384 protein-coding genes, 3 pseudogenes and 1 riboswitch (1 of these 388 cut by a window edge) are annotated in these 399,714 nt (G+C 66.3%); of the genes and pseudogenes, 158 read left to right on the forward strand and 229 right to left on the reverse strand.

Annotated elements, in window-relative coordinates; all coding sequences use genetic code 11:
• Window positions 1–527, reverse strand: the 5' portion of a protein-coding gene (locus F9K07_RS27460; RefSeq protein ID WP_159596407.1) for a cupin-like domain-containing protein. 517 nt of this gene lie to the left of the window's left edge; 527 of the gene's 1,044 nt are visible here — the first part of the coding sequence; its start codon is at window positions 525–527; the stop codon falls past the left edge of the window.
• Window positions 528–852: 325 nt separating this feature from the next.
• Here F9K07_RS27460 and F9K07_RS27465 point away from each other — a divergent pair, with 325 nt between their 5' ends.
• The gene (locus F9K07_RS27465; protein WP_159596408.1) at window positions 853–1,398 is read left to right on the forward strand and encodes a DUF3617 domain-containing protein; all 546 of its coding nucleotides are present in this window, start codon (window positions 853–855) and stop codon (window positions 1,396–1,398) included.
• Here the strand turns inward: F9K07_RS27465 and F9K07_RS27470 are convergent.
• Entirely contained in the window at window positions 1,382–2,104 is a 723-nt protein-coding gene (locus F9K07_RS27470; protein WP_159596409.1) for a YggS family pyridoxal phosphate-dependent enzyme, read from the reverse strand. The two genes, F9K07_RS27465 and F9K07_RS27470, sit on opposite strands and share 17 nt — an antisense overlap.
• Before the next feature lie 39 nt (window positions 2,105–2,143).
• Between F9K07_RS27470 and F9K07_RS27475 the strand changes: the two genes are divergently transcribed.
• The 3 genes from F9K07_RS27475 (at window position 2,144) to F9K07_RS27485 (ending at window position 5,451) form a co-directional block, all read left to right on the forward strand.
• Complete coding sequence (locus tag F9K07_RS27475) at window positions 2,144–3,187, forward strand: type IV pilus twitching motility protein PilT (protein ID WP_159596410.1); 1,044 nt, start codon at window positions 2,144–2,146, stop codon at window positions 3,185–3,187.
• 113 nt (window positions 3,188–3,300) lie between these two features.
• Complete coding sequence (locus F9K07_RS27480; RefSeq protein ID WP_159596411.1) at window positions 3,301–4,437, forward strand: PilT/PilU family type 4a pilus ATPase; 1,137 nt, start codon at window positions 3,301–3,303, stop codon at window positions 4,435–4,437.
• Window positions 4,438–4,548: 111 nt separating this feature from the next.
• A complete protein-coding gene (locus F9K07_RS27485; protein WP_159596412.1) occupies window positions 4,549–5,451 on the forward strand; it encodes an NAD(P)-dependent oxidoreductase in 903 nt (300 codons plus the stop codon).
• 118 nt (window positions 5,452–5,569) lie between these two features.
• On the opposite strand, the gene F9K07_RS27490 is transcribed toward F9K07_RS27485, so the two are convergent.
• Genes F9K07_RS27490 through F9K07_RS27500 form a run of 3 tightly spaced genes read right to left on the reverse strand, consistent with a single transcriptional unit; the run spans window position 5,570 to window position 7,311 of the window.
• Window positions 5,570–6,232, reverse strand: coding sequence for a BON domain-containing protein (locus F9K07_RS27490; protein WP_159596413.1), 663 nt, complete (start codon window positions 6,230–6,232; stop codon window positions 5,570–5,572).
• A complete protein-coding gene (locus F9K07_RS27495) occupies window positions 6,229–6,849 on the reverse strand; it encodes an SIS domain-containing protein (RefSeq protein ID WP_159596414.1) in 621 nt (206 codons plus the stop codon). Before F9K07_RS27495 ends, F9K07_RS27490 begins: the two co-directional genes overlap by 4 nt.
• 27 nt (window positions 6,850–6,876) lie before the next feature.
• On the reverse strand, window positions 6,877–7,311 hold the full coding sequence (locus tag F9K07_RS27500) for a YraN family protein (protein WP_159596415.1): 435 nt from the start codon (window positions 7,309–7,311) through the stop codon (window positions 6,877–6,879).
• Between F9K07_RS27500 and rsmI the strand changes: the two genes are divergently transcribed.
• The gene (gene rsmI / locus F9K07_RS27505; RefSeq protein WP_159596416.1) at window positions 7,311–8,231 is read left to right on the forward strand and encodes a 16S rRNA (cytidine(1402)-2'-O)-methyltransferase; all 921 of its coding nucleotides are present in this window, start codon (window positions 7,311–7,313) and stop codon (window positions 8,229–8,231) included. The genes F9K07_RS27500 and rsmI overlap by 1 nt on opposite strands.
• Here rsmI and F9K07_RS27510 read toward each other — a convergent pair.
• Complete coding sequence (locus tag F9K07_RS27510) at window positions 8,228–8,584, reverse strand: hypothetical protein (protein ID WP_159596417.1); 357 nt, start codon at window positions 8,582–8,584, stop codon at window positions 8,228–8,230. The two genes, rsmI and F9K07_RS27510, sit on opposite strands and share 4 nt — an antisense overlap.
• 350 nt (window positions 8,585–8,934) lie before the next feature.
• On the opposite strand from F9K07_RS27510, the gene F9K07_RS27515 reads away from it, so the two are divergent.
• The 3 genes from F9K07_RS27515 (at window position 8,935) to F9K07_RS27525 (ending at window position 11,239) form a co-directional block, all read left to right on the forward strand.
• Window positions 8,935–9,522, forward strand: a complete 588-nt coding sequence (locus tag F9K07_RS27515; protein ID WP_159596418.1) for a DUF502 domain-containing protein — start codon at window positions 8,935–8,937, stop codon at window positions 9,520–9,522.
• Window positions 9,523–9,585: 63 nt separating this feature from the next.
• Window positions 9,586–10,209 (forward strand): dioxygenase family protein, encoded by a 624-nt coding sequence (locus F9K07_RS27520; protein WP_159596419.1) that lies wholly within the window; start codon window positions 9,586–9,588, stop codon window positions 10,207–10,209.
• A gap of 28 nt (window positions 10,210–10,237) precedes the next feature.
• Window positions 10,238–11,239, forward strand: a complete 1,002-nt coding sequence (locus F9K07_RS27525) for a metal-dependent hydrolase (RefSeq protein WP_159596420.1) — start codon at window positions 10,238–10,240, stop codon at window positions 11,237–11,239.
• Here the strand turns inward: F9K07_RS27525 and F9K07_RS27530 are convergent.
• The 4 genes from F9K07_RS27530 to F9K07_RS27545 all read right to left on the reverse strand — a co-directional run bounded on the left by F9K07_RS27530 (window position 11,236) and on the right by F9K07_RS27545 (window position 15,935).
• Window positions 11,236–12,732, reverse strand: a complete 1,497-nt coding sequence (locus F9K07_RS27530; RefSeq protein ID WP_159597134.1) for a phospholipase D family protein — start codon at window positions 12,730–12,732, stop codon at window positions 11,236–11,238. The two genes, F9K07_RS27525 and F9K07_RS27530, sit on opposite strands and share 4 nt — an antisense overlap.
• A 51-nt stretch (window positions 12,733–12,783) precedes the next feature.
• Window positions 12,784–13,254, reverse strand: coding sequence for a CopD family protein (locus tag F9K07_RS27535; protein ID WP_159596421.1), 471 nt, complete (start codon window positions 13,252–13,254; stop codon window positions 12,784–12,786).
• Window positions 13,255–13,283: 29 nt separating this feature from the next.
• Window positions 13,284–15,626 (reverse strand): ATP-dependent DNA helicase DinG, encoded by a 2,343-nt coding sequence (gene dinG / locus F9K07_RS27540; protein WP_159596422.1) that lies wholly within the window; start codon window positions 15,624–15,626, stop codon window positions 13,284–13,286.
• Between the two features lie 150 nt (window positions 15,627–15,776).
• Entirely contained in the window at window positions 15,777–15,935 is a 159-nt protein-coding gene (locus F9K07_RS27545) for a hypothetical protein (protein ID WP_159596423.1), read from the reverse strand.
• A gap of 224 nt (window positions 15,936–16,159) precedes the next feature.
• Between F9K07_RS27545 and F9K07_RS27550 the strand changes: the two genes are divergently transcribed.
• The 3 genes from F9K07_RS27550 (at window position 16,160) to F9K07_RS27560 (ending at window position 18,009) form a co-directional block, all read left to right on the forward strand.
• A complete protein-coding gene (locus tag F9K07_RS27550) occupies window positions 16,160–17,242 on the forward strand; it encodes a TRAP transporter substrate-binding protein (protein ID WP_159596424.1) in 1,083 nt (360 codons plus the stop codon).
• A 151-nt stretch (window positions 17,243–17,393) separates the two neighbouring features.
• Window positions 17,394–17,684, forward strand: coding sequence for a GNAT family N-acetyltransferase (locus tag F9K07_RS27555; protein WP_159596425.1), 291 nt, complete (start codon window positions 17,394–17,396; stop codon window positions 17,682–17,684).
• 34 nt (window positions 17,685–17,718) lie between these two features.
• Window positions 17,719–18,009 (forward strand): GNAT family N-acetyltransferase, encoded by a 291-nt coding sequence (locus F9K07_RS27560; RefSeq protein ID WP_159596426.1) that lies wholly within the window; start codon window positions 17,719–17,721, stop codon window positions 18,007–18,009.
• 16 nt (window positions 18,010–18,025) lie between these two features.
• Here F9K07_RS27560 and F9K07_RS27565 read toward each other — a convergent pair whose 3' ends face one another.
• Window positions 18,026–18,715 (reverse strand): MarC family protein, encoded by a 690-nt coding sequence (locus F9K07_RS27565; protein WP_159596427.1) that lies wholly within the window; start codon window positions 18,713–18,715, stop codon window positions 18,026–18,028.
• Window positions 18,716–18,733: 18 nt separating this feature from the next.
• The gene (locus F9K07_RS27570) at window positions 18,734–20,248 is read right to left on the reverse strand and encodes a BCCT family transporter (RefSeq protein ID WP_159596428.1); all 1,515 of its coding nucleotides are present in this window, start codon (window positions 20,246–20,248) and stop codon (window positions 18,734–18,736) included.
• Between the two features lie 142 nt (window positions 20,249–20,390).
• On the opposite strand from F9K07_RS27570, the gene F9K07_RS27575 reads away from it, so the two are divergent.
• From F9K07_RS27575 to F9K07_RS27590, 4 genes are all read left to right on the forward strand, one after another.
• Window positions 20,391–22,058 carry a SulP family inorganic anion transporter gene (locus F9K07_RS27575; protein ID WP_159596429.1) on the forward strand — a complete coding sequence of 556 codons (1,668 nt, stop codon included), beginning with the start codon at window positions 20,391–20,393 and terminating at the stop codon, window positions 22,056–22,058.
• Window positions 22,059–22,065: 7 nt separating this feature from the next.
• Window positions 22,066–22,539, forward strand: a complete 474-nt coding sequence (locus F9K07_RS27580) for an acyl-CoA thioesterase (protein WP_159596430.1) — start codon at window positions 22,066–22,068, stop codon at window positions 22,537–22,539.
• A 182-nt stretch (window positions 22,540–22,721) separates the two neighbouring features.
• Window positions 22,722–24,041 (forward strand): Rieske 2Fe-2S domain-containing protein, encoded by a 1,320-nt coding sequence (locus F9K07_RS27585; protein WP_159596431.1) that lies wholly within the window; start codon window positions 22,722–22,724, stop codon window positions 24,039–24,041.
• Window positions 24,042–24,048: 7 nt separating this feature from the next.
• The gene (locus F9K07_RS27590) at window positions 24,049–25,038 is read left to right on the forward strand and encodes a PhnD/SsuA/transferrin family substrate-binding protein (RefSeq protein ID WP_159596432.1); all 990 of its coding nucleotides are present in this window, start codon (window positions 24,049–24,051) and stop codon (window positions 25,036–25,038) included.
• Here F9K07_RS27590 and F9K07_RS27595 read toward each other — a convergent pair.
• Genes F9K07_RS27595 through F9K07_RS27605 form a run of 3 tightly spaced genes read right to left on the reverse strand, consistent with a single transcriptional unit; the run spans window position 25,031 to window position 27,706 of the window.
• Window positions 25,031–25,540: a MarR family winged helix-turn-helix transcriptional regulator gene (locus F9K07_RS27595; RefSeq protein ID WP_159596433.1), complete on the reverse strand. Its 510-nt coding sequence runs from the start codon at window positions 25,538–25,540 to the stop codon at window positions 25,031–25,033. The genes F9K07_RS27590 and F9K07_RS27595 overlap by 8 nt on opposite strands.
• The gene (locus F9K07_RS27600) at window positions 25,533–26,741 is read right to left on the reverse strand and encodes a Gfo/Idh/MocA family protein (protein ID WP_159596434.1); all 1,209 of its coding nucleotides are present in this window, start codon (window positions 26,739–26,741) and stop codon (window positions 25,533–25,535) included. Before F9K07_RS27600 ends, F9K07_RS27595 begins: the two co-directional genes overlap by 8 nt.
• Entirely contained in the window at window positions 26,738–27,706 is a 969-nt protein-coding gene (locus tag F9K07_RS27605) for a PDR/VanB family oxidoreductase (protein ID WP_159596435.1), read from the reverse strand. The genes F9K07_RS27600 and F9K07_RS27605 overlap by 4 nt, the downstream gene beginning before the upstream one ends.
• A gap of 219 nt (window positions 27,707–27,925) precedes the next feature.
• Here F9K07_RS27605 and F9K07_RS27610 point away from each other — a divergent pair, with 219 nt between their 5' ends.
• Window positions 27,926–28,897, forward strand: coding sequence for a Bug family tripartite tricarboxylate transporter substrate binding protein (locus F9K07_RS27610; protein ID WP_159596436.1), 972 nt, complete (start codon window positions 27,926–27,928; stop codon window positions 28,895–28,897).
• A gap of 42 nt (window positions 28,898–28,939) precedes the next feature.
• Complete coding sequence (locus F9K07_RS27615; protein WP_159596437.1) at window positions 28,940–29,434, forward strand: bacteriohemerythrin; 495 nt, start codon at window positions 28,940–28,942, stop codon at window positions 29,432–29,434.
• Between the two features lie 23 nt (window positions 29,435–29,457).
• On the opposite strand, the gene F9K07_RS27620 is transcribed toward F9K07_RS27615, so the two are convergent.
• From F9K07_RS27620 to F9K07_RS27640, 5 genes are all read right to left on the reverse strand, one after another.
• A complete protein-coding gene (locus tag F9K07_RS27620) occupies window positions 29,458–29,757 on the reverse strand; it encodes a hypothetical protein (RefSeq protein ID WP_159596438.1) in 300 nt (99 codons plus the stop codon).
• 72 nt (window positions 29,758–29,829) lie between these two features.
• Entirely contained in the window at window positions 29,830–32,043 is a 2,214-nt protein-coding gene (locus F9K07_RS27625) for a malate synthase G (protein ID WP_159596439.1), read from the reverse strand.
• A gap of 160 nt (window positions 32,044–32,203) precedes the next feature.
• Window positions 32,204–33,445, reverse strand: a complete 1,242-nt coding sequence (locus F9K07_RS27630) for a type II toxin-antitoxin system HipA family toxin (RefSeq protein WP_159596440.1) — start codon at window positions 33,443–33,445, stop codon at window positions 32,204–32,206.
• Window positions 33,442–33,849: a helix-turn-helix domain-containing protein gene (locus F9K07_RS27635; RefSeq protein WP_201451489.1), complete on the reverse strand. Its 408-nt coding sequence runs from the start codon at window positions 33,847–33,849 to the stop codon at window positions 33,442–33,444. Before F9K07_RS27635 ends, F9K07_RS27630 begins: the two co-directional genes overlap by 4 nt.
• Window positions 33,850–33,927: 78 nt before the next feature.
• Complete coding sequence (locus F9K07_RS27640; RefSeq protein ID WP_159596441.1) at window positions 33,928–34,674, reverse strand: IclR family transcriptional regulator; 747 nt, start codon at window positions 34,672–34,674, stop codon at window positions 33,928–33,930.
• Between the two features lie 90 nt (window positions 34,675–34,764).
• On the opposite strand from F9K07_RS27640, the gene F9K07_RS27645 reads away from it, so the two are divergent.
• The 4 genes from F9K07_RS27645 to F9K07_RS27660 all read left to right on the forward strand — a co-directional run bounded on the left by F9K07_RS27645 (window position 34,765) and on the right by F9K07_RS27660 (window position 38,469).
• On the forward strand, window positions 34,765–35,688 hold the full coding sequence (locus F9K07_RS27645) for a hydroxymethylglutaryl-CoA lyase (RefSeq protein ID WP_159596442.1): 924 nt from the start codon (window positions 34,765–34,767) through the stop codon (window positions 35,686–35,688).
• An 18-nt stretch (window positions 35,689–35,706) separates the two neighbouring features.
• Window positions 35,707–36,909, forward strand: coding sequence for a CaiB/BaiF CoA transferase family protein (locus F9K07_RS27650; protein ID WP_159596443.1), 1,203 nt, complete (start codon window positions 35,707–35,709; stop codon window positions 36,907–36,909).
• 63 nt (window positions 36,910–36,972) lie between these two features.
• Window positions 36,973–37,902, forward strand: a complete 930-nt coding sequence (locus F9K07_RS27655) for a LysR family transcriptional regulator (protein WP_159596444.1) — start codon at window positions 36,973–36,975, stop codon at window positions 37,900–37,902.
• 18 nt (window positions 37,903–37,920) lie between these two features.
• Window positions 37,921–38,469: an NADPH-dependent FMN reductase gene (locus F9K07_RS27660; RefSeq protein WP_159596445.1), complete on the forward strand. Its 549-nt coding sequence runs from the start codon at window positions 37,921–37,923 to the stop codon at window positions 38,467–38,469.
• 278 nt (window positions 38,470–38,747) lie between these two features.
• Here the strand turns inward: F9K07_RS27660 and F9K07_RS27665 are convergent, their stop codons facing one another.
• Entirely contained in the window at window positions 38,748–39,206 is a 459-nt protein-coding gene (locus F9K07_RS27665) for an SRPBCC family protein (protein WP_159596446.1), read from the reverse strand.
• A gap of 78 nt (window positions 39,207–39,284) precedes the next feature.
• Window positions 39,285–39,971, reverse strand: coding sequence for a phosphatase PAP2 family protein (locus F9K07_RS27670; RefSeq protein ID WP_159596447.1), 687 nt, complete (start codon window positions 39,969–39,971; stop codon window positions 39,285–39,287).
• A gap of 283 nt (window positions 39,972–40,254) precedes the next feature.
• Between F9K07_RS27670 and F9K07_RS27675 the strand changes: the two genes are divergently transcribed.
• The 15 genes and pseudogenes from F9K07_RS27675 (at window position 40,255) to fabG (ending at window position 53,640) form a co-directional block, all read left to right on the forward strand.
• Window positions 40,255–40,494 carry an acyl carrier protein gene (locus tag F9K07_RS27675; protein ID WP_159596448.1) on the forward strand — a complete coding sequence of 80 codons (240 nt, stop codon included), beginning with the start codon at window positions 40,255–40,257 and terminating at the stop codon, window positions 40,492–40,494.
• A 3-nt stretch (window positions 40,495–40,497) separates the two neighbouring features.
• Window positions 40,498–41,769 carry a beta-ketoacyl-[acyl-carrier-protein] synthase family protein gene (locus F9K07_RS27680; protein WP_159596449.1) on the forward strand — a complete coding sequence of 424 codons (1,272 nt, stop codon included), beginning with the start codon at window positions 40,498–40,500 and terminating at the stop codon, window positions 41,767–41,769.
• Between the two features lie 9 nt (window positions 41,770–41,778).
• Window positions 41,779–42,063, forward strand: coding sequence for a phosphopantetheine-binding protein (locus F9K07_RS27685; protein WP_159596450.1), 285 nt, complete (start codon window positions 41,779–41,781; stop codon window positions 42,061–42,063).
• A 1-nt stretch (window position 42,064) separates the two neighbouring features.
• Window positions 42,065–42,712 (forward strand): hypothetical protein, encoded by a 648-nt coding sequence (locus F9K07_RS27690; protein ID WP_159596451.1) that lies wholly within the window; start codon window positions 42,065–42,067, stop codon window positions 42,710–42,712.
• Between the two features lie 7 nt (window positions 42,713–42,719).
• A pseudogene (locus F9K07_RS27695) lies at window positions 42,720–44,367 on the forward strand (AMP-binding protein).
• The gene (locus F9K07_RS27700; RefSeq protein ID WP_201451490.1) at window positions 44,364–45,269 is read left to right on the forward strand and encodes an LpxL/LpxP family acyltransferase; all 906 of its coding nucleotides are present in this window, start codon (window positions 44,364–44,366) and stop codon (window positions 45,267–45,269) included. Before F9K07_RS27695 ends, F9K07_RS27700 begins: the two are co-directional and overlap by 4 nt.
• Entirely contained in the window at window positions 45,266–45,835 is a 570-nt protein-coding gene (locus tag F9K07_RS27705) for a LolA-related protein (RefSeq protein WP_159596452.1), read from the forward strand. Before F9K07_RS27700 ends, F9K07_RS27705 begins: the two co-directional genes overlap by 4 nt.
• The gene (locus F9K07_RS27710) at window positions 45,832–48,171 is read left to right on the forward strand and encodes an MMPL family transporter (protein WP_159596453.1); all 2,340 of its coding nucleotides are present in this window, start codon (window positions 45,832–45,834) and stop codon (window positions 48,169–48,171) included. The genes F9K07_RS27705 and F9K07_RS27710 overlap by 4 nt, the downstream gene beginning before the upstream one ends.
• Window positions 48,168–48,812, forward strand: coding sequence for an alpha/beta hydrolase (locus F9K07_RS27715; protein ID WP_159596454.1), 645 nt, complete (start codon window positions 48,168–48,170; stop codon window positions 48,810–48,812). The genes F9K07_RS27710 and F9K07_RS27715 overlap by 4 nt, the downstream gene beginning before the upstream one ends.
• 1 nt (window position 48,813) lies before the next feature.
• Window positions 48,814–49,620: a polysaccharide deacetylase family protein gene (locus F9K07_RS27720; RefSeq protein ID WP_159596455.1), complete on the forward strand. Its 807-nt coding sequence runs from the start codon at window positions 48,814–48,816 to the stop codon at window positions 49,618–49,620.
• Window positions 49,617–50,339, forward strand: coding sequence for a class I SAM-dependent methyltransferase (locus tag F9K07_RS27725; protein ID WP_159596456.1), 723 nt, complete (start codon window positions 49,617–49,619; stop codon window positions 50,337–50,339). Before F9K07_RS27720 ends, F9K07_RS27725 begins: the two co-directional genes overlap by 4 nt.
• 53 nt (window positions 50,340–50,392) lie before the next feature.
• Window positions 50,393–51,583 (forward strand): beta-ketoacyl-[acyl-carrier-protein] synthase family protein, encoded by a 1,191-nt coding sequence (locus F9K07_RS27730; RefSeq protein ID WP_159596457.1) that lies wholly within the window; start codon window positions 50,393–50,395, stop codon window positions 51,581–51,583.
• A 125-nt stretch (window positions 51,584–51,708) separates the two neighbouring features.
• Window positions 51,709–52,452 (forward strand): beta-ketoacyl synthase chain length factor, encoded by a 744-nt coding sequence (locus F9K07_RS27735; RefSeq protein WP_442907455.1) that lies wholly within the window; start codon window positions 51,709–51,711, stop codon window positions 52,450–52,452.
• A gap of 7 nt (window positions 52,453–52,459) precedes the next feature.
• The gene (locus F9K07_RS27740) at window positions 52,460–52,924 is read left to right on the forward strand and encodes a hotdog family protein (RefSeq protein WP_159596459.1); all 465 of its coding nucleotides are present in this window, start codon (window positions 52,460–52,462) and stop codon (window positions 52,922–52,924) included.
• Window positions 52,921–53,640 (forward strand): 3-oxoacyl-ACP reductase FabG, encoded by a 720-nt coding sequence (gene fabG / locus F9K07_RS27745; protein ID WP_159596460.1) that lies wholly within the window; start codon window positions 52,921–52,923, stop codon window positions 53,638–53,640. The genes F9K07_RS27740 and fabG overlap by 4 nt, the downstream gene beginning before the upstream one ends.
• Here fabG and F9K07_RS27750 read toward each other — a convergent pair.
• Genes F9K07_RS27750 through F9K07_RS27760 form a run of 3 tightly spaced genes read right to left on the reverse strand, consistent with a single transcriptional unit; the run spans window position 53,621 to window position 56,801 of the window.
• Window positions 53,621–54,556 carry a dihydrodipicolinate synthase family protein gene (locus F9K07_RS27750; RefSeq protein ID WP_159596461.1) on the reverse strand — a complete coding sequence of 312 codons (936 nt, stop codon included), beginning with the start codon at window positions 54,554–54,556 and terminating at the stop codon, window positions 53,621–53,623. The genes fabG and F9K07_RS27750 overlap by 20 nt on opposite strands.
• 33 nt (window positions 54,557–54,589) lie before the next feature.
• Window positions 54,590–55,792, reverse strand: a complete 1,203-nt coding sequence (locus F9K07_RS27755; RefSeq protein ID WP_159596462.1) for a mandelate racemase/muconate lactonizing enzyme family protein — start codon at window positions 55,790–55,792, stop codon at window positions 54,590–54,592.
• Between the two features lie 31 nt (window positions 55,793–55,823).
• Window positions 55,824–56,801 (reverse strand): Bug family tripartite tricarboxylate transporter substrate binding protein, encoded by a 978-nt coding sequence (locus F9K07_RS27760; RefSeq protein ID WP_159596463.1) that lies wholly within the window; start codon window positions 56,799–56,801, stop codon window positions 55,824–55,826.
• Window positions 56,802–56,913: 112 nt separating this feature from the next.
• On the opposite strand from F9K07_RS27760, the gene F9K07_RS27765 reads away from it, so the two are divergent.
• Window positions 56,914–57,618, forward strand: coding sequence for a FadR/GntR family transcriptional regulator (locus F9K07_RS27765; protein ID WP_159596464.1), 705 nt, complete (start codon window positions 56,914–56,916; stop codon window positions 57,616–57,618).
• A 34-nt stretch (window positions 57,619–57,652) separates the two neighbouring features.
• Here the strand turns inward: F9K07_RS27765 and F9K07_RS27770 are convergent, their stop codons facing one another.
• Complete coding sequence (locus F9K07_RS27770) at window positions 57,653–58,651, reverse strand: Bug family tripartite tricarboxylate transporter substrate binding protein (protein WP_159596465.1); 999 nt, start codon at window positions 58,649–58,651, stop codon at window positions 57,653–57,655.
• 185 nt (window positions 58,652–58,836) lie between these two features.
• Here F9K07_RS27770 and F9K07_RS27775 point away from each other — a divergent pair, with 185 nt between their 5' ends.
• Complete coding sequence (locus tag F9K07_RS27775) at window positions 58,837–59,760, forward strand: LysR family transcriptional regulator (protein ID WP_159596466.1); 924 nt, start codon at window positions 58,837–58,839, stop codon at window positions 59,758–59,760.
• A 3-nt stretch (window positions 59,761–59,763) separates the two neighbouring features.
• On the opposite strand, the gene F9K07_RS27780 is transcribed toward F9K07_RS27775, so the two are convergent.
• The 3 genes from F9K07_RS27780 to F9K07_RS27790 form a co-directional block, all read right to left on the reverse strand.
• Window positions 59,764–61,110, reverse strand: coding sequence for a class-II fumarase/aspartase family protein (locus F9K07_RS27780; RefSeq protein ID WP_159596467.1), 1,347 nt, complete (start codon window positions 61,108–61,110; stop codon window positions 59,764–59,766).
• Between the two features lie 63 nt (window positions 61,111–61,173).
• Window positions 61,174–62,373 (reverse strand): CaiB/BaiF CoA transferase family protein, encoded by a 1,200-nt coding sequence (locus F9K07_RS27785; protein WP_159596468.1) that lies wholly within the window; start codon window positions 62,371–62,373, stop codon window positions 61,174–61,176.
• A gap of 24 nt (window positions 62,374–62,397) precedes the next feature.
• Window positions 62,398–63,258, reverse strand: coding sequence for an FAS1-like dehydratase domain-containing protein (locus F9K07_RS27790; protein WP_159596469.1), 861 nt, complete (start codon window positions 63,256–63,258; stop codon window positions 62,398–62,400).
• Between the two features lie 229 nt (window positions 63,259–63,487).
• Between F9K07_RS27790 and F9K07_RS27795 the strand changes: the two genes are divergently transcribed.
• Together F9K07_RS27795 and F9K07_RS27800 are read left to right on the forward strand one after the other, a co-directional pair.
• Window positions 63,488–65,503: a 4-oxalomesaconate tautomerase gene (locus F9K07_RS27795; protein ID WP_159596470.1), complete on the forward strand. Its 2,016-nt coding sequence runs from the start codon at window positions 63,488–63,490 to the stop codon at window positions 65,501–65,503.
• 75 nt (window positions 65,504–65,578) lie between these two features.
• Window positions 65,579–66,745 (forward strand): phospholipase A, encoded by a 1,167-nt coding sequence (locus F9K07_RS27800; protein WP_236581667.1) that lies wholly within the window; start codon window positions 65,579–65,581, stop codon window positions 66,743–66,745.
• 297 nt (window positions 66,746–67,042) lie between these two features.
• Here the strand turns inward: F9K07_RS27800 and F9K07_RS27805 are convergent, their stop codons facing one another.
• Genes F9K07_RS27805 through F9K07_RS27825 form a run of 5 tightly spaced genes read right to left on the reverse strand, consistent with a single transcriptional unit; the run spans window position 67,043 to window position 72,131 of the window.
• Window positions 67,043–68,221, reverse strand: a complete 1,179-nt coding sequence (locus tag F9K07_RS27805; RefSeq protein ID WP_236581710.1) for a cation:proton antiporter — start codon at window positions 68,219–68,221, stop codon at window positions 67,043–67,045.
• Between the two features lie 6 nt (window positions 68,222–68,227).
• Window positions 68,228–68,992, reverse strand: coding sequence for a glycosyltransferase family 2 protein (locus F9K07_RS27810; RefSeq protein WP_159596472.1), 765 nt, complete (start codon window positions 68,990–68,992; stop codon window positions 68,228–68,230).
• A 3-nt stretch (window positions 68,993–68,995) separates the two neighbouring features.
• Window positions 68,996–69,793 (reverse strand): lysophospholipid acyltransferase family protein, encoded by a 798-nt coding sequence (locus F9K07_RS27815; RefSeq protein WP_159596473.1) that lies wholly within the window; start codon window positions 69,791–69,793, stop codon window positions 68,996–68,998.
• Window positions 69,790–70,797 (reverse strand): chorismate transformation enzyme, FkbO/Hyg5 family, encoded by a 1,008-nt coding sequence (locus tag F9K07_RS27820; RefSeq protein WP_159596474.1) that lies wholly within the window; start codon window positions 70,795–70,797, stop codon window positions 69,790–69,792. Before F9K07_RS27820 ends, F9K07_RS27815 begins: the two co-directional genes overlap by 4 nt.
• On the reverse strand, window positions 70,794–72,131 hold the full coding sequence (locus F9K07_RS27825; protein WP_159596475.1) for an NAD(P)/FAD-dependent oxidoreductase: 1,338 nt from the start codon (window positions 72,129–72,131) through the stop codon (window positions 70,794–70,796). The genes F9K07_RS27820 and F9K07_RS27825 overlap by 4 nt, the downstream gene beginning before the upstream one ends.
• Before the next feature lie 304 nt (window positions 72,132–72,435).
• Between F9K07_RS27825 and F9K07_RS27830 the strand changes: the two genes are divergently transcribed.
• From F9K07_RS27830 to F9K07_RS27845, 4 genes are all read left to right on the forward strand, one after another.
• Window positions 72,436–73,383, forward strand: coding sequence for a LysR family transcriptional regulator (locus tag F9K07_RS27830; RefSeq protein WP_159596476.1), 948 nt, complete (start codon window positions 72,436–72,438; stop codon window positions 73,381–73,383).
• A 128-nt stretch (window positions 73,384–73,511) separates the two neighbouring features.
• Window positions 73,512–74,759 carry a carboxylesterase/lipase family protein gene (locus F9K07_RS27835; protein WP_236581711.1) on the forward strand — a complete coding sequence of 416 codons (1,248 nt, stop codon included), beginning with the start codon at window positions 73,512–73,514 and terminating at the stop codon, window positions 74,757–74,759.
• A 19-nt stretch (window positions 74,760–74,778) separates the two neighbouring features.
• Window positions 74,779–75,648, forward strand: coding sequence for a VOC family protein (locus F9K07_RS27840; RefSeq protein WP_159596478.1), 870 nt, complete (start codon window positions 74,779–74,781; stop codon window positions 75,646–75,648).
• Between the two features lie 28 nt (window positions 75,649–75,676).
• Window positions 75,677–76,666: a Bug family tripartite tricarboxylate transporter substrate binding protein gene (locus F9K07_RS27845; RefSeq protein WP_159596479.1), complete on the forward strand. Its 990-nt coding sequence runs from the start codon at window positions 75,677–75,679 to the stop codon at window positions 76,664–76,666.
• Window positions 76,667–76,683: 17 nt separating this feature from the next.
• On the opposite strand, the gene F9K07_RS27850 is transcribed toward F9K07_RS27845, so the two are convergent.
• Genes F9K07_RS27850 through F9K07_RS27875 form a run of 6 tightly spaced genes read right to left on the reverse strand, consistent with a single transcriptional unit; the run spans window position 76,684 to window position 82,882 of the window.
• The gene (locus F9K07_RS27850) at window positions 76,684–77,088 is read right to left on the reverse strand and encodes a Na+/H+ antiporter subunit G (RefSeq protein WP_236581713.1); all 405 of its coding nucleotides are present in this window, start codon (window positions 77,086–77,088) and stop codon (window positions 76,684–76,686) included.
• Window positions 77,085–77,363, reverse strand: a complete 279-nt coding sequence (locus F9K07_RS27855; RefSeq protein WP_159596480.1) for a K+/H+ antiporter subunit F — start codon at window positions 77,361–77,363, stop codon at window positions 77,085–77,087. Before F9K07_RS27855 ends, F9K07_RS27850 begins: the two co-directional genes overlap by 4 nt.
• Window positions 77,360–77,851: a Na+/H+ antiporter subunit E gene (locus F9K07_RS27860; RefSeq protein WP_159596481.1), complete on the reverse strand. Its 492-nt coding sequence runs from the start codon at window positions 77,849–77,851 to the stop codon at window positions 77,360–77,362. Before F9K07_RS27860 ends, F9K07_RS27855 begins: the two co-directional genes overlap by 4 nt.
• A complete protein-coding gene (locus F9K07_RS27865; RefSeq protein ID WP_236581731.1) occupies window positions 77,848–79,581 on the reverse strand; it encodes a monovalent cation/H+ antiporter subunit D in 1,734 nt (577 codons plus the stop codon). The genes F9K07_RS27860 and F9K07_RS27865 overlap by 4 nt, the downstream gene beginning before the upstream one ends.
• Window positions 79,578–79,922 (reverse strand): Na+/H+ antiporter subunit C, encoded by a 345-nt coding sequence (locus tag F9K07_RS27870; RefSeq protein WP_159596482.1) that lies wholly within the window; start codon window positions 79,920–79,922, stop codon window positions 79,578–79,580. Before F9K07_RS27870 ends, F9K07_RS27865 begins: the two co-directional genes overlap by 4 nt.
• Window positions 79,922–82,882, reverse strand: coding sequence for a monovalent cation/H+ antiporter subunit A (locus F9K07_RS27875; RefSeq protein WP_159596483.1), 2,961 nt, complete (start codon window positions 82,880–82,882; stop codon window positions 79,922–79,924). Before F9K07_RS27875 ends, F9K07_RS27870 begins: the two co-directional genes overlap by 1 nt.
• A gap of 205 nt (window positions 82,883–83,087) precedes the next feature.
• Here F9K07_RS27875 and F9K07_RS27880 point away from each other — a divergent pair, with 205 nt between their 5' ends.
• From F9K07_RS27880 to F9K07_RS27895, 4 genes are all read left to right on the forward strand, one after another.
• Entirely contained in the window at window positions 83,088–83,519 is a 432-nt protein-coding gene (locus F9K07_RS27880; protein WP_159596484.1) for a hypothetical protein, read from the forward strand.
• A 73-nt stretch (window positions 83,520–83,592) separates the two neighbouring features.
• Window positions 83,593–84,786 (forward strand): Bcr/CflA family efflux MFS transporter, encoded by a 1,194-nt coding sequence (locus F9K07_RS27885; RefSeq protein WP_159596485.1) that lies wholly within the window; start codon window positions 83,593–83,595, stop codon window positions 84,784–84,786.
• Window positions 84,787–84,898: 112 nt separating this feature from the next.
• Window positions 84,899–85,261: a hypothetical protein gene (locus tag F9K07_RS27890; protein ID WP_159596486.1), complete on the forward strand. Its 363-nt coding sequence runs from the start codon at window positions 84,899–84,901 to the stop codon at window positions 85,259–85,261.
• A gap of 152 nt (window positions 85,262–85,413) precedes the next feature.
• Window positions 85,414–86,109, forward strand: coding sequence for a Bax inhibitor-1 family protein (locus F9K07_RS27895; RefSeq protein WP_159596487.1), 696 nt, complete (start codon window positions 85,414–85,416; stop codon window positions 86,107–86,109).
• Window positions 86,110–86,158: 49 nt separating this feature from the next.
• Here the strand turns inward: F9K07_RS27895 and F9K07_RS27900 are convergent, their stop codons facing one another.
• The 6 genes from F9K07_RS27900 to F9K07_RS27925 form a co-directional block, all read right to left on the reverse strand.
• Complete coding sequence (locus F9K07_RS27900; RefSeq protein WP_159596488.1) at window positions 86,159–86,566, reverse strand: hypothetical protein; 408 nt, start codon at window positions 86,564–86,566, stop codon at window positions 86,159–86,161.
• 22 nt (window positions 86,567–86,588) lie between these two features.
• Complete coding sequence (locus F9K07_RS27905; protein ID WP_159596489.1) at window positions 86,589–87,269, reverse strand: RNA polymerase sigma factor; 681 nt, start codon at window positions 87,267–87,269, stop codon at window positions 86,589–86,591.
• Between the two features lie 52 nt (window positions 87,270–87,321).
• On the reverse strand, window positions 87,322–87,765 hold the full coding sequence (locus F9K07_RS27910; protein WP_159596490.1) for a DUF3106 domain-containing protein: 444 nt from the start codon (window positions 87,763–87,765) through the stop codon (window positions 87,322–87,324).
• Window positions 87,765–88,964 carry a DUF1501 domain-containing protein gene (locus tag F9K07_RS27915; RefSeq protein ID WP_159596491.1) on the reverse strand — a complete coding sequence of 400 codons (1,200 nt, stop codon included), beginning with the start codon at window positions 88,962–88,964 and terminating at the stop codon, window positions 87,765–87,767. Before F9K07_RS27915 ends, F9K07_RS27910 begins: the two co-directional genes overlap by 1 nt.
• Window positions 88,965–89,002: 38 nt before the next feature.
• Window positions 89,003–90,319, reverse strand: a complete 1,317-nt coding sequence (locus F9K07_RS27920) for a DUF1800 domain-containing protein (protein ID WP_159596492.1) — start codon at window positions 90,317–90,319, stop codon at window positions 89,003–89,005.
• A 335-nt stretch (window positions 90,320–90,654) separates the two neighbouring features.
• A complete protein-coding gene (locus F9K07_RS27925; RefSeq protein WP_159596493.1) occupies window positions 90,655–91,449 on the reverse strand; it encodes an IclR family transcriptional regulator in 795 nt (264 codons plus the stop codon).
• Window positions 91,450–91,623: 174 nt separating this feature from the next.
• Here F9K07_RS27925 and F9K07_RS27930 point away from each other — a divergent pair, with 174 nt between their 5' ends.
• From F9K07_RS27930 to F9K07_RS27945, 4 genes are all read left to right on the forward strand, one after another.
• A complete protein-coding gene (locus F9K07_RS27930) occupies window positions 91,624–92,094 on the forward strand; it encodes a type II 3-dehydroquinate dehydratase (RefSeq protein ID WP_159596494.1) in 471 nt (156 codons plus the stop codon).
• 48 nt (window positions 92,095–92,142) lie between these two features.
• A complete protein-coding gene (gene dctP / locus F9K07_RS27935; protein WP_159596495.1) occupies window positions 92,143–93,132 on the forward strand; it encodes a TRAP transporter substrate-binding protein DctP in 990 nt (329 codons plus the stop codon).
• Between the two features lie 131 nt (window positions 93,133–93,263).
• A complete protein-coding gene (locus F9K07_RS27940) occupies window positions 93,264–93,767 on the forward strand; it encodes a TRAP transporter small permease (protein WP_159596496.1) in 504 nt (167 codons plus the stop codon).
• Entirely contained in the window at window positions 93,764–95,065 is a 1,302-nt protein-coding gene (locus tag F9K07_RS27945) for a TRAP transporter large permease (RefSeq protein ID WP_159596497.1), read from the forward strand. Before F9K07_RS27940 ends, F9K07_RS27945 begins: the two co-directional genes overlap by 4 nt.
• A gap of 1 nt (window position 95,066) precedes the next feature.
• On the opposite strand, the gene F9K07_RS27950 is transcribed toward F9K07_RS27945, so the two are convergent.
• The 6 genes from F9K07_RS27950 to F9K07_RS27975 form a co-directional block, all read right to left on the reverse strand.
• Entirely contained in the window at window positions 95,067–96,209 is a 1,143-nt protein-coding gene (locus F9K07_RS27950; RefSeq protein WP_159596498.1) for a hypothetical protein, read from the reverse strand.
• A gap of 9 nt (window positions 96,210–96,218) precedes the next feature.
• A complete protein-coding gene (locus F9K07_RS27955) occupies window positions 96,219–96,728 on the reverse strand; it encodes a hypothetical protein (RefSeq protein WP_159596499.1) in 510 nt (169 codons plus the stop codon).
• A 98-nt stretch (window positions 96,729–96,826) separates the two neighbouring features.
• Window positions 96,827–97,285: an SRPBCC family protein gene (locus tag F9K07_RS27960; RefSeq protein ID WP_159596500.1), complete on the reverse strand. Its 459-nt coding sequence runs from the start codon at window positions 97,283–97,285 to the stop codon at window positions 96,827–96,829.
• Window positions 97,282–97,947 (reverse strand): hypothetical protein, encoded by a 666-nt coding sequence (locus F9K07_RS27965; protein WP_159596501.1) that lies wholly within the window; start codon window positions 97,945–97,947, stop codon window positions 97,282–97,284. The genes F9K07_RS27960 and F9K07_RS27965 overlap by 4 nt, the downstream gene beginning before the upstream one ends.
• A 47-nt stretch (window positions 97,948–97,994) precedes the next feature.
• Window positions 97,995–99,227: a helix-turn-helix domain-containing protein gene (locus tag F9K07_RS27970; protein ID WP_159596502.1), complete on the reverse strand. Its 1,233-nt coding sequence runs from the start codon at window positions 99,225–99,227 to the stop codon at window positions 97,995–97,997.
• A gap of 29 nt (window positions 99,228–99,256) precedes the next feature.
• Window positions 99,257–100,012 carry an SGNH/GDSL hydrolase family protein gene (locus tag F9K07_RS27975; RefSeq protein WP_159596503.1) on the reverse strand — a complete coding sequence of 252 codons (756 nt, stop codon included), beginning with the start codon at window positions 100,010–100,012 and terminating at the stop codon, window positions 99,257–99,259.
• 153 nt (window positions 100,013–100,165) lie between these two features.
• On the opposite strand from F9K07_RS27975, the gene F9K07_RS27980 reads away from it, so the two are divergent.
• A complete protein-coding gene (locus tag F9K07_RS27980) occupies window positions 100,166–101,272 on the forward strand; it encodes an acyltransferase family protein (protein WP_236581732.1) in 1,107 nt (368 codons plus the stop codon).
• Between the two features lie 52 nt (window positions 101,273–101,324).
• Here F9K07_RS27980 and F9K07_RS27985 read toward each other — a convergent pair whose 3' ends face one another.
• On the reverse strand, window positions 101,325–103,064 hold the full coding sequence (locus F9K07_RS27985; protein WP_159596505.1) for a hypothetical protein: 1,740 nt from the start codon (window positions 103,062–103,064) through the stop codon (window positions 101,325–101,327).
• Window positions 103,065–103,529: 465 nt separating this feature from the next.
• On the opposite strand from F9K07_RS27985, the gene F9K07_RS27990 reads away from it, so the two are divergent.
• Window positions 103,530–106,070: a hypothetical protein gene (locus tag F9K07_RS27990; RefSeq protein ID WP_159596506.1), complete on the forward strand. Its 2,541-nt coding sequence runs from the start codon at window positions 103,530–103,532 to the stop codon at window positions 106,068–106,070.
• Between the two features lie 111 nt (window positions 106,071–106,181).
• Here F9K07_RS27990 and F9K07_RS27995 read toward each other — a convergent pair whose 3' ends face one another.
• The 7 genes from F9K07_RS27995 to F9K07_RS28025 all read right to left on the reverse strand — a co-directional run bounded on the left by F9K07_RS27995 (window position 106,182) and on the right by F9K07_RS28025 (window position 112,881).
• Window positions 106,182–107,171 (reverse strand): Bug family tripartite tricarboxylate transporter substrate binding protein, encoded by a 990-nt coding sequence (locus F9K07_RS27995; protein ID WP_159596507.1) that lies wholly within the window; start codon window positions 107,169–107,171, stop codon window positions 106,182–106,184.
• Between the two features lie 78 nt (window positions 107,172–107,249).
• Window positions 107,250–108,236 carry a Bug family tripartite tricarboxylate transporter substrate binding protein gene (locus F9K07_RS28000; protein WP_236581733.1) on the reverse strand — a complete coding sequence of 329 codons (987 nt, stop codon included), beginning with the start codon at window positions 108,234–108,236 and terminating at the stop codon, window positions 107,250–107,252.
• A 55-nt stretch (window positions 108,237–108,291) separates the two neighbouring features.
• Window positions 108,292–109,317 carry an amidohydrolase family protein gene (locus F9K07_RS28005; protein ID WP_159596508.1) on the reverse strand — a complete coding sequence of 342 codons (1,026 nt, stop codon included), beginning with the start codon at window positions 109,315–109,317 and terminating at the stop codon, window positions 108,292–108,294.
• A gap of 32 nt (window positions 109,318–109,349) precedes the next feature.
• Window positions 109,350–110,369 (reverse strand): Ldh family oxidoreductase, encoded by a 1,020-nt coding sequence (locus tag F9K07_RS28010; RefSeq protein WP_159597140.1) that lies wholly within the window; start codon window positions 110,367–110,369, stop codon window positions 109,350–109,352.
• 26 nt (window positions 110,370–110,395) lie between these two features.
• Window positions 110,396–111,571 carry a UxaA family hydrolase gene (locus tag F9K07_RS28015; RefSeq protein WP_159596509.1) on the reverse strand — a complete coding sequence of 392 codons (1,176 nt, stop codon included), beginning with the start codon at window positions 111,569–111,571 and terminating at the stop codon, window positions 110,396–110,398.
• 10 nt (window positions 111,572–111,581) lie between these two features.
• Complete coding sequence (locus tag F9K07_RS28020; RefSeq protein WP_159596510.1) at window positions 111,582–111,863, reverse strand: flagellar biosynthesis protein FlgA; 282 nt, start codon at window positions 111,861–111,863, stop codon at window positions 111,582–111,584.
• Between the two features lie 301 nt (window positions 111,864–112,164).
• Window positions 112,165–112,881, reverse strand: coding sequence for a GntR family transcriptional regulator (locus F9K07_RS28025; RefSeq protein WP_159596511.1), 717 nt, complete (start codon window positions 112,879–112,881; stop codon window positions 112,165–112,167).
• A gap of 104 nt (window positions 112,882–112,985) precedes the next feature.
• Between F9K07_RS28025 and F9K07_RS28030 the strand changes: the two genes are divergently transcribed.
• On the forward strand, window positions 112,986–113,216 hold the full coding sequence (locus F9K07_RS28030; RefSeq protein ID WP_159596512.1) for a cysteine-rich CWC family protein: 231 nt from the start codon (window positions 112,986–112,988) through the stop codon (window positions 113,214–113,216).
• On the opposite strand, the gene F9K07_RS28035 is transcribed toward F9K07_RS28030, so the two are convergent.
• The gene (locus tag F9K07_RS28035; protein WP_159596513.1) at window positions 113,213–114,331 is read right to left on the reverse strand and encodes an AI-2E family transporter; all 1,119 of its coding nucleotides are present in this window, start codon (window positions 114,329–114,331) and stop codon (window positions 113,213–113,215) included. The two genes, F9K07_RS28030 and F9K07_RS28035, sit on opposite strands and share 4 nt — an antisense overlap.
• A 121-nt stretch (window positions 114,332–114,452) precedes the next feature.
• Between F9K07_RS28035 and F9K07_RS28040 the strand changes: the two genes are divergently transcribed.
• The 6 genes from F9K07_RS28040 to F9K07_RS28065 all read left to right on the forward strand — a co-directional run bounded on the left by F9K07_RS28040 (window position 114,453) and on the right by F9K07_RS28065 (window position 119,858).
• Complete coding sequence (locus tag F9K07_RS28040; protein ID WP_159596514.1) at window positions 114,453–115,964, forward strand: MFS transporter; 1,512 nt, start codon at window positions 114,453–114,455, stop codon at window positions 115,962–115,964.
• A 17-nt stretch (window positions 115,965–115,981) separates the two neighbouring features.
• Window positions 115,982–116,746, forward strand: coding sequence for a class II glutamine amidotransferase (locus F9K07_RS28045; RefSeq protein ID WP_159597141.1), 765 nt, complete (start codon window positions 115,982–115,984; stop codon window positions 116,744–116,746).
• A gap of 82 nt (window positions 116,747–116,828) precedes the next feature.
• Entirely contained in the window at window positions 116,829–117,836 is a 1,008-nt protein-coding gene (locus tag F9K07_RS28050; protein WP_236582076.1) for an ABC transporter substrate-binding protein, read from the forward strand.
• A complete protein-coding gene (locus F9K07_RS28055; protein ID WP_442907359.1) occupies window positions 117,814–118,650 on the forward strand; it encodes an ABC transporter ATP-binding protein in 837 nt (278 codons plus the stop codon). The genes F9K07_RS28050 and F9K07_RS28055 overlap by 23 nt, the downstream gene beginning before the upstream one ends.
• 94 nt (window positions 118,651–118,744) lie before the next feature.
• The gene (locus F9K07_RS28060; RefSeq protein ID WP_442907456.1) at window positions 118,745–119,485 is read left to right on the forward strand and encodes an ABC transporter permease; all 741 of its coding nucleotides are present in this window, start codon (window positions 118,745–118,747) and stop codon (window positions 119,483–119,485) included.
• 136 nt (window positions 119,486–119,621) lie between these two features.
• Window positions 119,622–119,858, forward strand: a complete 237-nt coding sequence (locus F9K07_RS28065; RefSeq protein ID WP_159596517.1) for a hypothetical protein — start codon at window positions 119,622–119,624, stop codon at window positions 119,856–119,858.
• A gap of 25 nt (window positions 119,859–119,883) precedes the next feature.
• On the opposite strand, the gene F9K07_RS28070 is transcribed toward F9K07_RS28065, so the two are convergent.
• The 10 genes from F9K07_RS28070 to F9K07_RS28110 all read right to left on the reverse strand — a co-directional run bounded on the left by F9K07_RS28070 (window position 119,884) and on the right by F9K07_RS28110 (window position 125,995).
• Window positions 119,884–120,372, reverse strand: coding sequence for a hypothetical protein (locus F9K07_RS28070; protein ID WP_159596518.1), 489 nt, complete (start codon window positions 120,370–120,372; stop codon window positions 119,884–119,886).
• Between the two features lie 109 nt (window positions 120,373–120,481).
• Entirely contained in the window at window positions 120,482–120,778 is a 297-nt protein-coding gene (locus F9K07_RS28075; protein WP_159596519.1) for a VF530 family DNA-binding protein, read from the reverse strand.
• Complete coding sequence (gene gshB, locus F9K07_RS28080; RefSeq protein ID WP_159596520.1) at window positions 120,775–121,722, reverse strand: glutathione synthase; 948 nt, start codon at window positions 121,720–121,722, stop codon at window positions 120,775–120,777. Before gshB ends, F9K07_RS28075 begins: the two co-directional genes overlap by 4 nt.
• Window positions 121,723–121,740: 18 nt before the next feature.
• Entirely contained in the window at window positions 121,741–122,928 is a 1,188-nt protein-coding gene (locus F9K07_RS28085; protein ID WP_159596521.1) for a benzoate/H(+) symporter BenE family transporter, read from the reverse strand.
• A gap of 120 nt (window positions 122,929–123,048) precedes the next feature.
• The gene (locus F9K07_RS28090) at window positions 123,049–123,495 is read right to left on the reverse strand and encodes a hypothetical protein (RefSeq protein ID WP_159596522.1); all 447 of its coding nucleotides are present in this window, start codon (window positions 123,493–123,495) and stop codon (window positions 123,049–123,051) included.
• Window positions 123,492–123,878: a hypothetical protein gene (locus F9K07_RS28095; protein WP_159596523.1), complete on the reverse strand. Its 387-nt coding sequence runs from the start codon at window positions 123,876–123,878 to the stop codon at window positions 123,492–123,494. Before F9K07_RS28095 ends, F9K07_RS28090 begins: the two co-directional genes overlap by 4 nt.
• Window positions 123,853–124,569 (reverse strand): DUF6862 domain-containing protein, encoded by a 717-nt coding sequence (locus F9K07_RS28100; protein ID WP_159596524.1) that lies wholly within the window; start codon window positions 124,567–124,569, stop codon window positions 123,853–123,855. The genes F9K07_RS28095 and F9K07_RS28100 overlap by 26 nt, the downstream gene beginning before the upstream one ends.
• A 118-nt stretch (window positions 124,570–124,687) precedes the next feature.
• On the reverse strand, window positions 124,688–124,813 hold the full coding sequence (locus F9K07_RS32120) for a hypothetical protein (RefSeq protein WP_268894732.1): 126 nt from the start codon (window positions 124,811–124,813) through the stop codon (window positions 124,688–124,690).
• 76 nt (window positions 124,814–124,889) lie between these two features.
• On the reverse strand, window positions 124,890–125,246 hold the full coding sequence (locus F9K07_RS28105) for a hypothetical protein (RefSeq protein ID WP_159596525.1): 357 nt from the start codon (window positions 125,244–125,246) through the stop codon (window positions 124,890–124,892).
• A complete protein-coding gene (locus tag F9K07_RS28110; RefSeq protein ID WP_159596526.1) occupies window positions 125,243–125,995 on the reverse strand; it encodes a pre-toxin TG domain-containing protein in 753 nt (250 codons plus the stop codon). The genes F9K07_RS28105 and F9K07_RS28110 overlap by 4 nt, the downstream gene beginning before the upstream one ends.
• A 4-nt stretch (window positions 125,996–125,999) precedes the next feature.
• Between F9K07_RS28110 and F9K07_RS28115 the strand changes: the two genes are divergently transcribed.
• Window positions 126,000–126,323 (forward strand): hypothetical protein, encoded by a 324-nt coding sequence (locus tag F9K07_RS28115; RefSeq protein ID WP_159595539.1) that lies wholly within the window; start codon window positions 126,000–126,002, stop codon window positions 126,321–126,323.
• Between the two features lie 106 nt (window positions 126,324–126,429).
• On the opposite strand, the gene F9K07_RS28120 is transcribed toward F9K07_RS28115, so the two are convergent.
• The 5 genes from F9K07_RS28120 to gshA form a co-directional block, all read right to left on the reverse strand.
• Window positions 126,430–126,900 carry a hypothetical protein gene (locus F9K07_RS28120; protein ID WP_159596527.1) on the reverse strand — a complete coding sequence of 157 codons (471 nt, stop codon included), beginning with the start codon at window positions 126,898–126,900 and terminating at the stop codon, window positions 126,430–126,432.
• Window positions 126,897–133,304, reverse strand: a complete 6,408-nt coding sequence (locus F9K07_RS28125; protein ID WP_159596528.1) for a hemagglutinin repeat-containing protein — start codon at window positions 133,302–133,304, stop codon at window positions 126,897–126,899. The genes F9K07_RS28120 and F9K07_RS28125 overlap by 4 nt, the downstream gene beginning before the upstream one ends.
• 151 nt (window positions 133,305–133,455) lie before the next feature.
• Entirely contained in the window at window positions 133,456–135,069 is a 1,614-nt protein-coding gene (locus tag F9K07_RS28130) for a ShlB/FhaC/HecB family hemolysin secretion/activation protein (protein WP_159596529.1), read from the reverse strand.
• Between the two features lie 113 nt (window positions 135,070–135,182).
• A complete protein-coding gene (locus F9K07_RS28135; RefSeq protein WP_159596530.1) occupies window positions 135,183–137,054 on the reverse strand; it encodes a potassium transporter Kup in 1,872 nt (623 codons plus the stop codon).
• A gap of 123 nt (window positions 137,055–137,177) precedes the next feature.
• Complete coding sequence (gene gshA / locus F9K07_RS28140) at window positions 137,178–138,470, reverse strand: glutamate--cysteine ligase (RefSeq protein WP_159596531.1); 1,293 nt, start codon at window positions 138,468–138,470, stop codon at window positions 137,178–137,180.
• A gap of 74 nt (window positions 138,471–138,544) precedes the next feature.
• Between gshA and F9K07_RS32125 the strand changes: the two genes are divergently transcribed.
• Both F9K07_RS32125 and F9K07_RS32130 read left to right on the forward strand, forming a co-directional pair.
• Window positions 138,545–138,673, forward strand: coding sequence for a hypothetical protein (locus F9K07_RS32125; protein ID WP_268894733.1), 129 nt, complete (start codon window positions 138,545–138,547; stop codon window positions 138,671–138,673).
• Window positions 138,674–138,744: 71 nt separating this feature from the next.
• Complete coding sequence (locus tag F9K07_RS32130; RefSeq protein WP_268894734.1) at window positions 138,745–138,873, forward strand: hypothetical protein; 129 nt, start codon at window positions 138,745–138,747, stop codon at window positions 138,871–138,873.
• Window positions 138,874–138,897: 24 nt separating this feature from the next.
• Here F9K07_RS32130 and F9K07_RS28145 read toward each other — a convergent pair whose 3' ends face one another.
• The 5 genes from F9K07_RS28145 to F9K07_RS28165 form a co-directional block, all read right to left on the reverse strand.
• A complete protein-coding gene (locus F9K07_RS28145; protein ID WP_159596532.1) occupies window positions 138,898–139,665 on the reverse strand; it encodes a hypothetical protein in 768 nt (255 codons plus the stop codon).
• Window positions 139,666–139,739: 74 nt separating this feature from the next.
• The gene (locus tag F9K07_RS28150; protein ID WP_159596533.1) at window positions 139,740–140,015 is read right to left on the reverse strand and encodes a DUF2277 domain-containing protein; all 276 of its coding nucleotides are present in this window, start codon (window positions 140,013–140,015) and stop codon (window positions 139,740–139,742) included.
• 28 nt (window positions 140,016–140,043) lie between these two features.
• On the reverse strand, window positions 140,044–141,324 hold the full coding sequence (locus F9K07_RS28155; protein ID WP_159596534.1) for a glutamate-5-semialdehyde dehydrogenase: 1,281 nt from the start codon (window positions 141,322–141,324) through the stop codon (window positions 140,044–140,046).
• A 44-nt stretch (window positions 141,325–141,368) separates the two neighbouring features.
• Window positions 141,369–141,680: a single-stranded DNA-binding protein gene (locus F9K07_RS28160; protein WP_159596535.1), complete on the reverse strand. Its 312-nt coding sequence runs from the start codon at window positions 141,678–141,680 to the stop codon at window positions 141,369–141,371.
• The gene (locus tag F9K07_RS28165; protein ID WP_159596536.1) at window positions 141,677–142,156 is read right to left on the reverse strand and encodes a hypothetical protein; all 480 of its coding nucleotides are present in this window, start codon (window positions 142,154–142,156) and stop codon (window positions 141,677–141,679) included. Before F9K07_RS28165 ends, F9K07_RS28160 begins: the two co-directional genes overlap by 4 nt.
• 44 nt (window positions 142,157–142,200) lie before the next feature.
• On the opposite strand from F9K07_RS28165, the gene F9K07_RS28170 reads away from it, so the two are divergent.
• Window positions 142,201–142,863, forward strand: coding sequence for a glutathione S-transferase (locus F9K07_RS28170; RefSeq protein WP_159596537.1), 663 nt, complete (start codon window positions 142,201–142,203; stop codon window positions 142,861–142,863).
• Between the two features lie 70 nt (window positions 142,864–142,933).
• Here F9K07_RS28170 and katG read toward each other — a convergent pair whose 3' ends face one another.
• From katG to F9K07_RS28220, 10 genes are all read right to left on the reverse strand, one after another.
• A complete protein-coding gene (gene katG / locus F9K07_RS28175; protein WP_236581734.1) occupies window positions 142,934–145,108 on the reverse strand; it encodes a catalase/peroxidase HPI in 2,175 nt (724 codons plus the stop codon).
• A 186-nt stretch (window positions 145,109–145,294) separates the two neighbouring features.
• On the reverse strand, window positions 145,295–145,759 hold the full coding sequence (locus tag F9K07_RS28180; protein WP_159596539.1) for a CreA family protein: 465 nt from the start codon (window positions 145,757–145,759) through the stop codon (window positions 145,295–145,297).
• A gap of 65 nt (window positions 145,760–145,824) precedes the next feature.
• Window positions 145,825–146,343, reverse strand: coding sequence for a DUF2199 domain-containing protein (locus tag F9K07_RS28185; RefSeq protein ID WP_159596540.1), 519 nt, complete (start codon window positions 146,341–146,343; stop codon window positions 145,825–145,827).
• A gap of 13 nt (window positions 146,344–146,356) precedes the next feature.
• Window positions 146,357–146,500 carry a hypothetical protein gene (locus tag F9K07_RS28190; protein ID WP_159596541.1) on the reverse strand — a complete coding sequence of 48 codons (144 nt, stop codon included), beginning with the start codon at window positions 146,498–146,500 and terminating at the stop codon, window positions 146,357–146,359.
• 154 nt (window positions 146,501–146,654) lie between these two features.
• Window positions 146,655–148,109 carry an aldehyde dehydrogenase gene (locus F9K07_RS28195; RefSeq protein ID WP_159596542.1) on the reverse strand — a complete coding sequence of 485 codons (1,455 nt, stop codon included), beginning with the start codon at window positions 148,107–148,109 and terminating at the stop codon, window positions 146,655–146,657.
• 112 nt (window positions 148,110–148,221) lie between these two features.
• Window positions 148,222–149,037, reverse strand: a complete 816-nt coding sequence (locus F9K07_RS28200) for an ABC transporter ATP-binding protein (RefSeq protein ID WP_159596543.1) — start codon at window positions 149,035–149,037, stop codon at window positions 148,222–148,224.
• Window positions 149,034–149,822: an ABC transporter ATP-binding protein gene (locus F9K07_RS28205; protein WP_159596544.1), complete on the reverse strand. Its 789-nt coding sequence runs from the start codon at window positions 149,820–149,822 to the stop codon at window positions 149,034–149,036. The genes F9K07_RS28200 and F9K07_RS28205 overlap by 4 nt, the downstream gene beginning before the upstream one ends.
• On the reverse strand, window positions 149,812–150,840 hold the full coding sequence (locus F9K07_RS28210) for a branched-chain amino acid ABC transporter permease (protein WP_159596545.1): 1,029 nt from the start codon (window positions 150,838–150,840) through the stop codon (window positions 149,812–149,814). Before F9K07_RS28210 ends, F9K07_RS28205 begins: the two co-directional genes overlap by 11 nt.
• Entirely contained in the window at window positions 150,837–151,739 is a 903-nt protein-coding gene (locus F9K07_RS28215) for a branched-chain amino acid ABC transporter permease (RefSeq protein ID WP_159596546.1), read from the reverse strand. The genes F9K07_RS28210 and F9K07_RS28215 overlap by 4 nt, the downstream gene beginning before the upstream one ends.
• Window positions 151,740–151,742: 3 nt before the next feature.
• A complete protein-coding gene (locus tag F9K07_RS28220) occupies window positions 151,743–152,942 on the reverse strand; it encodes an amino acid ABC transporter substrate-binding protein (protein WP_159596547.1) in 1,200 nt (399 codons plus the stop codon).
• Window positions 152,943–153,143: 201 nt separating this feature from the next.
• Here F9K07_RS28220 and F9K07_RS28225 point away from each other — a divergent pair.
• Window positions 153,144–154,115: pseudogene (locus F9K07_RS28225) on the forward strand (helix-turn-helix domain-containing protein).
• A 224-nt stretch (window positions 154,116–154,339) separates the two neighbouring features.
• On the opposite strand, the gene holA reads toward F9K07_RS28225, so the two are convergent.
• From holA to F9K07_RS28260, 7 genes are all read right to left on the reverse strand, one after another.
• Window positions 154,340–155,392 (reverse strand): DNA polymerase III subunit delta, encoded by a 1,053-nt coding sequence (holA, locus tag F9K07_RS28230; protein WP_159596548.1) that lies wholly within the window; start codon window positions 155,390–155,392, stop codon window positions 154,340–154,342.
• Window positions 155,393–155,402: 10 nt separating this feature from the next.
• Window positions 155,403–155,933, reverse strand: a complete 531-nt coding sequence (locus tag F9K07_RS28235) for an LPS-assembly lipoprotein LptE (protein ID WP_236581735.1) — start codon at window positions 155,931–155,933, stop codon at window positions 155,403–155,405.
• A 15-nt stretch (window positions 155,934–155,948) separates the two neighbouring features.
• Window positions 155,949–158,663, reverse strand: coding sequence for a leucine--tRNA ligase (gene leuS, locus F9K07_RS28240; RefSeq protein WP_159596549.1), 2,715 nt, complete (start codon window positions 158,661–158,663; stop codon window positions 155,949–155,951).
• A gap of 112 nt (window positions 158,664–158,775) precedes the next feature.
• Complete coding sequence (locus F9K07_RS28245) at window positions 158,776–159,210, reverse strand: ExbD/TolR family protein (protein ID WP_159596550.1); 435 nt, start codon at window positions 159,208–159,210, stop codon at window positions 158,776–158,778.
• A 19-nt stretch (window positions 159,211–159,229) separates the two neighbouring features.
• The gene (locus F9K07_RS28250; RefSeq protein ID WP_159596551.1) at window positions 159,230–159,904 is read right to left on the reverse strand and encodes a MotA/TolQ/ExbB proton channel family protein; all 675 of its coding nucleotides are present in this window, start codon (window positions 159,902–159,904) and stop codon (window positions 159,230–159,232) included.
• A 153-nt stretch (window positions 159,905–160,057) separates the two neighbouring features.
• Entirely contained in the window at window positions 160,058–160,879 is an 822-nt protein-coding gene (gene dapB / locus F9K07_RS28255) for a 4-hydroxy-tetrahydrodipicolinate reductase (RefSeq protein ID WP_268894735.1), read from the reverse strand.
• On the reverse strand, window positions 160,876–161,397 hold the full coding sequence (locus tag F9K07_RS28260; protein ID WP_201451491.1) for an outer membrane protein assembly factor BamE: 522 nt from the start codon (window positions 161,395–161,397) through the stop codon (window positions 160,876–160,878). Before F9K07_RS28260 ends, dapB begins: the two co-directional genes overlap by 4 nt.
• A 238-nt stretch (window positions 161,398–161,635) precedes the next feature.
• Between F9K07_RS28260 and fur the strand changes: the two genes are divergently transcribed.
• On the forward strand, window positions 161,636–162,082 hold the full coding sequence (fur, locus tag F9K07_RS28265) for a ferric iron uptake transcriptional regulator (RefSeq protein ID WP_159596553.1): 447 nt from the start codon (window positions 161,636–161,638) through the stop codon (window positions 162,080–162,082).
• Window positions 162,083–162,203: 121 nt separating this feature from the next.
• Here the strand turns inward: fur and hprK are convergent, their stop codons facing one another.
• The 3 genes from hprK to hpf all read right to left on the reverse strand — a co-directional run bounded on the left by hprK (window position 162,204) and on the right by hpf (window position 164,101).
• Complete coding sequence (gene hprK, locus F9K07_RS28270; RefSeq protein ID WP_159596554.1) at window positions 162,204–163,154, reverse strand: HPr(Ser) kinase/phosphatase; 951 nt, start codon at window positions 163,152–163,154, stop codon at window positions 162,204–162,206.
• Window positions 163,151–163,621, reverse strand: a complete 471-nt coding sequence (locus F9K07_RS28275; RefSeq protein WP_159596555.1) for a PTS sugar transporter subunit IIA — start codon at window positions 163,619–163,621, stop codon at window positions 163,151–163,153. The genes hprK and F9K07_RS28275 overlap by 4 nt, the downstream gene beginning before the upstream one ends.
• 150 nt (window positions 163,622–163,771) lie before the next feature.
• Window positions 163,772–164,101, reverse strand: coding sequence for a ribosome hibernation-promoting factor, HPF/YfiA family (gene hpf / locus F9K07_RS28280; RefSeq protein WP_159596556.1), 330 nt, complete (start codon window positions 164,099–164,101; stop codon window positions 163,772–163,774).
• A 254-nt stretch (window positions 164,102–164,355) separates the two neighbouring features.
• On the opposite strand from hpf, the gene F9K07_RS28285 reads away from it, so the two are divergent.
• Together F9K07_RS28285 and corA are read left to right on the forward strand one after the other, a co-directional pair.
• Complete coding sequence (locus F9K07_RS28285; protein WP_236581736.1) at window positions 164,356–165,624, forward strand: patatin-like phospholipase family protein; 1,269 nt, start codon at window positions 164,356–164,358, stop codon at window positions 165,622–165,624.
• A gap of 211 nt (window positions 165,625–165,835) precedes the next feature.
• The gene (corA, locus tag F9K07_RS28290) at window positions 165,836–166,822 is read left to right on the forward strand and encodes a magnesium/cobalt transporter CorA (protein ID WP_159596557.1); all 987 of its coding nucleotides are present in this window, start codon (window positions 165,836–165,838) and stop codon (window positions 166,820–166,822) included.
• A gap of 13 nt (window positions 166,823–166,835) precedes the next feature.
• Here corA and F9K07_RS28295 read toward each other — a convergent pair whose 3' ends face one another.
• The 6 genes from F9K07_RS28295 to F9K07_RS28320 all read right to left on the reverse strand — a co-directional run bounded on the left by F9K07_RS28295 (window position 166,836) and on the right by F9K07_RS28320 (window position 172,971).
• Window positions 166,836–167,525, reverse strand: a complete 690-nt coding sequence (locus F9K07_RS28295; RefSeq protein ID WP_236582077.1) for a 5'-methylthioadenosine/adenosylhomocysteine nucleosidase — start codon at window positions 167,523–167,525, stop codon at window positions 166,836–166,838.
• 301 nt (window positions 167,526–167,826) lie between these two features.
• A complete protein-coding gene (locus F9K07_RS28300; protein WP_159596559.1) occupies window positions 167,827–169,506 on the reverse strand; it encodes a long-chain-fatty-acid--CoA ligase in 1,680 nt (559 codons plus the stop codon).
• A 201-nt stretch (window positions 169,507–169,707) separates the two neighbouring features.
• Entirely contained in the window at window positions 169,708–171,144 is a 1,437-nt protein-coding gene (locus F9K07_RS28305; RefSeq protein ID WP_159596560.1) for an NAD(P)(+) transhydrogenase (Re/Si-specific) subunit beta, read from the reverse strand.
• Entirely contained in the window at window positions 171,141–171,464 is a 324-nt protein-coding gene (locus F9K07_RS28310; RefSeq protein WP_159596561.1) for an NAD(P) transhydrogenase subunit alpha, read from the reverse strand. The genes F9K07_RS28305 and F9K07_RS28310 overlap by 4 nt, the downstream gene beginning before the upstream one ends.
• A gap of 14 nt (window positions 171,465–171,478) precedes the next feature.
• On the reverse strand, window positions 171,479–171,841 hold the full coding sequence (panD, locus tag F9K07_RS28315) for an aspartate 1-decarboxylase (RefSeq protein WP_159596562.1): 363 nt from the start codon (window positions 171,839–171,841) through the stop codon (window positions 171,479–171,481).
• Complete coding sequence (locus tag F9K07_RS28320; RefSeq protein WP_159596563.1) at window positions 171,838–172,971, reverse strand: Re/Si-specific NAD(P)(+) transhydrogenase subunit alpha; 1,134 nt, start codon at window positions 172,969–172,971, stop codon at window positions 171,838–171,840. Before F9K07_RS28320 ends, panD begins: the two co-directional genes overlap by 4 nt.
• A gap of 107 nt (window positions 172,972–173,078) precedes the next feature.
• On the opposite strand from F9K07_RS28320, the gene F9K07_RS28325 reads away from it, so the two are divergent.
• Window positions 173,079–173,582 carry an NUDIX hydrolase gene (locus F9K07_RS28325; protein ID WP_159596564.1) on the forward strand — a complete coding sequence of 168 codons (504 nt, stop codon included), beginning with the start codon at window positions 173,079–173,081 and terminating at the stop codon, window positions 173,580–173,582.
• A gap of 8 nt (window positions 173,583–173,590) precedes the next feature.
• Here F9K07_RS28325 and F9K07_RS28330 read toward each other — a convergent pair whose 3' ends face one another.
• Complete coding sequence (locus F9K07_RS28330; protein ID WP_159596565.1) at window positions 173,591–174,400, reverse strand: sensor histidine kinase; 810 nt, start codon at window positions 174,398–174,400, stop codon at window positions 173,591–173,593.
• 3 nt (window positions 174,401–174,403) lie between these two features.
• Between F9K07_RS28330 and F9K07_RS28335 the strand changes: the two genes are divergently transcribed.
• Together F9K07_RS28335 and F9K07_RS28340 are read left to right on the forward strand one after the other, a co-directional pair.
• On the forward strand, window positions 174,404–174,949 hold the full coding sequence (locus tag F9K07_RS28335) for a hypothetical protein (protein ID WP_159596566.1): 546 nt from the start codon (window positions 174,404–174,406) through the stop codon (window positions 174,947–174,949).
• A gap of 11 nt (window positions 174,950–174,960) precedes the next feature.
• The gene (locus F9K07_RS28340) at window positions 174,961–175,821 is read left to right on the forward strand and encodes a response regulator (RefSeq protein WP_159596567.1); all 861 of its coding nucleotides are present in this window, start codon (window positions 174,961–174,963) and stop codon (window positions 175,819–175,821) included.
• Window positions 175,822–175,824: 3 nt separating this feature from the next.
• Here F9K07_RS28340 and mnmA read toward each other — a convergent pair whose 3' ends face one another.
• Window positions 175,825–176,934: a tRNA 2-thiouridine(34) synthase MnmA gene (gene mnmA, locus F9K07_RS28345; protein WP_159596568.1), complete on the reverse strand. Its 1,110-nt coding sequence runs from the start codon at window positions 176,932–176,934 to the stop codon at window positions 175,825–175,827.
• Window positions 176,935–177,032: 98 nt separating this feature from the next.
• On the opposite strand from mnmA, the gene arfB reads away from it, so the two are divergent.
• Window positions 177,033–177,437 (forward strand): alternative ribosome rescue aminoacyl-tRNA hydrolase ArfB, encoded by a 405-nt coding sequence (gene arfB, locus F9K07_RS28350; protein WP_159596569.1) that lies wholly within the window; start codon window positions 177,033–177,035, stop codon window positions 177,435–177,437.
• Between the two features lie 162 nt (window positions 177,438–177,599).
• Window positions 177,600–178,343 (forward strand): hemerythrin domain-containing protein, encoded by a 744-nt coding sequence (locus F9K07_RS28355; protein ID WP_159596570.1) that lies wholly within the window; start codon window positions 177,600–177,602, stop codon window positions 178,341–178,343.
• On the opposite strand, the gene F9K07_RS28360 is transcribed toward F9K07_RS28355, so the two are convergent.
• A complete protein-coding gene (locus F9K07_RS28360) occupies window positions 178,340–179,713 on the reverse strand; it encodes a GAF domain-containing protein (RefSeq protein WP_159596571.1) in 1,374 nt (457 codons plus the stop codon). The two genes, F9K07_RS28355 and F9K07_RS28360, sit on opposite strands and share 4 nt — an antisense overlap.
• Window positions 179,714–179,715: 2 nt before the next feature.
• Window positions 179,716–180,207: a hypothetical protein gene (locus tag F9K07_RS28365; RefSeq protein WP_159596572.1), complete on the reverse strand. Its 492-nt coding sequence runs from the start codon at window positions 180,205–180,207 to the stop codon at window positions 179,716–179,718.
• Window positions 180,208–180,331: 124 nt separating this feature from the next.
• Between F9K07_RS28365 and F9K07_RS28370 the strand changes: the two genes are divergently transcribed.
• From F9K07_RS28370 to F9K07_RS28385, 4 genes are all read left to right on the forward strand, one after another.
• On the forward strand, window positions 180,332–180,934 hold the full coding sequence (locus F9K07_RS28370; RefSeq protein ID WP_159596573.1) for a TetR/AcrR family transcriptional regulator: 603 nt from the start codon (window positions 180,332–180,334) through the stop codon (window positions 180,932–180,934).
• A 60-nt stretch (window positions 180,935–180,994) separates the two neighbouring features.
• Complete coding sequence (locus tag F9K07_RS28375; RefSeq protein ID WP_159596574.1) at window positions 180,995–181,882, forward strand: alpha/beta hydrolase; 888 nt, start codon at window positions 180,995–180,997, stop codon at window positions 181,880–181,882.
• 197 nt (window positions 181,883–182,079) lie between these two features.
• Entirely contained in the window at window positions 182,080–183,138 is a 1,059-nt protein-coding gene (locus tag F9K07_RS28380; protein WP_159596575.1) for a cupin domain-containing protein, read from the forward strand.
• Window positions 183,139–183,537, forward strand: a complete 399-nt coding sequence (locus tag F9K07_RS28385; RefSeq protein ID WP_159596576.1) for a YbaN family protein — start codon at window positions 183,139–183,141, stop codon at window positions 183,535–183,537.
• Between the two features lie 8 nt (window positions 183,538–183,545).
• On the opposite strand, the gene F9K07_RS28390 is transcribed toward F9K07_RS28385, so the two are convergent.
• The 4 genes from F9K07_RS28390 to F9K07_RS28405 all read right to left on the reverse strand — a co-directional run bounded on the left by F9K07_RS28390 (window position 183,546) and on the right by F9K07_RS28405 (window position 188,674).
• On the reverse strand, window positions 183,546–184,742 hold the full coding sequence (locus F9K07_RS28390) for a phosphoglycerate kinase (protein ID WP_159596577.1): 1,197 nt from the start codon (window positions 184,740–184,742) through the stop codon (window positions 183,546–183,548).
• Between the two features lie 49 nt (window positions 184,743–184,791).
• A complete protein-coding gene (locus tag F9K07_RS28395) occupies window positions 184,792–186,546 on the reverse strand; it encodes a phosphoethanolamine transferase (RefSeq protein ID WP_159596578.1) in 1,755 nt (584 codons plus the stop codon).
• Window positions 186,547–186,611: 65 nt separating this feature from the next.
• Window positions 186,612–187,973: a histidine kinase dimerization/phospho-acceptor domain-containing protein gene (locus F9K07_RS28400; RefSeq protein ID WP_159596579.1), complete on the reverse strand. Its 1,362-nt coding sequence runs from the start codon at window positions 187,971–187,973 to the stop codon at window positions 186,612–186,614.
• Window positions 187,970–188,674, reverse strand: a complete 705-nt coding sequence (locus F9K07_RS28405; protein ID WP_159596580.1) for a response regulator — start codon at window positions 188,672–188,674, stop codon at window positions 187,970–187,972. The genes F9K07_RS28400 and F9K07_RS28405 overlap by 4 nt, the downstream gene beginning before the upstream one ends.
• Before the next feature lie 110 nt (window positions 188,675–188,784).
• On the opposite strand from F9K07_RS28405, the gene F9K07_RS28410 reads away from it, so the two are divergent.
• On the forward strand, window positions 188,785–191,484 hold the full coding sequence (locus F9K07_RS28410; RefSeq protein ID WP_159596581.1) for a sulfatase-like hydrolase/transferase: 2,700 nt from the start codon (window positions 188,785–188,787) through the stop codon (window positions 191,482–191,484).
• A 175-nt stretch (window positions 191,485–191,659) separates the two neighbouring features.
• Here F9K07_RS28410 and F9K07_RS28415 read toward each other — a convergent pair whose 3' ends face one another.
• Genes F9K07_RS28415 through def form a run of 5 tightly spaced genes read right to left on the reverse strand, consistent with a single transcriptional unit; the run spans window position 191,660 to window position 194,780 of the window.
• A complete protein-coding gene (locus F9K07_RS28415; RefSeq protein WP_159596582.1) occupies window positions 191,660–191,995 on the reverse strand; it encodes an AzlD domain-containing protein in 336 nt (111 codons plus the stop codon).
• Window positions 191,988–192,731, reverse strand: coding sequence for an AzlC family ABC transporter permease (locus F9K07_RS28420; RefSeq protein WP_159596583.1), 744 nt, complete (start codon window positions 192,729–192,731; stop codon window positions 191,988–191,990). The genes F9K07_RS28415 and F9K07_RS28420 overlap by 8 nt, the downstream gene beginning before the upstream one ends.
• Complete coding sequence (gene fmt / locus F9K07_RS28425) at window positions 192,731–193,717, reverse strand: methionyl-tRNA formyltransferase (RefSeq protein ID WP_159596584.1); 987 nt, start codon at window positions 193,715–193,717, stop codon at window positions 192,731–192,733. Before fmt ends, F9K07_RS28420 begins: the two co-directional genes overlap by 1 nt.
• A gap of 32 nt (window positions 193,718–193,749) precedes the next feature.
• A complete protein-coding gene (locus tag F9K07_RS28430) occupies window positions 193,750–194,262 on the reverse strand; it encodes a hypothetical protein (RefSeq protein WP_159596585.1) in 513 nt (170 codons plus the stop codon).
• A complete protein-coding gene (gene def, locus F9K07_RS28435) occupies window positions 194,259–194,780 on the reverse strand; it encodes a peptide deformylase (RefSeq protein WP_159596586.1) in 522 nt (173 codons plus the stop codon). The genes F9K07_RS28430 and def overlap by 4 nt, the downstream gene beginning before the upstream one ends.
• Window positions 194,781–195,064: 284 nt before the next feature.
• Between def and F9K07_RS28440 the strand changes: the two genes are divergently transcribed.
• Complete coding sequence (locus tag F9K07_RS28440) at window positions 195,065–196,303, forward strand: LysM peptidoglycan-binding domain-containing protein (RefSeq protein WP_159597146.1); 1,239 nt, start codon at window positions 195,065–195,067, stop codon at window positions 196,301–196,303.
• A 13-nt stretch (window positions 196,304–196,316) separates the two neighbouring features.
• Window positions 196,317–197,426, forward strand: coding sequence for a DNA-processing protein DprA (dprA, locus tag F9K07_RS28445; RefSeq protein ID WP_159596587.1), 1,110 nt, complete (start codon window positions 196,317–196,319; stop codon window positions 197,424–197,426).
• Between the two features lie 32 nt (window positions 197,427–197,458).
• Here the strand turns inward: dprA and F9K07_RS28450 are convergent, their stop codons facing one another.
• The 5 genes from F9K07_RS28450 to F9K07_RS28470 all read right to left on the reverse strand — a co-directional run bounded on the left by F9K07_RS28450 (window position 197,459) and on the right by F9K07_RS28470 (window position 206,915).
• Entirely contained in the window at window positions 197,459–199,831 is a 2,373-nt protein-coding gene (locus tag F9K07_RS28450) for a DUF1631 family protein (RefSeq protein ID WP_328794002.1), read from the reverse strand.
• A gap of 83 nt (window positions 199,832–199,914) precedes the next feature.
• Window positions 199,915–200,868 (reverse strand): protein translocase subunit SecF, encoded by a 954-nt coding sequence (secF, locus tag F9K07_RS28455; RefSeq protein ID WP_159596588.1) that lies wholly within the window; start codon window positions 200,866–200,868, stop codon window positions 199,915–199,917.
• A gap of 15 nt (window positions 200,869–200,883) precedes the next feature.
• A complete protein-coding gene (secD, locus tag F9K07_RS28460) occupies window positions 200,884–202,761 on the reverse strand; it encodes a protein translocase subunit SecD (protein WP_159596589.1) in 1,878 nt (625 codons plus the stop codon).
• 112 nt (window positions 202,762–202,873) lie between these two features.
• Entirely contained in the window at window positions 202,874–203,194 is a 321-nt protein-coding gene (gene yajC / locus F9K07_RS28465; RefSeq protein WP_159596590.1) for a preprotein translocase subunit YajC, read from the reverse strand.
• Between the two features lie 118 nt (window positions 203,195–203,312).
• Window positions 203,313–206,915 carry an indolepyruvate ferredoxin oxidoreductase family protein gene (locus F9K07_RS28470; RefSeq protein ID WP_159596591.1) on the reverse strand — a complete coding sequence of 1,201 codons (3,603 nt, stop codon included), beginning with the start codon at window positions 206,913–206,915 and terminating at the stop codon, window positions 203,313–203,315.
• A 181-nt stretch (window positions 206,916–207,096) separates the two neighbouring features.
• Here F9K07_RS28470 and F9K07_RS28475 point away from each other — a divergent pair, with 181 nt between their 5' ends.
• The 7 genes from F9K07_RS28475 (at window position 207,097) to F9K07_RS28505 (ending at window position 212,881) form a co-directional block, all read left to right on the forward strand.
• Window positions 207,097–207,606, forward strand: coding sequence for an Lrp/AsnC family transcriptional regulator (locus tag F9K07_RS28475; RefSeq protein ID WP_159596592.1), 510 nt, complete (start codon window positions 207,097–207,099; stop codon window positions 207,604–207,606).
• A 200-nt stretch (window positions 207,607–207,806) separates the two neighbouring features.
• Entirely contained in the window at window positions 207,807–208,370 is a 564-nt protein-coding gene (locus tag F9K07_RS28480) for a hypothetical protein (protein WP_159596593.1), read from the forward strand.
• Window positions 208,371–208,409: 39 nt separating this feature from the next.
• Window positions 208,410–209,069 (forward strand): hypothetical protein, encoded by a 660-nt coding sequence (locus F9K07_RS28485; protein WP_159596594.1) that lies wholly within the window; start codon window positions 208,410–208,412, stop codon window positions 209,067–209,069.
• Window positions 209,066–209,527, forward strand: a complete 462-nt coding sequence (locus F9K07_RS28490; RefSeq protein WP_159596595.1) for a hypothetical protein — start codon at window positions 209,066–209,068, stop codon at window positions 209,525–209,527. The genes F9K07_RS28485 and F9K07_RS28490 overlap by 4 nt, the downstream gene beginning before the upstream one ends.
• A 24-nt stretch (window positions 209,528–209,551) precedes the next feature.
• Entirely contained in the window at window positions 209,552–210,367 is an 816-nt protein-coding gene (locus F9K07_RS28495) for a hypothetical protein (protein WP_159596596.1), read from the forward strand.
• An 8-nt stretch (window positions 210,368–210,375) separates the two neighbouring features.
• Entirely contained in the window at window positions 210,376–212,340 is a 1,965-nt protein-coding gene (locus F9K07_RS28500) for a carboxypeptidase-like regulatory domain-containing protein (RefSeq protein ID WP_159596597.1), read from the forward strand.
• 67 nt (window positions 212,341–212,407) lie between these two features.
• A complete protein-coding gene (locus F9K07_RS28505) occupies window positions 212,408–212,881 on the forward strand; it encodes a hypothetical protein (protein WP_159596598.1) in 474 nt (157 codons plus the stop codon).
• A 180-nt stretch (window positions 212,882–213,061) separates the two neighbouring features.
• Here F9K07_RS28505 and F9K07_RS28510 read toward each other — a convergent pair whose 3' ends face one another.
• Window positions 213,062–213,484, reverse strand: coding sequence for a helix-turn-helix domain-containing protein (locus tag F9K07_RS28510; RefSeq protein WP_159596599.1), 423 nt, complete (start codon window positions 213,482–213,484; stop codon window positions 213,062–213,064).
• A gap of 292 nt (window positions 213,485–213,776) precedes the next feature.
• On the opposite strand from F9K07_RS28510, the gene wbaP reads away from it, so the two are divergent.
• From wbaP to F9K07_RS28615, 21 genes are all read left to right on the forward strand, one after another.
• On the forward strand, window positions 213,777–215,390 hold the full coding sequence (gene wbaP / locus F9K07_RS28515) for an undecaprenyl-phosphate galactose phosphotransferase WbaP (RefSeq protein ID WP_159596600.1): 1,614 nt from the start codon (window positions 213,777–213,779) through the stop codon (window positions 215,388–215,390).
• 32 nt (window positions 215,391–215,422) lie between these two features.
• Window positions 215,423–216,424, forward strand: a complete 1,002-nt coding sequence (fcl, locus tag F9K07_RS28520; RefSeq protein WP_159596601.1) for a GDP-L-fucose synthase — start codon at window positions 215,423–215,425, stop codon at window positions 216,422–216,424.
• On the forward strand, window positions 216,421–217,572 hold the full coding sequence (gene gmd, locus F9K07_RS28525) for a GDP-mannose 4,6-dehydratase (protein ID WP_159596602.1): 1,152 nt from the start codon (window positions 216,421–216,423) through the stop codon (window positions 217,570–217,572). Before fcl ends, gmd begins: the two co-directional genes overlap by 4 nt.
• Before the next feature lie 7 nt (window positions 217,573–217,579).
• Window positions 217,580–218,908 carry a lipopolysaccharide biosynthesis protein gene (locus F9K07_RS28530; protein ID WP_159596603.1) on the forward strand — a complete coding sequence of 443 codons (1,329 nt, stop codon included), beginning with the start codon at window positions 217,580–217,582 and terminating at the stop codon, window positions 218,906–218,908.
• Window positions 218,905–220,503 carry a GMC oxidoreductase gene (locus F9K07_RS28535; RefSeq protein WP_159596604.1) on the forward strand — a complete coding sequence of 533 codons (1,599 nt, stop codon included), beginning with the start codon at window positions 218,905–218,907 and terminating at the stop codon, window positions 220,501–220,503. The genes F9K07_RS28530 and F9K07_RS28535 overlap by 4 nt, the downstream gene beginning before the upstream one ends.
• A complete protein-coding gene (locus F9K07_RS28540) occupies window positions 220,500–221,459 on the forward strand; it encodes an aldo/keto reductase (protein WP_159596605.1) in 960 nt (319 codons plus the stop codon). Before F9K07_RS28535 ends, F9K07_RS28540 begins: the two co-directional genes overlap by 4 nt.
• A complete protein-coding gene (locus tag F9K07_RS28545) occupies window positions 221,447–222,772 on the forward strand; it encodes an O-antigen ligase family protein (protein WP_159596606.1) in 1,326 nt (441 codons plus the stop codon). The genes F9K07_RS28540 and F9K07_RS28545 overlap by 13 nt, the downstream gene beginning before the upstream one ends.
• Before the next feature lies 1 nt (window position 222,773).
• The gene (locus F9K07_RS28550; RefSeq protein ID WP_159596607.1) at window positions 222,774–223,760 is read left to right on the forward strand and encodes an acyltransferase family protein; all 987 of its coding nucleotides are present in this window, start codon (window positions 222,774–222,776) and stop codon (window positions 223,758–223,760) included.
• A gap of 39 nt (window positions 223,761–223,799) precedes the next feature.
• Window positions 223,800–224,927 carry a glycosyltransferase gene (locus F9K07_RS28555; RefSeq protein WP_159596608.1) on the forward strand — a complete coding sequence of 376 codons (1,128 nt, stop codon included), beginning with the start codon at window positions 223,800–223,802 and terminating at the stop codon, window positions 224,925–224,927.
• Complete coding sequence (locus F9K07_RS28560) at window positions 224,924–226,144, forward strand: polysaccharide pyruvyl transferase family protein (protein WP_159596609.1); 1,221 nt, start codon at window positions 224,924–224,926, stop codon at window positions 226,142–226,144. Before F9K07_RS28555 ends, F9K07_RS28560 begins: the two co-directional genes overlap by 4 nt.
• Window positions 226,141–226,752 carry a putative colanic acid biosynthesis acetyltransferase gene (locus F9K07_RS28565; RefSeq protein ID WP_236581738.1) on the forward strand — a complete coding sequence of 204 codons (612 nt, stop codon included), beginning with the start codon at window positions 226,141–226,143 and terminating at the stop codon, window positions 226,750–226,752. The genes F9K07_RS28560 and F9K07_RS28565 overlap by 4 nt, the downstream gene beginning before the upstream one ends.
• A complete protein-coding gene (locus F9K07_RS28570) occupies window positions 226,745–227,701 on the forward strand; it encodes a nitroreductase family protein (RefSeq protein ID WP_159596610.1) in 957 nt (318 codons plus the stop codon). Before F9K07_RS28565 ends, F9K07_RS28570 begins: the two co-directional genes overlap by 8 nt.
• A 13-nt stretch (window positions 227,702–227,714) precedes the next feature.
• Window positions 227,715–228,689, forward strand: a complete 975-nt coding sequence (locus F9K07_RS28575) for a glycosyltransferase family 2 protein (protein WP_159596611.1) — start codon at window positions 227,715–227,717, stop codon at window positions 228,687–228,689.
• Between the two features lie 17 nt (window positions 228,690–228,706).
• Window positions 228,707–229,636: a hypothetical protein gene (locus tag F9K07_RS28580; protein ID WP_159596612.1), complete on the forward strand. Its 930-nt coding sequence runs from the start codon at window positions 228,707–228,709 to the stop codon at window positions 229,634–229,636.
• Entirely contained in the window at window positions 229,633–230,898 is a 1,266-nt protein-coding gene (locus F9K07_RS28585; protein ID WP_159596613.1) for a glycosyltransferase WbuB, read from the forward strand. The genes F9K07_RS28580 and F9K07_RS28585 overlap by 4 nt, the downstream gene beginning before the upstream one ends.
• A 186-nt stretch (window positions 230,899–231,084) precedes the next feature.
• Complete coding sequence (locus F9K07_RS28590) at window positions 231,085–231,822, forward strand: polysaccharide biosynthesis/export family protein (RefSeq protein WP_159596614.1); 738 nt, start codon at window positions 231,085–231,087, stop codon at window positions 231,820–231,822.
• A 17-nt stretch (window positions 231,823–231,839) separates the two neighbouring features.
• Window positions 231,840–234,269: a GumC family protein gene (locus tag F9K07_RS28595; protein ID WP_159596615.1), complete on the forward strand. Its 2,430-nt coding sequence runs from the start codon at window positions 231,840–231,842 to the stop codon at window positions 234,267–234,269.
• On the forward strand, window positions 234,266–234,985 hold the full coding sequence (locus F9K07_RS28600) for a J domain-containing protein (protein ID WP_159596616.1): 720 nt from the start codon (window positions 234,266–234,268) through the stop codon (window positions 234,983–234,985). Before F9K07_RS28595 ends, F9K07_RS28600 begins: the two co-directional genes overlap by 4 nt.
• Window positions 234,986–235,010: 25 nt before the next feature.
• Window positions 235,011–235,805 (forward strand): tyrosine-protein phosphatase, encoded by a 795-nt coding sequence (locus F9K07_RS28605; protein ID WP_159596617.1) that lies wholly within the window; start codon window positions 235,011–235,013, stop codon window positions 235,803–235,805.
• Between the two features lie 165 nt (window positions 235,806–235,970).
• On the forward strand, window positions 235,971–236,882 hold the full coding sequence (locus F9K07_RS28610; RefSeq protein ID WP_159596618.1) for a TRAP transporter substrate-binding protein: 912 nt from the start codon (window positions 235,971–235,973) through the stop codon (window positions 236,880–236,882).
• Window positions 236,879–237,856, forward strand: coding sequence for a Bug family tripartite tricarboxylate transporter substrate binding protein (locus tag F9K07_RS28615; protein ID WP_159596619.1), 978 nt, complete (start codon window positions 236,879–236,881; stop codon window positions 237,854–237,856). The genes F9K07_RS28610 and F9K07_RS28615 overlap by 4 nt, the downstream gene beginning before the upstream one ends.
• Before the next feature lie 7 nt (window positions 237,857–237,863).
• Here the strand turns inward: F9K07_RS28615 and fic are convergent, their stop codons facing one another.
• The 5 genes from fic to F9K07_RS28640 all read right to left on the reverse strand — a co-directional run bounded on the left by fic (window position 237,864) and on the right by F9K07_RS28640 (window position 241,787).
• Complete coding sequence (gene fic, locus F9K07_RS28620) at window positions 237,864–238,982, reverse strand: protein adenylyltransferase Fic (RefSeq protein ID WP_159596620.1); 1,119 nt, start codon at window positions 238,980–238,982, stop codon at window positions 237,864–237,866.
• Between the two features lie 173 nt (window positions 238,983–239,155).
• Window positions 239,156–239,827: a pyroglutamyl-peptidase I gene (gene pcp / locus F9K07_RS28625; protein ID WP_159596621.1), complete on the reverse strand. Its 672-nt coding sequence runs from the start codon at window positions 239,825–239,827 to the stop codon at window positions 239,156–239,158.
• 40 nt (window positions 239,828–239,867) lie between these two features.
• Window positions 239,868–240,743, reverse strand: a complete 876-nt coding sequence (locus F9K07_RS28630; protein WP_159596622.1) for a DUF3014 domain-containing protein — start codon at window positions 240,741–240,743, stop codon at window positions 239,868–239,870.
• A gap of 158 nt (window positions 240,744–240,901) precedes the next feature.
• The gene (locus F9K07_RS28635) at window positions 240,902–241,327 is read right to left on the reverse strand and encodes an Hsp20/alpha crystallin family protein (protein WP_159596623.1); all 426 of its coding nucleotides are present in this window, start codon (window positions 241,325–241,327) and stop codon (window positions 240,902–240,904) included.
• Between the two features lie 22 nt (window positions 241,328–241,349).
• Complete coding sequence (locus tag F9K07_RS28640) at window positions 241,350–241,787, reverse strand: Hsp20/alpha crystallin family protein (RefSeq protein ID WP_159596624.1); 438 nt, start codon at window positions 241,785–241,787, stop codon at window positions 241,350–241,352.
• A 272-nt stretch (window positions 241,788–242,059) separates the two neighbouring features.
• On the opposite strand from F9K07_RS28640, the gene F9K07_RS28645 reads away from it, so the two are divergent.
• The 4 genes from F9K07_RS28645 to F9K07_RS28660 are packed head-to-tail and all read left to right on the forward strand — an operon-like array spanning window position 242,060 to window position 246,076.
• Window positions 242,060–242,383 carry a PepSY domain-containing protein gene (locus tag F9K07_RS28645; protein WP_159596625.1) on the forward strand — a complete coding sequence of 108 codons (324 nt, stop codon included), beginning with the start codon at window positions 242,060–242,062 and terminating at the stop codon, window positions 242,381–242,383.
• Between the two features lie 25 nt (window positions 242,384–242,408).
• Window positions 242,409–242,885 carry a DUF2271 domain-containing protein gene (locus F9K07_RS28650; protein WP_159596626.1) on the forward strand — a complete coding sequence of 159 codons (477 nt, stop codon included), beginning with the start codon at window positions 242,409–242,411 and terminating at the stop codon, window positions 242,883–242,885.
• Between the two features lie 10 nt (window positions 242,886–242,895).
• The gene (locus tag F9K07_RS28655) at window positions 242,896–245,103 is read left to right on the forward strand and encodes a PepSY domain-containing protein (protein WP_159596627.1); all 2,208 of its coding nucleotides are present in this window, start codon (window positions 242,896–242,898) and stop codon (window positions 245,101–245,103) included.
• A complete protein-coding gene (locus F9K07_RS28660; protein WP_159596628.1) occupies window positions 245,084–246,076 on the forward strand; it encodes an FAD:protein FMN transferase in 993 nt (330 codons plus the stop codon). The genes F9K07_RS28655 and F9K07_RS28660 overlap by 20 nt, the downstream gene beginning before the upstream one ends.
• On the opposite strand, the gene F9K07_RS28665 is transcribed toward F9K07_RS28660, so the two are convergent.
• From F9K07_RS28665 to F9K07_RS28680, 4 genes are all read right to left on the reverse strand, one after another.
• Window positions 246,068–248,710, reverse strand: coding sequence for a cation-translocating P-type ATPase (locus tag F9K07_RS28665; protein ID WP_159596629.1), 2,643 nt, complete (start codon window positions 248,708–248,710; stop codon window positions 246,068–246,070). The two genes, F9K07_RS28660 and F9K07_RS28665, sit on opposite strands and share 9 nt — an antisense overlap.
• A gap of 323 nt (window positions 248,711–249,033) precedes the next feature.
• A complete protein-coding gene (locus F9K07_RS31650) occupies window positions 249,034–249,207 on the reverse strand; it encodes a hypothetical protein (RefSeq protein ID WP_201451613.1) in 174 nt (57 codons plus the stop codon).
• A 97-nt stretch (window positions 249,208–249,304) separates the two neighbouring features.
• Entirely contained in the window at window positions 249,305–249,709 is a 405-nt protein-coding gene (locus tag F9K07_RS28675; RefSeq protein WP_159596631.1) for a hypothetical protein, read from the reverse strand.
• A 13-nt stretch (window positions 249,710–249,722) separates the two neighbouring features.
• Complete coding sequence (locus F9K07_RS28680) at window positions 249,723–250,892, reverse strand: IS4 family transposase (protein WP_159590777.1); 1,170 nt, start codon at window positions 250,890–250,892, stop codon at window positions 249,723–249,725.
• Window positions 250,893–251,058: 166 nt separating this feature from the next.
• Between F9K07_RS28680 and F9K07_RS28685 the strand changes: the two genes are divergently transcribed.
• Window positions 251,059–251,334 (forward strand): hypothetical protein, encoded by a 276-nt coding sequence (locus F9K07_RS28685; protein WP_159596632.1) that lies wholly within the window; start codon window positions 251,059–251,061, stop codon window positions 251,332–251,334.
• A 479-nt stretch (window positions 251,335–251,813) separates the two neighbouring features.
• Here the strand turns inward: F9K07_RS28685 and F9K07_RS32000 are convergent, their stop codons facing one another.
• The 4 genes from F9K07_RS32000 to F9K07_RS28700 all read right to left on the reverse strand — a co-directional run bounded on the left by F9K07_RS32000 (window position 251,814) and on the right by F9K07_RS28700 (window position 255,306).
• The gene (locus F9K07_RS32000) at window positions 251,814–252,260 is read right to left on the reverse strand and encodes a hypothetical protein (RefSeq protein ID WP_236581739.1); all 447 of its coding nucleotides are present in this window, start codon (window positions 252,258–252,260) and stop codon (window positions 251,814–251,816) included.
• Window positions 252,261–252,463: 203 nt separating this feature from the next.
• On the reverse strand, window positions 252,464–252,586 hold the full coding sequence (locus F9K07_RS32135) for a hypothetical protein (RefSeq protein ID WP_268894737.1): 123 nt from the start codon (window positions 252,584–252,586) through the stop codon (window positions 252,464–252,466).
• A 126-nt stretch (window positions 252,587–252,712) separates the two neighbouring features.
• On the reverse strand, window positions 252,713–253,147 hold the full coding sequence (locus tag F9K07_RS28695; RefSeq protein ID WP_159596634.1) for a transcriptional regulator: 435 nt from the start codon (window positions 253,145–253,147) through the stop codon (window positions 252,713–252,715).
• Window positions 253,147–255,306, reverse strand: coding sequence for a GNAT family N-acetyltransferase (locus tag F9K07_RS28700; protein ID WP_236581740.1), 2,160 nt, complete (start codon window positions 255,304–255,306; stop codon window positions 253,147–253,149). Before F9K07_RS28700 ends, F9K07_RS28695 begins: the two co-directional genes overlap by 1 nt.
• Before the next feature lie 635 nt (window positions 255,307–255,941).
• Between F9K07_RS28700 and F9K07_RS28705 the strand changes: the two genes are divergently transcribed.
• On the forward strand, window positions 255,942–256,244 hold the full coding sequence (locus F9K07_RS28705; RefSeq protein WP_159596636.1) for a hypothetical protein: 303 nt from the start codon (window positions 255,942–255,944) through the stop codon (window positions 256,242–256,244).
• Window positions 256,245–256,334: 90 nt separating this feature from the next.
• Here F9K07_RS28705 and F9K07_RS28710 read toward each other — a convergent pair whose 3' ends face one another.
• The 5 genes from F9K07_RS28710 to F9K07_RS28725 form a co-directional block, all read right to left on the reverse strand.
• Complete coding sequence (locus tag F9K07_RS28710) at window positions 256,335–256,550, reverse strand: hypothetical protein (RefSeq protein WP_159596637.1); 216 nt, start codon at window positions 256,548–256,550, stop codon at window positions 256,335–256,337.
• Window positions 256,551–256,791: 241 nt separating this feature from the next.
• Entirely contained in the window at window positions 256,792–257,823 is a 1,032-nt protein-coding gene (locus tag F9K07_RS32005) for an ATP-binding protein (protein ID WP_236581741.1), read from the reverse strand.
• Between the two features lie 92 nt (window positions 257,824–257,915).
• Complete coding sequence (locus F9K07_RS32010) at window positions 257,916–258,425, reverse strand: AlbA family DNA-binding domain-containing protein (RefSeq protein ID WP_236581742.1); 510 nt, start codon at window positions 258,423–258,425, stop codon at window positions 257,916–257,918.
• A 240-nt stretch (window positions 258,426–258,665) separates the two neighbouring features.
• Entirely contained in the window at window positions 258,666–259,973 is a 1,308-nt protein-coding gene (locus tag F9K07_RS28720; RefSeq protein WP_159596638.1) for a PQQ-dependent sugar dehydrogenase, read from the reverse strand.
• Window positions 259,970–260,356, reverse strand: a complete 387-nt coding sequence (locus tag F9K07_RS28725) for a DUF2231 domain-containing protein (protein WP_159596639.1) — start codon at window positions 260,354–260,356, stop codon at window positions 259,970–259,972. The genes F9K07_RS28720 and F9K07_RS28725 overlap by 4 nt, the downstream gene beginning before the upstream one ends.
• An 87-nt stretch (window positions 260,357–260,443) precedes the next feature.
• Here F9K07_RS28725 and F9K07_RS28730 point away from each other — a divergent pair, with 87 nt between their 5' ends.
• Window positions 260,444–261,277, forward strand: coding sequence for a cytochrome c oxidase assembly protein (locus tag F9K07_RS28730; RefSeq protein ID WP_159596640.1), 834 nt, complete (start codon window positions 260,444–260,446; stop codon window positions 261,275–261,277).
• The gene (locus tag F9K07_RS28735) at window positions 261,274–261,921 is read left to right on the forward strand and encodes a cytochrome b (RefSeq protein WP_159596641.1); all 648 of its coding nucleotides are present in this window, start codon (window positions 261,274–261,276) and stop codon (window positions 261,919–261,921) included. The genes F9K07_RS28730 and F9K07_RS28735 overlap by 4 nt, the downstream gene beginning before the upstream one ends.
• Here F9K07_RS28735 and F9K07_RS28740 read toward each other — a convergent pair.
• Entirely contained in the window at window positions 261,860–262,552 is a 693-nt protein-coding gene (locus tag F9K07_RS28740) for a c-type cytochrome (protein WP_159596642.1), read from the reverse strand. The genes F9K07_RS28735 and F9K07_RS28740 overlap by 62 nt on opposite strands.
• Between F9K07_RS28740 and F9K07_RS28745 the strand changes: the two genes are divergently transcribed.
• The 5 genes from F9K07_RS28745 to F9K07_RS28765 all read left to right on the forward strand — a co-directional run bounded on the left by F9K07_RS28745 (window position 262,551) and on the right by F9K07_RS28765 (window position 267,182).
• Window positions 262,551–262,988, forward strand: a complete 438-nt coding sequence (locus F9K07_RS28745) for a c-type cytochrome (protein WP_236581743.1) — start codon at window positions 262,551–262,553, stop codon at window positions 262,986–262,988. The genes F9K07_RS28740 and F9K07_RS28745 overlap by 2 nt on opposite strands.
• The gene (locus tag F9K07_RS28750; protein ID WP_159596643.1) at window positions 262,951–263,946 is read left to right on the forward strand and encodes a cytochrome c oxidase subunit II; all 996 of its coding nucleotides are present in this window, start codon (window positions 262,951–262,953) and stop codon (window positions 263,944–263,946) included. The genes F9K07_RS28745 and F9K07_RS28750 overlap by 38 nt, the downstream gene beginning before the upstream one ends.
• Entirely contained in the window at window positions 263,943–266,543 is a 2,601-nt protein-coding gene (locus F9K07_RS28755) for a cbb3-type cytochrome c oxidase subunit I (RefSeq protein ID WP_159596644.1), read from the forward strand. Before F9K07_RS28750 ends, F9K07_RS28755 begins: the two co-directional genes overlap by 4 nt.
• Window positions 266,540–266,845: a hypothetical protein gene (locus tag F9K07_RS28760; RefSeq protein WP_159596645.1), complete on the forward strand. Its 306-nt coding sequence runs from the start codon at window positions 266,540–266,542 to the stop codon at window positions 266,843–266,845. The genes F9K07_RS28755 and F9K07_RS28760 overlap by 4 nt, the downstream gene beginning before the upstream one ends.
• 142 nt (window positions 266,846–266,987) lie before the next feature.
• Entirely contained in the window at window positions 266,988–267,182 is a 195-nt protein-coding gene (locus F9K07_RS28765; RefSeq protein WP_159596646.1) for a hypothetical protein, read from the forward strand.
• A gap of 5 nt (window positions 267,183–267,187) precedes the next feature.
• Here F9K07_RS28765 and F9K07_RS28770 read toward each other — a convergent pair whose 3' ends face one another.
• Both F9K07_RS28770 and F9K07_RS28775 read right to left on the reverse strand, forming a co-directional pair.
• Complete coding sequence (locus tag F9K07_RS28770) at window positions 267,188–267,412, reverse strand: hypothetical protein (RefSeq protein WP_159596647.1); 225 nt, start codon at window positions 267,410–267,412, stop codon at window positions 267,188–267,190.
• Between the two features lie 83 nt (window positions 267,413–267,495).
• Window positions 267,496–267,753 (reverse strand): SWIB/MDM2 domain-containing protein, encoded by a 258-nt coding sequence (locus F9K07_RS28775; protein ID WP_159596648.1) that lies wholly within the window; start codon window positions 267,751–267,753, stop codon window positions 267,496–267,498.
• A 135-nt stretch (window positions 267,754–267,888) separates the two neighbouring features.
• Here F9K07_RS28775 and F9K07_RS28780 point away from each other — a divergent pair, with 135 nt between their 5' ends.
• Entirely contained in the window at window positions 267,889–268,797 is a 909-nt protein-coding gene (locus F9K07_RS28780; protein ID WP_159596649.1) for a hypothetical protein, read from the forward strand.
• A 10-nt stretch (window positions 268,798–268,807) separates the two neighbouring features.
• On the opposite strand, the gene F9K07_RS28785 is transcribed toward F9K07_RS28780, so the two are convergent.
• From F9K07_RS28785 to F9K07_RS28795, 3 genes are all read right to left on the reverse strand, one after another.
• Window positions 268,808–271,402, reverse strand: a complete 2,595-nt coding sequence (locus F9K07_RS28785) for an autotransporter family protein (RefSeq protein ID WP_159596650.1) — start codon at window positions 271,400–271,402, stop codon at window positions 268,808–268,810.
• 183 nt (window positions 271,403–271,585) lie between these two features.
• The gene (locus F9K07_RS28790; RefSeq protein WP_159596651.1) at window positions 271,586–272,344 is read right to left on the reverse strand and encodes an alpha/beta fold hydrolase; all 759 of its coding nucleotides are present in this window, start codon (window positions 272,342–272,344) and stop codon (window positions 271,586–271,588) included.
• Window positions 272,345–272,362: 18 nt separating this feature from the next.
• The gene (locus tag F9K07_RS28795) at window positions 272,363–273,532 is read right to left on the reverse strand and encodes a hypothetical protein (RefSeq protein WP_201451492.1); all 1,170 of its coding nucleotides are present in this window, start codon (window positions 273,530–273,532) and stop codon (window positions 272,363–272,365) included.
• A gap of 133 nt (window positions 273,533–273,665) precedes the next feature.
• Between F9K07_RS28795 and F9K07_RS28800 the strand changes: the two genes are divergently transcribed.
• Window positions 273,666–274,739, forward strand: coding sequence for a LacI family DNA-binding transcriptional regulator (locus F9K07_RS28800; protein WP_159596652.1), 1,074 nt, complete (start codon window positions 273,666–273,668; stop codon window positions 274,737–274,739).
• 3 nt (window positions 274,740–274,742) lie between these two features.
• On the opposite strand, the gene F9K07_RS28805 is transcribed toward F9K07_RS28800, so the two are convergent.
• The 19 genes from F9K07_RS28805 to F9K07_RS28895 form a co-directional block, all read right to left on the reverse strand.
• Window positions 274,743–275,813 (reverse strand): ABC transporter ATP-binding protein, encoded by a 1,071-nt coding sequence (locus F9K07_RS28805; protein WP_159596653.1) that lies wholly within the window; start codon window positions 275,811–275,813, stop codon window positions 274,743–274,745.
• An 18-nt stretch (window positions 275,814–275,831) separates the two neighbouring features.
• Entirely contained in the window at window positions 275,832–276,737 is a 906-nt protein-coding gene (locus tag F9K07_RS28810; protein ID WP_159596654.1) for a carbohydrate ABC transporter permease, read from the reverse strand.
• Window positions 276,734–277,606, reverse strand: coding sequence for a carbohydrate ABC transporter permease (locus F9K07_RS28815; RefSeq protein WP_159596655.1), 873 nt, complete (start codon window positions 277,604–277,606; stop codon window positions 276,734–276,736). Before F9K07_RS28815 ends, F9K07_RS28810 begins: the two co-directional genes overlap by 4 nt.
• Before the next feature lie 44 nt (window positions 277,607–277,650).
• Entirely contained in the window at window positions 277,651–278,985 is a 1,335-nt protein-coding gene (locus F9K07_RS28820) for an ABC transporter substrate-binding protein (RefSeq protein WP_236581744.1), read from the reverse strand.
• Window positions 278,986–279,032: 47 nt separating this feature from the next.
• On the reverse strand, window positions 279,033–279,824 hold the full coding sequence (locus F9K07_RS28825; RefSeq protein ID WP_159596656.1) for an HpcH/HpaI aldolase family protein: 792 nt from the start codon (window positions 279,822–279,824) through the stop codon (window positions 279,033–279,035).
• A gap of 12 nt (window positions 279,825–279,836) precedes the next feature.
• Complete coding sequence (locus tag F9K07_RS28830; protein WP_159596657.1) at window positions 279,837–280,832, reverse strand: Bug family tripartite tricarboxylate transporter substrate binding protein; 996 nt, start codon at window positions 280,830–280,832, stop codon at window positions 279,837–279,839.
• Window positions 280,833–280,851: 19 nt separating this feature from the next.
• On the reverse strand, window positions 280,852–281,925 hold the full coding sequence (locus F9K07_RS28835; protein ID WP_159596658.1) for a LacI family DNA-binding transcriptional regulator: 1,074 nt from the start codon (window positions 281,923–281,925) through the stop codon (window positions 280,852–280,854).
• Window positions 281,922–282,683: an SDR family NAD(P)-dependent oxidoreductase gene (locus F9K07_RS28840; RefSeq protein WP_159596659.1), complete on the reverse strand. Its 762-nt coding sequence runs from the start codon at window positions 282,681–282,683 to the stop codon at window positions 281,922–281,924. The genes F9K07_RS28835 and F9K07_RS28840 overlap by 4 nt, the downstream gene beginning before the upstream one ends.
• Before the next feature lie 7 nt (window positions 282,684–282,690).
• Entirely contained in the window at window positions 282,691–284,013 is a 1,323-nt protein-coding gene (hisD, locus tag F9K07_RS28845) for a histidinol dehydrogenase (RefSeq protein ID WP_159596660.1), read from the reverse strand.
• A gap of 127 nt (window positions 284,014–284,140) precedes the next feature.
• Window positions 284,141–284,617, reverse strand: a complete 477-nt coding sequence (locus F9K07_RS28850) for a DUF5990 family protein (RefSeq protein WP_159596661.1) — start codon at window positions 284,615–284,617, stop codon at window positions 284,141–284,143.
• A gap of 151 nt (window positions 284,618–284,768) precedes the next feature.
• Window positions 284,769–285,806, reverse strand: coding sequence for a Bug family tripartite tricarboxylate transporter substrate binding protein (locus F9K07_RS28855; protein ID WP_159596662.1), 1,038 nt, complete (start codon window positions 285,804–285,806; stop codon window positions 284,769–284,771).
• A gap of 10 nt (window positions 285,807–285,816) precedes the next feature.
• Window positions 285,817–287,094 (reverse strand): pyridoxal-phosphate dependent enzyme, encoded by a 1,278-nt coding sequence (locus F9K07_RS28860; RefSeq protein WP_201451493.1) that lies wholly within the window; start codon window positions 287,092–287,094, stop codon window positions 285,817–285,819.
• The gene (locus F9K07_RS28865) at window positions 287,091–288,287 is read right to left on the reverse strand and encodes a M24 family metallopeptidase (protein ID WP_159596663.1); all 1,197 of its coding nucleotides are present in this window, start codon (window positions 288,285–288,287) and stop codon (window positions 287,091–287,093) included. Before F9K07_RS28865 ends, F9K07_RS28860 begins: the two co-directional genes overlap by 4 nt.
• Before the next feature lie 5 nt (window positions 288,288–288,292).
• Window positions 288,293–289,117: an IclR family transcriptional regulator gene (locus tag F9K07_RS28870; protein WP_159596664.1), complete on the reverse strand. Its 825-nt coding sequence runs from the start codon at window positions 289,115–289,117 to the stop codon at window positions 288,293–288,295.
• Between the two features lie 283 nt (window positions 289,118–289,400).
• Window positions 289,401–290,669: a murein transglycosylase A gene (mltA, locus tag F9K07_RS28875; protein ID WP_159596665.1), complete on the reverse strand. Its 1,269-nt coding sequence runs from the start codon at window positions 290,667–290,669 to the stop codon at window positions 289,401–289,403.
• 118 nt (window positions 290,670–290,787) lie between these two features.
• Window positions 290,788–291,417, reverse strand: a complete 630-nt coding sequence (locus F9K07_RS28880; RefSeq protein ID WP_159596666.1) for a response regulator transcription factor — start codon at window positions 291,415–291,417, stop codon at window positions 290,788–290,790.
• A gap of 31 nt (window positions 291,418–291,448) precedes the next feature.
• The gene (locus tag F9K07_RS28885) at window positions 291,449–293,494 is read right to left on the reverse strand and encodes a two-component system sensor histidine kinase NtrB (protein ID WP_159596667.1); all 2,046 of its coding nucleotides are present in this window, start codon (window positions 293,492–293,494) and stop codon (window positions 291,449–291,451) included.
• Window positions 293,495–293,497: 3 nt separating this feature from the next.
• The gene (locus F9K07_RS28890) at window positions 293,498–294,304 is read right to left on the reverse strand and encodes a carbon-nitrogen hydrolase family protein (protein WP_159596668.1); all 807 of its coding nucleotides are present in this window, start codon (window positions 294,302–294,304) and stop codon (window positions 293,498–293,500) included.
• Window positions 294,305–294,384: 80 nt separating this feature from the next.
• Window positions 294,385–298,572 (reverse strand): YhdP family protein, encoded by a 4,188-nt coding sequence (locus F9K07_RS28895; protein WP_159596669.1) that lies wholly within the window; start codon window positions 298,570–298,572, stop codon window positions 294,385–294,387.
• A gap of 14 nt (window positions 298,573–298,586) precedes the next feature.
• On the opposite strand from F9K07_RS28895, the gene glnE reads away from it, so the two are divergent.
• Together glnE and F9K07_RS28905 are read left to right on the forward strand one after the other, a co-directional pair.
• Entirely contained in the window at window positions 298,587–301,409 is a 2,823-nt protein-coding gene (gene glnE, locus F9K07_RS28900) for a bifunctional [glutamate--ammonia ligase]-adenylyl-L-tyrosine phosphorylase/[glutamate--ammonia-ligase] adenylyltransferase (RefSeq protein ID WP_159596670.1), read from the forward strand.
• Window positions 301,406–302,053, forward strand: coding sequence for a rhomboid family intramembrane serine protease (locus tag F9K07_RS28905; protein ID WP_159596671.1), 648 nt, complete (start codon window positions 301,406–301,408; stop codon window positions 302,051–302,053). The genes glnE and F9K07_RS28905 overlap by 4 nt, the downstream gene beginning before the upstream one ends.
• A gap of 15 nt (window positions 302,054–302,068) precedes the next feature.
• Here F9K07_RS28905 and F9K07_RS28910 read toward each other — a convergent pair whose 3' ends face one another.
• Complete coding sequence (locus F9K07_RS28910; protein WP_159597153.1) at window positions 302,069–302,914, reverse strand: ferritin-like domain-containing protein; 846 nt, start codon at window positions 302,912–302,914, stop codon at window positions 302,069–302,071.
• Between the two features lie 186 nt (window positions 302,915–303,100).
• Here F9K07_RS28910 and F9K07_RS28915 point away from each other — a divergent pair, with 186 nt between their 5' ends.
• Both F9K07_RS28915 and F9K07_RS28920 read left to right on the forward strand, forming a co-directional pair.
• Window positions 303,101–303,685: a glutathione peroxidase gene (locus F9K07_RS28915; RefSeq protein WP_159596672.1), complete on the forward strand. Its 585-nt coding sequence runs from the start codon at window positions 303,101–303,103 to the stop codon at window positions 303,683–303,685.
• A 343-nt stretch (window positions 303,686–304,028) separates the two neighbouring features.
• Window positions 304,029–305,447, forward strand: a complete 1,419-nt coding sequence (locus F9K07_RS28920) for an NAD(P)/FAD-dependent oxidoreductase (RefSeq protein WP_159596673.1) — start codon at window positions 304,029–304,031, stop codon at window positions 305,445–305,447.
• A 28-nt stretch (window positions 305,448–305,475) separates the two neighbouring features.
• On the opposite strand, the gene F9K07_RS28925 is transcribed toward F9K07_RS28920, so the two are convergent.
• Window positions 305,476–306,090: a glutathione S-transferase N-terminal domain-containing protein gene (locus F9K07_RS28925; protein ID WP_159596674.1), complete on the reverse strand. Its 615-nt coding sequence runs from the start codon at window positions 306,088–306,090 to the stop codon at window positions 305,476–305,478.
• Window positions 306,091–306,217: 127 nt separating this feature from the next.
• Between F9K07_RS28925 and purB the strand changes: the two genes are divergently transcribed.
• Window positions 306,218–307,639, forward strand: a complete 1,422-nt coding sequence (gene purB, locus F9K07_RS28930; protein WP_159596675.1) for an adenylosuccinate lyase — start codon at window positions 306,218–306,220, stop codon at window positions 307,637–307,639.
• 28 nt (window positions 307,640–307,667) lie between these two features.
• On the opposite strand, the gene F9K07_RS28935 is transcribed toward purB, so the two are convergent.
• Complete coding sequence (locus F9K07_RS28935; protein WP_159596676.1) at window positions 307,668–308,084, reverse strand: DUF3717 domain-containing protein; 417 nt, start codon at window positions 308,082–308,084, stop codon at window positions 307,668–307,670.
• A 449-nt stretch (window positions 308,085–308,533) separates the two neighbouring features.
• Between F9K07_RS28935 and F9K07_RS28940 the strand changes: the two genes are divergently transcribed.
• Both F9K07_RS28940 and F9K07_RS28945 read left to right on the forward strand, forming a co-directional pair.
• Complete coding sequence (locus F9K07_RS28940) at window positions 308,534–309,286, forward strand: TerC family protein (protein ID WP_159596677.1); 753 nt, start codon at window positions 308,534–308,536, stop codon at window positions 309,284–309,286.
• An 87-nt stretch (window positions 309,287–309,373) separates the two neighbouring features.
• Window positions 309,374–309,724: a phage holin family protein gene (locus tag F9K07_RS28945; protein WP_159596678.1), complete on the forward strand. Its 351-nt coding sequence runs from the start codon at window positions 309,374–309,376 to the stop codon at window positions 309,722–309,724.
• 21 nt (window positions 309,725–309,745) lie between these two features.
• Here F9K07_RS28945 and F9K07_RS28950 read toward each other — a convergent pair whose 3' ends face one another.
• Complete coding sequence (locus tag F9K07_RS28950; protein WP_236581745.1) at window positions 309,746–311,353, reverse strand: M48 family metalloprotease; 1,608 nt, start codon at window positions 311,351–311,353, stop codon at window positions 309,746–309,748.
• Between the two features lie 141 nt (window positions 311,354–311,494).
• Between F9K07_RS28950 and moaC the strand changes: the two genes are divergently transcribed.
• The gene (gene moaC, locus F9K07_RS28955; protein ID WP_159596680.1) at window positions 311,495–311,995 is read left to right on the forward strand and encodes a cyclic pyranopterin monophosphate synthase MoaC; all 501 of its coding nucleotides are present in this window, start codon (window positions 311,495–311,497) and stop codon (window positions 311,993–311,995) included.
• A gap of 12 nt (window positions 311,996–312,007) precedes the next feature.
• On the opposite strand, the gene F9K07_RS28960 is transcribed toward moaC, so the two are convergent.
• The 8 genes from F9K07_RS28960 to sucC all read right to left on the reverse strand — a co-directional run bounded on the left by F9K07_RS28960 (window position 312,008) and on the right by sucC (window position 319,980).
• On the reverse strand, window positions 312,008–313,528 hold the full coding sequence (locus F9K07_RS28960; protein ID WP_159596681.1) for a PglL family O-oligosaccharyltransferase: 1,521 nt from the start codon (window positions 313,526–313,528) through the stop codon (window positions 312,008–312,010).
• Window positions 313,528–314,370: a hypothetical protein gene (locus tag F9K07_RS28965; protein ID WP_159596682.1), complete on the reverse strand. Its 843-nt coding sequence runs from the start codon at window positions 314,368–314,370 to the stop codon at window positions 313,528–313,530. Before F9K07_RS28965 ends, F9K07_RS28960 begins: the two co-directional genes overlap by 1 nt.
• Complete coding sequence (locus F9K07_RS28970) at window positions 314,371–314,892, reverse strand: pilin (protein WP_159596683.1); 522 nt, start codon at window positions 314,890–314,892, stop codon at window positions 314,371–314,373.
• Window positions 314,893–315,083: 191 nt separating this feature from the next.
• Window positions 315,084–315,887, reverse strand: coding sequence for a 3',5'-cyclic-nucleotide phosphodiesterase (locus F9K07_RS28975; protein ID WP_159596684.1), 804 nt, complete (start codon window positions 315,885–315,887; stop codon window positions 315,084–315,086).
• 203 nt (window positions 315,888–316,090) lie between these two features.
• On the reverse strand, window positions 316,091–316,708 hold the full coding sequence (locus F9K07_RS28980; RefSeq protein ID WP_159596685.1) for an FHA domain-containing protein: 618 nt from the start codon (window positions 316,706–316,708) through the stop codon (window positions 316,091–316,093).
• 50 nt (window positions 316,709–316,758) lie between these two features.
• Complete coding sequence (locus tag F9K07_RS28985; RefSeq protein WP_159597154.1) at window positions 316,759–317,547, reverse strand: Stp1/IreP family PP2C-type Ser/Thr phosphatase; 789 nt, start codon at window positions 317,545–317,547, stop codon at window positions 316,759–316,761.
• Between the two features lie 352 nt (window positions 317,548–317,899).
• Window positions 317,900–318,793 (reverse strand): succinate--CoA ligase subunit alpha, encoded by an 894-nt coding sequence (sucD, locus tag F9K07_RS28990; protein WP_159596686.1) that lies wholly within the window; start codon window positions 318,791–318,793, stop codon window positions 317,900–317,902.
• Window positions 318,794–318,816: 23 nt separating this feature from the next.
• A complete protein-coding gene (gene sucC / locus F9K07_RS28995) occupies window positions 318,817–319,980 on the reverse strand; it encodes an ADP-forming succinate--CoA ligase subunit beta (RefSeq protein ID WP_159596687.1) in 1,164 nt (387 codons plus the stop codon).
• Window positions 319,981–320,154: 174 nt separating this feature from the next.
• Here sucC and argC point away from each other — a divergent pair, with 174 nt between their 5' ends.
• Together argC and F9K07_RS29005 are read left to right on the forward strand one after the other, a co-directional pair.
• A complete protein-coding gene (argC, locus tag F9K07_RS29000; protein WP_159596688.1) occupies window positions 320,155–321,066 on the forward strand; it encodes an N-acetyl-gamma-glutamyl-phosphate reductase in 912 nt (303 codons plus the stop codon).
• 117 nt (window positions 321,067–321,183) lie between these two features.
• On the forward strand, window positions 321,184–322,743 hold the full coding sequence (locus F9K07_RS29005) for an MFS transporter (protein ID WP_159596689.1): 1,560 nt from the start codon (window positions 321,184–321,186) through the stop codon (window positions 322,741–322,743).
• 11 nt (window positions 322,744–322,754) lie between these two features.
• On the opposite strand, the gene recX is transcribed toward F9K07_RS29005, so the two are convergent.
• Together recX and recA are read right to left on the reverse strand one after the other, a co-directional pair.
• Window positions 322,755–323,216, reverse strand: a complete 462-nt coding sequence (gene recX / locus F9K07_RS29010) for a recombination regulator RecX (RefSeq protein WP_159596690.1) — start codon at window positions 323,214–323,216, stop codon at window positions 322,755–322,757.
• A 23-nt stretch (window positions 323,217–323,239) separates the two neighbouring features.
• Complete coding sequence (gene recA / locus F9K07_RS29015; RefSeq protein ID WP_159596691.1) at window positions 323,240–324,346, reverse strand: recombinase RecA; 1,107 nt, start codon at window positions 324,344–324,346, stop codon at window positions 323,240–323,242.
• Between the two features lie 133 nt (window positions 324,347–324,479).
• Here recA and F9K07_RS29020 point away from each other — a divergent pair, with 133 nt between their 5' ends.
• From F9K07_RS29020 to F9K07_RS29030, 3 genes are all read left to right on the forward strand, one after another.
• On the forward strand, window positions 324,480–324,998 hold the full coding sequence (locus F9K07_RS29020; protein WP_159596692.1) for a MarR family winged helix-turn-helix transcriptional regulator: 519 nt from the start codon (window positions 324,480–324,482) through the stop codon (window positions 324,996–324,998).
• A gap of 110 nt (window positions 324,999–325,108) precedes the next feature.
• Entirely contained in the window at window positions 325,109–325,783 is a 675-nt protein-coding gene (locus tag F9K07_RS29025; RefSeq protein ID WP_159596693.1) for a response regulator, read from the forward strand.
• 109 nt (window positions 325,784–325,892) lie between these two features.
• Window positions 325,893–327,272 carry a sensor histidine kinase gene (locus F9K07_RS29030; RefSeq protein ID WP_159597155.1) on the forward strand — a complete coding sequence of 460 codons (1,380 nt, stop codon included), beginning with the start codon at window positions 325,893–325,895 and terminating at the stop codon, window positions 327,270–327,272.
• Between the two features lie 4 nt (window positions 327,273–327,276).
• Here the strand turns inward: F9K07_RS29030 and F9K07_RS29035 are convergent, their stop codons facing one another.
• Complete coding sequence (locus F9K07_RS29035) at window positions 327,277–327,939, reverse strand: glutathione S-transferase family protein (protein WP_159596694.1); 663 nt, start codon at window positions 327,937–327,939, stop codon at window positions 327,277–327,279.
• Window positions 327,940–327,961: 22 nt separating this feature from the next.
• Entirely contained in the window at window positions 327,962–330,904 is a 2,943-nt protein-coding gene (locus tag F9K07_RS29040; RefSeq protein ID WP_159596695.1) for a DNA topoisomerase III, read from the reverse strand.
• Window positions 330,905–331,018: 114 nt separating this feature from the next.
• Between F9K07_RS29040 and F9K07_RS29045 the strand changes: the two genes are divergently transcribed.
• The 3 genes from F9K07_RS29045 to F9K07_RS29055 are packed head-to-tail and all read left to right on the forward strand — an operon-like array spanning window position 331,019 to window position 333,136.
• Window positions 331,019–331,537, forward strand: a complete 519-nt coding sequence (locus tag F9K07_RS29045; protein ID WP_442907457.1) for an SET domain-containing protein — start codon at window positions 331,019–331,021, stop codon at window positions 331,535–331,537.
• Window positions 331,538–331,583: 46 nt separating this feature from the next.
• Window positions 331,584–332,387, forward strand: a complete 804-nt coding sequence (locus tag F9K07_RS29050) for a biotin--[acetyl-CoA-carboxylase] ligase (protein ID WP_159596697.1) — start codon at window positions 331,584–331,586, stop codon at window positions 332,385–332,387.
• On the forward strand, window positions 332,381–333,136 hold the full coding sequence (locus F9K07_RS29055) for an SPOR domain-containing protein (protein WP_159596698.1): 756 nt from the start codon (window positions 332,381–332,383) through the stop codon (window positions 333,134–333,136). Before F9K07_RS29050 ends, F9K07_RS29055 begins: the two co-directional genes overlap by 7 nt.
• A 16-nt stretch (window positions 333,137–333,152) precedes the next feature.
• Here the strand turns inward: F9K07_RS29055 and F9K07_RS29060 are convergent, their stop codons facing one another.
• The 4 genes from F9K07_RS29060 to tkt form a co-directional block, all read right to left on the reverse strand.
• Entirely contained in the window at window positions 333,153–335,099 is a 1,947-nt protein-coding gene (locus tag F9K07_RS29060) for a S8 family serine peptidase (RefSeq protein ID WP_159596699.1), read from the reverse strand.
• Window positions 335,100–335,223: 124 nt separating this feature from the next.
• On the reverse strand, window positions 335,224–336,120 hold the full coding sequence (locus F9K07_RS29065) for an alpha/beta hydrolase family protein (RefSeq protein ID WP_159596700.1): 897 nt from the start codon (window positions 336,118–336,120) through the stop codon (window positions 335,224–335,226).
• Window positions 336,121–336,268: 148 nt separating this feature from the next.
• On the reverse strand, window positions 336,269–337,267 hold the full coding sequence (gene gap / locus F9K07_RS29070) for a type I glyceraldehyde-3-phosphate dehydrogenase (protein WP_159596701.1): 999 nt from the start codon (window positions 337,265–337,267) through the stop codon (window positions 336,269–336,271).
• A 95-nt stretch (window positions 337,268–337,362) separates the two neighbouring features.
• The gene (gene tkt / locus F9K07_RS29075) at window positions 337,363–339,447 is read right to left on the reverse strand and encodes a transketolase (RefSeq protein ID WP_159596702.1); all 2,085 of its coding nucleotides are present in this window, start codon (window positions 339,445–339,447) and stop codon (window positions 337,363–337,365) included.
• 217 nt (window positions 339,448–339,664) lie between these two features.
• On the opposite strand from tkt, the gene F9K07_RS29080 reads away from it, so the two are divergent.
• The 6 genes from F9K07_RS29080 (at window position 339,665) to F9K07_RS29105 (ending at window position 347,131) form a co-directional block, all read left to right on the forward strand.
• Window positions 339,665–340,393 (forward strand): nucleotidyltransferase family protein, encoded by a 729-nt coding sequence (locus tag F9K07_RS29080; RefSeq protein ID WP_159597156.1) that lies wholly within the window; start codon window positions 339,665–339,667, stop codon window positions 340,391–340,393.
• An 87-nt stretch (window positions 340,394–340,480) separates the two neighbouring features.
• Window positions 340,481–341,878: an aminopeptidase P N-terminal domain-containing protein gene (locus tag F9K07_RS29085; RefSeq protein ID WP_159596703.1), complete on the forward strand. Its 1,398-nt coding sequence runs from the start codon at window positions 340,481–340,483 to the stop codon at window positions 341,876–341,878.
• Between the two features lie 138 nt (window positions 341,879–342,016).
• Window positions 342,017–343,201: an imelysin family protein gene (locus F9K07_RS29090; RefSeq protein ID WP_159596704.1), complete on the forward strand. Its 1,185-nt coding sequence runs from the start codon at window positions 342,017–342,019 to the stop codon at window positions 343,199–343,201.
• A 268-nt stretch (window positions 343,202–343,469) separates the two neighbouring features.
• Window positions 343,470–344,963 (forward strand): di-heme oxidoreductase family protein, encoded by a 1,494-nt coding sequence (locus F9K07_RS29095; RefSeq protein WP_159596705.1) that lies wholly within the window; start codon window positions 343,470–343,472, stop codon window positions 344,961–344,963.
• Window positions 344,960–346,033 (forward strand): imelysin family protein, encoded by a 1,074-nt coding sequence (locus F9K07_RS29100; RefSeq protein WP_159596706.1) that lies wholly within the window; start codon window positions 344,960–344,962, stop codon window positions 346,031–346,033. Before F9K07_RS29095 ends, F9K07_RS29100 begins: the two co-directional genes overlap by 4 nt.
• 3 nt (window positions 346,034–346,036) lie before the next feature.
• Window positions 346,037–347,131, forward strand: coding sequence for a DUF1513 domain-containing protein (locus F9K07_RS29105; protein ID WP_159596707.1), 1,095 nt, complete (start codon window positions 346,037–346,039; stop codon window positions 347,129–347,131).
• 141 nt (window positions 347,132–347,272) lie between these two features.
• Here the strand turns inward: F9K07_RS29105 and F9K07_RS29110 are convergent, their stop codons facing one another.
• The 17 genes from F9K07_RS29110 to F9K07_RS29190 all read right to left on the reverse strand — a co-directional run bounded on the left by F9K07_RS29110 (window position 347,273) and on the right by F9K07_RS29190 (window position 362,931).
• Window positions 347,273–347,656 (reverse strand): RidA family protein, encoded by a 384-nt coding sequence (locus F9K07_RS29110; protein ID WP_159596708.1) that lies wholly within the window; start codon window positions 347,654–347,656, stop codon window positions 347,273–347,275.
• The gene (locus F9K07_RS29115) at window positions 347,653–348,948 is read right to left on the reverse strand and encodes a hypothetical protein (protein ID WP_159596709.1); all 1,296 of its coding nucleotides are present in this window, start codon (window positions 348,946–348,948) and stop codon (window positions 347,653–347,655) included. The genes F9K07_RS29110 and F9K07_RS29115 overlap by 4 nt, the downstream gene beginning before the upstream one ends.
• Complete coding sequence (locus F9K07_RS29120) at window positions 348,945–349,967, reverse strand: alpha/beta hydrolase (protein WP_159596710.1); 1,023 nt, start codon at window positions 349,965–349,967, stop codon at window positions 348,945–348,947. The genes F9K07_RS29115 and F9K07_RS29120 overlap by 4 nt, the downstream gene beginning before the upstream one ends.
• A 37-nt stretch (window positions 349,968–350,004) precedes the next feature.
• Window positions 350,005–350,937 carry a hypothetical protein gene (locus F9K07_RS29125; RefSeq protein WP_159596711.1) on the reverse strand — a complete coding sequence of 311 codons (933 nt, stop codon included), beginning with the start codon at window positions 350,935–350,937 and terminating at the stop codon, window positions 350,005–350,007.
• A 3-nt stretch (window positions 350,938–350,940) separates the two neighbouring features.
• Window positions 350,941–351,876: a ferritin-like domain-containing protein gene (locus F9K07_RS29130; protein WP_159596712.1), complete on the reverse strand. Its 936-nt coding sequence runs from the start codon at window positions 351,874–351,876 to the stop codon at window positions 350,941–350,943.
• 28 nt (window positions 351,877–351,904) lie between these two features.
• The gene (locus F9K07_RS29135) at window positions 351,905–352,990 is read right to left on the reverse strand and encodes an NrtA/SsuA/CpmA family ABC transporter substrate-binding protein (protein WP_159596713.1); all 1,086 of its coding nucleotides are present in this window, start codon (window positions 352,988–352,990) and stop codon (window positions 351,905–351,907) included.
• Window positions 352,991–353,047: 57 nt separating this feature from the next.
• Window positions 353,048–353,761 carry an ABC transporter ATP-binding protein gene (locus F9K07_RS29140; protein WP_159596714.1) on the reverse strand — a complete coding sequence of 238 codons (714 nt, stop codon included), beginning with the start codon at window positions 353,759–353,761 and terminating at the stop codon, window positions 353,048–353,050.
• The gene (locus F9K07_RS29145; protein ID WP_236581746.1) at window positions 353,758–354,624 is read right to left on the reverse strand and encodes an ABC transporter permease subunit; all 867 of its coding nucleotides are present in this window, start codon (window positions 354,622–354,624) and stop codon (window positions 353,758–353,760) included. Before F9K07_RS29145 ends, F9K07_RS29140 begins: the two co-directional genes overlap by 4 nt.
• Window positions 354,625–354,686: 62 nt before the next feature.
• Window positions 354,687–355,556, reverse strand: coding sequence for a GntR family transcriptional regulator (locus tag F9K07_RS29150; protein ID WP_159596715.1), 870 nt, complete (start codon window positions 355,554–355,556; stop codon window positions 354,687–354,689).
• A 203-nt stretch (window positions 355,557–355,759) separates the two neighbouring features.
• Window positions 355,760–356,197 carry a hypothetical protein gene (locus tag F9K07_RS29155; protein WP_159596716.1) on the reverse strand — a complete coding sequence of 146 codons (438 nt, stop codon included), beginning with the start codon at window positions 356,195–356,197 and terminating at the stop codon, window positions 355,760–355,762.
• The gene (locus F9K07_RS29160; protein ID WP_236581747.1) at window positions 356,194–357,069 is read right to left on the reverse strand and encodes a heme ABC transporter ATP-binding protein; all 876 of its coding nucleotides are present in this window, start codon (window positions 357,067–357,069) and stop codon (window positions 356,194–356,196) included. The genes F9K07_RS29155 and F9K07_RS29160 overlap by 4 nt, the downstream gene beginning before the upstream one ends.
• The gene (locus F9K07_RS29165; RefSeq protein WP_236581748.1) at window positions 357,066–358,115 is read right to left on the reverse strand and encodes a FecCD family ABC transporter permease; all 1,050 of its coding nucleotides are present in this window, start codon (window positions 358,113–358,115) and stop codon (window positions 357,066–357,068) included. The genes F9K07_RS29160 and F9K07_RS29165 overlap by 4 nt, the downstream gene beginning before the upstream one ends.
• Window positions 358,116–358,176: 61 nt before the next feature.
• Entirely contained in the window at window positions 358,177–359,058 is an 882-nt protein-coding gene (locus F9K07_RS29170) for a heme/hemin ABC transporter substrate-binding protein (protein WP_159596717.1), read from the reverse strand.
• On the reverse strand, window positions 359,055–359,213 hold the full coding sequence (locus F9K07_RS29175; protein WP_201451614.1) for a hypothetical protein: 159 nt from the start codon (window positions 359,211–359,213) through the stop codon (window positions 359,055–359,057). The genes F9K07_RS29170 and F9K07_RS29175 overlap by 4 nt, the downstream gene beginning before the upstream one ends.
• Window positions 359,210–360,286, reverse strand: a complete 1,077-nt coding sequence (locus F9K07_RS29180; protein WP_159596718.1) for a hemin-degrading factor — start codon at window positions 360,284–360,286, stop codon at window positions 359,210–359,212. The genes F9K07_RS29175 and F9K07_RS29180 overlap by 4 nt, the downstream gene beginning before the upstream one ends.
• Before the next feature lie 25 nt (window positions 360,287–360,311).
• Window positions 360,312–360,644, reverse strand: coding sequence for a hypothetical protein (locus F9K07_RS29185; protein ID WP_159596719.1), 333 nt, complete (start codon window positions 360,642–360,644; stop codon window positions 360,312–360,314).
• 46 nt (window positions 360,645–360,690) lie between these two features.
• Window positions 360,691–362,931: a TonB-dependent hemoglobin/transferrin/lactoferrin family receptor gene (locus F9K07_RS29190; RefSeq protein ID WP_159596720.1), complete on the reverse strand. Its 2,241-nt coding sequence runs from the start codon at window positions 362,929–362,931 to the stop codon at window positions 360,691–360,693.
• 198 nt (window positions 362,932–363,129) lie between these two features.
• Here F9K07_RS29190 and bfr point away from each other — a divergent pair, with 198 nt between their 5' ends.
• The 5 genes and pseudogenes from bfr to F9K07_RS29215 all read left to right on the forward strand — a co-directional run.
• Window positions 363,130–363,606, forward strand: coding sequence for a bacterioferritin (gene bfr / locus F9K07_RS29195; protein ID WP_159596721.1), 477 nt, complete (start codon window positions 363,130–363,132; stop codon window positions 363,604–363,606).
• 133 nt (window positions 363,607–363,739) lie between these two features.
• On the forward strand, window positions 363,740–363,964 hold the full coding sequence (locus F9K07_RS29200) for a (2Fe-2S)-binding protein (RefSeq protein WP_159596722.1): 225 nt from the start codon (window positions 363,740–363,742) through the stop codon (window positions 363,962–363,964).
• A 236-nt stretch (window positions 363,965–364,200) separates the two neighbouring features.
• Window positions 364,201–366,528 carry an NADP-dependent malic enzyme gene (locus F9K07_RS29205; RefSeq protein WP_159596723.1) on the forward strand — a complete coding sequence of 776 codons (2,328 nt, stop codon included), beginning with the start codon at window positions 364,201–364,203 and terminating at the stop codon, window positions 366,526–366,528.
• A gap of 219 nt (window positions 366,529–366,747) precedes the next feature.
• On the forward strand, window positions 366,748–367,182 hold the full coding sequence (locus F9K07_RS29210) for a ribonuclease domain-containing protein (RefSeq protein ID WP_236581749.1): 435 nt from the start codon (window positions 366,748–366,750) through the stop codon (window positions 367,180–367,182).
• 60 nt (window positions 367,183–367,242) lie between these two features.
• A pseudogene (locus F9K07_RS29215) lies at window positions 367,243–367,638 on the forward strand (barstar family protein); the annotation flags it as partial.
• 193 nt (window positions 367,639–367,831) lie between these two features.
• Here F9K07_RS29215 and rsmA read toward each other — a convergent pair.
• From rsmA to F9K07_RS29230, 3 genes are read right to left on the reverse strand one after another with little or no spacing between them, the layout of a single operon-like run.
• A complete protein-coding gene (gene rsmA, locus F9K07_RS29220; RefSeq protein ID WP_159596725.1) occupies window positions 367,832–368,596 on the reverse strand; it encodes a 16S rRNA (adenine(1518)-N(6)/adenine(1519)-N(6))-dimethyltransferase RsmA in 765 nt (254 codons plus the stop codon).
• A gap of 37 nt (window positions 368,597–368,633) precedes the next feature.
• Complete coding sequence (locus tag F9K07_RS29225; protein WP_159596726.1) at window positions 368,634–370,028, reverse strand: peptidylprolyl isomerase; 1,395 nt, start codon at window positions 370,026–370,028, stop codon at window positions 368,634–368,636.
• Window positions 370,021–372,498, reverse strand: coding sequence for an LPS-assembly protein LptD (locus F9K07_RS29230; RefSeq protein WP_236581750.1), 2,478 nt, complete (start codon window positions 372,496–372,498; stop codon window positions 370,021–370,023). Before F9K07_RS29230 ends, F9K07_RS29225 begins: the two co-directional genes overlap by 8 nt.
• Before the next feature lie 147 nt (window positions 372,499–372,645).
• Between F9K07_RS29230 and F9K07_RS29235 the strand changes: the two genes are divergently transcribed.
• Window positions 372,646–373,737, forward strand: a complete 1,092-nt coding sequence (locus F9K07_RS29235) for an aminoglycoside phosphotransferase family protein (protein ID WP_159596727.1) — start codon at window positions 372,646–372,648, stop codon at window positions 373,735–373,737.
• Between the two features lie 5 nt (window positions 373,738–373,742).
• Window positions 373,743–374,471 carry a 16S rRNA (uracil(1498)-N(3))-methyltransferase gene (locus tag F9K07_RS29240; RefSeq protein ID WP_159596728.1) on the forward strand — a complete coding sequence of 243 codons (729 nt, stop codon included), beginning with the start codon at window positions 373,743–373,745 and terminating at the stop codon, window positions 374,469–374,471.
• A gap of 1 nt (window position 374,472) precedes the next feature.
• Here the strand turns inward: F9K07_RS29240 and F9K07_RS29245 are convergent, their stop codons facing one another.
• Both F9K07_RS29245 and F9K07_RS32210 read right to left on the reverse strand, forming a co-directional pair.
• Window positions 374,473–375,168 carry an aspartate/glutamate racemase family protein gene (locus F9K07_RS29245; RefSeq protein WP_159596729.1) on the reverse strand — a complete coding sequence of 232 codons (696 nt, stop codon included), beginning with the start codon at window positions 375,166–375,168 and terminating at the stop codon, window positions 374,473–374,475.
• A 66-nt stretch (window positions 375,169–375,234) separates the two neighbouring features.
• Entirely contained in the window at window positions 375,235–376,794 is a 1,560-nt protein-coding gene (locus F9K07_RS32210; RefSeq protein WP_328794003.1) for a methyl-accepting chemotaxis protein, read from the reverse strand.
• 218 nt (window positions 376,795–377,012) lie between these two features.
• On the opposite strand from F9K07_RS32210, the gene F9K07_RS29255 reads away from it, so the two are divergent.
• Both F9K07_RS29255 and F9K07_RS29260 read left to right on the forward strand, forming a co-directional pair.
• Window positions 377,013–378,188 (forward strand): MFS transporter, encoded by a 1,176-nt coding sequence (locus F9K07_RS29255; RefSeq protein ID WP_159596730.1) that lies wholly within the window; start codon window positions 377,013–377,015, stop codon window positions 378,186–378,188.
• Between the two features lie 42 nt (window positions 378,189–378,230).
• Window positions 378,231–378,743, forward strand: a complete 513-nt coding sequence (locus F9K07_RS29260) for a YidB family protein (RefSeq protein ID WP_159596731.1) — start codon at window positions 378,231–378,233, stop codon at window positions 378,741–378,743.
• 142 nt (window positions 378,744–378,885) lie between these two features.
• On the opposite strand, the gene F9K07_RS29265 is transcribed toward F9K07_RS29260, so the two are convergent.
• From F9K07_RS29265 to metX, 7 genes are all read right to left on the reverse strand, one after another.
• Window positions 378,886–379,728 (reverse strand): alpha/beta hydrolase, encoded by an 843-nt coding sequence (locus F9K07_RS29265; protein WP_159596732.1) that lies wholly within the window; start codon window positions 379,726–379,728, stop codon window positions 378,886–378,888.
• A gap of 16 nt (window positions 379,729–379,744) precedes the next feature.
• Complete coding sequence (locus tag F9K07_RS29270) at window positions 379,745–381,241, reverse strand: M20 family metallopeptidase (protein ID WP_159596733.1); 1,497 nt, start codon at window positions 381,239–381,241, stop codon at window positions 379,745–379,747.
• 144 nt (window positions 381,242–381,385) lie between these two features.
• Entirely contained in the window at window positions 381,386–382,969 is a 1,584-nt protein-coding gene (locus F9K07_RS32215; RefSeq protein ID WP_159596734.1) for a methyl-accepting chemotaxis protein, read from the reverse strand.
• A 61-nt stretch (window positions 382,970–383,030) separates the two neighbouring features.
• On the reverse strand, window positions 383,031–384,845 hold the full coding sequence (locus F9K07_RS29280; protein ID WP_159596735.1) for a methyl-accepting chemotaxis protein: 1,815 nt from the start codon (window positions 384,843–384,845) through the stop codon (window positions 383,031–383,033).
• A 56-nt stretch (window positions 384,846–384,901) separates the two neighbouring features.
• Window positions 384,902–385,432, reverse strand: a complete 531-nt coding sequence (locus F9K07_RS29285; protein ID WP_159596736.1) for a chemotaxis protein CheW — start codon at window positions 385,430–385,432, stop codon at window positions 384,902–384,904.
• Window positions 385,433–385,577: 145 nt separating this feature from the next.
• Window positions 385,578–386,159 carry a methionine biosynthesis protein MetW gene (gene metW / locus F9K07_RS29290; RefSeq protein WP_159596737.1) on the reverse strand — a complete coding sequence of 194 codons (582 nt, stop codon included), beginning with the start codon at window positions 386,157–386,159 and terminating at the stop codon, window positions 385,578–385,580.
• Complete coding sequence (gene metX, locus F9K07_RS29295; protein ID WP_159596738.1) at window positions 386,156–387,325, reverse strand: homoserine O-succinyltransferase MetX; 1,170 nt, start codon at window positions 387,323–387,325, stop codon at window positions 386,156–386,158. The genes metW and metX overlap by 4 nt, the downstream gene beginning before the upstream one ends.
• Window positions 387,326–387,376: 51 nt before the next feature.
• A riboswitch (SAM riboswitch) is annotated at window positions 387,377–387,452 on the reverse strand.
• A gap of 251 nt (window positions 387,453–387,703) precedes the next feature.
• On the opposite strand from metX, the gene F9K07_RS29300 reads away from it, so the two are divergent.
• Complete coding sequence (locus F9K07_RS29300) at window positions 387,704–388,111, forward strand: RNA recognition motif domain-containing protein (protein ID WP_159596739.1); 408 nt, start codon at window positions 387,704–387,706, stop codon at window positions 388,109–388,111.
• Window positions 388,112–388,205: 94 nt separating this feature from the next.
• On the opposite strand, the gene F9K07_RS29305 is transcribed toward F9K07_RS29300, so the two are convergent.
• From F9K07_RS29305 to F9K07_RS29320, 4 genes are read right to left on the reverse strand one after another with little or no spacing between them, the layout of a single operon-like run.
• The gene (locus tag F9K07_RS29305) at window positions 388,206–389,018 is read right to left on the reverse strand and encodes an SDR family oxidoreductase (RefSeq protein ID WP_159596740.1); all 813 of its coding nucleotides are present in this window, start codon (window positions 389,016–389,018) and stop codon (window positions 388,206–388,208) included.
• 23 nt (window positions 389,019–389,041) lie between these two features.
• Window positions 389,042–389,713: an LPS export ABC transporter periplasmic protein LptC gene (gene lptC, locus F9K07_RS29310; RefSeq protein WP_236581751.1), complete on the reverse strand. Its 672-nt coding sequence runs from the start codon at window positions 389,711–389,713 to the stop codon at window positions 389,042–389,044.
• Window positions 389,710–390,264 carry a KdsC family phosphatase gene (locus F9K07_RS29315; protein ID WP_442907361.1) on the reverse strand — a complete coding sequence of 185 codons (555 nt, stop codon included), beginning with the start codon at window positions 390,262–390,264 and terminating at the stop codon, window positions 389,710–389,712. The genes lptC and F9K07_RS29315 overlap by 4 nt, the downstream gene beginning before the upstream one ends.
• Window positions 390,265–390,266: 2 nt before the next feature.
• Window positions 390,267–391,265 (reverse strand): KpsF/GutQ family sugar-phosphate isomerase, encoded by a 999-nt coding sequence (locus tag F9K07_RS29320; RefSeq protein WP_159596741.1) that lies wholly within the window; start codon window positions 391,263–391,265, stop codon window positions 390,267–390,269.
• 61 nt (window positions 391,266–391,326) lie between these two features.
• On the opposite strand from F9K07_RS29320, the gene F9K07_RS29325 reads away from it, so the two are divergent.
• Together F9K07_RS29325 and F9K07_RS29330 are read left to right on the forward strand one after the other, a co-directional pair.
• Complete coding sequence (locus F9K07_RS29325; RefSeq protein ID WP_159596742.1) at window positions 391,327–393,309, forward strand: monovalent cation:proton antiporter family protein; 1,983 nt, start codon at window positions 391,327–391,329, stop codon at window positions 393,307–393,309.
• A 65-nt stretch (window positions 393,310–393,374) separates the two neighbouring features.
• Window positions 393,375–393,920 carry an adenine phosphoribosyltransferase gene (locus tag F9K07_RS29330; protein WP_159596743.1) on the forward strand — a complete coding sequence of 182 codons (546 nt, stop codon included), beginning with the start codon at window positions 393,375–393,377 and terminating at the stop codon, window positions 393,918–393,920.
• A 24-nt stretch (window positions 393,921–393,944) separates the two neighbouring features.
• On the opposite strand, the gene F9K07_RS29335 is transcribed toward F9K07_RS29330, so the two are convergent.
• From F9K07_RS29335 to rpmH, 7 genes are all read right to left on the reverse strand, one after another.
• Window positions 393,945–394,625 carry a hypothetical protein gene (locus F9K07_RS29335; RefSeq protein ID WP_159596744.1) on the reverse strand — a complete coding sequence of 227 codons (681 nt, stop codon included), beginning with the start codon at window positions 394,623–394,625 and terminating at the stop codon, window positions 393,945–393,947.
• Between the two features lie 87 nt (window positions 394,626–394,712).
• On the reverse strand, window positions 394,713–395,204 hold the full coding sequence (locus F9K07_RS29340) for a Crp/Fnr family transcriptional regulator (RefSeq protein WP_159596745.1): 492 nt from the start codon (window positions 395,202–395,204) through the stop codon (window positions 394,713–394,715).
• Window positions 395,205–395,311: 107 nt separating this feature from the next.
• A complete protein-coding gene (mnmE, locus tag F9K07_RS29345; RefSeq protein ID WP_159596746.1) occupies window positions 395,312–396,721 on the reverse strand; it encodes a tRNA uridine-5-carboxymethylaminomethyl(34) synthesis GTPase MnmE in 1,410 nt (469 codons plus the stop codon).
• A gap of 150 nt (window positions 396,722–396,871) precedes the next feature.
• The gene (gene yidC, locus F9K07_RS29350) at window positions 396,872–398,584 is read right to left on the reverse strand and encodes a membrane protein insertase YidC (protein ID WP_159596747.1); all 1,713 of its coding nucleotides are present in this window, start codon (window positions 398,582–398,584) and stop codon (window positions 396,872–396,874) included.
• The gene (gene yidD, locus F9K07_RS29355; protein ID WP_159596748.1) at window positions 398,581–398,868 is read right to left on the reverse strand and encodes a membrane protein insertion efficiency factor YidD; all 288 of its coding nucleotides are present in this window, start codon (window positions 398,866–398,868) and stop codon (window positions 398,581–398,583) included. Before yidD ends, yidC begins: the two co-directional genes overlap by 4 nt.
• Window positions 398,858–399,235, reverse strand: coding sequence for a ribonuclease P protein component (locus F9K07_RS29360; RefSeq protein WP_442907362.1), 378 nt, complete (start codon window positions 399,233–399,235; stop codon window positions 398,858–398,860). The genes yidD and F9K07_RS29360 overlap by 11 nt, the downstream gene beginning before the upstream one ends.
• Window positions 399,236–399,343: 108 nt before the next feature.
• A complete protein-coding gene (rpmH, locus tag F9K07_RS29365; RefSeq protein ID WP_006299042.1) occupies window positions 399,344–399,478 on the reverse strand; it encodes a 50S ribosomal protein L34 in 135 nt (44 codons plus the stop codon).
• Between the last annotated feature and the right edge of the window lie 236 nt (window positions 399,479–399,714).

The following is a 399,714-nucleotide window of genomic DNA, read 5'->3' on the forward strand; positions in this document are numbered from 1 at the left end:
AAGTCCGACAGGCGCACGCTGCGCCTGTGGTCCAGCTTGTTGACCTCGTAGTTCGGATCGGCGCTGCGCTCGGCCTGCACCTCGACCTGCAAATGGCCAAAACGCGCGCGCAAATCCTGCGGCGACCAGCGCGCCATGGCGGGCCAGTCGCGCGCCACGTCGGTGAGCACCAGCGGGCGGCTGCCGACCACGTACTTTTCGAGGAACTCGCCCAGCGGGACATCGGCGCGCTTTTCCACTTGCGCATAGTGCGGGTCGAGCTCGAGCAGCTTCTGCTGGTTGGCCATCACCGATTCCAGCTTGGTCTGCAACTGCTGGAACTTGCGAGCGGCCAGAAAGGCAGGGTCGCTCTCCATGGCCTGGATCGCGGCTTCGCATTCGACCGGATCCAGACCCGCCTGCGCCATCGTGACCAGCATCGATTCGGGCGTGCAATGACGGAGCCGGTTCTCGGCGATCCATTGCCGCCAACCCGCGTCGAGAGGGCGCGGGTGGGCGGCAACGTCGGGACGGGGAGCGGGGGGCATGTGGGCGGGCATGGTGGACGAAGTCTGCATCAGAGTGGCGCACGGCGCTGGACGGCGGACATAGCCATCGCGAGATGGGATTCTTTCGTTGAGCGGGACAGACTGCAAGTGGCGCCATCCGCGCCACGCCCCTCAGCCTCGGGTCGGTGGGAAACGGCAGACGGTCTAACGAACGAGGCATGGTGAACTCAGGGGACCCATGGGATTGGTGATTTGGGGCATATTGCCGGCCAATCGACCGAACTTTTCACCAAAATCCATAGACATCGGCGTTGACAGGCCACGGCGCCTTCGCACAATGTCCGCACCCACCACCGGAGCTCCCATGCCTCTCATCCGTACCGCCCTGCTCGTCTGCACCGCCGCCCTCTGCGCCACCGCCCAGGCCCAGAGCATCAAGCCAGGCCTGTGGGAAATGCAAAGCAAGATGGGTGGCAATCCGCAGATGGACCAGGCCATGGCCCAGATGCAGAAGCAGATGGCCAGCATGCCGCCCGCGCAGCGCAAGCAGATGGAAGACATGCTGGCCAAGCAAGGCATGTCGATGCCCAGCGCAGCGGCCGGCGGCGGCATGAGCACGAAGCTCTGCATCACGCCCGAAATGGCCGCGAAGCAGGACCTGCCGGTGCAGGAGAAAGGCGATTGCACCAACACCGTCACCTCGCGCAGCGGCAACGTGATGAAGATGAGCTTCGTCTGCAAGAACCCGCCCTCCAGCGGGGAGGGCACCTACACCTTCACCGGCGACACCGCCTACACCATGCAGATGCAGATGAAGTCCACGCACCAGGGCAAACCGCAGAACATGACCATGGATGGCAGCGGCAAATGGCTGGCCGCCTCCTGCGGCAACATCAAACCGGTGAAGTGATCTTGCCCGCGCGGCTGCCAAACACGGCGCGCCCCACACGCACCATCGTCGAACCTGCGGCCACAGCCGCCTCCAGGTCGTCGCTCATGCCCATGGACAGGGTGTCGAGCCCGAAGCCCTCGTCGTTCAGGCGATCGAACAGCAGGCGCGCCTGGAGGAACAAGTCGCGCTGAGCCTCGAAGCCCTCGACCGGTTCGGGGATGCACATCAGCCCGCGCAACTTCAAACGGGGCAACGAAGCAATCGCTTCGGCCAGCGCCAGCAAGGCATTCGGGGCCACCCCGGATTTCGTGAGCCCCCCATCCACATTGACCTGCACGCACACCTGCAAGGGCGGCATGTCTTCGGGACGTTGCTCGCTCAGGCGTTGCGCGATCTTCAGGCGGTCCACCGATTGCATCCAATCGAAGTGCGCTGCCACCAGCCGGGTCTTGTTGCTTTGCACAGGGCCGATGCAGTGCCATACCAGAGGCTCGCCCTGCGATGCCGGGAACTCGCGCAACGCGAGGATTTTCTCGACCCCTTCCTGCACATAGTTCTCACCGAAAGAGCGCTGGCCGGCGGCCTGTGCCTGACGAACGGCGTCAGGTCCGAAGGTCTTGGAAACCGCCAGCAAAGAGACCGCCGACAACTCGCGCCCGGCCTGCGCGCACGCCCGCGCGATCCGCTCGCGCAGGCCTTGGAGATTGCCTTCAATCGTCGTCATAATCTGCCGTCATACCTCAACACCGCACGGGACCCCGGGATGGATATCACCCAACTGCTGGCCTTCAGCGTCAAGAACAAAGCATCGGATCTTCACCTCTCGGCCGGCCTGCCACCCATGATACGGGTGCATGGCGACGTGCGACGCATCAACGTCGAACCGCTGGACCACAAGATGGTCCACGGCATGGTGTACGACATCATGAACGACAGCCAACGCAAGCACTACGAGGAGTTCCTGGAGTGCGATTTCTCATTCGAAATCGAAGGCCTGTCGCGTTTTCGCGTCAACGCGTTCAACCACAACCGGGGCGCGGGTGCGGTGTTTCGCACGATTCCCAGCAAGATCCTCACGCTCGAGCAGCTCAACGCGCCCAAGATCTTCGGCGACCTCGCCTTGCGTCCGCGCGGGCTGGTGCTGGTGACCGGTCCCACCGGTTCGGGCAAGTCCACCACGCTCGCCGGCATGGTCAACCACCTCAACGAAACCGAATATGGCCACATCCTCACGGTCGAAGATCCGGTCGAGTTCGTGCACGAGTCCAAGAAGTGCCTGGTGAACCAGCGTGAGGTGGGGCCACACACCCTGAGCTTCGCCAACGCGCTGCGCTCCGCGCTGCGCGAAGACCCGGACGCCATCCTCGTGGGCGAAATGCGAGACCTGGAAACCATTCGCCTGGCCATGACGGCAGCCGAAACGGGCCACCTGGTGTTCGGCACGCTCCACACCTCGAGCGCGGCCAAGACGATCGACCGGATCATCGACGTGTTCCCTGCCGAAGAGAAAGATATGGTGCGCGCGATGTTGTCCGAATCGTTGGTCGCGGTCATCTCGCAGACCTTGTGCAAGACCAAGGACGGCGCGGGCCGCGTGGCCGCGCACGAGATCATGCTGGGCACCAGCGCCATCCGCAACCTGATCCGCGAAGCCAAGGTGGCGCAGATGTACTCGACCATCCAGACCAGCAACAACGTGGGCATGCAGACGCTGGACCAGAACCTCTCCGAACTGGTGAAGCGCAATGTGATCAGCCCCGCGGAAGCGCGCGGCAAGGCCAAGATCCCCGAAAACTTTCCCGGTTGACATGACCACCCCCACGCTCCACCGCTGCGCGGGTCGCTGCCCCCCGAGAGGGCTGGCCTTGCTGGGGGCGGCCCTGCGCGGCGGCCTTTGCACCTGATCACAAGGACACCTCCATGGAACGCGACCAGGCCTCGAAATTCATCAACGACCTGCTGCGCCTCATGCTCAGCCGGGGGGGCAGCGACCTGTTCCTCACGGCCGAGTTCCCCCCCGCGATCAAGGTCGACGGCGCGGTGGTCAAAGTCTCGCCGCAACCGCTGAATGCCACGCACACCCTGGCCCTCGCGCGTTCGATCATGAACGACAAGCAGGCCGCCGAGTTCGAGCGCACCAAGGAATGCAACTTCGCGATCGCACCGCCCGCCATCGGCCGCTTCCGCGTGAGCGCCTTCGTGCAGCAGGGCAAGGTGGGCATGGTGCTGCGCACGATTCCCGCCGTGCTGCCGTCCATCGACAAGCTCGGCCTGCCCCAGGTGCTCAAGGACGTGGTGTTGTCCAAGCGCGGGCTGTGCATCCTGGTGGGGGCCACGGGGTCGGGCAAATCGACCTCGCTCGCGGCCATGGTGGATTGGCGCAACGAGCACACGCAGGGGCACATCATCACCATCGAAGACCCGGTGGAGTTCGTGCACCCGCACAAGAACTGCGTGGTGACGCAGCGCGAGGTGGGCCTGGACACGGACAGCTGGGACGCCGCACTGAAGAACACCCTGCGCCAGGCGCCCGACGTGATTCTCATGGGCGAGATCCGCGACCGCGAAACCATGGAACATGCGATCCAGTTTTCGGAAACCGGCCACCTCTGCCTGGCCACCTTGCATGCCAACAGCGCCAACCAGGCCCTGGACCGCATCATCAACTTCTTCCCTGAAGAGCGCCGCTCCCAGTTGCTGATGGACCTGTCGCTGAACCTGCGCGCCCTGATCTCGCAACGCCTGGTACCGCGCCAGGACGCGAAAGGCCGGCATGCCGCCGTCGAGATCATGCTCAACTCACCCCTGATTTCCGACCTCATCTTCAAGGGCGAGGTCGCCGAGATCAAGGAGATCATGAAGAAGAGCACCCAGATGGGCATGCAGACCTTCGACCAGGCGCTGTTCAATGCCTTCGAGTCCAACATCATTTCGCTGGAAGATGCCCTGCGCAATGCGGACTCGCTCAACGACCTGCGCCTGCAGATCAAGCTCAACAGCCAACGTGCCAAGTCGCAGGACCTGGCGGCGGGCACCGAGCACCTCACGATCATTTGACCCACCCCTGCGCCGCGCCTGCGGCGCGTCACCCCCTCAAGGGGGCAATGCGTGCGGCCCGGCAAAGCCGGTTCCGCCGCATTTCTGGAACTTCACACGGGAGACCTTTCCATGAACGGCATTGCGCAACGCACCTACGAATCCACGCCCCCGCGCCGCGTGGCGTTTATCGGCCTTGGGGTCATGGGTTATCCCATGGCAGGTCACCTGGCGCGCGCCGGGCATTCGGTGACGGTCTACAACCGCTCCGCTGGCAAGGCCGTGGCATGGTCGGCTGCGTTTGGCGGCGCCCACAAGCCCACGCCGCGCGAGGCGGCGCAGGGTGCCGACATCGTGTTCGCCTGCGTGGGCAACGACGACGACCTGCGGGCCGTCACCCTCGGCGCCAACGGCGCCTTCGCCGGCATGGCGCCCGGTGCGATCTTCGTGGACCACACCACCGCGTCGGCCGACGTGGCGCGCGAGCTCTACGCGGCGGCCAAGGCCTTGGGCCTGTCGTTCATCGACGCGCCGGTCTCCGGCGGCCAGGCGGGTGCCCAGAACGGGGCGCTCACGGTCATGTGTGGCGGCGATGCAGGTGCGTTCGACACGGTTGCGCCAGTGGCCACTGCGTTCTCGCGCGCCTTCACTCGCATGGGCGAGAGCGGCGCGGGGCAGCTCACCAAGATGGTCAACCAGGTCTGCATCGCCGGCCTGGTGCAGGGCCTGTCCGAGGCCATCGCCTTCGGCCAGAAAGCGGGGCTGGACATGCACCAGGTGCTCGACGTGATCGGCAAGGGCGCGGCGCAGAGCTGGCAACTCGACAACCGCGGCAAGACCATGGTGGCCGACCAATTCGACTTCGGCTTCGCCGTGGCCTGGATGCGCAAGGACCTCGGCCTGGTGCTCCACGAGGCCAAGCGCAATGGCGCGCGCCTGCCCGTGACGGCGCTGGTGGACCAGTTCTATGCCGACGTGCAGGCCATGGGCGGGCAGCGCATGGACACGTCCAGCCTCATCAAAAGGTTGAGGTAGCCTCCCCCCGCGCCGCCGTCGGCGTCACCCCCCAGGGGGCAACACCTGGGACCGGCGGAGCCGGATCCTCGGTCTTCCTGGATGGGGCACGCGCTCCGGAGAGAGAGCTGGTGTGTCTTTACTTTTTCGAGCTTTCCGGCGGTGGCTGCACGTGCGCGTTCAGGTTGGCCAACTCCTGCTCGCTGATGATTTCCAGCACGCGCACGACGCGCCCCACGCCTTGCGTATTGCGCGCGATGTCGGTGGCGCGGTCGGCTTCGCGCTGAGTCACGCGGCCCATCAGGTACACCGTGCCACGCTCGGTCACCACCTTGAAAGCACTGGCGGAGAGGTCCTTGGCGTCGACCAGCGAGGCTTTCAGGCGGCCGGTGATCAGGGTGTCGGTCGCCCGCTCCTTGAACGAGGGGCTGCTGGTCACTTCCAGCTCGTTGACGACCTCGCGCACGTTCTCCACGCCCGTCACCAGTTGCGTGATCTGCGTCTTGACGGCGTCGCTCGCCGCCTCACCGGTGATCAGCACGCGGCGGTTGTAGCTGTTGATCGAGTAGCGCGCCTTGCTGTCGCCCAGCGCGTCTTTCAGGCGGTTGGAGGAGCGCAGCTCGATGCCCTGGTCTTCCAGTTGGGCACCCGATGTGCGGCGGTCCACTGCCACGATCGCGCCGACCGCGGCCCCACCCAGCATGAGGGGCGCGCAGGCGCTCAAGGTCGCGCCCAGGGCAGCCACCGCCAAGGCGGTGACAGCGATGCGTCGTGAGGAAGTGTTCATCTTCTGTGGGCTCATGAAGCGTTCTCCATAGTGATGTGGGTTTCGTCGGGCAGGCCCAGCAACTGGGCATCCACACCGTCGCAAATACAGTGCAGCACGAGGTGGTGCACTTCGAGGATGCGGGCCGGCAATTCGTGCGGCACGCACAGGTGCACGTCGGTATCGCGCAGCAATTGGCTCAGGCGGCCACCGCGCGCACCGGTGAGCGCCACCACGATCATGTCGCGCTCGTGCGCGGCTTCGACGGCGGCCACCACGTTGGCGGAGTTGCCGGTGGTGGAGAGCGCCAGCAGCACGTCACCGCTCTGGCCCAGCGCGCGCACCTGGCGCGCAAACACCGCGCGCCCGTCGAAGTCGGTGGCGATGCCCGTGAGCACCGCGGCATCGGCCGCCAAGGACAAGGCGGCCAACTCGGGGCGCTCGCGTTCGTAGCGGCCCATGAAGCTGGCCGCGAAGTGTTGTGCGGCCGAGGCCGATGCACCGTTGCCACACGCGAGCACCTTGCCGCCACCGGTGACGCTGGCCAGCACCGCCGAAATGGCGGACTCGACCAGGGGCGCCAGAGACTGCGCGCATTGGTATTTCAGGTCGGCGCTGTCGATGAACTGTTGCTGGATGCGTTGCAGAAGCATGTCGCGATCATAGCGGTGGGGGGTGTATCAAAATGCGGCGGATGCATCAAACGCGGCTCGGATCCATTCGAGTTTCGGTGGTGCCGCAGGGGCAAGCGGCGTTCCTTCCAGCAGCACCACGTCGAAGCGGCATGGAGGTTCTGAGCCCAGTCGCAGCAAAAAGTGCCGCGCGGCGAACACGATGCGCCGCTGCTTCACGCCGGTGATGCTGGCGCCCGCGCCGCCCTGGCGCTGGCTCGCACGGTGGCGCACCTCGACAAAGACCAGGGTGCCGTCGCGCTCGCGCATAATCAAATCGACTTCGCCGCCACCCCGGCCCGGGGTCTTGAAGTTGCGCTGCACCAGCTTCAGGCCGTGCTGCTGCAGGTGCGACAAGGCCAAGGCCTCTGCGACGTCACCCCGGCATTTCGTGGTCTGTGCACCGGCTGGGTCCGGCCTCTCCTGTTTTCTGGAACCCCACATTGTCTGCAAGCTCTCCATCCCTGTTGTCCGCGGCCCGCGACGCGGCGGGACACCAGCATTATCCGCAGGGCGCGTTGTACATGGTGGCCACACCGATCGGCAATCTGGCCGACATCGGGCTGCGCGCGCTGCAGGTGCTGTCGCTGGCCGACACCGTGGCCTGCGAAGACACGCGCCACACCGCCGCGCTGCTGCAGGGCTATGGCCTGCACAAGCCGCTGCTGGCGCTGCACGAACACAACGAGGCCGAAGCCGCGCAGGCCGTGGTGCAGCGTCTGCAGGAAGGCCAGCGCGTGGCCTACGTGAGCGATGCGGGCACCCCTGGCGTGAGCGATCCGGGCGCGCGTCTGGTGGCAGCCGTGAACGCGGCTGGCCTGCGCAGCGTGCCGATTCCGGGTGCGAGCAGCATCACCGCCTTGCTCAGCGTGACCGGCCACGTCGGCTGGAACGGTCATTTCGTGTTCACGGGTTTTCTATCGCCCAAAGCCACCGAGCGCCAGCGCGAGGTGCAGCGGATCGGCGGCGATGGGCGCGCCTGCGTGCTGCTGGAAGCGCCGCACCGGATCGAGGCGCTGGCCAAGGACCTGGCCGTGCTGGGCGCGCGGCCCGTGACCGTGGGTCGCGAGCTGACCAAACAATTTGAGGAGATCGCGCAGATGCCGGCGCAAGACGTACCCGCGTGGCTGCAGGCCAGCGAGCACCGGCGGCGTGGCGAATTCGTGTTGGTGGTGCATCCGCAGGCGGCCGATGCGGACAACGCCGATGCCATCGACACGAACAGCTTGCGCACGCTGGATCTGCTGTTGGCCGAGCTGCCGCTGAAAACCGCCGTGCGCCTGTGCGCGGAGATCACGGGCCAGCCCCGCAATGCCTTGTACGACGCGGCATTGGCTCGGCGCGACGCAAACCAGGAAGGTTAGCGCGCTACGCGCGCCATGGTGTCCGGCCCGGAGCGCGGCGCCCTGTCGGCGGGCTTCGGATCGGGCACCTCGGTGGCCTGCACATCTACTACATCGCCCATGGGCCGGCGGCCCATGCCTGCCCCCGTGGGCCAGGCGCCCTGCGAATACCGCTTCGACGACTCGCGAAAGCGGGTAAACAGCACGGCCGGGGCCGGCTTGCGGCCGGTCAGCAAGGACCAGATCGACACGCCGAGCACGACCACCAGCGTGGCCAGCAGCAGGCTGAGCAGAAACACCAGACCGGCCAGGCCCAAGGCCAGTTTGAGCACGCCACGCAGCACGCGGCCGAAGAAATCGAAGAGTTCGTTCATGGAAGAGAGAGCCTCCTGGCCTCGTGGAGTTCCGGAACTGGCGCGCGCACCAGAAGGGTTGCCCCGTGAGAGACAAACAGTTGAAAGATGTGGGCATTTTCGCCGCTTGCAAGCCCAGTGGGCCATCACAGTCGATTTGGGAGCGAAGGCCGTGTCAACGGCGTGCGGGGCAAGGCGCAAAGCGCAGCAATAGCCATTGCTATTGCGAGCATTTGCAACGCCGCCCTGTGCGTCGTTGGCGCGGCAGGCGCTTCCGAATTGGCTGTGATGGCCCACTATTACGCGCAACAGATCGGCTGATATGCTGCCGCGTAGCGGCGAGCGCCCGCCCGTCACACCCGCCAAGCCCCATGAAACCGATTTACCAGACCTTTTTTCGCGGCCTGATCACCTTCCTGCCCGTGGCGCTGACGGTCTATGTGCTGTACCTGTTCATCGTCTGGGTGGAGACCATCGCCATGTGGGCCATCCGGCCGCTGGTCGGAGATTTCTACCTGCCCGGCCTGGGCATCCTGGTCGGCGCGGCCCTGATCTTCGGCCTGGGCGTCCTGGTGTCGCTGCCGGTGATGGCGCGCATGTTGTCCTGGGTGGAGCTGCCGTTCAACAACCTGCCGGTGGTCAAGAGCATCTATTCGTCGCTCAAGAGTTTTGCCGACTACTTCGCGCCCAGCAAGTCGGGTGAGCAACCTCAACAGGTGGTGATGCTGAAGATGCCCGACAACGAGATGACCATCGTCGGCCTCGTGACGCGCCAGAACATGCGCGGCTTGCCGCCCGGCCTGGCCGAGCTGGACCATGTGGGGGTGTATCTGCCCATGGGCTACATGATCGGTGGGTATACCGTGTTCGTACCGCGCAGCTGGGTCACGCCGATCGACATGACCGTGGAAGAGGCCATGCGCTCGTCGCTGCTGGCGTGGATGGCGAGCAAGAAGTAGCTCTCGAAGGAACTTGCTGTGAGACTTCCCTTCCAACCCTCCGTGCTGTCACACGGAGGCATCATGCCCAGCTTCGCCCGCCGCCATCTGCTTGTCGCCAGTGCCGCCGCCGTCTCGGCCCCGGCCTGGCTCTCGCCCGCGCTGGCGCAAGCGAAGAACCTGCGGCCCACGCCGCGCCAGACCGAGGGCCCCTTCTACCCCGTCACGCTGCCGACGGACAGCGATGCCGATCTGCTGAAGAACGGCAAGGTGGTGTACCGCCAGGGGCAGCCGAGCTGGGTCGAGGGCACGGTGACCGATCTCGCGGGCGTGCCGCTGGCGGGTGCGGTGGTGGAGATCTGGCAATGCGACCACCAGGGCCACTACCACCACCCGGGCGATGGCGACCGTGCCGACCCGGCGTTCCAGGGCTTTGGCCAGGTCGCCGTGGGACGCGACGGGCGCTACCGCTTCCGCACCTTGAAGCCCGTGCCCTACACCGGCCGCACGCCACACATCCACGTCAAGGTGAAGCTGGACCGCCAGGAACTGCTCACCACCCAGCTCTACGTGGCAGGCGACCCGGGCAATCAACGCGACGGCATCTGGCGTCGTCTGAACGAAGCGGACCGAGCCGCCGTCACCGTGCCGTTTGCACCGGGCAGCGATGGCCTGCGCGCGAGCTTTCCGATTGCCGTGCAGGCCTGAGGTTCCCGTCAGCGGCTAAGCTCGCCGCATGGATTCCTTGACCCAGATTGCCCTCGGCTCGGCCGTGGGTGTGGCCGTGATGGGCCGCCGCACCGCGGTGTGGAAAGCCGCGTTGTGGGGTGCCATCGGCGGCACGCTGCCCGACCTCGATGCCTTCATCGACCACGGCGACGCCATCCTCAACATGACGCGCCACCGCGCCGAAAGCCACGCGCTGTTCGTGCTCACCCTGGCCGCGCCGCTGCTCGCGTGGATCGTCTCGCGCGTGCACGGCGAGGCCGCGCTGTTCAAACGCTGGTGGCTGGCGCTGTGGCTGGTGCTCATCACGCATCCGCTGCTCGACACCATGACGGTCTATGGCACGCAGCTGCTGCAGCCGTTCAGCGACTACCCGTTCGCCGTGGGCAGCGTCTTCATCATCGACCCGGCTTACACCGTGCCCTTGATCGTGGGGGTGATCGCCGCGCTGCGCCTGAAGTCCGCGCGTGGGCTGGCGTGGAACACCGCGGGGCTGGTGATCAGCACGCTGTACCTGGCCTGGAGCGTGGGTGCGCAATGGCACGCCACCCAGGTGGCCCGCGCCTCCCTGCAGAACGAGGGCGTCGCGGTCGACGGCCTACTGGTCACGCCCGCACCGTTCAACACCGTGCTCTGGCGCTTCGTGGCCACCACCCCCACGCAGTACCGCGAGGGCTTTTACTCGCTGCTCGACGACAGCTCGCGCATCGCATGGACGGTGCACGAGCGCGGCGCGGACCTGCTCGGGCAACACGGCAACGAGCCCTACCTTGCACGCATGGCGGCCTTCTCGCACGGTTTCTACAGCCTGTCATCCACCGACAGCCGCCTGTTCGTGACCGACCTGCGCATGGGGCAGGAGCCGCACTACACCTTCCGCTTCGATCTCGGCACGGATGCCGCGCGCGCCAACGGCGGGCACCGGCCCACACTGGAGGGTTCGCGCCCAGACCTGGCCACCGCCTTGCCAGGGCTATGGCGACGTGTGCTCGGTCACCGCTCCGGCGGCTAAAGCAACCACTCGATCGGCAACACCGACAACAGCCCCAGCCAGACGCGGCTGCCCAGCGAGCTGCCCGGCTCGCGCGTGTGTCGGATCTCCTGCCCGTCGCGGTATTCGATCCACACCAGATCGCCCTGCTCGTCCAGCCGCACCGCATAGGCCGCCGCGCGGATCTCGGTGTCGAACGCACGGCCCACCGCCTCCGCCAGCACGCGGCTGTCGATGATGAAGCCGAGTTCGGTGTTGAGGTGCGCCGAGCGTGGGTCGAAGTTCATGGAGCCGACGAACACGCGCTCACCATCGACGCCGAAGGTTTTGGCGTGCAGGCTGGAGCCCGAACTGCCGAACACACCGCTCTTCTCTGGCCCGACCGCGCCGCGCCGCATTTCGTAGAGCTCGACGCCAGCGCGCAGCAAGTCCTTGCGGTAACGCGCGTAGCCCGAGTGCACGGCCGACACGTCGGTGGCTTCCAGCGCGTTGGTGAGAATGCGCACGCGCACTCCTTGGGACGCCAGCCTGGCGAAGACGTCCACGCCCGCCGCCGTGGGCACGAAGTACGGCGACACCAGGTCGAGCGATTGCACGGGCGGGCGGGCCAGCACCTCGGCCAACTGGTGGGTCACCAGGCCTTCCTTCTCCGCCAGCCCCAGGCCCTTGCGCGGGTCGTCGCTCACCATCTCCACGCGCGCCCATTCGGGCGCCAGCCGGCCCGACAGCATCTCCGGCACGAAGCGCGACCGGCGCAAGGCTTCGACGTAACGCGCGGCGCGCGGGTCGCGCTCGGCGTTCGCCACGGGCACCTGCGCCACGCGGGGCGCGGTCACGATGCGGTCGATGGGGTACGAGGACGCGCTGGCCCAATAGCGGTCGAAATCGGTCGACAGGTCGGGCACCACGGCGCCAATGGCAAGCACGTCGAGATCGGCGAACAACACGCCGTCGGTGGCGCCGAAATACTCGTCGCCCACGTTGCGCCCACCCACGATGGCGGCCTGGTTGTCCGCCACCAGCGCCTTGTTGTGCATGCGCCGGTTGGCGCGGCTGAAATGCGTGAGGTAGCCCAGTGCCTTGGGCTGGCGGATGGAGAAGGGATTGAACAGACGCACATCGATCTGCGGGTGCTGGTCGAGCGCGAGAAGCCGGTCGTCCATGGACACGCCGTTGTCGTCGAGCAGCAGGCGCACGCGCACGCCGCGTTCCGCGGCTTCGCGCAAGGCTTCGAGCAACAGCTTGCCGGTGACATCGTCGCGCCAGATGTAGTACTGCACATCCAGCGTGCGCTGCGCCGCGCGCACCAGCAACACACGCGCCGCGAACGATTCCAGCGCATCGGCCAGCGGGAGAATGCCGGACTGGCCTGCGTGGGCCTGCGTCTGGGCCGCCAACGCCTGCCCCAGCGGGGTGCTGGCGGCTTCGGCCGGCGGCAGGGCCTGCGTTTCGCTGCGCCCGTCCAGCGGTGGCAGGGCACAGCCTTGCAACAGGATGGACAGCAGAGCGGCCATCCAGAACCTGCGCTGGTGCAACACCACGGCCTCAGCTTCTGCGGATGGATCTCAGCCCATCAGCAAGGTCACGCCGATGATGGCGATGCCGATGCACAGGTTGACGAACACCCAGGTGCGAATGGAGGCCATGGCCTTGCCGCCCGCAGGCCAGTCGCTGGCCTGCACGGCGCGCGTGAGGCGCTTGAACAGCGCGAAGCGGATGTGGCCGAAGATGGCGATCATCACAATGCCCAGCGTGGCCATGAGGGTCCAGTCCAGCGGCATGTTGAACCCGAGGCCAGCCTGCACCGACGTCTTGGCCGCGTTGCCGATCATCCACACACCCGACACCAGCACGACCAGGGCCGCGACGAGCACGGCAGAGAAGAAGCGCTGCATCACTGCGTGCAGCAGGCGCAGGCGCACCGGTGGCTCCAGCGTCTGCGCGGCGGGCCGCAGGAAGAAGTGCGCGAAGGCCATGCCACCGACCCAGAGCACAACGGCAAGAACGTGGACCAGTTTGAGGACGGTGAAGATCATGGGGTGTGGCTTTCTTGTGTGTGAAGAAGTCAGGCGTCGGTCAGCACACCGTCGACGCGGCGCTGCAGCCGGTAGGGTGGCAAGCCCTTGAGCATGCGCCGCCCGTACGACTGGCGCAGCAAGCGGGCATCGTAGCAAACGACCACCGCTTCGTCGCTCTCGGTGCGCAGCGCGCGGCCGGTCCATTGCAGCAGGCGAGCGCCGGTGGCCGGCACCACGAGTTCGCTGAACGGGTCGCGGCCCTGGCTCTTGAGCCAATCGGCGCGTGCCTGGCCCACCGGGTCGCTGGGCGAGGCGAACGGCAGTTTGGTGATGAAGACCCACTCGCACAACTCGCCCGGCAAATCAAGCCCTTCACCAAACGATTGCAGACCGAAGAGCACCGACGGTTTCCCCTCGGCCACGCGCTCGGCGTGCCGGCGCAGCAGCACGGTGCGCGAGGCCTCGCCCTGCACCAGCACGCGCTCGCGCAGCGCGCCGTGCTCGCCGCGCTCCAGCAGCATCTGCGCCTGGCGCATCTGCGCGCGCGAAGTGAACAGCACCAGGGCGCCGCGCTGCACTTCGCGCAGATCGGCCATCAACGCAGCGAGCATTTCGCGCGTGTAGCCCTCTACGTCCTTCGGGTCGGCCTGTGTCTGCACCACCACCAGGCGGCCCTGTCGTGCGTGGTCGAACGGGCTTTGCACTTCGCGCGCGGCCACCGCGTCGTCGTAGGCCAGGCCGGACTCGTGCAAGAAGTGGTCGAAGGTACCGCAGGTGGTGAGCGAGGCGGAGGTGACGACCGCTGCGCGCACCTGGTTCCACAGCTGGTTGCGCAACAGGCTGCCGGGTTGCAGCGGGCAGGCGTGCGCGGTGAGCGTGACGAGGCCGTGGCTCACGCCGGCTTCGAGCCACTTGGCCAGCGGGGGTTGGCCGCCACCGGCCTCCTGCAGCCAGAGGGTCGCCGTTTCCTGCGCGCTCTGCAGGCGGGGTGCGAGCACGCCGAGGCGGCTGTAGAGCTTGGCAAAGCGTGGGGCATCGCCCGGGTTCTCGCGCGCGTTGACCTTGAGCTGCGTGGCCAGGGATTCGAACACCTTGAGCAGGCTGCTGGCGTGGGCCTGCAGCGGGGTGAGGGTGTCAAGCCACTCGGCGGGCAGCACGCCGCCGTCGAAGCGGTCGACCACGGGCGCGCCGGCGTCCTGGAAGCCATCTCCCGTGCGCATGGGTGGCCGGCCGGCGCTGCGGCCGGTGAGATCGAGCCACGCCGGCAGCGAGCCGATGCGCGCCATGGCCAGCCGCGCGAGTTCGGTCAGGGCGCTCTTGAGCTCCTTGGCGTGCGTGGCGACGTCGACCGTGGGCGTGTGCTGGATCGCCTCTGCCACCTCGGCCACCGCGCGCGGCAGTTTGTCGAGCCACTGGCCGCGCATCAGGTCCATCGAGGCGGTGAACTGTCCTTGCGCGACCGAGCCGAGGTGGTGTGCCTCGTCGAAGACCACGTAGCAGTCGTGCGGCGCGGGCAATGCGTGCAGGCCAAGCGTGGAGAGCAGCAGATCGTGGTTGACCACGATCACCTGCGATTGCGCGAGCCTGGCGCGCGCGCGGTAGTAGCTGCAGCTGTTGTAGGCGGGGCAGTGGCGCGCGGTACAGGTGTGGCGCTCGGCGGCCACGGGGCCCCAGAGCGCGCCATCGGGCGGATCGTCGAGGCGGTCGCGGTCGCCGTCCCACGAGCCATCGTCCAGCGCGTTGGCCCAGGCGGTGTACTGCACGCCGCGCTCCTGCCAGCGCGCGGCCGCGGCGGCGGAAGACACGGCCTGCGCCGCCAGGCCGGAGGCGCTGGTGTCGGCGGTGCCGCTGCCGTTGTCGTCGGTCTCGAACAGGTCGGCGCTGGCCGCGTCGCCGCCGCTGAGCTGGTCCAGCTTCAGGCGGCACACGTAGCGTCCGCGCCCTTTGGCCAAGGCATAGGTGAAGGGCTCAGGCAAGGCGGTGGCCAGCGCGGGCAGGTCCTTGGCAATGAGCTGCTCCTGCAGGGCCACGGTAGCGGTGCTGATGATCACGCGCTTTTGCTGCGCCAGCGCCAGCGGAATGACGGTGGACGCATAGGCCGCCGACTTGCCCACGCCGGTGCCAGCCTGCACCACCGCGATGCCGCGCGCGGGCAGTGCGGCGTCGCTGGCCACCGCGCCGTCACCCAGCGTCACACCCGAAAGGGTGTGGGCGATGTGGGCCGCCATCTCGCGCTGGCCGGGCCGCGCGCGGTAGCCCAAGGCGTGCGCCACGACGTGGTCGAACGCCGCCAGCGCGAGCGCCTCGCGCGCGATCGGACCGGCCACGGGCGCGGGGCTGTCAGATGCGCCGGTGTCAGCGCGGGAGATCTCTTCGGTGGGGGATGGCATGCGCAGGACAGGGTCGCTTGGGCAAAGCGCCATTGTCCCAGACAGTGCGCTCACACCCGAAGGAAGAGGCGATCCCTCGGAACGGAACAGCCCGCGACGAAAGACGATGGCCTGACCGACACAGAACTCCGTGGCACCCGCATCATCAGGCTACTCAAAGCGCTCAACAAGCCAGGCCAAGATCCAACGATCGCCCTGAAACGCCTGGGTGACTTGCATCAGAACACTTGGCAGGTGGTACGGGCGAGCCAGTCGCACGCTCTGCTCTTCGATCTCGGTATGGCGGCGAAAGCGGAGCTTGTGCATCATGTGGCTCCATTGGCAGTGACCCTGCCACCAAAGGAACTCGCCCTGCGTCACCGAGGCGACATGGGACAGCGCATCAGCTTCGATCTGGCATCTCTGCTCCCGAGCTGAGAGCAAAGAAAAGGCCACCGGTGCGCGCAAAGGTCTCGGGGCATGGAGTACGCTCGGCGTTCCCGTTGGCGGGCGTCGAACCCGCTGTTTTGTTCAACCCTCGGAGACATTTTTCAATGGACCGTCGTTCCCTCATCAAACACGCGGGCATCGCAGGCGTTCTGACCGCTGGTGCCGCTCCCGCCGTTCACGCCCAGGCGGCCGTCCGCTGGCGCCTTGCGTCCAGCTTCCCCAAATCGCTGCCCACCATCTTCGGTTCAGCCGAGAAATTCTCGGAAACCGTGAAGGCCCTGTCCAGCGGCAAGTTCGAAGTATCGGTGCACGCGGCCGGCGAAATCGTGCCGGCCTTCGGCGTGGTCGACGCGATCCAGGACAGCACCATCGAAATGGCACAGACCGCGCCCTACTACTTCACCGGCAAGAGCCCCATCTTCGCCTTCGGCTGTGCCGTGCCCTTCGGCCTGACCGCGCGCCACATGGACGCCTGGATGGAGCACGGCAACGGCCGCAAGCTCATGGACGAGTTCTACGCCAAGTACAACATCGTCTCCATGAGCTCTGGCAATACCGGCACGCAAATGGGCGGCTGGTACCGCAAGGAAATCAAGTCGGTGGCCGACTTGAAGGGCCTGAAAATGCGCCTGGGTGGCGGCCTGTTCGGCGACACCATGGCCAAGCTGGGCGTGGTGGCGCAGAACATGCCCGCGGGCGAGGTCTACCAGTCGCTCGAGAAGGGCCAACTCGACGCCACCGAATTTGTCGGCCCGTTCGACGATGAAAAGCTGGGCTTTCACAAGGTTGCTCCCTTCTACTACTACCCAGGCTGGTGGGAGGGTGGTGCCGAGCTGGAGTTCTTCATCAACAAGAAGGCGTTCGACGCGCTCTCGGCCGAGAACAAGGCGATCGTGCGCGCCGCTGGGGCCGTGGCCGCGCGCGACATGACCGCCAAGTACGACGCCCAGAACCCCGCGGCGCTCAAGCGTCTGGTGGCCGCGGGCACCAAGCTCAAGCCCTTCACCAAGGACGTGATGGACGCGGGCTTCAAGGCCGCCATGGCGGTGTTCGCCGAGCAGGAAGCCAAGTCGCCCGAGTTCAAGAAGATCCACCAGGACATGCGCGTATTCCAGCGCGACCAGATCCTGTGGAGCCGCTTCTCCGAATGGCGCTACGACAGCTTCATCACCACGGCCAAGATCTGACCCAGGCTCCGAACGCAAGGCCCGCAACCCGCGTTGCGGGCCTTTTCATTGAGGCGGGTGGAATATCCCCCCGTTCGCATGGGCCTCGCAGGATGGTGTTCAATGGGTCGTAATACCTCCGACCCTCAACGCCTCACCCGCGCTCGCTGCCATGACCACCCACACCATCCAACACCAGGAAACCGCTGCGCGCGGCGTCTTCCACATCCAACACGAGGGCCGGCAGGTCGGCGAGATGACCTACAGCCGAACCAACCCGTCGCTCGTCGTGGTCGACCACACCTATGTCGATCCAGGCCTGCGCGGCCATGGCCTTGCACAGCAGTTGCAGGACGCGATGGTGGCCTGGGCCCGCAAGACGAACACGAAGGTGGTGCCTGTCTGTTCCTACGTGAAGCTCCAGTTCGAACGCAATGCGGCCATCCGCGACGTGCTGGCGTGAGAGGCTGACCTATATTCATCAACGTCCATCGACCATGACGACACACACCATCGAACACGAAGAGGCCGGCTCCAAAGGCGCTTTCTACACCCGCCAGGGCAGCGAACGCCTGGCCGAAATGACTTACAGCCGCACCAACGACACGCTGATCGTGATCGACCACACCGAGGTCGACGATCGCCTGAAGGGCCAGGGCGTTGGGCGCCAGCTGCTCGACGCGCTCGTGGCCTGGGCGCGCAAGACGCAGACCAAGGTGATCGCGCTGTGCCCCTATGCCAAGGCCCAATTCGACAAGGATCCCTCGATCCGCGACGTGTTGCGGTAAGTGGCGCAACGCCCCTTCAGACGGGCGCGACCGGCCAGACGCTGCGCAACAACTCGCTCACACCGTCCCACACGATCTGCACCCCCAGGCACAGCAGGATGAAAGCCGAGAGGCGCAGGAAGATGATGGTGCCGGCCTCGCCCAGGGGCCGCAGCAGGCGCTGCGCATAACGGAACGCCAGATACAGCAGGATGCCGATGGCGAACAGGGCCACGATGCCACCGCCCACATGGGCCAGCTGAATGCCGATGCGCGGACTGTGCAGCGACACCCCCACGGTGATCGCCGCGGCGATGGAGCCCGGCCCGCAACTGATCGGAAACGTGAGCGGGTAGAACGCCTGGCGGCGCGCACGTTCGGGCGTGAAGGCTTCGGCCAGGGACACGCGGCTGTCTTCGGAGAGGTGGTCCGTGGTGAGCAGCTTCCACGCGGACGAGGCCACGATGAGCCCCCCGCCCACGCGCACGATCGCCAGCGAGATGCCGAAGAAATCGAGCACATACGAACCCACCAGCATCGAGCCCACCATGAGCGCGAACATGTTGCGCGCAATGCGCCGCGCCAGCGTGGTGCGGATCGAGGGCGACGCGCCTTCGGTCAGGCTCAGGAAGATCGGCGCGGTGGCGGCCGGGTTCAGAATGGGGAGAAGGGCCGCGAAGGCAAACAGGAAACTTTTGCCGAAGGCCAGGGCCAGTTCAGTGGTCATGGACGCGCAAGCCTAACCTCATTTCAAGACTTCCCGCATGCGCCGGCGCAATGCCCGATCGCGCCGCTGCTCTTCGTCATGGTCGTCGCGCACGCCCCGCCACAGCGCAATGCCCATGAGCACGATCACCAGCGAGAACGGCAAGGCGAACACGATGGTCGCCGTCTGCACCGCTTGCAATCCGCCGGCCAGCAACAGGCTGATGGCAATACCCGAGATCAGCAGGCCCCAGACAATTTTCACCCGCGCGCTGGGGTCGCCTTCGCCCCCGGTACTCATCATGCCGAGCACCAGCGTGGCCGAGTCGCCCGAGGTGACGAAGAAGAGCAGCACGACCACCGTCGCCACGCCCGACATCAAGGTGCTCAGCGGCAAGGCCTGGAACAACGCGAACAGCGCGGTGGACACGTCTGCACGCACCGCTTCGGCCACGGGAACACCTTGCACGATTTCCAGATGCAGTGCGGTGCCACCAAACACCGAGAACCAGACGAAGGCAGCCAGGCTGGGCGCGAGCATGGTGCCGAGGATGAATTCGCGGATGGTTCGGCCACGCGACACGCGCGCAATGAACAGACCCACGAAAGGCGACCAGCTCACCCACCAGGCCCAATAAAAGATGGTCCAGCCGCCGACCCAGGTGCTGTCGCGGAAGGGGGTCATGCGCAAGCTCATGCGCACGAATTCGCTCACGTAGCTACCCAGTGTGGACGTGAAGGCGTCGATGATGACCACCGTCGGCCCGACCACGAACACCACCAGCGCCAGCAGGCTGGCCAAGACCAGATTGATGCTGGAGAGCCACTTGATGCCTCTGCCGACACCGCTCACGGCCGAGGTCAGAAATGCCAACGTGGTCACCACGATGATGCCGATCTGCGAGAGCTCGCTCACTGGCAGGCCCAGCAGCGCATGCAGGCCGCTATTGATCTGCAGCGCCCCCATGCCCAGCGAGGCCGCCACGCCGAAGGCGGTGGCGATCACCGCCAGCACGTTCACCAGAGGACCGAGCCGGCGCATCGGTGCCCAGGGCAGGGCCTCCACCGCCGTGCTCACCAACGCCGAACCGTTTCGGCGGAACTGGAAGAAGGCGATCGCCAGCGCCACCACGCTGTAGACCGCCCAGGGATGCAGGCCCCAGTGGAAAAAGCTGTAGCGCATGGCCGCGTTGGCTGCCTCGGGGGTGTTCGCCGCGATGCCGGGCGGTGGCGCGCCGTAGTGCGAGATCGGCTCGGCCACGCCCCAGAACACCAGGCCGATGCCCATGCCGGCCGCGAACAGCATGGAGAACCAGCTGCCCATGGAGAACTCGGGCTCATCGTCTTCGCCGCCGAGCTTGAGGTCGCCATAGCGGCTGAACGCCAGTACCAGCGCGAACACCACCAGCCCCAGCACCACCCAGAGATAGAGCCAGCCGAAGTCGCGCGTGATCACGGCCAGCACGGTATCGAACACCGCGTCCAGCGAGGCCGGGGCGATCACGCCCCACAGGACCACCAGCACGATGAGGCCGGCCGAGAAGATGAGCTGCATGGAAAGTCCTCCTGAGGAATCGAAAGGCGCGGCAGCGAGGAGTTGGCCGCGTGGCTCGGTGCTCAGGTTACCCCGGTCTGAGCGAGCGTTGCAAGTTCGCTGTGGCGCGAGGGCTTCCTCCCGAAACCCTTACGATCGGCCCATGTCCCGCCTGCACCGTGTATTTCCGTTTCTCCGTTGGCCCCGCCCCGATGCCGGTCTGCTCCGGGGTGAAGCCCTGGCCGGACTCACGGTCGGCCTGATGGTCATTCCTCAAGGCGTGGCCTACGCCGCGCTGGCGGGCATGCCCCTGGTCACCGGCATCTACGCCACGCTGCTGCCGGCACTGATCGCGGTGCTGTTCAGCGCTTCGCCGCGCTTGTCCGTCGGCCCCACGGCGCTGACGTGCCTGCTCGTGGGCGCCTCGCTCAGCGGTCTGGCCGAACCCGGCAGCCCGCAATGGATCGCCCTGGCCGTGTGGCTGTGCCTGCTCACCGGCCTGCTGCAGATCGCGCTGGGCTTCGCGCGCTTCGGTTGGCTGCTCAATCTGGTCAATTCGCCGGTGCTGATGGCGTTCACGCAGGCGGCCGCGGTGCTCATCATCGCGTCGCAGCTGCCGGCCTTGCTGGGGTTCGGCGCCTGGGACGCGCTGCTCGCGCAGCCCTCGCTGCACCTGCCCTCGCTCGCGTTCGGGGTGCTCAGCCTGGCGCTGCTGGTGCTGGCGCGCCGCTGGCGGCCCGGCTTTCCCACGGTGTTGCTGGTGATGGCGGTCAGCGGCGGCATCAGCTACGCCGTGGGTTTCGAAGCCCACGGTGGCGCGGTCGTCGGCACGCTGCCCCAAGGTCTGCCTGCCTTGTACTGGCCCGACTGGCCGGGTTGGTCCACGCTGGGCCAGTTGGTGGTTCCAACCCTGGTGATCACGTTGGTCAGTTTCCTGGAGACGGCCTCCAGCGCGAAGGTGGACAACGGTCAGCGCGGCCAGCGCTGGGACCAGGACCAGGACCTGATCGGCCAGGGTCTGGCCAAACTGGCCGCCGGTTTCAGCGGCGCCTTCCCCACCAGCTCGTCGTTCTCACGCTCCGCGCTCAACCTCTACGCCGGTGCGAAGTCGGGCTGGGCCACGCTCTTCATGGTGGCGGTGGTGCTCATCTCGCTGCTGCTGTTCATGCCCTTGCTGCACCATGTGCCCATGGCGGTGCTGGCCGCCATCGTGCTGGTGGCGGTGATCGGCTTGATCAAGCCCCGCGCCTTCACCTATCTCTGGAAGGTCTCTCGCGTGGAGGCGGTGATCGCGGGAATCACCTTCGCCGTCACCGTGCTGGCCGCGCCGCGCCTGTACTGGGGCGTGCTGGCCGGCGTGCTCATGGCCTTGTCGCACTTCCTCTACCTGCGGCTGCACCCGCGCATCATCGAAATCGGCTTGCACCCCGACGGCAGCCTGCGCGACCGCCACCTCTGGCAACTGCCGCCTCTGGCACCGGGCATGTTCGCCTTGCGCATGGACGCGGCGCTGGACTTCGCGACCGCCAACGCCTTCGAGCGCGCCATCGCGGAACATCTCAGCACCCACCCCGATACGCAACACGTGATGTGGGTCGCCCACCCGATCAACCGGATCGATGCCACCGGTGCCGAGGCCTTCGGCCGTTTGCGCGAACAGCTCGACGACCAGCGCATCACGCTGCACCTGGTGGGCATCAAGCTGCCGGTGGAAAATGTGTTGCGCCGCGCGGGCCATTTGAACGAAAGCCCTCGGCTGCAGCTCTACCGCACCGAAGCCGAAGGCCTGCGCGCCGCGTCGGACCTCATTCCCGAAGACCCCTCGATCTGAACACACGATGGAACTGCCCCGCCACCAACTCAGCATGACGGTGCTGATGACCCCCGACACCGCCAACTTCTCCGGCAAGGTGCATGGCGGCAACGTGTTGAAGCTGCTCGACCAGGTCGCCTTTGCCTGCGCCAGCCGCTATGCGTCGTCGTACGTGGTCACGCTCAGCGTGGACCAGGTGATGTTCCGCCAACCCATCCACGTGGGCGAGCTGCTCACCTTTCTGGCGGCGGTCAACCACACCGGCACCTCGTCGATGGAGATCGGCATCAAGGTGATCGCCGAGAACATCCGCACGCAGGAAGAGCGCCACGTGAACAGCTGCTTCTTCACGATGGTGGCGGTGGACGACAGCGGCAAGCCCAAGGCCGTGCCGCCGCTGGAGCCCGGCACGCCCGACGAGAGGCGCCGCCACGCCGCCGCCAGCCTGCGCAAGACCATGCGCCAGGAAATGGAACAGCGCTACGCCGCCATCCGCTGAGGCCGCGCCCAGCTTTCCGCTCTCCGACGCGTATCCCGGAACGCCGTTCGATTCGAACCGGCGCGTGATAGGTTCGCGCGCTTGCCATGCCCGCGGCAGCACCATATACTTAGATCACTAAGAATATTCCAGATTGCCCGCGAAACGCCGGTGCTTCAGCCCCGCTGATTGGAGACGCTCTCATGATCTCGCCAGAAGAAAACGAATTGCTCTGCCGCGTCGTTGGCACAGCGCCCATGGGCCAGCTCATGCGGCGGCACTGGCTGCCGGTCTGCCTGACCGAAGAAGTGGCGGACGCCGATGGCGCCCCCGTCAAGGCCCGTGTCCTGGGCGAGGACCTGGTGGTGTTCCGCGACTCGGACGGCCGCGTGGGCGTGCTCGACGAGCGATGTCCGCACCGGCGCGTGTCGCTGGTCTACGGACGCAATGAGGAAGGCGGCCTGCGTTGCCTGTACCACGGCTGGAAGATGGATGTGGCAGGCACCGTTCTGGAAATGGTGTCCGAGCCGGCCGCCAGCGGACTGGCTGAAAAGGTCAAGCACAAAGCGTATCGGGTGCAGGAATGGGGAGGCATGGTGTGGGCTTGGTTCGGCCCGCCGGACGAAGCGCCGGACTTCGTGCCCCCGCCCTGGGCACCCACCGCGGACACTCGCGTGTCCATCGCCAAGGTGGTCCTGCCGTGCAATTGGGCGCAGGTCCTGGAGGGTGCGATCGACTCCGCGCACAGCTCCAGTCTGCATTCGTCCGACATGATGCCGGCACGCGTGGGTGGCGCCGAAGCCACCGACAAGAGCTGGCTTCGCCCCTCCACGGACAAGGCCCCGCGCATGCAGGTCCAGCGGGGCGGTTACGGCTTTCGGTACGCGGCCATCCGCCGCCCCATCCAGAATGCCGCGACGCACGACTACGTGCGCTGCACGGTGTTCTGCGCACCCATCACGGTGCTTGTTCCGCCCAACAATCTGTACAACGTGGCCAACGTGAATGTGCCGATGGACGACACCACGACGGCGTTCTACTTTCTCGCCTGGGGCCACCCGGCCAGCACGCCCGAAACCGAGACCTGGCGCAAGTTCCTGCGCCAGACCGTCGGGGTGGACCTCGACCGCCACTACCGACCTTTGCGCAACGAAGACAACCGCTTCTGGCAGGACCGCGAGGCCATGAAGGCGGGCAACTTCACGGGCATCACAGGCTTTCCCAATCAGGATGTGGCGATGTGGATCACCATGGGGCCGATTGCCGACCGCACACAGGATCGCCTGGGCGCCAGCGACATGGCCGTGGTGGAGTTTCGCAAGCAGATGCTGGAAGCGGTGCGCGAATTCCAGAGCGGCACCCCGGCCATCGGCACGGGCGACAAGGCTATTCCGTCATCGGTCTGCTCGTTCCAGGCGGTGGTGCCCAAGACCACCGATTGGCGCGACCACGATACCTCCTATGTATGGGGCCGCGACGAAAAGCGCCCCGAACTGGAACCGTCCTACTCCGTGCAAACCTGAGAGACCCATGTCCCAACTCCAACTCTCCATCGCCATGGGCGACTACGACCGCACACGCGCCCTGTTGGACGGCCGTGTCCAGATCGATGGCGTCGACCCGGTCTACATGAACCTCTATCCGGAAGAGATGTTCTTTCGCGCCATGCGCAGCCAGGAGTTCGACATTTCCGAGCTCTCCTTCTCGAGCTATGCGGTGAAGACGGCCAAGGGCGACTGCCCCTACGTCGCGGTGCCGGTGTTCCTCTCACGCGCCTTTCGCCACACGTCCATCTATGTGCGCAAGGACCGCGTCCGGCGCCCTGAAGACCTGAAAGGCAAACGCATCGGCCTGCCGGAATACCAACTCAGCGCCAACGTGTGGGCACGCGCGCTGCTACAGGACGACTACGGGGTCGCGCCCGAAGACGTGACCTGGGTTCGCGGTGGCATCGAGACCGCAGGGCGCCCTGAGAAGATCGCCTTGAACTTGCCTGCAGGCGTGAAGCTGGAGAGCGCGCCCGAGGGCGTCACCATCTCCGAGATGCTCGACCGGGGCGACATCGATGGCTTCATGGCGCCGCGCCCGCCCAGCGCTCAGGCGCTGGCGAATCCGAATGTCGGCTGGCTGTTCGACGACCCCACGGCCGTGGCCAAGGACTACTTCCGCCGCACCGGCATCTTTCCGATCATGCACGTCGTGGGCGTTCGCCGGCGGCTGGCCGATCAGCACCCCTGGTTGCCGGGCGCCGTGTTCAAGGCGTTTTCTCAGGCCAAGGATGCCGCGTTGCTGGCCTTGTCGGACACCTCTGCCACCAAGGTGACGCTGCCCTTCGTGGAAGAGCAGCTCAAGGCGGCGCGCGAGACCATGGGCGAGGACTACTGGTCTTACGGCGTGTCGCGCAACCGCGCCACCATCGAGACCTTCCTGCGCCACCACCATGCGCAGGGTCTGTCCAGCCGTGCTTTGTCGATCGACGAGATATTCCACCCCGCCACCTACGAGAGCTACGCTATTTGAGCGCTGCGCCGGGCTCGCTCTGGCTCGCCTCTTCGTCGGCCAGGTTTTCGATCATCTTCAGCAGGCTCTTGCGCACGATCGCCACCGAGCGTTCTGGTATGCCACGCACGCTGGCGCGGTTCACGTCCTCGGCCAGCGGCACCAGCAGCTTCTCCAGTGCACGCCCTTGCGGGGTGAGGAACACGTGCACGTTCTTGCGATTGCCTTCGAGCTGACGCCTCTCGATCAGACCCATGCCTTCCATCGCCCGCACGGCGCTGAAGGTGGTGGGCTCCATCACGCCGGCGAGGTCGCTGAGCTCGCGCTGCGTGAGCCCGTCCTGGATCCAGAGAATCCTCAGAAAAGTCCAATGGCCGAACGACACGCCATGGGCCGTCAGCCGAACTTGCAGCGCACGCATCTGCGCGCGCGCCACATCGCGCACGAGATGCGCCAGGCGGTCTTGTGGAACGGCTTCGCGCCAATGGCGCAAGAGGTGTTGGGTCGCACGGGGATCAGGCATCGGGACGAGAAGGCATCGGGTAGGCCACTTGGTGAGTGGGCATGATAGCCACCCCTTGCCGGCCAGACTCGATAATGGCCAGGCACACCTCCAGCGTGGCCCGGGACCAGGCGCCGCCATGCACGGGCGGATGGTCCTCTCGCGCCACACGCCACAACTCGTCGATCACCTCGGCACGCGGCACCGGGGGCAGGTCGACCGCCAGGAAGCGTGTGCCCTGCGCGTCCGTGAGCTCCACGCCCCGCGGGGTCAGCCGCAGATCGCCGCGATCGCCACTCACGATCACCGGGCCGAAATGCTGGCAAGCATCGGGAACGCGCGCCGAAGGCAGCACGAATTGACTCCCCCCGAAATTGCGCTCGGCCTTCATCGCCGCTTCTGCTGCTTCATCGATCACACTCGCCAATCGCGCCCGGGTAAGGCGGTGGGCATCGGTGTCTTTGGGAAGCCCCATCTCGCCCAAACCCTCCATGAGGACGTCGGTGTCGTAGAAGCCATAGCCGTTGTACGTGACGCTGGCAAACGCGCCATTCTGGAAGTCCAGCAACGCACTGAAGGCGCCCTCGGTCGGTCGCGAAGCGTCCCAGGCGCCGGTGCGGGCGCGCACCTGCGACACGAGCCCCCCCGCCAGCAAGCGCACGATATCGATCTGATGCGCAGCCTGGCTGAACACGACGCCTCCGCCACGCGCGGTGTCGAGTTCCTCTGGTCGCCGGGGACGGTAGAGAAAGTCGGTGTATTGCATGGCGTGCACGAGGCGGACCTCGCCGAGCGCGCCAGTGTCGATCAATTGCCGCGCCTGCAGCACCGGGGCATTGAAGCTGTGGCTGTGGCCGACGATCAGGGAAACGCCCGCGCGCTCACAAGCTTCGATCATGCGCGTGGCATCGTCGAGCGTGAGGGCCATGGGTTTCTCCACCAAGACGCTCTTGCCATGCGCTGCGGCCAAGGCCACGTGCTCCGCATGCATCTGATGCGGTGTGGCCACGTAAATCCATTCCACCGTGGGATCGGCGCAGAGCGATTCGGGGGAGCGGTGCGCGGTGCCGCCGAAGATGTCCTCAAACTGCGCACAAGCCGAAGCCCGCGGGTCGAAGGCTGCCCGCAACGCGACGCGCCGGTCTCCCAGGAAGGTGGGCAACATCAGCGTGAACGCCCGGCCCAGGCCAAGCACACCCAGGCGAATCGGCTCAGTACTCACAAGTCAAGCACCAGGCATGGCGACTTGGCGCGCGAGACACACACCATGATGTGATCGGCCTTCTCCTCTTCGAGCAGCACGAGATCGCGGTGATCGGCCTGGCCCTCGATCAAACGCGTCTTGCACGAACCGCAGGTGCCGCTCTCGCAGGAGCTGGGGACGTGAACGCCCTCCGACCGCAAGGTATCCAGGATGGAGCGTCCGATCGGCACCGCCAGGGTGCGGCCATCGGACTTGAGCCGCACCGAGAACACCTGGTCGTCGGCATGGGGCTTGGTATCGCCGCCGAAACTCTCGAAGTGCACGGCACTGCTCGGCCAATGACCGGTCATGTCGCGCACCGCGTCCATCAAGGGCCGAGGTCCGCAGCAGTACACGTGTCGGCCCGCTGCCGCACCCGGCTTCTCCAGCACCGGCCAGAGGTCAAAGCCCTTGGCGGGATCGCCCTGATCGTGGTGCATCACGACGCGCGCGGCAAATTCGCTGTCGAGAAGTTCCTGCCGAAACGCCGTTCCCTCCGAGTCCCGCGTCAGGTAATACAGCGTGAACGGGCGATCGCCCAGAGTGGACAACTGGCGCGCCATCGCCAGCATCGGCGTGATGCCGATGCCACCGGCGATGAGCACGAAGCTGCGCGCCTTGGCGTCGAGTTCAAAAAGGTTCTCCGGCAAGCCCACCTGCACGGTCTGTCCCGCGCGCATGCCGTCAACCAGGCTCATCGAGCCACCACGCCCGTCGTGCTCGCGTTTCACGGCAATGACATAGCGGTGCCGCTCATCGGGATGGTTGCTCAGCGAGTATTGACGTACCACTCCCAGCGGCGTTTGGACGCGCACGTGCGCGCCGGCGGTGAAGGACGGCAACTCGCCACCCTCGGGGTCGGCCAGCTCAAAGCAGTGGATATCGCGCGCGATGGGCGCTGCGCGCACGATGGTCAGCGTGAGGAAGTGGAGATCGGGGGCCATGCATCGTCCTCGGAGGTGATCGACGGCTGGAGGGTTTTCAACGTTGACAAGCCGTATTCAGTTTGAAAGAATGAATTATCTTAGCCATCTAAGTAAATTACAAGAGCGGCTCTGGAGGAGGCATCGCTCGTTGTCGTGACGTTGTCGTCAAGTGGAAGCCGGCGCTTGGGTCGTGTACGCGGCGGGCGCCCTTGCAAACCTATAACTCTGGAGACAAAAATGCCCCGCACAACCCTCATCAGCTCTGCCCTCGTCCTGTGCTTTTCGCCCTGGCTTGCCACGGCGCAGACCGCCTATCCGTCCAAGCCTGTGAAATTCATCGTGCCCTATGCCGCGGGTGGTCTGCCCGACACCGTGGCGCGGATCGTGGCCAAGCAGCTCGGCGAGCGCATGGGCCAGTCGGTGGTGGTGGACAACCGCCCGGGCGGCAACGGCGTCGTGGCTTACCAGACCTTGCTGCAGAGCACACCCGGTGACGGCCATGCCTTCATCGTGTCGGACGGCTCCATGCTCTCCATCACGCCGCAAGTGAACAAGGCGGCGACGTACCAGAGCGGCAAGGACATCTTGCCGGTGTCGCTGATCGCGCGCTCGCCGCTGTTCGTGGTCGCCCACCCCAAGACCGGCGTCAACACCTTCGCCGAGTTCCTGAGCTTGGTGAAGAGCAAGCCCGATGAATTCACCTACGGCTCATCGGGCATCGGCAGTACGCACCACCTCACGATGGAAGCCCTCAAGGTGGCGCTGAATTTGAACCTGCGCCACGTGCCCTACCGGGGGTCTGGTCAGTCCACACCGGCGCTCGTCGGCGGACAGGTAGATTTTTCGGTCGCGGCCTTGCCCTCTGTCATGGGCTTCATCAAGAGCAACCAGGTCCGACTGTTGGCCAGCAATGCGCCCACGCGTTCGCCTCAGGCGCCTGAAATCCCCGCGATCGCGGAAACGGTGCCTGGCTTCGACTTCTCCGTGGTCGTGGGCGTTCTCGCGGCCGCCGGAACGCCGCAGACCGCCATCGACCGCATCAGCAAGGAGATCGCCGAAGTGGTGAAGAGCCCGGAAGTGGTGAAGACCTTCGAAGGTGCGGTCATCGAACCGGTGGGAGCGGGCCCCGAGGCGTACGGCAAGGTCATCGCACGCGAAAACGACCTGATGGCCAAGGCCGGAAAAGCGGCCAGCCTGAAGTCCGACTAAAAGCCACTGGCGGGCGGCGCGTTGGGTGTATCTTCAGCAGGTATGGATACTGCAACCGCCGAAGGCCTATTGGCCACTGACGCCCCGCTCGCCTGGAGCGACGCCTTTCTGCTGGGCTACCCGCCCATGGACGACAAGCACCGAGAGTTCGTCGAGGTAGTGGCGGCACTGATCAACGCGCCGGATGCGCAGGTCAGCGACCGCCTCAACGCCGTCGAAGCGCACTTGCGCGATCACTTCACCACCGAAGACCGGTGGATGGTCGAGACCGACTTCCCGCCGCGCGACTGCCACATCGACGAGCATGCGGCGGTGCTGAAGTCGCTCGGAGAAGTGAAAGAGCGACTGGAACAACACGGCGACGTGGAGACCTCGCGCGACTTCGCGCGCGAACTCGCCAGATGGTTCCCGGGCCACGCCGACTACCTGGACTCCGCCCTCTCGCACTGGATGAGCAAGCTGCGCACCGGCGGCAAGCCGGTCGTGCTGCGGCGCAAACTGTCGTTCGACGAAACGACGGTGCCCGAGACCAAGTAAGGCCGCTGCCCGCGCGCGCGGGCTCAGTCGCGCGGCGCGAAATGCGCCACCAGCGCCTCACCCCAAGTCCACGGCCCGGTGAGAGTGAGCGTCACCGTGGTCCACTCGCCATCGACCTGCGTTTGCTCGTCCGCATCCCAAACGCCGCCATCGTCCAGCGGCCCCCGCTCGCCCGGCGCATGCGCGTCGGCCCACGCCATCACGGTTCGGACTTCTTCCAACACCTCGGGCCATTGCGCGGCACGCACACTGGCCACGGCGTCCCAGGTGCCGGTGCCATCGCCGTTGTCGCTGGTGTCAAAGATAAGGTATTGCAGGGGCATGGGCGTTCGAAGCAAGAAGCGGAAACGGCGCCCGAAGGCGCCGTTGGTGCGAAGTAGTCCAGTGTCAGCGAATCAGGCCTCGGCCTTCACCTTCAACCGCCACGCGTGCAGCAGCGGCTCGGTGTACCCACTCGGCTGTTCCTTGCCCTTGAACACCAGGTCCAGCGCGGCCAGGTAGGCCTTGCTGGTCTTGAAGTTGCCGGCCATTTTCTTGTAGAGCGGGTCGCCCGCGTTCTGGCCGTCCACCACGGCGGCCATGCGCTCGAAGGTCTTGGTGACCTGCGCTTCGGTCACCACGCCGTGGTGCAGCCAGTTGGCGATGTGCTGGCTGGAAATGCGCAGCGTGGCGCGGTCTTCCATCAGGCCCACGTCGTGGATGTCGGGGACTTTGGAGCAACCCACGCCCTGGTCGACCCAGCGCACCACGTAGCCCAGAATGCCCTGCACGTTGTTGTCCAGCTCCTGCTGTTTCTCGGCCTCGCTCCAGTTCGGGTTGCTGCTCACGGGAATGGTCAGCAGGCCGGTGAGCAGGTTGTCGCGCTCGGCGTTGCCGTCGATCTTTTCCATCTCTTTCTGCACGTCGGACACCAGCACCTGGTGGTAGTGCATGGCATGCAGCGTGGCGCCGGTCGGGCTGGGCACCCAGGCGGTGTTCGCACCGGCCTTGGGATGGCCAATCTTCTGCTTGAGCATCTCGGCCATCAGGTCGGGCATGGCCCACATGCCCTTGCCGATCTGCGCCTTGCCGCGCAGGCCGCAGTTCAGGCCCACGATGACGTTGTTCTTCTCGTAGCTCTGGATCCAGGCGCTGGCCTTCATGTCGCCCTTGCGCACCATCGGGCCGGCCAGCATCGCGGTGTGCATCTCGTCGCCGGTGCGGTCCAGGAAGCCGGTGTTGATGAAGGCCACGCGGCTCGATGCGGCCTCGATGCAGGCCTTGAGGTTGACCGAGGTGCGGCGCTCCTCGTCCATGATGCCGAGCTTGACCGTGCTGTCCTTCAGGCCCAGCACGCGCTCCACGCGGGCGAACAGTTCGGCGGCGAATGCCACTTCGCGCGGGCCGTGCATCTTGGGCTTGACGATGTAGACCGAGCCCTTGCGCGAGTTGCGGATCGGATCCTTCTTCGTGCGCTGGATATCGTGCAGCGCGATGGTGGTGGTGACCATCGCGTCCAGGATGCCTTCGGGGATTTCCTGGCCCTGGGCGCCCCAGAGGATGGCGGGGTTGGTCATCAGGTGACCGACGTTGCGCACGAACATGAGCGAGCGGCCATGCAGGCGCACACCGTCCTTCTTGCCGTTGGGCGCGGTGTACACGCGGTCGCCGTTGAGGCCACGCGTGAAGGTCTTGCCGTTCTTGGTGACCGACTCGGTCAGCGTGGCCTGCAGAATGCCGAGCCAGTTGCGGTACGCGAGCACCTTGTCTTCGGCGTCCACCGCGGCCACCGAGTCCTCCAGGTCGAGGATGGTGGAGAGCGCGGCTTCCACCACGAGGTCGCTCACGCCGGCCGCGTCGCTCCGGCCGATGGGCGTGTTGCGGTCGATCTGGATGTCCAGGTGCAGGCCGTTGTGCACCAGCAGCACCGAGCTGGGGTTCTTCGCGTCGCCCTGGTAGCCGACAAATTGCGATTTGTGTTCCAGCTTGCTGGTGCCGCCGTCGGCCAGCGTGACGACGAGATCGCCGTCCTTGTTGACCTTGTAGCCGCGCGAGCCCACGTGCGAGCCCTTCTTCAGCGGTGCGGTGCGGTCGAGCACGTGGCGCGCCCATTCGATCACCTTGGCACCGCGCTTGGGGTTGTAGCCGCCCTTGGGACCCGTCTTGCCGCAGCCTTTGTCTTCTGGAATCACGTCGGTGCCGTACAGCGCGTCGTACAGCGAGCCCCAGCGTGCGTTGGCGGCGTTGAGGGCGTAGCGCGCGTTGAGGATGGGCACCACCAACTGCGGGCCGGCCTGCACGGCCAGTTCGTCGTCCACGTTCTTCGTGGTTGCCTTCACGCTCTTGGGCTGCGGAACCAGGTAGCCGATGGTTTCCAGGAACTTGCGGTAGCCCGCCATGTCGCGAATCGGGCCGGGGTTGGCCGAATGCCAGGTGTCCAGCTCGGTCTGCAGGCGGTCGCGCTCGGCCAGCAGCGCGGCGTTCTTCGGCGCCAGGTCGGTGACGATGGCATCAAAACCCTTCCAGAAATCGGCCTCGCTCACGCCCGTGCCGGGCAGCACCTGCTGGTTGATGAAGTCGAACAGTTCGGTGGCGACTTGAAGGCCGTGGATGGAAGTGCGTGAGGTCATGGGAAAAGACTCCGTCTGGGGATGCCCGCGCGCGCGGGCGTTGCTTGTTCTAGGAATGAACTGTATTCGAGACCGGAGGTGGCATTAAATCGGTTTGCCGAGATTTATCTGTGACTTCAACCGACCTAATAGAGACGCTGCGGGTTCGTACGATGCACGATCAGGCGCGGTTGCGCTGATCGCGCAGAAACGGGCGATCGATTTGCGCGGCCAGCGATTCGATGTCGGCCGCGCTCACGCCGATCTGCGCAAAGTGGGCCTTCCAGCCCGCCACGGCGCCGCAGACGCGCTTGATTTCGGCCACGGCCTGGGGCCTTTTCAGGCCGAACTGCGCGCACTCCGACAGCGCGTTGTCCAGCGTCGCATCGGTTTGCGCCTTGCCCACCCGCATCTGCTGGTAGCCCAGCGCCTGGCCCGAGGGCAGCACGTCAAAGGCGGGAGACAGTTCGTACTCGCCACGGTCGGTCATCAACAGCACGTGGTTCTTTTCGTGGTCGTCGGTGTTGTCGATCAGAATGTTGAAGACCATGCGGCGGAACAACTCGTGCATCTGCGCCAGGTGTCGACCGCCCTCGGTCACACCGCGCCTGCGCAGCCATTGGGCCAGCTCGGGATAGCCCATGGCTTCCCCGGCGGCCTTGAGCGCCACGTTGGCAGAGATGGCGTGTCGGCGCAGGCCGGGTGCCCGATCAAAGCGCTTGACCGCGACGGCATGTCCCTGGTGCACCTTCACCGGCTGCGTGAGCGCCACGCGAATGCCGGCTTGCTCGGCGAGCGTCATGGTCGCATGCTCAACCAGCGGCGTGTCGACGAGGTCACCCGGCTCGCCAAACTTCAACACCCACGGATGCCCTTCGATGTTCAGCAAGGCCTTGGGGCGTGCACCGCCCAAGGTGGTGCCCGGCGAGATCAGGCGGCGCAGTCGCTCATCGACCGAGGCGCCGGCCAGCACTTGCTGCACCAAGGCTTCCACGGTCAGCACATCGGCGAGTCGAGGCAGTGCGCCCGTATCGCGCGCCACGTAGGCGTCTGGCGAGATGGAGACACCCAGCGCGCCGAAGCGCTCGTCACCGGCGTAAAACAAGAAGTCGAGCACCGCCAGGCGCGGGGGCTTGTCCAGCACGCGGATGACGCGCTCGCCCCAACGGTCCGGGCGAGCGTCGTCGACCGCACCCGCAGCGGTTTCTCGGTCGGCCGGAAAGAACTCGCCAGTGGTCAGAGGCAGGTCTTCGCTGAGGGCGAATCCTGTGGCAAGCCAATCCTGCGCATAGACCAGCGACACCCCTTGGAGCGAGCGCGCCATGCGCAGCTCACCGATCAGGCGCGGTACTTCGGGCTTGGCGAGCCACCACAGGTAGAGCGTGTCCACCGCCTGGTAGCGGCTGAGATCGAACGGGATCATGGGGAAGGTTCCCCTGCGCTGTTGTCGTGGGTGGTGTCGTTGTCTTTGCCGTCAGCCTGCGAGGCTGTCCCATAGAGAGACGGTCGTTTGCGGACCGATCGGACCCGCGCCACACGCACCGCTGCTTCCAGCGCGCCCTGATCGTGCTCAGGCGCGGCGGCCTCGACCAGCGCCTGCGACCGGCCCATCAACCACAACGCCGTGGCATAGACACCCATGGATACGCTGGGATCGCCTTTTTCCATGCGCATCAGAGTGGGCTCCGACACGCCAATGCGCAGCGCCCAGGATTTCAGCGGCTCGCGCCGGCGCTTGCGCGCAACCGCCAGGTTGTCGCCCAACTGGCGCAGTTGCGCCAGCACGGCGGACGGCATGGCATCGATGGCGGAAGAACGTCTAGACATTACATATATATTAGTTTAAATCTTTAAAAATAGATATTTGTGTTAGTTAAAAGAATCTCAAGCGACCCACGTTCTTCCTCAGCCGACGCGCCCACTCAACTGCCGCGCCGCCGCCAGTACCTTGCCCACATGCCGCTCGTCGTACCGGTGCGCCGGCATCGTGAGCGTGAGCGCAGCGGCGATGGTTCCATCGGCATGGAACACCGGTGCCGAGACGCCGGCCACTTCGGCGAGGCGGTCGCCCACCGAGGTCATGAAGCCTTCTTCGCGGATGCGCGCGTGCGTTCGCTTGTCCGCCAGCGTCGGTTTGCGGCTGTCATCCCCCGCCCCGAATGCCGACAACACGCGCCCGCCGGTGCCTTTGTGCAGCGGCAGCACGTCGCCGGCGCGGAGGTGGTCGCGCACCGGATGCGGCGAGTCCACCCGGTACAGGCACAGCCGCGTCTGGTTCGGCACCTGGCCCTGGCGCACGTGGTACGCCGCACTCTCGCCGGTGGCCGCCACCAGCTGGCGCAACACCGGCATGACCACGCGGTCGAGCGAGAACGTCGCGGCATAGATGCCGTGCAGCCGAGCCACTTCGCCGCCCAGGGCGTAGCGCCCGTCGTCCAGGCGCTGCAGCAGGCGTGCATGTTCCAGCGAAGCAATCAAGCGCAGCGCGGTGCTCTTGTGCAGTTGCGTGCGCGCGGCCAGATCGGCCAGGGAGAGCGCGGCATCGTCCGCGCGGAACGCAGCGAGCAGCGAGAGGGCCCGGTCCACTGCGGCGGTGCCACCGGTGGCGGCGTTGGCATCGGCCAGCGAAGGGGTTTGCGCTTTGCGGGGCATGGGTTGACAGTCCTGGGTCGATCTGCGATTCTTTCTTTAGAAAGAATATCGTTCCAACTAACGAAACGCAAGCCCCACACGCCATTGCTCATGTCAACAGCCCCGGAAGTCCTGATCAGCGAAGTCGGCCCGCGCGACGGTCTGCAATCCGTCCAGACGACCATGCCCACAGCGAGCAAGCTGTTGTGGATCGATGCGCTCGTGGCCGCCGGCCTGCGCGAGATCGAGGTGGGCTCGTTTGTGCCGGCCAGGCTGCTGCCTCAAATGGCCGATGTGGCGGAGGTTGTGCAGCACGCGCTGCGGCACGAAAGCGTGACCGTGATGGCGCTGGTGCCCAACCGGCGCGGCGCCGAAGCCGCGCTGTCCAGCGGTGTGCACAAGATCACCCTGCCCGTTTCGGCCAGCGAGGCGCATTCACTGGCCAACGTGCGCAAGACGCCGGCGCAGATGGTGGATGCGTTGCGCGAGGTACACGCCCTGCGCCGCGAGCACGCGCCCGGTGTGGCAATGGAAGTGGGCCTCTCCACCGCCTTCGGTTGCACGCTGCAAGGTCTGGTGAACGAAGACGATGTGATCCGCCTGGCGGTGGCCTGCGCCAACGCGGGCGCGGACGAAGTGGGACTGTCGGACACCACGGGCATGGCCAACCCGGCTCAGGTGCGACGCCTGTTCACCCGCCTGCGCGCCGAGCTCGGTGCCAAGGCCGGCGCGGCCCACATGCACAACACACGCGGCCTGGGCCTGGCCAACTGCCTGGCCGCCTACGACGTGGGCGTGCGCACCTTCGACGCTTCGCTCGGTGGCCTGGGCGGCTGCCCTTACGCCCCGGGCGCTTCCGGCAACGTGGTCACCGAAGACCTGGTGTTCATGTTCGAGGCCATGGGCGTGCGCACCGGCATCGACATCGAGAAACTCATCGCGGCGCGCGCGCCGCTCAAGGCCGGCCTGCCGGGCGAGCCGGTGTACGGAATGACGCCCGAAGCGGGTTTGCCCAAAGGCTGGCGCAACGCCTGATCTCTTTCTTATCTCCCCATGCAAGACACCACCAACACCCTTCCCTACGCTGGCATCCGCGTCGTCGAATTCACCCACATGGTCATGGGCCCCACCTGCGGCATGGTGCTGGGGGATCTGGGCGCCGAGGTGATCAAGGTGGAGCCGCCCACCGGCGACAACACGCGCCGCCTGCTCGGCTCGGGCGCGGGCTTCTACCCCATGTTCAACCGCAACAAGAAGAGCCTGGTGCTCGACCTGCAGTCGCCCGAAGGCCGGGAGGCGGTGCTCAAGCTCATCGCCACGGCCGATGTGGTGAGCGAGAACTTCAAGCCCGCCACGATGCAGAAGCTGGGTCTGGACTACGCCAGCCTGAAGAAGCTCAACCCTCGCCTGATCTACGTCAGCCACAAAGGCTTTCTGCCCGGCCCGTATGACCACCGCACCGCGCTGGACGAAGTGGTGCAGATGATGGGCGGTCTGGCCTACATGACCGGGCGCCCCGGCGACCCGCTGCGCGCGGGCTCGTCGGTGAACGACATCATGGGCGGCCTGTTCGGCGCGATCGGCGTGATGGCTGCCCTGGCGGCGCGCGAGAAGACGGGCGAGGGCTGCGAAGTGCAAAGCGCGCTGTTCGAGAACAACGTGTTCCTCGTCGCGCAACACATGATGCAGTACGCCGTCACGGGCAAGGCCGCCGCGCCCATGCCCGATCGCATTTCGTCCTGGGGCATCTACGACGTGTTCCGCGTGAAAGACGACGAGCAAATCTTCCTCGCGGTGGTCAGCGACACCCAATGGGCGATCTTCTGCGACGCCTTTGGCTACGAAGACCTTCGTGCCGACCCGCGGCTGCAGGGCAACAACAACCGCGTGCGTGCCCGCGACTGGCTCATTCCCCTGCTGCGCGAGCGGCTGGCGCAGAACAGCTCGGCCGAGCTGGCCGCGCTGTTCGAGCGCCACGGCCTGCCGTTCGCGCCCATCACCAAGCCCCACGAGCTGCTGGACGATCCCCATCTGCTGGCCACCGGCGGCCTGGCGCCCATCACCCTGTCCGATGGCGAGCGCGCCGGACAGCCCGCGCGCACGGTGTTGTTGCCGCTGGCGCTCGATGGCGAACGCCTGGGCGTGCGCCGCAGCCCACCCCGGCTGGGCGAAGACAGTGCCGACTTGCTGGCCGAACTGGGTTACACCCCGCAGGACGCGGCCCGCTTGAGCGCCACGGTGGAAAAAGCGGCCTGAAAGTCATCAATCCGACACAAGCTCGCGTTGATTGTTCACACCAAGTGGGGTAATCTGCCCTCAGTGGACAAACTCAAACAACTCGAAACTTTCGTGGCGGTTGCCACGCGCGGCAGCCTCACCAACGCTGCCAAGGCCGAGGGCGTGGCCCCGGCCATCATCGGTCGCCGGCTCGACGCGCTTGAAGCCCGGCTGGGCGTCAAGCTCATGGTGCGCACCACGCGGCGCATCACCCTCACGCACGAAGGCAGCGCATTTCTGGAGGATTGCCAGCGCTTGCTGGTCGACATCGCCAACGCCGAAGCCAGCGTGAGCGCGGGTGGCGTGAAAGCCAGTGGCCACTTACGCCTCACCGCACCGGCCGGATTCGGCCGCCGCCACGTGGCGCCGCTGGTGCCGCGGTTTCGCGAACTGCACCCCGAGGTGACGGTCTCGCTCAACCTGAGCGACCGCGTGGTCGACGTGGCGGGCGAGGCCTACGACTGTGCCGTGCGCGTGGGCGACCTGCCCGACTCCTCGCTGGTGAGCGTGCGCCTGGCCGACAACCGCCGCCTGTGCGTGGCCACGCCACGCTACCTGCAGCAACACGGCCGGCCCCAGGTGCCGGCCGATCTGGCGCGTTTCGACTGCCTGGGGCTCTCCAGCGACGCGTCGCAAACGCGTGGCTGGGCGTTCATGGTGCCCGGCTCGGCGGGGGGCAATGGCGAAGCCGAGATCGTGCACATGCGACCCAGCGGCCCGCTGGACTGCACCGATGGCCAGGTCCTGCGCGAGTGGTGCCTGGCCGGCTACGGCATCGCCTGGCGCAGCACCTGGGAGGTGGAGGCGGACATCGCGGCCGGCCTGCTCGAGAGCGTGCTGGACGACTTCGCTGCGCCCCCCAACGGCATCTTCGCGCTGTTTCCGCAGCGCAAGCACCTGGCCTTGCGCGTGCGCCTGTGGATCGACTTCCTCAAGCACGAGTACGCTCGGCCGGACTTCTGGAAAACCTGAGCCGCAACAAGACACACCATGATCAAGATCCTCGGCATCTCGGGCAGCCTGCGCGCGGCCTCCTACAACACCGCGCTGCTGCGCGCGGCCGTGCCGCTCGTGGGCCCTGGCGCACAGCTCGACACCGCCACGCTGCACGGCATTCCGCTGTACGACGGCGACCTGGAGCAGAGCGAAGGCACGCCTGCCGCAGTGCGCGCGCTGAAGGACAAGATCCTGGCCAGCGACGGCCTGTTGCTGGTCACGCCCGAGTACAACAACGGCGTACCGGGCGTGTTCAAGAACGCCATCGACTGGCTCTCGCGACCCACGCCCGGCCTGCCCGACGTGTTCCGCGACCGCCCGGTGGCCGTCATCGGCGCCTCTCCCGGCGGCTTCGGCACCATCATGTCGCAGACCCACTGGCTGCAGGTACTGCGCACCCTGGGCACGCGCCAGTGGCACGGCGGGCGCTTGATGGTGTCGCGCGCAGGCTCGGTGTTCGGGACGGATGGCGCGGTGCAGGACGAGAAAGTCCTCGCTCAACTCGGAGAGTTCGTGCAGGGCTTCGCGGCCAGCTTGAAGTGAACACCCCCCTGCGCCGCTGACGCGGCTTCCCCCCTCCGTAGCGCGCCTTCGGCGCTTCGAGGGGGGACGGCACCTGGGGCCGGCGGAGCCGGACCCTCGGTGCCCCTGGATCGGCTCCCCCTCACTCGCCGCCTCTTTGTTCGTCGGCGCGCGTGCATCATTCCAGAGATGCCGAGGAACCGGCTTTGCCGGGCCTCTGGCATCGTCCCCCCTCGAAGCGCCGAAGGCGCGCTACGGAGGGGGGAAGCCGCGTCAGCGGCGCAGGGGGGTGTTCCGATTCAAGCGTCCGGGATGTCGGGTTCGACGAGCTGGGCCAATTGCACCAACGACTCCTGCCAACCCAGATAACACATCTCCGCCGGTATGACCGCCGGAATCCCGTCCTGCACCACTGTGAGTTCGGTGCCACACACCACGGCCTTGAGCTGCACGTCCACATTCATCACGCCGGGCAGGTTCGAGTCGTCGAACTTGTCGTTGTAGCGCACGCGCTCGCCCGGCTTGAGTTCCAGGTATTCACCCCCGAACGAATGCGCGTGGCCGGTCGAGAAGTTGCGAAACGACATCTTGAAAGTGCCGCCGACCTTGGGCTCCAGGTGGTGCACCTGGCAGAGAAATCCGTAGGGCGGCAGCCAGCGGGCGAGCGCATCGGCGTCCAGAAAGGCGCGGTAGACCTTTTCCGGTGGCGCGCGCAGCACGCGGTGCAGTCGGACGGTATTGGTGGCATTGCTGGACATGGTGGGATTCCTTTCAAGACAAAGAGACCATGGATCCGGGCAGGCCGCAACGTGCAGCGCCCCATACCCGCACGACGGTCAGCGCACGGCGTTCTCGACAAGCGCCGAACGAAAAACCGGCTCCCGGCGCAGCGACAGCCAGCCGAACACCGCCCCCACCAGCGCCCCGGCCAGCACATCCAGAAACACATGCTGGCGGATCGCCATGGTGGACCACACGATCACCACGCAGTACACCACGCTGAGCAACTGCAGGGCCGTGGGCGCGCGCACCTGCAGGAAGATGACACGCAGCCACATCAGCGAATACACCGCCGAGCCCACGTGCAGCGAGGGACAGGCGTTGCCCGAGGCGTCGATGCCCTTGAGAAACTGCAGTTGCGGGTGCAGCGACCAGTCGACATCGGGTACCGGCACCTGGGTCGGGAAGACCCAGAACAGCGCCAGACAGAACAGGCACATGGCCGCCGTCCAGAGTCCGTAGCGGATCAGCTCGCGCAGGTCGGGCATCAGCGCCGAGGGCAGGGACACGTAGAACCAGAGCGACACATACGCCGGAAAGCCCAGCCCGGTGAACGGCACCCAGTCGTCGATCGCCAGCGTGGGCATCACCACGGGCTCGCCCAGTGGATGGTGCAGCACCCAGAAATAGCCCTTGAAGAACAGCACCATGAAGGCCGTGGTGCCCAGCGCCTTGAGATACCAGAGGGTGGCAAACCGGGACCAGAGTTGACCGTACCAGGAGCGGGCGGGGAGGGAGGACATGGTCGTGGAGTGGGGTTCGGCCGGAACGGTCCCGACCGGCCGGGCCTACTGTACGTCACGCGCGTGGCGCCAGGTCCCACGCCAGGCCCCATACGAGAGGCCCTTTGTATAATCCGTCTCCCTGCGAAGAGCGAGGCCAAGAGCGAGGCCGTGCGTGCCCACCAAGGCACCGCGGACACAAGAAGACCTTCGCGTTGGAGGAGTTCCCCCGCTTGTCTTCCCTTGCGCAACCATGGCTTGCGTGCAGGCCGCGCCATGCCAGTCCCACCCTTGAGCGTTTCTCATGAACTCTTCCGAAATGATTCGAACGTTTCTCGTTGACCGCCTGGGCGTGGAGGCCGAGCAGGTGCAACCGCACGCCCTGCTGGCCGAGCTCGGGGTGGACTCCTTGATGCTGGCCGAATTGATGTTCGAAGCCGAAGACCGCCTGGGCATCGACATCCCCTCCGACACCGAGCCCCCCAAGACCGTGGCCGACATGCAAGCTGTGATCGACGCGCTCACGGCCCTCAAGACCCCCTGATCCATGCACCGCCACCACCGTGTCGCGATCACCGGCCTTGGGGTGATCAGCCCCTACGGCGGCGATGGCACCGATTTCTTCGAGCGCCTGCTGGCCGGCGAGTCGGCCGTGCGCCACCTCGCCACCGACGAGCCGCCGCGTCCGCTGTCGGTGCCGGCTGGCATCTGCCCCGAATTCGATCCCGAAACCATCCTGGGCAAACCGCTGGCGCTCATGATGGAGCGCTTCGCCCAACTGGGCACAGCAGCGGCGTTTCTCGCCTGGGAGCAGGCTGGCCTCACGCGCCGGCCGGGCGAAGGCGACGCGTCCCGCGAGCACTGGGGCTGCATCTGGGGCACCGCCCTGGGCGGCGTGGCGGCGCACGAGCGCGGCAGCCGCGAGATGTGGCTCAAGGGCCGCGAACGCGTCTCGCCGCTGTCGGTGGTGCAGGGCATGAACAACGCGGTCAACGCGCACATCTCCATCCAGCTCGGCCTGGGCGGCGTGAGCACCAGCCACACGGCAGCGTGCGCGTCTTCGGGCATCGCCATCGGTGAAGCCTTCCGCCGGGTGCGCAGCGGCGAGGCCGCGGTCATGCTCACCGGCGGCTCCGACGTGTGCCAGTCCTACGGCGTGGTGCGCGCCTGGGAAGCCATGCGCGTCATGGCCCCGGGCGATGCGCTGACCTCCCCTTCGGCCTGCCGGCCCTTCGCCGCCGACCGCGCCGGCCTGGTGCTGGGCGAAGGCGGCGCGGCGCTGGTGCTGGAGGCCTGGGACCATGCGGTGGCCCGGGGCGCGCGCATCCACGGCGAGATCGTCGGCTTTGGCACCAGTTGCGACCACAGCCACCTCGTGCGCCCGAACCGCGAAGGCCAGGTGCGTGCCCTGCGCAGTGCACTGGCCGATGCGCAACTGGCGCCCGACGACATCCACTACGTCAACGCCCACGGCACGGCCACCGCCGAAGGCGATCCGGTGGAGATCGCCGCCCTGCGCGAGGTGTTCGGCGAGCGCGCCGTGCAACTGCCGGTGAGCGCCACCAAATCCATGCACGGCCACCTGCTGGGTGCCTGCGGCGCGGTCGAGGCGGTGGTCACCGCCATGACCTTGCGCGAGCAGGCCATTCCCCCCACCGCCCATTTGTCCGGCCGCATTGACCCGGCCTGCGAAGGGGTGGACCATGTCCTGCAGGGTCGCCGAGGCGTGCCGTTGCGCGCCGCCTTGTCGAATTCCTTTGCCTTCGGTGGCAGCAACGCCGTGCTGGCGTTTCGCGCGCCCCCCGCTTTTTCTTCCTGAACCCACGCCATGACTTCTGCTGCCTCTCCCGCCGACATCGACGCCCTCGTTCCAGAGGTGATCGCGCTGATCATCGAAGCCCTCAACATGGAGCTCGACGCGAGCGAGGTCGACCCCGACGGACCGCTGTACGGCGATGGCATGGGCCTGGACTCCATCGACATGCTCGAGATCTCGCTGGTCATCTCCAAGCGCTATGGCTTCCAGATGCGCTCGGACAACGAAGACAACGAGAACATCTTCTCCTCGCCCCGCGCGCTCACCGCCTATATCGCGAGCCAGCGCACGCAGTGAGATGGTGGAGTCCCCGGTGCTGCGCAACTTCGGCGTGCTGCTCCTGATGGTGGCATGGGTGGTCGCAGCGCACGTGGGCAGTAACGGCTGGGGCAACATGGACTTCAACGTCGCGGTGGCGATCTCCCCCATCGCGCTGGCCGTGGTCCTGGTGTTGTGGCGCCTGCCCAAGCCCTGGCAGCGGTGGTTGGGCCTGCTGGTCCCGTGCGCCGTGCTCGTCGGGCTCTGGCCGCAGTTGCGCCACAACGTGCCCTGGCTGTACTACCTGCAACACCTGGGCATCCACGTGGCGCTCGGCGTGTTCTTCGGCAAGACGCTGCTCGGTCCGGGCGAGGCACTCATCACCCGCATGGCGCGGCGCATCTTCACCGAACCCCTTTCCGCGCGCAACGTGCGCTACACGCGCGGCGCCACCGTGGCCTGGACGCTGTTCTTCTTCGGCAACGCGCTGGTCTCTACCGCGCTGTTCATCTGGGCACCCCTTGACGTGTGGTCCTGGCACGCCAACGTGCTCACCGGACCCCTCATGGGCTTGATGTTCCTGGGCGAGTACATCTGCCGCATGATCCTGCTGCCCCCGAACGAGCGGCCCGGCCTGTCGGACGTGGTGAAGGCCTACAAGCGCGAGTCGGCGCAGCGCGGAGGGTAGTAGTCCAGTGAGCCGATCTGCTCTCCTCAGCCGCCACGCGCTGGACGACGTGTTCGCCTGGCGCGCGCACGGCCCGATCACCGTACGGACCTTCCTGGCCGAAGCGCACGCGCTCGCCGAGCGGCTGCCACCGGGCGACTGGCTGCTCAACATGTGCGAGGACCGCTACCACTTCGCGGTCGGTTTCGCCGCCGGCCTGCTGGCGGGCAAGGTCAGCCTGCAACCCTCGTCGCAGTCGGCCGACACCTTGCAGCACCTGGCGCTCGAACATCCCGGCGTGGCCTGGCTCGGCGATCGGCCCGACACGGTGCCCGGCATGCCCGGGCTGGTGTTCCCCGACCTGGCGGCGCTGCCACGCCCGGCCGACGCGGCGATGCCCCAGATTCACAATGAGCGCCTGGTGGCCATCTTGTTCACCTCCGGCTCCACCGGCGCGCCGCAGCCGCACCGCAAGACCTGGGGCAAGCTGGTGCTCAACGGGCAGGCCGAGGCCCAGGCGCTGGGATTGCTCGATCGAGCCCAGGCCATCGTGGGCACGGTGCCCGCGCAGCACAGCTACGGTTTCGAATCCACCTTTCTGCTCGCCCTGCACGGCGGTTGCAGCTTCTTTGCCGGCAAGCCGTTCTACCCGCAGGACATCGTGTCCGCGCTGCAAGCCGTACCGCGTCCGCGCATGCTGGTGACCACGCCCTACCACCTCTCGGCGCTGCTGGCGTCGGAACTGGCCGTGCCGCCGCTGGACCTCATCCTCTCCGCCACCGCGCCGCTGAGCACCGACCTGGCCCGCCGCGCCGAAGCGCACTGCGGCGCTCCGGTGCACGAGATCTACGGCTCCACCGAATCGTCCGCGCTCGCCTGCCGCCGCACGCTCGACGGCGCGCACTGGCGGCTCATGGGGCGGGCGCGGCTCGAACAGGAAGGCGACACCACCTACGCATGCGACGGGCATGTGGAGCGGCGCGTGCCGCTGGCCGACATCATCGAGTGCTTCGACAACGGCCGCTTCGTGCTGCACGGCCGCCACGCCGATTTGGTCAACATCGCCGGCAAGCGCACCTCGCTGGCCTACCTCAACCACCAGATCGCGGCGGTGCCCGGCGTGGTCGATGCGGCCTTCTTCCTGCCCGACGAGGCCGACGCGCAGGACGGCATCGTGCGCCTCACCGCCTTCGTGGTCGCGCCCACGCGGGACGCCCACGCGCTCATGGCCGAACTGCGCCAGCGGCTGGATCCGATCTTCCTGCCGCGCCCGCTGGTGTTCGTGGACACGTTGCCGCGCAACGACACCGGCAAGCTCCTGCGCGCCACGCTGCAGATGCTCTACGCCGACCAGGTGAAGCCCCATGGACGCGGCTGAATTCACCTGGGCCGTGCCGGCCGACCACCCGGCCTTCGCCGGCCATTTCCCGTCGCGCCCGATCGTACCCGGCGTGGTGCTGCTGGACCAGGCGATCCTGTTCGCGCAGAAGATGCGCGGCGCAGCCGACGCCACCGGCTGGCGGATCGCCCAGGCCAAGTTCTTCGTGCCGATCGGGCCGTCCCAGGTGCTGCGCTTTGCCTTGCACACCACGCCACGCGGCGCGATCGCCTTTGCCGTCACCTGCGACGAGCGCGAGGTGGCCGCCGGCAGCCTGCTGCCCACGCCTGCCCCATGAGCCGCGCAATCCCACCCGACTGGATGCGCCAGGAAGAACGCAGCCACCTCGGCGTGCTGCGCTTCATGGTGTGGATCTCCCTGCGCCTGGGCCGGCCCATCGGGCGGCTGGTGCTGCGCTTCATCGCGCTGTACTACGTGGTGTTCTCGCCCAAGGCGCGGCGCACCGGCCGCGTGTACCTGCGGCGGGCCCTCGGGCGCGAGCCCACCTGGGCCGACGCCTACCGCCACGTCATGCACTTCTCTAGCACGGTGCACGACCGCGTGTACCTGCTCAACGACCGTTTCGACCTGTTCGATATCGAGCTGGTGGGCCATGAAGCCGTGCAGGCCGCGCTCGCGCGCCAACCGGGCGCGCTGCTGTACGGCGCGCACATGGGCAGCTTCGAGGTGCTGCGCGCCATGGCCCATGGGCACGCCCACGAGCCCGTGGCCATGCTGATGTACGAGGACAACGCGCGCAAGATCAACGCCATCCTGCACGCCATCAACCCGCAGGCCCACCAGGACGTGATTCCCCTGGGCCATCCCGACTCGATGCTCAAGGCGCGCGACCGGCTCGACGCCGGCTCGCTGGTGGGTTTGCTCGCCGACCGCTCGCTGGCCCACGACAGCACGGCAGAATGCCGGTTTCTGGGCGAACCGGCACCGTTCCCCATCGGTCCCTGGCGCATGGCGGCCATGCTGCGCCGACCGGTGTTCTTCATGGCCGGCCTGTACCTGGGCGGCAACCGGTATCGGCTGCATTTCGAACCCCTGGCCGACTTCTCCACCGTGGAGCGCGGCGAGCGCGACGCGGCCATTGCCCAGGCCATGCAAGCCTACGCCGACCGCCTGAGCCACTACTGCCGACGGGCGCCGTTCAACTGGTTCAACTTCTTCGACTTCTGGCACCGCACATGATCCGACGACTCCTCACTGGCCTGCTGCTGGGCGCCTTCGCGGCGGTGGCGCACGCCGCCTTCGACCTCAACCAGCTCATGGCCGAACTCGCGCGCAACCCGGGCGGCAACGCCACGTTCGTCGAGAAGCGCTACCTCGCCCTGCTCGACAAGCCCGTGGTCGCCTCGGGTGAGATGAGCTACCGCGCGCCCGACTGGCTGCAAAAGCGCACGCTCAAGCCCAGGCCCGAAACCGTGACCCTCAACCGGGACACGCTGAGCCTGGAGCGTGAGCGCCGCACCATGACCATCAACCTGCGCCAGCGCCCCGAAGTCGCGGCCTTCGTCGACAGTGTGCGCAGCACGCTCTCGGGCGACCGCGCGGCGCTGGACCGCCACTACAAGCTCAGCCTCGCCGGCACACGCGATGCGTGGACGCTTACCCTGGTGCCCAGCGAACCCAAGATCCTGGAACTGCTGCAGCGCATCACCGTCGCGGGCGTGCGCGAGCAGGTCTTGAAGATCGACTACCTGCAGGCCGACGGCGACCGCACCGAGATGACGATCGCTCCGGTGAAGAACCCATGAACCGCGGTTTCTGGCGCGCCCTGCTGATCTGGTTGGCAGCCATGGGCTGCGGCGTGGTGCTGCTTCTGGACACCCGCTTCTCGGCCGACGTCTCCTTCTTCCTGCCTTCCAAGCCCACGCCCGAACAGCAGGTGATGGTGGACCAGTTGCGCGAAGGGGCCGTCTCGCGCCTGTTGATGCTGGCCATTGCGGGTGGCACGCCCGAGCAGCGCGCGGATGCCTCGCGCGCCTTGCGCGCGGCGCTGGCGAAGGACCCGTCGCTGGAGACGGTGCAAAACGGCGAAGCCGAGGCGCTGGAGACGGTGCGCGACTTCATGCTCGACCACCGCTACCAGCTGAGCAACGCGGTCACCCCCGAGCGCTTCAGCGTGGAGGGCCTGCGCGATGCCGTCCTCCAAAGCGTGGACATGCTCAGTTCCTCGGCGGGCCTGCTGTTCAAGCCCTTTCTTGCGCGCGACCCCACCGGCGAACTGATCGAACTCGTCTCCGGCCTGAACGCCGGCGTGCAACCCAACGAGCGTGAAGGCGTGTGGGCCTCGCGCGATGGCGAACGCGCCATGCTGATCGCACAGACCCGCGCACTCGGCTCCGACACCGACGGCCAGGCCGCGGTCATCGGTCTGATCCGCGGCACGTTCGACCAGATCGCCGCGCAAGACGGCATGAACGGCCTGAGCCTGCAAATGTCCGGCCCGGGCCTGTTCGCGGTGCGCGCGCGCGCGACGATCCAGGAAGAAGTGGCGCGGCTCTCGCTCATGAGCACGGCCATCCTCGCGGTCATGCTCGGCTTCGTGTACCGGCGCGGGCGCCTCATGCTGCTCACGCTGGTGCCCGTGCTCAGTGGCACCCTGGCCGCCATCGTCACCGTGGGCGTGGTGCACGGCACGGTGTTCGGCATCACGGTGGGCTTTGGCGCGGCACTCATCGGGGAGGCGGTGGACTACGCCATCTACTATTTCGTGCAATCGGGTCGGCAGGGCGCGACGTCCTGGCGCGAGCAGTACTGGCCCACGATCCGCCTGGGCGTGATGACCTCGGTGCTGGGCTTTGGCGCGCTGCTGTTTTCCGGCTTTCCAGGACTGGCACAGCTGGGCCTGTACGCCATCAGCGGCGTCCTGGCGGCCGCGCTGGTCACCCGCTACCTGTTGCCGGACCTGGCAGGCCCCGGCGTGCACCTGGCCGACGGCGCGCGCCAGGGCCGCGTGCTGCGCCCGCTGGTGGCACACGCGCACGTGCTGCGCTGGCCCCTGCTCGCGCTCGTGCTGGTGGCCGGCGTGTACCTCGCGCAGCACCGCGAACAGCTCTGGAAATCCGACCTCTCCGCGTTGTCCACCGTGACGCAGGAAGAAGGCGAACTCGACGCGCACCTGCGCGCCGACCTGGGTGCTCCCGATGCGCGCTACATGGCCGTCATCACCGCCCCCGACCGAGAGAGCGCGCTGCAAGCCGCCGAACGCGCGGGGGCGGCCTTGCGCCCGCTGGTGGACCAGGGCCTCATCGGCGGCTTCGACACGCCCGCGCGCTTCCTGCCCAGCGAAGCCGCGCAAGCCGCGCGCCGCGCCAGCCTGCCCACACCGGAGGAACTCGAGCAGCGCCTGCGCCAGGCCCTGGTCGATGCGCCGCTCTCGGCCGATCGGCTGCAGCCGTTTCTGGACGACGTGAAAGCCGCGCGCAACGCACCCCCGCTCACGCGCGCCGACCTCGATGGCATCGGCCTGGGCCTCGCGGTCGACGCCCTCTTGCTGCAGCGGCCCAGCGGCTGGAGCGTGCTGCTGCCGCTGCGCCCACCGGCCGCATCGGAGAATGCCGAGCTGCCGGTGGACGCGGTGCGCGCGGCGCTGGCCGGCACCGGCGCGCTGTTCATCGATCTCAAGGGCGAGTTCGACACGCTCTATGGCGAGTACATCGACGAAGCCATCGTGCTCTCGCTGGCCGGCTTCATCGCCATCACCGTGGTGCTGGGCTTCGTATTGCGCAGCCCCATGCGCTTGCTGGGCGTGATGCTGCCGCTGGTGATGGCCGTGATGGTCGTCGTCGCCGGCCTGCACATGGCCGGCGTGCGCCTGCACCTGTTGCACCTGGTGGGCCTGCTGCTCACCGTGGCCGTGGGCTCGAACTACACCTTGTTCTTCGACCGCCTCGCGGTGGGCGAACCGCTGGACGACGAGACCCTGCTGTCCATCGGTGTGGCCAGCTTCACCACCGCCGTGGGCTTCGGCGTTCTGGCATGGTCCTCCGTCCCGGTGCTGCACGCGATCGGCATCACCGTAGGCCCGGGCGCCGTGCTCGCACTCATCCTGTCCGCGGCCTTCGCCGTGCGACAGCGCAGTGCATGAACACTTTGCTGCGCACCGTGGGTATCCCCGGCGATGCGCCGCATCTGCTGGTGATGCTGCCCGGCATGGTGATGCAGGCCGAGGCCATCTTCGAAGCCGGGTTTGCCGACGCGATAGCCCAACGCGCGCTGCCGCTCGATCTGCTGGCGGTGGACGTGAGCGGCATCGGGCTGGAGGCGGCCGACACCTGGAACGCGCTGCAGGACCAGATCCTCACACCCGAGCGCGCGCGCCGCAGGAGCGTGTGGCTCGGCGGCATCTCGCTCGGCGGCTTGGTGGCCATGGCGCACGTCGCGGCGCGGCCCGGCGTGGTCGATGGTCTGTGCCTGCTCGCGCCCTACCCGGGCAGCCGGCCGAGCGTGAACGTGATCGAGCGCGCGGGCGGTGTCGACCGTTGGCAACCCAGCGCAGCAGACTTGCGCGACCCCGAGCTGCGCCTGTGGCAGTGGCTGAAACGCCCTCCGCGGGACTTGCCGGTGTTCATCGGCCATGGCCGTGAAGACCGGTTTGCCGACCGCATCCAGCAAGTGGCAGACCGCTTTCCCGCGACCGCGCGCCACACGGTCGCGGGCGGCCACGAATGGTCGGCATGGTTACCCGTCTGGGAACAATTTCTCGAGGCCGGTTATTTTTCCGCCTGACATGACAAGCACGCGCTGGACACCCGCTCCTCTTCTACCGGCTTCCGCCGTGGTGCACGGCGCGGCCGTGCTCGGCACGCTCGCGGTGCCCGCCGCCTGGCCTTGGGCCGTGGGTGCGCTGGTGGCCAACCACGCGCTGCTCGCGGGTGCGGGCCTGTGGCCCAGCTCGCACCTGCTCGGCCCCAACCTCACGCGCCTGCCCGCCGATGCCGCGGCGCGGCGCGAGATCGCGCTCACCATCGACGACGGCCCAGACCCCGAGGTCACGCCACGCGTGCTCGACCTGCTCGACGCCGCGCATGTGAAAGCCAGCTTCTTCTGTATCGGCCGCATCGCCGAACAACACCCAGTGTTGTGCCGTGCCATCGTGCAACGCGGCCACCGCGTGGAGAACCACGGTTTCGCGCACAGCAACGCGTTCTCGCTCTTCGGCCCCGGCGCCATGCGGCGCGACATCGCACGCGCGCAGGCCACGCTGTCCGACATCACCGGCCAGGCACCCCGCTTCTTCCGCGCCACCGCCGGCCTGCGCAACCCGTTTCTCGATCCGGTGCTGCACGGCCTGGGGCTGCAACTGGCCACCTGGACGCGCCGCGCCTACGACACGCGCACCGGCGATCCCGAGCGCGTGTTTCAGCGACTGACGCAACACCTGGGCCCGGGCGACATCGTGCTGATGCACGACGGCCACTGCGCGCGCACGCCCACCGGTGAACCCGTCATCCTCGCCGTGCTGCCGCGCTTGCTGCAGACCCTGAGCGAACGCCAACTCCACCCCGTCACCCTTCAGCCCACCCCGCCCACATGAGCCGCCCTTTTGTCAAGACTCTGGTGAACGAAGCCAGCCACACCTTCCGCGCGAGCGGCCCCTTTGCCTACCACTACGCACGCGGCAAGCTGGGCTACGACACCATCTTTCACGAAATGCTGCGCCGCGGCCTGCTGCCCGAAGGTGGCCGCTACCTCGACCTCGGTTGCGGCCAGGGCAGCCTGTTCGCCTGGCTGCTGGCCGCGCGGCGGCTGCACGACAAAGGCCAATGGCCCCAGGACTGGGCGCCCGCGCCCGCGCCCGAACAGCTGCACGGCATCGAACTGATGCCCAAGGATGTGGAGCGCGCCGCGCAAGCCTTCGGCCCTGCGCACCCGGTGGTGCGCATCGAACAGGGCGACATGAACGCCGCCGACTTCGGGCATGCCGATGCGGTGCTGATCCTTGACGCCCTGCATTACTTCAGCCACGAGCAACAGCGCGACGTGCTCACCCGCATCCGCGCGGCGCTGCGCCCCGGGGGCGTGTTCCTCACGCGCGTGGGCGACGCCAGTGCCGGACTGACCTACCGCATCTGCAATGGCGTGGACCGTCTGGTCACCTACGTGCGCGGCCACCGCCTGCCGCAGCTGTACTGCCGCAGCGTGAAAGACTGGGTAGCCGAACTGGAACGCCTGGGCTTCGCGGTGGAAACGCAGCCCATGAGCGGCAAGAAGCCGTTTGCCAACGTGATGCTGGTCTGCCGGGTACCGCACTGAGTCGGGCTCCCCCCTCTGAGACAATCCGCCGGTTCCGTTTTCCGAGACCTACCTTGACGCCCCTGCCCTTGACCGCCTACACCGCCACCAGTTGCCTGGGTGTGGGCCTGGCCGCGCACCGCGCGGCCTTGCACGGCAACCAGAGCGGCCTGCGGCCCTGCGCCTTTGAAACCGTGAACCTGCCGACCTGGGTCGGCGAGGTCGCAGGCGTGGACGACCACCCCTTGCCCGCCGCGTTGGCGCGCTACGAATGCCGCAACAACCGCCTGGCCCTGCTGGCCCTGCGCGCCGACGGCTTCGAAGAGCGCCTGCGCGCCGCCGTCGCCCGCCATGGTGCGCAGCGCGTGGGTGTCTTCATCGGCACCAGCACCTCGGGCATTCTGCAGACCGAACTGGCCTACCGGGAACGCGACCCTGCCACGGGCGCGTTGCCCGCATCGTTCGACTACGCCGCCACGCACAACCCCTACGGCGTGGCCGAACTGCTGCGCGAGCACCTGGGCATCACCGGCATGGCCACCACCATTTCTACCGCCTGCTCCTCCAGCGCCAAGGTGTTCGCGGCGGCCGCGCGCCAGATCGAACTCGGCACCCTCGATGCGGCGCTGGTCGGTGGCGTCGACTCGCTGTGCCTGACCACGCTGTATGGTTTTGCCTCGCTCGAACTCACCTCCAAAGAACCGTGTCGCCCCAGCGATGTGGACCGCGACGGCATCTCCATTGGCGAAGGCGCGGCCTACGCGCTGCTCGAGCGCGCCGACGGCGCCGCGCCCGATGCCGTGTGGCTGCTCGGCACGGGCGAGTCGAGCGACGCGTACCACATGTCCGCGCCGCACCCCGAAGGCCTGGGCGCGCAGATGGCCATGCAGGCCGCACTGCGCTCGGCCTCGCTGGGCGCGGACGCGATCGACTACATCAACCTGCACGGCACGGCCACGCCGGCCAACGACAGCGCCGAAGGCAAGGCCGTGGCCAACGTGTTCGGCCAGCGCGTGCCCTGCTCCTCCACCAAGGGCGCGACCGGCCACACGCTGGGCGCGGCCGGTGCGCTTGAAGCGGTGGTGTGCGCGATCGCGCTGGTTGACGGCTTCGTGCCCGGCAGCGTCGGTACGCACACGCTCGATCCGGCCATTCCGCTCAACGTGCAGATGCAGAGCGCCACGCTGCCGGTGCGCCGCGCTTTAAGCAACTCGTTCGGCTTTGGCGGCAGCAATTGCAGCCTGATGCTGGGAGTTGGTGCATGAGCGCCGCGCCGGGCCGCCCCAAGCAAGCTCGCACCGCAGGCGAAGCCGAAGGGTCACCTGTGAACGCTCCCCGGCACACACCCTTGACCGCTTGGCTCACCGGCGTCGGCTTCATTGCCCCGGGCATGCCCGACTGGCCCAGCGCCCGCGCGGTCCTGCGCGGTGAGCAAGCCTGGGTGTCCGCGCCTTCGGTGCTGCCCGCGCCGTCCATCCTGCCACCGGCCGAACGCCGCCGCGCCAGCCGCGTCATCAAACTCGCGCTGGGCATCGGTCTGGAAGCCGCGCAGGGCGCCGACGTGTCGACCCTGGCCACCGTCTTCAGCGCGTCCGGCGCCGATGGTCACAACTGCCATGCGCTGTGCGAACAACTCGCCACCGACGACCGCCACATTTCGCCCACGCGCTTTCACAACTCGGTGCACAACGCGCCCGCCGGCTACTGGGGCATTGCCACGCGCGCCATGGCGCCGTGCCAGGTGCTCTGCGCCTTCGACGGCAGCTTCGGCGCCGGCCTGCTCGACACCTTGGCGCAGGTCGTGCTCGACCAGCAGAGCACGCTGCTGCTGGCCTACGACAGCGAGTACCCCGAGCCGCTGTTCGCCACGCGCCCGGTGCCCGACTGCGCGGGCATCGCGCTGCGGCTGGAACCCCAACCCTCGCCGCAAGCTTTGGCGCGCATCACCGCCTGGACCACCGACGGCCCCGCGCCTGCGTGGCACAACGACACGCTCGAACCGCTGCGCGCGGCCATCCCGGCCATGCGCGCCCTGCCTGTGATGGAACGCCTCGCGCGCGGCGAGCACGGCGAGGTCTGCCTGGACTACCTGTCAGGCCAGCAGCTCGCGGTGCGGCTGGACCCACCGGTCTGAGAAGCCGATGACCCGCGACACGATGGACAAAGCCTGGATCGCAGAACGCATTCCCCATCAGGGTGACATGTGCCTGCTCGATGCGGTGGACGGCTGGTCCCCAGACCACATCGACTGCCGCGCCACCAGCCACACCGATCCCAAGAACCCACTGCGCGCCGCCGGGCGGCTGGGCGCGGCCAACGGCATCGAATACGCGGCGCAGGCCATGGCGGTGCACGGCGCGCTGGTGGCCGAGGCCCAGGCCGCGCCGCGCCAGGGCTACCTCACCAGCGTGCGCAGCGTGACCCTGCACACCGACCGCCTGGACGATGTGGGCTGCCCGCTGAGCGTGCGCGCCGAGCGCCTCTCGGGCGATGCGAACAACGTGCTCTACCGCTTCAGCGTTTATGGCGGCGAGCGCTGCCTGCTCGAAGGCCGCGCCTCGGTCGTGCTGGACGCGCAAGCGCTTGTAACCAAGGACCCTGAATGAAACGAGCCCTCGTCACCGGCGGCAGCGGTGGCATCGGCGCGGCGATCTGCCAGCGCCTGGCCGCCGATGGTCACCACGTCATCGTGCACGCGCACCGCGCGCTGGACAAAGCCGAAGCCACGGCGCAAGCCATTCGCGACGGCGGCGGCAGTGCCGAGGCCATCGCCTTCGACGTGAGCGACCGCGAAGCCAGCGCCACGGCACTGGCCGCTATCGTGGAAGCCGGCCCGGTGCAGATCCTGGTGAACAACGCCGGCATCCACGACGACGCCGTGTTCCCGGGCATGACGGGCGAACAATGGGACCGCGTGCTCGACGTCTCGCTCAACGGTTTCTACAACGTGACGCAGCCGCTGACCATGCCGATGATCCGCAAGCGCTGGGGCCGCATCGTCACCATCACGTCCATTGCGGGCGTGATGGGCAACCGGGGCCAGGTGAACTACGCGGCGGCCAAGGGTGCGCTGCACGCGGCGAGCAAGTCGCTCGCGCTGGAGCTGGCCACGCGCGGCATCACGGTGAACGCGGTGGCCCCGGGCATCATCGAGACCGACATGAGCGCGGGAGCGTTCGACGCCGATGCGATCAAGCGCCTGGTGCCGATGCAGCGCGCCGGCCGCGCCGACGAGGTGGCCGAGCTGGTGGCGTTTCTGGCGTCGGACAAGGCGGCGTATGTGAGCGGCCAGGTGATCTCGATCAACGGGGCGATGGCCTGAGGGAATCCCCACCCCAGCCGGCCACCAGTTCCTTGAGCGTGGCCGACGCCTGTGGCGTCAGCGGCCAGGCCGAGGGCGGACGGGTCGCACCGCAGTCCAGGCCCATGCACTGCAACGCCGCCTTCACCACGGTCACGTTGGTGCCGTTGTTCTCCTGCGAACGCAGGGTCTCGAACGGCAGCACCGATTCGATCAGCACCTGCGCGCCTTCGTAATCGCCGTTGGCGAGCGCCGCGTGGATCTGCATCGAGCGCTCGGGCAGCACATTGATCAGCCCCGAGGTGAAGCCGCGCGCACCGGCCGCGTACAAGGCCGGCGCCCAGTTCTCGGCCAGGCCGTTTACCCATGCCAGGCCACTCTCGCGCGTGCGCCGAATGGCCTCGGACAACAGCAGCGGCGTGGGCGACGCCCACTTCACCCCCACCACTTCCGGAATGGCACACAGCGCTTCGATGGTGGCCATGCCGATGTTCTCGTTGCGCAGGTACAGGACCACCGGCAAACCCTGGCCGGCCTCGGCCACGCGCTGCACATAGGCCACCACGCCGCGCGGCGACACGAACGGGTCGGGCGGCTGGTGCACCATCAGTGCGTCCGCCCCCGCGCGGTACGAGGCGGCGGCCAGATCGCAGGCCTCTTCGATGCCACGCCCCACGCCACCCAGCAACGGCACACGCCCGGCGATGTGCGCGGCGCTCGCGGCCACCATGGCCTCGGCTTCGCTGGCGCGCAGCGCGTAGTACTCGCTGGTGTTGCCATTGGCCACCAGCACGTGCACGCCCGCCTCGATGGCGCGGTCCACGATCGGCTTCTGCAGCTCGGGCGCAATGCGGTTCTGCGCATCGAAAGGCGTGACCAGAATGCCCGAGATGCCATCGAGCGCAGAGCGCACGGCGGCGCGGTCAAAAGTCGGCATGAAAGTGTCCTGAATCGGTAAAGAAAGAAAGGCTCAAACGTGTTCGGTGCGGCGCACGACCACGGCCGGGTCGTTGCGCACGGCAGAGTTCAGTTCGGTGCCCAGGCCCGGCGCGGTGGGCCGCGCGAGAAAGCCCCGCTCCAGCACCGGCAGCTCGGTCACCAGGTCGCGGTAGAAGGTCGCCAGGAAGGCGCGCACCACCTCCTGGAAGATGGCGTTGGGTGAAGCCAGCGCGAGGTGCAGCGAAGCCCAGAGCACCACCGGCCCGGTGCAGTCGTGCGGCGCAATGGGCTTCTGGTACGCGTCGGCGAGGCTGGCGATCTTGCGCGCCTCGGTGATGCCACCGCACCACGACAGATCGGGCATGACGATGTCCAGCGCGTCGGCCGCCAGCAGATCGCGGAACGCGCCTTGCGCGGCCAGCGTCTCGCTGCCGCACACCGGAATGCCCGAGAGGCGGCGGTAGTCGGCCAGCGCGCCCGGGCTGTCCATCTTGATCGGGTCTTCGGCCCAGAACGGCCGGTACTGGCGCAGCTCGCGCGCGATCGACAGCGCCGAGGTGAGGTTCCACATGGAGTGCAGCTCGCACATGATTTCGATGCGGTCCCCCACCGCGAGGCGGATCTTCTCGAACACCTCCAGCCCCTGGCGCATCGACGTGCCGCTCACGTACTGCCCATCGGTCTGCGCGGCCGCACCATCGAAGGGCCAGATCTTCATGGCACCGAAGCCTTCGTCGAGCAGGCTTTGCGCGAGCTCGGCCGGGCTCTCGATGAAGGCGATCTGGTCGTCGTAGCGGCTGCGCACCTGCGACTGGCCCGGCTCGACCAGGCGGCGCTGGATACTTTTGCTGTTGTAGTCCACGCCTGCGCAGGTGTTGTAGACCCGCATGCGTTCGTGGCACGCACCGCCCAGCAACTGGTAGATCGGCTGACCCGTGACCTTGCCGAAGATGTCCCACAGCGCGATGTCCAGCGCCGAGGCCGCGCGCGTTTCGACACCGCTGCCGTTAAAGCCGAGATAGCCGCGAAACAGCGTCTTGTGCAGGCGCTCGATGTCCAGCGGGTTCTGCCCCAGCACCAGCGGCGCGGCCATGGTGTGCAGGTAAGTCTCGACCGCCGCGGCCCCGCGAAAGGTCTCGCCCAGGCCAACGAGGCCGGCATCGGTTTCCACCTCGACCCACACAAGGTTGGGCTGGTGGGGCAAGCGGTAGGTCTGGAGCGCGGTGATCTTCATGGGACCTCTGGGCAATGGAGAAAGTGGCAGCTCACTCGGCCGTGATCTTCTGGGCGCGGATCAGCTCGGCCCACTTGTCGTGCTCCAGGCGCATGTGCTGCGCGAAGGCCGCCGCGTTGCCACCGCCCACGCTGATGCCCGCTTCCTGCAGCGTCTTGCGCACGGTGGCGTCTTGCAGCGCGCGGTTGAACGCGGTGTTGAGGCGGTCGACGATGGCCGGTGGCGTGCCGGCGGGTGCGCCAATGGCGTACCAGGGCTCGATGACGAAACCCTTGTAGCCCAGCTCTTCCATGGTCGGCACCTCGGGCAGGTTGGCCGAGCGGGTCTTGCCGGTGACGGCCAGCGGCTTCACGCGGTTGCTCTTGATGAAGGGCAAGATCGAGGGCTCGTTGTCGAAGAACACCTGCACCTGCCCGCCCAGCAGATCGGTGATGGCCGGGCCCGAGCCCTTGTAAGGCACATGCAACAGCGGCACGCCGGTGACCTTCTTGAGCATCTCACCGCCCAGGTGGTTGGACGCGCCCACCCCCGATGACGCGTAGCTCAGTTGGCCGGCGCGCGCCTTGGTCAGCAGCTCGGGCAAGGTGTTGATGCCGGTCTGCGGGCCGACCGTGAGCACGTTGATGGAGTAACCGAGCAATGCCACCGGTGCCACGTCCTTGAACAGGTCGTAGCCGGGGTTGGCGTACAGGCTGGCGTTGACCGCGCAGTTGCCGATGCTGCAGAGAAAGATGGTGTAGCCGTCGGCCGGCGATTTCACGGCCGCCACCGTGCCGATGTTGCCGGTGGCACCGGGCCGGTTTTCCACCACGATGGACTGGCCGAGGTCCTTGGCGGCGGCATTCGCGAACAGCCGCGACACCATGTCACCCGTGCCACCTGGGGGCACCGGCACGATCATGCGGATGGGCTTGTTGGGGAAGTCTTGCGCGCCGGCGGGCGCAAGCCACAGGGCGAAGGGAAGGGCGGTGGCAAGGGTGAGGGCCAGGGTGGTCCAGCTGCTGCGCATGTGTTGTCTCCGGTTGGGTTTTTGTCGTCGAAGCCTCATTCATCTAATCATACGATGATTAAACCGAAGGCGTCCAGCACCGATGGTCGTGCGCGTGGTTATGCTCGGCGCCATGGCTTCTTCGCGTCTTCGCAACTTTCACCACCAACTGGTCGACGCGGTCGGGCGTGACATCGTGACCGGCGTCTACGCCGAGGGTGCTCAGATGCCCACCGAGCCGCAACTGGCCGAGGTCTATGGCGCGAGCCGCATGGTGGTGCGCGAGGCCATGAAAAGTCTGGCGGCCAAGGGTCTGGTGTCGATCCGCCCGCGCACCGGCACCCATGTGTTGCCGCGCGCGCAATGGCATTTGTTCGACCCGGCGGTGCTGGGCTGGCACGGCGAGGGTGACTTCGACAGCGGCTTGATCGCCGACCTGCTGGAACTGCGTCTGGCCATCGAGCCGCTCGCGGCGCGGCTGGCGGCGGGGCGTGCTGGCGAGGCGGACCTGGCCGAACTGCGCAGCGCCTACGAAGCCATGGCCGGCGCGGGTGGACGCAGCGACTACATCGAAGCCGACCTGCGCTTCCACGGCGCGGTGGTGCGGGCCTGCGGCAATGTGTTCATCCAGCAACTGGAGACCGCGCTGTCTGCCGTTTGGAAGACGAGTTTCCAGGCCTCCAGCAACCCCACCGGTGCGCCCGACAGCGCGGCCCTGAAGCTGCACCACAAACTGCTGGTGGCGATCGAGCGGCACGATGCTGCGGGGGCCGAGAAAGCGGTGCACGGTCTGATCGCCCGGGCGACGACGCGCATCGAGGGACGCGCCGCCGGCTGATCACCAGCGGGCGGCGCGCAGGGGAAGACCGACTTCAGTCGGCTTTCAGTTTCGCGGCCTGGACCACTTGCTTCCACTTCACCTGCTCCGCCTGCACATACGTGCGCAGCTCCTCCACGCCCATCACGTCCACTTCGGCCCCGTGCTCCTCCAGTCGCTTGACCACCGCCGGGTCGGCCAGCACCTGGTTCAGCGCCTTGTTCAGCTGTTCAACAACCGCCTTGGGCGTCTTGGCGGGTGCGAAGAGCGCATACCACTGCGACAGGTCCACGTTGGCAATGCCCTGCTCCTTCAACGTGGGCACGTCAGGCATCGACGGCGAGCGCTTGTCGCCGGCCAGGCCGAGCGCCTTGAGTTTGCCGTTCTTCACGTTGGGCATGGCGGTGAACAGGCTGGGGAACATCACCTGCGTCTGGCCGGCCATGGTGTCGGTCACCGCCGGTGCCGAGCCCTTGTAGGGCACGTGCATCATGTTCGTGCCGGTGGACAGCTTGAACATCTCGGCCGCGAAGTGCGGCGCCGTGCCATTGCCCGCCGAGGCGTAGTTGACCTTGTCCGGGTTGGCCTTCACGTAGGTCACCAGCTCCTTGGCGTTGGCGGCCGGCACGTTGTTGTTGGCCACCATGAGCGTGGCCGAGCGGCCCACCATGCCGATGGGCTCGAAGTCCTTCACCGGGTCGTAGCGCAGCTTCTGCAGCGCGGGGTTCATCGCGTGGGTGGCGATGTAGCCCAGCATGATCGTGTAGCCGTCGGGTGCGGCGCGCGCCACGAACTCGCTGGCGATGGCGCCGTTGCCACCGGCCTTGTTGTCCACCACGAAAGACTGCTTGAGGAGGATGCCCATGGCCTGGCCGACGGTGCGGGCCATGGCGTCGTTCGCGCCGCCCGCTGCGGTGGGCACGACGATGGTGATGGGCTTTTCGGGGTAGGCGGCCCATGCTGCACCGCACGCGAACGTGGTGGCGAGAGCGACGGTGGTGGCAATGGCAACCGCGCCGAGGGTGCGCCGTTGGGGTTGGTGAATCTGCTGCATATGTCTTCTCCGGTGGGTGGTGGTGAGCTCAAGGGCCGCTGCGCAAGACTTCGGTGTGGGGACAAGAGCCCTGATCGCGGAACGTATGGTCGCCTTTGCTCACTGCCAAGTAAATTGCATGTTTGCGAAGCATTGATGCACAATTTGGATCAACCCGGGCTCCCGGTTTACCCTCGAAAACCCGCATGGCCATCAACTTCAACCTCAACGATCTGCAGGCCTTTCGCGCCGTGGCCGAGCTCAGCAGCTTTCGCAAGGCGGCCGACGCGTTGCACGTGTCGCAGCCCGCGTTCAGCCGGCGCATCGAAAAACTCGAAGAAGCGCTGGGCGTGAAGCTGCTGGAGCGCACCACGCGCAAGGTCACGCTCACCACGGTGGGCCGCGATTTCGACCGCAAGGTGCAGCAGTTGCTCGACGAGCTGGACAACACCTTGCTGGGCATTCGCGGCGTGGGCAGCACGCGCATGGGCGAGGTCACCATCGCCTGCGTGCCGTCCACGGTGTACTACTTCATCTCCCATGTGATCTCGCGCTACCGCGAGCAGTACCCCAAGATCCGGGTGAAGATTTTTGATGCCAGCGCGAACGACGTGCTGTCCGCCGTCTCGCGCGGCGAGGCGGACTTCGGGCTCAACTTCATGGGCAGCCAGGAGCCGGACATCGAGTTCAAGCCGCTGCTGGAAGAACGCTTCGTGGCGGCCTGCCGGCGCGACCATCCCATCGCAAAGAAGCGCCGCGTGACCTGGGCTGAATTGGCGAAGTACGACTACATCGCCGTGAGCAAGGCCTCGGGCAACCGGCTGCTGATCGACCAGGCCTTGTCCGGCCAGTCCGACATGCCGCAGAGCATCTACGAAGCGCAACACGTCACGACCATGCTGGGCCTGGTGGAAGCCGGGTTGGGCGTGGCGGCCGTGCCGTCCATGGCGATGCCCGCGCCCGGCCACCCGCTGCTGGTGAGCGTGCCGCTGGTGGACCCGGCGATCACGCGCAAGGTCGGGCTGATCCGGCGCAAGGGCCGCTCGCTGTCACCAGCGGCGCTGCAGCTTTACGAGTTTTTTGCGGAGATGAAGGCCAAGCGGGGCAAGCCCCGCAGCGCCGTCGCGTGACTTTCAGCGTCTTGCGGCCAGCACGCGATCCACCATCACCCCGGCTTGCCCCAGGTGGTTGGCCGGCTCGCACATCGCCTCCAGCTGCGCCCGGCTCACATGCGCCGTGATCTCCCGGTGTTCGGCCAGGATCTCGATCAGCGGCCGATCTTCCTTCAGCGCCTGGCGGCACAGGTCGTACACCAGATCGTGCGCATACTCGCGGCCGATGTAGGGGCCCAGGCCCATCATCACCGCCTCGGACATCACCAGCCCATTCGTCATGTCGATGTTGGCGCGCATGCGGCTGGCGTCCACCTCCAGGCCCTTGAGAACGAACTTCGTTTGCTTCAACGCGCCCGACATCAGGCAGAAGATCTCGGGCAGCGACACCCATTCGATTTCCCACGGCCCGGTAGATCGCTCATGGTCGGCCACCATCGCATCCATGAGCGCGGCGGCGTGTTGCCGCGCCACCGAGATGTTGGCGTGGATGTAGAGGCAGGAAATCGGGTTGCGCTTTTGCGGCATGGTGGACGATGAGCCGCGCCCCGGCGCATAGGGCTCGAACACCTCGGCCACTTCGGTCTGCATCATGAGCTTCACGTCCATGGCGATCTTGCCGAGCGACCCGCCCACCAACCCCAGGAAGGCCCCCACCTCGGCGATGGTGTCGCGCACCGTGTGCCATGAGATCAGCGGCTGGGCCAGGCCCAGCTCTTTCATCAAGCCGGCCTGCGTGTCCATGGCGCCCTTCTCCAGCGACGACAAGGTGCCCGACGCGCCGCCGAATTCGCCCATCAGCACGCGCGGCTTGAGCTGCTGCAGCCGCTCGCGGTGGCGGTCGATGCCGGCCAGGATGCTGGCCATCTTGTAGCCGAAGGTGATGGGCGTGGCCTGCTGCAGGTTGGAGCGGCCGATCACCGGCGTGTCGCGGTACTTCTTCGCCAGCGCCGCTAGCGCGTCGCCGATCTCGTTCAAATCTTGCTCCACCAGCGCCAGGCCTTCGCGCATCTGCAGCACGGCCGCCGTGTCGGTGATGTCTTGCGTGGTCGCGCCCCAGTGGCAGTACTCGCCGAGCTTGTCGCGGCAGTTGGCATTGATCTGGTTGACCACCGCAATGATCGGGTAGCCGATCTGCTCGGTCTTGGCCTTGAGCTTCACCCAGTCGATCTGCGAGAGCTCGCAGTTCTTCACGATCTCGTCGGCCGCTTCTTGCGGAATGATGCCCAGCTTCCCCTGCACCTTGGCCAGTGCGCGCTCGATGTCGAGGTACTTGGCAGTGCGGTTCTCGTCGGACCAGACGTCGCGCATGCGCACATCGCTGAACATGTCGCCGAAGATGCGCGAGTCGATGATGGTGGAGGCCATGGCAGTTTCTTTCTCGAACAGGAACGATGTGCAAATGCAGCGGATGGGAAAGTCGTGGTGATATCAGATGGCCTGTGCACCGCGCAGCGCCGCGATCTCTGGGGCGCCGAGCCCCAGCTCCGACAGGATCGCTTCGGTGTGCTCGCCCAGGGCGGGCACCGGGTCCATGCGCGGGCCTTCGTTCCAGGTGCCCGGGGGCAACATCGCCGGCAGCGGCCCTTGCGGCGAACCCACCGTGGTCCAGCGCTGGCGCGCCTGCAGTTGCGGGTGCGCCCACACATCGGCCATGGTGTTCACACGGGCGTTGGCAATCTGCGCCAGTTCCAGCCGCGCTTCCACCTCGGCCACGGTGAGCGGGCGGAACGTGTCCACGATGATCCGGCGCAGCGCATCGCGCTCGGCCACGCGCTTGAAGTTGGCGGTGAAGCGCGGGTCGGTGGCCAGCGAGGGCTGCTGCAACACCTTCTCGCAAAAGCTCAACCACTCGCGTTCGTTCTGCAGGCCCAGCATCACGTGCGCGCCTTGCTCGGCCGGCCCCACCGGGAACGGGCCGTAGGGATAGATGGTGGCGTGGCTGGCACCGGTGCGCGGTGGCGGTGCCGCACCTTCGAACGCGTAGTACAGCGGGTAGCTGGTCCACTCGGCCAGGGACTCCAGCATCGAGATGTCGATGCGCTGGCCCCGGCCCGTCTGGCTGCGCTGCATGAGGGCTGCGAGGATGCTGCTGTAGGCGTACATGCCGGCGGCGATGTCCGCGATCGACGGGCCGGCCTTGCAGGGTTCGTCCGCCGTGCCGGTGACCGAGACGAAGCCCGCCTCGCTCTGGATCAACAGGTCATAGGCTTTCTTGTCGCGGTAAGGGCCGGGGTTCTCCAGGTCGTCGCCGTAGCCCGAGATGTCGCAGACGATCAGCCCGGGCTTGATGGCCGACAGCGCTTCATAACCCAGCCCCAGCCGCGCCGCCGCGCCGGGCGCCAAGTTCTGAACAACCACATCGGCCTTCTCCAACACCAGGCGCTGCAGGATGGCGGCGGCATCGGGGTGCTTCACGTCCAGCGTGAGGCTTTCCTTGGAACGGTTGGTCCACACGAAGTGCGAGGCCAGGCCACGCACGCGCTGGTCGTAACCGCGCGCGAAGTCGCCCGTGCCGGGGCGCTCAATCTTGATGACGCGCGCGCCCAGGTCGGCCAGCTGGCGCGTGGCGAAGGGGGCGGCAATGGCGTGTTCCAGGGTGACGACGGTGATGCCGGCAAGAGGTTGCATGGGGTTCTCGAATGGCAGGGGTGATCAGCGCAACGCCACGGTGGCATCCATCGTCAGCCAGCCTTCGTGGTCGCTGGCCCACAGGCGCACGCTCTTGCCGTCGGCACTCGGCTCGCCTTGCACGTGGAAAGGATGCAGGTCGAAAGTGGGACGAACGGCCTTGAAGCGGAAGCTGGCCACGTCGGCAGCGGGCATTTCGCGGCGCAGCAGGTCCAGCAACAAGGTCGCGATCAACGGACCGTGCACGATCAGGCCCGGGTAGCCCTCGACCTGCGTCACGTACCGCCGGTCGTAGTGGATGCGGTGGCCGTTGAACGTGAGCGCCGAGTAGCGGAACAGCAGCACGTCGTCCGGCACGATCTGGCGGCGCCAGCTTGCTGCCGTGGGCGCGGCCTGAGGGGGCGGTGCCACGTCGCCGAGTTGCTGGGCGCCGCGGTAGACGATGTCGTGGAACTCGACCAGGGCCGGCTCGGCCGCGCCGTTGCAGCGCACTTCGTGGCGCACCTTCACGAACACCAACGCACCGGTGCGGCCTTCCTTGGTGGTGACGTCGTCAATGGTCGACGTGCGGGCCACCGCGTCGCCCACGCGGATCGGGGTGCGAAATTCAAACTGGCTGCCGGCCCACATGCGGCGCGGCAGCGGCACGGGTGGCAGAAAGCCGCCGCGCTTGGCGTGGCCATCGGCGCCAATGTCCGACTGGCGGTGCAGCGGCAGAAAGTAGAGCCAGTGCCAGAGTGGGGGCAACACGCTGCCCATGGCAACGTCGGCCGCCGGGTGGTCCAGCGTGGCGGTGAGGGCTGCCACCGGCGTGGGGTGGATCGTGTCGTGCACGGTCTCGCTGCGCCCGATCCAGGCACGCAGGTCGTCGGTGGTAGGGGTCATGCGGAAGTCCTTCGCGGGTCGGCTGCTGTGCAGGCAGTTTCCGACCAAGACTGCGCAAAGTAAATTGCAAGATTGAAAACGAGTGATGCTGTGGGTGCATCAATGACAGGACCCGTCATCGAGAGCTTGAGCAACACAACAGCGGCCCCTTCATTTATTGCAAACCGTGGATCAATGCATCCCAACAATGCAATTCACAGAATGCCTGGCGTTTTCGAGAATGCGGGCCATGAACAAAGTCATCCCCTGCGTCCTCATGCGTGCTGGCACCTCGCGCGGCCCCTTCTTTCTGCGCGAATGGCTGCCCGAGGGCGATGAGGCCCGCGACCAGGCGCTGATCGGCGCGATCGGCGCGTCCGACCCGCTGCAGCTCGACGGCGTGGGCGGCGGCAGCACCCTGAACAGCAAGGTGGCCATCGTCTCGCGCTCCACCCAGCCCGATTGCGATCTCGACTACCTGTTCGCCCAGGTGGGTGTGGGCCACCGTTCCGTCGACACCCGCCCCAACTGCGGCAACATGCTCTCGGGCGTGGCGCCGTTCGGCATTGAGCAAGGGCTGATCCCGGCGCAAGACGGCGTGACCAAGGTACGCGTGTTCAACGTCAACACCCGCTCGCGCATCGACGTCACGGTGCGCACCCCGAACGGCAAAGTGACCTACGAAGGCGACGCGCGCATCGACGGCGTGGCCGGCACGGCCGCGCCGATCCTGCTGGACTTTCTGGACGCCTGGGGCGCGGCGACGGGCCAGGTGTTTCCCACCGGCAAGCGCATCGACCACATCGACGGCACCGCCGTGACCTGCATCGACGCGGCCATGCCGCTGATGATCGTGCGCGCGGCCGACCTGGGCGTGACCGGCCGCGAAAAGCCGGTGGCGCTGGACGCGAACACCGCCTTGCTGGCGCGCATCGAAGCCTTGCGCCTGCAGGCCGGCCGCATGATGGGACTGGGCGACGTGTCCCACAGCGTGATCCCGAAGCCGGTGCTGGTGAGCGAGGGCGATGCACCGAACAGCGTGACCTCGCGCTACTTCACGCCGCACCGCTGCCACGCCTCGCACGCGGTCACCGGCGCGATCGGCGTGGCCAGCGCCTTCGCCCTGCCCGGCACGGTGGCCAGCGGCATCGCACGCGCGGCGGGCCGCCACCCGCTGGTGGTGCTGCACCCGGCGGGGCAGATCGATGTGGAGGTGGAGATCGCCGGCCAGGGGGATGCGGCCGAGGTGAAAGGCGCGGCGCTGGTGCGCACGGCGCGCAAGATCATGCAAGGTGAAATGCACCTGCCCGACTACGTGTTCTCGCGCCCGGAAGAGCCCGCTGCCACGGCTCGCAAGCCGATCACCATCATGGTTCCCACCGCAGCGGGCGGGGGCAACGACACCATGGCCCGCATCATCGCCAGCAAGCTGGGCCAGCTGTTGGGGCAGGACGTGCTGGTGGACAACCGCGCGGGCGCGAACGGTGCGATTGCAAGCGAATTCGTGGCCCGCGCCGAACCCGATGGCCACACGCTGATGTTCGGCTACGTGGGCACGCACGCGATGAACCCGGCGCTGCAGAAGCTGGATTACGACCCGGTGAAGGACTTCGCGCCGATCGGCCTGGTGGGCTCGTCGCCGACACTGATGGTGGTGCACCCCGGCGTTGCCGCGCCGCGGGTGCAGGATCTGGTGTCGCAGCTCCAGGCCGATCCGGGCAGCTTGATCTACGCGTCGGCGGGCGATGGCACACCACCCCATTTCGCGGCGGCGCTGTTCGAACTGGGCAGCGGCACCGAGATGGCCAGTGTGAAGTTCGACGGCGCGGCACCGGCCATTGCGGACGTGGTCAGCGGGCGCACGCAGGTGATGTTCCCCAGCCTGTTCACCGCCCACCCCTTCATCCGCGCAGGCCAGTTGCGCGCCTTGGGCGTGGCGGGCGCGCAGCGCTTGCCACGCCTGCCGGACGTGCCCACCTTGTCGGAGGCGGGCATTGCGGGGGTGGACGTGACGCAGTGGTACGGCCTGTTTGCGCCGGCCCACACGCCTGCTCCCATCGTCGCCCGGCTGAACCAGGCGCTGAACGACGCGCTGGCCGATCCGGCCGTGGTCGCGCAGTTCGGCAGCAACGGCGCCCGGGTCGAACCCGGTACGCCGCAGGCGCTGCAGCAGCGGCTCGGCAACGACCTGCAACAGTGGAAAACGCTGGTCACGCAAGGCGCCCTGGGCACCCCGGAGGCGCGCGCCCTGGCCTTCGTGGACTGAGCCGCCGCGCCGGCCCGGGGCCGGGCACGGTGGTATGGTGGTTCGATGCGAAACCTTCCAGCCCCCAGAACGCTCTTGGCCCACCGCTCTCCTGTTGCTGCGTCGGCGTGCGGCGGCACACGTGCTCTCACACCACCGCACGCGTTGCTGCTGCTGTACGGCCTTGCCGCTGCGGCGCCCGCCCTGGCGCAAACCGAGGCACCCCCCACGCTGGAACAATGCGCCGCCATCGGCGCGGCGGCAGACCGCCTGACGTGTTACGACAAGCTGGCCGGCCGGGCACCAGCGCCAACCACCCCCGTGGCGCAGCAGGCGCTTGCGAGCACCGCCACGCCGGCCACGGCCGAGCCCTCGCTGCTTTCGCAAACCGGCGGACCTCTGCCGCCGGACAGCACGTCCGCCTCGGCATCGGCTTCCTCGAGCAGCCTCACCTCCAAGTTCTGGGAGCTCGATCCGATCGACAAACGCGGCGTGTTCAACTTCGTGGGCTACCAACCCAACTACGTGCTACCGCTGCACGTGACCTCGCGCATCAACCGCGCGCCGCAGTCACCGACGCAGGCCGCCGTGGCGCAGCCCGACAACCGCCGCGAGGAAGCGAAGTTCCAGCTGTCGCTGCGCACCAAGGTGCTGCAGAACGTGGGCCTGCCGGGCGGAGATTTGTGGGCGGCCTTCACGGTGCAGGCGATGTGGCAGGTCTACAGCCATTCCGATTCGCGGCCGTTTCGCAACACCGACTACCAACCCGAGCTGATCTATGTGGTGCCCACGGCCGAGCGTTTTCGGGGCCTGCCGTTCGGCTGGAAGTGGCGGTACACGCAGTTGGGCGTGGCGCACCAGTCCAATGGGCAATCCGACCCGCTCTCGCGCAGCTGGAACCGCAGTTACCTCGACGCCGGTTTCGAGAACGGCAACTGGACCTTCTCGGCGCGCGTCAACCACCGCCTGCGCGAGCGCGCGGAAACCAACAACAACCCCGACCTGGTCGACATGCGCGGGCGCACCGAGCTCAACCTGGGCTGGGCCAGCGGCCTGCACACGGCGTCGCTACACCACCGCACCACCTTCCGTGGCGGCAACAAGGGCTCCAACCTGTTCGAATGGACCTACCCGGTCTCGCGCGACCAACCCAACGGCTTGCGCTGGTACGTGCAGGTGTTCAGCGGCTACGGTGAGACGCTGTCGGACTACAACTTCCGCCAGACCAGTGTGGGGGCGGGGGTTAGTTTCCTGCAGTTCTGATGTCTTTTTTTCGCCGGCTGACACGGTCTGCGGCGACCGGGGTGCCCGGCTCCGCGGGTGTCCCCCGGACCGGCTTCGCCGGTCCTCCTCCTTTACCCCGCTGCGCCGGACACCCCGATCACCGCAGACCTATCGGCGTGCTGCCTTGCCTTGCCTTGGCTCGCGGACGTGGGGTGTTCTGCGCAGCGGGGTAAAGGAGGAGCCGCCCTCCCGGCGGCGGGGGACACCCGCGGAGCAGAGCGCCCCACGTCCGTGAGCCCGCGAGGTGCAGGCAAGAAAGCATCTCTGATGGCACGCTCACTTGAAGCGGCGCAGCTTCGGGTCGACCACCGGCACCGTCAACATCGTGCTGGCCACCGCCATCAACAGCAGCGCGGTAAAGGTCTCGCTGGTGATGATGTGTTTGTCCAGCAGCACGTTGGCGAAGATGATCATGATCAGGGCCTTGGTCTGCAGCAGCCAGCCGATGATGGACGCCTGACCTGCCGGCCATTGCAGAATGCGGCCCGCCGCGTGCACGCCCAGCAGCTTGCCGCTGACCGAGGCCACCAGCAGCAGCGCGGCCATGCCGAACACCGCCGCGCCGCCCAGGTCCCAGTTGGTGCGCAGGCCGGTCGAGAGAAAGAACACCGGCATGACCACCAGCAGCACGTGGTGGCGCAGCAGGTCTAGCTGGACCTGATCGAACCACTCCGTATCCATCACCACACCGGCCAGAAAAGCGCCCACCATGTAGTGCAGACCCGACCAGTCGGCACCGAAAGCGCACACGGCGAGCCAGATCAGGCTCACAGCCCAGCGGTCTGAGGCGCGCAGGCGTTGCATGAGACCGCGAAAGCCCCACGACAACACCGCGAACGCCAGCAGGAAGAACACCTGTCGCCCGACACGCTCCCAGTCCATCAGGATCAGCGCCAGCACACCCCAGATAGCGATGTCGTCCAGGCTGGCGTAGCGCAGGATGCGTTGGCCCAGCGGCTGTCGCAGCAGCTGCAGTTTCTCCATCAAGAGAATGAGGATGGGCAAGGCGGTCACCGCGCACGCCATGCCCACGCCCGCCACGAACTGCCAGGGCCGCGCGGCCGCGCCCATCCACCCCGGCATGTTCAACATGACCAGCGCAGCGACGCTGCCCAGCACCAGCGGCATGCCCAGCGCGAGCCCGGCCGTGATGCCGCTCTCGCGCCGGTGCTTCCACGCCTGGCGCAGGTCGAGCTCGATGCCGGCGATCATCACGAACAGCATCACCGCCCACCAGGCAATGCCGTTGAGCGACTGGATCACCGCAGGGTTGAAGACGAATTGGTGGAACTCGGGAAAGGCCTTGCCCAGCACGCCCGGCCCGAGCAGGATGCCGGTGACGATCTGCACCACCACCAGTGGCGCCCAGTAGTCGGTGCGCCCCACGCGCCAGATCAACCAGGGCACGGTGAAGATGATCGCCATGGCGATCAGGAAAATCTCGGTGGTGTTCACGGTGTCTTAACGCCGTCCCACAAGCCGACGCCACAGCAGCAGCGGCAAGCGCAGCACAAAACCCGTGAACAGCCGCGTGTGCATGCCGCTGAGCAGCAGGTTGTCGCGCACGTAGTTGAAGTGCGAAACACCGCCCTCTTCCGGCGTGAAGTAGCGCACCGGCGCGTCGATGTTGATCGGCCGCACGCCGGCCCAGCACAGGCGCACCACGGCTTCGGGGTCGAAGTCGAAGCGGCGCATGAAGCGCGTGCCTTGCATCACGCGCACGAGCGGCGCGATGGGGTACACGCGGAATCCGTACAACGAGTCGCCGATGCCCATGCCCAGGGTTTCCAGGTTGGCCCAGCCGTTGGAGAGCTTGCGCCCCATCACGCGCACCCAGGGCGCCTCGGGGCCGAACACCGGTTTGCCCAGCACCATCGCACCGGGCTGGGCTTGCGAGGCGGCCATGAAAGCCGGGATCAGCGTCTCGGGGTGTTGGCCATCGGAGTCCATGGTGAGCGCGTGCGTGAAGCCGGCTTGCGCGGCCAGCGTGATGCCGTGCAGCACGGCCGAGCCCTTGCCCTGGTTCTGCGGCAACACGATCACGCGCAGCCCGGGGTCGCCCTCGGCCATCTCGGCGAGCCATTGGGCCGAACCGTCGGTGCTGCCGTCGACCACCACCCACACCGGCGTCCATTGCGCGCGAGCAGCGCGCACCGTCTGCAGCACCTTGCGGCCCGGGTTGTAGCTGGGGATGAGGACCAGGTGCGAGGTGCTGGATGCGGGCATTTGTCAGGCAGCGGCGGTCGAAGCCAACGGTGGGACTGAGGCAGCGAGTTCGGCCCGGAAGTAGGCTTCGAGCTCGTGGGTGAAGGCACGCGAATCGCGCGGCGCCTCGAAGCGCTTGCCCAGGCGCACGCGGCAGGTCAGCGGCAGGCGGGGTTTGCGCCACAAGGGCCAGCCCTTGCCCAGGTAAGGGCTGGAAAACTCGACCAGCAAGGTCTGCACCGGCACCTCGGCACGCGCGGCGATCAATGCGGTGGAGCGCGACAAGGCGTTGAGCCGATTGGCCGGGTAGCCCAGTGTGCGCGTGCCTTCCGGAAAGATCACCAGCTGCGCGCCGTCCGCAAGTTCGCGGCGGCACGCCAGCACCGCGCTGAGCAGGTGGTCGTTGCGCACGTAGCGCGCCATGCGCGCGCCCGCGCCGAACAAGGGGTTGTCCATGATGTCGGCCTTCATGAAGCAGACCGCGTTCGGCAGGCGCGAGGTGATCAGCACCGCGTCCAGCAACGAGGGATGGTTGGCGGCGATCACCATCGGCCCCTGGTCACGGAGTTGGTCGATCTCGGCGAGGTCGAAGCGGCACGCGCAGACCGTGCGCAGAATGCCCACGTAGATCCGAAAGCCGCGCATGATGGCCTGGCGGCCGAGCCAGCGGCCGATGCCGTTGGGCAAGACCGGGTACAGCGCCAGTGCCAAGGGCGTCCACGTCAGGCACACCAGGGCCAGCGAGGACAGGCCGAGCACCATGGCGATGTGTTCGTACACGCCCCAGAGCCGCGAGGTGGGAGAGCGCTGCGCGGCGTTCATGGAGAGGGCAGCGCGTGGATCGCCTGCGACTCGATTTCCACCAGCAGATCGGCGCGGCACACGTCGGCCTGCACGGCCACCACGTCCGCATCGCCCAGCAGCGGCTGGAGCGCGCGTTGCACGGTGTGAATGTCGCCGGCATGGCGCACGTAGATGCGGTGGCTCAGCGCCCGCACCGAAAACGGCTGGGCCGAACGCGCCAGGCGGTTGGCCTCCCGCACGACGGATTCCAGGTTGCGCACGGTCTCTCGGCACTGCGCCGCCACGTCGTCGGTGTGCAGTGTTTCGTGGCCGACGATGCTGGCCGTGCCGGAAATGAACAGCACTTCCTGCCCGGGCGGGTACACCAGCGCCGCGCGCGAGAACGTGGGGGCGCGCGGACCGTACTGCGGCGGGTAGGCCCAGGCGCTCACCTGGCGCGGGTTCTCCACCGTCACCACGGGCGACGCGCCAGCCAGGAAGGCCACCGAGAGCGGGCCTTCGCGCACACCGAGCGCGCACGCCGCCGGCACCTGGCCACCGGTTTCCTGGCGCGCCTTCACGAAGGCGTCGTAGCGGCCGAGGTTGAACTGGCGGTAGCGCTCCAGGCCGTGGCTGTCTTCGTTGATGCGCGCGATGTAGTTCCAGACGCGCCAGAGGTGCGGAAGCCGCTGTTCGCGCAGCAGGCAAAAGAGGCGCTCGTACAGCATCCGGCTGGTCGCTTGCAGCGGTGGCACGCCGGGCTGCGTCGGGTCCTCGGCTTCATCCAGTTCGATGACACCGTAGAGCAGGTGCTGGTTGCGGCGCCAGCGAATGCCGTGGTCCGTGCCTTGTTGCAGGGGGCCGTGCGCAAGCCAGCATTCGCGCAGCGTGGTCTCGCCCGGGGAGAGCATGGGCGTTTGCAGGTGTTGCTGCGGCCAGGTGACCGCGTCCGTGCCATGGGGCGTGCCAATGAGCACGCCCCCGATTTCTTGTCCAGTGGCGCGGCCAGGGGCCGTTCGCCAGGTCTCATGTTGCAAAGTCACGTGGGATGGGCTTGTGCGGCCTCGTCGGCCGGTCGGATGTTGGTGCGGCGGCTGCGCCAGGCGGCGAACGCGCGCCGCGGTTGGGTGACGTTGGCCAGGAAGTACATGGTCTTGAAGATGAACAGCGAACGCCCGATCGGTGCGCCACCATACACGTCGCCGGCCAAGGTGGAGAGCAGCGCTTCCTTGACGCGGAAATAGTTGCGCGGCCCCATGAAGAAGTCGCGCATGATGGGATTGGTCACGCGGTAGATGAACCACGAGAACGCCTTGGGGCCATGGCGGCTCTGGCGGTCGAATCGCTTGAGCGCGGCGCGCGCCCGAGACGGATGGCGCAAACAGGTGTCGATGGTTTCCGCGCCCAGCTCGCCACCGATCATGGCCAGCCACACGCCCGAGGAGAACACCGGATCGATGAAGGTGTAGGCGTCGCCCAGCATCAGGTAGTTCTCGCCGTGGTTGCGCTCGGCGGCGTAGGAGAAGTTGCCGGTGGCTTCCACCGGGCTGACCAGGGTGGCGTCTTTCAGCCGCTCGGCCAGGCCCGCGCAGGTCGCGATGTTGTCCATCAGGAACTGCTGCACGCTGCGGCCGTTGCGCGTTTTCATGTGGTACGGCCAGGTCACCATGCCGACGCTGGTGGCGCCATCGGTGAGCGGGATGAACCAGAACCAGCCGTGGTCGAACCAGAAGATGGTGATGTTGCCTTCGGCCGTGCCTTCGTTGCGGCGGGCATTGGCGAAGTGGCCGTACACCGCCGCGCTGGTGTGGCTCGGGTTGCGTTTCTTGATCTTGAAACGGGAGGCAAGAAATGTGTCGCGCCCGGAAGCGTCGACGAGAAACTTCGCGTCCCACACCACCTCGCGGCCATCGTCGTACCGGGCTTGCACGCGCACCGTGCGGTCGGGCAGAAACTCCACCGAGCGCGCCTGGCAGCCTTCGTGCACGTCGGCACCCTGGCGCTGGGCGTTGCGCACCAGGATTTCGTCGAACTCGGAACGCCGCACCTGGTAGGCATAGGGCATGGATTTGTCCCACGCGTCGGCGAAGTCGAACACTTGTTTGTGGGCGTGGTGCGGCGAGACGAACTCGGCGCCCGGCTTGTACTGCCCGATGGCGCGCACCTCGTCGGCCACGCCCAGGCGTTCGAGCAGCGGCAGGTTGGCCGGCAGCAGCGATTCGCCGATGTGGAAACGCGGATGGTGCTCCTTGTCGAGCAGCACGACACGGTGGCCTTTTCGGGCCAGCATGGGCGCAATCGTGGAGCCGGCAGGCCCTGCGCCGATCACGAGAACGTCACAGCTGCGGCGTTCGACTCCCTGGTGTTGTTCGTTCATATCGGCGTTCCCTGAGTATCGCGGTGGGCGGGGCTGGTGTCGTCGAGAAAAGCGCGGTTCAAAATTCTACCGAGCGCATTCCAAAAGTTGTAACACGCGCATGAAGCTCACAACGGACAGCGTCATCGCTGGTGCACTGGCCGGTGCCGTGAGGGGGTGTTGATTTTCAGTGTTTTCCGTGGCCGCGGCCGAACACGGTGTGGCGGACTTCGCGAAGGTCGAGCGCGCACCGTGGCCGCAGACCAGGAAACGCCCGTATCCACGCGCGGGGGACCTCGATCGACCTGTCCTAAACTGCCTCTCCATGACACCGTTTCAGCGCAAGCTGCGCATTCGCCACCTGGAGGTCGTGCTGGCGATCGCCGATTTCGGCAGCCTCTCCAAGGCGGCCGTGCAGTTGCACATGACGCAATCGGGCCTGTCGCGCGCGATCACCGAGATCGAAGAGATCGTAGGCGGTCGTCTCTTCGAGCGCACCGGCAAGGGCATGGTGTCCACACCGCTGGGCGAAGCCATGTGCCGCCACGCGCAGGTGTTGCTCGGCGATCTGGACACCGCCGAAACCGATCTGCGGGCGGTCGCCAACGGCGACCTCGGCAGCCTGTCCGTGGGCTGCTTTTCCATGTTCAGCGGCTGGCCGCTGGCCGAAGCGGTGCGCGTGTTCCGCAGCGATCACCCGCGCGTCGCGCTCGCGATCCACGTGGGCATGCACGAGCGGCTGATCGAGGACCTGGACGCGGGCAAGCTCGACCTGCTGCTCAGCCGGCGCCTGCCGACCTTGAATCCGGAGATCTACCGCTCCGTGGACTTGCTGGAAGACTCGGTGGTGCTCGCCTGCGCGGCCACGCACCCGCTGGCACGGCAAGACGCCGTCGCGCTCGCCGATTGCGTGACCTGGCCCTGGATCGCCGCGCCGCCGAAGAACCGCGTGCGCATGGAACTCGAGGCCCACCTGCGCGCGACCGGGACGACCGTACCGCAAATGGTGGGCGCGCTGTCGCTCGAATTTGCGACCGAGATGATCGCCGGCGGCGAGTACCTGTGCATGCTCGCGGCCAGCGTCGGGCGCACGCTGGAAGCGCGGGGCCTGTTGCACGTGCTGCCGGTGGAACTCGCCCTCAACACGCCGCCGCTGGCCGCGATCTGGCGCCGTGAGCGCTCCAACACCCGCCAGCTGCGAGAGTTCACCGCGGCGCTGACGTCCGTCGTCGCCGCGGCGGGACCGCCGGCAGGAGGTGACACGAAGCACTGAGGTATGCGGGTTGCGCAAGGATGCGATCGAACTGCGCATGCCACGGCGGCCGGTATCGCTCCTACGATCTTCGTTCCAGCAACAAAGACAAAGGTTCGGGAACGATGACAGGCGCAGTCCATGCAGTGATGCCGCAAGGCACCGTCACGGGCATCCGTGAGGGACAGGCCTGCCGCTTCAGCGCGATCCCCTATGCGCAGGCGCCGGTGGGTGACCTGCGTTTCCGCCCGCCCGTGCCGGCCGTGTGGCGCGGTCCGCTCGATGCGACGCGCCCCGGCCCCGTCGCGCCGCAACTGCCTTCGCGACTGCGCGGCGCGATGGGTGACTTCGACGCGCCGCAGTCCGAAGACTGCCTGCGCCTGACGGTATGGACGCCTGCCGCGGACGCTCGCCGACGCCCCGTGGTGGTGTGGCTGCACGGTGGTGCCTGGCAAAGCGGCGCGGGCGCGCTGGACTGGTACTCGGGCGCCCGGCTCGCGGCGCGCGGCGATCTCGTCGTTGTCGCACCGAACTACCGCCTCGCCTCGCTCGGCTGGCTCGCCGTGGCGGGCGAGACCGCGAACGTCGGGCTGCTGGACCAGGAAGCCGCGCTGGCCTGGGTGGCGCGGCACATCGATGCGTTCGGCGGCGACCCCGAGCAGGTGACCGTGATGGGCCAGTCCGCCGGCGGCATGTCGATCGCCTGCATGCTGATGCGCGAGCGGCCGCTGTTTCACCGCGCGATCCTGCAAAGCGCGTCCATCGGCCGAGGCTTTCGCAGCGCCGCGCAGGCCGGCGAGATCGCCGACCGGTTTCTGCAGGCGGCGGGCGTCGACAGCCTCGAAGCCGCACGCCGCCTGCCGGTGAATGAACTGCTGAAAGCGCAGCAGGCCGCCCCCGTGGTCGACTGGCTGGCCGCGGAAGGCGCGAACCGCGCCCTGTTTGGCCCGGTGGCCGATGGCGATGTGCTGCCGCTGCACGCGCCCGACGCGCTCGCCGCCGCCAGCGCCCGGGTCGACACCCTCATCGGCTACACCCAGGACGAGATGGCAGCCTTTCCCGGTACCGGCACGGCGCCCGCCACGGCGACCTGGGGCGACGAGGTCTTCGGTGCACCGGCGCGGCAGTGGGCCACCGATGCCACCGAACAAGGTCGCAAGTCCTGGGCCTACCGCTTTGATTTTTCACCGACCGACAGCTTGCGCGCCTGCCACTGCATCGAACTGCCCTTCGTCTTCGACTCGATGGCGGCTTTCGCGGACGCGCCGATGGTGCGCGGTGTGAAGCAGGACGACGCGGCGCGATTGGTCGATGCCCTGCAGCGGGCATGGATCGCTTTCATCCGCGATGGCGACCCGGGCTGGTCCGCGTGGCCGGCGCAAACGGTTTTCTCCTGATCAGAACAGTGGAGTTTTCATGACCCTCGCAGACATCGACAGCATCAACCACGTCGGCATCGTGGCACGCGACCTCGGCGTGACCAGCGCGCGCTACGAAGCCATGGGCTTCACGCTGACCCCGTTTTCGCCCCACACGGGCGCGTGGAAACCCGGCGAGGCGGTGACGCGGCTGGGCTCGGGCAACCGCTGCGTGATGTTCGGCCACAACTACCTCGAGATCCTGGCCAACGAAGACCCCGCCGTGCCCAGCGCGCGCCTCGAGGGTTACCTGAAACACCACCAGGGTGGCCACATCATCTGCTTCAACTCGGAGGACCTGCCTTCCGTGGAGCGGCGGCTGATCGCTGGCGGACTGAAGACTTCGGGCGTGCTGCCGCTGCAGCGCGACGTCGACACACCCGACGGCGCGCGCACCGCGAAATTCGAGCGCGTGCAGTTCGCCCCGGATCAGTCGCCCGAGGGCTACATACAGGCTGCTCGGCATCTCACGCCGGCGTACGTCTACCAACCGCGCTACACGGCCCATGCCAACGGTTGCACGGAGCTGTCGAGCACCACCGTCGTGGTGGAAGACCTTCCGGCTTTTCGCGACCGCTACGAGACGTACACCGGCGTGCGCGCCCAGGTCGACGGCGGCGCGGCCACGTTCCCGTTTTCGTTGTGCTCGCGCCTGGTGCTGATGGACCGGGCCACCGCGCAGCGGCAACTGCCCGGCACCTTGTACCCGCCCCTGCCCGGCATCGCGGCCGTGGGCTTTCGCTGCCCCGACCTCGCGCGGCACGCGCAGCGCCTGCGCGAACAGCGCATCCCGTTCAACGAGGGCGATGGTCGCCTCGTCGTGCCCGCGGAAGAGGCCAGCGGCATCGCGGTCGTCTTCGAGTCATGAACCTGCCATCCGATAGGAGATAAGCCAAATGAAGATCCAGATCAAGACGTCCCTGGCACGCGCCGCGCTGCTGATTCCGCTGCTGGCCGCCAACGTTCCCCTTGCGTTCGCGCAGGGCTACCCGAGCGGCACCGTCCGCATGATCGTCCCCTACCCGCCCGGCGGCGGCGTCGACGGCCTGGCGCGGCCTCTCGCCGACAAGCTCACCGCCCTCTGGGGCAAACCCGTGATCGTTGACAACAAGGCCGGCGCCGCGACCCTCATCGGCAGCGATTTCGTCGCCAAGGCGAAACCGGACGGCCTCACGCTGCTGTTCACCAGCGATTCCACCGTGACCAGCAACCCGCATCTGTTTGCGCAGATGCCCTTCGACCCGATGAAGGACCTGGTGCCGGTCACGCAGCTGATCGACCTTTACCAGATGGTCGTGGTACATCCCTCGGTCAAGGCGAACACCATGAAGGAGTTCGTCGCGCTGGCCAAATCGCTGCCCCAGCCAATGAACTACGCCTCATACGGCTCGGGCAGCCAGCCCAACCTGCTGTTCGAGGCCCTGAAGCTGGAAACCGGCATCCGGCTGGAACACATTCCGTACAAGGGCATCGCGCCGGCGATCCAGGCCACGCTCTCCAACGAAGTTCAGATGACGCTCGGCGGCGCCGCGACCACCGGCCAGTACTTCGCGGCCGGCAAGATGAAGCCGCTGGCCATCTCCGCGCCCAAACGCAGCACGGTGCACCCCGACGTGCCCACGCTGGCGGAAGCGGGCTTTCCGGACATCGGGCCGCGGGCGTGGTTTGGCCTCTTCGCGCCGCGTGGCACGCCGCCGGCCCTGCTCGAGCGGATCAGCCGAGACATCGCAAAAATCATGGCCGATCCGGCTTTTGACGCTGCGCAGCTCAGCAGCAAGGGCTACCAGCCCGTGGGCAGCACACCACGCGAGTTCGCGGCCTTCGTGGCACAGGACTTCCAGCACAAGGGCCGCGTGATCAAGGACAGCGGGATCAAGCTGGACTGATCCCGAGGCCGGCGGCCTCAGTCTTCTTGCACCGGGTCGCCGGCCTCACGCCGGTCGGGCGGCGGCACGTAGCTCAGCGGCGGTGGGATGTCGTCCGCGCCGGGCGGGCTGTTGCGGCGGCGGAACAGCTCGGTGCGGGCCAGAAGGATGGTGGTGACCGGCACGGTGAGCGACAGGAAGATGATGATCAGCCAGGCGTGCAGCGAGAGCCGCGCGTCCTGCGCCGAGAAGTAGATGATGCTGGCCAGCGTGACGCACCAGGCCGAGAAGCTGAACGCCAGCGCGGGCGGGTGCATGCGCTGGAAGAAGGTCTTGAAGCGCACCACGCCGATGGCGGCGGTGAGCGTGAAAATGCCGCTGAGAATGAGCAGCAGCGCCACCGGGATCTCGGCCCAGAGCGACACACCGGCGGGCATCATCATTCGATCACCTCGCCGCGCAACAGGAACTTGGCCATGGCCGCCGAACTGACGAAGCCGAAGACGGCGATCAGCAGCGCCGCCTCGAAGTACATCGCGCTGCGGTAACGGATCGCCAGCACCATGAGCACCAGCATGCCGATGGTGTAGATCAGGTCCATGGCCAGCACGCGGTCCTGCGCCGAAGGGCCACGGTACAGGCGCACCAGCGCCAGCGCCATGCCCAGCACGTAACAGGCGAGCGCGAAGACGATCGCGCCAAACAGAAAGGGGCTCATTCGAAAATCTCCATCAAGGGGCGCTCGTAGCGGTTCTTGATCAGATCGATCTCGCGCTGCGCATCCTCCAGGTGAAAGAGGTGCACCAGCAGGGCACTGCGGTCCAACGCGATCTCGGACCAGATGGTGCCCGGGATCACGCACATGATGGCGGCGAGCACCGCCAGCCCATTGGGGTCGCGCAGGTCCAGCGGCACGGTGATGAAGCCGCCGCTGGGCATGCGCTCGGCGCGCGCGATCGTGCCGCGCAACACGCGCCAATTCCACTCGATCACGTCGAAGCCGACACGCCAGAACAGCTGGAACGCCACCCAGGGGTGGCTGAAGCGCACCGGCGTGGGACGCAGGGATTGCGTGAGCAGCGGCACCACCACGGACAGCAGCACCGCCATGAGCCAATTGCCCACGCTGTAAGGGTTGGTGAGCACCAGCCACAGCGCGACCAGCGCGAGCGACAGCAGCGGGGCGGGGAACAGACGTCGCATCATGGCCGTTGCTCCGGAAGCGATGCCGGCTTGGGAACGCCCAGGCGCTCGGCATTGGTGGGTGTGGGCACGGGTTTGACGGAGAACACCGCGTCGATGTATCCGTGCGGCTGGTACAGCGACGCGGCGGTGGACTGGGCATAGCGCATGACGGCTTCACCGCGCACGGTGAACAGCACGCACAAGGTGATGAGCACCGCGATCGGCAGGACTTCGGCCACGCGCAGCAAGGGCGCACCGCGCCCCAGCGGCGCCCAGAAGAAACGGATGCCGGTGCGCGAGAGCGCCACCATGGCGAACAGCCCGGAGACGATCACCAGACCGAGGAAGGTCCAGCTGGCCACCGCCACCTCGGGCGCGTCCACCTGCAAGGGCAGCAAGGCCGAGAGCATGGCGAACTTGCCGATGAAGCCCGAGAGCGGCGGCAGCCCCGCCACCAGCACGGTGCAACAGATGAAGGCCAGCCCCAGCAGCGCGATGGACGCGGGAATGGCGCGGCCGATCAGCACCTCTTCGTCTTCATCGAGGTTGGCGGTCTTGGCGATCTCCAGATCGGCCAGCGCGAACGGCAGGTGGTCTTCCTCGTCTTCGGGCGCGCGCTGCACGGCCGGGTCCATGCGCGAGCGGTCCATCAACTCGGCCAACAGGAAGAACGCGGCCACGGCCATGGTGGAGCTGGGCAGGTAGTACAGCGCGGCGGCGGTGAGTTCGGGCCGCGCGAAACCGATCACCGCCATCAGCGTGCCGGACGACACGATGACCGCAAACCCCGCCAGCCGCGCCGGGCGCTGGGAGGCCAGCATGCCCAGGGCGCCGAAGACCAGCGTGGCCATGCCGCCCCAGATCAGCCACTGGCTGCCGAAGCCGGACGAGGGCCCCGCATCGGACGAGAAGAACAGCGTGGACAGGCGCAGCAGCACATAGATGCCCACCTTGGTGAGCAGCGCGAACATGGCCGCCGACGGCGCGCTGGCGCTGGAGTACGCCCGCACCAGCCAGAAATTGAGCGGCCACATCGCCGCCTTGGCCAGGAAGGCCACGGCAAGGATGGCGCAGGCCGCGTGCAGCAGGGCCCGGTCTTCCAGTGCCACCTGGGGAATGCGCGCGGCCACGTCGGCCATGTTGAGCGTGCCGGTGACGCCATAGACCATGGACGCGCCGACCAGGAACAGCGAGGACGCGGCCAGGTTGATGGAGATGTACTGCATGCCCGCCTTCACCCGCGACGGCCCCGAGCCGTGCAGCAGCAGGCCGTAGGACGCTGCGAGCATGACCTCGAAGAACACGAACAGGTTGAACAGGTCGCCGGTGAGAAACGCGCCGTTCAGGCCCATGATCTGGATCTGGAACAGCGGGTGGAAATGCGCGCCCGCCTTGTGCCAGCGCGCCAGCGCGAACAGCAGCGCCATCAAGGCCACGATCGCCGCCAGCAGCAGCATCAAGCCCGAGAGGCGGTCGAGCACCAGCACGATGCCGAAAGGCACGTCCCAGTTGCCCGGCAGGTACACGCCGAACGCGCTCGGGCCTTCGCTCTGCTTGCTCGACCAGAGCAGGCCCACGGCCACCGCCAGGTTGATCACCACGGCGAGCAGGCTTAGCGACGCCTTGGTGCGGTGCTTGCGCTCGCCCACGAACAGCAGCAGGCAGGCCGTGACCAGCGGCAACAGAATGGGCGCGATCATCAGATGCGGCATGAGCGCCGTGACCGCCGTCGAGAACCATCCTCCGCTCACTCGGCGTCCCCTTGGCCATCCACATGGTCATTGCCGAAGAAGCCCCGCTGCGCCAGCAGCACCACGAGAAACAGCGCGGTCATGGCGAAGCCGATGACGATGGCGGTGAGCACCAGCGCCTGTGGCATCGGGTCGTCGTACTGCAGCAGCGTGGCCGGCAGGCCGGGGGTGAGCACCGGTTCGCTGTCTACCGACAGGCGCCCCATGCTGAAGATGAACAGGTTGACGCCGTAGCCCAGCAGGCACAGGCCCATGATGACCTGGTACGTGCGGGGACGCAGCATCAGCCAGACGCCGCAGGTGGTGAGGGCACCGATGGCGATCGCCATGACGAGTTCCATCAGATGACTCCTTCTTCGGGTGCGGTGCTCGGGTCCCCAGCCTTCAGGCGCGAGGGGAGTCGGTGGCCGCGCACGGACTGGTGGCCCAGCGCCGTGAGAATGAGCAGGGTCGCGCCCACCACCAGCGTGAAGACGCCGATGTCGTAGAACAACGCGCTGGCCACGTGGATCTCGCCCAGCAGGGGCAGGTTCAGGTGGGCGGTGTGCGTGGTGAGAAACGGGTAGCCGAACCAGAACGCCCCCAGGCCGGTGGCGGTGGCGGTGAGCAGGCCGGCCGCGATCCAGCGCTGCGGGCGCAGTCGCATGTTGGCCTCCACCCACTGCGTGCCCGAGACGATGTACTGCAGGATGAAGGCGGTGGACAGCACCAGCCCGGCCACGAAGCCGCCGCCCGGTTCGTTGTGGCCGCGCATGAAGAGGTAGACCGCGATCACCGCCGCGATCGGCAGCAACAGCCGCACCAGCACGGCCGGCACCATGAGGTAGCCCTGCGCGGTGTCCTCGGCCATGCCCGGGTTGACGAGATCGGTGTCCAGGTCGGCCGGCAATGCCTGCTGCTGCGCCGTGAGCTCGGCGCTTTCCGGCGCGGGCCTGAAGCGCCGCAGCAGCGCATAGACCGTGAGCGCCACGATGCCCAGCACCGTGATCTCGCCCAGGGTGTCGAAGCCGCGGAAATCGACCAGCATCACATTGACCACATTGGTGCCACCGCCTTCGGGCAGGGACCGCTCCAGGAAGAAAGGGGAAATGCTCTGCGGAAAGTCGCGCGTCATCATCGCGTAGGACAGGCCGGCCATGCCGCCGCCAGCGGCCAGCGCCAGCACCAGGTCGCGCGAGCGCCGGCCCTTGGCCTTGACACGCTCCCACAGCGACTCGCGCAGCTCGATCTCTTCCAGCCGCTTGGGCAGCCAGCGCAGGCCCAGCAGAATGAGCACCGTGGTCACCGCCTCCACCGAGAGCTGGGTGAGCGCGAGGTCGGGCGCGGAGAACCAGGCGAAGGTGATCACGGTGGCCAGGCCGGAGACGCTCATGAGCGCCAGCGCGGTGAGCCGGTGGTATTTGGCCTGCCAGACCGCGCCCACCGCCGCGCCGATGCCCACCACCCAGAGCAGCGCGAACATCGGGGAAAACGTGAGTGTTTCGCGGCTGCCCGCGCTCAGCACCGGGTTGGGCACGGCAAGCCGGAACGCCGCCACCGCACCCACCACCGTGACCAGCACCAGCAGGAACAACTGGGGCTGCAGGCGCTGCGTGCCGAGCAGGCGCAGCGCGCTGCGGCTCCCGGCGCTCAGGCGCGCCATCACGTGGTGGTAGGCACGCTTGCCATTGAAAAGGCCCACCACCGGCGTGCGCCGGATGCTGCCGCTGTGCAGGCGCTTGCGCAGCAACAGGTAGAGCGCGATGCCGCCGGCCAGGGCCAGGAAACTCATGGCCAGCGGCAGGTTGAAGCCATGCCACACGGCCAGGTCGAACGCAGGCAGCGCGCCATTGACCACCGGTGCCGCCGCCGTGCCCAGCACGTGCTGGATCGACCACTGCGGCGCGATGCCCACCACCAGGCAAGCCAGCACGAGCACCTCGATGGGCACGCGCATCCAGTGCGGCGGTTCGTGCGGCAGGCGCGGCAGGTTGGCACAGGTGTCCGGACCGAAGAACACGCGGGACGTGAAGCGCAGCGAATACGCCACGCTGAACACGCCCGCCACCACCGCGGCAATCGGCAACAGGCGCTGGAACCAGGGCGCGGCGCTCACGAACACCGCCTCGGTGAAAAACATCTCCTTGGAGATGAAGCCGTTGAGCAGCGGCACGCCGGCCATGGCCGCGCCGGCCACCAGGGTGAGCGTGGCCGTGACCGGCATATAGCGCCACAGCCCGGAGAGCCGGCGAATGTCGCGCGTGCCGGCCTCGTGGTCGATGATGCCCACCGCCATGAACAGCGAGGCCTTGAAGGTGGCGTGGTTGATGATGTGGAACACGGCCGCCACGGCCGCCAGCGGGCTGTTCATGCCCAGCAGCGTGGTGATCAGGCCCAGGTGCGAAATCGTCGAATACGCCAGCAGGCCTTTCAGATCGTTCTGGAAGATCGCGGCGAAGCCGCCGATGAGCAAGGTGATCAACCCGGAGCAGGTGACGATCCAGAACCACTCGTCCGTGCCCGCGAGCACCGGCCACAGCCGCGCGAGCAGGAACACCCCCGCCTTCACCATGGTGGCCGAATGCAGGTAGGCCGACACCGGCGTGGGCGCGGCCATGGCATGCGGCAGCCAGAACTGGAACGGGAACTGCGCGCTCTTGGTGAACGCGCCCAGCAGGATGAGGATGAGTGCCGTGCTGTACAGCGGGTGGGCGCGCACCACGTCGCCGGCCTTCAAGACCACGTCGAGGTCGTAGCTGCCCACGATGTGCCCCAGCACCAGCACACCGGCCAGCAGGCACAGCCCGCCCGCGCCGGTCACCGTGAGCGCCATGCGCGCGCCGCGCCGCGCATCGCGGCGGTGGTGCCAGTAGCCGATCAGCAAGAAGGAGAACAGGCTCGTGAGCTCCCAGAACAGCACCAGCTGCACCAGGTTGCCCGAGAGCACCACCCCGCTCATGGCGCCCATGAACGCCAGCAGGAACGAGAAGAAGCGCGGCACCGGATCGTCGGGCGACATGTAGTAGCGCGCGTACAGCACCACCAGCGAACCGATGCCCAGCACGAGGATAGAGAACATCCACGCAAAGCCGTCCATGCGCAGCACGAAATTCAAACCCAGTGACGGCAGCCAGACGAATTCCTGCCGGATCACACCGCCCGCCGCGATGTCGGGGAAGGCCAGCGCGGCCTGCACCGCGCAGAACAACGCGATCGCCCCCGCCAACGTCGACTCGGTATTGCGGGCGTTGGCTGGCAGCAAGGCGGCGAGCAAACTGCCCGCAAAAGGCAGGGCGACAAGGAAGATCAGAGAAACATGCATGGGCCTTTGAGTTTAGTGGCATGTTTTTCAAGCGCCCCAAGCGCCAAACGCTCACCCTGGTTGCAACCCGTCACCCGCTGCGCGCCACTGGTCGGCATTAATACCCAATAGGGGTATTTAGTCCAAACAGAACCCTTTAGATTTACTGGCCGCGCGATGCGCGGGGAGGAACAGGTCTGTTTTTACCAAGCGATCGGGAGGCCGCATGGCATTTGAAATAAGGCATATCGACCCCGTGCTGTTCAAAGACATCTACACATCGGGCGTGGCGAAGGAGCTGGCCCCTTTCATTCAAGGGGCACGCAACTGGATGCGAGACCTGGACGATCGACGCTGGGCGCTCGATCCGTCGAGAAAGGCGTTTCTTTTGCGAACGCCCATGGCAGACCGCATGGACAGCTGCCTCAGCTATTCGTTCGTGTGGAACGGGCAGGTGGTGCTGATCCAGCAAATGGGACTGAGCCGTTACCGGATTGTTCATGCGTCGCCCATGTCGCCAGAGCGCCTGGACGAAATGAAGGCCGCGATGAGAGAAGCCTTGCGCCTGGGTCGGGGCTTGCTCAATGGCGTGATCGATGGAAACAACCCCTTGAACATGCCAGCGGCGGAGTTTGTCGATGGCGACTTCAACTCGTAGGCTGGTTTCCCGGCGCGCAGCGCCGGTGCGGCAACTGTGGCAGGATGCCCCGCTCGCTTTCCCGACCACGCGCATGTCCCCTCCCCGCCACCACGGCCCGCTGATCGCCATCCTCGTCGGCCAACTCTCGTTCGGCCTGCTGGCCATGACCATCTGCCTGCCTTCCATGCAGCAGTGGGGTGCGATCTTCGGCTCGAGCCAGGCCGCGGTGCAACTCACCTTCAGCGGCTACGTGCTGGCGTATGGGGGACTGCAGTTGCTGTACGGTCCGCTGTCGGACCGGCTCGGGCGCAAGCGCATCCTGATGTTGGGGCTCGCGCTGGGCGGGCTGGGCTCGCTGGCCGCCGCACTGGCGGGTGACATTGCCACGCTGACGGCCGCGCGCGTGTTGCAGGGCGCAGGCTGCGCGGCGGGCATGGTGATCGGGCGCGCGATGGTGCAGGATCTGTTCAAAGGCCCCGAGCGCACGCGTGTCATGGCCTACATTGGCATGGCCATGGGTTTGTGCCCGCCGCTGGCCACCATCCTGGGCGGGCAGTTGCACGAGCGCCTGGGCTGGCAGGCCAACTTCGCACTGATGGCGTTGATGGCGCTGGTGCTCTTCATCGCCGCCTGGCGGGCCCTGCCCGACACGCGACCGGCCACCGAACCCCAGCAGGCGCATTGGCTGCGCGAGATGGCCTCTTCGTACGCGCAACTGGCGCGCGCGCCCGGCTTCCTGCTTTACGTGGCCATCCTCGCGATGACCACCGCCACGTTCTACGCCTTTCTCGCCGGTGCGCCCATGGTGCTGGGCAACTACGGCGTGGGGCCGGCGGGCATGGGGTACTACATCATGTTTGTGCCGCTGTCGTACATCCTGGGCAACTTTCTCACCACGCGGCTGGTCCACCGCCTGGGTGAGCGCGCGGTGATGCGGGTGGGCCAAGGCAGCACGATGCTCGGCATTGGACTGATGCTGGTGCTCGCGCTGGCGGGTGTGGACAAGCCGCTGGCGTTGGCCGCACCCTTGGTTCTGTTGGGCATGGGCCATGGCTTGCTGGTGCCGCCCACGCTGATCGGCACGGTGGGCCTCTTGCCGGCCTTGGCTGGCGCGGCGGCGGCCGTGGCCGGGCTGGCGCAGCAGGTCATGGGTGCGGTCGGCGGCTTCGTGGTGGGGTTGGTGCCGCACAACGGCGCGGCCAACCTCGGTTGGCTGATGCTCGGCCTGTCGGCCGGCGCGGCGGTCGCCATGGCGCTGCTGCAGCGGCGGCCCGCGCAAGGTTGAACGGCGCATGGGCACCGCGGTCGAGCACGACGACCGAATGTGCCTGGGCCGGGCCAGCGCAAGCCGGACCAACGCCGGACCCGCGCAAGGCGGTCGCTATACTTGCCCGACCATGCACCGTTGGCTTGTCGCCGTTTTTGCCCTGCACTTCTTTCTGAGTGCAAGCGCTTTCGCGTTCGGCATGGCTCCACACACCACGCCCCCCAGCGCCCACAGCGCCGTGGCCACCGCATCGGTAGATTCTTCGGCATCGGCCGCCCCTGAAAGTGCCGGCTTGGCCGACCTGTTCGCCGAACATGGCCTGGGCCTGAGCGACACCCAACCCGATCTGCCCGAATGCCTGGACGTGCCCATCCTCACGTCCAGCCAGGGTGCGCCGCTGCGCACCCCGTCGCCGCCCCTGGCGCGCGAACTCACGCCGCCCGTTCTCGACGGGCCGCAGCGCCCGCCACGCGGCGCAGCCCTCGTCGCCTGATCTTTCACGGCGTCGCTTCGCGCGCCCGTTCCGCGGCGTGTCACGGCGAGCCGTGCGCAGCACACGGCGTCCCGCCGATCTATTTCCTCCCCTCCTCCCTCTCCGTTTCGTTTTTCGTTTTTCGTTTTTCGTTTTTCAACCAAGGAATCACCATGAATCCGCATCTTGATCTGTCTTCCCCTGCGGCCCGCGGCCAGGCCCTGGCCGTCGAGCGCAACCGTGTGCTGCGCAACACCTACTGGCTGCTCGCGCTCTCCATGGCGCCCACCGTCCTCGGTGCCTGGCTGGGCGTGGCCACCGGCATCACCGCGCCGCTCACCGGTTTCCTGGGTCTGGTCGTGTTCCTCGGCGGGGCGTTCGCCTTCATCTTCGCCATCGAGAAGACCAAGAACTCGGCCGCTGGCGTGCCGGTGCTGCTGGCGTTCACCTTCTTCATGGGCCTGATGCTCTCGCGCCTGATCGGTTCGGTGCTCGGCCTGGCCAACGGCGCGGGCCTGATCATGACGGCCTTCACGGGCACCGGCCTGATCTTCATGGGCATGGCCACCTTGTCCACGGTGATCAAGCGCGACCTGGGCAATATGGGCAAGTTCCTGTTCATCGGCGTGATCATGCTGATGGTGGCAGGCATCGCCAACGTGTTCATCCAGTCCAGCGCGCTGATGATCACGCTTTCGGTACTGGCCATCGGCATCTTCTCGGCTTTCATTCTGTATGACCTCAAGCGCGTGCGCGACGGTGAGGAAACCAACTACATCACCGCCACCCTGGGCGTGTACTTGAGCCTCTTCAACATCTTCCAGAGCCTGCTGGCGCTGCTGGGCATCTTTGGCGGACGTGAGGAATAACAACGCCACCGCCATCGGTGGCCTGAACGTCATCGCAACCCGGCGACGCTCAGATCTCGCCCATCGACAGCAGCGTCAGCACGTCCATCTGCATCAACTCGTCGAGCGCCGGGTCGGGGCGCTGCTGCCAGGACGCCACGCCGAGCAGCAGGGCAGCGCTCAACAACGTGCCAGCGGCCCACCACCGCAAATGGCGGTGGCGGGCTTCGCTGGCGTTCAATGCCGTGCCGCCGGCCGGCGCGAAGCGCGTCTCGGCCAGCGGATGGCGTTGGCGCCACTGCGCGATCACGCGCGCCTGCAACGCTTCTGCATGGTCGCCCCGTGCGGCATCCGCGTTCAGCCCGTGGTGCAGTTGAGCGCGAAGCACCGCGTCGACCTCGCTCGTGTCCAAAGGCGTGTCTTCAGGCGGGCGACCTTCGGCGCGCGCGCCCTTCACAGCGGCCGGCGCGGCGCTCACTGGACTACCCTCCGTGCGGCGCTCATGTGCTCTCTCCTTGCAAAGCCTGGCGCAGCCGGGCCTTGGCGCGGTGCAGCAGTTGGTGCGCGCCGTTGGTGTCGATCTCCAGGGCCTGGCCGATCTCGGCCGCGCTGGCATCGGCATAGGCCCACATCGCCAAGGCCATGCGCTGGCGCGCCGGCAAGGCCGCCAGCGCCTGCATCCATTGCGGCGGAGAGACACGCGTCCACACGCTGTCGTCCGCGAAGGCCTCGGTCTGCGATTGCTGCGTGTCCTGCAAGGCGCTGAGGTCGGCGGGGTCCATGCCGAGTTCGCGTCGGCGCACCAGCTGCGTGCGGCAGCGGTTGAGCACGATGGTATTGAAGTAGGTCGACAGCTGAGCGCCGTGCGCGTCCTGGGGGCGGGCGTTCCACAGGCGCAGGAACGACTCCTGCACCGCGTCCTCCGCATCTTCGCGGCGGCCGAGCATGTGGCGCGCCATGGCCAGCGCCGCCGGTGTGAGGTGTTGCACCAGGGATGCGGCACTGCCGGGGTCGCCCTCGCAGGCACGTTGCCACAGGGTCCAGCCGCTGTCCCGAGCCGTCGGGCGCGCGCCGCGCCAGCGGCGGGGTGCACCGAGAAAGCCGGCGGCCAACATCAACTGCGCGCGCAAGGAATCTGCCGGCAGGAACGGGGCGGGAAGGGCCAATGGGCTTGCGTGCATGGGCGGCGGTGTCAACAGAGCGGTCTGGGTCAGTGGGTATGCCAGAGGCACCTCAGCGGTCTGGGAGTTTCTCGCGCAAGGCTGCGCGCTCTTCGGGGGACAACTTCGAGAGCATTTGGCGGCGCTGTTCGAGCAACTGGCGACGCTCCTGGGGCGTCATGGCGAGGATGCGCTCGCGCCGCTGCTGGGTCAATTGCTGCTTCTCTTCGGGCGAGAGCGATTGCCAGCGTTGGCGTGTCTGCCCCACCAGCGCCTTGCGCTCGGCCGGCGAGAGTTCCACCAGGCGCTCGCGCATTTGCGCCTGGAAAACGCGGCGCTCGGCCGGCGTGGCGGTGGCGAGTTCGCGTTGAAGAGCTTGCCTGCGTTCGTTTTGCTGTTGGGGCGTGAGTTGTGCCCAGGCCTGGGGGTCGGGCACCTCGGGGGCGGCCTGCACGGCGCTGGCCACGGTGAAAAGCACGGCCAGCAACGTGGCACGGGTCGGCAGCGATGGGTGCATCACGCGGTCCACAAGTCGATGGCGCCAGCGGGCGCGCCGGGCAGGGCCTTGGCCAGGGTGGCGCGGTCGGCACCCAGGTGGCGCTGCAACAGCGGCGCGAGCAACGTGCGGATGTCGCGCGTGGGGCGCAGGTCGCGCCCTTCGAGCAGATCGCGGCGGCCCAGCCCCGGCCAGTCGGTGAGCACGCGGCCGCCCGCCACCGCACCGCCCGCCAGAAAGGCCACGCCACCGGTGCCGTGGTCGGTACCGGCACTGCCGTTGAACGCGGCCGAGCGGCCGAATTCGGTCATGACCAGCACGGTGGTATCGGCCCAGCGTTCGCCCAGCGATTCGCGCAACGCGGCCAGCCCGGTATCGAGCGCGGCAAGCTGGCGCTGCAGGCGCGAGGCCTGCTGGGTGTGGGTGTCCCACCCGTCCAGATCGAGCCAGGCCACGTCCGGGCCTGCGCCATCGGACAGGAAGCGGCCGGCCTGGCGCGCCAGCCCCGCGAACGCGGCGGCGCTGCCGGCGCCCGCGCCCATGCCGGGCTCGCGGCTGCCACCGCCCAGGGTCTGGCGTTGCGCGAGGGCCTGGTCGAGCAGGTCCGAGAGCATGGGGTCGCTCTGGTAGGTCTGTGCGATGCGGGCCATCAAGTCGCTGTCGGGCGCGGCCGCGCGCGTGGGTGTCCAGGTGCTGGCGGCGGGCGCGCCACGCAGGGCCACCGGCATGGCCGGGCTGAGCGCCACGGCGCGTTGGCCACTGACTTGCAGCGCGCGGCCCAGCCAACCGGTGGCCAGCTCGAACGGGCGCTGCCCGCCGCTCTCCAGCAATTGCTGCGCATCGAAGTGCGAACGCTCGCGGTAGGGGCTGGCCACCGCGTGCACCACCAGCAACTGGCCGTCGCCGTACCAGCGGTGCAATTGCACAAGGGAGGGGTGCAGTGCGAAGCCGTCGTGTAACGGCAAAGGCGTCGTGGCATCGGGCTTGGCATCTTTGGGCAGCGGGCGCAAGGCGGTCCACTGCGGATCGCCCATGGCCGGCACGGCGGCCAGCCCGTCGAGCGCGCCCCGCAGCATCACCACCACCAGCTTGCCGCGCGCCTGCGCGCTCGCGGCGAAGGCCATGCGCAGGCCCGGACCGGCCAGCAACAGACCGGCCCCGGCGGCCTGCAGCCAGCGGCGGCGCGGCCAGGCGGTGGGTGGGGACGAGATCGATGTCATGAAGAAGACTCCGTAAAAGTGCGTGTGCTCAGAACTTCTCAGCGACGTTGGAACTCGGGGCTGGCCAACAGCAGCGTGAGGGCCTGCGCACCGCTTTCGGCGCGCGCGATCTGGCCGCGGGTGTCGCGCGACAGCGCGGGCCCCCAGGCCAATTCGGCCAGTTGGCGCGCGTCGGCCAGACTGCCCGCGCCGCGGCCCATGGCCACCGCCCATTCGACGCGCTTGAGCAGCGCATCGGGGCTGAGCCAATCGTCCTGCCGGTCGGGCCAACCCTGCGGCGAGGGCGCGCGGCCCACGGGCTGGCCCATGGTGGTGAGTGCGCCGATCTCGCGCTCGGGCGTACCCATGGGCAGCTGCAGCAGGCGGTGCGCCGAGAGCAGCAACTCTTCGGGCCGGCGCGCCTTGCCGGGCCGGTGCGCGGCCCAAGCCTGCTCGTGGCCGAAGAGCGCTTCGGCGGTCTGCAGCAGGTCACCATCCGATTCGCGAAAGCGCCGGGACACGGCCTGTACCAACGCGGGCGGCGGATCGTCGGCCACAAAGTGGCGCACCAACTTGTCGGCCAGGTGATCGGCGGTGGCCGGGTGGCGGGCCAGATCGTTCAACACGGCGTCCAGGGCCTCGGGCCCCTCGCCATAGGTGCGCCCCAGCACCGTCTTGCGGCCTGGCTCGTGCAGCGCGGGCACGAACTGCGCACCTTCGTTTTGCGGCGAGCGCCCCGCGGTCCAGCCCGTGAGCAGGCGCGCGAGCTCGCGCACGTCGGCCTGTGTGTAGCCGCTGCGCACGCCCACGGTGTGCAGCTCCAGCAGTTCGCGCGCGAGGTTTTCGTTCAAGCCACGCGCACGGCGCTGGCCGGCGCGCGAGTCGGGCCCGATGGATTGCGCGTTGTCCAGGTAGAACAACATGCCCGGGTGCGTGGTGGCCGCGCGCAGCAGCGGGGCAAAGCGGCCCATGGCATGCGGGCGGATGGCCTCGTTCTCGAACGGCCACACCATGCCTGCTGTGGTGTTCTTGATGGCCGCGACCGTGAAGTGGTTGGCCCAGAACATCACCCAACGTTCATAGACCGGCGTGGCGGTTTCGATCTGGTGCTGCCAGCGCCGGCGCAGCGCGAGCAGATTGCCCTCGCGCAACTGGCGGCGCTCGTCGCTCTGCGGCCCGGAACGCTGCCGCAGCAGACGCGCCAGCGCGGCAGCGGCCGTGCTGTCTCGCAGGCCGGCATTGTCGAACAGCGCGGGGCTGCGCAATTGCCCGAGCACCCAGGCGCGCGGGTCCGGGCCCACGCTGGCCAGGCTGATCTGGCTCAGGCCGAAACGGTGCGAGGCGATGGCGGGGGCGAAGGCGTCGTCGAAGGCCATGGGTGGGCGTGAACGGATGATGGGATGGACGGGTGGTCTGGCGCGTATGCCGGTTGAACCCCGCCAGCGTGCCGCTCTTACGCGGCTCGCGCCATACCCGAGCGCAACACAGGGTCAGCGTGAAGCCGGTTGCACGCACACGTTTGAGGTCATGCACCCAAAAGCAAAAACTCTCAACAAATGCGGTGCATTGCGAAAATCATCTCAACACAACCGGCGTCTTCCTGCAGCAGGCTGAGGATGGTTTTGTCGATGCGGTCCAGGGGTTGCGGCTTCGGTCTCACGGTCAGAAAGCGGAACGATTTTCTCCCCGTTTCCATTCCACTGGAACAAAACTACCCCTTTCCCAGCTGCGGCCGCCCGAACAGGCTCGAGGTGTTGCTGATCGGCCCCAACTCCGCGGCCGCTGACAGCAGGATGGGCGCCAGTTCGCGCATGCGCGCGGGCGTCAGGCGCGCACGCGGCCCGGCGATGCTGATCACCCCGATGGTCTCCTGGCGCCGCAGCACCGGCGCGGCCATGGCGCTCATGCCGGGGGCGAACACCTCGTCGATCTGCGCATAGCCGCGCACGCGTGCCGCGTGCAGGAAGCCCAGCAGCGCCTTCACGGATGTGGGCGCGTTGGGACCGTATTCGGCAGGCAGGCCAAAGCCCTGGCGCGTGACCAGATCGAGCGCGCGTTCGTCGCTCAGGGTCAGCAGCCAGGCGTGTCCCGAGGCGGTGCACGAGAGCCGCGCGTCCATGCCCATGTCGGGGTCGTACCGCAGACCCTGGTGCGTCGTGCCCTGTGACTTGGCAACCCAGGTCAGCCGGTCCTCGTCCACGATGGACAGGCGCACCAACTCCCCCGAACGCTGCGCCAGGCGCGAGAGCAAAGGCTCGGCAATGTCGACGATGCCCGCGTTGCTCAGATAGCCCAGGCCCAACGACACCACCTTGGTCGTGAGCACATAGTCGCCCTGCTTGCGCTTCTGCCGCACGTAGCCGCGCCGTTGCAACTCGGCCAGCAGTCGGTGACACGCGCTCAGCGGGATGTCGAGTTCGGCGGCCATCAGCGCCAGCGGCAAGCCATCGGGGTGGGCCGCGAGATGCTCCAGGAGCGACAAACCCCGGTCCAATGCCAGACTCATGCGTCTCTCAATTTCATATCGAGGGAAAAGTTTCCAAAATGGAAAGTGTTTCCCAAAGTGGTTCAAGAATCCGTCCGAAGCAGACCCTGAAGGGTTTGCGCGAGACGCCGCCGCCCACTGTATGCGCAAGCCTGCCGGCAAACAACGTCGAGCCTGGCAACGAAGAGCTTCACCATGAACCGCACGATCTACATCCTCAACGGCCCGAACCTGAACCTGCTGGGCCTGCGCGAGCCCAAACTCTACGGCAGCACCACGCTGGCGCAGATCGAAGCCCTGTGCCGCCGCACCGCCGAGGGATTCGACATGCGCTGCGAATTCCGCCAGACCAACCACGAAGGCGTCATGGTCGACTGGGTCCAGGAAGCGCGCGAGCAGGCGGCCGCGCTGGTGATCAACCCGGCCGGTCTGTCGTTCCGCTCGATTCCGCTGCTGGATGCGCTCAAGACGATCGACCAGCCCATGGCCGAAGTGCATATCACCAACATCCACCGCCGCGACGAGATCTACCAGAAGTCGCTGGTGTCGCTGGCCGCCACGGGTGTGATCTGCGGCTTCGGCCCCTTCGGCTACGAGCTGGCCATCCGCGCCGTGATGGACCGCCTGGCCGCGGCCACTCCCGTGCGCGCCTCCTTCACCGCCTGAGTTATCGAACGTTCACTTCCTGCCACGACAACCTTAGGAGACACCGCCATGACCTTCCCGCTCAACCGCCGCTCTGCCCTGTGCATGGGGGCCTCGCTGGCCGCCGCGACCGCCCTGCCGAGCTGGGCGCAAGCCCCGGCCAACCTGCGCTTTGCCGCCGTGTTCTCGGACAAGGACATCCGTGCCGACATGATGAAGATGCTGGCCAAGGACGTGGAGAAGGATTTCAAGATCGAGGTGTTCCTCAACTCCACACTGTTTCGCCAGGGCACCGAGCTCGTGGCGCTGCAGCGCGACAACCTGGAGATGGGCAACATCGCGCCGCAGGACATCTCCAAGCAGATCCCGGCCTGGTCGCTGCTCACCTCGGCCTACCTCTTCCGCGATGCCAACCACCTCAACGCCTTCTTCGCCAGCGACATGGGCGCGCAGATGAAGAAGATGGTGGAGGACCAGCTCAAGGTGAAGGTGCTGGGGCCGGTTTTCTTCGGCACGCGCCATGTGGGGCTGAAGACCAAGAAGAAGATCAACACCCCCGCCGATCTGGCTGGCGTGAAGCTGCGCATGCCCCCGGGCGACAGCTGGCAGTTGTTGGGTCGCTCGATCGGCGCGAACCCGACGCCCATGGCCTATGCGGAGACCTACACCGGCCTGCAGACCGGCGCGATCGACGGACAGGACAACCCGCTGCCCAACGTGCAGAACATGAAGTTCAATGAAGTGATGTCGCAGATCGTGCTGACCTCGCACCTGGTGGGCTACGACCTGCTCACGCTCAACATGAAGGTGTGGAACAGCATGTCGCCCGAGAAGCAGCGGGCCTTCCAGGCCGCGGCCGACAAGGCCATCGCCTGGAGCACCGCCGAGCACCTCAAGCGCGAGAAGGAACTGGCCGAAGGCTTCAAGAACCAGGGCCTGGACGTGTACACGCCCAACCTCGCGGCTTTTCGTGAGAACGCGCAGAAGGTGTACCTGGCATCCGCCGAAGCGAAGGAATGGCCGGCAGGCATGCTCGACAAGATCAATGGGATGAAATAGGCCCACCCCTGCCGCGCTACGCGCGACCCCCTCGAGGGGGCGGCACCTGGGACCGGCAAAGCCGGATCCTCGGTGCCCCTGGACGGGGGCTTCTTCGCTCCACCTTGTGTAGAGACTTTTAAATGACCGTCATGCGCCGTTTGTCCCAGTTCGCCGAGGCGGTGGCCGCGGCTCTGCTCGCCATCATCTTCGTGGCCTTCATCCTGCAGATCGTGCTGCGCTACGCCTTCAACTGGCCGGTGGGCTGGACCACCGAGGTCTCGCTCATCGCCTGGTTGTGGCTGGTGCTCTGGGGGTCGGCCTTCGTGTTGAAAGACCATGAGGAGATCCGCATCGACTTCCTCACCGCCCACGTCGGCAGGCGCGCGCGCACCGTGTTGGGCATCCTCGCCTCCATCTGCGTCATCGTGCTCTTCGGCCTGCAGCTGCCGGCGGCGTACGACTATGTGAGCTTCATGAAGGTGGAGAGGAGCTCGTACCTGAACACCGGCTTCGACAAGCTGTTCTCCATCTACCTCGTCTTCTCAGTGGCGGTGATCGGCCGCAATCTCTGGCTGCTCGTCCAGTTGTTCCGGGGCAAGGATCCCGCCGACCACGCGAGCGATTCGCCCATGCAATCCGGCTCCGCACTGTGAACTTCACCAGCCCCTTCTCTCTGGCGCTCTACGCCATCCTCGCGCTCAGCCTGCTGGGCGTCCCCGTCGGCCAGGCCATGATCGGCGGCTCCGTGCTCTACCTCTACCTCAAGGGCATGGACATGGGCACCGTGGCCGAGCAGTTGCTCAACGGCACCTACTCCAGCTTCCTGCTGCTGGCAATTCCCTTGTTCATCCTGGCCGCCACCATCATGGGCACGGGCAGCGTGATGGACCGCCTGATGAAGTTCTGCAACGCTCTCGTCGGTCACTTCCCGGGTGGCCTGGCGCAGGTGAACGTGTTGCAGAGCGTGGTGTTTGCCAGCATGTCCGGTTCGGCCCTGGCCGATGCGGCGGGCTCGGGCAAGCTCATGCAAATCATGATGACCAAGGACAACCGGTACACCGCCGGCTTCACGGCCGCGCTGACCGCCGCCTCCTCGGTCATCGGCCCCATCCTGCCGCCTTCGATTCCGCTGGTGCTGTACGCGTTGGTGTCGGGCACCTCGATCGGCTATCTGTTCATCGCCGGCGTGCTGCCGGGCCTGATGCTCGGCGCGGTGCAGATGGGCCTGGTGCACTACCTCGCGAAGAAGCGCCAATTCCCGGTCGAACCCCGGGTGCCGCTGCGCGAGCTGCCGGCCATCACGCGCGACGCATTCCCGGCCTTGATGCTGCCGGTGGTGCTGCTGGGCTGCCTCTACACCGGCATCACCACGCCCACCGAAGCGGCCGGCCTGGCCGCCGCCTATGCGCTGCTGATCTCGGTGCTGCTGTACCGCAGCATCGGCTGGAGGGATCTGTACGGCGCGCTCCTGAGCAGCGCGCGCATCAGCATCTCCATCGGCATCCTGATCGCCGGGGCGCTGGTATTCAACTACGTGATCACGGTGGAGAACATTCCGCTCACGCTCAGCGGCTTCCTGGCCAGCTTCGACATGTCGCCCCTGGGCTTCCTGCTGCTGGTCAACGTGATCCTGCTGCTGTTGGGCTGCATTCTCGAAGGCTCCACCATCATTCTCGTCATCCTGCCGGTGCTGCTGCCCACAGGGGTGGCGCTGGGCGTGGACCCGGTGCACTTCGGCGTGGTGGCCGTGCTCAACATCATGATCGGCCTGGTGACACCGCCCTACGGGTTGTTGCTGTTCATGATGACCAAGATCGCCGACATCTCGCTGGGCACCCTGGTGCGCGAAATGGTCCCATTCCTGGTGGTGATGGTCGGTGCGCTGGCGCTGGTCACCTTGTGGCCGGACATGGTGCTGTTCCTGCCGCGGCTGGCGGGGTACACGGGGTAGCTCAGATGTCGAGCCAGCCCGACTGGATCAACAGAAAGCCGAAGAAGAAGCCGATGAGAACGCCCACCACCACATCGGACACCAGATCTTTTCCGTCCGGCATGTGCACGCAATCGCCGGTCTTCACGAGCTTGCCGTTGTCCATTTCGTAGCCCAGGGCACGCAGCGTTTCATCGACGATCTGGGCCAGGAGGGCGATGGGGCGCAGCTCGTCTCGCAAGGCTTCCACCAGTGGCCGGGCATGCCAGTGCTGCGCGTTGGCCACCAAGCCCGCCACGAACCCCGCAGCCCCGAAGGTGGTGAGCAGCGCGGCTTGCGGCGTCCCCAGCGCACTCAGGTATCCCAATGGGGAATAGGTCTCTACGGCGTGGTTCAGAACGGGGTGATTCGCGAGGTACAGCCGGACTTCCCTTTCGCCTCCACCCTCTTCAGGTTGCTCCATGAAGCCTTGGACCTTGGCGTGCTCGGCCGCGAGTCGGCTCTGCACCGCCTGCAGCTCGCGCTCCAGACGCGCACACGCCTCCTGGGCCAAGCCATGCGCGTGCGAAGCCGGCGTGGTTTCCGCCAGCGCCCCTTGCGCGGCCTTGAGCTCGGTCGCGACGCCGTTGCGGATGACCATGAGAGCGGCAAGCCCTTCCGCACGGCTTCGCAGACGGGAAGGGCAGCGCGTCGGGTTCAGGGTAAAGTCCAGCGCGACCACTCCCTCCCCGTTGACCAGGGAGAGATTGGGGTCTATGCGTTCACGAATACATTCATCCCCCCGCAAAGTGCCCGGGGGCAAATCCAGCACCCACGCGGGGTCGGGTGGCGGTGCATCGATCAATGCAGGCGAGACAGCCTGGCTCTGGCTGCTGTTCGATGCGGGGGGCGTCGACAGCAATGGGGCAGCCACTGCGGTGGTCGTTGTCGTCGTCGTTGCTGTGGTCGTCGTTGTGGTCGTTGTGGTTGCGCCGGTCGTGGTCGTGGTGGTGGCTGCATGCGCCGAGCCGAGGCTGTCACCTTGGGGCGCATGGGCATTCCAAGGAAGCGGCGACTGTTGAAAGCTGGCGGCCACGCCGTTGGGGCTGGGGACTGGCTGGGGCTGGCCACCGGACGCCGTCGGTGGGGTCCAGCCCGACGTGCCCGCAGTGCCGATGTTCTTCATGCGGCCTCCTCAGTGCTGGGTCAGCTTGGTCAGCGCATCAGCGCAGGCATCCTGCAGATCGCGCAGGTCCAGGTGGCCGCGGCACATCTCATGGCAGGCATCAAAGGCTTCACGCGCCGGTTCGAACTGGCTGGCGGCAGCCAGACACTCGGCCATGCGGAAGACAACGATGGGGTGCTCGTTGTCGATCGAGGACAGGCCGAACAAGCCTGCGGCAGCCTGGAACTCCATCATGCGTTGCAGGCAGGTGCCGGCAAGAAACAGAAAGCGGCTGTTGCGCGGATCGTGCAAAGCCAGTTGCAGGGCGATGAGGCCGGCCTCCTGCCAGCGTTCTTCATCGCACAAGGCCATGGCCTTGTTGCACAGAGCGTCCAGGTCCCGCGCCGAGATCTTCCTGGCCTGGCCCAAGGTCTGCCCGCCTTCACCCGCCGCCCTCGCGGCCTGAAAGAGCTGCGCGAGTTGATCCATGTTGATCGGCAGTGGGCCGAACAGCGCTTCGGCGGTGATGTCTTGCTGCATGCGATTTCCTTGGGGATGGTTGACACGCCCCGTGGGTAACGCTGCTTCAAGTGGGGTTCCTCGTCTCTGCGAGGCATCGAAAGTACCCTCGGGCCGCTTCAGTTCCAGTTGTCGATCTTCAGATCGTGAGGCGCAGGTCTTCCATCGCCCGTTTCCAGCAACGCCTTGAGGCTCAGCAGAAAGGTCGCCCATTTCATGCTGCAGTGCGCGTTGAACTCGCTGGCCTCGCGCCAGTTCGCGTGCGTGAAGTTCACGATGCACTGCGGCTCGGCGTGCGACAGGCGAAACACCACGTCGGTGCCGACCCACTCCTGCGGCCCTTCAATGCAATGCCAGCGCACCTCCTGGTCCGGCACCAGCGCCTTCACCTCGAAGGCCATGCTGCCCAGGCGCTCGCCCGTCGGGGCGTTGAAGTGCACGTCGATGCGACCGCCGGGTGCCGAGACACCATGGGTGTCGCGCGTCCACCAGGCGGCCACGCCTTGCGTGGTGGACAAGGCGCGGTACACCGCCGAAGGCTGGGCCTGGATGCCCACGCGGTGAACGATGTGGATCATGCGCCTTCTCCCTTGGCGGCCCGCCGGGGTCGGCGCACGGCGCGCAGTTTGCCGCTCTCGCCGCCACCGCAATAGAACAGGTCCGCGCCGTCGGCCTCGAGCCCGCTCACGCCCACGCCACTCGGCATCGCCAGCCGCTCCAGCACCGCGCCGTTGGTGAGGTCGATGCGGCGCAGTTCGCTTTCCTCGCCCTCCCAGGTGCCGTGCCAGAACTCGCCGTCGACCCAGGTGACGCCGGTGACGAAACGGTTGGATTCGATGCTGCGTTTCACCGCGCCGGTCTCGGGGTCGATCTGCACGATCTTGCGGTCGCGGTACTGGCCCACCCACAGGCTGCCTTCGGCCCAGGTGAGGCCCGAGTCGTTGCCTTTGCCCGGCGCGGGAATCGACTTCAACACCTGGCCGCTGACGGGGTCGATCTTGTCGATGCGCGATTCGGCGATCTGGTACAGGTGGGTGCCGTCGAACGCGGTGCCGGCATCGCTGGCATGGTCCAGCGTGCGCTTGGTCTCGCCGCTTTGTGGATCGATGGCCGCCAGTTGCGCGCCCAGCGCGACCCAGACGCGGCTGCCGTCGTAGCTGACGCCGGCCACGTTGGGCGCGCCGTCGAAAGGACCGTATTCGCGCACGATCTCGGCTGGTGATGAAGAGGGGGTTTTCATGTGCTGCTCCTTGGGGCGTGTGCGGATATCGACGCCGTGAAAGCACTCTACGCAAACGGCATCGCGGCGGGGAGTAACAAAGCTGTCGTGAATCCGGTCAGGGGTGGCGCCAGCCAGCGCCGCGCGCGGGCCTGGCCGATGGCGCGCACCCGGCCCAGTGCCTCCAGCTCGGCCAGCGCGCGCTGCACGGTGCGCTGGCTCGCGCCCAAGGCCAGGGCGAGCGCCGAGGTCGACCACGCCGCGCCATCACCCAGCAACGCGAGCAACGAGGCCTGTTCGCCTTCGATCGGTGGCAGGATCACCACCACGTCCACCGCCGCGTGCGGCCGCAGCACAAAGCCGCGCGCACTGGCCTCGATGCCCGCGAGTGGCGCGATGAGCGCACGCAAACGTCCGACTTCCACCCGCAGGCGCGCGCGGTGCGTCTCGTCCGGGCGGCGCGTGCGGAACGCGCTGGCGATCAGCGCCTCGCGCGCCACGTCGCCCGGCCAGGCCTTGGCCAGTTCGAGTGCCAGTGCGAACAGGATGGGTCGACGCGCCAGGGCTTGCCACGCCGCACCCGCGCTCAAGCCATGGCGGCAGGCGTCCACCACCAGGGCCGGTGAAACGAGCAGGGCCTCGACCTCGTCCAGGCGCAGTGCCGCTTCCTGGCCACCGGCGATCAGGCGCCGCGCGGCGGGCGCGTCGAGCGCGGCGCGCGCTTGTGCCACCTCGGCCTGCAAGGCCGGCACGCCCGCGCGCTGCGCGGCAAGCGCCGCACGGTCGAGCGCTGCGCGCGCCGCACCCGTGCGCAGGGAACGCCACGCGAGTTCGGCCGAGCTCAACTCGGCCACCGCCATCAACAAGGGCGAAAACCCTTGGCCCGCACGCGCCTCGACCTGTGCCAGGGTGTGGGCAGCTTCTTCCAGACGCCCGAGCAGCAACGAGCGCCGCGCGGCAATGAGCAGCGCGTGCAGCGCGTTGGCACGGTCGCCCTGCGCCTCCAGCGTGGCCGCTGCCGCGAGCAGCTTCCGCGGTGCGCCCGAGAGGTCGCGCAAGGCCAAGGCCACTTCGGCCTCGGCCACCACGCAGCGCGCACGCGATCTCGCTTCGTGCGCCCCAAAACCCTTGGCCGCGCGCCGCAACAGCTCGCGGGCGCGCACCAGTTCACCGAGCTGCGCCATCGCGATGCCGCGCAACGCCAGGGCGGGCGGATCCTCGCGCAGGGCGACGCGCTTGAGCGCGCCCAGCGCGTCACCGGTGGCGAGGGCGCGTGCGCAAGCCGCGATGAGGGAGTCCATGGCGAGTGGCTAGCGCGCGGCCGATCAGGTCACCGGACCTTCGCGGGGGCCAGCACCGGCGCGAGCCGGGCCTGCGCCATCAGCTCGTCGAACCACACGCGGTAGCCAGCATCGCTCGGATGCAGGCCGTCGGCCGCGTTCAATTCCTCCGGTCGCTGGGCAAAGGGATCGTCCGCCTTGTCCTTGAACAGGTTCACGTACACCAAACGCTGCTGCTTGGCGGTGTCGCGCACATGGCCATGCAGGGTTCGGGCGCGCGAGGTCATGAACCAGGACACCGGAGCGAAGAAGAAGGGTGCGTTGCCCACGTTGCCCGCCGGCATGAGCAGCACGCGCTGGCCGCACGCACGGGCCAGTGCGGCAACGCGCTCGATATCGGTGCGCACCGTGTCCATCTTGCGCAGACGGATCACGTCGTTTCCGCCGGCTTGGACCAGCACCAGGTCGTAACGCGCTGCGCCCACCGCTTCGAGTTGGCCCACGACATCGGCAAAGGTCGCGCCATCGCGCGCGCGGTTGTCGATGTGCAGGCGCGGATAGGCCTGCGCCAACAAGCCCGCCAAGCTGTTCTGCGGCGAGCTCGCGCCCGTGCCCACACCGGTGCTGTCACCCACGATCAGCAGGCGCAGTGGGGCGTTGGCAGGGGCGTGCTGCAGCGGCTCGCTGCGCTTGGCCAGTTCGCTGGCTTTGCCGACACGCCAGGCGGCGCAACCGGAGGTGACAAGGACCACCGCAGCAACGGCGACCAGAAGGGTGGGCACAACGGGCCAGGAAGATGGGCGCATGCGGCCAGTCTATGCGCAGGCGCGTGTAGGCATGCTCCGATTCCGACACACGCATGCCCCTCATGGAAGCCGCTCCATAATTCCGGGCATGTTTGAATGTCCCACCGCCGGCTATCCGATCCACAAACTGGCCCGCACGGGTGGGGTAGCGCTGTGAGCACGTACCCCTTGCGCGGCGCTGCCGAGCGCCTGCTTTTCATCGACCTGCTCAAGGCTGTCGGCGCACAGCTCATCGTGCTGCACCACCTCGCGTTCTACGGCCCCATGTCGGACTGGACACACCGGCTCGCGCCCGATCTCGTGAGCTGGTTCAGCCAGGACGCGCGCATGGCGGTGCAAATCTTCCTGGTGGTGGCGGGCTTCCTGGCGGCGCGCAGCATGGCGCCCGGCGCGGTGCCGCGCAACACCCCGTTCATGGCACAACTCGGCCAGCGCTATGTGCGCACCGCCTTGCCGTACATCGCGGCGCTGGTGGTGGCCATGCTGTGCACCGAACTCGCGCGCCGCTGGATGGCGCACGACTCGGTGTCGCCACCGCCCGGGTTGTGGCAGTTCCTCTCACACGCGCTGTTGCTGCACACCCTGCTGGACATGGACTCGCTCTCGGCCGGCGTCTGGTACGTGGCGATCGACTTCCAGCTGTACGCGCTGCTGCTGGCCGTGTTGTGGCTCTCGCGCCGGCTGCCGGCGAGCAGCGCCTGGGCAATGGCGTTCACCGCGCTGTTGGTGGCGGCCTCGTTGTTCCACTTCAACACCGACAGCGACTGGGACAGCTGGGCGCTCTACTTCTCCGGCGCCTACGGCCTGGGCGCACTCGCCTACTGGACCACGCACGACGACGAGGCCTGGCGCAATGGCCGCTGGTTGATGGGCGCATTGGTGGCCATGGCGCTGATGGCCCTGACGATCGATTTCCGCGAACGCATCGCACTGGCCTTGATGGTGTGCCTGGCGCTGGCCTGCGCGCAGCGCCAGGGCTGGTTGTTCACCTGGCCGCGCAGCCGCGTGGTGGCGTACCTCAGCCGCATTTCGTATGCGGTGTTTTTGCTCAACTTCTCCGTTGCGCTGGTGGTAAACGCTTGGTTCACCCGCTACGGCAGTCACGACTCGGTGACGCAGACCGGCGGCGTGCTGCTGGCCTGGCTGGCCTGCAACGTGGCCGGCGCCCTGTTCTACCGCTGGGTCGAGCAGCCGCTGGGCCGCTTGAAGCTGCGGCGCAAACCGGCGGCGGTGCTGCCGCTTGGAAGCCAGAAGGTGTGAGCGTCACACCGCCTCAGACGCGCGGAAGATGGCTCGCCTGTCCGGGGTGGTCTCAGCGCCGAGGCGTGTCCAGGGCCGCTTCAAGATTGGCGAGCATTTCTTTCGCATCTGCGGCACGGTCCTCGTCTCGCAGGCGGGTTGCTGCGCTCACCAGCGCGGCAGCCAGAGGCTTCAACTGGGCCAGGTAGGCGTAGTCTTCGGGCTCCACCGCGACCCGCAGGAGCCCTTGGATGCAATAGGTCAAGTTCCCCACCCTGCCTGCGTTTTTTTCCACTGGCAGGTCTTCTTTACCCATTGGGTCCTGGCGAACATTCTTGAGCGCTGCGGCGGTTTCGTATTGCCACGTGGACACAAATCCTGCGCCATCGACAAGCTCATGCGGAGCCACGGCCACAGCCACGTGCAAATGGCGCATCAAGGCGTTGCGCGCCGCATCGCTCAGTTCGGCAACCGCCTTTTTGGGTGCGGGTGTTGAGACCGTCTGCAAGGCCACGTTGGTATGCAACGTCAACAATTCGAGAAATTCGATGGCCGGTTTGATCCTGTCCACGTTCAGCGTCCCCAACACGTCCCGAATGGCCTTGCCGTCACCCACCGTCAGGCTGTACTGCAGGTGCCACAGACCCTTTGCATGGCCCACGCTCTCGTCGCGGGCAAACTTCTGGATCCACACGGAGAGCTCTCCAGACACCGATGCACCCAGGGCCTCAAACACCTGCGCGTGGCGGGCCACCAGAACCGATGCGCGCAACAGCAGTTCGGTGGTGTCCCCAGTGGTGTCGCGCGAGAGCTGTTGAAGCTGCGCCTGGATCTCCGCCCCCGCCTTCGCCTTGCGGTTCTGCATTGCAGCGTCGGTCTTCCCTTTCAAACCAGCGAGTTGCTCGGGAACATAGGGCCACTCGGCCATTCTTTTGTAGAGCGCCGCGAGATCGGCATGGCTCATGTCCGCCGGCTTGATCTTGTGGGCACCGGCACCGAACTCGCTTCTGACAAAGTCACCCTCGGCCTTCTTGACCTGCGCGGCCAACAACGTCACAACCTCTGGGTCGACAGACGCCGGGCTCGACGGGTGCTGCAAGAAGGCGATCGCGTCGTTCAAGGTTTTGAGCCCGGCCAGCGTTTTCTGCGCGGTTCGAAGATGGGATTCGGCCACGACCCTGCCCGCGTTCGCCCCGATGGCAACCAGCGCCCCTTCCATCTTTTTCTTCGCGCTCACCAGTTGGGTCGTGGACACGGTCGTGCCGGGGAGCGTGGCCCCTTCCTCCAGTCCAAACGCTCTCGCCTCTTTGAGCACGAGATCTGCCATGCCGTTGAGATCGAGCATCGCTTTTCCTAGCGACGCATGCCAATTGCTGGCATACCGATGCACCCTTTGCTCGTCCAACGCGTCCATCTTGAGTTCCAGCAGGGGGGCATGGACCGAAAATTTCAGTTGAGCGATGACACCATTCAGCGTGCCATTCACCTTGGTTTTCCCCTTAACGTCCTCCTGGTCAAGCTGGGTTTCAAGCGCCTTCAGCCCCTCTGCCACGGCTTCCAGCTCCGCGATGTTCAATGTGGAGAGCTCTTGCGCCATCGATGCCCAAAAGGCGTGCCTGCTGACACCCGATGCCGTGCGCCCTTCGAATCGGCTGAGCGCATCGGCCATCGCGGTGCAGGCTTGTTGCGCCAGGTCCGTTTTCTTGCCGTGCAATGCGGTGACCGCCATCTTCAATTGTGTATGGGCGGACCTCAACTGCGCGGCGTTGTTCCTTGCGACTCGAGTGGGCTTGGGCGTCAGCATGGTGCTCACACGCGACATCAGGCCCTTCAGATCAAAGAACTTGGGTTTTCGGGGGGCGACCCTTGGCCCTTCGGCTTCCACCACCTGCCCCGGGAGCTTCGAGCCCTTTGCGCTGGCGTTGCGCTGGACCTCGGGGTTTTCGTCCAAGGACATACCCCTGTCGAGCGAAGGACGCTTGTACTCGTTGGCGCGCACGCTTGAGTTATTGAGAGACATGGATGCTCCTGTAGCCGACGCGCCCGGTCGTGGACTGCGTGTGCGCCGTGTTCGTTTGGATGGCCCGCAAGGGTCGGTAGAGAGGTATGGAACCTGCTCCAGCGCCCGGTTCCTTGTGATCAAGCAGGGGGCGGCGAGCGCCGAGCGCTGGAACTCGTTGTGCCTGGTTGTCACTCGCTGCAGAGGCGCTTTTCGCGCCCGACATCTGCGTTGTGCTCACGCAGCGCCAGGGGAGTCATCGCCACCCAAGGTCTCCTGATGAGAACCACCACCGCCCCCTACCATTCATTCCCCCGGCACAGTGATTCGTCCCACGCGCTCGACACGTCAAAGGCAACAGACCAGGCAGCGAATGCGCTGAGAGAAGCCGACCGGCAGATGGCCAACGTGATCGGCGCGGTGACGGCCAGAGAGGGCGAGTTGGACCAACACGCGCTGGATTGGGTCTGCGAGTCACTCGATCTCATCGCCCAACTGCAGCCCGATGAACCCGATCTCGTTCGGCGACTGATGGGTCCATGTGTGCAAGATCAGATCGGCAACATGGACCCGAACGCGCTCGAGGCATTGGACGCGAATCTGGCCTCGCACCTCAAGAGTGCTTCACATGCGGGCTGGCTCCAACTTCTCGATCATCCTGAGCGCACGCAAGACCTGGTTTTCTTTCAGCTCCACTTCTCGATCCGGGCGCAGCTGTTGCGCCAGCAGTTGACCTTGGTCCAGAAGCACATGCCAGAATTTGGACAAGACCATCCGAATGTCACCCGTGCGTGCGACCAAGAAGAGCTCCTCAAGCTCAGAACCGCAGCGGCACACCTCCTGGATCTGGCGCAACGCTACCCCGTCACCACCGACGCGCTGCCTGGCACAGATTTCTCTTTGGACGACCTGAGCCGCGTTGAACTCGGGGCCCTATTTGCCTGCCAGGCACAGGTGTCGGCAGACAAAAGTGACGCGCGAATGGAGAACGCGAAAGTTCGCGCTGAGCGCGAAAATTTGCGCGCGCAAAGAGATCAAAAAAATCCGCTGAGAGACGCGGATGTACAACTGCGCAACCTGACCAACGCCCTGTCGGCGGAGCATGCGGACGCTACCGGGTCGGCACTGAATCGGACTTGCCAGAAGCTGGAACTCATCGCTCTAAGGCACCCCCATGCGCCCGACCTCATTCGCCGGCTTTGCGGCCAATGCCTGGGCGACAGGCTCGTCGGCATGGACCGGAAGATGCTCGAGACGATGGAGAAAGGTCTGAGCTCGATGGCGAAGGCCTATTCCATCGGAGACTGGGTCAAACTGCTCGATCGGCCGCAACTGCCGCGCAACCTGGTCCTCTTCCAACTGATGTTCTCTGTCAAGGCGGAACTTGTGCACCGCAAGGCGGTCGCCGCAAAGGCGCAAATGGAAGACTTCGAAGAAGAGGAAGAAGAGGAAGAAGAAGACCTCACGCCCGATTGGGCCGAAGCAAAGTTCGTGGATCTCAAAGACGCTGCGGTCCATCTCGTCGTATTGGCCGAAACCTACCCGCCCAACGGGCACAGGCTACCGGGTGCGCCGTTCAGCTTGCACGAACTCAAGCGCTTGGAGCGTAGCGCGATCGTTGCGTGCAATGCGCTGGAAGAGAGCTGGAAGCGGTCGCTCAATCTGGACAAGGACCCTGACCTGCGTGCGCTCCAATTGGAGAAAGAGCGCGAGCTGCGCGCCATGCCTCCCGAGGCGAGGGCCGATTTTCGAGCGATCCAGCTCGTCGAAGTCGCGGCTCGAAGTTCGATCAAGGCGATGTCTACGGTCCAGCTCAAGGCCCTCCGAGAGGCGGTCGACAGGCTCAAGAACATGAAAGGAAAGGGTGGCTTCGACCGCGATGAGCTCGACAAGGTCAGCAGTCATTTGCAGGATGTCGAAGAAGCCATCACCACAAGCTTCATGGGCCCGGTGTCCCTGTTCGACGCCCGCAAGTTGACTCGGGAGACGCTGCATGCCCTCTTGGACAGGACAAGCCAGTTGGAGTACATGCCCAAGGCGCTCCTGAAAGCACAGAAGGCAATGCGGACCGAACGCCAGTCCAGGGCCAGGGCCGAATTCCCCGCCGCGCTGCAAGCGGCGCTGAGGGAGACCTATCCCGTCAGGACGGCAGACACATTGCTGCGTTCTGCCGTCATCGCACTGCATGCAGTGGGCGGATCTTCGCGCGGCAGTTCCAGGTCCGGCATGAAAGAACTGGCCGGCTGGATCGACGCGGCTGTGCGAGCTGAAAAGGAGCAGCGGGGGCAGGAGGGTTTGCGCACACTGCAACGCAGCATCGCCCACGGCGAAGGCAAGCTCATTCGAGACCTGCCGTCCGACGACCCCGCCAGCAAGCTGGCATTCACCCACCGATACCTCGACATGTTGCAGCAGGCGCTCTCGGTTTCCTTGCCAGCGGATCCTGTGTCAAGCGCGCGCGCAGCCCCCGCGAATATCACAGCATTGTCGGTCGATGCCCATGCGGCCTTGGTGAAGCACCTGGGCGTGGATGCGATTCCGGATCCTTTGAAAAGCGACGATGTCGACACCGCCGTGGCCAACGCGGAAACCGCTTTGGAGCTGGCCTTGCGAACCGGTGTGGTGGATGCCGAGCACGCCCGCAAGCTGATCGTCTACATGCACCTTGTGCTCGCCGTGCCGCAGAACGACATGGCGCTCCAGGCGCTCAAGAAGTTGTCGGCCGAGGTGATTGAGGTGGTCGGTGACCAAGACGCCGACATCGCACGCGATGCCCGGGATGCGGCCGCACGGGTGCAGGCGGCCATCGCGTCGGGCTGATCCCCGGCGCGAGCCGTGGACGGTCCGAGAAACGCCCAGGGTCACGGCGACCTTCTCGACACGCCGCCCGCGCCCCCGGAACCATCGGGCGAAGAATCCTCCCTCACCCGTTCAGTCCGCCCCGGGCTTGATCCCCGTCGCCTTGATCAGCTTGCCATAACGCTCGCGCTCGCTGCGCAGCAGCGCGGTGAACGTGTCCACGCTGCCGGGCGAAACCGTGCCGCCCACCTGGCCCATGCGGTTCTGCACCTCTTGCGTGGCCAAGGCTTTCTGGATCGCGCCATGCAGCTTGTTCACGATGGCTTGCGGCGTGCCCTTGGGCGCGAGGAAGCCGTACCACACCGTGGCTTCAAAACCGGGGAAGCCGGACTCGGCGATCGTCGGCACGTTCGGCATGGTGGGGATGCGTTGGGCGCTCAGCGCGGCCAGCACTTTGATGGTGCCGGCTTTGGCCACGGGGGATATCTCCAGCGCGTTGGTGGCCACCACGGGAATGTGGCCACCGAGCACGTCGTTGATGGCTTGCGCGCCGCCCTGGTAAGGCACGTGGCGCAGCTGGATGCCGGCCGAACTGGTGAACAGCTCCACCGCCAGGTGCGGGGTCGACGCGTTGCCGGGGCTGCCGAAGCTGATGGCGTTGGGCTTCTCTTTCGCGAGCTTCACGAGCTCGCCCGGCGTGGACGCTGGAAAGCTCGGGTGCGCGGCGATGACCACGGGCACGCGGCCCACGAGCGAGACGGGCACGAAGTCTTTCTCGGGGTCGAAGGGCGGCGGGGTGAACAGCTCGGGGTTGATGGCGGCGTTGTTGGCGGTGAGCATGAGCGTGTGGCCGTCGGGCGTGGCGTCGATCATGGCTTTCATCGCGATGTTGGTCGCCGCGCCAGGCTTGTATTCGATGACGAAGGGCTGGCCAAGCGTTTGCTGCAATTGCTGGCCGATGGTGCGCGCGACGATGTCGACCGCGCCGCCGGACTTGAAAGCGATGAGGATGCGCACGGGTTTGCTCGGGTAGTCCTGTGCCGGAGCCTGGGCGCTCGCGGGCAACGCGATCGCCAGCGCGGCGGCGGCGATGGACTTCTGAATGGCGGTTCTTCGTTGCATGTCTGTCTCCTCTGTTTGAAATCGCGAATGAAGTCAGTCTCGGGGATGAGCGGCCATGGCGGATTCGTTCACACCTTCTCAGTTGGCGGTCATGTTGCCGGCCTTGACCACCGGGCGCCAACGCTGCAGGGCCTTGGCGATGTGGCTGCCGAAGGCCTCGGGCGTGGTGTTCATGGGCACCGCGCCTTCGCCTTGCAGGCGTTGGCGCACATCGGGCGATTGCAGGGCCTGGTTGATCTGCTGGTTGAGCTTGCGCACGATCTCGGGCGGCGTGCCGGCAGGCGCCATGACGCCGTACCACTGGTCGGCCTCGAAGTCGGGGTAGCCGCTCTCGGCCACGGTGGGCACATCGGGCAGCACGTCGAGCCGCTGGGTGCTCGAGACGGCGATGGCACGCACCTGCCCGCCCTTGATGAAGGGGTTGGCCACGGGCGCGCCGGGGAAGCCCACCTGTGTCTGGTTGGCAATGAGGTCGTTGATGGCGGGCGCCGCGCCCCGGTAGGGCACGTGCACCATGAAGGTCTTGGTCACCATCTTCAGGTACTCGGTGGCGAGGTGGGCGGCGCTGCCGTTGCCCCCGGTGCCGTAATTAAGTTCGCCGGGCTTGCTGCGCGCATAGGCCACGAGTTCCTTGAGGTTGCGCACGGGCAGCGCGCTGTTGACGATCAGCACGTTGGGCACGTTGGCGACCCAGGCCACGGGCGCGAAGTCCTTGATGGGGTCGTACGGGATCTTGGGCTGGATCAACGGGTTGACGGCATGCGTGCCGATGTGGCCCATGAGCAGGGTGTAGCCGTCGGGCGCGGACTTGGCGACTTTCTCTGCGCCCACCGAGCCGCCCGCGCCGGGCACGTTCTCGATCACGACCGGCTGGCGCAGCGATTCGCCGAGCTTCTGGCTGAGCGATCGGGCCAGGATGTCGGAGCTGCCACCCGGTGTGAACGGCACCACGAGGCGGATGGGTTTGTTGGGGTAGCTGGCCGCGTCTTGCGCATGCGCGCCGCCCAGGGTGAACAGCGCGGCCGCGCAGAGCCACACGGCGTGTCGGGTCTTCATCGGTGTCATGTCGTCTCCTTCTTTGCGTTGGTGGGTGGGTGCACGGGTAGCGGGCTGGGCGTCTTCAGCGCCCTTGTGCCTTCAAGCGCCGGTCCAGGCGCGGGTAGACGCGGCGCGCATTGCCTTCGAAGATCGCGTGGCGCGCGGCTGGCTCGATGGCGGCGGCGTCGATGTAGCGGCGCGTGTCGTCGTAGTGGTGGCCGCTGCGCGGGTCGATGCCGCGCACCGCGCCCACCATCTCGCTGGCGAAGAGGATGTTCTCGATCGGGATCACCTGGGTGAGCAGATCGATGCCGGGCTGGTGGTACACGCAGGTGTCGAAGAACACGTTCTTGAGCAGGTGTTCTTCGAGCACCGGCTTGTTCAGCGCCTGCGCCAGGCCCCGGAAGCGGCCCCAGTGGTAGGGCACGGCGCCGCCGCCGTGCGGGATGACGAAGCGCAGCGTGGGAAAGTCGCGGAACAGGTGGGAGTCCAGGCACTGCATGAAGGCGGTGGTGTCGCCATTGAGGTAGTGCGCGCCGGTGGTGTGGAAGCAGGCGTTGCAGCTCTGGCTCACGTGGACCATTGCGGGCAGTTCGTGCTCCACGAGCTTTTCGTAGAGCGGGTACCAGTGGCGGTCGCTCAAGGGCGGGCTGTTCCAGTGGCCGCCGGAGGGGTCGGGGTTGAGGTTGACGGCGACGGCGTCGTAGTCCCGCACGCAACGCTCGATCTCGGGGATGCACGTGGCCGGGTCCACGCCCGGGCTTTGCGGCAGCATGATCGCGAGCGCGAAGTGCTCGGGGTAGAGCGCGGTGGCGCGGTAGCACATCTCGTTGCACAGCGCGGCCCAGGTGCTGGAAACTTGGAAGTCGCCGATGTGGTGGGCCATGAAGATGGCGCGTGGGCTGAAGATGGTGAGGTCGTGGCCGCGTTCGCGCATCTGGCGCAGCTGGTTGCCTTCGAGCGATTCGCGGATCTCATCGTCGCCGATCTGGAGCTCGCTCACCTGGGGCATTCGCGCCGGGTTCTTCACGCCTTCGATCTGGCGCAGCCGCCAGGCTTCGAAGGGCTTGGGGGTGGTCGTGAAATGGCCGTGCGCGTCGATGATCATGGGCTCGTCTCTTGTTCTTTCGTGGGCCAAGGTCAATGGCCTTGCGCGAGTTCGCGCAGCGACTGCAGCAAGGGTGAGGGAATGTTCAGGCCTTCGGCTTTTGCCTGCGCGGCCAGGCGCTCCCGGCGCGCGCCGGGCAGGCGCACACCGGCCTCTGCCTGCATGGCCGCCACAAGGGCTTCGAGGCGCGCCTGGTAGACCGGCATGCCCGCCATGCCGGCCGGGTCGATCGCGATGAACAACTGGCCGATGCGCGGGCGGTTGCCTTCGGCTTCGAAGAACGAGTCGGCCTCGGCCCCGAAGCGCGCGCCGGTGAGCGAGATGACGAGCAGCTCGACCATCAGCGCGAGCATGCCGCCCTTCACGCCGCCACCGGCCGAGCCGAAAGGCAACATGGAACCCTGGAGCGCGGCGGCCGCGTCGGTGGTGGGCTGGCCGTGCGCGTCCAGCGCCCAACCGAGTGGGATGGGTTCGCCCTTGCTGGCCGCCACCATGATCTTGCCGCGCGCCACTTCGGACAACGACAGGTCGATCACCAGCGGTGCCGCGCCCTGGCGAGGAAACACCGCCGCCAAGGGGTTGGTGCCGAGCAGCGCGCGCGCACCACCGGCCACCGGCATGGCGGCCGGTGAATTGCCCATGGCCAGGCCGACCAGGCCGGCGCGCGCCACCGCTTCGAGGTGGTAGGCCGCGGCGCCGAAGTGGTGGCTGTTGCACACGCCGGCAATGGCGATGCCCTCTTGCCTGGCGCGTTGGATCGCTTCGCCGATCGCCAGCTCGCAGGCGGGAAATGCGAAGCCATCGTCCGCGTCGACCAGCACCGAGGCGCCACGGCCCGCGCGCACGCTCGGCGTGGCATCGCCGTCGACGCGGCCGGCGCGCAAATGCCCCGCGTACATGGCCACGCGCGAGACGCCGTGCGAGGCCAGTCCTTGGGCGTCGGCCGCCACGAGCGCCCGCGCGGTGGCGCCAGCCTGCAAGGGGCTCGCCCCCGCGGCGCGCAGGGCGGCGTCGGCCAGGAGTTGAAGTTCAGCGATCGAAATCATGGACAGCAAAGAGACCGGCGTGCGCACATCCCCTACGCGCTTTCGAACAGGCGCGTGAGCACGAACTCGCGGTGGCCCAGCGCCTCGGCGGCGGTGAGGCGGCCGTTGGCGGTGCGCAGCATGCATTCGAGCAACTGGTCGCCGGTCTGGTCCATGGTGCGTTCGCGCTGCAGCAGCCCGGAGCAGTCGACGTCGACGTGTTCGCCCATCGTGCGCACCGTTCGCGGGTTGGCGCAGATCTTGATGACGGGCACGATGGCGTTGCCGATCACGTTGCCCTGGCCGGTGGGGAAGAAGTGCACGACGTAGCCCGAAGCCGCGCAGAGCGTGACCATCTCGGCCGCGGCGGACGAGGAATCCATGAACCACAGGCCCGGGTGCGTGGGCATCTCGGCCTTGTCGAGCACGCCGTCGACCGTGCACTGGCGCCCGATCTTCTGGATGTTGCCCAGCGCTTTTTCTTCGATGGTGGTGAGGCCGCCGGCGATGTTGCCTTTGGTGGGCTGCGATTCGGAGAGATCGGTCGTCTTGTTGCGGTTGATCATGTCCTGGTAGCGGTTGAACATCTTCATGAAGTCCGCGCGCACCTGGTCGTTGGCGCAGCGCGCGGCCACGATCTGTTCGCCACCGGTGAGCTCGGAGGTCTCGCCGAACACGAGGGTGGTGCCCAGCGGGTGCAGCTTGTCGAAGGCATCGCCCACGGTGGGGTTGGCGCCGCAGCCGCTGGTGGTATCGGACTCGCCGCATTTGGTGGAGACCCACAGGTCGGAGATCGGGCACTGCTCGCGTTGTTTCTCCGAGGCCCACTGCACGTACTCGCGCGCCACGCGGGAGGCCTTCATGATGGTTTCGTGGTCGCCATGGCCCTCGATGCCGAAGCCGGTCACGGGTTTGCCGGTCTTGGCAATGCCTTCCACCACCTTCTGCGTCCAGCCGTCCTCGATGCCGATGACGACCACAGCGGCGACATTGGGATTGCAGCCGGTGCCGATGAGCGTGGCGAAGTGCAGGTCGAGGTCGGCGCCGAACTGCAGGCGGCCGTAGGGGTGCGGGATCGCCATCACGCCCTTGATGTTGTGGGCCACCGCCTCGGCGGCGGCGTTGGAGAGGTCGTCCAGCGGAAGCACCACCACGTGGTTGCGCACGCCCACGCGGCCGTTCTCGCGGCGGTATCCCCAGAAAGTCGTGTTCTTGTCGATGACGGACATGTGTGTTTCCTTACCAGCGCTTGGTCTTGATGTTCTGCACGTGCGCGTGGCCTCCGAGCGGGATCGGTGCGACGACTTTGCCGATGTCGACGCCGTACTTGATGACGGTGTCGCCCGTGGCCATGTCTTTCATGGCGACCTTGTGGCCCAGGGGGATGTCGGCCTTGCAGGGGATCTGCACGGTCCGGTCTTCGTCCAGGATGAGGGCGGTGAGCGACTCGCCGGCCTTGACGCCTTCGACCACGACCACGGCAACGCTGTCGTTGGGGTCGTGCAGTACGCAATGGATCATTCGAAATTCCTCACGTTGATCGTGGTTTGTGGAGGGCTCTTGCGGATTCCGGCCGGTCTTCACAAGCTGAATTCAACTATATCATCTATATGACTTTGGCAGGGCCAAAAAAAACGCCCCGAGGGGCATGGTTTTCCCGGGGGCGTGGTGACCTCCGAGGCACGGTCTTCTCTCCGGCGAGCGTGCTCGAACCCAGAGGCATCGAGGGTCCGGCTGCGCCGGCACGAGATGCCGTCCCCCCTCGAAGCGCCAAAGGCGCGCTACAGAGGGGGGAAGCCGCGCAGCGGCGCAGGGGGGTGTTTCACCTCTTCCCGCGCGCGCGCACCACGTAGTCGTGGGTCTGGGTGTTGACGGTAGAGATACGGAACTCGGCGACCTGCCCATCCACCGTGTGCGCCACGCGTTCGATGTGCAGCACCGCATCGCCTTCGGCCAGGCCGAGGTGCTGCGCGCTCTGCGCGTCCGCGGGTTCGATGCGCACGCGCTCGTCGGCGTCGACGATGGTGATGCCGAAGTCGGTCTGGTACAGCTCGTAGATCGTGCCCTTGCGCTGCTCGAACTGCGCTTGCGTGAGACCGCCGTAGAGCTGCGCGGAGATCACGATGCGGTCGAAGATCACCGGCTGGCCTTGCAGGGTCAGCACGTTCTCGATGCGGAACACCGAAGGCGTGCCCGAGAGGCCCAGTTGCCGCGCCTCGGCCGGCGTGGCGCGGCCCTTGGCGAAGTTCTGCATGCTCAGTTGCGGAAACTCGCGCAAGCCGTCGCGCCCTTCGATGCGGAAGAACTGGAACATGAAGCGGTCGCGATCCTGCAGTCCGACGAAGGTGCCACGCCCTTGCTGGCGCACGAGGATGTGGTCGGCCACCAGCTCGTCCACCGCGCGGCGCAGCGTGCCGATGGACACGTTGAAGCGGCGCGCCAGATCGGTCTCGTTGGGCAGTGCGGCACCGGGCGCCACGACGCCGTTGGCGATGTCGGCGATCAGCTGGCGCTTGATCTCACGGTAGAGCGAAGTCACGGCAGGAAGGAGGGGAGGGAACAACGCGCGCGGACGGCACGGACGCGCCGGATTGTGGCACGCGCTTGCGCGCGGCGCCCTCCCAGCCGGCATACACTGCCCCGATGTCTTCGCCCCGCAAGTCCCTGTTGCCCGACCCCGGCCGCTGCCCTCTCTGCGGTGGCGACAACCGCTGTGCGATGGAGATCGAGCGTGAGACCGGCGAGAAGCAGCCACCGTGCTGGTGCATGGGCGCAAGCTTCACGCCCGCGTTGTTCGCGCGCATTCCCGATGAGGCACGCGGGCAGGCCTGCATCTGCGCGGCCTGCGTGGGCAAGGCCGCCGCGCAAACCTAGACCGGTGGCGGCTCGCGTGGCCGCTCTACCGCTTCGGGCGGCAGCACCAGCGTGGGCTCGGGCTGCTGCTTCATGCTGAGCACCCACTCGCGCCAGATCGCCACCAACAGCGCCATCAGCACCGGGCCGACGAAAAGGCCGACGATGCCCATGGTTTTCACACCGCCCACCAGCCCAAAGAACGTGGGCAGGAACGGCAGCTTCACCGGCCCGCCCACCAGGCGCGGGCGCAGGGTCTTGTCGACGATGAAGAGTTCGATCGAGCCCCAGGCGAAGAGCCCCAGGCCCGCCCACAGATGTCCGGAGCCCACGAGGTACAGCGACACCAGCGTGAACGACAGCGGCGCACCGCCGGGAATGAGCGCCATGAAGCCGGTGATCACCCCCAGCAGCACCGGCGAGGGCACGCCCGCGATCCAGTACGCCACGCCCAGCACCACGCCCTCACCCAGCGCGATCAGCCCCAGGCCGGTGACGGTGGCGCTCACCGTGGCCGGCACCACGCGCGAGAAGCGCTGCCACTGCAAGGGCAGCAGGCGCTCACCGATGGTGTCGAGCTGGTCGGCGATGCGCGCACCGTCCTTGTAGACGAAGAACAGCGTGATGAGCATGAAGAGCACGGTGAGCGCGAGGTTGAACACGTCGCCCGTGGCGCTGAGCACCCAGCGGTAGATGTTGCCGATGTGCTGGCCACTGAGGATCTGGACCCAGTCGCCCAGCGCATGCGGCTCGCCCAGGTGCTCGCGCCAATACGTGGCCAGCGTGTCGCCCACCAGGGGCAGGGCTTCGATCCAGCGCGGCGGGGGCGCGCCGTGGCGGTTGACCTCGAGCAGCCAGTTCACCAGCGCACTGGCCTCCTGCAGCGCGTAGTGCAAGGCCAGGGTAAGCGGCACGATGAGCACCACGATCACGATCACCAGCGCCAGGCTGGCCGCCAGGGTGGTGTTGCCGCCGCAGGCGCGCACGCCACGGCGGTACAAGGGCCAGCTGGCAAACCCGATGATGAGCGCGGCCAGCACCGGCACCAGAAAACCACGCAAGAAGTAGAGGCCTGTGGCAACGATCAGCAGCAACAGGCCGCGAACGATCAGGGAGGCGTGCGGAACAGGAGGCATGGCGGAGAACAGACACGAAAGACACGAGCGGCGGACGCGGGCCAATATACCCGACCCCCCTTGGTGTGGCGTATGCTGCATGTCCACGGTGGCCGCGTTGCGGCGCCCCCAGCATCGCGACATGACCCTCCCCCCCGACAACGACCATTCCTTGCCCGCCCTGCAGGCGCGCCACGGCCCGCGTTACCGCTGGCTGCTGCTGTTCTCCGTCATGGTCGGCACCATGGCAGCCATCATGTCGTCGACCGTGATCAACGTGGCCATCCCGGACATGAGCCACCACTTCACGCTCGGCCAGGAGCGTGCGCAGTGGGTCACCTCGGGCTTCATGGCGGCCATGACGGTCTCGATGCTGACCACGCCCTGGCTGCTGGCGCGCTACGGCTACCGCCGCACCTACGAGGGCTGCATGGGGCTGTTGCTGGTGGGCGGTGTGGTGGGTGGCCTGGCCAACCATTTCCCGCTGGTGATGGCCGCGCGCGTGGCCGAAGGTCTTGCCGCAGGCGTGGTGCAGCCGATCCCGGCCATCATCATCCTGCGCGCGTTCCAGCCCCACGAGCAGGGGCGCGCCAGCGGCATCTTCGGCATGGGCGTGGTGCTGGCGCCGGCGCTGGGGCCCAGCCTCGGCGGCCTGCTGGTCGATGCGTTCGGTTGGCGCTCGATCTTCTTCATGGTCGTGCCGTTCTGCCTCGCTTCGTTCTGGCTTGCGCGGCGCTTCGTGCCCACGACGGCCCCCGGCGGAAGTGCGGCAAACCCGCAGGGTGCCGGCCTGGACTGGTTCGGGCTGCTGCTGGCGGCGGTGGGTACCCTGTGCCTGCTCAACGGCCTGGTCGAGTTGCAAGGGGGCACCGCGCTGACCGCCACGCTGTTGTTGGGCAGCGCGGCCTTCATCGTGGTGGTCTTCATCGTCGTGCAACGCCGCACGCTGCGCGCGCGCCAACGCCAACCCGGGCAGGGCGTGGACCCGTTGTTGAACCTCATGCTGTTCAAGGACCCGCTGTTCGCCATGGGCAGCATCGTGGCCTTCATCTATGGCATTGCCCTGTTCGGCTCCACCTACCTGCTGCCGGTGTACATGCAAAGCGGATTGGGCCTCTCCGCCTCCCACGTGGGCACGATCCTGCTGCCCTCCGGGTTCGTGCTCGCCGGGGCGATCGCTGTCGTGGGCCGCCTGGCCGACCGACAACCCACACGCCGCCTGGTGTCCATCGGCCTGGTGCTGCTAAGTGCTTCGTTCGCGCTGATGGTCACCATCGACCCGAGCCGACCGGCACAGATCATTCCTTTGCTGGTGGTCTGGGCCATCCTGGGCCGCGTGGGGCTGGGCTTCATCCTGCCCTCGCTCAACATCGGCGCCATGCGCAGCCTGGACCGCGGGCTGATCCCGCAAGGCGCCAGCGCCATCAACTTCGTGCGCATGCTGGGCGGTGCCGCTGGCGTGAGCCTGTGCGGCATCGTGCTGGAATGGCGCCTGGCGGTGCACGGCGCGCAACTCGCCACCAGCGCTGCGGGCACGCCCGAGCGCGTGGCGGCATTCGAAGAAACGTTTTTGATGCTCGCGGCCATCTGTGGACTGGCCCTGATCGCCGCGCTGAAACTGCGCGAACAGAAACCACCCGAAAAGGTGGCTTGAACACCGAACCCCACCCCATGTGCCAACTGCTCGGACTCAACTGCGCCACCCCCACGGACGCCAACTTCAGCTTCACCGGCTTCTGCCAGCGCGGCGGCAAGACCGACCACCACGCCGACGGATGGGGCATCGCCTTCTTCGAAGGCAAGGGCCTGCGCCTGTTCATCGACCACCAGAGCGCGTCGGACTCGCCCATGGCGGCCTTCCTGCAGCAGTACCCGCTCAAGAGCCGCAACATCATCGCCCACGTGCGCAAGGCCACGGTGGGGGCGGTGGCGTTGGAAAACGCGCACCCCTTCGTGCGCGAACTCTGGGGCCGCCAATGGGTGTTCGCGCACAACGGCGACCTCAAAGACTACGCGCCGCGCCTGCACAGCCACTTCCGCCCCGTGGGCACCACCGACAGCGAGCAGGCCTTCTGCTGGATCATGCAGGAGCTGGCCAAGTCGCATGCGGGCCTGCCCGACGTGCAGGAGCTCACCCTCACCTTGCGCGAACTGGTGCCCCAGGTGCGCCGCTTCGGCACCTTCAACTTCCTGCTCTCCAACGGCGAGGCGCTGTGGGCGCACTGCAGCACCAAGCTGCACTGGCTGGTGCGCCAGCATCCCTTTGCGCAGGCGACCTTGATGGACCAGGACTGGACCGTGAACTTCGAGGAGCTCAACCACCCCGGCGACCGCGCGGCGGTGGTGGTAACCACGCCCTTGACCAGCAACGAGCAGTGGACCGCCTTCGAGCCCAACGAGCTCAAGGTGTTTGTGGACGGCCTGCCCTTGCCGTGATTACCCCGATGGCCCGAGCCCCCCTCAAGGGCTAGGATTCTTGCTTCATTTTCAGGAGACGAACATGCAAAGACGACACCTCATGGCCGGTGGCCTGGCCGCAGCGGTACTGCCCGCGGCCAGCTTCGCGCAGACGATGGAAAAGCCCAAGCTCACCATCGCCGTGGGCGGCAAGAACCTGCTGTACTACCTGCCGCTGACCATCGCCGAGCAGCTGGGCTACTTCAAGGCCGAGGGCCTGGACGTGACCATCGTCGACTTCGCGGGTGGCTCGCGCGCACTGGCCGCCGTGGTGGGCGGCAGCGCCGACGTGGTCTCGGGCGCGTTCGAACACACTGTCAACATGCAGTTCAAGGGCCAGCCCATGCGCGCCTTCGCCCTGCAGGGCCTGGCGCCGCAGATCGTGCTGGGCGTGAACCCCAAGACGATGCCGAACTACAAGACCATCACCGATCTCAAGGGCAAGAAGATCGGCGTGAGCGCGCCGGGCAGTTCGACCAACGTGATGGTCAATTTCGTGCTCGCCAAGGCCGGCCTGAAGCCGAGCGACGTGAGCATCATCGGCGTGGGCGCGGGCAACGGTGCGGTGGCGGCCATGCGCTCGGGTCAGATCGACGCCATCAGCAACCTCGACCCGGTCATCACGCTGCTGCAGCGCTCGGGCGACCTGAAGATCATCTCCGACACGCGGGTCGTGGCCGAGTCCGAGAAGGTGTTCGGCGGCCCCATGCCCGCGGCCTGCCTGTACGCGCCGCAGCCCTTCATCGACAAGAACCCCAACACCACGCAGGCACTGGCCAATGCCATCGTGCGCGCAGACAAATGGATCCAGGCGGCTGGCCCGAACGACATCATCAAGACCGTGCCCGAGAGCTACCTGCTGGGCGACCGGGCGGTCTACATCGACGCCTTCATGGCCGCCAAGGGCGCGCTGTCCAAGGACGGCAGCATTCCGCCCAAGGGCGCGGAAACTGCCTTCAAGGCGCTGGCCAGCGTGGACGCCGATCTGGCCAAGGCCAAGCTGGACCTGAACGCGGTCTACACCAACGCGTTTGTACTCAAGGCGAATGCCAAGTACCCCAAGGGTTGATGTGACGGGTCCGGCGATCGATCTGCAGGGCGTCTCCTGCACCTTCATCAGCAAGGACGACCCCGGCCAGCGCTACACCGCCGTGCGCGATGTGGACCTGACCGTGGGTGCGGGCGAGTTCGTGAGCGTGGTTGGCCCGACCGGCTGCGGCAAGAGCACCTTGCTCAATGTCGCGGCCGGCCTGCTGGCGCCCAGCACGGGCACGGTGAAGGTGTTCGGCCAGGCGCTGGAGGGCATCAACACGCGCGCGGGCTATATGTTCCAGACCGAGAGCCTCATGCCTTGGCGCACCGCACTGGGCAACGTCATGGCCGGCCTGTCGTTCCGTGGCGTGCCCGACGCCGAAGCGCGCGCACAGGCCGAAGACTGGCTGCGCCGCGTGGGCCTGGGCGGCTTTGGCGACCGCTACCCGCACCAGATGAGCGGCGGCATGCGCAAGCGCGCCAGCCTGGCGCAGACCCTGGTGCTCGACCCCGACATCATCCTGATGGACGAACCCTTCTCCGCGCTCGACATCCAGACGCGCCAGCTGATGGAGAACGAGGTGCTCGACCTCTGGGCGGCAAAAAAGAAAGCCGTCTTGTTCATCACGCACGACCTGGACGAGGCCATCGCCATGAGCGACCGCGTGGTGATCCTGAGCGCGGGCCCGGCGAGCCACCCGATCGGCGAGTTCGCCATCGACATTGCGCGCCCGCGCGACGTGGCCGAGATCAAGTCCACGCAGCGCTTCGTCGAACTGCACGCCGCCATCTGGGGCGTGATGCGCGAGGAAGTGCTCAAGGGCTATCAACAACAACTCAAGGTGGCCTGACGCAACCATGTGGAAGCTGATCCAACCGCGGCCTGGAACGCTGCGCCTGTGGCAACTGGGCTTGCTGGTCGCGCTCATCGGGTTCTGGTACCTGATGACCACGCCCGGCCTCATACCGCCCTTCATGTTCGAGAACGACCGCCAGGCGGCGTTCTTCTTCGGTGAACCGCTGCGCGTGGCCGAGCGCATCTGGACCTGGTTCGTCACCGACGCCGATATCTACAAACACCTGGGTGTCACGCTCACCGAAACCGTGCTGGCGTTCGCCATCGGCGCCGTGGGCGGCCTGCTCGGCGGCCTGTGGCTGGCGCTCTCGCCCATGGCCTCGGCCATCCTGGAGCCGTACATCAAGGCCATGAACTCGATGCCACGCATCATCCTCGCGCCCATCTTCGCGGTGTGGTTCGGTCTGGGCATCGGCAGCAAGGTCGCGCTGGGCGTGACGCTGGTCTTCTTCATCGTGTTCTTCAACGTCTACCAGGGCGTGAAGGAGGTGAGCCCGGTCATTCTGGCCAACGCGCGCATGCTCGGCGCGAGCCAGAAGCAGTTGCTGCGCCACGTGTACCTGCCGAGTGCGACCAGCTGGGTGTTCAGCTCGCTGCACACCAGCGTGGGCCTGGCTTTCGTGGGCGCAGTGGTGGGCGAATACCTCGGCTCCAGCCAGGGGGTGGGCTACCTCATCCTGCAGGCCGAGGGCAGCTTTGACATCAACACGGTGATGGCCGGCATCGTCGTGCTCACCGCCTTCGCGCTGGCGCTGGACGCTGCGGTGGGCCGGATCGAGAAGCGGCTGATGAAGTGGCAGCCCAAGGTGGGAGAGACCGAGAAGCTGTGAGAGCGGGCCGCGGAGTCTGCTCTGCGCGCCGCAAGCGCCTTTCCCAGGCCCGTCGCCGTGTGCAGTGACGAACAGTCACGGCGCCACGAAAACGCCACGATGCGCCCATGAGCATCAACAGGACGAGGGACGCGCAATGAATGCCTGGGACTTGGTGCAGTGGCCCGCCATGGTGGCCACGATGCTGGCCGCCTGGCTGGTGGCGTCGCGGCAACCCGCGCGGCGCCATGTGGGCTTCTGGGTGTTTCTATGGAGCAATGTGCTCTGGGTCGCCTGGGGTTGGCACGCGGCGGCTTATGCGCTCATCGCACTGCAGATCGGTCTGGCGGCGCTGAACATCCGGGGTGCCGTGAAGACGGAGGAAGCACCCTGACGACCACCCCCGCACGCGAATACCATCAGGGCTGGTAGCAGGCGCCCGAAGCGTCGTGGTGTATCCCGATGAGGTCGCCACCCGAACCGCCAAAGACCCCACCACCGGTGAAGGTCAGGCAGCCCTCGCCCTTGTAGAGCACGAACATGCGGCGCGCGTCGTTGCCGAAGTAAAACGGAATCCAGCGCTTGCCTGATTCGTAGGTGTGCAGGCGGTCGGGCGAGCGGCCCAGGGCGGTCTGCACTTCCTGCATGTCCATGCCGATCTTGAGCCCGGTGAACTTGCTGCCGGGCCGTGCCTTGCCCTTGATTTCGCCTTCGTACGAGCCATCGCGCGACTTGACGGTTTGCGAGTCGCTGCTGGCAGCGGGCGCACTGGCTGCGGGTGCCGCTGCAGCCGGGGCAGGCGTCGCTGCGGGCTGGGAAGACGATCCACCGGTCAGGTTCTGCACGGTGCCGCATGCGCCCAGGAATGTAACGGCAGAGATCAAGGCAAGTTTGGGGAAAGACAGCATGGAGCTTTTGTTGGTGAGAAGGGTTGAGGACTTTGAGGCCATGAGCGGCCACGGCAACGGGGTTGACCCCCGCGCATTGTGGCGCGAACCACAAGCCTTGCCACTGCCGCTAACCCCGACCTGCGCGCCGCTCCTCGCGCAACATGAAGAGGTAGAGCCCTTCCACCTTCTCTCGCGCCCAGGGCGTTTTGCGCAAGAAGCGCAGGCTGGAGCCGATGCTCGGATCAATGTTGAAGCAGCGCACCGGGATGCGTTCACCCAGACCGTCCCACCCGTAGTAGTCCACCAGCGCGGTGAGAATGGCCTCCAGCGTGAGGCCGTGCAAGGGATTGCGCGGTTGTTCCCGGGGTGCGGCGGCCTCGGCTGGCGGGCCCGGCTTCGGGACGTCCGGCGTGTCGGCGGTCATGCCAGCGCCGCCTCCAGCGCGTCGACAAACATCGCGGGCACGTCGAAACCGGTCTGCTGCTGGATCTCCTGGAAGCAGGTGGGGCTGGTGACGTTGATCTCGGTCACCTTGTCGCCGATCATGTCCAGGCCCACAAGCAAGAGGCCGCGCGCGGCCAGCGCGGGCGCGATCGCCTCGGCCACCTGGCGGTCCACCTCGCTCAGCGGCTGCGCCACGCCCTTGCCACCGGCGGCCAGGTTGCCGCGCACCTCGCTGCCCTGCGGAATGCGCGCTAGCACGAAGGGTGCCACCTGGCCGCCGATGAGCAGCAGGCGCTTGTCGCCCTGCACGATCTCGGGCAGGTAGCGCTGCACCATCACGCTGGTGGCGCCGCCCTGGTTGAGCGTTTCGATGATGGAGCCGAGGTTCATGCCGTCGGCACCCACGCGGAAGATGCCCATGCCGCCCATGCCGTCGAGCGGCTTGAGAATGATGTCCTTGTGCTCGGCGTGGAAAGCGCGGATGGCTTCGGGTCGGCGCGTCACCAGCGTGGGCGGTGCGAACTGCGCGAACTCCATCAGCGCGAGTTTCTCGGGGTGGTCGCGCAGCGCGCGCGGGCTGTTGAATACGCGCGCGCCTTCGCGTTCGGCCTGTTCCAGCAAGTGCGTGGCGTAGAAGAACTCGCTGTCAAACGGCGGGTCCTTGCGCATCAGCACCGCATCGAAGCTGCGCAGCGCTTCGCGGCCTTCCTTCGTGACGGTGAACCACGCATCGGCATCGCCGGTGAGCGTGACGTGGCGCACCTGCGCCGTCACGGGTTGGCCGCTCTGCCACTGCAGGTGCTCGGGCTCGCAGGCCGCCAGCGTGTGGCCGCGCTTTTGCAGCTCGCGCATCATCGAGAAAGTGGTGTCTTTGTAGATCTTGAAGGCTTCGAGCGGGTCGGCGACGACAAGGATTTTTTTCATGGCATTCGGGTGGGTCGATCAAGGCTTGCGTTTTGCAGCGAAGGCGTACTGTTGCACAAACAGCGCGATGGCGCCGGCGACCACGCCCCAGAAGGCCGAGCCGATGCCGCCGATGACCACGCCACTCAGCGTGACGAGAAATGTGATAAGTGCGGCCTCGCGGTGGGCTTCGTCCTTCAGGGCCGCGTGCAGGCCCCCGCCGATGCTGCCCAGCAGCGCGATGCCGGCGATGGCCATCACCAGCTCGCGCGGGAAGGCGATCAACAGGCCCGTGATGGCCGCGCCGAACAGGCCGATGAGCACATAGATGCCCCCGCACACCACGGCAGCGGTATAGCGTTTCTTCGGGTCGGCATGGGCCTCGGGGCCCATGCAGATGGCGGCGGTGATGGCGCTCAAGTTGAGGGCAAACGCCCCGAAGGGTGCAAGCACCAGGGTCGCCAGGCCGCTGATGGTGATGATCCTGGAGATCGGCATGTCGTACCCGGCCGCGCGGATCGCCGCCACGCCAGGCAGGTTCTGCGAGGCCATGGTCACCACGAACAGCGGCAGCGCCAGGCTGGTGAAGGCAGCCAGGCTGAAGGCTGGCATGGTGAACACCGGCATGGCGAGTTCGAAGGTGACCGCGCCGCCATTGAATTGGCCGCGCGCCACCACATACGCCACGGCGGCCAGCAGGGTCAGCGGCACCGCATAGCGCGGCGCGAGCCGCCGGCCGAGCAGATAGGTCAGCAACATGAGCACCACCAAGGGGAGCGCGGTCTGCGCGGCGGCGAAGGCTTGCAGACCGAAGCGCGTGAGCACGCCCGCCAGCAAGGCCGATGCGATCGCCATCGGAATGCGGTTCATCACCCGCTCGAACCAGCCCGTGGCACCGACCAGCACGATCAACGCGGCGCAGACGAGAAACGCGCCCACCGCGTCGGCCATGTTGAAGCCACCGGCCAAGCCCGCCGTGGCCAGCACGGCGGCACCCGGCGTGCTCCAAGCCACCATGACTGGCTGGCGCCAGACCAGGGAAGGAATGGCCGAGCACAAGCCCATGCCCAGGCCAAGCGCCCACATCCAGGAGGTGATCTGGGCCGGCGTGGCGCCGAAGGCCTGCGCGGCCTGAAAGACGATGGCCACCGAACTGGTGAAACCGACCAGCACGGCGACGAAGCCGGCGGTGGCGGCGGAGAGGTTGACGTCGCGGAAAAAGGACATTGGGGGATTGTGCCCGGGGTGCTGGAACGCAACGCCAGTGGTTTGCGCAAGCCATCGCCTGCTCTGGGCAGGGGGCGGTTGTTATTGCGGCAGTTGTTCGTGGCTGACGGTGTTGGTGATCTATTGGCAGTTCACGGGTACACCGTCGGGCAACTCGATGATCAGTTCGCTGTCGAGAGACTTGGGCATGTCGAGGAAGCGGCGGTAGCCTTCCAGCGCAGCCTTGTATTGCGCGAGGGTGCAGCACCAGATGGGCCATTCGGGACATTCGCCGAAAACGCTGTGTTCGAAGCGGACGCGGGAGCGGGTGATGTGGTGGGTGAAGCCTTCACCACCGGTTTCGAACGAATCTAGAGCGCCATCGTCGACTTTTTCAACGGCATGCATTGCCTCATCCAAATCGCCATGGCGATTTTCTAGGAAGTCCGACAGTGCCCCACTGAGAACGTAAAACGGATGACTCTCCCCAAAGGGGAGATCGTTGATGTTTCGTGCCTCCCTCAGTATGGGAGGATGACCGTGTGCCGAATGCATCCATCGGTAAAAAAACCGGATTCGAACGTTCATTTCATTTCCCATAGATCGGGTACGCGGTTGCGCGGGGAGCGACATACCCACACAAACGCTTCATAAACCCCATTCGCATCCGGTGCAGACACCATCTGTGTCACCCGCACATCCCCGCTCAGGAGGGTATGCCCACCCGTCACCTTGCCCGTTTTGGGGTTGTAGTCCGCCCCAATCGTATGCGCGATATCGACGGGTAACTTTCCTTTTGGCAAAGATGGCAGCGCGCTCACGTTCTTGATGCTGCCCATCCCCCCGCCACTGGGCAGGTTGGCCGCCTGCACACCCATGAGCCGGCCCACTGTGCGGATATCTCCTTGCTCATAGGCCAGGGCCAGCTCTTCGCGCTGTGCGGCGTCATCGCGCCCAGCAAGTACGGCCATTGCTCGGGGTCTTGCACCGTGGTCCAGAGTTGTCCCGCGCCTCGCGCAGCGCGGCTTGCGCCTGAGGGTCGCCCATCAGGGCCTGCATCGCTTTCTGAGCGCCACCCACGAGCGACTCGATGCCCTCGCGCAAGGTGTCGAGGTAGCCCCCCACGATGTCGCCCGTGGCGGTCCCGCCCATGGTGTTGCGCGCCAGCAGCAAGGTTTCGTCGCGCTCCTGAAGCGCGCGCAGATCGAGGTCTGGGTCGATCGCGCGGATGTATTCGGCGGCGGCCACGCGCACGTCCTGGCGTGCGGCCTGGCATTGCGATGAGTTGCTGCCTTCACAGGCGGCCAGAAACTTGTTGCGCTCCTTGTCCAGCATTTCCAAGCGCTGGATGTCGGCGGAGCAGGCCTGGTCGCACTTGCCTTGCAGTTGCCGGAACTTCAGGTCGGCCAGTCGCTGGGCCTCGACGTGGCGCAGGTAGTTGTTCGCCGCCGCGTTCTCCCCGGCCATGGGGGCGATCGTCACACTCTGCGCATCGCCATCGGTGTGCATGGCCACCAGCGCGCCGCCCAGACCCGCAATGAGTCTGGCGAAGTTGGTGATGTCCGCGTTCGATCGCGTGCCGTCGTCGATCCACTCCGCGGCCAAGTGCCCGAGTACGGCCCCGGCTGCCCCGGCCGCGCAGCCTTCAGAATCGGTCTGCACCGCACCCGCCGCAAAGCCCAGCAAAGCGTGTGCGAGCAGGTTTTGATGTCACCTCAAACTGCACCCCACCCCCGCCATTGCCGCCAAGACCTTGCTTGATCTGCACATCGTTGGCCACTCACACCCGCATGGTATTGCCGGCCGGGACCGTCACGTCGGCCACATGCGTCGGCACCTGAGGCAAAGCGTACTTGCTCGCGGTCTGCTCGGGCGTCAGTCCCTTGATGTCATCGGCTCGCATCATCCACGAACCCGCCATATCGGATTTGTTTGCTTCAACGACGTACCGCGCACGAACTGCTCGGACGCCGCAAGACTCCTCAGCGAGAAAGTTTTGACGCGTTTGAACCCATGAGGTCCCGTGCGACGGCGACTTTCAGTCTTTGAAGCTTTGAGCACTTGGCTTCGTACTTTGCTAGCTTCTCTCGTTCCACCAGAGCCCTGCCTTCAGCCCGGGGCACTTCAACGATCACCACCTCGCTTGCCGAAGCAAGAACGGCATAGATGTCCTCTGCCTGCTCGGGAATCCAATTGAGTACATATGCGCCAGCAATGTTCACATCTGCCAATTCAAGCGCGATCGTTAGATTGCCATAGCCCCCATCCTGCAGCGCGAGGTTCGATCGCACCAACTCATCGCGTATCTTCTGTTCGGTGCGACTTCCAATGAGCTTCATTTGAGCAATCCTGGGAACGTACTTACGAGGTTGCCGAAGCGGTCGGTCATGATCGTCATCACCGAAGTAGCTTGGTTGCCATTGAACCTGTCGGTCCCGATGACCCGGCCTGCGTCGAATTCGCGTAGATATCGAATGCCCCCTGCGCTCTCGATACTCCGAACAATTGGTAAATCTACCACTGACTGACTCGACAGTATCGACCGCAGTTCGACCTCAGACAGCAAGAACTGGCTTGCATTGGATTTTCCTGAAAGATGACGAGCAATCACGTGCTCCATGACTTCATTGGACAGATTGATGCGCGATCCAACACGACCAGCATCACTCGCAAATCCCTTTGCCGCGTCGCCTACTTTTAAGACTGCAACAAGCGCTTCCGCCGAAGGCTCCCCCACCTTCTTCAAGACACCCCCGGCTATGGGAATCACCCCGACCGCAGCCCAGAAGCGGCTGACCGCTTCCCCCGTGAGGCTGCTCTGCCCCGTGATGAGCTGGGCGAACGATTCGGCGTTGCCGTAACCCGGGTAGAGCTCGAACACCAATTGCGCCATCTGCTGCGCCTGCTGCGATGTCATCACCCCGCGCTGTGCGATCTCGGCCAAGTTGCCCGCCTGCTCCAAGGCCACCATCTGCCGGTCGATGCGCTGCAGGTCTTCTGCCGTGCAGTTCGCACCGCACACGTTGACCAAGCGCGCGTTCTCCTGGCTCACCGTGCGCCGCACATTGGCGAACGGGCTGTGGCTCACGTAGTTGTGCGCAGCCTGGTTGAACGAGGTGCTCGCGCCCGCCGCGCCCCCCCGCCGCACCACCGACCACCGCCCCCACCACCTGCGTGAGCCCTTGGCGCACCGGCTCGGACAGGTTCAGGCCGGCGATCTCCTCGCCCAGCACAGGCACCAGCGTGGCGCCGGCTGCTGCGCCCACGGCACCGCCTACCCCACCACCGAGCAGGCCAATGGCGGTGTGCATCGCCACGCGGTATTCGCCGCCTTCGTCCCACTTGCGCGCTTCGGCCTCGTTGCCTTGGCGGCGCAGCTCCATGGCCTTGGTGTCTCAGCCTCCTCGGATTCGTAAACCAACTTTTGAAGTCACCGTCGATGGGAGGTCTCGAGATCTGCACATCGTTGGCAACAGACGCGCGCACGGTGTTGCCCGCCGGGACCCTCGCATCGGCCATTTCCTACTTCATTTGATCGCCAGTGCAGGTTGCAATGCCGGTCTGCGGGTCGAGCACGTAACTCCACCAACGCGTGAGCAGGTAGACCACACAGCCAGGGCGCCAGATGCCTTGGGGCTCAGCATCAGTCGCGGCGCGTTCGTCCATGGCCAAGCGGGTGAACGGGTCGAGATAGCCGTCTTCCGTATATGCACCATCGATCAAACCTTGCTGGTGCCATTGCCTAGCCATCGCGTGCTTGTCAGGCCAACTTGGACTTCCGGGGTTCTCAACCCTGCGCACCTGCCAGACCACCTCGTTCTTTGCATTCAGACGAAAGACATTGTGGTTGGCCAGTTCTATGTCCGGCCAATCCTTTCCCGTTGGAAACTCGGGTGTTGAATAAGGACTGAGATGTACCAGGCGGCCTCCGTCTCGAAGTGCCACGCTATCGCAGACTTTCAGAGCGCAGAAGGCAAGGATTTCTTTGGTCATTGGATCTGCCTTGGATTGGAAAACCAACCTCGAAATTCCTCAATATCTTTTGGCGCGCTCGTCACCTCAAACTGCACCCCACCCCCACCGCCATTGCCGCCAAGACCTTGCTTGATCTGCACGTCGTTGGCCACCGACACCCGCATGGTATTGCCGGCCGGGACCGTCACGTCGGCCACATGCGTCGGCACCTGAGGTAAAGCGTACTTGCTCGCGATCTGCTCGGGGGTCAGGCCTTTGATGTCATCGGCTCGCATCATCCACGAACCCGCCATGTCGGACTTGTTCGCCTCAACCACGTACACGCGAACGAATTGCTCGGTCTGGTCCGTTTGAAGCGTGACCACTCGAGTGTCCGACACAAAGGGGGCCACGAAACCCGGGTTCGATTTGGTGACTGCAAGGTTGATGGCGTTTGCTTCATCCACAGATACCACCTTCGCCCCCTGCGGCAAGCGCTGCCCGATCAACACATCGGCCTCGGCCCCCGTGATCTCCACCGCCGACTTCCAGCCTCCCATGGGTGACATCGCCCGCGCCGGGTCGGCCAGCGAGCCGTCTCGGTAGATCCCGTTGACGATTCTCGCGGCCTCGATCTCGCCAATCTCCTTGCCCGTGCGGGCCAGAACCATCTGGCGCACCACGGTCGTCGTCAGCGCCTTGGCCACGGCGAGCTTGCCCAGCAGCGCTACGTCCATCGCGATCAAGCCCAGCTCGGCCACATCGCGCATGGCCGGCGCGCGCTGGATCGCGCCGATGGCGAGGTCGAGTTCCTGGATGCTGCGCCGCGCTTCGGCCTTGGCCGCCTCGCTGAGCGCCGGATCGCGCAACAACTGCTCCAGTTGGGTTTTCTCGGCCTGCAGCGCGCTCTCGCTGAGCACACTGGCGTAGTCGATGGTCCCGCTGTTCCTGGCGTTCTTGAGCTCGTATTCCTTGAGCACGCGGATCTCGCAGGCCGCGTCGCCTGCGCTGCGGCAGGCGCTCAGTTTCTGGTGCTTGCTGCGCAGATCGGCCGCGCTGAGGTAGTTCTGGGCGGTGGCCGTCAGGCCGCTGGCCATACCGGCGCTGCCTCCGACCGCTGCACCCACCGTGGCGCCTGCCGCCTGCACCAAGGCTTGCTTGATCTCCACCGGCAGGTCCAACGCGGCAATATGCTCGCCCAAGGCGGGCACGGCGATCTGGCTCACACCAGCACCGGCCGCGCCGGCCACACCACCGCCGGCCAAGCCTGCCAGCGCGTGCAGGGCCACACGGGCAGCACCTCCTTCCTTCCAGGTGTCCTCCAACGCGTTGGCCTCGTCCATCATGGCTTGGCGCTTCACGGAGTCGACTTCGGAGGCGGCAGCTTCTTTCAAGCGCTGCGCTTGGGCCAATTGCCCATTGGCGTAACTGCCGATGGCTTTGGCGGCTTGCTGCGCAAACGCCTTGGTGATGACCACCTGGGCTTCGACGTCGTCTCGGGCCTTGTCCTTTTCGAAGATGGGCACAAGGCCGCTCTGGGCGTCGCCCGTGCGCGCTCCCTTGTCGCCCGCGATGCCGGAGATGGCTGCCGTGGTGGTGCTGCTGGCCGAGCCCGAGGCCGATCCGACGCCCGCCCCGCTGTTGCCCAGTTGGCTACCCACCCCCACGCTCCCGCCCACGCTGCTGGCCTCGAAGCGGGCGCGGTTGTGCACGTCGCTGAGTTCAATGCCGCCTTGGCCCTCGAATCGGTTGCGTTCCTGCTCCAGCGCCGCCTGCGTGCTGGTGATGGCTCCGCCGATGAGGGTGGTCTTGCCTTGCACCTCCACCTGGAAGCCACCATCGCCTGCGCGGATGGCGCTTTGTTCGCCCACCGAGGCGAAGTCGGCGTTGATCTGGGTTCGGCTCGCGCTGGCACTGGCGCCCCCCGCGCTGCTGGCCGAGCCGCCCTTCGTGGAGCTTTGTTCCCGCCACACGCTGCTGTCTTGCGGGCTGTGGATGCGCAGGTCTTTGCTCACCTGGGCCTGCACGGTGTTGGCCGCGATCACTGCACCCTGAAGTTCGGTGTCGCCCCCGGACTGGAGCGTGACCTGCCGCCCAGCTTCGATGCGGGTGTTGCTGTGCAGGCGTTCTTCACCGTCGCCCGATCCTTGACCTGAACTGGCGCTGGCGCTGAAGGACCAGCTGCCGTTGTAGGTGGCGCTCACGCTGGCGCTGCTGCTTTGCGTGCGGCTGTGTTCTGCCGCGGTGTTCTGGGCGGCGTGCAGGTGGATGTCGCCTTGTGCGCTGAGCGCGGCGCTCTCTCCGGCCTGGATCTGGCTGCCACGCACGAGGATGTCGGAGTCCTGGCCAGCCCCACGGGCGATCAGGCGCACGTCACCAGCGGCGCGCACGCGGGAGCCGCGGGCTTCATCGGAGCTTTGCTCGTGCAGGCTTTGGCTGCTGCTCGATCCCAGGGTGAAGGTGATGCCCACGCCGGACTGAGGATCGGCTGCGGCACTGGTGGCCGCACTGGATGCGGCGTTGTACGCCTGCAAGCCCGCTGCTGCCGCCCCCAGGGCTTGCATGCGGCGGTCTTCGGTCTTCTCGGTGGCCTCCAGGGTGTTGCCGATGTTCTGCGTGGCTTCGACCAGGCTGCCACCCGCGCCCACGCTCAGGCCGCTTTGGCGGAACCTCTCTTCCACGCGGCGGTGTTCGCCGGTGCGCGCTTCAACGATCTGGAGGTCCTGCGCGGTGATGGTGATGTCGCCGCCTCGGGGTCCAAGAACCGAGGGTTGGGTGGTGAGGGTTTCCACCGGCGGTGTTTCAACGAGCGGGGGTGGCGTAGGAGGCGTAGGAGGCGTGCGAGAGCCCGCAGCGATTACGTCGGAGCCGACTTGCCGGTAGTGCCGCCCGGCGACGATGTTCACGTCGCCTGCGATGGCGCCGATGGTCGAGGCGGCAGCGCCTGTGGATGTGCGCTGTTCGTCCCGGCTCTGGGCCTGGCTGCCCAGCATGGGGCCACCCCCACTGTCGATCAGGCCGCTGTGTTTCTCTTCGCGGTAATGGGTGCTGTCCGAACGGGTCTGCGCGGCCGTGATGCTCACGTCGCGCCCGGCCCGCAGCGCCGTGCCCTGGTCGCTGATAACGCTGGAGCCGACCACGGCCAGGTCGTGCCCGGCCTGGATGTCTACCGTGCGCCCGCCGATCTGGCTGGAGACGGCCTCGCTCGTGTTCACGGTGCTGCGCGTGGTGAGGCTGCCACTGGCGAGGAAGTCGCTGCTCTTCTTGTGGTGCGCGTCGGCGTAGTCCAGGGTCTGGGTGCCGGCTTCGATTTTCACGTCGCGCGCGGCCTGGGCGCTCAGATCGCCCTGGGCTTGCACGTTGGCCGCGCGGGCGTGCAGGTCGTGCCCGGCGCTCAGCTCCACATCGCCTGCGGCTTCTATGCGCGTGCCCAGCTCCTGGGTGCGCGTGGTGCGCTGGCGGTGGTCGGGGCCCCAGTGCAGATCGTCGCTGGCACTGGTGCGGGCGGTGTCGAGGTTCAGATCGCGCCCGGCGCTGATGAGGGTGGCACCGTTGCCATCGTTGCGGATGTCGGCACCGGTGAGGGTCACGTCGCGCCCGGCCTGGGCGAGCAGCACGGCGGCTTCGTCGCTCACGTACAGGCGCGCTTGCCGGTCGATGCCGGTGCGCTCGAAGGTGTTGTTCCCGGCCTGCGTGGTGGTCGTGCGGGTGGTGCTGGCGACGGTCAGATCGCGCCCGGCATCGAGCACGATTGCATCCTTGGCTCTGACTTCGCCACCCCGGATGTGAATGTCGCGCTCTGCGTTGAGCGCCACAACGTCACCGGCAATCTGTCCGCTGTGCCTGATGTCGCGGCCCGCGCTGACTTGCACGAGTTGCCGACCCGCCACGGTGCCGCTGTTGAGCACATCGCCGCTCATGTGAATCTGCACCGTGTTGCCCGCGATCAGCGCACCGCTGGGACTCAGATCCCCCGCCCGAGGCGCGAGGTAAACCCGGGGCACGAGCGCCTTCTCGGTTCGTCCGTCGGGCAAGGTCACGTCTTCGGCCACCAGCCAGACGATGTCGCTGGTGAGCGCGGCCATTTGCTCCGCGCTCAATGTGATGCCCGGGCGCAGTTGGAATTCCTGCGCAAAGGTCAGCCCCGCGTTCATGAGCGCGAGGAACTGCGCTTCGTCGTCCCGGTGGTCGCCCAGGAAGCTCTGGCCGGTGAGCTGGCCCACCTGCTCGCGGATGAGGCGTTGTTCGTAGAAGCCATCACCGAGGCGCTTCTGTACGCTGTTGGGGTCGCTGGAGAGCGCCTTGAGCAGGTAGTCCGAGCCGAGCCACTGGCGTTGATCGGCGAAGCGCGGATCGGTCTCGATCAGGGTCTTGCCCTGCGGGTCGGGATTGGGCTTGAACAGGCCGCTGTGGATCACCGGTGGGATGGCTTGTCCACCCTGGCTGCGCGCCACATTGATGGGCGCGCCTCGTTCCTGCACCGCCTGGTACGGGCTGCGTTCGTAGAGCCGGTCGTCGTTCTTGAACAGGCCCTCTTCGCGCCGCCAGCTGTAGACCGCCTGCCCGCTGAGCTCGGTGCGCGCGAGTACCTCGCTGCCCCGGTTCTCCAAACTGGCCCCTTGCACCTTCAAGGCCCCGCCAGCCATGATCTCGCTGTTGTGGTTGAGCAGTTGGGTGTTGGCGTTGAGGGCCATGTCCCCACCCGAGACGATCTGCCCCGGCGCGCTGCGCACCACACGCGGGTTGAAGTCCGTGCTCTGCGCATCGATCACCACCCAGTCGACCAGGGTGCGCGCGGCCACACTGGCGTTGTAGGCGCCGATCTTCTGGTCCAGCGCGTCTTGTTGTGCGCGCTTGTGCGCGTTGTACTGCGCCATCTGCTGCTGCCAGGCCGGGTCTTCGGAGCCGCCCTGGGGTGGCGGCTCGGGCGGCGGGCCGAACGGTGCCACACCCAGGCGTTGCCAGATCGGGTGCTCGGGTGCGTAGGTGTCCCGATAGGTCGGGTTGCAGTCCGAGCCCGGGCAGGGCTCTTCGGTACGGCTGGCTTCGAGCTGGAAGCTGCCGCTCCAGCCCCCCAGGGGAGCGGCCCACTGCGCGGCCAGTGCCGGGTATTGGCTGAAGGGGTAGTCCCCCGAGGGCAGCAGCACCTGCCATTCGGATTTGTCCTCGTACCGGTCCAGCCGGTCGAAGTTCATCCCCAGTTCTTCGGCCTTGTAGTCCACCCCCTGGTGCCTCAGGCGCAGGTAGCGCTGGCCGGGCTGGGCCACGAGCTCGGTCTTGAAGTGGTCGTTGGCGTTGACCAGGACCGGGGTGGTGATGGCCAGATCACCCTGTGCTTCGATGCGCGCTGAGCGATTCTCGATGCGCTCGGTGGCGGTGAGCGCCATCTTGCCCAGGCTCAGGAGTTCGGCGCCTTCGGTGTTGTGGATCTGAGCGGCCTGGATGTTCAGGCTCTCGCGCGCGGCGATGACGCCGCCTTCCTGGTTGCGCACCTCGCTGGCGTTGCCGATCTGGACGTCCTGCCCATAGATCCGTCCCTGGTTGATGAGCTGGCCGTTGGGCAGCAGGGTGAGTTGGCCCTGGCTGGCGAGGGTGCCGCGGTGGTTCACGCCCAGGCCGTCTTCGCTGCCCACCAGGAAGATCTTGCCGGCGTACATGCCACCGATGGCGGCCGTGTCGAGCCAGAAGACGGGTTTGGGGATGCCGGGGGCTTGGGGGTCGGGGGCGATGGGGGTGGCAGAAACTTCCGGGGTAGTGGTGGCCGAGCCTTGTCTGACGCGCACCTCGGCCGCACCGCCCACCACGCTCAGGTACTGGGCCCAGATGGCGGCGTTGACTTCGATGGCGCGCGCCAGGATGGCGGCGTGGCTGGCACCGCGCATGTCCAGCCCCAGCCCGTCGACGTTGATCTGGCCACCGCGCACGCGGAAGGACTCCAGCGAACCGCTGTTCATCACCGGGGTGCCGGTGGTGAGCGTGACGGCCGAGGCGTTGATGAAGCTGCCTCCGTTGACCTGGATGCCTGCGGGGTTGGCAACAATCACCTCAGCGCGCTGGCCAGCGACTTCGATCGGGCCTTTGAGGTACGAGGGGTTGGTGCTGTTGACTTCGTTGAGGATGATCCGCGCACCACCTGTGGCCAGCCACGGGTTGCCGGGTACCCAGCCGCCGAGTTGGGTTTGAACGTTGGTGCGGCTGTTGTTGAGGATGGCGCCCTGGCCATTCACGTCGAACTGGCGGTAGGTGTTGCGGGAAACACCGGCGGCGCTCGGGGTCTGGATGTTCACCAGGGGCACGCCGTTGGGGGCGCTCAATACCGTGGGGCGCTGGCGACCCGGAGCGTTGGGATCGGCCACGATCTGGGCTTGGGCGCAGACGATGACCAGCAGGCTGCAAAGACCCGTGGCCGTGGCAACGGCTGCGCGCCGGTGGTGCTTGTTCATGAAGGACTCCCTGGAAGTGCTTGTGGTGACCGGGCGAGATCACAACAAGCGTCGGCGTCAAAGTAAATCGGTCAAAGGCACGGCCTGTGGCGGCAAACGCACAAGACCCAGGCCTGGCCTTTGTGCGGTCAGATGCGCGCGGACCGACAGGTCAGAAACTGGCGGCGAGCCAGAAGCCAACCGTCATATGGGCCGTGCGAAAGCCCTCGGGCTTGTGCAGCGGCCAACCGGCGAAGACCTCGTACTGCGCCGGTCCCACGCCGCCTCGAAGGCCCAGAACGGCGCCGGTGAGGCGCTTGCCCACCAGGAAATCCGCCGACGGGCCGCTCACCTCGCCGTGGTCCAGTCCGATGAAGGCGCCGTGTCCGCTCGTACCCAGGGGGGTGGCAAGTTCATTGCGCAAGAACCATCCGCGCTCGGCGCTCAGGTTGTATTCGCCATCGAACCCCCGCACGCTGGTGCGCCCGCCGATGGCAAAGCGCTCCTGCGGCGACAGCGGCGTTCTGTTGATCTGACCTCGCCATTGGCCGCTGTAATGCCAGGCACGTGCGCCCAGGCGAAAAGGAAACTGCCAACGCGCGTCACCCTGCACGAGCGCGAAGCGGGAGGTTCCTTCGCCAAAGGCTTCTTCAGGCGCGGCCAGGGCTCCCAACGCACCGGTGCCGCGCCGGACATGCAGACCCAGGTCGAGCGTGCCGCGGTTCACCAGAGCGCGGTGCTCCACACCCAGTTGCCAGCCGCCCACCTGACGGCGCTGCACCTCGATCTCGGTGTCGTCGATGAAATTGCGCGACTGGCGTGCGAAGCCCTGCCATTGCAAGGTGGTGGTGTGAAGCACGTTGCGGTTCAGCAACCGCGACACGATGAGCGTCTGCGAAGCGCTGCGGCCACGGTACACATAGTCCTGCGAAAGCCCCGCCACGCTTTGCAAGTAGCTGTGTTCGTTCAGGTCCAGGGCCAGCAGGTATTTGCCCCAGGGCAGGGAATAGTGCAATGCGTTGCCGTGGGTGCCGCGCCGGCCCGGATCGCCGCCGCCCAGATCGCCTTGCGTGCCCAGGTTGAGCAGATCGTTGAGGCCGAAGGGGTTGTCCAGGCTGAGTGTCGCGCTGGCCTGGTAACGACCCGTACCGTGCGTGCCGCTGTCGTCCAGGCTCAGGTTCAGGCGCAGCGGCCGCGGCTGGCGCCAGCGAATGACCAGGTCGCTGTCGTTCGACGAGCCCGCGGATTCGATTCGAATGTCGACATCGGCGCTCGGCACGCGGTTGAAGTTGTCCAACGCCTGCTCGATGTCTCGCAGGTTGAGCACATCCCCGGGACGCGCGGACCATGCCGCCCGCCATGACGGGGCGCTGGCCGCCCGAGGGTCGGCATAGCGGATGTGTCGAATGCGCCCGGGGATGAGCGTGAACACGAGTCTTCCCTGTGCCAGGTTCTGGGGCTCCACCATCACGCGGCTGGTGACGAAGCCCTGTTCGCTCAAGGCCGCTTGCGCGCGCTGCGCCAGCACACCAATGCCTTGCTCGCCGAGGCAGCGCGGCAAAGGACTGTTAAGACCATCGACGCCGTTCAGGTGGTCCAGCACCCAGGCGAAGCGCTGCGCCTCGGGGCCGTTCAGTTGCAGCTCATGGATGACGTGGCAAGGCTGTTCGTCCTGCGGCAGACGCTGGGCGTGCGCCGCGCCCCACAACGCGACCCCCACGGCACCCCACAACACCCGGCACGCCACCGCACGGCGCACCATTCCCCGCGATTCTTTCGACGCCATGCGTCCCTCCCCTTTTCAAACCAAGACTGAAAACCAAAAGCCGCAGATTGTTCTGCGGCCTTCGATTCATCTCAATACTTTGTTTGCGGTATTTTGGGGAGAAGTCCAGAACCTTAGATCTCGACCTTCGAACCGAGCTCAATCACCGCATTGCTCGGCAGGTTCAGGAACTCGGCGGCGGCACTGGCGTTGTGGTGCATCTGGGCGAAGAGCTTTTCGCGCCACGGCGCCATGCCGCTGCCGATGGTGGGCACGACGACATCGCGCGAGAGAAAGTAGCTGGTGGTCATGGGGCCTACTTCGCAGCCCCGACCACGCAGGGCCGAGAGAGCCTCGGGCAGGTCCTGGTCGTTCTTGAAGCCGTAGTGCACGATGACCTGCCAGCAGTCGTGCCCCAAGGCATCGATCTCCAGCCGCTTGTTCAGGCCGATCCAGGGCACTTCGTGCGCGCGCACGGTGACGAACAGGTTCTGCGCGTGCAGCACCTTGTTGTGCTTGAGGTTGTGCAGCATGGCATTGGGCACGGTGCCGACGTCGGCGGTGAGGAACACCGCCGTGCCTTCCACGCGCGCAGGCGGTGCGACGAAGAGGGCATCGAGGAAGGTGTTGAGTTCGATCGACTCGGCGTGTTGCTTCTCCAGCATCAGCTCGCGGCCACGCTTCCAGGTCATCATGAGCGTGAACACCGCCCCACCGATGAACAGCGGGAACCAGCCGCCGGCCAACAGCTTGAGCAGGTTGGAGCTGAAGAAAGCCAGATCGATGAGGAAGAAGAAGCCGGTAGCTGCAATGCACACGCCCAGCGGGTACTTCCAGCTGTAGCGGATCACGAAGAACGTAAGCACGGTGGTGATCAGCATGTCCAGCGTGACCGCGATGCCGTAAGCGGCCGCGAGGTTGCTGGACGACTTGAACATGACCACCGCCAACACGATGGCGGTGAACAGGCCCCAGTTGACGAAGGGCATGTAGATCTGGCCGGTGTGCCGCACGCTGGTGTGCAGCACCTTCAGGCGCGGCAGATAGCCGAGCTGGATGGCCTGCTTGGTCACGCTGAAGGCGCCCGTGATCAGAGCCTGTGATGCGATCACCGCGGCCATGGTGGCCAGACCCACCAGCGGCAGCAGCATCCACTCGGGCGCCATGTTGAAGAACGGGTTCTTCACCGCCGCCGGGTCGGCCAGCAGAAGCGCGCCCTGGCCGAAGTAGTTCAGCGTGAGGCAGGGCATGACGATCAGGAACCAGGCCAGGCGGATCGGCCGCTTGCCGAAGTGGCCAAGGTCGGCATAGAGCGCTTCGGCGCCCGTGACGCACAACACCACCGCGCCCAGGATGATGAAGGAGATGCCGGGAAACAGCCACATGAAGCGCAGCGCATGCAAGGGGCTGAGCGCGCCGAGGATTTCGGGGTGGCCGATGATCTGCGCCACGCCGAGCGCGGCGATGGTGAGGAACCAGGTCAAGGTGATCGGGCCGAAGAAGCGCCCGATGCCGCTGGTGCCGCGCTTTTGCACCGCGAACAGCACGAACAGCACCAGCAAGGTGGTGGGCACGACGTAGTGCCGGAAGTGCGACGAGATCACCTCCAGGCCTTCCACCGCCGAGAGCACCGAGATCGCGGGGGTGATGACGCCATCGCCATAGAAGAGCGAGGTGCCGAAGATGCCAATGGCCAGCAGGAGCTGGCGCAGTGCGGGTTTGTCCTTCACCGCGGTGGAGGCCAGCGCGAGCATGGCGATCAGTCCCCCCTCGCCGTTGTTGTCGGCACGCAGCACGAGCACCACGTACTTGAGCGAAACGATGACGGTCAGCGTCCAGAACAGGATGGACAGGATGCCGTAGACATTCGCATGCGTGAAGGGCACGTGGCCGGAGCCGAAGATCTCTTTGACGGCGTACAGCACGCTGGTGCCGATGTCGCCATAGACCACGCCAATGGCGCCCAGGGTGAGCGCCGCCAAGGACGATTTGGAATCTGCAGACACAAAACAAACCCCGCCTGAGAGCGCGGGGTTCAGTTGTCGAGGGAACGCAATTGTGCGCCTGCCAAAGGCACCTTGTCTGTCGGCTCAGCGCACCGCTTGCCGCAAATGTTGCACTGCAGCAACTTACTCGTAGACCTCGGCGTCCGGGTCGGTGGCTTCCAGCTCGTAGCTGGCCGAGAGCATGGCCAGGCGGCCGATCACACCGTACATGTAGAAACGGTTGGGCACGCTGGCGCCGGGCTTCTGCCCGGGCTGCGGCAGTTGGGCACTCTGCTCGAAGGCCAACGGCACATAGCCGGAACCGGGAGCATTGAGGTTTTCATCGACGCCGCGCGTGGCGTGCACGCGGTAGAAGCCACCCACCACGTAGCGGTCCATCATGTAGACCACCGGCTCGGCCACCGCGCTGTTGATGCGCTCGTTGGTCAGCACGCCTTCCTGGATGATGACCTCGTGCACCTCCTGGCCGGCCTGCCCCACCGCCATGCGCGCCTTGGTCTTGTCCGACAGGTTGTCGATGTCCTTGGCATCACGCACCGTCATGATGCCCATGCCGCCGGTGCCGTTGTCGGCCTTCACGACCACGAATGGCTTTTCGTTGATGCCGTATTCCTTGTACTTGCGGCGGATCTTGCCGAGCAGCGCATCGGTATTGCTGCGCAGGCATTCCAGGCCTTCATCGGCGTTGAAATCCACCTGCCCGCACTGGTTGAACATGGGGTTGATCAACCAGGGGTCCATGCCCAGCAGCTTGCCAAAGCGCTTGGACACCTCTTCGTAGGCCTTGAAATGGTGGCTCTTGCGCCGTGTGGGCCAGCCCCCGTGCAGGGGCGGCAGCAGGTACTGTTCGTGCAGGTCTTCGAGAATGCCGGGCACGCCCGCGCTCAAGTCGTTATTGAGCAGGATGGTGCAGGGGTCGAAGTTCTTCAAGCCGAGGCGGCGCTTGCTGCGGATCAGCGGCTCCAGCACCACCTTGTCGCCGCCGGGCAGCTCGATCGTCTTGGGCGACTTGATGTCGTTGGAGAGCGAGCCCAGGCGCACGTTGAGCCCGGCCATGTAGAAGATGCGCTGCAGTTGTGCGAGGTTGCTGAGGTAGAAGGTGTCGGTGGTGTTCTCGGGCACCAGTAGCAGGTTCTTGGCCTCGGGGCAGATTTTCTCAATCGCCGCCATCGCTGCCTGCACGGCCAGCGGCAGCATCTCGGGCGTGAGGTGGTTCCAGCCGCCGGGGTACAGGTTGGTATCCACCGGCGCCAGCTTGAAGCCGGCGTTGCGCACGTCGACCGAGCTGTAGAAAGGCGGGGTGTGTTCCATCCACTCCAGGCGGAACCAGCGCTCGATCACCGGGGTGGACTCCAGGATGCGCTGTTCGAGCTCGTTGATGGGGCCGGTCAGGGCGGTGACGAGGTGCGGGACCATAGGAAGGAAGGCGGGGGTATGGGGAGGCAGCCAGTGTAATGGGGTCGGATGACGGGGTTTTCAAGGTGCTCCCGGTGGCACACCACACCACCATCGCGTTCAGAAAGGACGTTCACATGGCGTTTGTGGCATTCATCACCGCGCTCGCCGCGTGGTTCACCGTGCTGAGCCCATCCAACAGCGATGCCGTGCGGGTGGTGTGAATGGTGGTGTTTCTGCTGCTGGGGCGCTGTTCGCGCTGTCGGGCGGCTTCGCCTGGTGGTGGGACAGCGGCATGCAAGCCAGCAACGCCAGTCCCTGGCTGGTGATCTGGGGTCTGCTCACCCTGGCCTCTCAGGATGGCAACCTGCTGCGCGCGGTGTTCGAGGGCGAGGGCGGCACCGAATGGCCCGGACGGCGCTGAGATCGAGGACGATGGAGCGCGAAATTACTTCACGCTCACCATTGAGCGCAAGGTCAGCAACCACGCGTCCTTGGGCAGTGCCAGCAGGTCCTCGCGCAGGCGCGCCTCCATCTCGGGCGTCCATTGCGCGATCGGAGTGCGCGCCAGTTCCTCGGGCAGCGGCGTGGCCACCGGCCGGTTCCACCGACCCGTCGTGCTTTCGTGCAGCCATTGAAACGCCAAGGTCTTGCCCGTCTTGCAGTCCATCAGGGACACCGAGGTCAGCAAATGCAGCATGGCCGGGGCCCTGCGCGCGGTATAGACGCCGGCGCCGTACACGAACTGGTTAGTCTGGCTGAACGGATCGGCCGATTTCTGCCGCGCCGCCACGAGCACCGCATCCAGCTTGTGCGATGCGCACAATTGCTGAACAGGCGCTTCTATCGAATCCCAATGCGGACCCCAATTGGCCGGCACATCCCAGCCCGTCTTGAGATCGTTGACGCGCGCGAAATCGGCGACGGGGTAGTCGACTTGAACCACGGTCGCGTTGAACACCTGTCGAGCGGCAGCGGCCATCTGCTCTTCATAGGCCTTGTCGAGCTGCCAGTCGGTGATGTTCTTCTTATCGAGCTCGTTGCCGAACACGGTCACGCCGACGTACTTTCGGATGAATTCGCCACCGGTGGCGGAAACCACCGCCAACCGCTGGATGCCGGAGGCCACATCGGGCGCCAAGGTTTTCGGGCCTGTCGCGCATCCCGTGAGGACGACGGAGAGCCACACAGCGCTGAAGGCAAAGAAACGTTTCATGCGAACACCCAGGGGACGAAGAGTTCGCGCATTGTGCCGGACCTGGTGGACCGGGTCGCTGTTCCCCTGACGCCTCAGTCCGGCGACCCGAACCGAGCCACCGACCGTGCCTTGGCCTTCATGGCCTCCACCTCGCGATTGCGTGGCGCGGCGCTGGTGTGCAGCGAGGCGATGAGCTCGCGAGCCGTGACCGCCACCTGCGCCACAGCCAGGTCGAACGCGGCCTCGTTGACCTGCGACGGTACGTTGAAGCCGCTGAGCTTGCGCACGAACTGCAGCGAGGCATCGCGGATTTCCAGCTCGGTGGCCGGAGGTTCGAAGTTGAAGAGGGTCTTGATGTTGCGGCACATGGTGTTCACCTCCTCTGCGTTGCGGCGCTCAGCCGCGCACTTCGCCCTCGCCCAGCACCACATACTTGAGCGAGGTCAGGCCCTCGACGCCCACCGGCCCACGGGCGTGGAACTTGTCGGTGCTGATGCCGATTTCGGCGCCCAGGCCGTACTCGAAGCCGTCCGCGAAGCGTGTGCTCGCATTCACCATCACGCTGGCCGAGTCGACTTCGCGCAGGAAGCGCTGGGCGTGCATGTGGTTGGTGGTGAGGATGGCGTCGGTGTGGTGGCTGCTGTAGCGGTTGATGTGGGCAATGGCCTCGTCCACGCCCTCGACCAGTTTGACGCTGACGATGGGCGCGAGGTACTCCTCGGACCAGTCGGCCTCGGTGGCGTCTTTCAGGTTCGCGCCGGGCACCGCCTTCAGGATCGCCTGGCTTTCTGCGCAGCCCCGCATCTCCACGCCCTTGGCAGCGTAAATGGCGCCGATCTTGGGCAGGAACTCGGCAGCCACGCCGCGCGCCACCAGCAGGCTTTCGGTGGCGTTGCAGGGGCTGTATTTCTGGGTCTTGGCGTTGTCGGCGACCTTCACCGCCATGGCAATGTCGCACGGGTCGTCGACGTAGGTGTGGCAATTGCCGTCCAGGTGCTTGATGACCGGCACCTTGGCCTCGGCGCTGATGCGCTCGATCAGGCCCTTGCCACCGCGCGGGATGATCACGTCCACGTACTGCGGCATGGTGATGAGCAGGCCGACGGCGGCGCGGTCGGTGGTGGGCACGAGCTGCACCGCGTCGGCCGGCAGACCGGCATCGGTCAAGGCGCGCTGCACCAGCACAGCCAGAGCGCGGTTGGAATCGATGGCTTCGGAACCGCCGCGCAGAATGGCGGCGTTGCCGCTCTTGATGGACAGCGAGGCGGCTTCGATGGTCACGTTGGGCCGGCTCTCGTAGACCATGCCGAAGACGCCGATGGGCACGCGCATCTGGCCCACGCGGATGCCGCTGGGCATCTGCTTCATGCCCGTGATCTCGCCAATGATGTCGGCCATGGCGGCGAGTTGCTCGCAGCCCTGGGCACAGATCTCGATCACCTTGGGTGTGAGTTTGAGGCGGTCCACCATCGGTTCGGAGAGGCCGTTGGCGCGGGCGCGCTCCAGGTCTTTCGCGTTCTCCACCTGCAGGGCCTGCACGTTCTCGCGCAGCAAGGCGGCCAGCCCGCGCAGCGCGGCGAGCTTGGTGGCCGCGTTGGCCTTGGCCATGAGCGCCGAGGCCGCCTTGGCCTGCAGCCCCAGGGTGTTCATGAGTTCGGTGGTGTTGGTCGCGTTCATGCCCGGGATTTTCGCAGAGGCGTGCGCCCTTGGCACCCGCGGGGTCAAGCCGTGCCGCCGGCCCCGTGCGCGCTCAGCACATGCGTGGCCACCATGTCCAGGCTGGGGCGCACGATGCCCTGTTTGTCCGTCCAGACCTTGGGCGTGAGCCCGCCGCTGAGCGTGAGCGACTCGCCATCGCGCAAGGCCACCAGTGCCTTGCCCGCTGCTTCGTCGAAGGCGATGACGTTGACGATGAATTCCTCGTCGGCCCGGTTGCGCGCGAGCACACGCGCCACGATGTAGCCGCGACCGGCCTTGTCCACGCGGCGCGAAGCCTCGCCCATCAGGCGTCCTGCGATCAGGCCGTCGATCATCGCGCTGGCTTCTCGAAGCCGCTGGCGATCCAGGCCTGCGCGCTGTCCACCGTCAAGCGGAAGTTGGGCGGCACCGGCACACGGGCCAGTTCGGCGTCATACGGGTCCCAGGCGCTCAGGGTCGCGGTGGCGCCCTCTTCGTCGGGCACGATGGCCAGGGCGACGCGGATGCGCTGCCCATCCACCGTCACGCTGACGTTCTTGTTCAGCTCGGCGTGGCGCTGCTGTTCGGAGCGGCGGATGAACTCCTTGGCGGTTTTCACCAGGGTGTTGAAGGCGGCGCTGTCCAGCGGCTTGGGGTTCTTCTTGTCGCGGCCCATGGTCCAGGGGCCGACGAGCGCGGGCTCGGCCTGGCCATCGAGGTACATGGCCACGGCCCAGCCGTCGTCGTCTTCGTTCTTGATGACGCGGGCGGTCCAGGGGTCGTCGCGCCACAGGCGGTCTTCTTGAATGGGTGCTTGGGTATCAGAGGTCATGGTCACCGAGGGTACAGGGATTCGGGCGGGCGACAATTGGCCACATGCCCACTGCACCTCTGCCCCTGCTCTACAGTTACCGTCGCTGCCCTTATGCGATGCGGGCGCGCATGGCGCTGCTGGTCGTGGGCGTGGCGTTCGACGCGCACGAGATCGTGTTGCGCGACAAGCCAGCCGCGATGCTGGCCCTGTCGCCCAAAGGCACGGTGCCAGTGCTCGCCTTGCCCGACGGCCGCGTGCTGGAGCAGAGCCTGGACATCGTGCAATGGGCCTTCATGGCCCACGGCGACCCGGTCGGCTGGTGGGCGCGGGCGCAGAGCGCCGAAAACCTGGCCTTGCTGTCGGCGTGTGATGGCCCGTTCAAGCACCACCTGGACCGCACCAAGTACCTCGAGCGCTTCGCAGGTGAAGACCATCTGCTGCACCGCGAACAGGCGGTGGCGGTGCTGCTGGCGCCGCTCGACGCGCGGCTGGCGCGCGCCGAGCACTTGGGCGGGCAAACACCCTGCGCTACCGATATGGCGATCTTCCCTTTCGTGCGCCAGTTCGCCGCCATCGATCCGCCCTGGTTCGCGCAACTGCCGCTGCCATCGCTGCGCCGCTGGTGGGCGCACTGGCTGGCGCACCCCTTGTTCGACGCGGCCATGGTGAAACTGCCGGTGGACGAAGTGGTTCGGTTTCCGCGCGCCTGGCCTGAGCCTTCCTGAGCGCTCCTTCCAAAGACAAAGACCACCCGAAGGTGGCCTTTGTCTTTCAGGCAGGGGCCGGATCAGCGGCTCACACCAGATCGAAGCGGTCGGCGTTCATCACCTTGCTCCAGGCGGCGACGAAATCGCGCACCAGGCGTTGCTGTCCGCCCGCGCTGGCGTACACCTCGGCGTAGGCGCGTAGCACCGAGTTGGAGCCGAACACCAGGTCGTTGCGCGTGGCGGTGTACTTCACCTGGCCGCTCTTGCGGTCCTTGCCTTCGAACAGCTCTTCATCGCCGCCCTTCGTGCTCCACACGGTGTTCATGTCGAGCAGGTTCACGAAGAAGTCATTGCTCAGCGCGCCAACCTTGTCGGTGAACACGCCGTTGCCGCCACCGTCGAAGTTGGCGCCGAGCACCCGCAGACCACCGACCAGCGCGGTCATCTCGGGCGCGGTCAGGGTGAGCAACTGGGCCTTGTCGACCAGCAGGGCTTCGGTGGACGCGCTGCTCTTGCCATTGCGGTAGTTGCGAAAGCCATCGGCCTCGGGCTCGAGTGGCTCGAAGGAGTCGACATCGGTCTGGTCCTGCCGGGCATCGACGCGGCCCGGTGCGAACGGCACCTCGACCGACACGCCTGCGGCCTTCGCACCTTGCTCCACACCGACCACGCCGGCGAGCACGATCACGTCGGCCAGCGAGGCTTTGCCGGAGGCCTTCTGGATCTCGACCAGCTTGGCCAGTGCTTTCACGGCGCGCTGGTTAACGGCCCAGTCCTTTTGCGGCGCCAGCGCCAGGCGCGCGCCATTGGCACCACCGCGCTTGTCACCGCCCCGGAACGTGGAGGCCGACGCCCAGGCCACCGAGACCAGCTCACCCACCGGCAGGCCCGAGGCAGCGATCTTCGCCTTGAGGTCGGCGATGTCGGCCGGCGTGGGCTGGTGCGTAGCGGCCGGCAGCGGGTCTTGCCAGATCAGGTCTTCCTTCGGCACTTCGGGGCCGAGGTAGCGCGCCTTGGGGCCCATGTCGCGGTGGGTCAGCTTGAACCAGGCGCGGGCGAAGGCCTCGGCAAAGGCCTGCGGGTCTTGCAGGAAACGCTGCGAGATCTTGCCGAACTCGGGGTCGAAGCGCATCGTCAGGTCGGTGGTGAGCATCTTGGGCTTGTGCTTCAAGCCCGGCACGTGGGCATCGGGGATGATGTCCGGCGCGTCCTTGGCCACCCACTGCTTGGCACCGGCGGGGCTCTTCTCCATCTCCCATTCGAACTTGAACAGGTTCTCGAAGAAGTTGTTGCTCCATTGCGCCGGGGTCGTGGTCCAGGTGACTTCCAGGCCGCTGGAAACCGTGTCCTTGCCGAAGCCGCTGCCGAAGTTGCTGGTCCAGCCCAGGCCCTGGGCTTCGATCGTGCCGCCCTCGGGCTCCTTGCCCTTGTGCGATTCGGGTGCTGCGCCGTGCGCCTTGCCGAAGGTGTGGCCACCCGCGATCAGGGCGACGATTTCTTCGTCGTTCATGGCCATGCGGTAGAAGGTGGCGCGGATGTCTTTGGCGGCGGCCATGAAGTCACCGCTGCCGTTCGGCCCTTCGGGGTTCACATAGATCAGGCCCATGTGCGTGGCGCCCAGGCCCTTGACGAGTTCGCGGTCGCCTTCGAAGCGCTTGTCATCGGCGAGCCACTTGACTTCGGCGCCCCAGTTCACGTCCATGTCGGGTTCCCACACGTCTTCGCGACCACCGGCAAAACCGAAGGTGCGGAAACCCATGGATTCCAGCGCCACGTTGCCGGCGAGGATCATCAGGTCGGCCCACGAGATCTGCTGGCCATACTTCTGCTTGATCGGCCACAACAGGCGGCGCGACTTGTCGATGTTGACGTTGTCGGGCCAGGAGTTGAGCGGCGCAAAGCGCTGCTGGCCACGTCCGCCGCCGCCACGGCCGTCGGTGATGCGGTAGGTGCCGGCCGAGTGCCAGGCCATGCGGATGAACTGCGGGCCGTAGTGGCCAAAGTCAGCGGGCCACCAGGGCTGGCTGTCGGTCATGAGCTTGTTCAGGTCGGCTTTGAGGGCCCGGTAGTCGAGCTTCTTGAATTCTTCGGCGTAGTTGAACGCCTCGCCCAAAGGGTTGGACTTGTCCGAGTGCTGGTTGAGCACATCCATGCGCAGCTGGGTGGGCCACCAATCCTTGTTGGCGGTGCCGACGCCGGAACCGTGGTGGAAGGGACATTTGGCTTCCGTGGATGCGTCTGTGGGGGCGTTGGTCGTGGACACGGTTTCTCCTTGTTTGGGGTGGGTTGAACGCACAGCGCCACCGCGCTGATCCATCGCGAAGTCCGCAGCTTACGAAACCGGCTGCGGGTCCGCCATTTGATTGTCGGCATCTTCGGCATAGGCAATGTCTATCCCCTGGACCGGCCTCCTTGCCGACTTTTACACCACGCGCGTGTCGCGCAGCCGTCAGCGCAGCGGGATGGTGGTGGCGCGGTCCACCGACACCACGGCCACGGAGTTCTGGGGCGAACCTTCGATCACGCGGTCGGAGTAGGTGAGGTACACGAGCGAGTTGCGCTTGGCGTCGACCATGCGCACGATGCGGATGCGCTTGAAGATCAGGCTGGTGCGCTCGCTGAAGATTTCTTCCTGCGCCCGGATCGGCTTGGGGATGCTGATCGGGCCGACTTGGCGGCAGGCGATGGAGGCTTCGGACTTGTCCTCGGCCAGGCCGAAGGCGCCCTTGATGCCGCCGGTCTTGGCGCGCGACATGTAGCAGGTGACACCACCCACGCCCGGGTCGTCATAGGCCTCGACGACGATCTTGTGGTCCGGGCCGATGAACTTGAAGACCGTGTCGACGGAGCCGATTTCATCGGCGCGGGCGGTGGTGGCAAGAAGCAGCAAGAGGGGAAGGATGTGGCGGCGCATGGTGAAATCAGTCTACCGAAATCCGTCCGTCCATGGCGTTGTCGGCGACAACGCGCGGCAAGGCTTTACGCGCCGGGCGCCTTCAAATCGCAGCCCAGGGCCGAATTGAGGTATTTGCGCAACTCGCCCACGCTCTCAAGCTGCATGTGCAGGGACATGAACAGCGCCGGATCCATGTCCTCGAATTGCCCCAGCACTTCCCGGATGTGCAGCTTGTGCTCCACGTTGACCGCTCTCACGACCACCGACAATCCACAGGCGCCTTCAAACCCTGGCCAATGGTTGGCCAGCACACCCTCGACGCGGAAGCCCCGGTACAGATCGTTGTCATCGGTGGCTTCGAAGTAGCGGTAAAAATCGTATTGGTTGACCTCTACCCACAAACCGAATCCAACGCCCTTGCCCAGGTCGGTCAAGGGAAGGGTGGCACGGGTGTGGATGAAGAAGCGCTCATCCCGCCAGGAGCAGGCGAAACCGGGTTCGTAAATGACATCGGCGGGCAACTCATCGTGTTCTTTGAAATAGGCCGCCAGCTCTTCCGGAAAATCGCAAACGATGTCGTGTGGGATGGCCTGGGTGTTCATTCTTGTGTCGCCCTCACGCGAAGAATCCGGGCACATCTTCGGGCAAGGCCCCGTGCTCCTGGACGTAGAGCGCCAGATCGTCCGGCAAGTCGCACACGATGTCGTCCGGAATGGGCCATTCGGTGGCGGGAGCGGTGGGTTTGGGGTGGGCATTCATGCTGGAACCGAAACGGGTTAAACGGGGCGCTATCGTTCCACAGGGCATGGCATTGCCCAACAGTCCACATGGCCGGTGCGCCCCCGTCTTGCCACCGTGCTTCGTGCTCAGGAGCAGCTTCCCCGGAAGGTGGAGACGGCGCAAATCCCAAACATCAAAACGGGTAATGCCGCGGCGTCGTCTGCAGCGTGATCCAGCGCAACTCGGTGAACTCGTGGATGCCGGCCTTGCCGCCAAAGCGCCCCATGCCCGAACCCTTCACGCCACCAAAGGGCATTTGCGCTTCGTCGTGCACGGTGGGCCCGTTGACGTGGCAGATGCCCGAATCGATCTTGCGCGCGACGTTGAAGGCGCGGGCCACGTCGCCACCGAACACCGAGGAGGACAGACCGTATTCGTTGTCGTTGGCGCAGGCGATCGCTTCTTCCACACCCTTGACGCGCACCACGCATTTCACCGGGCCGAAGGTTTCTTCGTGGTAGATGCGCATGGCCGGCGTGACGTGGTCGAGCACGGTGGCGGGCATGAGCGTGCTGTCGGCCTTGCCCCCGCAGACGAGCTTGGCGCCTTTGGCGAGGGCGTCGTCGATCAGCGCGTTGCAATGCTCCACCGTGCCCATGCCGATGACCGAGCCCAGCACCACGGGTTCGGGCTTGCGCGGGTCGCCCAGCGGCAGGGCCTTGGCCTTGTCGCCGAACTGCTTCACGAACGCATCGGCAATTTTCTGGTCGACGATGATGCGTTCGGTGCTCATGCAGATCTGCCCGCTGTTGGCGAATGCGCCGAAGGCCGCACCGTTGACCGCATCGTCGATGTTCGCGTCGTCCAGGATCACCATGGGCGCCTTGCCGCCGAGCTCCAACACCACGGGCTTGAGGTACTTGGCGCAGGTCATGGCGATGATTTTGCCGACCTTGGTGGAGCCGGTGAAGTTCACGCGGCGCACCGCCGGGTGCGCCACCATGGCTTCGACCACCGCGCCCGCATCGGCCGGGGCGTTGGTGAGGTAGTTCACCACGCCGGGCGGGAAGCCCGCGTCCTGGAACGCTTCGACGATGAGCTGGTGCGTGCGCGGGCAGTTCTCGCTGCCCTTGAAGATCACCGTGTTGCCGCAGGCCAACGGCACGCAGATGGCGCGCACGCCGAGGATGATGGGTGCGTTCCACGGCGCGATGCCGAGCACCACACCGGCCGGCTGGCGCACGCCCATGGCGAGCGAACCGGGCACGTCGGAGGGGATCACCTCGCCCGCGATCTGCGTGGTGAGCGCGGCGGCCTCGCGGATCATGCTGGCGGCCAACATGGTGTTGAAACCGGCCCACATGCCGGTGGCGCCGGTCTCGGCGGCCACGGCTTCGACGAACTTCGGCAATTTGGCTTCCAGCGCGTCGGCGGCTTTCAGCAACAACGCGCGGCGTTCGTTGGGCCCGGTCTCGCTCCAGGTCTTGAAGGCCTCGGCGGCGGCTTCGACCGCCATCACCGCGTCAGCGGGCGAAGCAGCAGGCGCGCGCGTGGCAACGCTGCCATCGAGCGGGTTGCGGCGCTCGAAGGTCGCGCCTTTTTCGGCCGTGACTTTGAGGCCGTTGATGAGCATGGACAGGTCGGACATGGGGCTTTCTCCTTGAGGTTGTTTCATTCAAATCCCCGTTCACCCTGAGCTTGTCGAAGGGTCTGCCCAACCCAATCGGGACAGGCTTCGACAGGCTCAGCCCGAACGGGGCCTAAGTGGTCGCCGCCGCCCTGCGCCGTTGCACCGCATCGGCCGCGCCGGTGGTGCCGGTGGCAGGGTCTTTGTCGGCGCCGAGGTAGGCCTCGCGGATGACAGTGGAGCGCGCGAGCAACTTGGCAGGCCCGCTGGCGACCAGCGTGCCGCGCTCGAGCACATAGCCCCGGTCGGCCACGGCAAGTGCTTTCTTCACGTTCTGCTCCACCATGAGCACGGTGGTGCCGGCATCGGCGATGCGGCGCACGATGGAGAGCAACTCGTCGACCATGCGCGGCGCAAGACCGAGCGAGGGTTCGTCGAGCATCAACAGGCGCGGCGCGCACATCATCGCGCGCGCCACGGCCACCATCTGCTGTTCACCACCGCTCATGGTGCCGGCGAGTTGGCTGGCGCGCTCCTTGAGTTTGGGAAAGTCGACAAAGGCTTGTTCGAGCCGCCGAGCGCGTTCGGCCTTGGGCACGAGCCAGCCGCCGAGTTCCAGGTTCTCGGTAACGCTCATCTGCGGGAACAGTTGCCGTCCTTCGGGCACCAGCGTGATGCCGGCCTGCACGATCTCGTGCGTTTTCTCGGCCAGTTCCTGACCATCGAGCAGCACGGTGCCGCGGCGTGGAATGAGGCCATTGAGGGCCTTGAGCAGCGTGGTCTTGCCAGCGCCGTTGGGGCCGAGCACGACGGTAAGGCCGGGCGGGATGTCGAGTTTCAGGTCGCGCAACACGAGGAAGGCGCCATAGCCGGCGGACAGGCCATCGATCTTCAGGCACGCCTTCGCGCCGCCACCCAGTTCGAAGGCTTGAGGGCGGTACCACATCATGCGGCGACCTCCTCTTCTGACGTCATTTCATCCCCCAGGTAGGCCTCGATCACCTCTGCGTTGCGCACCACGTCGCGCGGCGTGCCGTCGGCGATCTTGCGGCCCTGGTGCAGCACGATCACGCGCTCCACGTGGCGCAGCAGCGTGGTGACGGCGTGTTCGATCCAGACCACGGTGAGGTCGAGTTCGTCGCGCAGACGGCGGATCAGCCGGGCCATGTCCTCCACCTCGTTTTCGGTCAGGCCGGCGGCCACTTCGTCGAGCAGCAGCATGCGCGGGCGTGTGGCCAGGGCCATGCCGATTTCGAGCAGGCGTTGCTGCGAGGGCGTGATGGCAGCGGCCGGCAGATCCGCCTGGGAAGACAGGCCGATGAGGCCCAGGATGCTCTCGGGCGTGCGCAGCACCCACGGCACCGACGCCTCTTCGCCCCACAGGATGTACTTGCGACGGCGGCGACCGGCGAACTTCAGGCCGAAGGCGATGTTGTCGCGCACGCGCATGTCGCCGAAGACGCGCGGGGTTTGAAAGGTGCGCGCCAGGCCATGCGCGGCGAAGCGGTGCGGGCCCTTGCCGCCGAGTTCGCGACCCTGCACCTGGAGCGTGCCGCTGGTGGGCCGGGTCACGCCGGAGATGGCGTTGAAGAAGGTGGTTTTGCCCGCGCCATTGGGGCCGATGATGCCGACGAGCTCACCGGGCATGAAGCGCGCGCTCACCGCATCGACGGCGGTCAAGCCCCCGAAGCGCACGGTGACGTCGCGGGCGTCGAGCAAGGCGTCAGTAGACATGGCGGCGCTCCCGTTGTTCTTTTTCGCGTTGCTTGCGGCGCCGGGTTTCACCGCTCAGGTCGTCACGGATGTCCGTCCACCACGCCTTGAAGCTGTCGCGCCAGCCCCGGAAGGTCTCCAGGCGCACCGAGGCCAATCCACCCGGCAGGTACAGAACGGAGACGATCAGCAGCAGGCCCAGCGCCATCATGTAGATCTGCGGCACTTGCAGCCGCAAAGTTTCGGCCAGCACGCTGAAGACGATGGCAGCGATCAGCGGCCCCCAGAGCGTGGCGGCACCGCCGATGAGCGCGATCAACACGGTCTGGAAACCAATGAACGGGTTGAACACGGTGTGCGGGTCGATGTAGGTCCAGCGCACCGACATCGCCGCGCCGACCGCACCCGCGACTGCCGCGGTGAGTGCGAAGCCGGCGATCTTGACGGTGCGGGTGTTCACGCCCAGTGTCTGCGCGCGCTGCTCGTCCGCGCCGATGCCCTGCATGGCCAGGCCAAAACGCGTGCGGCGGATGGCGATGGACAGCGCCACCGTGAGCAATGCGAGCAGCAACACGGTGAAGTAGATCGTGTCGCGCTCGGGCACGACCATGAGCACGCGGCCCACGGTGCCGGTGACGCTTTTCTCAAAGTAGCTGATGGCGTGGCGGATGAGCTCGGTCATGCCGAAGGTGAGCACTGCGAAGTAGGTGCCGCGCAGGTGCAGCACCGCCGCGCCCATGAGCACCGCCACGGCCGCGGCGATGAGCGCACCCAGCGCGATCGCTTGCGACCACGGCACCTGCTCCAGCAGGATTGCGCCAGCGTAGGCCCCGATGCCGAAGAAGGCCGAGGTGGCCAGCGACAGGTAGCGCGTGGTGCCGCAGAACAGCGCCCAACTCGACGAGAGTGCGACGTACATCAGGCAGGTAAGCGCCATCGAGACGACGAAGTCGCTAGCGATACCGGGCAGGGCCACGCCCCAGCCGGCCAGGCCGAAGAGGACCAGCAGGTCGCGGATGAGGATCTGTCTGGAAGTCATGCTTTTCTGGATTTGCGCGCGAACAAGCCTTCGGGCCGCAGCAGCAAAACGCCGATGAACACCACGTAGCTCAGCAGCGCCTTGAGCGAAGGGTTGGTGAAGTGCATGCCCAGCGCTTCGATCACGCCCAGCAGCAGGCCGCCCGCGAGCGCGCCGCCCATGCTGCCGAAACCGCCGAGCGTGATGACGATAAGTGCGGTGACGGTGTAGGGTTCACCCATGGAGGGGCTGATGGTGTAAGCCATGGAGAGCAGGCAACCGGCCACGCCCGAGAGACCCAGGCCGATGCCGAACATGAGCGGGTGCAGGCGCCGGGTGTTGATACCCACGAGTTGCGCGCCGGTGGGCGACTGCATGAGCGCGCGCACCCCTTTGCCGAGCAGGGTGGTGCGCAGCAACACGATGAGCGCACCGGCGAACAGCAGCGAGAGCGTGAACACCACCAGTTTGTTGACCGCGAACTGCGCGTGGCCACCGGGCAACGGGATCGCCAGCGGTTGGGTGAGGTAGTCGTAACCGCGCAGGTCGCCACCCCAGACGTAGGAGATGACGTTCTGCACCAGGAACATCAGGCCAAAGGCGACCATGAGGCCGCGCGCCTCGAACACGTCGAGGTTGGGCGAGGTGGCGGTGAGGCGGCGAAAGCACAGCCAGTGCACCGCGATGCCGACGGCGAAGAGCAGGCCGAAGGACACCGGGATCATCCAAAGCGGAGACAGTCCGAACGAGGTCTGCACCATCCAGGTGAGGAAGGCGCCGACCATTAGGAACTCGCCGTGCGCGATGTTGAGGATGCGCATCAGCCCGTACTGCAGGTTCAGCCCGAGCGCAACGAGCGCGTAGATGCCTCCGGTGATGAGACCGGAGGCGATGAGTTCAAGCCAGGCGGAGAACGACAAGCGTCACTTCCACACAGGCTTGTTGGGGTTCAGCTTGGCGGTGGCCAGCTTCTGCGGCCACACCACTTCGAACTCACCGTTCTGCCACTGGCCCACGGTGCCGGGCGTGCCCACGTTCTCGCTGCCGTTGAACTTGATGTCGCCGATGATGGTCTTGTGCGTGGTGTTGGCCACGTAGTCGCGGATCGCCTTGCGGTCCAGCCCCACCTGCTTGCAGGCGTTGGTGAGGATTTCCAACCCCGCCCAGCATGCGCCGCTGGCCCAGCGGTCGGGCTCTTTCTTCTGGCTCGCCACGTGCGCATCGAAATACGCTTTTGCGCCCGGGCTGGTCTTGCTGTTCCACGAGCCCATGCCGAGCACGCCCTCGGCGCCTGCGGGCGTCATCACGTTCTTGTAGAGCGGGAAGGCGGTGCCCACGGACGCGTAGAAGAACTTGGGGTTGAAACCGATTTCCTTGGCCTGGCGGCTGGCGAGGATGGTGTCGGGTGGGTAGGTGAAGCCGACGAAGGCGTCGGGGTTCTTGTCCTTGATGCTGCGCAGCGTGGGCGACAGGTCTTTCACGCCACCGGGGTAGCTGGTGTCCTGCACGAGGCTGATGCCCGTGCCCTGCAGCGCGACCTTGAGCGCCGAGTAGTTTTCCAGCCCGAAGAGGTCGTCCACATAGACCACGGCCACGGTCTTCACCCCGTTGGCCTTGAACATCTCCACCAGCGCATCGCACATGGGCTTGGGTTGTTGCAGCAGGAGGAAGAAGTAGGGCAGCTTCATTTCGGCCAGGCGGCGCGAGAGCGCGGTCGGCGCGAGGAAGGGGTAGCCCAGGCGGTTGGCCAGCGGCGCGACGGCGAAGTTGGCGTTGCTGCCCCACGGGGGCAGCACCAGGTCGACCTTGTCGCTGCCCATGAGTTTTTCGTAGGTGCGCACCACGGTTTCCATATCGCTGCGGTCGTCGCTGCTGATGAGTTCGATCTTGCGGCGAACGCCCTTCACATCGAGGCCGCCGGCAGCGTTCTGCTGCTCGGCCCACAGCAGGTAGTTGGGCTCCTGGCTGACCTGCGCGCCGCCGGTCCAGGGGCCGGTGCGCGACATCGAATAGCCGATGCGCACCGGCGTGGACTGCGCGAGCAGCTGAGGCGCGAAGGACATCGCGCCCACCGTGGCGGCAGCGCGTTGGATGAGCAGACGTCGATTGGGATGGGCGGCCATGGCGTTGTCTCCTGGAGTGGTGTGAACCGGGTTTTCATCGTAGGCACAAGCGAGCGCCAACGCTATGCTGACCGTGCACTTGCGGCTTGTCCAAACGCGCACAACGATCCGGGTTAACCCTCGATTTCAAGCACGGTGCAAGCGTGCCTGCCCGCCCATAATTTCTTTTCACGTGTTGCCGCCACCGAAAACCTCGATCGCATGGCCTCTTCTTCCATCATGAGCACCGACATCGCTGCACCCGCCGAGCGCGCGGCGATCTGGCGCGAGTGGGTGTGGACGCATTTCGGTGGCCTGGAGTCCGACCTGTACGGCGACACGGGTTTTGATGGCCACATGCAGGCTTCGAACGCGGGCGACGTGGTGCTGACGAAGCTGGAGGCGAACCGGCACCGCGTGCTGCGCAGCCCGCAGTTGGCGCGTGGCAGCGAGCGGGCGTACCTGAAGATCGTCGCGCCCTGGCGCGGCAGCGCGGGCGTGCAGCAGCACAACCGCGAGGCCTAGGTGCGGCCTGGGGGTTGGGCCATCTACGACACGACGGGCAGTTACGAGATCGCGAACCCGGAGCGGGTGGAGCATCTGATCGTGATGTTGCCCAAGGAGCAACTCACCGAACGCGGGCTGCGGCTGGAGCCGCTGATGGCGCGCCATGTGGGTGGCGTGAATGGGATCGCGCGGGTGGCGCTGGAGACCATGCGCACCACGTACCAGGAGCTGCCGGGCATGAGCGAAAACGCCGCGCGCGGTGCCGGCGAGTTGATCGTGGAGCTGGTGCGCCTGTCGTTGCAGGAGCTGGCGGGGCGCGAGAGCAGTGCCACGCAGCTGGAGGCTTTTCGAGACCGCATCCGCGAGCATATCGGCCAGCATCTGCGCGACCCTTCGCTCACGCTGGACCACATCGCTCAGGCGCTCAACTGCAGCAAGCGGCATCTGCACAACGCGTTCAGCGCGGAGGAGGACACGCCTGCGCACTACATCCTGCGCCAGCGCATCCAGGCCTGCATGCGGGAATTGGCGCAGCCGGCGCGCGCGGACCGCACCATCACCGAGATCGCATTTTCCTGGGGCTTCAACAACGGGGCGCATTTCAGCCGGGTGTTTCGGGAGCACACGGGGCAGTCGCCGAGCGATTTCCGCGAGGCTGCCTTGCGGTCTCGCTCTTCCGCTGTTTGAGTTTCTTCTCTCTCGCTGCGTTTCGTGCATCGACCTCGCGTCAGGACGATGGCGGTACCCGCGTTCTCCGGCCCCCGTCGCGGGCGTCTGCCCGGGTCCGCCTGAATTGCTTCGTCAACCCCGTTGCGTCGTTCGCCCCCTGTGGCAACCGCGAAATGGGCCTGCGCACGGCGTCCCGGACCGTCCGGCCTTCCCACCAAGCTGGAACGAAACAATGAGAAATGTCAGCGAACCGAACAGGCCAAAGAAACCTTCATCGCCATCTGCTGCAAAGCCTGCCAGGGATCGGCCGGCCAGGTCGGCACCTTGAGCCCCTTGACGATGCCGTCCACCGTGTGTGCATCGTCCAACCACTTCGACAAGGTGGCAATGCTCAACAAGGGCAGCGCACGCTCCATGAGCTTTTCCTTCAAACCCCACACGCGGTTCTCGCGCAACGCCATGGGCAGAGGACGACCTGCATCCATCGCCAAACGGATGCGGTGCAAGGTGCGGATGTCTTCCGACAAGGCCCAGTGCACCAGCACCGGCGCTTCGCCCTCGGCCTGCAGGCCATCGAGCATGCGCTGCACCCGCTGCACCTGACCGCCCAGCACGGCCTCGGCCAGCTTGAAGGCGTCGTAGCGCGCCACGTTCAACACCGCCGACTCCACCTGCTCGAAACCCAACTCGCCCGCCGGGTGCAGGAGCGCGAGCTTCTGGATTTCCTGGTGCGCGGCCAGCAGGTTGCCTTCCACCCGATCGGCAAAGAACTGCAGCGTGCGTTGCCCTTCTTCGCCAGCCACCACGCGCTGCCCTTGCTGCTGCAGGCGCTGCGCAATCCACTGTGGCAGCGTCTTGCGGTCCACCGGATCGAGTTTGACGGTGGCACCAAAACTCTCCAGCGCCGCGAACCACGCGCCCTTCTGCGTGGCCATGTCCAGACGCGGCAACAGCACGAGTGTGAGCGTGCTGTCGTTGCCCTGCGCCGCTTCGGCGATCTGCTGCAATGCTTGCGAACCGTCCTTGCCCGGCTTGCCGGACGGGATGCGGATTTCGATCAGTTGCTTGTCGGCGAACAGGCTCATCGAGCCGCCGCTGGCCAGTACCTCGCCCCAGTCGAAATGGGCGCCTGCCACGGTGTGCACCGTGCGCTCGGTGTAGCCCTGCTCGCGCGCCACCGCGCGGATCGCATCGGCCGCCTCCTGCACCAGCAATGGTTCGTCTCCATGCAAGGTGTAAAGGCTCTTCAAGCCGCGCTGCAGCTGGGCCGTGAGTTGCGGGGCAGCAATCTGCATGGCACGGGCCTCAGAGCGACTTCACGGCGGCCATGCGGCGCACCACCTGCTGCACGGCGTCCGACGCCATGTCGCGGTACAGCAGCTCTTCCTCGGCGGCCTTGGAGAGCACCGCCGTTTCACTGAAGCTCATGTCGCGCTCCAGCAGCAGCTCGGTATCTTCGATCAGTTCTTTCTCGTTCGCCGCGCGCAACCGGAAGGTGAAGCGCGTGCGCAGTTGCAACTCGCGCACCTGCCCCGCGGCCGTCTGGCCCACCGCGATGCGTTCGCGCTGGTCGGTGGTCACGGTGAGCACCACCTGCGCAGGCGTGCTGGCGGGCGTGGCGCTGGTGATCACGGTGAGGCCATTGGTGATCAAGGCCGTGCGCAACTCACGCGCCACCGGCGTGTTCTCGCTACCGGCGATGCGCACGGTCTGGAAGGCGAAGGTAGGCGCCTTGCGCAGCGCAAAGCCGCAGCCCGACGCACCCCACACCGCCGCGCCGGCCACCAGGGTCTGAAGCGTGCGCCGGCGCATCGTGGAAACGCTGGGAGATGTCATGCCTTGGGCCCTCGATCAGACGACGATGTTGACCAGGCGGCCGGGCACGACCACCACCTTTTTCGGCGCGGCGCCCGCGGCCTGCTTGGCGAAGGCCTCGCTGGCCAGCGCCGCCGCTTCGATGGTCGCCTTGTCGGCGTTGGCCGCCACGGTGACGCTGCCGCGGTGCTTGCCGTTGATCTGCAGCACGAGTTCGAGCTCGTCGCGCTTCAGCGCGGCTTCATCGGCCTTGGGCCAGGGCGCGTCGAGCAGTTCGCCCGCGTAGCCCAACCCGCTCCAGAGCGCGTGCGCCGCGTGCGGCGTGGCCGGATAGATGCAACGCAGCAGGATGCCGAAGCTCTCGGCCAGCGCGGCGTTGTCCGCAGCACTGCCATCGGACTTGAAGTCTTCCAGCGCGTTGAGCATCTTCATCGCACCCGAGACCACGGTGTTGTATTGCATGCGCTGGTAGTCGTAGTCCACCTGCTTGAGCACGGTGTGGATTTCCAGGCGCAGCGCCTTGGCCGCCTTCGACAGGGCTTGGCCCGACACACCGGCCGCGCGTTCACCCAGCGCACCCAGCGGCGCGAGCTTGAGGCCGAACGCCCAGACACGGCGCAGAAAGCGGTAGCTGCCCTCCACCGCCGCGTCGTTCCACTCCAGCGTGGCCTCTGGCGGCGCGGTGAACATGGTGTAGAGACGCGCCGTGTCGGCACCGTATTTCTCGATCAGGTCCTGCGGATCCACACCGTTGTTCTTGGACTTGGACATGGTGCCCACGCCCTCGTAGTCGATGACCGTGCCCACGGGCAGCATGCCATCGCCACTGGTGGCCGGGTTTTTCAGCTTCGCACCGACGATCTTGCCGCCTTCGTCGAGCACGTGCTCCACATCGTGCGGCCAGAAATAGTCCTTGCCGCCCTTGGCGGTGCGGCGGCTGTAGATGTGGTTGAGCACCATGCCCTGCGTGAGCAGGTGGGTGAAGGGTTCGTCCACCTTCACCAGGCCGAGGTCGCGCATGACCTTGGTCCAGAAGCGCGCGTAGAGCAGGTGCAGGATGGCGTGCTCGATGCCGCCGATGTACTGGTCCATGCCGCTGCCGCCCACGGCCAGCTTCTGGTCCCGCATCCAGTAGTCGGTGCCCTCGGCCACCATCTTCTCGGTGTTGGTCGGGTCGCAGTAGCGCATGAAGTACCAGGACGAATCCACGAAGGTGTCCATGGTGTCGGTTTCGCGCCGCGCGGGTTGGCCGCACACCGGGCACACCACGCCGGCGTGGAAGCCTTCGTGCTTGTGCAGCGGGTTGCCCGAGCCGTCGGGAATGCAGTCTTGCGGCAGCACCACCGGCAGGTCTTTCTCGGGCACCGGCACCGCGCCGTGCTCGGCGCAATGGATGATCGGGATCGGCGTGCCCCAGTAGCGCTGGCGGCTCACGCCCCAGTCGCGCAGGCGGAAGGTGGTCTTCTTCTCGCCCAGGCCCTTCTCAGCCACCAGTTGCGCGACTTTGTCGACCGCGGCCTTGAAAGCCAGGCCATCGAGCACGCCGGAGTTCACGCACACGCCGCGCTGCTTGTCGGCGTACCAGTCGGCCCACACCTCGGTGCTGAAGGTTTCGCCTTCGACGCCGATGACGGGCACGATCTTCAAACCGTACTTGTTCGCGAAGGCAAAGTCGCGCTCGTCGTGCGCTGGCACGCCCATGACCGCGCCGTCCCCGTAGCCCATGAGCACGTAGTTGCCCACCCACACGTCCACCGCATCACCTGTGAGAGGGTGCGTCACGGTCAGGCCGGTGGGCATGCCCTTCTTCTCCTGCGTGGCGAGTTCGGCTTCGGTCGTGCCGCCGGTTTTGCATTCTTCGATGAACGCGGCCAACGCCTGGTTCTTCGCGGCGGCGTGCGTGGCCAGCGGGTGCTCGGGCGCCACCGCGCAGAAGGTCACGCCCATGAGGGTGTCGGCCCGCGTGGTGAACACGTACATCTTGCCGTCGCCGATCAGCGCGCCGGTGTCGTCCTTGATCGTGTGTGGAAAGGCGAAGCGCACGCCCTCGCTCTTGCCGATCCAGTTCTCCTGCATCAGCCGCACCTTGTCGGGCCAGCCGTTGAGCGTGGCCTTGGGATTGCCGATCTGCACGTGGTCGAGCAGCTCTTCGGCGTAGGCGGTGATGTTGAGGTAGTAGCCCGGGATCTCGCGCTTTTCCACCACCGCACCGGTGCGCCAGCCTTTGCCGTCGATCACCTGTTCGTTGGCCAGCACCGTCTGGTCCACCGGGTCCCAGTTGACGACCTGGGTCTTGCGGTAGGCGATGCCCTTCTCCAGCATCTTGAGGAACAGCCACTGGTTCCACCGGTAGTAGCTCGGGTCGCAGGTGGCCACTTCGCGCGACCAGTCGATGGCCAGGCCCATGGCCTGCATCTGCTGCTTCATGTAGGCGATGTTTTCGTAGGTCCACTTCGCGGGCGGCACACCGTTTTTGAGCGCCGCGTTTTCCGCCGGCAGGCCGAAGGCGTCCCAGCCCATGGGCATGAGCACGTTGTGGCCGTTCATGCGCAGGTAGCGCGTGAGCATGTCGTTGATGGTGTAGTTGCGCACATGGCCCATGTGCAGCTTGCCACTGGGGTAGGGCAGCATCGAGCAGGCGTAGAACTTGGGCTTGCTCGCGTCCTCGGTCACGCGGTAGGCGTCGTTGGCATTCCAGTGGGCGTGCGCGGCGCGCTCGACTTCCGTGTGGGCGTATTTGTCTTGAAGCATGAACCAGAGGCCGATTCGGGCCGGGAACGGGGTGGAGGAAGGCTGCGCGCCGGGCGCAAAGGGATGCGGGATTTTAGGCCTTGCTCCGAGCCGCAGCCCGGGGCTGCGACATTCAGCGCGGCGCGGTCGGCGGCGCGTCGGCCACGAAGCCGATGCGCGAGAGCCCGGCGGTCTGCGCCAGACCGATCAGCTGCACCACGCGGCCATAGGACACGGTGGTGTCGGCGCGCAATTGCAGCTCGGTGGCGGGGTTGCGTCGCGCGGCCTCCTGCAGGCGCTGACGCAAGGCGTCCTCGTCCATCGGCTCGTCGTTCCAAAACAAGCGGCCTTGGGCGTCCAGCGCGACAGACACAAAAGACTCGGCCGTGGACGGCGTGCTCGCCGGCACCTCGGCGCGGGGCAGCTCCAACGCCAGCCGGTTGGCCATGAAAGGCGCGGCGATGATGAAGATCACCAGCAGCACCAGCATCACATCCACCAGGGGCGTAACGTTGATGTCGCTCATGGGCCGATCGCCCGCAGGGCGTTCCAGCCGGCCGAAGCTCATACCCCCACGCTCCACCGCCTCATGCACACCCCCCGTGCGCCAACAGTTCGCGCAGATCCCGCGCAAAGCCCTCCAGATCGGCCTCGATACGGGCAATCTGGCGGCCGAGCACGTTGTAGGCGAGCACGGCGGGAATCGCCACCGCCAGGCCAGCGGCGGTCATCACCAGCGCTTCGCCCACCGGACCCGAGACCTGCTCGATGCGAAACGGGCCGTCCAGCCCGATGCCGGTGAGCGCGTGGTAGATGCCCCAGACCGTGCCCAGCAGGCCCACAAAGGGCGCGGTCGACCCCACAGTGGCCAACAGCACCTGGCCAAATTGCAAGCGGTGCAGCACCTGGTGCAAGGCATCGCGCAAGACCCGGGTGAGCTGCTGCGCGCGGTCCCCGGCAGCGGCCAGGGTGTGCGGAGCGGCAGCCTCCAGACCCCGTGCGGCCTGCAGCAGGGGCAGCACGATCTGCTGTGCGTCGAAGGTGTGCAAGCGGCTCTGGGCATCGTCCAGGTCGCTGGCCTGCCAGAAGGCGGCCGTGCTGAGCTGCAGATCGCGCCGCGCGCGCCGCAGCAACCAGCCCTTCCAGAGAATCACCACCCAGCTGGCCACCGACATGGCCAACAACAGGATGGCCACCACACGGCCGAGCGCATCGGCCTGGGACAGCGTGTAGAAAAGACCTTGACCGACGCCTTCACCCATGGCCGCAGTTCTTTTGAGCGCAACAACGGCGCCGGCGCGAAGTGCCCCCATCCAGAGACACCGAGGGTCCGGCTCCGCCGGCCCCAGGTGTCGCCCCCCTCCCACCGAAGGCGAGAGAGGGGGGAGCCGCGCAGCGGCGCGGGGGGTGTTTCATCACCTCAAGCCGAGGACGTCGAACATGTCGTACAACCCCGCGGACTTGCCCGCCAGGAACCGCACCGCGCGCAGGCTGCCCTGCGCGTAGGTGACGCGGCTGCTCGACTTGTGCGTGATCTCGATGCGTTCGCCGGTACCGGCGAACAGCACCGTGTGATCGCCCACGATGTCGCCACCGCGGATGGTGGCGAATCCGATCGATGAGGGATCGCGCTCGCCGGTCACGCCTTCGCGGGCGTAGACCGCGCAATCCTTGAGATCACGGCCGAGCGCCTCGGCGATCACTTCGCCCATTTTGAGCGCAGTGCCACTGGGCGCATCCACCTTGTGGCGGTGGTGCGCCTCGATGACCTCGATGTCGTAACCGGTGGACAGCGCCTTGGCCGCCATCTCCAGCAGCTTGAGCGTGACGTTCACGCCCACGCTCATGTTGGGCGCCATCATGATCGGGATCTGCTGGGCCATCTGCGCGATCTCGGCCTTCTGCGCTTCTGAAAACCCAGTCGTGCCAATGACCACCGCCACGCCGTGCTTCGCGCACTCGCGCAAATGCGCCATCGTGCCTTCGGGGCGCGTGAAATCGATGAGGAACCGACTGCCAGACAGGCCGGCCGCGAGATCGTCGGTGATCAACACCCCGCTAGCCTGGCCCGCAAAACCCGCCGCATCCTGGCCAATCGCCCGGCTGCCCACGACGTCCAGTGCGCCCGACAGCGTGCAATCACCACTGGCTCGCACGGCCTCCACCAGCATCTGACCCATGCGGCCGCTGGCACCCGCCACGCACACGCGCAGCGCTTCGTTGGCCGCGGCGCTCAACGCGAGCGCTCCAGCGGCGGGTAGGTCGTGCCCGGCTCCACCGTGGGCGGCGTTGGCGCGCTGGGCGCGCCGGCATTCTTTTCCTGGAAGGTCTTGAGCTGCTCCTCGGTTGCCTGCAGTGGCGGCACCTTGCCGAACTTGCGGCGCGTGTCGAGCGAAGCGACGAACTCGGTTTCGCTGGGCAGGTCATCCGCCTCGAAACGCTCCAGCACATCGTCCTTGAAGAACAAGGCCACCTTGCGCTGCTGCGGCTCCTGGCCCTGGCGCTTGAAGGTGAACACATAGTCCCAGCGGTTGCCATGGAACACACTGGTGAGCAAAGGCGAGCCCAGCACATCGCGCACGGCGCTGCGCGTCATGCCGGGCTTGAGCACCTGCGCCTGCTCGCGCGTGACGACGTTGCCCTGCACGATGTCGATCTTGTAAGGCGTCACCAGACCGGCGATGCCGCGGGTGGAACACGCGGACAGCGCCACGACAGCGGCCAGTGTGCACAGCGCGAGGGCCGATGGCCGCATGGCAGGCGTAGAAGAGAGGATTCGTGCGAAAGAAATATGGCGCATGCAGATGTACCGTGAATGCGAATCGCCCCGCATAGGCTCCTGGGGGCAATGCCGTGGCCAGCAGTCGCTGGCGATATGATCCGGGCATTGTAGCCCCGGGCCTTTGCGCCAGCGGGCGTCCTGCCCCGGAGACTCGGCGATACCCGAGACACCTTTTGGCACCTGTTTAACCCCCTTGTGATGACTGGCCGCCATGACCACCAACATCGAAGAACTCAAAAGCACCGGCCTCAAGGCCACGCTACCCCGGCTGAAAATTCTCGAGGTGTTCCAGAACGCCAAGCAACGGCACATGACGGCCGAAGATGTCTTCCGCGTGCTGCTGGAGGACCGTTCCGACATCGGCCTGGCCACGGTGTACCGCGTGCTGATGCAGTTCGAGCAGGCGGGTCTGCTCACGCGCAGTAACTTCGAGTCCGGCAAGTCGGTCTTCGAATTGAATGAAGGCCAGCATCACGACCACCTGGTGTGTCTCGACTGTGGCCGGGTGGAAGAGTTCTTCGATCCCGAGATCGAAAAACGCCAGCAGATCGTGGCCAAAACGCGCGGCTTCCAATTGCAGGAACATGCGCTGTCGCTCTACGCGAATTGCACCAAGACCGATTGCCCGCACAAGGGCAATGTGCACCGCGCGACGTAATTTACGCGCACAGTCGCTCTTTTCAAGAGGTCAAGAAGTGCCGCGGAACTGGCTTCGCCAGGCCGCAGGCACTGCCCCCTTGAGGGGGTGACGCCGAAGGCGGCGCGGGGGTGTCTCCCCTCTACTCGTCACCCGACATGGCCGCGCGGTGGCGCGAAACGAACTCCTGGTAGGTATCGATACCCCGCAATTGCAGGATCGTGTTCCGCACGGCGGCTTCCACCAACACGGCAATGTTGCGCCCCGCCACCACCTGGATCACCGCCTTGCGCACCGGAACGCCCAGCACGTCTTGGTAGAGTGGCTCGTACGGCATGCGCTCATAGTCGCGCTCCATGGTTTCGCGGCGCACCAAGTGCACAATGAGTGAGAGCCGCATTTTGCGCCGCACCGCCGTCTCACCAAAGATGGCCTTGATGTCGAGCAGGCCGATGCCACGCACTTCGAGCAGGTTTTGCAGCAGTTCGGGACAGCGCCCTTCGATACTGGTCTGGTTGGTGCGGTAGAGATCCACCGCGTCGTCTGCCACCAAGCCGTGGCCGCGCGAAATCAGTTCCAGACCAAGCTCGCTCTTGCCCAGGCCCGACTCCCCGGTGATCAGCACTCCCATGCCCAGGATGTCCATAAACACGCCGTGCATGGACGAGCGATCGGCGAAATGGCGCGAGAGGTAGGCGCGCAGCACGTCGATGACGAACGCGGCCGACTCGTGCGTGGCAAACATCGGAATCTGCGCGCGCTCGCACATCGCCATGAGCGCATCGGGCGCGGTCTGGCCATCGGCCACCACCAGCACCGGCGGCTCCAGCGTGACGATGCGCGCAACGCGACGGCGGTTGTCGTCTTCACTCGGACTCGTGAGATAAGCGACCTCGCGCTCGCCGAAGACCTGTACGCGATAGGGATGGATGTAGTTCAGGTAACCAACGAGATCGGCGCCGGAACGCGCGGCGCGAACGGCAACTTCATCAAACCGGCGCTCGGATGCGCCAAGGCCGGCAATCCACTGCCACTTCAACGCATCCCGATGGTCCTCGAACAGGACGTCTGCGCTGACGACGGTGGGTTTCATGCGGCCGCGTGGGCCGAATGCCAGGACGTGATGAGCTGGTGCAGCCTCGCCGCATCGCTGGAGGTCTTCATCTGCTCGCGCAAGCCGCTGTCGCTGAGCAATTCGGCGATCTCGGAGAGTATTTCCAGATGCTTCTGCGTGGCCGCCTCGGGGACCAACAGGAAGATCATGAGTTGCACGGGCTGCTCGTCGGGCGCGTCGAAACCGATCGGGCTTGCCAGCTGGAACACGGCGGCCAGCGGTTGCTTGAGGCCCTTGATGCGGCCATGCGGAATCGCCACGCCATGGCCCAGACCGGTGGAGCCCAGGCGCTCGCGGGCAAAGAGGCTGTCGGTAATGAGGGCGCGGTTGAGTCCGTGCAGGGTCTCGAAGAGCAGGCCCGCTTCTTCGAATGCGCGCTTTTTGCTGGTCGCATCAACACTGACGAGCACTTGCGCGGCGGGCAATATGGCGGAAAGTCGGTTCATGGGGGCCTCTTCGAACCGCAAATTATGCCCAGATGACAATCGCTGCCTAGACCGTAGGCACAAAAAAGCCGCTTGACTTTTCAAGCGGCTTGCTGCAGCGCAACATATGTCACGTTACCCAAACCCCGTAGGGGTAGTAACGAGGCAAGTTCACATCAACCGTTTTGCCGGCTCGCTGTAATGCGCCTTCGTCTTGTCCTTGTAGCGCAGCACCTGGCGGTCCAGCTTGTCGGCCAGTTCGTCTACTGCGGCGTATAGGTCGGCATGCGCGCTCTCGGCAAACAGATCGCGCCCCTTGACGTGGACATTGCATTCGGCCTTTTGTCGCAGGTCCTTTTCCTTCAGGTTGTCCACCGTCAACAGCACCTTGATGTCGACCACCTGGTCGAAGTGCCGGGAGATGCGTTCCAGTTTGGTGGTGACGTAGCCGCGCAAGGCGGGTGTGACCTCAAGGTGGTGACCGCTGATCGTCAGGTTCATAAAGAAGCCTCCATTTGCTCCGGGTTGACACAAACCGCCCAAAGGCCAGACCTCCGGCGGCACGGGGATGTCTTAAGACCACTATGCCGATGAAAGCGACCTGGCGCAAGCCTGCAGCACGCAACAAAGGGTGAATTCAAGGATCGGCAGAGTGGCGGCGCCGCCCGTCGGATACTGCTCGGGGGATGTGTCATGATTTTGTGCAGCTTCCCGCGTCAGGCCACGCCAGGCACGCGCATTGAAAGGCCTTCGATTTGTCCCTCGACACGCTGATCTCCCACAACACCCTGGCGCCCGATATGCCCGAGTACGGCGCCGATGCCTGCGCCCTCGTTCTCATGGGCGGCGGCGCTCGCACTGCATACCAGGTGGGCGTTCTCAAGGCGATCGGCACGATGCTGGCATCGAAAGCGGCCGTGGCCGCCAGTGCAGTGCAACCCTTTCCCTTCCAGTGGCTGTTCGGCACATCGGCAGGCGCACTCAACGCAGCCTACCTGGGCAGCATTGCTGCACAGGGCCTGTCCGCGTTGGGCGCGTTGGCGGCGTTCTGGAGCAGCCTTCGCTCCGAACGCGTGTACCGGCTCGAAGCGCCCGGATGGGTCCGCGCCAACCGGGTGGTTGCGGGCCTGACCTTGGCGCGCCAGGTACGCAAGCACCGCGCCCTGCTCGACACGCTGCCTCTGGTGGACACGCTGCACCACGCGATCGACCTGCACGGTCTGGAGCGCGCGCTGGAGCAGCGCCTGATCCACGCTCTGGGCGTGACCGCCTCGAGCTACACCAGCGGCGAGCACTGGACCTTCTGCCAGACGAGGCCCGAGCACCCCATACAACCTTGGCACAGGCCGGGGCGCCGATCGGACTTTCAGCCGATCACGATCGAACACCTGATGGCGTCGAGCGCGATTCCCTTCCTGTTCCCCGCAGTGCCGCTCTGGGTGGATGGGCGCAAGGAATACTTCGGCGACGGCTCGATGCGGCAACTCTCGCCACTGTCCCCGGCCATCCATTTCGGCGCACGCCGCATCTTGGTGGTCGGCGTGGCCCAGCCCCAGCGCGCGGGCATGGCCGCGCACGGTGCAGGCGACCCTACAGCAGGCACCATCGCTGGCCACGCCATGGCCAGTGTCTTCCACGACACGCTGCAGGCCGACGTGGAACAGGCACAGCGCGTCAGCCAGACGCTGGCACGCCTGCCACCTGCCCTGGCGGCCGCGCTGCCGTACCGGCCGGTGGACGTACTGGCCCTTCAGCCCAGCTTTTCGCTCGACGAGCTGGCCAGCAAACACATCAAGGAGCTGCCCGCCTCCACACGCAATACTTTGACCGGTCTCGGCGCGCTGGACACCCGGCGTGGTGCGGCTGGCAGCGCGGCCGCGCTCGCGAGCTACCTGTTGTTCGAGCCGGGCTTCGTCCATGCCTTGATCGAGTTGGGGGAGCATGACGCCTGGCGGCGAAAGGATGAGTTGATGCGCTTTTTTGGCGCCGCCGAAGCCCTTGCCTCCGGCGGCCCGGTGCCATAATCCCAGCCAGTTTCACTCCCCTGGAAAGACGCATGGAAAGCACACCTCCCAGTTGTGTGCTTTCAGCCTCCCCCGCGACCGTCTGAGCGCTGCCTGCAGCGGCCTGGACAGGGCAAGCGGTAGGCTGAAAGCAGCACCTCAACCGCCTCCGAGGCCCGCAGCGCCGGCCTCGACCCTTTGCAAGACCGCATGAAACCGCAGGGAGCACCGCATGCTCAACGTATTCACCTTGGCCAATGGCCGCCTCTTCCAGGAAGAGATCGAGTCGCTCGAAGAACTGGCGCGGTTCAAGCCGATCTGGGTCGACCTGGAAGACCCCACACCTGAAGAACGCCGTTGGGTCAAACAGCATTTCGGGCTGTCGATCCCCGAAGATGCGATGGACGAAGACATCGAGGAATCCGCCCGCTTCTTTGAGGAAGACAACGGCGAGCTGCATGTGCGCAGCGACTTCTTGATCGACGACGACGAAGACCCGCGCGCGGTGCGCGTGGCCTTCATCCTGAACGAGCACAACGAAACGCTCAAGAGCCAGGGTGTGCTGTTCTCCATCCACGACGAAGACGTGCCGGTATTTCGCCTGCTGCGCATGCGCGCGCGCCGTATGCCGGGTTTGATCGAGGATGCCAAGGACGTCCTGCTGATGCTGTTCGACGCCGATGCCGAGTACTGCGCCGACACGCTCGAAGACATCTACGACGACATCGAGACCGTGAGCAAACAGGTGCTCAACAGCAACGCGTCGGACAATCTGCTGAGCGAGGCCTTGTCGTCGATCGCGCGCCACGAGGACATGTCGGGGCGTATCCGCCGCAACGTGATGGACACGCGCCGCGCCGTGAGCTTCATGATGCGCAGCCGTCTGCTGAGCGCGGAGCAGTTCGAGGACGCACGCCAGATTCTGCGCGACCTGGACTCGCTCGACAGCCACACCGCGTTCCTGTTCGACAAGATCAACTTCCTGATGGATGCGACCGTCGGTTTCATCAACATCAACCAGAACAAGATCATCAAGATCTTCTCGGTGGCCAGCGTGTCCTTGCTGCCACCCACGCTGGTGGCGAGCAGCTATGGCATGAACTTCGACTTCATGCCCGAGTTGAAATGGCACTTCGGCTACCCGATGGCGCTCGTCCTGATGGTGCTGTCGGCGGTCTTGCCGATGCTGTACTTCCGCAAGCGCGGCTGGTTACGCTGACCACCCCGCGCTTTTAGGTTTTCAGCAGAGCTCCGACGATCGCCGCGCTGTAGCGACTCGCCACCTCGCGCAGGAAGCGCGGAAAGTCCACATGGGCGTCGTCGTCGGCACGGTCGGAGATGGTGCGCACCACGGCCAGCGGCACACCGTAGTCGTGGCACACCTGGGCGAACGCCGCGCCTTCCATTTCCACGGCCAAAGCGTCGGGCAGGGTCTGGCGCAGGGCTTCGCTCTCCCCCGTGGTGGAAACAAAGCGATCGCCACTGATGAGCAGGCCCTGGTGGCAGCGCGGCGCCTGCAGATGAAACTCGTCGCGCACGCCGGGTTCAAGTTGCGATGGGAGATCGCGCAGCACATCTTCGCTGACTCGCCGCAACACCCCGGTCATGGCAGCGTCGGCATCGAAGTGGGCGCGGCCATACCCGGGCACCTCGTGCCGGGGAAACAGCGGCGATGCGTCCATGTCGTGCTGCAGAAAGCGCTGCGCCACCACCACGTCGCCCACCCGCACACCAGATGCCAGGCCACCCGCCACACCTGTGAACACGATGCGCCGCACACCGAAGCGCTCAATCAGCGCCGTGGCCGTCGTGGCGGCGGCCACCTTGCCAATGCCCGAGAGCACCGCGACCACGTCCTGCCCATGCAGATGGCCGCGCCAGAACGTGCGCCCCCCCACGGTCTGTTGCTGTTCGTCGGGCATGAGATCGAGCACGGCGGCGAGTTCTTCGTGCAGGGCACTGACGATGGCGATAGGGGTCACGGATTGCGGTTCCAAAGATAAAAAGAAAAGGCGGCCGAAGCACGACCGCGACGCATGAAAAACGCTAACCAGAGGCACCACGGGACGGCTGCGTCAACACGAGCTGCCGCTCCCTCTCCGGCGAGCGTGCCCGAACCCAGAGGCATCTTGGGACGGCTGCGCCGGCCCAAGATGCCGTCCCCCTTCGAAGCGCCGAAGGCGCGCTACAGAGGGGGGAAGCCGCGTCAGCGGCGCAGGGGGGTCACCGTAATTCTCGCCGCAAGATCTTGCCCACCGGCGTCTTGGGCAGCTCGGTGCGAAACTCCACCACCTTGGGTTGCTTGTAGCCGGTGAGATTGGCTTTGCAGAACTCACGCACCTGGGCCTCGGTCAAGCTCGGGTCCTTCTTCACGATCACCAGCTTGACCGCCTCGCCCGACTTGTCGTCCGGCACGCCCACGACCGCGCACTCCAGCACGCCGGGCAGTTGGGCCACCACGTCTTCCACCTCGTTGGGATACACGTTGAAACCGCTGACCAGCACCATGTCCTTCTTGCGGTCCACGATCTTGAAGTACCCGCGCGCGTCCATGACGCCGATGTCGCCGGACTTGAAATAGCCATCGGCGGTCATGACCTTGGCCGTTTCGTCGGGGCGCTGCCAGTAGCCCGCCATGACCTGCGGACCCTTGATGGCGATCTCGCCCGGTTGCCCCAGCGGCACCTCGTTGCCGTCATCGTCCAGGCATTTCATGAAGGTATTGGGCAGGGGAACGCCGATGGTGCCGGTGTATTCCTTGTTGGTGGTCGGATTGCAACTGGCCGACGGACTGGTTTCACTCAGCCCGTAGCCTTCGCAGATCGGACAACCGGTCTTCTCCAGCCACAGCTTGGCGACCGCGCCCTGCACCGCCATGCCGCCGCCCACCGACACCTTGAGGTGGCTCCAGTCCACGGTGTTGAAGTCGGGGTGGTTGGCCAGGCCGTTGAACAAGGTATTGACGGCGGGAAAGCTGTGAAAGGTTTGCTTGGAGAGTTCCTTGAGCACCGCCGGCAGGTCGCGCGGGTTGGGGATCAGAATCGTCTTTCCGCCAGTGCGCATGGACAGCATCATGTTCACCGTGAAAGCGAAGATGTGGTACAGCGGCAGGGCACACACGCTGGTGGGTTGCTCACCGGTGGGCACGGTCTTCATCACCGGGTCGTTCCAGGCCTCGGACTGCAGCACGTTGGCGATCACGTTGCGGTGTTGCAGCACTGCGCCCTTGCTCACGCCCGTGGTGCCGCCGGTGTACTGCAGCAATGCCATGTCGTCGGGCTTGATCTCGGGCCGCTTGAAGTTGCCGCGCGCACCCTTGGCAAGCGCATCGTTGAAACGCACCGCCTGCGGCAGGTTGAAGGCCGGCACCATCTTCTTGACATTGCGCACCACGTAGTTCACCAGCGCGCCTTTGAGCAGCCCCAGTTGATCCCCCATGGCGGCGAGCACCACATGCTTGACCGGCGTATGGGCCATGCACTGCTCCAGCGTGTGTGCAAAGTTCTCGATGATGACGATCGCCTTGGCGCCCGAGTCCTTGAGCTGGTGCTCGAGTTCGCGCGCCGTGTAGAGCGGATTGACGTTGACCACCACGAAGCCTGCGCGCAGGATGCCCGCCACCGCGACCGGGTACTGGGGCACGTTGGGCATCATGATGGCCACGCGGTCGCCTTTGACCAGACCCAGTCCCTGCAGGTAGGCCGCCAGGGCTTGTGAACGCGTATCGGTCTGCTCGAAGGTGACGTCCTTGCCCATGAAGCTGTAGGCGGTGCGGCCGGCATGCTTCTGGAAGCTTTCTTCCATCAGATGCACCAGCGAGGGGTATTGCGCCACATCGATGTCGGCGGGCACGCCAGCAGGATAGGCGCTCAACCAGGGACGATCGGCCGTTGATTCGGTCATTCGGAAGCTCCTCATTCTTGTCCATGCACGAATGGCGCATTGTCTTTGGGAAGTTTTACGTCGGTCCTCGTGTTTTTCCCTTACGCGGTTCTGACTGCCACCGCTCGGGGCAAGTTCCCAGCCACATCATCGCTACAAAAACAGAAGGGCTGGTGTTGCCACGAGCCCTTCTGCACATACCGTCGGTGTGGGGTCCTGGTCTTACTCGATGGCCTTGGTCATGTCCTCGACGACCTTCTTCGCATCGCCGAAGACCATCATGGTCTTGTCCATGTAGAACAGCTCGTTGTCCAGGCCCGCATAGCCCGCGGCCATCGAGCGCTTGTTCACGATCACCGTCTTGGCCTTGTACGCCTCCAGGATCGGCATGCCATAGATCGGACTGCCCTTCTGCAAAGCAGCAGGGTTCACCACGTCGTTGGCCCCCAGAATGATCGCCACGTCGGCCTGCCCGAACTCGCCGTTGATGTCTTCCATTTCGAACACCTGGTCGTACGGCACCTCGGCCTCGGCCAGCAGCACGTTCATGTGCCCCGGCATGCGCCCGGCCACCGGGTGGATCGCGTACTTCACCGTGATGCCCTTCTCGGTGAGCTTGTGCGCCAGTTCCTTCACCGCGTGCTGCGCGCGGGCCACCGCCAGGCCGTAGCCCGGCACGATCACCACCGTCTCGGCGTTGCCGAGCACGAAGGCCGCGTCGTCCGCGCTGCCGCTCTTGACCGGGCGCGCCTCGGCCTTGGCACCGCCCGCAGCAGCGGTGTCGCCGCCGAAGCCGCCCAGGATCACGTTGAAGAACGAGCGGTTCATGGCCTTGCACATGATGTAGCTCAGGATCGCACCGGAGCTGCCCACCAGCGAGCCGGCAATGATCAGCATGCTGTTGTTCAGGCTGAAGCCGATGCCCGCTGCCGCCCAGCCCGAGTAGCTGTTGAGCATGGAGACCACCACCGGCATGTCCGCGCCACCGATCGGGATGATGATGAGCACGCCCAGGATGAAGCCCAGCGCGATCACCAGCACGATGTCGATCCAGCTCTGCGAGTGCCAGAAGCCGAAGCAGAAGAACACCACCGCCAGGCCCAGCAACAGGTTGAGCTTGTGCTGGCCGGGGAAGGTCACCGGTGCGCCCTGGAACAGGCGGAACTTGTACTTGCCCGAGAGCTTGCCGAAGGCGATGACCGAGCCCGAGAAGGTGACCGCGCCGATGAAGGCGCCCAAGGCGAGTTCGATGCGGTTGCCACCGGGAATCGGCGCACCTTCTGCAACGATGCCAAAGGCCCAGGGTTCGGCCACCACGGCCACCGCGATGCAGACAGCGGCCAGGCCGATCATGCTGTGCATGAAGGCGACCAGCTCGGGCATCTTGGTCATCTCCACCCGCTTGGCCATGACGGCGCCCACACCGCCACCGACCACCAGGCCACCGAGCACCCAGCCCAGGCCTTGCGCGGCGTTGACCTGCATCTGCTCGGCCAGGGTGAAGATCAGGCCGCCCGTGGTCAGCACGGCAATCGCCATGCCGGTCATGCCGAAGACGTTGCCCCGGATCGAGGTGGTGGGGTGCGACAGGCCCTTCAAGGCCTGGATGAAGCAGACGCTGGCGATGAGGTACAGCAGCGTGACGAGGTTCATGCTCATTTCGCAGCCCCTTCAGCGGCCGGTGCCTTGCGTTCTTTCTTCTTGAACATCTCCAGCATGCGCCGGGTGACGAGGAAGCCACCGAAGACGTTGACGGCAGCCAGCGCCACGGCGAGCACGCCCATGGTCTTGCCCAGCTGCGTCTCGGTGAGCGCTGCGGCCAGCATGGCACCCACGATCACGATGGCCGAGATGGCGTTGGTCACGGCCATCAGCGGTGTGTGCAGTGCGGGCGTGACGTTCCACACCACGTGGTAACCCACGTAGATCGCCAGCACGAAGATGATGAGGTTGAGGATGGTGGGGGATACGGCTTCCATGTCAGTGCCTCGCGTCAGACTTTCTTGATTTCGGAGATGCGGTTGCCCTCGCCGAGCAACACCACCCGGGGCTTCCAATGCGGCACGACGTCGTCGGCGACCGGCGCGTAGGTGCAAATGATCAGCAAATCGCCCACGTGCGCCTTGCGCGCGGCCGCGCCGTTGAGCGAAATCGCGCCCGAGCCGCGCGCGGCTTTGATGATGTAGGTGGAGAAGCGCTCGCCGTTGTTGACGTTGTAGAGCTCGATCTTCTCGAACTCGCGCATGTCGGCGGCGTCCAGCAGGTCTTCGTCGATCCCGCAAGAACCTTCGTAATGGAGGTCGGCTTCGGTCACGGTTGCGCGATGCAGTTTCGCGCGCAGCATTACTCGGTTCATTTGCGTTTCACTTCACCGTTTTGGGTCATCAGGCAGGCGGCGACGATGTCGTCGTCCATCGGCACCTGCACCGCCGTCGCATCTTTGGGCAGCACGAGCTTGAGGAAATCGAGCACGTTGCGCGCATACAGCGCCGACGCATCGGCACCCACCATCGCCGCCAGGTTGGTCTCGCCCACGATGGTCACACCGTGTTTCACCACGGTCTTGTCCGCCTCGCTCAACGGGCAGTTGCCGCCCACACCGTCGGCACCCTTGCCCGCGGCAATGTCCACGATCACACTGCCCGGCTTCATCGCCTTGACCATCTCTTCGGTGATCAGCACCGGCGCGGCGCGCCCAGGGATCAGCGCGGTGGAGATCACCACGTCGGCCAGCGCCACGCGCTTGGCCACTTCCACCTTCTGGCGCTCCAGCCAGCTCGGCGGCATCGGGCGCGCGTAGCCACCCACGCCTTCGGCCGCTTCCTTCTCTTCGGCGGTCTCGTACGGCACGTCGATGAACTTGCCGCCCAAGGACTCGACCTGCTCCTTCACGCTGGGGCGCACGTCGGACGCTTCGATCACCGCGCCCAGGCGCTTGGCCGTGGCAATCGCTTGAAGACCGGCCACACCCACGCCGAGGATGACCACGCGCGCGGCCTTGACCGTGCCCGCCGCCGTCATGAGCATGGGAAAGAAGCGCTGGTAGTGGTGCGCGGCCAGCATGACGGCCTTGTAGCCGGCGATGTTGGCTTGCGAGGAGAGCACGTCCATGCTTTGTGCGCGCGTGGTGCGCGGCGCGGCTTCGAGTGCGAAGGCGGTGAGGCCCGCGCTGGCCATGCGTTGCAGGCCGGCGGCATCGAAGGGGTTGAGCATGCCGACCACGGTCGCGCCCGGCTTCATCAAAGCCAGCTCGCCATCGCTGGGCGCGCGCACCTTGAGCACCAGGTCACAACCCAGCGCGCCGGCCGCATCGGTGATCTCGGCACCGGCGGCCACAAAGGCCTCGTCGGTCACGCTGGCGGCCACGCCCGCGCCCGACTGCACGCGCACGCTGTGGCCTTGCGCCACGACTTTCTTCACCGTCTCCGGGGTCACGGCCACCCGGGTCTCGCCCGCTGTGGTCTCAGCGGGTACGCCTATCTGCATGGAAGTCTCCTCACTCGATTTCGAAAGACAAATCCGGGCGAGGATAACTGAAAGCGGCAGGCTGAAAGCCTTTTGTCAGCTTTTATGGAACGCCCATAATGCCCGCCATGCAAGCCCGATGGAAACCCAATGTCACCGTCGCAGCCGTGATCGAGCGGGACGGGCGATTTCTGCTGGTCGAGGAACACACCTCCGAAGGCTTGCGCCTGAACAACCCGGCGGGCCATCTGGATCCTGGAGAAAGCCTGCTGGACGGCGTGGTTCGCGAAACGCTGGAAGAAACGACCCACCGTTTCACGCCCACGGCGTTGTTGGGCGTGTACCTGTCGCGCACACAGCGCAAGGGCCGGGGCGCGCAGCCCGATGAAGACATCACCTATCTGCGCTTCGCCTACTGTGGCGAACTCGGCGAAACGGTGCCGGGCCGCACGCTGGACGCCGGCATCGTGCGCACGCTCTGGTTGACCCCCGACGAAATCCGCGACAGCGCCGAGCGCCTGCGCAGCCCGCTGGTGCTGCGTTGCATGGAAGACCATCTGGCGGGCCAGCGCCATCCGCTGTCCATGGTGTTCGTCGATGCGTCGGTAACGACCGGCATCGCGCCACGCTGACGCGGCAATCAGAGAACCATCAATAGCGCGGCCGGCGCCGGGTTGTGGCGGCGCGCCTGCGCCAGAGGCACGCGCAGGGAAAAACACGAACCCCTGCCTGGCACGGACCGCAGTGCGACACCGATGCCCAGCACCCGCGCGCCGCTCTTCACGATCGGAAGCCCCAGCCCTGCTCCGCGGTCGGCCTCGGGAGCATCGCGGAAGAACGCCTCGAAAACGCGTTCGTGGCACATCGGATCGATGCCCGGGCCCGTGTCCCAGACCTGCAGCAACAGACTGGCACCACTGTGTCGGCTGGCCACCACCACCCCACCGCTGGCGGTGAAGCGGATCGCGTTGTCCACCAAGTGGCTCAACATGCGTTCGAGCAGCACCGGGTTGCTGCGGACCTTGGCGATGGACGGCGTCACATCCCAGCGCAACCGCTTGCCCGTCGCCAAGGGGCCGAACACCTCATCGACATGGTCCAGCAGGGATTGCACGGAAAAATCGACCAGACCGGGCTGGAGAGCACCCGAGTCCAGACTGGCGATGAGCCCCAATGCGTCGATCCGGTCGCCCACGGAACTCAAGGACGCCCGCATCTGAGGCCAGGCCGGCCCGCCCGTCGCCCGCTCAGCTTGGCGCAGCGGATCATCGCGGGCCTGGCCCGAAACCTCCAGGGGTTGGCGCAAGTACGCCGCGACCGCCATCAACAAACGCGCGCGCTCTGGCGCAAGCCGCCGGGACTCGGCCCCGGCCGCCGCTCGGGATCGACCACGCAACCCGGACATGAATTGCGACAGCCAATTCAATGGCGTCGTGTTCCGCACAAACATGGCATGCCTCCCCGTCTCAATTGCAACCGCAAATTCCTCAGAAGCGCAGGCATCGGGCAAATCCATCCGCACAACGCCGCCCCCCCGAGAAATCGCCATTGTTCGAAGCACGCCATCCATTCGGCCATACCACCGCGGCAGTATTTTCAGGATTTCATCACCGCCAATACCCCCGACTGCATTGCAAGGGATCCACAGCCCCAATTTCCTCCCAAATACTACTTGCGCGGTATGTATGCAATGCCACCCTCTGCCTACCATGCGCCCCTGGTCAACGGCCGATCGGGCGAGCACGGCTTTCACGCCTTCGATTCCGATGCTATTGCCCGTGTACACCTGCTCCCCATCGAACTCAAGGAATTCGCGGTGGCCATTCCATTCAAATCAACCCACCATTTCACCGCGGGCCATTACGCCATCGTCGGAATGATCGACATGTCCCTGCTCCATTTCCAATCATGCGCATTGAATTTCCTGGAATCGGTGCAAACCGAAGCAATTCGAGCCAGCCAGGAAGAGCAAACCCAGACACTGGGGCCCGGCGCATGAGGTGGGACAGCGTGAGAAAACCGCGCGTGCTCTGCGTGGACGACGAGCCCGAGGTGCTGCGGGCACTCCAATGGCTTCTGGACGCGTCGTTCGAGGTCTCCTGCACCACCGATGCACGCGAAGGACGCGCGCGCTTGCGCTGCGATGATTTCGAGGTCGTTATCAGCGATCTGCGCATGCCGCAGATGCTCGGCACCGAGTTGCTGCAGTGGGCGCGCATCGAATCGCCCAACACGATGCGCTTGATGCTCGCCGAGCCACCGGATTTCGCCGAGGTGGTGGACGCGGTCAACGCCAGCGAGGTGTTCCGGCTCTTGCCCAAGCCGTGGGACGCGCCCCAGTTGCTGGACACGGTGGACTACGCCGCGGCGGTGGCGCGCAGTGTGCCGCTGATCGAACCTGAGGGAGCCGGTGGTGGGTCGATCCGGGAAGAAGAGGCGGTGGTCTTGCTGGACCCCGACCCGGCGATCGAGTCGCAGGTTCGCGCATGCCTGGATGCACAGACGCGGTTGTACTGGGCACGCAGTCCCGGCGAAGCCGATGCCTTGTTGGCGCGCCACGCCGTGGCCGTGCTCGTGGTTGAGCCCCAGATCGGCAGCGCGTCCACGCTCGAGCTGATCCATGCACTCAAAAGCCGCCAGCCCCATGCCGTGCCGGTGGCGTTGAGTGCCGAACGAGACCCCACGCTGCTCATCCGCCTGATCAACGAGGCGCAGATCTTCCGCTTCCTGAGCAAGCCGGTGGTGCACCCCTATGCCCGCCGCACAGTCCAGGCCGCGTTGGCGCAGCACAGGGCCTTGCTCGCGCAGCCTCTGCGCACCGCACGGCATGCGGTGCAACGCCCGGCGAACGACGGCCAGGCGTTCGTGTAATGCTCAACCCGTACCCGAAGTGATCACGCCGCCACCCAGGCACACGTCGCCGTCGTACAGCACCGCACTCTGGCCCGGCGTCACCGCCCACTGCGGTTCGCGGAACGCGAGTGCGAAGTCGGTCTGGCCATGGGCTTCGAAATGGCAGGCCGCGTCGGCCTGGCGGTACCGCGTCTTGGCGGCGATGTCGGCCGGTGCCGGCGCCTGGCCCGACACCCAGCTCGCATCCTGCGCCCGCAAGCGGGGCGACAGCAACCAGGGGTGATCGTGGCCCTGGACCACCCACAACGTGTTCTTCTCGATGTCCTTGCGCGCCACGAACCAGGGCGCGTGGTCGTTGCCACCCTTTTGCGCGCCTTTCTCGCGCACGCCGCCAATGCCCAGGCCCTGGCGTTGACCCAGCGTGTAGAAGCTCAATCCCACGTGCTGGCCGAGCACGCGGCCTTTCGCATCCTTGATCGGCCCCGGCTCTTTCGCGATGTAGCGGTTGAGGAAATCGCGGAAGGGCCGCTCGCCGATGAAGCAGATGCCGGTGCTGTCCTTCTTCTTCGCATTGGGCAGCGCGATCTCGGCGGCCAAGCGGCGCACCTCGGTCTTGGGCAACTCGCCCACAGGAAACAGGGTCTTGCTCAGTTGCGCCTGGTTGAGCCGGTGCAGGAAGTAGCTCTGGTCTTTCAAGGGGTCCTTGCCCTTGAGCAACTCGAACCGGCCCCCGCGTTCGCGCACACGGGCGTAGTGGCCCGTGGCGATTTTCTCGGCGCCCAGGCGCATGGCGTGGTCGAGAAAGGCCTTGAACTTGATTTCGGCGTTGCAGAGGACGTCCGGGTTCGGCGTGCGCCCGGCCTGGTATTCGCGCAGGAACTCGGCGAACACGCGGTCCTTGTATTCGGCGGCGAAGTTCACGTGCTCGATCTCGATGCCCAAGACGTCGGCCACGCTCGCGGCGTCCAGGAAATCCTGGCGCGTGGAGCAGTACTCGCCGTCGTCGTCGTCCTCCCAGTTCTTCATGAAGATGCCGATGACTTCGTGGCCCTGCTGCTTGAGCAGATACGCACTCACCGCGGAGTCCACGCCTCCGCTCAATCCCACCACCACACGCTGTTTGCTTGCCATCGGGCGATTATCCCGGTGCGGCAATCCACCCGAGGCGCATGGGGTGACTGCGCCCCCGCACGGTCGAACCATGCAGCCCCCCGTGGCACACTGCGCCGATGCCCATCGCCATCGATCCCGCCGAGGTGGAGTTCACCGCCATCCGCGCCCAGGGCGCGGGCGGGCAGAACGTCAACAAGGTGTCCAACGCGGTACACCTGCGTTTTGCGGTTCATGCGTCTTCGCTGCCCGAGGCGGTGAAGGCGCGCCTGCTCGCGCTGAGCGACCAGCGCATCACAACCGAAGGCGTGGTGGTGATCAAGGCACAGACCAGCCGCAGCCTGGAGCAGAACAAGGCCGAAGCGCTGGAACGCCTGCAAGCGCTGGTGGACAGCGTGGCCACCGTGCCCAAGTCGCGCAAGGCCACCAAGCCCACCTACGGTTCGACCCAGCGGCGGCTCGAAGGCAAGGCCTCTCGCTCCAGCGTCAAGCAATTGCGCGGCCGCGTGCGCGGCATCGACTGAAAGCCGCGCATCTTTTGCGTTAAGGTTTTTTTAGGGTTCCTTTAAGCGCTATTTAGCAGCGCACGGCGACGGCCATTCCTAGACTGCATGCCATGATTCGTGGCGCATGGGGTGCCACGGTCACACCCGAAAAGGCGGGCCCGGCCCGCACAAGGAATCCACATGCAATCCCACCTTCTCGAATTGGCCCAAGTGGTCGCCACCGCCCGCACCGGCCAGGGCCGCTTCAACCTGTATGCCGGCATCCACAAGGCCTTGCGCGCCTTCATGGTCGACACGCTCACCGCGATCGGCCGCACCGACCCGGCGAACCCGGCGGGCGTCGCGCACACGGCACAGCAGACGCTGGCGCTGCTCGGCCTGTTCGAAGGCCACCTCCAGCATGAAAATGGCTTCGTACATCCCGCGCTGGACGCGCGCTGCCCCGGTGTGGCAAGCCGCATCGCTGGCGAGCACGTGGAGCACGAACACCACATCGCCCACCTGCGCAGCGTGACGCAGGCCCTGGCGCAGGGCGACACCCGCGAGCGCGAGGCGGCACTGTACGCGCTCTACCTCGGCATGGCCCGATTCGTGGCCGACAACCTGCAGCACATGCACATCGAAGAGACGGTGCACAACCCGGCGCTCTGGGCGGCCTACAGCGACGAGGAACTGATCGCGATCCACGACGCCCTGGTGGCCGCCGTGACGCCTGAGCACATGGCGCTGGTCACGCGCTGGATGCTGCCGAACCTCAACGCCCCCGAGCGGCTGGAGATGATGCAGGGCATGCGCGCCAGCGCCCCCCCACCGGCGTTCCAAGGCATGGTGGACGCCGCGCGGGGCCTGCTGCCACAGGCCGATTGGGTCCAGCTCGCGCGCGGCCTGGCGCTCCCGATCGCGTCCGGCTTGATGACGGCCTAAGCGGCCACGTCCTCCAGCTGAACCGGACCCAGTGCTTCGAAGCGGAAGCAGCCGCGCCCGGTCTTCTGGATGCGCAGCTGCGGGCACTGCTCGGCCAACCGCCGGTGCAGCAGCCACAGGCGCGCCTCCAGGTTGTCGGCCACGTCGGGCAGGCGCAGCGACGCGTCCAGGCGCAGTTCGCGGTTGGTGAACTCGTGGCGGCCGTTGCGCTCCCGGTCCTGCAGCAACTTCCACAGAATCGCGCCGGCCACGCCCTTGATCAGGTAGCTGTGGTTGACGAAGATGCTGTCGTTGCTGCGGTAGTGGCGCACGTGCAGCGCCGGCCCCGCGGGCTGAGGCGTGGCCGTGGCGGCGGCGTTCGCTGGCGCGGCGGCGCGTTCGTCTTCGCAAGCGTCTTCGGCCTCCTGCATCAGATCGATCGCCGCGCCGAGCTGGCCGCCCAAAGCGACCAGCACGTCCTCCTCTTCGAAGCCGAACTGCATGTCCTCGCGGCCCTCGACGAAGAGCACGCCGATGACACGGTCGGCCGACAGCAAGGGCACCGCCATCTGGCTGCGCGGCTCGGGCAGGCCCGGGTAGGGAATGTCGGTGCCCGCAGGACCACTGCCTTCGCTCACCAGGCTGTCGCGCATGGCGCGGCTGTAGAGGTAGGCGCTGGCCATGTGCATGATGCGCACCGGCGTGCGCTCGCGCGCGGCCACGCCGATCACGCCGTCGCCCATGGCGATCTCCGATCCCACGCCCGAGGTGGCATAGCCTCGGCTGGCCACGGTGTAGAGGCGTTGCGTGGCCGGATCGAGAATGAGCAGCATCGCATGGTGCATGGCCAGCTCGTGCTCCAACGCGTCCAGCGCGGCATGGAGCAAAGCGCCCAGGCTGCACGCCGCCGACAGGCGCACGCTCGCGCGGCGCAGCGCGGCCAAGGCATGCGGGCGCGACCGCCGCACCGGCAAAGGCTCGCTCAAAGGCGCCTGCGGCAAGCGTTCGACCTCGATCACCTCGTGGATGTCGGAGCCGAGCAGGCGAAACACATCGGCCATGCCGGTGTGCGAGGCAATGCCAGCAAGCTGCGCCTTCATGCTCTCGAACACCGCGCCCTCGGTCTCGGTGCGCAGGTAGCGCAAATGCAGGCGGTAGAACACCGCGTTGATCGGGTTGAGCACCAGCAGCGTGGAGCGCGGGTTCGCCAGCAGGTTCTGGCGCGTCTTGTTGAAAAACTGGAACGACAGCGCGACGTGCTGCGGGTCCACGTAGTACACCTGCGAGAGGTAGGCCACGTTGGGCGTGCCGTCGACCGCGCTGGTGGCCATGATGGCGGGAATGGCCCCTTCCAGGCAGGGTCGCACTTCGTCCAGCTTGGCGCTCTTCATGCTCACCCTTGAAGGGGACGACCCGCCTTGGGGCCCGGCGTCTGGTCAAAGGCCTGGTCGGGCTCGAACTCGATCGCCACCAGATCCTCCAAGCGGTGAGCCAGCATGGCGCGTGCGTAGACCGGGCCCAGACCGATCAGGGTCAACTCGCGTTCCATGCCCTGCAAATAGCGCTGCAGCACCGGCGCCTCGTCGGCGCGCGCCTCCCGCAACCGGGCGCGCTGCGTCTTGAATTGCACGGTTTTGTGGCTGCTGGGTTGGCTGAACACCACGGCCAGGCGCCCGCTGCGGGCCACGTCGCGCAACAGCTGCGCCGATTGGCTGCGGCTCAGATAGACCGTGATGCGGCGGCCTTGGTCCTCGACCCGACTGCCCACCGCGCGCATGACACTGGGCACGAGCTGGTCATCGCAACTGCTGACGATGACGGACACGCCCTGGTCCATCAAGGCCAGAAACTCGGGAGACAGCGGCGGTGGAGCGGGTGTTTCCATGGGAGGCGCGGCCGGTGAGGTGCGTGGGCCGCAGCGATCATAGCGACCAGCCCTCCCAACGCCAAGACGACACGGGGCACCTTTCGATTTGCAATTTCGCACAATCGTGCCAAAATCAAGCCCCATGGACGCCCGGACCCAGAAAAGTGAAATGACGCGCGCCGCCATCGTGGGCGCGGCGCTGGACCTGGCCGCCTCCGACGGCCTGGAGGCCATCACCCTGCAGGCGGTGGCCGACCGCATCGGCGTCTCCAAGAGCGGGGTGTTCTCGCGCGTCGGCTCGCGCGAGGCCTTGCAGAAGGCCGTGATCGAGGAGTTCGGCCGGCGCTTCCTGGCCGACGTGTTCGTACCCGCCATGCAGGCGCCCAAGGGCCTGCCCCGGCTGAGCGAGATCGTGCGGCGCTGGCTGGTGCGCCTGCGCGACGTGGAAGCGCACACCGGCTGCCTCTACACGGCAGGCGCGTTCGAGCTGGACGACCGCGAAGGCGAATTGCGCGACCTGTTGCTGGGCGAGGTCACGCGCTGGCGCGCGGCGCTGCGGCGCACCGTGCAACAGGCCATCGAGGCGACCCATCTCCAGCCCGACACCGACCCGGACCAGTTGGTGGGGGAGATCTGCAGCCTGGCCATCGGCCTGGTGCACGACGTGCGCTTCCTGCGCGACCCCCGCGCCGCGGACCGCGCGCAGGCCACCTGGGACCGTCTGGTCGCCACCTACCAACGTTGAGTCTTTTTTTATCTCAATTTCGCACGATTGTGCTATTTAAACACCCCCCTGGGCTACGCCATGAACACCCGCTCTCTGCAAACCGCTTCCGCCTATTACCAATCCGTGCCGGGCACCCGCTGGCTGCGCTGGGCCCTCGGCCTGTCCGAACGCGTGTGGCCCGCGCTTGCGGTGCGTGGCGCGCTGCGCCTGTTTGGCACGCCGCTGCCGCCGAAGTGGCTGCACCGTTCGCAGCCCGCGTTGTCCACGTGGCACACCGAAGCCTGGTCTTTTGAAGACGCCAGCCTCACGCTCTACCAACCGCCGCCCGGCCCGCACCAGCCCCTGGTGGTTTTGCTGCACGGTTGGGGCGGCCATGCGTCGCAGATGCTGCCGCTGGCCGAGGCGCTCATGCGGCAAGGCCTGCGACCGCTGCTGGTGGACCTACCCGCGCACGGCCGCAGCGAGGGCAGCACCAGCAACCTGCCCCAGTTCGCGCGCGCCATCGAATACCTCATCGCACGCCTGCGCCAGCAGGACCACACGGTGCGCGGCGTGGTCGCGCACTCCTTGACCGCCAACGGCCTGGCATACGCGGCCGCGCGCGGCCTGCCAGTGGAACGCCTCGTGCTGCTGGCGCCACCGGCCTCGCCGCACGAATACACGCAGCTGTTCGCCAAGGTGTTCGGGCTGAGCGAAGGCACACGCGCGCGGTTGCAGCAGCGGGTGGAGGCGCGCGAAGGCATCCTGATGCGCCAGTTCGAACCGGCGGCGGTCGGGCCGCGCGTGGCGCTGCCCACGCTGATCGTTCACGACCGCGAGGACCGCATCAACCGCTTCGCAGATGCGTTGGCCTACCGCGACGCCATCACCAGCGCACGCCTGATCGAGACCAGCGGCCTCGGGCACACCCGCTTGCTGCGCGACGAAGCGGTCGCCGCGGCCGTGGCCGCGCACATCAGTGGCTGAGCATCGACATCACCGCCTCCCGCATCCACCGATGCGAAAAGGCGCCAGCGAGAGCGCCGAGACGAACATCGGAAATCTGCGCTTGGGCAAACCGGCCCCACGGCGCGCGCGACAGCGTTCGCCGCAGACCCCTCCTAGAATGGGTCCAGCCTGCGCGGGACGCCGTCCCCACCTCCCGCGCAGGGCCAGGAGACCCCATGCACGATCTCGGACGACTCGAAGACCTGCCCGCCAACTACGTCGCCGAGTTGCGCGCGCTCAACTTGGTGCCGCTGTGGCCCAGTCTGCGCGGGGTGCTGCCACCCACGGTTCCCACGCGCCAGACGCGTGCCACGCACTGGGCCTACCGGTCCATCAAGCCGCTGCTGCTGAAAGCCGGCGAACTCACGCCGATCGAGAAGGCCGAGCGCCGCGTGCTGGTGCTGGCCAATCCGGGCCACACGCTGGAGAAGATGCAGGCCAGCGCCGCCATGTACCTGGGCATGCAGCTGCTGCTGCCGGGCGAGTGGGCGCCGAGCCACCGCCACACGCCCAACGCGGTGCGCATGGTGGTGGAAGGCGAGGGCGCGTGGACCACCGTGGACGGTGAGCGCTGCCCGATGGCGCGCGGCGACCTGATCCTCACCCCTACCGGCCTGTGGCACGAACACGGCCACGACGGCAAAGAACCGGTGGTCTGGCTCGACGTGCTCGACCTGCCGCTGGCCTACTACCTGGAGGTGAGCTACCACCTCAACGGCACGCGGCAGGACGTGAAGCCCGGCCAGGGTGATCGCGCCTACGCGCGCGGCGGCATCGTGCCCACGCCGGTGTTCGGCCGCAGCGGCCGGCGCTACCCCATGCTGCGCTACCCCTGGGCCGATGCCAAGGCCGCGCTGGAATCCCTGGCAAGCGACCGTCCCGACATCGACGCCGTGCAAGTGACCTACGTGAATCCCGAGACCGGCGACGACGTGGAGAACGTGCTGGGTTTTCATGCGCTGATGCTGCGCCCTGGCCAGGCCTTGCAACTGCCCGCGCGTTCGCCGGCCGTGGTCTACCACGCGATCGAAGGCGCGGCGCGCGTGGCCACCGACGCGCAAGGCTTCGACCTGGTGGAGGCCGACACCTGCTGCATCCCCGGCTACACCGCCACCACGCTCACCAACGCCTCGGCCAGTGTGCCCACCTTCCTGTTCGTGGCCGACGAGTCACCGCTGCACCGCAAGCTCGGCGTGTACGAGGTGCGCGCCGACGGCCAGCCTTCGATGCCCTGAATGGCTTCTTCCACGCCCGCGTCGTCCCGCGCCGTGCGCTGGCTGCTCTGGCTGGCCGGCACGGTCTCGCTGGCCCTGGGGCTGCTCGGCGTGGTGCTGCCCGGCCTGCCCACCACGCCCTTCGTGCTGCTCGCCGCCGCCTGCTACGCCAAGGCCTCGCCGCGTCTGCACGGCTGGCTTTTGCAACACCGCTACCTCGGCCCCATGGTGCGCGATTGGGAAACGCACCGCAGCCTCACGCGACGGACCAAGACCATCGCCATCGCCTCCATGGTGGTGATGGTGGGCCTGTCGGCCTGGGGCTTTCGCGAGCGACCCTGGCTGCTCGGTGGGCTGCTGGTGGCGGGCCTGATCGGCGCGGTCGTGGTGACGCGCATTCCCACGCGCGCGCCGCGCTGATCGAATTCTCAACCGTTGGCGCGGCGCGCCAGCACTTCGAAAGCCGGCAGCGTCTTGCCCTCCAGCACTTCGAGGAACGCGCCACCGCCGGTGGAGATATAGCCCACGTCCTTCTCGATGCCGTACTTGGCGATGGCCGCCAGCGTGTCGCCACCACCGGCGATGCTGAAGGCGCTGCTCTTCGCGATGGCTTGCGCGATCGCCTTGGTGCCGCCTTCGAACGCCGCGAACTCAAACACGCCCACTGGGCCGTTCCACACGATCGTGCCGGCCTGCATGAGCTGCGCGGCGAGCCTGGCCGCGGTCTCGGGGCCGATGTCCAGGATCAGGTCGTCCTCGGCCACGTCGGTGGCCTTCTTCACCGTGGCCGGCGCGTCGGCGGCAAAGGTCTTGGCGGTCACCACGTCGGTGGGGATCGGCACTTCCGCGCCGCGCGCCTTCATCGCGTCGATCACGGCCTTGGCTTCTCCCAGCAGATCGGGCTCGGCGAGGCTTTTGCCGATCTTCAGGCCGGCGGCCAGCATGAAGGTGTTGGCGATGCCGCCGCCAACGATCAGGTTGTCCACGTTGTTCGCCAGGCTCTTGAGGATGGTGAGCTTGGTGCTGACCTTGCTGCCCGCGACGATGGCTACCAGGGGGCGCCCGGGCGCTTCCAGGGCCTTGGCGATGGCATCCATCTCGGCGGCCAGCAGCGGGCCGGCGCTGGCGATGGGTGCGGTCTCGGCGATGCCGTAGGTCGTGCCTTCGGCGCGGTGCGCGGTGCCGAAGGCATCGTGCACGAAGATGTCGCACAGCGCGCCCAGCTTCTTCGCCAGTTCGGGGCTGTTCTTCTTCTCGCCCACGTTGAGGCGGCAGTTCTCCAGCAGCACGACCTCGCCGGGGGCAACCGAGAAGTCGCCGTCGACCCAGTGGGCCACCAGGCGCACCGGGCGGTCCATCAACTCGCCCAGGCGCGCGGCCACGGGGGCCAGGGAATCTTCAGGCTTGAAGGCGCCTTCGGTAGGACGCCCCAGGTGGCTGGTGACCATCACCGCAGCGCCGGCGTCCAGCGCCATCTGGATCGCAGGAATGCTGGCGCGGATGCGCGTGTCTTCGGTGATGCGGCCGGCGTCGTCCTGCGGCACGTTGAGGTCGGCGCGGATGAACACGCGCTGGCCCTTGGCTTGGCCACTGGAACAAAGGTCGGAGAAACGGATGAAGGACATGGTGGGCGTTCGGTCGGCAAAAGGAAGCCCGCATTGTAGGAAACGCCGCTCAGCCCGTTGCCGTGGGCGTGGCCTGCGCCCCCGCCTGCGATACGCCGCCGCACGGTGCCAACGCATCCAGCGCGAGCTGGTGGGCGCGGGTCTGCACGTCCATCAGGCCCAGCACCGAATGGAAGATGTGGTCGTGCGAGATCGGCTGCTCAGCCCGTTCGCGCAGGCACCCGGGCAACAGGCCCGTGCGCCGCTGCAGACCGCGCGAGAACCACGCCACCATCGGCACATGGGTCTGCTGCTCGGGCGCGAGGGCATAGGGCACACCATGCAAGTACAGGCCGTTCTCGCCCAGCGATTCGCCGTGGTCGGACACGTAGAGCAGGCCGGTGTCCTCGCTGCCGCTGTCCGCGCGGGCCTTGAGCCATTGCAAGGTCTGGTCGAGGAAGTGGTCGGTGTAGGCGATCGAGTTGTCGTACGCGTTGACCAGTTGCTCGTGCGGGCAATCGGAGAGCGTGACGCTGGTGCATTCGGGCAGAAACGGTTTGCGCTCGGGAGGTGCGCGGTGCGCATAGGCCGGGCCATGGCTGCCCATCAGGTGCAGCACCACCACCACGCCGCGCGCGCGGCGCTGCGGGTCCAAAGCGGCAATGCGTTGGTCCAGGCCGTCGAGCAGGGCACCGTCCTGGCACCCGCTGCCCTTGCACAGGCCGGGCACCGGGTGGTCGTTCGCGAAGGCATGCGGCACGCGGTCGCACACGCCTTTGCAGCCGGACTGGTTGTCCATCCACAGCACGGCCAGGCCGGCACGCTGCAGCACGTCGAGCAGGTTCTCGTGTTCGGCGGGTTGGTTGCCGCCTTGCACACGCGTGAGCGGCGAAAAGATGCAAGGCAGCGACGCCTGTGTGTTGGTGCCGCACGAACTCACGGCACCAAAGTTCACCAGGTCACCCTGTGCCTGCCAGCGCGCCAGCGCCGGCGTGGTGTTGCGCGCGTAGCCGTTGAGGCCGAAGTTCTGCGCGCGCGCGGTTTCGCCGATCACGAGCACGAACAGCGGTGGCCGCGCTTGCTGGGCATAACTCGCGCCGAGATGGGCATCTTCGCCCACCGGCAGCAGCGGGCGCACCTGGCGCGGCAACTGCTCCACCGCGAGCCGCGCGCCGGCGTAGACGGTGTTGAGCGGGTTGGCCATGTAGCGCAGGTCCTTGTGGTTGCGCATGAGCGAGGCCAGACCCTGGTAGCTCAGCAGTGCCGCGAGCACCAGCAGCGCAAACGCCATCAACGCGCCGACCAGGTTGCGCCCCAGCTGGGACCCGGCACGGCGCAGCGCCACGGGCTTGCGCCACAGCGTCCACAGTGGTGCACCGGCCACCAGCAGCACCGTGCCCGGCAAGGACCAGGACAGCAGGTCGCGCACCTCGCGCGCATCGGTGTGCAGCACGTTGGCCAGCATGGTCGGATCGATCACCACGCCGTACTGCCACATGAAGTGCGTGTTGAACGCGGCCACCAGCAGCAGCGCGCTGGCCACCGGCCGGAATACGCGCGGCCAGGACAGCAGCGCGAGCAGCACGGCGGTGGCGCCGGTGAGCAAGGCGCCCAGCCCCAGGATCAGCGCCAGCCGATGCGTGGGCGAACCGCCGAGTGTGTCGATGCGCTGCCACATCGGCAGGTTGCCCACGGTGGCCAGCCACAGCGCAAGGCCCCACACCGCCGTACCCGAGCCCGCGCGCGTCGCCGCGGTGGCGGGTGCGGATACGCGTGAAGACGGGAAATGAAAACGTGAAAACGCAGAAGGCAAAGAAAACGGCATAGCCGGCATCCGAATGCCAGCACATGCCGGCCGCCGCACTGTGCGCAACCGACGTTAAACGAACCTTATGCGTCCGCTGCCGTGGGCCAGCGCAGCGTGAAGCGCGTCGTCATCGGTGCTTCGCCCCGGTCGCGCACCAGTTGCGCGCCCACCTGCTCGGCGATGCGCTCGACCAGGCGCAGGCCCAGCCCCAGGCCACCGTGTTCGGCGGCTGGGCTGGCGGCGTGCGCGCGCTGGCCGTCGTCGCTCACCGACACGCCGTGCGCCTGCGGCGTGCGCCACACGGCCACCTCCACCTGCGTGCCACCGGGCGTGTGGCGCAAGGCGTTCTCGATCAGGTTGCGCAGCGCGAGTTCGACCAGCATCGGTTGCCCCCGCACCAGCACCGGTTCGCCGTCGGGCTGCTGCAGCGCGAGTTCATGGCCGCTGTCGTAGGCCGCCGGCGCGTGCGCGGCAACCAGGCGTGCCGCCAGTTCACCGAGCGCCACCCGCCCTTGCACCAGCGCACCCTCGCCGCTGACCGCGCTGCGGTTCGCGCGCGCGAGCTCGAGCAACTGGTTGAGGATGCGGCCCGCGCGCAGCGATTCCTGCTCAAGTTGCGCCAGGCGTTCGCGCGAGGGGTCGTGCTGCGCGGCGCTGGCTTGCAGTGCCAATGCAGCCAACGGCGTGCGCAATTCGTGCGCCACGTCGGAAGCGAATTCCCGCTCGCGCTGTGCACGCGTCTGCAGCGTGTCGACCAAGCCGTTGATGGCGGCCACGGTGCTGGCGAACTCGCGGTGGCGGTGCTGCGTGTCCAGGCGCTGTCCGGCGAAACCGTCGAGCGCGGCCACCTCGCGGGAAAGGGCATCCAGGGGCCGCAGGCCCCGGCGGACCGCCCACCACAGGAGCAGCGCGACCAGAGGCAGCACCAGCAGGGCCGGCAGCGCGACATGCGCCGCGATGTCCTTGCTCAGTCCGTAGCGCTGCTGCAAGTCCATGAACACGATCACGCGCCGCACGTGGCCGTCTTGCGTGATCTGGGCGGAGTAGGTACGCCATTGGGGCACGAGCCCGGCGGCCTTCACCGTCGCGGTCGAGAAGCCCTGCAGCGGCACGGCCGCCGGATCCAGGCCACGGGCCATGTCGTGGGTATCGGCGACGAGACGGCCATCGTCCCACGCCATCACGGCCACGTCCTGCAGGAACTCATGGCGCAGGTCGGGCGCGTCCGCGGTGCTCGGGGGGCCCACGTGGTACGGTGCGGCGGTCAACCAGAGTTTGGCCACGGCCGTCATCTGGCCGTCGGAGAACTGGCGCGCCTCGCGGTACACGGTGGGCCAGGTGAAGGCGATCAACGCCACCCACACGACCCCCAGGACCCCGAGCGTCCAGCCCAGCAGGTAGCGCCGCAGCGTGCGCACGGGGGTGGGCGCGGAGATGCCGTTCATCGCACCGGCGCTTCTTGCGGCACGAAGTAGCCCACGCCACGCACGGTCTTGATCAGGGACTCGCCCAGCTTGCGGCGCAGGTGGTGGATGTGGACTTCGATCGCATTGCTTTCCAGGCCTTCGCCGAACCCGTACAGCGCCGACTCCAGCCGGGCCTTGGACAGCACCTGGGGCCGCGCCTGCAACAGCGCCAGCAACAGGGCGAACTCCTTGCCGCCGAGCACCACGGTTTCGCCGGCACGGCGCACGGTGTGGGAGGCCGGGTCGATCACCAGATCGCCATGCTCGATCACCGGGTTGCTGCGCCCCCCGGCGCGGCGCAGCATGGCGCGCAGGCGGGCCAGCAGTTCGTTGGCGTCGAAGGGTTTGACGATGTAGTCGTCCGCGCCACTGTCCAGCCCGCTGATGCGGTCGCTCACGCCGTCGCGCGCGGTCATGATCAGCACCGGCATGTCGGCGCGGGGCAGACGCTCACGCCCTGCCACGGGTGCGGGCCGGCGGCGCAGGCGGGCCAGCAGGTCCAGGCCTTCGCCATCGGGCAGGCCGAGGTCGAGCAGCATCACGTCGAAAGGCTCCACGGACAGGGCGAGCCAGGCGCTGTCCAGCGTGGCACAGGTGTCCACCGCGTAGCCCGCCTGCCGCAGCGAGGCCTGCAGGCCGCTGGCAATGCCGGGGTCGTCTTCCACCACGAGAGCGCGCATGCTGAAACGGTGTTGGGTTGGGGCTGGTCTGCCGAGACGGCCCATTATCGAACCGCGCCTTAGAAGCACCTTAAGGTCCTTTTAACCTGCGCCACCCACAGTGCCGCGCCATGCACGCACTGTCTCCTCCGCGCGGAGCGGTTTTCCCGCCGCTCGCCGCTCCCGCGCTCTGGCTGCTCGGCCTGCTGGCGTTCACCCTGCTGTGGGATACCACCCCACTGGACATGGTGGTGATGCAGCGCATCGGCATGCCGGAGGGCTTCGTCCTGAAAGACCACTGGCTGCTCTCGCGCGTGCTGCACGACGGCCTGCGACAGGCCATGACCGTGGCGTGGGTGGCGTTGTGCGCGTGGGCGCTGTGGCCCGGACTGGCGATGCCCCGGCGCGAACGCGGCGCCGTGGTCCTGCTCGTGAGCTTGTCGTTGCTGGCCGTCAACCTCGTCAAGAACCACAGCCTCACGAGCTGCCCGTGGGACTTGCACGGTTTTGGCGGCAGCGCCCGATGGGTGTCGCACTGGGCCTGGGGCGTGGCCGACAGTGGCCCCGGCCGCTGCTTTCCGGGCGGCCATGCGTCCAGCGGGTTTGCCTTCGTCGCGCTGTGCCTGCCGTGGCTGGACGCGCCCGCCGGCATGCGGCGCCACCGCGTGGTGGGCTTGCGCTGGCTGGCCGCCGCGTTGTGCACCGGCTTGCTGGCGGGAGCGGTGCAGACGCTGCGTGGCGCGCACTTTCCAAGCCACACGCTTTGGACGCTGCTGATCTGCGCGTCGGTGTCCCTGGCGGGCTGGCGCCTCATGAAGACCGGTCTGGAGCCCGCGCGGGCCATTCCGAAGACCTGCCCCCTGGGACGTGCCCCGCAAGCGCCAACACAGCACCCGGGCCCTTTCCTCCAGAACGCGTGGGTGGTGCTGCGCCCCCTGCTGATGCCCATGGCCGGCATGCTCGCGGTGCTGTGGCTCTCGCGGCTGGGCCTGGCGGTCTGGCAGGCCGATCGCATTTCGCAGGCACACGCCTGGTCCCACGTGTGGTTTGAGGGCCTGCGCTTCGACGCGGTGCTGATCGGCATGGTCTGGGCGTTTCCCGCCGCGCTCACGCCCTGGATGGCCACCACGCGCGCCACCCAGCACATGTGGTCGACGGTGCTGCGCGGGTATGGCGCTTTCGTCCTGTTGCTCACCGCCTTCATGGAGTTGTCCACCCCGGCCTTCATCGTGCAATACGACAGCCGGCCCAACTACTTGTTCGTGGAGTATCTGGGGTACGTCAAGGAAGTGGGTGGCACGCTGGTCAAGGATTTCTGGCCCCATCTGCTGGCCGCGGCCGTGCTGCTGCCCGCGCTGGCGTGGGCATACGTCCGGCTGAGCCGCCCGACCCGCCAGCCGTCACCCATCCGCCTCTGGCAAGCTGTGCCGCTGTCGGTGTTGCTGTTCTTCGCGCTGGCGCTGTGCGCACGCGGCGCGTTGGGGCACCGCCCGGCCAACCCCGCCAGCGCGGCCCTCACCACCGACCACCTCGTCAACGAACTCCCGCTGGGTTCGCTGTACACGGTGGCGTATGCCCTCTACCAATCGCGCAAGGCCGAAGAAGGTGGCATCACCTACGCCGAGATGCCCGAGGCCCACGTGATCGAGACTGTGCGGCGCGAAACCGGCCTGCCCGCGAGTGCCTTTACCGACCCGGCCTCGCCCCTGCGCCACCTGCAAACCAGCCTGCACCCGCGGGCGCGGCCACTCAACCTGGTGATCGTGCTCGAAGAAAGCCTGGGCGCGGAATTCGTCGGCCGCCTGGGCGGCTTGCCACTCACCCCGAACCTGGACCGGTTGGGCGAGCAGGGCATCTGGTTCGACAACCTGTACGCCACCGGCACGCGCTCGGTGCGCGGCATCGAAGCGGTGGTGGCCGGCTTCCCGCCGACCTCGGCGGTGAGCACGGTGAAGCTGGCGAAATCGCAGCGCGACTTCTTCACGCTGGCCAGTTTTCTCAAAGCGAAGGGCTACGGGTCCACGTTCTACTACGGCGGTGAATCGCACTTCGACAACATGCGCAGCTACTTCATGGGCAACGGTTTCGACCGCGTCATCGAGCAGAAGGACATTCCGGCCGACGCTTTCATCGGCACCTGGGGCGCGTCCGACGGCGACCTGTTCGAGGTGGCGCACCGGCAATTCAGCCAACAACCGGCCGACAAGCCCTTCTTCGCGCTGGTGTTCTCTTCGTCCAACCACGCGCCGTTCGAATTCCCGGACGGCGGTTTTGATCTGTACGAGCAACCGAAGAACACCGTGAACAACGCGGTGAAGTACGCCGACCACGCGCTCGGGCGCTTCTTCGAGAAAGCCAGACGATCCGCCTACTGGGACAACACGCTGTTCCTGGTGGTGGCCGACCACAACTCGCGCGTGTACGGGCCATCGGTCATACCGATCGAACGCTTCCACATTCCCGGGTTGATCCTGGGCGGCGCGGTGAAAACGCCCGAGCGCATCCGCACCGCGGCCAGCCAGATCGACTTGGCACCCACGCTGATCTCCTTGATGGGTCTGAGCGGCGAGCACCCCTTGACCGGGCGCGACCTGAGCGACCCCGCGCAACGCGCGCGACCCGGCCGCGCGATCCTGCAGTTCGACAAGATCCAGGCCTACATGGAGGGCTCGGAGGTGGCGGTGCTGCAGCCCGACAGCCCCGCGCGGCTCATGCGCTACACCAACGGTTCACTGCAGGACCACCCCGGCCGCAACGACGCGCTGGTGGACAAGGCACAGGCGCACGCCCGCTATGCGCAATGGGCGTACGAAAAACAATGGCACCGCTAGGAGCCTGCGCGGCAGAAGGCATCGAAGCGAAACGCTCGAAAACCGAGGATCGTCAGGTGCTGCTGACAAGCCCAGGGTGGGCCCCTGGGCGCAGGCGGTAGTACCTGAAGAGACCGGTTTGTCGAGCGTTGCAGCCGATGACCCTTCTGCCGCGCAGGCTCCTAGGCGCAGTCCCTCACCAGCCGAAGGCCAGCCGCAGCGGCAGGTAGACCACCATGCCGCACACGATGGTGCCGAGCACGCTGCGCTTCCAGAAGAACCAGGCCATGCCGGCAGCGGCGGCGAACAGCCGCGCGTCTTTCCAGGTGCCGATGAGCTCGCCCTGGCTCATCACGATCTCGGGCACGATGACCGCGGCCAGGGCGGCGATCGGGGCGTACTGCAGCCCGCGCTGGGCCCAGTGCGGCAGGCTCCAGGGCTTGCTGGAGATGAAGAAGAAACCGCGCGTGATCACCGTGATGCACCCCAGCAGCACGATGGCGAGAAAGGTCCAGGGGTCGACGTCAAACATGGTGCGCCCCCGGCCTAGCCCCATCTGGACGAAATTTCTCCAACACCAGACAGATCGCCACGGCACTGGCGATTGCCACCAGGATGTTGAGCTTGAGCGGCAAGGCCCAGGCCGCCACCGCTGCCGCGCCCGCGACACCAGCAGACACCACGCGCAACTTCGACGAAGCCAGCGAACACATCACCCCCAGCAGCGCCAGGATGCCTGCAAAGCCCAGGCCCCAGGCCACCGGAATGGCATTGGCCAATGCGATGCCGATCAAGCTGGAGCCCATCCAGGCCACGTAGTTCACCGCACAGTTGCCCATGAGATAGGCCTGCTGCTGCTCCAGCTCTTCGGCGTTGGCGCCGGGGTGCGGAAAGCGCTTGGCGAAGAACACATAGCTCAGATCGCCCGTCACATACCCCTTGAGCAGGCGCTCCCAGCGCGGCAGGTGCATCAGATAGGGCCGCAGATGCGCGGAGAACACTACGAAGCGCAGGTTGACGCAGAAGGCCGCCGCCAGAATCACCCACAGCGGAGCGCCCGCGGCGATCATCGGCACGGCCGCGAGCTGGGCACTGCCGGCGTAGACGATCAGCGTCATCAACACCGCTTCCATCGCGGACAGCCCCGACTGCACCATGGCCACGCCGGTCATCAGCCCCCAGGCGCCGATACCCATGGCCACCGAGACCTGATCGCGCGCGCCCTCCCAGTACTCCGGACGATCGCGGTACTCGCGGCGGTGGAACATCAATGCGCCTCTTCTTTCGCGACGTTGACCATCTCAAGCCTCTGCCCTGCTTGCAGCGCGAAGCCGCGCAGGAAATCCGCCGCGCCCAGGCGCTTGCCACCCGCCCGCTGCAGCTCGGTGAGCACCAGCACACCATCGCCCGTCGCCACGCGAATACCCTCGGCATGGGCCGCCAGCACCTCACCGGGTGCGCCCGTGGCTGTGGCGCCGGGGTCGACGTGCGCGGCCCAGACCTTGATGGCGTCGCCCCCCAGCGCGGTGGCCGCACCCGGGAAAGGGTTGAAAGCGCGCACACGCTGCGAGAGCGTGGCGGCCGGCGCGTTCCAGTCGAGCGCCGCTTCGGCCTTCTCGATCTTGTGTGCGTAGGTCACGCCTTCGGCGGGTTGCTTCTGCGCCTGCAGAGCACCGCAGGCGGCGATCTCCAGCGCCTCGACAATCAGGCGCCCGCCCAGTGTGGCCAGGCGGTCGTGCAGCGCGCCGGTGGTGTCGTCGTCACGGATCGGCAGGCGCTCCAGGAGCAGCATGTCGCCGGTGTCGAGTCCGGCATCCATCTGCATGATGGTCACGCCCGTCTGTGCGTCGCCGGCTTCGATGGCGCGGTGGATCGGCGCGGCACCGCGCCAGCGCGGCAGCAACGAAGCATGGATATTCAAACACCCCAGTCTGGGCGCATCCAGCACCCATTGCGGCAGGATCAGGCCATAGGCCGCGACCACCATCGCGTCGGCCTGCGCGGCCAGGATCGCATCGCGCGCGGCGGCCGCGTCTTGCGGGTACTTGCCATCGAGGCGCAGGCTGCGCGGCTGTGCCACGGCGATGTGGTGCTCCAGAGCAAGTTGCTTCACCGGCGAGGCCTGTAGCTTCATGCCGCGTCCGGCCGGGCGGTCCGGCTGGGTCAGGACCAAGGGCACGGAGAAGCCGGCAGCGAGCAGGCGCTCCAGCGCAACACGCGCGAATTCCGGCGTGCCGGCAAAGATGATTCTCATGAGGTGCTGGTCAGGCGTTGGGGGAAGTCGGCTCAGGTATAAGGTGCCGAATCGTCGGCCACCAATTCATCGGTGAACATGAGCTGGCGCACGACACCCGCGGGATCCAGGTGGACGTGCGCCAGGCGCGGGAAGTCCATCTGCTTGAAGCGGTAGGTCCAGACCTGACCGTCAAACCGCGCCACGCGCTCCACCAGCGCCGGGCGGCCCAGGTTGAGCAGCACATCGTCACGCGTCCAGCGGCCCAACTCGATGTTCTTCTGCATCCAGTCGATGTCCAGCACCTGCACCGAACGCAACAAGCGCCCGTCCGGACCTAGGTCCAGGTTGTGCACCCATTGCCCCGAAGGCTGGCCGGAATACTGCAGGCGCGTGCCGCCGGGCAGTGTGTGGACCGAGGTCGGTCGGCCGAGCCGGGATTCGATCTCGGCGCGCGAAGTGCCTGGCGCAACGCGCTCGGGCATGATCGAACAACTGGCCAAGGCCAGCACGGCAGCCAGCAGGGACCCGCAGGTCAGCCGCCGCAAGTGGGAGTGTGTCTTCATGTGCGCGATGCCTCACGTTGTGCCTTGACCAACTTGGACTTGATCCGGTCCCGCTTCAGAGGCGAGAGGTACTCCACGAAGACCTTGCCCAGGAGATGGTCCATCTCATGCTGGACACAGACCGCCAGCATGCCCTGCGCTTCCAGCGTGCGTTCCTGGCCCTCGCCATCGAGCGCGCGCACGCGCACTGCGGTAGATCGCTCCACACCGTCATAAATTCCCGGCACCGACAAACATCCTTCCTCGCCCTTGCGCGTTTCGGGGCTGGCCCACTCGATGACGGGGTTGATCAACACCATGGGCTGGTCGCGCGTCTCGCTGACGTCGATCACGATGACCCGCTCGTGCACATCGACCTGCGTCGCGGCCAGGCCGATGCCATTGGCGTCGTACATGGTGGCGAACATGCGTTCAATCAGCAGGCGGATGCGCTCGTCCACCGCCGCGACGGGCTTGGCAACTGTGAACAGGCGCGGATCGGGGTAGCACAGGATGGGCAGAATCGACGGCGGGTTCATGAAAGTTCGTGGGTTTCGGGATCGGTCCGGACAGAACATCCGCGGTCCTCGGGCGACGGCTGGCGGCGCATCGGGGACAGGCGGAAAACGGTGTCGCTATTTTCGCGACTTTTGCGACGGCCCGTGAGACGCCCAGTCAGAAACATTGCCTAATCAAAGGCTTGCGCGCAAAATCAAAACCGACTTGTCAAGACACGAGCGCCGTCGGCGACCGGCTGTGGGTTCCCCCGGAACGGCACAGTCTGAGCGCCAGCGATCACCGCCCAGGGGCCCATTTCATGCGAATGCACCACAGCCTGTCCATCCCATCCCGTTCGTTGCGCCAGTTGCATCCGTTGCGTCCTTTGGCCTGCGCTGCCGCACTGCTCGCAACGTTCATCGCCAGCGGCGCCGCAGCCCAGAACTTCCCCATCACACCGTCCCAGCGCGCCACCGCCGACCAGGTAGCGCAAATGGGTGTCCCGCTGTCCGCCCTGGCACCCAACGCTCCCGACAGCTACACCATCAAGCGCGGTGACACCTTGTGGGCGATCTCCGGCATCTTCCTCAAGACGCCGTGGCGCTGGCCCGAGCTGTGGGGCATGAACCGCCAGGACATCGAGAACCCGCACCGCATCTACCCGGGCCAGGTGCTGTACCTGGTCAAATCGGGCGATCGCGCCCTGCTCAGCACCCGGCCCGCTGGCAGCGGCGACCCCGCCACGGTGCGCGTCACCCCGCGCACCCGCTACGAAAGCCTGGGCGACTCCGCCGTGCCGCCGGTGTCGCTGCAGGCCATCGCGCCGTTCCTGACCGAACCCATGGTCGTGGACGAAGCCACGTTCGCGCGCGCGCCGCGCATCGTCGCCACCCAGGAGAACCGTGTTCTGCTCACCCGCGGCGACCGCGCTTACGCGCGCGCACTGTATGGCGACAGTGCCCAAGGCGAACCCCTGCGCGTGGTCGATGGCAAGTCCATCGACTACCGCGTGTTCCGCAACGCCGTTCCTTTGAGGGATCCCACCACCGGCGAGGTGCTGGGCTATGAAGCCCAATACGTGGGCAAGTCCCAGTTGATCTCCAGCGAAACCACACGCCCCGCCGCCGACGACAAGACCGCGACCGAACTCATTCCCGCCGCGATCGACATCGTCTCCGCGAAGGAAGAGATCCGCATTGGCGACCGCCTGCTGCCCGAGCCCGAGCGCGAGTTGAGCAACTACGTGCCGCGCGCACCCGATTCCGCGCAGAGCGGCCAGATCGTCTCGGTATATGGCAATGCCGTGCGCTACGCCGCCCAAAACCAGGTCGTCACGATCAATCGAGGCCGCGAACATGGCATCGAACGCGGCCATGTGCTGGCCATCCAGCGCGAAACCAGTGTCTTGACCGATGCCACCGACCCCGCCCGCCCGCAAGTGCGCCTTCCCGGCGAACGCAACGGCCTCATGATGGTCTTCCGCACCTTCGACAAAGTCTCCTACGCCCTGGTGCTGCAGATCACCGATGGCGTGAAGGTCGGCGACCGCTTCATCAACCCCTGACCCCCGCATCCTTATGCTCCAGCCCGACGAGCTGGCGGCTTGGCTGCGCCTGCTGCTCACGCCAGGTGTCGGCCCCGAGTCCGCACGCAAACTGCTGGCGGCCTTCGGGTTGCCCGATGCCATCTTCGCGCAACCCCCATCGGCATGGCAGGCGGTGGTGGGCGCCCGGATGGCGCACGCGCTCGAAACCGAGCCCGCCGACCTCCAGCACCACCTCGACACCTTGCTGACCTGGGTGGCGCAGGACCCGCAGCGCCACGTGCTCACCTTGGGAGACCCGCTGTATCCGCCCGAGTTGCTTCAGATGAGCGATCCGCCCCTCCTGTTGCACGTGCAGGGCGACGTTCAGGCGCTGCATCATGCGCGCCGATTGGCCATCGTGGGCAGCCGCAATCCCACCCACCAGGGGGCGGCCAACGCACAGCAGTTCGCCCAGGCGCTGAGCCAGGCCGGCGTTTGCGTGGTCTCGGGCATGGCCCTGGGTGTCGACGGTGCCGCGCATGAAGGCGCGTTGCAAGGGGGCAGCGCCACCGTGGCCGTGGTCGGCACGGGACTGGACCGCGTCTACCCCAAGCGCCATCTCGAACTGGCGCGCCGAATCGCCCGGCAAGGCGCGATCGTGAGCGAATACCTTCTGGGGACGCCACCACTTCCCGAGAACTTTCCCCGGCGCAACCGCATCATCGCCGGCCTGTCGCAGGGCACCCTGGTGGTCGAGGCCGCGGTGCAGTCGGGCTCGCTGATCACCGCTCGACTGGCCGCCGAACAAGGTCGTGAGGTGTTCGCGATTCCGGGCTCCATTCACGCGCCCCAATCGCGTGGCTGCCACGCGCTGATCCGCCAGGGAGCCAAACTGGTCGAATCCGCGCAAGACATCCTGGAAGATCTTCGCTTCACGACACCGTCGAAAGAGCAACCGCCTGCGGAGCACGACAGCAACACCTCGCACGGTGAGGATGCGCTGCTGCAAGCCATGGGCCACGACCCGGTCGGCCTCGATGCACTGCAGGCCCGCACGGGTTTGAGCACGGCCCAGCTACAGGTGCGCTTGCTCGAACTCGAACTACAGGGCGATGTGGGCCGCCTGCCCGGCGGCTTGCTGCAGCGGCAGGGCCGCGGCTGAGTTCGCACTTGGAAAAATAGGGTGAACAGGCCCTAGTTCAACAAGCGCTCGGGGTTGGCCTCCAGCTTGGCCATGGCGTCGCGCGTGGCGCGCACGGTGAGCGCTTCTTCCTCGGTGGGCACCAACAGCCCGGCCTGCAGGTAGGAGGCCACGCGCGTGGACTGGATCAGGAAGCAACGCCCCCCATTGGTCACGAACAGGTAGAGCTGCCCGCGCTCACTGCGCCAGGCCAGCTGCACGCTGTTGAGCTTGCCGTTGTGGTCCAGGCCGAACCACGAGCCGATCTGCAGTTCGACCGCCCACGCCCGCATGGCTTCGTTGGGTTGGCTGCCTCCCTGGTTGATGACCTCGATGTTGCTGGCGTCCACCCCGGTGATCATCTCGATGCTCTGGGTGTCCAGGTCCAGATCGCCCATGCCATCGGCCGGCAGATAGTCTTCCAGGTTGGCCAGGCGCTCGGACAAGTTGTCCAGGCTTTCCTGGGAAATCGCTTCGGTGCGCGACATGAAGGCATCGGCCAACGTGTCGCTGACCGACTTGATGTGCTGGTCTTGCAACAGGGTCGGAAAACCCAGCAGGCCCATGCCCTGGCGCAGGCGCTGGAGCAAGCTGGGCAGTTGCTGGATCACCCGCGCCCGGTCGTTCCGGTTGGGCTTGGCGCTGGCAGCCCACAACAGATCGGAAGCCACTTGCTTGAGGGCGTTGGTCTCCTCGTGCCGAAGTCCGTGCTTCACGCTGGCGACCGCCAACACATCCACCCAGACCTTGAACAGAAAATCGCGCACCTCGTCGCGCACCGGCACATCGTCCAGCAACTTGCGCAGCTCGATGGTGTACTGCACCGACAGGGTTTCCTTTTGCTCGACCTGCTGCGCCACGCTGACGAAACGGCTGGCGCTGCCTTGCTCGCTCAGGTAGGTGGACAGGAACTTCTGGAACTCGTCGAACACCAGCTGGAACACACGCCGCCCGGTTTCCGGGTACTGCTCGATCACCTGCACCACGCGTTTGATCTCGGCCTCCAGCGCCGCCGAGCCCACATTCGATTCAAACCCCATCACGCACGAACCCATGCGATCGATCAATTGGCGCGCCGGATGCTGCAAGGCGCTGAAGAACTCCGGCTCGGCCAGGGCGACACGCAGCACGGGGATTTGCAGCCGCGCAAACCAGACCCGGACACTGGGTGGGATGCGCTCTTCGGCCAGGATGCTCTGAAACATCAGCGCCACCACTTCGATGGTGGCCTTCTCGGTGGCCGTGCTGGCGGCCTGCTTGAGCTCGCTGGAGCGCTGCCGCAACGACGTGGCCACGCGCTCCACCTGCGCCGCCCCCACATACACGGCCCCGTTTTCAGAGGCGCCCGACAGGTACAGGCCGCCATCCGCACCGGAAGTCCCGGCCTGGTATTGAATGGCTTGTTGCAAGCGGGGCGAGGGTGACATGACCTGGGTGGCCTCGAAGTCACCGCCCACCTTGTCCATCAGCAGGCGCTTGAGCCGCCCGACCACGCCCTGGGCACGCATGCGCGCACGCGCCAGCGGAGAGGTACCCGTCAGGAGCCGGGTTTCGTCCTGGACGCCCATGGCCGAAGAGCGAGCGCTCATGCGGCCCAGATCGCTCCCCAGGCCGGAGGGACCACCCGGGACCGATCCCACGCCCGAAGCCCAGCTCCCGTCGCTCGGATGGGTCTCCGGCGAGGTCGAACGTGCCGCCGATGCGTCGCGCTGCACGGCAGGCAGAGGGCTGCGACTTCCCGGCACCCGCTTGACCAAGGCTTGCAGATCGATTTCCTTCATGACGCCGCTGGACACCAGGAATTCGTTGGCGGCCTTGTAGCCTTCATGCAACTTGTTGGCCAGCAGCGGCGCGAGAGCGTCCTGCACCAGTGCCCAGGCCTCGCGCGTCATGTGCGCGTCGAGCCATTGGTCGACCAGGATGCGGGCGGTCACGTCCGGCAACAGCACATCGCCACGTGGCAGCTCCAGCCGCCCTTCCAGATGCTGGATGCGCAGGCGCAGTTCGTTGAGTTCGGTGGACGACTTGTCGAGCACCTGCATGGCCAGGCGCGAAGCCAAGATCTGGTCGTCGATCGCGCCTTCGGCCACCAGTTCCAGTTGGCCCGAAACGCTCGTGGGACTGCCGGAGTTGGAGAAGCGGGGCAGCAATGCGCGCTGCAAGGATTTGCGGCTTTGGTTGAGCCACGTCGTCTGGTTTTTCTGGAACCCCGTCCAGGCATCGCGGCGCGTCTGCATGTCGCGCGCGGAGCCGGCCTGATCCAGGATGGAGGTCAGCCGCGTGTCGCAAGACTTGACCAATTCGGGAAGGGCACGGCCCACGTGAACCACGAAGAGTTCACGAGCCTGCTTGGCCAAAGAGGAAACGTGCGGATCGGGCGGCGACACAATGCGTGCAGTATGACACGGTTGACACCAAGGCTTACCGGCGCCAGGCCCGGTAGCGCACCCACCCTGAAACGGGTGGGCGCTTAAACGACAGCGCCCGCGTTCGGGTCGTCGGGGTCACCCTCGGTCTTGGCACCGCTCTTGATCAGATCCTCTCGCTTGATGCCCAGCCACATGGCCATGGCAGCGCCCACGAACACCGACGAATAGATGCCAAAGCAAATGCCGATGGTCAGGGCCAGAGAGAAATAGAACAGCGTCGGTCCGCCGAACACCAGCATGGACAGCACCATGGCCTGCGTGGACCCGTGGGTGATGATGGTGCGGCTGATGGTGGAGGTGATCGCGTGGTCGATCACCTGCTGCGTGTTCATCTTGCGCTGGCGCCGGAAGGTTTCGCGGATCCGGTCGAAGATCACGACCGACTCGTTGACCGAGTACCCCAGCACCGCCAAGGTGGCCGCCAGCACCGCCAGCGAGAACTCCCACTGGAAGAAGGCGAAGAAGCCCAGGATGATGACCACGTCGTGCAGGTTCGCGACGATGGCGGACACCGCGTACTTCCACTCGAAGCGAAGCGCGAGGTAGATCATGATGCCCACGATCACCAGCCCCAGTGCCAGAAGACCGCTGGTGACCAGTTCCTGGCCCACTTGCGGGCCCACGAACTCGGTGCGGCGCAGCTCCACCGCCGGGTTTTGTGCCTTGAGCGCCGACAGCACGATTTCACTCTGCTGGCTGGAGGTCTTGCCGGCCTGCACCGGCAGGCGCAACAGCACGTCGCGCGAGGTGCCAAAGTTCTGCACCGGCACGTCGGCATAGCCCAGCGACTCGATGACCTTGCGCACCGACTCCAGATCGGCCGGCTGTTCGTAGGCCACCTCCATGACAGTGCCGCCCGTGAACTCGACCGACAGGTGCAGGCCGCGCGTGGTCAGGAAGAAAACGGCGGCGAGGAAGGTGATGAAGGAGATCGCGTTGAGCACCAACGCGTTCTTCATGAACGGGATGTCGCGGCGGAGGCGGAAGAATTCCATGGCGTGTCGTCCTGATCAGTCGGCTTTGGCGGCGGGGCTCTGCGCACCATCCGGACGCCAGACGGTCCCGATGGAAACGGTCTTGAGCTTCTTCTGGCGGCCATACCAGAGGTTGACCACGCCGCGCGAGAAGAACACCGACGAGAACATGCTGGTGACGATACCCAGGCAATGCACCACGGCAAAGCCGCGCACCGGGCCGGAGCCAAAAATTAGCAAGGCAATGCCAGCGATCAACGAGGTAACGTTGGAATCCAGGATGGTCGACCACGCGTGGTCGTAGCCCGTATTTATCGCTGTCTGTGGTGACGATCCCCGGCGCAACTCCTCACGCACGCGTTCGTTGATCAGCACGTTGGAGTCGATCGCCATGCCGAGCGCCAGCGCCATGGCAGCAATGCCGGGCAAGGTCAACGTAGCCTGCAACATGGACAGCAAGGACACCAGCAACAGCACATTGAAGCCCAAGGCGATGCTGGAGAACACGCCGAACAGCGCGTAGTACACGCACATGAAAACGACGATCGCGATGAAGCCCCACAGCACGCTGCGGAACCCCTTGGTGATGTTCTCGGCGCCCAGGCTCGGGCCGATGGTGCGCTCTTCGATGATCTCCATGGGAGCGGCCAGCGAGCCGGCGCGCAGCAACAGCGCGGTGTCGTTGGCCTCGACCGTGGTCATGGCGCCCGAGATCTGCACCCGACCGCCGCCAATTTCGCCGCGGATCACCGGAGCGGTCACCACTTCGCCACGGCCCTTCTCGAACAGGATGATGGCCATGCGCTTGCCCACGTTCTCGCGCGTCACGTCGCGGAACACGCGCGCGCCCTTGGCGTCCAGCGTCAGGTGCACAGCCGCTTCCTGGGTCTGGCTGTCGAAGCCGGCCTGGGCATCGGTCAGGTTCTCGCCGGTGAGCAGCACCTCGCGCTTGACCACCACGAACCGGCCACCCCGCTCGGGATAGCGTTCGGCGCCAAATGGCACGGGGGCGGTGCCATTCGCCGCGGACTGGGCTTCCAGGCTTTCGTCCACCAGCCGCACTTCCAAGGTGGCGGTGCGGCCCAGAATGTCCTTGGCCTTCGCGGTGTCCTGCACGCCGGGCAGCTGTACCACGATGCGGTCGGCGCCCTGTTGCTGGATGACGGGCTCGGCCACGCCCAGCTCGTTGATCCGGTTGTGCAGGGTCGTGATGTTCTGCTTGAGGGCCTGGTCCTGCACACGCCGTGCCGCTTCCGGGCTGATCGTGCCCAGAAGGCGGAAGTCGGCCGTTTCGGTGACCTGCAAATCGGCGAACTGATTGCGGATCAGATCGCTCACGGCCCCCAGGGTCTGGGCATCACCGGCGCGCAGTTCGATGGTCTGGCCATTGCGGTTGATGCCCCCGTGGCGCAAGCCTTTTTCGCGCAGGGCGGTGCGCAAGTCCGTGGCCAGCACATCGGCACGGCGGGTGAGCGCGGCCTGCATGTCCACCTGCAGCATGAAGTGCACGCCGCCGCGCAGGTCCAGCCCGAGGTACATGGGCGAGGCACCCAAAGCGGCCAACCAGCCCGGGGTGCGGGGCAGCAGGTTCAACGCGACCACGTGGCTGGGGTCACTGGGATCGGGGTTGAAAGCCTTTTCCAACGCATCGCGCGCCTTGAGCTGGTCGTCGGTGCTGTTGAAACGGGCCTTGACCGAGTTGGCGTCGAGCTGGATCCGTGAACTCTCGAGACTTTGTGCCGCCAGAGCCCGTTCCACGCGCGCGACGGTGGCTGTGTCGATGCGCACCGAGGACCGGGCTGCGGACACCTGCACGGCCGGCGACTCCCCGAACAGGTTGGGCAGCGCGTAGAGCGCACTGATGAGCAAAACGATCAGGATGATCGCGTACTTCCACAGCGGGTAACGGTTCATGGTGAGATCTCGGCGCGTGATGTCCAGGGCGTGGCGGAACCGGGTTTGCCGGGCCGCTCACGCCGCCCCCCTTGGGAGAGCGGGCTGGCGTCAGCCGGCCCGTGCAGGGGTGTTACTTGATGGTGCCCTTGGGCAGCACTTGCACGACAGCGGAGCGTTGCATCTGGACTTCGACGCCGCTGGCAAGTTCCACGCCCACGTAAATTTCACCGATCTTGGTGACCTTGCCCAGGAAGCCACCCGCGGTGACGACTTCGTCGCCCTTGGCCAGCGCCGACACCATCGCCTTGTGTTCCTTCTGGCGCTTGAGCTGGGGACGGATCATCACGAAATACAGCACCACGAACATCAGCACCAAGGGCAGCATGCCCAACAGGGTGGATTGGGTGTCGCCGCCAGCGGCGGCTTGGGCATAGGCGGAGGAAATGAACACGGGGGTCTCCAACAGGTTCGGAAATCACAACAATGCCAAGCGCCCGGGGCGTCGGATCGCGCCGCCGGGCACTCAAGGCTCAACCGGGGATTGTATGCCGGGGGTGTGACTCGGCCGATCAGGCGGCCCGTACCAGGGTAGGCGCAGCCTTGGGCTGGCGCCACTGATGCAACAGCCCGTCGCGGCGGCTGCGCGCCGCGGCCAGGTGGCGCTCCTTCACATGGCCGTAGCCCCGGATCTGCTCCGGAATGCCCGCGATCTCCACCGCCAGCGCGTGGTTGTCGGCGCTCAGACCCGACAGCACCATCTCGATGTCGCTCCGGTACTCGCCGATCAGGGCGCGTTCGGTGCGGCGCTCTTGGGTGCGACCAAAGATGTCCAGCGCCGTTCCGCGAAGCCCCTTGAAGCGCGCCATGACCTTGAACACCTTGAACATGAATGGACCGAAAGGCTGTTTGATCAGTTCGCCGCGCTCGTTCTTCTTCGCGATCAACGGCGGCGCCAGATGCAGCCTGAGCTTGAAGTCGCCTTCGAACTGGCTTGCCAGGCGGGCATGGAACGCCGGGTCGCTGTGCAGGCGTGCCACTTCGTACTCGTCCTTGTAGGCCATGAGCTTGAAGAGGTAGCGCACCACCGCCTCGGTCAACGCGGTCTTGCCCAGCGGTTCTTCCACCGCGCGCACGCGCTCCACGAAGGTGCGGTACTGCGCGGCGTAGGCCGCGTTCTGGTAGTCCGTCAGGAATTCGACCCGGCGCGCGATCAGGGCGTCGAGCGAATCGCGCTTCTTGAACTGGATCACCTGCTCGCTGCCACCGGCCACCTTCTGGCACAGCGCCGCCATGGCTTGCGGATCGTGGGCGGCGCGGCGGCCCCACTCGAATGCCGCCTTGTTCTTCTCCACCTGGACCGCATTGAGCTCCATGGCGCGCATCAGCGCATCCAGACCCAGCGGCAGCCAAGCTTTTTGCCACGCGTAACCCAGCATCATGGGGTTCGTGTACAGGCTGTCGCCCATCAGGCGCGTGGCAGCGGTTTCCGCGTCGAAGGTGCCCACGGCTTCCTCGCCCAGGCTGCGCACCAGGGCGCTCACACACTCCTGCGCCGGGTTCTGCCAGTTGGCATTCGTCACGAACGCCGCCGTGGGCGACGCATGGGTGTTGAGCGCGACATGCGTGCGTCCTGCGCGCAGGCGCTGCCACGTTTCCTTGTGCGCGGTCACGATCGGATCGCAGCCCAGCACCAGGTCGGCCGATGCCGCGGAAACGCGCGTGGTGCGGATGTCATCCTGGCGCGCGCCGATCAGCACATGGCTCCAGGTCGCGCCGCCCTTTTGCGCCAGACCTGCCGCGTCCTGCGTCACGATGCCCTTGCCCTCCAAGTGCGCGGCCACGCCGAGCAACTGGCCAATGGTGATGACGCCCGTGCCCCCCACGCCCGCGACGATCACGCCCCAGGCATCCGCGCCGAGGGTGGGCAACACGGGCATGGGCACGCTGCCACCGGTCCATTCCATCCGGGCTGCGCCCTTGTCCTTCTTGCGCAGCTGCCCGCCTTCGACGGTGATGAAACTCGGGCAGAAGCCCTTGAGGCAGGAGTAGTCCTTGTTGCAGGTGCTCTGGTTGATGGTGCGCTTGCGCCCGAACTCGGTCTCCAGCGGCTCGACCGACAAACAGTTCGATTGCACGCCGCAATCGCCGCAGCCTTCGCACACCAGCTCGTTGATGACCACGCGCTTGGTCGGATCGACCATCGTGCCGCGCTTGCGGCGGCGGCGCTTTTCGGTGGCGCAGGTCTGGTCGTAGATGATGACCGTCGTACCCTTGATCTCGCGGAACTCTTTTTGCACCGCGTCCAGCGTGTCGCGGTGCACGATCGCGATGCCCTCGGGCAGGCCCTTCACGCTGTCGTATTTCTCGGGCTCGTCGGTGACGATGGTGATCTTCACCGCCCCTTCGGCGCGCATGCTCTGCGCGATCTGCACCACGCTGTGCCCCTCGGGCCGCTCGCCCACTTGCTGGCCACCGGTCATGGCGACCGCATCGTTGTACAGAATCTTGTAGGTGATGTTGACGCCGGCGGCGATGCTCTGGCGCACCGCCAGCAAGCCGCTGTGGAAGTAGGTGCCATCGCCCAGATTCGCGAACATGTGCTGGTCGTGGCTGAACGGTTGTTGACCTATCCAGGGGACGCCTTCGCCACCCATCTGGGTGAAACCGACGGTGGCGCGGTCCATCCAGATCGTCATGAAGTGGCAACCAATGCCGGCCATCGCGCGCGAACCTTCGGGCACACGGGTGCTGGTGTTGTGGGGACAGCCCGAACAGAACCAGGGCTGGCGCTCCGCACCCGCCACACCTTGCGTGAGCAGGGTCTGCATCGACTGCTCTTGCGCGGTGAGGATCGCCAGTTGCGCGTCGATGCGCGCCATGACATCTTCAGGGACCTGCCCCAGCTTCTTCAAGCGCCGCGCGATCGCGCGCGCAATGATGGCCGGCGACAGGTCGGCATTGGCACGCAGCAAGGTGTGTGCGCTGGGGTTGGGCATGGACCATTCGCCGCCGCTGAAGTCGCCCTCCACCTCGTCGAACTTGCCCAGCACGTTGGGCCGCACGTCCGGGCGCCAGTTGTAGAGCTCTTCCTTCAGTTGGTATTCGATGACCTGGCGCTTCTCTTCCACCACCAGGATTTCGCGCAAGCCGGTGGCGAATTCGCGCGTCGTCTGCGCCTCCAGCGGCCAGACCACCGCTACCTTGTGCAGGCGCAGGCCGATGCGCTGGCAGGTGGCGTCGTCCAGGCCCAGGTCCAGCAAGGCCTGGCGCGTGTCGTTGTAGGCCTTGCCACTGGCGATCAGGCCAAAGCGGTCGTTCGGGCCGGCGATCACATTGTGGTTGAGGCGGTTGGCGCGGATGTAGGCCAGGGCGGCATACCACTTGGTGTCGAACAGGCGGGCCTCCTGGTCCAGCGCATGGTCGGGCCAGCGGATATGCACGCCGCCGGGCGGCATGTCGAAATCGGGTACCACGATCTTCACGCGGTCCACATCAATCTCGGCCGTGGCGCTGGACTCGACGATCTCCTGAATGGTCTTCATGCCGGCCCACACGCCGCTGAAACGGCTCATGGCGAAGGCATGCAGACCCAGGTCGAGGATTTCCTGGACCGACGCCGGGAAGAACACTGGTAGCCCGCAAGCCTTGAAGATGTGGTCGCTCTGGTGCGCGGCGGTCGAACTCTTGGCCACATGGTCGTCGCCCGCCACCGCAATCACGCCACCCCAGGGCGTGGTGCCGGCCATGTTGGCGTGTTTGAACACGTCGGAACAGCGGTCCACGCCGGGGCCCTTGCCGTACCAGATGCCGAACACGCCGTCGAACCGGTTGGTGCCCGGCGGTGCGAAGCCCAGCTGCTGCGTGCCCCAGACGGCGGTGGCGGCCAGCTCCTCGTTCACGCCAGGCTGGAACACGATGTTCTGGGCCTTGAGGTAAGACGCTGCCTTTTGCAACGACTGGTCGTAGCCGCCGAGCGGCGATCCGCGGTAACCGCTGATGAATCCAGCCGTGTTCTTGCCCACCACGGCATCGCGCTGGCGCTGCAGCATGGGCAGCTTCACCAGCGCCTGAATGCCGCTCATGAAGGCGCGGCCCTGGTCCAGCGCGTACTTGTCATCGAGCGTGACGGTCTCCAGCGCGCGGCGAATGTGTTCGGGCAGCGGTGCGTTCATGGTTCTTGTCTCCGTGGGTTGGATGCCTGCCTCCTAGGCAGGCCACAAACCGGATCGTGCGCGGGGTAGGGGCACGCACCCAGTGTGGCGCACAGTGTATGCCCACGAAACCGATAGGTGTTTGCGTTTCATGCCTGATTAAAGCCATAAAAAGAAAGAATCATTCTTAAAATCGAGCCATATGGAAACACTTGATAAGTTCGACATCGCCATCCTGCAAGAACTGCAAAACGACGGGCGCCTGACCAACGCCGAGTTGGCACAGCGCGTGGGGCTCTCCGCCGCCCCTTGCTGGCGGCGGGTGCGCGCACTGGAAGAAGCGGGCTTCATCACCGGCTACCGGGCCGAGATCAACCGCGAAAAAATTGGTTTGGGGGTGTTCGCGTTCGTGCGGTTGGACGCCGACCGCAACAGCGGGGAGGTCACGCGCACGATGGAAAACGCCATTCGCGGCATTCCGGAAGTGATCTCCTGCCACTACATCAGCGGCTCCGGCACCTTCGAGCTGCAGGTGGTCAGCCGTGACCTGAACCACTTCAGCCAGTTCGCCCGCGAGGTGCTGCTCAATTTGCCCAACGTGAAGGATCTGCACACCAGCTTCTCGCTGGGCGAAGTGAAGTCCGGGAGTGCATTGCCGCTGTCGCACTTGTTAGACAGAAGTACAAGCTCGGCACCATCACAAAAATCTTGAGCAAAATTTTCAGCGCGGATCCAACACTTTTAACAACCAAATAACAATGTCGGCGCAAGTACTTGAAAAGCGTGCGTTTTTCCTCGGCCACGGATTGCCCACGGAGGTCGCCTTCCATAACATTCCTCCATCATCAACCCGTGGACCGCGTACCCAAAAGTGCACAGACCACACTTTTGCACCCTTCTGAAGGAAACGCCGTGAAAAAAGCTCTGTTGCTCCCCTCTGCCCTGGCCGTGGCCCTGGCCATCCCGATGCTGGCTTCGGCCGAATCTCAGCTGGTTGCCGGCACCGGCACAGCCAATGCCCGCCTGAACCTGCGGGTGATCGTTCCCGGTTTCATCGCCCTGAAAGTGGGCACGGGCGCGATCCTGTCGAACACCGCCACCATCGACACCGTGGAATTCGCGTTGACCGATGCGCAAACCAGCGTGGACGGCACCGTCCCAGCCACTTCCGCCGGCGCTGGCGCAGTCCCTGTTCAGTTGATGGCCAACATCGGCAACGTGAATTTCTCTTCGGCTGGCGCCGCATTGACGTCCGGCCCCGACTCCATCCCCCTGTCGCGCATCGCTGTCGCGTCCGTGGGCACCTTGAACCACCCCACTTTCAGCGCAGCGGCGACGGCGGTGACTCCGACAACGGGACGGATCATCAATCGCTCCAGCACCTGGACCTACTCCTACAACCACCAAGGCGCCACGGCTCCGGTGGGCGCCGGCACCTATACGACACAAGTGACCTACACCGCTGTCGCTCCTTGATGCGCGTGCGAATGCAGGCATGCCCAACAGAATGGCGCCATGAAGCGATCGCCCTGTTCAAGCACACACCGACGCTGGGCTGCCGCTTGCCTGGTGTTGCTTTGCATGGGGGAGATGGCGGGTGCCCATGCCTGGTCGCTGACGCTCACCGCCGGGGCGCGACGCCTGTTCCTCCATGTCGGCAATGGAACACTCAGTGGCGCGAGCGGCACGCTGAACGGCGCCGTGGGAACGGGCGGCATTGTCAACACCGTGCAAGCCAGTTTGACGACGGCGCAATTGATCGGTGGCGCGCCGGTGGCCATGACCAGCGACAGCACCCAAAGCGTCAGCCTGTATGGTGACGGCAACATCACCTGCCCCTCGCCCGACAGCCAGGTCATGATCGGCGCAGGCTACCGCCGCAACAGCGGAGCCACCAGCGCCATGCTGACGGTGGTCTCCCCGCTCAACCTCACCAACCTGTCCACGGGTGACACGATCCCCATCACCCAGATCTCCTGGACAGCTTCTGCCCCGGGCAGCGGTGCACCCAATGTGATTCCCGGTGGCGCTTTTACCGGGGGGAGCCAGACGCTGGCCACGGTACCGGGGAACACCTATGTGGAGAATTGCCACAGCTTCGCCTACGCCAACAGCGCCGTGCGTGCCCAAGGGACGTACACCGGCACGGTGACCTACACGCTGAGCAGCCCATGATCCAGCCGAAGCTTCTGGCCGCGATGTTGCTCCTTGGGTTCATGACGTCCATGGCCTGCGCCAACCCGCACCGGTTGAACGATTCGCTGAGCCACACCGTGCCGCCCAACGTGCAGATGCAATGGCTGCCCATCCGATCGGGGCAGCCGTTTGCCGGCGGCATGGAAGCGTGGCTGCGCGTGAACATCCGCATCGACACCCGCGACTGGATCGGACGCACCGGTCGCATCTACATGGTCCTGGAGCGGGACCAGACCTCCACCATCGAGGCGGTCTGGACCACGCACGGACGCCTTCAGGCGGGACGCCTGATTTCCGGTGAACGCACGCTGGTTTTCGCGGGTGCGATTCCCGGCAACACACTCGAAGACCAGTGGCAGGTGCGCTTGCGCTCGAACGCCGACTGGCTGTCCAACAGCCGGCGTTTGAATTTCCACTTCGAACTCGACGTCGACTGAATCTCCATGCTCTGTGCGCACCCCTTGTCCCTGCTTCGTCCGCCGTCGCGTCTGCTGCTGAAGTGGGGGTGGGCCGCTGTCCTGGCATGCACCCCCTTTGTGCTGCACGCGCAGGGCTTCGCCGTCTACATCACCCCACCCCGCTTTGAAGTGCAGGCAACGCCCGGCCAATCGCTGCGCCAAGTGGTGGAAATCCAGCACGTGGGGCAACAGAAAGGCAACTTCCGCGTCTACACCAGCGACTGGACACTGCAAGCCGACAACTCGGTGAGCTTCAGCGACGAACTCGCAGCCGACAGCTGCCGGCCATGGGTGGCCATCGAGCGTCGCAATCTGGTGATCGAGCCTGGCGCACGCTACCGCTACCGCTTCGAGATCACCCCACCGCCGGGCACGCCCGCGCGCGAATGCCGCTTCGCGCTCATGTTCGAAGGACTCGATACCACCAGCGCGCAGGGCAGCCTGAATATTCCCGTCGGGGGACGTATCGGAGTGATCGTCTATGCCGCCATTGGCGACGCGGCGCCCCGGCTGGAAGCGGTCGGCACGCGGGTCGTCTCTCTGGATGGCACGCCCACCGCGGTGGTCGACGTGCGCAACCGCGGCAATGCCCATGGGCGGCTGGAAGGCTTTGTCAACGGCACCGATGCATCCGGTGCGCGCTTCGAAATGTCGCCCGCGGATCTGCCCATCCTGCCGGGCGAGACACGGGCTGTTGCCATCGTTCCGGTGGTGGAAGACGGAAAATCAGCGCCCACCATTCGCTTCCCGCTCACCGTGAAGGGCAACCTCGAGTGGGGACGAAACCGTCTGCCGCTGGACGCCAGCTTCACCCCATGAGGGAGGGCTTGCGGCGCTCACCCCGGCGCCTGGCCGCCGCAATGGGTCTCGCGGCACCCCTGCTCGGCGCAATGGCCCAGGACGCGCCAGCGCCACCGGCCAGCGCTCCCGCCTATGTCGACAGGGTGATCGAGAACCTGCCCCCCGAGCCGGTGAACGACGCCGAAGCCCGGGCCTACGACCGCGAAGGCCTGCCGCGCTTCCTGCGCCTGGAAACACGGCTGGGCACAGCGCCCTTTGACCGCACGCACCGCGCCCGCATTGGCTACGGCATTTTTGGCCTCATCGAAACACCCAACCATGGCACGCTTTCGGTGGACGGTGCCTACGCACCACGCGACGGCAGTAGCACCGTCACGCTGCGACAACGCGGCATGCCCCTGGATGGCGGGTGGCTGACCAACAACTCGCTGGGCGTGTTCAACGTCCCTGCGCCCGACATCACACGCCAGCCGTCTCGCATCTATGTGCCCTCGGCCATCGTGCGCGGCCTGAGCACCGAATGGGAAAACCCGGACCAGGGCATACAGCTGCAGGCCGCCACCGGGGAACCGGGGCAACTGGGATTTTTACCCGCCAATGGCTTTCGGCGCTTGCCTGGACAACGCACCACCGTGGGCGGCCAGTGGCGCATCAACGCAGCAGACGCCAGCCCTTCGTCTCATCAGGGTTGGACCGTGGCACTGCGGCACGAAGACGCGCGCAAGGTCTCCACCTTCGACACCCTCTTCCAACCCGGCGACACCGTCGACGCCGCCTCCACCTTGCTGGCGCTCCGGCACGAGGGCGCGGAACACCGCATCCAGGGCCAGGTGGTCAGCACGCACGCCAGCCAGCTGAACCGTGGCCGGACCGGCTTCTGGGTCGATGGCGAATGGGACGATGGCCCGCGCCGTCACGGCGCGGGGGCCTATCGACTGGATCCCGAACTGAGCTGGGCGCAACAGGCGCTGTCCAACAACATCGTGGGCGCCTACTTCAGATCGGGTTGGCACACCCGCCAGTGGTCCGCAGAAGGTTCGATCGACTGGCTGGACTCCATCGACGGCCGCAACGACAGCGGCTACTTCGCCACGGGCTCAGCGCGCTGGCGCCTCGACCGGAGCAACTCCCTGGGCGTGGGCAGCACCGTGCGGCACTACAGCGGCAATGCCTGGAGCACCTATGGTGACTGGCGTTTCCAGAACGCCTGGGGCAGCAGCGGGCTGCGCCTCCAGCTCACAGGCAGCGACAGCCAGGCCGATTCGCGCGGACTGGTGTGGGACCAGGAGTGGCAGGTGCCACAAGGCTGGGCACTCTCCACCAGCCTGGGGCCCGCCGCCTACAGCGCCTCCGTGTTCCAACCCGCCGAGACCCTCTGGAGCGCCGCCGTGAGCATGACTGCGCCCTTGAGCCCGAAGGCCGTCATGCGCGGCAACTTCAACACCGAGCGCAGCAACACCGGGCATCGGCGCCACAGCCTGAACCTGGGTGTCCACTGGCGCATCGACACACGCTGGAGCTTCGAGGCCAACGTCAACCGCTCCACCGGACGCAGCCGCATCGTCGCGTCGCTCGATCCGCTCGCGCCATTGCCACTGGTGACGGCAGATTCCGACCGCTCCTTCTACGCCGTGTTGCGCTACGAGCTGGAAGCGGGCAGCCGCAACGTGCCGCTGGGCGGCAAATCGAGCGACGGTGGTGGACGCATCGCAGGCACGGTGTATTTCGACGCCAACCGCAGTGGCACACAGGAAGCGAGCGAACAAGGCGTGCCCAATGTGACGGTCTATCTGGACAACCGCTATGCCGTGCGCACCGACAGCCAGGGGCGGTTCGAGTTTCCGTTCGTGGCCAGCGGGCCGCGCACGGTCAGCGTGCGCAGCGACAGCCTGCCGTTGCCCTGGAACGTGGTCGACCAAGGCCAGACCAAGGTCGACGTGCGTTTGCGGGAGAGCATCCAGCTGACGATTCCGGTGCAACGCAGCGAATAGATGGAATGGGGCAGGGCCTGCCGCACGGGCCGGCTCAAGTTCGTGGGGAGCGGGTCGATAGGGGTTCATGAGCACCCCGAAACGCCCTCTTTTCTGCGCTTTGACCGTCAGCGCCTTGCTGCTGACGCCCATGAGCAGCATGGGAGAAAGCGCGTTGACAACCCAAGGCTCCGCCAGCGCTTCGCTGCAGTTGCGCATCATCATTCCGCCCGTCATGCGCGTGATGGAGAACAGCCACCCGCAGTTGCTTGACACCTCCGTCGGCGGCGAAGCCAGTGCCGAGCAGCGCCTCGTGGTGCAGTCCAACATGAAGCGAGGCTTCTGCGTTTCATTGCGCCGCGCCGCGCCCCAACTCGGCGCGTGGGACCTGCAGACCACGCCGCAAAGCGGTGTCCAACTGAGTGCATTGCCCGATGGCTACCGCGTCTGCGGCACCCGCCCGGGGCACTACACCCTGGTGCTCCAACACCGCTTCGCCATCAGCGAGCGCCACATCGAGGCACTGCGCTGGCCGGTGCAGACCGACATTTCCGCCATTTGAGCGGGCGCCGCGTGGTCGGGGGTCCACGGAATCGGGTTTCGGGATGTAAACCTCCCTCGCGCTTTCACGCGCCGCATCGCGGCGACTCATGTTGCAGTGCGCCATTTTGTTTTGCACTTAACAGCGCGAGCGCGTGCATGAAAACCATCTTGCCGTCCTACACGACAACGGCTTCTTGTCCTACGCACCGGGCGTGATGCCGTTGCGCTGCCACACGCGGCGGATGGTGGTGGCGCTCACGCCCAGATGCGCGGCCAGGCTGCGGGTGCTCCATGGCGTGTCGGGCGCCGGTGGGTTGTGCAGCGTGGTGCGCACGATGTGAGCCTCCAGCGCTGTCGTGAGGCTCGGTGTGCGCCCTGCGCGCGGCGCGTCGTGCAACAAGGCCTCCACGCCACGCTCCATGAACCGCCGTCGCCATAGGGCGACTTGCCGGCGGTCCAGCCGCACTTCCACGGCGATCTCCGTGTTCTGCCAACCTTGCGCAGCCAGCAGGATGACGCGCGCACGCTGCTGTACGCGGGCCTCCACCCGCCGGCCCTTGGAGAGCGTGCGCAAGGCACGCTCGGTTTTCACATCCAGTTCGATCGCTTCTGCCACTCGCATGGTCTTGTCCTCCGCAGGAATGCGAGTCTGTCAGAAATTTTAAGTTCTATCAATTAAAGCGCACACGAAACGCGTGCCCCACGCAACGCACAAAAGAGCGCGTTGCGTTTCGATGCATTTGGCGCGCAGGAACTCAAAGCTCGTTACATCAACGTCATGTGGCTGGCCTAAAAAGAAAAGGCGGAAGCGTTCTGCGTACCGCGCATTTCCAACGAGACAGGGAGTTTCACCATGACGTGTTTCAGACACTCGCCATTTCCGCGTCCCTTGCATGTGCATTTCATGCACCGCCATGGGGCCCGACCAACAAGCTTTCTTCGCGAGCGCTGACATGGACCGCGCGCGCAGTCCCCGCATCGAGCGGCAAGCCTCCGCCGAGAGCAGCGCGGGCAGCGTCGTCCCGCTCTACAACGAACACGACCTCGCCCGCCAGTTGGCGCCCTGGGGCGACATCGCGCACCGCCAGCAACGCGCGCAGGCCGTGCTGGTGCTCACCGATCTGTGCGTGCTCGCATTCTGCTTCGTCGCGGGCCGTCTGCCCGCGTGGTGGCGCGGCGAAGCGAGCCTGCCCGAAGCCATGAACGTGTGGTGGACCGCCAATGGCCACCTGCGGCTCACGCTCTTCGCGGCCATCGCGATGGCCATGGTGACCTGGATGTGGACCGTGCAAGGCCACTACTCGGCGCACCGCCGCAAGCCTTGGTGGGATGAGACCCGCCAGCTGATCCAGGTGATCGTGCTCGCGGCCTTGCTCGACGCGATGGTGATCTACCTCGCCAAGTGGCCGCTCTCGCGCTTGTGGACCGGCGCCACCTGGGGCCTTGTGCTGGTCTGCCTGCCGCTGGCGCGCATGGCCATGCGCGCTTACCTGCTGCGCACCGGCCTGCTCATACAACCCTATGTGCTGATCGGCCGCCCCGACGACGTCGAGAAAGCCGCGGCTGCGCTGGCCAGCGAGCCGCTCATGGGCTACAAGCCGGTGGCCGTCGTCTGCCCCGAGCCCGGCGCGCGCCTGGTCCACCTCGGTGGTGACCAGGTCGCCGCGCCGACCGCGCTCACACCCAAGGTGCGCGCCTTTCTCGGCAAGCCAGGTCCGCACCAGCTCGTGGGCGTGCTCGGCGTTCACGACAACCACTGGCTGCGCGAACTCGCACAGGAAATCATGCTCACGCGCGACGACTTGGTGATCGTGCCGGCGCTGGGCGACCTGCCCATCTACGGCATGGAGGTCTCGCACTTCTTCAGCCACAACGTGCTGCTGCTGCGCGCCCGCAACAACCTCAACCGCCGTGGTCCGCAGGTGCTCAAGCGCGCGCTCGACATCCTCGGCGCCTCGCTGCTGCTGGCGCTCTTGGCACCGCTGTTCGCCTGGGTCGCGTGGCGCATCAAACAGGACGACGCCGGCCCCGTGTTCTTCGTGCAGAAGCGCGTGGGCGCCGATGGCCAGCTGTTCGACTTCATCAAGTTCCGCAGCATGGTGATGGACGCCGATGGCGCGCTGGAGCGCTGGAAGACCGAGAACGAACAGCTCTATGTGCAATACCTGGCGAGCAACTTCAAGCTCGCGAAAGACCCGCGCGTCACCCCCATCGGCCGTCTGATCCGGCGCACCAGCATCGACGAGCTGCCGCAGCTCTTCAACGTGTTGCGCGGCGACATGAGCCTGGTCGGCCCGCGCCCGCTGCTCGCGCGCGAGCTCGGCGAATACGGCCGCAGCATCGCCGCCTACGGCAAGGCGCGCCCCGGCATCACCGGCCTGTGGCAGATCAGCGGGCGCAGCAGCAGCACCTTCCAGCACCGCATCAACATGGACCTCTGGTACGTGCGCAACTGGTCGCTCTGGTACGACCTGGTGATCATGCTGCGCACCGTGCGTGTGGTGCTCAAGCAAGAGGGGGCCTGCTGATGCGAACCGATTTCTTTCCACCGGGGTCCTCCATGAACACACCAGACACCATCTACGTCGCGGGCCACCGCGGCATGGTCGGGTCGGCCATCGTGCGCCAGCTGCGCGCCGCCGGCCACCCTGAGCGCAACATCGTCACGCGCACGCACGCCGAGCTCAACCTGACCGACCAGGCCGCCGTGCGCGCCTTCTTCGCGCAGACGAAGCCGCAGCAGGTGTACCTCGCCGCGGCCAAGGTCGGGGGCATCCACGCCAACAGCGTGTTCCCCGCCGACTTCATCTACCAGAACCTCATGATCGCGGCCAACGTGATCGAGGCCGCCTTCTGCAGCGGCGTTCAGAAGCTGCTGTTCCTGGGTTCGAGCTGCATCTATCCCAAGCTCGCCGACCAGCCCATGAGCGAGGACGCGCTGCTCACCGGGCCGCTGGAAGCCACCAACGAGCCCTATGCCATCGCCAAGATCGCCGGCATCAAGCTGTGCGAGAGCTACAACCGCCAGTTCGGCGCGAGCCATGGCGTGGACTACCGCTGCGTCATGCCCACCAACCTCTACGGACCGGGCGACAACTACCACCCGGAGAACAGCCACGTCATCCCCGCGCTGGTCCGGCGCTTCCACGCCGCGAAGGAAGCCGACGCGCCCGAGGTCATCATCTGGGGCAGCGGCAAGCCCATGCGCGAGTTCCTGTACGTCGACGACATGGCCGCGGCCAGCGTGCACGTGATGAACCTGCCCAAGGCGGTCTACGAGCAGCACACGCAGCCCATGCTCAGCCACATCAACGTGGGCTCGGGTTCGGACATGACCATCGCCGAACTGGCCCACAGCATCGCGGCCATCACCGGCTACACGGGCGAGATCCGCTTCGACGCCAGCAAGCCCGATGGCACGCCACGCAAGCTCATGGACAGCGCCCGCCTGCACCGCCTGGGCTGGCGCGCCAAGGTCGACCTGCCGCAGGGCCTGGAGATGACCTACCAAGACTTCCTGAAGCACACCGCTTCCGCCCCCACCCTCGTTGCCACGCCATGACCACCAATCCCCCCATCCTCCCCTCCAACGGCAAGGTTGCCCTCATCACCGGCGTGACCGGGCAGGACGGCTCCTACCTGGCCGAACTGCTGCTCGAAAAGGGCTACACGGTGCACGGCATCAAGCGCCGCAGCAGCCAGTTCAACACCCAGCGCGTGGACCACATCTACCAGGACCCGCACATCGACAACGCGCGCTTCCACCTGCACTACGGCGACCTCAGCGACACCAGCAACCTGATCCGCATCGTGCAGGAAACCCAGCCCGACGAGATCTACAACCTGGGCGCGCAAAGCCATGTGGCGGTGAGCTTCGAGAGCCCCGAGTACACCGCCGACGTGGACGGCATGGGCACGCTGCGCCTGCTCGAAGCCATCCGCATCCTCGGGCTGGAGAAGAAGACGCGCTTTTACCAAGCGAGCACGTCCGAGCTCTACGGCCTGGTGCAGGAAATTCCGCAGAAGGAAAGCACGCCGTTCTACCCGCGCAGCCCCTACGCCGTGGCCAAGCTCTACGCCTACTGGATCGTGGTGAACTACCGCGAGGCCTACGGTATGTATGCCTGCAACGGCATCCTGTTCAACCACGAATCGCCGCGCCGCGGTGAAACCTTCGTCACGCGCAAGATCACGCGCGGCCTGGCCAACATCGCCCAGGGGCTGGAGCACTGCCTCTACATGGGCAACATGGACGCGCTGCGCGACTGGGGCCACGCCAAGGACTACGTGCGCATGCAGTGGATGATGCTGCAGCAGGCGCAGGCGGAGGACTTCGTCATCGCCACCGGCGTGCAGTACAGCGTGCGCCAGTTCATCGAGATGACGGCCAAGGAGCTGGGCATCACGCTTCGCTTCGAAGGCCAGGGCGTGAACGAACGCGCCGTCGTGCAGGCCATCGAAGGCGACAAGGCCCCGGCACTCAAACCCGGTCAGGTGGTGGTGCAGGTGGACCCGCGCTACTTCCGCCCCACCGAAGTGGAAACGCTGCTGGGCGACCCGGCCAAGGCCAAGGAGCGCCTGGGCTGGGTGCCGCAGATCGCGCTGCAGGAAATGGTGACCGAGATGGTCGCCTCGGACCTGACCGACGCCCAACGCCACGCCCTGCTCAAGCACCACGGCTACGAAGTGCCGGTGACCAGCGAACACTGAAAACGCCATGTCCACCGCAGCCCCCTTGAGCACACCCACCGCCCTCGGCCGCCGTTCGGCCATCGCGCGGCGCATCGCCTCGGGCGCGGGCGCATACGGCTACGCGCAGGCGGTGAGCATCGGCACGCAGTTGGTCGCGCTGCCGCTGTTCCTGCTGCATTGGGACATGGCCACCTACGGCACCTGGCTGGCGCTCACCGCTCTGCCGTTCTACCTGTCGCTGGCCGACGCCGGCATCTCCACCGCGTCGAGCAACCAGATGATCGGCCTGATCGCGCAAGGCCAGAAGGCGCGCGCGGGCGAGGTGTTCCAGAGCGCCGTGGCCTTCCTGCTCTCGGTCGCGCTGCTGGTGCTGCTCGTTGTCGCGACCGTGCTGTGGCTGCTGCCCGCCGGCCTACTGCAGGTGGCGCACTGGAAGCCGGTGCTCATGCTGCTGTCGGTGAGCGTGGTTCTCGGGCTGTTCTGCAGCCTGGCCGAGGTGGTGTACAAGGCCACCGGCGGCTACGCGGCGGGCACCTACCTGGTCACCACCGGCCGTCTCGTGGAGTGGGCCGGCGGCCTCACCGGCCTGGTGCTCACGCGCAGCTTTCTCGGTGTGGCCACGGCCGCGCTGATCGCGCGCGCCGGCTATACGGTGCTGAGCATCGGCCTGAGCCAGCGCCGCACCGACTTCTTGCGCTGGGGCGTGCGGCACGCCAACGTGGCCGACGTGCGCCACGCCGCCAAGCCCGGCTTGCTGTTTCTCTCGCTCTCTCTCACCAACGCGCTGAGCCTGCAAGGCTTCACCTTGCTCGTGGCGGCCACGCTCGGGCCGGCGGCCACCGCCGTGTTCAACACCTACCGCACCGTCGCGCGCATCGTGGTGCAGGTCACCAACGCGCTGAGCAACCCACTGTGGCCCGAACTCACTGCGCTCAAGGGCCAGAACGACGAAGGTGCGTTCTGGAAGCTCTACCGCCGCGCCAACCGCCTCGGCCTGCTCATCGCCATTGCCGGCGCGCTGCTGGTGTACCTGGTCGCGCCCGCGCTGCTGGAGGTCTGGACGCACGGCCAGATTCCCTTCACGCCCATCAGCATGGCGCTGTTCCTGCTCTACGCCGCCGTGTGCTCGGCCACGCAGGTGCCGCGCGTGGTGCTCATGTCCATCAACCGCCATGCCGGCCTGGCCTGGCAGAGCCTGCTGGCTGCCGTGGCCGCACTCGGCGTGGCGTGGCTGGCCTGGCGCGTGGCGGGCATGACCGGTGTGGTGGCGGCCATGGTGCTGGGCGAGGCCCTGGTGTGGTTCACCGCCACGCGCTCGGTGCGCCACCTGCACAAGGCCAAGGAGTCCGCATGATCATCGACCTGAACACCGCACCGGCACCCGAAGAGGCGCACGACGTCGTCATCGTCGGCGGCGGCACGGTGGCGCTGCTGCTGGCCGTGCTGCTGGAGCGCCGGGGCCAGCGCGTGCTGGTGCTGGAGAGCGGCGGCGGCGGCTTCGAGACGCCCGCGCAAGCGCTCAACGAAGCCCACGTGGTCGGCCGCGCGCACACCGGCATCTCGATCGCGCGCGGGCGCGCCCTGGGCGGCACCTCCAACCTCTGGGGTGGGCAGCTCACGCTGTTCGTGCCGTCCGACTTCGAGGCCCGCGCGGGCGTGTCCGACGCGCCCTGGCCCATCGGCTACGAAGACCTGCTGCCCTGGTACGAAGCCGTGGCACAGGAACTGCGCCTGGCCGATGCGCTGGACGAACACACGCCCCAGGCGCGCAAGCTCTTCGGCGACCGCTACCCCGACATTCCGGGCTTCACGCTGTTCCTCACGCGCTGGCTCAAGGAACCGGCGATGGCGCGCTACTTCCACGAGCGCCTGCAGAACGCACCCCAGCTCACCGTGCTGCTGCACGCCCACGTCACGGGCCTGAACCTCTCGCCCGATGGTGAACGCGTGACGGCGGTGCGCGTGGCGCGCGCGGACGGCACATCCGTGGCCCTGGCCGGCGAACGCTTCGTGCTCGCCAACGGCACGATCGAGATCGCCCGCCTGCTGCTGGCCAGCGCGCGCGAACAGGCGCAAGCGCCGTGGGCCCGCAACCCGTGGGTGGGCGCGGGCTTCCAGGACCACCTCGAACTGCGCGGCGGCAAGGTGCACCTGCTGGACAAGCCGCGCTTCCTGCGCACCTTCCAGAACATCGTGCTCGGCGGCCACAAATACCAGCCCAAGCTGCGCCTGAACGTGGGCGGTGGCGGTGCGGCCACCATGGCCCATCCGGCGCTCAACGTCACCGGCTACTTCGCGTTCGAGTCCAACATCGCCGAACACCTGCAGCACCTGAAGGTGATGGCCAAGTCGCTGCTGCGCGGCGGGCTGCCCCAGCAAGGCCTGGGCGAGCTGCTGCGCCACGTGCGCGGCATGGGCAGCGCCTGGTTTCCCATGGTGGTGCAGTACCTTCGGCACCACCGCATCTACAACCCCGCCGACCGCGGCGTGTGGCTGGTCATGCACGCCGAGCAGGTGCCGCGCGACGACAGCCGCATCACGCTCGACCCCGATCACACCGACCGCTTCGGCGTGCCCCTGGCCGTGCTGGACTGGCGCATCGGCGGCCAACCCGAACTGCGCGCCATGGCCGCCTTTGTGCGCCGCATGCGCGACAGCCTGCAGGCCTCGGGCCTGGCGCGCGTGGAGATCGACGCGCTGCTCGACGGCGAAGACGCGCAGGCGCTGGAGCAGGCCACCGACACCTACCACCAGTGCGGCGGCGCGCGCATGGGCCACCACGCGGGCGACGGCGTGGTCGACCGCGATCTGCGCGTCTTCGGCACGCGCAACCTGTACGTGGCCGGCGCGGCGGTGTTCCGCACGTCCAGCTACGCCAACCCCACGTTCACGGCCATGGCGCTCACCGCCCGGCTGGCCGAGCACCTGCGCCAGGAGGCTTCGACATGACCACACTCGCGATGAACACGTTCTCGCCCGACCTGCTTGCCAGCCGGCTCGGCTTCGGCTGCGGCCGCCTCAAGGGCGGTGGCGACAAGGCCACCTCGCTGCGCCTCGTGCACGCCGCGCTGGATCTGGGCATCCGCTACTTCGACACCGCGCCACCCTACGGCCTGGGCACCTCCGAAGCCGTGCTGGGCGATGCGCTCAAAGGACGGCAGGAGCCCGTGCTGGTTGCCACCAAGGTCGGGCTGGCGCGCCCGGCCTCGCCCGGCCTGCTGCAGAAGGCGCGCGCCGTGGTCAAGCCGCTGGCGCGCTGCATTCCCGGCCTGCGCCAGGCGGTGCTCAAGGGCATGGCGCGGCACGCAGCGCCCAGCAATCTCGACGCCGCCTTCGTCGCCCAGTCGTTCGCGACCAGCCTGCAGCAACTGCAGCGCGATCGCGTGGACCTGGTGCTGCTGCACGAAGCCCGCAGCCAGCACCCGCTCGATCCCTTGCAGGCGCTGTTCGAACGCGCCATCGACCAGGGCCGGCTCGGTGCCTACGGCAGCTCCACCGGCGAGCCGCTGTACCAGTTGGTGCGCTTCGGCTCGGTGCTGCAATACCGCTGCCCGCCGCCGGACGCCACCTGGACCACGGTCGACCCGTCCGACGTGCTGCACGGCGCCTTGCGCTTCACCGCGCCCGCGATCCGGCAGGCCATGGCGCTCGACAGCCGCCTCACCGACCAGCTCACCAGCCTGTTGCCGCGCGGCACCGAGCCAGCGAGCGCGAGCGGTTCGCTGGCCCTGGCCTATGCGCTGTCGCGCTTCGACAGCCGCGTGCTGCTCTCCACCAACGATCCGCGCCGCCTGGTCAGCACCGTCGAACAGTTGCGGCACATCACGGCTTCGCCCGGCTGGCGGCCCGCGATGCTGAACCTGCACGCCGCCTTCGCGCCCACAGGTGCCCCATGCGAACCCTGAACACGCAGCTCTCGCGCTGGCTGCTGGGCGCCTCGATCTACCTCACCGGGTGGTACTACGAAGGCCCGGCGCTGCAGGCCGCGCAGATGGGTGCGATCTGCCTGCTGCTGATGGCGGCCTTCTTCTCCGTGCTCTCCGGCGACACGCTGCGCATCCGTCCCAGCCTGGTGGAATGGACCTTCGGCGCGGCCTTCATCTTCGCCATGCTGGTGGCCTGGGTCACCGGCAACGTGCTCTCCACGATGTACGGCGCCATGTTGCTGTTGGTGCTGGTGGGCATGTCGATGCTGGTGCGCCACCGCACGGCCGGCGAGCTGATCGTGGTGTTCCGTTGGGCCTACGTGGCGCTCGTGGCCTCGGTGGTGCTGCTGGAACACCAGGACCTGCTCGCCTCGCTCACCGGCAATGTGGAGTACGGCCTGGGCCTGGTGCGCTACCAGCCGCTGGGCATGCACCCCAACCTGAGCGGCCTGGTGTACGGCGGTGGCGCGCTGCTGTTCTTCCAGCGCTTCCTGGCCGCGCCGCGCCCGCTGCAGAAGGCCTTCGCGCTGGCCATGGTGGCCGGCTGCCTGTGCGTGCTGCTGGCCGCCTCGGCGCGCGCCGGCATGCTGGCGCTGGCCGTGGCCGGTGCCACCGGCTTCACGCTGATCGCCTTGCGCGGCTCGCGCCGCTCGCGCCTGAGCCTGTTGCTGGCGGTGCTCGCGGCCGTGGGCTTCGTGCTCTTCAAGTGGACCGACATCAAGGAATACCTCACCCTCATCCTCGACCTGGAGTCGCCCACGCGTGGCGTGGACTCTGGCGCCACCGGGCGCACCGACATCTGGCGCGCGGGCATCGAACTCATCTTCGCCGACGGCGTGCGCATGCTCACGGGCACCGGCATCCGCTCGGCCCTGCCCGAACGCATCGGCTTCCCGGTCGAGAGTTCGTACATCAACCTGGCGCTGGAACACGGCCTGCTGTTCGGCTCGCTCATCCTGCTGACCTTCGTGGCCACGGCCTGCCGCGCGCTCACGCACGGCCTGCGCCCGGGCCATGCCCGCTACCAGTTGTTCCTGGCCGGCCTGATGGTGGTCTTCATCCTCGCGCAGTCCATCTTCAACCGCTACCTCATCGGCGTGGGCAACCCGTATTCGCTCTGGATCTTCGTGCTGGTGCTGCAGCTCAACCTGCGCCCCATCGCGGTGGCGCGCCAGGCCGCGCAGCCCGCGCGCGCCCCTGCGTTTCGCCAACGGCCTGCCAGCCCGCTGGCGTCCGGTCGCCAGACCTTCTCACCCCTGACCCCGCGTCAGACCACCCGGATGGGAGCTTGAAATGACACGCCGACAAACCGACACCACGCTGATGCTGTTCATGGCCACGTGCCTGATCACCCTGTCGCACCTGGACGCCTTCGTGCCCGACCCGCGCATCGCCACGGGCGGTGCCATCGGCAACGCGCTGTTCTTCTTTCTCTCGGGCTTCGGGCTCACCATGAGCCTGAACGCCGGCGAGCCGGGCAACGCCGCGCCCTCGCTGCTGGATTACCTGCGCAAGCGCGTGCTGCGCCTGTACCCGGCGGCCATCCTGGTGGCCATCGTGATGCTCGCGGTCGGCATGATCGGCATCGGCGGCCTGGCCGACGTGGTGAAGACCTTCGTCTGGCCCACGCCGTTCTGGTTCATCTCGGCGGTGATGGTGTTCTACGTCCCGGTCTTCTACCTGGCGCGCCTGCAGCCGCGCGGCATCGCCATTGCCATGGCCCTGCTGCTGATCCCCTACGGGGTCTTCTACAGCCAGCTCGACCTGAGCCGCTTCGTCGTCGAAGGCGACGACTACTTCAAGTGGATCAACTACTTCGGCATCACCCTCATGGGCTGCCTGGTCGCGCGCCTGCGGCTCACGCCTCGGGTGAGCCTGGCGGCCATCGTGGGCCTGGCGCTGTCGCTGCTGGGGTTCCTGGTCGCCAAGCTCACGGTGTTCCGCTTCGACATGGGCGAGCTGCAGTTCGTCTTTCACGTGCTGCTGTATCCCATCATCTTTTTCAGCTACCAGGTGTTCGCCGCCGAAGCGGTGGTGCAGCCTGTGCGCGCCACGCCGTTCTTCCCGGCCATCGCGCTGCTGGCCGGCCTCACGCTGGAGATCTACCTCACGCAAACCGCGTGGATCCACTGGCTGGAAGCGCAGAACTACCCCTACGGCTACGCCGTGCTGCTGCCGCTGGCCCTGGTGCCGCTGGTGGTGTTCTCCGTCCTCACGCAATGGCTCTCCAACCGCATGGCCCACGGCGTCTCGCGCCTGCTGCCGCCCGTGCCGGTTTGAGCGCCCCACCCGATTCCGCACCTCCACAGGACCACCGACATGACCTACGTCTTCTGGCACTCCTACCTGATGTTCCACCAGGCCCCCTACATCCGCGCCCTGGCCGAGGTGCCCGGCCACACCGTGCACTGGTGCGTGAGCGAGGACCTGCCCGCCTACTACCGCGAACGCGGCTACCCGCTGCCCGACACCGGCGCGGTGCAGGTACACGTCGCGCCCGACGCCACGCAAATGGCCGAGCTGGCCACGCTGCCCGGCTCGGTGCAGGTGTTCTTCGGCCTGCGCGGTTTTGCCTTGCCGCTGGCCGCCTTCCAGGCCAGCCTGGGTGCGCCGGTGCACCGCTTCCTGATGTCGGAAAACCGCTACGAGCCGGGCGCGCGCCTGCTGCCGCGCTGGCTGGTATACACCTGGGACGCGCTGCGCTACCGCCAGCACTTGAGCGGCGTGTTCTGCATCGGCCATTCCGGGCGCTACGGCGGCGCGCGCTTCTTCGCCGCCTGCGGCTACCCCTCGGCGCGCATCGCGCCCTTCCTGCACGTGGTGGAACCCGCTGCGGTTCGGGCGAGAGCGCTCAAGCGCGACCAACCTCAGATCCTCTACGTCGGCCAGCTCATCCCCCGCAAGCGTGTCGACCTGCTGCTCACCGCGTTCAGCCAGTTCGGCCAGCCCCAGGCGCAGCTGCGCATCATCGGCAAGGGCGCGGAGGAGCAGAACCTGCGCCAGCTCGCCCAGCAGCTCGGCGTGGCCGACCGCGTGCAGTTCTCGCCCGGCATGCCCAACGCCGACACCGTCGCGGCCATGGCCGAGGCCGACGTGCTGGTGCTGCCCAGCCGCTTCGACGGCTGGGGCGCGGTGGTCAACGAAGCCTTGATGGTCGGCACGCCGGTGATCTGCAGCGACCGCTGCGGCGCCAGCGACCTGATCGAAGACGGCCGCAACGGCTACGTGTTCGAGGCCGGCAGCGCCAACGCTCTGCGCGCCTGCCTGCAGAGCTTCTTCCAATACGTGCGCACCGACCGCGCGGCGCTGGCGGCCGCAGAGTCGGCCCGGCTGGACGGCAACGCGGCGGCCGCGCGCTTCCAGCACAACGTCACCCGCCTGCTCGCCCCGCGAGGGCCGATGGGCCTGCAACCGAGCGCCACCGGCGCGGGAGTGTCACAGCCATGAACATCGGCATCCTCACCTTTCACTTCAGCGACAACTACGGCGCCGCGCTGCAGGCCTACGCCTTGCGCCGCTGGCTCACCGAACAAGGGCACCGCGCCAGCTTCATCGACTACCGGCCCGCGCACATCGAACACGGCGGCCGGCTTTGCCTGCCCACGTCGACGGCCCAGCTCAAGGCCAACCTGAAGGTGGTCTACCTGGCAACCTCCGCCTTCCTCAACCGCCACTTCGGCCACCGTGGCCAGCAGGAAAAGTTCGAGCGCTTCCGCGAACACTTCCTACAGCTGTACGGCAATGCCGCGCCCAGCGGCGACAGCGCCTGGCGGAAGGCCGCGCAGGGCTACGACCTCATCGTCGCCGGCAGCGACCAGATCTGGAGCCCCTCGCAGCACCACGGCTTCGATCCGAACTACTTCCTGGCCTTCGACGAAGCTTTGCGGGCGCGCAAGATCTCGTACGCGGCCAGCTTCGGGCGCGACCAGGTCTCACCCGAACAAGCCGAGCAACTGCCTGCGCTGCTGCGCCACTTCGACGCGATCTCGGTGCGCGAGGCCTCGGGCGTGGCGCTGGTGGAGCGCGCCACCGGGCACAGGCCGGCGAACGTGCCCGACCCGACCCTGCTGCTGAGCAACTACACCGAACTCATCGAGCAAACCAGCGCCCCCTTGGAGGCGTTCGAAGCCGAGGAGAACGGCTACGTGTTCTGCTACGGCCTGCGCTCGCCCGACAACATCCGCCAGACCGCCGAACTGGTGGCCGATCGGCTCGACGCCGACATCCTCTCACCACACAACCCGCACCGCCGCTGGCCCGAGATCGGACGCACGGTCCATCCGGATCCGGGCGAATGGGTGGCGCTGGTGAAACACGCGCGCTTCGTCGTCACCAACTCCTTCCACGGCACCGTCTTCGCGCTGCTGTTCAAGAAGCCTTTCGTCGTCGCCGGGCTCACCGGCGACAAGGCCACTGCCAATGCGCGCGCGCTCAACCTGTTGCGCGCGGTGGGCCTGGAACACCGCTTCGCGGCCAAGTTCTCCGCGCCCAACGTGCGGGCCATGATGGACGACGAGATTCACTGGGCGCACGTGGACGAGCGGCTGGCCGAATTGCGCGACGCCGGCCGCGCCTTCCTGCGCAGGCAGCTGCAAGCGGCGAAACCCTTGCAAGCCACGCGCCCGTCGCCAGCGGCCTTTCCTTTGCGGGCGGTGAATCCATGAGCGATTTCATGACCGACACCATGAGAGACACGCTCGGCGATGCCATGAGCGACTTCCGCTCGCTCAAGTACCGCAACCGCTTCAGCCGGGCCGACAAGCTGCGCCGCTTCGCCTGGGAAGTGGTGTGGCTACTGGCCTTCCGGCCCACGCCGCGCTGGGCGCTGCACGGCTGGCGGCGCTTCCTGCTGCGCGCGTTCGGCGCGCGCATCGGCGCCGGGTGCCGCATCGCGCCCACCTGCCGCGTGTGGGCGCCGTGGAACCTCAGCATGGGAACGCTCTGCGCGCTGGGCGACAACGTGGACTGCTACAGCATGGACCGCATCACCATCGGCTCCAAAGTGGCCGTGAGCCAGCGTTCGTTCCTATGCGCCGGCTCGCACGACGTGCGCTCGCTCACCCGGCCGCTGGTCACCGGCCCGATCGTGATCGAAGACCATGTGTGGATCGCCGCTGAAAGCATGGTGCACCCCAACGTGGTGATCCGCGAAGGCACCGTGGTCGGCGCGCGCTCGGTGGTGGTGCGCGACCTGCCGGCCTGGTCTGTCTGCGTCGGGCACCCGTGCCGCAAGATCCGCGAGCGCGTGTTGCGGGAGCATGACCATGCTTAGCAAACTCTTCAAGGTCGCCGGCATCTTCAGCGAAGCCCTGCGCGACGCGACCGAGTTCCTGCGCTTCAACGCGTACTCGCCGTTCGCCAACAAGTCGCAGCGCGCGTTCTACAAGATCCTCATCGAGGCGCACACCATCGAGAAGGGCTTGTCCTTGCCGAACCCCAAGCTGCTGTTCGGCAAGGACAAGGTGCGCTTCGTCATGAACGCGCTCTCGCGCTACGACATCGGCCATTCGCCCGTGCCCGCCCACATGTCGCTGGGCGCTCTGGACGCCTACGTGAACTTCCACGCCAGGGCCGGCGCCCACGACCCGCTGCTCGACGAGATCGCGAACTACCTCAAGACGTGGGAGGCCAAGCTGCCCAAGCCGTGGAAGGGCGGCACACGCGAAGTGACCTTCAACGGCCAGCCACCGAACGACCTGCAGCACCTCATGGCCAGCCGCTCCAGCATCCGCGCGTTGCAGTCCACGCCGCTGCCGCCCGAGCGCATCTTCGAAGCCATTGCCATGGCGCAACTGGCACCTTCGCAATGCAACCGCCAGGCCTCGCGCGTACACGCCTACCAGGACCGCGCGCGCATCCAGGAACTGCTGGGCTTGCAGGGCGGCTCGCGCGGCTTCGCGGAATCGGTCGGCAACCTGTTCGTGGTGAGTTCGGAGATCTGCGCCTGGGGCGGCCCCGGCCAACGCAACCAGGCCTACGTGGACGGCGCGCTGTTCGCCATGTGCCTCATGTTCGCCTGCCGCTCCATGGGCTGGGGCGCCTGCCCGCTCAACCTGGCCATCGACCACAAGACCGAGTCCGCGATCCGCCGCGCTGGCGGCATCCCGGCCGGCGAGCGGCTGATCATGATGATCGCCTTCGGCGAGCCCATCGCGCCCGACACGCGCGTGGCCTTCTCGCCCAGAAGGCCTGCCGCCGAAATCGCGACCCTTCACGCGTGAGGACCACAACGCCATGCACATCACCGCCATCATCCTCACCTACAACGAAGCGATCCACATCGAGCGCGCCATCTGCTCGATACAGCCCTTCGCGGACCAGATCTGCGTGGTCGACTCCGGCTCCGCCGACGACACGCGCGACATCGCCCGCGAGCTCGGGGCCGAAGTCCACACCCACGCCTTCGTCAACCAGGCCAAGCAGTTCCAGTGGGCACTGGACACGCTGGACATCCGCGGCCAGTGGGTGCTGCGGCTGGACGCCGACGAGATCATCGAGCCCGACCTGGCCGAGCGCATCGCCACCGAACTGCCCGAACTGCCGGCCGACGTGGTCGGTGTCAACTTCAAGCGCAAGCACATCTTCATGGACCGCTGGGTGCGCCACGGCGGGCGTTACCCGCTGGTGATGCTGCGCCTGTGGCGCCATGGCCATGGCCGCATCGAAGACCGCTGGATGGACGAGCACATGGTGGTCTGGGGCGGGCGCACCGTGACCTTCGAAGGCGGCTTTGCCGACCACAACCTGCACGACCTGGGCTACTTCACCGACAAGCACAACAAGTACGCCACGCGCGAAGCCATCGAGGTGCTCAACCAGCGCCTGCACCTGTTCGCCCGCGACGAGGCGCTCAACGCGCACAGCGCCTCGGCCCAGGCCGCGCTCAAGCGCTGGGTGAAGGAGCGGATCTACAACCGCATCCCGTTCACGCTCAGCGCCACGCTGTACTTCCTGTGGCGCTACCTCTTCCAGCTCGGTTTTCTCGATGGCCGCAGCGGCCTGGTCTACCACTTCCTGCAGGGCTACTGGTACCGCTTCCTGGTCGGCGCGAAGGTGATGGAGCTCGAGCGCGCCGTGGCCCACCTGCACGACAAGAACCAGATCTGCGCCGAACTCAGCCGGCTCACCGGCCACCGCCTGGTGGCCGCCCAACCCGAAGCGGCGGCGGTGCCGAACGTCCACCCCGACCCGCTGGCCACCCGAACTTGACGAAAAAAAGGAACCCCATGCGCACCAGCACCTTCCCCCCTTCCCGCGCCTGGCTGCTGGCCAGCCTGTTCATGTCGGCCCAGGCGTCGGCGCAAAGCGACGTGTCCCTGATCTGCCAGGACGCGTCGGTGCCGCTCGGGGCGAGCCAGGTGGGGGCGATGCAACCGCTGTTCCGCGATTGCCCGCGCATGGAAGACGTGGACTTCACCGGCCGCGCCGACGGCAAGAAGTACTACGCCGGCTTCTACGCCATGGGCGTGAAGGAACCCAGCATGTACGACACGGCCGAAGACGGCGTGGTGATCAAACGCGGCGGCCTGCTCACCACCGTGAAGACCAATTCCTACCCCGGCGGCTTCCCCCTGCTGGCCGGCAACCGGCCCTTCTACATCGAGGCCCAGACGGTGATCTCGAACAGCCACCCCGACAACTTTCCCGCCATCTGGCTCATGCCGATCGAGCACAACCTGCGCATGGAAGACGTGTACGAAGGCGACCCCAAGAGCTTCGAGCGCTGGTTCGAGCTCGACATCGACGAAGGCGGCTTCGGCCCCGGCGGCCACCACACCGCCATCTCGTGGACCGGGATCTACCCCCACTACAAGAAGATCCAGAACCCCAACCCGACCTCGAAGATCCCGCTGGACCGCACACGGCCCAACGTGTTCGGCGTGTCGTACGACCCCGCCACCCTCACCGTGCGCTGGTGGGTCAACGGCCAGCAGGTGCTCGAAGCCAGCGAGCCCTACGTGCCCGAGATCGCGCGGCGGCAGAACTTCTACCTGATCGTTTCTTCGCAAAGCCGCAAGAACGTCAACGACTACCAGACGAAATTCATGGGCGTGCGCGCCTTCGCGGGCGAGCCCACCGTGCAGCGACCCGCCAAGGCCAACGGCAAGGCGCAGGTCAAAGCCCACGGCAAGGCCCAGACCAAGGGGACACCGTGAAGATCCTGGTCTACGGCATCAACTTCGCGCCCGAGCTCACCGGCATCGGCAAATACACCGGCGAGATGGCGCGCTGGCTGGCCCACGCCGGGCACGAGGTGCGTGCCATCGCCGCGCCGCCCTACTACCCGGCCTGGCAGGTGGGCGAGGGCCACAGCGCGCGCCGTTACCGCACCGAGATGTGGGAAGGCGTGCGCGTGACGCGTTGCCCGCTTTGGGTACCGCAACAGCCCGGCGGTTTGAAGCGCCTGCTCCACCTGGGCAGCTTCGCGCTCGGCAGCCTGCCGGCGCTGCTCGCGCAATGGCGCTGGAAGCCCGACGTGGTGTGGGTCGTGGAGCCACCGCTCATGTGCGCGCCGGCCGCCGTGGCCTTCGCGTCGCTGCGCGGCGCCAGGAGCTGGCTGCACATTCAGGACTACGAGGTGGACGCGGCCTTCGACCTCGGCCTCATCCAAGGCGCTGTGCTGCGCCGCTGGGTCGAGCGCGCCGAGCGCTGGCTCATGCGCCGTTTCGACCGGGTCTCCACCATTTCCGGCCGCATGGTGGAGCGCGCGCGCCACAAGGGCGTGGAGGCGCAGCGCATCGTGCATTTTCCGAACTGGGTCGACATCGGCGGCGTCGCGCCGCTGGCCGCGCCCAGCCCCTACCGCGCAGAACTCGGGCTCGCGCCCGATGCCGTGGTGGCCCTCTACACCGGCAACATGGGCAACAAACAAGGTCTGGAGATCCTGGCCGACGTGGCCCGCCTGGTGCGGGACGATCCGCGTATCCAGTTCGTGTTCGGCGGCAACGGCTCGGGCCGCGCCGATCTGCAGGCGCGCTGCGCGGGCCTGAACCACGTGCGCTTTCTCGACCTGCAACCGCTGGAACGCCTGAGCGACTGGCTGGGCCTGGCCGACGTGCATTTGTTACCGCAGCGCGCCGATGCGGCCGACCTGGTGATGCCCTCCAAGCTCACCGGCATGCTCGCCAGCGGACGCGCCGTGCTGGCCACCGCGCACGCGGACACCGAACTGTGCCGCGTGGTCGAACAGGACGCGGCCTGCGGCGTGGTGGTGCCGCCCGAGAACCCGATCGCCATGGCCGAGGCGCTGCGCGCCCTGGCCGCCGACCCGGCCCGCCGCGCCACGCTGGGCACGCTGGGCCGGCGCTACGCCGAAGCCGAACTGGGCCAGGACGCGATCCTGCGCCGGTTTGAAACGCAGCTGCAGGATTTGCTGCTGGATGGCAGCGTTGTACAGGATCGGCCTGCACCGCTATGACCCATGCGCAGACCCTCACCCCAACCCTCTCCCGCGCAGCGGGAGAGGCAGTGGATTACCGCGCTCTCCGGAAAGCGCGCGCTACTCCATCTCCGGAGCACGTGCCTTACTCCCTCTCCCGCTGCGCGGGAGAGGGAGGGGGTGAGGGCGGGGCCCAACCCAAAACCATTTAAAGGAAGCTGAACCATGACCCAGACCCAGCTCACCGACGCCACGCGCCACACCATCGCAGCGATCGCCCTGCTGCTAGCGATCCCCGTCCAGGCACAAACCACCGACACCGGCGCCATCGCCCAACCGGTGGTCGCGCGCAGCGCCTCCAGCGTGGAGAGCATGGGCGCGCCGCTGGCCGCGCCCAACACCGCCGGCGCCGACTACAAGATCACCGCCAACGACCTGATGGAGTTCGACGTGTTCGGCGTGCCCGACATGAAACGCGACGTGCGCGTGAACGCCTCGGGCGAAATCTCGCTGCCGCTCATTGGACAGGTGCCGGTGGCCGGACTCACCGCGCAAGCCGCCGAAGACCGCATTGCCGCCAAGTACAAGGAGAAGTACCTGCAAGACCCGCAGGTCTCGCTCTTCATCAAGGAGTTCACCACGCAGCGCGTGGCCATCGAAGGCGCGGTGCTGCGCCCGGGCATCTACCCCATGACCGGGCAGCTCACGCTGCTGCGGGCCCTGGCGCTCTCCGGCGGCTTCGCGCCCTATGCCGACCTGAAGCAGATCGTGGTCTACCGCAACGAGGCCGGCGGCCAGCGCGAGCAAACCACCTACGACCTCGACAAGGTGCGCTCCGGCGCCGTGCCCGACCCTTCCATCCGATCGGACGACGTCATCGTCGTCCAGCGCGACGGCCGCCGCACGGCCCTGCGCGACTCGCTCTTCCGCGACGTGCTCGACACGCTCAACCCCTTCAAATAAACGAGGGAGCAAACACCATGGCCTACCACCCATCCCATCCCATGCCCGCCGCGCCCGGCCCGCGCGGCGGCCTGGCACTGCACCGTGACGGCGCCCTCTCCAACCACCTGCTGGTGCGCGACGAAGCCGGCATGCCCACCGAAGACCGCATCGACCTCAAAGCCATCTGGCGCGTGCTCGCCAAATACAAGTGGTCCATCGTCGGCGTCACGCTGCTGTGCACCGTGGGCGCGCTGGTCTACACCCTGCGCATCACGCCGCAGTACCGCAGCAGCGTCATGCTGCAGATCGACCGCAACGCCCAGAAGGTGGTGGGCTTCAGCAACGAGGTGGAAGTGGACGAAGGCCCGCTGGCCGACCAACTGCAACTGCGCACCCAGATCGAACTGCTCAAGAGCCGCAGCCTGGCCGAGCGCGTGATCCAGGAGCTGGGCCTGTACAAAGGAGACACCACCACCGCGCCGGCACCGGAGTCCGTCACCGCCGCGGTGGCCGCCGCGAAGGCCGCCGACGACCCGGTGAACCAGGTCACGGGCTTCTTCGGCAAACTGCTGAACAACCTGCGCATCCTCTTCGGCCCCGCGCAGTCCGACCCCGCCACGCTCAGCCGCACCGGCACCGTGGCGCAGTTCTCCAAGTCGCTCAGCGTAGAGCCGGTGCGCAACTCGCGCCTGGTGCAGGTGAGCGTGCTCAACCCCGACCCGGAGATGGCTGCGCGCATCGCCAACAGCGTGGCCAAGACCTTCATGGCCAGCAACATCGAACGCAAGCTCGACTCGTCGATCTACGCGCGCCAGTTCCTCGAAGAGCAGATCAAGGAAACCAAGGCCAAGCTGGAAGAGAGCGAGCGCGTGATCAACCAGTACGCGAAGAAGAACGAGATCCTGAACCTGGGCGACAAGGGCAGCGCCGCCACCCAGACCTTCGTGGACTTCTCCGCCGCGCTGGGCAAGGCGCAGCAAGACCGCATCCGCGCCGAGACGCTCTACAACCAGGTCAAGCTCAACCCCGAGAGCGCGCCGCAGGCCGTGACCAACGAAGCCATTCGCGCCTACAAGGAACAGCGCGCCAAACTCGAAGCCGAGTACGCCAAGAACCAGGCCGTGTTCAAGCCCGACTACCCCGCCATGGTGCAGGCCCGCGCGCAGATCGCCGACCTGGAAGCGCGCATCAAGACCGAGGTGAACAACATCCTCGCCAGCATCCAGGCGCAGTACCTGGCGGCCAAGAAAACCGAAGACCAGATCCAGGGCAAGGTGGCCGCCAGCCGCAGCGAAGTGCTCACCGTGCAAGACCGCAGCGTGGACATGAACCTGCTCAGCCGCGAGCTCGACACCAACCGGCAGGTGTACGACAGCCTGCTGCAGCGCCTGAAAGAGGTGAGCGTGACCGCCGGCATCACCGCCAACAACGTGAGCATCGTCGACCAGGCCTCGGCACCGCTGTTCCCCGCCGCGCCGAACGTCAAGGCCAACCTCGGCCTGGGTGCGCTGCTGGGCATGTTCCTGGGCATGCTGGTGGCGCTGCTGCGCGAACAGCTCGACGACTCGGTGAAGAGCGCCAACGACATCGAGAACCAGTACCAGTTGCCGCTGCTCGGCCTGATTCCATTCACCAAAGCCGAGAAGCACCACACCGAACCCGTGGCCATGCTGGCCCACCGCGAGCCGCGCGGCACCTTCGCCGAGTCGTACCGCTCTGCGCGCACCGCGCTGCAGTTCAGCACCCCCGAAGGCGCGCCGCAGCACTTCATGGTGACCAGTTGCGGCAAGAGCGAAGGCAAGACCACCACCGCACTCGCGCTGGCCATCAACTTCGCGCAGCTCGGCCAGAAGGTGCTGCTGATCGACGCCGACATGCGCAAGGGCTGGATGCACAAGATGCTCAACCTGTCCAACGAGCGCGGGCTCTCCGACCTGCTGGGCAGCAACCGGCACCACGACCTCAGCGCGACGGTCAAGGAAACCATCATCCCCAACCTGGCCGTGATCACCGCCGGGCACATCCCGCCCGACCCGGTGGAACTGCTCATGGGTCCCCGGCTGGGCGAACTGCTGGAGAAGGCACAGGCCCAGGGTTACCAGCACGTGGTGATCGACGGTCCGCCCTTGCTCGGCATTGCCGACGCGATCGTGCTGGGCAACCAGGTGCAGAACATCGTGTTCGCGGTCAAGGCCGGCGCCACGCGCAAGGACGGCATCAAGGACGCGCTGCGCCGCCTGCGCAACGCGGGCCTGGCGCCCATGGGAGTGGTGCTCACGCACGCGCGCAACGAACACACCAGCGATTACGCCTACGCCGACTACTACGGCGACGGCTATACCGACCTGACGACACCGCACCCTTCGCGCACGCACGAACCTTCAGCCCACCACCCCGGCAACAGCCCCGTGCCGCTGCCCGGCAAGTCGCGCATCGAGCCCACGCTGGACCCCTACGCCACATGACTGCGAGGGCGCCCCAAGGGCGCAACCTGTTGCTCAAACTGCTGGACTTCGAGCGCTCCCCCGGCCGCTACCCGGTGGCCCTGCGCGAGCCCCGGCCGCTGTTCGACCACGTTCACAGCGTGATGCAACTCGCCGCCGGCCGCCCGGTGGACGGCCTGCGCGTGGCGGCGGCCAACGAACACGAGCTGCAACGCGCGGCGCGCTTCTTCGTGCGCACGGTCCTGCTGCGCCCGGGTGCCGACCCGCTCACCTTGCTCGGCCTGCACCCTGGTTTCGAGCCCGAGCAACTGCGCGAGCACTACCGTCTGATGATCCGCCTGACCCATCCAGACTTCGTGGCGCAGGGCGAGCGCTGGCCCGCCGATGCCGCCACGCGCATCAACCTGGCGAAGGACATGCTGTCGTCGCCACAGATGGTGGCCGGCCACGCCACCACGCAAGCTCCCGCGCAGATGGGCGGCGCACCGGCCTGGGAGCCTGCCGCCAGGGTGGCGCGCATCAAGCACCCTCCACGCTCCCGGCCCATGATGCTGCCCAAGCCCGGCGCGAGTACTGCGCAGCAAGACCCGCACGCACGCACGGCCGGCTGGGGCCCAGGCGGCAGCAGCAACGACGACCACTGGGCCGCGCCCCGGCGCCGCTGGACCCTGCGCGCCAAGCTCGCACTGATCGGCATGGGCGCCTTGCTCATGACGGGCGTCCTGCTGTTCACCTGACGCAAGCCGATGTGAGGTGACCGCCATGATCGACCTGCACTGCCACATCCTGCCGGGCATCGACGACGGGTCGAAGTCGCTGGAGCAGTCGCTGGAGATGGCGCGCATTGCCGTGGACGACGGCATCCACACCCTGGCCTGCACGCCGCATATCTACCCGGGCATGTACATGAACGACGGCCCGGGCATCGAACGCGCGCGCGACGCGCTGCAGGCGCAACTCGACGAACACGGCATTGCCCTGAAGCTCGTGGTCGGGGCGGACGTGCACCTCGTGCCCGGCCTCGTCGAAGGCCTGCGCAGCGGGCGCGTGCCCACGCTGAACCGCTCGCGCTACTTCCTGCTGGAGCCCTCGCACACGACGCCACCACCCCGGCTGGAGGCGTCGGTGCTGCAGTTGATCTCTGCGGGCTACACCCCCATCGTCACGCACCCCGAGCGGCTGAGCTGGGTCGAGAGCCACTACCCCGTGTTCCAGCGGCTGATCGCACAAGGCGCCTGGATGCAGGTGACAGCGGGCGCGCTGACGGGGGTGTTCGGGAGTCGTGCGCGGTACTGGGGTGAGCGGTTCATTGGGGAAGGGCACACGCATTTGCTGGCGACGGACGCGCATTCGACCGGGCGGCGCTTGCCCCGCTTGACGCCGGCGTTGGCGGTGGTGCGGCGCTTGGTGGGAGAAGCAGAGGCACAGCGCCTGGTGGTGGAGCGACCGCAGGCGGTGTTGAACAACCTCGCGCCGCAAGACCATGCGATTGCGCCTCGCCAGGTGGGTGGGCTTGCGAGCGTCAAGCGCTGGTGGTCGGAACTGCGGCCGACCTGACACACAGCGCCGCGGGGCCATCACCGAGGGTGATAGCCCCGTTCAACTTAAATCATTTCACACACCCGGCATGGGGTCGTGTAATCCGATTCGCCGGCTTGGTCGAACACGGCCAAAGCGGCGGCAACGGACGGGCATTCGTACCCACAGGAGACATCGAGACCCATGCAAACACCTCATTCCTGGCGCTGCGCCCACGACATCGTGGCAGACAGCGCGCTGAACGTGCTGCTCCGCGAGTTTCTGCCCGACATGGAGCGGCTAAGCGGTGGCCAGTTGACCGTCAGCCTGCACCCCGATGGCGAATTGGGCGGCCCCGACGACATGGTGGACATGCTGGCTCGCAATGAGATCCAGATGCACCCGGTGTCCGGCATGATCCTGTCGCGCCTGACACCGGTGGTCGCCATCGAGGGATTTCCGTTTGCCTTCGGCACCAGCAAAGAGGCCTGCGCCGCCATGGCGGGCGCACCCGGCGACCGGGTGCGCGATGCCTTGCGCCAGCTGGGCATCCACGCCTTCAGGGCCGTGCTGCCGCAAGGCTTGAACCATGTGTTCAGCCGTGGCCGGCGCATCGAGCGCGCGACCGATCTCGATGGCCTGCGCATTCGCGTTGGCAACTCGCCGTACCTGAAAGACCTCTACCGCTCCCTGGGTTGCGATCCGCAGCCGGTCGACCTGCAACACGTGACCGCGGCGCTGGCCGACGGCCGGGCCGAGGGGGTGGAGATGACCATCAACAGCGTGGAGCGCAGCCCCCGCCACCGCCACATGGACCACATCGCGATGGTCGGCATTCGGTTCGCGTGCTTCTGGCTGTGCGTGAACCTGGACGCGTGGCAGATGCTCGATGCGCCCACACAGGAACGCCTGGAAGCGCATTTCGAGACGCTGGCCGCGCGCTACTCCGAAGACATGGACCGCCTGCACGAAGAAAGCCTGAGCGTGCTGGAAAGCAAGGGCTACACCGTCACCGAGGTCCACCGCGAAGGATTGGTCACGCGCCTGAAAGAGAGTGGATTCATCGAACGCTGGCGCGCGCATGCAGGCATTGCCCACACCGAGGAGCCATCATGATTTCAAGACGCAAGACCCTCCAAGGCCTGGCAGGCGCGAGCCTGCTGGGGCACAGCCTCCTGGCGAACGCGAACCCCAACTACCCCGAGCGGCCCGTACGGCTGGTGGTGGCCAAGCCCCCGGGAGGTCTGGACGACCGGGTCGCGCGCGCCATTCACGTCGAAGTGGAGAAGGTGCTGCGCCAACCTTTGGTGATCGAGAACATCGCCGGCGGCCAAGGGATCATTGGCACGCAGAACCTGATCCGCGCGCAACCCGATGGGTACAAGATCATGCTGCTCAACACCAAGCAGCAGATCACCGCTGGCGCCGTGATGGAGAAGACGCCCTACGACCTGACGAAGGACGTCACACCCATCATCGCGTTCGCGAGCTACCGCTCCGCCATCATTGCGCACACCAGCATGGCCGGCACCTTCCAGGACATGCTGCGTTTCGCGAAGAGCAACCCCGGCAAAGTGCTGTACGCCTCCGCTGGCGTGGGCACCACCGGCCACCTGATTCTCGCGGTAGCGGCCCAGCAGGCGGGCGCGGACATGCTGCACGTGCCCTACCAGGGCGGTGGCCCGGCTTCGGCCGCCATCATGGCCGGGCAAGCGCATCTGTTCTATTCGGACATGACGACCGCCTTGCACGCCGCACGAACAGGCCGCGCCCGGATCGTGGCGCAGTCCGGCACCACGCGGTACAGGGAAGCGCCGGATGCGCCGCTGTTTTCCGAGCTGGGCTACAACCAGTTCAGCAATGGCTCGATCTCGCTCGTCGGCCCGGCCGGCATGGACCCGGCGGTGGTCGAGAAGATTCAAGCCGCCGTGCGCCAGGCCTGTGCGCAACCCGCGCTGATCGAGCTGCTGCAGAACGTGGGTGTGGAAGTCGATCTGGTGAACGGCGCGGGTCTGCGCAAGGAGATCGAAGACACGGCGGCGCAATGGGGGCCGCAGGCGAAGGCGGTGTTGGCTTCGGCGGGGAAGTAGGGGGGCGTCAGGCGTAAGACTGGAATTGGTTACTGTCCCTGCTGAGCAGTTGCATCAGCTTGGGATGGATAAAAAGCTTCTCCTTGCCAAACGGCATTTCGCGCAGCACGCCCAGGGTGGCAAGATCGTGGAGGTAGCGTGAGGCGGCCTGCCGCTGGGCAATGCCTTTGTCTACCAGGTTGCCGATGCGGCAGTAGGGCTGCTCAAAGATCACGTCCACCAGCTCACGGGTGTAGATCTTGGGCAGGCGCGCGCGCACGTGTTCGGTGGTGTGCTCGGCCAGCGCGCGGATGGCGGCAATCTTGCCCGTGGTCCACTTGGACGTCTCGGCGACTGCTTGCAGCATGAAGATCAGCCACGGTTCCCAGGCCTCGTCTCTGGTGACGCTGAGCAGCAGGCGGTAGTAGTCGGCCTTGTGGGCGATCACATGGCGGCTCAGGTACAGGATGGGCAGGCTCAACAACTCTTCCTGGATGAGGTACAGGATGTTGAGCACGCGGCCGGTGCGGCCGTTGCCGTCGGTGAAGGGGTGTATGGCTTCGAACTGGTAGTGACCCACTGCCATGCGGATCAAAGGGTCCAGTTCGGTCTGGTTGTGCAGAAAACGCTCCCAGTTGGCCAACATGTCGCGCAAGCGGGCTTGGCCTTCGGGCGGGGTGTACACCACTTCGCCGGTGCGGTCGTTGGCGAGCTGGGTGCCCGGTGTGCGGCGAATGTCCATGTCCACCCCCTTGAGCGTGCGGCAAACGTTCACGGCGGTGGCGGTGCACAGCGGGCGCGCCTTGAGCGACTGAAAGCCTTGGTGTAGCGCGGTGCGGTAGCGCAGCGCCTCTTTGGTGGCTGGGTCGGCGTTGTCGTGGCCTTGCGCGTACTGAAACAACTGGTCTGTCGTGGTCACGATGTTTTCAATTTCCGAGCTGTCTTTGGCTTCCAGCAGCGGAATGGTGTTGATCAGCATCGCCTGATTGGGGATCAGTTCAGCCGCCTGTTTGAGCTCGGCCAGGGCGGCGCGCGCCTCGATGCAGGCTTTGAGCACGGCCCGGCTTTCCAGCTCGTGCACTGGAGGCAGCGCGGGCAATTCGTTGTGAGGCTGCTCGGGGTGCCAGGCGGGGGCGGCATTTTTCATGATGAAAAAATCTGATTTCAGCGACACGTCGGCAGCTTATGTCGCCGCAGGCGACACGTCAATGAAACATGTTCTTTTTTAGAGGAAATGACGACATGTAATGGTTTCATGTCGTTCTGGAAACCCTATATGAACGGATCGGCTGGCTTCGCCGCCGGCAACTTGAAATCGATTCAATGCGTGGCACCCGCCGCCAGCGCCGCGTCCTTCCGCACCCGCAACGCGCACTGCACGGCCAGTCGCAGGCCACGCACGATGTCGTCCAACGGCATGCCGGGCGTGCCCTGTTCGGGCAGCCAGGGCACGTGCACGAAGCCGCCGCGCGTGTGGCGCAAGCTGCGGCGGGTGGTCAGGGCGTGCATCAGGCCGTAGAACACGTGGTTGCAGACGAAGGTGCCGGCCGTCTGCGAGACTTCGGCCGCGAGCCCGGCCGCCTGCAGTTCGGCGAGCATGGACTTGATGGGCAGGCCGGTGAAGTAGGCGGGGGGCGCACCGCGCCGCACCGGTGCATCGACAGGCCGAGCGCCCGCGTTGTCGGCCATCGGCGCGTCGTCGATGTTGATGGCCACGCGCTCGAGCGAGATAGCCCCACGTCCGCCGGCCTGGCCCACGCAGATCACGAGCGCGGGTCGGTGGGCCTCCAGCAGCGCCGTCAGGCAGCGCAAGGATTCGCCGAACACGGTGGGCAGTTGCGCCGCCACCACCGGGTGGTCCTGCAGTCGCTCACCGTGCAGGGCCTGCACGGCCTGCCAACTCGGGTTCACGGTTGCGCCGCCGAAGGCGTCGAAACCAGTGAGCAGAACCGTATGGGACGGCGGGGAGGTCGGGCGTCGGCGGGCGGGCATCGCGCCAATCTAACCGCAGAAGGGCAGAAGGGCCGCCGCCTCAGCGCTTCGCAACGCGCCCGCGAATGTCCACCAGCTTCGCCTGCAAGCGGCGCTGGTTGCCCGCACCCACGCGCAGCAGCATCTTCTGCCCGGCAGACATCGATTGAAGTTTCGGGTCCGCGTACTCATAGCGCACCCACGGTCGGGTCGACGGCACCTCCCCCTTGACCTCCACCAGCACCACGGCCGGTGGCGCGGCGGGCACGGGCGTGGCGATGAGCTGGTCCAGCACCTGCACCAGGCGGTCATTGAAGTAGCGGCCCGGGAAGCCCAGTTCCTCGTACGCCTGCTGGAACAGCGGGTAGAGGCGTCGGTACAGCGCCACGGCCTGGCCCGTGTCCACCGATTCGACAAACCGCACGAAGGGCTCGTAGCGCGCGGCGTTGTCGGGGTGAATGGTTTGCGCGCTGCCGTCGGCGCTCTGGGCCGGGGAGAATTTCCCCGGGGTGGGGTTGACCGGCCAGACCAGCACCGGCGCGTGCGAGCGCCCCAGGTTGTCCACCGTGGCCACCGTTCGCTTCACGAAGCCCTCGAGCTGCAGGAAGCGCAGCACGTTCGGGCGGCCCAGCAGTTCGCCCAGGCGCTCACCGACGTAAGGGTCGGCGTCGGCCAGCGCGGGCAGGGATGCGGGCTCGGCCACTGGCTCGCCGGCCGGAGGCTCCACCGGGTGCTGAATGGCGGGCGCTGCGGGCTCGGCCGGCGCGGGCGGTGCGACGGGGGCGCTCGCCACCGGCGCAGGCTCAGGGGGGACTGGGGCCTGCCGGGCTTGGTAGTACTGCCAGCCGAAGTAGCCGGCCACAGCGAGCAGGAGCAAGGCCAACACGTACAGGGTCCAGTGGGGTTTGTCGTCTCGTTCAGGGTAGCGTGGTGGCATGCCGCATCATCCGGGAAGGTCGCAAGACGGTCCATCCTACGCGCCTGCCTGTGTCCGGGCAAACGACGGCGAGATGCCGATCAAACCCAGACAGAGGAGACGGTGTGCAACCGGCACACCGTTCCTCCATGCCCTGCTTGGCTATCAGCAGTCGCGCATCAAGCGACCTGCACCTCGATGCGCCTGGGTTGCGCGTGCTCGGCTTTGGGAATGCGCAGTTTCAGCACGCCCTGGGCCAGCTCCGCAGACACCTTCTCGGCATCGAGCTCCTTGCTCAAGGTGAACACCCGCCGAAACCGGGCCAGGTTCACCTCGGTGTGGTGCGAGGCCAGCCCTTCGGGGGCCGTCAGGTCGGACTCGGCCTCGATGGTCAAGGTGTCCGACTCCACATGGAGATTGAGCTTCTCCTTGCTCACGCCGGGCAGGTCTGCGTAGAGCGTGATGCCGTTGCTGTCTTCCACCACGTCCACGGGCGGCGTGAGGGCGGCGTCGCTGTATTGGGTGCGTGGTTGTTCCTGCGAAGCCGCCGGCGCGGGGTTGCTGTTGTTGCTGCCGCTGGCGGTGGTCTGTACATCGTTGCGCATGGCTGTGACTCCTTTCTTTCTCTCATTGGATGGCGATGCGGCGCGGCTGGGCGGAAGCGCGCCGCTGGATGGAGATGTGCAACACGCCATCTCGCAGCTTCGCAGAGACCTGTTCGGGGTCGGCGTCATCGGGCAGGGTCACGACGCGGCGGAAGCGGCCTGCGAAGCGCTCGTTGATGTGCACCGCGTTCTTGGCGTCCGACGTGGGCAGGGGGCTCTTGCGTTCACCGGCGATGGTGAGCACGCCGCGCTCCAGGTTGACCTCCAGCGACGACTGGTCGATGCCTGGCGCAAAGGCATAGATCTCGATCGTCTGGGGAGTGCCGCCCACGTTGAGGGCGGGAAAGCCGTGGCGTGCGAAGCCACGAATGGTGGGAGACAGATCGAAGGCCTGCTGCATATCGCGCTGCAGGCGATCCATCTCCGCGAGCATATCGCGAGGGAACAAGGATCGGTACATGGCGAAACCTCCATTCAAGGGTTGAACAGAGCGCCGGAGGCGTCTCCAGCGCGTCCGGAGGGGGAGATAGGCGTTGTTGGGGGAATTTCAAGAGGGGGTTTTGGGCTCTGGCCTTTGCTGGCGAAGAGCAGGAACTGCAGGAGAGGCTGGGCAAGCTTTCTGGACCTCCATTGATCCATGTCAAGCCCGGCTCCGAAGGTCGGGTCGCATGCACGGACGCGTTTCCACAATGCAGGTCTGTCACGCGCTCATCTGCCTTGAAAGAACTTCCCATGAAACACCCCCCCTGTTTGCGCCATGGCCTGTTGGCGCTGTCATTCAGCCTGGCTGCGCTGCCCGCCCTGGCCGACGATGACTGCGAGGCGCCGCTGAATCGCTGGCAGTCACGCGATGCTGTGCGGCAGATGGCGGTTGCACAGGGCTGGCAGATCCAGCGGCTGAAGATCGACGACGGCTGCTACGAAGTGCGGGGCACGGATGCCCTGGGCCGCACCTTCAAGGCCCGGATCGATCCGGAGACCCTGAAGGTGTTGAAGCTGAAGCAGGACGACCACCCAAGAGCCCGCGATCACGATCGCGATCGCAATGCCGAATAACCACCATTCCAACCGGAGAATCACCATGTCCAGATCCCTTTTGACCCTTCTGGCCACCGCTTGTGCGACGGCCCTTCCCGCTCTTGCGCACAGCCGTCCACTCACGCTGACCGCCCAGCTCAAGAACTACGGCGGCGACGGCGCCTACCTGGCGGCGTACCTGACCGATGCCAAGGGGGCCTATGTGCGAACGCTGTGGGTCGCTGGCGGCAAGGCCAAGTACCACAAGCACTTGTCCGACTGGAGCCGCCTTTCGGCTGGTGACACCAAGCGGCTGGACGGCGTCACTGGCGCCAGCGTGGGCGCGGGGCGAACACTCAAGGTCACAGCCGATCTGGCCGATGCGCTGATCGACGCAGGCTATGAGATCCGCATCGACGCCGCGGTAGAAGACATGCGCGACAGCCCTTCGGAGGTCCGCATACCGCTGTCCACCGCCAACGCCGGCAAGCCACAGCCCGGCAAGCAATACATCCAGTCCGTGAACTTCGAGTTCAAGTAAAGGGCCTCGCGTGAGTTGGAAAGCCATCCACCGCTGGCTGGGTCTGACGGTGGGCTGCCTGGCCGTGGTGCTGGGCGTCACCGGCGCCGTTCTGACGATCGATCCCGTGCAACAGGCGTGGCAGGCCCCCGCCGCACCGGGCGATTTGCCTGTGGCCACGCTGGTGGAGCGCGTCACGCGCACCGTTCCGACAGCGGAAGAAATTCGCCACCTGCCCTCGGGTGCCATCGTGGTGTTCAGCTTTGCTGGCGATCAACCGCAGGCAACTTACGTCGATCCGGCCGATGGCCGGGTGCTGAGTGCCTGGCAAGCCTCGTCGCTGCCGCGCTGGGTGAAGAACCTGCACCGCTCGCTGCTGATGGGCGACGCCGGGCGCTGGGGTGCTGCGGGCGTTGCGCTGGCCATGGCCTTGGTGTGCATTTCTGCCCTGGTGCTGCTGCTGCGCCGCATGGGTGGCTGGCGGCGGTTGGCGGCGCGGGTGCGCGGTTCGCTGGCGCAACGCATCCATGTGGTCGCGGGTCGCGTGGTGCTCGCCGTTTTGTGCCTGACGTCGCTCACGGCGCTGACCATGAGCGCATCGACCCTGGGGCTGGTGGTTCTCGATTCCAGGACCGAGCCTGATGTGCTTTCGGTGGTTTCCGGCCAGCCGGCCTTGCGTGGCGAGCAACTGGTCACGATGCAAAACCTGGCCGTGAAGGACCTGCGCAAGCTGAATTTTCCCGGCACCACCGATCCGGAGGACACGTGGAAGGTCACCACCGCCCAAGGTCAAGGCTGGATCGATCGGTATTCGGGGCAGATGCTGGTCTGGCAAGACGCCACCGTGGCGCAGCGCGTCAACCACCTGGCCGTGGTGCTGCATACGGGCGAAGCGTCCTGGCCCTGGGCCGTGGTGCTCGGGTGCGTGGGTGCCAGCGTGCTGCTGTTCTGGCTGTCGGGCGTGGTCCTCTGGTGGCAAGCACGTCGCCTGGAACCACACATCACGGGCAACGCCCCGCTGGCGCAGGCCGACGTGCTCATCTACGTGGCCAGCGAAGGGGGCAGCACCTGGGGCTTTGCCCAAACGCTGCAAGACGCGCTGAGCCAGGTTGGCCACCGCGTGCACACCAGCGCGCTGGAGAACTTTCAAACGACGGCCGCCACGCGGCAGGTGTTCGTGCTGGCCGCCACCTATGGTGAAGGCCAGGCCCCGGCCCATGCCAGCCATGCCCTGGAGCACATCGCCAAGCTCAAGGCCAACGCCGTGCCGGTGACGGTGCTTGGCTTTGGCGACCGGCAGTTCCCAACCTTCTGTGCCTTTGCCGAAACGCTGGACCAGAAACTGCGCGCGCTGGGCTGGCTCTCGCTGCTGCCGCTCGAATGCATCCACCAACAGTCCGGCCAACAGTTCGCGCTCTGGGGCGTTGCCCTGGCACAAGCGCTGGGCGAACCCTTGGTGCTGGAGCATGCGCCGCGCGTGCCCCCCGCCACAGCACTCACGCTCATAGCGCGACAGGACTACAGCAGTGGCGCCGGACCGGCCACTGCGATCCTGCGCTTTGCGTGGCCTGCACAGAGCCTGGGCGCACGCCTGCGCGGGCACGGCCTGGCGCGGTTTGCGGCGGGCGACCTCGTGGGCATCTTGCCGCCGGGATCGGCCGTGCCGCGTTACTACTCGCTGGCCTCGGGCCAGGAAGATGGGTTTCTGGAAATCTGCGCGCGGCAGATGGCCGGCGGTCTGTGCTCCACGCACTTGCTGGGCCTGAAGATGGGGGACAGCATCACCGCCTTCATCCGGTCCAACCCTGGTTTTGCATTGCCGCGAACGCGTCGGCCTGTGCTGCTGATCGGGGCGGGCACCGGCGTGGCGCCGCTGGCGGGCTTCATCCGCCGCAACGACAGACACCGTCCCATGCATCTTTACTTTGGCGGGCGCGATCCGGCACGCGACTTCTACTTCGGCCCCGACATCCAGCACTGGCTCGTTGAAGGGCGCCTGACGACGTTGCACACGGCCTTCTCGCGCGTGCCAGAAGGCGGCGGCTATGTGCAGGACGCCCTGCGCCGGGATGCCGAGAGCCTGCGCGATTGGATGATGCGGGGCGCCCTCGTGCGTGTCTGCGGCGGGCGCGCCATGGCGCAGGGCGTGGCCGAGGCGCTGGACGCGGTGCTGGCGCCACTGCAACTGAGCGTGGCCAAGCTCAAAGCCAGCGAGCGCTATGCCGAAGATGTCTTCTGAAACGGCCGTGACTTGCAAGCGCACCACCCTGCACGGTCCGACCATGGGCACGCGTTGGTCGGCCACGGTCGACACCGACAACACCATGGACCTCGAAGCCCTGCGCCAGGACCTCGCCACTGCGGTGGAGCAGGTGGATGAGCAGATGTCGCCCTGGAAACCGGACAGCGACCTCATGCGCCTGAACCGGGCGCCCGTGGGCACCTGGGTGGATCTGTCCGCTGACATCGTGGATGTGCTGGACTGTGCGCTCGAGTTCCAGCGCCTGAGTGCCGGTGCATTCGATCCGTGCGTTGGGGAACTGGTCGATGCCTGGGGCTTCGGCGCAGTGCGCGACACACCCGACGCGGACGCGATCCGCGCCGCACGCCAGCCCGAGGCGCATGCAGGGCCTGGGAGCATCGAGCTGGAAAGGCCCGCCGGCCGTGCCCGCAAGCGCCGGTCCTTGCAGCTCGACCTGTGCGGCATTGCCAAGGGCTACGCGGTGGACCGCATGGTCACGGTGCTGCAACAGCATGGTGTGCGGCACGCACTGGCCGCGCTGGACGGAGAGCTTCGCGCGGTGGGTCGCCAGGCCAGCGGCGCGCCCTGGGCCGTGGCGCTCGAACGCCCCGAGGTGGGGCTGCGCGCGGTGCAGGGTGTCATCGAGCTGGAGGACCTGGCCGTGGCCACCTCGGGCGACTACCGGCGCTGCTTGCAGGTGGGCGAAGCGCGCCTGGCCCACACCATGGACGCGCGCCGCCGCGCGCCGGTGAACAACGCAGTGGCGTCGGTCACCGTGCTGGCGCGTACCTGCATGCACGCAGACGCCTGGGCCACGGCCTTGCTGGTGGCAGGCTCCGACGAAGGTCTAGCCATGGCCCAGCGCATGGGGTTGGACGTGCTGTTCCTGGTGCGCCGTGCAGAAGGTTTGGTGGAGCTGGGACTGGGCCGGTTTGGCCGGTTTGGCAGGTCCGCAGCCCTGTCAAAGTGAAGGCCGTCGGCGGGCCCATTTGATGCCTTCGAACCACAGCACGCTCAGCAATCCCAGACCGCAGGCGGCGGCCAGCTCGTGCAACGGCAGGGGTGCGAAGCGCAGCACCGCCACCGCCCAGGGAACGTAGAGCGAAGCCAGCAACAGCGCACTGGCCAGTCCCAACACACCCCACAGCGTGCGGTTGGGCGTGCGCAGCGTTGCCCACAGCGAGCGGGTGGTCGAACGGTTGGAGAGGATCAGGGCCAGGTTGCCCACGACCAGGGTGGCAAACGCAAAGGCCCGCGCCTCGGGTTCGGGGATGCGCGCACTGGCCCATGCGAACGCGGCCATGACCACGGCCAGCACACCCAGCCCCTGAACCAGCGCCAGCAGCAGCGTGGTGCCGCCAAACAGGGGGGTGGTCGCATCCCGCGGCGGGCGCTGCATCACATCGGCTTCTGCCGGCTCGTTCTCGAAAGCCACCGAGCAGGCGGGATCGATGATGAGCTCCAGCAAGGCAATGTGCATCGGGTAGAGCAGGGCCGGCCAGCCCAACAGCACCGGCAGCATCGCCATGCCGGCGATGGGAACGTGCACCGCCAGGATGTACGACATGGCCTTGCGAAGGTTGTCGAAGATCCTGCGTCCCAGGCGCACCGACGCGACGATGGCCGCGAAGTTGTCGTCGATCAGCACGAGCGAAGCCGACTCGCGGGCCACGTCGGTGCCGCGTTTGCCCATGGCCACACCCACGTGCGCCGCGCGCAGCGCCGGCGCGTCGTTGACGCCGTCGCCCGTCATCGCGACGATGTCGCCCCGCGCCTTCAGCGCCTGGACGATGCGCAACTTCTGCTCGGGCGCGATGCGTGCGCAAACGCTGACGGTGGCCATGCGTTCGCGCAGTGCCCCATCGTCCAGCCCCGCGATCTCGTCGCCGGTGAGCACGTCACCGTCGCGCCCGGCCAACCCAGCATGTTGGGCGATGGCCCGTGCCGTGGCCGGGTAGTCACCGGTGATCATGACCACACGAATGCCGGCGGCGCGGCACTCGGCCACAGCGGCGGGCACTTCTGCGCGCATCGGATCGGCCAGCCCGAGCAAGCCGATGAACTCGAAATCGAAGCCGTGCTCGTCTGTCGGCCAGTCCTGGCCTTCAAACGATCCGCTCGCGACAGCCAGCACGCGCAGCCCCTGGGCCGCCAGCGTCTCCACCGCGCTGCCGACATGGGCCCTCTGCGCATCGTCGAGGTGGCACAGGTCCATCACCGCCTCCGGCGCACCCTTGGCGGCAACTGTCTGGACACCGTCACCCGGCGCTGCCCACACGTGCGACATCGCCCGCAGCGCCGGGCTGAGCGCGTAGGTGCGAACCAGACGCCAGTTCCGGTGCAGGTGTTCGGTGTCCGTGAGGAAGCGCTGACCGAGTTGATGGAAGGCCTTCTCCATCGGGTCGAACGGGTCGATCACGCTGGCCAGGATCGCGTGCTCCACCAGCGCGTGAAAGGCCTCGGGCAACCGGTCTTCGGTCCGCGCATTCAGTGCGAGGCTCTCGCTCAGATCGACACCGCCGGCGACCAGGTTCGTCACCGTCATGCGGTTCTCCGTCAGCGTGCCCGTCTTGTCGGTGCAGAGCACGGTGGTGGCGCCCAGCGTCTCGATGGCATTGATGCGACGGGTGAGCACACCTTCCCGGGACAGTCGGCGCGCGCCGAGCGCCGGAAACACCGTCAGCACCACCGGGTACTCCTCGGGCAACAAGGCCATGGCCAGGGCAATGCCCGCCAGCAGGGCTTGCAGCCAGTCGCCCTTGATCAACCCGTGCGTCAGGATCAGCAGCAGGCTGAGCGTCAGCGCCAGCAAGGCGAGGTTGCGCACCAGCCGTGTGGTCTGCTTTTGCAGCGGCGAGCGCTCGTTCTCCACGGTGCTCAGCGAGGTACCGATGCGGCCGATCTCGCTGCGCTGGCCCGTGGCTGTCACACAGGCCAGCGCATTGCCCTGCACGATCAGCGTGCCCGCGTACACCCAAGGCAGATCGTCACCGCCCGGCACCTGGCGCTTGGCGCCGGACGCCTTCCCCGATGCAGCCTGTTCATCGGCCTTTGCCACCCGCTTGCCCACCGGAACAGCCTCACCTGTCAGCAGCGATTCATCGGCCCTTACGCCATCAGCAGACACCAGCAGCGCATCGGCCGGAACACGGTCGCCTTCGCTCAGCTTGAGCAGGTCGCCGCGAACCACGTCGCGCCCGGCAATGCGCTGGGGTTGTCCGTCGCGAATGACCAGCGCGCGCGGGCTCGTGAGGTCACGCAACGCTTCTATGGCCCGCTCGGTCTTGCCTTCTTGGTACAGCGTGAGCCCCACGGTGACCGCCACGAACCCGAAGAGCGTCAGACCCTCCTGCAGGTCCCCGAAGGCGAGGTACAGGGTGCCTGCTGCGAGCAGCAAAAGGAACATCGGCTCCCGCACCGTTCCCACAGCGATGGACAGCAGGGAGCGGCGCTGTCCACCGGGCAGCGCGTTGGGGCCGTCTTCGGTCAGGCGCTGGGCAGCCTGGGCTGCGGAGAGACCCGATTCGAGGAGGGCCGCATCGGCTGACACCTCGATGGGGGACACCGCGCCGGGTTCGGCCAGATCAGCTTGGGTCGCAGTCATATCAGGGCCGGATCGCCGGCTACCTCCTGGGCCACAAGCTTACGTGCAGCAGCGCTGTTCCGAGAGCATCAGCACAAAAATGCCAATGAAGCACTGCGCATCGCTCCGAAGAGCCCGGACGTGTGGCTGGCATTCGCACAGGCTGCGGACCGGTCGGCGCATTCGCTGCTGCCGCTCAAAAGCCGTTGCGGGTGCCCGATACCCGTCGAGGCTGTATGAAAACGCCTGGAATGGCTGCTGTGATCGCGTAATGGTCGGCAACGCGACTTTGGGTGAGCCACGTGAAGCGATTCATCGAGGGTGAGGCACGCAGCCAGATCACGCTACTGCCAGAGTGCCTGGACGACCACATCGCTGAGGACTACCCGGGGCGGGTTGTCGATGTCTTCGTCGATGAGCTGAACTTGCACCAGCGCAGGTTCAAGGACGGCTGTGCGGCGGTTGCTGCCGGTGGTGCTTGCGCACCGAACGTGCGATCTGCGCCACGTTGCAGTCATTCAGTGTTTCGGCTTGCAGGCAGCGGTGCCGCGGCTAGGCCGCCGCTATCGGCTAAGCGCGGACCCTTCGTTAGAGGCGATTGGCCCGCCGTGAACATTAGAGCGACTCGGCCTGCGGCGATGACGTAGAAGGCGCGAACTTAATCTTGGTCATATCCGGCACATAGGCGTAGTGGACCGGGCACTCAGAACGAGGTTTCTCCACAGCGGACAGGATGATTGGGAAACTAGCTGCTCGATATTGCTCTAGAGATAGGATGAAGGTTCCCTCTGCAACGTATCGCAGATAGGTTGTGATTTCTTGCATCTCCTCATGCACGTAGACTTGCTCAACATTGTCGCGATCCACAATGCCCCAGACTGGCAAGCCGATCTGACCATTTGGTAATACCCTGAAGTTGTATATCTCAGTCCTTTTGCTCTCTTCGCGGATGTGCTCTGCGTGGTTTCGTAGCTCAACAATGCGCCTCACAAGGACTGCCTGTTCAACTACGAACTGCACCACTACTGTCCGGTTAAAAGTCGAACAAATTCAATTGGTTAACGGCGTCGGGCATATCGGTCTGGGACGCGTCGGCCTGCAAGGCGCATGAAATCTCGGTTTTCTCGAAGACCGACACCGACAAGATCTGTAGACATGTGTAAAGCGAGACATCGAGTTGAAGCTCCTTCTTGACGATGGCAATGAGCACGTAGGTGGCCACGGCACACCACACCTGCGTCTTCACGGCGTTCTCGCTGTTGCCGAGAAACTTCTTGATGCGCAGATGCTGCTTGATCCATTTGAAGAACAGCTCGACTCGCCAGCGGCTCTTGTACAGCGCGGCGATCGTCAGCGCCGGCAGCGCCGTGTTGTTGGTCAGGAAGATCAGTGTTTTGCCGGACTCGGGATCCTTGAATCGCACACGCCGCAAATGCTCGGGATACTTCTTGGCCGAGTAGTGACCGTTGAGCATGACCTGCTGGTCGCTGATGACGCCAGTGCTGCGGTCGGTGGGTGCCGAGTAGACACGTCTGGCATCCATCGGCGACTTCGCGCGCGTAACGAAGAAGGCGCCAGCCTGGTGCAGCGCATACAGCCGTGCGAAGTCCACATAGCCGCGATCCATCACGTAGAACGCACCGGCCTCGAAACTCAGCATGTCCAGCACGTTCACGTCGTGCAGCTTGCCATCGCTGATGTGGATGAAGGCCGGGATAGCGCCGCGCAGATCCAGCAGCGTGTGCAGCTTGATGGCCGCCTTGGTCGATCGAAACGGTGCCCAGTCGAACAGGCTCAAGCACAGATCGATGGTGCTGGAGTCCAGCGCATAGACCGTGTTGTCCAAGTCGACGCCGAGCGCATCGTTCGCGTACAGCTTGCGTGCGCGCCGGATCAGCAAGGCAGCCAGGTCCGACCAGATGCGCCAGTCGCGCGATTCGTTGGCGTCGGCCAGCGTGGAGCGCTTGACCGCCGAGCGAAACCCCATCGCATACAGCTTGCCGGCATTGGCCGACAAGCTGGCCTCGATGTCGCGCAGACTCTCTCGCCAAGTCAGCTGCGCGAAGGCCATCGCCCGGAACTGCTCGGCGCACGACAGCGCTCGCACACCCGAGTTGCCTCCATGGCGCTGCACGATGCGCGCGAAGCTGGTCCATGGGACGAACTCCATGATCTGAGAAAACAAGGTCTTGCCGATGTGCACGCGCTTCCCCAGAGACAGTCAAGCCCGGGAAAGTACGCGGTTTTGGAAGAGCGAAGTTCAAATCGGCACCAAACGAAATCGGTCTGCAACCCGCGCCAATGCTTGATCTCAGGCTCGGCGCGGACCATTTAACCGGACAGTAGTGGAACTGCACCAGCGTTGAATCTTGGGAAAGCGCGGCTGCAAGCGTCTTGCTGAGGTGATCAAAATTGGAGTCTTCTTTAAGATCTGCGAACAGACGGGGAATACCGCAGATGGCGCGCACGACCTTGTTGGCGCCGATGAGGAAGTTGTTGGCCTCAGGGTGAAGGTCTGCGACTTGTGGGAATGGATTGAAGCCCCTGCCATGGTTGTCTCGAGGAAGCTCGTTGCGCTCGATCTTTCCGGTGATTTCCATAACAGCGGCATTGATGCGCAGAGCGATCTGCTCGCACTGCAGTAAGTCTTCCTTGACCTTGTGCATGTGTCGCAGGACTTTGTCTTTATCTACACCATCAGGGAGTTGCACACTCTTCAGAAGTTCGCTGCTCTGGATGACCAACCGCGACACGATTTCGTTGGCCGATCCCGCTCTGATGTTTACGGTGCTGACCCAGGGCGCGTTTGGATTCGTACGCTGCGGGTCAATGTCTTCGGGGCTCCGGAGCTGACTAGTGGCATCAGCTTTGTACATCTCAAGGAAGTTGCCGAAGCTCACCACGCTGATGATCGGCCCCGTTCCCTCTTTAAACGTGAAGCTGCCGGCCCCATCACGCGAGGGCATTGGTACCTTGGGCGGTTCGTACTTCTTGGCAATCAAATGATTTCCTTCAGCACAGTAGATCTGCACCAATGACGAGTGCGATTTCTTTCGTGCATTTCATCCACAGACACTGCTTACACCTCCAGCGTATCTCAAGCCCACAAGATGAAGCTCACACATCAAAATCCCGCCGCCCGCTTCAGCAACTCCAGAACGGCCCCCTCACCAAGCCGACCTACCGCACGCCCGAGCACATCCATCATGTCCGAGCCGGGCTCGTCGAAAACCAGCGCTTCCCCCGTCTTAACAGTGAAGTGGTGAGCCATGTGCTGCATCTCCAACCTCGTCTCCTTGGAATGCGAGGCGATATGGTGCAACTCCACATACCGCGCGATGGCCAGGCTAGCGACGTACACAGCCAACACCGCAGTGCGCCGTCCCGGGTCACCCTGCCATAGCACAGACACGAACTCGTCTGACGCATCCTCTGTCCCATGGAAGGGGAGGATGAGCGTTCCATCGACAAGTGACCGAGCGCACCATTGGCCGTTTACCCGTTCGCCAACGTACGAGGGCATCAAGTTTGCGATGAACGCAATGATCCGTTCATTGCTACCTTCTTCCATAAGACCCCTTCGTTACCGAGTACAAGGCTGTTTGACACTAGTCGCACCAGTCTATAGACAGGAAGAGCTTTTATGTGTGGAAGGTGCGTCCGGATTTTTTGGAGATAGGCCTGGACGAGCTGCACTAGGTCGCAGCGGCCTCCGGCGGATCGGACACAAGTGGGCCACTCTGTCTCTTGATCTCTGAATCGCCCCGGGGCGTTTCAAATCTTCGCCCCCTTGACGTTGGGGAAGCGCTTCATGTCGGCAATCTCGTCGTACAACAGCCGTCGCACCTTGAACTTCACCACCTTGCCAGCGGGACCGTCGAGGTGATTCAGCGCCATGACAGGGCGCCCTACCGCCTTCGCTATGGGCCTTTCCCTCTTGAGTACCGAAGTCAGCTGCGCCGTCCTCGTAGATGTAGATAGAGTTGCACCGGGGCAACTTGGCTGGACGTTGCTCATGGCGTATCACTGCTCCATTGAAAGTCGCAGCTTGATCGACGAATCAGTCTTGAGGCGACAGTAAAACTGCGGTGGATGGAAGCCAGGCATTGCCGCCCGTAGAGCATCAAGCGTGATTGGCGCTTTCAATTTCCTTGAACCAGAAAGTGCCATCGCCGTCGCTACAACAGTCCCGTCAAAGTAGTTCATAAATTCGGACTTGCTGAGGCCTGAGACAGGCCCGTACTTACGCCATACGGTACTCGGCGCAGCCGAGTAGGTCTTTCCCACTGTCGCAAAACCAACCACCGCTCCGACGGGCTTCTTGACGTAGAGCCAAACGGTTGAACCAGGCTCAACATGCATAGTTCGGCGTCTGAGCTCCACTTGCTTGGTCCCTACGAGGATGTTAGTTGCATGGCGCTCGTCAAGTGATATGAGCACATGCTGGGTCGGTTGCATCAAAGGCCTTTGTCTAGGATCGCCTGAACCTGCTCGGAAGACAGTCGTTGGCTGGAAATGAGTTGGTGAGCTTCGCCGCACCGTATGCTTTTGAGTTCGTGTAGAGGAACAGGTCTCGGCAAGCGCAGCACATTGTCGAACACAGTGATGGTCTTGGTCTTCGAGACCCCAATGCTTGAGAGTTGGCTGCGGTCCAACACGGAGGGTGCCAAGTCGCTGGCCTGCATTCCAGACTCATCACGAAGGTAGGCCTGCAATACACGCCCAACCGCAATGACAGCGCCAGCGCCTTTGTTCTTAACGGACTCATAGAAGAACATCAGATCGCCGCGGGAAAAGTTTCTCAATGTTTTCTTGTCACTCAAGTAGTGGCGCAAAGGGGCGAGTTGGGCCTTGCCGCGAGGGAGGAATGAGTCCTGCGGCGAATCTGCCAGGAGGTGCTCTTCAAACTGCTTTCGGATGGGGACCATCACCCCCTCTCGCCCCGGCAGACACAGTAGCATTGGGGCTAGCAGGGACTCCAGCTTGAACATAGGAACAAGGACCTTTTGACCATCTGGTCTGAGGACTGAAATTTGCTGATCGACATGTCGGAATGGGGGAGGATCCTGGGGTAAACCGATTTTTCCCACGGTCGCCAGCGCTTCGCGGCCCGAAGTCCAACTTCGTTCGGTTAAACGACCCTTTGCAACGATCTTTTGTAAGTCGTTTGGCGTTGATGGGGACGCAACATAGCCAAACGTAGCTGCAACTTCTCGAAGCGAGGCCTGACGCGCGGGACAACTCAACCGTACACGGCCGATCTCGCCAGGCTTCACGATGCTCAGCACATGTCTGAGCAGGGACTGCGCAATTTCATGAGCGTCCTTCGGGCTCTCTGCGACGGCGGCATAAGCGCGAATTTCAAGGCCTCGAATTTTCGCCGGCAATACTAGGTAGCCAGCAACCACGCCATTCAAGCGTGCCACATGTCGTATGCAGGCCGAGCTGCCGGTGTCGGTTGCTGCCCACTCGCTAATTTGGGTTGCTGTGTCGATACCTAACGCCGTCAGCAACCGCCGAATGGCGACTGTGTCCCCGGCTGAAGCAACTTGCATTTCAATGAGGTCGGCGCCATGCGCTTCGTGAACTACTGAGCTTGCCGTGTGGTCTGGCTCGACTTGAAACAGCTCCGGCGATATGGCGTCCACGCCAAACCGCTGCCTGAGTTCAGGCGATCGATCTAGGATTCGTCCATCGCTTGTAATGAAACCTGGCAGACCGTGGTGAATGGCGGTCGCAAGATGCATCAGGTCAGATCTGTCGTTGTCCGACAGCGAGTCCGAGGCGTGGCGCTCTGGGAACACTAGCGAGGCAAGCATCGGCGATAAACGCGCCCACTCCTCATCGGGCGGCGTCGCGAACTTCGGAAGAGTTCCTGCGAAAGAGAGCATTGGGTCTGTCTTGCCTTCGCGAGCGGTGCGCTTCAACTCCGTCACTACTTCGCTGCTAACTGCCAGGGCACATGCTTGCAGTCTCTCCGCCCTAAAGACGCTCATGGCTAACTCATGTCGGGGCCGACGAGGCCCCAAGTCGAAGAGTACGTTCAAATCCAGCAGATAAAGCGGCTTCGCCACGCCGCCGGCGATATCCAAGCCAAGTGGATCGGCGGCACTGATTCCGCTGGAAGCAAAAAGTTGAGGCGAATCAAGCTCATGGGCTCGAACCACGATCATGCGATTTCGACTGGCACCTCCAACTGCAACCCGTTGAGCGTAAAACCCCTGTGCTTCCCAAAACATGTTGGCATCTCGTAGGTCTTCAGCGACGCGTGCATGAATTGAAATGAACTGCCACTCGGTCAGCATGTGCTTCATCGCGTTCAGCAGCGTCTGTCCGATGCTCCGACCCCGATGCGTCTTGGGCACGTATATTTGCCGCACATGCGCCTTGGGAAAGCGCAGGTCGAACAACAGGTGGCCGGCATAGAACTCGCCAGTACTGCCTGATGCCAGTGCCACAAACAATTGTCCCTTGCGGCAGAAGTCTGCATACACGCTGCGTGAGAAGAAGCCAAGGGCATCCCTGTCGCTGTCTGCGGCCTGCACCACCTCGCCCAAGAGTACCGAGACGGAGCTTGGGTCCGTGAGTACTTTGATCGAGAAGCCGTTGGTTTTCATAACTCCCCCAGTTTGATTTTGCGACAACTGTAACGGCAAGTGTGGCTTTGGTGCCCCAGTGAAAATCTGGTGCACTAGCTCTAGGTGGCCCGCTCCATACGGCGCTGCCGTTCGGCATCTGGATAGCCCCCCTTTCCACCTCCGCCCTCGCAACTTAGCGGCTCGACCATCGTTCGAAGGCTGAGTGGGGGATGACTGGCAGACTCTTCCCGTCGGAGCCGCGGTTCGCGGAGTCAATCGGTGACGGCTTTGTTCGCTTCGCCGACATTCGGTGGCGAATTTCGACTGGCAGCACTCAGCCTCAAGCAGCCGCTCGTCCGAACTATGGAGGATCGACCCTTCCCGACTGTCTCGCCCCCGTGGCTATACTCCGCCCGTCAAACCCAAAAAAGGTTTGATCGGGCTGGACACCCGTCGAAATCCCTGTAGCGAAAGCTGCAGGATCTACCTAACGCAGAGTCTGCGGCTTTCTCGCTTGAGCCCCTTTTTGGCGGCCCGAGCGGGGAGCTCTCGGGCTCGCCGGTTTCCGCAGGGATTTCACGGTTGTCCAACCCGCATCGGGCCGCCGCCCCTTACGCATCAAAGCAAAGGGCGGCGGTAGACACCTAACCGCAATCTCTAGGGAGCCACAAAACATGAATCAACAACTCACGGCCGCCGCCCAATGCGTCTCGTTGTCGGGCAAGGCATCTGAGCAGGCGATGGATCTGTCGTACAAGTTCAAGTCGTTCGTCGCGCTACAGCGCTTCGTTCAACCCCAGTACGAAGACGAGGCGCAAGACCACGTGCCAGTCACGCGCGCCGAGATGGACGCAATGTTGGAAACACTCAATGCCGACGTGCTGCGGCGCATGGATGCGCTCGCAGACACCTTGACGGTGCTGGGTGCGCAGGCGCGGTTGAGCGTGACATCGCTTGCGCCTTCGCCATCTTCTTGAGAATCGGCGCGCGCTGGTTGTGCGACGACGCGGCCGCCTATTGGCTCTTCGGGCACAGCGCCGCGCCGGGTTCGATGTGGGAGAAGGCAGCTAAGTTGCTGCTGCTCTTTCCTGCCGGGGGTCAAGGCGTACCGCTTGACCATTGCGGAACACGATCAGGTCTGTTCCCGTCTGCAGCGCCACTTGCCGAGCGCGCTCCGCCGCCCGGCGCATAGCGGCCATTGAACCTTTGAGGTTGGCGCTGGCATTCGCGGGGAGCCCGCAGTAAGCAGGAGCAGGCTCGACGACCTTGTTGGGGGTGCTCATGGATATTTCGCTCCAATCGATCATGGCAGGTTGTTCACCCGCGTTGTTCAAACATAGTCCGTGTGCGGTGACTACTGTGTGCTCGAAGGCTTAGCAGGGTGTATCTAGGCTCTGCTTACGCAATTTCAGACGCTGGTGGTCGATATAAGTCGTTGATTTTTGGGGATCGGGTCATCTATCACCCTCGAATCTATCGCCCAGCTATCGCCGATATCGCTTGGTTTGTCCAATAGCGGACTCCTCATACGGCCCAATACCTCCGCCATCGATTGCTGCCTTCGAAACGCACTGCTCCGCGTCGAATCAACTCGTCCAGCGTGCGCTTGATCTGCTTTGTGTGGATTTCGCCGCCCACGCGGTAGTGGACATCGCTGATCGCCGAGGCCGGATACCGCCCGAGGTCTTCCAACACAAGGGCAGCCAGACGGTGTGGTTCGATGCGCTTGAGCGTAGTGGTTGCATTGAAGTTCAGCGTGCGCAGCAGGCTCGGTTCGACGTAATAACGCGTACCCTGGGTGCGGCCAACAGTACCCACAAGTCGCCACTCCAGCAGACGCTTAAGCCAAGGCTGCAGCGCGTCCGCCGTCGGCAACTCCAGCGCTGCAAGCAACTCGCGGGCCGTCATGGCTTCGTGCTGCGCCAGCAAGCCGAGCGCAATACGCTCCCGCTGGCTGAGCGGATAGGTCTGTTCCGCCTTAACCATGAAGTCGATAGAGGCCGGAGCCAAAATGCGGCGGCGCACGGTGACTTGCACGCGGTCGTAGGCTTCGACCAGTTCCGGCACTGGCCTCCCCTGCGAAAGGAGCACCTCGAACATTCTGTCGAAGCCACTGCCTTCCCGCTCCATCAGCTTCAAGTCATGGAACAGTCGGGCAAGGTGCTCGTTGCGTCGCACGGTGGTGTGCAGCACGTTTTGCGGAGTCACGCCCAGCGGCAGCGGTCCGGGGTTCACCACCTCAAGCTTGTCGGGGTGCAGGTTCAGAAAAATGTCGCCGCGTTGAGTGTAGGGACGATGCACCAGGGCATTGACCAGCAGCTCGCGTACAACCACCTCGTCGAAAGCAGGTACGTGCTGCCGAAAAAGCCCGTCAGGAAGTTCATACCGTTCACGGAAGTCGGGGACCTCTCGCCACACGGCTTCAATCAAGGCCATGGGGCTTAACGTGTGGTCGTCCCACACCAGCTTGTTCACCTTCTGGCCAAGATCGTCGAGTTTTATGAACTGGATCACCGGTGCAGTGGCGAGCTGAGCGCGCTGGCGCTGGAGTCCCATGCACAAAATGCCCAAGTGAGTGAGTAAAGGGCCTTGTGCGAGTTGGTAGTGGTCCAGCAGTTCGTCGTCGGTTTTCTCCTTAACCGACGCCTTTACCCGATCGAGGCGCGCAAGCGCTCCAGCAGGCTATCGCGCTGGGCAGAGTCCGCCTGCATGCGAGGCACGTTAAGAGTGGTCAACGTCTCCCACGGCAATGCGGCGCGTTCGTTCGCCAGCCGCATTACGTCGTCGCCGGTGACAGGCTTGCTTTGGTCGGCCACACGCAGAAAGTAATGGCCGTCGGTAGTAGACGCAACGCCCAGGGCGCGCGGGATACGTAGAGCAATGTACTGACCGCCATTAGGCGCAGTCACCACGTCCAGTAACGCAGTGACGTTGACGGTCCTTTCAGCCAGTTTGCGACGCAAGGTGTCGGGCAGCTCGGCTGGGATGCGCTGGCCGGCGGGAGGTTCAGCCTCCGCGTCCTCGATGCCCAACAGCAACTGTCCTCCCGTGGCGTTGGCAAAGGCGATGCAATCCTTGGCGAGTTCGGGCCAGTCCGCGGTCTTGCCGGTGATCGCGCGCAACGACTTCTTATCTAGGAGATGGCCTTCCAAACTCATGGGACGGCCTCTTGCGCTTTGACTGCCCCGTCTCGTATGTGCGGGAGCGCGTTTACCGACCCGACCGGCTGTCGATTCCGGGCGTTTTGCATGGGTCTGTATGTTAACGATTCGCATCGTCAACAGGCACGCTCTTCTAACCATCCTGGACACTTTGGCGGTAGTTGCCCCACAGCTGAGATCGCGAACGCCTGCGCTCTTTTTAAGGCTCGCCAGGGTCGGACACACCCTTACCGAAACTCACCGCCCCCGCGTCACCCGCCAAACCGTATTCGCCAAGTCATCCGCCACGATCAACGCCCCCTTCGGGTCCACCGTCACACCCACCGGCCTCCCCATCGTCTTCCCATCGCTCTGAAACCCGGTGACGAAGTCCACCGGTGGCCCACTCGGGCGGCCGTTGGCGAAGGGCACGAAGATCACCTTGTAGCCCACCGGCTCTTTGCGGTTCCAACTGCCGTGCAGGCCGATGAAAGCCCCTTCCGCAAACGGCGCCGCAAACCCACTCTGTTGCGGCGGCACGAACGACAAGCCCAGCGGTGCCGAGTGCGACTGCAGCGCGTAGTCGGGCTTGATAGTGGCTTTCACTTTGGCCTCGTCCTGCGGCTGCACGCGGGTGTCGACGTTCTGGCCCCAGTACGCATAGGGCCAGCCGTAGAACGCGCCTTCTTTCACCGACGTGAGGTAGTCCGGCACCAGGTCGGGGCCGAGTTCGTCGCGCTCGTTCACCACGGCCCATAGCTGTTTGTTCGACGGCTCGAACGCGAGCGCCGTGGGGTTGCGGATGCCGGTGACGTAGTTGCGCGCAGCGCCCGTGTTGGCGTCGACCTGCCAGACCACGGCGCGGTTTTCTTCAATGTCCATGCCACGCTCGCCCACGTTGCTGTTGGAGCCGATGCCGACGTAGAGGTACCGCCCTTCGGCATCGGCCGCGAGCGATTTGGTCCAGTGGTGGTTGACGGCCGAGGGCAGCTTGGTGACGGACACGGGCGCTGCGCTGGCCTGGGTCTGCCCGGGCACGTAGTCGAAGCGCACCAGTTCGTCCTGGTTGGCCACGTAGAGCTTGTTGCCCACCAGCGCCAGGCCGTAGGGTGCGTTCAGGTCTTTCGCGTAGACCCACCGGCCTTCGTAGGTGCCATCGCCATCGGCATCGCGCAGCAAGGTGAGCTGGTTGCCGCCTTTCACGCTCGTGTTGCCCCTGGCCTTGATGATGCCGGCAATGATGTCTTTGGGCTTGAGCGCGGGCGCGCCACCGCCCTTGCCTTCGGCCACCAGAATGTCGCCATTGGGCAGCACCAGGGACTGGCGCGGCACTTTCAAATCGGTGGCAATGGCTTTGATGGTCCAGCCTTGCGGCACGGTGGGCACGCGGTCGCCCCAGGCTGCGGGTTCGGCAATGCGCATGTTGGGCAGCAGGCCTCGCTGCGGCGGTGGCAGGTCCGGCTGGGCAGGGTTGTTTTGTGCGCTGCTCAAGCCGGCTGCGGCCAGCGCGGCGGCGGCAGCGATCAGCGTCAACGTGATGGTCAGGGTGCGGGTCGGGCGCGTCATGGTGCGACCCTCCGCAGAACGCCGGCCAGCCCGATGGCGCTGGCCACCGCAGCCAGCAGCACGACCACCACCGACAGGACCAAACCGGTGGGCATGGCGGCCCAGCCGTCTTTGCCGTGGACGAAAGCATTGACCAGGCCGATGACGAAGGTGGCCAGCAGCAAGGCCACGTAGCCCCAGCCGGCGCGATGGCGGTGGGCCGCATGGCGCAGCACATGCACCACACCCCACAGCAGCGCGAGGCCGGCCATCACCAGCCCACCCGCGATGAGCCACGAGGCGAAGTTGACCCACTGAATCTCGTGGGTGCGGTAGTAGGCCCAGTCACTGAGCAACGCGCCCAGGAAGAGCGGCACGGAGGAGAAGGTGAGGACGGCATGCATTCGGGGTTTATCGCGGCGTAAGAGGCAAGCGTCTGTTCGCCAACGAACAGTGCGCGGCGCTGCTCCGTGGTGTCATGCGATGCGGAGATGCGGCAAGTCGCCGGGCCGGTACCGCCGGTGCGCCCCTTGTTGGAGGTGAATGCTTTGGAAGAGTTGAAGCGGTGGGTCCCTTACTGCGGCGAGGCGCCCGGCCCCGAGGTCTGGCTGAGCCGCTGGAATCTGGACCCGGTGTTGTGGGTGGTGCTGTTGCTGCTGCTGGTTCGGCTGTTGTGGCCGGTGCGGGTAGGCAGCAGGGCCACGCCCCGGCGCTTGCTGAGCCTGCGGGGCGCGTGGGCGCTCACGTTCGTGCTGTACGTGTCGCCGCTGTGTGCGCTGAGTTCGGCGTTCTTCACGGTGCGGGTGGTGCACCACCTCGCGCTGGTGTTGGTGCTGGCGCCCTTGCTGGTGTTTGGTTTGGAGCCTTTCTTGCGGCGTTGGCCGGTGTCGCTGTGGCTGTCCACCGCGGTCTCGGTGGTGGTGTTCTGGGTGTGGCATGCGCCGGGCGCGTATGCGCAAGCGCTGTCGTCCGACGGGGTCTATGCGGCGATGCAGCTCTCGCTGCTGGTCAGTGCCATGGCCTTCTGGCTTGCGGTGCGCCGCGCCGGGCCGCCCTTGGCCATTGGCGCGGTGCTGGTCACCACGGTGTTGATGGGGCTGCTGGGCGCGTTGATCACCTTTGCCACGCGGCCGCTGTATCCGCCGCACTTCGCGTCTGCGATCGGTTGGGGCGTGGCGCCGCTGGACGACCAGCAGCTCGCCGGCATCATCATGTGGGCGCCGGGCAGCGTCGCGTACCTGGCGGCGGCCATGTGGATCGGCTGGCGCTGGATGAACGCCGAACGCGCGCGCGGCGTGCATGGCGCGCGTGGTGGGCTGGCATGAGCCTGATTGCGGCCATCGAATGGGCCGAGGGTTACCACCGGCGCGGCCTGTACACGCCGATCGGCGTCGCCTTCCATTGGGTCATGGCGGCGCTCATGTTTTTTCAGCTGGGCCATGGCTGGTACCTGAGCTGGCTGCCGGTGGGGGCGGACAAGTACATCGGCTACCAGATGCACACGCAGGTGGGCTTGACGATCATGCTGCTGGGCTCGCTGCGCCTGTTCTGGCGCAGCCAGATCAGCACGCCCGAGACGGTGGACGAGGATTCGTTCGCCGGCCGGGCCAGCCACGTGCTGCAAACCTGGTTCTACTTCAGCTTCTTCGCCTTGCCCGTCAGCGGCTGGGTGATGTGGTCCACCTTGCCGAGCGATCTGCCGCTGTCGATCGCGGGCGTGATCCCGTTTCCGAACCTGCCGTTCGATCAGTTGTCCGAAGGCCTGCAGCACACGCTCATGCAGTGGGCCGCCACGGCGCACTTCTACATCGTGTGGATCACGATGCTGGTCATTCCCGGCCATGCCGGAGCGGCCGTGCTGCACTATGTGGTGAAACGCGACCGCGTGCTGCCGTCGATGTTCGACCTCAACGGTCCTGAAGCGCCGGGCGTAGTGGGATCTGGGCCAGATAAAGGCTCAGCTGCCTGACCTGCACCGCATCGAGCTCTTGCGCCACCTTCAACATCTCATGACCACCGTCGTTGCGCCGTTTCGAAAGCTGCCAGTCCTGCAATTGCTGGGCGAGGTAGAAGGCCGGCTGGGCGTTGAGCGGCGGCCCGTTCACCGTGCCCACACCTTGCGCGCCATGGCAATGCTGGCAGGTGGCGGCGTACAGCGCGGGCGTGGCCGGGTCCACGGTGTCTTGCGTGGCGGGGCGCATGGCCCTTGCCGGCAGCGCGGCGTAGTGCTGGGCCACCCGCACGCGTTCGTGGCTGTCCAGAAAACGCGCCACGTCGCGCATGACGTCGTGCGGCCGCAGGCCGGCGGCGTAGTCTTCCATCTGCTTCTGCAGGTAACCCACGGGCAGGCCGGAGAGGCGCGGCGCGTCGTACCCGTTGCCTTCGCCACGCGCGCCGTGGCAGGTGGCGCAGGCGTAGCGCGCGCCGCCTTCGCCACCGCTCATGGCAATGAGTTCGCCGCTCTGGCCCCAGCGGTCATCGGTGTCTTCCATGCGGTCGGTGCAGGCCGCGTTGAGGGCCACGGTGCAAAACACCAGCAACAGCTTGGCGCTGAACTTCGCAGGCCGGTGTGGGGTGTGCAGCGTGGAGTGTGTGCGCATGGGAACTAGATCATCGTTCATGACGGAGGTTCGCGGTTCACCCAAGGTCAAGGGCAACACCAGGGGCAAACGCAGTGCCTGGCTGGTGCTGGCCTGCTTGGGCCTGGTGGCCTGCGACGGCCCGCCCGACCGCACACCCACCTTGGCCGACGCGGACACGGCCAGTGGCCGCCGGCTCGTGAGCGACAAAGGCTGCGTGGCCTGCCACAGCTTTCCCGATGTGAAGTGGCCGCGCGGCGGCCTCGGGCCTTCGTTGCACGGCTTCGCCCGGCAGGGTTTGATTGCCGGGCAGTTGCCGAACCAGCCCGGCGTGTTGATGCAATTCGTGAGGGACGCGCCCGGGCTGGTGCCCGGGACGGCCATGCCGGCCATCCCGATGTCTGACCAGGAAGCCCGCGATGTCACAGCCTACCTCCTCACGCTCCAATCTCGCTGAGGCCTTGAGCGGCTGGCCGCCGCCGGTGCTCGACCCGCAAGGGCCGTTCTCGAACACGGTCACCTCGCTCGCGTGGGGGTTGATCGCGCTCGTCACGCTGATCTTCGTGCTGGTCTGCGTGGCCATGTGGGTGGCGCTCTACGGCAGCGACACACTGCGCGCCAGGCTCGGGGGCGAAGGCGTCGTGAAATGGTTCGGGCTGTTCATCCCGGCCGGGGTGCTGTTCGTGTTGCTGGTGTGGGGGCTCACGCTGGCCTCGGGCCTGTCGACCATCAAGGGCGATGAGTTGCGCATGCGGGTGTCGGGCAACATCTATTGGTGGCGCGTGTCCTACCTGGACGCGGCCGGCCAAGAGACCCATGCCGACGCCAATGAGTTGCACATACCGGTAGGCCGCCCCGTGGTGCTCGACATGGTGAGCGAAGACGTGATCCACAGCTTCTGGGTGCCCAAGCTCGGCGGCAAGATGGACATGGTTCCGGGCCGCACCAACCGCCTCAAGCTGCAGGCCGACAAGGCGGGTGTGTACGGCGGGCAATGCGCCGAGTTCTGCGGCGGTGCGCACTCGCTCATGGGTTTCGTGGTGGTGGCGCACGAGCCGGCCGATTGGGAGCGCTGGCATGCGGCGCGGCTGGCGCGCCAGCAGCCGCAGGTGGCTCCCGTGGCCCCCGTGAACGACGAGGTGCAACGCGGCCGCCAGCTGTTTGGCGACATGGGCTGCGCCGCCTGCCACCGCATCGCGGGCACAGAGGCGCAAGGCTTGTCGGGGCCGGACCTCACGCACGTCGGCTCGCGGCAGTCGCTGGGCGCGGGCATTCTGCCCAACACGCGGGGCACACTGATCGGCTGGATCGGCGACAGCCAGTCGATCAAGCCCAACAACCGCATGCCCGCCTACCGCACGCTGCAGGCCGACGAGCTCAACGCCTTGGCCGCGTACATGGAGTCCTTGAAGTGACGCCCCGCATTCCCCCTGGCGTGGCCGGTGCCGTGGAAGACGCCGCAAACGCCGCCTCAGACACAGGCTTCGACGCGCGGCTCTACGAACGTTTTCCGACCACGGGCCGAAGACCTCGCGGTGAATTCGAGGCGCTGAAGAAGGTGTGGGCCACGCCCACCGGATGGCGGGCGTTGAGCGCCGTCAACAACAATTTCATCGGCTTCCTGTTCATCGTCACGGCGTTCGGCTTCTTCGTGGCGGCCGGCATCCTGTCGCTGGTGATGCGCGTGCAGCTGGCCGCGCCGCTGGCCGATGTGGTGCCGCAGGAGACCTACAACCAGCTGTTCACGATGCACGGCTCGGTGATGATGTTCCTGTTTGCCGTGCCGGCCGTGGAGGCCATCGCGGTGCTGTTGTTGCCGCAGATGATCGGCGCGCGCGACCTGCCGTTCCCGCGGCTGTCGGCGTACTCGTACTGGGCCTACCTGATCGGCGGCACCGTGTTCTTCTGCTCGATCTTCTTCAGCCTGGCGCCTTCGGGCGGCTGGTTCATGTACCCGCCGCTGAGTTCGGGGGTCTACGCCAAGGGCATCAACGCAGACTTCTGGCTGCTGGGCATCGGCTTCATCGAGATCAGCGCAATCGCCGGTGCCATCGAGCTCATCGTGGGTGTGCTGCGCACGCGCGCACCGGGCATGGCGCTGTCGAAGATGCCGATTTACGCCTGGGCGGTGCTGATCTTCGGTGTGATGATCATCCTGGCCTTTCCGGCCATGATCATGGTGACCTTTCTGCTGGAGCTGGAGCGCGCCTTCAACTGGCCGCTGTTCGACGCCACGCGCGGCGGCGACCCGCTGCTGTACCAGCACCTGTTCTGGTTCTTCGGCCATCCCGACGTCTACATCATCTTCATACCGGCCTCGGCCATGGTGTCGGCCATGATCGTCACGGTGGCGCAGAAGCCGCTGGTGGGGCATGAGATCGTGGTGCTGGCCCTGATCGCCACCGGCTTCATCAGCTTCGGCGTGTGGGCGCACCACATGTTCACCGTGGGCCTGCCAGGCTTGTCGGCGGGTTACTTCTCCGCCGCGTCGATGGCGGTGGCCATTCCCGCGGGGGCGCAGGTGTTCGCGTGGATCGCCACGCTCGCCTCGGGCAAGGTGCAGCGCAACGTGCCTTCGCTGTTTCTGGTGGGCGGCATTCTCATCTTCGTGATGGGCGGGCTCACAGGTGTGATGGTGGGCATGGTCGCCTTCGATGGGCAGGCGCACGACACCTACTTCGTCGTCGCGCACTTCCACTACGTGTTGATCGGCAGCATGGTGTTTCCGCTGTTCGCCGGCTTCTACTACTGGACGCCGATGGTCAACGGGCGGCAACTGTCCGAGCGCGTCGGGCGCTGGGTGTTCTGGCTCAACTTCATCGGTGTGCACGTGTGCTTTCTGCCCATGCACCTCACGGGCTTGATGGGCATGCCCCGGCGTGTCGACACCTACCTGCCGGGCCGTTCGTTCGACGTGCCCAACATGGTCTCGACCGTGGGCGCGTTCATCATGGCGGCCGGGGTGTTGCTGTTTCTGATCGACGCGATTCGCTGCTACGGCCGCAAGGACGATGGCGATGGCAACGCGCGCAACGTGTACCACGGCGGCACGCTGGAATGGCTGTCCACCGGCAACTACGGCGTGCGTTCGATCCCGGTGGTGAGTTCGCTGGAGCCCTTGTGGAACGACGCCCAACTGCGCAAGGACGTGGAAGCCGGGCGCTACTTCCTGCCCGGCACCGCCACCGGCGCGCGCGAGACGCTGATCACCAGCAGCATGCGCGCAGAGCCGCAGTATGTGCAGATCATGCCGGGGCCTGCGTGGTCGCCGCTGCTGGCCGCGTTGTTCACCGCTGGCTGCTTCCTGCTGCTGACGGTGAAGGCCTTGGTGCTGAGCGCGGCCTGCGGCGTGCTGGCCATCGTCTGCATCATGTGCTGGGTGTGGCAGAACGACCGGCACATTGCGCAGAAGCAGGTGGACGCGGGCGCGGGCATTCTGCTGCCGACCTATGTGACCGGCCCGCCATCGCACGGCTGGTGGGGTGCGGTGTTGCTGACCATCGTGCTCGGCATGATTTTTCTGATGGCGATGTTCGGCTACCTGTACCTGTTCGGCTCGCATCCGCAGTGGTGGACGGTCACCGCGCCGCGCAGCACGTTGGTGCCGGGCCTGATGTTGCTGGGCGCGTCGGCGGGCCTGGCCTATGGGGCGCGGCCGTTGATGGCGAGGTTCACGCGCGGCAGCGGGCTCAGCGCCTGGGCAATGGCGCTGAGCATGGCGTGCCTCGTGGCCGCGTTCGCGATGGACGTTCAGAGTTGGTGGAACGCCGGGCTGCGCGGCGATGCCAGCGGGCAAGGCGCGGCGGTGTATGCGATGTTGGCGTGGCACGGCTCCATCGTGCTGACGGTGGTGCTGTCGGCGTTCTACTACGTGGCGCGCTGGACGCGCGGTCTCGCGCCGGGCCCGGCCAACAAGACCCTGGAGGCGCTGCGCATCCTGTTCCTGTTCGCCGCACTCGAAGGTTCGGCCGCGCTGCTGCTGCCACGTCTGGTGCCGTGGGGTGGGGTGTGACAGCGCGCAAGCGTTTGGGTGCGGGGCCGATCCTCACGGCATTCGCCATCTGGTTCGCGCACTTCATGGTGGTCTGGGCGGCGGGCGAGATCTGGCCGCACCAGTGGGTGGCCAACGTGCTGGCGTGGGGCCTCACCGTGGTCGCGCTGCTGGCCTTGGGCGGATATCACATGCGCTTGAAGCAGCAGCACGCCGAAGGCTTGCTCTCCAGCTGGAGCTATCGCTTCGCGTGCGGGGCTGCGGCCATTGCGACTGCGGCGGTGGTGTTCAGCGCCATGCCCTCGGTGTTTTTTCTGCCTTGAGTGGCGAGCGCGGTTGGTCGGCGGCGCAACGCAGGACAAGGCCTACAGCGGGCGTGACCGATGGCCTATGGGTAGGCCTTGGTACGGGGTTCAAACTGGTTTGACAGGTCCATGTCGGACCTTGCATCACCTGGAGCAAACCATGTCCATCACCCCCAACCCACCGGGCCAGACCCCGGCCAAGCCCGTCGATCAACAGCCACCGGGCGACAACCGCGCCCCGGGTGCAAACCCCACCCATCCGGATCGAGCGCCACAGACGAGCCCTGCAGACCGCAAACCCGGTGAAAGGTCCATTGCAGACGTCGACCGCAAGGTTCGAGAAGGCGACGCGTAGCGATCCTATGGCCACACGCGCAGGATGAAAACGCCGAGCGCCACCACCACGACCAGGCCGATGACAGAAAGAACCTCGACGCCGAGCCAATCGTTGTCGACGGGGTTTAACGAGCGAGGGTAGCGGCCGAAGGTGATGATCTTTACCGCGAGCCAGCCGGGCCAGTAGAACACGAAGCTGAACAGGAGTTCCTTGAGCAGGTGCCCAGCAAAACCCAACAAGGCGTCCATGGCGTCTCCTGAGCGCGGCCGTTTTTTTGAACCGAGGCCCTTGCGATCCAGCCTCGGGTGGATACCCCCTTATGGGGCGGCGTTCACTTCAAGTGCTTGCCGACCAGACCCGTCATTTCGAACATCGTCACTTCGTCTTTGCCGAAGACCGCCTTGAGCTTGGCGTCGGCCAGGATGTTGCGCTTGTTCTTCGGGTTCTGCAGGTTGTTGGCCTTGATATATTCCCACATGAGTTTCACGACCTCGGTGCGGGGCTGCGGCGTGGAGCCGATCACGGCGGCCAGTTCGGGGCTGGGGGTGAGGGCACGGTTGAATGCGGTTTGTTTCTTGGCAGTGGTCATGTCAGGCTCTTCAGTTGAAAACTGGCATTCTAGGACCAGGACGCGCGGCGCTCCCTTCGCCCCCAGTTCATGGATGGGCAGGCCCTAAGATCGCCCACCGGGGAAACATCAGCACCGCGCGGAGACCACACCACCATGAGCGAAGCCATTCAGAAGCGACGACGCACGAACCGCGCGCGCGAGTTGCTGGCAGGACTTGCCGTGACGACGGCACTGGCCGTCGCGTTGGCGGTGGCGGCGGAGGTTCTCATCTCGTTGACGGGGCTCGCGTTGGGGGATGGCCACTGGCACCGCACCTGGCGCGACACCGTGCTGCTGGCGCTGCTGCTGTTCGTGCCTTGCCTGTGGATGGGCCAGCGGATCGGGCCCGTGTTGATCGCCTCTTACGACGACGAGGCCCTGCACCCCGCGCCGCACGCGAACATGGGTTTGCAATGGGCGGGCCCGCTGGGGCCGACGCAGCAGAAAGCCTGGGACGATCTCTCGGCCTGGGCCCAGGCCGGCATGGGAGATGGCCACTCGCCGTTCTGGCGCCCCTGGGTGCTCCCCGATGTGGACGAGCGCTTCAACGTGGCCGTGATGGAGGGTGACAGCGGTGGCGGCAAGTCGCATCTGGCCGGATCCTTCGCGCGCTTCCTGGACGGCAATGACGAGCTCGCGCTCCATGCGGGCGCATCAAAGCTCAAGGCCTGGCGCTACAAGCTGCTGGTGAAATGGCGCGAGCTGTGGTGGTGGAGAAAGCGGCACCCGCGCCAACCCTGGGACAGCGGCTACCTCGTGGAAGACCCGGCGGCGCTCGCGCAGCTGGCGCACTTCAGGCCGCGCAGGCCCACGCTGATCCTGGCGGACGGGTTGAGCGGGCGCAGTCTGGAAGAGGCCTTGCGCGCGCTGAGCGCGGCGCGGGTGGACTATCGGCACCCGGTGCGCTTGCTCGTCATCGACGTGGCGTTGCCCAGTGTGATGGCGCTTGGGCTCGACCACGAAAGCGGCCAATGGAAAACGAGCGTGATCGACTTGGGCCCAGCCGTGCGGCGGATTGCGTGACCGGCGGCGGCTACCAGCTCACCCGAAGGCCGACGCTGCCGTTGAGCCCGCTGCTGTGGCGCGCATCGCCGCTGTGGGCCCAGAGCTTGCCGATCTCGCCGTAAAGGCTGGTGGTGGCCGACAGCGCGAGGGTCGCGCCCGCGGCCAGTTCGCTGCTGACGCCGCCGGTGTTCGTGGCCACATCGGCGAAGCCGGCCGGGCCGGTGAAGCGCGTGGTGTCCGTGCCGCTGCTGCCCCGGTACAGGTTCCAACGCGCATAGGGCCGCAGCAGGCCGGCGGCGGTGGACATGTCGCCCTTCACGCGCAGGCCCGCTCTCACGGTCCAGTGGCCGCGCGTGTGCTGTTGAACATCGGCACCAGTGATGCGCGCCTCGTCGAGGTTCACGCGTTGGTGGATCAGTTGCAGCTGGGGCTCCAGCGTCCAGCCGGGCGCGATATCGAAGGCCCGTCCCGCTTCCACCGAGGCCAGCAGGCTGTCGCCCTTGCCGTGGCCCGCGGTGGCGGTCAGTGGCGACACGCTGTAGCGGTGGCGGCCGCCTTGCAGCACGGTGTCGACGTAGAGGCCGCTCTCATGGTGGTAGGTGGCGTAGGCGCCCAGGTACTGGCTGCGCAGCTTGTTGCTGCCCACGTACAGGTTGGCGATGCCGCTGGCGAAACCGCGCACGCGCATGTCGCCGTTGAGTTGGCCCACGTACAGGCCCGCGCGCCAGGTGGCGGTGGGCGCCCACAGGTCGATGCCTGCCTGCAGGCCGTGCAGGCGGCCTTCGCTGCTGGGGCTTGCGTCGCCGCTCTGGCGCACGGTGTGGTCGGCGCCGATGAAGCGCGCCCAGGTCTGGCGATCGGCGCGCCCGCTGGCGGCGGCGTCGCCCACGCGCTGGTGCAGGTTGCCCAGCATCACCCGGTTGCCGGTGCGCAGTTGTTCGGGCAGCGCGGCGAACAGCGGCACTTCCACGCGGTAGGCCGTGGTGGATGGGCCGGCCGCCAGCGAGCGCGAACGCAGGAACCAGCTTTCGCCCGCGTTGTTGGCGTCGGCCGCGAACAGGCGGTATTCGAACGCGCCCGCGTCGACGTGGTCGCCCTCGAGGCTGAAGGCGTCTTTCGTGGTCTGCGCCGTGGTGGTGGCACCGTTGACCGCGCGGACGATCTCGATGCCGTCGCCCGTGGTCTGCGCGCCCAGGCCGCCGAGGTTGGTGATCTGCACGGTGGTGGTGCCGCTGGCGCTCGCGCCCGCGCCATCGATCACGAGCCGGTCGCTGATGCTGGTGCTGTCGCCCAGCGCGGTGCCCATGTGCAGCCGTGCGTTGTGGCCGACATAGTTGCCGGTGACGGTCAGCGTGCTGCCGGGCGCGCCGCCCAGCAGCGAGACGGTGCCCGCGTTGTCCAGGCTGGCCACGGTCTGGTCCAGGCCCGCGGTGTCGAGCACGGTGCCGACGGCCACGGTGTGGGCGGACGTGGGACTGAAGGCGTTGGCCAAGCCTGCTCTCAACGTCCCCTGCGCCACCGCCGTGGTGCCGCCATAGGTGTTGGCGGCGGACAAGGTGAGGGTGCCGCCGCCTTGCTTGGACAGGCCGCCCACGCCCGAGAGGGTGCTGGCGGACACCACGTCGAAGCCATTGGAGTCGAGGACCATGCCGCCGGCGCCCAGGTTGAAGGTGCCGGCCACGAAGCCCTGGATCAGCGTGCCGCTCGCCAGCGCCCGCAAGGTGCCGTTGTCGAAGGTCACCGTGGCGCTGCCCACGCCACGGCGAAGCACCCTGGTTTCGACGACGCCGCCGGTGTCCACGAGCAGCGCGCCACTCGAACCGGCGTTGCCCACGCCCAGGTTCACGAGCGGTGCGCTCACCCGGCCGCCATCGCGAACGGTGAGCGTGCCGTGTCCCTGCTCCAGGATGAACTCGCCGAGGTACAGGCTGCCGGAGGAGGTGAAGCGCGAGCCTGCTCCGGTCACCAGCATGGACCCGGTGCCGTTGCGGCCCATGACGGCACCGCCATTGATCACCTGCGTCAGCGCACCGTTGGACACGGTGATGCTGGCGCCATTGGCCGCGCCGCCCGTCATGAGATAGGTGTCGGCCGTCCAGGTCGTGCCGGGACCGTCGACCACCACGCTGATGTTGTTGGCCAGGGTGTTGACGCTGTCCTCGCCGACGAAGGAGCGGCCCGTGGTCAGGGTGCCGCCGTTGGCCAGGTTCACGGTGACATCGCCAGCGCGGCCAAAGACCATGTCGCCATCCACCGTGAGGCCGGAGCCCGTGTCCTCGATGCGCAGACCGCCCTGGCTCCAGTCCATGAAGTTCCTGACGCGCAGCGTGGCACCGTTGGACACGGTCAGCGCGAACGTGCCCACCGAGCCCTCGACGCCGACGTAGTTGTTGCTGCCGGTGTCCCAGGCCGTGCCCGCGCCGTTCAGGTTCAGACCAAAGCCGGATGCGGAGATGAAGAGGCTCGTGGGGCTGGTGGCCAGGTCGAACACGGTGCCGGCGGGGGTCGTGATGTTCTGCCCCAGCGTCAACGTAGTGTCGGGATCGCCGTCGGTGTTCGACAGGGTGACCGCCTGTGTCAGCTCTGTCGTGTCGTTCACCGGGTAGTCGACGGCATGCGCCATGGGTACGAATTGAATACCCGCCGCCATCCCGAACGCCCATATCGGCGCGCATTTGTAAGACCTGTTCACGTTCCCACCTTTCGACATAGCGGCCCCGCTGGCTCGAAAGGGACCCTTGGGTTCAGATCGGCGAGTGTGGCCGATTCTTGAGGGTAGTGGTCCTGGAACGGACACGAACCGCGGTCACGCCTGCAACAAGCTCTGCGCCCACCACCGGCCCGCGGCTTCGGCAAGCGCCTCTGGCGTTTCCAGCGGCACGAAGTGGCCCACTCCCTGAAACCGGACCCACCGCGCCTGGGAAACGGCTTGCGCGATCTCGGCTTGCCGATCGGGTGGGTTGATGAGGTCCTCGTCGCCGCTGGCGATGAGCACGGGCATGCGCAGCGCGGCCAGCCGCGGTCGGCTGTCGGCGCGGTGGTTGGCGATGGCGGCCTGATCGGCGTACACCGCGGGCCCGGCGGCGAGCGCCATGCGCAGCACCGCGTCTGCCATGGCCGCATCGCCCAGCCGGGCGGGCGCCACGTAGCGCGGCCACAGATCGCGTCGCAGGTGGCCGGCCATGTCGGCCCGTGCCGCCGCCACGCCGGCCTCGCGCTGGGCCGCGTTCTCGGGTGGGTCGGGGCGTGCGTTGGCGGCCACCAGTGCCATGCCACCCACCCGCTCAGGCGCCTGCGCGGCCATCTCCAGCGCGACGATGCCGCCGAGTGAAAAGCCCATCAGCGCGAAGCGCGGTGGCAGCACCTTCAGCAGCGCGCGCGCCATGGCAGCGGCGCTCTGCTGCCCTGCGAGCGTGGGCGTGATGGTGGGCGGCGCGCCGCCGGGCCAGCACTGCAGCATGGGCGCCCACACCCGGGCGTCGCAAAGCGTGCCGGGCAACAGCACCAACGGCAGCGCCTCGGCGTGTGCACGTGGAGCCTGTGCCGGGCGGCCGTCGGCGTTCATGCGGGGTTCAGGCCGTGTTCAGGCGGCGAGGACAACGCCGATGCCCAGCGCGGTGGGCGGCAGCAAGCGCTTGGACGCGATGCGACCATCGGGGTCGAGCACGAAGCCGGCGGCCTCGGCCTGTTGCTGCACCTCGTTGCTCCAGACGATGCGCTTGCGGTGGTCGCCCGATGTCATCACACCGATCTCGGCCGGAATGTCGCCCACCGAACGGATCTCGCGCCACACGCCTGCCGGTGTGGCGTACACGTCTTGCGGACCGAGGCGCACGGCGACCGCATCGGCACCCTGGTTCACCAGGATCTCGACCGTGCCCTGCATGACGGACAACACCTGCTTCTCGCGCAACAGGAAACACCCGGTGCGGCCGCCGGGCGCGAGCCGCAACCAGTCGATGGAGAAACCATGCGCACCCTGGATGGGGGCGATGTGGGCGCGCTGTTCGGTGATGCCGAAGCCCAGCACCGGGGCGAGTTCGCAGCCCGCGCCCGCTTGCAGCGCGCCGAGCAAGGCCGTGCTCGACCACTCGCGCGCTTCGGCCTTGAGCATGCGCGTGGCCATCTCTTCGGGCGTGTACAGGCGCAGGCCATTCATGTCGTCGTCGGTAAGCGGTGTGATAAGCGTTTGCGGCGCGGGCGCTTCACCGCCCGGTGCCACTTCCACGAGCATGTTGTCGCGGCTGAGGTACAGGCTGTGCTCGGCCGCCGCCTTGAGGATGGAGGGGTGCCAGATGATGCCGCCGGTGTCGTCGCCGCCGAGCGCGGTGACGATCCAGCCGTTGTCGGTGCCGACGTTGGTGAAGCCGCGAAAGATCCAGGTCGGCACGCTCAGCACGTCGCCCGGCACGCCCTCCACTTCGTGCATGGTGCGGCCATTGCCCCAACGAAAGCGCCAGCGGCCTTCCTGCACCAGGAACACCTCGGCGGTGAAGTGCACGTGCAGGTTGTTCGTGACACCGGGCGGCATCGCGCCCACACCCACGCTGAAGCCGTGCGGCTCGGTGATGTTGACGAACTGTTCATCGGACTGCGTCACGCCCGGCCCGATCAGCGAGTAGTTCTCTTTCAGGTCGGAACCCGGCAGCTTGCAGTCGATGAACGCGAGCTTGCAGGCGACCATGTCGGTGCGGCGGATGGCGCGCGCCTGGGCGGCTTCGGGGCTCAGGGTCAGGTGGGTTGTGGTGTCCATGTGTCCTCGGGGCGGGCGATGTATTTCGAGCAATGCATTCGAATGCATTAGGATTGTGCGCCACCCGAAGTCAAGAAGCAAGCACCCCTTCGGCATCGAGCCAGTACAGTCGCAGGCACAGGAGCCTCCGTCCATGCCGCCACCCCGCGTCCCATCGCTTTCGTCCGCCCGCGCAGTACGCTCCGCCACCGCAAGCCGTGGCGCCACGCCCAGCGGGCGCGCCACGTCCTATGACGTGGCCGTGGCCGCGGGCGTGTCGCAACCCACGGTGTCGCGCTGCTTCGCGCCCGAGAGCCACATTTCCGAGAAGACCCGCGCGCACGTGCTCGCGGTGGCCGAGCAGCTGGGCTACACGCCCAATGTGTTGGCGCGCTCGCTCATCACCCGGCAGTCTCACGCCGTGGGCCTGGTGATCACGCGCTACACCATGCTGGCCACGCCCGGCTTGCTGCACGCGCTGGGCGACGAGTTGGCGCGCGCGCACAAACGGTTGATTCTTCTGGCGGTGGAAAACGATGAGGACGCGGGCGCCGCGCTGAACGACATCCGGGGTTATCCCCTGGACGGGCTCATCAGCTGCGCCACGCTTGACGACGCCTCCCTGCTGCACTTCAAGCGCCACGGTGTCCCGCTGCTGTTTTTCAACCGCGCACCCGGCAAGGTCGGCGCGGACAGCGTGTCGACGCACCACGCAGAAGGCGCAGCGCAACTCGCCACCGCGCTGCTGGCCGCTGGCTACCAGCGCTTCCTCTGCATCGGCGGGCCGAAGAAAGCCCCGGTGAGCGTGGAGCGCATGAAGGGCTTCACGGCCACGCTGGCGCAGGCCGGCATGGCGCCGCAGATGGTGGTGCATACCGACTTCACTTACCAGGGCGGCCACGACGCGTTTCTCGCCGCTGTACAGCAAGGCGCAAAGCCCGATTGCGTCTGGTGCGCCAACGATGCAATGGCACTCGGCGTGATCGACGCCTGCCGCTGGGAACTGGGCTGGCAGGTGCCGCAGGACGTGGCCGTGGCCGGCTTCGACGACGTGGCCGAGGCCTCGCGTTCGGGCTACCGGCTCACCACCGTGCGCCAGCCGATCGGGGAGATGGCGGCGCGCGCCGTGGCGTTGCTGCTGGAGCGCGCGCAGGAGCCCTCGCTCAAGCCCCGCGCCATCGCCTTCGACGGCAATCTGGTCGAGCGCGCTTCTGCCGCGCTCGGTTGAGCGTCAGAGCCTTGCTTCGGTCTTCGGATCGAAGAAGTGGCAATGCTGCGCGGGTAGCGCGAGCGCCACGGGGTCGCCGATGGCCAGGCGCAGGTGCCTGTCACCGCGCACGCACAGGCGGTCCTTGCCCACTTCCACCGTGAGCAACACCGCGTCCCCGGTGAGTTCGGACATGTAGACCTGGCCCTTGAGCAGCGCCTCGCCGTCCTGGGCGCTGCCCTCGGCAGCTACACGCAAGTCTTCGGGGCGCACGCCCAGAACCACATCACCCTGCGCCGTGGCCGGTGGCGTGAGGCCATCAAGCCGTTGTACGCCCACGTGCACCACGCCACCTTGCACGGTCGCGCTCAACAGGTTCATCGGCGGTGAACCCACGAAACCGGCGACGAACAGATTGGCCGGGCGCGCGTACACCTCGGCCGGCGTGCCCAGCTGCTGGATCACACCGCTCTTCATCACCACGATGCGATCCGCCAACGTCATGGCTTCGATCTGGTCGTGCGTCACATAGATGGTGGTGATGCGCATCTCGGCCTGCAGGCGGCGGATCTCGGCGCGCATGGAAGCGCGCAGCTTCGCGTCCAGATTCGACAGCGGCTCGTCCATCAGGAACACCTGCGGACGGCGCACGATCGCGCGCGCGAGCGCCACGCGTTGCCGCTGGCCGCCCGAGAGGTCGCGCGGACGCCGCGCGAGCAGGTGTTCGAGCTCGACCTTCTGCGCCACTTCCTGCACCTGGCGTTGGCGCTCCTCACGGCCGACGCCGCGGATCTTGAGCGGGTAGCCGATGTTGTCTGCCACGCTCATGTGCGGGTAGAGGCCGTAGTTCTGGAATACCATGGCCACGTCGCGGTCCTTGGGCAGCGCGTCGGTCACGTCCTTGTCCCCGATCCAGATCTGCCCGTCCGACGGTTCTTCCAGTCCGGCGACCATGCGCATGGTGGTGGTCTTGCCGCAACCCGATGGGCCGAGGAACACCATGAATTCGCCGTCCTGGATGTCCAGCGATTGCCGTGCCACGCCGACCACGTTGCCCCAGCGTTTTTCGATATTGACGAGTTTGACCAATGCCATGACGGCTCTCCGGAAAAATCAACGGACCGCGCCGGCCACCAGGCCTGCGGCGAAATAGCGCTGCACGAAGCGCGAGAGGATGAGCATGGGCGCGATGATGAACAGGCCCATGCTGGCCATGATGTCCCAGGCATCGCCTTCTTCGGTGCGCGCGCCCATGAGGGCCACCGGCAAGGTCACCGCGTGGTCGCGGCTGAGCACGAGCGCGTAGAAGAACTCGTTCCACGACACCACGAAGGCGAAGATGGCAGCGGTCGCAATGCCCGGCACCGCCACCGGCACCACCACCGTCCACAGCGCCTGCAGGCGCGTGGCGCCATCGATCTGCGCGGCCTCTTCCATGTCGGGCGGCAGCGCGTCGAAGAAGCCCTTGATCATCCAGGTGGCGTAGGGCACGACGAACGACAGGTTGGCGATGATCAGCGCCCAGCGCGTGTCCAGAAGGCCGAGGTTTCTAAACACCACGAACAGGGGAATGACGATGATCACCGGCGGCAGGAACTGCGTGGCCAGCAGCACCAGGGGCGCGACCTGTCCGCCCGGATAGCGGAAGCGCGAGAACGCGTACGCGGCCACGGTGGACACCGGAATGGCAATGGCCAGCGTGCCGGCGGTCACGAGCACGCTGTTGAGCAGGCGTGCGCCGACCAGGTAGGGCGACTGGAAAGAGGCCACCACGTTGGCCCAGGTGGGTTCGAACAGGATGGCGAGCGAGAACACGTCGGCACGTGGCTTGAAGGCGGTGGCGATGATCCAGACCACCGGCAGCACCCACAGCACCGTGATGAGCACGATGGCGATGTTGCGACCAAGGTCTTTGTGCCGCCTTGCGCGCGATCGCGGCACCGCCACCACTGCGCGGTGGGGCAGCGAAGAGCTTGTCGTCGTGGTCGGGGTGGTGGTCGTGGTGGTGGTGTTGCTCATGAGGCACCTCGCATGGCGAAGCGGGCGTAGACCATGGCCAGCGCCATCATCACGGCGGCCAGCAGCCAGGCCATGGCCGAGGCATAACCGATGTCGTAGAAGCGGAAGGCGGTGGTGTAGACCATGTGGGGCAAGGTGTCGGTGGCCGTGCCGGGGCCGCCTGCGGTCATCGTCACCACCTGGTCGAGCATCTTCAGCGAGAAGATGGTCTTGAGCAGGATGGCGATGGCCAGCACCGGCCACAGCTGCGGCAGCACGACCTCGAAGAAGATGCGCACGGAACCTGCGCCGTCCACGCGTGCCGCCTCCACCGTCTCGCGCGGCAACGAGGCCAGCGCGCCGATGAAGGTGAGCATGAAGTACGGCGCCCAGTGCCACACGTCCACGATCACCAGCGCGGCCATGGCCAGCGCCGGGCGCGAGAGGATGGGCTCGGGCGCCAGGCCGGGAATCAGCGCGCGCAGCACCGCATCGATCGCGCCGAACTCGGGGTTGAGCATGAAGCGCCACGAGATGCCGATGAGCGCGGGCGACATGGCAAACGGGATCACGAGCAGCGTGCGGGCGTTCAGGCGCAGACGCCCGTCTCCCGCCAGCAACAGCGCCATGCCCATGGCCACCACCAGCGTGAGCAGCACCGAGGGCACGGTGAACAACAAGGTCACCTTGATGCTGCCCAGGAACTCCTGGTCTTCCAGCAGGTAGGCGTAGTTCGCCAGGCCGTTGAAGCCCTCTGGCGTGGACGAACGCCCCAGGTTCCAGTCGTAGGTGGAGTACACCAGCGACTGGAGCAGGGGGTAGAAGAGCGTGGCCACACACACCAGCAAGGCGGGCGCGAGCAATAGGTATTTCAGCGTTCTGTCGTGCATGGCTGTGCGTGGGGCGACGTTCTCACTTCAAGCGTTTCGGACCATCAACCGCGGCGCCGGCCGCCAGCGCGCTGCGTGATCTGCTCCACCTGACGGGCGGCGGCATCGAGCGTGGGCTTGACCGCCTTGTTGCTGGAAACGATGTCGGAGATGGCGGTCTCCAGCACCGTGGCTACCTGTGGCCACACCGTCATCTTCGGCAGGGTGCGCGCATTCTCCAAACTTTGCAACGCGGCCTGGTGCAGGCCGAAGTTGGCTTGGTTGACCTTCTCGTTGCGGAAGGTGGAGATGTGCGTGGCCACGATGTCGGCGGTGTTCGCGTCGCTCTTGTCGGAAACGATGGCCGCTTCGAGCGCCGGGTTGGTGACCCACTTCAGGAATTCCCAGGCCGCTTCCTTGTTGCGCGATTGCTTCGACATACCGAAGGGCATGACGATCGCCACGGAGGGCGTCTTCTTCTCCCCGATGCTCAGCATGGGTGCGAAGCCGACTTGATCCGCCTTGAGCTTGCTGCGGTCGCCGGTGAGCACCGAGTAGGTCCACCACCAGACCATCATCGAGGCCGAGTTGCCCTGGGCCATCGAGTTGACCATGTCGTACTCGTTGAACTGCGTGGAGCCGGGGTTGGCGACCTTGTGCTTGAACAGCACGTCCACATAAGCCTGCGTGGCGGCCACACCGGCGGCGTTGTTGAAGATGGGCTTGCCTTGTGCGTCCAGCACATCGGAGCCGTGGCCCCACAGGCAGTTGAACCACAGCCAGAGGTTCTGGAAGCCGCTGCCTTTCACGTAGTCCATTGCCACGCCGGCCACGCCGGTCTTGTCCTGCACGGCGCGCGTGGCGGTGAGCATTTCGTCCCAGGTGGTGGGCACTTTGGCGCCGGCCTGTGCGAACAGGTCCTTGCGGTAGAAGTAGAGCTGCGGGTGGGCACGCACCGGCAGACCGTAGTTGCGGCCTTCGAACATGGCGGCTTCGCTGAACACCTTGGGGTAGCGCGCGAGGTCGAGCTTGTCGGCCTTCACATTGGCGTCGATCGGCTCCAGATAGCCCGCGAGCGCGGCGAGCCAGCTGTCCTGGTACGCGATGAGGTCGTAGGCGCCGTTGCCGGCCACGGCTTCGGTGGTGATCTTGTCGAGCAGTTGGCCGTAGGGCACGTAGGTGTAGACGACCTTGATGCCGGTGAGCGATTCGAACTCGGCCAGGCGTTTTTCCTGTGCGCGGAACTGCGAGGCCGGTGGCAGCAGCAGGTTCACCGTTTTGCCCGCGTAGGGCTTGCCGGGCTTCAGGCCGTGCTCGGGTGACTGCGCATAGGCGAAAGGCGCAACCGCCTGCGCGGCGATCGCGGTGGCGCTGGCTTGGATGAAGTGTCTTCTTTGCATGTCTTGTCTCCTGTGGGCTGCTTGCGGTGGTTGACGAAAAAAGCTGTTCAGTACTGAAGGGGGGCGGCGGCCGGCTCGCCTTGCGCGGCCTGGCGCAGCGCGCGCGTGATGAGGGCCGTGGCCACGTTGGCGAAGAAGCTTGCGCCCAGAGCGCCGAAGTGCCGCTCGTCTTCGGGCGAGAGGCCGAGCGTGCCCGCGGGCTTGCCGGCATCGGCCACGGCGCGCAGGGCGCGGCCGATGGCGGCATTCACGTCCGGATGCCGCCAGTTGTCGCCCTGGCCCATCGAGTGCGACAGGTCGTTGGGACCGATGAAAACGGCGTCGACACCGTGGATGGCGGCGATGGCGCTGGCGTTGTGCACGCCTTCGGGGGTCTCGATCATCGGAATGAACACGATGCCTTCATTGCTGCGCGCGGTGTGGCCGTTGCCACCGAAGGCGCCGTAGCCGGCGGCGCGCGGGCTGAACGCGCTGCCCCGCTGGCCCGCGCCGGGGTAGCGGATCTGTTGCGCCAGTGCCGCGACCTTTTCCGGTGTATTGCACATCGGCACCATGACGCCGCTGGCGCCCATGTCGAGCACGCGGGGAATGTCGTGCGGCAGGCATCGCACCAGGGGCACGATGCGGCTGCCGCGCGCGGCCCGCAGCAGATGCTCGGTGGTGCTCAGATCGGCCGCGCCATGTTCGTTGTCGATAATGACGAACTCGAAGCCGGCGTAGCCGCACATTTCGATCAGGCCCGGGCTGGGCAACGCGGTGAAGATGCCGCGCACGCGTGTGCCGTTGCGGAGAATGCCGGGCAGGCGGCCGTCGAGGGGATGTCGGTCGAGATGGTCCATGTCAGGGCTGGCTCAGTCGATGGTGATCTGGTTGGTCTTGATCACGTCGGCGAATTTCTTGGTCTCGTCCTGGATGAACTTGCGGAACACCGCGGGGCTCATGGGCTTGGGCGTGAAGCCCTGGGCGGCGAGCTTGGCCTTGACCGCCGGGGTGTCCAGCACCGCCACTACTTCCTTGTTCAGGATGTTGATCACGCTCTCGGGTGTGCCCGCCGGCGCGAGCAGGCCGAGCCAGGTCACGGCTTCGAAGCCGGGCACGCCCACTTCGGCCACGGTGGGCAACTCGGGCGCGAGTTCGGAGCGGGTCTGGCTCGTCACCGCCAGCGCGCGTGCCTGGCCGTTCTTCGCGAAGGCCAGGGCCGTGGTCATGTTGTCGAACTGCATGTCGATCTGGCCGCCCGCGAGATCGGCGAGGGATTGGCTGCTGCCCTTGTACGGCACGTGCACCGCCTTGCCGCCAATGCGGTTGAGGAACATGACGGTGGTGAGGTGCTGCGAGGTGCCGTTGCCGCTGGTGCCGTAGGACAGGCCGTCCTGCTTCGCCTTGATCGCCGCGATGAGCGCCTGCGCGCTGCGCGCTTCGGTCTTCGGACCGGCCAGCAGCACCAACGGCGTGCTCGCCAGTTGCGTGATGGGCGCGAAGTCGCGCTCGACGTCGTAGCCGATCTTCTTCAGCAGATGCGGGTTGACCGCGAGCGCCGTTTGCGTGCCGAGCAGCAGCGTATAGCCATCGGGTTTGGCGCGCGCCACGAATTCCGTGCCGATGCCACCGCCTGCACCGGCGCGGTTCTCCACCACCACGCCGCTGTTCCAGCGTTTGCCCAACTCGTCGGCGACCAGGCGCGCAATGATGTCGGTGGCGCCGCCGGGCGCGAAGGGCACGACGATGCTGACGCGCCCGCTGCCGGGGTAAGCGGCCTGCGACATGGCGGCAGTGGGCACAGCCATTGCAGCGCCGGTCAATGCCAGCAGCGCGACACGGCGGGAGAAGAATGTGGACAAGGTCATGGGGGTGTCTCTGTGGTTGTCAGGATCGGGTAGCAGGAGATACGTTTGCTTTGCGGCGAACCGATGCGCGCGCCGATGAGGCAGAAGGCGCGGCACGCACGGAACCGCGCTCCATCAGACGGCAGCCGATCACGATGCTGCGCGCGGGCGCTGTGTTGTCCATGCGCTCCTTGAGAAGCGTGACCGTGGCTTCCACCATGGCCGGCACGTCCTGCACCACGGTGGTGAGCTGGTAGCTGCCCCAGGCGGCCTGCGGCACGTCGTCGAAGCCGACCACGCTCACGTCTTGCGGCACACGCAGGCCCAGTTGGTGGCGCAGCACGTCCATGGCGGCGATGGCCATGTGATCGTTCGCGGCGAAGAGCGCGTCGGGCCGCTCGGTGCCTTCAAACAGTTCCAGCGTGGCGGCCTGCGCGCGCTCGAAGCTGTAGTGGCCGACGGCGCGCTTCCATACCGAGTGCCCGGCATCCCGCAGGCCTTCGACGAAGCCGCGCTCGCGTTCGACATTGGTCGACGAGTTTTCCAGGCCCGCGAGGAACGCGATGCGCCGGTGCCCCCGCTCGACGAGGTGCTGCGCCACGAGCCGGCCGCCTTCGTGGTTGTCGGAGCTGACCGAGATGGTGTGGGGCCGCGTGGTGTCCACGTCGGGCAGGCGGTTGAACAGCACCACCGGCACGCCGGAGTCCACGCACTGCTGCGCGAGGTCTTGCGACAACATGGCCGACGCGATCACGATGGCGTCCACCTGGTATTGCAGGATCTCGGCGAGCGCGCCGTCGGTCTCATTCTCGTCGCTGATGAACATCAGCACGTGGTAGCCCTCGCGTTGCAGCAGTTGTGACAGCTGCTGGATCACCAGGGGATAGAACTGGTTCTGCAGATAGCCCATCACCAGCGCCACGATGTGGCTGCGCCGCGTGATGAGGCTGCGCGCCAATGCGTTCGGGCGGTAGCCCAGCGTCTTGGCGGCTGCCACGACGCGTTCGCGCGTGGCGTCCGACACGCTGGCACCGGGCGTGAACGTGCGGCTCACGGCCGACTGCGACACGCGCGCCAGGCGTGCCACTTCCTGCGCCGTGGCGCTGGTTCTCATGCGGCGCTCCACCCGCCGTCGAGCATGAGCGCGCTGCCCGTCATGAGGCTGGAGGCGTCGCCAGCGAGGAACACCACCGCACCCATGATCTCGTCCAATCGCCCCAGGCGGCCCAGTGCGATGCGCTCGAGCACCCAACCGCGAAAGCCATCGTCGGCGAACATGCCGGCGGTCATGGCGGTTTCGATGAAGGTCGGGCACAGGGTATTGACACGGATGCCCGCGCTGCCGAGTTCCCAGGCCAGCGCTTTCGTCATGCCTTCGATGGCGTGTTTGCTCGCGCAGTACAGCGTGCGGCGTGGGCTGCCCACCACGCCCATCTGCGACGAGATGTTGATGAGCGAGCCCGTCAGCCGCTCGGCCAGCAAGCGGCGCGACACGGCGCGCGACACGTAGAACGCCGCCTTGACATTCAGGTCCAGTACCGCGTCGATGTCGTCGTCCGTGACGTCCACCAGCGGCTTGGGCCGGTTCATGCCCGCGCTGTTCACGAGCACCTGGTACGGCGGGCGCTCGGCCAGTTGCGCGTCCACCGCGCGTGCATCGGTCACGTCGACCACCATGAAATCAGCGGTGCCACCCTCGGTGCGGATCTGATCGCAGGCCTGGCGCAGCTCGTCTTGCGAGCGCGCGGCCAGCGTGACGGCCGCCCCCGCCTGCGCGAGCGCGGCGGCGGCGGCCAGACCAATGCCCCGGCTCGCGCCGGTGACGAGCGCGCGCCGGCCTTGCAGACCCGATGGTGGTGTGCGTGGGAGCATGCTCAACTCAGGCTTCCAGAGCGGGCACGGGTTGGTACCACGGCACGTCGGCGCGGGTACCGTAGCGGCGCACCCGCAGGTTGGCCTGTTCACCGTGGCCGGCGAAGTTTTCCATGTGGCACAGGCGCGAGCAGTACTCGCCCATGGTGGCGCTGGCCTCGTCGGTCAGCACCTTCTGGTAGGTGCAGGTCTTGAGGAACTTGCCCACCCACAAGCCACCGGTGTAGCGCGCGTTGCGGTTGGTGGGCAGCGTGTGGTTGGTGCCGATGACCTTGTCGCCGAAGCTCACGTTGGTGCGCGCGCCGAGGAACAGCCCGCCGTAGTTGGTCATGTTGTGCAGGAAATAGTCCGGGTCGCGCGTGATCACCTGCACGTGCTCGAACGCGAGTTCGTCGGCCTTCTGCAACATTTCTTCCTGCGTGTCACAGACGATCACTTCGCCGTATTCGGCCCAGCTCACCGAGGCCACACCGGCCGTGGGCAGGATGGTGAGCTGGCGATCGATTTCCGCCATGGTCTCGCGCGCCAGCTGTTCGCTGGTGGTGAGCAAAATGGCCGGCGACGTGGGGCCGTGCTCGGCCTGTCCGAGCAGGTCGACCGCGCACATCTCGGCGTCTGCCGTCTCGTCGGCAATCACCAGGGTTTCGGTCGGACCCGCGAACAGGTCGATGCCCACGCGGCCGAACAGCTGGCGCTTGGCCTCGGCCACGAACATGTTGCCCGGGCCGACCAGCATGTCCACCGGCGCGATGGTCTTGGTGCCCACGGCCATCGCGACCACGGCCTGCACGCCACCGAGCACGAGGATTTCGTCGGCGCCGCCCATGGCCATTGCCGTGACGATGGCGGGGTGCGGGGCACCTTGGTACGGCGGCGCCGTGGCCACCACGCGCTTCACGCCCGCCACCTTGGCCGTCAGCACGCTCATGTGGGCGGAAGCCAGCAACGGGTACTTGCCGCCGGGGATGTAGCAACCCACGGCATTCACCGGAATGTGCTTGTGGCCGAGGATGACGCCGGGGTAGGTTTCCTGCTCGACGTCTTTCATGGAATCGCGTTGGATCTGCGCGAAGTGGCGCACCTGCTTCTGAGCGAAGGTGATGTCTTCGATCTCGCGCGCCGAGAGCTTCTTGCGTGCGGCCTCGATCTCGACTTGAGAGAGGCGGAAGTCCGCCGGATCCCACTGGTCGAATTGACGGCTGTATTCGCGCACCGCGTCGTCGCCGCGTTGCTCGACTGCTTTGATGATGGATTCCACGGTCGCGCGGACCTTGGCATCGTCCTCGGCCCGGACTTCGACGTCCTTACCGCGCTTCAAATATCTGATCATTTCCTGGCTCCGTAGTGGCTGTGCATCCGAATGCATAGAACTGTGCAGGCCGTGCATACGTATGCAAATAGGGGAAAACCCGAGGTTATTCAGGGGCCAGTGCGGCCGCGCATCGGGTGGTGCTGGTTCAGCGCGGGCGCGCCACCAGTTGCCAGTGGAGCAAAGGCGGGTGGACCGTCGCGCACACCGGGCCGCCGTCGGGCATCGTGCCGTGGATGCGGCCTTCGATGGCGCGGTCGGGATCGCCAGCGGCGGCTTCCACCAAGCCGCGCGGAATGCCGCCCAGCTGGATCTTCGCCCTGCGCTCCCAGGGCGTGTTCTGCTGGCCCGCGTATCCACCCGAGTTCACATAGACGAAACGGTCTGCCGGTGTGCCCTGCGCGAACGGGCCACGGAAGTTGAAGGATCCATCGGCCAGCGCGGGGCCGATATCCATAGTGATGGCGAAGGAGATGGATTCGGCGGACGCGGCATACGGCGGCCACAGGCCGTCGCGCCCTTGTTGCACGGCGAACAGGACGCCGGATGGGAATGCCGTGAGGGTCAGGATGAGCTGGAGTGCGTGGCTTGTCCTCGCATGGTGGGGCAGGCGGATGGCGGTCATGCGCGGATTCTCGTCGCTCTTATTCCGAATGGTGTCGGTCCTGCGCGGCAGGCCGCAGCAGGCATCCACCTGCACCACACCCATACGAACATCTGTCCTCTGCGGCACGGTCCGTGGCATCAAGCCATCGCTCGCACGCGCCGATGCGACATCACTCGAACTTGATGCGGCCCGTGTCGACCACCTGTTTCCAACGCGCCACGTCCTGCGCCATGAAGGTCGCCAGCGCATCGGGCGAACTGGCCCTCACTTCCATCGATGCGGTCGCCAGTTTCGTTTGCACGTCGGCATCTGCCAATGCCTTGACCAGTTCACGGTTCAGCGAAGCGATCACGGTTGGTGGCGTGCGGGCGGGCACCGCCAGGCCGTACCAGCTGGTGTAGTCGTAGCCCGTCAATCCGGCCTCGGCGACGGTGGGCACGTCGGGCAGGACCTTGGAGCGCACGCTGGGGCCGATGGCCAGCGCCCGCACCCGGCCTGTCTTCACCATCGGAATGGCAGAGGGATCCACAAACGACACATCAACCGACTTGTTGATCACGGCGGTAACGATCTCCGAACTCGACTTGAACGGCACATGGAGCATCTCCACGCCAGCGGATTGCATGAGCAGCTCGGCTGCAAGGTGCTGGGAGTTGCCGACACCGCCCGATGCCACCGTCAGTTGGCCGGGGCGGGCCTTCGCGGCGGCAATCAACTCCTTGAGGTTTTTCCAAGGCGCGTCAGGATGGGCAATGAAGATGGGTGACAGCGCAACAGCCATGCCGACCGGCGCAAAATCCTTCACAGGATCGAAAGACAGTTTGCGCCCGGCGACCGCGGCAATCGTGTTGGAAGGCGTCGCCACCAACAGCGTGTGTCCGTCTGCCGGCGCGCGTGCGACAAATTCGCTGCCGATCATCCCGCTCGCACCCACGCGGTTTTCGACAACAACCGGCTGCTTGAATGCTGCGCTGAACTTTTCCCCGATCAAGCGCGCGAAAACGTCGGGTCCGCTGCCAGGCGCGAACGGCACAACGATCTTGATGGTCTGCGACGGGAAATCCGACTGCGCAAGTGCGGATACGTGCATGAGGGCGGCAGGTACCGCTGCCGCTGCGGCGATGAGAGAACGTCGAAGCATGAAAGCACTCCAAGTAAGAAGATAGGGCCTGGTATGGCGGGGAAAGTGGGAAGAGACCTGACGCACAGGGTCGTGACTAGCGCACCGAACCACCACGCTGCGACAACAGGTTGTGGGTGGCGCTCGCGAGCTCCGGGATCTGCTCCCGGCCCACGGTGACGACGGGCAGCGGATTCCAGCTCCCCGTTGACTTGTCGGTGTCCTTGAGGCCAGAGGCGGTCGCCAGGCAAACGACCGTATCGTCCTCCCGCATCACACCGCTGCGCGCGAGCTGCCGCGCTGCGACAAAGGGCATGACACTGGCCAGTTCGTACAGCAAGCCCTCGCGGCATGCCACCAGCTCCTGCATATCGATGAGGCCTTCATTGCCGATCTGCACGGCCAGACCATCGCTCATACGCAACCAGTGAAGGGCCTGGTAGGTACTCTGGTTTGCACCGACCGACGCGGCCAGCGTGGCGTACTCTGCATCCACCGCGTCCACGCAGTCGGTCTGATGGGCCATGGCGTTGACGAGCGAGCCATGGGCCTCGGCCGCCACCAGCCGGGGGCGCTTGTCGATCTCACCAGCGCATAGCAAGTCCTCGAAACCCTGCGCGATACCGGCGAGGGCGTCGCCATAGCAGACGGGCATCACGACCCAGTCCGGGGCACTGCCCAAGTCACCGACGATCTCATAGGCAATGGTCTTGTAGCCTTCGATGCCCACCGCCGTGCTGCCCACCACCGGCGCGGCATGCGGAGACGTGACGTACCAGCCGTGGCGAGCAGCGCCTTCGGCCAGCAACGGCCAGCGCAAGCTCTTGTCGTCCATCATGACGAGGTGCGCGCCGTACTTGCGGATCTGCGCCATCATGGGACCGGAGGCGCCTTTCATGGAGGCCACCACGCACTGCAACCCGGCTCTTGCAGCGTAAGCCGCCAGCGACGCTCCGGCATTCCCTGACGAAGCGGTCGCGACGACGGACGCCCCTTGAGCCCGGGCGTGCGATACGGCCACTGCGCTGAGCCGGTCTTTGTAGGAGTGCGTCGGATTGCACGACTCGTCCTTGATATACAGCCTCTTCAACCCCAGGAGCTCGCCCATCCGGCGTGCAAGGTGCAGTGGCGTGCCACCCTCGCCCAGCGTGACCGCCTGATCGGTGGGCACAGGCAGCATCTCGCCGTAGCGCCACATGCCCGGTGGCATGGCATGCTTGTTCTTGAACCGCCAGCCTGGCACCTCCTGCGGGTCGTACACAACGCGCAGGTTGCTCGCCAGCTTGCCGGTGCAGGCCGCACAACCCGATCGGGCAACTTGCGGCGCATACCGCGTGCCGCAGCGCAGACACTGCATGGCAACAGGGCGGCTCACGCGAGCACCTTCAACGCACCGTCCTCGCGGTGCAGCAGTTCGACGCCGTCCTTGCGGACCACAACCGTGTTCTCGACCTGGAGACCGCACCAGCCGAACTCGTAATACGGCGTCTCGACACACATCACCATGCCTTCCTCGATGACCTGTTCGTTGGTCGGTGTGAGATCGGGCATGTCATAGCCGTCAAGGCCGATGCCGTGGCCGACGTGGCTGCGCTGGTAGTGCGGTATGCCGGACTTGCGTGTGGCCGCCATGGCGGCCTCGTAAACAGCGGACGAACTCACACCCGGTCGGATCGTGTCGAACGCCGCCATCACGCCGTTGTGCAGGGCCTTGTGGTACTGCGCGAGCTTCTTGTCCGGCTCGCCGAGAACGGCAATGCGGGCGATGTCGGCGCGGTAGTTGCCGTAGCGTCCGCCGCAGTCAAAGCGGATCACATCGCCCGCCTTCAGCCGGGCGTGGGAGGGATAGACGTTCGGCATGGCGGACCGGGTGCCGAAGCCGAGGCATCCGAGCACGGGCGTTGCGTCGCCTTGCACGGTGGCGGCGTGGAACACGCGCGCCATTTCGATCTCGGAGATGCCGGGCTGTGCGACCTTCAGCGCGGCGGCAACCGATTCCTCCGCGATCGTGGCGACCCGACGCAGTCGCTCGATTTCCTGAGGTGTCTTGACCGCACGGATTTCGCGGAACAGCCTCATGGCCGGAACAAGCTTCGCGTCCGGCAGCTCCTGTTGGATGCGCTCCCAATGCCCGGGCATCAATCCCATTTCATCGATGCCCAGAGTCCCTTTCTCAAGACCGAGCGAGCGGATGGATTGGACGAGGGCGGAGATGGCGTCTTTCTCCTCTGGCTGTTCGAAGAGGCTGAGGAGGCGGTCGTCCAACGGCGTCATGGCGCCTTCGGCCCGATCGACGTGGAAGAAGCCGTACCGGCTCACGTGCTGAACCCACACATCTTCCTGGTCGACGAGTTGATCGAGCAGCGACGTGGGTGCGATCACCCGGGTCTGCTCGACATCTTCCACCGGCAGCAACACGTAGACCTGGGGCCCACGTCGAATCCATTGAGAGAGCGCCCAGTAGCCACTGGCATAGGTCACGTTTTCGGGCGAAGTGGCCACCAGAGCGTCGAGTCTGTGTTGGGCGGCGAGCGATTTCAATCGCGGTTTGTTCAGAAGGGTTTCCATGGATCTCAGTGGGTGGTGTTCGTGCGGCGCGCAGGAGTCGGCACAGGTTGAATGGCAACGTGCCCGTGGGATGGGGGGGTGAAACCCAATGCGGCGGAACACCGCAACCCGGCACGAACGACGAGATCGGCAATCTCGGGCCATTCCTTCGGTCCGCGCTGGGCCTTGAGGAAGGCCACGCTGATGGCCGCGACGACCATGCCGTCGTGGTTGCGGATGGGCGTGCCGATGGAAACGACGCCCAATTCGTTTTCCTCGTCAGCGATCGAGTAACCCACACGCCTCGTCAGCTCCAGCTCCTTGGCGAAGGTACGAGCCGCAGTGAGGGTGTGCTTCGTGCGCGCGGCGTAGGGCGCTGCACCCAAGATTTCTTCAAGGCGATCCGAGGGCAACTCGGCCAGGAGGGCCTTTCCCAATGCAGTCGCGTGCGGAGAGACACGCTCCCCCGCCGCGGCCCGGATGGCAATCGCGCCATGGCTCTGCACGGTGTGCAGGTAGACGACCGCCTCCTGTTGGAGCACGCCCAGAAAGCCATTGAGCTGGTGCTGCTCGGCCAGGATGCGCAACTCGCTTGAAGCGCTCGCGTAGAGCTCGTCGCTTCGCACCATCTTCGATCCCAATGCCAGCGCACTCACGCCGAGCCGGTACTTGCGCGTCTCCACGACCTGTTGCAGGTACCCAGCTTCAACGAGCGTGTTGACCAGGCGCTGTGCGATGGAAGGGCTGATGTCGAGTAGCCGCGCGACTTCGCGAATACCCAGATGCTCCGAACTGGCGTTGATCGCGTCCAGCAACCGAAGCCCTCTCGACAAAGATTGATTGGTTGACATATGTTCCTATAATCGGTACAGTGTTCCTGTGAAAGGAATTGTCCCATAGGAAAACCTTGGAGGTCAAGGCGTTCTTTCGCGCGCGCGCCGTCCTTCTGCCGCGCAGCGCTGTGGCCGAGGCAGTGAAATGATTGGGATGAAGTCGCGCCAAAGCTGGCTGACGCGACGCTCGACAGTCTCAGTGGTGAGACGATTCGACAGCAGCAAGACGCTCGTCGAGCGTCTTGTTTTTGAGCGGACTGCGCAGGTCCGTCAGACCCACGGCCGTGTTGCTACACCCGCCTCACCGCGGCCACAGCACCCACATCTGCAGCGGCTGCTTGAGCGCAGCGGCCGTGGTGTAGGCCTCGTCGGTCCATGCGCCCCAGCCGGTGAACAGATCGGCGCGCACCGCGCCGACGATGGCGCCACCGGTGTCCTGCGCCATCACGAGTCGCTGCGTGTTCAGCGTGGGGCCTTGCGAGGCCAGCCACACCGGGGTGCCGTACGGAATGCTCTGCGGATCGACGGCGATGGAGCGCCCCGGCGTGAGCGGCACGCTTTGCGCGCCGCGCGGGCCGAAGCGCGCGTCGAGTTCGGACAGCGCCTCTTCGCGGAAGAACACGGTGCGCGGATTGCTCCACAGCATGTCATTGAGACGCTGCGGGTTCTGCACCGCCCAGGCCTTGATGGCCGACCACGACGCTTCGTTGATGGCGCGCTGGTCGAGCAGCCAGCGGCCCACGCTCTGGTAGGGATGGCCGTTGTGCGCGGCGAAGGCCACGCGCACCTGGCGCGCCGTGCGGCCATCGGCCTCCACGATGTTGAGCCGGCCTGAGCCCTGGATCTGCAGGATGAGCGCGTCGATCGGATCTTCGAGCCAGGCGATGGCGCGGCCCTGGAGCGCGGCTTGCGCGGCAGGCAGGGTGTCGATGTCCTGGCGGCTGTACCAGGCCTGGCCCGAACGCAGGCCGGCGGGCGGCGCGAACAGAGGCACGCGGTAGGTGGCGGTGGGCACGCGGCTGGCGGCCATGATGGGCTCGTAGTAACCCGTGAGCAGACCCGCGGGCGGCGTGCCGTCGGGCTCGGTCACGCGGTAGGGCCGAAAGCGCCGCATCACCCAGGCGTGTTGTTCGGCGGGCGTGGCGATGGAGAGTTGGCGCACCTCGGCGCACAGGCCCGCGTGCCCGGCCACCGGCCGTTCGCAGCCGCGCACCCAGGCGTTCCACACTTCGTGCAGGTTGTCCTGTCCCCAACCAGGCAGCTCGCTCCAGCGCACCGGCACCCACAGACTCTTGCCGCGCGCGATGGGGGCGGGCAGTGGCCCCGCGTCGTCGGGCGTGGTGAGCACCGGTGGCGTGCTCGGTGCGGTGGTGGACGGGGGAGAAGGCCTGGACGGAGAAGGCCGTGGCCCGATCGCGCACGCGGCCAGGCTTCCTACAATGAGAGCGCTCAGCCCCCAGCGCAGCATGCGCGCCCACCCTGCCGACCCATCGTTCCTGTCCATGATTCTGTTATTGCTCGAAGCGCTTGCCGCGCTGGTGTTGTTGCTGTTCATCGTGTGGTGGACCATGTTTTCAGGGCGCAAGAAGGGCGAGCTGCCCGACACGGCGCGCGACGAGAAGAGCAACGGCCCGAAGGACGAGGACGCACCGCAAGGCCCACGGCAGTAATCTTGGCGAGGTGAGTACTCATGTCGCGCGCAACACGTTGGCCAGTTCGACGGCGGACTTCACGCCCATCTTGTCGAACACGCGCGAGCGGTGCACCTCGACCGTGCGCACGCTGATGTTGAGCTGGTCGGCCACGAGCTTGTTGGGCAGGCCGGCGACCACCAGGTCCATCACGTCGCGCTCGCGATCGGTGAGACCATCCAGCCGCTGTTGCAGTTCGCGTTTGATGCGTTGCTGCGCCTGCACGTCGCTAGAGCGGTTCAGCGCCTGCTCGACGCGGTCGACCAGGGCGTTGTCGGAAAACGGCTTTTCGCAGAAGTCGAAGGCGCCGCGCTTGACCGCGTCGACGGCCGTGGCCACATCGGCATGGCCGGAGAGAAAGATCACCGGCATCGCGGCCTGCCAGGGCAGTTCGAGCAGACGCTCGAACAAGGCCAGGCCGCTCATCTCGCCCATGCGCACATCGAGCAGCACGCAGCAGGGCGCCTCGGGTGCTGCGGCCCATACGGGTGCGCCCGCCTGGAAGGCCTCGGCGCTGTCGTAGCCCTCGCTGAGCAGGCGGCGTGTGCGCAACAACCAGGCGAGCGCCTCGCGCACGCCCGCGTCGTCGTCCACGAGATAGACCTTGGCGTCCGGGTGCTGTGTCATAGAAAACGATGATATAGACCAATCTCGTCGCTCATGGCGCGGCGGGCAGTGTGAAGCGGAACACGGTGCCGCGCGGGCGCGCGGGCTCGTGGGTGAGAGCCCCGCCATGTTGCTCGATGACGGTGCGGCACAGGCTCAGGCCAATGCCCATGCCTTCGGGGCGGGTGGTGAAGAAGGGGGTGAAGAGCTTGTCGACCACTTCGTCGCTCATGCCGTGGCCGTGGTCGGTGATGGCGAACGACACCCAGCTCTTGCGGATATGTTCGTAAGACGTTCCGCCCGCATGCGGACGCAGCCGGCCCACTTCGATGCGCAGCAGGCGCAAGCCGGAGTGGGTGGGCGGGTCGCCCTGCGGCATGGCTTGCACACCGTTGCGCGAGAGGTTGAGCAACACCTGTTCGATCATGGTGCGGTCGCATTGCACCTGGGGGCATTCGGGCTCGATGTGGATCTGCAGGCGGATGTTCTGCTTGTTGACCAGCAGGCCGAGCAGGGGCTGGATGGCATCGATCAGGCTTTGCGGCGTGACCGTCTCGCGCACGCGCTCGCGCCGCCGCACGAAGTCGCCCACGCTCTTGATGACGCGGCCGGCGCGCTCGGCCTGTTCGGCGATGCGCCGCATGGCCTGCGCCAGATCGGCGTGCAGGGGGTTGGAGACGCTGGATTCCAGCAGGTTGAGCGTGCCGCTGGCGTAGCTGGCGATGGCGGCCAGCGGCTGGTTGAGCTCGTGGCTGAGCAGGGTGGCCATTTCGCCCACGGTGGTGAGGCGGGCGGTGGCCTGCAGGCGTTCGCGCGAGGCGCGGTTGAGCTCTTCGACGCGGCGCTGTTCGGTCAGGTCGATGATGGCGCCCATGAAGCCGGTCTGCTGGCCTTGCGCATCGATCAGCGGCGCTTCGATGATGAGCACCGGAAAGCGCGTGCCATCGGGCCGGCGGAACACCGATTCGTGGCCCTCGCGCGGCAGCACCTGGTTGGCCAGCCGCACCTCCTGGCGTTGCTGGTATTCGTCGACCAGTTCGGGCGGCCACCACGGCGCGGGCGGCCCCGTGCCGACGAGTTGCTCGGCGCTCAGCCCGACCATTTCACAGAAGGCCGGGTTCACGTAGGTGATGCGGCCGTCCATGTCGCGCGCGCGCAGCCCGGTGACCAGCGAGTCTTCCATGGCCTTGCGAAACGCGAGCGCGCGGGCCACTTCGAGTTCGGCGCGCTGGCGGCGGCGGATGTCGCGCCCCAGCAGGTACAGCACCGACAACAGGGCCAGCGAGAGCGCGCTGACCATGGCGGTGAGCACGTTGGGAAACAGGCCCCGCGCCTGCCGCTGGCTCTGCAGTTGCAGCATGAGCGTGTAGCCGGGCAGGTCGAGCACGGCGCGCGCGGTGAGGTTTCGGCGCGTGCCGTGCAAGGTGCTGAGCATGGCCAGGCGCGTGCCGTCGGCGTCGCTGAAGCCCAGGCCGCGACCGCGCACGGTGCTTCTGCTGGTGAGTTCGGCGAGCATGCCCGGCAGGGAGTAGGTGGCCACCAGGAACCCGGCGGGCCGCCCCTCGTTGGCAATGGGCAGGCACATTTCGATCATCTCGACGCCGCGGCCGTTGCTCATGGGCCAGAAGTAGCTGCTGGAGTAGGCCGGGCTGCTCTGGCGCTGGGCGGCATCGCATGCGCCCCGGACCTCGTGCATGGCCTGCTCACGTGTGAAAACGCCCATGAGGTCGGGCACGTACAGGCTGTCGCGATGCGCCACCAGGCGCAGCTCGGTGTCGCGCCATTCCAGGCGCATGGCTTCGCGGCGCTGCGTCAGGAAGTCGGCCGCCAGAACGCCCCAGTCTGAGACCGATGGCGCCACGCTGTGCAGGGACTGCAGCGTCTGCACGTTGTGCAGGAGGTTGCTGCCGATCTCGTTTGCAATGGTCTCCGCATCCTGCTCGAGCTCGATCTGGTCGCGCGTCTCTTCGTATTGGGTGGCGAGGAACACGAGCACCGACAGCATCACGACCACGAGCAGGATGAGCGCGGCCCACAGGCGCCACCGGCTGGAACGCAAACGCTGGCGCCACGCGCTGCGCACGGGCGTCTCTTCCATGCTTCAGAGTCTGCGGTGCTGCAGCGAAGGCAACTGCTCGCGCACGCGCAGCAGGTGTTCGGCGTCGAGATCGGCCATCACCACGCCGGGACCTTCGGCCTGCAGGGCCATCACCTCGCCCCAGGGGTCGATGACCATGGTGTGGCCCCAGGTGCGCCGGCCGTTTTCGTGCACGCCGCCTTGCGCGCTGGCGATCACGTAGGCCTGGTTTTCAATGGCGCGCGCGCGCAGCAGCACTTCCCAGTGCGCGCGGCCGGTGGTGTAGGTGAAGGCCGAGGGCACGAGCAGGATGTCGGCCGCGAGCATGCGGTAGAGCTCGCCAAAGCGCAGGTCGTAGCACACGCTTTGGCCCACCCGCCAGTCGCGCCCGTTGCGGTCGCGGCATTCGAACACGGTGGGCGTTTCGCCGGCCACGAGCACGGCGGCTTCGTCGTAGTGCTCCTTGCCGTTGTCGTAGCGGAACAGATGGATCTTGTCGTAGCGGCTGGCGCTTTCGCCGCGCGGGTTGTAGACCACCGAGGCGTTGGCCGCGTGGGCGGGGTCGTCGGTGGCCATGGGCAAGGTGCCACCGACCACCCACATCTTGAGGTCGCGCGCGGCGTCCGAGAGAAAGTCCTGCACGGTGCCCAGACCGGGGGTTTCGGCCAGCACGAGCTTGTCTTCGTCCTTGGCGCCCATGAAGCAGAAGTACTCGGGCAGTACCGCGAGTTCGGCCCCGTTGGCCGCGGCCTGGCGCAACAGGCGCAGGGCCTCGCTGAGGTTGGCATCCAGGCTGATGCCCGAGACCATCTGGAGGGCGGCGACTTTCATGGCGGGGTCCTTGTCTGGTGTTCGATGCGGGGCGATTCGAGGCGATGGGGCGGCTGCGGCCCCGAGAATACCGCGCCAATCTACTGCCGCACGGGCGCGGGGTCGGGCGGCGCGGCGGAAACAGGGGGCGAAGACCGCTCGATCTTGTCGACTTGTGGATCGGCCCAGCTGCCGGTGATGCGGAAATGCTGCGTGGTGGCCGATTGCAGGGGTTGGCGCAGCAAGTAGTTGGCGAGGAAGGCGCCCAGGCCGATGGCGGGGTTGATGGCGGTGGCGATGAGCGAGGCGGTGCCGGCGTTGATTTCGGGCACCACGACCACCTTGAGGTCCTGCCGCTCGCGCGCGATGTCGGCGCTGCCTTCCATCAGCACCGCCGCGTTCACGCCCTTCATCTGCAGGTTGTTGGTGGTCAGCACGCCTTTGTCCATGTGTGCATCGCCGCGCACGAAGTCGAAGGCGAAGCCTTCGGAGAACACGTCGCGGAAGTCCAGCGCGAGCCGGCGCGGCAGGGCCTGCAGGCTGAGCACGCCGAGCAGGCGGCCCGCGCCGGCCTCGGCCTTGAGGAACTGGCCGCGTTCGATGTCGGCGTGGATCTGGCCGTCGAGGCTGGCGTAGTCCAGCGACAGCGGCGAACCGGCCCAGCCGATCTGGCCTTCCAGCCGCCCCTTGCCGCCGCGCACCAGGCCATCGCGGCCGAAGCGGGCGAGCAGTTGACCGGAGTCGTCGATGTCGAGGCGAAAGTCCAGCGTGGTGCGGCGCGCGCCGCCGCTCGCCCCGCGCGGCAACGCCCAGTAACCGGTGGCGCTGAAGCGCGCCTCGGGCACGCCCAGGCGCAGTTTGGTCAGGCGCCACTCGGCTGCGCGCAACGGCGCACTTTGATGGACGGCCTCGACCTCCACCTTGCCCAGGTGGCGCCCGGCCAGCACCAGATCGTCCACCGCGATGTCGAGCGAGGGCACGCTGGTGGGCTGTTGCAGCAGTTGCTCCACATCCGACGCCGCCGACGGCTCCAGGCGCAGGCGCGTCAGCCGCGCGTGCACATGGCCCGGCGTGCCGGCGCCGGCCTGCCGCACCTCGACGTAGCCATTGAGCTCGTCGGCATCGAGGTTGGCGCGCCAGTGGGTGCCCTCGCGCGACCCACCCAGCACCACACGGTGGAAGCTGCGCCCGCCGAGAAGGACACGCTCGGCGCGCAGGGCGATGGTGGTGGGGAGGTAGGCCAGAGCGGTGTTGGGGTCGGTGGCCACGGGGCCGGCGCGCGGCGGCGCGGCGGCCACGCCTGCGTCCACCCCGGTGGCGTTCTCCAGCGCCTGCTCCCAGGCATCGACATCGACTTGCCCGAACTGTGCGTGGGCGGCCACGCCGGTGGCGGGCAAGGGTGCGGTGTCGCCGCTGTTCGTGCCGGCGGTGATCACGCCGCGCAGCACGCGCGGTTCGGCCCCCTGGAGGTCGCGCTCGTAGTGCAGGGACAGCACGGGCGCCAGGGACGAGCCCAGTTGGACTGCCAGCCGGTCGGTGCGCGCGCGGCCATCGGTCTCGGTGAGCACCGTGTTCTCCACGCTCAGCGGCAGGCTGGTCTCGGCCGGCTTGCCCAGCGGCGCGGGCAGGTTCAGGGCCATACCTTGCAGGTTGCTCACCACCTGCAGCTCGGGCACGCCCGCGCGAAAACCGAGCTGGGCGGTGTAGGCCGTGCTGCCGCTGGCGCGCTGGAAGAGGCGCGAGGCAAAGCCCAGGCCGGCCTCGCGCAGGCCCTCGGCGCTGGCCACACCCTGGCCACGGAACTGGGTGCGCGTGACGCCTTGCGCATCGCGCGCCAGGCCGCCTTCGAAACGCAGGTCGCCACCATACAGGCGGGCCTGGCCGGCCTTCACGGAGAAGCCGGTGTCGCTGAAGGCCACCGTGCCTGCGGCGCGCGCGAGCAGGGGAGACTCGGGCGTGATCTGCAGGTCGTTGCCGGCGAGCTGCACGCTGCCCTGCACGCGGGTGTCGTGGGTGTTGGCCAAGGGCATCTGCAGCCCGAAGCCGACCTGGGCCTGGCCACCGATGCGCGTGCGTGCCAACGCCTCGCTGGTCATGGCATTGAGCGGCGAGTGCTGCACGAAGCCCAGCACTTCGTTGGCAGGACCCTGGGCGCGCGCGTCCACGGCAAGCACGGCGTCGTGCCCGAGGTGGGCGATGTGCACCTGCCCCTGGGACAGGCGCACGCCCGGCGCGTTGGCCACGCCGCCGGCGAGCTGGGTGATCCGCAGCGAGGCGCGGTCCAGCACGAGCTCGCCCTCGATGCCGCGCAGCCCCGGCCAGGCCGCCTCCCCTTCGTGCTGCAGGTAGGCGGGCACGTAGTCGAAGTCGAGCTTCTGCAAGGGTGCGGTGATGCGGAACACGCCTTCGTCACCGGGCCGGTCGAAAGGCACGTGGTCCAGGCGGCCCTGCACCCGGAAGCCGACCTGCTGGGAGCGGCCGGCGCGCACCGCCTCGCGCACGTAGCGCCGCGCGTCGGCGTTGACACTCAACGGCAGGTAACGGTGCACGCGCGTGGCGTCGGCCCGGGTGAGTGTGGCGGTGAGGTCAAGCTCACCAGGAAAGCGCGAGGCGGGGGTGCCGGCCGCCGCGTCGCTGGTGTGCCAGCGCACCTGGGCCGTGCCTTCGGCGTCGGCGTTGCTCAGGCGCACGTTGTTCAGTTCGGCTTCGATGCGATCGCCCTTGAGCCGCCACACGGCGTCGGCCTGCAGGCTGTCCACCGGTACGCTGGGGTCTTCGAAGATGTCGGGCAGTTCCACTGTGCCCTGGGCCACGCGGATCTGCGCCTTGCCGCCGTTTTGATTGGCATCGAATTCCACCGTGGCGTTGGACAGGCCCGGGCGCCCGGGCAGCGGGAACTGGCCACTCTGGGACAGGCGGCCGCTGGGCTCGCCCGCCAACGACAGCCCGCTGGCGCGGCCCCGCACCAGATAGGTCTGGGGGTTCCAGTCGCCGCTTGCCGCGGCATCGGCCTTGTTCTGCCAGCGCGCCGAGAACCCGTCCACCCGGCCCACGGGGTTGAGCTGCGCCAGGCGGCGGTGCGCCTCGGGCGGCAGGGGCAGGCGGCTGGCGAGAGCGGCCAGCGCGCCCAGTTCGAGCCGTTCGGCGCTGAGCTCGGTGCTCGCACCCTGGCCCTGCGTGGCGGCGACGTGTTGCACCCGCAAGGGGCCGCCGGGCCACTCGACACCTTCGCGGGTGCGCAAACGCAGGTCTTCGGTGGAGGCGGTGAAGCCCGCGTCGGACCAGCGCGCGGCGATGCGCCCTTGCAGATCGTCGACCGCGAGGGCCGGCAGGTCGGGCCCGAGCTGGGCGTCGACGTTGTGCAGCGCCAGATCGGCCGTGACGCCGGCCACCGTCCCATCGGCCACCTCGGCCCAGGCGCGCACCGCGCCCTGCCCGGCCCGCAGGTCCACGCCCCAGGTGGAGAGGTCGGCGTGGGCACGCAGGCGCGCCACGTCCACACGGGTGAAGTCGGCATAGAGTTCGCCGTCCCAGTTGTGCCAGGGTTGCAGGTGGGCCGCGCGCGGGCCGAGTTCGATCAACGGCTCGCGCAGCCGCCCCCGCAGGCTCATGCGCTCGCCCCACTCGGGCGGCGGCGTTGCGTCGAGCCGGAACTGGTGCGTGCGCCGGGTGTTGCGCACCACGAAGTCCAACGCGTGCAGCGCCAGTGTGGGCTGGGCGCGCTGTTCGTCCGTCCAGCGCACGGTGCCCTCGCGGATGACGAATTCGCGCAAGGCGAAAAACCAGTCGGCGGCGGCGCCATCGCCCTCACCCGGCCCGGCGATGTCGATCCCGGCCACTTCGATGCGCCCTTGCGCGGTGCGCCGCACATCCAGCACCGCCTGGTCGATCACCACCTGCTCGAAATTGCGGTGCCAGAGCGAGCGCACCGACACCGAGGCGCGCACCAGCGGCAGGTGCAGTGCCACGCGGCCTTGCGCATCGAGCAGTTGCACGTTGCGCAACTCGAAGGAAGGCACGAGCGAGGGCAGCCAGCGCCCTCCATCCTCGGACGTGTCGGCGCGGATGTCACCCACCCGCACGGGTGTCCCTACAGCCTGACTGGCCCAGCGTTCCAGATCAGGACGCCATTCGCCGATTCGCGGCACAATCCACCCGTTCAACGCGCCCCAGGTCAGCACGAAGAGGCCCCACGCCAGGAACACGAGCCACAAACAGAGTCGGGCCAGCACCGAAAGTGTCTTGAGGGTTCGCGTGGCAGAAGCGATGGGAGCCGGGCTTTGATTCATGTCCACCGCAAATTATGACGGCCAGCCACTTCCCAGGTTCCACCGCGGACGCCCCCGTTTTGTCATCAAATGTGAGCCCCTGCGCGACCCTCTCGGCCGAGGACCGCAAGGCCGATCTCTCGCGTTTCGTGCAGCGGGTTCGGCGCCGCTACAGCGACGAACTCGCCTGTCTGCCCGAGGGTGATCCCGCCAAAGCGGACATGCAGCGGTGCCTGGCGGCCTTGCGCGAACGCGGCCTGCCCATGCCCGCAGCGCTGCGCGTGCTGCGCCAACTGGTGCTCGAACGTCTCGTGGTGCTCGACTGCGAGCAGGGCGCGTCGCTGACCGTGGTCACGCGCGCGGTCACGGAGCTGGCCGAGCTCGCGCTCGACGAAGCCTGCGCGCTGGCCTTTGCCGAACTCGACGAACTGCACGGCGCGCCACAGTGCGAGAGCGCCAGCGGCGAGGTGCAGCGGGCCCAGATGTGGGTGATCGGCATGGGCAAGCTGGGCGCGCGCGAACTCAATGTGTCGAGCGACATCGACCTGATCTACGTCTACGACCAGGACGGCGAGACCGCCGGCAACGCGCAGGGCCGCAACCGCATCAGCAACCACGAGTACTTCGGCAAGGCCGTCAAGCACATCTACAACACGGTGGGCGAGACCACCGAGCACGGCAACGTATTCCGTGTCGACCTGGCCTTGCGGCCCAATGGCAACTCCGGGCCGAGCGCAGTGTCGCTCGGTGCGCTGGAAGAGTATTTCCTGGTGCAAGGGCGCGAATGGGAACGCTTTGCCTGGTTGAAGAGCCGCGTGATCGCACCCACGCGCTGCATCCAGGACCGCAGCGCGAGCGCCCTGCGCGGCACGGTGCTGCCCTTCGTGTTCCGCCGCTACCTGGACTACAGCGTGTTCGACGCCTTGCGCAACCTGCACCGGCAGATCCGCGAGCACGCGTCCAAGCGCGCCGCCGGCAACCCGGGCCGCTCGAACGACGTGAAGCTCTCGCGCGGCGGCATCCGCGAGATCGAATTCACCGTGCAGCTGCTGCAGGTGGTGCGCGGCGGCCAGTTCCCCGAACTGCGCACGCGCCCCACGCTGGACGCGCTGCAACGCCTGTGCAAGGCCGGCCTGATGCCACCGGCCACGGCCACCGCGCTGGCCGAGGCCTACACCTTCCTGCGTCGGGTGGAGCACCGCATCCAGTACCTGGACGACCAGCAGACCCACGTGATGCCCACGCGCGACGAGGACCTGGCCTGGCTCGCCGCCACGCTGGACTACCCCGACGTGTGCGCCTTCCTGCACGCACTGGATGCGCACCGCGAACTGGTGGCGCAGGAATTCGACACCTTGCTCGGCGGCGCCACGCGAGGCGGCTGCAACGGCAAGACCTGCAATGGCAAGAACGGCGCGAACGGGCGCAGCGCAGCCGACGAACTCGAGAGCGTGCTGGCCCAGTTGCCCGAGGCCTTCGCGGCCCGCGTGGGCCAGTGGCGCGAGCACCCGCGCGTGCTCGCGCTGCGCGAAGACACGCGCGCGCGCCTGGTGCGGCTGGTGCAGCGCACCGGCGCCTGGCTCGACGAAGGCCGCGTGAGCGAAGAGGCCGCGCTGCGCATGGCGGACTGGATCGAGCCGTTGCTGCGCCGCGAGAGTTACCTGGCGCTGCTGCAGGAGCGGCCTTCGGTGCACGAGCGCCTGTTGCGCCTGCTGGGCGCGGCCAAGTGGCCGGCGCGCTACCTCATCAAGCACCCGGGCGTGATCGACGAACTCGCCAGCCAGCAGTTGCTCACCGACCGCTTCGATGCCGCGCAGTTCGAGGAGGAGCTCGAAGCACGCCGCGCGGCGCTGCGCTCCACTGGCGAAGACGATGAAGAAGCGCTGCTCAACCTGCTGCGCCGCGCGCACCACGCCGAGGTGTTCCGCACGCTGGCGCGCGACCTGGAGAAGGTGCTCACCGTCGAACAGGTGGCCGACGACCTGTCCGCCCTGGCCGACTCGGTGCTGCGCACCACAGCGCGCTGGTGCTGGGCGCGCCTGAAGAACCGCCACCGCGACGAGCCCAGCTTCGCCATCATTGGCTACGGCAAGCTCGGCGGCAAGGAGCTCGGCTACGGCAGCGACCTGGACATCGTGTTCGTCTACGAGGACGAACACGAGAACGCCTCCGAGGTGTACGCCGCCTTCGTGCGCAAGATGATCAACTGGCTCACGGTGAAGACCGGCGAGGGCGATCTGTTCGAGATCGACACCGCCCTGCGGCCCAACGGCAACTCGGGCCTGCTGGTCACCAGCTTCACCGCCTACGCCAACTACCAGCAACAGCGAGGCAGCAACACCGCGTGGACCTGGGAACACCAGGCCATGACGCGCGCCCGCTTCGTGCTCGGGGCGGTGGCGCTCTCGGGCCGCTTCGATGCCGTGCGCGAAAACGTGATCACTGCCGCACGCGACGCCGCGTCGCTGGCGGCGGAGATCATCGCCATGCGCGCCAAGGTGCGCGCGGCCCATCCGGTGCGCGGCACGCAGTTCGACGTGAAACACAGCCCGGGCGGCATGGTGGATGTGGAGTTCGCCGTGCAATACCTGGTGCTGCTGCATTCGCGCGAGCACCCCGAGCTGCGCGCCAACACCGGCAACATCAACCTGCTGCACCGCGCCGAGAGTGCGGGCCTGCTGACGCCCGGCATGGGCGCGGCGGCAGCGCGGGCCTACCGCGAGCTGCGCCAGATTCAGCACCGCGCGCGGCTGGACGAAGCGCCCACGCAAGTCGACGCCGAGCAGGTGCAGGACGCGGCGCGCGCGGTGCTCGCGCTGTGGGAACACGTGCTCGTACGCACCACCTCGCCCCTGTGAGCGCCCCCACTTCGCGCACTTGGTCGCGCAGTTGGTGGAGTCTGTGCGCCCTGCATGCGGGCGCCAGCGTGCTGCTGTGGTGGATCGGTCAAGACAGCGCCAGCGCGCTCGTGTGGCATGCCCGCGACTGGGTGCAACACCCGTGGACGCTGTGGACCAGCGCCTGGGTGCACCTGGGTCTCGGGCACCTGGTGGGCAATGTGCTGGCCCTGGGCGCCGTGGCCGCCGCGGGCGGGGTGCTGCGCGCCGATGCGCGTTGCACCGTGGCCTGGTTGCTGGCCTGGCCGCTCACGCAGGTCTCGCTGCTGCTGTGGCCCACGGTGGACTACGCGGTCGGCCTCTCCGGGCTGCTGCACGCGGGCGTCTTGCTGCTGGCGGTACCGCTCGTGTGGGGGCCGGCGCCGGTGCGCGTTCCGCGCCTCTGGGGTGGGGTCTTGCTGGTGGGCGCGTTGACCAAGGTGGCACTGGAGCACGGCTGGTCGCAGCCCTTGATGCCCCCGGCGGACGCGGGCATGACGGTGGTGCAGGCGGCGCACACGACGGGCGCCTTCTGGGGGCTGGTGCTGGGCCTGGGCGTGGTGGCGTGGCAGCGCCACGCACGCCGTCGAGAGGGCGCAAAAAAGCCCGCCGAAGCGGGCCTCTGACCAGGGCCGACCGCGTCAGACGGCAGAAGAAGCCGCTGCAGGCGTGATCGACTTGCGGAAGCGGTTGAGTTCCTGCACGGTCTTGAAGCTCTGCTCCATGAGCAGGCTCAGGTTGTGCAGGATGCGATCGACCACACGCGTTTCCCACACCGCGTCGAAGTTGATCTGCTTGTCCAGCCAGTGCTCCAGCCACTCGGGGTTGGGCAGGCGGCTCTGGATCGTGTCCTTGGGGAACAGGTCCTTGTTCACGTGCAGGTTGGTCGGGTGCAATGCCTGCGCGGTGCGCCGCGCGCTGGCCATGAGCACACCCACCTTGGCGAAGGCCCCGCGCGCCTCGTCGCCGAACTTGCCGATCGCGCGCTTCATGTAGCGCAGGTAGGCGCCACCATGGCGGGCCTCGTCCTGGCTGAGCGTGCTGTAGATCTGCTTGATGACCGGCTCGGTGTGCCATTCGCTGGCGCGGCGGTACCAGTGGTTCAAGCGGATTTCGCCGCAGAAGTGCAGCATGAGCGTCTCCAGCGGCGGCGCCGGGTCGAACTCGAAGCGGATGTCGTGCAGCTCCTGCTCGGTGGGCACCAGCTCGGGGCGGAAGCGGCGCAGGTACTCCATCAGCACCAGCGAGTGCTTCTGCTCTTCAAAGAACCAGATCGACATGAAGGCCGAGAAGTCCGAGTCGTCGCGGTTGTCGCGCAGGAACATCTCGGTGGCGGGCAGCGCGGCCCACTCGGTGATGGCGTTCATCTTGATGGTCTGGGCCTGCTCGTCGGTCAGCGCACTGGCGTCGAACTTGTCCCAGGGAATGTCCTTGTCCATGTCCCAACGCACGGATTCAAGCTGTTTGAAGAGTTCAGGGTAGAGCATGGTGGTCTTTCTTGAGGCGGACATTCTATTCGGCGGGCCCTCCCGGGCCGTGACAGGCGGTCCCACGTTCGGCCTCCGGTGGCGCGGGAAGTTCCGCAAAAGGCTGTGGAACCCAGCAGACCCGCACCTGCGCACGGGCTTCCCGAGGCATGATGGATACCCTCCTTTTCTCTCTGGAGCTGTGCCATGAAACACCTCGATGTCCTCCCTCTGGCCCTGGCTGCTTGCCTGGCCATTGCCAGTGCCCCGGTCCACGCGCAAGCGACGCCCGCCGCCGGCAACGCGGCCTGCCCCGCCTTGCTGCAGCAGCGCTTCGACCGCCTGCAGGACGAAAAGCCCCAGTCCCTCTGCCAATACAGCGGCAAGGTGGTGCTGGTGGTGAACACCGCAAGCTTCTGCGGTTTCACCAAGCAATACGAAGGCCTGGAAGCGCTGTACGCCAAGTACCAATCGCAGGGCCTGGTGGTGCTGGGCTTCCCGAGCAACGACTTCAGCCAGGAAACCGGCAGCAACCAGGCCATTGCCGAATTTTGCGAGAACACTTTCGGCGTGAAATTCCCGATGTTCACCAAGTCGGCGGTGGCCGGCCGCGAGGCCAATCCGCTGTTCAGACAGCTGGCCGAACGCACGGGCGAGCGGCCCCGCTGGAACTTCCACAAGTACCTGATCGGGCGCGATGGCCAGACCGTGCAGAGCTATCCCAGCGGTGTCGACCCCAAAAACCCCAAGTTCGTGAAGGACATCGAGAAGTTCCTGTCGGCCAAATCGTGACGCCTTGGGCGCCCTCCAAGCCAGAAGATCCATTTCCATGTGCCCTGTCTTTTTCTCGCCTTGCCCACTGCCGTTCGGATCGACCGTGCTCAGGGGTGGGAACTTTTCGCACTGCCGCGGCGTCGTAGCAAGCAGGCCGGCAATGGCGCCGGCCACCGAATCCGTTTTTGTACTGCGAAGCCTTCCGGGTCTGTGTGATCCGGTTGCAATCCCGAGGCGCTTCTCTTCCTCCTCCCTCCCTCCCTTGTTCGTCTGGGGGCGCTTCGCAGTCCTTTGTATTCGCCGCCATGGCGGCCGCGCCCCGGGCGGACACGCGCTGCGCCGGCACTGAGGTCCGACCACCATGTCCACGGACCTGCGCCCCATCCCTTCCCCACCCTTGCGGGCCCACAGAGCGGCGCGCGTGGCCATCGTCGGCTCGGGTATTGCCGGGCTGGCAGCGGCCCGCACGCTGCAAGGCCTGGCCGACATCACCCTGTTCGAAGCCGGCGACCATTTCGGCGGCCACACCCACACGGTGGACGTGACGCTGCCCGATGCCCAGGGCCTGCCCACCACGTTCGGCGTGGACACGGGCTTTCTGGTGCTCAACGAACGCGCCTACCCGAACCTGATCGCGCTCTTGACGGACCTGGAGGTGCCAATGGCCCGATCGGACATGTCGTTCTCGGTGCAGGTGCCGGGCGCAGGTCCCGGTGGCGACGCGCTGGAGTGGAGTGACAGCGGTCTCTCCAGTGTGTTCGCGCAGCGGCGCAATATGGCCGATCCCCGCTTTCTGCGCATGCTGGCGGACATCCTTCGTTTCAACCGCGTCACCTCGGGCCTGGCCACGCGCGGAGAAGACCCGCGGCCCGACAGCGTGCTGTGGCAGCCGCTGCGCGAGTTTCTGCGTGCCCACCGCTTCTCGGATGCGTTTCGCGACTGGTACTTGCTGCCCATGTTGGGTGGCATCTGGAGCTGTCCGACCGACCAGATGCTGGAGTTCCCAGTGGCCGCCATGCTGCGCTTCTGCCACCACCACGGGCTGCTCCAGGTGAAGGACCGAGCGCAGTGGCACACCGTCGCTGGCGGTGCTCGCCAATACGTGAGCAAGATCGTGGCAGGCATCGCCGACAAGCGCTTGTCAACGCCCGTACAGCAGGTCTTGCGTGACGAGGAGGGTGTGCGCGTGGTCACGCCGGGCCATGTGGAGCGCTTCGACGCCATCGTGATCGCCTGCCACAGCGATCAGGCACTGCGCCTGCTCGGCGCCGAAACCTCGGCCAATGAACAGGCCGTGCTCGGCGCGGTCCACTACCAGGCCAACCGCGCGGTGCTGCACACCGACGCCTCGGTATTGCCGCAGAACCGCCGTGCCTGGGCGGCCCGGAACTGCGAGCGCGCGCCCAGCGCCAACGCGGAATCGGCCCAGGTCTGCTTGCACTACCTCATCAACCGCCTGCAGCCCCTGCCGGTCGCGCAGCCGGTGATCGTGTCGCTCAACCCGCTGCGCGACATCGTGCCCACACAGGTGCTGGGCGAGTACGCCTATCACCATCCGGTGTTCGACCTCGACGCCATTCACGCGCAAACCTGCCTGCCCGCGATTCAGGGCAAGAAGCACACCTGGTTCGCCGGCGCGTGGACCGGGAATGGCTTTCACGAAGACGGCCTCAAGTCGGGCCTGCAGGCTGCGCGTGCGCTGATCGACGCGCTGGGCCTCATGCCTGCCGTAAATCCGCGCCAGACCATGAGTGCCGCGCTGCCGGGGGTGTTCGCATGACCCCGGCACCGCTCTCGTAGCGGGTGGCTTACACCGGCCTGGAGTCGACGAAGCTCTGACGCTGGTTGAGCTTCTCGGCCAGACGCGCCAGGTTGGGGTACTGCCCGCGCCAGTCGATCGAGGTGAAGCGGAAGTCGAGGTAACCCAGCGCGCAACCCACGGCCACGTCGGACAAGCTGAAGTGGATGCCCGAGCAGAATGGTTTGTCACCCAGGCCCTGGCTCATGGACTTCAGGCTGGCTTCGATCTTTCGCATCTGGCGGTCGATCCATGCCTGGCTGCGCTGCGTGTCGCTGCGGTACCGCCAGGTGGCCTCCATGCGCGCCAGCACCGCGGCGTCGAGCACGCCATCGGCCAGCGCTTCCCAGGTTTTCACTTCGGCACGCTCACGCCCTTGCGTGGGGATGAGCTTGCCTACGGGCGAGAGAGTGTCCAGGTACTCGACGATCACGCGCGAATCGAACACCGCCTCGGCGCCTTCCATCACCAGGCAGGGCACCTTGCCCAGCGGGTTGGACGTCATGATCTGGGTTTCGTCCGCCCACACGTCTTCCACGATCATCTGGTAGTCCAGTTTTTTCTCCGCCATGACGACACGCACTTTTCGCACGTAGGGGCTGGTGTTGGAGCCAATGAGTTTCATGGGGAAGATCAGGGCGGTTGGTCAGGGACACACGATTCTAGCCAGCCACCCGCAGCGGCGCCCCGAGGACGGCTCCAGGCGCCCGGCGGGAGCGGGCAAGGACCGGGGGGCCTCCTACAATCGCCGCATGCGATCGACCTCTTCTTCCTCTGGCTCCTCTGCGTCTGCCTCGGCGCTCAACACCATCTCCGCCTTGTCGCCCCTGGACGGGCGCTACGCCGCCCGCCTGGCCAACCTGCGCCCCTTCATGAGCGAACAAGGCTACATGCACCGCCGCGTGCAGGTGGAAATCGCCTGGTTCATCGCCCTGTCCGACGCGGGCCTGGACGAGTTCAAACCCCTCTCGCCTGGCGCACGCACTTACCTCATGGGCCTGGTCAAGAACTTCAGCGAGGCCGACGGCCAAGCCATCAAGGAGATCGAAAAGACCACCAACCACGATGTGAAGGCGGTGGAGTACTGGATCAAGTCGCGCTTCGAGGCCCGCCCCGAATTGGAAAAAGCGGCCGAGTTCGTGCACTTCGCTTGCACCAGCGAGGACATCAACAACACCAGCCATGCCCTGCAACTCAAGGGCGGACGCGACGTGGTGCTGCTGCCCGCGCTGGACAGCCTCATCGCCAAGCTGCGCGACATGGCCCATGCGCACGCCGCCGTGCCCATGCTCAGCCGCACCCATGGCCAGACCGCCAGCCCCACCACCGTGGGCAAGGAAATCGCCAACGTGGTCGTGCGCCTGCAAGCCGCGCGCGAGAAGATCGCCAGCGTGAAGCTGATGGGCAAGATGAACGGTGCGGTCGGCAACTACAACGCGCATCTGAGCGCCTGGCCGGACTTCGACTGGGAGGCCTTCAGCCGCTCCGTCATTGAGCAGCCCGAACCCCTCGGCCTGGGCCTGACCTTCCAGCCTTACAGCATCCAGATCGAGCCACACGACTACATGGCCGAACTGTTCGACGCCGTGGCGCGCACCAACACCATCCTGATCGACCTGGCGCGCGACATCTGGGGCTACGTGAGCCTGGGCTACTTCAAGCAACGGCTGAAAGAAGGCGAGATTGGCTCTTCCACCATGCCGCACAAGGTCAATCCAATCGACTTCGAAAACGCCGAAGGCAACCTGGGCCTGGCCAACGCCCTGTTGCGTCATCTGTCGGAAAAGCTGCCCGTCAGCCGCTGGCAGCGCGACCTCACCGACTCCACCGTCTTGCGCAACATGGGCGTGGCCCTGGGCTATGCCGTGCTGTCGTACCACTCGCTGGGTGTGGGCCTGGGCAAGCTCGAACTCAATGAAGAGGCCCTGGCCGCCGACCTCGACGCCTCCTGGGAAGTGCTGGCCGAACCGATCCAGACCGTGATGCGCCGCTACGGTGTTTCCGGCGCGTACGAAAAGCTCAAGGCCGTCACCCGCGGCAAGACCGTCACCGCCGCCGCCTTGCACGAACTCATCCGAGGCCTGGACATCCCGCAAAGCGAAAAAGACCGCCTGCTCGCCATGACCCCGGCCAGCTACGTGGGCAAAGCCGCCGAACTGGCCCGACGCGCCTGATGCAGGCCGGCGTCAGGCCTGGCGCGGCCTACTTCCCGGATTCTTCCAGCGCTCGCTCGGCGTAGCGGTTGAAGCGCCAGGCATCGCCCTCGATGACGATGCGGCGCCAACTCGCGCGCTTCTCGCCGGGCGTCATCTCGGTCCAGCGCTGCACTTCGTCGAAAGTGCGCCCGCAGCCTTTGCAGAGCTCGTCTCCCTGGCTGGTGGAACAAATGGCGATGCAGGGGGTGTCCGGCGTGGTGTCGTACCAGGCCATCCAGGCGGCCAGAGCGGGCGCGGGCAGCGTGGCTTCATCGGCCTCGGTCTCGTGGTGCCACACCATCAGCGCATACACCTCGGCCAACGCGCGGATCTCCGGGCACAGAGACACCCCATCGGGCGAAGGTGAGCGTTCGCGCCAATAGTTGATCGCGGCTTCGATGTCAGTGATGTGGATGCCGGCCATGGGGGCTGGATCATAGCGAGTTCGGCCCCGCTTCGAGCGCATGCGCGGGCAGAAGCGGCTTCGGCCTTGTGGGAACTTTTTTACCCGCCTGCACCGCGCTGCATTGCCGGGCCGCTACAATCGCGGGTCTCGAAGGGGAGTAGCTCTCCGATCCGCCGCCAAGGGCCCCATGCCTCTCAACGACGGACATTCGGGTTGTCGTCAATACGAAGCCAATGCTTCCGGCAATCCGGGCCCGGCAAATTCCATTGCCAGGTCGAGCCAGACCTTTGGTAGGCTCTCATGGGCCGATCCAGACACGTCCACCCCTTCGACAGCGCGACAGCGCCATCGTGGGCAGGTGAACATGTCCTCCGATCACCTGTGAGAGTCTGAATGGAAAGGCCGAGCGGAAAGCGACGAGCAAGTCTCGAGCGCCGCTCATTTGGACAAACGACAACGAGGCATCTATGGATTTCCTGTCATCGCCCGCGTTCTGGGTTGCCCTGGGACAGATCATCATCATCGACATCCTGCTGGGTGGCGACAACGCGGTCGTGATCGCGCTGGCCTGCCGCAAGCTGCCGCCCGCCCAGCGCACCAAAGGCATCATCTGGGGCACCGCTGGCGCCATCGTCCTGCGCATCATCCTGATCGCGTTCGCCATGACCTTGCTGAACATTCCGTTCATCAAGCTCGTGGGCGCCATTCTGCTGGTCTGGATCGGCGTGAAGCTGCTTGCACCCGACGACGAAGCCCATGGCGACATCCAGGGCAGCGACAGGCTGCTGGCCGCCATCAAGACCATCATCGTGGCCGACCTGGTCATGAGCGTGGACAACGTGATCGCCATCGCGGGTGCCGCCCAGAATGCCGGCGAACACTCGTTCCTGCTGGTGGTGCTGGGCCTGCTGATCTCCATCCCGATCATCGTTTGGGGCAGCACCCTGGTCATCAAACTGATGGCTCGCTTCCCGATGATCATCACCCTGGGCGGCATGCTCCTGGGCTGGATCGCGGGTGGCATGCTGGTCACCGACCCGGCCTTCGTCAATCCCGACAAGTGGCTCTTCATGCCCAAGCTCGGTACGCTGGACGAGAAAGGCATGGCCGTTATTTCCAACACACTGTGGTGGGGTGCCCACATCGCTGGCGCGCTGCTGGTGCTGGCGTTGGGCAAATGGATCGCCTCCCGCCGTCCGCCGGTGGTGCACGAAACCTGATCGGCCGATTCGCTCGAAAGCGCAAAGGCGGTGCCCGCAAGGGCACCGCCTTTTTTCGTTTGCGTCGGCTGCTGCTATGCTGGTTCCATGAAACTCATCCTCACATGGCTGCTCGCGGCCTGCGCTCTGCTGGTGGTGGCCTACATCTATCCGGGCGTGCAAGTCCCCAACTTCACCTCCGCCCTGATCGCGGCGGCCGTCATCGGTCTTTTCAATGCGGTGTTGCGGCCCATCCTTGTGGTACTGACGCTGCCGGTGACGATCGTGACCCTGGGCTTGTTTCTCTTCGTCATCAACGCCCTGCTGTTCTGGGCGGCGTCTGGCGTGCTCAACGGATTTCACGTCAACGGGTTCTGGGCAGCCCTGCTGGGCTCCCTGATCTACTCGGTGTTGATGCTGCTGGTGAACACCGCTGTGCGCAACGTATTGCCGCGCTGAGTCCGGCGCGGCGGCGACGCCTCAGCGCCGCTCTTCTTCGTCCCGAACTGTCTCGCGCAACTGCGCCTCCACTTCGCGCCGGCGGCTGTCCACAATCGCCAGCTCCATGGCATCGGCGCTGCGCTGCGCCACGGGCAGGGCCTGCGCTGCCCTGAAGCGGTCGACCGCACCCGCAAAGTCCAGATGCGCCGCACGCGACTCGGCCTCGGCGCGAATCGCACGCAGTTGCTGTCCTTGAGATGCATACGCACGCGACAGCGTCTGCCAGGCCACCGCGTCCCGCGGATGCACCGACACCCAGGATTGCAAGCGCGACACCGCACGCTGCGCCTGCCCCGTGGCCAACGCGGCCTGGGCGCCCAGCAAGGCACTGGCACGAGAACTTCCCGCCAGCGCCTGGTCGCGCAGTTCGACCAGCATAGCCATCTGTGCAGACGGCATGGCAGCGCCGCCCGCCGAAGGCGCGAGCAAGATCTCGATCAACAGCGCATCCACCGTGGAGCGCGCCTCGGGCGACACCGTCGAGCGCAAGCGCTGTGCCAGATCCCATGCGAGGTCGCGCTGACCCAATCGCAACGCCGAGAGAGCCGCCGCGTAGCGATCGCCTGGCGATGCGTTGGCGGACTGCCCATTGGCCAGCCAGGCGCGCTGACGATCGGGTCCGTTCTCGGCCAGCACGCGGGCGCGAGCGGCCACCAAGGCGTGCAGCGCGCGCGAGGGCATGAGCAGTCCCACGCTGTTGCGCTGGGCATCGCGGGCACTCGGCAAACTCAGCAGCAGACCTGAGGAGGAACCGGAGCTTGCAGCCCCCAAACCAGGCGAAGCCAACACGCGCTCCGCGTCCGGCTGGGCATCTTTCGATGCCGCCGGCCCCGACGGCACCCGAGAGCGCATGTCCGCGATGCGCTCCCCCGTCAAGGGGTGGCTGCGCAGATAGGGGAACGAGCCATCGTCGTAGCGCGAGGACTGCTGCATCTTGTCGAACATGGAGACGAAGCCGTGGCCATCGAATCCGGCACCCGTCAACACACCGAATCCCACACGATCGGCCTCGCGCTCCATGTCGCGCGAGAAGTTCAGTTGCGACTGCGCAGCCACCGCCGTGCTGCCCGCCATGGCGGCACCTGCCACATTTGCGTTGCTGCCCGCCGCCAAGGCGCCCAGAATCATCGCCGCCATCATCCAGGGCGCCATGCGTTCTTCGCGCGTCATCATGCGGGCAATATGCCGCTGCGATACGTGGCTGAGCTCGTGCGCCATCACCGAGGCCAATTCCTCCGGGCGCTCCGTGATGGCGACCAGCCCCAGGTTGACGCCCAGGTAGCCACCGGGCAGGGCGAACGCGTTGACCCTTTTGTCTCGCGAGACCACGAGCTCCCACGCCATGCGTTCGGCCAGCTCGGGTGGCACATCGCCACGGTCCCGGGCGGCACCCAGCAAGGGCTGCCACAAGGTCTGCAGGTAGTCGGTCAATATGGGATCGTCGATGTAGTCCGGGTCGCGGTAGATATCGCGCGCGATGCGGTCCCCCAACCGCCGCTCGGCGCCAACGGACATGCCTTGCCCATCGCCCAAGCTGGGCAGGCCACTGGTCTGGGCCACCGATGCAGGGCCGGGAAGCACCAGCATGGAAGCCACCAGGAATGCGCACCACCGGGAGCGTTTGCGCCGGGATACGCCCGAGGTACTCGAAGTCCACAGAGAGAATCGCATCCCCGTATGATGCCGCCAAGTCCTCCGGGTTCTGTAAACCCGATGAATCAAGTCCTCATGAACGACGCTTCCCCGACTTCTCCACTCACGCATTTCGACACGCAAGGTCAGGCCCACATGGTCGATGTGGGCGCCAAGGCCAGCACCCACCGTGTGGCCGTGGCGGAAGGACGGATCACGATGCTGCCCACCACGCTGGCGCTGATCCAATCTGGCACAGCGAAGAAGGGAGATGTGCTGGGGATCGCACGGATCGCCGGCATTCAGGCGGCGAAGAAGACCAGTGACTTGATTCCGCTGTGCCATCCGATTGCGTTGACGCGGGTGGCGGTGGAGTTCGAGATCGAAGCAGACACGAACACCGTTTGCTGCCGTACGACGGCGGAATGCACGGGTCAGACGGGCGTGGAGATGGAGGCGCTCACCGCGACGTCAGTGGCCTTGTTGACCATCTACGACATGTGCAAGGCGGTGGACCGGGGGATGGTGGTTGAGGGCGTTCGGCTGGTGGAGAAGCGGGGGGGGAAGAGTGGGGATTTTCCCGTGTCCTCAAGATAGTCGATCCACACACTATCTTTCCTGTTTCCACTGCTCGAAGTCTTTAGGCCATGCTGCACTAAAACGGGCTTCATGAAATGCTGCGAGATCTTGAAAACCGAGTAGGGCGGCAGAATCAATCACGCGCCGAATAATGCGAGGATCCGGCTCCACGTGGAGCAACGAGAGCGACGCGTCGAGCATCGCTTGCGCATTTGCTTGGTCCAATGGGGTACCCAGCACTTGGGCGATAAGAAGGGGCGACCTAAAGAATGCCGCATCCTGGACTTTGTTGTATGTCTCCTCTCGATATCGTGGAGAGCGTTCACTGGCCGGAATGTAAATCTGGCTAACCTTGTTGTAGTCCAAAGTCAGCCCAGCGAGAGCCACTAGACATAGTGATGCCATTGCCGTTCGCGCAATAAAAACGGCTTCTCCGAAATGATCAACCGACGAGGTGCGACGGATTCGATAGATTTGCCATGCGCACATCAGAAACATCATCTGAAAAACACCAAACCAGAGTGGGTATTCCAAAAGACTATGCACCCCTATCAAGGCCAGGATGCCCCAGTACATACGCTCAGTCGCGTTAACGACAAACCATGGCTTGAGCCTTAAAAGCAACGCACACAATCCCACTCCAGCCAGAATGGCAACCGGAAGCCCCATGGTGACGGCCAATTGAAGTGCAATATTATGCGCATGAGAGGGCTTCTCACAGAAGCGAACGCCAGCAAAATCGGTTATGTAATGGGCATACATAAGCTCCCCCGACCCCCAGCCGGCCCACGGCTTAAGCAAGATCAAATCGACAACGTTGCTCCACAAGACGCGGCGACTGTGGCAAGCCAAGTCCATCCCGAAACGATCCAAAAGTTGCCGCTCAATGGAAACGCCCTGCAGCAGCCATACAAGCCATGGCAATCCTTGTGCTGCAACAATATAGATTCCCCAACCGGCCAACACGACAATGGCGCAACGACGTCGTTCTTCTGTATGCCACAACAGAAACATGCAAGTGATCGCCAGTAGATGCACCAATCCTGTACGTGATGCAGTAGCAGCCAAAGTCGCCAGCATCAAGGCGGCCATCCATGCAACATTCGGAGCTGAAAGATATCTCTTGTTAAACATCCACCAGAGAGATATCAAACCAACGCCCAGCAGGGTTGCCAGCATGTTCATCTGATGCACATTGGCAATGACGTAACCTGGTGGCGTCGGAGCGACCCACGGGTAGAAAACGTTCTCCAAGTCGAAATACTGCAGTAGCCCTAGCACAGAGCTTCCCAGTGCTGCACAAAGCCACCCCCCCGCAAGCGCCAATTCAGACCTTTTACCCATCGATGGCAGTGCAACGAACAGCACCGCGCCCACAGCCCAAGCGAACATGTTGGGCCACATCGCCGCAATGGGCACACGAAGGAATGGCCAGAACCACGGTGCGGCGACGAGGCATGTCACAAGCACCAAAAGAACACGCGAGCTAGAAACATCAAATTTGTGACCTGCTGGCCAGCTGTGCAGCAGTACATCTTGTAATCTGATCATCACCAACCATCGAGATGCAAGTACGCAATCGGCTGTCCATCCGCACGCCGCACGAGGACCACCCAGTCTGTCACCAAATCACGAACCAATGGAAGAAACCCTACTTGTGTTTTAGTCAGATTCTCTTTGGCTAACACATCAGCAATCTTTGCTAGCTCATCCGCACGGTCGATATTTTTTTCCTCCAACGCTCGCAGCGGGCGCAGTTGCATTAAGACGCTGGATACCTGAGTCTCATAAGGACGCCATCGTGATGGGCGAAAGGCAGGATGTAAGCCCTGCGCTGAGAGCTGAAGGCTTGCCAATAGATCGGCATCCTCAGTCGTGGAGAGATGCACGCCAATAAGTCGCGGACCTGCAAAAACCTGAATATTTCTGAGGTCGATAGCCGCCATATGCGACTGGGCCACATCGACATCACCAGCTTGCACCACTCGAAAGCGATCGCCTTCAAAGGCAAGGTAAACGGGGCGTGCAATTGCAAGCTGAGCCATGCCATACACCATCGCGCCGATCTGAACGGCCAAGATTGTGCCAAGATCCATGCGCCATTTGTGTCTTGGCTTTTGCGGGTTGAAGAGCACAAACGTCAACAGTGGACCACACACGAGGTCAACACCCACAAGGATAAGAAAGAGCTCCAGCCCGCCAATCAACTCGTTAAAAGGTGCAGGATACCAAACCCTGAAGACGACCAGACCAACCAAGAAGGCAACGAACAAACTGATCGCGAAGTGCAATGCCGCAACTCTCGTGGCAGCCCGTATGCGTTTACCCCAATGCACGAATGGAAAACCTCCAAAAAAAAGAGCGCCGAAGCGCTCTCTTTGGTCTGCAACCAATTACCGGCACTCAGAGGGTGCGAAACGGGCTTGCAAAGTGGCGCCAACGGTGGGAGCTGGCGAAATGGCTGTTCCGACAGTGGCCGAATGACATTGCCACTTCACGCCTTCGTCCGGAATAGCAAACGCAGCAGTTGCATCAGGGAGAGCATTACCGCTACCGGCCGCCTGGGTTGCGCCACCTGTGTATGGGACCACCACCAATGTCCCATTACCCGCACGCTGAGTGGTCGTGAGGGTGATCTGACCCGTAGCGGGTGCGATAGCAACACCGGCCAGGTTTTGCGTCGCGGTAGGAGGGGTATAGCCTGCCGCGTATCCCGACGCACTGTTGCGGCCGGTTGCCAGAATGTCACCTACATTGACCTTCGCAGCAGATGCAGCAACCAGCCCTTCCGACACCCGCGCACGCACCGTGTAGTCCTGATAAGCAGGCAAAGCCACGGCAGCCAAAATACCGATGATGGCCACCACGATCATCAGTTCGATCAGGGTGAAACCTTTTTGCAGGGTTCGCTTCATTGAAAAACTCCTTGGGACAGGACAGGGTTGGGATAAGGACGCTTCTTCTCAGCAGGCCGCGTGCCAGCCCCAAATACCCTGTTTTTCGCGCCCAATTTCACGGATCAACCCCCTCGTGTGACATTTCGCGACCCAGAAGCACCTTGTGCGACGACATTTTTTGTCACCCTGCCACCGCAGGGCGCGTTTTGTCAGAGGTCAAAGGTCTGCCCCGCCGTCAACCAACGGATGTCGTGTCTTGTCGCACCTGCCGCGCCGGGGGCTTCATCGAAGCGGCGGATCTCCTCCATGATCAGGCCGGTTTCGGCAGGCTTGGTATGGGTGATGTAGATCGGATACTTGTGTTGGGGATCGATTTGCGCCAGCTCCTGCGCCAGCGTTCCCGGGGCCAGGTGCAGGCTGCGCTGGGCCAGGGCCTGCTCGCGGTTGCTGAATGCGGTCTCGATGACCAACTGGGCAATCTGCAGTTGATTGACCCGTGCCCAGAACGCCGGATTGCGCTCGGTGTCCCCGCTGAAAACCCAATGTCCCGACGCACTGGCGACGGCATATCCCACGGCAGGCACGGTATGCACGGCAGGCAGCACCTCAACCGCCTTGCCGCCCACGTGCAGCACATCTCCAACGGCAATGGACACGAAACGCATGAGCGGCGTGTCCACGCTGGGAATGGCGGAGAAGTCGGGCCATATGAGGTTGTTGAAGATGTGCACCTTCAACGCGGCAATCGTGCCCGGCAAGGCATGCACCTGCAGAGGTGCAACGCCGCTGGCCAGACGCAAGGCGGCCACCGAATCGAGCATGAGCGGCAGCGCCGCAATATGGTCAAGGTGGGAATGCGTCAAGAGCACATGGTCCACCCGTGCCATTTCATCCAGGGTCAAGTCGCCCACGCCGGTGCCTGCGTCGATCAGGACGTCGTGGTCGAGCAGGAAGGAAGTGGTTCGACAGCCTTGAGCAATGGCTCCGGAGCACCCCAGTACGCGAACCCTCATTGGCGCCTTGAACAGTGAGTATCGAGACCAGGTCGACCTGGCCCGTCAGATTGGAACACTGGTTGACCTCGCCCGAGTGGATTCAGGCCGCAACCGATCGCCGAAGGCTACCCGTTTGACATGTCGGCGAGAAGGACTTTTTTGGCACTTCTTCCGCGGGATACATCAGCGAACAGTTGGGCGCCGGCGAAGAGCGCCGCGACTCACTGCTGAACGAACTGCATCTTTGTGCCGGCCAGCTCCAACAGATCGCCGTTGTGAAGATGGGTGGCATCGGTCCCGATGGGACTGCCGTTGACGGTGGGTTTCTGTGTGCCCTCCACGAGCGCAACCACATACCCATGCGGCCTGCGGGTGATGGCCGCCACCGCCACGCCCGGCTTGCCAATGGTGGTCACCACCTTGACCAAGGGCACTTCACGACCCGCAGCCGTTCCAGACATCACCTTGATGGCCGCAGTGCCCTGGGGTTCGCCCGTGTCCACGACCGCACCCGCGCTGATGACGGTGGTCTTTTCCTGGGTGTCCGCCACCCCTTCGTGCACGAACTTGATCTTGTACTTGCCAATCTCAACGCTGTCGCCGTTCTGCAGCTGCTGCTTCTTGATGGCCTTGCCATTGACGTAAGTGCCGTTGGTGCTGTTGAGGTCTTCCAGAAACACGTCCATGCCGGACATCTGCATTACCGCATGCTCGCCGCTGACCGCGAGGTTGTCGATCACGATGTCGTTATAAGGACGGCGTCCGAGCGTGGTGCGGTCTTTGGTGAGCTGCACTTCCTTGATGACGACACCGTCGATAGAAACGATCATTTTCGGCATGGCCGACTCCTCTGGAACCTGTGAACGAGACTCTGAAACTGGGGTACGCGCTATGCTTTGCCGAGCATCCGCGAGAGCAGACCTTTGCGGGCAGGCTTTGAGCGCGCATGCGCCAGTATCACCGAAATATTGTCGCGCCCACCAGCGTCGTTGGCCGCATCTACCAGGGCTTGCGCCTTTTCTTCGAGCGTGCCGGCGGTCACCAGAATGGCGGCAATGCGCTCATCGGCCATCATGTCGTTGAGGCCATCGGAGCAGAAAAGATAGAGATCTTCATCCTCGACGCGGTGCTCGTTGACTTCGAGAAGAACCGTGTCTTCGACGCCCAACGCCCGTGTCACGAGATTCTTGTGCGTGGCGAATTGCGCCTGCTCCGGAGAAATCAGTCCCGCATCGATCTGCTCTTGCAGCAAGGAATGGTCGCGCGTGATCTGCATGAAGGTGCCCGCGCGCAAGCGATAGCAGCGCGAATCGCCCACGTGGCCGATCATGACTCTGGTGGCATGAAACAAGCCCATGACCAGGGTGGTTCCCATGCCGGCGTATTGCGCGTTGGAGTTGGCAGCATTGAAGATGGAGCGGTTGGCATTGTCGATGCAGATTTCCATCGCCCTCTTGAGTTCGCGCGCGCTCGCCTCACTGCCACCCTCCGATATCCAGCGTCCGAGTTCGGTTTTGATGAAGGTGGTCGCCATGGCGCTGGCCACTTCGCCCGCGTTGTAGCCGCCCATGCCATCGGCCAGAACCGCAATGTGGTTCTCGGGGTCAAGGGCCACGGAGTCCTCGTTGTTGTCCCTGATCAACCCCGGATCCGTTAGACAGAAGTACTCAAAAATCATACGGCTTGGTAGGTAAGCGGGTAGCGAGGCGGCCGCCTCGGCAAGGGCGCTGCTCAGTATATAGACCGGTTTCAAAGGTCAGACGGGTACATCCGTCGCCATCATTTGCCTGGTTGCTGGGCACGTTGAAGATTCTCCGCTGGGGATTCGCATGCTGGTCGCTGCGAACTGCCCGAAGGTCAGAAACAAGCGCACCACGGTGACGACCACATTGCCGCCACCAAAATGTTGCATTTTGTTTCAGGCACTCATGGGAGAGCAAGAGGCTTGTGGACTTGGCGCCGCACTATTGAGCGCGCGCATAAAAAAAGGCAACGCAAGCGTTGCCCTTTTCACATCCGCAGCATGGTGCTCAGAGCAGTGCCTTGAGCAGCTTGGCCATTTCCGAAGGGTTGCGCGTGACCTTGAAACCGCACTCTTCCATGATGGCGAGCTTGGCGTCGGCGGTGTCGGCACCACCGGAAATCAGGGCGCCTGCGTGGCCCATGCGCTTTCCGGGAGGCGCGGTGACACCGGCGATGAAGCCCACGATGGGCTTCTTCATGTTTGCCTTGCACCACATTGCGGCTTCGGCTTCGTCAGGACCACCGATTTCACCGATCATGATGACGGCGTCGGTCTCGGGATCGTCGTTGAACGCCTTCATCACATCGATGTGCTTGAGGCCGTTGATGGGGTCGCCACCGATGCCGACGGCACTGGACTGGCCCAGGCCGATTTCGGTCAGCTGTGCCACGGCTTCGTAGGTCAGCGTCCCCGAACGGGACACCACGCCGATGCGGCCTTTGCGATGGATGTGACCGGGCATGATGCCGATCTTGATTTCATCGGGCGTGATCAGGCCGGGGCAGTTCGGGCCCAGCAGCAAGGTCTTCTTGCCGCCAGCGGCTTCCTTGGCCTTCATGCGGTTGCGCACTTCCAGCATGTCCTTGACCGGGATGCCTTCGGTGATGCAGATCGCCAGGTCCAGATCGGCCTCGACGGCCTCCCAGATGGCGGCGGCCGCGCCTGCGGGCGGCACGTAGATCACCGACACGGTGGCACCGGTCTGGGTCGCGGCTTCCTTGACGGAGGCATAGATCGGGATGTTGAAGATCGACTCGCCGGCCTTCTTGGGGTTCACGCCCGCCACGAAGCAGTTCTTGCCGTTGGCGTATTCCTGGCACTTCTCGGTGTGGAATTGACCGGTCTTGCCGGTGATGCCCTGGGTGATGACTTTGGTGTCTTTGTTGATGTAGATCGACATGACTGTTTCTCGCTTTCCTGGGCTTAGGCTTTGACCGCAGCAACCACCTTCTGGGCAGCTTCGGCCATGGTGTCTGCACTGATGATGGGAAGGCCCGACTCGGCCAGCATCTTCTTGCCCAGTTCTTCGTTGGTGCCCTTCATGCGCACCACCAGCGGCACTTGCAGGTTCACAGCCTTGCAGGCGGTGATCACGCCCGTGGCGATGGTGTCGCACTTCATGATGCCGCCGAAGATGTTGACCAGGATCGCCTTGACCTTGTCGTTCTTGAGCATGATCTTGAAGGCTTCCGTGACCTTCTCAGGGGTGGCGCCGCCGCCCACGTCAAGGAAGTTGGCCGGCTCGGCGCCGAACAGCTTGATGGTGTCCATGGTGGCCATGGCCAGGCCCGCGCCGTTGACCAAGCAGCCGATGTTGCCGTCCAGGCTGATGTAGGCGAGGTCGAACTTGGAGGCTTCGATTTCGGCCGGATCTTCTTCGTCCAGATCGCGGTAGGCCACGATCTCGGGGTGGCGGAACAGGGCGTTCGAGTCGAAGTTGAACTTGGCGTCCAGGGCCATGAGGTTGCCCTTGGAGTCGCAGTTCAGCGGGTTGATTTCAACCAGCGACGCGTCGGTGTCCATGTAGCACTTGTAGATCTTGGAGAAGATGTCCACGGCCTGGTCGACGGATGCGCCGGTCAGGCCGATGGCTGCTGCCACCTTCTTGCTCTGCTCTGGGGTGATGCCGGTCAGGGGATCGATCATCTCGGTGACGATCTTCTCGGGCGTGGAATGGGCCACTTCCTCGATGTCCATGCCGCCTTCGCTCGACGCGATCAGAGCCACCTTCTGCGTGGCGCGGTCGGTCACGAGCGACACATACAGTTCGTTCTTGATGTCCGCCCCGTCTTCGATGTAGAGGCGGCGAACCTTCTGGCCTTCGGGGCCGGTCTGGTGCGTTTTGAGCTGCATGCCGAGGATTTCACCGGCCAGGCGCTTGACGTCGTCGACCGTCTTGGCGACCTTCACGCCGCCGCCCTTGCCGCGGCCACCCGCGTGGATCTGGGCCTTGACCACCCAGACCGGACCACCCAACTTCTGAGCGGCTTCGACCGCCTCTTGCACTGTAAAGGCCGCAATGCCGCGCGGCACGGGCACACCAAACTGACGCAAGATTTCCTTGCCTTGGTATTCATGGATCTTCATGAGGTCTCTCTCAGGAACAGATAAAAGAGTGTCGGCCTACCCAGGTTGGCCGCGCTGGGGCACTGAAAACAGCAACCGGGGAATGTATCATGGTGCGATGCACCAAAGACGCGCGCGCGCCGGATCGAATGGTGTACCCCGTATTGTTTTCTTGACTGAGAAGGCGGATCTCCCATGGCCAAGGTATTCATCGATGGCGAAGCAGGCACCACCGGGCTGCAAATCCGCGAGCGTCTGCAGGACATGCCGCAGATCGAGCTGATCAGCATCGCGCCCGAACGCCGCAAGGACCCTGCGGCCAAACGCGAGTTGATGGCGCAGTCCGATCTGGTCATCCTCTGTTTGCACGACGACGCGGCGCGCGAGTCGGTCGCCATGATCGACGGTCTGTCGGGCAGGCAACCCAAGGTTATCGACGCTTCCACGGCCCACCGCACGGCGCCGGGCTGGGTGTTCGGCTTTCCCGAACTGGACGCCGGGCAGCGCAAGGCTGTCATGAACGCCAACCGCGTGGCCAATCCCGGCTGTTATGCCAGCGGCGCCATCGCATTGCTGCGCCCCCTGATCGACGCAGGCGTGGTGCCCGCCCATCACCCGGTCTCCCTGCCCGCCGTCAGCGGCTATTCGGGTGGCGGGCGCACCATGATCGAGGCGTACGAGCAAAGTCAGGCCCCGGCCTATGAGCTGTACGCGCTGGGCCTGACGCACAAGCACATTCCGGAGATCATGGCCTACACCGGCCTCACCCGCCGGCCGATCTTCATGCCCGCCGTGGGCAACTTTGCGCAAGGCATGCTGGTGCAGTTGCCGCTGCACCTGGACACGTTGCCAGGCAAGCCTGCCCTGGCCGATCTGAACGGCGTTTACAGCCTGCACTACGCCGGCAGCGAGTGGGTGAGCACCGAGCCGGCAACCGACAACGGCAAGCTCGATGCGCTGGCGCTCAACAACACCAACAAGCTGGAAATTCGGGTGTTCGGCAACGCCGAAGCGCGACACGCAGTCGTGGTGGCCCGGCTCGACAACCTCGGCAAGGGTGCCAGCGGAGCCGCGGTGCAGAACCTCAAGCTGATGCTGGGCCTGTAAGCATCTGCGGCGCCTCCGAGCTGCGCTTCGGAGGTGTCGAATTCCGGGGTATTGGTTCGTCGTCGGTTCACAAGACGCCGGTGTGGGTATTGGCGCCAAACTCCGAGGAACCTTTCCATGCACAAGGCTTCACCGCCCCCTGAGATAGCCCTACCCAAAGCCACGCGCCGTGAATGGGTCGCCTTGGGGGTGATTGCTCTGCCCTGCCTGGTCTACGCGATGGACCTCACTGTGCTGAACCTCGCACTGCCGGCCATCAGCACCGATCTGCGCCCATCGGCCTCGCAACTGCTCTGGATCGTCGATATCTACGGCTTCATGGTCGCCGGCCTGCTGATCACCATGGGCACGTTGGGCGACAAGCTCGGGCGGCGGCGCCTGCTGATGATCGGCGCGGCGGCGTTTGCAGCGGCATCGGTAGCGGCGGCGCTTTCGACCACCGCACAGGCCCTGATCGCCACGCGCGCGCTGCTCGGCATCGCCGGCGCCACACTGGCGCCGTCGACGCTTTCGCTGATCTCCAACATGTTCCGCGACGAGCGACAACGCCGGGTGGCGATCGGCATCTGGATTTCGAGTTATTCGGTGGGCGGGGCGATCGGGCCGCTGGTGGGCGGCCTCATCCTGGAGTATTTCGCCTGGCCAGCCATCTTCTGGGCCGCCGTACCGGTAATGTTGTTGCTGCTGGCGGTAGGCCCGTTCCTGCTGCCCGAGTACCGAGATGAAGCGGCTGGCCGCCTCGATTTGATCAGCGTGGGGCTCTCGCTCACCGCCGTCCTGGGTGGCGTGTTCGCGCTCAAGCAAGCGGCCGAAGGCCATTTGGGCGTGACCACCTGGGCGGTGGGCGTCCTGGGGTTGGCCGCTGGCCTTGCGTTCGTGCGCCGGCAACGCCGCATTCACTACCCGCTGCTGGACATCCAGCTGTTCGCCCAGCCCCGGTTCGCGGCCGCCATCTGTGCCTACGCGCTCACCTCGTTTGCGATGTTCGGCGTCTACATCTTCATCTCGCAGCACTTGCAGCTCGTGCTCGGGCTGTCGCCGCTGATGGCCGGCTTGTGCACCGTGCCTTGGTCGCTGTCGTTCGTGGTGGGATCGATGCTCACGCCTGCAATCGCGCAGCGCATCTCTGCGCCTCGCACGATGGTGATGGGCTTGGCCGTGGCGGCCGTCGGGTTTGCCGGCATGACGCTGGTGGACGGCGTGTACGGGCTGCCCGCGCTGGTGGTGGGCATGACGGTGATGGGCATCGGCATGGCGCCCGTGTTCACGCTGGGCAACGACATCGTCATCAGCTCCGCGCCGCCCGAGCGCGCCGGCGCAGCTTCGGCGCTGTCGGAAACCAGCGCCGAGTTGTCCGGCGCATTGGGCATCGCGGTGTTCGGCAGCCTGGCGACGGGTTTGTACCGGGCCGGCATGGCGGGGCAGTTGCCCGAGGGTTTATCGACAGCGGCGGTGGCCGAAGCCGCGACCTTGGGTGGCGCGCTCACCGTCGCGCAAGGCCTGCCCGCACCCGTGGCCGATGCGCTGCGGGTCGCCGCGCGCACCGCCTTCGTCGACGGCCTGCAAGTGGCCGCGGTGGTGGGCACGGCGATCATGGTGTTCAGCGGACTGTTGGCCTGGCGCATGCTGCGCGGCCCCGATACGCCAGCGGTCGCATCGACCTCGCAGCCGCGCTGAGCGGCAGCCTCTCAACCTTCGTTGTCGTCGTCCGGTGCACCGCGCACCACACGCCGCGCCACATCGGCGCCGAAGCCACGCGTGAGCAGGAAGCGCATCTGCTTGCCCACCGCGGCGGCGTCGCTGGGTGTTTCGCCAAATTTCTTGCGCCAGACCTCCCGGGCCCGCGTCTCCTCCGAGTCCTGCAGACCGGCCACGGCTTGCGCCACCGCTTGCGGGTCCAGGCCCTTGGCGTGCAGTTCCTGGCGCACGCGCGCGGCCCCCAGGCGGGCAGCGCGCCGGTGCACCACCGACTCCAGCACCCGTTGCTCGTTGATGAATCCCTTGGCCTCGAGTTCGTCCAGGGCTTTGGCCAGTTCACCGGGCTCGGTTTCGTGCGCGCTCAGCTTGCGCTGCAGTTCGGAGCGCGAATGCTCGCGCCCCGCCAGCAACCGCAAGGCGCGGCCCTTCAGCGAGATCTGGTCGAAGGCCATGCCGAAACAGCGCGACCCGCGCCTCAGGCAGCCGGTGCGGCGTCGGCGTCCTTGGCCTTCTTCTCGGCCTTGCCACCCTTGGCGGGCGCAGGCGCTTCTTCCACCGGCAGGAGCGGCACGCCGAGTTCGGTGCGCACCTTGTTTTCGATCTCGATGCGCAGGTCGGTGTTCTCGCGCAGGAATTCGCGCGAGTTGTCGCGGCCTTGGCCGATCTTCTCGCCGTTGTAGGCGTACCAGGCACCCGACTTCTCGATGACGCGGTGGGTCACGCCCAGATCGAGAATTTCGCCCTCGCGGCTGATGCCTTCGCCGAACAGGATGTCGAATTCGGCGGTCTTGAAGGGCGGTGACACCTTGTTTTTCACCACCTTGACCTTGGTCTCGTTGCCAATCGCCTCTTCACCCTTCTTGATCGTGCCGGTGCGGCGGATGTCCAGGCGCACCGAGGCGTAGAACTTCAATGCGTTGCCACCGGTGGTGGTTTCGGGGCTGCCGAACATCACGCCGATCTTCATGCGGATCTGGTTGATGAAGATGACCATGCAGTTGGTCTTCTTGATGTGCGCGGTGAGTTTGCGCAGTGCCTGGCTCATCAGGCGGGCCTGCAGGCCGGGCAGCGAGTCGCCCATTTCGCCTTCGAGTTCGGCCTTGGGCGTGAGCGCGGCCACCGAGTCGACCACGATCAGGTCGACCGCGCCGGAGCGCACCAGGCTGTCGACGATTTCGAGCGCCTGTTCACCGGTGTCGGGCTGGGAGATCAGCAGGTCTTGCAGGTTCACGCCGAGCTTCTGGGCGTACTGGATGTCCAGCGCGTGTTCGGCGTCGACGAAGGCGCATTGGCCGCCGAGCTTTTGCATCTCGGCAATCGCCTGCAGCGTGAGCGTGGTCTTGCCGGACGATTCCGGGCCGTAGATCTCGATCACGCGGCCACGTGGCAGACCGCCCACCCCAAGGGCGATGTCCAGGCCCAGCGAACCGGTGGAGACGACCTGGATGTCTTCGATCGTCTCGCCTTCGCCCAGCCGCATGATGGTGCCCTTGCCGAACTGCTTTTCGATCTGGGCCAGCGCGGCCTGCAAGGCCTTGGATTTTTCGCTGTTGAGGGGGTTGTTCTTGACGGCTGCGTCCATGAAAGCTCCTGAGCGGGTTGTTGGGGGTGAGCATGCCTGTAAATGCGTACAGGCTGGATGCTTGAGCAGGAGTTTACAGCCGGGTTAAAAATCAACAAGCCGTTATTTGGTCAGTTTGCCTTACCATCTGACCATGCCCGAAACCACCTTTGAGCCGCCCGACGACCGCTGGCGCGGCGGGCACCTGGGCCGCCTGATGGGCCTGGCATTGCGCCGCTTCGACGAGCGCGTGCTCAGCCTGATGGCGCACGACGCCAACGTGCCGCTGAGGCTCTCGCACCTGGCCGCGCGTGCGCAGGTGGGCGCGGCGCACATCCACATCACGCGCCATCTGGGCCTGCACGGCTCGCGCCTGACCGAACTGGCGCACCAGGCCGGCATGAGCAAGCAGGCCATGGGCGACCTGGTGACGCAGTGCGAAGCCTGGGGCCTGGTGCGGCGCGAGCCGGATGCGCACGATGCGCGCGCCCGGCGCATCGTGTTCACCGAGACCGGCCTGCTCTGGCTGGAGGCCTTTCGACATGCGGTCGCGCAAGCCGAAGCGGAGTTTCGCGCGCAAGTGGGCGACGCGGTGGCCACGGTGGTGGCGCTGGGCCTGGAAGCCTACGGATCGGAATCGCCCGGCGCGCGCGCCGCCGTGCCACCCCGGTGAAATCACCGGGTCCCGGGGCCACTACAGCGGCAGGCAGGCCTAAAATGAGCCGGCTCCAGCAGAGCATCCAGACAGACCCAGGGCGGCACGGGCCACCGAGGAGACACACCATGCGCATCCTGATCGCCGAAGACGACCATGTGTTGGCCGACGGCCTGTTGCGCAGCCTGCGCGCGGCGGGCGCCGCGGTCGACCACGTCACCACCGGCACCGAGGCCGATGCGGCTCTGCTCACCAACAACGAGTTCGACCTGCTGATCCTGGACCTGGGCCTGCCTCGGCTGCACGGTCTGGAGGTGCTCAAGCGCCTGCGCTCGCGCGGCTCGAAGATGCCCGTGCTGATCCTCACTGCAGCCGACAGCGTCGAGGAGCGCGTCAAGGGCCTGGACTACGGTGCCGACGACTACATGGCCAAGCCGTTCTCGCTGCAGGAACTCGAAGCCCGCGTGCGCGCGCTCACGCGCCGGGGCATGGGCGGTTCGACCAACGTCATCCGCCACGGCCCGCTGGAGTACGACCAGGCCGGGCGGGTGGCCACCATCGACGGCAAGATGATCGAGCTGTCCGCGCGCGAACTCGGCCTGCTCGAGGTGCTGCTGCAGCGCGCTGGCCGCCTGGTGAGCAAGGACCAGTTGGTCGAACGGCTGTGCGAATGGGGCGAAGAGGTGAGCAACAACGCGATCGAGGTGTACATCCACCGCCTGCGCAAGAAGATCGAGAAGGATCCGATCCGCATCGCCACGGTGCGCGGCCTGGGCTATTGCCTTGAAAAAGTCCCCGGCTGACACCGGGCCGCCGGGTGAGCCCTCCACCGCGAACGAACGGGTCGGGCAGAAGTCTTTCGGGTTGTTCCAACGCGAACAGCGCAGCCTGTTTGGCGAGATCCTGGACTGGATGCTCACGCCGCTGCTGCTGCTGTGGCCGCTCTCACTGGCCCTGACCTGGTTCGTGGCGCAGGGCATCGCCAGCCGGCCGTTCGACCGCGCGCTCGAATTCAACCTGCAGGCGTTAACGCAGTTCGTCACGAGCCACAACGCCCAGATCAGCTTCAATCTCAACGCCCAGGCGCGCGACCTGCTGCGCGCCGATGACACCGACCTGGTGTACTACCAGGTGGTCGACCCGCGGGGCACGCTCGTCAGCGGCGAAGCGGACTTTCCCCGGCCCAGCGCAGAGGAGGTACCAGAGCCTGGGCGCGTGCTGCTGCGCGACGACATGGTGCGCGGCGACGAGGTACGCGTGGCCTACACCTGGCTCGCGCGCTACGACAACGACAATCTGGTGCTGATGCAGGTGGCTGAGACGCGCGGCAAGCGCTCCACGCTGGCGGCCGAAATCGTCAAGGGCGTGATGGTGCCGCAGTTCGTCATCCTGCCGCTGGCGGTGCTGCTGGTGTGGCTGGCGCTGGTGCGCGGCATCCGCCCGCTCAACGAACTGGAGCAGCGCATCCGCGCGCGCAAACCCGATGACCTGAGCCCCATCCAGGAATCGGCGATTCCGCAGGAGGTGGCGCCGCTGGTGTCGTCCATCAACGACTTGCTGACGCGGCTGAAAGCCTCGCTCACCACGCAGCGGCGCTTCCTCGCCGACGCCGCGCACCAGCTCAAGACGCCACTGGCCGGCTTGCGCATGCAGGCCGAACTGGCGCAGCGCGAGACCGACCCGCAAGAGATCCGCGGTTCGCTCCAGCAGATCGCGCGCTCCAGCGCGCGCGCCACGCACACGGTGAACCAGTTGCTCGCGCTGGCCCGCGCCGAGACCACCGGCCGCGCCTTGCCCAACGCGCGCGTCGATCTGGCAGGCCTGGTGCGCGGCGTCGTGCAGGACTCGGTGCCCCGGGCGCTGGAGCACGGCATCGACCTGGGCTGCGAAGGCGCCGAGGCGGTGCCGGAAGACTGCCTGATCGATGGCAACCCGATCTTGCTGCAGGAGATGGTGCGCAACCTGGTCGACAACGCCATCAACTACAGCGGGCGCGGCGGCGTGGTGACGGCGCGCGTGCTGGTCGACCGCTTCAGCGGCGTGCAGATCCTGCAAGTGGAAGACAACGGCCCGGGCATTCCCGAGAACGAGCGCGAGTATGTGCTGCAGCCGTTCTACCGCGCCCTGGGCACCAACGTGGACGGCTCGGGCCTGGGCCTGACCATCGTGCAGGAGATCGCGCAGCAACACGGCGCCACGGTGGAGATCGCCAGCGCACACCCCGAGCGCCACCCGCCGGGCCTGCTCGCCTCGGTGCGCTTCACACCGAGCACACCGCGGCCCCAGGCCTGATCGCTCAGGTGTTGGAGTCCGCCTTGGGCTTGTAGATGTTGAGCACCAGGCGCTCGCGCTCGATGGCGCGCGCCACCGCCGGCAAGGCGGCAAAGCGCTGGGCCAGAGCCCAGGTGGCGGGCAAGGTGGTCGGGTCGATGCCGGCAAATCCACCCCAGCGCAGCAAGGTGAGCGCATAGGCATCCAGCGCACCCGGGCGCTCGCCGGTCATCCACGGCGAAGCCTTCTCGGCCATGGCTTCGATCTCGCCCAGCAAGCCCCGGTACGCCTTGGCCGCGAAGGCGCGGATCGACTGCTTCGTCGCCTCGTCGTCGGCAAACTTGTCGGGCATGAACACGTGGGTGAACGTGGGGTGCACGGTGTTGTTCATCCAGGTCAGGGCCTGCAGCGCGCGCGTGCGCGCCAGTCCCGAGGCGGGCAGGATGCCGGCCTGCGGCAGCTTGGCATCCAGGTGCAGCAGGATGGCCACGATCTGCGTGATCACCTGGTCATCGTCCACCAGCACCGGCACCTGGCCGCGCGGGTTGATCGCCAGGTACTCGGGGCTGCGCTGCTCGTTCTTGTGCAGCTTGACACTGTGCGGCTCGAACTCGACACCCGAGAGCTCGAGCATGCTGTGCGGCACGAAGGAACACGCGCCGGGGGCGAAATAGAGTTTCAGGCTCATGCGGACAATCCTTTGGAAAAAATCAGCTGAGGTGCTGGCCCACGAGGCCGGCGATCTCGAACATCGTCACCTGGTCCTTGCCGAACACCGGGCGCAGCTTGGCGTCGGCGTTCACGCGGCGCTTGTCGGTGGCGTCCTGCAATCCGTGGGCCTTGATGTAGTCCCATAGTTTTTTCACCACCTCGGGACGCGACACCGCGCCTTCGCCAATCACCGCCGCGAGTGCGGCGCTGGGCTGCTTGCCGGTGGCGGCCGTGGTCTTGCGCGGTGCCTTCGCCTTCGGGGTGGTCTTGGTCGCCGCGGTTTTCTTCGCCGCGGGTGCCTTCTTGGCCGGGCCCGCAGCGGTCTTCGTCGGCGCGCCGGCCGCTGCCTTGCGCGGCGGGAACTTGCTGGTGCGCGGCTCGAATTCGAAGTTCACCTTGCCGGCCTCCTTGTCCCAGGCCAGGAAGGCCTTGAACGCGCGGCGTGTGCGCATGGAAACAAACTTGTCGAGCAGGTCGGTCTTGCCGGTGTCCAGCAGCTTGCTCATCTGCTCGCGCGCCACGGGCTGCTGCAGGATGATCTTGCCGCTCTTGAAATCGCAGGTGGGCGTGGGTTGCGCCATCGTGGGCACGGCCTTCTCGCACACGTAGTTGCTGCCGTGCTCGAACACCGCACCACCGCATTTGGGGCAGCGCCCGAGCGACTCGCTGCCGGTGAAGTCCACCAGCTCGCCCGATTCTTCGCCCTTCTTGTCATCGCCGAAGTCGAATTCGAGCTTCCAGTTCTTGTCTTCTTCGTTGTACTTGATGACGATCTCGGCCACGAAAGGCCAGCCGGCCTTGGAGCGAAAGCCCTCGAGCGGTCCGATCTTCTTGTCGCGCAGCAGTTGCTCGGCCTCCTCCGGCTCGAAAGTACGGCCGGCCGGTGACTTCCCGAACGAGAAGCCGCAGCCTTCGCTGTTGCCGTTGGCACCGGTGCAGGCATAGCGCCGGTAATTCTCTTTCACCACGCCACCGCAATTGGGGCAGGGCGTGGACAGCGTCGTGTAGTTGCCCGGGATGGTGTCGCGGTCGTACTCCTTGGCTTTCTTCACCATGCGTTCGGTCATGGCGGCGATCTCGCCCATGAAGGCGGTGCGGCTGAGCTTGCCCTGCTCCATCTGCGAGAGTTTGTATTCCCACTCGCCGGTGAGTTCGGCCTTGGAGAGTTCTTCCACCTGCAGACCGCGCAGCAGCGTCATGAGCTGAAAGGCCTTGGCGGTCGGGATGAGCTCGCGTCCTTCGCGCAGCATGTATTTCTCGGTCAACAGGCCTTCGATGATGGCTGCGCGCGTGGCTGGCGTGCCCAGGCCCTTTTCCTGCATCGCTTCGCGCAGTTCGTCGTCGTCCACCAGTTTGCCCGCGCCTTCCATGGCGCCCAGCAGCGTGGCTTCCGAGTAGCGCGCAGGCGGTTTGGTCTTCAGCGCCTTGGGCTCCGCCGATTCGGTGCGCACGGTCTCACCTTCGCGCACCGGCACCAGGTTCTGGCCCTTGTCGCCATCCTTGGCATCGGCCACGTCCTCGGCCGCTTCCTTGCCGTACACGGCCATCCAGCCCGGTTTGACGAGCACCTTGCCTTCGGTCTTGAAGTTGTGGTTCAACACCGTGCTGATCCGGGTCGTCACCGTGAATTCGGCGCTCGGGAAAAACACAGCAAGAAAACGGCGCACCACCAGGTCGTACAGCTTCTGCTCCGCTTCGCTCAGGCCACTGGGCGCCTGCAGCGTCGGGATGATGGCAAAGTGGTCCGACACCTTGCTGTTGTCGAAAACGCGCTTGCTCGGACGGATGTAGTTGTTGCTGAGCGCCGTCTGCGCGTGCGGCGCGAGGTGCTTCATGCCGCTGCCCGCCAGCATCTCGAAGGTCTGCTTGACCGTGGGCAGGTAGTCCTCGGGCAGGGCGCGCGAATCGGTACGCGGGTAGGTCAGCGCCTTGTGGCGTTCGTACAGGCTTTGCGCCAGTTGCAGGGTGGTCTTGGCCGAGAAGCCGAAGCGCCCGTTGGCTTCGCGCTGCAGGCTGGTCAGATCGTAGAGCAGGCCACTGGCTTGCGTGGTGGGCTTGCTCTCTTCCTTCACGCTGGCGGCCTTGCCGCGCACGGCTTCGGCAATGGCCAGTGCGTCGCGCTGGTTCCACACGCGGTCGGCGCGCAACTCGGCATCGGCGTCTTCGCCCGTGGGCTTCTTGAAGTTCGGATCGAACCACTTGCCCGGGTACTCGCCGGCTTCGGCCAGGAAAGAGGCGTGGATTTCCCAGTAATCGCGCGCCTTGTGCGCGCGGATCTTTTCTTCGCGTTCGACGACGATGGACAACGTGGGCGTCTGCACCCGGCCCACCGTGGTGAGAAAGAAGCCACCATCGCGCGAATTGAATGCCGTCATGGCGCGCGTGCCGTTGATGCCGACCATCCAGTCGGCCTCCGAGCGGCTGCGCGCGGCGTCGGCCAGGCCGCGCATCTGCTCGTCGCTGCGCAGTTGTTCGAAACCATCGCGGATCGCAGCCGGCGTCATCGATTGCAGCCACAGCCGTTGCACCGGCTTGCCCAGACCCTGGTAGCTGCCGTTCTTGAAGCCGCCAGCGTACTGTTCGATCAAGCGGAAGATGAGCTCCCCCTCGCGGCCCGCGTCGCACGCATTGATGAGGCGGGACACGTCCTTGCGCTTGGCCAACCTGACCACAGCGGACAGGCGCGACTTGGTCTTGTCGATCGGCTTGAGTTCGAAGTAGGGTGGCAACACCGGCAGGTGAGCGAAGCTCCACTTGCCGCGCTTCACATCGAATTGCTCGGGCGCGGCAATCTCCACCAGGTGGCCCACGGCGGAGGTCACGACGTACTTGTCGTTCTCGAAGTGGTCGTCGTGTTTGTCGAACTTGCCCGCCACCGGGGTAAGCGCACGCACGATGTCTTGGGCCACGGATGGCTTCTCGGCAATGACCAGGGTTTTCATCTCTACAATCGGCTTTCACGCGCGTGTACACGCGCACATGGGCATGCGCGCACCTGCGCGCACCTGCATGAAACAACCTTACCAAATAAATCGGCCGTGACGAAAAGCACCCGCGTGAAGCAGAAGCGCCTCCCATCTGCCCCAGCCGCTTCGGCCGTGCCCCCGGGCCGCCGCATCCAGACCCGACGTTCCGGTGTGCACGGCAAGGGCGTGTTCGCCGTGGCGGACCTGGTCGAAGGTGAACCGCTGATCGAATACGTCGGCGAAATCATCACCTGGAAGGAGGCGCTGCGCCGCCACCCACACGACCCGAGCGACCCGAACCACACGTTCTACTTCCACATCGACGAGAAGCACGTGATCGACGCCAAGGTGGGCGGCAACTCGGCGCGCTGGATCAACCACAGCTGCAAGCCCAACTGCGAAGCAGACGTGGAAGACGGCCGCGTGTTCATCCGTGCTCGACGCGACATCAAGGCCGGTGAAGAGCTGTTCTACGACTATGGCCTGGTGATCGACGAACCCTACACGCCCAAGCTCAAGGCCGAGTACCCCTGCTGGTGCGGGGCCAAGAAGTGCCGCGGCACGCTGCTGGCGCCCAAACGCGGGGGCCGAGCGTCCAAGTTGGGCTGAACATGACCCCCACGCTCCACCGCTGCGCGGATCGCGGCGTTTCACCATGACGGATTTGCTCCGGCACGCGGAAGCCATCTGGGAGGCCGTGGTGCCCACACTGCCCGGCTTCACGGTGGAGGTGCTGCCCAGCATCGACTCGACGAGCAGCGAACTCATGCGCCGCGCGCGCTCGGGTCTTCTCGATCCGGTGCTGTTGACCGCGGAAGAACAAACCGCAGGACGCGGCCGGCTGGGCAAAGGCTGGCACAGCAGGCCGGGCCAGTCGCTCACGTTCTCCATCGCACTGCCGCTGGCACCGGCAAGCTGGTCGGGCCTGTCGCTCGCGGTCGGGGTGAGTCTGGCGCACAGCCTGCACCCCGACATCCGCCTGAAGTGGCCCAACGACCTCTGGCTGCAGCAGCGCAAGCTCGGCGGCATTCTGGTGGAGACGGCGAGCCACGGTGAAGCGTCGACCGGCCTGCGCATGGTGGTGATCGGCGTGGGCATCAATATCGCACGGCCCGAGGCGGCGGTGATGACGGCCCAGGCGAGCGCCAACGCCGCCAGCCTGCCGGCCATGGCGCCTGCGGGTCTGGCCGAGCTGGAGGTGGGCATCACGGCTGGCGAGGCACTGGAGCGCGTGGCGCCCACGCTGATCCGGGATGTGCTGGCATTTGCGTCTCAAGGATTCGGTGCCTTCGCGCAACGCTTTGCCCAGCGCGACGCCCTGCAAGGCTTGGCGGTGCAACTGTCCGATGGCACCCGGGGCACCGCCTGCGGGGTCGACGACAGCGGTGCCTTGCAGGTATTGACCGAGCGGGGCATGCAGGCCGTGACCAGTTCGGAAGTGAGCGTGCGCCCGTGCTGAGATGGGTCATCGTCCTGCTGGTGCTGGCCAACGCCGGCTACTTCGCGTGGACGCAGGGCTATCTGGACGGGCTGGGCATGGCACCGGTCGATCAGCGAGAACCCAAGCGCGTGGAGCAGCAGGTCAACCCCGACGTGTTGCGCCTGCTCAATGGTCCCAAGGACAGCCTGCCCGCGGCCCAAGCGCCAGAGGCCGCGGTCGACGCCTTGCCACCGCGCCCGGATGTACCTCCCCCCATGGCCACCACCCCGCCGGCCGTCCCACCAACGGACGCCGCCGCCGACGCCAAGGGGCCGCGCGCATGCTGGCAGGCCAGCGGCTTCGCCGAAACCCAGGTCGAACTGCTGCGCGCCGAGTTCGCGCTGCTCGGCCTGAGCGCCGATCAATGGCAATTCACCGAACAGCGCAGCGGCGCGCGTTGGATCGTCTACATGGGGCGCTACGACAACGCCGCCCAGGTGGACCGCAAGAAGGCCGAACTGCGTGGCATCGGCGTGAACTTCCGCGAACTCACGGCCTCCGGCCTGGCGCCCGGCCTGGCGCTGGGAACCTATTCGAGCGAGGCGGCGGCACAGCAAGCGCTGCGAGACACCGAACAGGCTGGTGTGCGGACCGCCAAGGTCGCGCAGGAACGTGCCGAGTCGGTGTCGTTCACGTTGCGCCTGCCCAGCATCACCGACGCTCAACGCACGGCGGTGGACGGCCTGGGCAAGGCGATGGCGGGCAAGACACTGCGCCGCTGCGCCTGATCGGCGGCTTGCCGCGTCAGCGCAAACGCTGGCGGCGGCGCTGCCGCAGCACCATCGCCAGCACCCAGGCCCACAGGCCCAGGCCCCAAAGCAAACCGGCGGACCCACCACCGCCTCCGCGTGCAGGCGGGGCCGGCATGGCCGCCACGACCACCACCGAGTCTTCACCTCGACGTCCGAAGTTGTCTGCAATGGAGAGAGAGAACTCGTAGGTGGCTTCGGATACCAGGGTGGCTTTGGCCACCGCACTCCGATCCGCGGTGATCGAGACGGGCGGGCCACCGACCTGGACCCATTGGTAGGAAACGATGCTGCGGCCGGGAATCGCCACGCTCGAGCTGCCATCCAGCGTGATCACGGTGCCCGGTTCGACCGTGCCCAGCGGCTTGATCACCACCGCGGGGCCGGTGGCCAGTTGCGCCGAGGTGTTCGCATCGAGCATGCCAGCGCCACACGTGGTGGCCGTGCAGTTGCACACGCCCGTGCCCGGCGTACCGCAGGTGGGCCGGCCGATGACCGTCTCGTGCAGGCGTGCACCGGCTTTCATGCGGTCGATGAGCTGGCGTGGGTTCAGGAACGGGTTGACCGAGAGCATCAGACTGGCCACCCCCGCAGCTTGCGGCGCCGCAAAGCTGGTACCTTGCTTGTACTCGAAGGTCGGGGCGGTAGGCCCCATGAGGCCCTGGTCGCTGTGGGACAACATCAGCGTGAGCCTATCGTCGTCGGCGGGATTGTCGGGCATCGCACCGCCCGGCGCCGAGAGGGCGACGTTGCTGCCAAAGCTCGAATACTCGGCCTTGAGACCATCCCTGCGAACCGACGCGACCGCCATGACGCGGCGGCAGTCGGCCGGTCGGAGCAAGGTCCGGTCGGTGTTGCCGGCGGCCACCACGACGAGAGCCCCGGCGCTGGTCACGGCATCGATGGTGCTCTGGTAGCCCGGCGCGCTCGCGCAAGTGCGGTCACCACCAAAGCTGAGGTTGATCACTCTGGCGGGGTTGGGGTTGGTGGGTTGGCCGTTGACGGGCAGTCCTGCCGCCCAGCGCACGCCGTCGAGCAGGTCGGAAAGCCGCGCGCCGCATTTGCCGGACACACGCACCGGCAGAATCCGGGTATTCCAGTTCAGTCCGGCGACGCCAATGGCGTTGTTCGTCTGTGCTCCGATCTGCCCGGCAATGAAGGTGCCATGCCAAGAGCTGGGCATCAGATTGCAACCGGCAAAAATCAGTTGCGCCTGGTCGGAGGCGTCGATGCCATCCCCCGGGTCGCTGGGGTCGGCGTCGCGGCCGTCACCATCGTTCGCGATGGCAAGTTCGCTCACCATGTCGCGACCCGGCAGCATGCGGCCGCTGGCCAGGGTCGGCAAATCGGGGTGGTCGAAGCGGATGCCGCTGTCCACCACCGCCACGACCGTCGATGCGCTGCCCAGCGTGATGTCCCAGGCATCGGGGAGGTTCAGAGCCGCCAGGTTTCCTGGACCAGGCGCCTGCAGGTGCCATTGGCCGCCCGGGTTGAGGCTGAACCCCGGGTCATTCGGCACCGCCAAGCGGGGTACCAGCACATCGGGCTCGACCCAGGCCACATCGGGGTGGAGGCGCGCACGGCGCACGGCGTTGGCCAACGCGTCGCCGCGCATCGGACGTTCAAAGCGCAGCAGTTGGGCATTGCCCGCGTCGCCCACGACACCCTGGGGCAGGCCGGCCTCCTTGGCCAGACGGCGCAGGCGTTCGCGGCCCTTGAAGCTGGCGCTTTCCCACTGCTGGCGCTCTCGTCCAACGGCGCGCTCTGCCGTGACCGCTTCAGTCGGAGAGTCCTTGAGTCCGATGATCAGCCCCGTGGCTTCGCCCCTTGCCAGCAAAGACTGCACCTGAGCCGCCGCCGGCAAGGCGGTGAGCCCCCCACAAAGGGAAATGGCCCACCACAACGGGGCCCAGAACCAGCGGCGCTGGCGGTTCGCTTGCATGAAGCTCATCTCCTTGGCGAACAAAGGTGAAAGACGTAACGACTTATTCTGGCAGGTGGGCTTTCCTCCATGCACCGACAAAACAACCGTTCGGCAGTTCCTCACACCCTTGCCAGCCTTTCGCCTAGTGGTCGGCGGCCAAGCTTGGCTGCGTCTCAAACCAGTCCAGCGCCTCGTTCCACAGCGCCTGAGCCTGGGGCCGGAAGTAGCCCATGTGGCCAATCGGCCCCAGCCCCATGCCCTGTGGATCGATGGTGACAGTGCGCACCGAAGTGTTGCGGTACCCTGCCATGAAGGCGTCGCGCGAGGCGGGCGGCGCCCAGGCGTCGTCCAGCGCATTCGCCGCGACGATGGGGAAACGCACTTCATCGAAGCGCTCGGTCACCGCGCTCATCTGCGGATCGTCGAAGAAGTAGCGCGGAAAGCGACACCATTGGCGCCACTGGCGGTACACGTCCAGCGGCAGGTCTTCGCCCATGCCGAGGCGGCTCCAGGGCAGGTAGCCCGCCAGACGCGTCCACACCGGGCCGATCACGCGCCACAACAACAGCACGCGCACCTGCTCGCGCAGCGGCATCCAGCCGTGCCAGCCCGCGCCGGTGGCAAAGGTGTAGGCGCCATCGACCCAGTCGTGGCGCGGCAGCAGGCCCAGCGCATGGCCACCATAGGAATGGCCGACGATGTAGAGCGGCATGCCTTCCTGCCGCATGGCTTGGACACCCGCGGCCAGATCGAGCCGGCCCCAGTCGAGGTAGTTCATGCGAAAGCCCTTGAGCGTGGACGGCGCCGAGGCGCCGATGCCGCGGTAGTCGAGCGTGAGCACGTCGAAACCCCGCCGCGCGGCGTGTTCGGCAAAGCGTTTGTAGAAACCTTGCGGCACGGCGGTAGCACTGCCCACCACGATGTGGGCGCGCGGCGGCGTGGGACTGCGGTAGCGCCGCGCCGCCAGGGCGTAACCGTCGGCAGCGGTCAGCGTGAGCGGTTCGACGCGGATCTGCGGGCTGGCTTCGGAGGGGGGCATGGCGTCGCTCCTGGACGAACGGGGATGGGTCTGGCAATTTATCGAACGGTCGTGCTATTTTCAATCCCCCGCTGTCGCGCAGGCGCGCCCGAACGGGCAACAAAAAAAGCGCCCGAAGGCGCTTTTCTGGATCGCGACAGGAACGCGCTTACTTGGCGACCACGCGCACCATCTCCAGGCACTTGTTGGAGTAGCCCCACTCGTTGTCGTACCAGCTCACGACCTTGATGAAGGTCTTGTCCAGCGCGATGCCGGCGTCGGCGTCGAAGATCGAGGTGCGGGTGTCGCCACGGAAATCGGTGGCCACGACCTTGTCGGTGGTGTAGCCCAGCACGCCCTTCAATGCGCCTTCGCTCTGCGCCTTCATCTCGGCGCAGATCTCGTCGTAGGTGGCTTCCTTGTTCAGCTCCACGGTCAGGTCGACCACGGACACGTCCGATGTGGGCACGCGGAAGCTCATGCCGGTGAGCTTCTTGTTCAACTCGGGGATCACCACGCCCACGGCCTTGGCGGCACCGGTGCTGCTGGGGATGATGTTTTCCAGGATGCCGCGGCCGCCGCGCCAGTCCTTGTTGCTCGGACCGTCCACGGTCTTCTGCGTGGCGGTGGCGGCGTGCACGGTCGTCATCAGGCCGCGCTTGATGCCCCACTTGTCGTTGAGCACCTTGGCGATGGGCGCCAGGCAGTTGGTGGTGCACGAGGCGTTGGAGATGATGGCTTCGCCCTTGTAGGTCTTGTCGTTCACGCCGAAGACGAACATCGGGGTGTCGTCCTTGGAAGGGGCCGACAGGATGACCTTCTTCGCGCCCGCGTCCAGGTGCTTCTGGGCCGTGACCTTGTCCAGGAACAGACCGGTGGATTCGATCACGACGTCAGCGCCGACTTCGTTCCACTTCAGGTTCGCCGGGTCGCGCTCTTGCGTGAGGCGGATCTTCTTGCCGTTGACGACCAGGGTGTTGCCCTCGACCGTCACCTCACCCTTGAAGCGGCCGTGCACGCTGTCGTACTGCAGCATGTAGGCCAGGTAGTCGGGCTCGAGCAGGTCGTTGATGGCCACGACTTCGATGTCCTGGAAGTTCTGGATGGCACTGCGCAGCACGTTGCGGCCGATGCGGCCGAAGCCGTTGATGCCGATCTTGATGGTCATGGATGCTCCTTTGAAAAATCGATCCGTTCACCCTGAGCTTGTCGAAGGGTTTCGACAGGCTCAGCCCGAACGGGCTTAACTCAATACCAGCGGTCTCAGCGTTTCGCGAGCACGGCACGCACCGTGTCCGCCACGTTCTCGGGGGTAAAGCCGAAGTGCTTGAACAGCACCGGCGCCGGTGCCGACTCGCCGTACGTGTCGATGCCGACCACGGCGGACACGCCGTATTTCCACCAGCCGTCGGTCGCACCCATTTCGACCGCGATGCGCGGCAGGCCGGCGGGAAGCACCGAGGTCTTGTAGTCCGCGCTCTGCCGGTCAAACGTGGTGGTGCTGGGCATGGAGACCACGCGCACCGCGATCTTGTGTTCCGTGGCCAGCAGCTCCTGGGCCTTCAGCGCCAGCTGCACTTCGGAGCCGGTGGCGATGATGACCGCCTGGGCTTTCTTCTTCAGGCCCACTTCGGCCGGTTCGGCCAGCACGTAGGCGCCTTGGGAGATGTGGCCCAGATCGCTCTTGGGTGCGTAAGGCAGGTTCTGGCGGCTGAGCAGCAGCGCGGTCGGGCGGCTGGCGTTTTCCAGCGCCACGGCCCAGGCGACGGCGGTTTCGGCCGTGTCGGCCGGGCGCCAGACGTCCAGGTTGGGAATGAGGCGCAGGCTGGCCGCGTGTTCGATCGACTGGTGGGTCGGGCCGTCTTCACCCAGACCGATGGAATCGTGCGTGAACACGTGGATCACGCGCTGCTTCATCAGCGCGGCCATGCGGATGGCGTTGCGGCTGTAGTCGCTGAAAGTGAGGAAGGTGCCACCGTAGGGAATGAAGCCGCCGTGCAGCGCCACGCCGTTCATGACCGCCGCCATGCCGAACTCGCGCACGCCGTAGTTGATGTGGCGACCGCCCTGGCCCTGTTCGTTCTTGACCACGTCGCCGGCCATGTTGAAGCGCAGGCTGGGGGTGGACTTGGTGTTGGTGAGGTTGGAGCCGGTGAGGTCGGCGCTGCCGCCGAGCAGTTCGGGCAGCGCGGCGGTGAAGGTTTCCAGCGCGAGCTGGCTGGCTTTGCGGCTGGCCACCGTTTCGGCCTTGGTGTGCGCGCCGATGGCGGCGTCCACCGCGACCTGCGCGAAGTTCTTCGGCAGCTCGCCCTTCATGCGGCGGGTGAATTCCTTGGCGAGTTCAGGGAAAGCGGCCTTGTAAGCAGCGAACTGCTCGTTCCAGTGGGCCTCGAAGGACTTGCCGACGTCCTTCGCGTCCCACGCGGCGTACACGTCCTTCGGGATGTCGAAGGGCTTGTGCATCCAGCCCAGGGCTTCGCGCGTGAGCTGGATTTCTTCCGTGCCCAGCGGCTCGCCGTGCGCCTTGGCGGTGTTGGCGCGGTTCGGGCTGCCCTTGCCGATGTGCGTCTTGCAGATGATCAGCGTGGGGCCTTCGGCCTTGTTCTTCGCATCGTGGATGGCGCGGTCCACGGCGTCCACGTCGTGGCCATCGATCGGGCCGATCACGTTCCAGCCACAGGCGGTGAAGCGCAAGGCGGTGTTGTCGATGAACCAGGGCGTGACCTGGCCGTCGATGGAAATACCGTTGTCGTCGTACAGCGCCACCAGCTTGTTGAGCTTCCAGGCGCCTGCCAGGGCCACGGCTTCGTGGCTGATGCCTTCCATCAGGCAGCCGTCGCCCAGGAAAACATAGGTGTGGTGGTCCACGATCGGGTGGCCATCGCGGTTGAACTCGGACGCCAGCAGCTTCTCGGCCAGCGCCATGCCGACCGCGTTGGTGATGCCCTGGCCGAGCGGGCCGGTGGTGGTTTCCACGCCCGGGGTGATGCCCACTTCCGGGTGGCCCGCGGTCTTGCTGTGCAACTGGCGGAAGTTCTTGAGTTCTCCAATCGGCAGCTTGTAGCCCGTGAGGTGCAACAGCGCGTAAATCAGCATGGAGCCATGGCCGTTGGAGAGCACAAAACGGTCGCGGTTGGCCCACTGCGGGTTGCTCGGGTTGTGGCGCAGGTGGCGGCCCCACAGCGCGACGGCCATATCCGCCATGCCCATGGGCGCTCCCGGGTGGCCCGAGTTGGCCGCCTGCACCGCGTCCATGGCCAGCGCGCGGATCGCGTTGGCCTGGGTCTGGGGCGTGACGGCCGAAGCGGCGGGAGCGGGGCTGGTGGGGGTGCTGGCGGCGTCAAACATGGATGGTGCGGGGGGTATTGGAAAAGGGAGGACTGCGCGGCGGCGCAAAACCTGCGATTTTATCGGCCCGGCTGTGGGAGACCCTTGGAAACAGCCCATGACCACGCGCGCGCTCATAATTCCTGACGCGTGTGGCCCCGTGTGCCCGGCACGCACACCCCACACCACCATGCCCCGACTCGCCGCCGACCCGTCCAACCCACCCCCGATCCCGGCCATGATCCTCGCCGCCGGGCGCGGCATGCGCATGCGGCCCCTGACCGATGAAACGCCCAAGCCGCTGCTGGCGGTGCGTGGCAAGCCGCTGATCCAGTGGCCCATGGAGTCGCTGGCGGCCGCGGGTTTCACCCGCTTCGTGGTCAACACCGCCTGGCTCGAAGAACAGCTGCAGGCGTTCTGCGCCGACTGGCAGGCCCGGCACGCCGGCACACACGTGACCGTCTCTCGCGAAGGCCAGGACTTTGGCTATGCGCTGGAGACCGCCGGCGGCATTGCGCGCGCGCTGCCCTTGCTGGGCGACGTGTTCTGGGTGCTGGCGGGCGACGTGTTCGTGCCCGATTTCGCGTTCACGCCGCAGAGCGTGGCGCGCTTCCAGGCCAGCGACGGGTTGGCCCACATCTGGCTGGTGCCCAACCCGCCGCACAACCCGCGCGGCGACTTCGGCCTGAGCCCCGAAGGCCTGGCGCTGAACGAAGCCGACGTGAAGCACACCTACAGCACCATCGGCCTGTACCGGCGCGAGCTGTTCGAACCGCCCTGGTGCGAGATCATCCCCGGCAACCCGCAGGGCACGGCCGAGCCGCTGGCACCGCTGCTGCGCCGTGCCATGCACGCGGGGCGGGTGAGTGCCGAGCTGTACGGCGGGCCATGGGTGGACGTGGGCACGCCCGAACGCCTGGCGGAATTGAACGCCCCCCCCGCGCCGCCTGCGGCGTCACCCCCCTGAGGGGGCGCACCCTGGGACCGGCAGAGCCGGATCCTCGGGAGCCCTGGATGTGGGCGTGTCTGCTTCAAAGGCTCCACAATGGCGCCCATGGACGCCACCACCCACACCGACCTCTACGCCGATCGCCGCGCCCGCGTGGCAGCTCAACTGGGGGCCGGCGGCATCGCCATCGTGCCCACCGCGCTGGAACGCCCGCGCAACCGCGACACCGACTTCATCTACCGCCACGACAGCTACTTCTTCTACCTCACCGGCTTCACCGAGCCCAACGCGTGGCTGGTGATCAACGCCGAAGGCCACACCACGCTGTTCTGCCAACCCAAGGATCTCGAACGCGAGATCTGGGACGGCATTCGACTGGGACCCGATGCGGCGCCCGAGCACCTGGGTGTGAGCGAGGCCTACCCGGTCACCGAGTTGAACCAGCGCCTGCCCAAGCTGCTGGAGAACCGCAGCACCGTGTGGTACCCCTTCGCCACGCACGAGGGCCTGGAGAGCCGTGTCAACGGCTGGCTGCAACCGGTGCGCGCGCGGGTGCGCTACGGCGCGCTGTGCCCCGATTCGCAACGCGACCTGTGTGGTGTGCTCGACGACATGCGGCTGATCAAGGACGCATTTGAGCAGTCGACCATGCGCCGCGCCTCGCAGATCAGCGCCCAGGCCCACATCCGCGCGATGCAACGCAGCGCGGCCATGCTGCGCGCCGGGCAGGACGTGCGCGAATACCACCTGGACGCCGAGCTGCTGCACACCTTTCGCGAGCATGGCTCGCAATACCCGGCCTACGGCAGCATCGTCGCCGCCGGCGCGAATGCCTGTGTGCTGCACTACCGCGCCGATGCCGCACCCATCCGCAATGGCGAACTGGTGCTGATCGACGCGGGCTGCGAACTCGACGGCTACGCCAGCGACATTACCCGCACCTTCCCGGCCAACGGTGTTTTCACCGGCCCGCAGCGCGAGCTCTACGACCTGGTGCTGGCCAGCCAGGATGCGGCCGTGGCCGCCACCCGGGCCGGAGCACGCTTCGTCGAGCCGCACGAGGCCACGGTGGCGGTGCTGGCGCAAGGCCTGCTCGATGTCGGCCTGCTGGACAGGAACAAGGTCGGCAACGCGCAGGACGTGATCGCCAACCGCAGCTACTTTCCGTTCTACATGCACCGCACCGGCCACTGGCTGGGCATGGACGTGCACGACTGCGGCAGCTACGTGGAACCTTCCGAACTGGGCAGCGTGAGCGAGCGCAAGGACCCCTTGAGCGGCGAGACCATCAAGGACCGACCCAGCCGCATCCTGCGCCCGGGCATGGTGCTCACCATCGAACCGGGTCTGTACGTGCGTCCGGGTGAAAACGTACCGGAAAAGTTCTGGAACATCGGCATCCGCATTGAGGACGACGCGATCGTCACCGCCACGGGCTGCGAGCTCATCACTCGGGATGTGCCGGTCAAGGCCGACGAGATCGAGGCACTGATGCGCGGTTGACGCAGGTCCAGGAAGGGCCGATGAGCCCACGGGCAAGAGGGTTGGCGGCTTTTCAGTCTTTTTTAAGAATCGTTCTCATTTACACTGAGACCCCCCGCCGGTTCAGGCCGGCTTCGATTCCCTCCCTCAAGCCCCGCCATGAAACCTACTCTGCTCGTTCTGGCCCTGTCGGCCTCTCTATCCTTGCTGTCGGCCACGGCCCACGCCCAAGCGGCCGCGCCCGCGACTGCCACGGCCCCGGCTGCGGCGACCTACGCCACCGTCGCCACGCACTACGCGGCCCTGGTACACGCCAACTACAGCGACACGCTCGCCGCCGCGCAGGAGATGCAGACGGCCATCAAAGCCTTCGTGGCCGCGCCCTCGGCCGACGGCTTGGCGGCCGCGCGCAAAGCCTGGCTGGGCGCGCGCGAGTTTTATGGCCAGACCGAGGCGTTCCGCTTTTACGGCGGCCCGATCGACGACGACAAGGGCCCCGAGGGCCAGATCAACGCCTGGCCGCTGGACGAGTCGTACGTGGACTATGTGCAGGGCAAGCCCAAGTCGGGCCTGATCGCCAACACCAAGTTCAAGATCACCAAGACCAACCTGGCCAAGTTCAACGAGCGCGGTGGCGAGGAAAACATCAGCTCCGGCTGGCATGCCATCGAATTCCTGCTCTGGGGCCAGGACCTGAGCGAGAGCGGCCCGGGCAACCGCTCGTTCGAAGACTACGTGGACGGCAAGACCCCCAATGCCGACCGCCGCCGTCAGTTCCTGACCGTGGCGACCGAGCTGCTGGTCGACGACCTCAACTTCCTCGTCAAGGCCTGGGCGCCCGGCCAGAAAAACTACCGCGCGCGCTTCGAGAAGGGCGGCAAGGAATCGGTGCGCAAGATCATCGTGGGCCTGGGCTCGCTCTCGCGCGGTGAACTCTCGGGCGAGCGCATGGAAGTGGCGCTGAATTCGCAGGACCAGGAAGACGAACACTCGTGCTTCTCCGACAACACGCACCGCGACATCGTCACCAATGCCACCGGCATTCAGAACGTGTGGCTGGGTCAGTACAAGAAGCGCGACGGCAGCACCTTGCAAGGCCCGGGCATGCGCGACCTGGTCGCCGCCAAGAAGGCCGATCTGGCCGAGAAGACGACCGCGCAGATCGCCGCATCGGTGGCGGGTGCCGAATCCATTCCCGCACCGTTCGACCGCGCGCTGGCCAAGGGAGCGGCCGGCCGCCCGGCGATCGAGAAAACCGTGGCGAGCCTGGTCGCGCAGTCCAAGCTGCTGGTGGAATCGGCCACTGCGGTGGGCATCGCCAAGCTGACGTTGGTGGAACCCTGAACACCCCCCTGCGCCGCTGACGCGGCTTCCCCCCTCTGTTGCGCGCCTTCGGCGCTTCGAGGGGGGACGACACCTTGGGCCGGCGGAGCCGTCCCTTGGTGTCTGTGGATGAAGGCACGTCTCGCCGGAGCCGTGCCTTCACTCCCTCGCCCCTCTGGGGAGAGGGCTGGGGTGAGGGGCACGCGTGAAGAGGTTTCCCTTTTTGCAATGCCCGCACCTTTGGTTTGCTGTTTTCATTGCTGCACTTGCATCTTCTGTAGTCCTCACCATGTCGCTCTTTCCCAAAGCCACGCGCTTCGCGCTCGCCATGGGGGTCCTGCTCGGCGGCGCGACCGCCTTTGTCCTGCACGCCGACGAAGCACCTGACCCACTCGGTGAGAAGACCGGTGGCGCGACCACGGTCTACGCCACGGGCAAGAACGCGTTTTCCTTTCCACTGGCCAATCTGGACGACCCGGGGCGCACGCGCTTCGTGATCGGCAATTCTTTCTTCAAGCGCAACTGGGTCGAGGCACCGGCGTCGACCACCGCGCGCGATGGGCTGGGGCCGCACTTCATCGCGCGCGCCTGCGCCGGCTGCCATGTGTTGGACGGCCGGGGCGAACCGCCCGAGTGGAAGAACACGCTCGGCCCCGAACCCGAAGGCACGGTGGCCCTGCTGATTCGCCTTTCTGTCGCCGGCACACCCGACCCCAAGGCAGGCGTGCGGCCCGACCCGGTGTACGGCGACCAGTTCAACAACGCGGCGATCCAGGGCGTGAAGCCCGAGGGCCGGGTGGAGATCCGCTCGCGGCCGATCCACGGCCGCTTCACCGACGGCACGCGTTACACGCTGCGGCAGCCGCTCTACAAGCTCACCGACCTGGCCTACGGCCCGTTCGCACCGGGCCTGATGGTGAGCCCGCGCATCGCGCCGCAGCTCGCCGGCGTGGGCCTGCTGGAAGCGATTCCCGAGGCGGAAATTCTGCGCAATGCGCGCGATCAGGCGGCCGCGCCCGGCCCCATCAAAGGCCAGGCCAACCGGGTGTGGGACGTGTTCGCGCAGGGTGAACGCGTGGGCCGCTTCGGCTGGAAGGCCAACGTGGCCACGCTGGCGCACCAGACCGCCGGAGCCTTCCATGGCGACATGGGCATCACTTCCAGCGTGCACCCGCTAGAGACCTGCACGCCAGCGCAGAAGGACTGCCTGGCCGCGCCCCATGGCGGCGGCCGCACCAACGGCAGCGCGGGCATCGTGCCGGCCTCGATGGCGGTGGCACAGAAACCCGAGATCGACGACGACACGTTCGGCCAGGTGGTCTTCTACCAGGCCACGCTGGCGCCCGCGGCGCGGCGCAACGTGAAGGACGCGCAGGTGCTGCGTGGCCAGGCGCTGTTCGCACAGGCGCAATGCGCGGCGTGCCACCGCCCGAGCTACGTCACCGCAGAAGGACCGTTCCCCAAACTGACCAGCCCGGCGCTCAAAGGCCAGCGCATCTGGCCCTACACCGACCTGTTGCTGCACGACATGGGGCCCGACCTCGCCGACGGCCGCCCCGACTTTCTCGCCAACGGCCAGCAGTGGAAAACACCACCGCTGTGGGGCATCGGCCTGATCAGAGACGTCAACGGCCACACCCGCCTGATGCACGACGGGCGTGCCAACGGGGTGCTTGAAGCCATCCTCTGGCACGGCGGAGAAGCGCAGGCATCGAAAGAACAGGTGCTCAAGATGAACCGCCGCGACCGGCAGTCGCTGGTGCTCTTTGTGGAGTCGCTATGAAAGTTGCCCCTATCCCTCTGGCGCTGGCCTGGACGCTGACCGCCTGCGGCATGGCCACGGCGCAAAACGCCCCTGTCGTGGCCGCGCCGTACTACTCGGCCGAGCAGGCGATGCAAGGGCTCTACACCCACCATCTGCCGCCGCTTGCGAAGGCCTTCCAGAGCGAAGCCGATCGGCTGGTGAGCGCCGCGGACCAGCTCTGCCAAGGCCAGGCGACCTTGTCAGCGTTGCGTGCGCAATGGCAGACCACGCTGGAGCGTTGGGAAGCCCTGTCCACGCCCGCCGTCGGCCCCCTGGTGACGCGGCGCTCGCAGCGCCAGATCGACTTCTGGCCCACGCGGCCGGACCTGCTGCGACGCTCAATGGAAAAAGCCCCCGCCACGCTGGCCGACATGGAGCGCGTGGGCACGCCGGCCAAGGGTTTTCCGGCGCTGGACCTGTTGTTGCAGCAATGGTCCCGCAAGGCGCCGACGCCCGATGCCTGCCGCTACGGCGGATTGATCGCGCGGGGCATCGCCGCCGAAGCACGTGCGCTGCAGAACGAGCTCGGCCCATGGGCCACGAAGGCGTGGGAAGACGAACCCGAGGTCACCACCGCTTCGCTCGCCGAATGGGTCAACCAGTGGCTCGCGGGTCTGGAGCGGCTGCGCTGGGCGCACATCGAGAAACCCATCACCACGCACCAGACCACGGGCAACGCGGCCAAGGGCACGCCGGTGCCGTACGCACGGCTGGACCGCGAGAGCAACCTGCGCGACTGGCGCGCGCAATGGCAAAGCCTGCGCACCCAAGGCCGCCTGCCACCCGGCGCGCCGCCACCGCCGGCGGGCCAGGCGCTGGTGCCAATGGAAGCGCTGCTGATGGGCCGTGGGCACCTGGCGCTGGCGCAGAAGTGGGGCCAGGCGCTGGGCCAGGTGAATGCCGGCATGGAGAAGCTCACGCCGCGTTCCAGTGAACGCGAGTTGCTGGCACTCGCGAAATCGATGAAGGCGGTGACGGTGCTGTTCCAGAACGAGGTGGCGGCGGCGCTGGATGTGCCTTTGGGGTTTTCCGACGCGGACGGGGACTGAAAAATGAACACCTCTGCACGCCTCTCACGCAGGCAATGGCTGCTGAGCGCAGCAGCGCTGGGCGTCACGCCTGTGTGGGGAAATTCACCCCATGCGGCGCGCCTGCTTTCGGCCTGGCAGACGTCGGATGAACACCGCATCGGTGTGATCGGTGTAAACGGCGCGCGCTGGTCGGTGCAGCGCTCGCTGGCGGTGCCCACGCGCGCGCACGGTCTGCTGCACGAAGCCGATGGCAGCGTGCTGGCCACGGCGCGCCGACCGGGCGATTGGCTGCTGCGCTGGCACCCCCAAAGCGGGCGCACGCAGTGGCACTGGATCGACGACGACCGCCGCTTCAACGGCCATGCCATCGCCAGTGCGGATGGCAACACGCTGTGGACGACCGAGACCGATCTGGCCAACGCCCAAGGACGCCTCGGCGTGCGCGATGGCGCTTCGCTGGAAAAAACGGCCGAGTGGGCGACGCACGGCATGGACCCGCACGAGCTCATCGTGCTGCCCCGGCAGGTGGGCGAGATGGCGGCCGGCAGCCTGATCGTGGCCAATGGCGGCATTCCCACGCTGCCCGAGACCGGGCGCAGCAAGCGCCAGCTCGACCGCATGGACGCCTCGCTGGTCGCGCTGGATCCGCGCGATGGCCGCCTGCTCGGTCAGTGGCGCCTTGAAGACCCGTTCCTCAGCATCCGCCACCTGGCGTGGGACCCCGCTTCATCGACCGTGGGCATCGCGCTGCAGGCCGAGCACCCCGATGCCGATGCCCGGCAGCGTGCGCCGGTGTTCGCGGTGTGGAACGGTGAGCGCCTGCAAGCCTCGGTGAATCAACCGACCGTCAAGGGCTACGGCGGCGACATCTGCGCTTTGCCGCAGGGCGGCTTCGTGGTGAGCTGCCCGCGCGCGAACACGTTGGCCTTGTTCGGTAGCGATGCGCGGTGGCAACAGAACGTGGCGCATCGGCAGGCCTATGCCTTGGCCACCGCACAAGGACACTGGTGGGCCAGCGGTGCCGAAGGCGTGTGGTGCGCCCCTGAAGGCATCGACGCCAAGGCCACCACGCGCACGGGGCGTCTGCAGATCGACAACCACTGGGTGGCCGTGTAGCTGCGGGTCCGTCTCCGGCGAGCGTGCCTCAACCCAGAGGCATCGAGGGACGGCTTTGCCGGCCCAAGATGCCGTCCCCCGCTCGAAGCGCCGCAGGCGCGCAACAGAGGGGGGAAGCCGCGTCAGCGGCGCAGGGGGGAGCTACATCCTCCAGGCCACGGCGTCGATTTCGACTTTCCAGCCCGGCTGGGCCAAGCCTGCAACGAACAACAAGGTCGATGCAGGCCGCGCATCGCCGAGGTAACGTTTGCGCACCGCGCCGTACACCGGCAGATCCGCCGGATCGATGAGGAAGTGCTGCACCTTCACCAGGTGTTCCACGCCCATGTCGGCGTCGGCCAGCACCGCCAGCAGGTTGCGCCAAGCCGCATCGGCTTGTGCCTCGACCCCATCGGCCAGGCTGCCGTCCGGCAGCACGCCGACCTGGCCCGCGATGTGCAGCCATCGGCCACCGGCGGGTGCGCAAATGCCGTTCGAATAAGCGCCCAGCGGAGCGGCGATGGTGATGGGGTTGTGTACTTTCATACGGCGGTCGGGGTGGTGGTGCGTTGAGAAGGGTGGCGTATGGCGCTCGCCACCAGGGCGTCGAGCGAACCGTTGGCCCATGCGCGGTACAGCGCCTCGCTGGTGAACAGGGGCAATTGGAGGCGCTCGCATGCGGCGCACAAGGCCGCCGGCGGGCCTGGGCGCTGGTCGAGCGGCAGATGGTTGTCGGCCAGGTAGACCAACAGGCAGGGCGCGGCCATCCCGGCCCGTTCGTCTTCCACCTGGTGGCGCAAGCGCGCGGCTTCCATGGCCACGGTCTGTGCGTCGGCCTCGGTGCCGGCGGTGATCGCGATCAAGCTCACGGCCTGGTTCGCGCGGCTAAGCACGACAGCGCGCCGGCTGACCGTGACGCGCTCCTGCTGCCACCCACCGCCCGCGCAGGCGCGCGCAAAGTCGGCCAGTGCCCATGTGGGTTCGCCCGCGCACAAGCTCCAGCCCCACTCGAGCTGGCGGCGGCGCGCGGCGGCCGCGTCCCGGCGTTCCTGCAGGCGCAGCAGTTCGGTCTCGATCTGCTGCTGCTCCAACCGGCAATCCCGCAGCACCGGCGGGAGGCAGATCGTGTCGGCAAGAAGGGGGGATGCGTGCTCATGGCGCAAGGACACGACGAGCCGCGCCAGCGCCTCCATCAAGACCCGTTGCTCCACCGCGCCGGCATCGGGCCGCAGCGCGGGCAGCAGCAGCACGCCACCGGGGTGGCGACGGTCGAAGCGCGCCACGCAGGCCTGCCCGACATGGGCGATCGGCATGCCAGCGCCGCCGTCGAGTGCAAAGGTCGGGCGCAACAGCGCGCGGGTGTCGTCGAAGAAGGCGGCGAAGGGTGCGCCAAAATCCGTGATCCGGGTCTCTTGCGCCAGGCCTTCAAGCGCCACGGGATCGCCCGGCAACGCTTCCAACAGGCTCAGCGGCACAGGCTCTTCCAGAGTGTGGAGCAGGAAATCAGGCGCTTCGGACACCAGAACCACCACCAGCGCGCCCTGCTGCAGCGCGGCCCCGATCGCGCGCCGCGCTTCGCGCGTGCGGTGCGCCAAGCGGTTCGACGCGGTGGGCGGCAGCACGCGCGCGCTGCGATCGCCTTCTACGTCGCGGTCCCAATGCCGCACCGTGTCGCCCAAGTCCCACACCAGCAAGTCGCAACGCACGGGCAGGTCCCGCCCGAACGCGCATGAGGCCACGCCCTGCTCAATCGCCAGTGCGTCGACGCGGGCGATCGAGAGAAAGGGCAGGACCGCCGCAGGTTCGCCAGATGGCGTGGTACCGCGCCCAGCGGTCATGCCGACAACGCCTGCGGTTCGACCGCCAGCACACGGTCCAGGAAACGGCCCATGCTCTCGAAAGCCTGGCGCGGCGCTTCCATCATGCGGCCGTAGGTGAGGAAGCCGTGCACCGCGCCCCGGTAGACCTCCAGTTCGGCGTGGCCGCCGTAGTCCTGCACGGCCTGGTGCAGCCGCAGGGAGTCGTCGAACAGCACGTCGAGTTCGCAGGCGCCGATCAGCATCGGCGGCAGCTTGCGCAGGCCGGCGAACATCGGGAACGCCTGCGGCACGGACTCGCCCAGACGCCCACCGAGGTAGTGGTGCTCGTAGCGCACCATGGCGGCCTTGGACATGCCGAAGCGGCCATCGGCATAGGCTTCGTAAGAGCGCGTGGGGCGCACCGGCAGGTAGGCGCCGTACAACAGCAGAAGGGCATCGGGCATGCGCTCACCCGCGTCGCGCGCGCGCATCGCTTCCAGCAGCGCGAGGTTGGCGCCCGCCGAGTCGCCCGCGAGCACCCAGCGCGTGCCGGGCGGCCGCTCCCGGCGCAGCGCGGCCAGCACGCGCGTGAGGTCGTGGAAAGCGGCCGGGAACGGGTGCTCGGGAGCGAGCGAGTAATCCAGTGCGAGCACAGGGTGGCGCGTCGCATCGGCCAGGCCGCGCACGATCGCGTCGTGCGTCTCGATCGCGCCCACGCACCAGCCTCCGCCGTGCAGGTAGATGATCTCGGTGTCTTCGCGCGCGTCGATCGGCAGGTTGCGCCGCATGCGCACGCTGCGTCCCTCGATCACCATCTGCTGTTCTTCGGCACTGGCCATGCGCGGCGCCGTCTCGATCCACCACTTGCGCTCTTCGATCAGGGCGCGGCGCGCGTCCTCGAACGAAATCTCGTAGCGGCTGGGCTGACCCTTCTTGCGCTCGGTCAGGATGTCGAGCACGCGCTGCATCTCAGGCGTCGGCTGGGGCCGGTACGCCGGGGACGCATTGTCAAAAACATCGCCGCCATCGCTGGGCGGCTGCAGATCGGTCAATGTCACGCCTCTCTCCGTTCTTCAATGGGTCTTTCGCGCGGACTCACACGAGCCCCAGGCGGTCATGCCGCATAAGGGGCAGTTCGATGTCGAGTTCGCCCAGCCGTTGGCGCGAGCGCGTGAGCCAGTCCAGCAACACCGCTTCTTCGTCGGCCGCGACGGCGGCTCCCAGGCCGGCTTGCGCGAGCAAGCGGCGATCCTCCCTGTCCTGCGCCGTGTCGATCTCGGTGGCCAGCGTGGGCACGTGGTAGCCCTTCCACAGGACCTCGCCGATCCAGCGGCCGATGTGCTCGGCCACGGCCGTGCGGGCGGTAGCGTCCATCTGCGCGGCGCGGTTCTCCAGGTACAACCAGCCGAAGGTGGCGTGGCGTTGCTTGGCCTGGGTGATCTTCTCCATCACCGTGGCCACCACGGGATGGCGGCTGTGCTGGCGGTACAGCGTGCTCAGGTCGAACTCCAGTCCGTCTTCCATCGCGCAGTGCACCGCCACGTAGGGGTCGAGCGGCTGGCGGCCGTCGAGTGCAAGCCGATAGCGGTGCTGGTTGAACACCGCTTCCCACGCGGGATTCACAGGGCGATCGAGGTAGCCGCCGAGGTTCTCGGCGATCTGGTGAAAGCACTCGATATGCCAGGCCTCTTCGGTGTTGCGCACGGTCAGGAAGTACTTGGGATCGGCCTCGCGCCCCATTTCCAGGCAGAAGCGCACCAGCAACGCGGGCGTCTCGGCCAGACCGGTGTATTCGGTCCAGGCGCGACGGCTCCAGACACGGCGCGCGGCGTCTCGCGTGGCTTCGTCGAAGGCGCTGGCGCGCAGGTCGTCCCAGACCACGTCGCGATAAGGATCCCAGCGCCCGACCTTGGCCTGCTCGTAGAGCGAGCGGATCGAATCGATGGTGGTGCTCAAACCCAGCGGAAAACGCTGCTCCACCAGGATGGCGGTGGTGCCGGTGCCAGGCGACGCTTGCAATGCGGTCATCCTTCAGATCTCCGTGTCGTACTTGTGGTGGCGGAACATCGGGATGTCGATGCCCCAGGCGTTCTTCATCTCCGCGCGGATGCGCGCCAGCGATGCAGCGAAGATGGGTTTCTCCAGTTCCTCGACGATGGCGCCCAGGCCGGCTTCCCAGGCCAGGCGGTCGTGCGCCATTTCGACTTCGGTGGAGGGTGACGAAGGCGCCAGCCACGCCGAGTGGTAGCCGTTGAGCTCGACCTTCTCGATCATGGTGATCACCGCCTGGCGCATGTTCTCGATCTCATCGGCTGTCATGTGCGGCAGGCGGCTCTGGATGAAGTGCCAGCCGAACGCGCAGTGGCGTACCTCGTCGCGCATGATGAATTTGCAGATCTGGCGCGCCACCGGGTTGGGCGTGATCTCCACGAGGTGACGGAACACGTCGAACGCGATCTCCTCGGCCGCGCACACCAACGCGGCAATGGTGCTCTCCAGGCTGGCATCGGGATCGAGCGCAGCGCGGCGCACGCCGTGCGTGGCCACAGCGCCCTGGTACTCGGTCTTGGCCGGCGCTTCGAAATAGCCACCGAGTTTCTCGGCCATGCGGTAGCAGGCCTCGGCATGGCGCGACTCTTCTTGCGAACGCAGCGTGAAGTAGAGCTGCATGTCGGGCGCGAACTTGCCCACGCAATAGCGAATCTGCAGCGTCGGGCTCTCGGAGATCGCGCCGTACTCGCTCCAGGCGCGCCGGCTCCAGTAGTAACGCGCGCCCAAGCGCTGCTCTTCGGTGTAGTCCTCGGGGCGCAGGGCGTCCCAGTCCACATCGGTAGCGGGGTTCCACTGGTTGTGCGTGGCGTTGCGCAGCAGGTCGCGGATGCGCGGGATGCGCACGCCCAGGTCGAGCGGGAAACGCTGCTCGGGACGGTCCAGGATGGTGGGTACTTCGAGATACGCGGTGCTCATGAATGGCTTTCGGGGATGGCGGTGGACATCAGGCACTGCGCCGCAGCTCGGCCGCGACGGCGTCGCGCACGTTCGGCGGTGTGGCGCTCATGAGCCACTCCTTGATCTTGATTTTTTCCGGGTAGATCTTGAGTTCGTGGAAGCTGTCGGCCAGGCGTTGCACTTCGTTGGCGGTGTTCTCGTCGACCGCTTTGAGGCTGCCCGCGCCGGAGTACGAGAGCAGGCGGTTCTTGGCCAGGTAGAGGTACACGTCGTGCTCCATCGGATTGTTGCCGAAGCCGCCGAGCTTCTGGAACTGGCCCACCACCTCTTCGGGCTTGGCCTCGAGCTGGCGCTGCGCGTCGCGCACGTTGCGCAGCAGGATGGCGACAGCTTCGGGATGGTCCTTGGCGAACTGTTCGCGCGCGACGAAGAAGCCGTAGTCGTAGGTCTTCACGCCGGGCAGCATGGTGGCGTTGTAGCGGCGGCGCGCCAACTCCATCGTGGGCTGCCACGACAGCCAGGCGTCGATGCGCTTGTTGGCGAAGGCGGCTTCCGCATCGGGCGCGGCCAGGTTCACGTACTGGATGTCCGAGAGCTTCATGCCCGCAGCCTCGAGTGTGCGCACCAGGGCGTAGGTGCCGGTGGTACCGCGGTGGTCGGCCACGCGCTTGCCCTTGAGGTCCTGCACGCTCTTGATGCCCGAGTCGGCGTGGACCAGCAGGTAGCAGGTGTCGCTGGGCAAGGGATACACGCCCAGCGGCACCACCGGCACCTTGCCGCCCACCGCGTAGATCATGGCGGTGGAGGTGGCGAAGGAGAAGTCGATCGCGCCACCGCGAATGGCTTCAATGATGGGCAGCGTGGCGGGGAAGCCCGGGCGCCAGTCGATCTTGGCGCCCCCCAGGTCCTTCGACGGGTTCATGCCGCCGATGCCGTAGCGCAGCACGGTGCCCGGCTCGGCCTTGCCTTCGCCGATCAACGCGTAGCGGATGGACGCGGGCATCTTGCCCTGCGCCAGGGACAGGCCGGGCACGGCGCTCAGCACGGTGCCGCCGGCGGCGGCCGTCAACAGCGAACGGCGCGACAGCGCGCAGGACGATGGGGAGCAAACAGACGAAGACAGGCTAGACATCGGGAACTCCATGAAAGTGGTGAAAGAAGGCGGGGAAGGTGGTAACGGACAAAGAGCTCAATGGATGAGACTCTCGAGAAGCGACTCTTTCATCTTGGCGAGATGGGCGTCGCCGCGGTGGCGCGGGCGTGGCAGGTCGATGCGGATGTCTTGCAGCACGCCGCCGTCGCCGATGACGATCACGCGGTCGGACAGCACCAGGGCCTCCTCGACGTCGTGCGTGACGAGCATGACGGTGCAAGGCTTCTCCAGCCAGAGCCTCTCGAGCAGTTGCTGCGCGGTCACCCGGGTGAGCGCGTCCAGCGCGCCGAAGGGTTCGTCGAGCATCAGCCAGTCCGGGTGCTGAATCAGCGCGCGCGCTAGTGCCACGCGCTGGCGCTGGCCACCCGAGAGCTGCGAGGGCCACAGCGTTTCCTTGCCCTGCAGGCCAACGGCCTTCATGAGTGTGAGCGCGTCTTGTTCGCGGCCGTTGAGGCCCAGTTGCACGTTCTGCAACGCGGTGCGCCACGGCAGCAGGCGGTCTTCCTGGAACATCACGCGGATGGTGGGCGGCGCGTGGTCCGCGCGCTGCCCCACAGGCGAGATCTGGCCGCGCACCGGCTTCTCCAGTTTGGAGATCAGGCGCAGCAAGGTGCTCTTGCCGGTGCCGCTGGCGCCCAGGAAGGAGACGAAGCTGCCAGGCTCGATGTCGAGATCGAGACGGTCGAACACGCGGCTGGCGCCGTAGCTGTGACCCAGGTCGCGGATCTGGAGGCCGACGACGGCGTTCATGGTTGGGCTCCTCGGGGTTGGTAGCTGCTGTGCCAGCGAAGCACGCGCGCTTCGACCAGGCGGGTCAATTGGTCGGCCAGCAGGCCGGCGAACGAATAGATCAGGATGGCCAGGATGACGCGGTCGTTGCGCATCATTTCGCGCGCGTTCTGCGCGATGAAGCCAATGCCGTCCTGCGCGTTGATGGTCTCGGCCACCACCAGCGTGAGCCAGGCCACGCCGAGTGAGTAGCGGATGCCGGTGAGGATGGAGGGCATCGCACCCATGAGGATGACGTCGCGGATCAGCTCCCACTGGTTCAGGCCGTAGGCGCGGCCCAGCTGGATGAGGCGCGCGTCCACGTTCTTGATGCCGTTGACCGTGTTCAGGTACACCGGGAACAGCGTGCCCATGGCCACGAGAATGATCTTGGGCTCTTCGCCGATGCCGAACCACGCGATCATCAAGGGCACGAGCGCGAGGTGGGGCACGACGCGCACCATCTGCAGCGTGCGGTCGACCAGGCCTTCGGCCACGTTGGACATGCCGACCAGGAAGCCCAGCACCAGGCCGAGCGTGGCACCGATGCCGAAGCCCGCGGCGATGCGCATCAGGCTGACCCCGATGCCCTTCTGCAGCTCGCCCGTTTCCATCAAGTCGAGCGCGGCCTGCAGCACAGCGGTGGGTGCCGGCAGCGTGCCGGGCGAGACCCAGGCAAAGGTGGCCGACGCTTGCCACAGGATCAACGCACAGATCGGCACGATCCAGGGCAGCAGGTGGTGGAAGTTGAAGCGCGGCGGGCGCGCGCGTATGGCGCTGGCGGCCTGCGCGGCGGCGGACTCCAGCGGCGGGGCAACGGCGGATGAAGAGCTGGGCGATGTCACAGAGATTCCTTTGGAGAAGGGGTGTGAGAAAGGGCGGAAGGCGGGCCGACGAAGCGCAGTGCTCAGGTCGGCGCGCGGGCCATGTCGCTGGGCAGATCGGTCGTCGCGTCGTCGTTGATGTGGAATTGGCTGACGCCGCCTGCGTCCTTGGCGCCGAGGTCCACCGAGAAGCCGCAGCGCATGCGCTTGGCCGGGTAGATGGAGCGCCCACACATCACGGGCATGTCGGTGTCGGTGTAATAGACCATCTCGCGCACCAGCAACGGGCTGTACGGATCGAGCTGCAGCATCTGCTCACCCTCCTCGCCGGCCAGAGAGGCCTCAATGCGGTTGTCGCCCCGGCGCAGCCGCACGCGGCGCTTGAGCAGGTCCAGCAGCGACTGGCTGGCCGCTTCGGAGCGCTGCATGGAGTCGCCGAAGTCGGGGTGGATGTAGCGGTAGTCGTACGACACCGGGCCGCTGGCATCGCTTCGCATGCGCTCCACCTGCAGCACCAGCGTGCCTTTGGGAATGCGCAGCATGGCCGCCACCTCGTCGCTGCAGGGCAGCATGTCAAAGCGCGCCAACGTGAGCGAAAGCGGACGGCCGCTGCGCGCCCACTGCTCGGGCAGGTTCATCGAAGGGTCGAAGGCTTCGTCAAAGCGCTCGCGGTTGACGAAAGTGCGGCTACCGCGTTGGCGCGAAAGAAAGCCTTCGCTGGACAGGCGCTGCAACGCCTGGCGCACAGTGGCGCGGCTGACGTCAAAGATGCTGCACAGCTCGCTCTCGGAATAGAAGGCATCGCTCGGGTAATCACCGCGCGCGATCATGTCCTGCAGGCGGTGCACCACCTGCGCGTACAGCGGCAGCGGCGACATGCGGTCCAGGGAAATCGTGCGCCCGCCACTGGCCGGGCGCTTCTGAAGAACATCGAGATCGTCGGAGGTGTTCATGCCTATTGTCATCTTGTTCGCAAGTACGTACATGTCAATATACGTTCATTGAGCAAGACCCGGGCCAGGGTAAACACCAGTAAAAATCGCCGTTCAGCACAAAAAACACGCGCCTAATCGCCCCAAAAGCGCCCGTAGCGCACCAGAGAGGTGAGCGCAGCCCCGCGTTGCCGGGCGTCGGGGAAAAATAGTGTGAACAGGCCCTAGGCGGTCGAGGTCCGTGGCGTGGCCACGTGCTCGCAAGCCACGCCCGTGCGCCGGCACTGGCCGTCGGCCTCCAGCCAGGGGTGGGCATGTCCGACGCAGCCGGTCTGGCAGATCACGCCACTGGCCTCGGCCATCGCTGCGGCTTCAGCGGCTGCAGCGAACATCTGCGCGCGCTGCGCCAGCGGTCGCATCGCACCCGTCATGCTCAAGCCCCAGAACAGGCTGGTGCGCGTGACGACGAGCTGGGCGCGCAACTGCACCACCTCGCACTCCAGGACCTGCACCCGCTGCGCGTTGGCCCGCATCAACTCGCCCACGCGACGCTGCACACTGGCAAGCTGGCGCGTGAGGGCCGCGTGTTCCACCGCGATCTCGCGCGCGGCCAGGCTGTCCTGCCGTGCGGACGGCATGGCGACTGTGGTGGTCAATGTCATAGGTTGTGGTCCTTCCCTGGCATGTGCGGCACAGCGGCCGCGATGAGCAATTGCGGCACGCCGTCGGCCGCGCGGACGGTGCTGGCCTGTACCTTCCAGACCTCCTGCACCAGCGCAGGCCGCAGCACACGCGCCGGGTGGCCGCTGGCGCGCAACGCACCCTGGTCGAGCACCCACAAGCGGTCGGCATAGCGCAATGCGAGGTTGGGATCGTGCAGCACCGCGAGCACGCCCACGCCTTGTTCGCGCGCCCAGCGCCGCACCATGCCCAGGGTCTCGTGCTGGTGGCGCAAATCGAGCGCGGCGGTGGGCTCGTCGAGCAGGAGCCAGCGCGGCGCGCCATCGGCGCAGGGCTCCCAGATCTGAGCCATCACCCGTGCGAGCTGCGCGCGTGCGCGTTCACCGCCGCTCAGGCTGGCGATGGCGCGCTGCGCCAGGTGGGCCACGCCGGTGGCCTGCAGGGCGGCCTGCACGATCGCGGCCTCCTGTCGCGAGGGCTGCAGATGGTGCGGGTAGCGCCCGAGCGCCACCACGTCCTGCACCTGAAAGTCGAAGGCCACTGCCGTGTCCTGCGGCAACACCGCGCGGTGGCGCGCGAGCCGGTGCACTTGAGCCGGCGTCACGGCGTGGCCGTTGAGGGTGACCTGGCCACTGTCGGGCGCGCGCAGGCCCGCCAGCACCGAGAGCAGGGTGGACTTGCCCGCGCCGTTGGGGCCGAGGATGGCCCCCACATCACCGGGGACGAGTTGCAGGTCCACCCCTTGCAGCAGCGCGCGGCCGGCGGCGCACACGCCCACACCACGCGCGCACAGGTCCTCGCGCTCGCTCAACACGGGGACCGCGAGCACAGCGTCAAAATGGCGCGCGTTCACAGACGCCTCCCGTGCGCGCTTCGCAGCAGCAGCAGGAAAAAGGGCACGCCCACGACCGCCGTGAGCACGCCCAATGGCAACTCGGCCGGTTGCAGGACGGTGCGCGCCACCGCATCGGCCAGCAACACGAGCACCGCGCCCAGCAGCGCGGAGCCGGGCAGCACCCAGCGGTGATCGGGACCGGCCACCAGCCGCACCATGTGCGGCGCGACGAGGCCGATGAAACCGATGATGCCGGTGGTGGCCGTGACCGCTCCCACAGCCAGTGCCGTGGCCACGATGGCGATCTGCTTCACGCGTTCGATCCGCACACCGAGCAGCACGGCCTGCGCTTCGCCCAGCGCGAGCGTGTTGAGCGGGCGCGCCAGGCGCAAACCCACCACGCCCGCCAGCAAGGTGATGGTCCCCACCAGCCCCACCGCACTCCAGCGCGCGCCGCCCAGGCTGCCCAGCAGCCAGAACTGCAGGTTGCGCAACTGCTCGTCGGTGGCGAGGAAGTTGAGCAGACCCAAACCGGCACCGGCCAATGCGTTGACCGCAATGCCCGCCAGCAGCATCAGCCCCACGCGCGTGCCGCCCTCGCCGCGCGAGAGCAGGTAGATCAGCACCGTGACCGAGAGTCCCCCGGCAAAGGCCATGAGCACCAGCGTCCAGCTGCCCAACGCGCGCGGCAGGTCCGGGAACCAGGCATTGCCCATGACGATGGCGCATCCTGCGGCCAGCGCCGCGCCGCTGCTCACACCGATCAGGCCGGGATCGGCCAGCGGGTTGCGAAAGAGACCCTGCATGAGCGCACCGGCCAGGCCCAGGCCAGCGCCCGCCACCAGTCCCAGCACCAGGCGTGGCAGACGGATGTTGAAGAACACGAGTTCGGCACCGCTGCTGCCGGTGCGGCCCGAGACTGCACCCCGCAACACCGCCGGCAGATCCTGCAAGGGCAGGCTGTACGCGCCCTGCCCCGCAGCCCAAACCAGCGTGACCGCCAGCAACGCACCGAGCGTGCACAACAGGGCCGGCCCCGAGAGGCGTCCCGGCACGGCGCTCACGGGACTACCCTCCGTGCTGCGCACTGCGGGGCCGAGCGCCTTCGGAGCGGCCGGGCGGCGCTCACGCCCTCACCACGCGGTCGTGCAGGCGTTCGACCACGTCGGGCATGCGGGGGCCGAAGCCCAGCAGCTCCAGTGCGTCCAGGTGCACCAGGGCGTTGGATGCGCTGTGGCGCGCATAGACCGGCGTGAGCGCCAGCTCGGGGCGCCGCCAGAACGCGGCCTCGCCGCCGATGGCCTCGATGCCCTGGGTGGTCGTCAGGATCACATCCGGCGCGGCCTGCGCCATGGCCTCTGCGGTCATGGGCCGGTAGCCCTTGAACCCGCTGAGGGCGTTGCGCGCACCCATGAAGCGGATCACGGCATCGGCGGCCGTCTGCTCGCCCGACACCTGTGGGCTGCCGCTGTGCGAGAGCACGAACAGCACCTTCGGCGCCGGCCCCTTGAACGCCTGCACGCGCGCACCCACCACCTGCCAACGCGCGTCCAGCCGTGCCTGCAAATCGCGCGCAGCGGCTTCGCGGTTCGCGGCGCGGCCCACGGCGGCGACCTTGCGGCGCACCTCGTCCCAACGGTGGTCGGCGGCGATGAGTTCCACGCGCACGCCGGCACTGCGCAACTGGTCGAGCACCACAGGCGGGCCGGCGTCGGTGCCGGCGATCAGCGCATCGGGCCGCAAAGCGAGCAGGCCTTCGGCCGAGAGCTGGCGCATGTAGCCCACCTTCGGCGTGGCCAGCGCGGCGGCCGGGTAAAGGCTGGTGGTATCGGTGCCCACGAGCTGCTGCTGCGCACCGAGCGCATACACCACCTCGGTGATCCCACCGCCCACCGTGATCAGGCGCGGCGCTCCGGCCGCCAGGAGGCCCAGCGGCGAGGAAGCCGCGGCCAAGGCCGAGAGCCCCTGCAGCGCGCGCCGCCGAGAGAGGGGAAGTGGCAATGTCATGGCAGGTCGACACAGAAGTACGCCACGCCGCCGCCCTCGCAGCGCTGCACGAAGCCCAGATCGGCGTTGAAGCGTTTGGAGAGCTCGAAGTCCTTGGCAGGCACGAAGGCTTTGATTTCAACCGCCTGCAGGGCGGTGCTGACGGGCGCGTTCATGCAGGGGCCTCCACGCGCATCTGCCGCAGGTGCGCGACGATCCGACGCCAGGCGGGCAACTCGCTCTGGCCCGGTTTGCGCGCACCGAAGAACATCGCCATGGGTTCGCCACGGTCGTCGAACGCTTCCACCGAGGTCACCACGCCGTCGGCGGTGGGTTTCTCGACCACCCATGCATGGGCAATACGGTCTTCGCGCAGGTGCAGGTTGAAGCCCGCGTCGAGCACGTTGAGCCAGGCTTTGCCGTGGATCTCCATCGGTTCGATGCGCCGCACGGGGCCGGTGTGGATCTGGATGCAGCCCGGGCTGCCCACGAACACCATGATGGGCGTGCCGTCGAACGCCGCTTCCGTCAGCAGGTCGCGCAGCGCCGTGGTGGGTACGCGGTGCGTGAAGCGGCCCTCGACCAGCCGAAAGCTGTGCTGGCGCTCCAGGCCGAACTGCTTGAGCAGACCGAAGAACTGGTGCGTGTCGGTCATCGCACTCCAGGCGTTGCCAAAGGCGTTGACGTCCGGCGAAGGCGGCAGCACCGCAGCGGACGGCGCGGCGCGTTCGACGAAGGCGCGCGCGGACGTCGTGTCGGTGTGTTGTTCGATCACGGCGCGCCATGCGTGCAAATCGGTCGGCTCGCGCACGTAGATCTTGTGCACCGCCACGCCATGGCGGTCGAAGAACTGCAGACTCGGCGTGCCCATGCCGGGTTGCGATTTCGATGCCTCGCTCACCGCGAAGCCGGCATGCCACTGCGCAAAGAAGAGCCGCAGGTCGATGTCTTCGCCCAGCGCCAGGCCCACGTGCCCGCTGGCCGACAGCTTCTGGTACACGCCGGTTTTCTCGTGCACCACTGTCTCGTTGCGCGTGAGCGCCATCAAGGGACCACAGGGCTCCAGGGACTGCAGCAGGCTCAGCCAGTCACCGCGCAAAGGCGTGGCGTGCAAGGGTGCTTCGTGTGTACCGGCATGGGCGGCGATGGCCGCGCCTTCGCTCAGGTCGATCGACTCGGCGGCCTCCTTGGCGCGCAGGCCACCGGCGCGAGCGGACTGGAAAGCGGTTCGAATATCGCGGGCTTGCATCGTGTTCCTTCTGATCGAGATGGCCTCAATGCACGCTCGCAGGTGCGGTGTGCCACAGGGGCGTGGGTCCGGGCTCGGGCGCCACGGCCTGCGCTGCGTTTTCCAGCTCCAGCTGCCAGCGCGTGCGCAAATTCGCCACCATGATCTGCATGGGCGGCGTGAGCTGCGGGTGGGCCGACAGGCAGAACAGGTTGGACACCAGCTTGCGCGCCATGTGTGGGCGGTGCGGGCAATCGCGCGCGCTTTGCGCATAGCCGGTCATGAGCGCGAGCGTGCCGGCCAGCAGGGCTTCCATGCTGGGCAGCGTGTACTCCTCGTCCTGGGCATCGAAGCATGCATCGTGCGGGGTGGTGGGCATGGCGTGTGGCTCCTGTGAAGTGGCTGTTTGGGAAGTGGGCGGCGGGCTAGAACTCGGTGACGAGCGCCAGCGAGATGGCGCGCCCCGGCGCGGTGTAAGCGTCCAGCACCGGCGAGTTCGAGGCCACGCCGACGACGTTGCCCCACTCCCAGTACTTGCGGTCGGTCACGTTGTGGATCGCCGCGCTCAACCGCGTGGAACGGTTGACCTGCCAGCTCGCGCGCAGGTCCAGCGTGGTGTAGGACGGTGGTGCGAACTGATTGGCAATATTCGGGCTCGCGGTGTTGATGTCGCTGCGCGCCTTCTTGGCCGTGTATGCCAGCGAAGCGCCGAGCTTCCAGTCGCCCAGGCGGTGGTCCACCCCCAGCACCAGGCGCGCCGGGTTGACGCTGTTGAGTGGCGCACCCAGACGCGTGTCCTTGCCTTTGGTCTGCCCATAGGCCAAGCGCAGATCCGTGGCCGAGCCCAGCACGAGTTTCCCCTTGAGTTCGAAGCCGCTCAGACGCACCTGACCGCGGTTGATGGCCTGGTAGGTCAGCGGGTCCAGCGGATTGCCCGCGGTCCCGCTCACCGGCACGAGCTCGTCGATGAAATCCTTGTAGCGGCCGCTGAAGACCGCGGCCTCCCACTGCACCGGCCCCACCTTGTCGCGCGCGCCCAGCTCCAGCGTGCGGCTGGTCTCGGGCTTGAGGTTCGGGTTGGGAACGGTGCGGTAGCTCGCCGGGATGTTCTGGAAATTGTTGTTGAGCTGCAGCGCGCTCGGCGCCTTGAAGCCGGCGGCCACGTTGGCGAACAGATGGAGTTCCTGCGCTGGGCGGAAGATCACACCGAGCTTGGGCGAAAACGCGGTGTCCGACAGGCTGGCGGCCTGCAACGGGTACAGCGCATGGTTCGCGGCCTTGAGGTCGAAGCGGTCGTAGCGCAGCGCCGGAATCACGCTCCAGCGGTCGGTGGCGAATTCACTCTGCACGAACAGTGCGGCGTTGGTCTCGCGTGTCGGCGGGAAGCGCTTGAGCGGGTAGCTCTCGTAGCCCGGCGCGCCGGTGCCGGTGACGAGGTTGTCCATCTTCGAGACCGACACATCGGCGCCATACACCAGCTTCTGGCTCCAGTCGGCGCCCAGTGCACGCGTTTTTTCGGCCTGCAGCACGCCTTGCCAAAGTTTCTCGTTGTACGTGACGTCGCGCGAACGGCTGGTGGGTGGCGGCGATGTGCGCAACTCGCTCGCCACCTCTTGCGATTCGGCCTGCTGGTAGCCCACGGTGGCGCGCAACTCGTCGGCCCAGGCTGTGCCGAGCTTGAAGCGGCCATCCCAACTGAGACGCGTGCGCTGCATGTCGCTGGTGCCATCGAGATCCAGCACACCGGTCGCGGTGGCACTGCGGCCGCTGTACGCCTCGATCTCACCGGACTTGTCCACGTGCTCGAGCGTCAGCGTGTGCCGCTGTCCACCTCCGGGCGTCAGAACGACCTTGCCCAGCGCGGACACACTCTTGTCCTTCTGTGGATTGGGCGCCGTGCGGTTGCTGTTGAGCGCATGGTTCTCGCCCAGGTTCTCCAGCGCCTCGCTGCGGCCGAGTTGCACGCTGCCCAGCCACTGCACGGTATCGCTGGGCTGGCCGACCAGCGTGACGCCCACGCCGCGGCCGCGTTCCTCGGAACTGGCCCGCACGCCCACACGTCCGCCGAAGGTCTGTCCGGTCTTGAGCAAATCCTTGGGCTCGGTGGTGAACATCGCCACCATGCCAGCGAGTCCGTCGGAGCCGTAGAGCGCAGAACTGGCGCCGCGCACGATTTCCACGCGCGAGATGAGGCCCAGGTCGTAATAGTCGCGGCCAAACGAAGCCGAGCCGAACACGCCACTGGTGAGTTCGCGCGGAACGCGGATGCCGTCCACCGTGAGCAGCACGCGATTGCCGTCGAGGCCGCGCAGGTTGAAGCCGGCATTGCCCTCGCGCCCGTTGGAGCCCACTTGCGGGCCGTTGACCGCGGCAAAGCGCTGCGCTGCTCGGCGCACGCTCATGTTGGGAACTTCGCGCGCGAGATCGCGGATGTCCTGCACGCGCGCGGGATCAAGATCCTCGCCAGTGATCACGTCGACGCTGGCCGGCACCTCTTCGATCGCGCGCTCGCTGCGCGAGCCGCTCACGACCACTTCGCGCAAAGTGCCAGGGCCGCTGGCTTGCGCCGCGGCAGAACCAGCCAGCAGCGCGAGGCAGGCCGCGCACAAAGGGCTGAGCGCACGCCGGGAATGGGAAAGGAAGCGAGGGGAATGGGAAGCAGACAAGACGGCACCTGAATCCAAAGGGTTGGAGGACGAGGCTGGCGTCTTGTCTCCAGGGAAACGCCCTGGGCACTGGCTGGCAGATCGCTGATTATATGAGAACGATTCTCATTTGCAAGCTGAACCGATTCTCAAAACTGAAACGCCCAAGTGCTGCGCGCACAATGCGCGCCTCTCAACAAAAAAATGGAAGGAAAACCCATGAAAGGCGACGCCAAAGTCATTGGCCACCTGCAGGCCCAGCTCAAGAACGAGCTCACGGCGATCAACCAGTATTTCGTGCACTACCGCATGCTCAAACACTGGGGCCTGGACAAGCTTGCAGCCAAGGAATACGCAGAATCCATCGGCGAAATGAAGCATGCCGACAAGCTGATGGACCGCATCTTCACACTCGATGGCCTGCCCAATCTGCAGGATCTGGGCAAGCTGCACATCGGCGAAGACGTGCCCGAAATCCTCAAAAGCGACCTCGGCCTGGAAACCGGCGCACAGGCCACCATCAAGGACGGCATTGCCCATTGCGAATCGGTGCGCGACTACGTCTCGCGCGACCTGCTGCAGGCGATCCTGGACGATACGGAAGAACACATCGACTTCCTGGAAACCCAGATCGACCTCGTCGGCAAGGTCGGCATCCAGAACTACCTGCAGAGCCAGATGGGCGAACTCAGCTGATCCGCAAGGCGTCCCACTTTCACCACAAAGCCCCGGTCTGTCCGGGGCTTTTTTTTGGACTTTTGAATACGATCAATTATCATTTGCGAACTTGTTGCGGCCCCCAAGGCTGTTTTCCCAGGTACCCACATCCATGATCGTTTGCGTTTGCCATCGCGTCAGTGACCAGACCATCGCACGTTGCGCGCGATCGGGCATGGCCTTTGACGACCTCCAGCTGGAGCTGGGTGTGGCCACGCAATGCGGCCAGTGTGAGTCCTGCGCCCGCGCGCTGTGGTCGGAATGCACACCGCAGCAATCGGTGGTGCACCTGCAGCTGCACCCCGCGACGACGCCGGCCCAGGCAGCGGCCGCCTGATCGCCGATCTGCAGCAAGTCCCTCCTGACTTTCCCTGCCTGCCTCTCGCAGGCCGCAAGCCCTGCCGCATACTGCGTCCAAGGGCGCTGGTGCAGATCCCACCGATTTCCCGCTGAAAAGTCAAAAGCGTCACAACGCCCGTGCCGCTCAAGTACTGCGGGTTTTCCCGATCACTCCATTTAGAATGCGCAATTCGATTCCGCATTGCAAGACAACAACTCGCTGGAGACACGAGCATGAGCATGGAAAACACCGTCGAGAACAAGCGCGCCGAGCTGCGCCGCGCCGCCCTCAAGTACCACGAGTTCCCCGTTCCCGGCAAAGTGGCCATCGCCGCCACCAAGCAACTCGTCAACCAGCGCGACCTGGCGCTGGCGTATTCACCCGGCGTGGCCGCGCCCTGTGAAGAGATCGTGGCCGACCCGATCAACGCCTTCAAGTACACCAGCCGCGGCAATCTCGTGGCTGTCATCACCAACGGCACCGCCGTGCTCGGCCTGGGCGACATCGGCCCGCTGGCAGCCAAGCCCGTGATGGAAGGCAAGGGCGTGCTGTTCAAGAAGTTCTCGGGCATCGATGTGTTCGACATCGAGATCAACGAGAAGGACCCGGACAAGCTGGTCGAGATCATCGCCTCGCTCGAACCCACGTTCGGCGGCATCAACCTCGAAGACATCAAGGCGCCCGACTGCTTCTACGTGGAGCGCAAGCTGCGCGAGCGCATGAAGATCCCGGTTTTCCACGACGACCAGCACGGCACCGCCATCGTGGTCGGCGCGGCCATCCTCAACGGCCTGAAAGTGGTCGGCAAAGACCCGAAGAAGGTCAAGCTCGTGACCTCGGGCGCCGGCGCCGCAGCATTGGCTTGCCTGGGCCTGTTGGTCAAACTGGGCATTCCGCGCGAAAACATCTGGGTCACCGACCTGGCCGGCGTGGTCTACGAAGGCCGCACCGAGCTGATGGACGAGGACAAAATCCAGTTCGCACAAAAGACCGATCACCGCACGCTCACCGACGTGATCGCGGACGCCGACATCTTCCTGGGCCTCTCGGCCGGTGGTGTGCTCAAGCCCGACATGGTCCGAAAGATGGCGGCCAGACCCATCATCCTCGCCTTGGCCAACCCGAACCCCGAGATATCACCCGAAGACGTGAAGTCGGTGCGTGACGACGCGATCATGGCGACCGGACGCACCGACTACCCGAACCAGGTCAACAACGTCCTGTGCTTTCCGTACATCTTCCGCGGCGCGCTCGATGCCGGTGCCTCGACCATCACCGATGAAATGGAAGTCGCCGCGGTGCATGCCATCGCCGAGCTGGCACAAGCCGAACAAAGCGAAGTGGTGGCCGCAGCCTATGCGGGTGAAAAGCTGGCTTTCGGTCCCGAGTACCTCATTCCCAAACCCTTCGATCCGCGTCTGATGATGAAGATCGCGCCAGCCGTGGCGCAGGCGGCGGCCGACAGCGGCGTTGCATTGCGGCCCGTGGCCGACATGGCCGCCTACCGCGAAAAACTGCAGAGCTTCGTGTTCGCTTCGGGCACCACCATGAAGCCGATCTTCGCCGCCGCGAAGGTGGCGGCGCGCAAGCGCGTGGCGTATGCGGAAGGCGAAGAGGAACGCGTGCTGCGCGCCTGCCAGATCGTGGTCGACGAAGGCCTGGCGCGGCCCACCTTGATCGGTCGCCCAGCCATCATTGCGCAACGCATCGAGAAATTCGGCCTGCGGCTGCGCGAAGAGCTCGACTACGACGTGGTGAACGTCGAACAGGACAACCGCTACCGCGACTTCTGGCAGACCTACCATCGCATGACCGAACGCAAGGGCGTGACGCAGCAACTGGCGAAGATCGAAATGCGCCGCCGCCTCACGCTGATCGGGGCGATGCTGCTGCACAAGGGCGAGGTCGACGGCCTGATCTGCGGCACCTGGGGCACCACCCAGCACCACCTGAAGTACATCGACCAGGTCATCGGCAAGCGCGCCGGCGGAAGCCCCAGCACCGCGCAGGACGTGCAGATCTATGCCTGCATGAACGGCCTGATGCTGCCCGGGCGCCAGGTGTTCCTGGTCGACACCCACGTGAACTACGACCCCACACCCGAAGAACTGTGCGAGATCACCGTCATGGCGGCCGAGGAAATGCTGCGCTTCGGCCTGCAACCGAAGGTGGCCCTTCTGTCGCACTCCAACTTCGGCTCCAGCGACGAACCGAGTGCCGTGAAGATGCGCCGCACGCTGGCGCTGCTGCGCAACCAGGCACCGTGGCTGGAGGTAGACGGCGAAATGCACGGCGATGTGGCGCTGGACGCTGATGCGCGCAATACCCTCATGCCCAACAGCACGCTCCAAGGCGGGGCCAATCTGTTGGTGCTGCCCAACATCGACGCGGCCAACATTTCTTACAACCTGCTCAAGACCGCTGCAGGCGGCAATATCGCCATCGGACCGGTGCTGTTGGGTGCAGACAAGCCGGTGCACATCCTGACCCCCAGCGCCACCGTGCGGCGCATCGTCAATATGACAGCGCTGACCGTGGCCGACGCCAACGTTTCGCGTTGAAGTCTGCTGAAAAAGCAAGCGCTAACTTTTTCAAACGTTTCTGAGGCAAGGCTTTGCTGATCTTTTCAGCAAAGCCTTGCTTTTCACCCCCATCTCAGGCACACTAGCGCGCTTGGAATTCAGGGTTAACCCGCCCCTTGAACGGTCAAAAAATTCGTACTTTCGTGCTGATTTTTGCGTTTTTGCCGCGGATTGGCCCCATCAGGAGCTAGTGGTTTCATGGATCTGAAACAGGTCCGGACGCGTTTCAAAAGCACCAGGGGAATGGCCTCCAAGGCCTTGGCGATCACGTTGATCGCCGCACTTGGCACCATACTGGTGCAAGCCCGAACCCCTGATGCCGCAGCCGCCGGATCCAACGCCGCCGTGATGGTGGAAGTTTCAGGTTTGCCGGTGCAGGGCCAGGAAGTGCTCGGCCGGATTCGACAAGGCGGTCCGTTTCGCTACGACAAGGACGGCTCGGTGTTTGGCAATCGCGAACGCCTGTTGCCAGGTGAAAAGCGCGGGTACTACCGGGAATACACGGTGCCCACCCCTGGGGTTCGGCATCGGGGAGCCCGACGGATCGTGTGTGGGGGGTTCAAGCCCCGGGTTCCTGACACGTGTTATTACACCGAAGACCACTACAGCAGCTTTCGGCTGATCCTGCAGTGAACCTTCGGCGGTGTGAACGGTTTTTTTTATTCAACTTTGACCTTAGAAAGAGACACGGAGATGGACACGCCACTTCGTAACGTACGTTCCAACATCGTCCAGTCGATCCGCGCCCATGGCGTGAAAGACCTGCAGGCCGCGGCCGAGCACTTGGGACACCACTTCCTGTACGCCAATCTGGCAAAGGCCCAGAGCAAGCAGGACGTGCTGGAATTGATCGCTGCGCAATACACCCTGCCGGCGCACTTCGGCAAAAACTTCGATGCGCTGTACGACTGCATGACCGACATGGTCCACAAGTCGGGTCCGCAGACCGGCTTCATCGTGGTGCTGGAACACATTCCGGCACACGCCAAGTTCGACAAGGAAGCACGTGAGCAGTTGCTCGACATCTTCCGCGATGCCGCCGACTACTGGTCCGACCGGAAGATCCCGTTCCGCTGCTTCTATTCGTTCTCCGTGGCGCGCGCGCCCAAGGGCGAAGAGCCGATCGAGGTGCAGACCGATGAACCGATGCCCACCGACAAGATCCTGGATGTGAGTCCGATGGCGTTGCGCATGAGCAGCCCCTTCAACGCGGGTTACTGGCTGGCCGCAGCCTGACCCTCGAAGCAACGGGAAAAAGCCGCGACGCCTGCCGCGGCTTTTTTTACGCCTGCAGGGCCTGCATCAAGCCGACGTACTCGCCCACAGGCACCTCTTCGGCCCTTCGCTGCAGGTCGAATCCGCCGCTGTAGCCTTGTTCGTCGAGCCAGCGGCCCAGGGTGTTGCGCAGGATCTTGCGGCGCTGGCTGAAGGCCACCTGCACCATCGCCCCAAAGCGCACGATGTCGATGTTCGGCGGCTCGGCCAGCGGCAACATCCGCACGATGGCACTGTCGACGCGCGGGGGCGGATCGAAGCTCTCCGGCGGTACGAACAGCACGTTGTCCATGGCGTAACGCCATTGCAGCATCACGCTCAGGCGACTGTAGTCGGCCGTGGCGGGACGCGCGACCATGCGGTCGATCACTTCCTTCTGCAGCATGAAGTGCTGATCCCGCACCACGTCGACGTGGCCGAGCAGATGGAACAGGATGGGCGTGGAAATGTTGTAGGGCAGGTTGCCGACGACGCGCAGCTTCTGCGCTGGCCATCGCAGCGACAACGCGGTGAAATCCACCTTCAGCACATCCGACTCGATCACATCCAACTGCCCGTGGGACCGCAACCGGGCAGCGAGGTCCCGGTCGAGTTCGATCACGGCCAGCCGCCCCAGGCGCTCGACCAAGGGTTGCGTGAGCGCGGCCAAGCCCGGCCCGATTTCGACCATCGCATCGCCGCGCGCAGGCGCAATGGCGGCCACGATGGCGTCGATGATGGCGTCGTCGGTCAGAAAGTGCTGACCAAAACGCTTGCGGGCGATGTGTTTCATGCCATGTGGCCGTCGCTCGACCCAGCGGAACTATGCCTCACGGCTGCGGGGCTTCCCGAAGCTCCACAAACGCGCGGCCCCGCACGTCCTGTGCCCAGGTGTTCAAGGCCTCGTCGATCTTTTTCTCGCGCACCAGGCCACGCACCATCTCACGTTGATCGCGCTGCGACAAAGTGTTCTGGCGGCGCTCTTCCACGCGGATGAGGTGCACACCGAAACGGGACACCAGCGGCTCTGACATCTCGCCAGGCCGCAGGTTGGCCATGGCCTGCTCGAACTCGGGCACGAACTGGCCGGGATTGGCCCAGCCCAAGTCGCCGCCCTGCGGGGCCGAACCATCCTGGCTGTGTTCGCGCGCCAGGGCTTCGAAAGTCGCCTGGCCGCTGGCAATCTGCTGGCGATAGCCGGCCAAGCGCGACAACGCCTCGGCTTCGCTGAGTTGGGCACTGGTGCGCAACAGGATGTGGCGCGCACGGGTCTGCGTGATGGTGGCACCCGGCATGGCGCCTTGGCGCTTGTCGACCACCTTGAGCACGTGGAAACCGGCGGGGCTGCGCAAGGGGCCTGCCACACCACCGACGTTGAGCGCGCGGGTGGCGTTGACGAAGAGCTCGGGCAGGCGGTTCGCTGCGCGCATGCCGAGCAGGCCCCCGTTGGCCCGCTCGGGCGCATCGGAGAATTCGCGTGCCACGGCAGCGAAATCGCCCCCCGCACGCGCCCGTTCTGCGGCCTGTTGCGCGCGTGCCTGCAACTCCTGCACCCGCTGTTCACTGGCGCCTTCGGGCACGGTCACCAGCACGTGCCCCAGATTCAGTTCCAGGCTATCGGCCGAGCCGCTGCCCTGCTGATCGCGGATGAATTCGTCGATGTCTGCCTCGCTCACGCGCACGCGCGAGTCCACTTGCCGCTCATGGATGCGTTGCAGCAGAATCTGCCGGCGCAGGTCGCCGCGAAAGCGGTTGATGTCCAGGCCTTCGGCCGCGAGGCGCCGGCGAAGTGCCTCGGGCGTCATCTGGTTCTGAGCCGCAACGCTCAGCTCGGCCTGCGTCACGGCGGCTTCGTCCACGGTGATCCCGAGTTCGGTGGCCTGTTGCAGCTGCGCGCGCTCGTTGATGAGCTGCTCGAGCACTTCGCGCGCCAGCACCTCGCGCGATGGCATGGCACCACCCCGTTCGCTCAGTTGCTGTTCCACACGCGCCAGACGCTGGCGCACCTCGCTATTGGTGATGGGTTCGGAGTTGACCAGGGCGACGATGTAGTCGGCGGTGGCCTGCCCCGTCGCGGGTGCGGATGTCGGCGGACTCGGATTGCGCGGTACATTGAGCTGGCCCGAGGGGCGCAGGCCCTGGGCCTGCGCCGCACTGGTCCACAACAGAGAAGCACACAGGCACCAGGCGGACAGGCGTGATGGAGCGGTAGAACGGTCAGTCATATTGGGTGAACCGGCTGGGCGGGTTGATTTCTTCGCGCAGGTATTGGTAGCGCGGCACGTTTTCCTTGAGTGTCTTCAAGGGATTGGATCCCAGGCGGGAGAAACCGCTGAATTCCAGCTGGAACAGGATGCGCTGGTTGGCGGTCAGCGCGCTGCGTTGCAGGCGCTCGACCACGACACGGCCAATCCAGCAACCCGCATCGTACTCAAAACCGGCGACCAGATCGACCACCTTGCGGTCGGGCACGCTGTAGTTGATGCGGCCGACCGCGTACCACTGGCCTTCCCCCAGGGCACGCCCCGGCACGCTGGTGCGCGGTTCGTCCCACAGGTCGTTGAGCGGCCATTGCCAACCGAATTCGTACTGTTCGCTCACGCCGCGCTGCAGCCGGTACGCGGCGCTGAGCACGCGGTAGCGGCTGGGCGTGTAGCGCGCGGCCAGCGTCGTGCGCACGGACTCGCGGCTGCCCGGGCTGTATTGGAAGTTGGTGTCCACCATCCACTTCGGGCTCCACTGCACGCGTGTGGCCAGGAGGATGTCGCTCAGACGCTCCTGCACGGGGTCGCCCCCGGGCAGGCCACTGGCGTTGGGCAGGAAGACGTTTTGGTTGCGGATGAGGTAGCGTTGGGCCAGGCCCACGCGCACGATTTCCGCGCCCGATTCAGGGTCCAGCAGGCGCGAGCTCGCGCCCACGGTGATGGCGCGGGTGTCGGAGATGCGGTCGTTGCCGCCGAACACGTTCTCCGAAAAGATGGTGGCGAAGTTGAAGTCGTTCGCCGCGGAGTCGTAGTTGGGCAGCATGCTCTGGTCGCGGTAGGGCGTCCAGGTGAAGAAGGCGCGCGGCTCCAGGGTCTGCACGAAGTTGCGGCCGAAGTAACGGGCATCGCGCTCGAAGATCAACCCACCGTCCAGGCTCACGGTGGGCAGCACGCGCGAGGCGGAGCGCGAGCCGGTGGCGATCGGGGAGTCGAACTGGTATTGGGTGGCGTGCAACTGCGCGCGCGGCTTGATGAACCAGCCCGGCGCCTCCCAGCGCCGGCTCAGTTCGGCAATCGTCATGGAGCGCGACCCATTGGTTTGCCCGGTGAGGCGGGGGTCGGATTCGAAGCGGGTGTAGTCGCCCGTCACCGACCAATGCCAGTCGTTCACGCCGGCGATGCGCGCGTCGCCTCGGCTGTAGCGCAGCGCCACCGAGGGCATGCGGTCGTACGGCGGCGTGATGGGCGAGTCGATGTCCTGCAGGGTCTGCCAGCTGTAGGCGCCCGCGCTCAAGGCCCAGGGCCCGCGGTTCCAGCTGTACACGGCGTTGGCCGCGAGCAGGCGGTTGGTCAACGAGGCCGTGGCGCGCGGGAAGTCGCGCCAGTAGTTGTCGTCGCTCACGCGGTTGATGTCGAGCCGCAAGCCCGCCGACCCGCCCAGCCCCAGCCGCGAGCCGCTCAGGTTCTGGTCGTGGATCCAGCTGTAGCCCCAGCGGTTGGCGTCGCGCAGTGGGTCCGACGGCATGAACGCACCGCGCACCTGGCCATAGTAGCTGGGCTGCAGGTAACGCACCTCGGCGCCCAGGTCGACACCGCGCTTGCTCATCAACGTGGGGTAGAGCGTGGCGTCGAGGTTGGGCGCAATGTTGAGGTAGTAGGGCACGGTGAGTTCGAGCCCGTTGACGTTGTCGAGGTTGATCGTGGGCGGCAACAGCCCCGACTTGCGCTTGTCGCTGAGCGGGAAGGTGAAATATGGCCAGCCCAGGATGGGCACGCCCTTGAACTCGACCACGCCACCGGTGGCCTTGCCCATCTCTTCGACGTTGTCGAATTCGATCTTGGTGGCGCGCACGAGCCAGGCGGGCATCCAGTCGGCGCCGGGCACGCGCGGGCAGGTGGAGTAGCGCGCGTTGTGCGCCACGCCATGGTCTGCATCCAGAAAATCGATCCGGCTGGCGTCGCCCTTGCCTTCGTTCTTGAGCAGCGTGAACTCGGGTTCCTCGAACTGGCCCTTGAACGTGTCCACGTTGATCTGCAGCTCGGGGCCTTCAAAGCGGTCGCCGCCGCGGTTGATCAACACGTTGCCGCTGGCCTTGGCTTCGCCGTCGCGCTGGTCGTATTCCAGCCGGTCGCCCTTGATCACCATGTCGTGGCGGCGCAGTTCGGCGCTGCCTTCGACGGTGGTCACGCCTTCGGTCTGGCTTTCCAGGCGGTCGCCCGAGACGAAGGTCGGCGCCTGCTTCTGCACGTCTTCGGGCAGGTTCTCCTGCAACATGCGGCTGCCCTTGAGCTGGGCCGCGGGCGTGGGTGCCACTGGTTCGTCACCATCGCCCGATTGCGCGAGCGCCCAGCCCGGCGCCACGAGCGCACCCAGGGCGATCGCTGCGAGCAGGCCTTGCACCGCGCGCGCCACGGGCGCTGCCACGAACAACGGGGCGGCGAGCAGGCCGCGCGAGCGGTGGGTAGGTAGCGGTTCGGTGCGGCGCTTCAAGGGAATGGGACTTCGATGGCCAGGCCGCCAGAACGGGCATGAAAGCCGGCCGCTGCCTGCAGGGTGGGTTTGTAGAATCTCTGGGCATTATCCACGGCCCGCCCCTTGGTCGAGCCTCTCGGCCAACGCCTCCATCCGACCACCCGCATGACCCCGTCTCAACCCGCCGTTGCCTGGGCCGACCCCGCTCGCGAAGCCGCCTTCCAGCTCTGGCTTGCGCCGCTGGCCTTGCAACTGGGCCTGCTGCCCGACACCCTGCGTCCCGCCTCCGCCGACGCGAGCTTTCGCCGCTACCTGCGCATCGACGCGCGGGCTGGCGCCAGCCTGATCGTGATGGACGCACCGCCCGCGCACGAGAACTGCCAGCCCTTCGTGCACGTGGCCGAGCTGATGCGTGGCGCCGGGTTGCTGGTGCCCGAGGTGCTCGACTGGAACGCGCCGCAAGGCTTCATGCTGCTGAGCGATCTCGGTCATCAGACCATGCTCGACGGCATCGATGCCGCCCATGCGCAAGCCAACCACGCGCGCTACATGCAGGCGCTGGACGCCTTGCTGGCCTGGCAGCTGGCGTCCAAGCCCGGCGTGCTGCCGCCGTACAACGAGGCGTTGCTGCGCCGTGAACTGCAGCTGTTCCCCGACTGGTACCTGCAGCAGCACAAGGGCCTCACACTGGACAGCGCGCAAGCGCAGACGCTGCAGAAGGCCTTCGACACCATCGTGGCGCACAACCTCGCTGCCCCGCAGGTGTACGTGCACCGCGACTTCATGCCGCGCAACCTCATGTTGCCACTGCAACCCGGCGATACAGCGGCGCAGCAGCTCGGGGTGCTCGACTTCCAGGACGCGGTGCATGGCCCCATCACCTACGACATCGCCAGCCTGATGCGCGACGCCTTCCTGAGTTGGGACGAGGACTTCGTGATCGACGTGACGGTGCGCTACTGGGAGAAGGCGCGCAAGGCCGGTCTGATGGACTTCGAGGACTGGCACAGCGACTTCGGCGCTTTCTACCGCGGCGTGGAATGGATGGGCCTGCAGCGCCACCTGAAAGTGGCCGGCATCTTCGCGCGGCTCACGCTGCGCGACGGCAAACCCAAGTACCTGGCCGACGCGCCGCGCTTCATTGGCTACATCCGCCACGCTGCGCACCGCTACCGCGCGCTCGGGCCCTTCCTGCAGATGCTCGACGGGATCGAAGGCCTGCAGGCCGCGTCGGGCTACGCCTTCGGGCGCGTCTGACCCTTATGCCACGCTTCTTCTGCGCGGCGGCGCTGGTGCAGGGCCAGCCTCTCGCTCTGCCGGCGGCCACCGCGCGCCACGTGCAGGTGCTGCGCCTGCAACCGGGGCAGTGCATCACGCTGTTCGACGGCGAAGGTGGCGAGTGGGATGCCACCATCACCCGCATGGGCCGCAATGACGTGGAGGTGACCGTTGGCGCACACCACGCCACCGAACGCGAGCCGAGGCGCGCCGTGCACCTGGCGATGGGCATGCCGGCCAACGAGCGCATGGACTGGCTGGTGGAGAAGGCCGCCGAGTTGGGCGCGGCCAGCCTGCAACCGCTGCACACCGCGCACAGCGTGCTGCGCTTGAACGGCGAGCGAGCGGCGAAGAAGCAGATGCACTGGCAGTCGGTGGCGGTGGCGGCCTGCGAACAGTGCGGCGGCAACCGCGTGCCCGCCGTGCACCCAGTGGTCGATTTCGCGGCCTGGCTCAAGGCCCTGCCCGCCGGCGATGGTGCACTGCGGTGCTTGCTGTCGCTGGCCGATGGCACGCGCCCCTTGCATCAGGTGCTGGTCGAGACGCCGCTGGAGACCTCCGTGTGCTTCCTCAGTGGACCCGAGGGTGGGTTGAATCCCCAGGAAGATGCGCTCGCTCGCGCAGCCGGTTTTGTGCCGGTGACACTCGGTCCGCGCGTGCTGCGCGCCGAGACGGCAGCGCTGGCAGCCCTGGTGCTGGCGGCAGGCGGCTGAGTCAGCGCCCGACCGCCCGGGCCAGCGCCGCGCGCGCGAGCAGACGCGTGGAATCCAGGGTCGGCAGCGGCGAATTGGCGTCGCTCATGATCAGGGGTATCTCGGTGCAGCCCATCACCACGGCATCGCATCCCGCGTCTTTCAAGTTGGTGAACACGTGCTGGAAGCGCGCCACGCTCTCGGGCTTGAACGTGCCGTTGACCAATTCGTCCATGATGATGTGCCCGATCGCGTCCCGGTCCGCCTCGCTCGGGCGCACCGCCTGCAAGCCTCGCGCGGCGAGCTTCTCCGGATACACCTCGCTGTTCACCAGCCAATGCGTGCCGGTGATGCCCAGGCGCCGGTAACCGCGCTGCGCTGCGGCTTGCGCTACTACCTCGGCAATGTGCAGCCAGGGCCGGGGCGAATGCGGTTCGACAAGGTGGAACGCCTGGTGGATGGTGTTGTCCGGACAGATGAGAAAGTCCGCCCCGATCAAGGCAAGCTTGCGCGCCGAGGTGAGCATGAGGTCGGCGACGGCCTGCATGTCGTTGCGATCGAGTGCGGCCACGTAGTCGGCCAGCGAGAGCGAATGCAGCGAAACCTCGGGATGTGCGTGGGGGCCGAGCAGCGCAGCCCCCTCTGCGCACAGCGTGCGGTAACAAAGGGCCGCACCTTCGGCCGAGCAGGCAACGATGCCAATGTGTTGGGGTGTCATGAACAGGTCTCCGGTAAGGCCTGTCCACTATAGCCAGGCATGCTTCCACGCACGTTTCCCGCGTGTTCAGACGGCCGCCACGCGAAACACCGCCACCGATGCGTCCAGGCGCGTGGCCTGGTCCTTGAGGCTTTCGGCCGCTGCCGCGCTCTCTTCCACCAGCGCCGCGTTCTGCTGCGTCATCTGGTCCAGCTGCGTCACCGCCACGTTCACCTGCCCGATCCCATCGCTTTGCTCGCCCGCGGCCGCCGTGATCTCACCAATGATGTCCGAGACCCGCTGCACCGAGCCCACGATCTCGCTCATCGTCTGCCCCGCATCAGCCACCTGCCTCGATCCGGCCTCCACCTTGTCCACGCTCGCCCCGATCAGCTCCTTGATCTCCTTGGCCGCCTGCGCCGACCGCTGCGCCAGGCTGCGCACCTCGCCGGCCACCACCGCAAAGCCCCGACCCTGATCGCCTGCGCGAGCCGCCTCCACCGCCGCGTTCAGCGCCAGGATGTTGGTCTGGAATGCGATGCCATCGATCACGCCGATGATGTCGCTGATCTTCTTGCTGCTGTGGTTGATCTCTTCCATGGTGCTCACCACCTGGCCCACCACCTGCCCGCCGCGCACCGCGATCTCGGCCGCGCTGGCCGCCAGCTGGTTTGCCTGGCGCGCCGCGTCCGCGCTCTGGCGCACCGTGCTCGTGAGCTGCTCCATGCTCGCCGCCGTCTCCTGCAGGTTGCTCGCCGTCTGCTCCGTGCGTGCGCTCAGGTCCTGATTGCCCGTCGCAATTTCGCTGCTCGCATCGGCCATCGCGCCCACGCCACTGCGGATGTCGCGCACGATCGCGGACAGGGCGTTCTGCATGCGCTCGATGCCCGCGAGCACGCGCGCGGATTCGTCGCTGCCCTGCACCCGCACCCGGTGCGTGAGGTCGCCTGCGGCCACGGTTTCGATGGCGCGCGCGGCGGCATCGAGCGGGCGCGTGATGCGCAGGCTGATGGCATAGCCGAGCGCCATCGCCAGCACGAGCAAGGCGCCAGCCACGCTCAAGGTGAGCCAGGTCGAACGTTGCTGCAACTGCCCCAGCGCGGCCACCATGTTGTCCACGCGCGCGGTCACGGCATTGCTGATGTCGGTGAAGGCCTCGTCGGCGGCACGCACATCGGCCTTGGCGGGCTCCATGGCGCGGTTGGCGCTCCAGGGATCGTGGATCTCGCCACGCGTGACGCCCGTGTGGATGGTCTCGACGGCGTTGCGGTACTTCTGCAAGCCGGCGGCCATGCGGTCGAGCGCGCCTTGTTCAGCGGCTTGCAGGGCAGGCCTGAGCGCGTCCAACCGCGCCTGACCCGATGAAGCCTGCTCGCGCCAGGACTGGAGGTAGCGTGCCAACGCCTCTTCGTCGGCCAGGTTGAGGAACATGTCTTTTTCATAGCGGCGCATGTTGGCCACGTCGGCGCGCACATCCCCCAAGGCGCGCACGGCGGCGACTTCGGTCTGCACCAGCTCCTGTCCCGTGGCCACCGCGTGCCGCAGGCTCAGCAACGCCGAGGCCGCGACCGAAAGAATGCCCAGGGCACACACGGCCAGGAGCAGCGCGAGCTTGGCGCGAACAGAGATGCGGGATAGCCAGTTCATCAAAAAAGCCTTGTCGTCAAAACATCGGACGCCACCATGGCGCCGCTATATCTTTTTCGGAACCGGCGACATCAACTTGAGCCCCTTTCACCACCCAAATGCCAACAACGCGACGGCATCGTTCACCTATCAGCTCTTATTTTTGAAGTTCGGATGACAGTTTCACGGCAAATCTATGACGCAGCACCGTACAGCTTTCGCGATATAAACATCCACTTATGAACAAGAACCTCTGGTTGCTGGCCGCCGCACAAGGCCTGTTTCTCACCAACAACGTGGTGTTCATCGCCATCAATGGCCTGGTGGGTCTGGCGCTGGCGCCGTTCGGCTGGATGGCGACCTTGCCGGTGATGGGCTATGTGGTGGGGGGCGCCTTGTCCACACCGCTGGTGGCGCGCACGCAAAGCGCGCTGGGCCGTAAGGCTTCGTTCCAGATCGGTCTGCTGGTCGCATTGGGCTCGGCCTTGTTGTGCGCCTGGGCGGTGATGGACCGTAACTTCTGGCTGCTCGTGGCCGCCACGGTCATTGCCGGTTACTACAGCGCCAATGGCCAGCTCTACCGTTTCGCCGCCGCCGAGCTGAGCACGCCCGCGTTTCGCGAAAAGGCGGTCTCGCTGGTGCTCGCCGGCGGCCTGGTGGGGGCGGTGCTCGGACCCAACCTGGCGACACGCACCAAAGACTGGCTGGGTGTGCCGTTCGCGGGTGCCTACCTGGCGCTGGCGGTGGTGGCCTTGCTGTCGATGGCGGTCATCGCGGGGATGCGGTTCCCACCCACGCCCGCGCCCGTCGCGGGCGCCAGCCGCGGCCGCCCCCTCTCGGTGATCGTGCGCCAACCGGTGTTCATCGTCGCCACAGCGGGCGCGGCGCTGAGCTTTGGCGTGATGAACCTGTTGATGGCTGCCACACCACTGGCCATGCAGGTCTGCGGCTTCCCTTTCGACGATGCCGCGCTGGTGCTCGAATGGCATGTGATCGGCATGTTCGCACCGGGTTTCTTTACCGGGCACCTGATCGCGCGTTTTGGCGTGCTCAGCATCATGGGCGTGGGCGTCGCGCTCAACATCGTGTGCATCCTGGTGGCGCTCTCGGGCGTGGACTTGCACCAGTTCCTGATCGCACTGTTCCTGCTCGGCGTGGGCTGGAACTTTCTCTTCACCGGTGCGACCACGCTTTCCTTGCAGGCCTACCGGCCCGAAGAGAAAGACCGCGCACAGGCCACCATCAACTTCTGCGTGTTCGCGGTCATGGCGCTGACGTCCTTCGCATCCGGCGCGCTCGTCACCACACAAGGCTGGCAATGGCTCAACATCGGCTCATTGGTACCGGTGGCGCTCACCGGACTGGCGCTGGTCTGGCTTGCCTGGGTCCAGCGGCGGGCACACAATGCCGCCTGACCGAGCGGTCCATCCCGGACCGCCACCACAGGAATCGACACCATGGGACTTCTGGACTCTTTGATCGGCGCGGCCACCCAAGGCTCGCTGGGCTCTTCGCAAGGTGAGCGTGCATCCGCCAGCGGCCTGCCAGGCGGACTGGACCCGCAGATGCTGATCGCGCTGCTGGGCTCGGTGCTCGCCAGCTCGGGCGGCTTGCAGGGCCTGCTGGAAAAGCTGCAATCGGGTGGCCTGGGTGACGCGGTGCAGTCGTGGATCGGCACCGGCGCGAACCAGCCCGTGTCGGGCGAACAACTCGGCGGCGCGCTCGGCCCGGACCTGATGGGCATGATCGCGTCGCAACTCGGTGGCAGCCAGGCACAGGCCTCGGGCACCTTGGCAGACCTGCTGCCGAGCCTGATCGACCAGCTGACGCCCAAGGGGCAACTGCCCGACGACAACGCACTGGGTGGCCTCGGTGGCCTGGGCGCCTTGCTCGGTGGCGGTCAAGGTCAAGGCGGCGGCAATGCCGCGGATCTCATGGGCATGCTGGGCGGCTTGATGGGCAAGCGCTAAAACACGCATCGAGCGAAGTGCCTTCATCCAGGGGCATCAAGGGTCCGGCTCCGCCGGCCCAAGATGCCGTCTCCCCTCCAAGCGCCGAAGGCGCGCCAGAGAGGGGGGAAGCCGCGTCAGCGGCGCAGGGGGGTGTGCGGAGTCACCTCAAGTCCAGCCAGGCCTTGAGCGTGCCGAACACGCGCGACGGATCGGCCTCGTTGAAGATCTCATGGTACAGGCCGTCGAAGGCCTGGCTGTGCACCTGGTTGCGCGGAGCGTCGGCGGCAAAGGCACGGCTGCCCGCCGGCTTCACCAGGTGGTCTGCGCCCGCGTACATCAGCAAGGTGGGCACACGCCAGCGGGGCGCGGCGGCCACCACCCGCGGGCCGTTCTGGTCGATGAAGCGCGCCAGGCGCGCGCTGATGCGGTCGTGCACCAGTGGGTCTTTCTGGTAAGCCCTGACCACCGCCGCGTTGTGCGAGATCTTGCTGGCGTCCAGGCCATTGGAGAAGGTGCGATTGGGCGCGAAGCGGTACAGCAGATCGATCAGCTTTCGCTTCATTTGGCCAATGCCCGCATCCAGCGCGGGCGAGGACAGCACCAGGGCATCCACCGGCGCGATGCCCCGCTGAACGAAGGTCGCGGCGACCAGCCCGCCCATGCTGTGGCCCAGCAAGATCAACGGGCAGGCCCAGGGCTCGGCAATGTGCTTGCGCGTGTCGTCCACCACCTCGGCCAGATCGTCGAGCAACGCATCGTCGTCCGGCAGCACACCGCGCTGCCCGCCGGATTCGCCGTGACCACGCTGGTCGTAGGCGCGCACGCAAAACCCCCATTCGTTGAGGCGGTGCGCGACCGGGTCGTAGCGCCACGCATGCTCTCCCAGACCATGGACGATGAGCACCACCCCGCGCGGTCGCTGGCGCGACGGCAAGGGCCAATCGAACAAGGCCAGATTCAGGCCATCGCGCAGCGTGAAGGGCGCCTGGGTGGTGTCGTGCATGGAGGCCCTAGCCGGTTCAAGGCATGCGGGCCACGACCTGGGCCACGGTGGCGGTCAACCGGCGCGCGTAGTCCAGGTGCAGGAATTCGTTCGGGCCGTGCGCGTTGCTCTTGGGGCCGAGCACGCCGCACACCATCATTTGCGCGGTCGGGAAGCCTTTGCTGAGCATGTTCATCAGCGGAATCGTGCCCCCCTGGCCGATGGTGCCGCAGCCCGCGTTGAAATGTGCCTGCGACGCGTCCTGAAGCGCTTGCTCGAACCAGGGCGCGGTGCTGGGCGCGTTCCAGCCGCTGGCCGCGCCCTCGCCTTCGAAGGTCACCTTGGCCTGGTAAGGCGCGTTGTCTTCCAGCAAGGCCTTGAGCTGCTGCACGGCAATGGGCGCATCCACCAGCGGCGGCAGGCGCAGGCTGAGCTTGAACGCGGTGTAGGGCCGCAGCACGTTGCCCGCGTTGCGCATTTCAGGAAAGCCGTCGGCACCGGTGACCGAGAGCGTGGGGCGCCAGGTGCGGTTGAGCAGGCCCTCCACCGGGTCGGTGGTGGTGGGCAAGGCGAACACGGTGGAACCTGCGCAATCGTGGTGCGCCCACGGAAAGCGTTTGTGGATCTCGTCACCCAGGATGGCCGCGGTGACGCGCGCCTGCTCGATGCGCTCGGCCGGAATCTCGCAATGGAAGCTGGCGGGCAGCAAACGGCCGGTGGCACTGTCTTCCAGGCGGTCCAGCACCTGCCGCATGATGCGAAAGCTCGACGGCACCAGGCCCGAGGCATCGCCGGAGTGGATGCCTTCGGTGAGGATCTCGACCTTGAGCACACCGCTGGCCATGCCGCGCAAGCTGGTGGTGAGCCAGAGCTGGTCGTAGTTGCCGGCGCCGCTGTCCAGGCAGATCACCAGGCCCACGTCGCCCAGCCGCGGGCGCAGCGCGTCGACATAGGGCAACAGGTCGCCTGAGCCACTTTCCTCGCAGGTTTCGATCAGGCCCACGATGCGCGGATGGGCCGCGCCCTGGGCCTTGAGCGCCTGCAATGCCTCGATGCTGGCGTAGACCGCGTAGCCATCGTCAGCGCCGCCGCGGCCAAACAGCTTGCCGTCGTCGATCTTGGGCGTCCAGGGCCCGAGGTCGTTGCGCCAGCCGGTGAACTCGGGCTGCTTGTCGAGATGGCCATACATGAGCACCGTCTGGCCGGAAGCCGGTGCGGGCGTGCCGTCCTTGCCGGCACTGGCCGGCACCTCGAAGAAAAGCACCGGTGTGCGCGGTGCGCCATGGGCATCGTTGAGGCGCACCACTTCGAGCTGCAAGCCCGGCACGTTCTGGGCGCGCACCCAGTCGGCCGCGTTCTGCAACACGCGCTCCAACAGGCCGTGCGCGGCCCAGTCCGCGTCGAACGCGGGCGATTTGGCGGGCACTTCGATGTAGCGCTGCAGCTCGGGCACGATGGTCTGCGACCAGGCAGCATCGACATGGGATTGCACGGCCGATGGGTCGAGCAGGTGGGCGGGCAGGCGGGCGTTCATGGCGGGGATCTCCGGCGTGCGCAGTCGGCAAAAACGCCGACGCCCGGCGGGCAGATGCCCCCGGGGTTTGCGGTTCAGAGAAACAGTATAGGCAGGCGCGCCGCTTTGTGCGCCCCGTGTGCGCCCTGCCCCGGCCTTGAACGTTCAGCTCTCGTGCGACGTAGAAGCCGAGACACCCAGTTGGAAGAACCCCACCGCCGTCGCCAGGCGGGAAGCCTGGTCCTTGAGGCTTTCGGCCGCTGCCGCGCTCTGCTCCACCAGCGCCGCGTTCTGCTGCGTCATCTGGTCCAGCTGCGTCACCGCCACGTTCACCTGCCCGATGCCGTCGCTTTGCTCACCGGCGGCAGTGGTGATGTCGCTGATGAAGGCCGAGACCTTCTCCGCGTTGGCCACGATCTCGCCAATGGTTTGACCGGCCTGCGTCACCAGGCGCGAACCGTCTTCCACCTTGCCCACGCTGGTGTCGATCAGGCTCTTGATTTCCTTGGCCGCCTGCGCCGAGCGCTGCGCCAGGTTGCGCACCTCGGCCGCCACCACCGCAAAGCCCCGACCCTGCTCGCCTGCGCGAGCCGCCTCCACCGCCGCGTTCAGCGCCAGGATGTTGGTCTGGAATGCGATGCCATCGATCACGCCGATGATGTCGCTGATCTTCTTGCTGCTGTGGTTGATCTCTTCCATGGTGCTCACCACCTGGCCCACCACCTGCCCGCCGCGCACCGCCACCTCGGCGTTGGCCACGGCCATTTGCGTGGCCTGGCGCGCCGCGTCCGCGCTCTGGCGCACCGTGCTCGTCAGCTGCTCCATGCTCGCCGCCGTCTCCTGCAGGTTGCTCGCCGTCTGCTCCGTGCGCGCGCTCAGGTCCTGGTTGCCGCTGGCGATTTCCTGGCTGGCGGTGCCAATGCTGTCGGTGGAGTTGCGCACTTCACCCACGATGCGGGCCAACGAGGCCTGCATGTGCCCCAGGGCGCGCATGAGCTGCGCCGTTTCGTCCTGCCCTGCGACGTCCACCGGCTTCGTGAGATCGCCGCGCGCGATGGCACTGGCCAGGTGTTGCGCATCGTCGAGCGGGCCGCAAATGCTGCGCATGTTGGACAAGGTGGTGGGCACCACCACCAGCGCGGCGATCGCCACGGCCAAGCCGAACAGCATCAACGCCTGGCGGCTGGTGCTTTGTCCCGCCTGTCGCGCACTCGCGGCGTCGGCCATCAGCGCCTCTTCCACACGTTGCAGGTTCTGCAGCAAGGCCTCAAAGCTGGTGTGCGCGCGGTTGAGCATGCGGTTGGCCACGGTGGCCGAGTCGTAGCCGCTGTTTTCGAGCTGACGCGTCACCGGTTCGACCGCGCTCACATATTGCTCGAGCTGGGCCTTCATGTCGCGCACGAGGGCGTCGTCCTGCTCCTCCTGGCCACCGAGCAGCGTGTCCATCTGGCGCTGCGCCTCGTCGCGCGCGGCCAGCCACTGCGCCTTGGCCTTCAACACCTGTTCTGGCTTCTCGTAGGCAATGACCATGTCTTTCTCGAAGCTGCCCATGTTGCGCAGCGCCACCTGCAGGCGCGAAAGGGTGAGCGTCTCTTCGAACGATGTGGCGACAAAGGTCTCGTTGACCGCATGCAAGCGCCCAATACCCCACCATCCCGCGCCACCCACCAGGGTCAGCAGCAACAGTACGATGGCAATGGCACCCATCATGCGGGTTCGGATCGAAAACTGGCGCATCAAATTCTGCATGTCGGTCTCGCTCTTCTTTCTTGTGTTGGAGTTGAGGTGTCAGGAGTCGGCCTTGAGCGACTCAAAAACTTTCCCAGTCGCCTTCGCTGCTGCTGGCAGCGGTGGTCACGATCGGGGCGGGTTTGGTGGCGGACAGGGTCACGCTCGCCGTTGCAGGTTTTGGCGTCCGTGACACGGGCGCGCTCGGTGCAGGTACGACCGGCGCGGGCAATGCCGCCGCGCGCGCTCGCTCGACCGGGAGCTGGCGCGGCGCGGCCTTGGCTGGCATGGGCTCGGGCGCAACGCGGCGTTGCAGCGTGGGCGGGGCCTGGACCGGGGTGGCCGTGCTGCGGCTGTCCAGGCGGAACACCTGCACCACTTGCACCAGGCTCGCGGCCTGATCCTTCAGGCTCTCGGCAGCCGCTGTGCTCTCCTCCACCAGCGCCGCGTTCTGCTGCGTCATCTGGTCCAGCCGCGTCACCGCCACGTTGACCTGGCCGATGCCGTCGCTCTGCTCGCCCGATGCGGCCGTGATCTCGCCAATGATGTCGGAGACACGCTGCACCGAGCCCACGATCTCGCTCATCGTCTGACCCGCATCGGCCACCAGGCGCGAACCCGTTTCCACCTTGTCCACGCTCGCACCGATCAGGCCCTTGATCTCCTTGGCCGCTTGCGCCGAACGCTGCGCCAGGTTGCGCACCTCGCCCGCCACCACCGCGAAGCCCCGGCCTTGTTCGCCCGCCCGCGCGGCTTCCACTGCCGCGTTCAGCGCGAGGATGTTGGTCTGGAACGCGATGCCGTCGATCACACCGATGATGTCGTTGATCTTCTTGCTGCTGTGGTTGATCTCGTTCATGGTGGTGACGACCTGGCCGACCACCTGGCCACCGCGCACGGCGATCTCCGCCGCGCTCGCGGCCAACTGGTTGGCCTGGCGCGCCGCGTCCGCGCTCTGGCGCACGGTGCTGGTGAGTTGCTCCATGCTCGCCGCCGTCTCCTGCAAGTTGCTCGCCGCTTGCTCCGTGCGCGCGCTCAGGTCCTGGTTGCCCGAGGCAATTTCCACCGACGCGGTGTTGATGCTGTCGGTGGCGCTGCGCACCTGGCTCACGGTCTGGATCAACGACGTCTTCATGGCGTTGAGGGCATTGAGCAAGGCGCCCAGCTCATCCTGGCGCTTGGTCTTCACTTCACGCGTCAGATCGCCACTGGCCACCGCCGTGGCCATGGCCACGGCCTCGTGTAACGGCGCCGTCACCGACACCGTGATGCGCCAGGCCACCAGCGTGGCCACCGCCACGGCGCCGGCGGCCAGCAGCAGAAGCCACATCACACTCTGGCGAATGGTGGCGGCCGACTGCGCCACGGCGTCCTCGACCAGGCCGTCCTGGAAAGCCTGCAACTCACCCTGGGTACCGCTATAGCGGTCGGCAGCAGGCATGACAGTGGTGTTCAACTGCCGGATCGCCGCGTCAAGGTCACCCGCCTTGAGCGTGTCGAAGAAGGTTTTGCGCACGGCCATGTAGTCGCCACGCGCATCGGAAATCCTGGCCAGCAAGGCTTTGCCCTCGCTGCTCGTGATCTCCGTTTCCAGCGTCTTCTGCAGCTCACTGATGCGCGCCGACGTCTGCGCCACCAGGGGCTTGAAATGGGCGTCGACTTCGGGATCGGCGCGCGACTTGGCCACCGCCAGCGCGCGGTTGATGTTCAGCCGCGTGCCCGCGGCCCACTCGGTGATCGCCGCCGCGTGGCGCTCCAGCACGACCACGCGCTCGGTGGCCACCTGTGCGGTGCGCAGTGCGTTCCACGCCAGGGCAGTCAGTAGGAGCAGCAACACCAGCACGCTGGCAAAGCCGAGGCCCAGCCGCTGGCTCATCTTGAGTCGATGGAAGGACATGTGTGGAAGCTCCAGGTCGGGTGCGGTGGGCGGCAGGCGCTGTGGTCCGGCTTGTTTTACTGCAGGGCTTGGCTGGTGCTGTCGGTCAGGCCCATGTCGCGGCCGGACATGAAGGCTTCGATGTCCATCAGGATCAGCATGCGTTCACCCACGCTGGCGATGCCCGTGATGAAGGCCGTCTCCATGTTGCTGCTCATCTCTGGCGCGGGCTTGATGACGTCGCCCGCGAGCTCAAGCACGTCCGAGACCGAGTCGACCACCGCACCGACCACGCGGCCGTGCACGTTGAGCACGATCACCACCGTGAAGCCGTTGTACTCCACCTTCTCGCAACCGAGCTTGATGCGCAGATCCACCACCGGCACGATCACGCCGCGCAGGTTGACCACGCCTTTGATGAAGGAGGGCGCGTTGGCGATGCGGGTCGGTTCTTCGTAGGACCGGATTTCCTGTACGCGCAGGATGTCGATGCCGTATTCCTCGCCGCCCAGGCGGAAAGTCAGGAATTCGGCGCCCGCTTGCTGGGCGGTGGCGACACGGTTGCTCTCGCCGCGGGCAAGGTGGGTGGCTTCGTTGCGCATGTCCATGGATCGGTCCTCGGTATGACGGGTAAGTCCATGGCATATCGGCACCGGGGCCGGCGGCTGAAGCGGAAAAAGCGCCGGAAATGCCCTCCATTCATCGCCAAGGCAGGCGCTGAAGACGGGAAAGCGTCGGTGGATGAGTGCCCGCTCAGCTCGAAAAACGGAACACGGCCGTGCTGGCCATCAGGTTCGGCAGTACCCGCACCTCGCGACCCTCGTGCAGGCCAAAGCTGTCTTCGATGGTCAAGCCATTGCGCCGCGCCAGCACCTCGAAGTCGGCATGCGTGCCGACGCGGATGTTGGGCGTGTCGTACCACTGGTACGGCAAGCGCTTGGTCACCGGCATGCGCCCCTGCAGCACATGCAGGCGGTTCGGCCAATGCGCGAAATTGGGGAAGGCGACCACGCCGAGGCGGCCCACACGCGCCGTCTCGCGCAGCATCGTCTCGGCATTGCGCAGATGTTGCAGGGTGTCGATCTGCAGCACCACGTCGAACGCGTCGTCCTCGAACATGGTCAGGCCCTCTTCGAGGTTGAGCTGCAACACGTTCACGCCCCGCCGCATGCAGGCCAACACCTTGGTATCGTCGATCTCCACGCCGTAGCCCGTGCATCCTCTCGCGCTTTGCAGGTGCGCCAGCAAGGCGCCGTCGCCACAGCCCAGGTCGAGCACGCGCGAGCCCTGCGGCACCAGGCGGGCAATGGACTCCATCAAAGGCTTCTCGCTCATTGGACTACCTCGGAGATGGTCTGATCGAAATAGGCGCGTACCGCGTTGAGGTAACGCGCATCGTCGAGCAGGAACGCGTCATGCCCGTGCGGTGCATCGATCTCGGCGTAGCTCACGTCACGCCGGTTGTCGAGCAAGGCCCTGACCATCTCACGGCTGCGCGCGGGCGAAAAGCGCCAATCGGTCGTGAAGCTCACGAGGAAGAACTTTGCCCTGGCTCGCGCCAGCGCGGCGGTGAGGTTGCCGTCGAACTCGCGCGCCGGGTCGAAATAGTCGAGCGCGCGCGTGATCAACAGGTAGGTGTTGGCGTCGAAGTACTCGCTGAACTTGTCGCCCTGGTAGCGCAGATAGCTCTCGATCTGGAACTCCACATCCTGTGTGGTGTAACGGTAGGCCAGTTCGGTGACGGCGGACGGGTCGCCGGCGTCGACCGAGCGCAGGCTGCGCCCGAACTTCTCGTTCATCACGTCGTCGCTGAGATACGTGATGTGGCCGATCATGCGGGCAATGCGCAGGCCGCGCCGCGGCAGCGTGCCTTCTCGCAGGTAATGGCCGCCGTGGAAATCGGGATCGGTGACGATGGCGCGGCGCGCCACTTCGTTGAAGGCGATGTTTTCGGCCGTGAGGTTGGGCGCGCTGGCCACCACCACGGCATGGCGCACGCGCTCGGGGTACTGCAAGGTCCAGCTCAGGGTCTGCATGCCGCCCAGGCTGCCGCCCATGACGGCGGCCAGCGTTTCGATGCCCATGCGGTCCAGCAGGCGCGCCTGGGCATCGACCCAGTCTTCCACCGTGACCACCGGGAAGTCCGCCCCCCAGGGTTTACCCGTAGCAGGGTGGGTGTGCGTGGGGCCGGTGGAGCCGAAGCACGAGCCCAGGTTGTTCACGCCGATGACGAAAAAGCGGTCGGTGTCCACCGGTTTGCCGGGACCGATCATGTTGTTCCACCAGCCTTCGCTGCGCGCGGCCGGCTGTCCGCTCTCATCCGCGTGCCAACCCGCGACGTGGTGCGAGGCGTTGAGCGCATGGCAGATCAGCACGGCATTGGACCGCTCGGCGTTGAGCGTGCCGTAGGTTTCCACCACCAGTTCGTACGCCGGGAGCACGGCGCCGCTGCGCAGGGGCAGGGGATCGGTGAAACGGAAGGTTTGAGGCGTGACGATCAATCTCTGTCCTGAAGGCGGTGGCCGCCCAAAAAAAACCCGGTACCGCCAAGAGCGAGACCGGGAATCTCCCCTTTAGCGGCATTTTTAAAGCGCCCGCAATCTGGATCAAATCGGCGCGGCAGCAGTATAAGTTGAAGTTCCCTGGCTTGAGATTCCGCAGTAACCCCAGTTCGTGTTGCGGGCGCGCATCGGCGCCCGCGCGGCTTTGCATATCCTGAGAAATAGTTAGTAGATGCAGGCCAATCAGCGCATAATCGCCCGGCGAGCGTGATACACGCTCGTTTTTTACAAGTGATCGGTTGGTTTCGCGCGCTACAGGTTTTGTGTGCTACGGGGCTCCATCGCTAATTTTTTTCAGTGTTATTAGGAGTCCCATCCATGGGCAACAAACTGTACGTGGGCAACCTGCCCTACACCGTGCGCGACGAAGACCTGCAACAAGCTTTCGGCGCCTATGGCTCTGTCAACAGCGCCAAGGTGATGATGGAACGCGAAACCGGCCGCTCCAAGGGCTTTGGCTTCGTGGAAATGGGCAGCGATGCCGAAGCGCAATCCGCGATCGAAGGCATGAACGGTCAATCGCTGGGCGGTCGCAGTCTGGTGGTCAACGAAGCCCGCCCCATGGAAGCGCGCCCTCCGCGCACCGGCGGCTTCGGTGGCGGCCGTAGCGGCGGCGGCGGTTTTGGTGGCGGCGGCGGCGGCGGTGGCGAAGGTGGTTTCCGCAGCCCCTACGGCGGCGGTGGCCGTCGTGACGGCGGTGGCGGCGGTGGCCGCGGCGGTTACTGATCTCCCCCCATTGTCGGCTTGACAGCTGACAACCCAAGAAGCCCTGCGGCGATGCCACAGGGCTTTTTTCATGTCCGCGAGGTTCTGCGGGCCCTCAGCGACCTTCCCCCTGCCGGTGCTTGCGCGGCCGGCCGGTGAGCACACGGTCGAACAGCGCGTTGGGCAGCAGACGCAGGAGTTTGGCCACCACACCCATTTGCCAGGGAATCACGCGGTAGCTGGCACCTGCCTGGATGGCGTTGAAGGCGCGATCGGCAAAGGTGTCGGCGCTCAATAGAAAAGGCATGCTGTAGCGGTTCTCGCGCGTGAGCGGGGTGTCGACGTAGCCGGGCAACACGGTGACCACGGCCACGCCGCTGCCCCGCAGCTCACCGCGAAGGCTCTCGCAGTAGGCCACCACCGCCGCCTTGCTGGCGCAATAGGCACCGTGCCCCGGCAACCCCCGGATCGCAGCCACGCTGCCAATGCCCACGAGCACGCCCGTGCCGCGCGCGCGCATTGCATCCACGAAGGGATGGAAGGTGGCGGCCAAGCCGACGTTGTTGGTGGCAAAGGTGCGTGCCATCACGTCGATGTCGGCGCGTTCGGCGGTGTCCATGCCCACGCTGATGCCGGCGTTGGCGATCACCACGTCGGGCACACCCTGGGCACGCAGGCAGGCTTGGCCAGCGTCGACGATGCTCTGGGTGTCGGCCACGTCGGCGCCATAGACCCGGCATAGCGCATCACCGTAGCCCTGGGCCTTCGCCCAGGCTTGCATGTCGTCGGTGCGCCGGGCCACCAGCGCCAGCCGATACCCTGCCCGCGCGAAACGCCCGGCCAGCGCCTGGCCAATGCCACTGGAGGCTCCGGTGATGAACACCAAGGGCCCATGGGGGTTCGGCGGTGGGGTCTGCGTGGCATCCATGGGATTGAAGGGTTGGGGTGGCGTCAGCGGGGCGAGAGCTGCACTTTCACACGGCCCTTGAACCGCGCCACCTGGTCTTCGCCGGTGTAGTCCAGGCTGTCGGCCACCAGGCGGTCGCTGCCCCGCAGCAGCACGACCGGCTGATCGGAGACGATGCGGTCGGGTTCCAGAAAGATGTGCAGGAATTCGCCCTGGAATTCCAGGCGGGGTTGGGTTTTCCCATCCAAGCCGGTGCCGGCCTCGCGCACGACCACGGCGTTGCCCCGGAGCACGAACTCGGTGTTGTCGGCATTGGTAGTGACCAGACGCGCGCTGGCCAGCATGGGCAGCCCCTGTTCTCCGATGTGGCGGATGCGCGCGTTGTCGATCTCGACCATGTCATTGGCCGGATAGTGGCGCGCCTCCACGCCCGACAGCTGGCTCTTGAGCTCCCCCTTGGCGTCGAACGATTTGACCGAGAACCGACGCATGAAGTAGTCGGGCTCGCTGCTCACCGGCCGAGGCTGCGCGGCGACTTCGGGCGCCGGTGTGGCGCGCAGAAGCCAATAGGACGCGAGCGCCAGCAGGCCCATCAGGATCACGGGCAGGTAGATCGACAGGCTGTCCATGAGCTTGCGCTTGCGCCGGGGAGGTCGTGGCTCGGCCGCAGCCTGGTCGACACTGTCAAAGAAATCCAGAGGGTCCGAGGTGCTCACCGCGCGGCCGCCTCCAGCTCAGAGGCGTAGCGGCCGTGGGCGACCAGCAGCAGGTCGCACAGTTCGCGCACAGCGCCAGCGCCCGGCAGGCGCTGTGTGACGTGGTGCGCCACAGCCAGCACCTCGGCATGCGCGGTGGGGGGCGCCACTGCGAGCGAGGCGCGGCGCAGCAGGGGCAGATCCGGCCAGTCGTCTCCCATGGCTGCAGCGGCGCTCCAGCCCTGGCCCAGTTCGGCCAGGATGGCATCGGCCGCAGGCGCCTTGTCTTCGGTGCCCAGGCGCAGGTGAACCACGCCCAGTGCTGCGAGGCGGGTACGCAGGGCGAGCGAATCGCGCCCGCTCACCACGGCGGGCGTGATGCCCGCGCGTTGCAGCAACTTGATGCCGTAGCCATCCAGTGTGTGGAAGCGTTTGAGGTTTTCGCCCGTGTCGCCGCAGTAGAGGCCGCCGTCGGTGAGCACGCCATCGACGTCGAAGAACACCACGCGCACAGGCTGGGCGCGCAGCAGCAATTCGGGAGGGAAGTTCAGGACAGGGCGCAAAGGGATCACGGTCAGATCACCTTCGCGCGCATGAGATCGTTGCTGTTGAGCGCGCCTTGCAGGCGGCCCGCATGGTCGACCACCAGCACGCTGGTGATCCGGCGGGCTTCCATGAGATCGGCCGCCTCCACCGCGAGCGCGTCTTCGCGCACGGTCAACGGGTTGGCATGCATGACGTCGCGCGCCACCATGGAGCGCAAATCGGTGCCGCTGCCGGTTTTCTCGATCAGGCGGCGCAGATCGCCGTCGGTGAAGATGCCGAGCACCTGCTGCTCGGCGTCGACGATGGCGCTCATGCCCAGGCCCTTGGCGCTGATCTCACGCATGAGATCCATCAGACCGGCGTCCGGGCCGATCCGGGGCACGGCGTCCGCGCTGCGCATGACGTCACTGACGTGGGTCAGCAACTTGCGCCCCAGTGCCCCGCCCGGGTGAGAGCGCGCGAAGTCGTCGGCCTTGAATCCGCGCGCATCGAGCAAGGCCACGGCCAATGCGTCGCCCAGCGCGAGTTGCGCCGTGGTGCTGGCGGTGGGGGCGAGGTTGTGCGGGCAGGCTTCCTTGTCCACCGAGGCATCGAGCACCACATTGGCGTGGCGGCCGAGGGTGGAATCCGGTCGACCGGTGATCGCCAGCAGCGGCACGCCCATGCGTTTGATCAGCGGCAGGATGGCCGTGAGCTCTTCGCTTTCACCGCTGTTGCTGATGCCCAGCACCAGGTCGGTGCCGGTGATCATGCCCAGATCGCCGTGGCTGGCCTCTGCCGGATGGACGAACATGGCCGGCGTGCCGGTGGAGGCGAGGGTGGCGGCGATCTTGCGGCCGATGTGGCCGCTCTTGCCCATGCCCATGACCACGACCCGGCCCGTGATGCCGAGCACCAGTTCCATGCCGCGGGTGAAGGCGCCGTCCAGGCGCTGCGCCACGGCGGCAACCGCCTGCGCCTCGATGCTCAAGGTCTCCTGTGCCATGGCCATGGCACGGTCGGGCTCGAAGGTGGAAGGCAAGGTCATGCGTGCAATTATCGCTGCGGGCATGCCACCATGCGGGCAGCCAACCAGTACCATCCGCCTCATGAATGCCCTTGACATCGCCCTGCTGTACTTGCTGGCCGCGGTCATGGGGGTGGTGATCTGCCGCACGCTGCGGCTGCCGCCGATGCTGGGCTACCTGGTGGTAGGGGTGCTGATCGGCCCGAATGCGCTGGCGCTGGCGCAAAACTCCGGCGGCATTCAGTACCTGGCCGAGTTTGGCGTCGTCTTTCTGATGTTCGTGATCGGGCTCGAGTTCAGTCTGCCCAAGCTGCGCGCGATGAGGCGGCACGTGTTCGGATTGGGTCTGTCGCAGGTGGTGCTGACGGTGTCGCTCACCACCGCGGGGTCTCTGCTGCTCAGCATCACCCTGCCGGCCTGGTGGGATGTGCCCTGGCAAACGGCGCTGGCGCTGGGTGGGGTGATGGCCATGAGCAGCACCGCCATCGTCATGAAGATGGTCGCCGAGCGGCTGGAGCTGGAGTCCGAACATGGCAAACGCGTGCTGGGTATCCTGCTGTTCCAGGATCTGGCCGTGGTGCCGCTGCTCGTGATCATTCCCGCGCTCTCCGCCGAACCGGAGATGTTGCTGCGCGCGCTCGCCTGGGCCACGCTCAAGGCCGTTTTGCTGCTGGGCGTGCTGCTCACCGGAGGACAGAAGCTCATGCGCTGGTGGCTCACCTTGGTGGCGCGGCGCAAAAGCGACGAGCTGTTCATGCTCAACCTGTTGCTCATCACGCTGGGCCTGGCATGGCTGACGGAACACGCAGGGCTCTCGCTGGCCCTGGGTGCGTTCGTGGCCGGCATGCTGATCTCCGAAACCGAATTCAAGCACCAGGTGGAGACCGACATCCGGCCTTTCCACGACGTGTTGCTGGGCCTGTTCTTCATCACCATCGGCATGCTGCTGGACTGGCGTCTGGTGCTTGACCGCTGGCCCATGGTGCTGTTGCTGCTGACGGTATCGACCGCCTTCAAGCTCGCGCTGATCACCGGCATTACGCGCAGCTTCGGCGCCCCCATGGGCGTGGCCATGAGAACCGGTTTGTACCTGGGGCAAGCCGGCGAGTTCGGCCTTGTGCTGCTCACGCTGGCGGGCAAGAACAACCTCGTGCCGCCGCAGCTGTTCAACCCCATCCTGGCCAGCATGGTGATTTCCATGCTGCTCACCCCCGTGGCCATTCTGTACGCCAACAGCATCGTCGTCCGGCTCGTGGGCAGCGACTGGCTGATGCAATCGGTGCAGATGACCAGCATCGCGCGCAAGGCCATCAACGCCGACAAGCATGTGATCATCTGCGGCTATGGCCGCTGCGGCCAGAATCTGGCGCGTTTGCTGGAGGCACAGGCCATCCCCTACATGGCGCTGGACCTCGACCCCGACCGGGTCCGCCAGGCCGCGGCAGCGGGCCATTCGGTGGTGTTTGGCGATGCCGCGCGCCTGCAAGCACTGATGGCCGCCGGCCTGAGCCGCGCCAGCGCTTTGGTGGTGACCTATCTGAACACGGCCAGTGCGCTCAAGGTGCTGCACCATGTCCATGCGCAGGCCGCACACGTGCCTGTGGTGGTGCGCACGGTAGACGACGCCGACCTTGAAAAGTTGCGCACCGCGGGCGCCACCGAAGTGGTGCCCGAGGCCATCGAGGCCAGCCTGATGCTGGCGAGCCACGCCTTGGCGCTGGTGGGTGTGCCCATGCGGCGTGTGATCCGCGTGGTGCAGGACCAGCGCGACGCGCGCTACAACCTGCTGCGCGGCTACTTCCACGGCGCCGACGACGATGGCGCTGACGAGATCGACCACGAACGGCTGACCTCCATCACCGTGCCCCCTGGTAGCCGCCATGTTGGAAAGAGCCTGGGCAGCCTGGCCCTGCACGCCCTCGATGTGAAGGTGGTGAGCCTGCGCCGCGCCAGCGGCCGGTCGGCCCTTGCGGAGGACATCACGGTGCTCGAAGGCGGCGATACCGTGGTGATCAGCGGCAAGGCGCCTGCCTTGGCCTTGGCCGAGGAGAAGCTGCTGGGCTGAGCGGATGAGGTGACGGCACCCCTGTGTGTGACGCCGATAATGGGCCTCCCTTTCGGACCGAGCCCATGGACACCTCTGCATTTCTCAAGTCCCACATCCGCACCGTGCCTGACTGGCCAGCGCCAGGCGTGCAATTTCGAGACATCACGCCGCTGCTGCAGGATCCCAAAGTCTTTCGCGTGCTGATCGACACCTTCGTCCACCGCTACATGGACCCCGCGCTACGCCCCAGTGTGGTCGCGGGCCTGGACGCGCGCGGCTTCATCATCGGGTCCGTGCTGGCCTATGAACTCGGCGTGGGCTTCGTGCCGATCCGCAAGAAGGGCAAGCTGCCGTTCACCACCGTCGAGGAAACCTACGAACTCGAGTACGGCAGTGCCACCGTGGAGTTGCACACCGATGCGGTCCGCAAAGGCGACCGCGTGGTGCTGATCGACGACCTGATCGCCACCGGGGGCACCATGATGGCAGGACGGCGCCTGTTGGAGAAGTTGGGCGCCGAGGTGATGGAGGGCGCAGCCATTGTCGATCTGCCTGAACTGGGCGGTTCGCAAAAGCTGCGCGACGCAGGCCTGCCACTCTTCACCTTGCTCGACTTCGCTGGCCATTGACCGACCGGCGGCCACTTCACAGCTTCACAGCTTGCCGTGCTGGGTTTCGCTCAGTGCCTGAAAGTCGCTGAGCGCCTCCGGCGGCACCTCTGCACGCGCTTGCGCAGGCGTCCGATACACAGGCGCAGGCGCGCTTTGCAGCGCTTGCCGGAAGGCCCGCACCTCGTCCTCGCCCACCGGTTGCAACGGCCCCGCGACGGATGCTGCGGCAGGCTTCGCCGGCTTCGATCGCGGTGGCACCATGCCAGGCGCCATCAATACCGTTTCGCGGCGTGTCTGTGCGCTCACCGACGCTCTCAACGCCATGCCCACCTGCTCGGGCGCGGCCTTGCGGCGCCAGTACACCGAGCGCACGGCCATGTCGTGCCGTGATTGGGCGCTCTGCTGGATCCAGCGCTCGATCTCGAGCAGATACTCGTCGGGCATGGATTGCCCGGACAGCGCCAGGTCGACCAGAACCAGAAAGCTGTCGCCATTGGCATCCAGTGTGATCACCTTGAACTCGTAGCTGGTGGAGAGCACACCCGCGCGGATGAGGGACTCGCGGATCACCGAGAACAGCTGATCGCGCCGCAGGATTCGGCGCCCACGCCGAGGCGAAATCAGCGGTAGCGTGGTCTGGCTGAAGCGCTCGCGCGCCCGGGTAAACGCTCCCTTGCCGCCAACGGCGGGCTTCTTGGCCAGCAGCCAATTCGTCAAAAACATCGCGTGAGTGTGCGCCTCGCGCGCACGTTCAATGGGTTGAAAAGACAGCGCAAAACGACCTTGCTCCGCACGCCACGGCACATCGGGTCACGTGACCGCCACGCGCTTGGGCCGGTTGTACATGCGCCTGGCCAGCACCGCGGACATGGCCACTGTGAGCTCGAGTGCGATCTCGGGGTGTCGCGTCGCCAACTCGCGAAAACGCAGGGGTGTCAGGCACCAGAGACGGCAGTCGCTGCCGGCGTGCACCGTGGCGCTGCGGGGCAAATGGCTGAAGAACGCGCCTTCGCCCAACAACGAACCTGCACCCACCACGGCGATGCGCACGCGATCGCGCGCGTCTTCGTAGTGGACGGTGAGAGAGCCGCTCTCGACGAAGTAGACGGTGCGGTCCTTCACGCCCTGCTCCAGCAGCACCTGCCCTTGTTGCAATACCGCGGGTTGCAGATGGTGGGCGAGCGTCGCCCATTGGTTGTCCTTGAGATTCAGGGGCATGGCGTCCAGCGCATTGCTCGCACGCATGGCGTGGGCAAGTCCTTGGATGTCAAAGCGCGCGGACGCAGACGGCTGGGCGTTCATGCCGGCCAAGATAACCGTGCGCTGCTGCTGCGCGCAAGCCAGTCTTTACGGCTGCTTACAGTTGCACTCTCGGCGGTCGGCGAATACCCCCAAGCGGTACCTGCTGTTCATTTGCCGATGCAAAACCGCGAAAAGATCTCTCCCAGCAAGTCGTCGGCCGTGAACTCACCGGTGATCTCGCTCAAGGCCTGTTGACCCAGGCGCAACTCTTCCGCGAGCAGGTCGAGGTGTTCGGCTCGCGCCAGCAGGAGTTCGTGGGCGGACCCGAGGTGCTCTTGCACGCGGCGCAGCGCCTGCAGATGCCGCTCGCGGGCCATGAAAAGACCGTCGCCGCCATGCTGCTGCCACCCCGCGAGCTCGAGCAGACGCTGGCGCAGCGCCTGCAGGCCCGTGCCGTGGCGCGCCGAGATCGCCAGCGTGTGCGGCTGCGAGCAAAGGGCCTTCGGGATCTCCGCATCCACCTGATCGAGCTTGTTCCACACATGCAGCACCGGCACGCTCTGCGGCACCGATGCGGCCAGACTGGCCGCGATGGCGGCATCGGCGGTGCGGTACGCATCGCTGGCCTGTTGGCCAAGGTCGTGCAGAAACAGGACGGCATCCGCCTGTCGAATGCGGTCCCATGCGCGTTCAATGCCCATCTTCTCGACGTCGCCCACATCAGGACCGTCGCGCAGGCCGGCGGTATCCACCACGTGCAGCGGCACGCCTTCGATCTGGATGGTCTGTTGCACCACATCGCGCGTGGTCCCCGCAATGGGGGTGACGATCGCAAGCTCCGCCCCGGCCAAGGCGTTGAGCAACGAGCTCTTGCCCGCGTTGGGTTGACCCGCGATGACGACCTGTAGCCCATCGCGCAGCAGCGCACCCTGGCGCGCCTGCGCCATCACACCCGCCAGCGCCTCCTGCAAGCGCTGCAGCTGGCCGATCGCGTCCGCCTTTTGGAGGAAGTCGATTTCCTCCTCTGGAAAGTCCAGCGTCGCCTCGACCAACACGCGCAGGTTGATCAAGGCATCGCGCAGGCCGTGGATGCGATCGGAGAACACGCCCGCCAGCGAGCGCGACGCGCTGCGCGCGGCAGCCTCGGTGCTCGCATCGATCAGGTCGGCCACCGCTTCGGCCTGGGCCAGATCGAGCTTGTCGTTGAGGAATGCGCGCTCGGTGAACTCGCCTGCGCGCGCCGGGCGCAAGGTGGGTGCCGCCTCACGCGCCACTTCCAGGCAGCGTGCCAACAAAAGCTGCAACACGACAGGGCCCCCATGCCCCTGCAGCTCCAACACGTCTTCGCCGGTGTAGGAGTGAGGACCGGGAAACCACAAGGCCAGGCCGTGGTCGATCGGTTGGCCCTGCGCATCGGTAAAGGGCAGGTAGGTGGCCTCTCGCGGCTTCAGTGCACGCCCCAGCAAGGCCTGTGAAAACGGTGCCAGCCCCCTTCCCGACAACCGCACGATGCCCACGCCGCCGCGGCCGGGCGCGGTGGCAATGGCGACGATGGGATCACGAGAGGTAGAGAGCATGGCAAGCAAGCATAAAAGACAAACGGGCCTGCAAAGCAGACCCGCCACCGGAGAAGAAGCCCTCGTCCAGAGGCGTCAAGGGTCCGGCTTCCGCCGGCCCAAGACGCCGTCCCCCTTTGAGGGGGAAGCCGCGTCAGCGGCGCCGGGGGGTCACGTGAACTTCGGCATGTTGAATTTCAGCGGCACGCCCATGCTCTTGTTGATGTAGGCCTGCTGGAGGATCGTCAGCACGTTGTTCGTGATCCAGTAGAGCACCAGGCCCGACGGGAAGAAGAAGAACATGACCGAGAACATCAGCGGCATGAGCCACATCAGCTTGGCCTGCAACGGATCCGGAGGCAGCGGGTTCAGCGAGGTCTGGATCATGGTGGTGACGGCCATCACCAACGGCAGGATGAAGTAGGGATCGGGCGAAGACAGGTCGGTGATCCAGGCCATCCACGGCGCATTGCGCATTTCCACGCTGGACAGCAACACCCAGTAGAGCGCGATGAAAACGGGGATCTGGATGAGGATGGGGAAGCAACCGCCCAGGGGGTTGACCTTTTCCTCGCGGTACATCTTCATCATCTCCTGCTGCATCTGCTGCGGACTGCCCTTGAGGCGTTCGCGCATTTCCATGATGCGGGGATTGATCTTCTTCATCTTGGCCATGCTGCGGTACGCGCTGGCGTTGAGCCAATAGAACGCGGCCTTGATCAGCACCACCAGCAGCACGATCGACCAGCCCCAGTTCGCCACGAAGCCGTGGATCTTCTCCAGCAGCCAATACAGCGGCTTGGCCAGAATGGTCAGCCAGCCGTAGTCCTTGACCAGCTCCAGGCCTGGGGCGATCTTTTCGAGCACCTTTTCTTCCTGCGGGCCGAGGAAAAGGCGCGAGGACCGGCTCAGGCTCTGGCCGGGTTCGATGCTGTCCAGCGCGATGATGCTGCCCACCGAGAACAGGTTGTTGTCGATCTTGCGTGCGAAGTTTTCGCGCGACACGCCTTCGTCGATCAACCAGGCCGACGCGAAGTAGTGCTGCACCATCGCGACATAGCCATCGTTCGACGATTTCACATACTCGGCCTTGTCCTTTTCGATGTTGGCGAACTCGACCTTCTGGTATTTCTTTTCATACGTATAGACGGCCGGACCGGTGAAAGTCGAATAGAAGGGCGTCTCGCTGCTCAGCTTGCTGCCATCGCGCACCAGCTGGACATAGAGCTGCGGCTTCACGGCCTGGCTGCCCACGTTCTGCACTTCGTGCCGCACACCGATCGCGTAGCTGCCACGTTGGATGGTGTAGGTCTTGACCAGCTTCACGCCACCCACTTCGGCAGACTCGAAGCGCACCTGCAGTTCGTCCTGCCCGTCGGCCAACGCCGTGGGATTGCCCACCAAGGTCATGGGGGTCTTGTGGGTCGGGAAATTGCCACCGATCAGGCCAGTCTGCGCCACATAGATGTGCTCACCGCCCTGCGTCAGCAAGGTGAAGGGCTGCGCGGTCTGGTCCTTGCTCTGCCGGGTTGCCTCGGCGTGCTTGAGCAATTGCGAGCCGATCACCGAGCCGCCTTCGCTGTTGAAGACCAGTTTGAAGAGATCGGTGGTGACTTCGTGACGCTGGGCCACGGCACCAGGAGCGGCAGCCGGTGCCGCGCCACCCGCAGCGCCCGACGAAGATCCGCCTGTGGCAGTGGGCACGCCCTCATTTGGGTTGCCTGCGACTGCTTGACCCGTAGAGGAGGCAGGCGCCGTCACGGCTGGCGCCGCGCCTGGGAAGAAGGTGGGTTTGTGACCATTGTGGATTTGCCACTTGTCCCAGATCAGGACCATCGACAAACCAAAAATGACCCACAGGATCGACCGACGGATGTCATTCATGACGGGTTCTTCTTTTCGCAGGAAGTTGAAATCAAGCTGGAGAACAGCGCTGGCATGGAGGCGGGCACGGCATCATGACCACCTTCGCACCAAGGGTGGCAGCGGACCAGCCGCCGCAGCATGAGATAGCTGCCGCCGAGAGCTCCGTGACGCTCCAGCGCGCCGATGGCATAAACCGAGCAGGAGGGCTCGAATCTGCACGTGTTGCCCAGCCAAGGACTGAGCAGCAAGCGATAGCCCTTAACCAATCCCAGAAGGCCCAGACGCGGCCAGTCAGACGGCATGGCGCACCTCCGCAGGCTTTGCCACGCGGGGCGCGGAATGCGACGCCAGCAGTTGCTCCAGCTCGGCACGCACGGCGCGCTTGAGCGCATCGGAAGTGGCGCTCACGAATTGCTCTCGGTTGAACGTGCTGCGCAAACGCACCACATGGGCTGCCTGTGGCAGGTGGGCAGCCTGATGACGGGCGACTTCGTAAATCTGGCGGCGGATGGCGTTGCGCGTCACGGCGCGCTTGGCCCAGCGTTTGGGCAACAGCACGCCCAACCAGGCATCGGGCACAGGAAACAAGGCCCGGCCCCCGCTCGCGCCGGAAAGAGCCGCGCGGTGCAATGCGAAATGGGGGGTTTTGGCCACAGGAGCGCCGGCCATGACAGCCTGAAACTGTTGCCGGGACCGCAGCCGCTGGATCACCGCAGAATCGTCCGGGTCACGCGGTGAGGTGCCGGGCAAGTGGATGCCGGCAAAACGACCGCAGCCTCAGACAGCGAGGCGTTTGCGGCCCTTGGCGCGGCGTGCGTTGATCACGGCGCGACCACCGCGGGTTTTCATGCGAACGAGAAAGCCGTGGGTGCGGGCGCGGCGGATCTTGGAGGGCTGGTAGGTGCGTTTCATGATGAGCGTCTATTGGAATCTGGGAAACCTGCAATTATCGCAAATAAAAGTGAAGCCCGGCAAGCACTTGCGGTTTGCTGCGCGCGTGGCACGTGAAGATGTCGGTGTGTCGATGGGGCGCCAGCGCCGAATGGCGAAATCGCCGTCGCGCCTTGTGGATAAGTCGTCAGGCGCTCTACAATGCACCGCTTGCCCCGAGACATTTGTCCACAACACCAACGCTTCCCCTTTTCAGA

It is taken from the genome of Hydrogenophaga sp. BPS33 (assembly GCF_009859475.1).
In the GTDB taxonomy this organism is placed as follows: domain Bacteria; phylum Pseudomonadota; class Gammaproteobacteria; order Burkholderiales; family Burkholderiaceae_C; genus Hydrogenophaga.

What these genes read in the sequence shown, in the direction of transcription:
- F9K07_RS28960 (WP_159596681.1), bottom strand. Translation starts at nt 313,528, where the DNA reads ATGATCAGATTACAAGATGTACTGCTGCACAGCTGGCCAGCAGGTCAC.
- F9K07_RS28220 (WP_159596547.1), bottom strand. Translation starts at nt 152,942, where the DNA reads ATGGCCGCCCATCCCAATCGACGTCTGCTCATCCAACGCGCTGCCGCC.
- F9K07_RS27595 (WP_159596433.1), bottom strand. Translation starts at nt 25,540, where the DNA reads ATGCCTGATCCCCGTGCGACCCAACACCTCTTGCGCCATTGGCGCGAA.
- F9K07_RS28045 (WP_159597141.1), top strand. Translation starts at nt 115,982, where the DNA reads ATGTGCCAACTGCTCGGACTCAACTGCGCCACCCCCACGGACGCCAAC.
- F9K07_RS28205 (WP_159596544.1), bottom strand. Translation starts at nt 149,822, where the DNA reads ATGTCTACTGACGCCTTGCTCGACGCCCGCGACGTCACCGTGCGCTTC.
- F9K07_RS32120 (WP_268894732.1), bottom strand. Translation starts at nt 124,813, where the DNA reads ATGATGCGAGCCGATGACATCAAGGGACTGACGCCCGAGCAGACCGCG.
- F9K07_RS28595 (WP_159596615.1), top strand. Translation starts at nt 231,840, where the DNA reads ATGGCCTACCACCCATCCCATCCCATGCCCGCCGCGCCCGGCCCGCGC.
- F9K07_RS27475 (WP_159596410.1), top strand. Translation starts at nt 2,144, where the DNA reads ATGGATATCACCCAACTGCTGGCCTTCAGCGTCAAGAACAAAGCATCG.
- F9K07_RS27890 (WP_159596486.1), top strand. Translation starts at nt 84,899, where the DNA reads ATGCACCGTTGGCTTGTCGCCGTTTTTGCCCTGCACTTCTTTCTGAGT.
- dprA (WP_159596587.1), top strand. Translation starts at nt 196,317, where the DNA reads ATGCTCCAGCCCGACGAGCTGGCGGCTTGGCTGCGCCTGCTGCTCACG.
- F9K07_RS28720 (WP_159596638.1), bottom strand. Translation starts at nt 259,973, where the DNA reads ATGACGCGCCCGACCCGCACCCTGACCATCACGTTGACGCTGATCGCT.
- F9K07_RS29085 (WP_159596703.1), top strand. Translation starts at nt 340,481, where the DNA reads ATGGACGCCACCACCCACACCGACCTCTACGCCGATCGCCGCGCCCGC.
- corA (WP_159596557.1), top strand. Translation starts at nt 165,836, where the DNA reads ATGCTCAACGTATTCACCTTGGCCAATGGCCGCCTCTTCCAGGAAGAG.
- F9K07_RS28090 (WP_159596522.1), bottom strand. Translation starts at nt 123,495, where the DNA reads ATGAACGTTCGAATCCGGTTTTTTTACCGATGGATGCATTCGGCACAC.
- F9K07_RS29025 (WP_159596693.1), top strand. Translation starts at nt 325,109, where the DNA reads ATGCGCATCCTGATCGCCGAAGACGACCATGTGTTGGCCGACGGCCTG.
- F9K07_RS29050 (WP_159596697.1), top strand. Translation starts at nt 331,584, where the DNA reads ATGACGGATTTGCTCCGGCACGCGGAAGCCATCTGGGAGGCCGTGGTG.
- F9K07_RS27775 (WP_159596466.1), top strand. Translation starts at nt 58,837, where the DNA reads ATGGCCATCAACTTCAACCTCAACGATCTGCAGGCCTTTCGCGCCGTG.
- F9K07_RS27840 (WP_159596478.1), top strand. Translation starts at nt 74,779, where the DNA reads ATGACCCTCGCAGACATCGACAGCATCAACCACGTCGGCATCGTGGCA.
- F9K07_RS27950 (WP_159596498.1), bottom strand. Translation starts at nt 96,209, where the DNA reads ATGAAGAACATCGGCACTGCGGGCACGTCGGGCTGGACCCCACCGACG.
- F9K07_RS27995 (WP_159596507.1), bottom strand. Translation starts at nt 107,171, where the DNA reads ATGCAACGAAGAACCGCCATTCAGAAGTCCATCGCCGCCGCCGCGCTG.
- F9K07_RS28390 (WP_159596577.1), bottom strand. Translation starts at nt 184,742, where the DNA reads ATGTCCTTCATCCGTTTCTCCGACCTTTGTTCCAGTGGCCAAGCCAAG.
- F9K07_RS28125 (WP_159596528.1), bottom strand. Translation starts at nt 133,304, where the DNA reads ATGAACAAGCACCACCGGCGCGCAGCCGTTGCCACGGCCACGGGTCTT.
- F9K07_RS28580 (WP_159596612.1), top strand. Translation starts at nt 228,707, where the DNA reads ATGCGCACCAGCACCTTCCCCCCTTCCCGCGCCTGGCTGCTGGCCAGC.
- F9K07_RS27725 (WP_159596456.1), top strand. Translation starts at nt 49,617, where the DNA reads ATGAGCCGCCCTTTTGTCAAGACTCTGGTGAACGAAGCCAGCCACACC.
- F9K07_RS28430 (WP_159596585.1), bottom strand. Translation starts at nt 194,262, where the DNA reads ATGAAGACACACTCCCACTTGCGGCGGCTGACCTGCGGGTCCCTGCTG.
- F9K07_RS28565 (WP_236581738.1), top strand. Translation starts at nt 226,141, where the DNA reads ATGAGCGATTTCATGACCGACACCATGAGAGACACGCTCGGCGATGCC.
- yidC (WP_159596747.1), bottom strand. Translation starts at nt 398,584, where the DNA reads ATGAATGACATCCGTCGGTCGATCCTGTGGGTCATTTTTGGTTTGTCG.
- F9K07_RS28575 (WP_159596611.1), top strand. Translation starts at nt 227,715, where the DNA reads ATGCACATCACCGCCATCATCCTCACCTACAACGAAGCGATCCACATC.
- F9K07_RS27685 (WP_159596450.1), top strand. Translation starts at nt 41,779, where the DNA reads ATGACTTCTGCTGCCTCTCCCGCCGACATCGACGCCCTCGTTCCAGAG.
- F9K07_RS28320 (WP_159596563.1), bottom strand. Translation starts at nt 172,971, where the DNA reads ATGCAGATAGGCGTACCCGCTGAGACCACAGCGGGCGAGACCCGGGTG.
- F9K07_RS28440 (WP_159597146.1), top strand. Translation starts at nt 195,065, where the DNA reads ATGCACCACAGCCTGTCCATCCCATCCCGTTCGTTGCGCCAGTTGCAT.
- F9K07_RS29175 (WP_201451614.1), bottom strand. Translation starts at nt 359,213, where the DNA reads ATGAACGCGCCCGTCAGCACCGCCCTGCAGGCGGTTGAAATCAAAGCC.
- F9K07_RS27780 (WP_159596467.1), bottom strand. Translation starts at nt 61,110, where the DNA reads ATGGCCTCCACCATCATCGACTCGCGCATCTTCGGCGACATGTTCAGC.
- F9K07_RS28160 (WP_159596535.1), bottom strand. Translation starts at nt 141,680, where the DNA reads ATGATCGACGGCCTGATCGCAGGACGCCTGATGGGCGAGGCTTCGCGC.
- F9K07_RS28555 (WP_159596608.1), top strand. Translation starts at nt 223,800, where the DNA reads ATGACCTACGTCTTCTGGCACTCCTACCTGATGTTCCACCAGGCCCCC.
- F9K07_RS27465 (WP_159596408.1), top strand. Translation starts at nt 853, where the DNA reads ATGCCTCTCATCCGTACCGCCCTGCTCGTCTGCACCGCCGCCCTCTGC.
- recA (WP_159596691.1), bottom strand. Translation starts at nt 324,346, where the DNA reads ATGGACGCAGCCGTCAAGAACAACCCCCTCAACAGCGAAAAATCCAAG.
- F9K07_RS28050 (WP_236582076.1), top strand. Translation starts at nt 116,829, where the DNA reads ATGGCCGGTGGCCTGGCCGCAGCGGTACTGCCCGCGGCCAGCTTCGCG.
- F9K07_RS29030 (WP_159597155.1), top strand. Translation starts at nt 325,893, where the DNA reads ATGCTCACGCCGCTGCTGCTGCTGTGGCCGCTCTCACTGGCCCTGACC.
- F9K07_RS27605 (WP_159596435.1), bottom strand. Translation starts at nt 27,706, where the DNA reads ATGGCCCCCGATCTCCACTTCCTCACGCTGACCATCGTGCGCGCAGCG.
- F9K07_RS28945 (WP_159596678.1), top strand. Translation starts at nt 309,374, where the DNA reads ATGAAACTCATCCTCACATGGCTGCTCGCGGCCTGCGCTCTGCTGGTG.
- F9K07_RS28970 (WP_159596683.1), bottom strand. Translation starts at nt 314,892, where the DNA reads ATGAAGCGAACCCTGCAAAAAGGTTTCACCCTGATCGAACTGATGATC.
- F9K07_RS29205 (WP_159596723.1), top strand. Translation starts at nt 364,201, where the DNA reads ATGAGCATGGAAAACACCGTCGAGAACAAGCGCGCCGAGCTGCGCCGC.
- F9K07_RS29360 (WP_442907362.1), bottom strand. Translation starts at nt 399,235, where the DNA reads ATGGCCGGCGCTCCTGTGGCCAAAACCCCCCATTTCGCATTGCACCGC.
- fur (WP_159596553.1), top strand. Translation starts at nt 161,636, where the DNA reads ATGACCACCAACATCGAAGAACTCAAAAGCACCGGCCTCAAGGCCACG.
- F9K07_RS28630 (WP_159596622.1), bottom strand. Translation starts at nt 240,743, where the DNA reads ATGCCACCACGCTACCCTGAACGAGACGACAAACCCCACTGGACCCTG.
- glnE (WP_159596670.1), top strand. Translation starts at nt 298,587, where the DNA reads ATGACGGCCAGCCACTTCCCAGGTTCCACCGCGGACGCCCCCGTTTTG.
- F9K07_RS28645 (WP_159596625.1), top strand. Translation starts at nt 242,060, where the DNA reads ATGAAACACCCCCCCTGTTTGCGCCATGGCCTGTTGGCGCTGTCATTC.
- recX (WP_159596690.1), bottom strand. Translation starts at nt 323,216, where the DNA reads ATGGCCTTCGACCAGATCTCGCTGAAGGGCCGCGCCTTGCGGTTGCTG.
- metW (WP_159596737.1), bottom strand. Translation starts at nt 386,159, where the DNA reads ATGAGCGAGAAGCCTTTGATGGAGTCCATTGCCCGCCTGGTGCCGCAG.
- F9K07_RS27565 (WP_159596427.1), bottom strand. Translation starts at nt 18,715, where the DNA reads ATGACCACTGAACTGGCCCTGGCCTTCGGCAAAAGTTTCCTGTTTGCC.
- F9K07_RS28980 (WP_159596685.1), bottom strand. Translation starts at nt 316,708, where the DNA reads ATGCCGAAAATGATCGTTTCTATCGACGGTGTCGTCATCAAGGAAGTG.
- F9K07_RS29285 (WP_159596736.1), bottom strand. Translation starts at nt 385,432, where the DNA reads ATGGACATGCGCAACGAAGCCACCCACCTTGCCCGCGGCGAGAGCAAC.
- F9K07_RS27810 (WP_159596472.1), bottom strand. Translation starts at nt 68,992, where the DNA reads ATGCCCGCATCCAGCACCTCGCACCTGGTCCTCATCCCCAGCTACAAC.
- F9K07_RS29060 (WP_159596699.1), bottom strand. Translation starts at nt 335,099, where the DNA reads ATGCAAGCGAACCGCCAGCGCCGCTGGTTCTGGGCCCCGTTGTGGTGG.
- F9K07_RS28405 (WP_159596580.1), bottom strand. Translation starts at nt 188,674, where the DNA reads ATGCGCGCTCTCGTGGTGGAAGACGACCCCGGCATTGCCAGCGGCCTG.
- F9K07_RS28600 (WP_159596616.1), top strand. Translation starts at nt 234,266, where the DNA reads ATGACTGCGAGGGCGCCCCAAGGGCGCAACCTGTTGCTCAAACTGCTG.
- F9K07_RS29170 (WP_159596717.1), bottom strand. Translation starts at nt 359,058, where the DNA reads ATGACATTGCCACTTCCCCTCTCTCGGCGGCGCGCGCTGCAGGGGCTC.
- F9K07_RS28545 (WP_159596606.1), top strand. Translation starts at nt 221,447, where the DNA reads ATGCGAACCCTGAACACGCAGCTCTCGCGCTGGCTGCTGGGCGCCTCG.
- F9K07_RS28950 (WP_236581745.1), bottom strand. Translation starts at nt 311,353, where the DNA reads ATGCTGGTGCTTCCCGGCCCTGCATCGGTGGCCCAGACCAGTGGCCTG.
- F9K07_RS29235 (WP_159596727.1), top strand. Translation starts at nt 372,646, where the DNA reads ATGACCCCGTCTCAACCCGCCGTTGCCTGGGCCGACCCCGCTCGCGAA.
- F9K07_RS29065 (WP_159596700.1), bottom strand. Translation starts at nt 336,120, where the DNA reads ATGCCCCCCTCCGAAGCCAGCCCGCAGATCCGCGTCGAACCGCTCACG.
- F9K07_RS27690 (WP_159596451.1), top strand. Translation starts at nt 42,065, where the DNA reads ATGGTGGAGTCCCCGGTGCTGCGCAACTTCGGCGTGCTGCTCCTGATG.
- F9K07_RS28195 (WP_159596542.1), bottom strand. Translation starts at nt 148,109, where the DNA reads ATGTCCGACCTGTCCATGCTCATCAACGGCCTCAAAGTCACGGCCGAA.
- F9K07_RS28800 (WP_159596652.1), top strand. Translation starts at nt 273,666, where the DNA reads ATGCCGCCACCCCGCGTCCCATCGCTTTCGTCCGCCCGCGCAGTACGC.
- F9K07_RS28250 (WP_159596551.1), bottom strand. Translation starts at nt 159,904, where the DNA reads ATGGGTGAAGGCGTCGGTCAAGGTCTTTTCTACACGCTGTCCCAGGCC.
- F9K07_RS28805 (WP_159596653.1), bottom strand. Translation starts at nt 275,813, where the DNA reads ATGGCATTGGTCAAACTCGTCAATATCGAAAAACGCTGGGGCAACGTG.
- F9K07_RS28540 (WP_159596605.1), top strand. Translation starts at nt 220,500, where the DNA reads ATGACCACACTCGCGATGAACACGTTCTCGCCCGACCTGCTTGCCAGC.
- F9K07_RS28185 (WP_159596540.1), bottom strand. Translation starts at nt 146,343, where the DNA reads ATGAACACCCAGGCCATCCCACACGACATCGTTTGCGATTTTCCGGAA.
- F9K07_RS28015 (WP_159596509.1), bottom strand. Translation starts at nt 111,571, where the DNA reads ATGTCCGTCATCGACAAGAACACGACTTTCTGGGGATACCGCCGCGAG.
- secF (WP_159596588.1), bottom strand. Translation starts at nt 200,868, where the DNA reads ATGGAATTCTTCCGCCTCCGCCGCGACATCCCGTTCATGAAGAACGCG.
- F9K07_RS27895 (WP_159596487.1), top strand. Translation starts at nt 85,414, where the DNA reads ATGAATCCGCATCTTGATCTGTCTTCCCCTGCGGCCCGCGGCCAGGCC.
- F9K07_RS28885 (WP_159596667.1), bottom strand. Translation starts at nt 293,494, where the DNA reads ATGGAAGAGACGCCCGTGCGCAGCGCGTGGCGCCAGCGTTTGCGTTCC.
- F9K07_RS32005 (WP_236581741.1), bottom strand. Translation starts at nt 257,823, where the DNA reads ATGGGACTCCAGCGCCAGCGCGCTCAGCTCGCCACTGCACCGGTGATC.
- dinG (WP_159596422.1), bottom strand. Translation starts at nt 15,626, where the DNA reads ATGCCATCCCCCACCGAAGAGATCTCCCGCGCTGACACCGGCGCATCT.
- mltA (WP_159596665.1), bottom strand. Translation starts at nt 290,669, where the DNA reads ATGGTCCACCACACGATGAACAGCAACAACACCAGCGCGGCAAGCGCT.
- secD (WP_159596589.1), bottom strand. Translation starts at nt 202,761, where the DNA reads ATGAACCGTTACCCGCTGTGGAAGTACGCGATCATCCTGATCGTTTTG.
- F9K07_RS28570 (WP_159596610.1), top strand. Translation starts at nt 226,745, where the DNA reads ATGCTTAGCAAACTCTTCAAGGTCGCCGGCATCTTCAGCGAAGCCCTG.
- F9K07_RS27635 (WP_201451489.1), bottom strand. Translation starts at nt 33,849, where the DNA reads ATGTCTAGACGTTCTTCCGCCATCGATGCCATGCCGTCCGCCGTGCTG.
- F9K07_RS27665 (WP_159596446.1), bottom strand. Translation starts at nt 39,206, where the DNA reads ATGTCCAGCAATGCCACCAATACCGTCCGACTGCACCGCGTGCTGCGC.
- F9K07_RS27630 (WP_159596440.1), bottom strand. Translation starts at nt 33,445, where the DNA reads ATGATCCCGTTCGATCTCAGCCGCTACCAGGCGGTGGACACGCTCTAC.
- F9K07_RS28765 (WP_159596646.1), top strand. Translation starts at nt 266,988, where the DNA reads ATGTCCATCACCCCCAACCCACCGGGCCAGACCCCGGCCAAGCCCGTC.
- F9K07_RS28030 (WP_159596512.1), top strand. Translation starts at nt 112,986, where the DNA reads ATGTCTTCGCCCCGCAAGTCCCTGTTGCCCGACCCCGGCCGCTGCCCT.
- F9K07_RS27785 (WP_159596468.1), bottom strand. Translation starts at nt 62,373, where the DNA reads ATGCAACCTCTTGCCGGCATCACCGTCGTCACCCTGGAACACGCCATT.
- F9K07_RS28750 (WP_159596643.1), top strand. Translation starts at nt 262,951, where the DNA reads ATGTCACAGCCTACCTCCTCACGCTCCAATCTCGCTGAGGCCTTGAGC.
- F9K07_RS28815 (WP_159596655.1), bottom strand. Translation starts at nt 277,606, where the DNA reads ATGCACGACAGAACGCTGAAATACCTATTGCTCGCGCCCGCCTTGCTG.
- F9K07_RS27590 (WP_159596432.1), top strand. Translation starts at nt 24,049, where the DNA reads ATGTCCCAACTCCAACTCTCCATCGCCATGGGCGACTACGACCGCACA.
- F9K07_RS27530 (WP_159597134.1), bottom strand. Translation starts at nt 12,732, where the DNA reads ATGGCCGCTCTGCTGTCCATCCTGTTGCAAGGCTGTGCCCTGCCACCG.
- F9K07_RS28040 (WP_159596514.1), top strand. Translation starts at nt 114,453, where the DNA reads ATGACCCTCCCCCCCGACAACGACCATTCCTTGCCCGCCCTGCAGGCG.
- F9K07_RS27915 (WP_159596491.1), bottom strand. Translation starts at nt 88,964, where the DNA reads ATGACATCGATCTCGTCCCCACCCACCGCCTGGCCGCGCCGCCGCTGG.
- F9K07_RS27570 (WP_159596428.1), bottom strand. Translation starts at nt 20,248, where the DNA reads ATGCAGCTCATCTTCTCGGCCGGCCTCATCGTGCTGGTGGTCCTGTGG.
- F9K07_RS28210 (WP_159596545.1), bottom strand. Translation starts at nt 150,840, where the DNA reads ATGACTTCCAGACAGATCCTCATCCGCGACCTGCTGGTCCTCTTCGGC.
- F9K07_RS27500 (WP_159596415.1), bottom strand. Translation starts at nt 7,311, where the DNA reads ATGTGGGGTTCCAGAAAACAGGAGAGGCCGGACCCAGCCGGTGCACAG.
- F9K07_RS27515 (WP_159596418.1), top strand. Translation starts at nt 8,935, where the DNA reads ATGAAACCGATTTACCAGACCTTTTTTCGCGGCCTGATCACCTTCCTG.
- F9K07_RS27905 (WP_159596489.1), bottom strand. Translation starts at nt 87,269, where the DNA reads ATGCACGCAAGCCCATTGGCCCTTCCCGCCCCGTTCCTGCCGGCAGAT.
- mnmA (WP_159596568.1), bottom strand. Translation starts at nt 176,934, where the DNA reads ATGGCAAGCAAACAGCGTGTGGTGGTGGGATTGAGCGGAGGCGTGGAC.
- F9K07_RS28560 (WP_159596609.1), top strand. Translation starts at nt 224,924, where the DNA reads ATGAACATCGGCATCCTCACCTTTCACTTCAGCGACAACTACGGCGCC.
- F9K07_RS27880 (WP_159596484.1), top strand. Translation starts at nt 83,088, where the DNA reads ATGGCATTTGAAATAAGGCATATCGACCCCGTGCTGTTCAAAGACATC.
- F9K07_RS28475 (WP_159596592.1), top strand. Translation starts at nt 207,097, where the DNA reads ATGGAAACACTTGATAAGTTCGACATCGCCATCCTGCAAGAACTGCAA.
- F9K07_RS28385 (WP_159596576.1), top strand. Translation starts at nt 183,139, where the DNA reads ATGGCTTCTTCCACGCCCGCGTCGTCCCGCGCCGTGCGCTGGCTGCTC.
- F9K07_RS28915 (WP_159596672.1), top strand. Translation starts at nt 303,101, where the DNA reads ATGAAACACCTCGATGTCCTCCCTCTGGCCCTGGCTGCTTGCCTGGCC.
- F9K07_RS28660 (WP_159596628.1), top strand. Translation starts at nt 245,084, where the DNA reads ATGCCGAAGATGTCTTCTGAAACGGCCGTGACTTGCAAGCGCACCACC.
- F9K07_RS27765 (WP_159596464.1), top strand. Translation starts at nt 56,914, where the DNA reads ATGGCTTCTTCGCGTCTTCGCAACTTTCACCACCAACTGGTCGACGCG.
- F9K07_RS27640 (WP_159596441.1), bottom strand. Translation starts at nt 34,674, where the DNA reads ATGCCCCGCAAAGCGCAAACCCCTTCGCTGGCCGATGCCAACGCCGCC.
- F9K07_RS29300 (WP_159596739.1), top strand. Translation starts at nt 387,704, where the DNA reads ATGGGCAACAAACTGTACGTGGGCAACCTGCCCTACACCGTGCGCGAC.
- F9K07_RS28640 (WP_159596624.1), bottom strand. Translation starts at nt 241,787, where the DNA reads ATGTACCGATCCTTGTTCCCTCGCGATATGCTCGCGGAGATGGATCGC.
- F9K07_RS28375 (WP_159596574.1), top strand. Translation starts at nt 180,995, where the DNA reads ATGAACACCCGCTCTCTGCAAACCGCTTCCGCCTATTACCAATCCGTG.
- F9K07_RS28170 (WP_159596537.1), top strand. Translation starts at nt 142,201, where the DNA reads ATGCCCACTGCACCTCTGCCCCTGCTCTACAGTTACCGTCGCTGCCCT.
- F9K07_RS28300 (WP_159596559.1), bottom strand. Translation starts at nt 169,506, where the DNA reads ATGACCGAATCAACGGCCGATCGTCCCTGGTTGAGCGCCTATCCTGCT.
- F9K07_RS27555 (WP_159596425.1), top strand. Translation starts at nt 17,394, where the DNA reads ATGACCACCCACACCATCCAACACCAGGAAACCGCTGCGCGCGGCGTC.
- F9K07_RS27650 (WP_159596443.1), top strand. Translation starts at nt 35,707, where the DNA reads ATGCAAGACACCACCAACACCCTTCCCTACGCTGGCATCCGCGTCGTC.
- F9K07_RS28335 (WP_159596566.1), top strand. Translation starts at nt 174,404, where the DNA reads ATGCCTCCCCGTCTCAATTGCAACCGCAAATTCCTCAGAAGCGCAGGC.
- holA (WP_159596548.1), bottom strand. Translation starts at nt 155,392, where the DNA reads ATGCAGATTGCTGCCCCGCAACTCACGGCCCAGCTGCAGCGCGGCTTG.
- F9K07_RS28530 (WP_159596603.1), top strand. Translation starts at nt 217,580, where the DNA reads ATGTCCACCGCAGCCCCCTTGAGCACACCCACCGCCCTCGGCCGCCGT.
- F9K07_RS28095 (WP_159596523.1), bottom strand. Translation starts at nt 123,878, where the DNA reads ATGGCCGTACTTGCTGGGCGCGATGACGCCGCACAGCGCGAAGAGCTG.
- F9K07_RS27930 (WP_159596494.1), top strand. Translation starts at nt 91,624, where the DNA reads ATGAACCGCACGATCTACATCCTCAACGGCCCGAACCTGAACCTGCTG.
- F9K07_RS28200 (WP_159596543.1), bottom strand. Translation starts at nt 149,037, where the DNA reads ATGATGTGGTACCGCCCTCAAGCCTTCGAACTGGGTGGCGGCGCGAAG.
- F9K07_RS29020 (WP_159596692.1), top strand. Translation starts at nt 324,480, where the DNA reads ATGCCCGAAACCACCTTTGAGCCGCCCGACGACCGCTGGCGCGGCGGG.
- F9K07_RS27615 (WP_159596437.1), top strand. Translation starts at nt 28,940, where the DNA reads ATGGATACTGCAACCGCCGAAGGCCTATTGGCCACTGACGCCCCGCTC.
- hprK (WP_159596554.1), bottom strand. Translation starts at nt 163,154, where the DNA reads ATGAAACCCACCGTCGTCAGCGCAGACGTCCTGTTCGAGGACCATCGG.
- F9K07_RS29135 (WP_159596713.1), bottom strand. Translation starts at nt 352,990, where the DNA reads ATGTCTAGCCTGTCTTCGTCTGTTTGCTCCCCATCGTCCTGCGCGCTG.
- F9K07_RS27815 (WP_159596473.1), bottom strand. Translation starts at nt 69,793, where the DNA reads ATGAACGCCGCGCAGCGCTCTCCCACCTCGCGGCTCTGGGGCGTGTAC.
- F9K07_RS27975 (WP_159596503.1), bottom strand. Translation starts at nt 100,012, where the DNA reads ATGCGCCCATCTTCCTGGCCCGTTGTGCCCACCCTTCTGGTCGCCGTT.
- F9K07_RS28610 (WP_159596618.1), top strand. Translation starts at nt 235,971, where the DNA reads ATGCAAACACCTCATTCCTGGCGCTGCGCCCACGACATCGTGGCAGAC.
- F9K07_RS29245 (WP_159596729.1), bottom strand. Translation starts at nt 375,168, where the DNA reads ATGACACCCCAACACATTGGCATCGTTGCCTGCTCGGCCGAAGGTGCG.
- F9K07_RS27940 (WP_159596496.1), top strand. Translation starts at nt 93,264, where the DNA reads ATGCGCCGTTTGTCCCAGTTCGCCGAGGCGGTGGCCGCGGCTCTGCTC.
- F9K07_RS28730 (WP_159596640.1), top strand. Translation starts at nt 260,444, where the DNA reads ATGCGGCAAGTCGCCGGGCCGGTACCGCCGGTGCGCCCCTTGTTGGAG.
- F9K07_RS28895 (WP_159596669.1), bottom strand. Translation starts at nt 298,572, where the DNA reads ATGAATCAAAGCCCGGCTCCCATCGCTTCTGCCACGCGAACCCTCAAG.
- F9K07_RS27860 (WP_159596481.1), bottom strand. Translation starts at nt 77,851, where the DNA reads ATGATGCGACGTCTGTTCCCCGCCCCGCTGCTGTCGCTCGCGCTGGTC.
- F9K07_RS28590 (WP_159596614.1), top strand. Translation starts at nt 231,085, where the DNA reads ATGACCCAGACCCAGCTCACCGACGCCACGCGCCACACCATCGCAGCG.
- F9K07_RS28155 (WP_159596534.1), bottom strand. Translation starts at nt 141,324, where the DNA reads ATGAACGCGACCAACACCACCGAACTCATGAACACCCTGGGGCTGCAG.
- F9K07_RS27885 (WP_159596485.1), top strand. Translation starts at nt 83,593, where the DNA reads ATGTCCCCTCCCCGCCACCACGGCCCGCTGATCGCCATCCTCGTCGGC.
- F9K07_RS28770 (WP_159596647.1), bottom strand. Translation starts at nt 267,412, where the DNA reads ATGGACGCCTTGTTGGGTTTTGCTGGGCACCTGCTCAAGGAACTCCTG.
- F9K07_RS28470 (WP_159596591.1), bottom strand. Translation starts at nt 206,915, where the DNA reads ATGAACGCACCGCTGCCCGAACACATTCGCCGCGCGCTGGAGACCGTC.
- F9K07_RS28060 (WP_442907456.1), top strand. Translation starts at nt 118,745, where the DNA reads ATGACCACGCCCGGCCTCATACCGCCCTTCATGTTCGAGAACGACCGC.
- bfr (WP_159596721.1), top strand. Translation starts at nt 363,130, where the DNA reads ATGAAAGGCGACGCCAAAGTCATTGGCCACCTGCAGGCCCAGCTCAAG.
- F9K07_RS27470 (WP_159596409.1), bottom strand. Translation starts at nt 2,104, where the DNA reads ATGACGACGATTGAAGGCAATCTCCAAGGCCTGCGCGAGCGGATCGCG.
- hisD (WP_159596660.1), bottom strand. Translation starts at nt 284,013, where the DNA reads ATGATCAGATATTTGAAGCGCGGTAAGGACGTCGAAGTCCGGGCCGAG.
- F9K07_RS28055 (WP_442907359.1), top strand. Translation starts at nt 117,814, where the DNA reads ATGCCAAGTACCCCAAGGGTTGATGTGACGGGTCCGGCGATCGATCTG.
- F9K07_RS28180 (WP_159596539.1), bottom strand. Translation starts at nt 145,759, where the DNA reads ATGCGCCGCCACATCCTTCCCCTCTTGCTGCTTCTTGCCACCACCGCC.
- F9K07_RS28535 (WP_159596604.1), top strand. Translation starts at nt 218,905, where the DNA reads ATGATCATCGACCTGAACACCGCACCGGCACCCGAAGAGGCGCACGAC.
- F9K07_RS27545 (WP_159596423.1), bottom strand. Translation starts at nt 15,935, where the DNA reads ATGATGCACAAGCTCCGCTTTCGCCGCCATACCGAGATCGAAGAGCAG.
- F9K07_RS27870 (WP_159596482.1), bottom strand. Translation starts at nt 79,922, where the DNA reads ATGGAACTCGTCATGGCGATCGCCATCGGTGCCCTCACCACCTGCGGC.
- F9K07_RS28370 (WP_159596573.1), top strand. Translation starts at nt 180,332, where the DNA reads ATGGACGCCCGGACCCAGAAAAGTGAAATGACGCGCGCCGCCATCGTG.
- F9K07_RS28310 (WP_159596561.1), bottom strand. Translation starts at nt 171,464, where the DNA reads ATGGAAGCCGTATCCCCCACCATCCTCAACCTCATCATCTTCGTGCTG.
- F9K07_RS29150 (WP_159596715.1), bottom strand. Translation starts at nt 355,556, where the DNA reads ATGAACACCTCCGACGATCTCGATGTTCTTCAGAAGCGCCCGGCCAGT.
- F9K07_RS27740 (WP_159596459.1), top strand. Translation starts at nt 52,460, where the DNA reads ATGACCCGCGACACGATGGACAAAGCCTGGATCGCAGAACGCATTCCC.
- F9K07_RS27750 (WP_159596461.1), bottom strand. Translation starts at nt 54,556, where the DNA reads ATGCCGACTTTTGACCGCGCCGCCGTGCGCTCTGCGCTCGATGGCATC.
- F9K07_RS32210 (WP_328794003.1), bottom strand. Translation starts at nt 376,794, where the DNA reads ATGAACTGGCTATCCCGCATCTCTGTTCGCGCCAAGCTCGCGCTGCTC.
- F9K07_RS28780 (WP_159596649.1), top strand. Translation starts at nt 267,889, where the DNA reads ATGAGCGAAGCCATTCAGAAGCGACGACGCACGAACCGCGCGCGCGAG.
- F9K07_RS28295 (WP_236582077.1), bottom strand. Translation starts at nt 167,525, where the DNA reads ATGCCCGACGAACAGCAACAGACCGTGGGGGGGCGCACGTTCTGGCGC.
- F9K07_RS27790 (WP_159596469.1), bottom strand. Translation starts at nt 63,258, where the DNA reads ATGACCCCTACCACCGACGACCTGCGTGCCTGGATCGGGCGCAGCGAG.
- F9K07_RS29115 (WP_159596709.1), bottom strand. Translation starts at nt 348,948, where the DNA reads ATGACCGCTGGGCGCGGTACCACGCCATCTGGCGAACCTGCGGCGGTC.
- F9K07_RS28790 (WP_159596651.1), bottom strand. Translation starts at nt 272,344, where the DNA reads ATGAACGCCGACGGCCGCCCGGCACAGGCTCCACGTGCACACGCCGAG.
- F9K07_RS27855 (WP_159596480.1), bottom strand. Translation starts at nt 77,363, where the DNA reads ATGAGCCCCTTTCTGTTTGGCGCGATCGTCTTCGCGCTCGCCTGTTAC.
- F9K07_RS28925 (WP_159596674.1), bottom strand. Translation starts at nt 306,090, where the DNA reads ATGAAACTCATTGGCTCCAACACCAGCCCCTACGTGCGAAAAGTGCGT.
- F9K07_RS28725 (WP_159596639.1), bottom strand. Translation starts at nt 260,356, where the DNA reads ATGCATGCCGTCCTCACCTTCTCCTCCGTGCCGCTCTTCCTGGGCGCG.
- F9K07_RS29255 (WP_159596730.1), top strand. Translation starts at nt 377,013, where the DNA reads ATGAACAAGAACCTCTGGTTGCTGGCCGCCGCACAAGGCCTGTTTCTC.
- F9K07_RS29270 (WP_159596733.1), bottom strand. Translation starts at nt 381,241, where the DNA reads ATGAACGCCCGCCTGCCCGCCCACCTGCTCGACCCATCGGCCGTGCAA.
- F9K07_RS29305 (WP_159596740.1), bottom strand. Translation starts at nt 389,018, where the DNA reads ATGGATGCCACGCAGACCCCACCGCCGAACCCCCATGGGCCCTTGGTG.
- F9K07_RS28695 (WP_159596634.1), bottom strand. Translation starts at nt 253,147, where the DNA reads ATGCAACCGACCCAGCATGTGCTCATATCACTTGACGAGCGCCATGCA.
- F9K07_RS32130 (WP_268894734.1), top strand. Translation starts at nt 138,745, where the DNA reads ATGCAAGCCAGCAACGCCAGTCCCTGGCTGGTGATCTGGGGTCTGCTC.
- F9K07_RS29040 (WP_159596695.1), bottom strand. Translation starts at nt 330,904, where the DNA reads ATGAAAACCCTGGTCATTGCCGAGAAGCCATCCGTGGCCCAAGACATC.
- argC (WP_159596688.1), top strand. Translation starts at nt 320,155, where the DNA reads ATGGCCAAGGTATTCATCGATGGCGAAGCAGGCACCACCGGGCTGCAA.
- F9K07_RS27535 (WP_159596421.1), bottom strand. Translation starts at nt 13,254, where the DNA reads ATGATCTTCACCGTCCTCAAACTGGTCCACGTTCTTGCCGTTGTGCTC.
- F9K07_RS28410 (WP_159596581.1), top strand. Translation starts at nt 188,785, where the DNA reads ATGCACGCACTGTCTCCTCCGCGCGGAGCGGTTTTCCCGCCGCTCGCC.
- F9K07_RS27965 (WP_159596501.1), bottom strand. Translation starts at nt 97,947, where the DNA reads ATGAAAACCCCCTCTTCATCACCAGCCGAGATCGTGCGCGAATACGGT.
- purB (WP_159596675.1), top strand. Translation starts at nt 306,218, where the DNA reads ATGCGATCGACCTCTTCTTCCTCTGGCTCCTCTGCGTCTGCCTCGGCG.
- F9K07_RS28975 (WP_159596684.1), bottom strand. Translation starts at nt 315,887, where the DNA reads ATGAGGGTTCGCGTACTGGGGTGCTCCGGAGCCATTGCTCAAGGCTGT.
- F9K07_RS28840 (WP_159596659.1), bottom strand. Translation starts at nt 282,683, where the DNA reads ATGCTCCCACGCACACCACCATCGGGTCTGCAAGGCCGGCGCGCGCTC.
- F9K07_RS28505 (WP_159596598.1), top strand. Translation starts at nt 212,408, where the DNA reads ATGAGCACCCCGAAACGCCCTCTTTTCTGCGCTTTGACCGTCAGCGCC.
- F9K07_RS29280 (WP_159596735.1), bottom strand. Translation starts at nt 384,845, where the DNA reads ATGTCCTTCCATCGACTCAAGATGAGCCAGCGGCTGGGCCTCGGCTTT.
- F9K07_RS28260 (WP_201451491.1), bottom strand. Translation starts at nt 161,397, where the DNA reads ATGCGGCCATCGGCCCTCGCGCTGTGCACACTGGCCGCTGTCGTGGCG.
- F9K07_RS28880 (WP_159596666.1), bottom strand. Translation starts at nt 291,417, where the DNA reads ATGACACAGCACCCGGACGCCAAGGTCTATCTCGTGGACGACGACGCG.
- F9K07_RS28615 (WP_159596619.1), top strand. Translation starts at nt 236,879, where the DNA reads ATGATTTCAAGACGCAAGACCCTCCAAGGCCTGGCAGGCGCGAGCCTG.
- fmt (WP_159596584.1), bottom strand. Translation starts at nt 193,717, where the DNA reads ATGAGAATCATCTTTGCCGGCACGCCGGAATTCGCGCGTGTTGCGCTG.
- F9K07_RS29320 (WP_159596741.1), bottom strand. Translation starts at nt 391,265, where the DNA reads ATGACCTTGCCTTCCACCTTCGAGCCCGACCGTGCCATGGCCATGGCA.
- F9K07_RS29210 (WP_236581749.1), top strand. Translation starts at nt 366,748, where the DNA reads ATGGATCTGAAACAGGTCCGGACGCGTTTCAAAAGCACCAGGGGAATG.
- F9K07_RS27625 (WP_159596439.1), bottom strand. Translation starts at nt 32,043, where the DNA reads ATGACCTCACGCACTTCCATCCACGGCCTTCAAGTCGCCACCGAACTG.
- F9K07_RS27645 (WP_159596442.1), top strand. Translation starts at nt 34,765, where the DNA reads ATGTCAACAGCCCCGGAAGTCCTGATCAGCGAAGTCGGCCCGCGCGAC.
- leuS (WP_159596549.1), bottom strand. Translation starts at nt 158,663, where the DNA reads ATGCTTCAAGACAAATACGCCCACACGGAAGTCGAGCGCGCCGCGCAC.
- F9K07_RS28835 (WP_159596658.1), bottom strand. Translation starts at nt 281,925, where the DNA reads ATGAGAACCAGCGCCACGGCGCAGGAAGTGGCACGCCTGGCGCGCGTG.
- F9K07_RS27960 (WP_159596500.1), bottom strand. Translation starts at nt 97,285, where the DNA reads ATGATCCACATCGTTCACCGCGTGGGCATCCAGGCCCAGCCTTCGGCG.
- F9K07_RS28745 (WP_236581743.1), top strand. Translation starts at nt 262,551, where the DNA reads ATGGGAACTAGATCATCGTTCATGACGGAGGTTCGCGGTTCACCCAAG.
- F9K07_RS27670 (WP_159596447.1), bottom strand. Translation starts at nt 39,971, where the DNA reads ATGTCCTCCCTCCCCGCCCGCTCCTGGTACGGTCAACTCTGGTCCCGG.
- F9K07_RS32215 (WP_159596734.1), bottom strand. Translation starts at nt 382,969, where the DNA reads ATGCAGAATTTGATGCGCCAGTTTTCGATCCGAACCCGCATGATGGGT.
- F9K07_RS28035 (WP_159596513.1), bottom strand. Translation starts at nt 114,331, where the DNA reads ATGCCTCCTGTTCCGCACGCCTCCCTGATCGTTCGCGGCCTGTTGCTG.
- F9K07_RS28490 (WP_159596595.1), top strand. Translation starts at nt 209,066, where the DNA reads ATGATCCAGCCGAAGCTTCTGGCCGCGATGTTGCTCCTTGGGTTCATG.
- F9K07_RS27850 (WP_236581713.1), bottom strand. Translation starts at nt 77,088, where the DNA reads ATGATGATGCCCGCCGGTGTGTCGCTCTGGGCCGAGATCCCGGTGGCG.
- F9K07_RS28075 (WP_159596519.1), bottom strand. Translation starts at nt 120,778, where the DNA reads ATGACCGCCGACACGCCGGACGTCCCGAAGCCGGGCCCGCCAGCCGAG.
- F9K07_RS28235 (WP_236581735.1), bottom strand. Translation starts at nt 155,933, where the DNA reads ATGACATCTCCCAGCGTTTCCACGATGCGCCGGCGCACGCTTCAGACC.
- F9K07_RS28400 (WP_159596579.1), bottom strand. Translation starts at nt 187,973, where the DNA reads ATGAACGGCATCTCCGCGCCCACCCCCGTGCGCACGCTGCGGCGCTAC.
- F9K07_RS28825 (WP_159596656.1), bottom strand. Translation starts at nt 279,824, where the DNA reads ATGGACCATCTCGACCGACATCCCCTCGACGGCCGCCTGCCCGGCATT.
- F9K07_RS27520 (WP_159596419.1), top strand. Translation starts at nt 9,586, where the DNA reads ATGCCCAGCTTCGCCCGCCGCCATCTGCTTGTCGCCAGTGCCGCCGCC.
- F9K07_RS28710 (WP_159596637.1), bottom strand. Translation starts at nt 256,550, where the DNA reads ATGAGCACCCCCAACAAGGTCGTCGAGCCTGCTCCTGCTTACTGCGGG.
- fabG (WP_159596460.1), top strand. Translation starts at nt 52,921, where the DNA reads ATGAAACGAGCCCTCGTCACCGGCGGCAGCGGTGGCATCGGCGCGGCG.
- F9K07_RS32135 (WP_268894737.1), bottom strand. Translation starts at nt 252,586, where the DNA reads ATGGCGCTGAATCACCTCGACGGTCCCGCTGGCAAGGTGGTGAAGTTC.
- F9K07_RS29110 (WP_159596708.1), bottom strand. Translation starts at nt 347,656, where the DNA reads ATGAAAGTACACAACCCCATCACCATCGCCGCTCCGCTGGGCGCTTAT.
- F9K07_RS28065 (WP_159596517.1), top strand. Translation starts at nt 119,622, where the DNA reads ATGAATGCCTGGGACTTGGTGCAGTGGCCCGCCATGGTGGCCACGATG.
- F9K07_RS27755 (WP_159596462.1), bottom strand. Translation starts at nt 55,792, where the DNA reads ATGAAGATCACCGCGCTCCAGACCTACCGCTTGCCCCACCAGCCCAAC.
- F9K07_RS28795 (WP_201451492.1), bottom strand. Translation starts at nt 273,532, where the DNA reads ATGGACACCACAACCCACCTGACCCTGAGCCCCGAAGCCGCCCAGGCG.
- F9K07_RS28830 (WP_159596657.1), bottom strand. Translation starts at nt 280,832, where the DNA reads ATGACCTTGTCCACATTCTTCTCCCGCCGTGTCGCGCTGCTGGCATTG.
- F9K07_RS27920 (WP_159596492.1), bottom strand. Translation starts at nt 90,319, where the DNA reads ATGGCCTTCGACGACGCCTTCGCCCCCGCCATCGCCTCGCACCGTTTC.
- F9K07_RS32000 (WP_236581739.1), bottom strand. Translation starts at nt 252,260, where the DNA reads ATGGAAGAAGGTAGCAATGAACGGATCATTGCGTTCATCGCAAACTTG.
- F9K07_RS27550 (WP_159596424.1), top strand. Translation starts at nt 16,160, where the DNA reads ATGGACCGTCGTTCCCTCATCAAACACGCGGGCATCGCAGGCGTTCTG.
- F9K07_RS27705 (WP_159596452.1), top strand. Translation starts at nt 45,266, where the DNA reads ATGATCCGACGACTCCTCACTGGCCTGCTGCTGGGCGCCTTCGCGGCG.
- arfB (WP_159596569.1), top strand. Translation starts at nt 177,033, where the DNA reads ATGCCCATCGCCATCGATCCCGCCGAGGTGGAGTTCACCGCCATCCGC.
- F9K07_RS27580 (WP_159596430.1), top strand. Translation starts at nt 22,066, where the DNA reads ATGGAACTGCCCCGCCACCAACTCAGCATGACGGTGCTGATGACCCCC.
- F9K07_RS28020 (WP_159596510.1), bottom strand. Translation starts at nt 111,863, where the DNA reads ATGATCCATTGCGTACTGCACGACCCCAACGACAGCGTTGCCGTGGTC.
- F9K07_RS28485 (WP_159596594.1), top strand. Translation starts at nt 208,410, where the DNA reads ATGAAGCGATCGCCCTGTTCAAGCACACACCGACGCTGGGCTGCCGCT.
- tkt (WP_159596702.1), bottom strand. Translation starts at nt 339,447, where the DNA reads ATGTTTGACGCCGCCAGCACCCCCACCAGCCCCGCTCCCGCCGCTTCG.
- F9K07_RS27485 (WP_159596412.1), top strand. Translation starts at nt 4,549, where the DNA reads ATGAACGGCATTGCGCAACGCACCTACGAATCCACGCCCCCGCGCCGC.
- F9K07_RS27970 (WP_159596502.1), bottom strand. Translation starts at nt 99,227, where the DNA reads ATGGACTCCCTCATCGCGGCTTGCGCACGCGCCCTCGCCACCGGTGAC.
- F9K07_RS28705 (WP_159596636.1), top strand. Translation starts at nt 255,942, where the DNA reads ATGAATCAACAACTCACGGCCGCCGCCCAATGCGTCTCGTTGTCGGGC.
- F9K07_RS28130 (WP_159596529.1), bottom strand. Translation starts at nt 135,069, where the DNA reads ATGGCGTCGAAAGAATCGCGGGGAATGGTGCGCCGTGCGGTGGCGTGC.
- F9K07_RS28330 (WP_159596565.1), bottom strand. Translation starts at nt 174,400, where the DNA reads ATGTTTGTGCGGAACACGACGCCATTGAATTGGCTGTCGCAATTCATG.
- F9K07_RS28085 (WP_159596521.1), bottom strand. Translation starts at nt 122,928, where the DNA reads ATGTCCTTTTTCCGCGACGTCAACCTCTCCGCCGCCACCGCCGGCTTC.
- F9K07_RS28120 (WP_159596527.1), bottom strand. Translation starts at nt 126,900, where the DNA reads ATGACCAAAGAAATCCTTGCCTTCTGCGCTCTGAAAGTCTGCGATAGC.
- F9K07_RS27675 (WP_159596448.1), top strand. Translation starts at nt 40,255, where the DNA reads ATGAACTCTTCCGAAATGATTCGAACGTTTCTCGTTGACCGCCTGGGC.
- panD (WP_159596562.1), bottom strand. Translation starts at nt 171,841, where the DNA reads ATGAACCGAGTAATGCTGCGCGCGAAACTGCATCGCGCAACCGTGACC.
- F9K07_RS31650 (WP_201451613.1), bottom strand. Translation starts at nt 249,207, where the DNA reads ATGACTGCAACGTGGCGCAGATCGCACGTTCGGTGCGCAAGCACCACC.
- F9K07_RS29095 (WP_159596705.1), top strand. Translation starts at nt 343,470, where the DNA reads ATGTCGCTCTTTCCCAAAGCCACGCGCTTCGCGCTCGCCATGGGGGTC.
- F9K07_RS28000 (WP_236581733.1), bottom strand. Translation starts at nt 108,236, where the DNA reads ATGACACCGATGAAGACCCGACACGCCGTGTGGCTCTGCGCGGCCGCG.
- F9K07_RS27510 (WP_159596417.1), bottom strand. Translation starts at nt 8,584, where the DNA reads ATGAACGAACTCTTCGATTTCTTCGGCCGCGTGCTGCGTGGCGTGCTC.
- F9K07_RS29265 (WP_159596732.1), bottom strand. Translation starts at nt 379,728, where the DNA reads ATGCACGACACCACCCAGGCGCCCTTCACGCTGCGCGATGGCCTGAAT.
- yidD (WP_159596748.1), bottom strand. Translation starts at nt 398,868, where the DNA reads ATGCCGTCTGACTGGCCGCGTCTGGGCCTTCTGGGATTGGTTAAGGGC.
- dctP (WP_159596495.1), top strand. Translation starts at nt 92,143, where the DNA reads ATGACCTTCCCGCTCAACCGCCGCTCTGCCCTGTGCATGGGGGCCTCG.
- F9K07_RS28870 (WP_159596664.1), bottom strand. Translation starts at nt 289,117, where the DNA reads ATGTCAACCAATCAATCTTTGTCGAGAGGGCTTCGGTTGCTGGACGCG.
- F9K07_RS29180 (WP_159596718.1), bottom strand. Translation starts at nt 360,286, where the DNA reads ATGCAAGCCCGCGATATTCGAACCGCTTTCCAGTCCGCTCGCGCCGGT.
- F9K07_RS27680 (WP_159596449.1), top strand. Translation starts at nt 40,498, where the DNA reads ATGCACCGCCACCACCGTGTCGCGATCACCGGCCTTGGGGTGATCAGC.
- F9K07_RS27830 (WP_159596476.1), top strand. Translation starts at nt 72,436, where the DNA reads ATGACACCGTTTCAGCGCAAGCTGCGCATTCGCCACCTGGAGGTCGTG.
- F9K07_RS27715 (WP_159596454.1), top strand. Translation starts at nt 48,168, where the DNA reads ATGAACACTTTGCTGCGCACCGTGGGTATCCCCGGCGATGCGCCGCAT.
- F9K07_RS29080 (WP_159597156.1), top strand. Translation starts at nt 339,665, where the DNA reads ATGATCCTCGCCGCCGGGCGCGGCATGCGCATGCGGCCCCTGACCGAT.
- F9K07_RS28105 (WP_159596525.1), bottom strand. Translation starts at nt 125,246, where the DNA reads ATGAAGCTCATTGGAAGTCGCACCGAACAGAAGATACGCGATGAGTTG.
- rsmA (WP_159596725.1), bottom strand. Translation starts at nt 368,596, where the DNA reads ATGAAACACATCGCCCGCAAGCGTTTTGGTCAGCACTTTCTGACCGAC.
- pcp (WP_159596621.1), bottom strand. Translation starts at nt 239,827, where the DNA reads ATGCCCGCCCGCCGACGCCCGACCTCCCCGCCGTCCCATACGGTTCTG.
- F9K07_RS27770 (WP_159596465.1), bottom strand. Translation starts at nt 58,651, where the DNA reads ATGCAGCAGATTCACCAACCCCAACGGCGCACCCTCGGCGCGGTTGCC.
- F9K07_RS28935 (WP_159596676.1), bottom strand. Translation starts at nt 308,084, where the DNA reads ATGGCCGGCATCCACATCACTGACATCGAAGCCGCGATCAACTATTGG.
- F9K07_RS28355 (WP_159596570.1), top strand. Translation starts at nt 177,600, where the DNA reads ATGCAATCCCACCTTCTCGAATTGGCCCAAGTGGTCGCCACCGCCCGC.
- F9K07_RS28305 (WP_159596560.1), bottom strand. Translation starts at nt 171,144, where the DNA reads ATGAGCATGAACCTCGTCACGCTGCTGTACCTCATCGCCAGCGTCTGC.
- F9K07_RS29200 (WP_159596722.1), top strand. Translation starts at nt 363,740, where the DNA reads ATGATCGTTTGCGTTTGCCATCGCGTCAGTGACCAGACCATCGCACGT.
- F9K07_RS29240 (WP_159596728.1), top strand. Translation starts at nt 373,743, where the DNA reads ATGCCACGCTTCTTCTGCGCGGCGGCGCTGGTGCAGGGCCAGCCTCTC.
- F9K07_RS28735 (WP_159596641.1), top strand. Translation starts at nt 261,274, where the DNA reads ATGAGCCTGATTGCGGCCATCGAATGGGCCGAGGGTTACCACCGGCGC.
- F9K07_RS28940 (WP_159596677.1), top strand. Translation starts at nt 308,534, where the DNA reads ATGGATTTCCTGTCATCGCCCGCGTTCTGGGTTGCCCTGGGACAGATC.
- F9K07_RS27560 (WP_159596426.1), top strand. Translation starts at nt 17,719, where the DNA reads ATGACGACACACACCATCGAACACGAAGAGGCCGGCTCCAAAGGCGCT.
- F9K07_RS29035 (WP_159596694.1), bottom strand. Translation starts at nt 327,939, where the DNA reads ATGAGCCTGAAACTCTATTTCGCCCCCGGCGCGTGTTCCTTCGTGCCG.
- F9K07_RS28365 (WP_159596572.1), bottom strand. Translation starts at nt 180,207, where the DNA reads ATGGAAACACCCGCTCCACCGCCGCTGTCTCCCGAGTTTCTGGCCTTG.
- F9K07_RS28635 (WP_159596623.1), bottom strand. Translation starts at nt 241,327, where the DNA reads ATGCGCAACGATGTACAGACCACCGCCAGCGGCAGCAACAACAGCAAC.
- F9K07_RS27825 (WP_159596475.1), bottom strand. Translation starts at nt 72,131, where the DNA reads ATGAACGAACAACACCAGGGAGTCGAACGCCGCAGCTGTGACGTTCTC.
- F9K07_RS28165 (WP_159596536.1), bottom strand. Translation starts at nt 142,156, where the DNA reads ATGACCTCTGATACCCAAGCACCCATTCAAGAAGACCGCCTGTGGCGC.
- F9K07_RS29105 (WP_159596707.1), top strand. Translation starts at nt 346,037, where the DNA reads ATGAACACCTCTGCACGCCTCTCACGCAGGCAATGGCTGCTGAGCGCA.
- F9K07_RS28510 (WP_159596599.1), bottom strand. Translation starts at nt 213,484, where the DNA reads ATGCGAGTGGCAGAAGCGATCGAACTGGATGTGAAAACCGAGCGTGCC.
- F9K07_RS28275 (WP_159596555.1), bottom strand. Translation starts at nt 163,621, where the DNA reads ATGAACCGACTTTCCGCCATATTGCCCGCCGCGCAAGTGCTCGTCAGT.
- F9K07_RS28150 (WP_159596533.1), bottom strand. Translation starts at nt 140,015, where the DNA reads ATGTGCCGCAACATCAAGACCCTCTTCAACTTCGAACCTCCGGCCACC.
- F9K07_RS27710 (WP_159596453.1), top strand. Translation starts at nt 45,832, where the DNA reads ATGAACCGCGGTTTCTGGCGCGCCCTGCTGATCTGGTTGGCAGCCATG.
- F9K07_RS32010 (WP_236581742.1), bottom strand. Translation starts at nt 258,425, where the DNA reads ATGAGTTTGGAAGGCCATCTCCTAGATAAGAAGTCGTTGCGCGCGATC.
- sucD (WP_159596686.1), bottom strand. Translation starts at nt 318,793, where the DNA reads ATGTCGATCTACATCAACAAAGACACCAAAGTCATCACCCAGGGCATC.
- F9K07_RS28245 (WP_159596550.1), bottom strand. Translation starts at nt 159,210, where the DNA reads ATGAGCTTCGGCCGGCTGGAACGCCCTGCGGGCGATCGGCCCATGAGC.
- F9K07_RS28145 (WP_159596532.1), bottom strand. Translation starts at nt 139,665, where the DNA reads ATGAAACGTTTCTTTGCCTTCAGCGCTGTGTGGCTCTCCGTCGTCCTC.
- gap (WP_159596701.1), bottom strand. Translation starts at nt 337,267, where the DNA reads ATGACCATCAAGATCGGCATCAACGGCTTCGGCCGCATCGGCCGCAAC.
- F9K07_RS28920 (WP_159596673.1), top strand. Translation starts at nt 304,029, where the DNA reads ATGTCCACGGACCTGCGCCCCATCCCTTCCCCACCCTTGCGGGCCCAC.
- F9K07_RS28190 (WP_159596541.1), bottom strand. Translation starts at nt 146,500, where the DNA reads ATGAATGCCCACCCCAAACCCACCGCTCCCGCCACCGAATGGCCCATT.
- moaC (WP_159596680.1), top strand. Translation starts at nt 311,495, where the DNA reads ATGAACGACGCTTCCCCGACTTCTCCACTCACGCATTTCGACACGCAA.
- F9K07_RS28395 (WP_159596578.1), bottom strand. Translation starts at nt 186,546, where the DNA reads ATGCCGTTTTCTTTGCCTTCTGCGTTTTCACGTTTTCATTTCCCGTCT.
- F9K07_RS27735 (WP_442907455.1), top strand. Translation starts at nt 51,709, where the DNA reads ATGCCCGACTGGCCCAGCGCCCGCGCGGTCCTGCGCGGTGAGCAAGCC.
- F9K07_RS27910 (WP_159596490.1), bottom strand. Translation starts at nt 87,765, where the DNA reads ATGCACCCATCGCTGCCGACCCGTGCCACGTTGCTGGCCGTGCTTTTC.
- F9K07_RS28380 (WP_159596575.1), top strand. Translation starts at nt 182,080, where the DNA reads ATGCACGATCTCGGACGACTCGAAGACCTGCCCGCCAACTACGTCGCC.
- F9K07_RS27620 (WP_159596438.1), bottom strand. Translation starts at nt 29,757, where the DNA reads ATGCCCCTGCAATACCTTATCTTTGACACCAGCGACAACGGCGATGGC.
- mnmE (WP_159596746.1), bottom strand. Translation starts at nt 396,721, where the DNA reads ATGCTCTCTACCTCTCGTGATCCCATCGTCGCCATTGCCACCGCGCCC.
- F9K07_RS27795 (WP_159596470.1), top strand. Translation starts at nt 63,488, where the DNA reads ATGAACAAAGTCATCCCCTGCGTCCTCATGCGTGCTGGCACCTCGCGC.
- F9K07_RS29340 (WP_159596745.1), bottom strand. Translation starts at nt 395,204, where the DNA reads ATGAACGCCCAGCCGTCTGCGTCCGCGCGCTTTGACATCCAAGGACTT.
- F9K07_RS27610 (WP_159596436.1), top strand. Translation starts at nt 27,926, where the DNA reads ATGCCCCGCACAACCCTCATCAGCTCTGCCCTCGTCCTGTGCTTTTCG.
- sucC (WP_159596687.1), bottom strand. Translation starts at nt 319,980, where the DNA reads ATGAAGATCCATGAATACCAAGGCAAGGAAATCTTGCGTCAGTTTGGT.
- F9K07_RS27720 (WP_159596455.1), top strand. Translation starts at nt 48,814, where the DNA reads ATGACAAGCACGCGCTGGACACCCGCTCCTCTTCTACCGGCTTCCGCC.
- F9K07_RS28070 (WP_159596518.1), bottom strand. Translation starts at nt 120,372, where the DNA reads ATGCTGTCTTTCCCCAAACTTGCCTTGATCTCTGCCGTTACATTCCTG.
- F9K07_RS29140 (WP_159596714.1), bottom strand. Translation starts at nt 353,761, where the DNA reads ATGAACGCCGTCGTCGGCCTCCAGATCCGCGACCTGGGTCACAGCTAC.
- F9K07_RS27525 (WP_159596420.1), top strand. Translation starts at nt 10,238, where the DNA reads ATGGATTCCTTGACCCAGATTGCCCTCGGCTCGGCCGTGGGTGTGGCC.
- F9K07_RS29090 (WP_159596704.1), top strand. Translation starts at nt 342,017, where the DNA reads ATGAAACCTACTCTGCTCGTTCTGGCCCTGTCGGCCTCTCTATCCTTG.
- F9K07_RS28775 (WP_159596648.1), bottom strand. Translation starts at nt 267,753, where the DNA reads ATGACCACTGCCAAGAAACAAACCGCATTCAACCGTGCCCTCACCCCC.
- F9K07_RS29125 (WP_159596711.1), bottom strand. Translation starts at nt 350,937, where the DNA reads ATGACCGCATTGCAAGCGTCGCCTGGCACCGGCACCACCGCCATCCTG.
- F9K07_RS28325 (WP_159596564.1), top strand. Translation starts at nt 173,079, where the DNA reads ATGCAAGCCCGATGGAAACCCAATGTCACCGTCGCAGCCGTGATCGAG.
- F9K07_RS27575 (WP_159596429.1), top strand. Translation starts at nt 20,391, where the DNA reads ATGTCCCGCCTGCACCGTGTATTTCCGTTTCTCCGTTGGCCCCGCCCC.
- F9K07_RS27925 (WP_159596493.1), bottom strand. Translation starts at nt 91,449, where the DNA reads ATGAGTCTGGCATTGGACCGGGGTTTGTCGCTCCTGGAGCATCTCGCG.
- F9K07_RS29130 (WP_159596712.1), bottom strand. Translation starts at nt 351,876, where the DNA reads ATGAGCACCGCGTATCTCGAAGTACCCACCATCCTGGACCGTCCCGAG.
- F9K07_RS28910 (WP_159597153.1), bottom strand. Translation starts at nt 302,914, where the DNA reads ATGCTCTACCCTGAACTCTTCAAACAGCTTGAATCCGTGCGTTGGGAC.
- F9K07_RS27845 (WP_159596479.1), top strand. Translation starts at nt 75,677, where the DNA reads ATGAAGATCCAGATCAAGACGTCCCTGGCACGCGCCGCGCTGCTGATT.
- F9K07_RS29330 (WP_159596743.1), top strand. Translation starts at nt 393,375, where the DNA reads ATGGACACCTCTGCATTTCTCAAGTCCCACATCCGCACCGTGCCTGAC.
- wbaP (WP_159596600.1), top strand. Translation starts at nt 213,777, where the DNA reads ATGGGGCCCGACCAACAAGCTTTCTTCGCGAGCGCTGACATGGACCGC.
- F9K07_RS28605 (WP_159596617.1), top strand. Translation starts at nt 235,011, where the DNA reads ATGATCGACCTGCACTGCCACATCCTGCCGGGCATCGACGACGGGTCG.
- def (WP_159596586.1), bottom strand. Translation starts at nt 194,780, where the DNA reads ATGAACCCGCCGTCGATTCTGCCCATCCTGTGCTACCCCGATCCGCGC.
- F9K07_RS28740 (WP_159596642.1), bottom strand. Translation starts at nt 262,552, where the DNA reads ATGCGCACACACTCCACGCTGCACACCCCACACCGGCCTGCGAAGTTC.
- gshB (WP_159596520.1), bottom strand. Translation starts at nt 121,722, where the DNA reads ATGAAAAAAATCCTTGTCGTCGCCGACCCGCTCGAAGCCTTCAAGATC.
- F9K07_RS29185 (WP_159596719.1), bottom strand. Translation starts at nt 360,644, where the DNA reads ATGCCCACCACCCCGCACGATGCATGCTTCGATGCCCAGGACGAGGAG.
- F9K07_RS27585 (WP_159596431.1), top strand. Translation starts at nt 22,722, where the DNA reads ATGATCTCGCCAGAAGAAAACGAATTGCTCTGCCGCGTCGTTGGCACA.
- F9K07_RS27835 (WP_236581711.1), top strand. Translation starts at nt 73,512, where the DNA reads ATGCCGCAAGGCACCGTCACGGGCATCCGTGAGGGACAGGCCTGCCGC.
- F9K07_RS27955 (WP_159596499.1), bottom strand. Translation starts at nt 96,728, where the DNA reads ATGCAGCAAGACATCACCGCCGAAGCGCTGTTCGGCCCACTGCCGATC.
- F9K07_RS28665 (WP_159596629.1), bottom strand. Translation starts at nt 248,710, where the DNA reads ATGACTGCGACCCAAGCTGATCTGGCCGAACCCGGCGCGGTGTCCCCC.
- F9K07_RS27875 (WP_159596483.1), bottom strand. Translation starts at nt 82,882, where the DNA reads ATGCATGTTTCTCTGATCTTCCTTGTCGCCCTGCCTTTTGCGGGCAGT.
- F9K07_RS28420 (WP_159596583.1), bottom strand. Translation starts at nt 192,731, where the DNA reads ATGTTCCACCGCCGCGAGTACCGCGATCGTCCGGAGTACTGGGAGGGC.
- F9K07_RS28785 (WP_159596650.1), bottom strand. Translation starts at nt 271,402, where the DNA reads ATGGCGCATGCCGTCGACTACCCGGTGAACGACACGACAGAGCTGACA.
- F9K07_RS28985 (WP_159597154.1), bottom strand. Translation starts at nt 317,547, where the DNA reads ATGATTTTTGAGTACTTCTGTCTAACGGATCCGGGGTTGATCAGGGAC.
- fic (WP_159596620.1), bottom strand. Translation starts at nt 238,982, where the DNA reads ATGAAAAATGCCGCCCCCGCCTGGCACCCCGAGCAGCCTCACAACGAA.
- F9K07_RS28850 (WP_159596661.1), bottom strand. Translation starts at nt 284,617, where the DNA reads ATGACCGCCATCCGCCTGCCCCACCATGCGAGGACAAGCCACGCACTC.
- F9K07_RS27760 (WP_159596463.1), bottom strand. Translation starts at nt 56,801, where the DNA reads ATGCGCAGCAGCTGGACCACCCTGGCCCTCACCCTTGCCACCGCCCTT.
- F9K07_RS28650 (WP_159596626.1), top strand. Translation starts at nt 242,409, where the DNA reads ATGTCCAGATCCCTTTTGACCCTTCTGGCCACCGCTTGTGCGACGGCC.
- F9K07_RS29325 (WP_159596742.1), top strand. Translation starts at nt 391,327, where the DNA reads ATGAATGCCCTTGACATCGCCCTGCTGTACTTGCTGGCCGCGGTCATG.
- F9K07_RS29100 (WP_159596706.1), top strand. Translation starts at nt 344,960, where the DNA reads ATGAAAGTTGCCCCTATCCCTCTGGCGCTGGCCTGGACGCTGACCGCC.
- F9K07_RS29155 (WP_159596716.1), bottom strand. Translation starts at nt 356,197, where the DNA reads ATGACATTGACCACCACAGTCGCCATGCCGTCCGCACGGCAGGACAGC.
- F9K07_RS29260 (WP_159596731.1), top strand. Translation starts at nt 378,231, where the DNA reads ATGGGACTTCTGGACTCTTTGATCGGCGCGGCCACCCAAGGCTCGCTG.
- F9K07_RS29005 (WP_159596689.1), top strand. Translation starts at nt 321,184, where the DNA reads ATGCACAAGGCTTCACCGCCCCCTGAGATAGCCCTACCCAAAGCCACG.
- F9K07_RS28820 (WP_236581744.1), bottom strand. Translation starts at nt 278,985, where the DNA reads ATGCAAAGAAGACACTTCATCCAAGCCAGCGCCACCGCGATCGCCGCG.
- F9K07_RS28005 (WP_159596508.1), bottom strand. Translation starts at nt 109,317, where the DNA reads ATGATCATCGACGCGCACGGCCATTTCACGACCACCCCCAAGCCCTTC.
- rpmH (WP_006299042.1), bottom strand. Translation starts at nt 399,478, where the DNA reads ATGAAACGCACCTACCAGCCCTCCAAGATCCGCCGCGCCCGCACCCAC.
- hpf (WP_159596556.1), bottom strand. Translation starts at nt 164,101, where the DNA reads ATGAACCTGACGATCAGCGGTCACCACCTTGAGGTCACACCCGCCTTG.
- F9K07_RS28810 (WP_159596654.1), bottom strand. Translation starts at nt 276,737, where the DNA reads ATGAGCAACACCACCACCACGACCACCACCCCGACCACGACGACAAGC.
- F9K07_RS27700 (WP_201451490.1), top strand. Translation starts at nt 44,364, where the DNA reads ATGAGCCGCGCAATCCCACCCGACTGGATGCGCCAGGAAGAACGCAGC.
- F9K07_RS28700 (WP_236581740.1), bottom strand. Translation starts at nt 255,306, where the DNA reads ATGAAAACCAACGGCTTCTCGATCAAAGTACTCACGGACCCAAGCTCC.
- F9K07_RS27490 (WP_159596413.1), bottom strand. Translation starts at nt 6,232, where the DNA reads ATGAGCCCACAGAAGATGAACACTTCCTCACGACGCATCGCTGTCACC.
- F9K07_RS27990 (WP_159596506.1), top strand. Translation starts at nt 103,530, where the DNA reads ATGAGAACCACCACCGCCCCCTACCATTCATTCCCCCGGCACAGTGAT.
- gmd (WP_159596602.1), top strand. Translation starts at nt 216,421, where the DNA reads ATGACCACCAATCCCCCCATCCTCCCCTCCAACGGCAAGGTTGCCCTC.
- F9K07_RS29335 (WP_159596744.1), bottom strand. Translation starts at nt 394,625, where the DNA reads ATGTTTTTGACGAATTGGCTGCTGGCCAAGAAGCCCGCCGTTGGCGGC.
- F9K07_RS28360 (WP_159596571.1), bottom strand. Translation starts at nt 179,713, where the DNA reads ATGAAGAGCGCCAAGCTGGACGAAGTGCGACCCTGCCTGGAAGGGGCC.
- fcl (WP_159596601.1), top strand. Translation starts at nt 215,423, where the DNA reads ATGAACACACCAGACACCATCTACGTCGCGGGCCACCGCGGCATGGTC.
- F9K07_RS28550 (WP_159596607.1), top strand. Translation starts at nt 222,774, where the DNA reads ATGACACGCCGACAAACCGACACCACGCTGATGCTGTTCATGGCCACG.
- F9K07_RS28890 (WP_159596668.1), bottom strand. Translation starts at nt 294,304, where the DNA reads ATGAAAGTCGCCGCCCTCCAGATGGTCTCGGGCATCAGCCTGGATGCC.
- gshA (WP_159596531.1), bottom strand. Translation starts at nt 138,470, where the DNA reads ATGGTCCCGCACCTCGTCACCGCCCTGACCGGCCCCATCAACGAGCTC.
- F9K07_RS28415 (WP_159596582.1), bottom strand. Translation starts at nt 191,995, where the DNA reads ATGTTTGACGTCGACCCCTGGACCTTTCTCGCCATCGTGCTGCTGGGG.
- F9K07_RS27480 (WP_159596411.1), top strand. Translation starts at nt 3,301, where the DNA reads ATGGAACGCGACCAGGCCTCGAAATTCATCAACGACCTGCTGCGCCTC.
- F9K07_RS27495 (WP_159596414.1), bottom strand. Translation starts at nt 6,849, where the DNA reads ATGCTTCTGCAACGCATCCAGCAACAGTTCATCGACAGCGCCGACCTG.
- F9K07_RS29225 (WP_159596726.1), bottom strand. Translation starts at nt 370,028, where the DNA reads ATGACTGACCGTTCTACCGCTCCATCACGCCTGTCCGCCTGGTGCCTG.
- F9K07_RS27660 (WP_159596445.1), top strand. Translation starts at nt 37,921, where the DNA reads ATGATCAAGATCCTCGGCATCTCGGGCAGCCTGCGCGCGGCCTCCTAC.
- F9K07_RS28865 (WP_159596663.1), bottom strand. Translation starts at nt 288,287, where the DNA reads ATGGAAACCCTTCTGAACAAACCGCGATTGAAATCGCTCGCCGCCCAA.